Source organism: Pedobacter sp. WC2423 (genome assembly GCF_040822065.1).
Taxonomy (GTDB): Bacteria; Bacteroidota; Bacteroidia; order Sphingobacteriales; family Sphingobacteriaceae; genus Pedobacter.
The window spans coordinates 5,360,781-5,822,153 of sequence record NZ_CP162005.1 but is presented as its reverse complement, the minus strand read 5'-3'; the positions used below and the strand labels follow the sequence as shown (position 1 = coordinate 5,822,153).

Sequence of the window (461,373 nt, the reverse complement as noted above, 5' to 3'; positions counted from 1 at the left end):
CTCTTCCAATTCCAAACCATTCTCAGTGAAGGTGATATTTTCAATCAGGTTATTCAAAATCTGTTTTTTATCTTCTCGATGTCCTTCCCTGTCATAAACAAAAGTAAATAAAGCCTCAGCGTAATTTCTGATCGAATCCATAATAGACAGGTTCTCTGATATCGCTTTTTTCAATTCTTTCTTGATTTTAGCACGTATTTCATTACGCCCTTCAAATCCTGCTGCCTCATCCTCAACCAATAATTCCGACTGATAACTTTTTAAGGCTTCAATGCCAAGGAATGATAATTTAACACCATCTTCCGATTCTTCCAAAAAAGCAGGAGCTGCTATTTGATCAAAATCAGTTATATAAACACCCGCAACAGGTACTTCAATTTCTATTCTCATCAGATTCTATGCTATATATAGTATAATAAAAAATCACTTCAATCCTTTTTATAAAAAAGCACCGAAATGATTTTAAACAATTTCAAAGCGGATAAATTATCTCATTCCACCCCTCAGATCGCAAATATACTGATATATTATTTTACAAAGACAGAAAGTGCTGTAGCTCCCCCTCTCTCTGAATTGATTTCCTGGACAAAAAACAGGTTTTTCCATGTTTTAGCTGTCCCACCTTCATTAACAACAACATAGACATCACTGTCATTTACAAATACAGAATTTGCTGTAATCATTCCTATCTTTTCATATGAACCAGATACTAAGTTAGCGGCTATCTTATTTCTCCACAATTTAGCTGTGCAGGTAATACCGTCATTTTCGTAACCTGCAACATAAACATCGCTGCCATTTACAAAAAGAGAGTTGCCGATAGCTTGCGTTGTGCCATCAGTTAAGTTATCAGTCACCCCATTTTTCCATATTTTAACTACAGATTTTGATAAAGGCGTTGAGCCTATACCTTGATTTCCGGGAAGATTACCATCTTCTGGATTTATATTCTCTTCACTGCTTACATAAACGTCAGTTCCACTTACAAAAACAGCTTTGGCAACAGCATGTTTTGTTCCATCGCTTAACCTGACAGCAACCCCATTTTTCCATAAGGTAGCAACAGTTTTACGGCCTTCCAGGAATTCATAACCTGCTGCATAAACATCGTTACCGTTCACATAAACTGAGTAAGCTCTTGAAAACTTTGGCCCGCTTGCCAGTTTAACAGCTACTCCGTTTTTCCAGACCACAGCAAATCCGTGATCAAAACCAGCTACATAAACATCAGTACCGCTTACAAAAATTGAATAGGCACCGGAATAAAGCTCGCTGCTCAGTACTGTAGCGACACCATTTTTCCACAATACGGTTTTAAGACCATCTTTCCCTGTAACGTAAACGTCATTAGTCTCACTCACATAAACAGAATAAGCCTGTGCTAAATTAGTTGTTCCATCAGTCAGCTCAGTTGCAACCCCATTTTTCCATAAGGTAGCTACCGGAACCAGTTTACTATTATACCGCCAGCCAGCTACATAAATATTTGTAATTTTTGAAGGGTCTGGCTTAACTACCGGAGGAAGCGTTGGGGCGACTACCTCATCCTTAGATTTAGAGCAAGAGGTAATCAAGGCAAATAAGCCAATTGTAAAAATTAATTTTAAATTTTTAATTTCCATATCGTTTCATGCTGAACAAGATAATCAGTTCACCAAAATAAAAATTAATTAACATAAAAGCACAATTAATTTATACTATATGAAATAACAATTCTGATACATTGCTAAATTGAAACCTGAATCGTCTGCTTAATATAATATATGCTGTATAAAAAAAGCATGCTATGAATATACCCATAGCATGCTTTTAATCCTAAAACGCGGAGCTTTTTAATGGCCTAACGTGAATAGTTTGGAGCCTCTTTAGTGATAGAAATATCATGCGGATGACTTTCTCTCATTCCAGCTGCTGTTATTCTTACAAACTTAGCCTGTTGAAGCTCTTCAATAGTTGCAGCACCACAATAGTGCATTCCTGCTCTCAGGCCACCAACATATTGATAAATCACTTCAGCTAAAGTACCTTTATAAGGAACACGGCCAACAATACCTTCAGGAACAAGTTTAGTGACTACATCTTCTTCATCCTGAAAATAACGGTCTTTAGAACCATGCTGCATCGCTTCTACAGATCCCATACCCCGGTAAGACTTGAATTTACGTCCTTCATATATAATCGTCTCGCCCGGTGATTCCTCTACTCCTGCAAATAAAGAACCAGCCATGATTGAACTTGCACCAGCTGCAATTGCTTTAACGATATCTCCCGTTTGTTTGATACCACCATCAGCAATAACAGGGATTCCTGTACCTTCTAAAGCCTTTGCACATTCATAAACTGCATATAACTGAGGTACTCCCACACCTGCTATGATCCTTGTTGTACAGATTGAACCAGGCCCTATACCAACTTTAACAGCATCAGCACCTGCCTCAGCAAGTGCCAGAGCAGCGTCAGCAGTCGCAATATTACCAGCAATCACCTGTAAATCAGGGAAACGGGCTTTAATTGCTTTAACCATATCAATTACACCTTTTGAATGTCCGTGTGCAGTATCCACAGTAACTACGTCTACACCAGCTTTAACCAGCGCAGCAACGCGGTCAATATTATCAGCGGCAACACCAACAGCAGCACCAACCCGAAGGCGGCCACGTTCATCTTTACAAGCTTTAGGGTAATTTTTATATTTCTGAATATCTTTAAAGGTGATTAAACCCGCAAGATGACCTTCTTTATTGATAACCGGTAATTTTTCGATTTTATAGTCCTGAAGAATTTCTTCAGCCTGAATCAGTGTAGTTCCTTCAGCAGCAGTAATCAGATTTTCAGAAGTCATTACTTCAGAAACCGGGCGTTGCATATCTTTCTGGAAACGAAGGTCGCGATTGGTAATAATACCAACCAGTTTATTGTTATTGTCAATAACAGGTATACCACCTATTTTATATTTCGTCATGATCTGGAATGCATCTGCAATAATAGCATCAGCACGAAGTGTTACCGGATCTTGTATCATTCCGCTTTCTGAACGTTTAACCTTGCTAACTTCTTCAGCCTGGCGTTCAATACTCATATTTTTGTGCAGCATACCAATACCACCAGCCTGAGCAATTGCAATTGCCAATCCTGATTCAGTAACGGTATCCATTGCAGCAGAAACTACAGGTACATTAATACGTATTTTTTTTGTTAAATAACTTCCGGTGTTTACATCACGTGGAAGGACTTCGGAGTAGGCTGGAACTAATAATACGTCATCGTATGTTAGTCCTTCGGCAATAAATTTTTGGGGATCGAGTTGCATGGCAAATAATTAGGAGTTATTACTTGCCGGGCAAATCTACATAAATTATCTGGAACCAGAAACATTTCTCTCCAAAAAACGAGTATTGAAGAGAAATTGACAATTAAATCAGCTCTCTGAACCCCCTTCAGGTTCACAATGCTGTCTCAACTGCTTAGGCCCTTGTGGCCAGATATAAGAAGTTGTTTGTTTTTTCCAACCTAACTTCTGATAAAAATCACCTTTGCCCGGAGCTGCTGTTAAATTCACAAAATGATAATTATCAAGCTGTCCATTCAGCATATTGATAATCTTTTTTCCTAAACCATTTCCCTGGAAATCAGGATCAACAACAATATCTGCCATCAGTGCATAATAACGTCCATCCCCTACTACCCTTCCAAAAGCGATTATCTGATCTTCATGGTAAACAAACAAAGTCCAGGTGCTTTTTCTGAAGGCAGATTCGATCTCCGGCTCTACCCTTGTTCTCCAGTCAATCTTATAGAAAAGTGCACAAACATAAGTCCAGTCAACTGTAGACAAATCATGGTTCAGCTTATATACGAAACTGTTAATATCGATTTTTTTTAGCGTCATAAATCTATTTTACAATCATTACAAAAGGAATGAAATGATCTTTACCGGGCACAAATATGAGCAAATATTTCAGGTAAAAAAAAGCTGAAAAGAAAAGAAATATTTTTTTATTTCACTAACTATCTTTCCATCAGGAAGAACCCATGGGCTGAAAATTTTAAATATTTATATTTCAAAACACTTTTTTCATCAGAAAACTTAGTCTTAATTTGCAAAATAAATATAACGCTCATGCTTAAAAAATTAAACCTCTTATTAATAGTCCTGCTATTGATAAAAATAGAGGTTTCTGCTCAAAAAACACAAGAAAAACTTCCTGTCTTTAAATATGGTAAAGTTGAACCCGGCGAATTTGAAACCAAACCCGATGGGGTTGATTCAAGTGCTGCGGCCATTAAACTCTTCGATGTGGGAAATGGCTATTTTGAAATCGGGCCAGGTGGCGGATTTATCTATGTTTTTGAGCGTCATGTCAGATACAAAATCATCCAGAAAAAGGGTTATGATCTTGCCGATTTAGAGTTAAGGCTATATCGCGATGGTAAAGGCAATGAAGAAAAACTGGATCTCATCAATGCTGCGACTTATAACCTGAACAATGGAAAAATTGAAGTTAGTAAAATGGCTGGTGATGCGAAATTCACAAATCAGGTGGATAATAAGCATGTTATCAAAAAAATTACGCTTCCAAATGTAAAAGAAGGCTCAATTATAGAGTATCGTTACAAGACAAAATCTGACTTTACTTTTAAACTCGATGACTGGTATTTTCAGGAAAAGTACCCAACTAAATATTCATCATTCACCATAACGATTCCAGAATATTATTTGTACAAAATTGAAGTAGGTGGATATTACGATATTAATAAAATTGGCCCTGTTGATAATTCACAGAACCTGACTATACCTAATGGTTCCGGAAAATCAGAAACAATTAGTGTCAAGACTTCAAAGACCCAATATTACATCAAAAATATTCCCGCTATCAAAGATGAAAGTTATATCACTACACTTGATGATTATGCCAGCAAAATAGGATTTGAACTTAAGGCGACCAATTTCCCACAGGGCGGCTATCAGGAATATACCACTACCTGGCCAAAAATCATAAAAGAAATGATGGCTCATGATAACTTTGGCGGATATATTCAGAAGAAAAATCCAGGTAAGGAATTGATTAAAGAGATCATTAAAGATGAAACCACTCCAGAAGGAAAAATGAATCTCATCTTTAACTATGTAAAAAACAACATTAAATGGGACAATAAATATCGGCTGTATACTGACGCAAACGGCCCTAAATCTGTGCTGGAAAAGAAATCCGGGAGTTCATCGGAGATCAATCTGTTACTGCTTAATCTGCTGGATGCTGCCGGACTGGAAAGTTATCCTATAATCATCAGTACAAGAGATAACGGCACACACCCTGGTTATCCGCTGGCAAGCAAGTTTAACAGCGTTGTCATAATGACAATTACCGGAGATCAAAAAAACCTGTTAGATGCAGTAAATAAAAATAATACCCCAGGTCTTTTGAGCTATGCGAATTTAAATCATCGCGGATTAAAGATAAACCGGACTGACAATACCGGAGAGTGGATTTCTACCGAAAACAACAAGATAAGCAGAAGCAGTATTTTTTATGCCCTCACGCTCGATACAGAGAATAAACTTAAAGGTACCTTATCAATATCAAGTAATAACTACGAAGGTCTTGACACAAGGAACGCTTACCAGAAAGCAACAAATCAGGAAGAATTTCTTAAAAATTACAAGAATGACAAGCCGGGCCTGGAAATAAGTAATTACAAAATTGAAAACCTGGATAACGCCGGGGAAACACTTATTGAAAGTATGGATGTGACGATTGAAGACAACATAGAAACTGCAGGTAACCTCTCTTATTTTATGCCACTTTTATATGAGCGGACAAAGAAAAATCCATTTACTCTGGAAGAGCGGAATTACCCGGTAGACTTCGCTTACCCTAAAGAAGAGAACTATCATCTTTCTATCGAATTACCGGCTGGTTATAAACCAGAGCAACTCCCAAAAAACGAGAAATTTCAATTACCAGAAAATGGCGGCTCATTTACAATTATGTATGTAATGGAGGAGAATAAATTAAATATGGTTAGTAAAATCTCTCTATTGAAATCGAGCTATACTTCAGAAGAATATTATAACCTTAAAGAATTGTTTAATAATATTGTCCGTAAACAAGCAGAACAAATCGTACTTAAGAAAATATGAAACTAAGCCATTTACTATTTACCCTGTTAATTGGCTGCGCCACAGTAGTCAGTGCACAAGAAGCATATGATGTCGCTAATATTCCAGCGGAATTGTTAAAAAAATCAACTGTTGTTATCCGTGATGAAGAACAACACTTGACTATTAAAAGTAACAGCAATGCTGTTATGACCTATAAAACAGCGATCACCATTCTCAGCAAAAATGGAGAAGATAACGCAGTTATGTCAGAGTACTACGATAAATTTTCTTCGGTTTATAACCTTAAAGCATTTATGTATGATGCTAAAGGGATTAAAATAAGAACTTATAAGGCCTCCGATTTCAAAGATGAGAGTATCACTTCTGATGGAACAATGTATGATGATAACCGGATAAAAAAGATGGTATTTTTGAATGCCACTTTTCCCTATACCATCGAGTATAGTTATGAAAAAAGTTACAATGGTTATATTGCCTTTCCGTCATGGAGTCCTGTAAGTGCTTATGACTGTGCGGTAGAAAAATCTGTATATACTTTACAAGTACCTAAAACAGTTACCTTTAAATATTTAAAGAGTAAGGGCCTTCAAACAGATTCTACGGTCACCGCTGACAAAACAACTTATACATGGGCTTGTCAAAACCTGAACTCATTTACCTATGAACCGATGTCAACCGGGCTTAATACGATTACACCCTGGGTATTGGTTTCTCCAAATAATTTTGAGTATGACAATTCCAGGGGCAGTGTTGAAAACTGGAAAAACATGGGTGATTGGATTTATCAGCTCAGTAATACAGTGCAGCCGTTGCCAGAGAAAACAAAAGCAACCATTCAGGCCTTAATCGCTTCGGCTAAAACAGATCAGGAAAAGATAACTATTCTCTATCATTATTTACAATCGAATACCAGGTATGTAAGCGTTCAGCTTGGAGTTGGAGGTTTCAGACCAATAACAGCAGATAAAGTTGCCTCAGTGAACTACGGAGATTGTAAAGCGCTGTCAAATTACATGAAAGCGATTTTAACAGAAGCCGGTATTCCATCTAATCTCGTTGTTATAGGCAACGGTTTACCTTCACTGAATAAGGACTATGCAAGTTTTGGACAGGCTAACCACATGATTCTTTGTGTTCCCGCAGCAAAAGACACCACTTGGCTGGAATGTACAAGTCAGTATACACCAGCAGGATATATTGGTAATAATAATTCCGGAAGAACTGTATTACTAGTAACAGAAGCTGGTGGAAAGCTGGTCAGCACCCCTGTTTATAAACCTGAAGACAATTTCCAAAACCGCATCACAACTGTAATGCTGACAACAGACAAACCTGCTGACGTCCACATCAAAACCTCTTACAGCAATTCTCAATATGAAGAGCAGCTGGGAATGATGTTGTTAGAACCCGCAGAGCAGCGTAAAAGAGTCATGAGCAACCTGGGAATACCTGATATGGAAATTTCATCTTTAAGCTTTTTACAACCAGACAAAAGCTTTCCAAAAATAGAAGAAGATATTGTTCTGAAAAGTTCTCAGATGATCAGCCACGGAGGAGATAAATTATTTATAACCCTGAATTTATTAAACAGAAGAGAAAGTGTACCCGCCAAAGTTGAAAACAGACAAACTTCTTTTTCAGTGGCCTATGGATTTAAAGATACCGATGTAACTACCTATACCTTACCAGAAGGTTATAAAGTAGAATTTGTTCCTCAGGATATTTCGCTGGAATCAGAATTTGGAAAATATACAGCTAAAGTAACTGTGAAAGACAATTCAATCGTCTATACACGTAATCAGACCATGAACAGCAAGAAATATGCGCCTGAAAAATACAAAGACATTGTAGAATTTTACAAAAAAATATACGTAGCAGACAAACAAAAAGCAGTACTGGCTAAAATTAATTAGCCAGTACTATTTCTTATTTTTTACCAACCACAACTTTCGTAAAATCTTCAGTATTTAAATATTTGTTAGCCAGTGCTTTTAACTGTTCAGCAGTAATTGATTTGACTGTATGAATGTAATTATCATAATAGTCATAATCCAATCCTGAATAATAGATGTTTTTAAATTTATCAGCATGGGAGAATGCATTTTCCAGACTTCCAAGCATAGAACCCAGCATATAACTGCGAACCAGGCTCAGCTCCAGCTCAGAAACTGCTGCTGATTTCAATAAGCCGATTTCCTTCTCTATCTCATTTAATGCACTGGTACAAACATCAGCTCCAACTTCTGTAGCGATGAAAAAATACCCGGCATCTTTCAGAGAAACGATTGCAGAACCAATACCATAAGTATAACCTTTATCTTCACGGATATTAGCCATTAACCTGGAACCAAAGTACCCGCCTAAAAGACAGTTCAGCACCTGAAAACCCGCAAAATCCGGATGGGATCGATTGATACTCAAAGTTCCCATTCTGATTGCAGACTGTATCGCATCTGCCCTTTCAATGAAAATCTCTCCTTTTGGTGTACCTTCAAAAGAGAATTGATTGATTACAGAAGCAGCTCCGTTATTCCAGTCTTTACCAAAATTGGCATTCAACAAGTCGAATTCAGGAGCTTCGAATTTTCCGGCAACAAATATAGTACAGTTTTCAGGCTTGTAAGCAGCACTGAAATAAGCGACTAAATCTGCTCTTTCTATGGCCTGGTAATCCTCTACATCAATATCAGAACCATAAGTTGAAGTTCCGAAAATTGCATGTGCAAAATTCTTTCTGGCAATAAAATCATTTTTCTGCAAACTCACCTTCAGCGACTGCTGTTGATTTTGCTTAAAAATATCCAGTTCCTGCTGAGGAAAAATACTCTCATTTAATACAGACCATAAAATAGGCAGTACCGATCCAAGATGTTTATTCAGCGTATATATTTTGATACTCGATTGATCAGCACCGTAATCAGTTTGCAAAAAGGCACCATAATAATCTACCTTATCGGCGATTTCCCTTGCAGTAAGCTTATCAGTTCCATTGTTGATCAAATGGTTTACCGCAATGGCCTGCAAAGGTTTAGATTCATCCCAGTTTACATTTTCAAAAACAAATTCAATACGAACAAGCTCCTGTTTTCCGGCATTCACAGTAAATACCTTAATACCGTTTGCTAATTCCTGTTTTTGAGGGGCAATAAAATTAATATCATTCACCTGTTTTGACTCAGGTATAAGGGTTCGGTTAAGCATTTTCGGAAGTTAAGTAGTATAAAGTAGAACATTGCGCTCTCACAAAAGTCTTTTTGGCAACTTGAAGCAGTCTGGCCGCATCAACAGCAAGGTATTTCTGAATTTCAGTATTTAATCCGTCTGCATCACCCAATAGCTCATAATAAGCAAGATTCATTGCTTTATCAAGCAGGCTCATTTCCGCAAACACCATGATAGATTCCGACTTATTTTTCACTTTCGTCAATTCTATCTGGCTAACCTCTTCGGTTGCAATTTTATCAAGTTCAGCCCAAACAGCTTTTTCGGCGGCTTCCATCGTCACTCCTTCACTCAGTTTACCCTCTACAACGAATAAACCTTCATCCAGACTACTCGTAATATAAGCATGAATATCACTAAACAACTGCTGATCTTTCAGTAAACTGTTATATAATCTGGAAGACTGTCCCTGAGAAAGTACATCAGATAAAAGATCATAAGCCTGGTAATCAGCATCTCTGCGTGCACACATTTTAAAAGCCAGGTAAAATGCATTTAAAGGAACATTTGCAGTCACGGTTTCCTTACGCGCTTCAGTTTGCGCAGGCTCCTGAACCAGATTCCTCACATATTTATCTCCCGCAGGAATAGGACTGAACCATTTTTCTGCCAGCAACTTAATCTCTTCCGTTTTTACATTTCCACCCACAACCATAATGGCATTCTGCGGATTATAATGTTTTTTAAAGAAGGCCTTCACATCTTCCATCGAAGCATTTTCGATTTGCGCGAGATCCTGTCCTATAGTTGCCCAGCGATAAGCATGCTTTTTATAAGCAAGCGGCCTTAACTTCAGCCATACATCACCATAAGGCTGATTTAAATATCTTTGTTTAAACTCTTCACAAACCACGTTACGCTGTGTTTCCAGACTTTTCTCAGAAAACGCCAGGCTCAGCATACGATCACTTTCCAGCCAGAAAGCAGTTTCAATATTCGTAGCCGGCAAAGTGATATAATAATTTGTGATGTCATTACTCGTGAAAGCATTGTTTTCCCCTCCTACTCTTTGCAGCGGTTCATCATAGACAGGTATATTCACAGAACCTCCAAACATGAGGTGTTCAAAAAGATGTGCAAAACCGGTTTTACCCTCTTCCTCATCACGCGCACCAACATCATAAAGGATGTTTAATACCGCCATAGGGGTTGTATCATCTTCGTGTACCAGAACACGTAAGCCATTAGCTAGTGTAAAACGATTAAAATCTACCATAAAATATATAATTGTGTCAAATATAGGAATAATGATTTAGGGTAAATGTGATAATCTCATGAAATAAAAACAGCAGAACAAATGGTATATTTGCTGTATGAATACTGCCGAATTATTACAAAGGGCTCTGCAATTCGACTTTTTAACAAAAGAAGAGGGCGTGTTTTTGTACCACAATGCTGCTACTGCCGATCTGGCCTTTGTTGCAAATGAGCTGAGAAAAAAACAAGTACCGAGCGGAAAAGTTACCTGGCAAATTGATAGAAACGTCAATACCACCAACGTCTGTATAGCGAACTGTAAGTTTTGCAATTTCTTCAGAAGACCCGGACATGACGAAAGCTATATCACTGACATAGAAACTTATAAAGTCAAAATTGAAGAAACTTTCCGTCTGGGCGGTGATCAGCTGCTTTTACAGGGTGGTCATCATCCCGACCTTGGCCTTGAATTTTATGCTGACCTGTTCAGAAAGTTAAAAGAACTTTACCCTGATCTTAAATTACACGCTTTAGGTCCGCCGGAAATTGCACACGTTGCAAAAATTGATAAACTTACACATACAGAAGTTTTAAGCGCACTAAAAGCTGCCGGTATGGACTCTTTGCCTGGTGCAGGTGCAGAAATACTGAATGACAGGGTCCGCCGGTTAATTTCTAAAGGAAAATGTGGCGGACAAGAATGGCTGGACGTAATGCGTGCAGCACATCAGCTGGATATTACAACTTCTGCAACAATGATGTTTGGTCACGTTGAAACGATAGACGAACGCTTTGAACACTTAGTTTGGATCAGAGAAGTTCAAAGTGAAAAACCAGCAGATGCCAAAGGATTTTTAGCCTTTATTCCATGGCCTTTCCAGGATGACGGTACTTTATTGAAGCGTTTAAGAGGAATTACGAATGATGTTTCCGGAGATGAATACGTAAGAATGCTTGCTTTGAGCAGAATTATGCTGCCGAACATTAAAAATATACAAGCTTCGTGGCTGACTGTAGGTAAAAATGTAGCACAATTGTGTTTACATGCGGGTGCTAACGATTTTGGTTCTATTATGATTGAAGAAAATGTAGTTTCTGCTGCTGGTGCACCACACCGTTTTACTGCAAAAGGAATACAGGATGCTATCAGAGAAGCAGGTTTTGAACCGCAATTAAGAGGTCAGCAATATAACTACCGTGACCTGCCTGAGCACTTAGAAGAACAAGTGATTAATTACTAATCATGTGGCTATAAAAAATAAAAAGGAAGAAGATTTCAATCCTCTTCCTTTTTCTCACCAGATCTCCCCCTCAAAAAATTATTTGATAAACAGACTTGCAATTGCAAGTACCTGATCTTTAGTTAGTGGTTCATCAAAAGCTTCTGTTGATGCATTTACAGAGAAACCAAGACCTGGAATATTAATATCTAACTGTGTTACATTATCTTCACCAGCATAACTCGCTGCCGCTGCTGCAACCCCGCTATCATTAGCACCAGTAATCCATGGTTTTAAAGAAGTTAAGCCTCCACCAGCCGGAGCTTTACGCATCTGGCGGATATGTGAAGCGTGACGCGCTTCAACAGAGTGAATCTGTAAGGCAGTTTGTAATACACTTGGGCTGCTCATTAAGTTCCCAGCCTGACCTTTATAAGCTCTTACACCTGTATCTTCAAACACTTGCGCTACCGCAAGGAAAGTTGGATAATCAGAAAATACAGTAGGGAAATTTCCTTTTGCAGTAAAATCAAACGAAGCCGCCGTATAAGATACCGGAGTACCGCCCGAAGCAGTAATTGCTCCTTTTAACAAATTAACGTGTGCTAATTCATGATCACGAATTGTATTGATCGCGCCTACAGCAGGTGTACCGGCAGGAATTAATCCAGCAGTATTAATACCAGTCTGGTAAAAATTATATTCAATATATTCTAAAGTTAAAGCAAAGTTCAGCACATCAATCACACTGTTTGTGGTTTGTCCGTAAGCCTTCTTGAACATAGAACCTAAAGCCATTGGAAGCGCAGCTAAAGCTACTTTTGATCCAAAGCCATAAAATGATTTCATTGCTGCTCTGCGTGGATTTAAGCGTTCATACACTTCCCCATCCACTTTTTCAATTTCTTCTAATATGTTAATGATATTCATGATTTCCCGGATTAAGAAGTAGGTAAATTAGACGCGTTAATTGCAGTTTTAAGATAGGTCTTAGCAATGGTTAAAACCTGGATAGGTGTTTTAGCACCATCAAGTCCATTCGCATCAACAGCTGTTAAATCAGCGAAAGACCCATTCGAAATCAAATCACGGATTAAAGCAGCATGACGGGCTTCAACAGAAACAATTTTTCCGGCAACCTCTAAATATTTTGCCGTTTTTAAAAGTTTACCCGCGCCATTATAGGCTGAAACCCCTAAATCTTCAAATGCTTTAGCTGCATTCAATACACTTGTTCTGTCCGCGAAATTGATTGAGGAGAAATCTACTGTTAAACTTACAATCGCACCAGTACCTAATGCTTTTTTGAAAAATTCACGGTGAGCTAACTCATGGTCTCTGATATCAGTTAATAAAGCAAGCTCATTTGCAGGAATGCCTGTATAAGGGCTTTTTACTACTGCATCATAAAATGCACCCTCTAATTGTTCCAGTGCATATGCGTAATTTAAGATACCCGGATCACCGCTACCTAAATCCACACCTGAATCCAATCCTGGGGTACTTTTGTCTTTTTTACAGCCCGCAGCAATTAAAGCCACCCCTGCAACTCCTGCTCCTGCATATTGCAGAAAAGATCTGCGTTGCAGTTTTGCAGTCAGAATACCGCTCTCCTGAAGCAGTACCTCTTTCTCTCCTTGTAAACTTTTCATAAGAAATGATTTAAATTATGGTTCAACTAAGTTGAGGGCCCCCATGATTATACCGTGACATACGGCATATAAATTGGTTTGGTTTTTGACTTTGTTAAAAAAATTCTTGACTACCCTATTTTTTTGATAATTTCACCTTATAAAAATATCGGCTTGTGTTCAATGTGATAATAGTAGACGATGAAGAATTTGCGCGCTCTTCACTTTTTTTTCTCTTACAGGAAAATTGCGAAAATGTACACATCAGCGGGATTGCAAAATCTGTAGATGAAGCACGTGAGCTGCTCTCTTTACATGAGGTTGACCTGATCTTTCTGGACATCGCTATGCCCGGAAAAAATGGCTTTGAACTTATTCCAGATGCAAAACTGAACAATACCCAGGTCGTTTTCACTACCGCTTATGATCAGTATGCTTTAAGAGCAATTAAGGCTAATGCCCTGGACTATTTACTCAAGCCAATCGACATCGATGAGCTCAAAGAAACTGTAGAAAAAGCAGCAAAATTAATCCGTATGATTGACCAGGAATCCGACCGGAATGAGCGCTTAAAAAATTTAGCAAATAATTTAGCAGACCGGTCAGAAATCAGGAAAATAAGTTTGCCCAACGGACAAGGATATACCCTGATCGACCTCAATGAAATCATTCATATAGAAGCAGATAGCAATTATTCTATCTTCCATCTCGATAACAGGGAGAAAATCACGGTATCCAAAGTACTAAAGGATTACGAAGAGATTTTACCAGAAGACCAATTTATCCGCATTCATAAATCCAGTATTGTAAATTTAAATTACCTTAAAGAATACAACTCAAAAAACGGCCTGGAAGTTTTATTAAAAAATGGAGAGAAAATAGCCGTATCAAGACGCAGAGCAAGTATTTTTGCAGAGAAAGTTAAACAATATACCAATTTTGCCAGTGATAAATAAAGCAAGCGCTTTCCGTAGTAAAGGACTCATTCTATTACTCCTTTTACTGGTTTCTGGTATTTATGGCTACGGACAGACTACTTTTATTAAACACTATGGCAGTAAAGACGGTCTGCCCAGCAACAGCTGCTACTTTATCCTTCAGGACAAAAAAGGATATATCTGGGTGGCCTCAGACGCAGGCGTGAGCCGCTTTGACGGAAAAGTATTTGAAAACTTCTCTATTGATGACGGTTTACCCGACAACCAGATTATCCGGCTGAACGAAGATCGTTCCGGAAGAATCTGGTTTTTTTCTTTAAATGGTCAGCTCAGCTACTTTAAAAATGGGGTGATTTACAATGAAAGTAATGACAAATTACTCCAGCTTTTAAAATTTAATGGCGTAGTCACCTCCTTCTTTGAAGACAGCAAAGGTCATATCTGGTTTGGAACCAATAAAAATCTGCTGGCCAGATGGGATGGGCAATCCTTAAAAAAATACACCTCTACCGATCCCGAAAATCAGTTTATCAATACTTTTATTTACGAAGACCAGTCGGGCACGATATGGGCATCCAGTGCACACGCTGTGCGTATCTTTGATGGAGAAACCTTTCATAAAACAACATTTAAAGTCGGTTCTTTATCCTATAAAACTGTCAAAAACCTTCCCAACCGGACGATGTATTTCCTCGATAAAAAGGGACTTAACTTCAAAAACGGTATACAACAGCAGCTAACGATGAAGATCGACAGCACTTTGCTGGCAGATAATCCCGGCTATTTTTATGCAGAAAACCAAAAAGAGCTGTGGCTGACTACCAATTCAGGAGTGTACCACCTGGAAGCAGATGGTGTAAAAACACATTACCTGCATAACCTGACCACAAATCAGGTGATCAAAGACAATCGGGAAAATATGTGGTTTGCCACCGGTAATGGCATCTATATGTTACCTAAAAAGTCTAAAAGAGTTTATATCCGGGATAACCGTTATGGATTAAGCAACAATACCGTCAGAAGCATTATTAAAGACCATTCAGGTAATCTCTGGATGGGACTGGACAATGGAAAAATTAATATCCTGAACAAATCAACACATCAAATCAGCACAATTGATTTGCCTGATAAGAAAAAGTTCAGCAGCATTAAACAACTCAGTACCGATTCTTCCGGAGAAAAAGTATTTTTCAGTTCAGACTACGGCTTAGGTATACGCTCTGCTAAACAGACCAATACTGCGGATATCAAATACCTGAAAGAAACGCATAGTTCTGGTTTTGTATTGAAAAGCTTTAGTATCAGCAGCAAAAATCAGCTTACCCTGGCACTATCCTCTGGTGTAGTCATGATGAATGACCCTTTCCATAAACTATCATTTACTTCATCGAATTATAAAGAAGGAGAAAACTTCTTCAGCAACAGAGCTTATCGCGTCTATTATGATAAAGACGATAACTTATGGTTTTCCAACGTGAACGGGCTGGCCGAATTATCAGCAGGCAAACTCACCAGGCACTATCAGCGCCACCCTTTGTTAACCAAAAGGATTAACGACATCGCGCAATTGCCAGACGGTACTATTGTGCTCGCTACCGATGGATATGGGCTGCTTTTTTTTAAAAACAATCTGCTGATCCGTCAAATCACCCGTCAAGATGGGCTCGCAAACAATATCTGTAAAAGACTATTCATCCAAAAAGACCACGTTTGGGTAGTCACTACTAATGGTGTAAACCGGATCTTTCTAAACAGTAAAAATCCCGTGGAATCTTTCGAATACACCAATAACCTGCTCGACAATGATGTCAACGGCTTATATATAGACCGTGATACCGCCTATTTTGCCACTAACCATGGCCTTGTTTTCTTTGCTAATACCCCTTTTGACAGAAATAAGGAAATGCCTAAAGTATTGATCTCCGCGATCATCAATAACAGAAAGCCACTGAGCCTGAATACGGATTCCTTCAACCTGGCCCCAGCAGCAAATAACATTACATTTTACTACAGTGCCCTTGACTTTCAAAACAACTACATCTTATACCGCTACCGGTTAAAATCGGCCAGCCCATGGACAGAAACAAAAAACAGGAGACTGGAATTCTCTTCTCTGGAACCTGGAAGCTATAAATTTGAACTCAGTGCAAAAACAAACAACAGCCAGTGGAGCAAACCAGTAGCCGTAAGTTTCGTTTTAAAAGCACACTTCTGGCAATCCTGGTGGTTCATTTTCGTCATCCTGCTTTTGGCCAGCTTTAGTTTTTATAAGATTGCGGTCATTGTGACCCAGCAGCAAAAAGATAAAGAACAACAAAGGCTCCTGCTCAAAAATAAGATCCTGATGCTCGAACAACAGGCCCTGCAAGCGATGATGAATCCACATTTTGTTTTTAATGTGATGAACTCTATTCAACATTACATCAATACCAAAGACACTTCCTCAGCCAATAAGATACTTACCGGTTTTGCCCGGCTGATCAGAAAAAACCTGGACATCTGTACCAAAAGCTTTATTTCTTTAGAAGAAGAGATCGAATACCTGTCTCTTTACCTGACCCTGGAAAAGAAAAGATTTGGAGAAAAGTTTACTTATAACATTCACATTGCCCCGGACATCGATCAGGATGAGACGATGATTCCCTCTATGATTTTGCAGCCCTATATAGAAAATGCAATCTGGCACGGCCTGATGCCTAAAGAAGAAGGCGGAAAAATCTCCATTGTGATTCAGCAGCAAGATGCCTCTTTATTGATTCAAATCATAGATGATGGAGTGGGAATAGACAATTCATTACTTATCAAAAGAGAAAAACATGAGAGCAAAGGGATGAGTCTTACCCAGGAAAGGATCAACCTGATTAACCAGATTGAAGCAAACCCAATACAAATCAGTATTAAACAGAACGGCAATTCAGGCACAACTATCTCTATTTTAGTCCCAAACAGGTAAATATTACCGTTTACTCAAAGATACCTACCACTTACTAAGTATTATTCGTTTAAAATTAAAATAGCATTAAACTTGTTATAGATATTAAAACAAACAAAGTTTGTAAAACGCGTTCTTATAGAATTGGCCAAGATATTTTTAACCTAACCTAAAACTTATCTCAATTCAGGTTTCATTTGTGTGTTAAAAGTGGTAAAGTTAAAGCTTTACCACTTTTTTTTTGACTTGAATTATTGCTTGTTATGATCTGATCAGCAACTTATTGAAAAACTTCAGTCAAAATTTGAAAAAAGTTCTTTTTTTGAAAAGCTTTTTATGTTAAATTTGATTGAGCAAAAAATCAATAAAAGCAGCTTTGATGCTATTTAAAAAGATTTTTCGTAAATTTAACGTATCAACAACTCTGGTAATTTTATTTAAGACAAATGACAACTCCAAAAAAATCTGTTAAGAAAAGTTCATTAGATGATCAGGCACACGACAAAGAGATGAATGATGAGAATTCTTATGACTCTATTGAGAAAAAGAAGACTTTCGACGATGACGACGATGATTTTGATCTTCCATTAGATGATCTGGACACCTTCGACGACTTTGATTCAGACGATGACGATGATACTTACTAAGTAATTCTGTCAAATTATATAGAGCATCTTTTTTACAGGATGCTTTTTTTTTATCAGTGCTCTAACCCAAATGAATAAATGCAGTTAATTTCCGTTTCCAGTTCACCAACAAAAAAAGCGTTTCTACAGGTTCCCCATCTGATCTATCAAAACGATCAGAACTGGATCTGTCCGCTCGATCAGGATGTTGAAAAAACATTTGACCCGGAAAAGAATATCTTCTTTAAACATGGAGAATGTACCCGATGGATCTTAAAAGATGAACAAGGAAAGACAATTGGAAGGATCGCAGCTTTCATCAACACTAAAAAAGCATTTAACTATGAACAACCAACAGGCGGTATAGGCTTCTTTGAATGTATTGATAATCAAGATGCAGCCTTTAAACTATTTGATATTGCACAAGCCTGGTTAAAAGAAAAAGGAATGGAAGCGATGGACGGGCCAATTAATTTTGGTGAAAATGATACCTTCTGGGGTTTACTCGTAGAAGGCTTCACTCCCCCGTCTTATGGCATGAATTATAATCCTCCTTATTACCAGGCTTTTTTTGAAAACTATGGATTCGTCACTTCTTACCAGCAGATCACCAATCACCTTGCTGTCAGAAACCCTTTTCCTGAACGCTTTACAAAGATTGCCACCTGGGTAGCGAATAAACCAGGTTATACCTTTGAACACTTCTCTAAAAAGAATGCGGAAAAATATGTGCTGGATCTGATGGAAATCTACAATGATGGCTGGAAAGACTTTGAAAACTTTGTTCCGATCAAGAAAGAAACCCTGCAGGAGAGTTTTAAACAGATGGAGGCTATAATGGATGAAAAACTAATTTGGTTCGCTTACCTGAACGGAGAACCAGCTTCATTCGTAGTTATTATCCCTGATGCGAATCAAATGATCAAAGGTTTCCATGGAAAATTAGGTTTGATAGAAAAATTGAAATTTGTTTACCGCAGATGGAAAGGTGTAAACCGGATGAGAGCCATTGTAATGGGTACAAAAACTGCCTATCAAAAACACGGACTGGAATCCGCCTTATTTATTAAACTAAAAGAATATGTGCTGCCACTGGATCAGTATGACGAACTGGAATTATCATGGGTGGGAGACTTCAATGATAAAATGCTTTCTATTCATGAAGCAACCGGTGCTGTTTTCGGAAAGCGTCACCTGACTATGCGAAAAATCTTCACTGTCCATTAATTTAAAAGCCCGTTTAGAATTTCTAAACAGGCTTTTAAAATCTTACTATTTTTCTCTGATTTCTTCGTAAAGATCAATAACCTTCTTTTGAAGCTTAATGATTTCTTCTTCTCTCAGTGATAGTTTAGCCTTCAGATTATTGATCTCTTCAAAATTTACAGATTGAGGATTTTCTCCTTCTTTAGAGATGATGTCCATTGTAGAGACTTCAAAAAGATTAGCGATCTGAGCAAGCCTTGAGATGTTAATATCTGTAATCCCAGTTTCAATTTTCGAAAATGCAGGAATAGAGATGTTTAATCTTTTAGCTACTTCGCCCTGACTCCATCCATTTTTTTGACGGAGCTGTCTGATGTTCTTACCGATGATGTTCATTGTTATAAATTTAGGTGTGTTTTGTTCTTTAAGTATTCAACTCACGTGCCACTTTGGCTAAATCCATCCCGCCAAAATTACCCGAGCTCATCAGCAAAAGGTTTGTCTGGCGAAAATCCAGCCCTCTTAAGTATTGCTCAAGAGTAGAGGCATTGTCAAAAAAAGTAAGCTTATCATTATTAAATGCTGTTTGAACATCTATTTCAGTGAAAGGCTTAATTTTTTTTTGTTGAAATGTTTTTATATCTATATATACGATAGGATTCTCTGCACGGATCATCGTATCTGCATATTGCAGTAAAAAATTTTTATTTAAACTACTAAATGTGTGTAATTCTATACAAGCTACTAATTTTCTTTCCTCAAATTGCGACTTTACCGCCTCAATTGTAGCTTTTAATTTTGAAGGGGAGTGTGCGAAATCCTTATAAACATTTGTATTATTCTCTGCATTTAACAGCTCCAGCCTTTTAGATGCTCCTTTAAATGAGGTAATTGCCAAATTAAAATCATTTTCACTGATACCAATTTCTTTACAAACCAATTTCGCAGCACTTAAATTCATCAGGTTATGATCACCAAAAACTTTCAGTGGCAAATTTTCAGGCAGTAAATAAGTTATACCATCGTTAACGCGGTGTGCAGGAATTTCGTATCCGGTTTTAACAATTTCTTTAGGATTATTCCTCACAAGAGTACACAATTCCTGATCAGTCGAAGCATAAAATAACTTCCCTCCAGGCATGATGGTATCAATAAAAAGTTCAAATTGGTGCAAATAATTTTCAAAAGTAGGAAAAACATTTACATGATCCCAGGCTACCCCGCTGATTACTGCAACATTTGCTTTATAAATATGAAATTTTGGTCTTCTGTCAATCGGAGAAGCTAAATATTCATCTCCCTCGATAATAATTACAGGGGCTGCTTCAGTAAGACGCACCATCGTATCAAATCCCTCCAGTTGTGCGCCAACCAGGTAATCGAAATCTTTTTTGTAATAATTAAGTACATGCAATATCATCGAAGTAATCGTCGTCTTACCATGACTACCGCCAATTACAACTCTCAGTTTATCCTTAGTCTGCTCATAAATATATTCAGGATAAGAATAAATCTTTAGCCCAAGTGCCTGCGCCCTGAGTAATTCAGGATTATCAATAAGGGCGTGCATTCCTAAAATAACCGCATCAAGATCAGCGGTGATTGATTCCTCATGCCAACCCAGTTTTTCAGGTAAAATCCCATGTCTGGAAAGTCTGCTTGCCGATGGTTCAAAAATTAAATCATCTGAACCGCTTACAATAAAACCTTTCTGATGCAAAGCTATTGCCAGGTTGTGCATTGCACTTCCCCCAATAGCTATAAAATGTATTCGCATTCTCAAATATTAAAAAAAAAATAAAGTAATTAAAATACTTTTATTTATTAAGCCTTTTTAAAACGTGCGGCTACCCACTCTCCGATCTTCTTATGATTCAGGTAATTTATGCCAGATGGCGTACAAGCATCCTTAATCATTTGAAGGTCCGGATCTTCATAAAATCCACTAAAAAATATTTCACCACCGCTTTTTAAAACGCTGGCATATACAGGAATCTGATCCAGTAAAATATTACGATTGATGTTCGCAAGGATCATATCATACTGAGCAGCGGGAATGACTTCTTTCCCACCGCATAAAGCAGTAATATGAGTAATGTTGTTCAGAGCAGCGTTTTCTTTAGCACTCAGATAACAAACTTCATCATTATCAATAGCTACTAAATCTGCAGCTCCCTTTTTAGCTGCCAGGATAGCTAATATAGCTGTCCCGCAACCCATATCAAGAATATGCTTTCCGGTCACCTCAGTTTCCAGAATATACTGCATCATCATAGTTGTAGTTTGATGATGACCAGTTCCAAACGCCATTTTCGGATCAATGACGATCTCATATTTATATTGCGGCTGAACAGGGTGAAAAGTTGCTCTTACATAGCAGGTTTCGTCGATAATGAGTGGTTCAAAATTCTTCTCCCACTCTTCATTCCAGTTTTCTGCAGCAATTTCTGTTACGGTATAATTGTAGTCGAACTCTCCTTCAAACTGAAGAAGAGATCTGGTTAAGTTTTCTTTACTATAGCTATCGAAATCAATAAAAGCAGAGAAACCATTTTCGGTATCTTCAAATGTATTGAATCCAATTTCAGCCAGCTCACTGATTAATAAATCCTGTTGATATTCCTGGATAAGTGTAAAGCTGAAGGTGACTTGTATATACTGCATTAAGAATTAAAAGTTTTAACAATATCTGCAAAATCACGTGACTTAAGAGAAGCGCCTCCAATTAATCCACCGTCAATATCTTTTTGTGCGAATAATTCCGGCGCATTTTTAGGTGTACAGCTACCTCCATATAAAATTGAAGTCTCTTCAGCAGCATCTTCCCCATATTTACCAGCAACTTCTGCACGTATAAACTCATGTACTTCCTGAGCCTGTTCAGCAGTGGCAGTGAGTCCGGTACCAATAGCCCAAACTGGTTCATAAGCGATTACAACTTTTGTAAAATCTTCAGGACTCAGGTGGAACAGGCCATTTTCTAATTGTCCTTTAAGGATTTCAAAGAAATTACCATTGTTTCTTTCATCTAATGTTTCACCAATACAGAAAATAGGTATTAATTGATTCGCTAAAGCAATATTAGTTTTATCCGCAAGTAAAGCATCGCTTTCTGCAAAATACTGACGACGTTCTGAATGTCCGACAATCACATATTCACAACCAGCTGATTTGATCATTCTGGCTGAAATTTCACCTGTGAAAGCACCACTTTCTTTTTGGTGGCAATTCTGAGCACCAATTTTAACGACATCACCTCCTAATTTTGATAAGCTGTTCAAGTGAATGAACGGAGCACATATGATAGCTAGCTGATCGCCTTTTTTTTCATCTCTTACGATGTTAACGATTTCTGAAAATAATGAAATACCTTCTGCATAGTCTGTATTCATTTTCCAATTTCCTGCTACTATTTTCTTTCTCATAATTAAATCTAATATTATTTTAACTGTAATCCTATTTCAATGGCACTTAACCCGGATTTTGACGCTTAAATTAAGTTACTATTCCTCAACTATACCTATAGCCGATAAAAGTACACAAACTCTCCTAAAAAGATCTATAAATTGAAGTTAAATCAAAAATCGATGACAATATATCTTTTTCTATCTGATTAAACTCAACATTTTTACGTTCATATACTTTTTCTGCCGTTCCGAACATCTTTTCAAGGCTATAAACAGCCAGGCTATCACATCCACCCCAGGCAAAATCCGGAATAAAGTTCTTCGGATAGCCCGATCCGAACACATTTGCACTCACACCAACCACAGTACCCGTATTAAACATGGTATTGATCCCACATTTCACATGATCTGCCATAATTAAGCCGCAAAACTGGAGTCCGGTCTGTCTGAATGCAGTTTTTTCATAATCCCACAATTTAACATCGGCATAGTTATTTTTCAGATTGGAATTATTGGTATCCGCCCCGATATTACACCATTGCCCCAGCACGGAATTGCCCAGGTACCCTTCATGCCCTTTTGCAGAATATCCCCAGATCACGGCATTGTTAATCTCGCCGCCTACCGTACTAAAAGGACCTACAGTAGTTTGCCCGTAAATCTTGGTTCCCATTTTTACTCTGGAACCTTCTCCCAAAGCAAAAGAACCTCTGATATGCGTGCCTTCCCATACCTGCGTATTTTTACCCAGGTAAACAGGTCCGGTTAACGTATTAAAAGTGGAGCATTCTGCTTCCACTCCTTCTTCAATAAAAATCTGATCACCCAGCACCGTATTGGTTGCGCTTAACCTGGCTGAAACCCTGCCTTGAGTTAAAAGGTCAAAGTCAGCCCTGAGCTGTACATCATTATTTCTGAATATATCTTCAGGAAATACAATACGTGTAAAAGAACCGCTATAAGAAACAGGACGCAGTAAAGCAACCTGCGCTAAACTAATGATTTCACCCGGATTAACTTTGTAAGCTATAATCAGTTCTCTCTGAACGAGTACTTCACCACTATGCAAAGCAGCAATCGCAGCAAAAAGACTTTCGTCCGGGCAAACAGAACCATTGATGTAAGTGTCCGCATCATTGCGGGTTTTATATTTTGCAGTAAGATAAACCGCAGTACAGAATCCTGGAACAGCTGATGTATACTTTTCCCATTTTTCAGCTATGGTTAATATTCCGACCCGCAGATCGGCCACAGGCCGCGTAAAAGTGAGCGGCCTTAAAGATAAAGCAGTCTGATCATCAAATAAATTAATGTTCATTTGTGTTGTTATTGTTTTACAAAGAATTTGCAGAGCGCAAACTCTTATTATATATAATATAAGCAAAAATAAAAAAAGTCCCGAAGCTGAGCATCGGGACTTTATAATAATTTCTTATAACTGTAGAATTATTTCTTAGCGTAACGAGTTTTAAATTTATCGATACGACCAGCTGTATCTACCAGTTTCATTTTACCAGTATAGAAAGGGTGAGAAGTATGAGAGATCTCTAATTTATAAAGAGGGTACTCGTTACCATCTTCCCAAGTCACAGATTCTTTAGTTTCAACACAAGATTTAGTTAAGAAAGAGTATTCGTTAGACATATCTTTAAATACTACGAATCTATAGTTTGAAGGGTGAAGATCTTTTTTCATAATGAATATATACTTATTTGTACTTATTTGTCGCTTATTTTGAAGGTTGCAAATATCCTAATTATATTTTTTATTTACAAGCATTATTAAAAAATTATGTACTATACTTTTTTCTGGTCTCAATTTTTTGTAGTTGCCTGCTAATATATTCATCTGCAATCACTTCTGCCGAAGGCAGTTGAGACCTGCTGATCAGTAAAGATTTTAATCTTTCTTCATTCACATCTGTGCGGTATAATATCTGCATCATTTTAGCAATGTCATTATCCAGCAACCAGGAGAAAGCATGCACCATTTTCACTCTTAATTGCTCCGCAGACAGTTTTTGTTCCAGTTCGAAATCATTTCCTATAATGCTGCAAAGTACTTTCATATCCTCCATTCCGTCATTTTTTTATTTCCTGACACAATTCGATCAGTACTCCATTTGTGCCTTTAGGATGCACAAAGCAGATCAGCTTATTGTCAGCCCCAAATTTAGGTTCTTCATTCAACAGTACAAAGCCCTCATTTTTTAGTCTTTTCATTTCCTTATAAATATCATCCACATCAAAAGCAATATGATGAACCCCCTCTCCTCTTTTCCCAATAAACGAAGCGATCGGACTATCCGCGACAGTGGCAGCCAGCAATTCAATTTTATTCTCACCCGTACGAAAAAAGGCCGTATCAACCCCTTCAGAAGCTACAGATTCCTTTTTATAAGCAGTTGTGCCCAGCAGCTTTTCATACAGCAAACAAGACGCATCGAGGTCTTTTACTGCAATACCTATATGTTCAATTTTATTCATGGTCTATCTAAACGTTAAGCGAATGTAAAAATGCATGTTTCCACCCGATGTTCATAGCTGCTTCTTACATTCTTTGGCAATCTTTTTTTGTACATTTGTATATTAAAAGAATAAATTACATACAATGGAACTTCCTATTTATCTAGATAATAACGCGACAACCCCCCTTGATCCAAGAGTGCTTGAAGCAATGCTGCCTTACTTCACTACGAAATTTGGTAATGCTGCAAGCCGTAACCACGCCTTTGGCTGGGTTGCAGAAGAAGGTGTTGATTATGCGCGTGAGCAGGCTGCCAAGCTGATTGGCTGTACTGAAAAAGAAATTATTTTCACTTCAGGAGCTACAGAAGCAGACAACCTTGGTATTAAAGGTGTGTTCGAAATGTATCAGGATAAAGGTAATCATATCATTACCGCAACTACAGAACATAAAGCAGTACTGGATACTTGTAAACACCTGGAAAAGTTAGGTGCAAAAGTTACTTACCTCTCTGTAAAAGAAGACGGCTTAATTGATCTTGCTGAATTAGAAGCAGCAATGACTGAGCAAACTATCCTGGTTACGATTATGTACGGTAACAATGAGATCGGTGTTGTTCAGCCTGTCAAAGAAATTGCTGCAATTGCACATAAATCTGGTGCATTGTTTATGACTGATGCCACTCAGGCTGTAGGTAAAATACCTGTAGATGTAAATGCAGACGGAATTGACCTGCTTGCTTTTAGTGCACATAAAATGTACGGACCTAAAGGAGTTGGTGTATTATATGTACGCCGTAAAAACCCAAGGGTTAAAGTAACCGCACAAATGGACGGTGGTGGTCATGAGCGCGGCATGCGTTCAGGAACGTTAAATGTACCTGGAATTGTTGGTTTAGGTAAAGCTTGTGAATTGTGCCGTTTAGAAATGGACTCAGAAGCAGCCCGCCTTTCTGCATTGAGAGATAAATTAGAAAGTGCACTGACTGTAATGGAAGAAAGTTACGTGAACGGAAATACACAACATCGTTTACCGCATGTAGCAAATATATCTTTCAAGTATGTAGAAGGTGAAGGATTGATGATGGCGATGAAAGATCTGGCAGTTTCTTCAGGTTCTGCCTGTACTTCAGCTTCATTAGAGCCGTCATACGTTTTAAAAAGCTTAGGACTTTCAGATGATCTTGCACACTCTTCTATCCGTTTCGGTTTAGGCCGTTTCACTACCGAAGAAGAAATTGATTACGCTATTGAGAACACTAAAAAAGCAGTAAATCACTTAAGAGATCTTTCTCCGCTTTGGGAAATGTTTAAAGAAGGAATTGATTTAAGCAAAATTGAATGGGCAGAGCATTAAGCTGCCTGCTGGTTCATCTATAAATAAAATATTAAAAAACAATCCTCTTTAACGAGAGGTTCAGAGGAAAATAAAATGGCATACTCAGAAAAAGTAATGGAACACTATACCAACCCCCGTAACGTTGGTACATTAGATAAAAACAGTAAATCAGTAGGTACAGGTTTAGTTGGCGCACCAGAGTGCGGTGACGTGATGCGTCTTCAGATTGAAGTAGATGAAAACAATGTAATCACTGATGCTAAATTTAAAACATTCGGATGTGGTTCTGCAATTGCTTCTTCCTCTTTAGCAACAGAATGGCTGAAAGGTAAAACTGTAGATGAAGCGATGACGATTGACAACATGGATATCGTAGAAGAATTAGCATTGCCGCCAGTAAAAATTCACTGTTCAGTATTAGCAGAGGATGCGATTAAATCAGCAATCAATGATTACCGTGTTAAAAATGGCATGGAACCAATTGCATTGCCTAAATCACATCACTAAATTTATACCTGGGCTTAATTTAAACAATAAAGCATATGATCACGATCACAGATAAAGCTAAAACCAAGATTGATAACTTAATGCAGGAATCTCAGATGGATACGACTTACTTTTTACGTGTTTCAGTAAAAGGTGGTGGTTGTTCGGGTTTATCCTACAATCTCGATTTTGACAACGAGGAGAAAACAGGAGATCAATTTTTTGAAGATAGAGGAATCCGGATCGCGCTGGATATGAAATCATTTTTATACCTGGCTGGTACAGAACTTGACTTCACAGATGGAATAAACGGTAAAGGATTCAATTTCAATAACCCAAATGCAAGCCGTACTTGTGGTTGCGGGGAAAGTTTCTCCGTTTAACCTGACAGGAGATATGAAAAGGGCACTTTAGGGTGCCCTTTTTTGATTTAAGCTAATTTTACCGTTATTTATAAAAACACCTATTGTGTTTTTAATGTAAAAAAGTTTATTATTGCCATCGCAAAAAAATAAATATGGTATCATTCAATGAGTTTTCTACGGTTCCCGGCTTATTAAGAAACGTAGTAGAAAATATTCACAAGCCTGAAGAAACATTCTTAATTCATAAAAAGAATAATGAATGGGAGCAGATCTCATTTAAGCATACTTTGGACACAGCCGATGCGGTAGCTGCATTTTTTTTATCAAAAGACGCAGTTAAAGGTGACAGAATGGGACTCATGATTGAGAATGGTCCCGATTATGTATATTATGACCAGGGAATTCAGCAAATTGGTGCTATTAATGTATCTATTTACCCTACCCTCTCCGAACAGGAAGTCGAATATATCATTAATGACTCCGGAATAAAATCCATCCTGATTGGTAATCCATTTCTTTATAAAAAGATATTGAAGATCGCAGACAATTGCAGAAATCTTCAATACATCATTCCTGCTTTTGCGGAATATACTAAAACGACTGTTCCCGAAGGCCTGAATAAAACTATTATCAGTTTTGAAGAACTGATCAGGCAAGGTAAAGAACTCGTTTCTACCTACCAGGTTAAAATCAAAGCAGCAAGGGCTACTGTCCGTCCTTCAGACACTTCTTCCTTAATCTATACTTCAGGTACAACCGGTACACCAAAGGGCGTTATGCTTTCTCACAGCAATTTCGTGGAGAATGTAAAAGTTTGTTTGCAGCAGATCCCGATTATTGACGAAACAGACGTATTCTTATCGTTTCTTCCTTTATCCCATGTTTTTGAAAGAACAGCAACCTATCATGTATGCTGCGCACAAGGCTGTAAAATTGCCTATGCACAAAGTCTGGAATTACTGGCAAAAAACATGGCCGAAATTAAACCAACGGTGATGAGCTGTGTACCCCGGTTATTAGAGCGTATCCATGATAAAGCCATCAAAAGCGGTACAGCTGAAGGTGGTCTGAAAGCTAAAATATTCTTATGGGCACTGGAAACAGGACAAAACTACCGTTACAAAATTGAAGCTGGTAAAACACCAGGTTTAGTACTTGCTGTAGAAAAGAGAATTGCGGAGAAACTGGTATTCAGCAAAATAAAGGAGAAAACCGGTGGAAGATTAAAATTTATGATTTCCGGTGGCGCAGCACTTCCTAAAAATGTAGGTGAATTTTTCGGTAATCTGGGCATTAAAATACTCGAAGGCTTTGGCTTGACTGAAACCTCTCCGGTGATGTCGGTTACAGAATATGACAGACAGGTTTATGGAACCGTAGGCAGGATTATCCCGGGCATAGAGGTCGCTATCCAGCACATTGAGACTAAAGAAATGATCAGCATACAGACCCATGAATCTTTTGCAGCAGATTTTGAGTGTGCAGAAGGTGAAATTATAGTTCGCGGGCATTGTGTAATGCAGGGTTATTTTAATAAACCGGCAGAAACTGCTGAAGCAATTGATAAAAACAACTGGTTCCATACGGGCGACATTGGCCGTTTCTATAAAGGGAATCTTCAGATTACTGACCGTTTAAAAAATATGATTGTCAATGCTTACGGAAAGAACGTTTATCCTACCCCGGTAGAAAACATCTATCTGAAAAGCCTTAAAATAGATTCCCTGTTTTTAATTGGTGACAAAAGAGAATATCTGACCGCGATTATTATCCCGAACAGAGAAAGCTTGCAGGAAAAATTCAACCTGCCGGACGCTTACTTTCTACAACCCGATACTTTTATCAATGAACCAGAAATTATAGACTGGATCGGACAGGATATCAGGAAATTATCAAATGAGTTATCTAAGTTTGAGCGGATCAAGAACTTCAGGATTAAAAGAAACCCATTCAGCATTGAAGAAGGTGAGATCACGCCTACCATGAAAATAAAGCGTAAAGTGGTCGAAAAAATCTACGCTGAAGCGATCAATGAGCTCTATACAGAAGCCGTTGATGCCGATTAAAAATTCTAAAAAAAAACAGCCTCTAATTTAGTATTTTTGCAGCTGCCTGAACATAGCGTTCAGGCAGCGATGAATTAGAGCTTATCCGGCAAAAGCCGAATATATAACATATTATGAGTACAGGATTATCAGAATTAGAAATACTGCGCAGAAATGCGCTTACTCAGTTACGTGAACTGGGCATTGATCCATATCCGCCTGAAGGATATGAAATCAATACAAACGCCGCCGATATACTGGCCAATTACGAAAATAATAAGGACGCTTATCAAAAAGTAAGTTTTGCAGGCAGAATCATGACCCGCCGTATTATGGGAAGTGCAGCTTTTGTAGAGATACAAGATGCAACCGGCCGTATCCAGGTTTATTTAAAAAGAGACGAACTTTGTCCTGAGGAGGATAAAACACTTTACAATACAGTTTTCAAGAAATTATTGGATCTTGGTGATTTCATCGGGATTAAAGGTTATGTCTTTACCACACAAACTGGTGAAATTTCAGTACACGTAACCGAATTCAAATTACTTTCTAAATCACTAAAACCGCTTCCGATCGTTAAACGTGACGAAGACGGGAACATCTTTGATGGTTTTACTGATCCTGAATTAAGATACAGACAACGCTATGTAGATCTGACCGTAAATCCGGACTTTAAACAGATCTTTATCACCCGTTCTAAGGTAATCAATACCATGAGAGCCTACTTCGATGAGCAGGGCTGGATGGAAGTGGAAACACCTATCCTGCAAGCTATCCATGGTGGAGCAGCAGCACGTCCGTTTAATACGCATCACAATACCTTAGATATGCCTTTATACCTGAGAATTGCGAATGAGTTGTATTTAAAAAGACTGATCGTTGCTGGTTTTGATGGCGTATATGAGTTCGGAAAAATGTTCAGAAATGAAGGCATGGACCGTACGCATAACCCGGAGTTCACTTCCATGGAAATCTATGTAGCCTACAAAGATTATATCTGGATGATGGGCATGGTAGAAAACTGTCTGGAAAAAGTAGCTGTAGCCACTCACGGTTCACCGCTTGTTAAAGTTGGCGAACATGAGATTAACTTTGCAGGGCCATATGAGCGGCTGACCATGTATGAATCTATTCAGAAATATACAGGAATCGATGTTTCAGCAATGACTGAAGAACAGCTTAAAGAAACTTGTAAAAGCCTGAATATAGAGATTGATCCTTCTATGGGCCGTGGAAAACTGGTTGATGAATTATTCAGTGAAAAAGTAGAAGCTAATTTAATCCAGCCTACTTACATCACTGATTATCCGATAGAAATGACTCCGCTGGCTAAAAAGCACCGTAGTTCAGAAGGTCTGGTAGAGCGGTTTGAGCTTTTTGTAATGGGTAAAGAAATTGGAAATGCCTATACAGAGCTGAATGATCCTATTGATCAGAAAGAACGTTTTGAAGAACAGTTAAAACTGGCTGCAAGAGGTGATGATGAGGCCATGGCAATGGATGATGACTTTATCCGTGCCCTGGAATATGGTATGCCTCCAACTTCAGGTTTAGGTATTGGTATTGACCGTTTGGTGATGCTGATGACTAACCAGTCTACGATTCAGGAAGTTCTTTTCTTCCCGCAGATGAGACCGGAGAAAAAAGCAAAAATCACCACTGATGAGGATTTTGTAAACGCAGGTATCCCGGCAGACTGGGTTCAGGTGATCCGTAAAATGGGTTTCAATACGATAGAAGATTTAGCGGGAGCCAATGCAAACAAAGTATTTAATGATTTAGGCGGTATGCGTAAAAAGTTAAAAATTGAGTTGCCAATGCCGACCAAAGAAGAGGTAACCGCCTGGTTCTCTTAACATAATCATAACAAAAACTTAAAGGCCTGCTGTATTGATTTACAGCAGGCCTTTCCTATTTTTAACAAACAATAAAAATTGAATGTTATGAATAATTCAAGTCTGGAGATAACTGAAAACGAATACTGCATAAAATTAAGTAAAGATGCCTTTGATTTGTCCCTGATCCGTCAGCTTATCAAAAGAATTCAATCTGAACAATTGTTTTTCAGCAGAAAAAAAGAAGGTATGGAAGATGACATTATCAGCCGTGGCGCAATGGAAACTATTGACGCTTTCGACAATCTGAATGATAAATAAAAAAAGCCACATGATGTGGCTTTTTTTATTCTTTGCTGTTAATTCCTGATAGACTATCTGTATCTTACTTGTTGCTGCTTATCCATCAAGCCCAGCTGATCTTTCATTTGTTTGATCTGATCTGCCAGTAATTTATTTTTATCCGCTTTCTTGGCTTCTGTCAGATAAATCTGAGCTTCTCTTTTATTACGTTTACCCATCGCAATACCAGCTAAACTTAATTTAGCAAGGGCGATATTATGATCCATCTGCATCCCTAATGCCAAAGCTTTCTTAAAATATTTCTCAGACTGCATGGGTGCTTTTCTCGATTCAATCAAACCAATCAGCAACTGATAATAACCATGCTGAGGTCTGATCAATTGTGTTTCATAATTTGTTATTCTATTTAAAAAGCTTTCCGCTTTAGGCATATCATCTTTACGTAAAAACCATTGTGCAAGCAGCATGTTCTCGTTGTAGAAAAAAGTAGCTACGATGAGTATACTAATCAATACAGCTAAAACTCCCCAACCCCAAAAACCGAAAATCATAAGTGCTACCGCACCCCCCAGTATCACAAAAGCTGCGATAAGTCTTACTATGTTTGGCATATCTATTTTTAATTATTTCGTGCAAATATCGTGTTTATATACCAAAAATCAGATTTAAATTTAAAACAGATGCTAAAAATATTTATCTCATTCTGATGCTTATCTTTGTTAAAACCTGACCAGAGTCATCCTTCAGCAAGGAATAATAATTCTGGTCAGGTTTTAACACCAAAACTAAAGTCAAAATAAATATGCTAGATACAGCTGCCCGGGAAAAACTATTTGAATCTCCGGAAATGAAAGCACAATATGCTATAGAATATCCTGGCTACACACCCGATCCTGAGGCTGTAGAAAAGCTGAAATCATTGCTTCAGCATATAAAGGTTATGATCGTACTGGGTACCTGGTGCGGAGACTGCAGAAGACAAGTACCCCGGCTGTATAAAGTTCTGGACCAGGCCGGTTTTTTAGCAGAACAAATTACACTGATCTTTGTTGATGAATCAAAAAAGGCAGCAGATGGCTTAACCGATCACCTGAATATAGACAAGGTTCCCACTTTCATCTTTACCGAAAATGAACAAGAGATCGGCAGAATTACAGAATCTCCCTTAGTTACGCTGGAAAGCGATATGATTGAAATACTCACTAAATAAAATATAAATGTCAGCAGCATTAGAACCAGGCTGGTTAAAAGTACTGGAACCTGAATTTGAAAAAGAATACATGAAAAACCTGAAAGCTTTTCTTTTACAGGAAAAACAGGCAGGAAAAACAGTGTATCCTAAAGGTGCAGATATTTTCGCAGCCTTTAACCATACTCCTTTTGACAAAGTAGAAGTGGTGATTTTAGGTCAGGACCCCTATCACGGAGATGGCCAGGCACATGGTCTTTCTTTTTCTGTACAAAAAGGAGTAGCGACTCCCCCATCTTTAAAAAACATTTATAAAGAGCTGGAAACCGACATCCAGGGGTTTAAAATGCCAAATCATGGTAACCTGACCCAATGGGCAGATGAAGGTGTATTATTACTGAACGCATCCCTTACCGTAAGGGCTCATGAACCTGGTTCACATCAGGGTAAAGGCTGGGAAGCATTTACAGATCAGGCGATCAGCCAGCTTTCAGCTCAAAAAACCGGACTGGTATTTTTACTATGGGGTAAGTTCGCACAACAAAAAGCTGCGTTGATTGATGAAAAGAAGCATACCATATTAAAATCTGCACACCCTTCACCATTTTCTGCTTATACCGGATTTTTTGGGAGTAAACATTTTTCGAAAACAAATGAAATTCTGATTGCTGAAGGTAAAAAGCCAATTAACTGGCAAATCAGCTAGCATTATATGATTAGCGCCTATTTAAATGATTCAATTTAAACAGGCGCTCATGGTATAATGCTAATTGCTTTTAATACTCTAAGGGTACAATCGGCTCTTTCTTAGTAGTTGACATGATCATCATCGTCTGAAAAGTTTTCACTACGCTGATTTTACTGATCTTGTCCATAATTAAACGCTCATAAGCTTTAATATCACTCACATATACTTTTAACAGGAAATCTGCCTGTCCGGTCACATGGTGACATTCAGTAATTTCTTTAATCTGGTTCACCTCATCCAAAAATATCTGGATCGTATTGTTCTTGTGGAAGTCCAGTTGCACCTGAATAAACGTTTTAATGCCTAAACCCAACTTCTCCTCATCCACTAATGCATGGTAACTCTTAATGAAACCGGACATTTCCAGTTTTCTTACTCTTTCTAAAGTAGGTGCTGGTGACAACCCAATTTCCTGCGATAAAAGCAAATTGGTTATTCTTCCGTTTTCTTGTAAAAGTTTAAGTATTTTAAAATCTATCTTATCTAGTTCTGCTGCCATTTTTCCGATCTTGAACCCAAAGGTAGAATAACAACACCTTATTTACCAAATTTAATTCTAAAAATAAACATAAAAATTATGCTTTATTTTATCTAATAATTTTTAGATTTACCTAAAACTATTATTAGGCCAACAAAATGCACTCATTTACTGAAGAGAATTACCTCAAAGTCATTTATCATATTTCCCAGACAGAGCCTGGCACCGTACAAACCAACGCGATTGCCAATGGATTGAACACCAAGGCGGCCTCTGTTACCGACATGCTTAAAAAGCTGGCAGATAAGCAATTAATTGATTATATTAAGTACCAGGGAGTCACATTAACTGAAAAAGGGAAAATCGCTGCAATTAAAGTCATCCGGAAACACCGTTTATGGGAAGTCTTTTTAGTAGACAAACTTAAATTCCGATGGGATGAAGTCCATGATATTGCAGAAGAACTCGAACATATTAATTCTTCTCTATTGGTGGAGCGCTTAGACGATTTTCTTGGTTTTCCGAAAAGAGATCCCCACGGTGATCCGATTCCTGATCAGCATGGAAATTTTGAACCCTCTGCACATACACATCTTCATGAAATTGCCACAGGAAAAAGTGGCATTATCATTGGTGTCAGTGAACATTCTTCTCCATTTTTAATTCATCTGGAGAAGCTGGGTTTAACCATAGGTGCAACCATAACTATTCAGGGAATTACCGCCTATGATGGTTCAGTAGAACTCGTAGTCAATAATCTGCCTGTCAATGTCAGCCGCAAAGTAGCGCAGCACATCCTTGTTAAATTAGAAGAAGCTGTTCATAATTAAAAGAATTTTTAGCTGATGAAGCAAACAGAATCGTTAAGCGAAGTACATCAAAGTGTAGACACCGGTAAGCGTACCGGATGGAGAAGGATATTATCTTTTATTGGCCCGGCTTACCTGGTTAGTGTGGGTTATATGGATCCGGGAAACTGGGCTACCGACCTTGCAGGAGGCAGTAAATTCGGCTATCAGTTAATCTGGGTACTGCTGATGTCGAACTTAATCGCCCTGCTCTTACAATCTTTAAGTGCAAGATTAGGTATCGTAAGGGGCCTGGACTTAGCACAGGCTTCCAGAAACGCCTATCCTAAATGGGTAAATGTTCCGTTATTTGGTTTAGCGCAGACCGCAATTGTAGCCTGTGACCTTGCAGAAATTATTGGTATGGCCATCGGTTTGAACCTGCTATTCGGTTTGCCGCTGATCTGGGGCATTAGTATTACTATTTTTGATACCGTATTACTTTTGTTCCTGATGAATAAAGGAATGCGGAAAATGGAAGTTTTCATTGTTTCCATGGTTTTCATCGTAGGGATTTCCTTTTTAGTAGAGATGTTTATTGTGGAGCCTTCCCTGAAGGAAATTGCCAAAGGACTGGAGCCTTCTGTACTGTCCGGACAAGCCCTTTATATTGCCATCGGTATTATCGGAGCTACTGTGATGCCCCACAATCTTTACCTGCACTCTTCGCTGGTTCAGACCAGGAAGTTTGAACGTGATGATCAGGGAATTAAGGAAGCCATCAAATTCAATTTTATAGATACTGCCGTTGCACTTAACCTTGCCTTCTTTGTCAATGCTGCGATCCTGATTCTGGCTGCTGCCGCCTTTTATAAAAATGGAATGCATGAAGTTGCAGAAATACAGGATGCCTATAAACTGCTTGGACATATATTTGGCGGCGTTGCCCCAGCTCTTTTCGCGATTGCATTGATTGCCGCGGGGCAAAGTTCGACCATTACTGGTACACTGGCTGGCCAGATTGTGATGGAAGGTCACCTGAACCTTAGAATACAGCCCTGGCTGCGCCGGTTAATTACCCGGTTGCTGGCCATTATTCCTGCTTTTTTCACTATCCTTTATTTTGGAAATGACGCCTTAAGCGGTTTACTGATTCTAAGTCAGGTTGTATTAAGTTTACAACTCGGCTTTGCGGTGATCCCACTGATCCATTTCACTTCTGATAAAAAAGAGATGAAAGGCTTTGCCATTAAGCTATGGGTCAAAATACTGGCCTGGATCAGTGCTGCCGTTATTGTTGCCCTGAATATTAAACTCGTTATAGAAGAAATTTCAGGCTGGGCAACCACCACACATGGATGGTATATCTATGGGTTGATTATTCCTGTGGCTATCCTGATTGGCCTGCTTTTACTTTATGTTTTTGTTTATCCGATGCTCAGTTCCAGCATAAAGCACCAGAAAAATATCCCTCACGGAAATGCAATGGCTATTGATCCTGTCGATCATATCCATTATATCAGGATAGGTATTACCGTCGATTTTTCAAAGAATGACCTGAACACGATCCGCCATGCACTGATCCAGGGCGGTAAAAAAGCAGATTATCATTTAATCCATATTGTTGAAACTGCCGGCGCCCAGTACCATGGAAAAGCTGCGCTCGATCATGAGACAGTGAGTGATGCAGAAAACCTGAAGAAATATGGCCAGAACCTGGCAGAGCTGGGTTATCACGGTATTCCCCATATTGGTTTTGGCGGTACAGCACGTGCCATTGCAGAAATCACTAAAGCCAATGATTTACAGTTGCTGGTGATGGGTGCACACGGACATAAAGGACTAAAAGATTTAATTTTCGGAACTACCGTAGATGCAGTAAGACATAAAATTACCATACCAGTATTGGTGGTCAGATAACCCACCAGAATCTTATATCCTTTGTAAAATTCAGAAAGAATTGCCATAAATCGGCAATTCTTTCTGATATTAGCTGATTCTATGGCGACTGACATTCAAATAAAAAATAAAAGAGCATACTTCGATTACCATGTTGTTGATAAATACAATGCCGGACTGGCTTTGCTTGGAACAGAAATAAAGGCAATCAGACAAGGTAAAGCAAATATGACTGATGCCTTCTGCATGTTCATTGGCAATGTACTTTATGTAAGAAATCTTCATATCTCAGAATACAGCCACAGTTCTTTCCATCACCATGATATTAAACGTGACCGGATTTTACTGCTGCAAAAAAAGGAATTGAAAAAGCTGAAATTCAGAAGTGAAGAAAAAGGATATACGATTGTTCCGCTTCGCATTTTCACAAATGAGAGAGGTTTTGCTAAAATAGAAATTGCATTAGCGCAGGGAAAGAAAGACTTTGATAAAAGAGACAGCATCAAAGACCGTGAATCTAAACGTGAAATGGACCGGGCAATGAAAGGCTAAATTACCAGGCCTGGTCCCCTACCAGTGGTACGAATCTAAAGGTATCCAGTTCAAACTTTTCGTAGTCAGTCTCGCTGACACGGATTACCGTAACCATGGTCTGAGAATGTGCATCACCTACCGGGATCACCAGCATACCACCGATTTTTAACTGTTTCAATAAAATTTCAGGAACAAACGGCGCACCGGCAGTCACAATAATTTTGTGATATGGCGCATGTTCAGCTATCCCTATTGAGCCGTCACCAAAAAAGAAATTCGCATTATATCCCATTCCGGGCAATACTTTAAGGGTGTGTCTGTAAATACTTTCCTGTCTCTCGATGGTAAATACTTCTGCCCCCAATTCCATTAAAATACAGGTCTGGTAACCAGAGCCAGTTCCTATTTCCAATACACTGTCACCTTTGCTGATGTGCAGCAATTCACTCTGGTAAGCTACCGTATAAGGCTGAGAAATAGTTTGCCCGTCACCAATCGGAAAAGCAATGTCTTTATAAGCCTGGTTCCAGAAAGTTTCATCAAAGAAGAAATGTCGTGGTACTTTTCCAATTGCCCTCAGTACCCGCTCATCTGTGATGCCTCTTGATTTAAGATGCTCCACCAATTTCTTTCTTGCTCCTCTTTCCCGGTAATTATCTACAAACTTGTATGCCATTGATTTCAAAAATACTTCTTTGAAACCGATTTTTAAGGTTTTAATTGGATGAATTTAACCTCAATACTGTAAAAGCCAACAGATCAAATATTAAACAATAAACTTACCTGTTAATGAAAAGAATAAATCTTTCACTCAGGAAAGATAAAAAGGTAATTTTTTTTCAGTAAAACCTGGAATATTACTTAGGAATACAAATAAAAAAATCTGAAGCCGATTTTAATCACACAGGAAAAATAATATATATTTTTATATACCTAAATGAAAACTAACGACTTATGAAACAGGGATTACTCTCACTTTTATTCGTTTCTCTTTTTACCCTGAATGTCCGCTCACAATCCAACAGCACTTACAGCATTGGATTTAATGCATTCAGCTATCTCCAGCTTCCAGGGATAGAGAACCAGGACCCCCTTAAATATATAACAACCAAATTTAATGGCGGCCTGTTTAAAATCGATGACCGCCAGATCAATTATCGCTTAACCGGAAGGTTTATCGAGCAATCAGTGGACTTTAAAAGTAATTGTATAAACTGTAACCTGATCAATGGAAAAGTAACTGATTATGCGATTAAAATAGGATTTGAGAAAAACCTGAATTATTCCAATATACAACCGTATTTTGCCTTCGATATTGGCTATCGTTATAACCGCTTTAAAGGTTTAAGGGACTTTATTGACCTCCAGAGAACTATTGCGTTAACAGACCAGATGGAAACTATAAAAAACGGCCTGACTTTAAGCCCCGCATTAGGCATCCGGATAACTCCGGTCGAGCAGCTTTCTATTTTTGCAGAAGGCAGTTTTGACTTATACTTTTCCCATTTAAGAATACAGACTGTTGCACAAAACACTGCCGCCCAAAGAACAGAAACCTCTGCATCCAAAAAAGAATTTCTGCTCAGTCCGGTAACCGTAGGCTTGCAGTTTCATTTAGGAAGCAGGAATTAATTTTCAGTTTTCCTAATAAGGATCCACATCTATCTGTATAATTATCCCTTTAAAGGTGTTTTCTCCGTTAAAGTCTGCTATAGTTTGTTTAAGTGCGGCCTTAACTTTATGAATAGCGGTTGATTTATCTGATTTAATAATCAGTTGTTTGATATAATAATTTCTGATCCTGGAAACCAGAGGTTGTTCCGGTCCCAGTACCCGTGTTCCGAGCTGTGCTCTTAACATCGTTGCAAAACGCGCAGCTGCTGCATTGAGCAAATTTGAATCTTTATGTTTTACATTGATAAAAATCAGCCTGGTAAAAGGCGGATAATGAAACTGTCTGCGCTCAGCAATTTCATCCGTATACATTTCCAGGTAATTGTTGTCCACTACCTGTCTGATGATCCTGTGATCAGCATCATAAGCCTGTATACATACCTTCCCCTGTTTATCTCTTCTGCCAGCACGGCCTGCAACTTGTGCTAACAGCTGAAAACTACGTTCAAACGCTCTGAAATCCGGGTAATTCAATAAAGTATCCGCATTGATTACTCCGATCAGGGTTACATTATCAAAGTCAAGTCCTTTAGCGACCATTTGTGTACCAATCAGAATATCGGTTTTCTTTTCCTGGAAATCACCAATGATCTTCTGAAGACTATTTTTTGTTCTTGTGCTGTCTACATCAAGCCTTGCAATTTTTACTTCCGGAAAAATCAGGCTTAACTCCTCTTCTATTCTTTCAGTTCCAAAACCCTTTTGTTCAATATGTACAGAACCACAGGCAGGACAAATATTCATACTGCTTTCATGGTACCCGCAATAATGACAATGCAGCTTGCCACTGCTTTTGTGGAAAGTAAGGCTCACATCACAGTTTACACATTTAGGAGCGAAACCACATGTTTTACAAATCAGGATAGTCGCATACCCTCTGCGGTTCTGGAAAAGAATAACCTGCTCTTTTCTTTCCAGTGTTGCGGTGATATCATCAATCAGTACGCTGGAGAAATAAGAAACCATTTTCTTCTTTTTGGTTTCTCCGGCAATCCCTACCACTTCCTGAATTGGGAGTTCAACTCCTCCAAAGCGCTCACTCAGGGTAACTAAGCCGTATTTTTGATGAAGTGCATTGTAATAACTTTCTATTGACGGCGTGGCCGAGCCCAGGATAATTTTTGACTGGTGCAAATGTGCCAGGTAAACTGCGGCATCCCTGGCCTGATACCTTGGCGCAGGTTCATTTTGCTTGTAAGAGGATTCATGTTCTTCATCGACTACAATCAGTTTCAGATTTTTAAATGGCAAAAACACTGCAGAACGTGCACCAAGAACGATTTTATATTTACCGTTCATTACATTGTTCCAGATCTCCACCCTTTCATTGTCATTAAATTTCGAATGATATACCCCGATCGCATCTCCAAAATAACGCTTGATCCGTTCAACAATCTGTGTAGTCAATGCAATCTCAGGCAAAAGGAATAAAACCTGTCCGCCTTTTTCAATCGCCTGCTCAATCAATTTGATATAAACCTGAGTTTTACCAGAAGCAGTTATTCCATGTAATAAAACAACATCTTTGGTCAGGAACTCTGTTTCTATTTTTTCTAAAGCTGTATTTTGTGCCGGACTGAGCTTGAAATTAAGAATCATATCATCCGACTCCTCGTTCAGCCGGCTTACGGTTTTCTTTTGAAGGAAGAAGATCTCCTTATCCAGCAATGCTTTCAACGCTCCCTGTCCGCAACCACTGTCTTCCAGCAATTGCTGCCTTGATATTTCGATTCCGGATTTGGAAAGTTTAATATACATCAGCAGAGCATCCAGCTGTTTTGGCGCACGCTCCAGCACTTCGAACAGCTGTTTGAAATTCCCTTCTTCAAGATAAAAAGGATTCAGGGTAATATATGATTTTAATAAAGGTTTATATTTTTCAACAACCTCTTCCGCAATATGAACCACCTCTTTATCTAAAAGCGCACGGATCAGAGGAAATACTGTTTTCTGCCCTAATAACTTAGAAATCTGATCTACGGTCAGGCGTTTTTGCTTTTCCAGTGCAGTGATCAGTATATTCTCCTTATCGGTTAATTCAAGCTCTTCTAAAGAGACATCTTCCCTGATTATAATAATGGTCTCACTCGCCAGTTTTAATCCTGCTGGCAGTGCCGCAGACATCACATCCCCTTCATTACAGAGATAATATGCAGTCATCCAGTCCCAGAATTGCAATTGCATTGAGTTTACAACCGGATGTTCATCTATAACATCAATAATATATTTTGCCTGGTATAAGGCCGGAGCAGTCTGGCTGACACTTTTAATCAGTGCTGTATAGATTTTGTTTTTACCAAACTGCACAATGACTCTTTTACCAACAGCAGTATGTTCATTTAAGTCAAATGGAACACGGTAGATATAATTTTTTGAAAGAGAAAGCGGTAAAATGACTTCTATAAATAACTTGTCTCTTTCTGAAAAATCAATATCATTTAATTCCTGCATTTATCTGTTTTTTAAGGCGGCAAAGAATAGAAAAATCCAGCCTGTAATTAATAATAATCCTCCTAAAGGAGTAATAGGCCCCACAATATTTACCCAGCTTAACTGTAGTACCTCACGGGTAGCCAGCAGATAAAGTGATCCGGAAAAAAAGATAATCCCTACGGTAAAACTGTAATAGGCAAAATCAACCAGCTTATTTCTGAACCTGGCGAAGGTAGATAGAAAAAGTAAGGCAAAAGTATGATAGAACTGATATTCAACGCCTTTACTCCAGATGGCCAGCTGATCAGCAGCAACTACATTTTTCAGACTATGCGCACCAAATGCACCTAGTATTACCGCTACTGCTCCAAAGAAAGATGCAGTCAAAATTATTTTTCTATTCATTCAATTCGTCTTAATTCCAGCCCGGTAAAATTACGCAACCTAAATGCATTTTTGTTAATGCTATTTGTAAATTATTTATTTAAGCCAATACAGCTGCTTAAATAAAGGGGTTGTTACTGGCGCTCATCTACTTCCATCCCCAAAGATTAACAGCAATTTACCTTAAAAAACAGGGGCTTTTTGCAGTTTAGAAAAAATGACATTTCAATTGACATATTAACGTGGCCTCGTCGTATAAAACAGGTATTTAAAAGGGGTTAAATAGTGCCTTGAAATGACCTTGGAATGAGGTTGGGATGAGGTTGGAATGACCTTGCAATGACCACAGTCATTCCAACCTCATTCTAATGTCCCTTGAATGTCCTTGCAACACACTATTTAACTAAAAGATAACCAGTATTCAACCAGATCCGTCTCCGGTTCTGACAACCATCCATCAGAATCAGCAAGTTCTGCTCTCCAATCCTGTAAAACATCGGAAGAAAGCCTGTTTTAAGAATAAAATATCACCTAATGCGCAACAATTAGCTTAAATTTGTTAAACGCAAATGAAAAAGATATACCTCACCCTCTTTACTTTATTCGCAGCCATTGTGGGTATGGCCTACTTATATTTTTCTAAACTGAACAAGGAGACTTCCTATAAGGAAACTAGTCTGTATGCGGCAACAGCAAATTCCGGCCTTGTCTTCTGTATTCAGAATGACAAAAGCATATTCGATATTCTGAAAGGACAGGATTTCTTTGAAAAATTGCTTGGGCAGGATAAATTCAATCAGCTCAGTTTACTGAAGCGCACGCTAATAGCTAATCCTGCGGTCAATAACCTGGTAGGAAATAAAAATATTTTCATTAGTTTCTCTGCCGGAAAAAATAAAGAGATCGACTACCTGATCAGCACGCAGCTAAATGATGAGCTGGATAAACCAAAACTGTACAGTGCCATGCAATCCAAAGGGATTAAGCTGACTGCTGATAGTGGCCTGATGAAACTCGTCTTAAATGATAGTGCTGTGTTTTATCTGAACATCGAAAAGAACCTGATTCTCCTTTCTAACAGCCCTGCCCCTGTAAAAGCAGCAGCAAAAGTGGGTTCAAATGAAGAAAACAATCAGTTTGTGGCCTATATAAAAGCCAGTAATAAGTTCAAAAGAAACAGTTTAGGAAACTTATATATCGATTTCAATAAAATACCAGCTTTATTAAAATCAATGCTTCCAGGAAATCTGAATGGCAGCCTGTCTTTACTTCACCATCAGAACTCATTTGCTGCACTGAATTACAACTTTAGTAAAGAGCGGTTATTTTTTAACGGAAGTTCAGCACTCAATGATCAGAAAAACTATTTGAATCTTTTTGCAGTGCTGGCTCCGCAAAAAAACGACATTGATAACCTGTTACCAGAAAACACGGCTAATTTTAAATTGTATGCACTAACTGATTATAAAAGCTGGAGAAAAGGACTAAGCAATTGGTTTTTAGTAAACAAAGAAGCCCGGAAAATCAAAAATACAATCAACAGCTTTAACAATGAATATCATTTGGACGCAGAAAAAATATTTCCTGTTTATTTTCAAAATCAGCTGATCTCTTTTCAGCTTAAATCAGCAGAAAATATAGCAGCGATCAATCTGACCAATGGTGATAAAGTAAAACAATTGTTATTGGACATGAGTGATGATTACAATACAGCTATCAAAAGATTTAAGAAATCAGGACTTTTATATTGTTATTTCGGTGAACCTTTCAGGCCGTTCAGCAGGCCATATTATACTATAATTGATAATTATATGGTTTTTTCAAATCAACCGGGTGCTTTACAATCCTTTTTAAATGACTACCACAATAATAAATTACTGATTAATACCCCCGATTATATCAATGTATACAGTCAGCTTTCAAAAACGTCAAATGTGACTTATTATATAAATCGTAAGAATTCTGCTGACTTATTCAGAAGAACCATCTATACGCCGTATTATAACCATATGATCAAAAAAGAAGGACTGGAAAAGTTCAGCTCAATGATTTATCAGCTCAATGGTGACAAAGGTGCCTTTCAAACCAATCTCTTATTGAATACAATCCCGGAGGTCGTCACTGATACCCTTCAAAATTTAACAAATTAATAATCAGAATGTAGATTTTAAATGACCATATTTAAAGATCGTTTTCAACTTATGGCAAAAAGATACCTTATACTGAGTTTTTTTTTAATCCTGTCTACACAAATTAAGGCACAACAATACGGGCTGTTTAATACCAAAACATTATTTGATGCTTTTGAAAATCCAGCTCAGAAAGCTTTTGTACTTGATTCCTCCCGGCAGTATGCATCGAACTTTCTGCTTCCTTATTTTGGATTAAATGCGGCCAATAAAGGAGCTTCGAATTTCGCACTCCGGACCTTGATTAATGGTGATAAATATAACACTGCAGGTATTCCGATTGACAATGGAAGAAATCAGGGCTATCAGACTTCTAATGTTTATTTGTTCACTTTCCGGATTTTTAAATCTTACAAAGATCACCAGGAGTTAGGTTTTTCCTGGCAGATGAGATCGGATGCTTTTGTGGATTATACGAATGCGACACTGGTTGTTTTTGATGATTTCAAGAAAATCAATAAAAGCATGAGCTCGCCTTTCAATGGCAATGGCTATGGTCAGTCTTATCATCAGTTTAGTATGAACTATAGAGAAAACGTATCTAAACAACTCGCTTTTGGCGTAAAGTTAAGTGTGTTAAGCGGCATAACTTATAATAAAATCGATATTACCAGTTCTGATATACAGTTTAATCCAGCGGCAGGGCAACTCACTGTTAATGTTGGCGGAACTTATCAGTCCAACTTTCTCCGGGCAAAAGAACTGAGTACAAATACATTGATGCCTGATTTTAAAAATCCCGGACTTTCATTGGGTTTTGGTACCACCTATACTTCTAAAACAGGTTACTTTTTAATGGGAAGTGTGAAAGACCTTGGTTTTATCAGGTGGAATAAAAATTCTCATTCTATTGCTGTTCCTGAAGGTCAGGACATCACGTTACAAGCAGGAGAAAATGGAAATGCCTTACAAAGAAGGTTAGAAGATCTATTTATCAGCAACGATCAGCGAAAAGGTTTTTACACCGCCACAAATGCTAAACTTGATTTACTGGTCTCTAAAAGATTCGACTTCTATACCCCAAACTTCATTGTGTCCAAAAACATCTGGAACAAGGGTGGAGACATCGCTTTAGTCAACAATTTTGCTTACAATGAATTCTCAGTCAGCCTTTCTCCTGTTTACAACTTAAACGGCTTTATGATGTTAGGTACACAAGCCAAATATCAAACTCCGAACTTTGAGTTTTTTTTAGGCAGTGACAATGTCTTAAAATCAGCAGCCTATAAACAGCAGCCAGACCTCACAAACAACAGCTATGCAGGCGCTTCTGTATATATGGGAGTCGGTATTAAATTCGGTAATACAGTGGAACACCCTCAAAACAGCAGTTACATGCCGGGAGTTGGTGATGACCTGGACAGAAAAGGATTCTTTGCTAAATTATTCGGGGTATTTAAAAAGAAACAGTAGTCAGACTTTCTTTTTAGCCTGGGTCACTACAAAATCTTTCAGATAGTAAGGCTCAAAGTAAGCTACGTCCTCAAAATGATCAGCTTTAAAAGCATTATAGGCCAATAAACTCATATTGGCCGCAGAATTAAAATTAAGATCAGAGAAAGCCGCATTCGGAGAAATAATAGCAGCACTGCATTTCATTGCCCCATCACCTATAAAAGTGATCTGGTGTGTATTCAATTGCTCCTGGTAGGAAGTCTCCTCAATAATTTTAGCTTCAACAGGTAATACTTCATTCAGCTGAGTATCGTATAATCCGGTAAAGACCTCCATTCTTCTGGCGTCAATCATCGGGCAAACTAAACCTGTATAGCTTTCTGCAGTTTTCAAAAATCCCTGTGCCATCATTCTCAGCGTTTCAACTCCGATCAGCGGCTTATCCAAAGCAAAACAAAGTCCTTTCGCCGTAGATACACCAATTCTTAGCCCGGTGTAAGAACCTGGCCCTTTACTCACAGCAACTGCATCCAGCTGTGCATAAGTCAATCCCGCTGTTGCCATTACTTCCTGAATAAACAAAGTCAGGCTTCCTGCATGAATATTCTGTGCAGCAAGTTCTTTTACTGCAATCGTCTCTCCGTTGACAGATAATGCAGCAGAGCATACCTGTGTAGCTGTTTCTAGTTGAAGTATAGTAACCATTAAGACAAATATAGTAGATTTAAAATTTAGACAGATCTGATGGATTAAGGAACAGGATCATGTCCGTGTTTTCCCCAGGGATGGCAACGTCCGATCCGTTTAAGTGTTAACCAGCCACCTTTAAAAGGCCCGTGCTTTTTAATGGCTTCCACTCCGTATTGAGAGCAGGTAGGCGTAAAACGACAGCTTGCGCCCAGTAACGGAGATAAGAACAGCTGATAAAACCTGATCAGTGCCAAAAAGAGCCAGCCGATGATTTGCTTAATCAGTTTCATCTTCTGGAGTTAAAGGTACTGGTTTTTCAGCCGCAGCAGCAGTTACAGCTTTGGCAGGCGGGTCAACAGTCAGGATCAGTCTTTTTAAAGCATTAGCCAGTTTCTTTTCAAAAAAGGCATAATCATAGTGTTCCTTTCCAACAAATTGGAGAGAGAGCAATAACAATTGATCCGGATGATTTAATAAGGGATAAAGAGCCGATGATTTAAGTATACGGTAAGCTTCACGTGTTCTGCGCTTGATCAGGTTTCTGTCATGCGCACGCTTGAATCGCTTTTTAGATACATTAACCACTACCTGTACAGGGAAAGCATTTTTCTCCGGTATAAACAGATAGGAAACCCGAAAGGGATATACTAAAAAAGAAGAACCGTTCTTAAATAGCAGGTCTAATAATTTCCTGCTGCATAACCGTTCTTCTTTGGTAAAATTTTTCATGTTTTTGATCGCAGATTTGCAGACTAAATGATCTGCCAGCACCAGAGGTGCTGCAATCAAAATTATGCTTTGTGACGACGTTCGTCAGAAACTGATAATTTTCTTCTTCCTTTTGCACGACGAGAAGCTAATACTCTTCTACCGTTTGCTGTAGCCATTCTTTCGCGGAAGCCGTGTTTGTTTCTTCTCTTTCTTTGCGAAGGTTGGAATGTTCTTTTCATAACTGTATGATATCTTAACTATTATTTTTTAATTGAGAGGTGCAAATATAATGTGATTTTTTCTTAAATGCAAATACATGCAGCCTATGTTTTCATTTTTATTTGTGATCGCTGTGTTAAAGGTGTTTAAATTTCTATAAACCAAGGGCAGCCTTGAGCTTAACATAGCCCGTTTTGCTGACAGGCAGCCAGATATCAGATTTCAAAAGTACGATATAACTATCTTTTTCCTTCAATTCAATTTTAGTGACCTGCGCCAGATTAATCAGATAAGAGCGGTGAATCCGTATAAATTGTTCACTATCCAGTGTTTTTTCAAAAAAACTCATGGTCTTATTTTTATAAAAAATCCCTTCTGTAGTACTTAATTTCACATGGTCGTCATCAGCTTCGAGGTAATGAATATCCGTCACTGCAATAATTTTGATCACCCCATTATTTTTAACCACCACCCTATTGTGCTGCGAAGGGCTCTGTGCGGCTGTTTCGAATAAATTCCGGGTAAGCTCCGGCTGCTTTAATTTTGCAGGAAGCCTTTGCATCGCCTGCTCAAACCGCTCCTGTTCAATCGGTTTTAATAAATAATCGACAGCATTAACTTCAAAAGCTTTAATGGCAAATTCGTCAAATGCAGTCGTAAAGATAACTGCTGGTGGATGCTCTACCAGCTCCAGCATCTCAAAACCATTGATTTTAGGCATCTGTATATCCAGAAAGATAAAGTCGGGACGGAAAGCCGCAATTGCTTTGAGCCCTTCAAAACCGTCATTGCATTCCGCAACAATCTCTATATCAGGGAAGCCTGTCAGATAATGCTTTACAATATCCCGCGCCAGCGGCTCATCATCAATCAATATCGTTGTGATCATAATTTCTGTGGTATTTTAAGCATAGTTATATATTTATTATCCTCTGTAGAGGAAGTTTGCAGTAAGGTATTATCTGCAAAAAGCAAATAGAGCCTTCTGCGGATTGCAGTGAGTCCAAAGCCTGTACCGTCAGTAGCTTTCGTTTCCGGGTCATAAGGATTTTCTACCCTGATCACCAGCAGGTTATTCTCTAAAGTGACCAAAACAGAAATCAAGATCGCTGATGCGGTATTGTACAGTCCGAATTTGATAGCGTTTTCCACAATAGGCTGTAGTAATGTACCCGGTAAGGAAAGGTTTAAAGTATTTTCAGCAATCTGAATATCAAGATTTAAGCGGTGACTGAACCTCACCTTTTCAATATCCAGGTACAATTGGATATAGTCCATTTCTTCAGCCACGCTAACCCATACTTCATCATCTCTTTTCAAGGTACCTCTTAAAAAAGAAGCTAATTTTGTAATCATTGTCCCGGCTTCTTTTGGATTTACAATGGTCAGCGCGTAAACAGAATTTAAGCTATTAAACAAAAAATGGGGTTGCAACTGATGCCTGAGTTTGTTCAGCTCTGCTTCCTTCGCTAAATTCTGAGCCGTAAACAAACGTTCCTGCATTTCAGATTGCCCTTCCAGGCGGTACCATAATACATTCACAAATGCACACCAGGCCAGAAAAACGAAGATGACAATAAACCTGAATACCAGTGATAAGTTCAAAAAAATCAGATAAGTACGGTCATGCACAAAAATACCAGTTAACAAGCAGCGGCAAGCCCAGGTAACCAATACAGAGAGCGCAATAGCCATTACGATGACAAACAATACAATTTCATCCTTTGGCTGATAAAATCTCAGTACCATACTAATCACCCCACAACAGAGTGCTAAAAGCGTATTAGTGATTAAACTATCAGCAATTGACACCACCCAGCTAAAATTTAGCGTATAAAAAAACAGTAGAACGAGTGCAGTTGTCCAGGCTACAAAGAGTATGGCTGCGGTTTTTTGTGCTTTTTTAGTTAACAAAGGGTTACTGGTCAAAATATCTGGTTTAAAAATTACTGATGCTCACTCCACCAAATAAAACTACTCCTTTTATTGTAATTATTTTTAATGGTTCGCTGTTTACCGGATTAATGGTGCGGCTGTCATCCAGCCCTCCGAATATTGGGCTCACTTGTGATTCCACGACCCATCCCGGCGGAATAATTAATTTAATTCCTCCAAATATGGCTACAACTTCAATAACTACCTGATCAGAAAAATCGGCCTGTGTCAGATCCAGTTCACATCCTCCGAAAACAGAAACCACCTCACCACCTTTAAAATTCTTGGAATAGATTTGTTGTTTGCTGCCACTAAATACATTTACAGAATCTACAAAATCATTTTCGGCAGGCTGGGTTCTGGCATAAGGATCTGAAGTTTGATTGTTAGGATCAGCTGGATCAGTCTGCGGACCGGCAGCGCCTGTTTGCCAGCCCCCCGGATGATTCCATGGACCTGACGCACCTGGTGTACAACCGGCTCTTTTGAAGTCTTCAAACCTCTTTTCCCACCTTTTTTTGCGCGGGCTCACAGGTTTAAAGATCACAAACAAGCCCAAAATTATAAATCCGGCTCCGATATAATATTGCGTCATGTTAAAATCAATGAAGTTCTGCAAGTTAAAATAACCACCTACCAGTATCATAATCAGCCATCCTCCGCCATGAAATTTACGTTTAAAGCCAATCACCAGACCTATTAAGATTAATAAAGTAGGCCAGCTGAATACCCAGTCAGGTACATTAATCCCAAAATTACGCAGTAAAAAGACAGCGCCGATGATCAGCAGAATTAAACCACTCCATACTCTGTTAGAACGGTTTTTATATTTATAGTTTTCCATAACCTTAATGTTCATTTATCAGGATCAAAACTAAGGAGTAAATATGCATTGTTAAATAGGGATCATTCCTATAGCCGTAAAACCCCGGTGAACATCATTTTTTTGCCGGTGAACAATTATGCGTTACTTTGAGAGATACTAAAAGATATGAAAAAGAAACTCCTCCTGTTTGCGTGGGTTCTGATCCCTGCAGCCTTATTTGCCCAGAATAATGATCAATCTTATCAGATATTTGAGACAAAAACGAGAAAAGCGATCAGTGCAGAACAGCTGATTAAAAACATAAAAAAAGTCGATGTACTGTTTTTCGGTGAGGAACATAATGATTCAACCGGACATGTACTGGAAGCACAGCTATTCAGTAAAATGCTCCGGACCTATCCAGGCACAGCACTTTCTTTAGAAATGTTTCCGACCGATGTACAACCAGTGCTTAATGAATATCTGAGCGGTGTAATTGCTGAAAAGAATTTCATCAAAGAGGCGCGTGCCTGGAACAATTATAAAGATTATAAGCCATTGATTGAGCTGGCGAAAGAAAATAAAGCAGACGTGATCGGCGCCAATGCAGCGACCAGGTATAGCAATGCAGTTACTTTGTCAGGGTTAAATAAGCTGAATGATTTCCCTGCTGCTTCTAAAGAATTCTTACCACCACTGCCTATTGATACAGCAACAGGGAGATACTATGAAAAGTTTGTAAACACGCTTGGCGGACATAACATGGGTGGGATGAAAATCTATCAGACACAAAATTTATGGGATGCTTCCATGGCCTGGTCTATAGCTAAATACCATAAGTTAAACCCAAAGAAAAAGATATTCCAGGTGAACGGAAGGTTCCATAGTGATGAAAAACTGGGCGCTTTTGCGCAGCTTAAAAAATACGCACCGAACTTAACGCTGGTCAATATTTCATGTTTTGCAGCTCAGGGTGCGACAGAACCAGACTGGACAAAACAGGCAGAATTGGGAGATTATATCATTCTGACAGGTAAGTAACGAAATAAATACGTTGGGTAGCTGAAACAAAAAAAGGCCATCCCATAAGCTTACAGGATAGCCTTTCCTTTTGGATATTACTTAAATATTCCTGGTTTTCAGTAAGTCTCTGATTTCGCCTAACAAAACTTCTTCTTTTGTTGGAACTGGCTCAGCTACAACAACTTCCTCTTGTTTACGTTTCAATTGATTGATCGCTTTTACCATTAGAAAAATAATGAAGGCCAGAATCACGAAGTTAATCACTTCTGTGGCGAAATTTCCCCATGCAAACACAGGCCCTGCTTTTCTTGCCTCTTCCAGAGAGGCCGCAGGATTAGCAGCAACAAATGCCCTCACTTTATCGCTTAGTGGAATATAATAGTTTACAAAGCCCTTATCACCAATTAATAAGCTGATAGGAGGCATAATTAAATCATTAACCATTGAGGTTACAATCTTACCAAATGCCCCTCCAATAATCACACCGACTGCCAGGTCGACTACATTGCCTTTGATGGCAAATTCCTTAAATTCTTTTACAAAACTCATAGTATTTAATTTTTCATGGTGTTCAACTGTTAATAAAAATATAAACTTTATTAAGAAAACAAAGCTTTTTTGTTGAAAAACACATTCAAACACAATATTCGTTCCACAATATGGTTGATATATAAACCAAATGCTTATTTTTGAAACGGGTCACAATACCTTTTCTACAAAACATGCTTAAACAACATTTACAACAAAAATTACTTCAAAAGTTATCGCCTCAACAAATTCAGTTTATTAAACTGTTGCAGGTGCCTACTGTTTCCCTTGATACCAGAATAAAAGAAGAGTTAGAAGAAAATCCGGCGCTCGAAGACCCAAGTTTAATGATCGCGGAGGAACCTAAAAGTGAATATGATGATTTGAATGATTCTCCTGATGATTTTGACGGGGGTTCAAAGGAAGAAAGTACTGATGAATTTAATGTAGATGATTATTTACAGGATGATGGCGGCAATGATTACAGCACTTCTTACAATAACAATGACGATGATGAGGAAAAGAAAGAAACTCCGATAGCTATTGAGAGTACTTTTTTTGAAAGTCTTCAGGAACAGCTTGATTTAGTTCCTTTATCAGATCAGGACTTTATTATTGGTAAACAGATTATCGGCAGTTTAGACGACGACGGTTATCTGCGCAGACCAATTACTTCCATGATTGATGATCTTGCTTTTTCACAGAATGCAATGGTCGAAGAAGAAGACGTACTGGAAATGCTGAAAGTAATTCAGAGCTTCGATCCTCCGGGAATTGCAGCCAGAGATTTACAGGAATGCCTGACTTTACAATTGCGCAGAAAAGATCCGCACAATCCTATTATCCAGAAAGCGATCATGATCGTAGAAAATTACCTGGATGAATTTACCAGAAAACATTACGACAAACTTGAAAAGTCATTAGGCTTAAACAGTGAAGATTTAAAGGAAATTATTGCAGAAATCCTTCGGCTAAACCCGAAACCAGGAGACTCAAACCAGGTGACAACCAAGCAATTGCAAGTTATCCCTGATTTCCATATTTCGAACAATGACGCTGTTCTTATTTTGACTTTAAACTCAAAAAATGCACCGGAGTTAAGAGTGAGCCGTTCTTACATAGACATGTTCCAGCATTACGACAAAGCTGCGCAAAAGGACAAAAAACTAAAAGAGGCTGTACAATTTGTGAAGCAGAAACTGGATTCAGCGAAATGGTTTATTGATGCCATTAAACAACGTCAGCAAACTTTGTTAAAAACAATGAATGCCATTATGCAATATCAGTATGAATATTTGCTGACAGGTGATGAACGTAAAATGCGTCCGATGATCCTGAAAGATATTGCTGATAAAATTGATATGGATATTTCTACTGTGTCAAGGGTAGCAAACTCTAAATATGTACAAACAGAATTCGGGACTTTCTTGTTGAAGTCTTTTTTCTCGGAAGCTATTCAGACTGAAAGCGGTGAAGAAGTATCGAATAAAGAAGTAAAGAAAATTCTGGAAGACTGTATCGGTAATGAAGATAAACGCAAGCCACTGGCAGATGAGAAACTAACCGAAATCCTAAAAGAACAAGGTTATAATATTGCCCGCAGAACAGTTGCGAAATACAGAGAGCAAATGAATATTCCTGTAGCCAGATTGAGAAAAGAACTTTAGGCCGGTGTGCAGTGCCAGGCAGGCTTGTGCCCGCTGGCTGATGATTGGTGATTAAAAGCAAAAAGGCACGTGCATTTGCCTATACCTTTTTGCTTTATACTGACTTAAGAAAGTAAGTTTTGTCTAAGCAGGAATTCCAGTTGTTTATTGGCAACCAGCAAAGCTTCGGTAAGCTCTTTATTTTCTTTCCTCAGCGCATAAATTTCATACGCCTTTTCGATGTTGATCCTCAGATCTTCGTCCATCCATGGTTTTTGAATATATTTATAAACCTGACCTTTGTTGATGGCATCAATTACTGCGTTGATATCCGCATAACCGGTCAGCAATATTCGGATCGGATCGGGAAAATCCGGAATTATTGATTCCAGAAATTCGATACCAGTGGTAACCGGCATGCGTTGATCGGTTATAATTACATGAATAAGTTCAGTTTCTAATACCTTCCGTCCCTCCACAGCAGATTCAGCCGTAAAAATGTTGAATTTCCTTCTAAAGCCGGCTTTAAAAGAATTAAGATTATGAACTTCATCATCCACATAAAGCACATTAATTGGGGTGTCGGAATTCATTGTTATTTATTGGATTTTTTTGTTAAATATATTGCTTTTATAAATTCTAAAAAACTAATTTCGGATAAAAATTATTTCTAAATAATAATTGATCAATTTTACACAAAAGCTCACACAATAAAGCAAAAATGGATAAGATTAATTCTAGTGTTAATGCTCCTGACCATTCCATGATATACCGCCCGGTTTATTTCAGATTAATCAATCCGGAGGAAGGAGAAAAGCTTAAAAACTTAATCGCCAGTAACCCTGCCCTGCTTATTTATGACACCATTTTAAGCCAGCTTGCAGAACTCATTAGACTGAATAATCCGCAGCAAAAATTAACTCCGGATCAATCTGCGGCACTGGTTGCAGCACACCTGAAAACTGATGCAGACCAATACGGTGTATGGGTATATTATCCATGGTCAAATAAATTGGTACATACACTTGATGAACAGGAATTTGCACAGGTGAGAACAAGCAGGAATGTGTATAAAATCACACCTGAAGAGATCCAGGTCCTGAAGCAAAAAAAGATAGGAATTATTGGTTTATCTGTAGGACAGAGCATTGCTTTAACATTGGCTATGGAACGGACCTGCGGAGAACTCCGCCTGGCCGATTTCGATGAAATTGAGTTGAGCAATATGAACAGAATCAAGGTAAATGTACAGGACCTTGGTTTAAACAAATCCATTGTAGCAGCCAGACAGATTGCTGAGCTTGATCCATTCATCAATGTTATCTGTTTTACCGAAGGTATCACGCTGGATACTATTGATGAGTTTTTTACCGGAAACGGGAAACTGGATATCCTGGTAGAAGAATGTGATGGGATTGACATCAAAATCCTTGCCCGTATCAAAGCTAAGGCATTGGGAATTCCGGTAGTCATGGATACCAATGACAAAGGAATGCTGGATGTAGAACGTTTCGACCTGGAGCCGGAAAGACCAATTTTCCATGGAAAAGTAGCCGAGCTGGAAGCATTAAGCGCAGATCAGCTTACAGAAATGTTAAATAAACTGACTATTCCTGAAAAAATAGGGTACCTCGGAAAAATCATAGGTTTTGAGAATTTATCTCCGGCCATGATGAAATCGGTTGGGGAGATGAACAAAACTATTGTTGGCTGGCCGCAACTTGCTTCGGCAGTAACTTTGGGTGGAGCTATGGTTACAGACATCAGTCGTCGCATATTGCTTAATCAATTTAGCACATCAGGAAGGTACTTTGTTGACTTCGACGAATTGTTTACTGATGAGTTGAATACAATCACTAATATAAACGGAGACAATGATACACATTAGAACATTCAGAGCTCCGGACGATCCGGAAGCCTGCTCAAAATTTATTGTCGGCCACAAACGCTTACTTGAACTTTATGGCATCACCCAGATTACTTCAAACAAACAGGATTGGGTAGAGGATCCAAAGACCATGGTCATCTTAGTGGAAGATAAAGAAACTAAATTTGTGTACGGAGGTGCAAGGATCCAGATTCAAACAGCTCAGTATGAATTGCCTATTGCCTCTGCAATTGGTAAATACGATCCGAAAATATATGACATGATCAATGCGGATGAAGACCGTGGTGGAACCTGTGAATTATGTGGGTTATGGAACTCAAGAGAAGTTGCTGGTATGGGTATTGGAAGCCACGTGCTGGCCAGAGTAGGTTCTGTGCTTGCTGCAAAACTGCCTATCGTAAGCTTATTTGTATTATGTGCCCCTGTTACAGTTAGAATGGGAAAAAGAGTAGGCTGCGTGATCGAAACCTCATTAGGTAACAATGGTTTGTTTTACTATCCTAAAGATGACCTTGTGGCCACTGCAATGCGGTTAAGAAATCCATTTGATTTGAGTAATGCCGATGATTCAGAACGTGAAAAAATTCTTTCCCTGCGTGACAATCCGCATCAGCTTTTTGAAGAAAGAGGCCCAAAAGGTATGTACCAGTTAGAATATAATTTAGACATCCCAAATCTGCATGATCCTGTTTAAAAAAATACTATTTTTAACAATAGCACTGCTATGCAGTGCCGTTCTCACCTATTCAGCGACACAGGACAGTACGCTTGTCTTTAAAAACGAAAACAACATTTTAAAGATTGAAAATGGTATATCCATTTTCAGAGATCCTGCAAAATCATTAACTATCCAGGAGGTTATCGGCCGCAAATTCGAATATCTCAATCAGAGAGTCCCTAATCTGGGTATCACTTCAGATAAAATATGGATAAAATTTACAGTAGATAATCAAAGTCTTGCAGAAAATTTAATGCTCGTTGTCGCACAGCCGGCAATTGATAGTATTACCTTGTACAGACTGGATAACCATAAGCTTTATGCCTCTTCAAAATTAGGAAAGTTTAAAGCCTTTCATGCCAGGTTAGTCGATAATCCGAACTATATATTTCCGGTTAACATGGCCAGAAATAAAAAAGAAACCTTTTACATCAGTGTTAGTTCTACAGACCAGATCCAGTTGCCTATTTCTTTAGGCACACCCAAAGTAGTACTGGTCAATGATAACAGCAAGAATATCCTGTTTGGGATCTATGCCGGAATTATCATTATCATGATTTTGTATAACCTGTTTATATCCTTTACGGTAAAAGATCCAAGTTATATTTATTACATCTTCTATATCTTCTTTGTGGGTTTAACGCAGGCCACTTTTCAGGGTTATGCATTTAAATTCCTATGGCCGGATAGTCCATGGCTGGCCATAAACAGTTCTTTTCTGGTTCCATTTTTCTCAGGTATTACGACAGCACTGTTCTTAAAAAGATTTTTACAAACAAAAGTATACACACCAAAACTGCATATCGGAATTGACCTGTTTGTCTTTTTCTACTTTATAGCGCTTGTCGCCTGGATTTCAGGTGCGCATACCATCAGCATCAAGTCTTTGCAGACCCTGGCTTTATTTGGGTCACTTTATTTCTTGTATGTGGCCAATGTAATCCGGAGAAAAGGTTCCCGCCCTGCCCTGTTCTTTTTGGTCGCCTATACGATCTTTTTATTGTGTGTGGTCATCTTTGTTTTAAGAAATTTCAACCTGGTTGAGTACAATCTCTTTACTTCTTATATTTTAGAAATTGGCTCTGTGATACAAATCACCTTACTTTCGTTCGCACTGGCAGATAAAATAAATGTTTACCGGAAAGATAAAGAGCAATCTCAGGAACAAGCACTAAGAATCTCTAAAGAGAATGAAAGACTGATCCGTGAACAAAACATCGAACTGGAAATTCAGGTGAATAAACGTACAGAAGAATTACAGAATTCGAATCTTACTTTAAACCTGACGCTGAAAGAATTAAAAGAAGCACAGTCACAATTAGTGGATGCCGAAAAGATGGCTGGTCTGGGTCAGCTGACTGCTGGAATTGCCCATGAGATCAACAATCCTATTAATTTTGTAACTTCCAATATCAAACCACTCGGACTGGATATTAATGATCTGTACGATGTGATACAGAAATATGAAGAAATCGATCCTGACCAGGATATCAGGGAACAAATCTCAGCTATTGACAGGTTTAAAAAACAAATTGATATTGATTTTATCAAAACGGAAATTAATTCTTTGCTTTCCGGAATTGGAGAAGGGGCAAAAAGAACGGCAGAAATTATCAGAAGCCTGAAAAATTTCAGCAGACTCGATGAGAATGATACCAAACCTGTAGACTTAAATGAAGGTATAGAATCTACCTTGGTTTTACTCCGGAGCACGGTTCCTTCATCTATCAAAATTATTAAAGACCTGCAGCCCATCCCACTGGTGGAATGCTTGCCTGGTAAAATAAACCAGGTTTTTATGAATCTGATTACTAATGCGCTGCATGCGTTAAAGGTCAAAGAAAATCCGGCAGAAGAAGAGTATATTTATATCACGACTTCTTCGATACCTGATCATGTGGTTATCAGTATTAAAGATACCGGGTCTGGAATGACCGATGAAATCAAACAGAAAATATTTGAACCTTTTTTCACTACAAAACAAGTTGGGGAAGGAACAGGTTTAGGCCTGTCTATTGTTTTCAGTATCATAGAAAAACATAAAGGCCATATAGATGTTGTCACAAAAGTGAATCTAGGTACAGAATTTATTATTACCTTGCCTTTAAACATACAATAATATGACTCGCTCGCCTGTTAAAGTTTTATATATTGACGATGAAGAGAACAACCTCCTCGCCTTCAAAGCAAGTTTTAGGAGACAATATGAGATTTACACAGCAATATCCGCAGCCGAAGGTTTAAAGGTATTAGAGAACCTTCCGGTAGAAGTGATTATTGCTGATCAAAAGATGCCTGAAACTACAGGTGTAGAATTCTTTAAGAGTATAGCACATACCTATCCGGATCCTATCCGCATACTTTTGACTGGTTATACTGATATTGCTGCATTAGCAGATGCGATTAACCATGGTGATATTTACCGATATATCACTAAGCCATGGAATGATCTGGAATTGCATAATTCTATCAAAAATGCACATGATGCTTATAAGTCTAAAATTGATCTGAGAAATAAGATTAAAGAACTGGAAAAGACAAACGATGAGCTGAACCGCTTTATCTATAGTATCTCTCACGAATTAAGGGCTCCCCTGGTTTCGGTCATTGGTATTGTAAACCTGGTGAAAATGGAGGGACTTTATAATTCTAGCGGGGAATACTGGGAATTGATAGAATCCTGTTCTAATAAACTGGATTATTATATACAGAAAACACTTCAGTACTATAAAAACAATAAGAACATCTCTGAAAATTCAGACATCAACTTCAAGACACTGGTAGACGAAATGATTGACCTGTATGCTTACAGCGAAAGAGATACGCAGTTTAACCTGAATATTAATCAGACACATCCATTTATAGGGGATTCGTTCCGGATCGAGGTGATTTTGGGTAACCTGATTTCTAATGCGATCAAATATCATAAAGAAAGCGGACATCATAAGGTGGTGGATATTTCCATAGAAGCAAATTTGCTATCTGCCGAAATATCAATTACTGATAATGGACTGGGTATTCTCAACGAACATCTGGAAAAGATATTTACGCAGTTCTTTAAAACAAAAAATAACAAAGGAAGTGGTTTGGGATTGTTTATAGTCAAGGAAGCTTTAAACAAGATTGACGGAAAAATATCTGTCAGTTCCTCTGTGAATCATGGTACGACGTTCAAAATTACTATTCCCAATGCCAAATAAACCCGAGAGCGCAATAAAAGTGATGCTGATCGATGATAATATCATTGACCTGAAGATCAATTCAAAGATCATTTTTATCTCTAAATTATTCAGCGAAATCATTCAGTGCCAATCTGGAGAAGAAGCGCTCAGTTATTTCAATACGCATTCCAATCAACTGGATAAATTACCAAATCTAATCCTTTTGGATATCCAGATGCCCGAAATGGACGGTTTTGAATTTCTGGAAAACTATAAACGCTTCCCTCCCGAACTCAAAGAAAACTGTGTGGTTGCTATGCTTTCTTCTACGCTTGATTTTGGTGATATCCGTAAGGCAGAAGCGAACCCTTATGTCATCAAACTCCTGAAAAAACCACTTTACCCTGCACACCTGGAAGAATTATACAAGGCATACTTTCCTGTCAGCAAATAAATACCGTTTATGGCATTATTAATGCCTGCTATAAGTATGAACAGGTTTAAAATCATCTTTACATTTTTCTGTCTTTCTCTTGCTTTTACAAGCTGTAAGAAAGATTCCGGCCTTGACCCTTTGTCTAATGTATTGTTTGCCAAGGATGGGGTAATCAGAGTAGAGTGTGCAGATTGTATGCTAGATTACACGGTTATCAACGATCAATATAAGGTTGGCATTAAGAATAGCGAAGACGTTAAATTTAGCTATGTATCTGATTTTGAACTAAAAACAACTATACAATCTCCAAAAAAACAAATGATCAGATTGATCGTCATGGATTCCTACGGAAGAACGGTTTCCAATGAGCTGACTGCTGTAGATGCAGGAGCTCCCAAAACTGATAGTTTCAAAATTAAAATCCAATAATCCGGATATACTCCTATATTAACAGAAAATCCCGGAGAATTGAGAACTCCGGGATTTTTTTATATCAAAAAATTGTGGAATAAAGAATTCACATTGAGGAATATTATACCCAACTACTGAATTCCTCAAAAACAATTAGTTACGACTTAAAATTCCTTTCCTTGCTTCATGGTTAGCTTTCGCCAATTCCAGAAAAGAAGCCTGTGCAGCTTTTATATTCTCTTGTTTACCTTTCCATATTTCTAAAGCAGGCTGATGTAAGGCCCTGGAAAAAGAATATGTAACCGGCCATGGTAATACAGCTTTATAAACTGAGTTAATTTCATTTAGATTTTGTGAAGCAGTCAGCGGATCCTGACCACCAGAAAGGAAGGCGATTCCAGCAACTGTAGCGGGTACAGCGTTACGTAAACAGTTGACTGTTAATTTCGCTACTAAAGCTGAATTGGCTTTATCAGGGGCATCTTTACCCGCAAGAATCATATTAGGTTTCAAAATCAGTCCGCCCAGTTCTACTTTAAGCAGGTACAGTTCCTGAAATAAAGAACGCAATACTTTTTCAGTGACCACTGCGCAGCGTTCGATGGTATGGTTACCATCCATAATCACTTCCGGTTCTACGATGGGTACGATCCCAGCGCGCTGACAGGCAGCGGCATAACGGGCAAGGGCATGTGTGTTACTGACTATACAGGCATCTGAAGGCAGTTCACCATCAATCAGGATCACTCCTCTCCATTTAGCGAATCTGAGCCCCAATGCGGCATAAATGGTCAGTCTTTCCTGCAAATCATCCAGCCCTCTGGTCACTTTTTCTTTAGGAAAACCCGCCAGATCTTCGGTACCTTCATCCAGTTTGATACCAGGGATCACTCCTGCTTTTTTAAGTTCCTCCAGAAATGGAACTCCCGAAAGGGTTTGCTGATGCACAGTTTCATCAAATAATATGGCACCGTTGATATAATCCCCTATTCCCGGCGTAGTAATTAATACTTCGCGATAGGCTCTTCTGAAGGCTTCGGTTTGCGGTATACCAGCAAGTTCAAAACGTTTATTAAGTGTAGCAACACTTTCATCTATAGCTACGAGACCTTTGAAATCGGCAACCATAGCTTTTGCAGTGCTGATCAGTTGTGTGGTTATATGCTCCATAATTATTGCTGCGGATCCTGATCTGATCAGGCTCAACCAAAGAACAATTTGACAAATACAATTGTTTGCGCTAATAGTGTTTGCCCGGTCTGGTGATACAAAAGCCTTTACCGGCTATATTTTTGAGAAATTTCCGGGGTGTAGTTCCTAAAAAATGATTAAAGTCTTTAATCAAATGACTCTGATCATGATAACCATGTGTTTCGATCAGTTCAAAGAGATCAATTTCTTTTTCTTTTTGGTTGACAAGCTGAGCGATCACTTCCTTGAAACGCATAAAACGGAGGATTTCTTTAGGAGAATAACCTGTAAATTTTTGAAAACGCTGTTGTATCGTTCTCACTGATAAAGCAGCATTTGCTGCAATAGCTTTGACAGGCTGTACAGCCGGATCCTGGAAATAAGCCAGTCCGCTTAACAAAGGAATAGCAGACGATTCATTTTCGGCTATAAAAGAAGCGGCGTAAGCTTCGATCAGCTGAATTCTGTCAGTAGTGTTTCCCAATGCAGCCAACTGCTCCCAGAGGTCTGCAAAACAAGTCTTATCAATTAATATATCAGGGTCTATTATTTCATCTGTTGATAATTCATTCACAGGAATTTGAAACAACCGGTAAAAACCATTCAGGGTAAAATTTACAACTATCGCATCTGTTGAAGGTTGTAATTCATAATTCAGCATCTTTTTGAGCGGGCCGATCACAGCTACCCGTTCAATTGGCTTCGTACTTAACATCGCGTCATTAAATGAATAACGGATTGGCGCACCAAAATTGAACAGCATCAACATATCAAAATTGGGAGAAAGATGTTTTAAAACCACTTCAGCAGCGGCTGAGGTATGCAAATGATAAAAATGACTGACCACGTCACTTAAAGGTGCCTGAACTTCATAAAATTCTCCGTCTATTGTTGAGTCTTCCATATATTTACTGTTTAGTCTTCCATCGCAATTTTGTTTTCTTACCATCTTAAGAATGCTGGCAGGCCTGAGTTTGTCTTAACAAATTTAAAGAAATCAGGAATACCCTGCTTATTTATTATCCCAGGTAAATACATTCATAAAACGTTTGAATTTCGCAATTATTGGTTTGATTCTCGTAGGCTCAGCACACAGGATCTCCTTAAATTTACAATCAGAAATAAATGTAAACCCACCATTTAAAGATGACCTTGTGAAAACTCAGAATAACTACATTCCATCTACCCTCCCGACACATCAGATTTCATGTACACGCCTTACTGACCAGACTATTGTGTGTAAATCACCCGATAAAATGAAAGAGATTTATACTGCGCCCGGAGAAGAGCATGAACTGGCTCTTTTATTTCTTGATATCCGCAATTTCACAGCTGCTATGGAGATCAGATCTTCATATGAAGTCATTTTTATGATCAGAAAACTGTTTGTTTTATTTAACCGCTCTATTACCGGGGCCGGGGGCCGGATTATTGAAACCAATGGAGATCGCATTTATGCAGTTTTTGGACTGGATACAACGATCAGAAAAGCAGTACAGTCTTCGGTTAATGCTGCTTATGCCCTATTACGTGATGTAGATGTTTTTAATGCTTCTTATGCACAGCCCTATTTTAACCTGAGTTATGAGGTTGGTATTGGCGTACACCATGGTCAGGTTGTAGTGGGCCAGTATGACCTGGTCAATAAAGAGCAGATGACTGTAATGGGCCTGCCGGTAAATATCGCTTCGCGTTTACAAGGAGAAACCAAAGGACTCAACAATAACCTGATCATTTCTGAAAGTACTTACGGGCTGCTGACCGATCCTAAGGATGCGGAAATCAGAGCTGTCCAGCTCAGGGGAGTTACTGCTGCCATGAATGTGATGTTAATGGGAAATACATTTCATGCTGAAAACCATATTGATGATATGGATCTGAATTATTACCTTGGAATATCCGGTTAATTAAATTCTTTTATCTGAGCTTTACAACAATTAAATTTGAGCTGTACAGCAAATTTACTCCTCCGGTTTATGTGCAGATTTGTTGTATAAAAAAAGATCATGAATAAAGTGGTATTAATTACCGGCGCGTCGGCCGGGATGGGTAAAGAAACAGTAAAACTACTTTTACAGCGGGGATACACGGTTTACGGTGCAGCGCGCAGAGTAGAAAACATGAAAGATATAGCCAGCCTGGGCGCCAGAGTACTGCAAATGGATGTAACTGATGAAGATGCTATGGTTAAGGGTGTGAATGAGATTATCAAGGCTGAAGGCAGAATCGACATCCTGATCAATAACGCTGGTTTTGGTTCTTATGGGGCTGTAGAAGATGTTCCGATTCAGAATGCAAGATACCAGATGGAGGTCAATGTATTTGGCGTAGCCAGATTAAGCCAGCTGGTGATCCCTTTGATGCGGGAAAACAAGTATGGAAAAATCCTCAATATTTCTTCTGTTGGCGGAAAGTTTGCTTTACCGCTTGGTGGCTGGTACCATGCCAGTAAATTTGCTTTAGAAGGTTTAAGTGACAGCATGCGCAATGAGTTGAAACCTTTTGGGATTGACGTGATTGTGATCGAACCCGGGGGTGTCAAATCGGAATGGGCTGAGGTAGCTATGACTAATTTAATGAAGGTATCGGGTCAGGATCTTTATCAGCCTATGGCTCAGAAATTCGTTAACCTGAGTGTAACCCTGGAGCATAAATCTGCCGAACCTATCGTGATTGCCAAATTGATATTGAAAGCAATCGAGGCCAGGAAACCTAAATTCAGATATTCCGGCGGTTATATGGCTGCTCCAAGCCTGCTGCTGAGAAAATTATTGCCAGACCGTATATTTGATCAGCTGACGATGAGTCAGATTAAATAACCTGAACCGATACGAATTAAACTACTGTTCTGCCGCTGTCCTGAATAGCCCATTCGGCCATCAAATTCATTAAAGGGACTAATTCTTTACCTGAAGGACTCAAAGTATAAGTAACAAAAGGAGGGACTACCGGTTCGGCTTTCCTGATCACGAGGTTATCAGCTTCCAGTTGTTTTAAACTCTGAATCAGCATCTTTTCAGTAATGATAGGGATTGCTTTTCTTAATTCACTGTAACGTTTAGACTGTGCTCTGAGCTGATAAATAATAATCGGTTTCCAGTGACCACCAATTTTATTCATCACATAGGTTACCGGACAGGTCAGTGCGGCTAATTCTTTATTCAGGTTAATACTTGAACTTTCTTTAATTTTGGTCATGATACATACTTTGGGGTAAGTACTTGTAAAAAAGTAAGTACAAATATACCTTTGTCTTGTCAATATTAAAAGATTAAACATATGAAAATTACAATAACAGGTTCTTTAGGAAATATAAGCAAACCCTTAGCAGGAATATTGGTTAGTGCTGGTCACCAGGTAACTGTAATCAGCAGCAATGCAGATAAGATAAAAGCAATTGAAGATCTGGGCGCTGCAGCGGCTATCGGATCAGTAGATGATACCGATTTTTTAACCAGGGCTTTTACAGGTGCAGATGCAATTTATACCATGTGCCCGACAAATTATGCAGCAACTGATTTCAGAAGCTTCATGAATACAGTTGGTCAGAATTATGCCGCAGCAATCCGTGCATCCGGAGTGACGCAAGTGGTCAATCTTAGTAGTATCGGTGCGCATTTATCAGCAGGAACAGGCCCGATCAAAGGTTTGCATGATATAGAGCAAATATTTAATGACCTGGAAGGTGTTTCAGTCAAACATATGCGTCCTGCTTATTTTTATGTCAACTTATATGGCAGTGCCGATATGATCAGACATGCAGGTATTATTGGAGGTAATTATGGAGAAGCTACTGAATTAGTGATGGTTCATCCAAAAGATATTGCACTGGCCGTAGCAGAAGAAATACAGCAGCTATTTACAGGCAAAAGTATTCGTTATGTAACCAGTGATGTGCGTACACCAGCAGCAGTAGCAAAGATATTAGGTACAGCAATAGGAAAACCTGATTTAAAATGGGTTGAATTTACAGATGAACAAGCTTATGATGGAATGATCCAGGCTGGTTTACCTGTAGAATTGGCCAGGAATTATGTAGAAATGGGAAATGCCATCAATAGCGGTGTTTTATGGGAAGATTTTAAGGTGAATCAACCTGAATTCTCAGCCATCAAACTGGAAGACTTTGCCAAAGAGTTTGCGGCAGCTTTCTAAGCTGCAGCTATATTAATCAGCAATAAAATGGCAAAGGTACTACAGCACCTTTGCCATTTTTATAGTATTAAGACCGCAATGTGGGTTCTAATCCGGTTGTAATCGCGATTCTGTTCCATGCATTAATCGTAATGATAGCCAGGATGATGTCAGCCAGGTACACAGGATCAAAAACACTTGCTGCATTTTTATAGGTTTCATCAGATACGTGGTTACTAATTAAAGTCACTTCTTCGGTCAATGCTAATAAAGCACGCTCCTTTTCATCAAAAAATGGAGTATCGCGCCATGCCGAAAGTGCATAAATCCGTTGTTCTGTCTCCCCTGCTTTACGTGCATCCTGCGTATGCATGTCTATGCAAAAAGCACATCCGTTAATTTGAGAAGCTCTGATTTTGATCAGCTCTCTGTGAATAGCGGTCAGGCTTGTGCTTTCCATGTATTTTTCAAGGGCCAGTATGGCACGATATCCTGCTGGTTGTACTTCGTTGATTTTACTTCTGTTGCTCATGTCTTTGTTTTTTGAGATGATCCTTTTTGATAAAAGTTGATAGTTAAAAAGGTTAAAACAAAGATCAGGAATGCAGGAGCTCAAAAAAATGAACTGCAGTTAAGAAATTACCATTCCTTTTTAGCGCGCAGGCGGCTTAAAAATTGTGGAGTAAAGCCAAGATAGGAAGCCAGCATGTATTGAGGGACCCGCTGAACGAAACCAGGATAGAGTTTAGAAAAATGCCGGTAACGCTCTTCTTCAGTCTGATTAAAAATGAAGCCTATTCTGCGCTGAGCGGCAACAAATGATTTCTGCATCATGATCCTGAAATAGGTTTCTAAAAACGGGATCTCTTTAAACAGACTGATCCGGTCTTTCTCCTGCAGCAAGAGCAATTCAGTTTCTTCTATAGCCTGAATATAACAAGCAGAGGGCTGATTGTTCAGCAAACTGTCCTGATCTGCAATCCACCAGTTTTCAATACCAAAATGGATAATTTGTTCATTGAGTTTCTGATTGATCAGAAATTGACGCACGCATCCTTTAATGATAAAATAATTCCCTTTACACAGTTTGCCAGGTTCAAGTAAAAACTCTTTTTTCTTCAGTTTTTTGAGTTCCAGCTTTTCACAAAATTGCTGCTGCTGCCGGGGACTTAACTGTACGTACTTTTTGATATGGTCTAAAAGCTCCTGATACATCTTGATACAATAAATTTATAATGCCTTTGGGTTCCGGTGTTTCCCTCTCCAGAATTTATACCAGTTTTTATTGGCTGGATAACTGCGGTGAGGAGTCGCATTGTTACAAATAACAGCAACAATAAACAGGATCAGTACTCCTGTAAATATCGGGCTCAGTACGTAGAAATAACCTAGCGCATTAATTTTAGCTGTTCCGGTAGTCGCAATCAGTGCCGTTGCCCCGCCCGGAGGATGAAGGGTTTTAGTGATCTGCATCACGACAATAGAGAGTGAAACCGCCAGGGCAGAACTTAACCAGACTTCTCCGGGAATCAGCTTATGCATGGTCACGCCTGCAATTGCACTGAGTACATGCCCGCCAATTAAGTTGCGTGGCTGCGCCAAAGGACTGTTAATGATCCCGTAAATCAGTACAGAGGAAGCACCAAAAGAACCGATCATAAAAAGGTTCTCGTAGGCAGTGAAGTATTTACTGTTGATGAATCCAATAATTGCTATGCCCAAAAATGCCCCTATAAAAGTCCATAGGTGCTCTCTGAAATCGATTAGTGTTTCTTTATAAAAGATATATTTCGCTTTCCTGACGTGCCTTCTTATTTTATGTTTCATAAATCTGCGGCAAAAATAAACCTTTTGGGAGGAAACAACTGCATATAAAATAATAGCGGAGTCAGAAAACTCCGGTATTATTTTATAATGCGTTAAAGAAAATGGCCAGTGAGATTATCATTAAAATAAATGATTCATTGCAGGATCTTAACTCCGATAGTTAATAATAATTTTTCTTTTAAATAAGGTAATTAAAAAATTAATATTAATTTATTATATTTTTTATTAAATAATTTGTAATTTCCCTTCTAGTATTCAAACAAACACATGATAGAGACGCAGATTGTCAGCAAAAAAATTCAATACCTCCGGCGGCAGAAGGGCTGGAACCAGGGTTTCCTGGCAGAGAAACTTAAACTTTCGGTTCCTGCAATTTCTAAAATTGAAACCGGCATGACTGATATTAATATAACCCGGTTGATACAGATCTCCGAAATATTTGGTGTCAGCCTGGTGGAACTCCTTTCCCCGGATGAAAAGTATATGCCTTCGGCAGCATATCAGGAAGCAGGTGCAATAAGAGCAAAACTTATGCTGAGAGAGGATGAAATTAATCAGCTGCAAAAAAAGATAATTGATCTTTATGAAATTTGCAAAGGATATTAAAGGCCGGAATAATTATTATTTTATTAAGATTTATGGGTGTTAATTTGTTTCAGGCGTATTTTATACCTCGACATTTTTTGGGCCAGATAACTATCTTTCGGCTTGTTTACTGATTCATTAGAATGGAAATCATCCCTTATTTCAGTGATACCAGTTCGTTGTGCGCTGTAAATTCCAGCATGACCGCTAAAGAAGTAAGCCGTAAAACAAGCGACCGCAAAAAACAGGGCATACTCACTACCAAATAATTCAATTCCCATCATGGTACAGGCTAGCGGAGTATTCGTAGCTCCTGCAAAAACAGCAATAAAGCCAAGGGCCGCAAATAAACTGACCGGAGCATGCAGCAATCCTGAAAGTGTATTCCCCAGTGTTGCACCGATATAAAATAAAGGGGTAACCTCCCCCCCTTTAAATCCAGTTCCCAAAGTCAAAGTTGTATAAACTGTTTTCCAAAGCCAGCTCCAGGTATCAGCGCCACCCTGAATAAATGCAGAGGGAATAGTGATTGCTCCAGGGTATTCAGCATCCACCCCCAAACTTAGGTAATCAGGTTTACCGATCAGGTAAGTCAGGCCAATAAGCAGGAGGCCGCCCGCTATCGGAATAAACCAGCTTATAGTAAAAAATCTGGAAAAGACCCGTTTAACTCCGTGAACAGTAAAAGAGAACAAGTAACTGGCCAGCCCGAATGCAATTGATGCCACAATAACCTTACTCAGCAGGAAAAGATCAATGGGCAGATAATCAGATAAAAAGTAAGCGGTTTGAGGTAAAACTGCAATATGGTAGGCAGTGTGATGAATCTGCCAGGCAGAAACAGTAAGGTCTGCAATTATGCTGGCAATCAATGCCGGAAACAACGCATCATATTTAATTCTTCCCAAAGTCAGTACTTCCAAAGCAAAAATTGCCCCGGTAACCGGAGTTCCAAAGACTGCTCCGAATCCGGCAGCAATCCCGGCAGTTAAGACCATTTTGGTCTCCTGCTCATTCAGTTTAAACCATTTCCCGAAAACCGCAGCAATACTCCCTCCAATTTGTACTGCTGTACCTTCTCTTCCAGCTGAACCGCCAAAAAGATGGGTAATAATTGTTGTGGTTAAAATAACCGGGGCCATAGGCCAGGGCACACCACCGCCGGGTTTATGAATTTCATCCATAATCAGGTTATTTCCTCTTTCAGAAGATTTACCGGCAGACTGATAAATCAGATGGATCACAACGCCTGCTACCGGCAATAAAAACAGCAGCCATTTATGCTCAAATCGCAGCTGTATTACAGCAGAAAGTAACCAGAGAAAAAAAGCGACTACAGTACCAATAGTAATGGCAACAGGAAGAATTAAAAGTGTCCAGCGGATCAGATGGTTCAAAGTTTTCATATATACCTACAAATCGTTTATGCCAATGAACGGGATTGTTCATTAACTTAATTTTGCAGGCGCCATCAGCTTTTTAGGGCGGTTAAGTCGGAAGACACCATTTCCGTGAAACAAATATAAGAATGTCCTGAACAATTACAAATTAATCAGGACTAAAAAAGACCGGCCATACGGAGAGTGGCCGGTCTGTTATTCATCAATTGGGTGTGTAGTCTTATTTAGTAATCGTCATTTAAAGCGAAAACTGGTTTTCTAGTCATCCATTGACCTGCGGTAAAATCAGGAAAATCAATAGTTTCATTCCCTAATTCAATAGACTGTTCACTTAAAGGAGTAATTGCACTCCATGCTGCAGCATCATAAACGTCTAATGGTGTAGGTATTCCACGTTTAACAGATTCAATAAAGGCATGTAAAACAAAGAAATCCATTCCACCATGCCCCGCTCCTTTTGCATCATTACCGTATTTTTTCCAAAGTGGGTGATCATATTTTTCTAACCATTCTTTTGCACTGTCCCACTGGTGTGGCTTGCTTACGCCTTCAACATATACACTTTCGTTAATGTCCATCCATAAACCATTCGTTCCCTGTACGCGGAAACCTAATGAATAAGGTCTTGGAGAATTCGTATCGTGCTGAAGAATAATTGTCTCTCCATTTGCACAATCAATCGTTGTGGTGACAATATCACCCAGTCTGAAATTGACTTTTGCATTCGGGTGACTTTCTCCCCCTTTATCTACCACATATTTATGCAGACCTCTGGATTTTGTTGCAAATGAATTTAATTTAAGAAATTTATTTCCTCTGTTGATATTGATACATTGTGCAACCGGGCCAATACCATGTGTTGGATATAAATCTCCATTACGGTGTACGGAGTGATTTGTTCTCCACCTGGCTTCTGAGAACCCTTTTTCATTAAACTCAACGCCACCGCCATAAGGTTTGATTCCGTCGTTAAATTTCACTTCTCTCAAATCGTGCTGATAGCCACCTTGTAAGTGAATGATCTCGCCAAAAACACCTTGTCTCACCATATTTAAAACTGCAAGGACATCTCTTCTGTAACAAACATTCTCCAGCATCATTACCTGTGCATCATGTTTTTCAGCAGCATGCACAACATCCCAATGGTCTTGCAGGGTAATCCCCAGCATCACTTCGGTTGCTACATATTTTATACCTGTTTCCATAGATCCGATAATCATTGACTTATGCCATTCCCACGGCGTAGCAATTAACACGGATTTTAAATCCTTTAGCTGAAGCATTTTTTTCCAGGCATTGTTATCACCGGTGAAGATCTTAGGCATTGGCTTTCCGCTTTTGGTGATCATCGCTTTTGCCATATCCAGCATTCTTGAATCCACATCACAGATAGCAACTACATCAACGTCCTCCCTTTTTAAAAGTAAAGCAAGGTGATTTTGCCCGCGCAGACCGACACCTATCATTGCAATTTTAACTTTCTCTCCTGCATAGTTGGCAAAAAGTGATTTTTCCGGCAGGATCGTTAGTGCAGCAGCAGTAAGCGTTGTTGAGGTTACAAATTCTCGTCTGTTCATAATTTTTAGTTCAGATAATTGGTTAGCTATATTATTATTTCAATTGTGTGTGATCTTATTGACCAGGCTCTGCTTCGTTCAGTCCTTCGATACGCAGCAAATTAAAAGAAGGAGTGGATAGCCTCATCTCTCCCGCCCAGTCTCTAGTGGTATATTGCATTGATTTTAAAGTAGCAAGTGTAAGCCCGGCACTGTCCATAATTTTCAACCTGGCGAAGCTCATTCCAAATCCAAGGGGATTGACGGTTAAAACCAGTTGAATACCTGTCAACAGTTTATCCATCGTAATCAGCCTGGAATCAACCAGGTTATCTATGAAAAGATATCCATTCTTATTGATTCCTGTTTGAATAAAAGATCCCCGATCCTGCTGAATACCTAAATTTAAAATCTGTTCAGGATTTACTGCTTTCATAGGGTAATTTAAATCCAGGGTAATGGTAAAAGCATAGGCAGTAGAAAGCCCCAGTTTAAAATTGCCAGCTGCAGGTAAGTCTGTCCACTGCTTAAAGACTGGTATAGCCTGCTCAGTTTTTAAATGCGCCGGAGTTTCCAGAACCGGATCTGGTTCTGAAACAATAGGTTCATTTACTGAACTTCCTTTAAAAAGAAGGTTAAAGATTGCTCTCCTGTCCATTTTGGTTAGCTGGTTTAGTACTGGTTAAACCCGTTTGTTTAGGATTACAAGGTATAAATTTTCCTACCAAGCTATGAAGCGACAGTGCATAATTATCACGCAAACGTTTGCCTTAACAGAAACAGGAGGTTTGTGTACGCACATTACATTTTATAAAAATCGTTTTATAAGAAAACCGGAGCTAAAACTCAGACTTAAGCCCCCAAAAAAATATTTTTTCTTCAGCATTCCCCTCCCATAAAACAAATCAGGTAAAAATATAGCAGGTTTTGCCGTTTTTTTTGTTTTTGACTACCAGACGCATCAACAAAACGTATCAAACGTTTGCGTGGATTTAGGCTCTTTCAAATTCGGTACACACCCCTATTGCTTTATACCTTCAATCATTCCTTATGAAAAGCTATCGGAATTATCTTTTCAAAAGATTACTAACCAAGTCTTAACCTTCATCTTGCATGACAAAACTCTACAAACCGATTAATCCGGGTTTAAACCGGGTTTTTCCACCATCTGCGAAACTTAAGCAGTTTACGCTAAATCAATTAACTAAAACAATTACTATTTTAGCACTTACTTTAAGTTCGGCTATTGCGTCCGCTCAAACGCCGGTTACCGGAAAAGTTACAGATGAACAAGGGCTTCCAATGCCTGGTGTTTCCGTAAAAGTCAAAAAAACGACAAATGGTACAATTACCGATGGTAATGGTCAATTTGCATTAAAAGTTGCTGCCGGTATAACTTTAGAATTCACTTATATCGGTTACCAGCAACAAGAGGTTGCTGTAGCTGGAAAAAGTGTGATCAATGTAAGCCTTAAACCAGATGCAAAGCAGATGGATGAGGTTGTAGTAGTAGGTTATACCACCAAAAGCAAGTCACAAATTGTGAGTTCTGTTTCTACAGTATCTGCGAAACAGCTTTTAGATGTAACCAGTAATAGTGCCTCTTCTTTATTACAGGGAAAGGCAGCAGGTGTAGCGGTTTCCTCTTCTTCAGGGCAACCGGGAACAACACCTGGTATACGCATCAGAGGTACCGGTACTTTTAGTGCAAATATGGAGCCGCTTACGGTTGTAGATGGTGTAATTGGTGGTACTGCCAATCCAAGAGATATTGAATCAATTACCGTCTTAAAAGACGCTGGTGCAACAGGCTTGTATGGTTCACGGGCAGCGAATGGCGTCATTGTAATCACTACCAAACAAGGTAAAAGTGGTAAAACCAGTATAAATTACAGCGGATCTTATGGAATTAACAATGCATCCCAGGGTAATTTTCAATTGATGAATGGACAGCAATTGCTGGATTACAGTACCTATTTGTATACGAATGATTATAACGCAAAAAGAGCCAGCTTCATCAGGCAACTTCAGGCGACTACGCCTAACCCTACACCACAACAGATTAATGCTTACCTGACTTTAAAAGCACTTCCGTTAACCAATGCTGAATATTTATCAGGCTTTCTCCCTTCAGCTCCCGGAAATACAGACTGGAGAAAAGAGGATTTTAAACAAGCTTATACAAACAGTCAGAATATCAACCTATCGGGTGGTGACGAAAAGACTCACTTTTATGTAGGTGCTGATTATTATGATGAAAAAGGCACACTCGTAAATACAGGTTATAATAATATCAATTTCAGGGTTAACCTGGACCACAAAATTAATGACCGTTTCAAAATTACAACCCGGGTTAATGCAGGTTTCAGTAAAAGAACAGATGACCGCACAGGGGCACTTTACCAGGCTTATACCAATTTACCATGGGATAGCCCTTACCATGCCGATGGAAGCCCCCGATATATAGACAATGAGAGTCAATGGTATGGAAGAGATAAAACCAATTTCGTTTACCTGAATGATTATAATGTTGATAATGAGCGAGGTCAGACCCTGGCAGGAGATTTAAAATTAGAGTACAAGATCACCGGTTGGTTAAATTTCGCTACATCAAATAGATATACAACCACAAATACCAGAAGAGAAATTCTGAATGATGCCCGCACTCCTACTGGAAAAGCCAATTCAGGAGAGCTTAGAAATTTATACGATTATTCAAACAGCGTGCTTACTTCCAACTTATTTAATGCCTCACATAGTTTTGGAAAACACAATTTATCCGGAATAGCTGGTTTTGAATATCAGCAAAATTATGTGGACAATATTGATGGAACTGGTTATGGTATTCAACCCGGTTTAGAAATACTGAATTCAACTGCTACTGCCTATTTATTAAAAGGCGGAAAATCAAAAAGCCGTTTTATTTCGGAACTTTTCATGGGTGACTACAATTATGACAACCGATATTTCGGAACTGTTTCTATGCGTAATGACGGTTCTTCTAAATTCGGGGCAAATCACAAGTTTGGTCTATTTTATTCTGTTGCGGGCGGATGGCTGATCTCTAATGAAAAATTCTTTAAATCCAGTGTGATTACCAATCTGAAATTACGGGGTAGTTACGGAGTTACTGGTAATACTCCAACAGGAGACTATAGTTCATTACCATTATATAGTTTTGATGTACAGTATGCAAATATCCCTGGTGGTTACCCATCGGCAATTGCCAATCCTGATTTAACCTGGGAGACACCGACCACCATCAATGCCGGGATTAATATCGGTTTCTGGAACAGAATTGAATTAAACGTTGACGTATATCAGCGTACCAATAAGGATCTTATCATTGCAGTACCACTTTCTGCGGCCTCTGGTTTTTATAGTTATTTACAAAATATAGGCTCCGTACAGAATAAAGGAATTGATATTGAATTAAGTACTCAAAACTTTACGGGTGCTTTTAAATGGAATACCAGTTTTAATATTGGTTTTAACAAAAACAGGGTAACCAATCTCTACCTGGATCAGCCTGTGGCCAGATTTGCCAATCAGAATATTGCAGTGGGCCGTGATATGAATTCATGGTACACCAGAGAATGGGCAGGCGTAGATCCGGCTAATGGAGATCCGCTATGGTATATGACCAAAGCAGATGGTACAACAACTACAACTAACAATTATAATGCTGCTGAAAGAAGATATGCTGGAACTTCATCACCAAAATTCACGGGTGGTATGGGGAATGAGTTTACCTATAAGAATTTCAGCTTAAATACATTCTTCAATTTTGTATATGGCAGTAAGATTTATAATTCCAACCGGGAAGTATTCGATGCTGATGGCGCATACCCTCAATACAACAGTATGATCTTAAAGGATGGCTGGAACAGGTGGGAAAATCCAGGAGATGTTGCCACACATCCAAAAGCAGTGGTTAATGGTAACAAATTATCCAATAAACCTTCATCAAGATATTTAGAAGATGGTTCTTACCTCAGGTTAAGAAATATTACCCTTGGTTATAGCTTTTCTGATGCGATCACGAAAAGACTTAAAATTTCAAATCTGAGAGTTTATGCCAGTGCAGATAACCTGGTTACTTTCACCAAATTTTCAGGCATGGATCCTGAAGTTGCCGATTTAGATCCTTCTACTATATTCTCTACGCCAAATACAAGTGGGGTAAGCGGCACCAAATACCCGATTAGTAAAAAGATATTATTCGGTGTTAACATAGGCTTTTAAGTATAATTTAAAGATTACAAAAATGACTAACAGCTATAAAACAATCGTAGCTATGGCACTTATGGTGTCAGCTACAGCCTGTAAAAAAGACCTGACTCTTCCACCTTACAGTGGTATTGTCAATGAAACTGTGGTAAGTACCCTCGAAGGACTTCAATCTGCTACTATTGGAACTTACAATTACATCAAGGATCCTTATTATGTGCGTAATTACCACATATTTGCTGAGTATGCAAGTGATAACGTTTCCTTAAGCGGTACAACGACTGATCCATTATTTTATGCTTACAATTATCAGCATCAAAAAAATCAGGGCAATGCAGAGAACTTCTGGCGCAAAGGTTATCAGGCCATTTTCGGTACCAATGTGGTTATTGAAAAAGTAGTGGAAAGTGAAGATCCTGTAAGAAACCAGCTGCTTGGAGAAAACTATTTTTTAAGAGCAATGATTCACTTTGATCTGGTTAAGTTCTTCGGACGACCTTATACGGACAACAACGGTGAGTCTTTAGGTGTGATGCTTAAAACAAATACTGATGTAAAAGAATTACCCGCCAGATCCAGGGTAAAAGATGTTTATGCTTTAGTAGTGAGTGATTTATTAAAATCGATCAAACTAATGAACAGTACAAAAAACAATAATTTCGCTTCTAAAGAAGTGGCCATCGCATTATTGAGCAGAGTTTACCTGTATATGGGAGATTATAAAAATGCTTTTGATTATGCAGACCAGGTAATTAAAAGCGGGCGTTATTCTCTATTGCCATCTGCTGGGTATTCAAAATATTTTACGGGTGTTCCTGAAGGAAATCCCGAAACTATTTTTGCCATCAGACATGTACTTAAAGATGACCGGCTGGATGATGCTATTGGTTCTATGTACTGGGGCGGAGCTATTGGTTATGGAGAAATGTATGCTTCCCAATCTTACAGAGACTTAGTTCATAAATTCCCTGAAGATTTGCGCAATTCATTCGTCGTTCCGCAATATGAAAAAAATGCCGATGGAACTGTTAAGAAAGATGCACAGGGAAATCCGGTTCTTCAAAAAAGAAATGGCTATCCTAAATACTTCATTAATAAGTATTCATTTCAAGAAGGTTATGAAACGTTAAGCTCCCCTGTTGTTTTGAGGTTAGCGGAGATGTATTTAACAAGAGCAGAATGTGCTTTCCAGTTAGGAAGGCCAAATGATGCACTGGTGGATGTCAATTTAATCAGAAGCCGGGCCGGATTAAGTGGAAATGCTTTATTTTCTTCAGGTAATATGATGGGATATACCAATGTACTGGATGTAATACTGGATGAAAGAAGATTGGAATTCGCATTTGAATCTCAGCGTAAGTTTGATGTTTTCAGAAATAAAAGAACATTAAACAGAGATTATCCGGGCACGCACCTTGCTTCCGGACAAACTACACAGCAAATTCCTTATACAGATCCGCGTGTGATCTTTTTCATTCCTGAAAATGATATTGTTCTGAATCCGAACCTGGTTCAAAATCCTTAACCTCAACCCAGCAAAATTCAGTAAACTGCCTTAAGCGGGTCCTGAATAATTTATCATTTGATATTCAGCAATCAGCCCTGGCAATAATGGCCAGGGCTTTTTATTTAATCATTTTAATTACTTATATTAAAAGATAATTGCAACATTTGGAACAAATGTCAGATAAACCAACCACCATAAAAGAGATTGCAAAGCTTCTTGGCATTTCGGTTTCAACCGTGTCCAGAGCTTTAAATGACCATTCCAGCATAGGCTTAATCACTAAAATGCGGGTAAAAAAAATGGCCAAAGAACTTAATTATGAGCCTAATCAGAGAGCTATTCAATTTTTACAGGGTAAATCAAATACGATAGGCGTTATTTTACCAGAACTGGCTGAATCCTTTTTCTCTGCAGCAATCAGTGGAATTGAAGATATCGCTTATCAAAGAAATTATACTGTGCTGCTCGCTCAGTCACATGACGATGCAGACAGAGAGAAACTCCTGATCGAAAAGATGAAGATGCAGCGCGTTGACGGCCTGCTGATTTCAGTTTCTAAAACGACCAATACCTACGAACATTTTGAGGCTTTTAAAAAATCAAATATTCCCATCGTATTTTTCGACCGCATCCCTCCGGTAAAGAATATACATTTTGTAGCCTCTAACCTGGAATCTGGTACTTTTGAAGCCGTGAACTTTTTATTGAAGAAAGGTCACCGTACAATCGGTATGATTAACGGCCCTACTAACCTGGTAGCCAGCACAGAAAGAAAAAATGGGTATATCAAGGCAATGACTTCTCACCGGTTAAAATTTGATCCTTCTTTAATGGTCAGTTGCGATTTGACAGAGGCAGGAACGATTGAGTCTATGGATAACTTCCTGAATCATAAACGCAAGCCGACAGCAATTGTGACTTTCAATGATTATGTAGCTTTATTCGCGATCCGCTATGCACGTTCTTTAAACATACAGATCAATAAAGAGATCGACTTTGTAAGTTATGCAAATCTGCCACTGATCAATTATATGGACTTCACTCCGATTGCTTCTGTAGAGCAGTTTCCTTATAAACAGGGAAAAAAAGCCGCCGACATTTTACTGGATCTGATTAACAAACCAAAAAGTGATTCTGATACAGAACCTGCTTACTATAAAGTAGTTGTAGAGTCAGAGCTGATCATTGGCAAGGATAAATAAGTTTACACAAACGTTTGCACAACGATCTGATAGCGAAATTGATTAAGTTTGAGTTTACTAAAAAAATAAACCCGCTTAATTTATGCTTGATCAAATTTTACCGTTGTACGGAATGGAGACTGCTGGAAATAACGTACAATTATTTGGAGATGGCCTGATCAATCGTACCTGGAAAATAACCACACCAACCAACGGATATATATTACAGCAGGTTAATCAATCTGTCTTTAAAAAGCCTCACGATATAGACCGGAATATAGTTGCACTGAAGTCTTATTTAAGTAAAACACATCCTGAATATCTTTTTGTTTCTGCACTTCCCGGGTTATCCGGTGATTCGTTAATGGAAACACCAGAAGGATATTTCAGGTTATTTCCTTTTGTAGAGAATTCTCATTCGCTGAATGTATTGAATAAAAAAGAAGAAGCTTATGAAGGCGCAAAGCAATTCGGAAGGTTCTCCAGGTTACTGAATGATTTTGACGTCAAAAAATTGCACATTACCCTGCCTGATTTCCATAACCTGACCTTACGTTTCGATCAGTTTACTGCTGCAGTAACACAGGCTTCTGGTCAGCGGAAAGAAAAGTCTGAAGACTTAATTTCTTTCCTCAAGAAACATGCGGATATTGTGACTACTTATAAAAAGATAGTAGATGACAAAGAGATCCCGCAGCGGGTGATTCATCATGATACCAAAATTAATAATGTTCTTTTTGACCAGGAAAATAAAGGGATTTGCGTCATCGATCTGGATACGGTAATGCCGGGCTACTTCATAAGTGATGTGGGTGATATGATGAGAACTTATTTATCTTCTGCGAATGAAGAAGAAACAGATCTGACTAAAATCAATGTCAGGAAAGATTTCTTTAAAGCCATATATGATGGGTATATGGAAGAGATGGGCGATGTATTAACTGCAACAGAGAAAAGCTATTTCACTTATGCCGGAAAGTTTTTGATCTATATGCAGGCTATCCGCTTCCTGACAGATTACCTTCAAAATGATATTTATTATGGGGAGAAGTATGAAGGCCATAATCTGGAACGGGCTAAAAATCAGGTCACTTTATTGGAAAGATACTTGGAACTGGAACCTGAGCTGGAAGAAATTAAAGGATTGTAATCTTATCATTTGCCCTATTAGCCATGTGGATTATAGAAGGGTTTAACTATCAAAAAACGAGGGAATAATGATAAGCAACGATCAGACTATCTCATTTTTGTAAGCCCATTCAGGATTTCTCCTTCCTGTTCTGCAGTATGATTTCCCCAATTTGTAATTGCCTCCAAAACAGGTAATAACGTTTTACCAAAATCTGTGAGACTATACACAACTTTTATAGGAGGTTTTTCACCATAAACTTTCCGTGACACCAAGCTATCTTGCTCTAGTTGCTTTAGTTGTAAACTCAAAGTCATTTCGGTAATTGCAGGCATCTCCTTGCGGAGTTCGTTATATCTTTTTTCATCGTCTTTCAAGTGGTAAAGAATAACTGCTTTCCATTTCCCGCCAATCAAATCCATCGTAAGACTTACTGTGCATGGGTATATCTTACCCTTGAGTTTTATATAATTGCCAAGACATTCAGTTTTCATTGGATACATTTTTAACCTATCTGTTTTGATAGTTATTGCAAACTTAGCTCACTATCTATAGTTTTGCAACTAAAATTATTATAGTATGGCATTAATCATATTGGCACACCCGGATTTCGGTAAGAGTGTGGCGAACAAAGCTATTATTGAAGCGCTTCAAAACAGCAACTTAAATACCGAAATAAGGAATATTTGCAACCTATACCCTGATTACAAAATTGATGTGAAAGCAGAGCAAGATGCTCTTTTAAGACATCAGACAATTATTTTTCAATATCCAATTTATTGGTATAATATGCCAGCCATATTGAAACTTTGGTTTGACACCGTATTTGAATACCAGTTCGCTTATGGCTCAAAAGGCGACAAATTAAAAGATAAAACGTTCGTACCTAGTTTTACCGTTGGGGCGCCTGAAAGTGAATATACCACATTGGGCAGTCATCATTTCCGGGTATTAGAGTTTTGTAAAAATCTTGAACAAACAGCTTATTATGCACAAATGATTAATTGCTTTTGACTAGATACTCCAGGTGGCCACAGAAGCTAGCGTTGCCATACGCGGAAAAACTTTGTTGATGAGTACTTCTTGCACCTCTTCGTCTGCATTACCACAGCAGTCTGATAAGATAGTTAGCTGATAATCTTTATCTGCAGCTTCACAATACGTAGAAAGCAATACGCCGCTCGTAGCGTAACCGGTGAGCACCAGATGCTTTATGTCCTGTGACCTCAATATAACTTCCAGATCGCTTCCCGTAAATGCACTAAATCTTCGCTTGGTAACAATTAAATCATCAGGAAGCAGTTTCAAAGCCGGGTCAATTTTCATAAAGGCCTCCATATCTATTTGGGCAAACGGGTTACTGCCATCTTTACTGGCTTTTCTTTCAGGTGCACCTGGCCGGAATCCTACGACCACATAAATTACCTTGATATTATTTTTCCGGGCTGATGCAATGGCTTTAGCCACATTGGAAGTAAGCTGGGCTGCATCCGGATAAGAGCTAAGGATGCCAGCTTGCATATCCATTACTAAAAGTGCGGTGTTTTGTTTTTCTTGTTTCATATACTTTGTTTATTATTTGCTTATCGATTGGTGATACATCTTGTCCTTTTTTGTAAGATATTTAAAAAAGCCTGCAACTATAACTAATGCGAGGACACCTGGTAAAAAACGGTATGTTGCGCGCCGATCTTTTGTGCAATTACGCCAACCAGCATACTCCCTAACGGCAGCATCCCGAAGTAGGCCATCAGAAAAATGCTAACCACCCTTCCCCGCATTTCACTACTGGCTTGTCCCTGGACTATGGTATTGCTGATTGTCGTCTGGGAAGTCATACCAAACGAGCCAATAGTCGCGAAGAGTATGGCCAGTATAAAACTATTCGACAAAGAAAAAAGTATCATGCAGATACCCATGACAACTGTATTAAAAAGCAGGACCTTTTTAAGGTTGGTTCCCGGCTTTAATGAGGCAAGGAACATCAGCCCGGTAATAGCCCCTAAACCAATGAAGCTGTTTAAATAGCCAAACGTTGCAGCATCTCCTTTGTAAACCACTTTGGCAAATATGGGCAGCAAAGTATTATAAGGTAATACCAGCAAACTCACAAGCGCAAGCATTAATATAGACAAGCTGATGTCAGGAGTCTTTCGCAGATAGCGAAAACCTTCCAGCAGATCAGCACTCATTTTCTTTTTTGCAGTTGCAGGAAGGTAAGCCGGCCACCTGATCATTATTATGGAGAGCAGCACAGCAGCGAAACTTATAGCATTTAACAGGAAACAAAAACTGGCTCCAAATTTCAACAACACTAAGCCTGCTATAGCCGGCCCGATAAGCCTTGAAAAATCATTAATAGAGGAGCTGAGTGCTAATGCATTTGGAAGATCATCTTTCGAATCAATAATATCATTGATCATGGATTGCCTGGCGGGCGAATCAAAGGCATTGATAATGCCCAATAACGAGCTCAAGATAAGAATCCCCCATACGTTATATTGCTTGTTAAGGACTAAAAACACCAATAAAACTGCCTGTACCATAGAGGCTGTCTGCGTGATCAGTAAAATCCTCTTCTTGCTGTACCTATCGGAAAGCACCCCTCCGAACAAAGAAAAAAAGAAAGATGGGAATTGCGAGGCAAAAGCCGAGACGCCCAGCATCAGGCTGGAATGGGTCATCGTAAAAATTAGCCAGCTTACCGAAGTTCGTTGCATCCAGGTTCCTATCTGTGAAACTAACCTGCCTGCAAAATATAAACGGAAATTATGGCTTCGGAATGCACTAAAAGTATTTGTAAGGAATGCTGAAGGTTTTTTGGCCGTCTGAATTTTCATACAGCAAAGTTCCGGGAAATAGTTAGGAAGTACCTGTGACCGAAATCACAATCGGTTATAGGTTATTCATTCCGGCCCCGGATCCGGCTTAGCGTTTCACGGGCTACACCCAGGTAAGATGCAATCTCCAGAATATTTATATTTTATTTGGCCAATTGAACATATTTCGTACTTTTGTCCAAAATGAAGTTAACTAAAGAAGAACAGATCAAGGAAGAAATTATCAATGCCGCCATCGGTGTTTTTGAAAGCTATGGCTTTACCCGGGTCTCTATGCAGGATATTTCGAAAGCTGGTAAAAAAGGACGCACCACTTTGTATTATTATTTCGGTAATAAAACAGAAGTTTTTGATGCGGTAGTAGAAAAACTATGCCTGCAGATATTTGATACCTGCCTGGCGGTAATTGATCCAAATGCGTCAATGTCTACCAATTTGGAAAAATTTTACACTAAAAAATTACAGGAGATTAAATCTCTTACCAAAAAATATCATTTGGTGTTAGAAGATTTAAAACAACAACCAGAGCTTGCCGCCGCTAAAACCAGGGTTTTGTTGGAGGAAGAAGGCAGTGTAATCTATAAAATGATCAGGTGGGCAATTGAGAAGGAAGAAATTGCCGAACTCAATGAGGCTGATAGCCGTTTTCTTGCCGAAACAATTGTAACTGCGTTCAAAAGCTTTGAGCAGGAAATTATCTTGTTCAACCGGTTTCCCGATATGGAAGCTAAACTGTCCTGGATTTCACAGATTTTTTGCAAGGGACTGAAATAATTTTTTTTGATTAAAAATAGACAAAAGTATACAAAGTGTTCAAATGATTAAAATATGAGACCTATATTATCAATTCTTACAGCAGCTGGAGCAACGCTACTTTTCACCGGATGTTCCGGGCATAAAGAGTCCAGCAAAATACCTGACACGATTAATGTTAAAACGATTAATTTAAGCAGGCAACAGGGAGGATCTTCCGATCAGATTATTTATAGCGGAACTTTGCAAGCCGACAAAATGATCGATTTAAGTTTTCAGGTTTCCGGTACCATTAATTCATTTCCGGTAAAAGCCGGGGATTATGTAAAACAAGGTCAGTTAGTAGCCACCGTAGATGAAACAACTTACCGTAATCAATATAACGCACAATTAGCTCAGGTTAAACTGGCTGAAGAAAACTACAAACGTATTCTTTCTGTATTTCAGAAAGGCAGCATAGCAGAAATTAAAATGCTGGAGGCCAAATCAAATCTTGACCAGGCGGCATCTGCTGCACGGGCGACTTATCAAAATATTGCCCACACCAGGTTATATGCACCTCAGAACGGATATGCCAGCGACAAAAAAACAGAAGCCGGGGCAACAGCCAGTCCAGGAGTACCTGTGCTGCAGTTACTGGATACCCGTTCAGTCAATGTTTTAGTAGCTGTTCCTGAGAATGAAATTAATCGTTATCAGCCAGGTGATCCTGCTTCCGTCACTATCGACGCTCTGGCGAACACACCTATAGAAGGGCGTATTACTGAAGTGGGTGTACTGGCACTTAACAACAGTGCCAACTATACAGTTAAAGTAAAATTAGCCAATCCCGGTCAGGCGCTAAAGCCAGGTATGCTTTGCAAGGTCGTATTCAGTACTTCGAAATCCAAATCATTATCCGCTAAAGCAGCTGAACAGCAACTGGTCATCCCTGCCCAGGCCGTACAAGTGGATGAACATGGCCGTAGTTATGTATATACCGTTAACCCACAACACAAGGCGCAACGGAAACAGGTTCAAACCGGGGCACTCTATAATAACGGTTTGGCGATCACCGGCGGTTTAAGTGGTAATGAACAGCTGATTACTTCCGGTTACCAAAAGCTGGCAGATCAGTCTCCAGTTAAAATTATCCAATAAATCAGCCGCCATGAAAAAGAAAGAAAACATGATCGAGTGGGCAATGCGCTACCATGTGCTGCCCCTTACTGTAGCTGCTGTGCTGTTTTTATTGGGTATTCTTGCCCTTTTCAATATGCCCCGCAATGAATTTCCCGATTTTACGATCAGGCAGGGTGTCATTGTAGGGTTTTACCCGGGCGCGTCATCCAACCAGGTAGAAGAACAAATGACCAAGAAAGTTGAAGAATACCTGTTTAGCAATAACGAGGTGGATAAAACTAAAACCTACTCCTACTCTCGCGATGGCATGATGTATATCTTTGTTGAAGTATCTGATAAAGTGAACGGCCCTGAGGCCAAAGCCTTTTGGAATAAGATTAAGAATGGCATGCTCCTTTTACAGGCCCAGTTGCCAAAAGAGGTTAAAGGTTTTTATGTGAACAGCGATTTTGGTTCAACCTCTGCTTTACTGCTGGCGGTAGAATCACCTACCCGGCCTTATAAAGAATTACAGCGGAACGTAGAAGACATTGAAGCTGAATTACGCCGGGTTAAAGACGTGGCTAAAATATCCCATACAGGTAACCTGAACGAGCAGATCGGTATCTATGTTGATAACAACAAGTTGCTTCAAAATGGGGTTACGGCAGCTAACATTAAAAATGTATTGCAAAATGAGGGCGCCATCAGTGCTGCGGGCACCGAAGACGGAAAAGTAATTGACCGGCCAATACACCTGACCAGTTTTTATAAGACAGAAACAGATCTTGCAGAACAGATTATCAAACGTGATGATCAAGGTAACCCGGTCAGGCTTCGTGATTTAGCGACCATCCGTCGGGAATATGGCGATCCTGACAGTTATGTAACGTCAAATGGCACCAAAAGCATCATTATCTCACTGGAAATGGTGACTGGTAAAAATATCGTGCATTTTGGCAAGGAGCTGGAGGAACGGCTGGCCAAAGTGAGTGCGCATTTACCACCGGATATCAAACTGGTCAAACTAGCCAATCAGCCGGAAGTGGTTGATGAATCCATTACCCACTTTATGAAGGAGTTCGCTTTTGCCCTGATCGGTGTAGTGGTCGTGGCCTTATTGTTATTACCACTGCGGGTAGCAGCAGTAGCAGCGGCAACTATTCCGATTACGATCGCGGCGACACTGGCCATCATGTACCTGGCGGGCATAGAACTGGACACGGTAACCCTGGCGGCACTCATTGTAGTACTGGGGATCGTTGTCGATGATCCTATTGTCGTCATTGATAACCATGTAGAAAAACTGGATCATGGGATGTCTGTTTGGGATGCCGCCAAAAGCAGTGCACAGGAACTATTCCCATCTGTATTTACGGCAACGCTGGCCATTTCGGCTACTTTCTTCCCGCTGATGTTTTTTATGACGGGAGTAGCCAAAGATTTTATCAGTGTTTTCCCGGTAACCATCATCATTGCATTAACCTTGTCCCTGGTCATATCGATGTTATTGGTGCCATTCTTCAATACGCTTTTTATCAAAAAGGGACTGCATAACGAAAATAAGAAGCAAGAGCATAAATCAATGCTCGACAGGCTACAGTTATTTTTCAATAAACATATCGGAAATTCGGTGAAGCATTATAAGCTTACCGTATTATTCGGCGTGCTGTCCGTTGTATTTGGTGTCATCATTATGGGGATACTCCCCCAGCAATTATTCCCTAAAGTGGAACGTAATCAGTTTGCTGTGGAGATATACCTGCCCAGTGGTTACAGCCTTGACCAAACGGACAGTGTAGTTAAAAATATGGAACGTATCATGCACAAGGATAAGCGGGTGATCAATTACACCAGTTTTATCGGCAACAGCTCGCCGCGCTTTCACATGGTTTACGCGCCTAACCTCGCCGCTAAAAACTATGCGCAGATATTGGTCAATACGGCCTCTGAAGGTGCCACGGAAGAAGTGATCAAAGATTACCAGCAAAAATACAGCGATGCGTTCCCATCTGCTTATGTACGGATGAAACAACTGAACATGGTCAGTTCACCTGCGCCAATAGAGGTTCGTATATCGGGTAACCATATTAACGATCTTAAGGCGGTAGGTGAAAAGGTGATCGCCCTGGGTAAAAGGCATAAAAAAGTGATCTGGGCCAGGACTGATTATGATCAAATGGAAGAAGGGATTAAACTCAATGTGAAAAGCCAGGAACTGGCGCGCCTTGGCTTAACCAAAAGCGATGTAGCCAACACCGTGGCCATGCATACCGAGGGCGTTGATGCTACGCAGCTTTGGGAAGGTAACTATCAGGTTGATGTGAAAATTAAAACACCCAAAACATCCAGAATGAATGTGTCCAGCCTGCTGGACCTCAATATTCCTTCCCAGCAAACGAAAACGGTGGTACCACTCAGACAGGTGGCCGATATAGCGCCAGAATGGAATGACGGACAAGTGGTGAGACGGAACAGCATCCGCACGCTTACTGTGCGCATGGACATCATCCCCGATGCCGTTGCCAACAATGTGCTGACTGAATTACAGCCGGATATCGACAAAATTAAATTGCCACAGGATGTTGAAATCTCTTATGGCGGTGAACTGGAACTGCAAAATGAAAACATGGGCCCTATGGGAATTTCATTACTCATGAGCGTCATCCTGATCTTTTTGATATTGCTCTGGCATTTCAAGCACCTCAAACATGCAGTGCTCAGTATTACTACCATGCCGCTCAGCCTGCTTGGTGCATCATTCGGATTGCTGGTAACTGGCTATCCATTCGGGTTTACCTCCTTTCTGGGACTATTGGCCTTGTGCGGTATTGTGGTACGTAATGGTATTATCCTGATCGATCATGCCGAGGAACTGAGGATCCATGAAGGAAAAACGGTATTGCAGGCCGGCATTTTGTCTGCAGAACGCCGTATGCGGCCTATATTCCTAACTTCTACGGCCGCAGCCGTGGGCGTTACGCCTATGATCATCAGCCGCTCCTCCTTATGGGGGCCTTTAGGCACAGTAATCTGCTTTGGGCTAATGGTATCCATGGTACTAACCCTTTTTGTTTTACCAACACTGTACTGGCTTTTCTTCCGTAAAGAAGATGAAAAGGTCAAAGAAACAGAAGAGCAAACCGCTTAATCTTAAAAATTGATTATTATGAAAATCCTATTTTTATCCATCATATCCATGGGCCTGGCTTATACCGCCAATGCCCAGCATATAGTGTCACTTGAGCAAAGCAGGCAAGCCGCTTTAGCGTACAGTACCGCTATCAAAAACGGGCAGCTCAAAGTAAGCTCGGCAGACTTTGGACTGGCTGCTGCCAAATCTTCCTACCTGCCATCTGTCAGTGGTACTGGCCTGGGCTTATATGGCTTCAAAGATTTTGTACCGGCTATTCCGGGCCTGTTGAATAAAGGCATCAATAATCTCTACCTGATTGGTGTAACTGCCATCCAGCCCATTTACGCAGGTGGTAAAATTGAAACGGGTTATAAGCTGGCTGCTTTACAACAGGAAACGAGTAAGATAATGGCCAGGCAATCGGTTGATTCGGTATTACTGCTCACTACGCAAAAATACTGGAACGTGGTCAACTTGCAGGAGCAGGAAAAAACGCTGGCAGCTAATGAAGTGCTGCTGAATAATGTGCTGAAAATGCAAAAGGATATGCTGGCTTCCGGATTGATTGCCCGCAATGACCTGCTGAAAGTAAAAGTTCAGCTCAGTCAGCTGCTTGTTAACCGGAGCAAACTGCAAAACGGGCGGAGACTGGCCTTATTTGATTTTTCCATATACACCGGCATGCCATATGACTCATTGATGGTGATGCAGGACACGCTTGACAAGGGAAATGAACCTTTGCTTCCTGGTGGAACACCGGATACAACACTTTCAGGAATAGCCAATTACCAGTTGCTCCTCAAACAGGTACAGGGTGAAGGCCTGCAAACCAAATTAAGTAAAGCAGATTATTTGCCGAGTTTATCTGTCGGGATGAGTGCTTCGCAGGCAGGCTCATTCAATAAGACGATAGGCAGTACGTTTGTACCGGCAGCCCTGGCTACCCTGAGTGTTCCTATTTCGGACGGCTTATGGGGCCGTACTAAACAAAAGATGAAACAAAGAAAGATCAGCGAACAAATTGCTCAAAACAATTTAAGGGATGGGAGCGATCAGCTACAGGTAGGTATCCTGAAGTCCTGGTATGATATGAAAGATGAACTCACGCAAATCCGGTACGCTAAAGAAAACCTGTTACAGGCGACTGAAAACCTGAAAGTAAGTCAGGACAACTATAAAGCGGGATTGAGTACAGCAACTGATGTTTTGGATGCTCAGGCCTTTTACCAACAGGCTGCAGTAACACTAAATACCGCTTATTCAGATTTTCAAGTGAAAAAAGCTGCGTATGCATATGCGACCGGTAAGATTAATAGTAAATAGACTTCATCATAGATGATCCGATGGAAATGTATAAGAAAACAAATTTTACTCTTCAAATAGCTGAAAACGCGATTAGAGTAATTAGCCAATGCAGTATTGAACAGGCCTCTTTTGAACTTATCTCGGCTGCCACAAATATTAGTGTAAGTAAAATGATCGATAATTTTGAGTGTTTGAATAATCTGATCGCTTTTTGCCTGACGCTGAGTTTTGATAGTTTATCCAGAAATTTATCAATAGATATGGAGAAGAGTCCCCATAAAATGTATAGCATTGAAGCCTTTTGGATAACATTGGTGGAGTTTAATACTACTTATTGCTATAAGGGACGGCTGGTAGCTGCTTACTTTAAAGCTCCTGCTTCTTATCCGTTGGTGAACGTAAAACATTGCCTCGCAAAATCAATTAATTATAAATTTGAAAAGACTGACCATATCTTAAAGCAATACAATGGCGACATCAGGTTTATCGCTTTTGCTTACCTGTTTCAAATGGCCAGTAAAGTATCAATTGATCTGCCTGATTCCATAGAAAAATATGGACAAAATTTTGTGTCAGATTTCTACAATAAACACATTGCAGAAGGGTTAATTAGATTTACCAAACTTCCTATAAGCTAACTGTAAAGTGATGACGAGAATAGTAATAGCCGGCGGTGGATTCGCCGGAATTAACCTGGTAAAAGGGCTGGCTGGTAAAAAGGATATCGAAGTGGTATTGGTGGATAAAAATAATTACCATTTTTTTCCGCCGCTCTTGTACCAGGTAGCCACCGCATTTATTGAGCCGTCTAACATTACCTACCCCTTTCGGAAAATGTTTCAGGGAAAACAAAACGTGCGCTTCTACTATGGGACATTATTAAGCGTCCACGAGGGAGATACACATATTATCACTGATAGCGGCAGGCTTGATTATGACTTCCTGGTATTGGCCATGGGTACGGAAACCAATTTCTACGGCCTGGAGAACTTGAAAAAGAAAGCTTTGCCAATCAAAACAATTGATGATGCGCTGCATCTGCGCAATCATTTGTTAATGAATATGGAAAAAGCCGTTAAAACGACCAACCTGCAAGAACGGGCCAAGTTGCTTAATCTTGTTATTGCAGGCGGTGGGCCAACCGGGGTTGAATTGGCTGGTATGGCAGGCGAAATGAGTAAGAATATTCTTCGCAAAGATTATCCTGAACTGGGTGAAGCTGCGGGAAACATCTACCTCGTGGGTTCAGGAGATAAATTGTTAGGTCCTATGAGCCAACAGGCACAACAGGAGTCTTATAAACAACTGTTTAAATTAGGGGTTCAAATCAAATTGGGGGTGGCTGTTAAGGATTATATGAATGACGAGGTAATCCTCTCTAACGGTGAAAAAATCAGTACCTGTTCCCTTATCTGGGCATCGGGCGTTGTCGCAGCCGAGGTGCAAGGTTTACCTGAGGAGTCCAGAGGCCGCGGGGGAAGGTTAAAAGTCGATGAGTATAACAGGATTTCAGGGATTGACAGGATTTTCGCCATTGGTGACCTATGCTGTCAGTATACTGATAAAAATTATCCTGACGGCCATCCGCAACTGGCACAGGTTGCCATACAGCAGGGTAAGTTACTTGCAGTTAATCTGGTGAATTTAATAGCTAAAAAAAGGATGAAGCCTTTCAACTATCTGAACAAAGGAAGCATGGCCATTATCACTAAATACCAAGCAGTTGTCGATCTTCCTTTTGGCTCTTTTACGGGCTACTTTGCCTGGCTAACCTGGTTGTTCGTGCATATCATACCCATAGCCGGGTTCAGAAACAAGGCAAAGCTGGCCTATAACTGGTTTTGGAGTTTTCTGACGAATAATCCTAACCTGCGGTTGATTATAGGGGCAAAAAAAGGCCATTAAATATCTTGTTATAACTAACAGCAAAGGCTCTTTATGCAATTACCTTAGTCATATTTAATTCACTAAATTATGCAAACCCACGCGTTCAAATTTCACTCCAATCCAACCATTGATCGTTTGGTAAAGAGCGATTTGTCATTCAGGCCACTCGAAAACTACTTAAAAAAATTAAACCGCTCTTCTCCGGTCAGAATGAGGATGACAGATGAGCTGATCCAGACGCTGCAACAATATTTACCCGGCAACGAGGATAATTCACCCTTGCTTCCCGGCCCTGATGACCAATCCCTATTTGATTTAATTTATCTGGCACTGAGTCCATTACTTGCTGATGAACATAATTGTTTTTGGGCAATAGCCTCTCCTTTGCCGGGGGAAATACATTATTGCACAGACGCATTTAATGATCTTTTTAAAAATGGTATGGCAAAGGGACAAAGCATTGGTGGTGCAGATCAGGAAGTAAATTTATTAAACGAATATAAGAATTATGTCTACCGCCTGATCTTAAGCCAGTGTTATCACTTTTCCTTTCAGATACTGGAACCCGGGCATTATACCTATACTAACCCTAAAACAAGGTTGGAAGAATACTACAAGGTAAATATTAATACCAGTTTTATAGAGGTTGTGGTTACAGGTGAGTTGCCTGATATCACGATGGATAGTATCATCCATGCCGGTCCTGCCCGCGTAGACCCATTGATAGTACTGGAAAAGATTTTGCCACTGCACTTTTTCAAGCTAACCGGATTTGCAGTAATTACGCTGGAAAATATTACAGATTCCTTCGCAATTGATCAAATCAGAAACGAAATTGTAAACCATGAGAACGAAGAGCGCATCTACCAGCAGGTTATTAAAAGCTTAAGCGTGCTCTCAGGCAATAATGCGCTTCAGTTTAGCTTAAAACCTTTGGCCAGATTAAACAATGAAACAATTGTTGATGTCAACCCCGAAATACATAGCTTCATGATGGATGTGGCCAAACAATTTGAGGATGAGATAATGCTACAATCACTGGTCAGGGGATACGAGGCGAATCCAGTCACGTATTACTTTTCTGCAGCCAATCATGCTGGAAATAATTTTGGAGATCCTATTCATGATATTTTAGAATCAAAGAAAGTCAAAGTTTATGCTTGTCTGCCACTGTTTTTCAAACAAAAGGTTGTCGGTATTTTAGAAATATATGCTTTCAAAGAGATATTATTCTTTGAAAATATCCTGGCGAAAATAGCAGCAGCGTTACCTTTACTCAGCCAATTAACAAAAAATAGTGCTGATCACTTTTCAGATAAGATCAATGATGTTGTGCGGCGAAACTTTACTGTTCTGCAACCGGCCGTCTTGTGGAAATTTCATCTTGCAGCCTGGAATTACCTGCAACAAGAGCAGAAAATAGGAGCCGGTGCTGCCATAGAATCCATCACATTTGATGACGTTTATGCTATTTATGGCGCAATTGATATTAAAGATTCTACATTAAAACGTAACGATGCGCTATTAAAGGACATTCATCACCTGCTGGACGAATCCATAAAAATATCAGACAGGTTGATCATTGCCGGTTATCCTGCTGAAGAGATCAAAATATCCTGTATTAAATTCAAATCCAAATATCAGCATGCAGTTACGTTAAAGGTTGAGATAACTATTTTAACCTTTCTGCGTCTTTATTTAAAGCCGCTATTAATGCCCCTGGTGGTGAAAGAGCCGGATTATTTAACTTATATTAATGCTTACCTGGAACCTGTTGATCCTGGAAATGGTGCAAGCCATGTTAATCGTAACCTTTTAGAGAAAGAGATTGGGCAGTTAAATGAGGATATTATGCGATTTACGGCAGAGATGATCGAGGATTTGCAGCAGCTACATCCAGGCTACATTAAAACATTCAGAACTGACGGGATAGAATGCGATATTTACCTCGGTCAGTCCATTACACCGAGGTCACAATTAGATAGCAGAAAAATACGGGCATATAGAGTTTTACAGCTTCGTTATATGGCTTTGGTGGCAAAGTATACCACTCAAACATCGTTATCGTCCTTATTTGCCCTGAAAACAACGCAACTCATCTTTGCACCTGGTACACCTATTAACATTACTTTCCGTAACGATGAAAAGCGGTTTGATGTGGAAGGAGCAGATAATATCAATTATGAAATAATTAAAAAGCGAATTGATAAGATATGTATCAAAGGGAGCACAGAAAGGCTGAATCAACCCGGCAAAATAGCTATTGTATATCAGGATGCCGCTATTAAAGAGGAGTATTTGCGTCTCATCAGCATATTACAAGAAGAGGGAGTCTTACAGGAAGATACCGAGATTTTGCACCTGGAAGACTTGAAAGATGTTTTTGGTTTAATGGCAATCCGGGCTTCTATTTTTTAAGATGTAAACGCACAACCAGGTAACAACCGTCCAGTTCATGGAAATGATTATTATCAAAACCAACAGTGAGGATATTCAGATCAGACATATGTGCATTAAATAAATCCAGTGTCCCCCATTCGCCATTATAATAATAACCGCCAGACGGCAAATTTTTGGAAGAAAAATAACTGATCGGGTGCTTAAACTTTAAGTTGTCTGTCCCAATTTTGAGTTCAAAATAGCCCATACCGTACCATCTCGCAGGTCTGGTCGATGGAGCCGCCGCCATAGAGAAATAGGTACCAGACTGATAATGCTGTTTCAGGAAATAATTGATTGTGATAGCTGATTTCGGGCTTTCCCAATTGTAATGCTTTAAACCTGTCTGATGGCTATAATCCGTAACAGGCAATAACTCATGAAAATTGTGCTCAAATTCAGCGGGAATATTAATATTACTTTTTTTGGGGATATACACTTTATATACTTCGCCACTTACTGACATGATAAAAGTCATCGGATCATCCTCTTTATAAACTGTTACCGCATCAGCCCGGGACAGCAATTCCCTGGTCAGGCTCGAGAGTACTTCCGGGATCATTGCTAAATCTTTATTAATAACTTTGTAGGGCAGTTTTTCATGCTTTCCTGTCTTAAGGTAATCACTATAAGTATCTTCATAAAGCAGGTGTCCGTTAAATGGTCTGCCAAAGGCCGTACTGCCAGTTTCATTCAGGCTGTCTAAAGGTTCTCCTTTACTGTTTATTCTGTAATAAGTTATGGAATAAGTAGTTTCCTCGTATTTTTTGGGCGCAAACTCCTCCACACTCTCCACAATGATATTGTTAGTCATGGAATCCCGGTAAATAGTTCTTGGCCTGCTGCCCGTAAACAAAGGTATAATTTGATAATCCGCACTCTTTATCTTTTCATTTAATGCAGGATAACTCTTATATTTTTCCGGCAGACGCGAGAGAAAATAGCTTTCACTTCTGAAGTAAGCTCTGATTAATAAGCCCAGGACAACTACTAATACGATGAGGACTATACTATACATTTTCTTTTTGTACATGCAGGTGTTCTATATGGAATCTTATTCCGGTTCCAAAATACGGTTAGTTTTTAACAAATTGGAATATGGCCACCTTTATCCTTCCATCCTGCATGACAGCTTTAACGTCCGTTTTTTCTTTAGTTTGTTTACATCCAAAACTGAGGATACTCATCAATATCACTACACTACTGACAATTATATTTTTAAAATTTTTCATGTTTATAGTATTAAATGGTGTGAATTTACTGTTTCATTAAACCTTGTTTTTTTTTCCAGTTACGATCAAACTTCATCCCGTTTGGCGCGACAGGCCACTTTTCTTCCCCGCGGGGTGTGTACTGTATGGCGCGGCTTAACATAGCAGCGATTTTATCTCCACTATATTTGTTGACCAGATGAAGTGCCCCGTCCATACCAGAGGTAACGCCAGAACAGGTCATCACCGTTCCTTCATCTACATACCTGACATCTTTAACCAGGGTTAAAGCCGGAAACTGGGTCTGAAAATCATCTGCTACAAAATAATGGGTTGTTGCTTTATGATGATCCAATATACCAGCTTTACCGAGTAGGTAAGATGCGGTACAAACGGACATCATCACTTCCACCTGACTTTGATATTTTTTAAGCATGCCAATCACTTTAGGATCAAGGCACATCGTATCCATCAGGCCGATACTGCCACCGGGAATAACCAGGATATCCGGTTTAGGCATTTCACTTTCCAGATAGTCTGCCGTAATTTTCAATCCATTTCCCTGTGTGCGGATCGTTCCCTGCTGCAGGGCAAACGTATATACATTATACTGTCCCTTTGTTAGCCCGGCGGCTTTCATAAAAACATCAGCAGGGCCATTCAGATCTCCCAGGCCAACGCCCGGATAGATGTATAAGGCCACATTTATTTTTTTAACAGGTGTAGTTTCCTGCTGGGCAAATGCTAATGCACAGCAGAAAAGAAAGGGTAACAGAAGTAATTTTTTCATGATCAATAGATTAAAATTTAACAGTTAAACTGGCTACGAATCTGCGTAAGCCACCAGGGGTAATGGTTCCAAAGCCACCATTATAAAATTGTTTATTTGTCAGATTATCTGCATTCAAACCCAAACGATATCTCGCTTTGCTGTAGAATACAGCCGCATTGAGCAGCGTGCAGGAGTTCAGATAAAACTGGCCTGCAGTAGTATTGTTGACGATATAATTCCTACTGTAGAAATTACCTCCGAAGCCTAGTCCCAGTCCTTTTACAGCAGAGAAAGGTAAAGTATAACTTGCATAAAAGTTACCGGTTTTAGCAGGTCCAGAGTTAACAGGCCTTAAGCCCGTGACTGTTGCATCAGCCGAAGTGAGCCGACTGTCATTATAAGCAAAACCAGCATTGAGCAATAATCCGGTAATTGGTCGCGAGAAGACATCAATTTCTACGCCTTTACTGTATTGATTACCTTCCTGTACTGTGTAAGCAGGCCTTTCTACATCGGTTCTTAGCGTATTCTTTACCTTGATATTATAATAACTGATAGTTACACTCAACAGGTCTCCAGTCAGTTCTGCTTTTACACCACCTTCAACCTGATTAGCAAATTGGGGCTTAAAGGTAGATACAGCCCCATCTGGTTGCGCTACAGGAGCTACATTCAGGAAACCATTGGTATAATTGCCAAAAAGAGAAACACGGTCCATAATCAACTGATAAACCAAACCAAATTTCGGAGAAAAAGCCGTCTGGTTATAATTACCTGTAGTCGCGTTTGTAGTTACATTGGTGGTACCTTCATTCATAAAACGATCTGCACGTAAGCTAAGCATTGCTGAAAGCCGATCCGAAATATTCAACACATTTGAAGCATAGGCAGAATACGTATTCAGTTGAGAGTGTGAATAGGTTGGCGCTAAACCAGTCAGTTTGTTATTGATCGATGCCGGACTGATCAAGGCATAATCTGGCATCGGACCTTTAACATTCAGGGTGTCAAATGATTTACGCCCTCCCCGCCCATTGAGTGCATTGGAAGAAAAGGCAGAAGCATTTTGGTAGAATTCAACCCCAATTACCAGACGATTGCGAAGGCCAGCAATCTTAAAGTCACCATTAAAGTTTTGCTGCACCTGGGTGATGGTAGAGAGACTTGTTGGGTACTGCGATACATTTCTTACCAGAGCGCTATCCCCTTTTAACAAAGTAAAAGTTAAATAATTACCTGTGTTTTCTGCGCGTGTATGAATCAGGTTAGTTTGAGAAGACCAGTGATCTGACAATTTGTAGTTGATCTGTCCATAAAAACTCTGCGCAGGATTTTTAAGGGTTACCGTATTATTGGAGTAAGATCTTTTGTAATCCAGCGGTAGTGCTGATGGATTATTTGCCCCCAAACGGTTAGTTCCTGGCCCTGCCGGCATAATCTGTGATTGAGAAGTACCTTCTCTTTCATAGATTTCTATATCTAAAGAGAAACTTAACCTGTCACCCACCTGGTAAAATAAACTGGGCGCAATAAAAGTACTGCGGATAAAACCTGCATCCTGGAAACTACCTTCATAATTTCTTGCAGCATTCATCCGGAATAAGACCGTTTTATCTTTCTTCAATGGCGTATTGATGTCCAGAGTAAAACGGCTCAAATCATAACTTCCGACCTGATAACCGATTTCAATCTTAGTAGTATCCAATGGCTTTTTTGTAATGCGGTTTAAAACACCACCAAAGGAAACTAATGAACTGCCAAACAGGGTACCAGAAGGACCTTTTATGGCTTCCAACTGCTCCACATTAGCTATATCCATATCAGCGGTTACGTAACCTGATACTCCGTTGCGGATATAGTTGCGTGTATTAAAACCCCTGCTGGTATAATAAGCAGAAACCGAAGACCAGCCTTTAACAACTCCGGGTATATTCTTAATGATCCCGTTTAAATCTGTAGCTCCCTGTTCGGTGATCAACTGGTTAGTAACAGTATTGATGACCTGCGGATTTTCAATATTCTTAAGCGGTAATCTTGCTGCATAAGCACTTGCCTGATCGCGATGGCGTTTTTTACGCGAAGCGACAACTATTTCCTCTAATTGTTCTGAGGAAGGGTCAAGTTCAAGGTTCAGGAAGAGATTTTTTCCGGAAACTACGAGAATGTCTTGTTTAATGGCAGTATATCCCACACCAGACGCCACAAGCGTATAAGTGCCAGGCAAAACATTACGCAAAACAAAATTGCCATTTTCAATAGTTTGTGTAGCATAGTTTGTTTTCTCCAGCCTGATGGTAATACCATGCATAGGTACAGCACTTTTTGAACGGATACTGCCTTTGATGGTTTGTGCGATAACAGGGAAACTGAAGAAGGAAAAGATAAATAGATATATATACTTCATCATCATGTAAAGACAAGCAAAAGCAGAAATAGGGACATACAGGCCCGAAACGTTGCTTTGCTGGAAAAATATAGTAATTGACTAAAGTTGATGCTTAGCAAGAAATCTTAAAAAATAAGACAAGCCAGCTCATACTAATCCCATACACTTTTAAGGTGATGGCATAAGGAAATATTAAATTTGTTGCAGCGCTATTTTAGGAGGTTGAAAAATAGCTGTGGAACGCCTGATAATTTCTGGCACCAACAGTTTAGGATAAACAGTCGCAAAGACGGGCTTATGAAGTGTTAAACGGAAAACCGATGCAGGCAAGGCTTGCTGGTAACTGCTTTTCATATCTTCACGCTCCTGTTTTTTCTCTTTTTCACTAGCCTGCTTCAGTTTGTTCATCAGGTAACATTTACCTTTACAATTCATCCATGGGCGGCTTTTGTTAACACAAAGATTTTCAGCAATATATTTACTATTAACTTCAAATCCGGCATACACGAAAAAACGTGAAAAGCCGGAGCCAATAAGGGCAATTAATAAACATACAGCGATTAGCCTCTTTAACATTTACCTGCAAAGGTAAGAATATTATAGCTTTTTAATATTTAAAAGCTCATGCTGAAAAATAAATCAGTATGAGCTTTTGGAGACAAACTAAGACCTATAGATAAATATTTAAACCAGCTTATTGATCATGCCATGTTAAACTTATTTCACAGTTTCTTATTCTATTCCTTTTACCTGCATTGGAATCGTATAAATCGCGGTTGAAGCTGTAATGAAGAGATCTGACCGGTTTTTCCCGCCAAAACACACATTGCTTGTCCATGGCTCTTTTACCTCAATATGACCAATTTGTACGCCTTCGGGATTAAATATAGTAACGCCATTGCCCGCAAGATAAAAATTTCCCCTGCTGTCGAGCGTCATTCCATCAGCACCCTGGTTAATGAGCTGTATCTGACTACTGAGATCACCGCTTTCACCAATGGTATAACGGTATATTTTGTTCCGCTGAATATCTGCAACATACAGGTATTTGCCATCTGCCGAGCCTATGATACCATTTGGCTTGGCTACATCTTCTGCCACTACTCTGACCTTAGCCTGTTTACCGGGCGGCAGGTAATAGACTTTCTGTCCTTCAATTTCCGGCTTTTTTCTTGTCCAGTAATCACGCTGGTAATAAGGATCCGTAAAATAGATCCCACCTTTAGCGTCAGCCCAAAGGTCATTAGGCCCGTTCAATTTCTTGCCATCTACAGTTGACAACAGTACTTTTACCTTTTTATTTTCATTGACAGACCACAACTCATTGTTCTCATCCGCACAAACCAGCAGCTGGCCATGTTTATCAAAATAGGTTCCATTAGCGCGGCCGGCTTTATTCATAAACAAAGAAAGTTTCCCGTTTGTATCATACTTCCAGATCTGGTTATTAGGCTGATCAGTAAAATAAACATCGCCTTTTGCATTTACCGCCGGCCCTTCAGTAAAGGTAAACTGGCGGGAGATGAGTTTTAAACTATCCTGGCTGAACAGTTGGGCACTGACCTGCAATGAAGTAAAAGAAAAAAGCAGTACACATAAAAAAGAAAAGCATAACCTGCCTGAGGGGTGTAGATGATTCATTTTGTAATTTATAATTTTAATCCTGATGGTTCATAGTTAAAAATAAGATTGAATTAGAATTTCATATTAAAATTCTTGTCCAGCTGTCAATCCGGGTGGAACCTACTTCCATTTAATATTTAGCTGTGCCCATTGCTTCGCAGACATAGTTTCTATTCCTTTCTGGAAATTGAATGTTTGATCCAAACTCCAGGATACACCTGCACCATTGCCAAAAATATGCTGGTATTTTTTCACAAAATTATCCGGATCATTTTTTAAGCCATTTTCTAATTCACTGATGGTTATCACCTTGCGCTTAAACTTTTTACCTGACAATGATTCTGTAATATCAGCTAATTGTCCATAGGTTATCATGTCACCTCCTATATAGACAATGCTGTCTTCTATAACCGGCTCATTGAAAAAAATTTCTGCCGTAAGTTTTCCTATATCTTCGGGAGTTGTTACCGTAACAGCAGTATCCCAACTGCCTAAAGCAGTTATAGACTTAGTTTCCAGATCAAGAACACCGAAAAAAGGTTCAAATAAGTAACTTGTAAATAAACCCGTAGAAATAATAACCCATTTGGTATTTTTTTGCGATCGAAGAAGCGCTCTGACATCGAGTTGCTCATCAAAAAGGTCCTGGGCACTCCCCCTACCTATGACCTCAAAATCAACCCCGAATTGCCAGGGAAAATAGCGTTTAACCCCAGCGTTAAGTACGGCTCTTGCAAGTTTGAGCTGAAATCCACCTGCACCACTTCCATAACCCGTGCAAGAGACAACCGCATCGAATTCTTTAAAAATCTGAATAAGTTCGGAAGATGGAGATGTCAGATCTCCTGCCAGCAATTCTACCCCCAGTACTTTGAGCTCGTCAATGTTGCGCTTTTTATCAATATCCGTTGAATTGATGGTCGACTGACGAAGCAGTACTGCAATTTTTGTATTGGATAGGTGTTTTGACTTGTTTACCATATTGCGTATCACAGGCATTCCCAATTCACCTGCACCTAACACTAAAATTGATGTATTTTCCATTTTAAGATGTGATTATTCTTTCATTAAGATATATTCTGAATGACTTGTACGCGCAAAGGTAAATCATTTAAAATCCATTGACAATGAGACACATATATGTACGTTAGTTACCTAAATGTTAGTATTCTGAAAATAAGGGAGTTTAATTGTTATAGGATATAATATTGGTACATCAGGCTTTTGTGAAACATTTGTATGTAGAATAAATATCATGAATTTTAGTGACGCTATTTCTTGAGAAATATGATCACCTTTGGAAATAATACGCTGCAAAATATATAAAGAAGGAGAGTAATATGAACGATGATGAACTCAACAAGGCCTGGGATGACATTTGTAAGGTATTAAACAAAGATCAGGATGATCTTAAAAAAGATATATTGAATCATGTTGGTAATAAATGGTCCTTATTTATCGTACATGCTTTAGGAGTGGATGGACGAATGCGTTTTTCCGCATTACAGCACCATATCAATGGCATAAGTCAAAGGATGTTAACCAAATGTCTCCGCGAACTGGAGCGGGACGGCTTGATAAGCCGAAGTATTTATCCGGAAGTACCTCCACGAGTCGAATATGAATTGACACCTCTAGGTAAAGGTTTACTTATTCAAGTAACCCCGCTTTGGTTTTGGATTGCCAGCAACATTAACACTTTCACAGAGGCGAGAAGCAATTATACTAACCCATTAATCGATAAGGGCTAAAGCTTAAATTGATTAAAAATACTTCGTCAAAAAATGCAGGAAAACAACTTGGATATAGAAAAGCAGCTAGCGGTTTTCACTAAAGACGATATCGCTGATTATTTAACTTTGAGCCGGCCGTTCCGATCGGACACCTTTGCCATTATCCATGTCCGCAGTGGAAAATTTATTTTTCTGTGTAACTCGACCGTCTTTTCGCTCCAGGCCAATAACCTTTTTTTCGCTTTACCAGGATCAGTCTACGAACTGCAGCATATAGCGGAAAATAGTTCGATTTTAGGCATATCATTCTCTAAAAAATACCTGGAAGTTCAAGGGATACATACTACCAGTGAAAAAATGGCACGTATATTTTCCTCAGAAATGCAGTTGCAATGTGTATTGACCACGCAAGAGTCCGGGGACGTAGGTGCTGACATGGAAAGTCTTTATAGAAAAATGAATTATCCTGCCGAAACCCCTTACTTACAGGAAATAGTGAAATATGCTTTCCTATCGACCATCTATACATCCTCACTGGTCTTTTATAAAAAAAATAAGACCGGGGTATAGGTTCATCCGCCGTCTGATAAGCCAGTTCGTTTTGTTGTCTGCTAGCCGCTTTACTACCAGCAATAAACAGAATAGGATGAGGAGAAATTAATCTAATGGTATCCAGAGCTGAAAATGTCGCTAGTTTCTCAAGGGAATAGGCCAGAATACTGTTTGACCAGTTTGGATGTGCACCACGTGCTGGATTAAAATAATAATCAGGTGCCTGCTTGAGCAGTTCCATTACATTGGGTGCACCTGCTGGAGGAATAAGTGGATAATAAAGAGGCTCTTCTCCTGATGCAAAAGCTGTACGCGCCTTTGATCCCGCTTCAAATACAGCAACCAAAGTAGCGTGATCGCCAAATTGATCAGCCATTGCCCCACGTTGATCCATCATTCCGCTAACTGTTGCAACAGCCTTTATCCTTCGATCTGTTGCTGCTGCCGTTGGCGCTACGCCTCCGCCTCCGCAAATTCCCATTACCCCTATGCGCTCCAAATCTACCTCCATCCTGGTTGTCAAATAGCTTACAGCATTTTTCGTATCCTCTACTTTGGTAAAAGGATCTTCATCAAAACGGGGATAACCTTCACTTTGCCCATATGAACGGTGATCAAAAGCCAATGTTACAAAACCTTTACTGGCCAGTTCTTGTGCATATCGGCCAGAAGTTTGTTCCTTAACTCCTCCGCCTGGAGCGATCACAAGAACAGCCTGCCTTTTTTCACCAGGAAGATAGTCCGCTGGAATATATAAGTGACCTGACAGGGTTAAGTTACCACTGCGAAAATGAATGTTAACGGGATGAGGTGCCACGGATTCAGCTTTCACATTAATTGTCTGTGCTGAAGAAATTTGATCTTTAATGTTTTCCATAATTGCTATGTATAATTCTTTTAGTAAAAATACAGCAGTATTATGGGTAGAAAAAGGTCATAAATTCATAGAAACTAGTCAAATCGTAGCTTTACAATATAAGCGATTTGATTTAAAACGGGTTTCCATGTGGGGATCTTTGCTGTGTCTGTTCTACTATTGCCTATCTAAATAAAATTGGGCAAAACACCTGAGTTTACAGATTGTTAACTCAGGAACTAGAGTTACTGCAATGCTTAAAGAACCGATCCTGAAAATCCTAAATAAAATCTACCAGCCCGGCACCATGGTAGAAATGAAATTTAAACGTTATGACCTTGTGTTTAAAACAGATGAAAAAGGCAGGCCAATGCTGTTGTTTATTGGAGAGAAAGAAAATAACGGTAAGATTAAAGGTGAACGCTATGCACGAAGGTTAGTGGAAAATACAGAAGGTATTGTACTCAAAGATCACTGGGATCATAAAGGAAAAGCCACGGCACAGCTGAACTAGTCAATAATTTAATATCATCAAAGTCAGATCCAACCTCCTGCTAAAATAAAAAAATCTAAACATGATACCTGCCGAAGTTGTTGCTATCCATAATTCAGTTAAACTAAATTGATCTTTATGGAAAATCAGGAAAAAGAAATAGAACAGGAAGAAATCATTAACCCGGGGCAGTTCCAGGCAGGACGCGCGCCCGGAGAGGATAAGTTACAAAAGGAAGACGACTCAGAGTACACCGAAGACGAAATTGAGTTTGCCGACGGAGAAGGGACGCAACTAGACGAAGAATTTGATGTCCCGGAGAAACAGGATCCAGAAGACGATGTTGAAAGTGACCTGGATGAAGAAGAATTTGACCAGGAAGGTGATCTAATAGGTTAAAAGGGCTAAACTCTATGCGGCAGCCGAATTTGGGATTAAGTTATAAACCTGTGGAGCAGTCTCTTTTTTAGGCATAAATTTTTGACACGCTAAACAGAAAGTCTTTGCTGTCACGGATGCGCTTATGCCTCTGGAAATTGCGCTGAAAACTTTCAATTTGCATGGGAATGACTCAGGGGAAACAAGGCCGGGCTGTTCGTAAATAAATTCAAAATAGCTAAATCATAAAGCTATACCGACCGGGTACTGCCTGAGTATTGCCTGAGTACTCGTTAGGGTAAGAGCAATGCTAAAGTAACGTGAGAGCATGGCAAGTCCAAGTCAAAACAACTAGTTGAAACAACATGGACTCGACATGCTTACAGCCCGTTTACAACCTGGTGTCATCCCGACCAACACTCAGGCAGAACCAAACCATAACTAGCTGAATATTAATGAAATTGTAATTTTCCCTTTGACTAACCCACGGACAACTGCGGACAATTGCAGACAGCTGCGGACAATTACGGCCATTTTTTACGCATCAGGATCATCTTTAACGCGAATAGCTTACATTGGTGGAAAAGCATTTATTTATTATGGGAAGTTTAACGGGTAAATTTTCAAAGGGAATCCTGGACGGTTTCATTTTTAAAGCAGCAGTTTGGCGTACAGGTTGTTTCAAAAGTTCTGTACCGGGCAAAAGGAAACAAGCAATGGAAACCGAAAGGCATCAGAGAACTTTCGTAAAAGTAGCAGGCCTGGAAAAATCAGGAAGTAATTATTTAGCTTTTTCATCAAGCAGACTTTCAATTAAGACATCTATTGCCATAAACTCATTGGCAATCTTTAAAATATCATCTATACAATTTATATCAATTTTTTTCCATCCTTGCATCAAAGTTAGTGGCCCAAATTTCATGCTGACATTTGGCCAATTATGTTCCATACTTTTAAATTGTTCTCTGAAGTCATGAGCGAAGTGTCTACTGGTTAGATCATAGCCGTTAAGTTTTCTCAATTTGAGTGCATGAATATTGTAAAATAATCTATTTTCTTTAATACCGGTATCATTAATCCATATCGAAAAGAATATTGCAGGGCCAGTTTGAGGTTTTGCATTTGGATTATTTGCCCAATGCCGTTTATGTAATTTTAAAATAACTGAGTCTAACCAAACACCTGTCTCCACTTGTAATTGCTTTTGATGGAGTAGTCTTTTGTCAAGTCTATCAGCAGCTTGCTGAAAAATGGATAAATAAAAATCAAGGTCTGGGTTCATCATAAAATGAGATTTAAAAATGCATCGGTAACGCCAAAAGTTAAATTATCCATCCCACCTTTATTTTCCAATTCTCCATTTCCTGTTGTCTCTTTCGAAGATCTTTAGGTGGTGACTGTTTTTCCTTCATCACCCTGCTTCTCATAATCGTTGTTTGATTTTCGAGTGTATTAAGTCCTAAAGATGCTCTTCTTTGATTCACTTTAGCTAGATTATCATAAAGATTTGGACTTAATTTTCCAGCTTTATCCCAATCAAATTGGGTTCCATATAATTGCGGATTGCCTTCAAATACGGCAATCCGGTCAATCAGGTAAGCAAAATGTATGGGGTCAGCTTTATTTTCAGAGACTGCAATTTCCAACAATTCTGCACATCTTTTCATAAAGGCAGGATGCGAAATGGAATGCTGAATGACTAACCATGCTGCTTCAGCAGCTTCTTTACCTACCATGTCAATAGTCGGGTAACCTATCCTATCAATGATCTCATTCAGCTTCGTTGCATTCTTGGCATGCAATTCCTCCATTGCCTTATCATAGCCATCAGAAAGCCTGCCTTCCTTTAGGAGTTCGTCCCTAAGTTGCAGGTCATTATTTTTTAACGCAATTATCGTATTTGCTATAGTATCAGAATTCATTGTTCGGGTACTTTTTATTTTTCACGTATTCCTGATTTGTATGATTTCGAATTTAAATTAAAAATCAGAAACATATCGAATATTAAACCACTCAACGATTTTTAATATTCCAACTTACTATGTGTTAATTGGGTATTTCAGCAAATGTCTGTTATTAATGGCATAATTCCAGTTACCAAGGTTATATGTTATCTTTTATTAGATTTGTTAAGATGTTTGAGATTTTTGAGAAGTACTTACGCATGCACACCGAAATTTCTGTTGAAGATCTGGAACTGATCCGTGCGGGCTCAGTACAAAGGACCATGCGGAAATGGCAGCCGATTTTGCAGGATGGGGAAATTTGGAGCATCAATTGTTTTATTGCCGCCGGTTGTCTGCGGCTATACAGGTTTGATCACGAGGGAAAGGATCACACGCTCAGGTTTGCCGTTGATAATTGGTGGATCACAGACTTTGAAAGTTACAACCACAATACGCCTTCTTCATATAATATTGAGGCATTAGCAGCAAGCACCATCATTATCTGGACAAAGGAGAAATGGGCCGAATTGATGGAAGCGATACCTGTTTTAAGAAATTTTAATGATACCCTTTTAGCCAATAGCTATGAAGCTAGTCAGCGAAGGATATATTCACTGATCAGTTCCTCTGCTGAAGCAAAATATACTGAATTTCAGAAAACTTATCCCAATGTATTTAACCGGGTACCATTGCACATGGTTGCCTCTTACCTGGGAATATCAAGAGAAACCCTCAGCAGGTTAAGGAAAGAATTTACTAAAAAAAATTAAAAAACACCCTCCAATACAATTTGGAAGGTATTTCTTTGATTAGCAATTATATGACCTGAACATCAGATTCCGTTAATGACGGTACCTGATTTAAATATTAGGGTGCAGCCCGTTAACCGGGCTCACCATTTCCAGCAGCGAAGCAATATGCAGGATAGTTGATTCTGCCAACCAGCTGCCAACAATCTGAACAGCAATCGGTAATCCCTCTTTACTTGTACCAAAACGCATAGCGATTCCGGGTAAGCCGGTGAGATTAAGCGGCACAGTAGCACCCTGGAGATAGGTCGCATCAACCGTTTCTCCGTTGATGATGAACTCCGTGACACCGTGTTTATGAGCCGGAATCGGTAGTACCGGGGTGATCAATGCGTCGTACTTTGTGAAATATTCCGCATATCCATCCCGCAAGCGCTCAACTGCCTGCTCCGCTTCAATAAAGTCCTTCATAGACGTATCAGGTAGCGAAAGCATCGTTTTGGCCATTTTATAAATATCAGCATCCGGCTGACCCGCTGTAGCCTCCATAAATGCCGGCTTCATTTCCATTACATGCAAACGATTAAATATGTCAAGGGCAAAATCGCGTTCAAGAGCAGGAATACGAACTGGTTCTACAACTATGCCCAGGCTTTTAAGCGCTTCGGCTGCAGCTTCTACAGTAGCAGCAACCTCGCAATCAACTGGTCCGAAACCAGGCTCTGCCAGCCATCCTATACGGAGTGTCTTGTAGGGTGTAAATGCTATTCCGGCATCGAACTGAACAGCACTGGAAGAAAAACTATCGTAACCATCAGGACCAGAAAGTACGGAGAAGGCCAGCGAAAGATCGCGGATGCTACGGGCCATTGGACCCGCATGCCAGAAACGGCGTGGTGCGCGCGGCCATATTCCTGTCATTGGCACACGGCCATGTGTAGCTTTAAGTGAAACAATGCCGGTTTGGGCAGCAGGGCCACGTACAGAAATAGCGAGGTCAGTTCCAATACCCAGCGGCGACATACCCGCAGCAATAGCTGCTGATTCGCCTCCACTTGAACCACCCGGTGTACGGGTCAGGTCCCATGGGTTGTTAGACCTCCCGCTTAATAAATTGTCGCTTTCGATCCAATAGGAGAATTCAGGAAGGTTAGTTTTTGCCAGCAGGATACCGCCTGCTTGTTTCATACGCGCTACACTGGTCGCATCGGTTTCAGGCACCCGGCCTCTGAAAATAGGCGAGCCCCGCTGGGTAAGGACATTTGCGGTGTCGATTGAATCCTTTACCGTGAACGGCACTCCATGAAGGGGCCCAATAGAATCCCCTCTCATTACCGCGGTTTCTGCTGCCTTTGCTGCCTCAAGTGCACCGCCGGCAACCGTAACGATCGCATTAATAGATGAATTCAGTGCTTCTATACGGTCCAGGTGTATTTTCATTACTTCCACAGGTGAGATCTCGCGGTTACGTATCAGTTCAGCTAATGTTGAAGCATCCTGGTAATAAAGGGGTTCTTTTAAGTTTTTCATGATTTTAATGAGCTGTTATATTTTTAACTTTCAGTTTCTGCATCCGTACTTCCGGGTGACTGAACAAAAGTGGGTATAGCTGGAATACTGCAACGAAGTCATATGACACAATCTGAAAGTGACATTTATCACAATTTTTTCAACTCTCCCCTTTATGATCAAAGCATGATATTTAATAAATGAGTTTAAAGGTCTGGTTGAATATCGCGACCCTGGCTCATATTTTCCATCGATACAGGCACACTATTAAGCAGGCGAAAACAAAAAAAACTCTCTAAATGCTTTAGAGAAGGCTTCTACCCTATTCCGGAGTCGAGCCGCTCCAAGCAAAATTTCAGGATTTCTTCCAAAACAGATTTAACCACCCTATTTAGAATTAGATATAAGTTTGCCTGAACGTAATTGACATAGAAAAAATGCAGAATGATCAGATAATTATTTATGAAACCAAAAATGGCAAAACGACAATTGACGATAAACGACGGCGAATTAGATGATAAATCAACTACCGAGCTTTTCTCGGTAGTTCAACAAGAAGGAAAAAGAAATTTGAAGTTTTATAACCTGGATATGCCCCTATCTGTTGGGTACCTTGTAAGCTCAAAAAAAGGAACACAATTCCGTATTTAGGCAACAGAATTTTAAAAGATCACCTCATTAAGAATTATTCCATCAATGAAAAGCGCTTAAAGGAGTAGAAAGAACAATTAAAATCTCTAAAACACAGTAATACTGTTAAGTAATGTAATTGAATCTCCATATTTATAAAACACTCAGCTTAATTACTATTATTTAACGCTGGAATAGTGAGGCACTGACTTTGTATTGTCAAATGATCAGTAAATAATAATAATGTCATCACCTACCTATCTGGTTACTGGAGCTTTTCAATTATTTTGTTTCATCTGTATTTATACGAACCATATCCCAACATAAAGCGAAAGAAACTTGAAAATATTTCTCTTTTTCCTGTGGATTGTGAATAAGGAAGTCAATAGTACTATACAGTAAGGTGCTAAACATTTTAATAAGAAATTCAACAGGAACGTCCTTGATCTGCTTATTCAAGATAGCTACTTTCCACCAGTGAAGTAATTCAAGCCAGGTATCATCCTCCTGCATAATCTGCTTTTTATAATAAGCTGAGTTAACAAACTGCTGAATAAAGCCAAATTCATTTTTATGCGCCAAAGACCATTCTATTAGGTTATTCCACATACGCCGCAGGTGCTCTCTAACATCACATGCGGTTTCATTAGTTTTTGTCTGGGCTATAAAATTACGCTTGGCGTATACATAGCTTGATATAATAATATCATCCTTGGTAGAAAAATGGTGAAAAAGGGTACCAGTAGCTACTCCTGCAGACTTTGAAATATCAGCGGTTGCAACCTTATCAAAACCACGGTCCACAAAGAGATCAATTGCGGCGATAATAATTTTTTCTTTCTTGGATATATTGTCAGTCATTACTGCCAAAGTTAGAACATTTCTATCATTACTTATTACAGCTTGCGGTCGGCCTTTGTATATTCCAGGATCCATCCGGGATATTCTGCCGGCAATTGACTGATCTTATCAAGTGTATTCAACTCCTCTGTTGTGAATTTAACATTCGCTGCATTAAGATTATCAGATAATTGTTCTTGTTTTTTTGCCCCGATAATAATACTTGTCACCGCGGGTTGGTGGAGTAACCAGGCAAGGGAAAGCTGGGCAACAGAAACGTTTTTTTCTTTAGCCATCACATGAAGGATATCTAGTATGTTAAATGCCCTTTCGGAATTAACCAATGGGAAGTTTACAGTTTTACGCCTTCCTGAATCGTTATCCCCGGATCTAGAATATTTACCACTTAATAATCCTCCTGCAAGTGGACTCCATACCATTAATCCAACATTTTGATTAACTAACAATGGAATAATCTCCCGTTCAATGTCCCTTCCAGCAATGGTATAGTAAGCCTGAAGCGATATGAACTTTTCTATGCGGTTATATTTTGAATAAGATAGTGCCTGAGATAGAAACCATGCTGGAACATTGCTTGCTCCAATGTAACGCACTTTGCCACTTCTTACTAAATCATCCATGACATCAAGAGTTTCTTCAACAGGCGTCAATGGATCATAAGAATGCATCTGATAGAGATCAATATAATCTGTCCCTAAGCGTCGAAGACTTGCGTCTATCTGTTGCATAAGGTGCTTGCGAGATAAACCTTTATCATTTATCCCCGGGCCCATTGCTGACCTTGCCTTAGTTGCCAATACTAATGAATCCCGGTCAACTCCCAGATTCTTGATAGCCTGTCCGGTAATTTCTTCAGATCGTCCTCCGCTATATACATTAGCGGTATCAATAAAATTAATTCCAGCATCTATTGCATGCTTCATTAGCTGATCTGCATCCGATTGATTTAACCCTCCTAATTCTTTGTAAACTGGGTGATCCCCAAATGTCATAGTTCCTAAGCAAAATTCAGAAACTACTAGCCCTGAATTTCCTAATTTTTTAAATTTCATATAGACTAAAATTAAATCGACTGACTGGTCGGTCTACAAATGTAATTAATTTTTTAGAATTTAATATGCATTTAATTGGATGGTTGATATGATCAGGTAACGGTGGAAAAATATGGAATAACAAAATGGGATCACTCCTCTATAAAGGAAACAGATATGGGTAACATTCTTATTAATTTTAACGATATATCCCGGATACTCTACTAATTATTTCGTAATTTACTTGCAGTATGAACCGTAAACCAAATTAAATGTTAAACCGTAGAAATTTCCTTAACTACGCTGCAACCGCAGTAGGAACCACTGCCCTGCTTTCTGCCTTAGACAATCCTGCCTATGCCCTTTTCAATAAGACTATTGGCGCAAACGACCAGATCAATATTGGGGTAATAGGAATCAAAGGCATGGGATGGTCTGACCTCAAAGCGGCCCTCAAAGTACCGGGAGTAAACCTGATCGCCCTGTGTGACAGTGATGCCAATGTGCTTGATGAAAGGATGGCCGAATTAAAGTCGATGAATGTTGACGCCGCAAAAGTAAAAAGATATAAAGATTATCGTGCGCTGCTCGATAATAAAGATGTCGATGCAGTAATTATCGGGACACCTGATCACTGGCATGCCCTGATGATGATTCATGCAGTACAGGCGGGTAAAGATGTATATGTTGAAAAGCCGGTCGGCAACTCTATTGTCGAATGCAGTACCATGGTCAAAGCGCAGGAAAAATACAATAAGGTGGTACAGGCAGGTCAATGGCAGCGCAGTCAGCAACATTTTAAAGATGCTGTTGATTTCGTAAAGAGCGGCCAGCTGGGAAATATCAGAACTGTAAAAGTATGGTGTTACCAGGGCTGGATGAAACCTGCTCCCGTAGTACCGGATACCTTACCCCCTGCTGGCGTCGATTATGCCATGTGGCTTGGCCCGGCGAATAAAAGAGCATTCAATGCCAGCAGATACCACTTCAATTTTCGCTGGTTCTGGGATTATGCCGGTGGGTTAATGACCGACTGGGGAGTGCATTTATTGGATTATGGCTTGCTGGGTATGAATTCACCTGTACCAAAAACCATATCTGCATTAGGTGGCCGCTTTGCCTATCCCGATCTTTATGAAGAAACTCCTGATACGCTGACTACCTTATATGAGTTTGACAAGTTCAACATGGTATGGGATTCTGCCATGGGCATTGATAACGGCTCTTATAACCGCAACCATGGGATTGCCTATATTGGTAACAACGGCACGCTGATCCTCAACAGGGAAGGCTGGGAAGTTATTGAAGAGAAGATAAGCGGCAATAAAGTTAGCAAGCCCTTTGTTAAATCCTCAGATAATGGACTGGACAATCATATGGTCAATTTCTTCAGTGTGGTCAGATCCAGAAAAAAAGCAGAACTGAACTGCGCTATACAAGATGCAGCGCATGTAGCTACCGTTGCCCAAATGGGAAACCTTGCCTTCAGAAGCGGACAAAAATTATCATGGGACAATGCCAAACACCAATTTACAGACCAGCAGATCAACGATAAATACCTGCTGGCCCAGTATCACAACGGTTACAGTTTGCCCAAAGTTTAACGCTACTTTTAAACAGCTCAGGATGTATAATTTCCTGATCATATACCGCAGCCATTCTGCCTGACTTATATATGGTGAAAACAGCTCCTTTTCACCATATATAAGTTCAGTAGGTTATTCCATTGAAACAGCAAATATCTCCATGGTCCTGACCCGGCCTTTTAATAAGTTTTTTCCAACAGATCTCATTTCGTATTTGGCCGGAAGCCGAAGCAATTGTGCCAGATCTTCTGATATCAGCAAATCAGCCTGGTAATGATTGCAAAGTCCCTGAATCCTTGCTGAAGTATTAAGGACGTCCCCAGTGAAGATGATTTCTTTTTTCAGCGATCCGATCTCCCCGGCAGTTACCATTCCACAATGCAAACCAGCTTTAAAGTCCGGTAATAATCCAAACTGGCTATTATATTTTTCAGCCTGCATTTCCAAAGCGCGTTTCATAGCAAAAAAACACTCAATACCGTTACTATTTTTTAATCCCTCTTTTAATTTCCAGCTGATAATCATCTCATCACCCGCGTATTGATAGATGGTGCCTGCATAGTCAATAACAGCGACCGAAAGATCGGAGAAGTACTCCTTTAGCATTTGAAAATATCTCACATGACCCAATTTTTCCGCAATCGTAGTGGAAGACTTCATATCCAGAAACATAAATATCCTTTCTTCTTCTACCGGGTGATGATAAGTCCCCAGGAAAAAATTACTCAATGTGCCCACTCCAATGCTTTGGCTGAATTCAGCGTATAATTGGGTAATCACAATTATTGAGGCAATGTAAACCATAATACCGATCACGGCATAGTTGGTGAAAAATGCCCATGCCGGCGATGCCAAACCTCTGATAGAATGTACGTTATAGGTATACAAGGTGTTGGTGAAAGTAATAATGATCAGGAACACGATCACAATGACCAGATAAATAAGGGATTTGAAGATGATCTTTTTAGTGAAACTGTTTTTGATAAACCACTTATGGAAATAACCAATTTCCATTATCCCGGTCAATAGTCCCATCATCAGGCCTGATAATGGGACTAAAAGAATGTTTCTTACAAAGTCGTAATCGACGCCCGTAGAGGGATAATGGTCCAGGTTTCCAATAATCCCTTTCTCCAGCATGATATAAATAAGGCCGAAAATAAACCATAATACTCCGAAAGGAACAACACGCTTAATATTTCTTATAGTTTTGGGTAGCAGCATAATGGTAAGTTACAAAATCGTCATCTGGTTTCAGAATTTCGATGTAGAATCCCATTCCTGGAAATCAGCGCCTCTGAACCAACTTGTGAATTGATACGCTATAAATCTGCCGGACTCCCTCCTACCAGTTTCGGCTACAACCTAACCTGATTTGGACACATTCTGCACCTCATTTGTGAAGACCTTTACCTCAACAAATAAATTAATTATGAAAAGGATTTTAGTTATTGGTGCATCAGGGTTTATTGGCGGTTACTTAACAAACCAGTTATTAGCCGAAGGTTATACCGTACGCTGCCTTGCACGTAGCCCGGATAAATTAAAGGAATTAGCGCAACATGATGGCTGCGAGATCGTCAAAGGCGATTTCACAGATTCTGAATCTGTGCAGCATGCGCTTGAGTCTGTGGATGCAGTATATGTTTCCATCCACACCCTGGCGCCTCAGCACAAAGGCACAGCAGAGCAGGGTTTTATGGAAATCGAAATGAACGCGCTGAATAATATTGTGGAAGGCTGCAGAATGCATGGTGTGCACCGCATTATCTACGTTACTTCCCTGGGCATTTCTGCTGATGCCAAAGACACCTGGACCGGTGGTCGCTGGAAAACACAACAATATCTTTTGAACAGTGGTCTGGATGTGACCGTGATCCAGCCGGGCATGATCGTAGGGATTGGCGGACAGGGATTTAATATGGTGCTGGCAAATGCGCAAAAAAGCATCGCTTTTGTAATAGGGAACGGCCGGAACAAGTTTCGGAGCATTGCCATTGACGACCTGGTTTATAACCTGAAAGGTGTTTTACAAGAACCGAAAGCTTATGGGCAGTGCTATGAAGTGGGCAGTGATGATATATTAACGGGTGATCAGCTGATCGATGAAGCGGCAGACGTCGTTGGTCATGCTCATCCTAGGAAAGTACATATTCCACTTGGCCTTTTACGCTTTGCTGCGCCATTAATAGAACGTATAACCAGATCACCAAAGGGAGCCATCAAAGGGGCACTGGGCGGATTGGGCGAAGACCTGACCGGTGACCCATCGGCAATCAGGAAACTATTGCCGCGCAAACCACTATCCTATAAACAAGCTGTAGCACAGGCAGTCAAAAATTATCAAAATAAATAATCAACTTGCATGATGGAAAAAAACCAGCCATACCAGATCAAAACGATCAGTGATTTTCATAAGATCCTGGGTGCTCCGGCGCCCGGGCATCCGCTGATCAGCGTTATTGACATCAAACCGTTTGAGCATATACCAGCAGGGATACCGGGTAGTGTGATCAATGGCTTCTATAACATTTCTCTTAAAAGAGGCTTCCAGTCTCCTGTTAAATTCAAATACGGGCAGCAATCTTATGATTTTGACGAAGGCGTACTTAGTTTTATGTCACCCGGCCAGATCAGTAGTTTTGATCCGCAGAAATACGCAAGTCCTGAGCAATCAGGCTGGTTGCTGCTTTTCCATCCCGACTTTCTCTGGAACACACCTTTGGCTAAGAAGATCGGACAGTACGGTTTTTTTGACTACGCAGTCAATGAAGCTTTGTTCCTTTCAGATAAAGAAGAAGCGACCCTGATGCAGAGCGTGGGTAACATCAGACAGGAGTATCACAACAATATGGATAAGTTCAGCCATGACATCATTATCAACCAGATGGAATCGTTGCTGAACTATTCGGACCGCTTTTATCAGCGGCAGTTTATGACCAGGAGGAAAACCAGTCACGAGCTACTGGATCGCGTTAACGAAAAACTAGTAGAGTATTTTAATGATGTAAATGCCAGGAATGGTGGATTGCCGACCGTTACTTATCTTTCGGAACATCTTCATGTATCGCCTGATTATTTAAGCGGACTTCTTAAAACGCTCACCGGGCTGACCGCACAGCAACATATCCATCAGAAGCTTATTGAAAAGGCTAAACAACAGCTTTCTACAACAAATTTATCTGTAAGCGAGATTGCTTACCAGCTTGGCTTTGAGCATTCACAATCTTTCAATAAGTTGTTTAAAGCGAAAACCAATCTTTCACCATTAGCATTCAGAGCATCATTTAGTTGATGAATATATAGCGATTCCGGATTTTGCTCCAGCTGGTACCCGCTCAAAAACTGTTTTAACCGTAACAAATAAAGTTATGTTGATCAAGTGCCTTCAATAAATCCAGGATAAATAGAGGCCAAACTTTGGTTTTGACATATTTAATCAAAATTCACCATCGCTTTTATAACCATTTGCTTTGGATCGGAAAGTGTTGGAAAGTCATGCGCCAAATCCTGAAATTTAACGCGATGACTAATAAATGTGCTGACGGGAATTTTATTTTCCAAAAGGCAATCTATAACAAAGTTGAAATCTTCCCGAAGGGCATTCCGGCTGCTTTTTAACGAAGCTTCCCTTTTATGAAATTCCGGATGACTTAAAACGATTTCCTGTTTTTGAAGACCAATCAGCACAATGCGTCCGCTGTGGGCCAGAAAATTCAGCGCCCCGTTAATGGCCTGTAAATTTCCGCTGCAATCGATAATGACAAGGGGAAATTCTTCACCAAGCAAACGGCAAATGCCTGAACGCATGTCCTCTTCACTAAGGTTAATCAGCAGGCTTATTCCGAGCTGGCTGGCGCAATAATCCAGCCTTGTTTTATTAAAATCTGCCAAAATGACTTTAGCACCCTTTATTTTAGCGATTGCAGCCGTCCCAATTCCTATAGGGCCTGCACCAAGCACGAGTACCGTTTCTCCCGGCGATACCTGTGCAGTTGCAACACCATGGGCAGCTATAGCCAGCGGTTCTACTAACGCAAGCTCATCTGCACCCAGCCCCCTTGACGGGATGAGGAACTGCGTTGGTACACTGATAAATTCGCTCAATGCACCATCCTGATGAACCCCCAAAACACTGAGATGGGTACAGCAATTTTCACGGTTATTCTTGCAAGCGATACATTTACCACAGTTGAGGTAAGGTAAAATGGTGACCAGGTCTCCCTCATTGAAAGACCCGTTATCCTCTATTGCTGCTACCGTTCCACAAATTTCATGACCTAATATCCGGGGATAAGAAAAAAAGGCTGATTGCCGGTATAGGCGTGATAGTCCGTTCCACAAATACCTACCCTATTTAACTTGATAAGGGCATGACCAGCCCCCCTTTCGGGCATGGGGAGGTTTTTATATTGAAAATTTCCAGGACTTAACAATTGTAGTGTTAACATTAGTTTTTTATTTTATCGAGCTCCAGCCAAAATGCTGCTGGTATCTCTTTGTAAATCATATCTATATTATCTTGTACCTTTTCAGGCAGGGTTGTACTCATAGCAATACGCTGAATATCGCTAATTTGCCTGACGTAACCAAAACAGGCTTCCGCAGGGAGTAGCTGGTACTTAGCGCAACCTTTAACAAGGCTTTAGGGTGAACATAAATAGTCTGGCTATTGGCTATCTAAGTTGAAGCATTAACTGCAAATATTACACTAATCACAAAAAGACCGGTTGTTCTTGCTTTACCCCCTCAAAAATGTGAGTTGTCCCCCCATAACCTTCATGTCAACCCATTAGCTTAGTATGAAATTATAAACATCAATCGGAAGCCTCCGGCTTTCTTTTACAATTACTTTGCTATAAAATGCCATTACGAACCGTTCCTGACTGACTATCAGAAAGATCGTTAAGAGGGCACTGACAATGCATGCCAACAAACTCAATTATAAACCAAAAAACCAAATGATATGAAAAAGAGCTTAATACTACTTTGTTTAATTTATTCCTTCTGCGGATGTAAAAAGCAGCAGGCCGGGTTTTCTCCACAGTCGGAAGCGCAAACTGCCGAAACTAAGCCGGCATCGCTGAGCACGTTGGCGGCAGGTGCTGCCTCTATTGCAGGGGTAAACTGGGCAGACGGACGGGACAACTTTCAGGACAGCTGGGTAATTCCGTCCGGACTGACGGCTTCGGATAACTACAGCACGGTTCAGGCCAAGACTAACGGCATACTTACCGGGTTCACGAACAACATTTCGGGCGTAAACACCATCAGAATGCCCATCAATCCGCCAAGCGTTTCTTCAGTATGGTGGAGTGCCTACAATGGAGCTATCGACAAGGCTCTTAGCAAAGGCTTCAAGGTAATTTTGGGCTGCTGGGACAGCTCATCGCACAACGATGGTAAAATTGATGACCTTACTGCTTTCTGGACCATGTGGCAAACCGTTGTCACCAAGTACGGCAATAACAACAATGTTTATTTCGAAGTATTTAACGAGCCATACGGTTACAGCCTGACAGACCTGACCTCAATTTATGCGCAGTGGCTCTCCAATTATTCCAGCGTACCTAAAGGCCGCATCCTGCTGAGCGGCACCGGGTATTCTGAAAATGTGACCGGGGTAGGTGCCGACAGCCGGTTTACCTCTTGCCTGCTATCCCTGCACAATTATGCATATTGGGCAAACCGTTCCGAGCCGGCATGGGAAACTGACTGGAAAAGCAGGTACGGAAGCTACGGCTCGCGGACTGTGGTCACGGAATTCGGCGCGACCATGAGCAGTGGCAAAGACTACCAAAACGGGCCGCAATCCGATAATGAAATTGCCTACATCGTAGCCAGCAGCAACGTGTTCCGGAACAATTCGATTGCAAGCGTTTACTGGCCCGGCCTTAGGGACGGTGATAGCTACAGCCTCCAAACAAGGGGTGGAAGCGGCAATAATATCACCCTTTCGACGGTTAACGCCTCGGGAGTTTTCCGGCTCCGCTATGGCTGGGGGCTTAATTAGTAGTTAAAAATCAAATTGCCACTGTACAGGCACCTTACAAAATTAGCTGGCATGTCATTTAAGCCAGGGAGTCTTGATACAAGTAACTCCCTGGCTTCTTTACGGAGTAAAAATACCTTAAACAGCGTATTGTAATAAGATCTTTTAAAAAGCAGCCATTATGTCTTCTCCTATTCTAATATAAAGCTTTTATAAGTTAATTTTTCCGGACTCTTTTTCCTTCCTGATTCAGTTCGAATGAGATCTCCTCTTCAATCCCCTCTTCTTTTCCATCAATTTTTATCATAAAAACAGAAGAAAGCAGATAGCCGGTTTCCAGGTCGTAAACTACTTTAATATCCGATTTTATCGTGAAGTTCTTTGTATAGTGATAAGACTTTGCATGTTGCTGAAAGTTTTTATCTGTTATTAACCTGGTAAGGTTTTCTTCATCCAGGGCAACAACCCCAGTCAAAAAAACAATGTTATTCCCGTATTTTGACAATTCATAGCTAATCTTAACTGGGATACTTAAAGGATTTGAAACCCAATTCATCCCTTTGAGCACAGTATCTTCATTAATTTCTTTATTATAAACATCTGAGAAAAAAGGGGCATAAGAGCCACTTGATAATAAATCATATTCCAGGCCAAGTAAAACGTGAAAATATAACCTCTCAATCACTAAAATCATGGACAGGTTCTTCGAATTTCTATATTTTTCTTTGTGCTTATCCCATTGCATTTTAAGATGCTCTTTATTCTTTATAAAAAAGACATTGGATTCTGTATTATAGCTTAATTTAACAGGCGAAAAAATCAAGGGATCTTTAGTTGTACTAGTCAGGTATGATTTATTTTTAAATTGCAGTTCCAGGCCATCTGTATTACTCATGCTCAGCAAAAACTCACCATTACTTTTCACTTCCGAAAGCTTTTTCTCTTTATACAGGCATCTTTTAAAAAACTTAAAACGATAAGGAACAGATAAGCCTTCTTTCAATGTTATAATCATCGTATCTTTTAATTAAAGATTGTCTAATAAATTTTCATAGTACGCAGCCCTTTCCGGGTTATTTAACTTCGTATTCAAATCAATCAATTTCTTGTATACGATCTCCATATAAAATAAGACTGGATTATTTCCCTTTATATATTTCTCCAGAATCTCAACAGACATTTTGTAATTTTCATTTTTCTCATACTCTATCGCCTTCTGAATTAAGAGAGTAAAGTCATTTGGATCAATTTGATAAGCTTTATCCAATAGTCTTTGCTCTTCTTCATGGTTACCTGTAACCCTATACAGTGCCATTAACCGCTTTAAAATTTCAGCGTTATCCGGGTAATTGTGCAATAGCTCTCTGATGTAATTTTGTATGCCTTCTTTACGGGGCCCATACCAGGAGAAATCATTATCTATCATTAAAATGAAAAGTTCCAATTTTTTCTGGTAGAAATAAAAAGAGTCTTCAACAGGTAAGTTAACAATGGCCCTGTCGCAGCACGCCAAACTTTCTTCGTAAGCATTCCATAGCAATTCTGCAATTACAGATTCCTCTTCCAGATATTGGATATAGGTTATGTAAAACTCTTTTTCCTGTGGATACAAAAATTGCAGCTTCCTGTAAGTAAGTGCCGATTCTCTAATTCGTCCTTCCTCTGATTGAACATTAGAAAGATTTTGAATTTCTTGTATTCTTCTGTCCGGTTTCATTTCAGATAATTTATCAAGGTACTACCAAGGTATGTTATACTTTTGCCGGTTTATAATAATGTCGCCTTTTGCGTCTTCTTCTAAGATCTTAATCTCTTCGTCACTAATTTTATATTCTCGTTTTAACAATTCACGGTATTGATTAATTTCCTCTGTATTACCCAGTTTATAATACATTTTAAAAATAGATTCATCATCATCTTTATATTGCCCCGCATAAGTCGGAAGGCCGAGTTCAATGTTCATTTTCCTGCGATGTAGCAATCCCGCTATGGCTTCTTCATACTTTTTCAGATATACAAATCCATAGCTTTTATGCAAGAGAGTACTCAGATAAACAGATGTTAAAGCGCGGGATTTGGCTGTAGATTTATCTATTGGGACATGGCTCATTAAATTATCGCATATATGAATTACTCCTTCATAATTTTCGGCTTTGAAATATATTTTTATCAACTTCTCTTCAACAAAAAGATATTGCGAATCTAATTGATAAGCTCTTTCGTAATTTGCAATTGCCTTTTCCGTATCATTTTGCTTAGCATATATATCTCCCAGCAATTCGTAGGTTTGCTTATGGTTAGCGTCGATAGACAGTGCTTCACCAGCATGTTTTAAAGCAGCATCGGTATTCCAGCTTTCATAATAAGTAGCTGCCAATAGATAACGGTATTGCGCATTATTTGGGAATTCATTACTGATCTGATGTAAGATAGCCAAGGCTTCTGGGAATTGGCCATATTCCCTGTTTTTACGTGCTTCGCTTAATTTTTTCTTTAATTCTTTGTCATCCATAATTTAATTCTAAAATCTTTATTGCTAATATGTCCCTGTGTTACCAGGCGGCAGTTTTCCTCTAATGGACAGATAAGCGGTAATAAGTCCTGCTTCTATAAATCGGGCCTGTGCATAACTCCTTCTAGTTGCGTACCATTCATATGGAGCGAAATTACCGCTTACCAAATTTTCTAATATCATCATTTCTTTAGGACTTGTCCAGGAGAAGGCTTCGTATCTTCTTAAAACCGAACCATATTTAGTTATCCCATATTTATAAATCTCACCGGCTGCTAAAAATACAGACGTCGGATCTATAATTCCCCTTATATAGTCACCATAATTTCCGGGTACCACAACATGTACATCATACACATTAAACGGCCCGCCCTCAGCCGGTTTTGTGGAATCTATCGGTACTGCTATGGGTATCGGATACTCTTACATGAACAAATTATCTCTTACCTTATACAACCAATTTGGCAAGGGCAACTATGGGCAAGTTGTGACATTTGATAATGGATATAAAATTGTAAGCTACCTGAATTATTATAATGAAAATAATACGGGCTTAACCATAAATTATTTTGATACATTTATTTAGCTTTTCCATCAAGCAGACTTTCAATCAAAATATCAATTTCAATAAACTCGTTGGCAATCTCCAAAATATCTTCTATAAGAAAATTTATATCGGTTTTTTTCCATCCCTGCATTAAAGTTAGTGGCCCGAATTTCGTGCTAACATTTGGCCAATTGTGTTCAATACTTTTAAACTGTTCTCTGAAGTCATGAGCAAACTTTCTACTGGTTAGATTGTAGCCGTTAAGTTTTCTCAATTTCAGGGCATGGATATTATATAATAATTTGTTCTCTTTAATACCGGCATTATTAATCCAGATCGAAAAAAAAATTGCAGGACCAGTTTGTGGTTTAGCATCGGGATTATTTGCCCAATGTTGTTTATGTAATTTTAAAATAACGGAGTCTAACCAAATACCTGTTTCCACTTTCAATTGCTTTTGATTAAGTAGTCTTTTGTCAAGTTTATCCGCAGCTTGCTGAAATATGGATAAATAAAAATTGTGACCTATGTCCATACTTAAATGAGTTTAAATGTCCCGAATAGTTTCTGACAGGAATCCAAGGTTACTCACCGATCAATTTTTTATGGCTTGTGCCCCAAACTTCTAATTCCATGATAACTGACTTCAATGCGTATCCGATTTCTGTCAGCTCATATTCTACACATGGCGGTACTTCTGCATGAACAGTCCGGCTGATTATTTTATTCTCTTCGAGCTTACGCAGTTGCAAGGCCAGCATCCTTTCAGTAATTCCAGGTAATTTCTTCTTTAGTTCTCCAAATCTAAGTTTACCACTTAATAACCACGAACAGATTACCAATGTCCATTGCCCGCCGATGATATTTGAGGCATATACTTCCGAACATTCATCGCTCAGCGCAATCTTATTTAAGAAGTTGGTTGATGATTGCTTGATCTCGCTCATTACTTACATTATTTATAGTACCTAACAATTGGCAGGCAATATACAAAAGTTTACAGGCAACCTTAACTTTGCCTTAATTATACGAATCATTGAAATATGAAAACTTTAATAATTGTGGTGCATCATATTTAGCATTTCCGGATGAGTTGTGACCGGCTTCACACTTCAAATGAATTGCAAAATGTAAAGTTATATAATTTAAAAATCTAATATGGAATCACAGAAAAAACGAATCTTAATTGTGGGCGGTTATGGAATGGTTGGAAGTAACATCGCACGACTAATCAGACAAGCTGATAAGCATATCGAACTTATTCTTGCAGGTAGAAATCCGCAAAACGGAATATCTTTAGCGAAGGAATTAAATCATTCAGAAACAGCCTATATCAATCTCGAAGAAGGCTTCGATCTAAGTGAATTTAAGAAAACTGACCTGATTATATCAGCGGTGGATGATCACAGTAATATATTAAGAGAAACAGCTATCTTAAATGGCATTGCATGTATTGCTGTAAGCGAATTAGCGGATCAAATTTCTCCCACAGCATTTTTGGGCCTTCACAAAACGATTGTTGCGCCTGTTGTATACGCCGGTCATTGGCAAGCGGGAATATTAACCCTTATGGTCAGGCAACAAGCTGATAAATTCAGTCAAATAGAAACTATCGAACTTGCAGGATTATATGACCCAAAGGATAGCGTAGGGCCGCTGGTTGCAAATGAAGTTAGTGGTTTTGTTGGTGAGGCGCTAATTCGCAAGGGCGGAAACTGGCTATCAGTACAAGCAAAAGAAAACCCGAGAACTATTGATTTGCACAATCATTCATCAGCAATAGGTTACCCGCTCAGTACGCTGGATGTTCCGAGTATAGCCGCTTTTACGAGTGCAAAAAATATTCGGTTCGACTTTATTACAGGGGAATCTATAGGGACTAGTAAGGGCCTGGAAGCTTCCCATGAATTATACATTATTATTGAAGGCACCCTGCTATCCGGAGAAAAAAGAAAACTCAGCACGATCGTATCCGGCCCAAAAGGAAATTCCCATCTCACAGCTGTGGGCGTATATTTAATCACAGAAAAGATATTGGGCCTGAATGGACAATCTGAACAAAAGACCGGGGGGTTGTATCTTCCGGAAACTATGATTTCAACTCATCATATCAGCAACCGGTTAAAAGAATTTGGAATCGAAATAATTGAAGAAACCTTAGAAAGCTTGTAGAACTTAATCGGGATATCCTGAGCACAATTCAACAAAGTCACCAAATTGAACATGACTATTAAAATTAACAAACGGGCATAGGAAAGAGCGTATAAAGCTTAGACATTCAAGGGGTTGGACGGAAAGAAAAAGGAGTAATAATTAATTGGCACATCATCAAATAGCTTGAATCTCGTTTATAAAACATCTTCTGAAAGGCACCAATGAAGTGTAAGGAATTATAACTTTGCCTGGTATTTTAACCAAGCACCGATACCGTAAGTTTGATGATGTCATCAAAAATAGATCGGTCGGGGCTTGATTTTGCAGTTACCCGCATCCCTTTTACAGCATTAAAAATAAATCGGGCCAAGGCTCCGGCATCCTGCTTATTTTTGAGCTCCCCACTGGCTTGCCCCTTTTTAATCACCTGACAGAAAATATTTTCCATATATTGATCATTAGTCCAAACAATTTTGTTCACTTCCGCGTCATGCGGAGCTACCTCAACCTCCGCATTTAACATGAAACAACCCTTTTGCTCTTTAACGCAAGCAGATTCTGAAATCGTTAATTTCAGGAGTTTAATAATCGTGTTTTTTGCCAGATCATTTTGGTCAGCAATTTCCTGGATCTGCTGGTTTCCTTCCCGTTGATATCTCTCTAGAGCCTTAATAAATAGGGTGTGCTTGTCTGTATAAGTATCATACAGACTTGAACGGCTAATCCCTAAGGCATCTACAAGATCTTGCATAGACGTAGCGTTGTATCCTTTGCACCAAAAAACTTGTATTGCCTTGGATAATACTTCATTTTCATCAAAATCTTTTGTTCTTGCCATAACCAGGAATAGCTTTGCTTTTAAAAAGCAAAGCTATTCATTTTAAATTAGTTTTAAATATTGAGATTACCTCACCCCACCGCTGGCAAGTAAAATATCTCCTGTTATCCAGCGCGAATCTTCTGATGCCAGGAATACGGTGACAAGTGCGATGTCTTCTGGCTGACCGATGCGGCCAAGAGGAGTAGTACTCACCGCTTCATTTGCAAAATCGCTTCCAATTATACCGGCAGTGTATGTGCCTTCTGTTTCTACCATACCTGGATTTACGGAATTTACACGGATTTTTCTGCCACTCAATTCTTTTGCCAATACATGCGTGATAGAATCAACCGCACCTTTAGTTGCTGTATAAATTGAACTTGCAGGAGGCGCCAGGCTAGTAATCGCCGATCCAATGTTGATGATGCTGCCACCTTTTGGATTAAAGTTCTTGACAGCTCCTTGTGTTACCAATAACAAACCAAGAACATTGGTGTTAAACTGGTGGTTGAAATCTTCAACATTAATTTCCTCAATAGTGCCAAATTTATAAACGCCAGCGTTATTCACCAAGATATCAACTGGCCCGAAAGCTTTTGTTGTTTCTTCAAATAAACGTGTAACGTCATCTGGATTGGAGACGTTACCTTGCACAGCAATTGCTTTTCCGCCCTTGGCCATAATCTCTGAAACAACCTGGTCGGCACCAGCTTTTGCAGATGAATAATTTACCACCACGTTTGCACCTTCCCCGGCAAGTCTTTTAGCTATACTCGCACCAATACCTTTTGATGCTCCTGTTACTACTGCTACTTTATTTTCTAATTTTTTCATTTTTCTAATGATCTATTTTATTCTGGAATAATCGTTCCGCAAATATATATCTAAATCGGAACGATCATTCCGTTAAAAATAATTATTATGTTTGGATGACAATAGAAGAATCTAAAACCAAGTACCATTCAACCATCTTAACAATATTCCTACAACAGGAATTAAGCAATTGGCTAAAGAGCATATGCCAGGTTTATAAATCCAAATAGCTTAATGTTAATAGAAAATTGAATTAAGTGCCCAATCCTTTAGCTTTATTGGGCACTTAATATATGTGATATTCCAGCCACCGGCCAACGTGTTCGAGAAATAGAAGTATGAATTCCTCGACACTTTGACCAAGCTAATTTACTTTTATAAAATAATTTTTATAAAAGTTAGTTACATAAATCAGTGCTCTGCACCCTGAGGATGGTTAATCCTTACGGATTTTCCACAGATGATTATTTGACAGGTAATAATTTTGTTAATCTATCGAGGTTCAGTGAGCTAAATTGTTCCTTGATCACTTCAAAATATACCTGGTATTTGTTTCTGTTCGGCAAGCGTTAATATTTCCTTGATCCGGTTTAATCTTGTTTCTGATCGTTTGGCAAGTACAACCCATTGTAAAATCCCTTTTCGAGCAGACTTACTTAAACTTAAATAATAATCTCTCGCATCCGGGTTGTCTGCAAATGCATTTTCCAAATCTAACGGAACGATCAACTCTTCCACTTCGTCTAAAATAGTCCATGAACCATTTTGTTTTGCAGTTTCAATACATTTGAGACCTGCTTCAGTCATGAGTCCTGTTTCGATTAAGTGCTGGACTTTATGTTTATTTATTTTTGACCAGGTGCTGTTTGGTTTTCTTCTACTAAAAAACTGATGCGACGTTTCTTCATCAATCTTTATCTTTTTGCTATCTATCCACCCAAAACAAAGTGCTACATCTACGGCTTCGCTCCAGGTAACGGATGGTTTTTTGGAGTTTTTTCTATAAAAAACAAGCCATACAGACTGTTGTGATAAATGGTTAATCAGTAACCATTCACGCCAGGCTGCAAGGCTTGCAGGATAAAATATTGTTGTTTCTTTTTTTTGCATTTTACTTTACAACAGTAGCTTCCAGCTCTACTGTTAATGTTGCAAAAAGTGCTTTCACTTCAAGCAAAGTGGTTGCTTGCTGGATCCCATGTTTTTGAATGAAAGGTACATAAATATCCATACAGGTTGTAAAAAAATCCGTTGTTGATGTCGTGTAAACGTTCAGTCTGACAATATTTTTGCATTCATAACCGGATTCGCTAATAAGTTGTTCCAGGTTTTTGATTGTTTGTGTTAATTGTGAACGCATATCAGCATCACTTGGGATTCCGTTGGCATCTAATGCTACCTGACCCGAACAGTATAGCGTTCCCATTACGTTTTTCACTTCAACAGCTTGTACAGAATTCGTGTTTTTACCCCAAGCCCAAGGGTCAAATACTTGCTTTTCCATTTCTTATTGTTTTAAATTTTACAATGCAAATATGGGATGGCTTTGTGACAGCCTTATGTCAGGGGTTAAAAATTAATGATACTTATCAAAATATTCTTGTAGTGTCATTTTATGCTGTTCAAATTTCTCTGTTAGAATATTTGTCCTGTTTATTATATCAAGTCGGAAATATCTAAACTTCTGTCGCAAACGACACCAGGCAATTAGTAGCCAATTTTCTGTTGTGCTTAATAGGGCAAATGGCTCAATAATTCTCCTTGTTCCTTTATTTAGCTCGTTGGTATAGTTTATTTCTGTTAAATAGAAGTTGGTCAGCGCAAATTGCAGTTATGAAATATTATTGCTGTTTTTTTCTCTATTTATATTTTGTTCAAAACGAGTTCTTTCTGCAAGTAGATTTGCTTTTTTTTCTCTGATTGTCCTGAAACTGCTTTGATTTTGTCTATCGCTTCTGTGTAGTGTTTAATAAATGAAGAATCTTTATTCTTCAAAACAAGCTGTTCGGCAAGAACCAAAGCATTTATAACCTTCCACCCTACCCGTAATTGGGGCCATCTACACAGAGATAAAATAATGGGTAAGGAAACAGTTGATTAGTTACAAACTAATATGTTCCTTATCTCGTTTTCATTGCTGAAATAATACGTTTTCTATGAATAAATCCCCAGTCAGCTATTGTATTGGTAAGTTGTTTAAGCGATGTTCCATAGTCAGTTATTCGGTATTCTACGGCAACAGGCGCAGTGTTTAACACTATACGCTCAATCAATTCATTCATTTCTAAATCTTTCAATTCACGACTAAGTACTTTGCCGGAAATACCCTTTACTTCTTTCAGCAATTCGGAATAGCGCATCGGCTGATAACATAGACATGCAATGATGGACATCTTCCATTTCCCATTTAAAATCTCCATTGTATCGCTAATGGCTAATATTTTTTGTCCGCAATCTTTTATCAGGTCGAGTTCTTTTTTCATCTCATTCACGTGGTTACCTATTTGTCACTATAACTTTTTGTCACTTGGTTACAAATGTACACATCATAATTATAGCTTTGCAGTCAAATCATAAAAAAATGGAATTAATCAAAAATTTACAATGGCGCTATGCTGTTAAAAAATACACAGGTGAATCGGTCAGTGAAAACAAGATTGACCAAATTATCGAAGCCGTTAACCTCAGCGCCTCCTCTTGTGGGATACAGCCTTATCGCTTGATGGTGATAACTAATCCTGAAATCAGACAAAAATTAGCAGAGGGATCATTCAATACCCAAATTCATGCTTCTTCTCATTTGCTGGTTTTTGCTGCATTTAATAATATAACCAGCCAATACATAGCAGATTATGTTACGATGATGGAAAAACAAAGAAATTTGGAGAATGGTACGCTTAATGTTCTAAAGGATACTCTGACCCCTTACTTTTCTGCGCGTACACCCGAACAAAATGCCATTTGGTCGAGCAAGCAAGCTTATATCGGATTGGGGACAGCCTTAATTGCAGCTGCAGAACTCAAAGTAGATGCAACCCCTATGGAAGGTTTTAACCCGGAAGCATTTAATGCCATTTTAGGGTTGTCGGAAAAGAATCTTCACGCTGCAGTGATTCTATCCCTGGGTTACAGGGATGCTGCAAACGATTCTCTCGCCTCGATGCCAAAAGTTCGTTTGCCAATTACTGAATTTTCAACTATAATAAAATAGATCAATCCCTCAACATGCAAGACTGACCAGAGCATGCAGACATGCTGAGGGGTTGTTAAATATCTTTATAATGCAAAATCCAGTTTTAAGACTACACTAAATCAGCCTGAAATCAAATCAGGTTGATATTTTATTTGCCGGATCTATATGTTCTTTTTCCAGCGCTGAAGTAATGTGACCGGGTGGTCTATACCATTATTTTTGTCAATAATATCTGCGCAACTACTACAAAGAAAGATGGCATTTTTCATATTCTGGCGCTGGGCAGGAGTTGTTCCAGGCATTTCCCTCGGACCGCCTTTTGAAGCAGGTAGGGTATGCGCCACTTTTCCTGCGTATTGAACCAGATCATCATCTTTTATGGATGGGGCAACAGTCATTAGCCTACACTCAGGGCTCGAACAAATAATGCAGCACGCTATTGAACTTTTTTTATTGTTGAGGTGGTAAGATTCCAACGCTTATTATCTTCTTCAGTTTCTATCATTTTTTTCAATCTTGTTAATTTAGGAATTTCTATTAATTCATTCAAATAATAAAAAGTCCGGGGTGTTGCCTGTAGAATTACGAATGATTACATTTGAAATTAATTAACTCTTTGCTTATTCAATTGCATATTTCTCCCTGAATTGAATTGGTGTCAGACCATTATGCTTCCGGAAATACTTTATAAAATTCGTAGGCTCCTCGAAGCCAAGGCTGTAACAAATTTCTTTAACGCTTTTAGAGGTGTGCGATAACAAGCGCTTAGCTTCCAAAACCATCCGGGCGTTGGTAACATCTTTTGCCGTTTTCCCTAATATTTTTGATGTTGCCTGGTTCAACCGTTTTTCTGTTACAAACATTTCCCTGGCATAATCACTAATCAATCTGCGTTGCAGCTTTATTTCCGTTACTTGTACATGATGTAAAGCCTGTAGTCAGTAAACAGGCAAATACTACTACTTTAGTTAATTTTGAAATTGTATTCATGTTGTTTATTTTTTTGTGTTTGGGAGAGAATCAGATAACTGTCCTATCGGTAGAAGCTTTGGATCAGATCTTTGAACAAGTCTTGTGAAGGACGCTTATCCAATGGTATTTCAGCTTTTTCGAACCAGGTGTTGTTGGCTTCTGGATGAGGCCCTGTTAAGACAACCAGTCCCTTTCCATAAGAATAACGTGCGGCTGCCAAGTCGCCATTTGCATAGGATGCAATTTTATAAAACATTTGATCACCCTCTGCTGATAGCAGGAATGGGCCATCCTGAAAAAACACATATTCATTACGGCCTTCCCAAGTTAAGCGAACTGATGTGTCGTCAATATTTTTTACAGGAAACCCGGGACGTCCTACCTCCGAATCGAGTTCATCCTTTATGAGTCCAAGGTTATTTGCGTCGGCAAGGTAGGCACCCATACATAAGCCAAGATAGTTCCCACCATTGGAAACATAATTCTGGATCGCTTGTACCCGATTTTGGCCCAGACTTCTAAATGCGCCGTTAATGTCCTGTCCTCCGCCAGGTTGTACGTAAATATCATATTTACTCAAATTTTTCTCCGTGATGTCTACAAGTTCCTCTGGCCCTACAAAATCAAGCTTATATTTTACACCCAACTTTTCAATTGCGGATTTTACTGTTTCAGCACATTCTTCGCATGAAGCTACGCCCCTGTAAACTGCGACCCGTAAAGTATCCCCTTTCTTCAGATTAAGCCTTAAAGAATTGACCATAGGGGTCTCAGGAAAGCCCTTACTACAACTTGAAAATGTAAGTATTAAAAAAAAGACCAGAATCGCTCTGGTAAAATGGTTAATGATTAAATTGTGATAAGTGTTCATTGTTATATTATACAAGATTATTGAAGAGTTACATGAATGCTTTATCTAATGACAACCAAACTATTCAAAAGTCCTATATTATTTCAAGTTTACATCCTATATAATCAAAATAGCCCTGTTCCATTCTGCTGGTATATATGACGCCCATCTGGTTTAACGGGCGTAAAACCACAGTTTGTCAGTAGATTTCGTGCTATATATTATAGTAATGTTCCTTTTAACTGTCCAGAGGTCATAAGTTTACATCTTCTACTCCATTCAAAGCTTACGGACTATTTGCTTTGCAAATAAGTAATATAGATTCCCTTCCTGAATTTGAAATTACATTGTTACTTATTTTTTACGGTTCAAATCGGGAATAAGAGCATACTTTTTTGTCACAATTGGTTCGACCTTAGTACAGCTGGATTGCTTCATGAACCTTAAATGGAAATCGCATCGCTCCAAGCAAAATTTTAGGTCAAAAACCTTTATTACAGCAAAATAGAACAGAATTTTAGGATTTCTTCCAAAACAAATTTAACCATCCTATGCAGAATAAGGTATAAGTTTGCTTGTACTTAATAAACGTAGAAAAAATGCAGAACGATCAGATCGTAATTTATAAAACAGAAAATGGCGAGACAGTTATTGATGTGAAAGTTGATGACAACACCATTTGGTTAACACTAAATCAGCTATCGGAATTATTCGGTAAAAACAAATCCACTATCTCAAGGCATTTAAACAATATTTATACACAAGAAGAACTAACAAAAGAAGCAACTGTTGCAAAAAATGCAACAGTTCAAATAGAAGCCAACAGGCATATAGAAAGAACTATTGAATATTACAATCTCGATGCAATCATCTCTGTTGGATATAGAGTTAATTCAAAACAAGGGACAGCGTTTCGGATTTGGGCAAATAAGATTTTAAAAGATCACCTGTTGAAAGGCTATTCCATCAATGAAAAGCGTCTAAAAGAGCAGAATGAGCAGTTAAATTCTCTGAAAAATGCAGTCACACTTTTAAGTAACGTAATTGAAAACAAATCATTAAACAACGATGAAGCCACAGGACTATTAAAAGTAGTAACTGATTATGCCTATGCTTTAGATATTCTTGATAAATATGATCATCAGGAGTTAACTATCGAAGGAACTACTGTTGAAGAATTATTTGTGATAGATTATACTGAAGCCAGGCGGGCAATATATGATCTGAAAGAAAAATTTGGTGGCAGTTCATTATTTGGTAATGAAAAGGATGAATCCTTCAAAGGCTCTATTGCAGCCATTTATCAAACATTCAGCGGTTTAGATTTATATCCTAGTGTAGAGGAAAAAGCAGCCAATCTGTTATATTTCGTAGTCAAAAATCATTCATTTTCTGATGGTAATAAAAGAATAGCAGCTTATCTTTTCGTTTGGTTCATGGAAAAGAATAGAATTCTATATAGAGAGGATGGTTCAAAACGAATCGCAGATAATGCATTAGTTGCATTGACATTAATGATCGCTGAAAGCAAATCTGATGAAAAGGAGATGATGGTGAAAGTAATGGTGAACCTGATCAACACAAACAATTAAAACCAAAAGGTATCTTTCGATTACAATTGTCTTTCCTATCAATTTACGCTTGTTCAGCCTTATTTCTGTACTATTCAAGTACTAGTCTCCATACTTTTAACGCAAATTACAAGCGGGTTACTGCTTGTGTTCTCCTGCAGTTTGATACGGGTTTGAAGCGGGTTTGATACGGGTTTGAAACGCCTCGACCCGTATCAAACCCGCTTCAAACCCGTATCAAACACGCTTCAAACTGTAACTTAAACCCTACGAACATCTTGTTATAATTTAATTCACTTACAATCAGATTAAATGCCTATCTTGTTAGTACACAGATTATTTATTTATGTAAAAAATATAATTATGGCAATATCAGGAAATGGATCAAACAACGGCCCTACAGGCAGATCAGGTAATAGAGTAACTTATATGCGTTTAGGGAAGCTCACCTCAAGGACAATTGGTTTGCGCACCGATAAACCTACTGTCCCTGTTTTGAAAAGCAGGCAGGTAACTGCATTAACAACTGCGCTGTTAAAACCTGTTAAAGGTTTTTTGAGTGTAGGATTTGGGCTGGAAGGGAAACTTAACCTTCAAACTTATTATACTGTAGCGAGTTCTTACAATCGATTAAATGCCATTTCAGGTAATTATCCTGATCAGCAAATAGATTTTACGAAAGTCTTATTCAGTCAGGGTAAAATGCCTGTTATAACTGATGTTCTGGTCAGCAGAGTTGAGAAAGGTTTAACTTTTAAATGGGATGCCGGTTTCACGACAAAAGGTGTAAACAAAAATGACCAGGTTATGCTGATGGCTTACGATCCGGAAAAGCGGGGTACGGAGTTTCAATTGAATGCAGGCAGGAGAAGTGAAGGGGAAGCATTTTTACCCATTCGGAAAAGGAAAAAGCCATTATTACTGGAAACTTACATTTCATTTATCTCTGAGAGCCGAAAAAGCATCTCCAACAGCATTTATGTTGGACAGGTTGTCTGGTAACTATACCATTGCTAACGGTCATCTATAATTTCACCTCAATTAATTTAAACTCAGTTATGGCAATCTTACAACAAGGCTCATTAGGCGTATTTACCGGAAAAATCGGCGCACTGGTTATTTCTAAATGGAAAAGTAAATATGTTGGTAAAAGCAAACCAAAGAAATCTTCTAAGGAGGCCACGGTTTTACAATTGACGCAACAAGCAAAGTTTAAAATAGCAGGCAGGTTTATGCGCATGTTCCGCTCTGAAGTAAATTTCAGTTTTCAGAAGCCGCCTAAAAATATGACCGCGATGAATTATGCCATGTGCTATAACCTGCATCATGCAATTGACGGAGTTTATCCGGATTTCACCTTGAATTATTCCAATATAAAGCTGAGTAAACCTGCTGATTATTCAACAGAAATTGACAATGGTTTTAACGTTGCAGTCACTGTAGAAGGGAATAAAATGAAGGTTACCTGGGAAGAGGATGAGCTGATAGATAATGACGCGACAGCCCCTACCGATAGAGCCTATTGCTTTATTTATCATCCTGAAAAGAATATTTCTACAGTTGCTCCATTGTATCCGCAAAGAAGTGAGCTGGCGCTTAAAGTAAACTTGCCAGGCTCTTTTGAAGGTAAAATACAGGTATGGCTTTTCTTTGTATCTGATGATCTTAAGTTTGTTTCAGAAACAGAACATCTGGGAGAGTTTACCATAAATCTTTAACGAAGAGAAAGTTTTCAGACAATGATTTTAGTCGGATCACCATTCATTCCACGCAAACGGCGAAGAAACATTTCGGCCATCAATCCTGCTCTGTTTTTAGCCTCTGTGGCAATTTCTCCTTCAAAATCTTCATCAATAGTCTCAGAGAACAAGATTAGCCAGCGTTCAAAGTGTTTTTCTTCAATAGCTAGTGGAGCATGTTTTGCAAATGGATTACCCCGAAAACCGGGAACACCAAATAATGCAGCATTCCAAAACCGGTATAGCTGTTGCAGGTGTAGAGTCCAGTCCCGGATAACACCAGCAAAGACCGGCCCGATCAACGCATCGTCCTGCACCTTTCCGTAAAACTTATCTACAAACAGGGTAATATCTTCCAGATTTTTAACGTCGGCTTTCATTGCTGTAAATTTAAGGATTAAGAGCTTTGAAAAATTCATACGCTAAATCATAGTTATGTAACATTCCTAAGAGAATAATACATTACATAAGGAAATATTTGTTTTTGTGATTTAAAAGTAGAAATTTGTTTCAATGGGTTTAATCAGGCACTTACTTTACACGCTTCGAATGGCGATTGCATTAAAAATGCAACCTGCCCGTGTGCTGCAACGCCATCCCGTTTCTTATCACGCTAATTTAGGATACTTCTTCCGTAAAAATAGTAAAGACTTTATTCAGTAAGTCCCGGCCCTGCTTCAGGATCAGGGCCAGCGATAAAGCTTCATTTTTTTATATCTTAATTTATTTTGTTAATGAAAACAATCCATACACACCGCTTTATTTATGCAATGCTCGAAATTTCCTTTACCCAGGGAATGTGTGCTGCTTTTGCAATGTATTGCCGTATGGTATCTGTTCATTACCATTTTGGATTCCACTCCCAAACTACCAGCAAGGACTTTATTAAGTAAGCCCCGGCCTGCGTTTGGTTTGGGGCCTTCAGGAAAATCATGAAGTTGTTTATCAAAACAGCTCTTCTCTCTTTTTTTACTGAATTAATGTTTTATGATCAAAAAATTTAAATCCATATCATGGATTGGCTCAGGCTTGATAAGTCTTTTCGGCCTGAATGTGATACTTGTCCTTGCTGCTTTATTAATGGATTGCCTGTGGCTGGACATCATGGCCATCCTGGTAGCTGCACTGCAATTATTCCTCCACCATAAATTAAGCAAACACAGGCGGAAATTTAAAATCCATAGTCGTCTGCTCAATCTTCATAAATCGCATGCTGCGAACTAATAAATAACACAAAACAGTTAAAGAATAAGCATATGACAACAAAAACAATCAATAAAGAACATATGAAAACGGAACAATTAATGATCGTTAAAAAAGAACTGGATCTGTTAAAAAAACATCTTAAAGATTCTAATCTTTCCGAATACAATAAAAATCAATTACTTGCAGAGCTGGCCTCTGCAAAGGTTGTCAAAGAAGATGAACTGCCTGATGATGCCGTATGTATCGGATCGGTAGTGGAAATACAGGAAGTATTAAGCGAAAGAAAATATACTTTCCAAATTGTCTTTCCTGCAGAAGCCAATATGAAAGAAAATAAAATGTCTGTCTTTGCCCCTATCGGAACAGCCTTATTAGGCTACCGTGCAGGTTCAAAAGTTCAATGGGAAATGCCTGATGGCATGAGAACATTTGCTATTTTAAAAGTTACACATCAAAAGGTATAACGTATTTAATTATATAAAAAAACGCCCTGTCAATTGGATTAACAGGGCGTTTCAATTTAGAAAAAGAATGTGGCTTAGAACCCTGGATTATTTGGTAATAAACTTGAATTCACGTCAGTTTCCTGTTTAGGCAATGGAAATAACAACTGCTTCTCTGAGAATGTTGCACCAAATACTGTTTTGTGTCCTACAAAATTGTCCCAGTTACCTGTTACATCATTGTGAACCTTCCTGGTACGGATCATATCAAACCACATTTTATTCTCAAAGCACAATTCATAATAACGTTGTGCCCATACTTCCTGCTCAAAAGCTGCCGATGACAATGCACCGACCGGAGCCAGTTTAGCTCTTTTTCTGATGTCATTAACAAACTGAATAGCTGTACCATTTGGCGCACCTTCCGCCTGATTTGAGGCTTCGGCGTACATCAATTCTACATCCGCTAAACGGTACAAAGTAAAGTTAAGGTCAGACTTTAAGGTTCCGGCTACAGCCGTAGAGTCAAACCATTTATAGATATAATTTCCTTTAAACTTTACAATATCATTGTTCTTGAAGCTTTTATAACTCGTATAGAAAAATTGTTTTTCTGCTACCCTTTTATCACCTGCTGCATAAGAACTGATAAACTGAGGGGTCGGATAAACTGAACCGTATTCATCCGAGTACCCTGAAATACCAGAATAATTTGGAATAGTCAGTGAAGTCAAAGGATTGGCTGAAGGAACAGAAGCCGCATATTGAACCTGGAAAATAAATTCACCATTGTTCTTGTTAGCTGGTTTCAGCATATCTGTATATTCCGGGAATAAAGAGTAACCTCCTGTTTGTGTAACTGCCAGTGAACGTTTAGCTGATTCCGCATAATATTGCTTTCCGCCATTGATAGCTGCCCCTGCATAAGTTAAATATACATCTGCCAGGATCGACTTTACAGCACCCATAGATACTTTTCCGGTAATGTCTTTCCAGGGTAAAGTAGATTTTTCTGCTTCCAGTAAATCCGGGATGATCACGGTATCATAGATATCTTTTGCAGCCGTTCTTGGAATAGATAAGTTCAGGTTTTTTGGCACTTCAGTAACCTTTGGAACAGCTCCATACATTCTGACCAGGTAAAAATAATATAAGGCCCTTAATGTACGTGCTTCAGCCAGCAGATTTGTTTTATCTGCTGCACTTAGTCCAGGAGCATTAATAGCTGGTATTTTTTCTATCGCCAGGTTACAGGCACCAATACCCTGGTACATTTGCTGCCACCAGGTATCAATGTAAAATGAAGTTGTATTATAAGATAAGTTCTGAAAATTAACAGCGCCTGTTTGCCCAAGGTCACTATTCGCTTTTCCAGTCATAAATTCCATCAGGTTCCAGGCATTTCCTCCATAAGATGAGGGTTGTCCTGCCAACATCCCCTGAAGATATTGATAGCTTGAATTTGCAAGGGCCCTGGCTACTTTTGCACTGGAAAGTTCTGAGTCTGGTGTAATAAAATCGGTAGGCTTTTCATCCAGGAATTTTTTACAAGAGGCACAGGTAAGTAAGACCAGTACCGCAAATAATATATTTTTTGTCGTTTTCATATGATTCAGTTTAAAAGGTAAGTTGAACGCCTAAATTCCAGATACGTGGTCTTGGCGTAGCGAAAAAGTCAATGTTTTGAGAGAAGGATGCATTTGAACCATAAGTCTGATTAAATGTATCTACCTCCGGATCATACCCTGTATACTTGGTAATGATAAAAAGGTTCTGAACGTTTGCATAAATTCTTAAACGATTGATGTGCAACTTCTGATTAACCGCTGCTGGTAAACTATAGCCAACAATAAAGTTCTGGCCACGGATAAATGAACCATCCTCTACCCACCAGCTGTCAAAGTGTGAATCCTGAGCGAATTTATAGTTACGCACCTGAGAAACAGAGGTATTTTGATTTTGTGGTGTCCATGCGTTTAAAACTGTAGCTAAACTATTCGAAATTGTCTGTCTGTCTTCAGCAGAGTGTTTAAAGTTAGCTGCTGTATTTACCCCCTGAACAAAACGGATATCAAATGATAAATCCCAGTTTTTATACTTAAAGCTACTGCTGAATGTTCCGGTCCATTTTGGATAAGCACGGCCGATAATACTATAGTTCACCGAACCATCTGCATTGTAAAGGTATTTTCTGTCTCCAGGTTTTAATCCATGAGAAGCGGCATCAGCTGCTTCATTTTCCCCATAAGTACCCAAACGTGTCATGCCGTAGAAAGATCCAATAGGCTCTCCTACACGAACTACATAATTCTGACCAAGGAAGTTCGGGCCAGGAAAAATATCAGCATTACCATCATTCAGTTTGATTACTTTGTTTTTATTCGCTGAAAATAAGAAGCTGGTAGACCACGTGAAGTCGTCAGTTTTAACATTGACTGTGTTCAAACTGATTTCTATCCCTGAATTTCTGACTGAACCGACGTTTTTGTAAACGTTTGCATTGGTAAAACCTGCCGACCATGGTATTGGGGTCTGCAGCAATAAATCTTTAGTAACACGGTTGTAATAATCGAAAGTCAGGTTAATCCTATCATTGAATAACCCTAATTCAACTCCTGCATCTGCCTGAATCGATCTCTCCCATTTCAAATCCTGGTTACCAATATAACTAGGCAACAGCGATGATTGTGCCGCACCACCTAACACAGTTGTACTTGGCTGAATTTGTGATAAAGAGCGTGCCTGTCCAATTTCCTGGTTACCCGAAGTACCGTAACTTGCACGGATCTTTAAATTAGAAACAGTTTTGCTTCCTTTCAGGAAATCTTCTTGTGAAATACGCCATGCAGCACCTACAGAAGGGAAAAATGCATATTTATTGTTTTTTCCGAATCTTGAAGATCCATCATAACGGCCAGTTGCTGTAAACAGATATTTATCATCCAGACTGTAATTCAACCTGCCATAAAATGAACTCAAAGCCGATTTAGTATCATAGGATTCACTTGCTGATTTTACAGAACCTGCCTGAAGATAGTGAAATTGAAAAAGATCATCTACGAAATTCTGTGTCTCTGCACGAACTCTTTCATAACCTGTCTGCTGTAAGGATACCCCAACTAAAGCAGTCAGTTTTTGACGGTCATTAATCTTTTTGTTCCACGTCAAATAGTTTTCAGTTTGCCAGTAGTAATTGTCATAAGCATTGATATTAGCTACCCCACCTTCATCTTTTGATAAATGCGGCAAATTCTGAGAAGAAAAGAAGTTGTTTTTATTCGAACTCAGGTTATATCCGAAATCGGTTTTAAAATCAAGTTCACTGGTAATATGGAATAAGGCGTAAACATTACCCAGCATCTGCAAAGTATTGTTGATTGTATATCTGTTGTTCGCAATATCAATTGGATTTGGTGCACCTTCTAAACCGTCAATATCAAAATTTCCTGCATAAAGGCCATTAGGATATCTGACAGGCAAAATTGGCACTTCTTCAGCTACTGCTCTGGCTACGTTCAAACTTCCGTTACCATCAGTAACCAAACGTTGTATACTTCTGATCAGGTTCACATTACCACCTATTTTCAACCAGGGTTTAACGTCATTGTCTAAGGTCATTTTCACAGAATAGCGTTTAAAACCTGAAGTAGGTGCAAGTCCTTTCTGATTCAAATAACCTAATGATAAACTATACAGTGTTTTTTCATTACCACCTTGTACATTTAACTGATGATTTTGGGAGAAAGCAGGTTTATAAGTTTCCTTTTCCCAGTTTGTATCGTACAGCGGTTTATTATTGGTATCAAATAACGATGGATAATTCGCATAATTCAATGCTTTTGGAGGAGTCCATACGCCACCAGCCGGGTCAAATTTCGTCCCATTGGCAAAAGCTTCATTATACACTTTCAGAAATTCTTCTGAATTTAATGTTTTCACATGCCTGTATAGCTCACTTACGTTTGCATTGGCCTCATAACTAATTTGTGTTCCTTCTCTGCGCCCTCTTTTTGTAGTGATCATGATGACCCCGTTTGCACCTCTGGAACCATAAATTGCTGTTGAAGAAGCATCTTTCAGTACTTCTAATGAAGCCACATCATTCGGGTTAATTGAATTGGGATCAACACCGGCAACACCGTCAATCACATATAAAGGATCAATATTGGAGTTAATAGATCCAATACCCCTCACCCTTACTTTAGCTGCGGTTCCGGGAGCTGCACTGTTTAAACTCACCTCAACACCTGCTATTTTACCCTGCAGTGCCTGAGAGATATTTGCCACAGGTTTATCCATTAGCTGCTCCCCCTTGATAGTCGTTACAGCTCCGGTTAAATCTGATTTCTTTACTGTACCGTAGCCGATTACAACTACTTCGCTCAGGTTATCTGCCTTTTCATCCAACTGGATGTTGATGGTACTTCTGCCGCTGATCGTTCTTTCCAGTGAGGTAAAACCTGTAGAAGAGAAAACCAGGACAGCTTTGTCATCAGCTACCTGAATCTGGTAATTTCCAGCAGCATCAGTCAACGTACCTCCTGCTGTCCCTTTTATTTTGATACTAACACCGGGAATGGGCAGGTTGTCTTTCAGACCGGTGACCTTCCCGGTAATTTTAATTTGTGCCATCACTTGCAGGGAAAGCAGCGAGAGCAGGATGGAGTAAATAAATGCTTTTTTCATAATTTGGTTTTTAGTTTTTGGTTTTTGGTGTGGTTATATGATCGTTTAAAAGCTATTCGATTGTTAATTTTTGGCTGCCCATCGTTTAAGGGATTCAACGGCATCAAATAAAACACCTGCCTCACCTCTGAAATCGCCCGATCCTTTAGCTTCGCCGGTTTGTACATTGTACCATTCGTAAAATCCTTTATGCACGATTGCGCGGTCTACCATAGGCATCAATTCAGCATAGGCTTCCTTCACCAGCTTATGAGTGATCAGGCCGCTGATCATCCGGCCACCGAACCAGGTCCAGTCACCGCCATTTTGATAAGAATAAGGGAGCATATTTGGAAATTCACTTTCCGGATAAGGGGGATAAACGGTAAAACCTATCGTTGCAAACTTCTCTTTTGCGGCGGCGGCTACGAGCTGAAGGTTAATTTGCTGTACTTCTTTTAGCGTATTAAATCCGGCTAAAATTGCACATACTGAACCGCCAGCATATAAAATCTGGTCTTCGTTAAATGTTTTGGAGAAAGGACTGCCATCCAGATATAAGTGAGGTCTGTATTTTTGAATTTCAGGCATCCACAAATGTTTGCGGACATTCGTTTTAATTGTGCTGGCCAGAACAGCCCAGTTTTGCTGTGTTTGGTAGTCTTTAGGTTTCATGGCCAGAAAATCATGAATGGCCATTACAAACATGGCATTATCATAAATATCAATGGCCCATTTGGTATGCGCATTAACCGCTACCCCCCAGCCTTTTTCGGGCTGTACATCTCCCCAGTCTATTGTAGTGGCTCCTTTTACAAGACCATATTGCTCTGACCACCTCTCTTTTAAGATATAAGAAAAAGATTCCTCCATTCTTTGCAAAATGGTTTTAGCTTTAATACATTCAAAAAGAATACCCTGATCGCCGGTAACGTCAATATACTTTTTCACCGCCTGGATCAACGAGGATTCCTGATCTGTTTCAACCGTATTTTTATGGGCTGCCCATCCTGGTAATAAGGCGGAATAACAGTATTGATATCCTCCATTTGCTTGCGCGCTGTCCACTACGCCATCCACGATGTTTCCATCATCTCCCTGTATTTTAAAAAACATCAGGAGCATATTTCTGACTTTCTCTTTGGGCTGAATTTTTAAAGCGCCTTTAATGAACGTGTTAAAGTCCCTGATCCAGACTTCATCATAAGATGTGTCTGCGGAGAACCCGGTGAGTAATTGAATTGCTCTTGCCTGAATGGTATCTAAACGCTTATCAGACCGTATGGATCTGGCAAGTTCTGCGCTGTCTGCTACCTGTGCGGCAGAGTTTAGCTGTAGTAAACAAAAAACAGCAGAAAAAAGAAGTAAAGATTTTTTCATTCAGTTTTATTTAAATACAATAAATAAAAGCGCACACGTTTCTCTTTTTACCTGGAAACATGATTACCGTTTATATTTGGTTGGTTAATAGTTATGTACAAACATAAAAGTATTCTAGGTATTTCCAAATTTTAGATGATCTTTTTTTGTATTGATAAAACGGTTAAGCTTCGTCAGGGTTGGATTGCAATTTTACTTATTGTTCATAGTTAACATGGAGAATAATTTTGATCCTATTCAACTTTTCTTTTAAGTTTATTTTTGTTCATTCGGGTTCATGTGAACTATTAGTTTTTCGGACGGCTATATGTAACGCATATATACCTACATTCCAATTAACTATGTATGTACTAAAAAGCTTAAGTTTACAGGTGATAATTGTATCATTATTAAGTTGACCATGAATATTTCCATCGACCATAAAAGTCATATCCCTCTTCATATCCAGGCCGAACTCTTATTAAGAGAACTGATCAAAGACCCCGTTTACCAGGCTGGCAAATTGTTGCCTAATGAAGTCGATCTTGCAAAAAAGCTGGCTATCTCCAGAACTACGCTTCGCCAGGCCTTGAACAAACTGGTTTATGAAGAATTACTGGTTCGGAAAAAGGGCTATGGAACGAAGGTCGCTCCTTCTAAAATAAGCTCTAAATCAATGAATTGGCTAAGCTTCTCACAAGAGATGAAAGCCAGAGGTATACCTGTTAAAAACTACGAACTGCATGTGAGCTGGGTATATCCTGATGAGCAGATTGCCAACTTATTTGACATTAAAACAGATAAAAAGATCCTGAAATTAGAGCGTTTACGTGGTGGAGCTGAGGGTGCCTTTGTTTATTTCATCTCTTATTTCCACCCTCGGATTGGTCTTACAGGAGAAGAAGACTTTAAGCAGCCTTTGTATGAAATGCTGGAAACAGAACATTCGGTAATCGCTAATTTATCTAAGGAAGAGATCAGTGCCATTACTGCAAATAAATTTATTGCCGGCAAACTGGAGGTGGAAACCGGAAGCCCTATTTTATTCAGAAAGAGATTCGTTTATGACCAGGGAGACCGCGCAATGGAATATAACTTAGGCTACTACAATGCGGAAAGCTTTATTTACACGGTAGAAAGCAGAAGAAATCACTAGATCTTAATGGATTAAAAAATGGTCTTTGACTATTTAAAAGAAATGTCATATGTTTGGACATTACAATATAAAACCAAACGTAATGACTGAATACAACCCGGACGGAATAAATACCCGGTTATCAAATACTCCGTCTCGATTGTTATGTTCTGGTTTTTCGCTTCTTGCTGTCTGATTTCCTTGTCCGATTTCCTTGATAGTGGTTTACAAAATGGTACCCGAAACTAAAGGAAAGTCACTGGAAGAGGTACAGGATATCTTTATGCATTAACATCCATTGTTTAATAGCAAAGAATATCTATATAAAGATATACAGATATCTATAAATCTTTATATAAGTATTCTTCAATTCCGTTATTTCAATTCTCCCTGCCCCTGGTGAACTTTCCCACAACACAGACGGTTATTTGCTAACCTCCGCTTCAGGCATTTTCTTTTTCTTCTTCTTCAAATAATTCTCAGAACTGCTGACATAGGGCTGTCACCAACGGGCCGTTCCTTAGCAATTCAATCCAACAAAAGATGAGAAAATTAGACTTGACAAAACTTTTTAAAACTTATTACTCTGCAGGTAAAGCTCCCGCTTTATTAGACCTGGATCAAGCTAACTACATAGCCATTTCAGGTATTGGAGATCCAAACGACGAGCCTTTTGCAGCTAAGGTTCAAGCTTTATATGCAACCGCTTATGCCATTAAGTTTATGCATAAGGCAATAAATCAGGATTTCATGATATCAAAACTGGAAGGTTTATGGGATCTAAACGCACAAACTCCCCGTGCAAAGTGGAAATATAAATTATTGATTCGTATGCCAGCTTATATTCGTCAGGAATCGTTGTGCACTGCCATTGAACAGGTAATTTCAAAAAAACAAATACTTTTAGCCAAAGAAATAGAGCTTTATACTATGCGGGAAAATAATGTAGTACAGGTGCTGCACACCGGGCCATTTAGTACAGAACCTGAAGCCATACAACAACTGCACGCCTTTATCGCTAAAAAAGGTCTGGAGAAAACCGGATTGCATCACGAAGTGTATTTGAGTGATTTTCGAAATACCGTTCCTGAAAAACTAAGGACGATATTACGTCAGCCTGTCAAATAATCAAAACTCAATTTGATCGGCCGTAATCTCTTCTGACTGAGGAGAGATCAGCAAGCCACTGAACAACTCAGTGCTGTAATGAATAATTTTTCCACTCTTAAGCAGGATTGTAAAAAATATCAACAGCACTGATCAACTAAAGTATAACTGTTTGCCCGGTTTTGACTGATTCATCGCAGGCAAATGCAATTCTCAAACTATTGATCGCATCGTTTGAAGGCTCCGTTAAATCTATATTTTCCAAAATTGATTTTAGAAAATAACGTTGTTCCCGGTTACAAAGCTCCTGATGATCTGGTTCATCGGCGAGATCAATCCACCTGTCCTGCTTTAGAAAACGACCCTGATCATCCAGCTCCGCATCATGTACTTTGATGGATTCCGTTTTGGTATGCGCAGCTATAGAAGCTGATTCACCTGCTCCACCTGCTTCCTTTGCTACAATTGACACTGCTCCTTTCGGCCCGATCACATCCTTAATGAAAAAAGCAGTTTCACTCATCATAGGCCCCCATCCAGACTCATACCAGCCTATTGAACCATCCTGGAAACGAATCTGCAACTGGCCATAGTTATAAGTATCTTCACTGATAGCATTGCTCAGCCTGGCTCCGATAGCATTCACCTGAACAGGTTTAGATCTGGTCATCTGGCACATCACATCAATATAATGTACCCCACAGTCTACTATAGGGCTTAAACTCTTCATCAGGTTACGGTGTACCGCCCATTTTGCGCCCTGGCTCTGCTGATTCAGATTCATACGCATCACTAGTGGTTTTCCCAGCGCCGAAGACAATTCAATAAACTTCTGCCACGAAGGATGATAACGTAAAATATACCCTACCAATAACTTCTTACCAAATTTTTGAGCTGCATCAACTACCCGCTGCGCTCCTTCCAGAGAATCTGCCAGCGGTTTTTCTATAAAAACATGACACCCATTTTCCATGGCTTTAATTGCAAATGCCTCATGCGTATCCGGATAAGTAGAAATACAGACTGCATCCGGACTGGTGGCCTTCAAAGATTCCTCATAATCACTAAACAGCGGGTAATTCCCCCCTAACTGTTCATTTAATACTACTTTACTATTTCCTGTGGAAACCAGCCCGCAGATTTCAAACCCTTCTAAAGTATGGTAAGCGGTAGCATGGGAAGACCCCATGTTACCGCATCCTACGACAAGTACCCGCAGGTTCTTTTTATTTAAAGTCATTGTATCTTATTCAATTAAGCGCCTAAACTCCATCCCTGACGATATTCTCTTTTGATGTATTGATTGACCTCATCGAAATTCGTCACTCTGAGATTTTGCTTATCCCATAACAATTTAATATCTCTTCCCGGATAATCAAATCCGGTTCCGGTAGCTTTAGCTTTCTGAATTTCAGCCCCCCTGATCGCCAGGTTAGCAATTAAAAGCGTTTCAGTCAAAGGACCCGCAATATCAAAAGGAGAACTTAATTGTATTTTGCCATATCCGGCAATAGCAGCCTCTACCCATTGCCAATAATGTCCATCCACTCCACCTTTCACTCTTTCTATTTTTTGCCTGGTATGGACTTCATTATTGCGCGATAAGGGTAAAAGTCTTGGATTAGAACCGTAAACTTCACACATCATTTTACCTTTTGTTCCTTCAAATAAAACTCCGTTTGCGCCAAAACTCTCATTTGCTCCCAGTTCCTGTGGACGTGCAGGCTTAATTCCCCCATCCATCCAGTGAATCTGCAAATCATCCTTCGTTTTTTTAGTTTTCTCAAAAGTCATAATCACATGACTTGAAGGAGGGCAGCTATCCGGAAAATATCCACGTTTAAATTCATCTACATAAATGCTTCCCACACTACATTGTACATCAATCGGGGTGCTCAAACCCAATACCCTGAAAGGCGGTTCCACCAAATGGCAACCCATATCTCCGATTGCCCCGGTTCCATAATCCCACCAGCCCCGCCAGTTAAAAGGAACTAATTTATCGATGTAAGGCTTATAGGGCGCACTGCCTAACCAAAGATCCCAGTCCAGTTCTTTGGGAATGGGCGTACCACCCGCAGCAGGCCAGGGAATTCCCTGTGGCCATATCGGACGGTCAGTCCAGCAATACACATTATGCACCTTTCCAATTACACCATCATCACACCAATCCTGTAACTGCCTGACGCCGTCTCCTGATGCGCCCTGGTTGCCCATCTGTGTAACTACACGGTAACGAGCCGCTGCTTCTGTTAATTTACGCGCTTCATAAATATCATGAGCCAGAGGCTTCTCTACATAAACGTGTTTTCCTGATTGCATGGCAGCCATAGCAATCATAGCATGGTTATGATCTGGCGTTGAAACCACTACGCCATCAATATTTTTGCCTTCTTTATCCAGCATCTCACGGTAATCCTTGTAATATTTCGCTTTAGGGAAGCTTTTTACCGAATTTGCAGCTCTTCTGTCATCTACATCACAGAGAAAGGCAATGTCAGCTTTTCCTCCTTTATAGATATTGCTCAGGTTACTTTCTCCTTTTCCACCAACCCCAATCCCGGCAACCAATAAACGATCACTAGGTGCTAAAAACCCCTTTCCTCCCAAAACATGGCGGGGTACAATCATAAATGCTGCCGCTGCAATCGCAGAATTTTTAATAAATTTTCTTCTTGAATTATCAGCAGCTGAATCTTTTTGCTCTTCCATCATAAATTTACTATTTACCTAAATCTTTGATTCTTATATTTCTGAATTGTACCGGCGAACCATGGCCTAAAAAACCAATATGACCGATATTACGACTTAATCCCGGATGTTTCTGTCCATCAACAGTACCGTTTTTCCTCGCTTCTGTGATATCGGCGTCTAAGATAGCCGTACCATTTAAAATCACTTTAACTTTGGGACCTTTCACAATTACTTCTTCATAATTCCATTCTCCAACTGGTTTCAGGAATCCTCTTTTGGCAGCAACAGTACCATAGATTGATCCATGAAATTGATAAGCATGCAAATCCTTATAGATTGGCGCATCGTTGTCTAAAATTTGCAGTTCCATTCCTTCATAAGCTGCATCTCCTTCAAGCGGAGCTCTGATTCCCAGTCCATTATTCGCACCAGGAGTGAGCTGAAACTCAAAGCGGAATACAAAATTACTATACTCCTGTTTTGTAAACAGATTACCACCAGAACCTTTTCCCGGCTTCGGACGAATCGCAATATTTCCATCTTCAATCACATAATCAGTTGTATTGCCCATCCAGTTATGCATGTTAGTGCCATCAAATAAAACTTTAAAACCTTCTTTTTTTTCTGCTGCACTTAATTCAAAAGGTTTTGCGCGCGGGATTTCACGGATATAAATATCACGGTAAGCCACCGGAGAACCATGTGCCTGCAACTCAATCTGCTCTTCTGCAAAGATTGGCAGCGTTCTGTCCCAGTAATTTTCAAGAATTACATTATCTGTTACCAGTTCACCATTCAGATAAACCGTTACCCGATCCCCCTTCATTAAAATGCGGAAAGTATTCCACTCATCCAGTTGATTATCAGCAACCTTCAAAGGTTTACTTTCATTCACCTGGTTATTGTATAAACCACCTGAACCTACTTGTGCGCCCTCTTTTACACGCGCATTATCCCAAATCTGTACTTGAGGAGATCCGCGGAGATAAATTCCTGCATCACCCTTTTGTTTATGGTCATCAATAATTTTCCAGTCTACCAGCATTTCAAAATCACCATACTTTTTAAGCGTTGCCAGGTTATTTCCATGGCTCATGAACAGTAATTCACCATTAACTACATGCCAGCTATCCAGCATTTCGGCATTTGCCTTTTCCTGTGCAGCAGCTAAATCCTCAGGAGCCATTTTAGACCTTTTGACCGGGTCTTCTACTAAACCTTTCCAGCCAGTCAGATCTTTCCCATTAAACATGGATACAAAGCCATCACCCTGTGGCATTTCTGCCAGATATTTACGTATCGCCTGCTTTTGATATTCACCATCCGCCCCTTTTAACGATGCGATTGTTTTATCCAGTAAATTTCTTACCAAAGCTCCATGATAAGACTTATCAGCCAATGCAATATTCATTACTGCAGTGGCAGCAGTTGCCGCAAGTGCAGGGTCATCCAGGTATTTACCAGCAAAAACTAATGAATTAAAGCATTTAGCGTTTGCTGCATCTTTTAAAATCTGTTGTTGCTGTGCAGGTGTTTTTGCCAGCGTCATTGCTTCACGTAATAACAATAGTCGTTGTTCGGCAGGATAGTCACCCTTCCTGATCAAAGCCAGGTAACCATCAATTGCCTGGTTCACCTGATCAGTATTTTTAGTTTCTCTGGCAATCCGGATCAGTGGTCTGGCAGCTTCCCCATCAACCCAGAAAGCCAGGGCAGCGATTGCAGATTTTTGCTGCTGCTCATCCCCTGTATTAAATCCATTTTGAACTGCTTCCAAACCTTTATTCCCACCTGAGCTTGCCAGCATTTTATAAAAAAGAGGCTTTTTATCAGCAGAAACTTTGTCCATTTGCTGCAATAACTGAGCTGTTTGCTCAGCTTTATTTGCCGTTCCCCGATTAGCCGCAATAATTGCATCTTGCAGGCTGATTAATGCCGCCGGATCAGAATTTTCATTTAACAAGGTAAATAATTGAGGCAAATCAGCACTGGTCACTACTGATTTTAAGGCCGTAAAAGCAGCCTTTCTGACTTCCGGATGCTTACTTTTCAGCAAACCATATATTGTATTCAGCTGATCGTTTGCTGCACGCGATGCCAGCAGATCAACCAAAGCAATCTGCATTGCAGGATTTGACTTTGCTATATATTGTGCTAATTGTGAGGTAATCCCATCCCCTTTCATTCTTTTGATGGCATCAGCAACCACAGTTGCTCTGGCCGCATCACTTTTACGCATTACCTGGAGTAAATTATTCAGCACCTGGCTCTGACCTATATGAGCCGCCGCATTAATAGCCGCATAGCTAACTGGCTGATCATTGCTATTCAATAACTTTAGGATCGCAGGTAAAGCATCTTTCGCGTCATTTGCGCCAAGCATATGGATGATTTCTGCTTTCGTAACCGCATCAGATTTGTCCAGTTTATTGATCCAGAGGGCTGCAGATGCTGGATTTAAATAGGGTGCAGCAAATTTTAATGCCGCTGCACGGTATTGACTGTTTTTGTCACCAACCGCCTCAATTAAAATAGTTGAAGCCTGATCTTTACGACTGTCTGTCAACAGCTTAAGCGCTGCAGAGCGAATACCAACCTGATGATCTGCCGATGCTTGTTTCAAAAAAGATTCCGCTAACTGACCAGATAAGGTATTATTTCCATCTCTTAACAGGTTTTCCGCATAAAGCAGTGCAGCGGCAGTCGCATTCGTATTTTCATATTGAAAACCACTTTGCGCTGCTGCATCTGTCATTATTTTTGCCGACGAAGGATCAGCAATGTTAGCCAGTGCATACAAAGCTATTTTTTTTAATTCTGGCTGGGCATCACCAGTAAGCTTATGGATAGCATCAGCTGCACCTTTAAAACGGCTATCCCCTAAGGCATTCACAATAGCTAGTTGTGAAGGCCCGGTAGCTTTCGCTAAACCAGCTAACAGGGCGCTTTTCGAGGCTGGAGAATTGATTTTCACCAAAGCTCTTGACGCTGGATCTGAAAGCTGATTGTCGCTCAGAAACCCTTGTAAACATGAAATTGCACTATCATCTCCAACTATTTCCAGCTGACTAATGATAAAGGCTTTATTTTTAACATCAGCTAATTTGGTTAAAGCCTTGCAATAAGCATTAATACTCATCTTTTTTGCGCTTTCACGGCCGGTTTTGCTCGCATAAGCAGAGTAACCGCCAACCGCATATTCCAATAAAGCATTATTGCCTTTTCCCTGGACAGCCATTCCACTGATCATCGTTGCATAGCCATCTTCTCCCATATTGGAGATTTCCTGCATCCCGGCGTTTAACAGTTCAGCATTCTGAGCTGGTAACTGCGCATATAAATCTGCGATTCGGGTTGTTATAGTACGCTGGTCGGTTTTTACCTGGGCAAAAGCATTGTTTTGTAACAGGGCAACAGCCAGCAGTATAAAAAATATCTTTTTTATCATGAGCCAGAATAATTAGCGGGTTTTAAATAGAAAAATGAATGATTTAAATAGTCCATGGTGCACGTAAAACCGGGTTGATTAACCTGTTCGCTGCATCATCATCTATAAATACCTGTTTTACGGGATCAAACTTCAGAGAACGCCCTAAACGTAAAGCGATCAATCCTATATTGATGATATTACAAGACCGGTGACCATTCTGCTCATTTAAGGCAAATTGCTGCCTGGTTTTAACCGCTTGTGTGAAATCAGTTAACTGTGGTGCAGGATCAGGGAAACTTGCCAGTTTCCTTTCCAGATCAGGAATATCTGATTTAAACCCAGGATAGAGTTTCCCCTTTGGCCCTTCAATATAGGGTACATTTGTATCTTTCCCTTCCCCATCCAGAATAATCTGGCAACCATCTGCATAAGTATAAGTAATTCTGCGCCAGGTCCCAACTGCATCTGTATGCTGTTGTGGTGCGTCTATTTCAACCGATACCGGACTTGTATCGTCTTTACCCAGAAAATACTGAATAGGATCAATATAATGCTGTCCCATATCACTTAATCCACCCCCATCATAATCCCAGTACCCACGAAAAGTCTGATGTACACGATGCGTACTATAAGGCTTGTATGGTGCAGGCCCCAGCCAGGCTTCATAATCCAGTTCTGCGGGTACAGGCTCAACAGGTAAATTATCTTTTCCTACCCAGTAAAACTTCCAGTCAAAACCGGTATGCTTACTTACCGTAACTTTTAAAGGCCAGCCCAGCAGCCCACTATCAACCAATTTCTTAATCGGTTTTACAGGGGTTTTCATTCCATAAAAATCATCTTTAAAACGGAACCAGGTATTCAGGCGGAAAATCCTGCCATGCTGCTGAACGGCTTCCATTACCCTTTTTCCTTCGCCTATACTATGGGTCATCGGCTTTTCACACCAAACATCTTTACCGGCATTTACTGCATCTACAGACATGATACCATGCCAGTGCGGAGGGGTAGCAATATGTACAATATCCACTTCAGGAAGTTTGATCAGCTCTCTGTAATCACTAAAAGTTTTCACGCCTTTGTCCAGCATCGGCAAAGACAGCGCCAGATGTCTTTGATCTACATCACAAATTGCAACTACTTGCGTACCATCATAAGGAAAATGATTGCGGCCCATTCCGCCGACACCAATAACAGCTTTAGTTAGTTTGTCACTTGGGGCTATAAATCCATTTCCACCAAGGACGTATCTCGGGACAATAGAGAATACGGCAAGTCCCACAGCCGTTTTTTTAATGAAGTTTCTTCTTGAATTTGGTTCTTCAGGTTGCATATATATATTATTTGGTTAGGTATCATATATATTGATTGTTCAGTTTTTTTATTTTAATACGTTCCCCACCAACCTTAAAAACAGCTTCTCTCTTATTCCAAATATAATATTATTACCGAAAAACCGATGTATTATTGTTGATAAAAAGCAAATTGTTAACAGTAAGTTAAAGCACCAATTAACCGTTATTTTCTTTAATATTGCACCAAAAAACAACGATATGAAGAAAATCATACTTTTATTCGCGTTCAGCTTACTGACCGCTACTTTAACATTTAGCCAGGACAAAGCTGCATACAGAGAGAGTTTCAAAAAGATGATGATCGCCAACGGATCTGAGCAAACTTTTAAGGTTGTAATTGATCAGATGATCAGCTCTTATAAAGCACAGAGACCAGAAATAAAACAAGAGATCTGGGATGGACTTGGCGCATCTTTTCACAAAATCGGAATTGAAGAACTTTTAGACCTGCTTTTACCAGTTTACCAAAAACATTTATCATTGGAAGACATCAATAACATGAATGCATTTTATGAAACGCCAACAGGCAGGAAATTTGCAGAAAAGACTCCTGCCATTACACAAGAATCCATGCAGGCGGGACAACTCTGGGGTCAGAAAATCGGGGAGGAATTCGCTAAAAAGCTCGCAGAAAAAGGAAACTAATTCAGGCAGAGCTTAGTCTTGTTAAAATCGAAATTCACTTTATTTAAATATAAAAGACTGAGCATATAACTAATCATCTCTGCCTGCTCTGCCCGGACAGGCAGAGAAAATTCATAAACATTTTCAGGTACATTGTTGACATTACAGGTTTCAAAGACCACATTCACCATTTTCGGTGACCGCTGACCATATAGCTCATATGGAATTACTGTTATTTTTTTACCAACCTGCCTGGTTTGTAAATCAGTTTTAAAGAAAAGACAGCTGTTGCTATAAGTAACCAGTCTTTTATTGATCGTCAATCGCTCTTTGCCATAAAGCTTCCACAAACTATACCTTAAAAAAAAGGCTAATAACAGGATGGCTGCAAAAGCAACCGCCGGCATCCGGAAAATAATAGCAAGAACCGACATTCCCAGAAAAGACAGGTTACCACTGATTAAAAAAATACGGTGCGTCAAATTCACCTTGCTTTTAATCGTAATACATACGTTATTTCCATCATAATCAAGAATTAAATCATTTTGGCTCATTTTCCAATCCATCAATTTGCTAATTAAAATTACTGATTTGATGTCCATCAAACATCAATACAATGTAAAAAACAGCTATTTTTAGCGAAAGTATCATCCATGGTACATATATTTGTTTCATGAAGATCGAAGATGAATTACAACATCAGTTTTTAAATGCTCAGCAAAGAGTGAGCACCAATATTATCTTCACGGCGAACTGGATTTTAAACAAAATCTCTGTTTCATTAAAACCAACCGGACTGTCTTTGCAGCAATTTAATGTGCTGAGTATCCTGAATGGACAGCCAGAACATACGGCAACTGTTAATTTAATCAAAGACCGTTTAATTGACCGGATGCCAAATGTATCCCGATTGTTAAATAAATTAATGGAAAAAGGACTAATTCAAAAAGAGCGAAACCTTTCTGACCAACGTGTTGTTTATGTTAAACTAACCACTGCCGGAGAAAAGCTAAGAATTCAAGGCAGGCAGATTTTAAACAATATCTCTGTTGGTATTAGCGAAGAAAATGCAGATTTATTGAATGACCTTTTAGAAAAAATGAGGCCTTAAAAAAAATTTACCTAAATAGAATCCATGGATTATAAATCCGTGGTGTAAAAGAGAATAAAAATTAAATTAATACAGTTATGATGAATAATGTAATCACTTTAAATAGCAGACCTGTTGGTAAACCTCAGCTCAGCAACTTTAAATTTGACACTGAGCCTATGCCAGTGCCGGGTGAAAATGAAGTTTTATTAAAAACACTATATGTATCTGTTGATCCTTATCTGAGAGGCAGGATGAACGATTCAAAATCATATGTTCCACCCTTTCAACTCCACCAGCCTATAGAATCCGGCATTATTGCTGAGGTTGTTGAATCTAACCATAGTGGATTTGTTAAAGGCGATTTTGTTTCTGGCAGCTTAGCCTGGAAAGAATTTCAGGTCTCTGCTGGAAAAGGGCTTTCAAAAGTTGACCCCGAAGCAGCTCCACTGAGTGCTTACCTTGGTGCTTTAGGTATGACAGGCTTAACTGCTTACCTGGGTTTAACAGAGATCGGCCAGCCTAAAGCAGGTGAAACACTGGTGGTATCCGGAGCAGCTGGTGCAGTAGGAAGTATTGTTGGACAGATTGGTAAAATATTAGGCCTCCGGGTAGTTGGAATTGCTGGAACTGATGAAAAAACAGCACTGTTAAAGAACCGTTTTGGCTTTGACGAAGCGATCAATTACAAAACGACTAAAGATATGAAAGAAGCCATTGCGGCAGCATGTCCCGATGGAGTAGATATTTACTTCGATAATGTAGGTGGTGAGATTTCAGATGCTGTGATGATGAACCTGAACAGATTTGCACGTGTACCTGTATGTGGTGCCATCTCTTTATACAATGCAACCGAAGCACAGACAGGGCCAAGGTTACAACCGGTTCTGGTGACCAGAAGTGTATTGATGCGTGGATTTATTGTATCGGAATTTGCGGCTAAGTCTCAGCAGGCAATTGCTCAGCTGGCAGGCTGGCTGAAAGAGGATAAACTAAAGTATAGCGAGACTGTTGTAGATGGATTCAATAATATTCCAGCAGCGTTTATGGACCTTTTTGAAGGCAAGAATGAAGGTAAAATGGTGGTAAAAATTTAAAGATAAATATTATGAAAGTTTTAATTGTATTAACCTCACACAGTGAGTTAGGTAACACAGGTGAAAAAACCGGTTTTTGGGTAGAAGAATTTGCAGCACCTTATTATGTACTGGCAGATGCAGGTGCTGAATTAACTTTGGCATCTCCAAAAGGTGGTCAGCCACCTATTGACCCTAAAAGTGAATTACCTGATTTCCAAACCGAAGCAACGCATCGTTTTGATAAAGATACTGAGTTGCAAGGCAGATTAGCACAAACCGTAAAATTAAGTGAAGTCAATGCAGCTGATTATGACGCTGTATTTTATCCGGGAGGTCACGGGCCAATGTGGGATCTTGCGAATGATACCACTTCTATTCAATTGATAGAAACCTTCCTTCAGCAACAAAAACCAATTGCCCTGGTTTGTCATGCACCAGCTGCATTAGTCAAAGTTAAGGATGAAAATGGTGATCCTTTGGTAAAAGGGAAACAAGTAACAGGTTTTTCAAATACTGAAGAAGATGCTGTTCAACTGACCGATGTTGTTCCTTTCCTGTTAGAAGATGAATTAAAAAGATTGGGCGGAAGCTATAGTAAAGGTGCGGATTGGGGCTCTTATGTCAAAAAAGACGGTTTATTAATTACCGGTCAGAACCCAGGTTCCTCAGAAGAAGCCGCTTTAGAATTGTTAAAAGCTTTGAAAAGCTAATTAAGTTCAACGATCATAAACATACCGCCTGCTTTCACTCAGCAGACGGTATGCTTTAATTAGCCGGATTCGCTTACCATCCGTACTAAAAAGTAAATTCTCCAATAAATACACCTCCCTTTTGCTCAGCTGATAACTGTAATGCAATGAGCTTACGCTTTTGGTTTGCATTTCCGTAATTCGTATAAATCTCAGCCATGATTGTGGTAGGTCCACTGATACTTAACTGGTTGTCACCATAATAATTTACTTCAATTTTATAGGTACCCTTAATTGCTTTTTTAATCATAAACTGCTCAGGCCCGTACCCGCTGGTAAAGTCATCACTTAATCTTCCCCCCGCTTTAGTCCGGTTATTATTGTAAAAACACTTTTCACCATTAGGATCTGTTACCCAGAGATCTATATCTGTATCTTTTTTGTTCCAGTTCATGACCACTCTCACCTCAACCGGTAAATTAAAAATAATCCTTTTGTCTATTTTTCCTGTATTCAGCTTTCCTGGGTGAAGAAAGATCAGGTTATTGATTTCCGCTAAAATAATCTCTTCAATTCCATGATCGCGGTTGGCATTATCCATACTGTAGCTTTGGTTCAGTACCGTATATAAAGTATCCAGTGCACGCTGCTGATAACCACAATCGGCCAGTGCCAGTGCATAATCGCGATAACTTTGCGCATCCATAGGCCGCCATTCCAAAACTTTATGGCTGGTAAATAATTCCGCTTGTACGTTGCCTGTTTCTCTTAGTTTATAGGTTAAAGTTTTATAAATTTCGGCATTCTCCAAATCCAGTTCAGTCAGGTTACTCAAAATCATCAATGCCCTGTCAGTGTCCTGATGCTGCTGAAACCAGTTTGAAATATCCAGATAGAATGAAGGTGTAGTTTGATATTCTTTTCTAATAGAAAGATATTGTTGATAAGCCTCATCCGCGCTGCCACTTATCTTTTTCATATACTCCTTATCACTTTTGAATTCTGGAACAATAATAACAGGTTGTTCTGCCGGCGCTCTGCCTGCAATATCACCCGGAGCATGCTTACTTAGTTTACTTACCGCTAAAGGTGAACTCACTACAGTTTCAGCTAACATCTGGCTGGATTCAGTTCTGTTCTGTCTATGCGGGGCATTCATCCCCCGAACTCTTATTTCCGAAACCCGTTCCTGTAATGCAGGGGTAGATTGATCAGACACAACTACAGGATCACCAGCGACTGCTCTCTTTTCAGGTTTAGGAAAAAACTTCTCCGGTTTAAAAACTTTGTTCCACCATGTTTTTAATTCTGCAGCCATGGCAATAGCTTCTTTCATCAAACCTTCTTTCCGGTTTTCTTTTTCCTGTACCCTGCCTTTCATTCCCCGATCATACGCTGCTCTTAATTCGGCAGGAGGCTCAATTCCGTACCTGATATAATCACCCACCGATTCCAGGACCAACAGGCTGGTATTCCTGGTCACTATTCCAAACTGCTGTCCCAGTGCACTGATTTCTTCTTTATGCTGTGCATAATTTACATCCATAGCTGAAAGCTTTTGCTGTGCCCAGATCTTGCTCACTTCAATCACCCCGGCATTTTGTCCGGCCGCATTCAACTTTACTTTACGCTCCAATGTTACGTCTTTACCATAACCAAATTGCAGCGTCAGGTCTTCAGCTCCCGAAGCTGCTATACCAGTTACACTCAGATAACCATTTACACGCACTGGCAAAGCGGGATACAACTCACTGATTCCGGGATTATTTTTGATTCCTATAAATTGCATGTCATCTTTCGCCATTTGTCCATAAGCAGCTTCTGCAGATTGTACATTCAGATTAATAAACTGTCCGCCGGTTTTGGCACTTATATTTTTCATTAAGCTAAAATCAGCACGTAAAGAAGAATTAATTGTATACACAGGCTTAGTGATCGATACTACAGCATGACCAAAACCAGAGAACCCATCTGTAAAAAACAAATACTCATCCGCTTTAAGCAATCCTGAATTGATTTGACTGTAATCAGTACCGCCATCATAAACCAGATGTGTCAGTTTCTCTCTCAATTCTTTCCAGTTCCCATCTCTGATGACAAACACACCTCCTTTTTTGAAAGTATGATTCAATAAACCCAGTGCTATAGTCAGGTTCTTTTTTTCTTTGATCAATGCATCCAGTAAAGCCAGTTCTTTCGCCTGATCTCTTTGCAGCCCACTTAAAGATATATCCCAGATCAACCCGATATGATTGTTCCAAAGATGGGGGCGCGATGGTGCATTGACGATCACATTGGCCAGAAAATAGTAGCTCTGCCCGGCTTTTTGCATTAATGCGTTCACCGGACTCTCTGTAACAGGCAGCTGAATAAGCAATCCATGTGCAGGAAGAAAATTCTTTCGCTCCAGCTGCGCGATATAAGCTTTGTCTTTACGTTGAAAACTAAAGCTGCCATCGGGCCGTTCGGCCAAGGAAGGTACCTCTGTACTTTCCAATACGCTCACTTTCAACGAGAATTCAGGAACTGCCTTTTGATAGTCCAATGGCAAATGATAACTCAGTTGCTGCGCAGGAGAAAAATGGAGCTCTTCTTCATAACTGATTTTCACTGTTCTGGAACCACCAGCAGGAAAAGGATAAATACGGGTACGGAAATTATTTCCTTCCACCTTTTCCAGTAATCCGGGATCGACCCTCCGATGCTCCACACTTTCAAAAACTTCTGTTGCCCGCGCCTTTTCTACAGGTACTGCTTCCCGCATTTTACCATTGATATCCAGTGCGTATCCGCTTATACTCACCCCTTCAGGCATTGGAAAGGTCAATTCTCCTTCCAATGTGCGGGAACTGGTATTTACAAATGACATCGTCATTACTGTAGTTGCAATGTTCCCGTAAACCTGTACTTCAATATGCATTGATTTCAGGCTGACTGCTTTTTGCACAGCGGGATCTGTTATTCCTAAAACTTTAAGCTGAGGAGTTTGCGCATAACCCGCAGAAATTTGTATTATAAAAAGTAATAATAACAGGAAAAGGGGCTGAAAAATAGATCGTTTCATCATGTAGTTTTTTATTCAGATGCGGATAAGGCAGCTATTCCATAACAGAAAGTATAGAATATATTTTTTTAAACATTTCTGATAGTATACTGTTAATTAGGTATATCAACAAATTAAAAGGAATGGGATTATTAAAAACAGCGTTAATTGGAGCCGCAGTTTACGGTGCAATTAAATATATAACAAAAAAAGATGCCTTTGGCAGATCTATAGTTGACGATCTTCAGGACAAAGCTCCTGAATGGGTTGATAAAGCAAAACGCTTTAAAGAAGATATAGAACAGAAATACAATGCAGAGCTTGACCCTTATACAGAAGTCAAACCCTAAATAAAAATTGTGCTCAATAGAGTAAGCATGGCCGGAATTTCTTCCGGCCATTTTTTATTAGTTATAGTGCTCTCTTTCAAACGCTTTCCATTTGGCGATCATAAAAACTTTAAAATGCTCAGGGATCCCTGCTTTATATTTCATTGTCCCTGGAATTTCCTCCCCGATATTTACTGAAGTCGTCCCTCTGATCACATATTTATTTTTATGCTCCAGCATAATCAATTTCATTACTTTATTGTCAACACCGCCTGTACACGTTAAATGATAAGCGAACGTACATTCGGCAATTCCATCACTATTCAGGTCGGTAATAAACAAAGCACCCGGAATAAACCTGGTTACAATATCTACCGGACATGAACTGATCTGATCATTAACAGTGGCCATCTTATTCCACTGTTCACCAGTTTTCACGTAATGATAAACATGTAATTCCGAATCTCTGTTATCCTCATATTCAGCCGAATCTGCCGAAGCAAATTCCCCTGTTTCGGTTAGCAGCAAAAGGTTTTCTCCTAGCTTATCCTTCCAGCTCATGAGCTTAACTGGTTTCCCCCTGTAAGTTATGGTGGCAGGCAATGCCGTAGTTTTCAGCGTATCACTTTTAATTTTAACCGATGCTGTCTGACCAGGATCAAGACCAGAACTATCGCTCCTGGCAGCAGCAACATTGTTGTTATTTTCAGCATTTTTTGGATGACTGCAAGAAAACAATAAAACGGTCAATGCTAAAACAACATTGACAAGCAAGGCAATGCTCAAAGATGAAGAAAACGGTCTGTTCATAAACAGTAAAGCTAATCTATTTAATAATCAACTGATGATTCAATTCATCCTTTTCTATCGATATCCCCAGAGAGATTGCTATCGCTTTGAATAGTGCATCTTCCGAGCTCACAGAGAAAGTACCTGAAAGTCTTTTATCGCCAATTGATTTATCTTTTAAAACAGCCTGATAACCATAGTTATCTTCAATCAGTATTAAAACTTTGGAAAGCGGCATATTGTCAAAATGCAATTCTCCACTTTTCCAGGCTGCAATATCTGATGTCTGTACTTTAGTTTTCACCAGCGCGGTTTTACGTCCCTGGTATTCACCCATTTCCCCCGGCCGGAGATTGATTTCTGAACTCCGCACCCCCTCTACCCCAAGTCTGACTTTTCCCGTCAGCAAAGCTACTTTAACCAGATTTCTTCTGTTATTGACATTAAAAGAAGTACCCAGTACCTCCACATTAAGCTTTTCAGCATGCACAATAAACTTTTCAGCATCCTTTATGATTCCCGACTGATGCAAATGGTTAACCTTAAAGAAGGCCTCCCCTTCTATCCATACTTCCCGGATAGCTGTCTTGTCCCAGTTTTTGGGATATTGTAATTTAGAATTGGCATTGAGCGTAACGACAGTACCATCGGGCAAAACAAAAGTTCTGATCTGTCCGTACATCGTAGTGATTTCCTGTTTTTGATACTTCGCATCATAGAATAATGATAAGATAGCAATCATCCCGATCAGCAATACCGCAGCTGCTGCACCAAACCAAAGAGAAAAAGATTTGCGCTGCTTTTCAGGATTAGCTTTGATTTGCAATTCAATACTTTTCCAAAGCAATTGCTGTTCATTCAAGTGCATGCTTTCACTTTGAATACGCATAGATAAAATAATATCCCTGGCATCCCGGATTAATGGCTTGGTTTCAGGATATTCATGCTGCACCTGCCGCCAGAATAAGTTCAGTGCCTCATCCGGTAAAGTAACCCATGAAATAAACTTCGGATCATCTATAAAATCTTCAAGTTGATAGGTATTAATTTTCTTTGATTGCTTCATAATCCAGGTTTTCAGTCCTATTAGCCCGATAGCTCATTTTTCACCCCACGTTAGGTGCATTTTTATTAAAAAAAACAATTAAGCAACTGATTATCAGTTAAATAATTTCATATAAAATAAGGACAATAAAATCAAGAATTCATCTTTTGATAGGTTTTCTCTTAAAAATCCGAGTGACCTGGCCATTAGCTTATAAGCCGCCTTTACTGAAATCCCCATTACCCCGGCAATTTCATCGTAAGACAGATGCTCATAAAATTTCAAAAAAACAGCCTCTTTTTGTCTGTCGGTAAGTTTTTGTAAAGCAGGTTCCAATCTTTTTTTAAGCTCTTCTTTTTTCTCCCCCTCTACAATCATATCTTCAATACTCAACGTAATAGAAAAGGGATAGTCTTCTGTTTCCTCGTACGCCTGGTATTTTTGAAGAACACTTATCTTTTTAAAAACAGAAAGTCTGAAAGATTTAAAGAGATAATTTTTGACATCAGCGGGATTGCTGATAAAATCTCTCCTGGTCCAGATATTTACAAACAACTCCTGTATACACTCTTTGATCAGGTCTTTATCCAGGCTAAACTTTGAACCATAATTGTATAAAGAATTTGAATACAGTTTATACAAAGACTCCAGTGCAGCTGCGTTTCCATTTTTCAATAACAACCAGTGTTGCTTTGCTGATGCCGAATGTTCAGGGTGCTGTATGGTCAAGGCTTTTTTTTGCTATGATACTAAATTTATTCAGAAACTGGTTAAATGAAATTAATAAATTGTTTTAAACCCGCCAGGTATAACAAATGATTAAAAAATCCACCACGATTATTGTTTACATTTGAGGATACAAAATAGTGTTCTGCCTAATAATTTTCTACTATGGCTATAAATTCCACTAAGCAATATATTATAGCCATTGGTGCTTCTGCAGGTGGCCTTGATGCCATTTATGCATTTTTTGACCATACACCTTTGGATGGAGTCTCTTATATCGTTATCCAGCATCTTTCCGCCAACTTTAAAAGTCAGATGGCGCAAATACTCAGCACACATAGTAAATTACAGGTCATAGAAGCAACACATGGTGTCCAGGTTGAATCCAATAAAGTATATCTGATACCAAGTTCAGATTTTATGCAGATCAAAGATGGCAGACTTCATTTATCCAATAAAAAAGGTAAGCCGGGGCCACATATGACGATTGATCATTTCTTTATTTCTTTAGCAAAAGAACAAGGAAATAAAGCCATAGTTATTATCTTGTCCGGGTCTGGAAATGACGGGACCAAAGGAGCTGAAATCATTAGAAAATCTGGTGGTATTGTCATCATTCAGGATCCTGCTACCGCTGCTTATAAAGAAATGCCACTGTCAGCAATCTCCGGTACCATAGCAGACCAGGTACTACCACCTGAAGACATGCCCAAATGCATAGAGGATTATGCAAAAAAAGAGGAAGAAGGGGATAGTGATGTAATGGGACAATAACATTTCCCAACTCAAACAGAATAGGTGACTAATCTGGAAAATGAGCTCAAAAAAGTAAAATATCAGCTGGATAAAATCAAAAGGTAAAGCCTACATTACCCTAAGATAACAATTCACCTTATTATTGCAGGAATCAACCTTACGACACCCTTTTTTAGGTTTAACAGGCTTAAAATCTTTAGTTTTTCCGGCTTTATCAGTAGTATCAATCTGGTTTATAGTGGTCAGATTTGAATAAGCCATCCCAATTACACTATCAAAGGTAAAAGAATCGGTCGTTTGTTTGCATCCTGCACTGATAAATATAATTACAGCAAATAGCATCAGTAAAAGTCTCATAATATTATATAAATATTTATTGTTCAATAAATATTTATATAATTAACTGTAATAAGAAATTTAATACGCCAACTACCATTTAACTTACATCAACTCAAGGTTAATGTTAAAAAACAACTTTCCCCATCATCTTCCAGGAACAGCTTTCATACCGAGTACGTCAGTGGCAAAGCTGAAAGTCTTCGACTCCACAGCTTGTACTCCTTTACTTAATAAGGGAGAAGCAATTACATGAGTGCCCGCTTCAGGAATCGCAGATTTTACTTTAAGTGCAGCAGGTGTACCTAATTCATCAAACATCTTTAACATGGCATCTACCCTTACCGTTTTATCCTGGTGCTGTTCATCCTTATAATAATACAACATCAATACCGGTTGTTTAACCTGTTCGTAGGTTTGCCTGGTATTAGAAGTTTCTATAAATTCCTGTAATTGCGGAACAGCCTCCAGGCGATACTGGCTATACCAGTACTGAAGTACTTTTGGATCTGTATCAGCACTTTTTTTCGAATACATGCCGCCCATTACTTTCCGGATCAGCTGAAGTCCCCATGGCTTATTAGTTAACCAGGCCGAGCCATCATTGATTGCAATATTAGGGGAATAAAGAATAACTCCTTTGATTTCAGGAAAGTTCGCAGCCAACCTGAGCGCCAGTGCACCTCCGGTAGAAGTTCCCATGAGGATCACCTTTTTGCCCAGTTTTTTACCAATCGCATAAGCCTCAAGCGTAGAAGCCCATAGTTTCTCAGGTGTAAATTCAAGCATAGCATCCTCACCTTTCAGCCCATGGCCTGCCAACCGGCTCAGGTAAAGGTTACAACCGAATTTTTTAGCAAAATCACGGTGTACGGGCTCTCCCTCACCCTGACTTGCAGTAAATCCATGCAGATAAATTAAAACATATTCAGTCTGCTCTTTATGCGTACTGTCAGCCCAGATAATTCTTGCTTCATTAGCTGTTTTTACTGGCAGCTTTGCTTCTCTTTGATTAATGTAGGTTTCGAGTGCTGTAAGCTGCGCCGGAACTTCCGGCAATGTATTTACATAAACCGGAGCAGCAGGCTTAGGACCTGAAAAATAAACAACTACCAGCAGAAGTATCAGTACTCCCAGACCTATAAGAATTTTCATAACAAGCGTTTTGTGACCGTATCAAAATTAGCATTTTTAATTTATTAAAATTAAACCGGTCAGATATAGTGACAATTAATTATACTTGTTCAATTAACTTGAAATTATCAACAATTATCACCTCACGATCAATGAACCAAAAACCATCGAGTGCATTTGTAGGAGCTTCCTGGGTAGCTTTAATGGTAGGATTTGCAGCCTATAACATTGGCCTTTTTAATGCAACCATGTTATTAAACGAAAAAGGATATTACTTTACCATCCTTATTTTAGGTGTCTTTGCTGCTATATCCGTACAAAAATGCGTACGCGATCGCCTGGAAGGAATTCCGGTAACCAATATTTATTATGGAATAGCCTGGTTCTGCACTATTCTATCACTTGCGCTATTATCAATAGGCTTGTGGAACGCAACACTTGCGCTAAGTGAAAAAGGATTTTATGCCATGTCATTTGTCTTAACAATTTTCGCAGCTATTGCTGTACAGAAGAATACCAGGGACAGTATTGGTGCTGAGCCTAAAACAACTGGCGACACTACTAATTTCTAATTAAAAAGACCTGAATCAGATAAGGATTTACATTTCTTACCGGATTCAGGTCTTCTTTTTCACCAACCCCTTTTAAAATCGTTAAACTGATGCTTTCAGCGTTGTGAAATAGCGTCTGTGATAGTTAATCTGCCCGGTATGATAAGATAAGTGGGCCAAAAGGTGTATCAAAACATATTCAACAGTCTGTTCCTCATTAACCACCTTTATTGCTGCAGGATAATCTGCGTTCAGACTTTGAGCTGTCAGGGTGGAAATTGCATCTCCAATCACTGCTGACAACTGATCAAATTCAACGATCAGCTCTTCTTTGGTAAACAGGCGGTCATTGAATTCTGCATCCCGGTTCCTTTCATAATTAAGCTGTCCAAAAGGATTACCTATAAATGTTTTCAAATTACCAAGCAGGTGTTGTAATAAATTACCACCCGAATTAGTCGTTCCCGGTAATACTTCCCATAAAGACTGATCATCGGGATACTTTTTCAGTTCCTCAGTAACTCTGACGATATCACGTTTGTATAATTGCGTATAAAATTCAGTATTCATATTTATTATTTTTTAAAACAGGACATCCTGTAAATCTGGATTCTTATCAAAAACACTTTTGGCAAAAGGACACAAAGGAAGAATTTTCACCTGTTTAGCTCTTGCATATTGCACAGCCTCCAATACCAGCTTCTTACCTACCCCTTTTCCTGAAAAATCAGGACTAACTTCGGTATGGTCAATAATGAGCTTGTCCGGCCCCGCCCATACATAAGTCATTTCTCCCGCCACTTTATCATCTTCTACGGCTTTAAAAAGCCCCTTTTTCTCCTCGTTAATCTGTTCAATATTCATCTTATTCGTTTTTATCAGAAGTTATGAGTTAATTGACAAACTTAAGGCCTGATTTGTCTGCCCTGTTCCGGAAGTGGAACAAATTCTGTTTCGCCCGGAACCGGAGGAAATGACTGCTCCAGCCACCTGGTTTTTGCCTGTTCAATCCTTTCTCTGCTGGAAGCCACAAAATTCCAGTAAATAAATCTTTCTTCAGGAAATGGTTCTCCGCCAAAGATATATACCGTTGTATTTTCGTGCATTTCAAATTCACAAAGCTGGCTTTCTTTAGCTATCAGTATCTGTTTTGGCCCATAAACATTTCCTTCACTTTCAATAGCCCCTTCCAGGATATATAAAGCACTTTCGCCATACAGAAATTCACCAATTTTAACAGTCTGCCGGGTTGTTGTTTTCAATTCCAGAAAATAAAGCGGGCTGAAAACAGGTACTGGAGATTTCTGACCGAAGGCCTCTCCCGCGATTAGTTTAAAAGAGACATCGCCAAACTCCCACACCGGCATTTCATTCTCCTCTATATGATAAAATTCAGGAGCCATTTCTTCCTTATCTTTTGGAAGAGCTACCCAAATCTGAAGTCCGTGCAACATTTTATCCGAGTGGCGTAAATACCCGGGTGTGCGTTCCGAATGTACGATCCCGCTGCCTGCGGTCATCCAGTTTACCTGACCAGGTTTAATTTCTACTTCGTTACCTAAACTATCTTTATGCATGATGCTGCCTTCAAAAAGATAAGTTAATGTCGAAAGGCCAATATGCGGATGAGGAGGTACATCCAGATTTTCATGGTCACTTAAACAAACCGGGCCCATGTGATCAATAAAAGAAAATGGCCCTACCATTCTTTTCTCGCGGAAAGGTAAAAGCCTGCCTACCATAAAATTGCCAATATTGCTTGCTCTTTCTTCTATAATCAGTTTAATATTTGACATCTTAATTCTTGTTTTTTAATAGATCTAAGATAGGATTAATTGCTTCCTTGCAAATCTTAAACTATAATTCTTTTCTGATGCGGCTTAACTGCGTTGGCGTGATTCCAAGGTAAGAAGCGATATGATGTTGCTTAAGCCGTTCACTCAAACCAGGATACATGACCGTAAAACTTAGATAACGCTCCTTTGCATTTTGATATTTTGCTGTAATTTCCAAAACCTCTTTAGCTACAACCCAATGCTTTTCCATATATTTACTATAGAAAATAGCCAGCTCAGGAAACTTTGCAATCAGCTGCTGGAAAGAAGAGAAATCATACTCCAGTACTTCTGCATCTTCAAGCGCGTAAATATTAAATATGCCGGGTTCCTTTTGAAGCATAGCCGAGGTGGAAGCAACAAATGAGTTTTCAGCAAAAAACTTCTTAATGACAATATTACCTTCCTCTGTAGTATAATAATAAGAGAAAAGACCTTTTTTAATAAAAGCAACTGTTTTTGGAATACTGCCTTCTCTGAGCAGAAATTCGTATTTTGGAATAGTTTTACGCCGAACTATTCTGACAAACTCTGCTATACACGCCGCAGATAACGGCGCGTAACTATTTAATGCTTTAATGAATGAATCCATCCTGGTATCTACAAAATACAAAGGTGGTATTTTCATTCCGGATATAAGCGGGTTACGCAGCCATTATCTGCTTATTTGACGTCAAAACAACACCTGTTGAATGTCTTTATCAACTATTTCCAGTTTACTTAACTTCGCCCATCACCGCAGTGGCATCAATTTCAATTAACATCCCATCCAAAGCAAGTCCTGAAACCGGAATCAGCGTATTAACCGGGAACTGCTCATCAGGCCATACTTTTTTCCCCTCTTCAATCAGTATTTTGTGTTTATCTGCATCATAACCGACAACCAGTGTCGTCAATTTAGCAATGTGTTTCATTTGGAGCCCTTTACTTTTTAATGCAATGGCCAGATTTTCAAAAGCATACTTTACCTGTGTTCTGAAATCCGTACTCAATTCTCCTTGATGATCTGTTCCTGCCTGTCCGGCAACAAAGACGAGTATACTGTTAGCCGGTACAGTAGCTACATGAGAATAACCATGCGGACGAGGGTCATATAACCCTTTGGGATTAGTAATTTCCTGTGCAATAACTTGTTGAGTTAATAAACCTGCTGTTGTCATAATTAATAACGATTGAATGATTTTCATAATTGAATAAATAGCTTAAGACTGGATGAAATAATGATGTAGAAATAGCAATTGAAAAGCGGAAGCCTTAGACCAGTAAGCCTTATTATGTGCACCCGGACGCTCTATGTAATCGTGTGCTATTTTAAGTTTGATCAGTTTTTGATGTAAAGCCCTGTTTACTTCCAGCAAAGGATCATCCACACCGCAATCAATCACCAGCTTCAATTCATTATTTTTTAAAGAAGACACATTATAGTTCACCGTATGCTCTTCCCAGGCTTTCTGATGACTGGTATAAATCCCAAGGCTTTTTTCAATCCCATACCCACTTGTAAAGGGCGTGAAATCTACTGCCCCGCAAATACTGCCGGCTGCCCCAAACAAGTCCTTATGACGTATCGCGATAAAAAGTGCACCATGACCACCCATGCTCCAGCCATAAATAGCTCTTTTTTCTCTTCTGGCCAGCGAAGGATAATTTTTATCGGTATATCCTACAAGCTCTTTACTCAGGAAAGTTTCATACCGTAATTGCGTATTAACCGGACTATCAAAGTACCAGCTATCAAACCCGCCATCTGCAAGTACAAAAATCATTTGATAAGTATCTGCCTGTACTGCCAGATCCGGGATATCCTGTTTGATAGTCCTGATTGCATTTCCACTGTAACCATGCAGTACATAAACGACCGGGAATTTTTTGATATTTTTTGTTTGATCCGGTGTGATAAAAACACAGCGAACATCCTTTTTCATCGCCGTACTATAAACGGATACTGTATCTACTTTTGCTGCAAACGCAGAACCTGCAAACAGCAGTGCGATTAAAAGCCCTGATAATTGTTTCATATTTCTTAATTTGCAGCAAAGTACTGCCTAATTTATCTGCAAAACATTTACATATGTTGATGAAACGGGAGAAATTACAAAACCTGCTATGAGAATTATTTTCACCTTTATTTTACTATTCGCGATGACCCGCTCTTTATCCGCTCAAAATAACTTCAAACAAAAGCAACTCACTTTTGAGCGGGTAAAAACTGCATATACACAGAAATGGGCAGGTTTAAAGCAGGAACTGCAACAAAAAGGTTTTAAGGATAAATTTGAAATACATATCGAAGCTTACAAAAGCGAAGGCAAATTAGAAGTCTGGTTGAGAAACAGCAATCAGGCTAAATACAGCTTGTTCAAGACTTATGATTTTAGCGCACATTCAGGCACTTTAGGGCCAAAAACTAAAAAAGATGATTTGCAGACTCCGGAAGGAATCTATTTTATTGACCGGTTTAATCCGGAGAGCCGGTTCTATTTATCCTTAAGGATTAATTATCCGAATGCAGTTGATCTGTTAAGGAGCGGCCGGCAGGATCCTGGTTCTGATATTTATATTCATGGTAACCAGCTTACCGTAGGCTGCATCCCTTTAACCGATGATAAAATCAAAGAAATTTACGTAATGGCTGTGGAAGCCAGTAACAACGGACAAGTAAAAATTCCTGTTCATATCTTTCCTTTTAAAATGACAAAGGAAAACATGAACAAAAAAACGGCAGTCTTCCCACAGCATAAAATATTCTGGAAGACCTTACAACTAGCTTACGACAATTTTAAGAATTATAAAAATAGTACTATTTAATTTCAATATGGGATCAGGGTAAAATCAAACCAGGTTGTCACAAGATTAAATTACAAGAAAATTTACAACCTAATTTAGTAATCTTATGACAGGTCATATTCATCCATGCATTATGTTCAGCGGCTTTCTATCGATTGCCCTTGTTCTGGCGATTATCGTAGTTATTTATCTATTAAAAATTGTCCATGAATCTTGTGAGGAATAAACTTTTCAACCAGCTGTATCCTTTTGTTTTTTTTCCGGTTTACCTGATCAGCCTGCTCCCGTATTCCATTGCAGCACCAACAATTGGAAAATTTCTTTACTTTATTTCTTACAGGGTATTCAGGTACCGCTACAGCGTGGTACTGCAAAACCTTTCCAGATCCCTGCCTGCTAAATCTTATCAGGAGATCCGGCAAATTGCAAAGGAATTTTATAAACACCTGGTGTGCATGGCCATTGAAACCATTAAACTTTTCTCAGTCAGCAGATATACACTCGATAAAAAAGTGCAATTAGTGAACGCAGAATTATTATTCACATATCATCAGCAAAACAGGAACATTATTGCTGTTCTGGGGCACTATGGCAACTGGGAATATCTGAATATACTTCCCGTCCAACTCCCTTTTACAGTAAATGCGATTTACAAACCACTTTCTAATCCACTGATGAACAAGCTCGTTCATCATGTAAGAGGACGTTTCGGGATGCTGCTTATTCCAGCAAACCAGGCACTCAGACATATTTTGAAACAAAAGGATAAACCACAACTGTCCATTTTCATTGCAGATCAGTTTCCCGGTAGCTGTGAACAGGAGAAATTTGATTTCCTGCATCAATCAACGAATATGTTTAACGGTGCAGAAAAGCTGGCAATTGCTACTAATGCTGTAGTTGTTTACCTGGAAATGAAAAGAAAGCCAGATCACTGCTGGGAAATAAGTTTTTCCCTGATTACTGAATCTCCAAAAGAAACCAGTAACCAGGAAATTACCAGATGTTTTGCCAGCCAGCTTCAACAGACCATCAGAACAGCTCCATCCTACTGGTTATGGTCGCACAAAAGGTGGAAGTATTAGCTTACTTCCACCCTCCGCCTAATGCTCTGTATAAAGATACAGTAGCTTGTAATTGTTGTAACTGATCATTGACCTGGCTCAGCTGTGCCGCCAGAAAACTCTGCTGCGCAGTGAGTACCTCCGTATAGTTTGCAGAACCGTACCTGACCAAAGCCTGTGTATACTGAACAGATTTTTCCAGATTCTCTAACTGGCTCGCCCTGGTAATTTTCTTTTCCGAAGCTTTCTGATAAGAATACATCGCATTCGAAACCTCCTGTCCGGCAGTCAATATAGCCGTCTGGAAACTTAATACTGCTTGCTGCTGCTGTTCCAAAGCTACTTTTAACCTCGTTTTGTTCGCTCCTTTATTAAATACAGGCTGCATTAACCCACCAGTTAAACTGCTGATCCATGATCCCGGGCCAAAGAAACTGCTAAAACTTGTATACCCTGCGGCCGCCGAAATGGTCAGCGAAGGATAAAAATAAGTACGCGCCACATTGCTCAGTTCAAAAGCATTCTTAAAACCATATTCCGCTGCCTGTACATCAGGTCTGTTAGCTAATAATTGCACAGGAACACCAGTTTGCAATAAAGCAACCGGATGAATCTGATCAAACTTACTACGCAAAACAGGCCCCGGAACATTGCCCAGTAATAAGTTCAGCCCATTTTCAGTTTCCCGGATCGATTGCATCAGATCGGGAATAGTAACTGCGACAGCATATTTACTGGATTCACTTTGTACAACCGCTGCCCCGGTTACCACATCTGCGATTTTCAGCTTTTTCATGATATCAACAGTAGTCTGCCAGTTTTTCAAACTTTGCTGTGTAATCAACAATTGATCATCCAAAGCCAGTAACCGGTAATAGCTTGTTGCAATACTGGCAACCAGCTCGGTCTGAACCGCTCTCCCATTTGCTTCAGCCTGTAATAAGGAAGCTAAATCAGCCCGCCTGGCGCTGCTCAGTTTACCCCATAAATCAGCCTCCCAGCTTGTAGTCAATTCTGCCTGGTACTGGTAAGGAATAACACTTTTCACCCGACTCTGATTAGAGGAGCCTGTTGCTGTTGCACTGGCATCACTATTCAAAGAAGGTAAAAAAGCCAGTTTGCTTTGTTCAAAGTATGCTTTAGACTGCCGGATACGGGAATAAGCAGCCTGCAAGTTCAGATTCCGCTGAATGCCTTCCCCAATGAGTTTTTGCAATAAAGTATCCGTAAACATCTCCTTCCAATGCAAATTGGCAATGGTGATGGTATCCGCAGCTACATGTGCTCTGTATAAACCTTCCAGATCCACAGCCGGTTTTTGATAAGGCTTAGTGACTTTACAGGAAGCGAATAACACCATAATCAACCCGGAAACGGGCAGATAAATTTTCAAGTATCGTTTCATTTATTTATTTCTTTTTTGTCAGATAGCGCCATTGATGATTTGTGATCGGGTTTCTTCTTCAACTTCTCCTGAAGCGTCTGAAACACAATAAATAAAGTAGGTGTAATAAATAAACCGAAAACTGTTCCGATAAGCATCCCGCCAACAGCTCCAACTCCGATCGAACGGTTACCATTGGCACCCGCACCTGTAGCCAGCATCAGGGGTACCAATCCCAATATAAAGGCGAATGAAGTCATTAAAATCGGTCTGAGCCTTGCCTGCGCGCCTTTCACCGCAGCCTCTGTAATCTCCATGCCCGAGCGTCTTCTTTCTACCGCAAACTCTACAATCAGAATCGCATTTTTAGCCAGCAACCCAATCAGCATGACCAGGGTAATCTGGACATAAATATTATTACTGATTCCGAATAAATGGGCAAACATAAAAGCTCCGGCAGTACCCACAGGTATAGTCAGCAGAATAGACAATGGCAACAGGTAACTTTCATATTGCGCACTCAGCAGTAAATAAACAAAGATCAAACAAAGCAGGAAGATGAAAATCGTCTGGCTGTTTCCGGCAAGCTCTTCCCTGGTAATCCCCGAATATTCATAACTATAACCAGCAGGTAAGGTTTTCGCAGCCACTTCCTGTATTGCAGCAATGGCTTGTCCCGAACTATAGGCAGCATTGGGCGTGCCGTTAATACTGATCGAATTATACAAATTGAAACGCGTGATCGCCTGTGGCCCATAAGTTTGCGTCAAGGAGAAAAACTCCGTTACCGGAACCATCTGTCCATCAGGTGTGCGTACAAAAACACCATTCAAACTTTCAGGAGTCATCCTGTATTCCGGTGATGATTGTACCATAACCCGGAACTGCTGTCCGAACTGATTAAAATTTGAAGCATAAATTCCACCAAAATAACCTTGCATCGCAGCAGTAATATCCACTACATTCAGCCCTGCCTCTTTAATCTTTGGCACATTCATGTTCATCAGGTACTGAGGGAAATTAGGATTAAAAGAGGTCGTTGCAAACTGTATTTCAGGTCGTTCAGACAAGGCCGATAGGAAATCTTTACTTGCCTTATAAAAGGCAGGGATCTCTCCGCCAGTTCTATCCTGCAACTGGAAAGCAAAACCATTGGTTGTTCCAAAACCCTGAATAGTAGCCGGCGCAAAAAACTTTACTTCAGCTTCTGTAATATCAGCCGATTTTTTGATCAGTTCACTGATAATCGCCTGCACGTCTCTTTTTCGCTTATCCCATGGAATAAGCCGCATCACAACCGTCGCATAATTACTTCCCGTTCCAGACAATTGTCCGCGGCCTGTAATAGCCAGTACATTATTGATTTCCGGAATCGTATGTGCCAGTTTCTCTATTTTACGGGTCACCACATCAGTCCTTTCCAGCGAAGCACTTGGCGGCAAAGTAATGTTACAATTGACTGCCCCCAAATCTTCATTCGGTACAAATCCTGTTGCTGTATTTTTGGCCAGGAAAAACAAGGCGGCCATAAAAAATGCTAATATCGAAAGCGGGATCCATTTTTTATGGCTAAAAAAAGCAATCGTATTCGCATACTTATTACTCATCCTTTCGAAAGAAGTATTAAAAGCAGTATAGAATTTCTCCATGAAACTCATTTTTGCCTTTCCTTTTTCATGATGACTCTTTAAAAACAGCGCACATAACGCAGGGCTAAGTGTCAAAGCATTAATTGCCGACAAGATGATCGCAATAGCCAGCGTAAGTCCGAACTGCTTATAAAACACGCCCGATGATCCGCTGATAAAGCTGACAGGAATAAATACAGCAGACATCACTAAAGTAATAGAAACGATTGCACTTGAAATTTCACCCAAAGCATCAATACTGGCCTCTTTAGCTGAAGTATAACCACTGTCCAGCTTGGCATGCACTGCCTCGACGACGACAATTGCATCATCTACCACAATACCAATCGCCAGAATCAGGGCAAAGAGTGTCAGTAAGTTAATGGTAAAGCCAAATAATTTAAGGAAGAAAAATGTCCCTATAATGGCAACAGGTACAGAAATAGCCGGAATAAGTGTAGAACGAAAATCCTGTAAAAAGACGAAGACGACCACAAAAACCAGTATAAATGCCTCCAGTAAGGTATGCAGTACCTTCTCAATAGAGGCCGTTAAAAAGTCATCGACACTCTGCAAAACGACATAATGTATGCCCCTGGGAAAAGTTTGAGAAGCCTTATTCATTACTTTAAGTGTCTGCTGGATCACTTCACGCGCATTTGAACCTGCTACCTGTGCTACGTTAATAGATACCGCAGGATGACCATTAGTCCTTGTGCTGTTAAAATAACTTAATGCACCGAGCTGTATCCTGGCAATATCCTTAAGCCTTAACAAACGGCTGCGGTCATTGGAACGGATCACGATATTTCCAAATTGTGCGGTATCTGCCAGTGTACCCGGATATTTGATCACATACTGAAAAGCCTGTCCTCCGCGCTCTCCAAACTGTCCTGGAGCGGCCTGTATATTCTGATCAGCAAGAGCCGCAGTCACATCTGCTGGTACCAGCCCATAAGAAGCCATAGCCTGGGGATTAAGCCAGATCCGCATCGAATAATCCATCTGGCCAGAGGCAGAAGCATCACCAACCCCCTGAATCCTTTTCACTTCAGGTATAATATTTATATCTACATAATTCTGCAGGAAGGTCTGATCATAAGCCGGGTTATCACTATAAACCGAAAAGATCAACAACGTACTGGTTTGTTTTTTCTGAACAGTAACACCGGCTTTAGTTACTTCCTGAGGTAATAGTGGGGTAGCGCGCGAAACAGCGTTCTGCACATTAACAGCTGCCATATTCGGGTCACTGCCAATTTTAAAACTTACGGTTATATTTCCTGATCCGTCGTTACCGGCAGTAGAGGTAATATAGTCCATATCTTCGACCCCGTTGATTTGCTGTTCAAGAGGTACAATTACACTTTTTAGTACCACATCTGCATTTGCACCGCTGTAATTGGCCGATACTTGTACAGTTGGGGGTGCAATATCAGGATACTGGGAAATCGGGAGGGAAACAAGTCCGAGTATCCCCAGGGTCACTATAATAATAGAGACCACGGTTGATAACACCGGACGTTCAATAAATAGCTTTAACATATGCTGATATTTCTTAAATTATTTTGTTGGTTTAATTTCCAGCCCTTCTCTCAGGTTCGAAATACCGTCTGCTACTATTCTGTCACCTGCTTTTAATCCTTTCTGAATTACATAGGCATCATCAGTACTGGCCGCAGTTGTAATTTCCACAGAATTCACTTTGTTTGACTTGTCTACTACATAAACAAATAATTTTCCCTGAATCTGATAGGTAGCTTTCTGTGGAATGAGTAAAGCTGAATTCATTTTTCTGGGAATCCTGACTACAGCGCTGCTACCACTGCGCACCAGTCCATCATGGTTAGGAAAAGTTGCTCTCATATTGATAGACCCGGTCTGGGCATTAATTAAACCACTTGCAGTTTCAACTTTTCCCGCAGCCGGCAGTATATTCCCATTGGCAAGCACCAGGTTAACCGGAGGTAAAGTGGTTAATTTCTGCTGCATGGTCACTCCTTTGGCCGCGAGGAAAAAGTCAAGCCCCTGTCTTTCATTAATAGAGAAATAAGCATAAATACTTTCAATATTTGATACTGTAGTCAGCGGATTGGCAGTGGTGCTGCTCACCAAACTTCCAATTTTATAAGGAAGGATACCGATTACACCATCTACCGGGCTAAAAATCTGGGTATAGCTCAGGTTTGTTTTCGCATTATTCATTGCTGCGTTAGCTTGTGCAAGCGCACCTTGTTTCGATTCCAGTGTATATTTTGCTGATTCAAGCTGATAAGGGCTCACAATATCTTCATCAACCAGTGGCTTTACCTTATCAACATTCATTCGTGCCGCATTCACATCTGCCTGTGCTATTTTTATATTGGCTTCTGTTGTTTTCACATCCTGCTCATATTGCGGGGCATTAATTCTAAAGAGCAATTGCCCTTTTTTTACTGATGCACCTTCATCCACAAAAATGTCTGCTACATATCCATCTATTTTTGGACGTATCTCAATATTCTGTATTCCCTGTATGGTTGCAGGATAATCAGTATAAATATTGGCGGTTTGAGGCGAGAGTGTAACTACAGGATATGGTTTAACCTGATCGGCGGTTTTATCTTTTTTATGATTTCCACAAGAGGAAAAGATAACCAGGGAAGCCAGTATGGCTAAAGGAGTTTTGAAAATGTTCATGTCGTCTTTAGAAAGAGTCATAGCCAATAAAATTGACTATATACAAGATTACCAGATTAACATAGATGGAGTTAACTGGAATTAAAAAAAGGAAACGGAGAAATCAGGTCCGCTTATTAAACTATTTTAGCAATAAGGCGGAGCCCGTAATGGGAGGAGCTGAAATTCATGGCCACTCAGACTTTTGGTGGTATATAATACTTGATATGCCTTTACTACCACGAGAACAGGCGGTACTAAATCCGTTTTAAATCCGGCAGACGGTAATACAACCGATTGAAAATCCTGTTCAGAATAAAGTAATCTGCAATGCACAACACTAGCTCTGCACATTGGAGTTTTTAAAGTTCCGATTTCAGTTGAAGCTCCTTTATGAAAAAAACCATCTGCATACCTTGCAATCACTCTTCCGTTTAAGCCAAAAATAATGACCAGCATCAGGGTGAATTTAATTAAGGTATTAAGTGCTTTTTGCATTTTCATTAAAAGATAGACTGTACAAGGTCTTAAAGGTTCAAATATATTTAAAAAATTTGTTTGAATACTGCAGACTATAAAAAAAATGTGGGCTATGTTACCTTAAGTATTTTATACCTAAAACAACATAACCCACATTTGCAATCTTACTAATTTTTTATTTATGCTGCCATAAGCTGCTAAAACACGCGAATCCTTAAGCTCAGTTCAAAATTACCATCCACGTAACCTCTTAATGCCGAAGTACCAGAAGTATATGAACCACTGAGGTTCAATCCCTGGTATTGCATCCCCACACCGAAAGTATAACTTTCTGTAGAGTGGTACAGGCCATATACATTGACTCTTTTATTGGCAAAAACAAGATTTGCACCTGCGTCAAATATATCTTTGTATCCTTTTACACCTCTTAAAGCCACTTTAGGTTCAACATCGACCCCTTCTTCACCTTCGCTGAGTGACAACCGGTAACTAGCTGCGGTATAGAAAGTAGCCTGATCCGACAGATTATTCAGGTCATTTTTATGAAAAACACTTTTCAGATTAGGTAATGCAGCTTGTAAAGTAAGTCTGTTTGCCGTATAAGCAATACCAAAATCTCCATCAACATAAGTCGATCGCTGGTTATACTGACTGATACCCACATCAGTCGGATCACCATTAACCAGGTTTTCATTCAGTCTTTCATTCGAAAAACCAAAAGATAAACCAAAATGTAATTGATCTCCATTTCCATTCAGTGGTAAATGATACGCATAAGATCCTACTGCCCTTGTCCAGCGCTGCAATCCAATTTTGTCATTACTCACGTTAATACCTAATCCCATTCTATCAGTAACCCCGTAATTACCTGTTACCGATTGGGTAACAGGTGATCCAGGTGTTCCATTCCATTGTGCGCGATAACCCAGGTTAAAAGACAGACCTCTGTCAATTCCAACCATTGCAGGATTACCCAGATATTGATTCTGATAATACATTGCTGCCAGCGGATTTAATTGTGCTTTAGACTGTTTAGCAGTAAATAAAAACAGCCCCGTCATCAATCCCCATATTGCTATATTCCTTTTCATAACTTTAATTATTAATTGTTCCTTACCAGCGTAATGAAGCCTTTAATCTTGCCTCTGCCGTCACCAAAATCCAATACATAGAAGTAAGTACCTTCACTTAAAGGATTACCACTAATTGTTCCGTCCCAGCTATTATCATATCCTTGTTTAGTATAAAGCAGTCTTCCAGCACGGTCAAATATTTTAACCACATTATCAGGATACATATCAATATTTCTGATGATGAATTTGTCATTCACCCCATCCCCGTTAGGTGTTATAATATTCGTTGCATCAATAGTTCTGTAATCATCCAGCACTTTGATGGTAATCAACTGTGTGCTGCTGCAACCCGAAGCATTCAATGCTGTAACCGTATAAGAAGCAGTACGTGATGGCCTGATAGTCAGAACCGCCGTATTTTGTCCGCTGATTATGCCTGCAGCATCAGCCCATACATAACTTGTACCGCCACTTGCAGTCAATGTAGTGGTTATACCTTTCGATATTTCCAAACCTGCTGAAGAAACAATACTCAACACCGGCAATGGATTAACAGTCAGTACAAAAGTTCTGCTGTAAGTATCCACTCCTCCATTTGCTGTTCCACCGTTATCTTTTACAGTCACTGTAATATTTACAGTTCCCGAAACAGTCTGGTTAGCTAAACGGTAAGTCAATGTTCCATTCCCACCAGTACCCTGGCTTACACTCAGGTCGCTGAACATAGCCGGTTTATCGGCACGTACAGTAAGTGTCGTAGTCTGACTTGTTTCAGGGCCCGGAGTTATCCCTGTTAAAGCAATAGTTTGTCTGCTGGTCGTATTGCATTGCGTCACATCAGCAATAGGATTCAATGTTGGCACTTCGTTTACATCAATCAGGTTAATCGTAAACTGTTTATCCAGCGTTAAACCATACTGAGTTGTGCTTCTCACTAAAATGCTGTAAGCTGATTTCTGTTTGTAGCTCAGACTTGCAGTTGTTTTTATCTGATCACCGGTAATCGTGAACAACGCATTGTCAGTATCTCCACTACCACTCACCAGTGTATAAGTGAAAACTGCATTCGGATCAAGCGAGGTGCTGCTTAATGTTCCCGCCAAAGCTCCCGCAGGTTTGTTTTCATATAATGGCACCGCAGCAAGGCTGATACTTGTAGGTACACCCGGACTTACCGTCAATATTCCATTCACAAAAGTAATCGCATAATTGGCTGCTGTTGCCCCACTTACCGTAATCGGATAATTACCTGCTACCGAACTGTTGGTAGCCGTAGTATTTAAATTAGCAGGCGTAAGCAATACACTGCTGTTTTCTCCATTTACAAAACCGCTATAGGTTAAGGTTAACACTGGTACAACAGTACCTTGTATCATTTGCTTGTTATCGGCCGTAATTGTTAAAGGCTGAGCAGTAATCACACCATTTGCACTTGTCAAACTAGTTGTAGTCAGTACATAGTTACCGGCATCAGTTCCGGTCAGTGTAATTCCGTTCACGGTTACTGTTTTACCTGTTGCAACCAATGCATTGTTATAAGTTCCGGCAGCAGGATTGTTCAAGGTTACATTTTCTCCGCTTACCTGGCCAGTAAAGCTATAGTTAGCGCCCGTTAAAGTTGCCGTTGCATTACCATCGTAAACCTTGGTAATGGTACCAGCAAGTACAGGTGTAATTGCTGCCGCAGTAATTGTTCCCGGAGCAGTAAGACTGGTCGACGAAAGTGTATAATTACCCGCATCAGCACCTGTTAAGGCAATTCCGTTCACATTTACTGTTCTGTTGCCTACATCCTTCAGGTTGTAAGTTCCGGAAGCAGGATTGTTGATCGCTACCTGGTCAGCACCAATTTTACCAGTGAAGCTATAGTTCGAACCCGTCAGTGCAGCAGTCGTATTGCCATCATAAACTTTGGTAATCGTTCCTGCCAGTACAGGGATAATCGTAGCTGAGGTAATCGTACCCGGAGCTGTTAAACTTGTTGTAGAAATGGTGTAATTCACAGCATCAGTACCTGTTAAGGTAATACCGCTCACACTCACTGTTCTGTTGCCCACTTCTTTCAGGTCATAAGTTCCGGCAGCAGGATTGTTTAAAGCCACATCATCACCGCCAATATTTCCAGTGAAGCTATAATTAGAACCCGTCAGTGCAGCAGTCGTATTACCATCATAAACCTTACTAATCGTTCCTGCCAGTACAGGGATAATCGTAGCTGAGGTAATTGTACCCGGAGCTGTTAAACTTGTAGTAGAAAGTGTGTAGTTCGCAGCATCAGCACCTGTTAAGGTAATGCCGTTCACGCTTACTGTTCTGTTACCTGCTTCTTTCTGGTCATAAGTTCCAGCTGCAGGATTATTTAAGGCTACATTATCTGCGCCAATATTTCCAGTAAAGCTATAGTTTGAACCCGTCAGTGCAGCAGTTGTATTGCCATCATAAACCTTGGTAATCGTTCCTGCCAGGACAGGGATAATCGTAGCCGAAGTGATTGTACCCGGAGCAGTTAAACTTGTTGTTGAAATGGTGTAGTTCGCCGCATCAGCACCTGTTAAGTTAATTCCGCTTACGCTTACCGTTCTGTTCCCCACTTCTTTCAGGTCATAAGTTCCAGCTGCAGGATTTGTTATCGCCACATCATCCCCACCAATTTTTCCAGTAAAGCTATAGTTTGAACCCGTCAGTGCAGCAGTTGTATTGCCATCATAAACCTTGGTAATCGTTCCAGCAAGCACTGGAATAATGGTAGCTGAGGTAATTGTACCCGGAGCAGTTAAACTTGTGGTTGAAATGGTGTAGTTCGCAGCATCAGCACCTGTTAAAGTAATTCCGCTTACGCTTACCGTTCTGTTACCTGCTTCTTTCAGGTCGTAAGTTCCAGCTGCAGGATTATTCAGTGCAACATCATCCGCACCAATATTTCCGCTAAAGCTGTAATTCGCAGCAGTTAATACAGCTGCAGTATTGCCGTCATAAACCTTAGTGATCGTTCCTGCAAGTACCGGTATAATGGTAGCTGAGGTAATCGTACCAGGAGCAGTTAAGCTCGTAGTAGAAAGCGTATAATTTAAAGCATCAGCACCTGTTAAGGTAATTCCGCTCACGCTTACTGTTCTGTTGCCTGCTTCTTTCAGGTCGTAAGTTCCAGCTGCAGGATTATTCAGTGCAACATCGTCTGCACCAATATTTCCGCTAAAGCTGTAATTCGCAGCAGCTAATACAGCTGCAGTATTGCCATCATAAACTTTGGTAATTGTTCCGGCAAGCACTGGTATAATGGTAGCCGCAGTGATTGTACCCGGCGCAGTTAAGCTCGTTGTAGAAAGCGTATAATTCGCAGCATCAGCACCTGTTAAGGTAATGCCGCTCACGCTTACTGTTCTGTTGCCTGCTTCTTTCAGGTCGTAAGTTCCAGCTGCAGGATTATTCAGTGCCACATCATCTGCACTAATATTTCCGCTAAAGCTGTAATTCGCACCTGTTAGCGCAGCAGCAGTATTGCCATCATAAACTTTGGTAATTGTTCCGGCAAGCACTGGTATAATGGTAGCCGCAGTGATCGTACCCGGAGCAGTTAAGCTCGTTGTAGAAAGCGTATAGTTCGCTGCATCAGCACCCGTTAACGCAATGCCGTTCACACTTACTGTTCTGTTGCCTGCTTCTTTCAGATCATAAACACCTGTTACAGGATTATTCAGCGCCACCACATCTGCACCGATATTTCCAGTGAAGCTGTAGTTCGTACCCGTCAGCGCAGCAGCGGTATTGCCATCATAAACTTTGGTAATTGTTCCGGCAAGTACTGGTATAATAGTAGCCGCAGTAATTGTACCCGGAGCAGTTAAGCTCGTGGTAGAAAGCGTATAGTTCGCTGCATCAGCACCCGTTAACGCAATGCCGTTTACGCTTACTGTTCTGTTGCCTGCTTCTTTCAGGTCATAAGTTCCTGTAGCAGGATTGGTGATTGCCACCACATCCGCACCGACATTACCAGTGAAGCTGTAATTCGCACCTGTTAACGCAGCAGTGGTATTGCCATCATAAACCTTGGTAATCGTTCCGGCAAGTACCGGGATAATGGTAGCTGCGGTAATTGTACCCGGAGCAGTTAAGCTCGTCGTAGAAAGTGTATAGTTCGCTGCATCAGCACCTGTTAAAGTAATGCCGTTTACGCTGACTGTTCTGTTGCCTGCTTCTTTCAGGTCGTAAGTTCCGGCTGCAGGATTATTCAATGCCACCACATCTGCACCGATATTCCCGGTGAAGCTGTAATTCGCGCCTGTTAACGCAGCAGTGGTATTGCCGTCATAAACCTTGGTAATCGTTCCGGCAAGTACTGGTATAATGGTAGCTGCGGTAATCGTACCCGGAGCAGTTAAGCTAGTGGTAGAAAGCGTATAGTTCGCTGCATCAGCACCTGTTAAGGCAATGCCGCTCACACTTACTGTTCTGTTGCCTGCTTCTTTCAGATCATAAACACCTGTTACAGGATTATTCAGCGCCACCACATCTGCACCGATATTTCCAGTGAAGCTGTAGTTCGTACCTGTTAAGGCAGCAGTGGTATTGCCGTCATAAACCTTGGTGATCGTTCCGGCAAGTACTGGTATAATGGTAGCTGCGGTAATCGTACCCGGAGCAGTTAAACTCGTCGTGGAAAGCGTATAGTTCGCCGCATCAGCACCTGTTAAGGCAATGCCGTTCACGCTTACTGTTCTGTTGCCTGCTTCTTTCAGATCATAAGCACCTGTTACAGGATTATTCAGCGCCACCACATCCGCACCGATATTTCCAGTGAAGCTGTAATTCGCACCTGTTAATGCAGCAGTGGTATTGCCATCATAAACTTTGGTAATCGTTCCGGCAAGTACTGGTATAATGGTAGCTGCGGTAATCGTACCCGGAGCAGTTAAACTCGTAGTGGAAAGTGTATAATTCGCCGCATCAGTTCCCGTTAAAGTGATTCCGCTCACACTTACCGTTCTGTTACCTGCTTCTTTCAGGTCATAAGCCCCAGCTGCAGGATTATTCAGCGCCACATCCTCTGTACCAATTTTACCTGTAAAACTATAATTTGAACCTGTTAATGCTGCTGTAGTATTACCATCATAAACCTTGGTAATCGTTCCTGCAAGTACTGGTACAATGGTTGCTGCAGTAATCGTACCCGGAGCAGTTAAACTCGTTGTAGAAAGTGTATAATTTGCAGCATCTGTGCCAGTAAGCGCCAAACCAGTAACGCTGACTAAACGGTTGCCGATATCTTTAAGCGCATAAGTTCCGTTAGCAGGATTATTTAAAGCGACATTTTCTACGCCAACTTTACCTGTAAAGCTATAATTAGTACCTGTTAATGCAGCTGTGGTATTGCCATCATATACTTTGGTGATTGTTCCTGCAAGTACTGGTACAATAGTTGCCTGATTAATGGTTCCTGTTGCACTGACATTTGTTGTAGAAAGTATATAGTTACCCGCATCTGTACCAGTAAGCGCTAAACCAGTCACACTCACTAAACGGTTGCCGGCATCTTTAAGTGCATAAGTTCCGGTAGCAGGATTATTTAAAGCTACGTTCTCCGCACCTACTTTACCTGTAAAAGTATAGTTTGCACCTGTCAGTGCAGCTGTTGTATTCCCATCGTACACCTTAGTAATAGGTACCACTAAAGATGGAACAATAGTAGCCGCAGTAATTGTACCCGTCGCACTGATACTTGTAGTGGAGAGCGTGTAGTTAGCTGCATTTGTTCCGGTAAGGGTTAACCCGGTAACACTCACTAAACGGTTACCAATATCCTTTAACGCATAAGTTCCGGTGGCAGGATTGTTTAAAGCAACATCTTCTGCACCTACCTTCCCCGTAAAACTATAATTTGCACTTGTTAATGCGGCTGTTGTATTCCCATCATACACCTTAGTAATAGGTAAGACCAATGATGGAACAATAGTAGCAGTTGTAATCGTACCTGTAACGACTACGGGGTTTAACGTATAGGATGCACTGTTAGCACCCGTTAAAGCCAGACCGGTTAAAGTTACCGGTTTATTAATTCCCACACCTGCAGTATTATAAGCCGCTGAAGTATAAGTTACACTGACTACGTCTGGTGCTACTACTCCGCTTCCTGCATCAAGAGGATTAAAAACTACGTTAGCAACTGCATCTCCATTATAAGCCTTAGTGACCGCAGCAAATGTTGCAGTGACCACTTTCGGTGCAATGACCAGTGAAAAAGCTTGTGAACCTGAACTTACGCAGGCACCAGTCACATTAACAGTAAAATTAAAAGTACCAGCAGCTGTTGGCGTACCTGAAATAACCCCAGCCGAAGAAATAGTTAAACCAGCAGGTAAAGTTCCAGAAGCCAGACTGTATACATAAGGTGCTCCTCCGCCCGATGCAATTGTTACAGATTGACTGTAAGCTGTCTTATAAGTTCCCGAAGCCAGTACTGGTGATAAATTAATCACCTGGCTGGATAAAGTTAAGAGTGCGCCGGTCGAGCTGACTATCCCTGAGGAACCATTTGCATTCAGTCTGTATCTGTTATTATTTAAGCCATTAACATTTGAAATAGTAAGTGTTGCTGTGGCTGAACCCGAATAAACACCAGCATCAGCGATATCTGCATAATTTGTTCCCCCATCTGTACTCAACTGCCATTTCAAAGAACAAAAATTGGCAGCAGTAGCTGTAAAACTGGTACCTGATCCAGCACACTGACTCAGTTTATCTGCTGGATTTGCAGTGAACGATGCGCCAGATACCGTAAACGTTTCACCAGCAAGGAAAGGCGAAAAAGAAGTACCGTCATCTTTTACCTCCCAGTTAGCAACATTATTTAGCTGCGTTAAAATTACAGCTGGAGTACCCGATGTAATACCTGGTAATGTCAATCTGTAGCGTGCAGTAAATCCTGTATTAAAAGTAGGGTCTCCACCATCAGTATGCGAAACAATAGATAAATTCTGTGCTCCGTTTGCCAGTGCAGGAGGCAGTACAGAACGGTCAGCAGCAAAAGTACCTGCAGTTAAAGTAGCATCCCAGCCACTAGTACCACCACCATTGTCATGGTTCATACTAATACCAGCAAGCAGCGTTGGTGTTGCCACACTGCCTGTAAAAGCAAAAATCTGATCACCTGAGAATATACCCAGGCTCATGTATTGATGATTCGGCCCAACAGGGTTTCCCCTGGTTGCTACCGATTCAACAATGCCTGTAACAGTTCCTGCCGGGGCATTTGTTTTGTCGAAAGCCAGTAACTGATACTTGCAGAATACGTAAATTTCTGTCCCTGCAGGATAGCTTTTATCCGAAGTCCATTTAATTACACCATCCGTTGTCGCCTGAGCTTCAGGCTGAAACGCATTTGACGAAGTCCAGCCAAAATCAGTAAAGAAGATGTCTGTACCCGCCGGTATCTGGCGTAATAATAAGAAAGAGAACCGGTCGTCCTGACCTGATGGGGTACCCCCGTCCTGAAGATCGTAACCAGTGATGATCACGTCCCCTTTTCCAAAGGTACAAGTTTGCGCGTCAGCATTATAACTAATGCTGGTCAGGATAATCAAAGACAAGAGCATGCCTTTGATTATCCTTTGAATAAAGATTTCCATGGTATGATGGATTAAGAGCGTTAATTATATATTTAGATTGTACTTGGTTATTTAAGAGCACATATAAGTATTCATCCATCCTGACACTAATCCCTGAGGTGGATCATCATATATTTCAGTCCATTCGCGAAGTACCTCAACTAAGGGCACTGTATCTTGTAAGATCAGTTGATTCCCAGCACCCAATTTTACCTGGTATGCTGGTGAAAACACCTGATGTGTATTGCTATCTATGCATATTGTTCCTTTAGCACCCTCTATTTCAATATCCAGCAGTTCATTTAATAACTGTTTCGTATTGAAAAGTGGATTCGCTATAGAAGCCTCGATATAGTTGATTAATAAGCTGCCAGTATCCCATCCTAATGCACCAATAGCATCTGGTATACGGCCGGTTTTACTTTTAAAAGCATTGCAATAAGCAATATTTCCGCCTGTTGTTAATTGAGGCATCCATGGCACGTAAGAACTAACAGACATTTCTTTATTGGTTATCCCGTATTCTGGCAAATGCGGTTCTTCCAGCATTGCCGGATTAACGAAGATGTTTAATGGAATTGCTGGAAAATCAATCGCAAGCTTTTCATAAAAGACCTGACTTAAATCGCTGTAAACAGCCAGAATATGGCGAACATCATGATTCGCATTCAGAAAATCAGTCATGGGGCCCATATCAAATTCCTCAGCTTTGAATTTACTAACGAAATTAAAGGCAATTGAACTTCCCTGATCCATATAGCTTTTGCTAAACGCATGGCAAAGGCTGTAACCTCCATCATAATAAGAAGTCGCCATTACAGCTTTACTGCTCACTTTAGCAGCTTGTTTACCAATCAGCCTGCAATGCAGTGCATAATTGAGTGTATGATAAATTACAAAGGGCTGTTTTTTAACAGGAGGATACTTAGCACCACTATTGACCACAATCAGCAGTTTTTTTAATGCATTAATTAAAGGGAATAAGCATTCCACTACCGGATGATCAGCAAAAACAATGAGCACATCTGCCTGATTATCCAGCAGCATAACTTCTGCTTCCTTCAGCATCAGCTTTCCATCCGTCCCAAAACCAATACTTGCAGTTAACAGTTCAGGTGATAGAGCGGTCGCCAGGTCAGCCAGACGACCTTTTAATCCCGTCATAAAATTAGGAGAGATCAGCGGATAAGTCGTTGAATTCGGAAGCAGTACACCTATTTTCATATGCTTAATCTGGTGTTGGATAAATACCAGATAACGAAATGATAAAATTCAGCGCCATATAGGGCTGCATATTATCATGAGCCTGGCTATTACCAGCCCCGCTTAATACAATGCTGGTATCCAGTGGCATCAGTCCCGATGCTGTTGGTGTACGGCTGAAGTAACGCTTTCCAGGAGCAATTGCGATTCCATTGTCCACAGGAGAAGGCTGGTTATCAGGATCATTTGCCCTGACTTTCATATTCAGTTCTCCGGTTACAACATGCGCATGCGCAGGAAGTTGATTAGGTACTAAAGTTACACTTTCTACCCCTGCCATCTGGCCAACCACATAATTTGTACCTGATTGCGGATTTGTACCCATATGAATAGGTACGCGGCCTCTTAAATCAGGCACAGCAAAAGTGTTCTGCCCATCGCCGCCATAAGTGGTGCCGATTAAATTAAATAAGGTATCGTTTTCTGAAATGGCCAATAAGCTGCCATCGCAAAATGCCCACCCCAGAGGGGCAAAATTACCACCAAAGATTGTTATTTCACCTATATATGGTTGTGATGCTGACATAGTTTTATAATTTATTGTCGTTGAGGAAAAATGCCTTGTAATGCAATAACGAATAACACCGTCAAATAAGGCTGCATATTAGTATGTGGCTGATTCCCACCCAGTATGCTGGTCTGTGTATCCAGGTTAACTGCGAGCGGTGCCATATAAGCTGCAGGACTTGCTGTATCCGCATACAGGAAATCTGTACCCGTTGCTGTGGCCGGTAAGCTGGCAACTGCATTCGCTGTAGTTGGTGGCGCACCTGTTTTAAGTCCTGCCCCTAAAGCGTGCGTATGCGCAGGCATTTCATTCAGTAAAAGTGTTATAGACTTTGTTCCTGAACGTTCCCCGCGATTGCGGTTAGTGAGTCCCGGGCCCTGCCCAACTCCTATAGGAGTTGAACCCAGAAGATTCGGGAGTCCGAAAGTTACCCGTCCGTCCCCTCCATAAGTAGTTCCCAACAAAGAAAAAAGAGCAGTATTTTGAGAGATCGACATTAATTGACCATCACAGGTTGCCCAACCTCTTGGTGGAAAATTAAAGCCAACTAAACCAATTTCCCCAAGATAGGGTTCAACGCTAACAGACATAATAATTTAGATTAAGTTGTTTAATTAATTTCTTGAAGGAAAGTTTCCCGACAAACAAATACAGTAATTCAATACCAGAAAAGGCATTCTGTTTTCATGAGCCTGTCCAGCACCGATAACCTGAGTATTGAAAGGTGCGTTATTATACATCCCCGTATCAGTCTGGTTACTGAACCTGCCAGTTAAAGCAGGGTTTGCTGCATAATAATTTCCCTCAGGGGTTAACTTATTCGCATTTGTTGCACCTGTTTTTGCTTTAACATAACCTGAACCCAAAGTATGGTTATGTTGCGGAATTTCGTTCAGATTAAGTGTGTGTGATTCTTCACCGCCGGTTAGGCCCAGTGTAAATCCATTACCTACATGAACAGGAGCTTTACCTCTAAAATCAGGTAAAGCAAAAGTGGTTTGACCATTTCCTCCATAGGTTGTACCCAGTAGGGAAAACAGCGCCTGATTTTGTTGAACAGACATCATTTGCCCATTACATAAAGCGAAGTTTCTTGGAGCAAATCCAAAAGAAAATATGACTATAGAGCCAAGATATTCATCCATTTTGAGAGCGGATTAAAAGAATAGTGATGAGCGTTTTTTTTTACGTTAAGTAGCTGGCTAGAATAATCAGATTTTTCAAATATTGTTATTTGTGTGATAAAATTAGTTTATTTTTTTACAAATACAATATTTTTTTATTTTTTTTGTCTGACTTGGAAATGACAATATAATTTATCTAAGTTTATGGCGCTCTTAAAATTAACGCTATGTCAAACCGAAGGTCGTTTCTCAAAAACACTACCCTTGTAGCAACTGCTACCCTACTCAGCAAACCAATCAGCTCCTTTGCTAATTTAAGTAAGACCGCTGCTACATTGCACGCTTCTGGTAAAAACGTGATCATTTACTACAGCAGTCAACTGAATGGTCAGATCCATAACGGTTCAAAAGAATCCGGAGGTATCAACAACTTAAACAAGCTGCTCAATAATCAGGATACCGGAGGCCTGATTTTAGATGCCGGAAACTTTTTAGGAGCTGATCAGGACATCACTCATCATGATGCAGTCATTGAGGCTATGAATAAAACTGGCTACCACACCAGCATGCCATCGCCACAAGACCTGAGTTATGGTGAAGCTCATCTCGCCAAATTATCAGACACCATGAACTTCTGCCTGGTAAACTGCAATTATGCATTTAATGATCTTAAACTGGCAGCGGCTGTAAAGCCATGGCAAATTATTAATTTTGGTAAGTTCAAAATTGGTATTACCGGAGTAGGTCCGGAAATAAGCGGAATCGGCTTTCATGATCCGGTCAAAAAAGCAAACCAAACTGCAAAACACCTTAAAAACAACATGGGCTGTGAATTTGTCGTTTGCCTGTCTGGCCTTGATTACCAGGAAAAAGGCAATATAGCTGGCAATATTGTACTGGCAGAACAATCTGAAGCTATTGATTTTATTATTGGTTCCGGTAGTGAAAGCAAACAAAACCATACCATAATCAGAAAAAATATAACCGGACATGAGGTCTTTATCGGACACCCTGTTCCGCAAGGTTTAACGATGGGCAAGCTGGTATTTGAATTCAAAAACAAACAAAAATTCTTTGCAGAAACCAGGCATCTGGCTAACCCTGCAGGCCAGCTTTGTTAAACAGCAATAGCTCATTTACAAAGAAACCCGTCAGCTAAATCAGCTGATGGGTTTCTTTAACGGCAGCCATGACGAAAATGCTCTTGGTTTGCCCTATGCCTTTCACTTCTCCCAGTTTATTGACAAAGAAATTATGGTAATCTTCCATACTTTCTGCTACGATTTTGACCATAAAATCAAAATCTCCAGAGATATTATAACATTCTACAATTTCCTTAAACTCCAGCATCGCTTTAATAAAAATCGCACCCGATCTCTTATTATGTTCTTTCAAAGTGATCATACAAAGAACAATCATTCCTTTCCCTACCAACTGCCTGTTCAGGATAGCTGCATACTGTTTAATTACCCCACTCTTCTCCATTCGCTTAATCCGCTCATGAGTTGGCGTTGGGCTCAGATGAATAAGCGCAGCTATTTCCCTGACCGTAAGCTTGGCATTTTCTTCCAGTAATCTCAGGATTTCATAGTCTTTCGCATCTAAGGTTACGGAAGTCTTTTCCGGCTGTTCTGTATTTGTCATAATTCATGTATCAAACAATCAATCTGTTCTTTTAAAGATACAAAAATAATGTATTTGTACTGAATATTTATTATCATTTCTATAATCTATTCTATATAAATACCTTTGACAGAACAACACTATTATATGATTTCAAAAAAGAACCTTATCCTTATCATTGCTTCGATGGGTATTTTTGTAGAAGCACTCGATATCGCAATTATTAATCTGACCATCCCCTCTATACAAGCACAATTCAATATCAGTAATGATCAGGTGCAATGGCTGCAAACACTTTACGTATTACTTTATGGAGGTTTCCTGATTATCGGAGGAAAACTAGCTGATATCATCGGCAGAAAAAAGATTTTTATGATTGGCGCCTCCCTGTTTCTGCTGACCTCTTTGGGTGCCGGACTTTCAGCTTCCTTTGCCATACTCGCTTTTTACCGTGCGGTACAAGGTTTAGCCGCCGCATTAATTATGCCTTCAGCACTTTCCATTGTTACCCATACCTTCACAGAAAAGACTGAACGTAGTAAAGCCATAGGGATTTTCAGCTCTTTTGCAGCCATAGGATCAGGCAGCGGCTTGTCTATAGGCGGCATCATCAGCACCTACTGGGGCTGGCACTGGGTTTTCCTGATTAACGTACCTATTCTCGCTATTGTTATTTTCAGTTCCTGGTATTACCTGGATGCAGATAGTCCGCGTAACAAAAAGAACTCACCAGACCTTATCTCAGGTTTTATATTAGTTGCCGCCTTGTTAATGCTCAGTTACGGTGTACATGAACTCGGTAATTTTCAAAAACACTATTTATTATTACCCGGCCTGGCCATCGCCATCATCATTTGCATGAAGGTATTATTTACCCGTTTGACCACACTAAAAAATCCTCTGATTGATTTATCAATTTTCCGTTCTCCAACAGTTGTTACCGCAAATGGGGTCTTCTTTCTGCTGGGTTCTTTTTGGACAGGTTATCTGTTTATCATTTCATTACTGCTTCAAAAAGACATGAATTTCAGTGCTGCCAAATCCGGTTTACTACTCGTGCCCTTCAGTATCCTATCTGCACTGGTTGCTAAATTTGCTTTACCTGCAATTATGAAAAAACTGAATATAGCCCGAACAGGCTTTCTGGGAATGACGATGATGTTAATCAGCGCAGTTTTGCTCGCAGCTTCTCTGATGACAGGTCACTCTTTAATTTTAGTTCTGCTAGCTGCGGCATTTGCTTCAGGATTGGGAATCACAATCAGTTATACTGGTTTGTCGGTACTTTCCATTCAGGATATCCCGAGCCAGCATTATGGTTTAGCTTCAAGTCTGGCTACCACCTCGTATTTTCTTGGTGCCGGAATAGGGCTATCGATCCTGACGTTATTTATGACCAGTCAAAACGTGACCGCTTCTGTGACCCCGCTTTCGATTGTAATTCTGGGTGTATATGCTTTTATTGGTTTGAGCTGGTTAATCGTTTTCATCAGAAATCAAAGTACTACTGCTAAAAGCACTGTACAAATTTCCAAATAGTACAACACTGTAAATAATTTCTTAAACAGGATAGATGCGCTTATATCAAAGTCATCTATCCTGGCTAAGTTACGATCTTAGGTTATTTTTTAGTTAATTATTATGGATATAAAGCAACAGTTGCTTGTTTATCTTTTGTAGATAATACAGTAGAACCTGAATTACACTGACCACCATTCATCAATGATCCAGCATCTGTTCCGCCAACTCCTGGTACAGCTGTGGCAGAGCCTTCTCCAATAGCAGACCAGTTTGTATGTCTTAATGAAATATTGTGGCCCAGTTCATGTGTAATTGTTCTTTGACGCTGAGCAAAACTATTTGCAGCAATATAGGCCTTGTTAATTTTAATTAAGTTACCAGCAGCACCGCCAGAAGGAAATGTTCCCTGACCGCAAACACCATTACCAAGATTTTCATCTTTGATCAGGATGTCATAACTAGTGCCTGTAACTATTGAAAAACGAACAGTAGATCCACTGATCGCATTCCACTGATTAATTGCAGAAGTTACTTCAGCATTCATACTTGTCATAGAAGCATCGACTTTTACGCGTATATTTCTCTTATTAGTCGCATTAACCAGGCTACCTGTATAATACTGCTCAGTTTTTGGCTGACCAGCAGGTATAACCATGTTTTTCGGGAAGATAATATCTTCTTCCACCACATAGTGATCTCCATTTTCAACAATAGCTGAGGAAGGAAACCCAAGACTCTGAATATAGGATAATACCTTTTCAGTTTTCTCAGTTAGAGGATCAGGAGCTACAGGTGTTTCTTTGGTTTTAGAACACGATGCGATCACTATTGCGGCCAGCGCAATGAAAGTGAAGTTTTTCAAATTTTTGTTCATAGGGTTGAGTGTTAGGTAGATCGTAACAATACAATATACAGAACATTCATTTATTAATGTAACTTTTTTGATATTTATTTTAAATAAGTGTTAAAAATACACGCTTTTAAAAAGGCTATATTAAATCAGAAACCCAATTTATATAGCCTGACAAAAAATATTACTTAATAATTTTCCCATTTACTTTTATATTTTTCCAGCCATCATCCAACCCGACACCTTTAAGATAGCTCACCCTGTGCGTACTGCCTTTTAAATTAGGCTGGTTCACCATATCGAACTCAAAAGTTCTTTTATCAGCAGTTTTTTCCACTAATTTAACCTGGTAATCGTTTGTACTTTTATCATTCAAAGTAAAAAATACATCATTCACATTGGCATTAAACTTCGCATGTGTGTAAACCAATCCAGGCTGATCAGGATAACCTTCCAGTAACTGATTATGCTCATCTATTCTCAGATATTTGGTATCCACTGCATCTCCGCCAACCAAAGAATAGAACTTATAATAAAGTTTTTTGCCAATCCTTACGGTGTCCTGGATTTCCGTGTAGGAACTTGCACTGTGAGACCATTTATTTCCGATCTGCATCGGCATAAAAGAATCTGATGCTGCAACGTGCTGTACCGCTGCTTTTTTCATTTTACAAGAAGGTATTGCCAAAATGATTAATAAATACATTAGATAAGAAGTTTTCATAGGGTTATGTTTTTTAACTAAGCTATGAATTTAATCCAGCATTTCCATACTTCCTATCTTTGAAAGATCCAGCATGAGCTGACCATTACTATCACGGGAAAAAATAGTTACGAATCTCGCCTGGTGAATGATATTTTCATCCTTATAAGAAGTCCGGGTATGTACAGTCTGAGAAAAAGTATCATCAAAAGCTTTTAGTAAAACCAGTATTTCTACTTCAGCCTCCGCTAAATCCGCTGCAGTTTTATGATACAACGGGCTATTTTCATCAATAGGATGAACTACTGTCCAGCTCATCGTCAGCAAGCCGATTTTTGACCGTTCCAATTCTAAAGGATAAAACCGCCTTTTCTTTTGATCTCCTATCATTTCATTATAAGAAAGCACAACCTGCGCTTCTATTTCTATCAGCTGGTTATTTCTTAAATTGGCCAGTCTGAACATCAGCCCTTTGATTTCCTTATAAGGAGCTATCACCATATTTTCACTGTAAATAACTTTAGCCGTTGGCCGCGAAAACCGTCCATATAACAAACCCGTTGCCAATGCAAAGGCCAGCAGGCCGAGCATAGACTCAAATGCAGCCAGACAGCTCGTCAAAAAGCCATCAGGACTAATATGTCCATAACCGACAGTAGAAATAGTCTGTGCTGAAAAGAAGAATGCATCAAAAAAATGATCTCTTGGTGTAATTCCACCAGCTCCTTTAAGATGTTCAATACCAATTAAAACGTATAAAGAAGCGAAAAGTATGTTAACCAGCAAATAAGCAATCAGCAGGATGAACAGGAATTTCTTCCAGGTCATAGAGATCAGCCAGTTGTAGGTATCTGATGTCCTGATTAATGGCAAACCAATACGTTTTATATTGGAAGACCCATCGGTATTCATCATTCGCTGATCTCCAAGGATTGGTTGCGTACCGAATCCCAGATCATCGTCAATTTGTGATTTACGTTTAAATAGCGCCATAATTTCCACCTAATTTTAATGAAAATTCAGCGTATTCTAAAATCAATAGTTTAATAGCTGTCTTTTAGCCACCAATTAAAACAACCATTGATGCAATGATTACTCCCGCGATAATGATGAACAGGGCATTTTTACTTGATTCTACTATCATAATAGTTTATTTGTGTCTTTTATTCCCATAAGACGCCGTTACGAATCAATACCCCTACTGCTAATGAAAAATAAAAAAGCCACTGTCTATTTCCATAAACAGTGGCCTCAAATATTATAATTGTAATTACTTATTTAGCACTTATCAAATCAATAGTAAAATCTAATATGGAATTTGCCGGAATAGGTCCTTTGTCTGCATTTCCATAACCTAAAACAGAAGGAATAATTAAACGGATACGACCACCAGGCTGAATAAAAGGTACTCCAATCTGCCATCCGGTAATCACACCACCCAATGGAAAAGATATTGGTGTTCCGTTACTCTGATCAAAAACATTACCACTCAGGAAACGGCCTGTATAATTAACCGTAACAGTAGTAGAGTTATTGATTTTAACAGTTCCTGATCCAGGAGTTATAATCTGATAGAATACTCCCGTTGCAGGATCTTTAACTGCAGGGATTTTATTGGCAACTACAAAAGCTCTTATGGCTGTAGTATCTGCCCTGAATTGCGGATCAGGGTCATAAGTTTCTTTTTTCTTGCAGGATGTAAACGCGGTTACTGTACAAACAAGTAATACTATGAGGTGTTTAATCTTTATCATCTGATGCAAATGTAAATTTATTTTAGTGATTCACTAAAAAGTTTAAGCAAATTCTAAAGAAAAAACGCGGTATTAAATCAACTCATTCCCCAAGGTTCCAGGCTACTAAGTTCCACAGCTCCTTTTCATCGCTGTAAGTACCAATCACCTCAAACCCCATTCTTTGATGAACCTTTAATGAATTCATGCTCCTGATGGAAATCTCCGTTAAGATTCTGCATCCGTATTTCTGGTTTTCACAGTTGCCCCTATCACAACGCCGCCAGAAAGCAGTACAATATTTTTAATGATATATTGGCCTAATAATGTAGGAACAAGCAAACTATGTACAAAAGTTTCACCCGGAAAAAACAACAAAGGAAGAAAAGTCCCTATCATCTGGAAATAAAGCAATAATAAAGTCAGGCCCAGCCATTTTTTAGAGATTAATCCAAACCCAATAATACATTCCCACACCGCAAGAACAGGTAATGAAACCGGAGGAAGAATAAGACCAAAAGTTAATTTTTCTATCGTTCGCCCTGCTATTACCTCAGCCGCGCTTACACCCGGGAAAAATTTGAGTATACCAAACCATATAAAGATCAGCCCTAATGAGACACGCAAAATATTTAAACCATGTCTTGCTTTCCATGCTATTGCCTTATTTTCTGCTTTGACCATTGCTGATATCATTTCACGTGTTTTCATGGTTTTGGTTTATAGGTTCAAAACATTTACGTGAAATGACATTTAGCAGATGTAGACTACCAGCCATTAAAACAACCACAGAAGGAGTAGGCAATTTAAAACCCAGATCCAGTGTTTTAGCGAAAACCCTTAATGTAATTCCTTTGTCATAGCTACTTTTGATTATTTAGAAAGATTACAAATAACATATCTTTACCCGCAGTAAACAAAGAAAGCTACGATGAGTGAAACAAAAAAAGAATTACCTGCCATTGTCCGCGGAGTATTAGCCGTAAAAACCAAGGTGTATCTCACCCCCAATTATATTCGCATCACCCTTACCGGAGATGATGTACCTCTTTTTGCAGAGACGACCCCAGGAATAAATAATAAAATCTTTATCCCTCCGGCAGGAGTCAACGAAATCCATTTTCCTGATTTCAACTACAGTACCGGAGAATGGTCTCACACACCAGAACACTTAAAACCAGTCATCAGGACTTATACCCACAGAGCTATCGATCTGGAAAAGAAGGAAATGACCATAGACTTTGCTGCACACGGAGAAAGCGGCCCTGCTTCGGCATGGGCAATCCATGCTAAACCAGGAGATATCCTGGGCATCCTGATGAAAGCAAAAGAATCCATACTCTACCCAAAAGCAGATTGGTATTTGCTGGCAGCCGATTCTACCGGAATACCAGTTATTGCTGCTATACTGGAAACCCTTCCAGCTACCGCAACAGGCGTTGCCTATATTGAAATACCTGCAAAAGAAGACGAGCAGGAATTAAAAACCGAGGCAGACATTCAGCTCAACTGGATTTACAATACACATCCCGGAGAAAATACGCTCCTGGCTGATGCCGTACGTACTGTTAAAATACCTGAACAGCATCACACTACTCGTTTTGGCTATGCGGCGGCCGAATTTTCAACTGTAAAAGACATCCGTCAATTCCTGCGCAAAGAACAAAATTGGAATCAAAGTGAATTATATGCCTACGCTTACTGGAAATACGGCGCAAGCGAAGACGGTTCAGTCAAAGCACGCCGTGCAGAACATCACGAAGAAAAATAAGGAATATTTGTTTGTATAAGATTTAGTTACATTTGACTTCCATTCATTCAAACGTAACTAAATCTTATCTTGATGATGAAGAAGTTTTTTTATATGATCCTCGCTGTCTTATATGGCCAGCTATCTTTCGCGCAAACGCCCAAACTATTTTTAATCAATGCTGACCAGCTCAAAGCGAAGAAAGCAGCTTATCAGCAAAAGGATAAGACAATAAAGCCCCTGGTAGACCTGGTGATCCGCAAAGCGGATATTTTCCTTGCCGCAAAGCCCCAATCTGTGATGGATAAATCGTCAACCCCGCCAAGCGGATCAAAACATGACTATATGAGCCAGGCTCCATATTTCTGGCCTGATCCTTCCAAAGCAGACGGAACACCCTATATCAGAAAAGACGGGGAACGTAATCCTGCTATTCACCAAATAACCGATGCAGTATTTCTGCACAACCTCACGGAACAATGTCAATTCTTAGCGCTCGCCTATTACTTTACAGGACAGGAAAAGTATGCTTTAAAAGCCAGTGAGTTGCTGAACGTCTGGTTCATTGCACCCGAAACAAAAATGAACCCAAATCTGAATTACGCACAAGCTATACCGGGCGTAAACGATGGCCGGGGTATTGGTATTATTGAAAGCCGTTCCTTAGTAGAACTAGCCGACTGGATGGGAATCCTGGCCAGTTCAAAATCAATCACTTCAAAACAAACTGAAGGGATTAAAAGCTGGTATAAACAATACCTGGACTGGATGTTAACCAGTAAAAACGGGAAAGATGAACATAGATCCAAAAACAACCACGGTACTATTTACGATACGCAGGTTGTATCTTATGCATTATTTACAGACCAGAAAGAACTGGCCAGAAAGACTATAACAGCAAGTCTGGAAAGAATAGCTGTCCAGCTTACCCCGGCAGGTGAACAGCCACTGGAACTTGCCAGAACAAAAGCCTATAGTTATAGTACGATGAATTTGAATGATGGGTGGTTTAACCTTGCTTTATTAGGAAAACATGCTGGCATTGAGGTGTGGAACTATCAAACTTCAGACGGAAAAAGTATACACAAAGCACTCGACTGGCTGATTCCATACGGTATGGATCAAAAAGCAAAAGACCGCAAACAAATCATTCCATACCATACCAGCGAACTTTACAGATTATTGATACTGGCAGGTACAGCCTACAAAAATGACGCTTATTTCAAACAGGCTGAAGCTATACCAAAAGATAAAGACACGCAGTTAACCGATCTGCTCTATAAACCCTGAACGCTAAGAAAAAGCTCTTAATCTGATAAAGATCAAGGGCTTTTTCTAAAAATTAATAATTTTACAAATCATTAATTGGTCTGTATTTCGGCACTAAGATTTTCATCACTGTCCAGGCCAGAATATAAGCAACCGCACAAATCGTAAACATGACCGTATAACCAGTTTGCGTATGCCCTAAAGCCTTGTAATGATCAAAAAGTGAACCGCCAAGCTTAGACATAAATACACCCCCTAAACCTCCTGCCATTCCACCAATTCCAATCACCGAGCCTATTGCTTTTTTAGGGAACATATCTGAAACCGTTGTAAAGATATTCGCTGACCATGCCTGATGCGCCGAAGCCCCTATTCCAATCAAAATTACAGGAATCCATACACTGATATGCCCTAAAGGCTGCGCAGCCAATACCACTAAAGGAAATAAGGCAATAATCAACATTGCTTTCATCCTGCCATCATAAGGCGCATATCCTTTTTTCATAAAGTACATCGGGAACCATCCCCCGCCAACACTTCCAATCATGGTCATGCTATATAACACCGCTAAAGGAATCATAATCGCTGTATCACCCATTCCATACTGCACCTTTAAATAAGAAGGCAACCAGAACAGAAAAAACCACCATACACCATCAGTCATAAACTTACCCAAACTGAAAGCCCAGGTTTGTCTGTACTTTAACAATTTAACCCATGAAACTTTTTCCGCTGCTTCAGTTGTTGGAGATGGGACGATAGCCTGCTGATCAGGGTCACATAAAATATAATCCAGTTCAGCTTTTGATAAGCGCTTTTGCTTTTCCGGCTTCTCATAAAATATAAACCAGAAGATCAGCCATAAAAAACCTACCGCACCAATAATCAGGAATGCGGATTCCCAGCCCCAGGTATGGGCAATCCAGGGAACTGTAAGCGGTGCTAATACCGCACCTACATTGGCTCCTGAATTAAAGATCCCAGTTGCCAGAGAACGTTCTTTTTTAGGGAAGTATTCTGCCGTAGCTTTAATGGCAGCAGGAAAATTACCGGATTCACCAAAGCCTAAAACTGCCCTGGAAAAGATAAAACCCAGTACAGAAACAGAAACACCTGTAATTCCAATGAAACCTAACATTGTGGCCAGTCCATGACCAACCGGAATAGCTTTAGCATGCAAAATAGCCCCTAAAGACCAGACAACCAAAGCAAGCGTATAACCCCATTTAGTACCCAGGCGGTCTACAATCCTGCCTGCAAAAAGCATGGAGATCGCATAAACAAGCTGAAAAGCCGAAGTAATATTTGCATAGTCACTATTTGTCCAGTTAAACTCCGCCTCTAACCGCGAATGCAGCAGACTAAGTACCTGACGGTCAAGATAATTCACTGTCGTAGCAAAAAACAACAGGGCACAGACCGTCCAACGGTAATTGCTCATTCGGGCTTCTTTCATTATATTTGGTTTTGGTTGGTTTGGTTGATCATTTTTATCGGTTGGCTTTTACCATTTAATAAAGATGGTTTTCAATCTTTTATCAAATGGCTTCCACCAGTTTATCGCGTGGCTTTCACCATTTCAATAGTTTTTTTAGTACGTATAGCTAATTCATTATAATCTTTGGTTTCCAGGATTTCTTTACTGATCAGTTTGCTTCCCATACCTACCGCACAAACACCTGATTTAAACCATTTAGTCATATTTTCTTCTTCAATTTCTACCCCGCCTGTCGGAATAAAAAGCTGTCCGGGAAATACCTCTTTCACAGCAGATACATAAACAGGCCCCAGTACATTTGCCGGAAAAAGTTTAATAATTCCTGCATTCAATTGATGTGCAATATTAATCTCCGTTGGCGTAAAACAACCCGGAATCCATAATAAACCTGCATCATGCGCCAGTTTACCCACTTCAGCATCCACAACCGGACAAACAATAAAATGTGCACCAGCTTTGATAAAAGCGCTCGCCTCTTCTGTATTCTTAATTGTTCCGATCCCCAGGTGAAGATCTTTCATCTCAATCCCGATCGCATGAATCAGGAAGCGAAAATTTGCCAATGCAGCAAATCCCCTGTTCGTATACTCCAATACCCGGATTCCGGATTTATACAAAGTCCGGATGATTGCTAAACTCACCTCTGCATCTTCGTAAAAAAACAAAGGCAATAAACCCTGTTCAGTTATAGCTTTTAAAGAACTTTCTCTAGTCTTCATAATTTCTTACTTTTTCTTTAACCCGGCCGGCTTCAACTGTGGTCGCATCTCCTTCCACAAAGAGCTTGGAGAACGCAGCAGCTGTAGCAAATTCCAGTATTTCTTCTGCCGGCTTATCCTGGTAGAACCCATAGATCAAACCCGCCATATAACAGTCTCCGCTCCCTACCTTATTGATTATATTTTTTGCTGAATATTGCTTTGACACCAATAACTTATCCTCCGAAAATAAAGTAGAGTAATACTTTACTCCTTCTTTTTCATCAAAGCGAAAAGTATTGGCAACGACCTTACACTTAGGAAATCTGGTAATCATTTCTTTCGAACTTACTGCCGATTGCTGTAAATAAAGTTCTTTCTGATCTGCCTCTGCCAGGCCTTCAGGGACAGGGATACCCAGCATTTTTTCGGCAGCCCATAAATTCCCCATCACCACATCGCAGTACTGCACTAAATCTGGTAAAATATCCACAGGCTCTTTACCATACTTCCAGAGTTTAGCTCTGTAGTTGAGATCGACCGAAATCGTGATATTTCTTGCTGACGCTTCTTTTAAAGCTTCCAGGCAAACCTCAGCTGCCGCTAAACTTACCGCAGGACAGATCGCACTAAAATGGAACCAGGAAACATCTTTCAAAACAACATCCCAGTTGATCGTTCCTGTTTGTAAAGTTGCGAACGAAGAACCACCGCGGTCATAAATCACCCCTGCATTTTTAAGGTCTTTACCCTGGTGCAAATAGTATAAACCTACCCGCTCACCAGTATATTGAATCGCGGATGTGTCAATGTTTAAGCCCTTCACATAGTTTACCAATTGTTCTGTTAAAGAATTATCAGGTAACGCAGTCAGATAAGCGGAAGGTATCTCCCACAAAGCCAGCGCCGTAGCCACATTCAACTCTGCACCACCCACAAAAAAAGGCAGGTTATTTTCCTTTAACCAGTTCCCTTCTGCATCCGGACAAATCCGCAATAACAGCTCTCCGAAATTCAGTACCTTTCCCATATTTTAAACCCCTCCAAATACAGAGAAACCACCATCCACACAAATCATGGCTCCGGTTACAAATTGAGAAGCATCACTTAATAACCAAACTAAAGCACCTTTTAACTCATCCGGATGTCCGAAACGTTTAAATGGTGTTTGCTTAATTGCTAATCCTCCACGCTCAGTATAACTACCATCCGGATGTGTTAACAATGTGCGGTTTTGTTCAGTCAGGAAAAATCCTGGTGCAATCGCATTCATCCGGATTGCCCCGCCATAGCGGTTGGCCAGTTCAACAGCAAACCACTGGTTATAATAATCCACACCAGCTTTGCCTAAATTATAGCCTAAAACTTTAGTAATTACCCTTTTAGAATTCATCGAAGAGATATTGACGATGCTGCCTTTACCACTGGCAGCAATGGATTCTCCGAAAACCTGTGTAGGAATAACTGTTCCCCATAAGTTTAAGTCCATTACCTTTTTCATGCCATCCAGGTTCATCTTAAAGATGTCTTCTTCAGGCTGTAAAACACCTTCAGGCTGATTTCCGCCCGCAGCGTTTACCAAACCATCAATCCTGCCGAACTTATCCAGTACTTGTGCCCTGCATTCCAATAACTGACTTTCGTCCATTACATCGGCTACTAAAGCGATAGCCTGGCCACCAGCCTGGTTAATCGCGTCTGCACGTTCGTTAGCAACATTAGCATTCCTGCCTAAAATACCTACCGAAGCACCTGCTTCAACTACTGCATCAACAAATGCACCGCCTAAAATCCCGGTGCCTCCGGTTACAATGATAACCTTGCCTTTTAAAGAGAATGTATTTTCCATTAACGTATATCTTGAATTGCTACCGGGTCCATATCTGCATAATCAAGGTTTTCACCTCCCATGCCCCAGATAAAACTATAATTTTGTGTACCACTTCCCGAATGGATACTCCATGGCGGGGAAACAATAGCATCATGGTTGCCCATTAATACATGGCGGGTTTCCTGCGGCTGCCCCATTAAATGGAAAACACGCTGGTCTTCAGCCACATCAAAATAGAAATAAGCTTCCATCCTTCTGTCATGCGTATGTGCCGGCATCGTATTCCACACACTTCCATTGGCCAGAATAGTTAAGCCCATCACCAATTGACTGCTTTGAATTCCATCTCTGTGAATATACTTAATGATCCTGCGCTCATTTGCAGTGTTTAAGCTACCCAATTCTGTAGAAATCGCATCTGCATGAACTAATAATGTGACAGGATACGCCTGATGTGCCGGAGTAGAAAGGCAATAAAATACTGCTGGATTTGCAGCAGCTGCACTTTTGAATTTCACTTCCTTTACGCCTTTTCCAAGGTATAAAGCATCCAGCTTATTGACTTCAACTATTTTTCCATCCGCTTCAACTGAACCAGGACCACCAACATTGATGATCCCGATTTCTCTTCTTTCCAGAAAATAATCAGCACGCAGATTTGAATAGTTTTCTAAAACAACTGTTTCGGCAACCGGATAGACCAGGCCCACAATCATTCTGTCATAATGTGTATAAGCGAAATTGGCCTTATTCTCTTCTTTCAGTTCAGTCAGTAAAAATCTTGATCTGATTTTCTCTGTATCGTATGTTTTAAAATCATCCGGATGCACCGCATGTAATACTTTCATATCCTTCATTGCCATATTTTAATAGGGTAACGGCTTTCAAAGCCCATTTATTTTATTTTTTCCCTGCTGGAATCAAGCTTGAAATCCAGTGAATCAAATCAGTACCAGCTTTCAGGTTATCATAGGCAGCAGGAAGCTTTTTTCCGTCTGTATATTCATTATATAACCATGGATCGCCAATGATAATAACTGATCCTTTACCATATTTTGATAAGGCAATCACGTCATAGCCATCTTTATCTTTCAGTATAGATTTTGCAGGAGTAGTGATTGCTAAACTACTGAATTCTTTGATATACAACTGTTTCGCTGTTTTGAAGACCGGATCTCCCGCAGGCACCATGATCTTTCCCATATCAAACTGGTTACCAGTCACTCTTCCCCGGCTATCCGGATTAAACTGAACGCCGAATACTTTGGCCAGCGTATTGAAATGGTCTAATTCAGCATTGCCTGCATCATTGCCCATCAATACCAGTACACCTCCTTTTTTAACCCACTCAGCAATTGCTTTAACATCCGCTGCCAGAACAAATTTCGGATCACTGCTTTCTTTTTCCGTATCCGGATCTACAATAATATAAACAGAAGAACCTTTTAGATTTTGTGCAGTCGGTGCTGCATAGAGTGTTGAAGTTTTAAATCCGGCTTTGTTGAATTCGGCTCCCCACAGAGAGAAACCGCTATTGGTTTGCTCGTCCCATTTATAATGCCAGGAAATGAGTTTCCCATCTGTGTCTTTTTTAGTTTCGTTGTTAAAATAAGAATCAAGCATTACAGTTTTCTTATTTTGTGCATGACCATTTAAAGCGGTAAAAACGAGGACACTGGAAACTATCAAATGGAATTTATTCATAAATATCTGGTTTATATTTGGTGTGCAACAACTAACAAGTCTACATAGATTTACGCGCAGAATGAAACAAAAAGCCATAAATTATTGTGCAATCGTTCCCGGCACAACCAGAAATTATTTGTAGACTTGTATGATTTACCAGCTGTGAGACGGAATCATGTTTGAGCCCTTTACTTTAAAAGATATTGCCAAGGCATTAGGCCTTTCTACCTCCACTGTTTCCAGAGCACTGCGTGATACGCATGAAATCAGTCCAGAGACAAAAAAGCTGGTGCTGGACTATGCGCAAAAAATCAATTACCGCCCAAACCCTATTGCCTTAAGTTTAAAAGAGCGCAGAAGTAAATCTATCGGGGTTTCTTTAAGTGAAGTAGCGAATCAGTATTTCGCCCAGGTAGTCAATGGAATCGAATCTATTGCTTATGACCGTGGTTATCATGTGATCATTACGCAGACACATGAGTTCTATGCGCGTGAAAAGGTGAACATCCAGCATTTAGCTTCCAGATCGGTTGATGGTTTACTGGTTTCGTTATCTGCCGAAACTACTGACACTTCTTATCTTCAGCATTTACATGAGCGGGGTTTGCCTATGGTATTTTTTGACCGGGTAACTGATCAGATCAACACACATCAGATCATTGCAAACAATGAGAAAGGTTCATTTGAAGCGACGGAATATCTGATTAATCAGGGTTGCAAACGCATTGCTCATTTAACAAGTTCAGCTCATCTATCCATTAGTGTAGAGCGCTTAAACGGATATAAACAGGCTTTAGCGAAATATAACCTGCCCTTTAATGAGGCTTATATCAAATATTGTGAACATGGAGGGATGTTTCAGGAAGAAACAGATACGGCGATCAGAGAATTGATGAACCTGAAGGAAAAGCCTGATGGTATTTTTGTGGCCAGTGACCGGCTGAGTATTGGAGCACTGGCCGTATTCAAGGAGTTGAAAATTAAAGTTCCCAAAGAAATGGTCATTACCGGATTTTGTAATGCTGATGTCCTTGACCTGATGTGTCCAACACTGACTTCGGTGCGTCAGCCTGCTTTTGAAATGGGACAGCTGGCAACTGATATGCTGCTGAATTTAATAGAAAGCAAGTATCCGGTTCATGACTTCGAAAAGAAGATATTGGATACAAGCTTATGGGTTCGCAATAGTTAATTTAACGTGCTAAAGTTAGTCTATATGGAATGCGCGTCTTGCGATAATTTTCCAGTCTTTTTTCTCTTTCTTCAGCACTAAAACTATTCCCAGGTTAATGTGTGCAGGTTTACCTCCATCATTCGTATCCGCAATTAAAACATGACGTACAATGGCTACATTGTTCTGAATAGTAATCGATTGTTTGGTTAATTCAATCGTTTTAAAATCCGATCTTTTCGAAGTAATATCATCTACAAAGGCTGTTCTGTTCTGAATTTTTCCACCAGAGTGTCCGTAGGTTAAATCAGCTGACACTACACTTTCCAGGTCGGCTTTGTTACCGCTGATCATAGCTGCTCTTAATTTTTCTACAACTGCTGCAACTTCAGTTTCTTCTTTAGAGGCAGCACCAGTTGTTTCCTGAGCTTTTGCAAACACGCAGGACGTAATTAAAAGCAGGGATAAGATTATTTTCTTCATGTTTTAGAGTGGTTAGGTTTTTAACAGGTTTGATATTTTGCCGTTTAAATTAATTATTTACAGCACATATTGATCGGCTTAAATTACTCGTTAATAATTATTATTATCCTATAAAAAAACAAAAACTATGAAAAAGTTACTTTTAGCATTTGCCTTTGCTGCCACAGGATTGACTGCTTCTGCACAAATGGCTAATCAGGCTACACCAGTTGCAGCTGCGAAATCACAGGCTGTTGTTAAACCACAGGCAGCAATTAAAGCCCAAAAAGTAAATTCAACAATTCCCGCAGCACAGCGTGCAATTCCATATACTAAAGAATTACAAACGAAGCTGGGTTTGAATGCAGATCAGTATGCGAAAATCTTAGTGGTCAATACAGAATGTATTACCAGGAAAGATGCGTTAAAAGGTAAGGATCAGAAAAAAGGTGGGTCTAAAGAGATTTCCCAGTACCGTCAGCAGCAGTATAAAACAATTCTTACACCAGGTCAGCTGAGCAAATTAAAAGCGATGAATGCGCAGGGTGGTGCGAAACCAAAAGCATAAATTTTAAAAGCCGTATAATGGATTCATGATACACCCTGAGCTCCTGATGGACTATAAGCTGAACAAAGAGGCTACCCGTGAATAGCCTCTTTGTTCCCAAAACTCCGGATCAGTTCGCCTTCAAATTCCAGCCACTCTTTCCATCGTTTATCCACATCCACATCGATCGTATATTTACGGGCAAAGTTTAAAAATGTCGTATAATGACCAGCTTCAGAAATCATTAAATCATGGTAAAATTTCGCCAGCTCCTGGTCTTTAATATTCAAAGACAATACCCGGAAACGTTCACAGCTTCTCGCTTCAATCATTGCGGCAAATAACAACCTATCAATAAAAGCATTGTTCCGGCTTCCGTCTCTGCGGCTGAATTTCACTAAACGGCCCACATAATCATCTTTACGTTCGCGGCCTAAAGTATAACCGCGCTGCTTGATAAGCTCTACCACCATCTGGAAATGCTGCATTTCTTCGATAGCAATAGCCGTTAATTCTTCCACCAAATCCATATGCTCAGAATTATTAGCAATCAGCGTAATGGCATTTGTTGCTGCTTTCTGCTCACACCACGCATGATCAGTCAATATCTCTTCTAAATTTGATTCAGCAATATTTGCCCAACGCGGGTCTGTTAACAATTTTAATCCAAGCATGAGGTTATTAATAAAATTCTTCGTTCACAAAATTACGAATAATCATATTGTTTAGTGGGCTGTTTAGAGAATCTGCATTAAAAACCTCTATTTTTGCATAAATTTTAAAGGAATGTCTAAAAAGAGTGTATTGATTATTGGATTGGTATGGCCTGAACCTGCTTCATCAGCAGCAGGTACAAGAATAATTCAGTTAATCAATCTATTTCTTTCTCAGGGCTATGAAGCCATATTTGCTTCTGGCGCTTCAAAAAGTGAATTTAGCTTTGATTTACCAGCTATCGGCGTAACCGAGCGGGAGATCAAATTAAATGATAGCAGCTTTAATACTTTTCTAAAGGAAACCAGCCCTGATGTTGTACTTTTTGACCGCTTTATGGTAGAAGAACAATACGGATGGAGAGTACGGCAGGAATGTCCGGATGCCATCAGCATACTTGATACAGAAGATCTGCATTGTTTACGTCACGCCCGTCAGCAGGCCATGAAAACACACAGTCCGCTGGAACTGTTTACTGAGCTGGCTAAAAGAGAGATTGCCGCAATATTACGCTGTGATTTGTCTTTAATGATTTCGGAACTGGAGATAGAAATTCTGCAAGAACAGTTCCGGATAGATCCGTCTTTACTTTATTATCTGCCATTTTTAGAAGAAGAACTAACCGAAAAAGATATCCAGGAATGGAAACCATTTGACGAAAGAGAAGGATTTATGTTTATTGGCAACTTTTTGCATGAACCCAACTGGAATACCGTGCAAATCTTAAAGACCAAGGTCTGGCCTGAGCTCAGGAAAAAGCTGCCACAAGCTAAACTTCATATCTACGGTGCTTACACGTCTCAGAAAGTTATGCAATTGCACAACGAGAAAGAAAAATTCTATGTTCACGGGCGTGCAAAAGATGCCAGGAAAGCCATTGCAAAACATAAAATATTACTGGCCCCTATCCAGTTTGGTGCGGGTGTTAAAGGAAAGTTTATTGATGCCATGCAGGTGGGAACGCCCGCAGTAACGACCTCTATAGGTGCTGAAGCGATGAAAGGAAACCTGGAATGGAATGGAGTGATCGCAGACGATCCTTTTCTTTTTATCAACCGGGCTGTTCAGTTATATCAGGACAAAGTCTGGTGGTTCCGGGCACAACAAAATGGAGTAAAAATCATTAATGAACGTTATGGAAAATTAATGTTTGGCCAGGCTTTTATGGAATCCCTCCAAACTTTATCATTGAATTTAACAGCTCATCGCAAGCGTAATTTCTTCGGACAGATTTTACAGCACCATACTGCAAATAGCACTAAATATATGTCGTTGTGGATCGAAGAAAAGAATACGCAAAAGGGTTGATTCTTTTAAAATAGCTATCATTATGGAACCAAACGATATTTTTCCGGTTTAGTCTTGATCCTGTCTATCACACCTCTTGCCTCCAGGTCAAGTTTAACCGTCTCACCATACCACTGTACACCGCCATTAAAAGTATCTTTCACGTTTTGGTATAACATTTCCATCAATTCTGTATGCGTAGGTTGCCCATCCGACAAAATAGCCAGGATTTCTTTTTTGATGAGTTCGTATTTCTCTAAAGAAATTTTCTTGTTGGTTTTATCCGGATCAGGATGGAGGGTCTGAATAGTTGCTTCTTTCATTGGATTTAATTAATCAAATATAACAAATTGGTTGCAGGTATAATGCCGTCTGAAACCTGATTTTCATTGATTTATAAACAATTTCAGAGATCGGATGCAGAAGAATATTTATAAAGATTTGTATTGAGGCGAACTGGATTCCATTTTTTTCAATGAGGCAATATCACCTAAATCTCTCTTTCTGCCCGTAGCTTCCTTATTTTTTTACTTACATGCGTACGGAATTTTTTTCCAGCTGATACAACTTCCTGGAGTTCAATCCAATCAAATTGATTTAAACTTCACATCAACTATTTTTTTGTAAGTATTCCTCTTAATTTCTCTTCATGTTCATCGCCCCATAACCCTATGGAATGAATTAATGGAATCAGGGTCTTTCCAAATACAGTCAAACTGTACTCTACTTTTGGTGGAAGCACTGGAAAAATAACTTTCGAAATAAGTTCGTGTTTTTCCAGCTCGTTTAACTGAACATTTAAAACCCGGCGTGAGGCTCCAGGAATTTTTCTTTGCAGCTGACTGGGCCGGATATGTCCATCATTGATAAAATAAAGTAATCTTATTTTCCACTTCCCATATAAAATCTCCCCTACTAAATCAAGTCCGCAATCATAGTTCTGCACAATCTTTTTCTGATACATGTGCTAAAGATAACGTATTGTCCAAAACCTGTCAATACGGATAAATTCAACCCTATCCGATTCGTTTATCCGTAATTGTACCAACTGATCATACTCCCGACATTTGAGCCCATCAACAAATATTAATTATGGATATGCACAACGAATTAACTGGTCAGATAGCACTGGTAACAGGCGGTACAAAAGGAACAGGAAAAGCAATTGCGGAAAGACTGGCTCTTGCCGGGGCGAAAGTAATCATTACTGCAAGAAATAAACCGGAGGATATTAATTCTGATTTTCACTTTATCTCCGCAGATTTAAGCAAACCTGAAGGCACTGAAAAAGTAACTGAAGCCATTTTGGCGGAATATGGTGGAATAGATATCCTGATTAACAATCTGGGTGGCTCAGAAACCCCTGGCGGAGGATTTGCCGCACTATCAGACCAGCATTGGTCAGAAACACTTCAAACCAATCTTATGGCTCCTGTAAGGCTCGACAGAGGTTTACTTCCTTCCATGTTAGCAAAGGGTTCTGGAGTAATCATACACATCGCCTCTATACAGGGCAGGTTGCCATTACATGATTCTACTTTACCTTATGCGGCTGCTAAAGCTGGCCTGATCAACTATAGCAAAGGACTGTCCAAAGAAGTTGCCCCAAAAGGTATAAGGGTATTAACTGTATCACCGGGCTGGATCCAAACTGAAGCAGCTATAAGGATGATGGAGCGCTTAGCAGAAAGCACCGGAGACACGATAGATAACGCAACTCAACAAGTCATGAATTCATTGGGAGGTATACCGATGGGCAGGCCAGCCACACCAGAAGAAGTTGCTGAACTTGTGGGATTCCTGGTCTCTCCGCGTGCAAATTATTTATCAGGAACTGAATATGTGATTGATGGTGGAACGATTCCAACTATTTAATAACTGCTGTTTCTCTTTTTGAAACAGCAGTAAGACTATAATCAGGATAGAAACTGAAATAGAAGTATTATTCTGGTCTGGTATTTAAAGATGTCCTGAGTGATGCTGTTTCCAAAAGTGTTTACTGCGGAAAATGCATCACCCAGGTTATTGCTTAAAAATCTATATCAATCAGGCTGGTCAAAGGAATATGAATTCCGTTTTTCAGCTGAATATATTTCTCTGTAACTGACCATACTGTCGTATTCACAGTCTTTGGGCCGAATTTAGTATTAAAAGTAATGTCTGCTTTTGATTTGAATTCATTACCTAAACGCTGAGCACCACTGAGCTTATCTTTTAATTCCTCGATGTGGTTCTGATCTGCGGCTATAATTTCACTTACGTCTATTGACTCCTTTTCGATTAATTCTCCTAACATAGTATAATGGCTTATTCTTTCTTAAATATGCATTAAATCTATTTAAACAGCAATAGCCTCCTAAAAGAGTTACAATTCTATGAGTTTAGCTGCCCGGTATGAAGATCTAATTACATAGTTTTCAGCCCGATAGTAATTTCCCTTAAAAATGAAAAGAGAGGTAAAAACCTCTCTTTTCATTTTATAAACCTGTGAATCAAACTAATACCCTTTATTTTGGGTTAAGGTTGGATTATTTCTGCGCTCTGCATCAGGAATAGGGTATAAATAGTAATTAGGATCTGGTTTTGTCATCATATCTGTCAATGCTAAACCGGTTCTGCAGTAATCAAACCACGCTTCTCCTTCGAACATCATCTCTTTTCTTTTCTCTTTTTGTACGGCAGTGATGAATGCTGCAAGCGTTGTAAAAGTAGAAATATCAGGAGTAGTGATTCCAGCTCTGTCACGCACCTTTTTATAAGAATCATATGCTGCTGCACTCACCGCCCCATCTACGCGGGCCTGAGCCTCTGCGTGGATCAGATAGATTTCTGCAATACGGATCAACGGAACGTTTTGAATAGCCGGATTAAAGATTCTGTATTTACCAATATAAAATCTTGGATCTGCGGCCGTATTCTGGTAAACGGTAAAGTCTCTTCTTTTATCTCCTGCTTCATACAAATCAGCGATTGATTTACCTTCTGCATAAAATAAAGCAGAGGCATTCGGATTACTTACTGTTGCGAGTGGATTGGTTGCCTGTGCATCAAACTGCAATTCAAAAATTGATTCTGAAGTGTTTTTTGTAGTCCAGACTGAACCAAAGTCAACTGGCATTGATGCGCCGCTTGTCGCGATGACATCCTTTGCTAATCTTGCTGCTTCGGCATAAGTATTTGTTACCCTTCCGTTGTACAAATAAACTTTAGCCAATAAAGCTTTAGCCGCATTACCAGTTACCCTGCCTTTAGTTTCTGCAATGTTCGCATAAGCGTTCGGCAATTTAGAAGCCTCTGTCAGATCTGCAATAATTTTCGCATAAACTTCAGCTACGGTATTACGTGGTACTTTCAGGTTATCATTTTCTCCGGTTGGCGTTAAGATCAAAGGAACGTCTCCAAATGCCCTGACTAAGTTAAAATAAGTCAAAGCTCTGATAAATTGTGCTTCTCTGATGAATTGCTGTCTTTTGTCAGTCGCAATTGCAGCTTCTGGCATTGCAGCTACTTTCACCACAATATTATTCGCTGCATTAATAGCCGCATAACCTGCTGTCCAGATATTCTGTACCCATGGATTATCGATACGGATTGTATTGGTCTTAAAGTCTACATATTCAGGAAAGCTGGACACATGATTCACGTGTCTGGCTGAGAATTCAGGAACAATAATTAAGGATTGTCCGTAAGAGTTCGCCCCTAATTGTGTTCTGTACATTCCCATCACTGCCGATTGGGCACCTTGTTGTGAATTGAAAATGTTATCAGGTGTAATCTGTGCAATAGGTTCCCTGTCCAGGAATTTTTTACAGGATGTAAAGCTTAAGGACACGGCTGCTAGTAAAATATATTTTGAAATCGTCTTCATGTGCTGTTTATAGAGTTGTTCTTAGAAAGTTAAATTGATACCTGCAGTAAAGATTCTTGGCTGCGGATAACTACCGTAATCATACCCATAAGTCAAACCAGCATTCGCGCCGCCATGGCTGGAACTTACTTCAGGATCATAACCTTTGTACTTAGTAAATACGAAAGCGTTTTGTACGGTGGTGTAAATACGTAAGCTTTTGATCTTCAATTTCTCCGAAACTTTATCACTTAAGGTATAACCAAACGTAATATTTCTCAATCTGAAGAAAGATCCATCCTGTACAAAACGGCTGGATATAGCTGTGTTATCAAAGTTTCCAGGTGTTGGTCTTGGGATATCAGTGATCTCTCCCGGATTTCTCCAGCGTCTGTTCCAGTCTGCAAAACCGTTACTTGTTTTATTACTTCCGTCCAGTCCTGAAGCCAGGTTATAATTGAAGACATCGTTTCCATAAGAGAACTGCCCCATAATGCTCAGGTCAAAGTTTTTATAGGTAAATGTATTCGTAATTCCTCCATAGAAATCAGGGTTTGGGTTACCAATGATTCCACGATCTTTCGGATCATTCGGAGCACCAAGGCTTCCATCTTGTTTGATATAATCAATCATACCAGTCTGAGAGTTTACACCAGACATTTTCCATCCGTAGAATGAACCCAGTGGTAATCCTTCTCTGGCAATGTTTAATCCACCAACACCACCACTTAATTCTCCTCCTGGCAAGGAAACAACTTTATTCCTGTTAAAGGACATGTTTAAAGAGGTACTCCATTTAAATGCACCAACCAGATTCTGTGTGGTCAATTCAAATTCAAATCCTTTATTCTGGATCTTACCTACATTGGTAAAACGGTTGGCAAAGCCTGAACTCGTTGGCACCACAACACCAACCAAAAGGTCAGAAGTATTTTTAATATAATAATCTGCAAGTATCGAGATACGGTTGTTAAGCAGACCCACGTCTACACCGAAGTCCAGTTGTTTGGTCGTTTCCCATTTCAGGTCTTTATCACCCAGTACATTTGGTAAATAACCAGGATTACCCATATAGTTATTACTTCCGCTATATAAAGAATAACTCGCATAGTTAGGAATATTCTGGTTTCCTGTGATACCCCATGATGCTCTTAATTTCAGATTGCTGATCACTTTGTTAGTTTTCAGGAAGTCTTCATCTGAGGCACGCCATGCAGCACCAAAAGATGGGAAAGTAGCGTAACGGCTGTTTGTACCGAAACGTGAAGATCCATCAACTCGGAAGTTTGCTGTTAAAAGATATTTTCCTTTGTAATCATAGTTCACTCTTGAAAAACCAGAAGCGATACTCCATTCTTCAGGGAAAGAGTTTGCACCGGTAACTAAACCACCGGCAGAAATATACTCGATATCGTTAGATGGAAAATTAGAACGGCTTGCGTCTACAAATTGTACGCGTGATTGTTGAACTGAAGCTCCGGCAAGGGCATCAATATGATGTTCACCAAATGATTTCTGATAGCTCAGCGTAGTTTCATTGATCCACAATTGATCTCTTGTATTTCTTTGTGCACCGATTCCGCCTTGTGCTGCAAAAGAGCGGATACCGTTTGGCGGCATAAAGAAGGTTTCATCGATATAACTTAAATCTGCACCAAAACTTGTTTTTAAAGTCAGTTCAGGCATAAATTTATATTCTGCTGAACCACTTGCCAATACTCTGAATGTTTCTGAGTTGTTGACTGGTAATAATAACATGGCTAAAGGATTCTCACGGCTGGTATTTACCTGGTCGTAAGCATAACTTCCGTCAGGATTGTAAACAGGAAGGTTTGGCGGTGCAAAAATACCGGTTTTTGTAGAACCTTCTTTGGAATTTTCTTCCTGAACACGGTCGTTCAATGCTCTGGTCAGATTCACACGGGCAGAGAATTTCAATTTATCGCTATGTTGGTGATCCAGGTTGATTCTTGCACTTAAACGGCTGAAGTTAGAGTTCTGAATCACACCTCCCTGGCGCATATAGCCAATAGATGTATAGTATTGTGTTTTTTCAGAACCTCCACGTGCAGATAATTCATAGTTACGGGTTGGCGCTGTTCTGAAAATCTGTTTCTGCCAGTCTGTATTGATATTTGGGTTAGCTAATATTTGTGCTGGAACCGCAGTAGGATTACCGTTCGCATCCAGCAGGTATTTGTAATAGTCTTTCATGTAATCCTGGTATTCACCAGTATTCATCATCTTATACTTTCTCTCGTTTGGAACTTCAGAGAATCCTTCGTAAGCGTTAAAGCTGAAGGTACTTGTACCTGGCTGACCTTTTTTAGTCGTGATCAGCACCACACCATTTGCTGCTCTGGCTCCGTAGATGGAAGAAGAGGCCGCATCTTTTAAAATCTCTACAGATTGTACATCGGATGGGTTGATAGAAGCCAGGATATTGATTCCTTGCGTTCCTCCACCGAAGTTGAAGTTACTTCCGCCTGTAAAATTCGTTGTACTGTTCACTGGGATACCGTCTACTACGTATAACGGATCAGAACCAGCATTGATCGAGGTGGTACCCCTGATCCGGATATTTAAACCACCACCTGGTGATCCCGATTTCTGTGTAACCTGCACGCCTCCTGCTTTACCCTGAATAGCCTGGGTAATGGTAGGCATAACATCGTTTTTAATCTGATCAGACTGGATACTGGAAACAGAACTGGTCAGTTTGGAGCGGTTAACGGTTCCATATCCGGTCGCAACAACCTGTACTTCACTCAGCACTTTTGATTCTGTTGTCATCACCACATTAATGGTCTTGCGTTTATTGACGGGTTCTTGTTTAGTCTTATAACCCATATAGGCGAATAAGAGAATTGCGTTATCGCCAGCGGCGATCTTAAATTGCCCTTTACTGTCGGTAAGGGATTTATCTTTTCCACCTTTCACAGTAATGACCACACCAATCAGCGGGCCACCGGAGTCAGATACTTTACCACTGATAGAGTCCTGAACGGCTTTGCTGCCAGCTGTATCTTGTGCGGCTGTTTTAACGGTTGTATCAGGAACTGCTTTTTTAGCAGTAGTATCCTGAGCAGTTTTTTTAACCGTCGTGTCCTGAGCCACCTTTTTAATGGTAGTATCCTGAACAGGTTTTTTAACCGTCGTGTCCTGGACTACTTTTTTACGCGTAGTATCCTGGGCAACTTTAATTACCGGGATTACGGCACGTTTTGCAGTATCCTTTTTGATGGAATCTTTTTTCACAGAATCCCTGGGAATCGTGTCGGTTTGAAATAATACAGTCCTGAAACTTGACAGGTCTTTTCTATGGGCAGCTCCCTTTGTGAATTGGGTGCTGAATACCATGGCGAGTAAGCATACAAGGTACGGTAAAGGGTTTCTTTTCATCTGAAATACAAAATCTTTAAGTAATGAGCAAGTTATTAAGGATCCACAATAGCAATTTTCGCTCCATAGATTAAAATAGGATTAAAAACCTTGTTTAAAGTGATTTAAAAATGATCAATTGTTTTCAATTGTAGACATTATCTACAGCTTGTAGTAAGAATCAACACCATTTTGGATTGATTTAAAGGCAGAAAATTAATTTCAATAGCAGCGTAAGGGTAGAATGCAAACAGGTTGTCCTATGACTAAACAGAAAAAAATGTCCAACAAATATTCAATACCTCATTCGCTTAAATTTATGTTTAAGAAAAATCTCTTTTTCAAAAGATTACTTATCATTCTTCTGCTATTAACCGGCAAAAATGCAATAGCCCAATTCGGTCCCGAGAATACACTGGATGTTAATGCGATCTACGTCCCCCAAAGTAAATACACGCAGAAAAACGGACAGGTAGAAAATACAGAGAAAACTCAAAAAAGGATGGAGCTGAATTATAGTTTTCCGATTTCTACCAAATTCGATCCTGCTACCAAAAAGTTAGAAAAATGGACAGGTATTGTGAGTGGTGGTTACACGGAAATGTCTGGTAAAACCAATACCCAGGATGTAATGCCGGAAAAATTATTGAATACAATGCTTGGGGTAACTTATTTACGTACGATGCGAAATAAATGGGCGATGGTCAGCCTGCTAACTGCTGGTGTCAATACGGATCTTAAAGGAGTAGATTATCATGATTTTTTTATTAGCGGCGGCGTACTTTTCATCAAAACTCCAAGGCAGGGATTCTCTTATGGATTTGGAGCTTTTGTAGTCAATGCACTCAATGCACCTATAGTTTTACCCGGTTTGATGCTGCATTTGGAAACAGAGGGCAGATTCAAATTCAATATTGATATACCTACTGAGGTCAGCATTGCGCGTGATGTCACCAAAAAGCTAGAATTAAAGTTAGCGGTGAGGTTTAAAAATACGAGTTATGATACCGAGAATACGGTTGAGCCTAAAAGACGTTATCTAAATTACACGGAACTGCCTGCTGGTCTGGAAACCAAGTTTAAGAGTAAACATTTTGATTTTGTACTGGGTGGTGGTTATATGATTTTAAGAAATTATGAGCTTAGGGAAGGTGGTATCAAGAACTTATTTACAGAAGGACAAATCAACAAATTAGGTGGGAACTTCTATGTCAATGCTGGAATCAGGCTTAAATTTAATAAAGAAGGCAAATAAACAGTTTTTCAAGAAAAATACGAAGGCCGTTTCATTGTGGCAATTAGTCAGACATAGAAAACAGGATACGATTTGAAGATTAACTTATTTGTTTATAATTGAAAAGGGGTTCTGAATAATTTCCAGAACCCCTTTTCAATATTTAAGCTTGTTTTTGCTTCCGCTTCACCACCAAATAGCAGAGGTATAAAAGTACCAGCCAGCCCGGAATAAGTTCCACCGGAAGTTTCATTCCTGTAATCCACATGATCACCAGAATACCAACTAAAAAGACCAGGCAAATGTAATTGGATAATGGATAGATAAAGGAAGGAAATTTGGTTTTCACCTGCTCAGCTTGTTTCTGTTTTCTGAATTTTAAGTGGGTAATACTAATCATCAGCCAGTTAATCATCAGTGAGGAAACGACCAGGGACATCAAAATACCTAATGCTTTTTCAGGCATTAGTTTATTGATCACAATACTGATCGCTACAAATAATCCTGAGACCAGGATAGCTTTTAAGGGTACATGGTTTTTATTCAGCTTTGATAAAAAAGCAGGTGCATTTCCTTGTTCTGCCAGTCCAAAAAGCATCCGGCTGTTGCTGTATACACAACTGTTATAAACGGACAGAGCTGCCGTTAAAACAATCATGTTCAATACATTGGCAATGATACTGGTAAAATAAAAGGTCTTTCCTAACAGGTTAAATTGAAAACCTTTTAGGCTTTCAAACACCATCACAAACGGACTGCTGTCTGTGGTAATGTTTTTCCACGGAGATAAGGAGAAAAGTATAACCAGTGCACCTACATAAAAAATAAGAATACGGTAAATAACCTGGTTTGTTGCTTTAGGGATAGTCTTTTCTGGATTTTCAGCTTCAGCAGCTGTAATTCCAATGAGTTCTAATCCGCCAAATGAAAACATAATCAGCGCAATTGCAGAAAGCAGCCCCTGATAACCGCCTTTTCCGTCTGCGCTTAGCAGCCCCTTAGCAAAAAATCCGCCGTCATTCCAGAGGTTTTGTATATTGGCTTGTTCACCTCCGGATCCGCTAACCAATAGATAAACGCCAAAAAATATCATCGCAATAATGGCCACAACTTTTACAATAGAGAACCAGAATTCTACTTCGCCATAAACTTTAACTGAAGTCAGGTTAAGTGCGTTAATGGTTAGAAAAAAGAAAAGACTTGACGACCATAAAGGAATGGAAGGCCACCAGAAGTGGACATAAATCCCGATTGCTGTCAGTTCTGACATGCTGACCAGAATATAAAGTACCCAGTAATTCCAGCCAGAAGCAAAGCCTGCAAATGAACCCCAATATTTATAAGCAAAATGACTGAAGCTTCCTGATACCGGCTCTTCTACGACCATTTCGCCGAGCTGGCGCATAATAAAGAAAGCAATGATACCAGCCACGGCATAACCTAAAATTACCGAGGGACCAGCAAGTACTGCCGCAGGGCCTATTCCTAAAAACAAGCCTGTTCCTATCGCGCCACCAAGTGCTATTAATTGAATATGCCTGTTTTGCAAGCCTCTTTTAAGCTTATGATCGTCAGGTTTTTCGTTGAGTTGTTTCAATTTTTATGGAATTAATCTGATTGTAAAGGAGAGTTAATTTGGCACTATATACTAAATTCCAACAAAAATGTAAACTTATATCCATTTGAGCTATTAAAAGGTCAAATAAATTCAAATAGTTTCTTCATGTATCAGGACGGCTCAGATTATTGTACGGTAATATCTTTGCTTGCGGTTTTCCCAGCTACAGTTACTGTTACTTTACTATTGACATTTCCGAACTTTACAGTCACTTTGGAAGTCCCCTGACCGGAAGATATCGCTGCGTCCCCGGTCACACTCCAGCTATACTGACCAGCGATATAATAAGTAGCATAGTCTACACTATTACCTTTTTTTACCGCTTCAGGGCCTGCAATAATCAGCGACTGGGGCTCTTCATAGACCCCATCTTTGTAATTCTTTTTACACGAAAAGGTTAGCCCTGCCAATACTATTAATCCTGCTATGAATAGATTTCTCATAAATTCTGATTTTAATGGTTAATTACTTAATAACCCGGATTCTGGGTCAGGTTTTTATTCAGATCTCTTTCTTGCTGAGGAATAGGCCATAAGTAACGGAAGTCAGCCCAGTTACTGATTACCCAGTTAACACCGGGATTTCCAAGGTGCTTATTTTCCAAAGCTGATTTCAAAGTTTTCCACCGCAGCAGATCTTCAAATCTTACGGACTCCCCTGCCAGCTCGACTCTGCGTTCATGACGGATTCTTTCTCTCATCTGTTCTTTAGTCAATCCAGCCGGAAGATCAGGATTAGTAATTCCGGCACGCCTGCGAATTTCCCTGATGGCAGCATAAACTGTTGCATCCGGACCCGATACTTCATTTTGTGCTTCTGCATAAGACAAATAGGCTTCTGCATTTCTCAATACAATCCAGTTGTAGGGAATTGTCTTTTTAGGGAATTTATTCAATACCTCATTCGAAATCGTGTACTTTTTCCAGCCATACATAGTTGGTGTCCATGTTCTTTTCCAGGGAATACCAAAATAATCAGCACCTTCAAAATCAATAGTTGCAGCCAGCCGGGGATCTCTGTTTTGATACTGTGTAATATCTGTCCTGACATCACGATTACCTAATACAAAAGGAGTTCCATCCAAATTGTCATATTCATTCACCAGATTTTGTAAAACCTGTCCCCAGTTCCATCCTGCAGGAGCAGTAATGGCTTCTCCATTGTCGGTATACCTGGTATTGATCTGCGAACCAAAATCACCGTTATTATTTCCCCATTGAATTTCGAATAATGATTCTGGCAGATTTTCAGTACCGGGTTTATTAAACAATTCACTATAATCCGGATTTAATCCATAGTTGAGATCCAAACATGCTTTAGCAGAAGCCGCAGCTTCTGACCACATTTGATTTGCCATTTCCACCCGTGCTTTTAACACCAGGGCAGCGCCTTTTTTTACACGCCCTATATCTGCATTGCTATATTCCTTTGGTAAATACTGAACAGCAAATTTCAGGTCATCCAGAATAACTTTTAAAATTTCAGCTTTAGCGGTACGCACAGGCAGAACCGGATCTTCTGAAGGCAATTTCAGCATTAGCGGAACATCCCCATAACGCATAACCAGTCTATGGTACATAAATGCTCTGAAAAATCTGGATTCAGCCAGCAACCTGTTTTTTAATGCTTCATCCATCTGGATAGCGGGAATTTTAGCCAGCGCTATATTTGCTTTTGCAATCGTCGCATACGAGGCATTCCAAACTCTGCGTACATAACTATTGCTGCCTATAGCAGTCTCAATACCACTTGCCAATCCTCCATATAACGCGGGAGTGCCTTCCCCGTCCCATCTTTCGTCGTCTGTGAGCACACTTTCCCAAATATATACCCAGCCAAAATTATCCAGACGGTACATACTCCCATACACGGAGTTCGTAGCCAGAATTGCGTCATCGCTGGTTTTATAAAAAATTTCTTCGTTCACATTGTTAGGGTCCCGGACATCGAGCAGGTCCTTTTTACATCCTCCAAAAGCAATGGAAAGAATAATCAGTATGATATAGCTATAATAATTCTTCATGATTTTAACTTTAAGCGTTTAAAAAGTAACATTTAAACCAAGCGTAAAGGTTCTGGCTTGTGGATAATTAATGGCATCCCTGCCAACAGCATTCCCTTGTTCAGGATCAAGACCATAATATTTTGTCAGGGTAAGCAGGTTATCAGCTCCGGCATAAACTCTCAGCGAAGAAATCTTCAATTTGTTTAATACCGACTGAGGGATTTTATAACCGATTTCCACGTGTCTTAATCTCAGATAGGAAGCGTCCTGTACGAAATAAGAAGAGACGGTATTGGCCAGGTATTCACTTCCGGCAATAAGTCTGGGGTTTAAGTTTGAGGTCCCCTCTCCATGCCAGCGATTAAGTGCATAAGCGTAATTGTTATAATTTTGAAGATAATATTCAAAATATCCATAACCGTATTGAAGGAAATCTTTTTGCGCATCTCCTTGCAATAAGAAGTTAAAGTCAAAGTTTTTGTAATTCAGTCCGCCTGAAAGTCCAAAGGTGTATTTTGGAATACTATTCCCTAAAATAGTCCGGTCATTTTCATCTATTTTTCCATCGTTATTGATATCCTGGAATCTTAAATCTCCTGGCTGATCATTGACACGATGTGGATTAGCGGTAATTTCCGCTGCATTTTGCCATACACCGACAGACCTGAATCCATAGATTGAATTTAAAGGCTGACCAACCTGATTGACCAGTTCACCTGCCGCACCTATAATTTGCTTATCTGACAATCCATTAAATTTAAGCAGCTCATTTTTGTTATAAGAACCTGTCAGATTGAGCTGATAACCAAAGTCGGAAGATATATTATCTTTCCAGCCAATCAAAAGTTCCATCCCCCGGTTTTTCAGGATACCGACATTTTGTATTTGTGTACCCAGAATCCCCTGATCATTCGAAATACCCGATGTTGCAGGAATAGATACATTGGTGAGCAGATCTTCTGATTTTCTTTGATAGGCATCAAATGTTATGTTTAAACGCTTGTTCAGCAAAGTAGCATCCAAACCAATGTTAAAAAGTTTATTGGTTTCCCATCTGATATTTTTGTTGGGCAGGGTATTTATTGAACCTGTTTGTACTGCAGTATTGTTAAAGACATAACCATCTTTAATCTCTACTGTTGAATTATAGACGAAATTCGGGATATTACTATTTCCTGTCAATCCATAACTCACTCTGAATTTCAGGTCATCAACTACAGTTTTTAAAGGACTGAAAAAATCTTCAGCAGAAATTCTCCAACCCACAGAAGCAGAAGGAAAAAATCCCCACCGGTTAGCTGGTGCAAATTTAGAAGATCCATCTCTGCGTCCCACAGCTTCAAAAAGATATTTACCCTGGTAATCATAGTTCAACCTGCCAAACCATGATCTTCTGGAGCTGATGTCTGCGGTTCCTGTAGCTTTTACCTGTGAGGTGATATCTGTACCAAAGTTCAGCCAGTCGTTGGTCGGAAAGCCTCCGATCCGGTTCATTCTTGTTGCTTCTGAGTTTGATTGCTGCTCTTCATATCCTGCCAGAACCTTAAAGTTGTGAGCTTCATTGAAAGTTTTACTATACTCCAGTGTATTCGTCAGTAAATAGCGGCTGTCCTGATTATAAGTTTGTGTAAATTCTCTTTGCGAGGGTAAACGGCTATTCGATGCGATCACGTCTCCTTCGTAATTCCGGAACTCATAACTGGGACTGAAGGCTTTGGTAAGCACGGTTGATCTTTCATAAGTAATACTGGAACGCAGCTTTAAAGCCGGTAAAAATCTGTATTCTGCATAAGCGGTAGACAATAAATAATTTGCGGGGTTATTATTGGAATAGCCAAGACTGATCTCCCTGTCGTATACAGGATTCAATCCTGTATTTACAGCTCCTGAAGGATCATTCCGGCTATAGGCTCCAGGTCTGCCATCTGGGGTCATCAAGGGAATGGTTGGTGAAAAAATAGTCGCATCTGTAAAATCTGCCCCTCCCTGACTTTTGCTAAAACTGTATTGCGCTTGTAATCCTGTACTGAATTTTTCTCCAATCTGCCCGTCAATTTTAGTTCTGATATTTAAACGTTTGTACCAGGAATAAATAGCAGTACCGTTTTCATTGAGATAATTGGCAGAGAGCAGGTAGTTCATTTTCGGTGCTCCGCCAGAAATACCCACGTAATGTTCCTGCCTGATCCCTGTCTGCAGAATCTGATCTCTCCAGTTAGTCCCTTCTCCCAGGTTACGAATCTGATCATCGGTAAAAAGCGGCATTCTTCCCGAATTGATCCTTGCCTCGTTTTGAAGCATAGCATATTCTTTTGCATTTAACAATTCTGGCATATTAACTGCCTGGTTGAAGCCGGCTTTATAAGCATAATCAATCTTCGCTGTTCCGCTTTTACCACTTTTGGTCGTAATGATAATGACACCGTTGGCTCCGTTGGCTCCATAAATAGCAGAAGCAGAGGCATCTTTGAGTACAGTTACGGATTCTACTTCATCAGGACTGATCAGGTTGATATCGCCGGCAGGAACTCCGTCCACGACAATCAATGGAGAATTGTTAGTAAATGATCCTATACCTCTTATGTTTATAGTTGCGCCTGCACCGGGTGCCCCGCTGTTTCTATAAATTTGTACACCTGGCGCCCTGCCTTGTATGGCCTGGCCAATTCCGGTTGTACTGATTCCTTTAAACTCTTCCGCATCAATCCGCGTTACCGAAGCTGTCAGGTTAGCTCTTTTCTGTGCACCATATCCAACCACCATTACCTGAGACAATTCTGCAACATTCTCACTCAGTGCAGCGTTTGAAATCACCTGCTTTCCTTCTTGTATAACGATATCCTTAGTCAGCTTTACAAATCCGATACTCGAAAATGTTAAGGTGTAATTCCCGGCGGGGACTGCTGGAAACCGGTAATTCCCCTGAGGGTCTGTGATCGCTGTTTGAGCCCAGGTTCCATGCTCTATTTTTACCGTTACTCCTGGCAGTGGCTGCTTGCTTTTAGTATCTGTGACTGTTCCGCTTACTATGCCATCAACAATTGTTGTACGGTATTCACCGGGGATTATTTTCGGTTTTACAATAATCGTTTTTTCGGTTAGTGTATAAGTTAACGGTTTTCCTTCAAGACATTTTTCCATCACTATTTCGAGCGGAGTTCCGGAAAAATCGACATCCAGTTTCGCCGATGTATTTAACATTCTGGAAGAGACCAGAATATCATATCCTGTCTGGCGGGTAATTTCCCGGAACACCTTTGCTAAGGATGTGTTTTTCTGGCGAAAGGAGATACGCTGTCCAAAGCCGGCAGCACTCACCTGCATCAGAAGAGCAATCATTAAAATGGCTGTAAGTTTCATAACCAGCAGAAATTTAGACATGCAGGCAGAATGCCTGCAACTTTCTTCAGTATAAATTTTATACATTTGATTGTTTGGTTTATGTTTAATTAATATGTTCACTCAACAGTAAATTGATTATAGCCAATCATTTACAGAACCCGGACTGCAATCCTGGTTCTGTTTATAATTTATAATCAAATGAAATTCAGGGGTATCTTTTATAATTCATAAGGTTTGTTGGTTAGTTGATAGGTTTGACTTCAATCGTAAACTTGTCTTTTTCAGGAATTAATTTTTATTATTTCATCACGCGGATTGTTCTCCCTTCTATTTTAAAATGCACATCTCCGGTCAGCGCTAACATCTTAAGTACTTTGGAGACATGATCAAACCGGGAAACTGTTCCCCAATAGGTATTCTTTTTCATGTACTCTTGTTCATAGCTGATATCCACATCATACCAGCGGGCTACTTTGGTCAGTATACTGCCGAGTTCTTCATTGTTAAACATAAATTTTCCATTCTTCCAGGCAATTTCATCACTTGATTCGACTGAAATAATATGAAGCTGATCTCCGGAAAGGACAGCTTGCTGACCGGGCTTTAAAATTTGACCTTTGAAAGCAGCTGAGCCACCTCTGTCCGGGTCTGAAGAAACTATACGTACTGAACCTTCGAGTAAAGTAGTTTTACTTTTTTGATCTTCACTATAACTGCTGATATTGAAATGCGTACCTAAAACTTCTATAGTTTGCTTCCCGCTTTTCACCTTAAATGGCCTGTTTTTATTCTTGGCGACTTCAAAATAGGCCTCTCCTTTTAATTCAACATTTCTTTCTTTTCCCATAAAGCGTTCAGGAAAGCGCAGGGAGGATGCCGCGTTTAACCAAACCCGGGTTCCGTCTGAAAGTACAAGCTGATATTGGCCTCCTTTTGGCGTATTTATTAGATTAAACTGCTCTTGTTGCCCCGGCTTACCGGATTCATTTTCAGCGGTATAAACGAGCTGACCATCTTTCGATTTTTTAATCAGCATGCCTGGCAGATGGGTAATCAGTCCATTTTCTGTATCGTCTAAAATGATATGCTTCCCATTACTCAGACTTAAAATTGCTTTATTTCCTCCTGGCTTAATATCAGCGGTCTGTTCAGGATTGACGATCGCCTGTTGATGAGTGCGCCGGGGATAAAAATAAAATCCGGCAGCAACCAGCAGCAGAACTGCTGCGGCTGTGAGTCTGCTTTTGAAGAAATAAGGAACCAATTTTCTTTTTTTGAGCTGCCCGGAATTGGTTTTCTGATGGATAACCTCCCACATGGCCTTCTTTTTTTGCAGCGGGCCAGTTATGGAAACGAGCGGATCTCTTTTGAGTAGCTCTTCCATATAAAAACGCTCAACCAGCGCTTTTTCAGCTAAGGTACAGGTCCCTGCCAAGTAACTATCTATGAGCTGTTCTACCTTATTTTTGTCCATTCCAATATCTGGCTAATATTATCAAGACACCTGCCGGGCAGGCAGGGAGTAGATCAGCTGAAAATATTATTTACTAATTAACCAGATTATAAAAATTAGCTGTATCTGAGTCGAATTTAGTTTTAAACGAAGAATTTTTATGGCATTAGCCACTTGCTTCTTAACTGTTTTATCCGAGATCCCAAGAAGATCTGCAATTTCTCGGTGTGATAAATATGATTTACGGCTGTATTCAAATATTGCACGCATTTTTTGAGGAAGATATTGTATTTCAGATTCTATAGCACGTGCCAGATCTTTTTCATTGATTTGTTCGAGAATATGATTATCGTTCGTTTTTACAAATAAGGATAGGTTATCCATAAATTTGTGGTTATTTTTACGTTTACGGATCTCATTTAAAACTTTATGCCTGGCGGTAACGTACAGATATCCGGAAAGATTACTGGTAATCACTATGGCTGAAGATTTTGTCCAGAGTGCAACAAAAAGATCCTGAACCACATCCCCTGCTACTGCTTCATCTTTTAACATTTTCAGGCAATGGATATAAAGCACGCCCCAATACCGGTTATAAATTTCAGAAAATGCGCTATGATCTCCAGACTTTAAAAGTTCGGTCAGATCAAAATCAGACATTTCATTATACACAATCATTAATTGTTCCTCCGTATATCAGCCGTCTTGTTTAAGTTCTCCACTATTAAAGCTAAGCAGTTTTCATGACATAATTACGAACAGGTTTAAATTGCATAATATTATGGCAAAAATGCAAAATGCCTTAAGTTATCATTATTCTTTTAAGATGGCTTTCAGCGCTATACTAACACGTTTAAGAGATAACGGGAAATTTATCATATATTTCATCGCCAATCCGGCATTAATAAATTCTAACCTGACATTTGAATGAATACTAAAGTCAAGGGCTATTTTTGGGGATGTATTTCGTCTGCAACTTTTGGCCTGATACCGCTGTTTGCTTTGCCCCTGATGCGCAAGGGAATTCCTCATGATTCCCTTTTGTGTTATCGTTTTGCCTGTGCATCTTTATTGCTTGCGCTTTTTATGCTGTTTAAAAAGGAGTCCTTCAGAATTGCAAAAAGGGAAATTGTCCCTATGGCTGTTCTGGGTATATTGTATGCTTTATCAGCACAATATTTACTGGTGGCTTATGATTATCTGGGCGTTGGTACTGCTTCTACTATTCTATTTATATACCCGGTATTTGTCGCTATTTTAATGGCGGTGTTCTTTAAAGAAAAGGTAAGTTTGATTACTGTGGCAGCCATCGCAATTGCATTTTTGGGTGTTTGCTTATTGTATAAGGGAGATAATGGGGTCACGCTGAATTTATTGGGACTTGGTGCGATCTTAATTGCAGCAATGGCCTATTCCGTTTATATTGTAGCAGTTAATCAATCGAGAATACAATTGATGTCCGGCTATAAGCTCACTTTATATGTGATGGCTTCCAGTGCTGTTTTTTTCCTGTTCAAAGCACAATTGACTGTTGGTTTACAGCCTTTACCAGATATCAGATCGATTGTAGAGCTGGTCATGCTGGCGTTGCCCACCACAGCAATATCCTGCGTTGCCATGATATTTGCCGTCCAGTATGTGGGTTCTACAGTAACTGCAATACTTGGAGCTTTAGAGCCTCTGGTTGCTGTTGCTGTAGGTGTAATTGCGTTTAAAGAGGCTATTACACAAAATCTTGTACTCGGGATGTTATTGATCCTGATTGCAGTTATTATGATTATTCTTTCTGATTACCTGCACCAGAAGTTCAGCTCAAAAAGAGTTATATAATACTTGAAAATAATTAAACTCCCTGAAGATCTTATCATTAAAAAAAATATAGATGTATTGGCACTAAGATATCAGTACATCTTTGTATCATTGCATCTTTGTATAAAGAAACATTCAAATGAAGATTATAGCGATTATAAACCATAAAGGTGGCACAGGAAAAACTACCTCTACACTGAATATTGGCGCAGGTTTAGCACGTGCAAAAAAGAAAACGTTATTGATTGATATTGATCCTCAATCAAATTTGACAGAGGGCCTGGGATTAAGGGATGTCAAAGTATCTATTTATGATAGTATAAAAGATGATACAGCCCTGCCTATTGAATCAATCTCGGAATATTTAGACATCATCCCCTCTTCTTTAGATTTACTGGGGGCAGAAATTGAACTGGTTTCAAGACTCGGAAGAGAGACTATTCTGAAAAGATTATTGAAAGCTGTAGAAGGAAAGTATGATTATATATTGATTGATTGTGCACCTGCTTTAGGTATGCTGACTGTGAACGCGCTGGTTGCAGCAGACACAGTAATGATTCCATTAGAAGCTGAATATTTTGCTTACAGAGGAATTGACCGCCTGGTTTCTATTATCTCTGATGTCAGAAAACACTACAATGAAAACCTGACGATTGGCGGCGTGTTTATCACTAAAATAAATCCAAGAAGAATTATTACTGAGCAAATTACCGAAAGCATCAAAAAATATTTCAATGATAAATTATTTGCTACTTCTATCCGTATCAATGTAGCACTGGTAGAAGCACAATTGAAAGGAATAGATATTTTCGAATATGCTCCGGCATCAAATGCTGCAACAGATTATGCAAATCTGACAGATGAAATTATAGCTAAAATATAAGCGCATGGCAAAGAAAAACTTAGGTGACATAGAAGATAATAACAAGAACTTAGGAGGTGTATCTGCCTTATTCAATTCTCCCTCAAAAGAGAGCAGCACGAAAGAGGATAAACAGGTTATTCAGCCTGATGAAGAAATAGTGACTTATCCTTTAAGGCTTAAAAAGAGCTCTCTAAAGGCTTTAAAAATATTAGGTGCACAAAGAGGCGTTACGGTAAGAGAGTTGATTCTATCGCTGGTAGAAAAGGAATATGAAGTATAAATTGATAGTTGTACAAGATTGAATAGCTGTTTGATTACAACATACAGCTATTCAATTGTATTACCTTTTATGGACATATTTAGCAATTTTTGAATAGAGCTCCATTGGATTAAATGGTTTAGAAATATAATCATTCATTCCTGCGTCGGTCACCTGATTATTGATTTCTGCTAATACAGAAGCCGTTAATGCAATAATGGGCAATTCTTTAAATCTCTTTCCTGATAAATCCCTGATCGCTTTACTTGCTTCATAGCCATCCATTTTTGGCATCTGCAAATCCATCAATATTACATCATATTTATTTTTCTTTATCTTTTCAAGCGCCTCAATTCCATGAATTGCGTAATCGATATCCAGATCCCATTTCTTCATAAATTTACTTGCGACTATAGTATTAATCTCATTGTCTTCCACCAGCAGCACTTTAAAACCAGCAAGGCTTTCAAAAACTAAAGCTGGCATGATATAACCGCTTTTTTTCCGGCTCTTTCTAAACTGTAAATCAAAGAAGAAACTCGATCCTTTACCCAGGGTACTTTCTACAGAGATTTTGCCGCCTTTTAATTCTATTAAACGCTTGGTAATTGAAAGCCCAAGTCCTGTTCCTCCAAAATGGCGGGAAATATCCGCGCTCGCATGTGTAAAGCTTTCGAAAATATAATCTTTCAGATCCGATTCAATACCAATCCCTGTATCAGTGATTGTAAAACTTATATCGACCAGATCCTCTACTATTTTCTTCAGCGACAGGTCTATAATCACATAACCTTCGTTGGTAAATTTCAGCGCATTACTGATCAGGTTATTTAAAATCTGTGTTAATCTGACTGGATCCCCTACCAACATCTCTGGCAGATTCGCATCCATATTGATATTAAAAAAGATCTCCTTTCCTTCAGCATGTAAATGATGCGCTTGTTTAATACTATGAATCAGCTCAATTAAATTAAAATCTATCTTTTCAAGTGTGACTTTACCCAATTGAATTTTACTATAGTCCAATATATCATTGATAAGGCTTAACAAGCTCTCGCTGGAAAACTTTAATATATTCAGGTTTTCAAGCTGACCTGGCTTAGGATCTTCCTGCATGAGCAAATGGGTCATACCAATTACCGCATTCATTGGTGTGCGGATTTCGTGACTCATATTGGTTAGGAATTGTTGTTTAGCCAATATAGCCTCTTCTGCTTGCTGCTTCGCTTCCAGCAGCGCAGTTTCCGCTTCGCTTTGCTGAGTAATATTTAAGGCAAACCAGGTAACACTCCCCTGCTGACCGGGGCTGGGGAAAATATTACTTTGATAAACGAGTTCTTTGCCGCCTGCTTCAATTCTTGTTACAAACTGACCAGATTCTCCATTCAGTCCTTTCTTTAAGTCATCTGCTGTAGCTGGAAAAGCTTCAAAAGCATTTTTGCCAACAAGTTCATCGTTCTTCAAACCCAAATCCTGTAATCCAGAACCTATAGAACTTGTAAATATTCCTGCCGGGTCAACTTCATAAACTATAACAGGCAGATTATCCAATACGCCATTCAGCAGACGACTTTTGTCTTTTACCTCTTTTTGCAGCGCTACTTTTTCTGAAATATCCTGACAGCATACAGTCATACCACAAGTTTGACCTGACTGATCATACATCGGATTACAAATCATGCTGAAGGATGCCTTGTATAATTGCGGATCAGTAAATTCTTCAATGAATTCAATGGTTTCACCTGCCATTACCCGCCTGAATATTTTATGAATTCTGTCTCCATCCATACCACCATTCCTGCTCGCCATCAAAAGATAATTATCACCTATTTTAATATCCACACCTCTTCTCATCATTACTCTTTGCTGATGTGATTTATTAAAAGCGATATAATTAAAGTTTTTATCGAAAGCGAAAATACTGGCCCTTGTATTGTCCAAAACAGACTGAAGGGTAGCAATCTCTTCTAACAGTTTCTCCCTGGTTGGTTGTCCGGCACAAGTATCCGTCTCACTAATTCCTTTTAAATATTCCATTTTCCCTGATTAGATTTGCGTAGTCACCAACATGATATAACAATTAATCAGCCAGAAAATCGTTAGCCTCATCATATCAGGTTATTAAATTAGCTAAACATGTGCATTTTTTCAATTCATAAAGGATTGAGCTGATGATAAAAAGGAATTCCCACATCAAGAATAAATACGCGAAGCATCAGTGCTATGACAGTAGTGAGGCTTAGCACTATTTCGGAAAAAATGCTTCATTTCAGTATAAAAAAAGCAATTTCATAGTTACTCATCCTTTGTTCTTTATTCCGGTTTACAGGAATTATTATAATTAAAAACTTAAGCAATATCAGCCAGATCAGAAACCGGAAGAATGATAATACCAAGATAGAAGAAACTGTCTTTAATAATTCTTGTATTATCTTTGAGGGATGTATTTTAATCAGATTACCGAAGGCTCCGGTAGCAATTCTGACTACAGTTGTAATCACATTCAATTTTGAACAGAACATGATCAGAATTCAGTATCTCTAAAAGATTTAGCGATGCTGCCAGCAATATTCTCCCGTTTTAACCATACGTTTGCATCTAAGGCCCTTTTTCGTAATTCCTTTACACTGAGAACTTACTGCCGGCCGGTTATTCTTACTGGGTTTTGAAAATAAAGTTTTTACCGCAGATGAACTGCTCCTGCTACAAACACCGCAATTGCCACCCGAATTACAATGGGCACAATAGTTACATTAGCGGATTGCATTGAAGGAACAGACTTTATCTAATTTTTTGACTTAAATAATAATGCCAGAGCATCATGCTGGCAACTGTCCGGTAGGGTTTCCATTTTTCAGCAATGTTCAGAATTTTATCCTTGGTAATATTTGCCGGGAGCGATTTGACTCTTTTCAGGGCATTGACCGCAGCCAGATCTCCAGCTGGAAAAATATCTGCACGGCCAAGCACAAACATCAGGTAAACATCTACGGTCCAGTTACCAATACCTTTTAATTTGGTTAAAGCATTTCGCACCGCTTCATTATCCAGCTGATTGAATTCTTCAAGGTTAATTTGTCCATCTAATAAGGCTTTGGCTAAGGATCTGGTGTAAATCGTTTTTTGCCGGCTAAAGTAACATGCTTTGAATTCTTCATCGGTCAGAGACAATATATTTGCAGGTGTAAGTTCTGGTAACCGCTCTTTCAATTTGTTTAAGGCAGACAAGGCGGAGGCCAGAGAAACTTGCTGCTCCAGGATTATATGGACCAGGCTTTCAAATGTATTGGGTCTGGTCCATAGTGGAGGATACCCATAAGCGCTGATGATATTGCCCAGATCTGCGTCTGCTTTTGCAAGTTGATCGCAGATGGAATGGTATTCATATATTTCCTTAATCATTGCTTTTAAATATACTTCGGCTCAGTCGCTGCAAGATAGTAACGTCTTGCGTAATAATTTCTGCATCAGCCATCATTTTATCTTTTAATAGTATATGCCCGGGCAATGCAGATAAGTCATTGTTAAAATCGACCTTTGAAATGAAAATACTATCCTGCTGAGGAATAGGATCAATATATTTAATAGTACCTCTGATCGTACCATAGGTTTGATATGGGTATCTTCTTAATTTAATCAGCACTTGCTGCCCTTCTTTAACTTTGGTCAGCATATTTTCCGGAACAGCCATTTCTCCATAAAATTTCTGATCAGCTGAGGTATCAATTTTCAATGTCGTGATCACAAGGTCAGGATATTTGATAAAAGCAGATAGTCCGGTGATTAAAATCAACAGCACAAAAAACATAAAGATACCCCAGCGCAGTAACCAGGAAGGAACTGTGGTAATAATTTCTTGAATTGCAGGACTATGAATTACCTGCTCGCTATTTTGTTTTTTTACGGGTGACATTTTAAATGATGATTAAGTTCCTAACTCCAGCTGATTTTTGACAAGCAGATAATAAGCGCCTTTTAACTGGCTTAATTCCTGATGTGTACCTTGTTCAATGATACGCCCCTTATCGAGTACAATGATATTATCGGCATCCCTGACTGTACTTAACCGGTGTGCTACGATGATTACGGTTCTTCCTGTGAAAAATTCTTTGAGGTTATTCATGATTGTCCACTCATTATTGGCATCCAGTGAATTCGTAGCTTCATCAAAAAAGATATACTCTGGATCTTTGTATACGGCACGGGCTATTAACATCCGCTGAAGCTGCCCCTGGCTTACGCCATTACCTTCAGCACCAATCATTGTATTTAAACCCCGCGGCAAACCATCAATAAAATCCTGAATGTTAGCAACTTTGATTGCATGATTCAACTTTACCGGATCGGCAGGTATTTCACCGACGGCAATATTACGTTCAATCGTATCAGAAAATATAAAGCCATCCTGCATCACTACGCCACATTCATCACGCCATGCTTTATAGCTGATACTATTCAATGATTCATTTCCAATGTTGATTTCACCTTCATCGGGTTGATAAAATCGTAACAATAACTTCAGAATTGTAGTTTTTCCACTACCACTCATCCCTACAATTGCAGTGGTTTTACCTTGTGGAATTTTCAAGTCAATATTCCGGAGTACGGGCATATTTCCTGTTCCGGGATAACGAAATGATAGCTGCTCAATGCTGATATCTTTTTGAACAGGAAGCGTATCGTTCCATTCTTTATCATGCTGTTCTTCATCATCCATCTGATAAATTTCATTTAAACGTTCTAAACTGATTCTGGCATCCTGAAAGCCTTGTATAAAACCAAGCATTTGTTCTATTGGCCCGTTCAGCTGTCCAATAATATATTGTACTGCGACCATCGCACCCAGCGTCATATTTCCGTCTATTACTGCCCTCGCGCTTAAAAATGCGATCAGCAGATTTTTCCCTTCGTTAATTAACGTTGAGCCACCTTGCTGATACTGGCTCAAAGCAAGATTTTTTACGTTAACATTAAATAAACTGGCCTGAATATCTTCCCATTCCCACCTTTTCTGCTGTTCGCAGTTGTTGAGTTTAATCTCCTGCATGCCTGTAACCAGCTGCACTACATTACTCTGATTTTTTGCCGATATTTCAAAGCTTTTATAGTTGAGTAATTTCCGGCGATTTAAAAACAGAACGATCCAGCCCATGTATAAGCTACTGCTGATCAGAAAGACAAAAAAGATAGTCATATTGTAATACGCGATGACTACAGAGAAAATCAATAAGTTAAAGATAGAAAACAGCGTAGTTAATGCTGTGCCTGTTAAAAAGGTTTCTATCTTTTTCTGATCATTCATCCGCTGCATAATATCACCAGTCATCTTGGTATCAAAAAAGACCATAGGGAGCTTCATCAGCTTAATAATGAAATCGGTCAGGATAGAAATATTAACCCGGATACTGATATGCAGTAATATCCAGGAACGGATAAAGTCTACGCTGATCCGCCCGATAATCAGCGCACCTTGTGCAATAAGAATAACATATATAAAATTAAGATTACGGGTATTAATTCCGACGTCCACAATGGATTGTGTTAAAAATGGGGCAATCAATTGTAAGATACTTCCCGCAGCCAAACCGAAAAACAGTTGAATAACCAGCTTTCGGTAGGTCATAAAATAGCCAAGCAAAAATGACCAGCGAACTTCACTGCCTGTTTCATTTTCATGTGCATAAAACTCAGGAGTTGGAGTTAAAGTTAAGGCTATGCCTTCATCAGGACCATCCTTATCTATCCAATTGCGGGAAAAGTCTTCTGCATTAAGTTTGACATGCCCATTTCCTGGATCAACAATGAAGTATTTATTGTTCTTTATTTTATAAAGTACCACAAAGTGATTTTGTCTCCAGTGCAGGATTACCGGCAACTGAGTTTCTTCCAGCCCCTTCAAGCTGGTAATGATTGCATCGGAATCAAATCCAATCTTACTGGCAGCATTATGGATACCTAACAGGGATACTCCCTCTCTGTTGATTTCACAATATTGCCTCAATGTTTGCACTTTAAAACTACGCCCATAATGTTTAGCTACCATGCGAAGACAAGTGGGACCGCAGTCCATCAGATCGAATTGTTTATAAAAAGGAAAACTCATGAAGCGTCTTGTATTTATTATTGAGTAATAGCTAATTTAGGTACATGGGTTGAAATAGCCAGTTGCGAGCTGTAATATTTTTCCAGAAAATGATAAATAACCAATTCATGTTTACGCGGATTATTAACCAGCAAACGATTCAGATACATATGCAACAGACTTTCCATCAGGTGATCGGGTGGTGTCTGATTACCTGATTTAAGCAGGATAGTTTGATAAACCAACCTGTTCATAGCTGATCTTTTTTTATAAACCGCCACAGCTTCTTCAATCTCATTTAATTCATCTAAATCAGCATTCATATGCAAAAATATATTTTTCTGTTTTTGACGATATTTCTCATTCAATTGTTTTTGCAAAGCTGGATCGCCGCCAAACTCTCTGAAAAAACCCATTTGCAGTCTTTTTAACAGCTCTTTTTTTTCAAGAATTGTATAACCGAAATCTGTTAAAAGCATATCAGCTCCTCTGAGTGCAAATAAAAACCGGTATTCTTCCAGTTCAGGACTATCCAGTAATCTGGCAAATTTGAGCACTGCCAGGCTATCATTAAAAAACAGAGATTCTACCTCTGCTATGATAGGTGCACCATAACGTTCCAACTCTCGTGAATAAGTGTCCAGCACAACTTTACTGATCAGGTTACTGGCTAACAGAGGTTCCAGCACTTCCATAAATTGCTGTTGAACTTTCAGCTGCTTTGCCAGGTCTGAGTTGTAAAATCTGACCCGGATATGGAATGATTCATCGATATACCTGATGAAATGAAATTTCTCAAATAAGTTTTGTCTGATGCCGTCTTCCACAAATTCAAGCAGTTCATTTTTCAGTATTTTTTCACCTGCTGTGGGCCCGCAATAAATTTTAAAAAATAACCATTCACTAAATGGAGAAAACTTCCTTTTAACCGGAATTTCATTCTTTAAAGAGGTAAAATCACTTTTCAAAGCATGGTTCACCAGACTCTTATCCAAACCTACATCTTCTCTTTTTAAAGGGATAATCAATTCATTGGTATGCGGATTTCCATTTGCATCGCATACGATACAGTTTTCATTGGTAAAGAGGAATTCTTCAAGCTGTACACTTTCATATCGTTTCAGATAATGAATGAATAAGTCGGCACCTGCCAGCTCTTCCAGGTCAATTAAAAGCTTATTGTCGTGTTCCACATAAGCAACTTTTTGTGGGATATGGTATTGAATTCTTAATGCCCGGCAATAGTTTAAATATTCATTTCTCTCTTTCGGAATGGCCGGCAGCTCTTCTTTTTTAAGAATCCATCGCGCTTTTCTGACGATCAGGTTTTTATAAACAACTCTTGGCAGATAAGTTAATGAAGACAACACCCCCCAGTTCCAGGCATCAGGTTGTGCTTGTCCTTGTGTTTGCAAGTCGCATAAAAACTTATAAACTGGTAAACTTCGGGTGGAGAAATTATGGGCAGAAGTAAGTTTGGGAATAATATATTTATTGTGTTTTCTGCTCCTCAAAAGTACCTTGTTGTTTTTAACGCAAACCATAATATCCTCTACAGGTATTTGATTTTCTGCCGTTAAGCCAGATTTACCGATATAAGGTATTTCATAATTTCGCAACAAAGGCCTGAGCAGCACATTACCAACTCTGGCTTGTGGAAGATGCACAATATCTGCGTAAATATGATCCGGGAATTCCTTTTCTTCTTCTTTAAGGATTTCTTTTGTAAAATCGCAGAGTTGCTGGTCTCCATGTGCAAATCTGGACAGGAGATTGCCCGAAGAAGTACCTCCAAAGCTGGAAAGCTCAAAAATGAAGTTTTCTGCATCAAGCTTACCACCAGATTTCAACAAACTTCCCATCAGGTGTAAGCTGTTCGAAAATTTATAATTTGTAACCTTGGGTTTAAAAGATTTTAATTCTTCTTCAGTAATTTCAATAGTTGTTTTTTGATGTTGAAGATAGTCGTTGTGTTTGTGCAGTACAAATTCTTGTATATAATCGAAATTAATAGTTTTTGCAGCAACAGGGCCTTTCAAAGTGAGGTTTTCAACCAGGCTGTTTTCACCTGCCGATGACTGATCACTTCCGGCATAACCAATTCCCAGCTCTGCATCCAATGCGAATGATAGCGGGACTTCTTCAAATTCATAACGTGCCGAAAACTTACTTTTAAAGTTATTCAGATCCCTGCCCTCACCCGAAAGGCTCAGGGCGTACAAGTCTTCGGTTTGTTTAAGAATACGATCAATAATACTTTGATCAATTGTGTGCGCTTTCGCTGCAAAGAAAAGATCGGTCTGCAATAGATTTGATGGAATTTGTATGGGGAAATCGAGTGCTTTTAAGCTATCTTCTATTTCTTTATAGTAGCCCACTCCTGCCTTTGGATTCTTGATCAGCTGTTGAATTCCCTTCAATTTCAGGAGTAATTCATCGACTTGATGCAGCGTTTCCAGCTGTTCTATTAATACATTCAGGGGATCTTTACCGGTAACACAAGGTTCTAAGTCTGATAAAATGAGTTGAGAATCTACCATATCTGCAATAAATTCAGCAGCCTCTTCCAGGCTTATATTTTCATGGCTTTTAAGTATTTGTGCCAGACTTTCGAGTGTAGCTCCTTTTTGAGCTGTCAGCAGAATGTCTGTAATATAATTTGTCTTTTTTATAGAAGTCAGCTCGTAAACGCGCTGAGTATCTATCAAAGAATAAGTTGCATAGCGATAACTGTCAGGAAGTTCGTATAAACTATTATTAGTATAAAATTTAAGCTGGCTGACAATTTCAGGAACTGTATTCAGATAGGTGATCATCTCGTTAAGATAGTTCATATCCAACCGGACACTACGGATATGCTGATCAGCATGATCCAGCTGAAGATTTGTTTCTTCTGCCTTGATCGCGATCAATTTAACGCCTGCCAGTGTTCCATATGGTGTACATCTGCTACAGCTGCGCAACCAGTATTTGGCAAAGGATAGTTCCAGTTTTTCTTTTTCTTTCGCGGTAAGATCATTCTCTTTCAACAGCTCTTTCCAGAATTCGGGAGAGGATAAATAGATGCCTTCCTGAAGTAAAGTTTGTCTTTCTGCTGAAAAATCATTGGCTAAGTTCAGGCTCTGCAGTGGAGTACGCAGTAAAACAAAAGAATAACTTTTAATCATATATTTAATCATTAAGCATGATGCAGTAATCCCAGCTAAAGTCTCCGGTAAGATAGCTGAGCAGAACCAGTCCGATACCACTTATTCCGTTTAATAATCCATAAGAGTTTGTATATTTTCCGGTTACATCTGGTGAATAGGATTTGAAACCTGCATAACCATCCGGATGACAAGAAAAGTCTATTGTTTGCCGTATCCAGAAATCACAGGCTTCTTTGAAAACAGGATTTTTAGTGTAATGCCACATTTTATTGTAAACGTGGGCTATACCAGCACTGCCATGGCAAATCCCGGCATCTTTAACCATCGTCTGTTCTTCGCTTCTTCTTTTTGAGGTATGTGTCAGTATCTCTGTCCCTAAATCTTTCAGCACTGTATCTTCAAAAACCATCCCGGCCTGGTAGAGTACAAAGCCTATGGTTAAATCTCCGTAACACCACCCTACCCGACTGTATCCTTTTAAGGGTTCATCGAATGTTAGAATATTAGGGAACAGACTATTATTGGTATTTCTATTGATAGTTGATTTGAATAAATCTGCAATATCAAGCGCCAGTTTTTTAGCCGCTGCAGAACAGATATTCTTTTGATAACATTGCAGACAGAATTTTAAAACACTGGTTAAACCGTGTGCCATACCCAGGTTAATTTTATTGTTTACCGGGAGCTGACTGGTCAAATCAAAATGCGCAATAAACATCTTGTCTGATGACTGATAGGCGAGCTTATGCAGCAGTCTGAAAAATGTTTCCTGAAATTCAGAGAATTGACTGGTCTGTTCATACAAAGAGTGATAGGCAATTCCAATGGAACCATGAAGAAAATCATAATTTCCATCTTTCAGGTAATGAATAGCCTGCTCAAATAATTCAGGATTATCATCGCATAGTATTTCCCAATTCTCTTCGTCTAATAAATCCTTAACTTTTAAATAGGAAAAGAACCAGTTAACTCCTGCTTTACCAGACGAGAAAAAAGCGCTTTGACAACCAATTGAATCTTCAGAAAGTGTTTGAAGATTATTTTCAAAATGCTCCAGGTTATCAACGTGATTTTCAGCATGGGTACCAGTATAGCTGATATAAGATTGATCAAAAAGACAGTATCCGGCTTCCCCGTCGAGAAGTGATGGTTGATAATAATCACGGTTTTTAAGTGATAAATATATTTTATCCAGTGTAATTTGAATTTCTTCTTTCATATAAAAATATCGGTCACCTGTTTACTATGGAAGAATAGCCAGTTTATAAGCTGGCTATTCTTTAATGTTACGTGTTTAAAACTGGAAAATTAATGCTAAACAACGCAAACTTGCACATCACTAAAGTCGCAGCAAAATCTACCGGTATGAGCTGTCAATGGTATTCCACCATAAACTTTTCCCATTTGCTCCGTGGTCAGTGAAGCAACTTTTTCCTTTTTTAAGCGAAGTCTTTCTGAATTCAATTTAATTTTTTTCATTTGATAACGATTTTAGGTTAAATAAAATAGTTCTGTTTTGCTAAAATTTAAACAGGATGTGTTTAAACTTAAAAGCGTAAGTTTTAAGCGCAGATTGCTTCAATAGTCAACAGGCAGCAAAATCTTCTGGTATCAGTGGTAATTGGTGCCCCACCATAAACTTTACCCATTTGAGCTGTAGTTAAAGAAGCAACCTTTTCTTTTTTCAGACGAAGTCTTTCTGAATTCAATTTAATTTTTTTCATTTTGCAATGATTTCAGGTTAAATAAAATAAATCTGTTTTACTATAATTTAAACGCAATGTTTAAAACTAAGGCTCAACAGGACAGATTGAATCTGACAGATCACAGCAGAATCTTCTGGTAATAGTTGTCACTGGTATGCCACCATAAACTTTACCCATTTGTTCCGTGGTTAATGAAGCAACTTTTTCTTTTTTCAAACGTAGTCTTTCTGAGTTTAATTTAATTTTTTTCATTTTGTAATAATTTTAGGTTAAATAGTTTTGTTTTGTTAAAATTTCAACGTTAAGTGTTTAGACGTAAGGAATTAAGGTTCAATAGAACACAGGATAGGATCTGTAAATTCGCAGCAGAATCTTCTGGTAGCTGTTGTTACTGGTACTCCACCATAAACTTTACCCATCTGATCGGTAGTCAAAGAAGCAACTTTTTCTTTTTTCAAACGCAGTCTTTCTGAATTCAATTTAATTTTTTTCATTTGGCAATGCTTTTAGGTTAAAAAATATAATTCTGTTTTGTTAACTTTATTAGTTACGCATTGAAACGTAAAATCTTAAAGTACTTCAGGACAGATTGATTCTGACCAGTCGCAGCAGAATATCCTGGTAGCTGTAGTAACTGGTATTCCACCATAAACTTTACCCATTTGATCGGTAGTCAAAGAAGCAACTTTTTCTTTTTTCAAACGCAGTCTTTCTGAATTTAATTTAATTTTTTTCATTTTGTAATGATTTTAGGTTAAAAAAATATAATTCTGTTGATCTAAAATATTAATTTTTTTCCAATATAAAAATATGTCATTTTTATGTTACAAAAGTATCAGTATTATTTAATTGATAAAAAAGAAGTATATATGCCATTTTATATTGAAAAAGCTATATTTCAGTAACTAATTCAAAAACAGACGGATAAAAAAAATATTTCTGTTAATGGTGCAATTAAAGAAGCCGGGCATTATTTTGACAGGAAATCATTCGCTAACCTGATCATTCCCAGCGCTGATAAGTTATTAATCGGCAAAGAAAAGACAAGTGTTTTTTAAGCTGGATTGAAAACAGCTAGAATTTGTTCATCAAACTCCGTGGCTCAAAAACATATATGTATTGTTTTAGACAAATACCGGGTATATTATGGTAGCTTTAGAAACTAGTAAAAGGATTTTTTCCTTCGTACTCAAATTAATAATTTTCATTACATTTTATTTCCACCCATTTTAAATACGATCTTTTAGGTTATGCATATGAAAAAAAACGATTCTGATGAATTAATCATTGCGCACAGAGAGATCATTCTTCAAAACAAGGAGATAGAAAAAAGAGCTGAAGAGCTGATCATTGCCAACAAAAAATTGCTTTTTCAAAATGAGGAGAAAGAAAACAGGGCAGCAGAATTAGTTATTGCCAATAAAGAGCTTGCTTTTCAAAACAAAGAAAAAGAAAAAAGAGCTGAAGAGCTCAGCATCGCGAACAGGGAGCTTAAAAATGCACAGGATGACATTCGTAAATTAAATGACGAATTAGAGCAAAAAGTAATTGAGCGTACTGCACAATTGGAATCTGTGAATAAAGAATTAGAGTCTTTTTCTTATTCTGTTTCACACGATTTACGCGCCCCGATCAGAGCAATCAATGGCTATACGAAAATTCTGAAAGAGGATTATGCGGAGACATTTGATGCAGATGGGGTTAAAATCCTTCAGGCTATCATTAACAATTCAAAAAAGATGGGTGAGCTGATTGATGACCTGCTTGCATTTTCAAAACTCGGAAGGAAGCAGGTTACTGAGTCTGATATCCAGATGTCTGATCTGGTAAATACGATTCGGGAAGAACTAATATTCGACGATCACGAAAACATACCTGAATTTGAAGTGGATGTTCTTCCAGGTGCTAAAGGGGACAAATCACTGATTAAGCAGGTCTGGATTAACCTGATTTCCAATGCCATTAAATATTCCAGAAATAAAGCACAGGCGAAGATTGAAATCGGTGCTTATACCAAAGATAATCTTATTGTATATTTCGTAAAAGATAACGGAGCTGGGTTTGATATGCAATATTATGATAAGCTTTTCGGGGTTTTTCAAAGGTTACATTCCCAGGAAGAATTTGAAGGTACAGGCATAGGTCTGGCCATAGTGCAAAAAATAGTGCAGCGTCATAATGGAACAGTCTGGGCCGAATCAAAAGTAGATGAGGGGTCGTGTTTCTATTTTAGTCTGCTGGCATAAAACATTAAAAAAAGAGAAATGAGCTATCATAACGTTGAAATTTTATTTGTTGAAGACAGTGCCGATGACGCTGCGTTAACTATTCGTGCACTTAAAAAAAGTGGTTTCACCCACAAACTATATCATGTTATCAATGGTGCAGAAGCATTGGATTTTATTTATTGTAAAGGAGCCTATGCAGACAGAAGCGAGAAGGAATTTCCTAAACTGATTTTACTGGATTTAAAAATGCCAAAAGTATCTGGCTTACAGGTGCTTGAAAAAATAAAATCAGATCCAATTCTTAAATCTATCCCTATTGTGATGTTAACGTCGTCAAATGAGGGCCCTGATATTGAAAAGTGCTTCACGTTGGGTGCAAATAGTTATATCGTAAAGCCTGTAGACAGTGATAACTTTTTTAACGCGGTAAAAGAAATTGGTTTATACTGGATGGTTCTAAGTCAGCCAGCTCATTAGTATCTGCTCCATTAATTTTCTCCATTTAATTTTTACGTCGTATTGATAATGGCACCAAATCTTAAAATACTTATTCTTGAAGACAACGAAAGTGATGCTGATCTGCTTAAACGCGAATTAAAAAAATCAGGCTTGACTTTTACGGCTGAAATTGTCCAGACGCGTACAACTTTTGAAAACGCACTGAACAACTTTGATCCCGATTTGATCTTATCGGATTACTCACTTCCGTCTTTTGATGCAGCTGAGGCTTTCCAAATCAAACAGAATAAATATTCCCACATCCCATTTATCATTATTTCTGGTACAATTGGAGAGGAGAATGCAGTGGAGCTGATTAAGGCCGGAGTAACCGACTATGTTTCCAAAAGTAAACTATTTACACTGTCTACAAAGATTAACAGAGCGCTAAATGATATGCAGGCGCGAAAAGAAAAATTAATCACTGATGAAAAGTTAAAGATTATCAATCAGGAGCTTTTAGAACTGAATCAGGAACTGGAAGCAAGGGTTACACGCCGTACTGAAGCATTGGCAGAAAGTGAAAGCCGTTTCCGCAGTATGATGGAAACCATTCCCCAGATTGCCTGGACAAATACAATTAAGGGAGAAGTCGTTTTCTATAATCAGCGATGGTATGACTATACCGGGTTCAATGACCAGCAAACAAGAGCTCTGGGCTTTAAAGCAGTAGTTCATCCTGATGATTTGAAAATTGGCTTTGGTCAGTTCAGTTCTATTCTTAAAACTGGTAATGGAGGGGAGTTTCAAATCCGTGTAAAACGGGCAGATGAGCTTTACAGATGGCACCTGATCCGCTTAATGCCGATCATGGACCAACAGGGAGTAATGCAGCTTTGGGTAGGTACAGCCACAGACATACAGGAACTCAGGTTATTACAACAGTATAAAGACGATTTTATTATTATTGCGAGTCATGAGCTTAAAACCCCGATAACCAGTTTAAGGGGATCTCTTCAGCTTTTGGATAGAATTAAAGATAATCCTCCTGCGGGTGCGTTGCCAAAACTGATTGGACAGGCAAACAGAGGCTTGGAAAAAGTAAATACGCTTATCGAAGATCTGCTGAATTCCAGCATGGCTAATCAGGGTCAGCTCCATATTCGTCAGCAGCATTTCAATATTTCGGAAGTGATTAAAGATTGCTATCAGGATAGTATCAAAGATGGCTTATATACGGTCAGTGTTGAAGGAGATATGGAAACAGAGGTCTATGCTGATCCTGTACGAATAGAACAGATAGTTGTTAATTTCATCAATAATGCTATAAAATATGCTCCTGAATCAAAGGAAATCCGTATCCGGATTGACAAAGCTGATGCAGTTGTCAAAGTCTCAGTGATAGACAGAGGACCCGGTATTCCATCAGAAAAACTTCGTTATGTTTTTGACCGTTATTACCGTGCAGAAAATTCTGGAAGTCATTATACCGGTCTGGGGCTGGGACTTTATATTTGTTCGGAAATCATTAAAAAACATAATGGACAGATTGGTGCTGAAAGTGAATTAGGCAAAGGCAGTACTTTCTGGTTCACACTGCCCGTCGAATAACTCACTCAAATATATTTTTACAAGTACTGTTATACCAGAAAATCAGGTGTTAATAAGGCTATTTCAATCGCCAATCAGGCATTTTCAGGGCTAATATAACCCTGTCTTTTTATAAAAATAATCGATCCAAAGCAAAAATGTAAAACATTTAGTACTCCTCTATGTTTAATCAATCCGTCGGCTTTATTCCTCTAAATAAAAGAACTGGATGCGCTATGACGGATAAACTTATTAAATCAAACTTATGGGAAATCTACTTTACCTCGTCGCCGTAATATTAATCTTATTATGGATTTTTGGATTCTTTTTTAATGGCTTCGGACCAGGCGCCGGTGGCTTAATACATGTGCTTTTGGTGATTGCTGTAATCGCAATTATACTCAAGGTAATTAATAGAGCTTCTTAACCGGACTGCTGAGATTATTTCAATCCGCAAAACAGTTAATCGATTTTTTTTAAAACTAACACAGCATTACGTTGTTCTTCTAATTCAAAAACAAATATTACTATGAGCGTATCAGAAAAAACAATAGCAACTTTAAACGACCTTACAGAAATAAACAATGACCGTGTAGCGGGATTTGAAAAAGCAGTTGCAGATATCAATGATGAAAATATAGACTTGAAAGCAATATTTCTGAAATACAGTGAGCAAAGCCGCAAATTCAGTCAGGAACTTACTGCGATTGTAGCTGGTTATGGCGAAGAAGTAGAAACTGGTAATAGTGTATCAGGTACTTTACACCGCGCATGGATTGATGTTAAATCTTTATTTGGCGGTAGTGACCGTGCAAGTATCCTTTCAGAAGCTGAACGTGGTGAAGATGCAATTAAAGCAGCTTACAAACTGGCTCTGGAAGAAGGAGAATTAAGTGCTGACGCATTAGATACAGTAACCAGACAAGCTGGAGATATTAAATCTGCACATGATGCGATTAAAGTCCTTCGTGATGCTGCAAAAGCAGTAAGCTAGATTCAATTTATACTAGAAAAGCCGCTTAATCAGATTAAGCGGCTTTTTTTTATGGTTTCTCCTAAAGCTTACTTATTGTATTGATCATCGGTTACCTGTTCCATCCATTCGACAGGTGAACCATCCAACTTTTCCTGAATAGCTATATGGCTCATCGCAGTAGTACAAGTAGCTCCATGCCAATGTTTTTCAGCAGGAAAAAAGTACACCACATCACCTTGATGAATGTCTTCTCTGGTGCCTCCCTCCCGTTGTACCCAACCTGATCCTGAAGTTACAATTAACGTTTGTCCAAAGGGATGGGTATGCCATGCTGTACGTGCTCCGGGTTCAAAAGTTACAATTGCCATTGCCACACGAGATGGTTCTGGTGGACTGATCAACGGATCGATTCTTACTGATCCGGTAAAATATTCTGCAGCACCTTTTCCTGAAGGCTGCGAACCATTACGTTTAATTTCCATTATTCCTATAATAAATATTTACTCCTAAATATAACCAAATACGGTTACTGGCTCAGTATAAAGCTCATTAGCGCCGATATCTTTGCGGACAAATAAATCATGAATTGGTTCTATGTCTTCAATTGTTGCAATTCTGCAATTCATATATTTTCTATTATAGTTTTCAACTGTGGTGCAAATCCTAATCCCCACTTATCGACAGCCGAAACTAAAGGTAGTATAGATTTCCCGGACTCAGTCAGAAAATATTCGACTCTTAGCGGAATTTCCGCATAAATTGTTTTCCCCAGAATCCCATGTAATTCCAGTTCACTCAATTGTTTTTGCAAGACCCTTTTGGTGATCCCTTTGATGGTATTAACCAGATCTCTGGGACGTGTTGTCCCTTTTGCAATTTCATCAAGTAAACAAAATTTCCATTTAGAACCTACCACCTCCATAGCCACGCTAAGGCCACATTCATAATCAATTGGAATTTTTCTTTGATACATCAGCTTATTTATATTTTTAGCGCCATAAAAGTAAACAAATACACAGTTTAATGCATGGTGATTAAATGATCACCAAATGATTAATTAACCCCTTATTGATCAACTCCCTTTTTAAAATCACTTTTGCCCCGACAAATTAAATAAGCTTATTAAAACTGTAAGATGAAAACTCTGATTATTGTCATTCATCCGGATCCTGAAAATTCAGTGATCAACAAACGATGGATAGAAGAATTGAATAAATATCCTGAAAAGTATACTGTACATGAGCTGCATAGTTTATATCCTGATGAAAATATTGATATTAAGCAAGAACAACGATTATTAGAAGCTCACAATCAAATTGTATTTCAATTTCCCTTCTACTGGTTTAACTGTCCGCCGCTTTTCAAAAAATGGCTGGATGTGGTATTAACTCATGGATGGGCGTATGGTAATGGCAGCCCTTATCAAATGACCGGCAAAAAGATTGCCTTAAGCATTTCGGCAGGTATCAACGAGGAAGACTACCAGGCTTCGGCGAGGTATAAATATACATTGAAGCAATTGACAGCTCCATTTGAGATCACTTTTGACTATATAAGAGCAGATTACAAACCACTCTTTGCTTTCTATGGAACAGAACATCAGCCTACTACAGAGAGAATAGAAAAAATTACGCTGGATTATATTTCATTCCTGGAAGCTTTGTAAAAAAACAAGCTCACCTTGCTCTGATCTCTGCTCTGGCATGAAAGTAGTATATGTATTGCTATAAAATCAAAAACAATGAAATTACCATCGTTGAAGCAGATCAGTTTTAATAAAGTAAAGAAAGATGCGAAAGAAGGCTTTAAACAGCTTGCCGAAGGCGGTTTTAAACAGATCTTTAACCAGATTGATCAATTGAATATTAAGAAAGGTGTGGATACCATGGGCGTCGACAAGTTTATTAATCAATGTGCATTACTGGCAGCCGGCTCTGGTTTAATTACAGGGGTTGGCGGGATTGGAACGATGTTGATTGGCACCCCTCTGGATGTAATCAATATCATCGCTCAGCAGTTCAGAGTGACTTTGGCAATTTCCTATCACCATACAGGCAAATATAAAATTAGTTTTGACGACTTTTTTAAAATTGTAGCGTCCTCTGTAAAGGCCGATACCAAACTGGCCATCAGCAAAAATGTGATGGAAGAAGTTGCAGAGAAAATCCTGATGGGCATAGGTTCTAAAGCAAGCCGCCGGCTGGTACCTGTGGTTGGTGGTGTGATTGGCGGAACTGTAAATTATCTATTTATTAAAGGAGTAGCGAAGGAATTGAGAGAGAAGTAAAAAAAATTGTAGATTTAAGTAGTTTACACAATCCTATTCATTAACTCATGATGCGATCTTATAAAAGAACTACAGCCGTTTATGCTGTCCTTCTGCCCCTGCTGTTTACCTGTACAAACACCTATGCACAAACTAAAGCTGCCGGTAGTCCGAATCAGCCTGTAGAAACTCAACCTGCCAATTCGAAATATAAGCCTGCTTTTGCAGGACAGACGCGAATTGCTGGCGTAAAAACTAAAACGCCCTTTACAGTTACGCTGTTAAATAAAACTTTAGAGCATCCCTGGGGAATTTGTCTTTTACCTGACGGACGTTTTTTAATCTCTGAAAAGATGGGCACAATGTCCATTGTAACCACAGCCGGAAAAGTAGTGAAGAAAATTACAGGTTTGCCAGCCGTAGTTCCCGACGGACAGGGTGGCTTACTGGATGTAAATATTGATCCACAGTTTTCGACCAATAGAATGATCTACTGGGCTTATTCAGAACAGGCCTCCGGAGGTAGTTTATTAGCAATTGCCAAAGGAAAATTAGCTGCAGACGAAAGTAAAGTGGAAAATATTGAAGTGATATACCGCGCCACGCCAGCCTACAAAGGAAGTCTTCAGTTTGGTTCCCGTATCGTATTTGATAAAAAAGGGAATCTGTTTGTAAGTACTGGTGAACGCTCTGGAATTGATATCCGTATGCAGGCGCAATCGTTGAATGCGTCTATTGGAAAGATCATTCATATGACAAAAAATGGAAAAGCTGTTCCCGGTGGCCCATTTGCTAAAACAAAAAATGCGAGACCTGAAATTTATGCTTATGGTTTGCGTAACCCTGAAGGTTTAGCAATAAATCCTTCGACCGGCGAATTATGGGAATCAGAATTCGGTCCAAGAGGTGGTGATGAAATCAATATTATTCGTCCGGGGAAAAATTACGGATGGCCTGTAGTTACTTACGGAATAGAATATAGCGGTGAAAAAGTAGGAGCTGGCATCCAGCAAAAAGCCGGTACTCAGCAACCCATTTATTACTGGGATCCAGTAGTTTCACCGGCAGGAATTGCATTTTACAATAGTAGCGTGATTCCTGAATGGAAAGGTAATCTATTTGTAAGCGGTCTGAGCAGTATGCACATTGCCAGATTAGTTATTAAAAACAATAAAATAGTTGGTGAAGAGCGGTTATTGAAGAGTGAAGGAGAACGCTTTCGGGCGGTTGCTGTTGGTAAAGATGGTGCACTATATGCCATAACTGATAGCGGCAGATTTTACAGAGTTGCTAAGAAATAAATTATTGCCTCTTTACGGCTTGCAGAGAGGCAATAATTTAAATTCTAAATTGTTTGGGTTTCAATACTATCAAATCCCGCTTTGGTCATCAATCCGTTAGCAATTGGTATTACCAGCTTAATTTTTCAGAAACCATTCGGCGGTAGCTTTCACTGCATCCTCATAAGGAGTCGGTGTAAAGTTGAAAGCTTTTTCAAACTTGGCTGAGCTGAATTGAAATGGAAATTCGTCCTGGTAATTCATTTCATATGCTTCTTTCATAAAAGGGTTGAAAAAGCCAATTACTTTTAACAGCCATTTGGGCAGTACAGTTACCTGATCAGAACTATTCATGTATTTCGCTGCCAGCTTAATAAATTGTCTTCCGGTTAGTGGGCTTACCGAAGGCAAATGCCAAACCTGCCCGAATGATTTTTCATGACTTGCAAGTATATAAAGCGCTTCAGCAGCATCAGGAGTATAATTATAAGAACGTGGTACGTCTGCATTTATAGGCCATTGAGCGGTTTTTCCTTTTTTCATATTGTTAAAAACCAGTGTACCCGCAGCACTTTTATCTGTAACCCCAGGGCCGTAAAAATCTACAGCTCTGGCTATCGCAGCTTTAATTGTTCCGGCAGCCATTTCTTGTAATAACATACGGGCAATTTCGATGCGTACCCGCCCTTTTTTGCTGGAAGGAAAATAGGGTGTATTCTCGGTCATGGTTCCATTTACCCGGCCATACATATATACATTATCAAAAAAGATCAGTTTCGCGCCTGTAGCTATACAAGCATCAATAACGTTACGCATAATCACCGGCCATTCTTTTTTCCAGATATCAGCATTGTATGCAATACCGACAATCAGGTAAACGACTTCTGAACCTGTTACAGCTTTTAGTACCTGATCATAGTTGAGCATGTCGGCAGCTACTGATTCGGTACCCTCAATTTGCTGTGGAGTTCTGGATACCAGTCTGATGTTTAATTGATGCGACTTTAAAATTGGTATCAGTTCTGTGGCGATGGTACCAGTAGCACCTAAAATGGTATGTAATTTCATAGCTTTATTTTTAATTACCTCTTATTTGTTAACCAAAATTAAAACAGTTCTGGTAGTAAAAATTGTAAGAAAACGAGAGGAATATGCAACTTGAAATTATATCCATGCAGAAAAGCAATGAATAGAAATTACTTAAATAGTGAAATTACTTTTTTACTGCCTGTAATAATTGCAACTGCAACTATCCCTGCAAGTAAACCAATAACAAACTCCTTAATTACTGATGCTGTTTCTGGAAGTAAATGGTGCAAATAATCAATATTATGAACAAAAATACCCCCCGAAACCAAGATCAAAGCAATTGTTCCAACTACAGCCAGAATCCGGATAATAATTGGGAGAGATTTAACCAGCAAAAGACCCAGACTTGCAATAAAACCTTTTTCATTGGAACGTTTGATTAATTTGTAGCCAACATCATCCATTCTTACAATAAGGGCAACTATACCATAAACACCAATTGTTGCCAATAATGCAACGATTGAAACCGTCAGAATCTGTATCGTTATATTTTCTTGCAGAACAGTTCCCAATGCAATAATTACGATTTCTATAGATAGAATAAAATCGGTTGTTACTGCGGATCTGATCTTTGCTTTTTCCGGATCGCCATCCTCTTGTTTAGTTGCAGCTGGTAGTTCATGTTCCGCTTTTGAGCGGTGAAAAAAGTATTCGATTATCTTTTCGACCCCCTCATAAGCCAGATAAAATCCTCCTAAAACCAGGATGGCTTTAATAGCAACAGGAAAAAATGCATTTAGTAAAAGTGCAATAGGAACAATTATAAGCTTGTTAACCAAAGATCCTTTAGTGATCGACCAAAGTACTGGCAGTTCACGCGAAGCTAGAAAACCAGTAGCCTTTTCCGCGTTAACAGCTAAATCATCACCCAAAATACCAGCAGTTTTTCTGGTCGCTATTTTAGCTGTTAACGCAACATCATCCATTAAAGCAGCAATATCATCTAAAATCGCAAAAATACCTGAAGCCATATTTATTTTTATTTATAGGAGTGCAATAATATAAATACTGTTTTGCATTATCATTAAAACAGCTGTATATTATTATGAATTTCACTTCCGAAACAGGAAAACCAGAATATTTTAAAGTCGTGCAATTCAAATATTGCTAATCAGCTATTATTTTTTGAAAAGCATCTCTTGGGCTTCCATCGCTCACATAAATAATCCCACAATAGGTGAAGCCACTGTTTCTAAGAAATTTTTGCATTGGAATATTGTCATGGTTCGTATCAACTCTAACAGTATTGATTTGACTAAATGCAAAATCAAAGGCTTTTCTTGCAATTCCTTTTACCGTTCCTGAAGAAGCCAATCGGTGTATTACACCATAAGGTGAATTATTGAGCCAGGCACCCTCCTCAATTACTTTATAATTAGGTTCAGGATCACTTCCAATGATCAGACAAAAATAACCCACAATTTCTGTATTGACCAAACACACAAAAGCATCCTGATTACGAATGTCAGCGGCTATGATTTCTCTTGATGGATATCCATTAATCCATTGTGTTTGATTGCCATTTGCACGCATAATCTGTTTTGCCTGCTCAATAATGAGCATAACCTGATCAATATCTTCTAGTTGGGCAGCAATAATATCCATCTTAATTTTTGAATAAGTTCCGTAATTAATTTCTGGTGTAAAATTACCATTCCGGCACCATAAGACAAGAATTATTTAGCTACATTCCTGATATTCAAACATACATACGCCCTTTGCAGATGACACAAAAACCAGTAAGGATTTAACTTATTTCCAAATACCCAGCAAACGCCTGATGACTATAATTTCAGCTGTATGATAAGCTGTATGATCGGCAATCTGAAGCGCTTCTCTCAGTATGCTTTGTCCACTTCCATGCGGAATAGGTTCATACAAATCCCGTCGTTCAACGAGTTCTATAAATGCCTTTAAATCATTATCAATCTGTTCCACAGTTTTATCCCAAATATTTTTATCTGCCGGAGCATTTTCTTTTGGCCAGTATTCATCGGGCCACTTTGGTGATTTATGATTACCGTCTTTGCTAAATTCCAGCATATCCCACTGGGCAATTCTGATGTGTTCAACAAGCTGCCAGATACTATAAGGCAAACCGTACGGCCTTTCGCCAAGCATTGCAAAAGGAATATCTGCTGTGGCATCTTTTATTCCAACATGGGCACCGCCACCGATTAATAGTTTTTTAAGTTCTTCAATTATCAGTTCCATTTGAATACTACAATCCATCCTGAATAAAGTTTCCTTAGTAATAATCTTCTTAATTATAGTAACTTCCTGTCGGCTAAATCTGTGAGCCGATTAAGATCAATCATGATGAAAAGATGGAAACAGCTGAAAGAGATGTGCTGGCAGAATAATCATACAATAATGAAAAAAAATGAAGCAGTTTAAATGATTAAATATATCTTGTCTGAAAAAAAATATTCACATTAAAAAAAAACATATGTTTAAATCACAGAAAAATCTATCACGAATGCTACTTATTGCAATCCTGTTCTTCACAGGGATAGCTGCATCAAGTGCCCAAAAAAGAAAAGACATTGGTCTGCAACTCTATTCTGTTCGTGAACTATTACCAAAAGATGTTAAAGGAACTTTGCAAAAAGTTTCCCTGGCAGGATACACACAGGTTGAACTTTACGGTTTTAATATCAAAGATCAATTTTGGGGCTTAAAACCAGCGGAACTCAAAAAGATCCTGGAAGAGAACCATCTTAAGCCAATCAGCGGTCATTTTAATATGTTTCCATACTTAAAATCAGGTGAACAGGCCGAGCTAAAGGCTGCGATTAGTGCAGGTAAAATTCTTGGGCTAAAATATATTACTATTCCGTGGCTATTGCCAGATATGAGAACCAGTGCACAGGATTATAAAACGCTGGCGAAAAGGCTCAATTATGCAGGTCAACTCTGTAAAAATGCAGGAATGAAATTGGCCTATCACAATCACGATTTTGAGTTTATCAAATATGGCAATGAAACCGGAATGGATATCCTGTTAAAAAACACGAATAAAAAACTGGTCGATTTTGAAATGGATATCTACTGGGTTATTCGTTCGGGTGTTCAGCCATACACACTTTTTAAGGCCAGTCCCGGAAGGTTTGTGATGTGGCATATCAAGGACATGGATAAGTCAGATCGGACTTTGAATGCAGAAGTTGGTTCGGGATCTATAGATTATAAAGATATTTTTAAACAGGCAAAGCTTTCCGGAATGAAATATTTCTTTGTGGAACATGAGACGAACTATAAACCGGACATAATTGGTTCAATTACACAAAGCTCTACTTTTATTAAGAATAATATTCTAAGATAGAGGCAAGATAATAGAATACTCTCCTGACAATGAGGAGGGTATTCTTATTTTTTCTAATATAGAACTACTTTGAATTACCTGTTTTTTAGCATTAACCGTATGATTGATCAGCGATTTAGTGTTGTTTGTTGAAGTTGCCCGGCGTAACACCTGTGTAATATAAAAAACTATGGTGAAAATGGCTTTGGTCATAAAAACCAGCTTCTAGTGCTGCTTCAACAATAGGATATCCATCATTGATCATTTTTCTTGCTTTTTCAATTCTCAGGATAGTTAAATAAGTATTTGGAGTTACGCCTAAGTGTTGTTTGAACTGTCTGATCAGTTGATATTTATCTATACGATGAATATTAGCCATATTTTCCAGGCGAAGTTTTTGATTAAACTGTGCTGATAAATACCTCTTTACGGCTAAAATTTCTTCGGAAGGGCCAGACGCAGGAAGATCGGGACTCTGAGTAGTTTTACTCAACAATTGCCAAATGAAATCCTTTAGAAATGCTTCGTCTGGTAATAAATTAGTTGAATGAAGACGAATATATTGTTTAAATAAAGTCTGATCTTTAATAATAAGCGGATAATCACTCATCCTTCTTATTCCGGTTTCCGTTAGCAAGTGCTCCATCAGATCATTACTGAGGTAAAGACTTTTAAAACTCCAGCCCAGATCAGCTATCGGATGATGGGAATGCATGATATGCGGTTTAATCAGAAAAAGAGATTGGGGTTCAACAAAACAGCTTTTACCCTGAAAATAAAATTTCTGAATTCCATTAACAGATACCCCAATCGTATATTCTTCATGAAAATGGACAGGAAAACTATGCGTAAAATTATCACCACTGGTAAAGGTGATGTTATCTAAACACAGATTTCTCCAGCTGTTGATCATATAAATTTCTTATTTAAAATTCCAGATACTTAAAACATTTCAAATGTAAATAAATCAACGGATTATAAAATATATCATCAAAGTGGAGAGCAATACTCTTCATCAGTCACTTTGCTTATAATTATTCCTTCATCTTTTTCCATCTGTATTGCCAGGTGAGAGAACATGCTTTCTGGCGTTGCACCATGCCAATGTTCTTCACCGGGATAAATAATAACCAGATCACCTGGTTGCATCAATTGCTTTACTTCATTTCGTTTCTGAACATATCCAATACCGTTTTCAGCCATTAATATTTGTACTGTAGGATGTTTATGCCAGTGAGTTATAGCGCCTGGTTCAAATGTGACAACGGATAAGGCGCAGCCTATGCTGGATTCATTTATCAAACTCCTGATCCATGCAATTCCATTAATGTATTTTTCAGGGGCAGGTAAGGTGACGATTTGCTTGACCTCTATCTTTTTCATGAGTTGTATAGCTTATAGCTTATTTTATCATTTGTGCTTTGCCCAGCCCGAATGACCAATTTTCTAATGCCGTTTCATTTAAAACTATGATGATATCATTTGCAGAAATACAGGTTCTTGAACTGATTTTCTGTACAATAACAGCATAAAGTGATTTTTTCATCTCGACAGTACGTCCCGAACCACAAATAATCTGAATATATATCAGATCAGGAGCGTGAGAGATATCCAGATAAGATTCAGGGAATATCAGATTTTCAGGTGACACTGGATGTATAACTTGAAAGTAATCATTTACAGGAATGCTGAATATTTCAATCAGGCTTTCATGTACTGAATAAGATATTGTTTCTTTCAATTCCCTGGAGTAATTCTCAGGTAAGTAAATATTTACAAACGGCATAATCTTCTTTTATATATAACAAAATTAACCGTTTAAAATATTCCGGTCTTGTAAAATATTGCGCTATAAATAAGTGACTAGCTTGCCTTCGTTTTACCCCATTTTTTATTGTACCAGATCAAAAAACCAGTTAATGGCAAAGAGGCAGAAATCATTGATCCCAAAAAAGCGAGTATTTTGCCGGGCAAGCCCAGAATACTTCCTGTATGAATGTCGTAATTCATCGAGCTGAATTTCTCCCCATTACTCTTATCTTCAAAAGTGCTCGTTTTTAGTAATTGACAAGAAAGCATATTGTATTGCATAACAACTGTTTTTAAAGTTGGCTCATAGCGCGCAAGTACGGTCACTCTGGACGATGTATCGTTTGGAAAATAAAAGTGATACGCTTTAGCATCAGGATATTTCTTTTTTATATCTGCATAAATAAAGTCCAGACCTTTTTTTCCAGCGGTTTCCGGAATAGTATGTACTGATGTTATGGTCGTCTTTATTGAACTCTTGCCTTTATCCAGTAAATTTTGCAATCCCCTTTCCAGCATCGGAAATGCCCAGACCATTCCAGTAAAGGCAATGATCAGACCCACGCTAAAAGCATAGAAACCAAGAATATTATGAAGGTCATAGTTCTTGCGTTTTAAACCAGTATTCTTTTTCCATTTAAACCAAAAACGAACACGTCTTGCCTTTTTATTTTTTGGCCACCATAAATAAAGTCCCGTCAATAGTGAAAGTATATACAACAAGGTCACCACACCAACAATTGGTTGTCCTAGTTCTGTTTTTAACAACAGGCTCCAATGCAAATACAGAATGACACGAAAAAATTCAAATTCAGATTGCTCATGAAAAACTAACTGTCCCGTGTAAGGATCTATGAATAATGATTCATAAAACTTCTTTTCATTCCAATACCAGTATCCCGGATTCGTATCCTCCCGGTAAGACCTGAATTGCCAGGTCTTACCGGGAGAATTACCAATCTCCAAAGCCGATACAGGTTTATCTTTACCCCATATACCCTTTGCCTTTTGCACCATATCCTGCATAGATAGCCGGTTCTCAGAAACCGACCTTACCTCCAGCCTGTCTGCATAAACAAATGGTCTGATCTCTTCTACAAAAACGAGAACACAACCAGTCAAGCCTAATATAATAACAACGACTCCCGATAAAAGCCCAATCCACAAGTGGATAGCAATTAGTATTTTCTTTAATTTCATTTAAAAACGGAACGACAAATTGACTGCTAAATTTGCTGGTGCTTGTGAATTGGCCCAACTGTCCCAATATTTCTTATTAAAGATGTTATTGGCTTTAACCTGTATGCCCCAAGCCTGTCTATTGTAAAATACTACAGCATTAGCCAAAGTATAGGATGGAATAAAAAACTGATTATCTGAAGCTTTATACATTTTATCTACGTAATTCATACCTGCACCAAATCCCAAACCTTTAAGTTGATTTTGGAAGGTATAAGAAGCCCAGAAATTTGCTACATTTTCCGGTGCATTTCCTGCTTTATTCCCATCTATTTTAGCATCTAAAGCAGCTCTTACTATACGATTGTCATTGTAAGCATAACCTGCAAGAATATTCAGACCTGGCAGTGGTTGTGTAATTAACTCCAAATCTACCCCCTTGCTCACCTGCTTACCATCCTGTATAGTAAATAATTCCTCATTCATACGTGTAGCATTGTCAATATTAATCCGGTAATAGCTAGCTGTAAAACTCAGTTTCTTTTCAAAAAGCTCCGCTTTAATACCACCTTCTGCCTGAGTAGCAAATAAGGGATCCAGAACCTGGCGCGTACCATTAGGTTGTGAAACCGGGGCAACGTTTTGGAAGCCACTCATATAATTAGCAAACAGTGATAAAGATTTTGGCAGAAGTTCATAAACCAGGCCAAATTTCGGTGCAAAAGAAGTTTGCTTAAATCCATCTTCATCACCTTCAACTGCTTGTCTGTTATAATGATCAAGGCGCAGCGATAACATCGCTGAAAGACGGGGCAACAGATTAATCATATCTGATGCATAAACGCTGGCCGTTTGCTGTGTGGGTGAAGGAAATGGTTCAAAGCTTACCAGTTTATCAATCTGCTGACTAACTATTGGTTTAAAGGGCTTTGTTACGTCAATCTTATCAATAGGCTGTATATCTGCAAATAGAAAACTCGAAGTATAGTGACGATAATTCGCTCCGATCAAAAGGTTATGTGTCAACCCTCCTGTTTTCACCTTGCCGTTAAAATTCTGTTGAATATTTGTGTATCCATTATAAACCGGACCGTACACATAGGAAGCTCTTGTAGCCATACTTGGTGACGACCAGATTACAAGCCGCTGATAACTATGATCCACATTTTCAGACACAAAGGAGAAAAGTGTCGTTGACTTGAAGTTAGGTGACAACTTATAAACTGCTTCAGCAAAAACACGTGTAGCGTAATTTTTCACATCCACATTATCATGAAACAATGTTTTCCGGTAGTCCAGTAAAAGGTCGCTGGGCTGCTTAATATCCGCAGACCGGAATACATAGTTCATAGGCTGTGTATTGTGTACCTGCAATAATTCGGCATCCACATTCAGCGTCAGCTTTTCATTTACATGATAGGTAATACTTGGTGCAAGTAAAAAGGTATTATTAAACCCATAATCCAGAAAACTCCTTTCCCGGTTCGAGGCCGCATTAACCCTGAACAGTACCTTTTTTTCCTTATCCAATGGGGTATTGACGTCTACAGTAAGCCGGTTTAAACCAAAGCTTCCTGTTGTATAGCTCACTTCTGTTCGTTTGGCTTCAATCGGCTTTTTTGTAACTACGTTGACTACTCCACCAAAGGAAGATACTGAAGCACCAAATAAAGTACCCGAAGGGCCTTTCATAACTTCAATACGCTCAATATTTGCCAAATCTACGGCAGAACGATCCGAGGTAGATTCCATTCCGTTGCGGGCATTAATTCCCGTCCCGAATCCCCTGAAGTAAGCACTAACGCCACCAGAAGGATTAGTAACAGATACCGCCCCGCCAGCATTACGCAGCGCATCTGCTACTGTTACAGCAACCTGTTCCTGCATCAGCTGTTTGGTCACTACACTATAAACCTGCGGATTTTCCAGATTTGTTAAGGGCAAACGAGACACATATTCTGTTGTCTTATTGGCAAACCTGTTGACACGTTCCCCATTGACCACTACTTCCTGCAGTGCTCTCATATCTTCGTATAGCGTGAACGAAATCTTAACTGTTCCATTTGGCGCCACAGTAACTTCTTGCTCCTGCCCTTTTAAGCCAACATATTTAGCTGTAACTTTATAAGTTCCAACCTCTGCATTGGCAAAACTAAAATTACCATTTTCATCTGCCTGAACTTTCCTGTTATCCATGTCTACATTTACATATGCAGCAGGAAGACCATCACTTGTTAAGACCTTACCCATGACCGTTCCCTTACCTTTTGATGGCTGAAGGTTAATCTGGTTTCCCTTTACTTCTATCCGGCGGATCTCATTCGGAAAGATCTCCTGAAGGATGTCTTCTAAAGTCGAATTCTGATTAGATAAGCTGATTTTTCTATTCACATCCAACAAATCCGGACTGTAAATGAAGTTGCACCCCGCTTTAGTCTCTATTTCTTCCAGAGCCTGGGCGACACTAACATTTTTAACCTGAATATTGATACGTTTTTTTAATAGAGTAGATTGTGCACTGGCTGAGAGCGAGATAAAAATAGTTAAAGTGATTAAAAGAATTGTTTTCGATGCAAGCGAAAACAACCTTATGCTAAATAGCAAAAAGTTCATATTTTTGATTAAAAGTGATGTGATTGATTATATTCATTGCTTATACCCGGTGAACAACTTTGGCGATGCGTACACCGGGTATTTTATATAAAATGGTATTTATCTGGACAAAGTAACCTCCTTATCTTTGATGTTATATTTTATATTCAGTGCAAAGCTGATACCCTGAAGGACATCAATCAGTGAGGGGTTATTGTCAAACCGGGCTTTCAGTCTATAATTTGCTAATCCAGGATCACTCAGATGGATTTGAACGGCATACCAACGCTCCAGTTCGGCTGTAACCTCGCTTAGCTTAGTATCGTTAAAAACCATGATACCTTTTGTCCATGCAATCTTATTCGCACTGTTAACCATAGTCCTGATCAGTGAGTGGCCATCAAATTCTCCTTGCATATTGGCGTGCAGGATCAGGGTATCTGTGCATCCTGCCGCTGTGAACCTTACTCTGCCTTCTTCAACATTTAACCTGTCAGCATAGCCTTTCCAACTCTGAATGTTAAATCGGGTACCCAAAACACGTGTCGTTGTCTGTTTGGTTTGTACATAGAATGGTTTCTCAGGATTTTTTGCCACTTCAAAAAAAGCTTCTCCATCCAGAAAAATCCTTCTTTCCGTTTTTGAAAACTTCTTTGGATATCTTAATCTGCTTCCCGCATTGAGGTATACTTTAGTTCCGTCAGACAAAGATATGCTGGCTTTTTTTCCAGGTGGAAGAATCAATTCCTGATAGGCTATTAAAGCAGTATCAGGGGATTGCTTATTTAAGACATATATGCCCAGTCCAATCGTTAAAATAAGTATTGCAGCAATTGCTATCCCTCTGAACCAGATCGGTCTCCGAACAATCTTAACGGGTTGTTGTATTTCGTTTTCTTCTTGTCGGGCCAGAGCAATACGCTGCCATAACTGGTCTTTCATCATCGGTTCTGACTCCGGAGAACGAAGTTCATAAGACTCTTCTGGAATTCCCTCAGACATCCACTGCTCTACGGCCTTCCGTTCCGCTGGAGTACATAGACCCGCCCAATACTTTTCTAACAAATGATGATCTACCAACATGAACTGCTTTTAGAATACAAGTCGGTGATCAGGGGATTTACCCTTAGTCAAGAAAGAATTTATTTTTCAGTACTTTCTTAATGCAAATAAGTCTTAAGAAAACGTAATGCTTTGGTTAAATGTGCTTCTACAGTTTTTTCAGAAATTTCAAGCTGTTCCGCAATTTCAGGTATACTCAGACCACTATTCCTGGATAAAGTATAAACCTGTTTGCACCTGCATGGCAGTCTGTTAACCAGTCCATCGACAAAATGATCCAGATCTTTGAAAAGAATGGTTTCCTCCGTATTATTAATACTTTCGCAGAAATTTTCTGAAAGGCACCGGCTTTGATTCTCCTGTTTAAACTTTTCACGATAATAGTCACTGACTTTAATACGGGCTGCACGGAAAAGATAGTATTCCATACGTGTTTCGATTTGAAGACCGTCTCTGCGTCTCCAAAGAGAATGAAAGATATCCTGGACAATATCCATAGCAACCTCATCATCCTTGATATGGTGTTGACAAAAAGCAACCAGTGGCTTCCAATACAGATCAAACAAGGCACGAAAACTTGCATCGTCAATCTGATTCAGCAATTTATAATCCTTATTAGCCCTTGAAATTTCCACAAATCAGTTCATTACCTATAAACAGAACAAATATAATTTTTTAGATGGAATAAGTCTAAATAGTTTTAAAACTTTATTTAATTTCAATAGCTGTTTATAAAATATATTTCAACTTCAGATTATACAATATGGATAAAAATAAGTTCGGGCAATTGAGAAAGTATCTTACAAATCATATTCATGTTAATGATGAAATGTTTTCTGCTTTTTGCAGAAAATTTAAATTCAAAACTTTTCAGCGCAATGAAATACTACTGAAAGCGGGTGATATCTGCTCCCATATGTATTTCGTAAAAAGCGGATGTCTCCGAATTTTCATGTTGGATGCTGAAGGTAAAGAATCGACACGTTTTCTTGTATTTGAAGATAAATTCGGCACAGCTTTTCCAAGCTTTACCCTACAGGAGCCTTCCTTAGCATATATCCAGAGTTTGGAGACATCCGAAGTTTTATACATCAGTTATCACGATTTTCAGCAACTGCTTAATGATTTCCCCGAATGGGAAAAGGTATATCGGATCAACCTTGAAAGAGACTATATAGACTCTATCAAACGGATTGAAAGTTTAATCACAGTTGGTGCTAAAGACCGTTATAAACTGTTGATAAATAATAATCAGACACTAATCAAAAGACTATCCGCAAAAATTGTTGCCGATTATCTGGGTATATCTCAGGAAACGTTGAGCAGACTCAAGTCAAAAAAATGAATTTGTTGACTTTTGTCAATCTTTATCTGGGATATTATCCAGTGATTTGTCTTTTAAACAATCTCTTTTATGTTTAAGAAAATTACTTTTTCAATAGTATTTCTACCCTATATTGCTTTTGCCCAAAGTTCCGCTATTGGCCAAAAGACCTTTTACTATAAGGACTCAGTAAGGAACAGACCAGTGACAACCGAAATTTGGTATCCTACAGATGCAGATATCAGTAAAGCGTATACAACTCCCGAATATCCCTTTATTCGCATCTCAACTATTCATAACGCTCCTATTCCCCGAAAAAAATTTCCATTGATCATGCTTTCACATGGGACTGGTGGAGGGCGCTTAAATATGGAATGGCTAGCCGGTATACTTGTTCAGAAAGGATTCATCGTTGCCGCAGTTGACCATTGGGGAAACACTTATGATCATAAAATAGCGATGGATTTTGTGACCCCATGGAAGAGGGCGCAGGATATTAGCTTTGCTTTGACTCAGTTATTGCAAACCAGGGAACTTGATCAGGCAATTGACAGCGAGCGTATTGGTGCAGCCGGTTTTTCCATAGGTGGCTATACTGTTATTGCGCTTGCGGGTGCTAAACTAGATTTGGAGGCCTTAACTAATTTTACTGAAACGCCTCTTGGTTTGAAAGAATTTGCATTGCCCGAATTCCCTAACCTTAAAGCAATGATCAATCAGAAAGAGGTTAAGGCTTCATTCCGAAAAGCTACTAACTTGAAGGATAAACGAATAAAAGCATTTTTTGCTATTTGTCCCGCAATTGGTCAGGGATTTACGACTCAAAAACAGTTTGAATCTATTCATGATCCTGTTTATATCGTTGGAGCACAAAGCGATAGTATTACTCCAATAAAAACAAATGCCTTACATTATCAAAAGATGATCAAACAATCAAAACTACTGATCATACCAGGCAAAACAGGCCATTATGTATTTTTAAATGAGGCCAAAAGTCAATTGAAAGAAAATGAGAGGCTATTTTTCACAGACGACAAAACTGTAAACAGAAATGCTGTGCATCAGCAAGTGGGTAATGAAGCTGCATCTTTTTTCCATAATGTTTTAGGTGGTAATTAATTTCAGCATTGATTTGGGCATAAAGTACCTCGTCTTTACGGTTAGTCCTGAAAGTTTATGCCTTTATGAAATCCGTTTTACCTGTAAATTACTTTGCATTATTGTTTCCTGTCTTTTGTAAACATTCCAATGCATTTGCAACATAAACCAGAGGAGCATTCCAATTGATAGCAATTTCATTACTTGCATAAGAGGCAACATTATCCAGATAGGATAGTTCAGGCTCCGCATATTTATATTTTAATCCATCCTGCTTTTCCCGATTAGGTCCGCCAACAAGCAGTCCAGGAACCGGGTCAACAACACCATCTGCAAAAGATGGCCGGTGATGTGGATTCATGGGCGATTTGGTACCAATACCAGTCACAAAAGAATAACCAGTTGCATTTCTTCCCAGAATATAATCCAGATTACCAACTGCCCCATTCAGGTAAGCTTTATTTTGTGTAAATAAATAAGCATTGATGAGCAGGACACTTTGATTCATGGCGACAGAATTGCTTCCCCATACAAAGTCAGAAAGCGAACTACCCATCACTATGCCATAGGCATTAGTTTTGCGGGCCAAGAGGTAACGATCTGCAATGGTTAGTATTTTTTTCTTTAAGATACTGGTCATACTTTGATACACTCCGGGGAGTTTACTTTGACATCTGATCAGGGAATAATATCCTAGAATACCAACATTACTCCATCCTGGTAAACTCACAGGTGCATTCAGGCGCGAAAAAAAAGCATCAAAATATTTTTTCTCACCGGTAGATGTCAGTAATTCGGCAGAAGCCCAGGTCCATTCATCTTCAAAATCTTTATCTCCATAAGCCCCTGTATTTACCTTCAGGTTGAACATTTTGTTCATCAGATCCTGGTCGTAAGCCAGATCCGGATTTTTGATGGCCCAATTCCAGGCCAGAACAGCTGCAGACAGACAACTATCCGCCAATCCGGGATATTGTTCAGGAAAATCCCTTAAGATACGGGATGCCTGAGCTGCAACCCCGGCCATATTAAGCGTTGCGGCAGTACCTTTTGCGACTACATAACGGGCAGATAAAGCTTGCGCTGGCATAATCATCGCATCGAAATCAAGATTTGTACATTTATTATATACACCTCCGTCATCAGGATCCTGCATTTTCAGCATCCAGCGTAAATTGCAGATGGCTTCGGTCAATATATCCGGCACCTTATTTTTTGCATTTGGAATGCTGGCTTTCAGACTAAGAAAATAGTCAGGAAAGTCTTCGTATGCTGAAAGTAAAGTTGCAGTAGAAATTCCACTATTGACGATGTACTTATTGTAATCACCTGCATCGTACCACCCTCCTTCAACATTAATCCTGCTATCGGCCTTACGGTTTTTAGAGACGGCTGATGGATGAATATGAACCGACGTATCCGGATGACCCGACGCCCGGTACCACTTTCCTGCATAATTTTTATCAAGCGTTGAAGAAGCGCGTTGGTAATAAAATGCTTTCAGTGCCGCTACTGCAAGCTCCTGATGCACATGATCAGCAATCCTGAAAGCCGGAGATTCACCAACTCCCGGGATTCGGATCAAGTAGGTCCCCGGCCGCTCGTAGTCACTAAAATTTGCTATCCTGACCTTAATACCAGAATATCCTGTGCTTTTCGGCTCAGACATTGATCCCGTATAGACCCTCTTCCTGCCTGGTAAGGCAACCAGATCGAAACTGTTTTCGGAAACGGCACTGGTAATTATTGCACTTTTATCCAAATTCGGATAAAATCCTGATTGATCTAAGAAGATATTGGAGCTTTCAGTCTCCTGGGCAAATGCACCAGTTAAATTCAGACTGAAAAGTATAAAAAGAGCGCTGTAAAATATAGATTTCATAAAACTATAAGTATTTTTCATAATCGGCCTGACTGATCACTTTGAGACTCACATCGTCAATAAACATAGTGCCCGACACATAACCCAGTGCGAATAAAAGTTTTATTTTTGCAACACCGGGGGGAATGATATAGGCGCGTTCATAAAGCTTCCAGTCCTGATCTCCTGTAACTGAGGCAATGTTAATTCCATTTCCGATTTTTACATCTGCCTTGTCAAGCATTTCAAAAAGGAAAAGAGCACCATTCCAATCTTCCTTTCCAATACTTACACCATCTGCTTTAATCCTGGCAGTCATGAGTATATATTGTGTATGCTTAGGAAGGGAAACGATTTGATGCATACCGGTCCATTTGGAGGGATCAGGCGAAAATAAAGCACTGCTCATTTTTCCGGTGCTAAAAACGTAGGGTGTAACCTTTGCAGAATAATCAACCCATCCGCTGAGCTCATCTTCAAAGCCGCCATTGGTCACCAGATTTTTTTGTGCCATAGCATTATAATTGACTGTGAGCATAAAAATTACCACAGACACATATTGTATAGTTTTCATTGGAATATAATTGTTTTAATTGACATGATTTATCCGGGGCAACAGTTTAAGACTCCATACTGCTGCTCCGGATAATGTTATCGAACTATTTTTACCGCTAAGCGATTAATATACGCCAATATCATCCAGGAAAATTGTCTCTGGCGCATTACCACTTAATTCCTGGAACCCAATCCAATTCAGACTGCTGGGTTTACCCGGCTGAGAGGCATTTTGGAAACGCTCCAGAGGGACTACATAAGTTGTCCATTTGCCTGAATGCAGCACAATGCTGACCTGACGGTTGTCAAAATCGTTCAATCCGACCTTGATCACCTTACCTTCAGTACCTGCTGATCCATAAATAGAAAATTTAACGTAAGTCTTATCACTCAGGTCTACGGGAGTGCCGCTGCCGACAGCATATCCTGCATAATTACCGGTATAGGTAACTTTAATGGAGTGGGTACCCCTTTTAACCACCTCTGTATTATTCACATCTCCACTGGCACCACCAAAATTGAAGTCATAACCGGCTGTTATTTTATCATCATAAAACAGATGTCTGAATCCAAAAGGTAATAATATCGGCACCGCTACCCCATCGTATGAGATATATGGGCCAGTGCCGGTTCCACCAGGAGTAGTTACACTTACTGCACCCAGGGCAGCAGCGGGTACTGACACCTTAAGTTCTGTACTTGTTGCTGTTATAACCTTAGCTTCTGCTGTACCAAATTTCACACTGGACACCTGATCAAAACGCAAACCAGTGATGGTCACGACATCTCCTTCATCTCCTGTAAACTGGCTTAATTCTGTAATAACCGGAGCAGGCTGCCTGATACTAAAATTAAAAGTTGTGGTACCCGATGCACTGGTCAGCGTGAGTTTGCCCGTTTGATTTATCCAGGATGCAGTAGCAGGAATCATAACCACAATGCTATGATCACTAAAAAGTGCCGTATTCAAATAGGCTTCTGTACCATTAAATTCGACCTTGTTCGTATACTTCAGATTTGCACCCTCGATCACATATGTACTACCGGCATCGCCAGAAGTAACAGTAGAATCTAAAGCAGTCTGTTTAGGATCTCCCGGCTTAACCAGGGTACGAACCCTGGTGATGACCGGTGCTCCCTTCCCTTCCGCATCTTTTTTACAGGAGGTCATAAAGATCAGCATGAAAAATAGTCCTGTCAGACAAACGACTATAGGATTTTTATATATGATTTTCATAATAACTATTTAAAATTGTAAGGTACCGGTGGCAATAATAATTTAGGATTGAGGGTGGATTCTGTGGTGGGATATGGCAAAAGAAAGCTTGCATTAGTTGGCGTATATTTCTGCCCCCAAATAACTACAGGCGTAGTGTTGCTATAAATCCCTCTTTCCTGATTAGCGATAACTGCGATCGCTTTAGGATGGGAAGTGACATTAAATCCATCCATTCTGCCAAGATCAAACCAATAATCGGCCTCAAAAACAAATTCCATCCGGCGTTCCTGATAAATATCCTGTATTGACATTGTTGTTTTGGGAATCAGCCCGGCCCGTTTTCTGATTTTATTAAACGGCAGTAGCGCAGTAGCATCAGAAGTACGCTCCGCACCAGCAAGAACAGCCTCCGCTTCAATTAAAAGTACATCCGCATACCGCATCAGATAGGTATTATTTGCAGTTGAAAATGCGGCTCCTTTACCAGCATTGTCTGTGGGTGTCCCTACCACATATTTTTTTATAAATGCAGGCATCCCCTGTGCTACAGCACCAACTGGCAGCTTATAGCCTCCTTTATCCTGATTAATTTCCGGATAAATATCACCCTGCATCATCACTGTTGGCTTTCTTCTCAGGTCACCTGGTTCATAAGCAGTTAACAAGTCAATTGAAGGCACAACACTGCCATATCCATCTCCAGTGCCGGTAATTTCAGAATTATAGGCCAGAAAAGACTGTAATGCATTTCCGTGTCCATAAGCAGATCCGCCCAGCCATTGAATAGCGGCTACACTTTCTTCATTATTGTTATTGGCTGTTTTGAATAAATCGCCATAAGTTTTCCCTGCAACATCTATCCCATACAATTTGAACTCGCCACTATTGATCACCTGTTCTGCTTTAAGGCGGGCGTTGGGATAATCCCGCATATACAGATAAACTTTAGCCAATAGCGCAGCTGCTGATCCACTTGATACCCTGCCCTGAGAAACAGATCCGGTTCTGATCATTTTATTGCAATTCTCTTCTGCAAACTTAAGATCATTGATAATGAACTTATAAATATCAGTTACCGGATTGGTATTAATCTGATAGTTGTTTACATGATCCAGACTATTTTCTATAATCGGTACATTTCCCCAGGTTCTCACCAAATAAAAATAAGCGATAGCACGCATGAACCTGGCTTCACCCAATGCATTATTTACTACTGTTGCCGGTACACTTGCGGGAACTTTCGCTTTCAGGTTATTAATGACTGCATTTGATTGGGCAACTACGCTGTACAGGGAATTCCATGCCGACAACAATTGGGTATTGTCGCCAGTTACTGAGAAGTTACCAAAGTTGATTACATCGGGAGAATAGGTATGTGCATTACCGCTTAATAATTCAGAGATACACCACGAAGCTTTTGCATTCCAGTCAAACCATGGAGAATTGTATAAGGCTGTAGTGCTGGCCTGTACCTGTTCTGTATTCTGGTAAAAATTATCAGTACTGAGCGCATCCTGAGGCGGAATATTAAAAAAGTCTTTTTTACAGCTGCTGCTCACAGTGGCTATAAAAATAAAGCAACCTATATAGATGAGATATGATTTCATTTTCTTAAAATAATTTGTGGTGACTAAAATTGTGCATTCATTCCAAAAGTGATAGTCCTGGCTATCGGATACCTGCCCAGGTCAATATTATTCAGAAGTGCGCTTTGATTCATTGCCCCGATTTCCGGATCGTACCCTTTATATTTTGTAAATGTGTAAAGATTCTGCACACTTGAATACACTTTCAGATTGGTGAGTTTTAATTTTTTGATCCATGCTGAAGGTACTTTGTAACCAAGACTAACGTTTTGAATCCTTAAAAAGGACCCGCTTTCCACATATCTGTCAGAGACCAGCAAGTTTGGATTGTCAATCCCTATTTTCGGTGCAGGAATATTGGAATTTGGATTTTGAGGTGTCCAGAAATTGCTGTAAGCAGCATATTGATTCTGGTAAACAGCCGCCAGGTTACCCATAGTATTGTTCAGCAAATTCATAATCCTCGAACCATAAGATCCGTTTAAGAACAACGTGAAATCAAAGGATTTGTAACTGAAGGTATTGGTAATTCCATAAGTAAATTTAGGATTAGGATTACCAATCTCAGTACGATCCTTCTCGTCTATTTTACCGTCACCATTGATATCCACATATTGAACGTCACCAAGCCATGTGCTGCTGCTGTTATTCGCCACAAGCCTGCCAAACTGCACAGGCGCAGACTGAAGTTGTTCGTCTGTTTTAAAAATCCCTTTCACTTTATAACCATAAAACTCACCAACTGACCCACCTACTACCGTACGGGTAACAGGTGTTTGCAAATAGGCACTGGTTACGGTTCCGAACAGCTCAGTAAGCCCATTGCCCAATTCCTTCACCACATTTTTATAATGAGAAAAAACCAAAGTTGTATTCCATTTAAAATGCTCATTACTGATATTGTGTGAACTGATACTCAAGTCAAAACCTACGTTATTTATCTTTCCAAGATTTACATAAGGTGGGTTGATACCACCTAAATAATCAGGTCCGCCCACCAGGTATGCAGGAAGTGCCAGTTGAAACAGAAAGTCCTTTGATGTTTTTTTATAAAAGTCCAGACTTGTACTGATTTTACCATTCAGGAAATTCATATCAATCCCGCCATTATACTGAATTGATGTTTGCCACTTTAATGCCTTATTATCAATTCGTCCTGCCAGAAAACCTGTACCCAGACCTGTTTGAGATGACTTCAATAAAGAACTGTACAAATAATTAGGAATATCCTGATTACCAACTTCCCCATATCCAAAGCGGATTTTAATCCCATTCACAACTTTATTGATCCCCTGCATAAATGGTTCTTCAGCTAATTTCCAGGATGCGGCAAAAGAAGGAAAATAGCCAGATTGCGATCCTTCAGCAAACTTAGAAGTCTTGTCTTTCCGGATCGTAGACGTCAGGCTATACTTTGAAGCGTAGGTATAGATGGCACGGGCATATATTGATTCTTGTCGCTGTGTACCAATATATTCATCATTGGTCGCAGTGATGGCCTGCCCCAGGTTCAGAGATTGTACATCATTACTATAAAAGCCCTGACGTGTTCCTTCAATGCCCCTCCAGGTAGATTCCTGGACTTCATAACCTAAGATTGCATTCAGGTTATGCTTCTGTCCGAAGGTTTGGTTATAATTCAGGTATTCTTTCCAGATCAAAAATGTACTTTGCTGATGGCGCTCCTTTAAAGAAGCCGTTGGATTGGTGAAACGCCCCCATGAATAGCTTGGTGTAAAAACATTGTTGTCTGAAAAGTTAAAGTCTCCACCCAGCTCTGACCTTAGAGACAGTCCTTTATAGAACTTTATTTCGTTATAAATATTCGTATTAATATTACTCCTGTTCAGTTTATTTTTGATTTGCTGCGCCTGGGCCACTGGGTTTAAAGCGGCAGCGGAGGCTAGCGGATCTGATGCCGGAGGCCCCGTATAGCTACCATCAAGATTTGTTACTGCAAGATCAGGCCCCTGTAACAAAGCATTATAAATAATACCATTGTTATCACTCGTAATTACATTTTCTGCCGAACGGTTTGCAGTCAGAGTAATTCCAAGCTTAAACCATTCCTTAACCTGGGCATCCACATTCGTACGCAGGCTATAGCGACGAAAATCAGACCCAATAACTGTACCGTCCTGCCCAAGATATCCACCTGAGATATAATAATTCAGGCCCTCTTTACCACCAGAAACCGAAAGCTGATGACTTTGCTGAGCAGCAGTTCTGAAAATTTCTTTTTGCCAGTTTGTACCTTCTCCCAATATTGAAGGGTCTGCAAATTCTGTTCTTCGTCCGGTTCCATAAATATCTCCCAGTGAGTTTTGGAGTGTGGCATATTGTTTAAGGTTCATCACATCCATATATTTTGCTACCCTTTGGAAACCTGTATAACCGTCGTAACTAATTACCGAGTTGCCACTTTTACCTCGTTTGGTAGTGATAATAATCACCCCGTTAGAGGCCCTGTTTCCATAGATTGCAGTTGCAGATGCATCTTTTAATACATCAATAGATTCAATATCATTTGGATTGATCAAAGATAATGGACTAACGGTAGTCTGTGAATTCGCATTTGAGGAAGAAGCCTGCAAAGGCGATCGCCCACTTGTACTTTGATTACTGGCATCACCCGAAATCGGCACACCGTCTATCACATATAAGGGTTCATTACTACCGCTTAAAGAAGTCACCCCCCGTACACGAACGGAAGTATTGCTGCCAGGTGCTCCCGAATTCTGAGAAATGGTTAGTCCGGATGCCCTTCCCTGTAATAGCTGATCAATGCTTACCTGAGGTACATTCGCAATATCAGCAGCCTTCACAGAAGAAATCGATCCGTTAATATCAGCCCGTTTTTGAGTTCCGTAACCAATCACTACGACATCATTGAGCACTGTAGTTTGCGGCTTCAATACTATATTCAGCACGTTCTTTTGACCAGCCGTGATTTCCTGAGTCTCCATGCCGATAAAGGAAAACACAAGGATTCCTGTGACTGACGGAACTGAGATTTTATATCTTCCGTTGATATCGGTTACCGCAGCAACCTTTGAACCCTTCACTTTAACAGCAACTCCGGGGAGTGTCACTCCTTTTTCATCACTCACGACACCAGAAATTTCGATCTCCTGAATTTGAGTAGCCAGCACTGGGAAATCCGTTGTCTTTTTAAGAATAATTGTTTTTTTAATGATCTTGAAATCAAGGCTTGTGTTTTTCAAAACCAGTCTCATTGCCTCTTCGATAGGCATATTGATTACATTTACATTGATTGCATATTTCTTATCGATGTCGGCACGCCTGAACAGTAAATGGTAACCAGTCTGTTTTTCAATTTGCTTCAGGACAGAAATGATATCTGTATTCGTATGTTTAAGTGTTAAATTCTGGCTAAAACTATTTGCGCTAACCTGCATTAAAGTCAGAATAAAAAAAAGCAAAGTTAGTCTCATTGTTAAGAAGATTTGGTAAGAATCACGGCACAATACATGCCTGATCCTAAAGAATAAATTCATATCTTTATGGAGTTTGGGTTAAATTATAATGTCATCTCAATTGGCTTGCAAGTAACCTTTACAATGACCGGATGTGGTGCAAACACTATCCGGTTCTTTTTTAAAATGGCTACGCGAATGCATTATACTGTGTTGTAAAATTTCATCATATCTGGCTGTTTATTTGGTTAAAAAATTTGGTTCTATAAGGTTTTATATCTTATTCAATAATGGTAAGCAGACGATTGTGCAGCTCGTACTTTAATCCGGTAAATTGAAGCATACTCAGAATTTCTGAAAGTTCGGCATCTTTAGCTATCGTACCTGTGTAAAGTACTTTTGAGGGGGTACCTTTAAATACAACCTGAACATCATACCATCTGGATATTTGCCGGGCAATTTCTTCAATTTCCATATCTTTAAAGATAAACAGGTTGTTTCTCCAGGCCATTACTTCTTCCAGATCGATGTTGTCATTAACCTGTATGCCGGATACAGTTACACTGGCTTGTTGTCCTGGTTTCAAAAGCTTTGCAAATTTGCCTGAAGACAGATGAATACTACCTTCTAAGAGTGTTGTTTTTTGACGGCCTTCATCTTTATAGTCCATCACATCGAAATGTGTTCCCAGCACACTAATCTCTGTTCCGCCTGAGAATACTTTAAAAGGCTGCTTCTGGTTCTTTGTAACTTCAAAATACACTTCGCCAGTCATCTGGACTTTCCGTTCTGGCCCTGTAAATGAAGTCGGGAACCTTAAACTGGATTTAGAATTCAACCAGGCTTTACTTCCATCAGGTAATATAACACTGTATTTTCCTCCAATAGGTGTTGCAATGGTATTGTATGCTATTTTTGAGGTATTGTTCCCTGCTCCCTTTTTATAGCTTAGCTCCCCTTCGGCAGTTTTGACCACACTTACATTTTGCTGATCAGCTACTGTACCCAGATTCGCTTCAGTTAGTATCAATGAGGACCCGTCACCAAGTGTAAGCACAGCCTTGTTGCCACCTGGTTTAATATTTACAGCTTGAGCTGAATTAAGAATTTTCTTGGAAGAAAGTGACAAAGGATCTTGCATCCAGACAACTACTATACTCAAAAACAGGAACAGTGATGCAGCAGCCACCAGGATTTTCCAGGAATAAATTGTTTTTTTGGGCAATGACTTCACATTTTGTTGCCCTTCTGTATCGATGTGATGGAGGAGGCGTTCAAAAACTCTGTTCTCCATTAACTTGCGCTGTTCTTCTGACAGACCCGCAATATATTCCGGTACGCCATCCATACTGTCAAACCACTGGTTAACTTGCGCTGTCTCGCCAGGAGTACAACTACCTGAAAGATACTTTTTAAGTAAGGACACAGGGATTGATTTTCCCATAATGGTTTATAAATATATTTGGTTAGTTAATGGTATAGTCGGTCAGGCAAGCCCTTGCCCCCAAAAAAAAATAAAAAAAAGATAATGGAGCTTAAAACAATAACCAGGCAAAGGGTGACGCTATCAGAATATACTTAAAATGTATTCTAAAAAGTTTTAAAGCATTGGTGATATGGTTCTCTACAGTTTTTTCAGAGAGCCCCAATAATTCAGCAATTTCCTTATTTGATTTATGCTGTTGCCTGCTCAGTTCAAATACCCTTCGGCATTTGGCAGGTAATTTCGACATGACCTGATTCACCCCCTCTTCCACTTCATGCAAAAAAACCGTTTCTTCAGTGGTATTGGCTGTATCCTTATAATTAAAAGAAATCAATTCAAGATAGTTATTCTTCGTAGCCTCTTTAGCCAGATGATCAATAACAGAATAACGGATAGCCGTATGAAGATAAGCCTTCAGTTCGCCTCTGATATTTATTTTTTTTCGATTGGTCCAGAATTTTGTGAAGAAATTCTGAATAATTTCTTCAGAAGCTTCTTTGGATCTCAATCTTTTATTAGTGATCAGGTACAACTCATACCAATACCTGACATAAATTTCCTTGAAAGCAACAACATCATTTTCATTAAACAGGACGATTAGTTCCTCATCGGTATGGTTATGCCGGTTGCTCATAGTGAGTAAAATTATAAAAAAAAACGACATCCAATAAGAAATGAAATCCGGCAAAGCAGACTATAAGCAAAATTATAATAATTTCATAGCCATCCTCTTATTCTTTACTTCCTGTAAAATTTCCATTCCGATGTGAAGTCTCTTTTCAGCGGTTGCCCAATTAAGGTTGCCCTGACCATTTCTATCGGAATAAGGTTTTCTTTCATTATCCGGTCATGAAATTCGAGGATACTCATTTTTCCACTATCTACAAGCTCATGCTTCAGCGCCATCAATTGCATTCCGCCAATCATGTAAGCGACCTGATACAATGGACCATAACCGCCCTCAAATGACCTGCGAACTTCCCCTTCTGCATTTGCTGGCTCATGCCCTACACGGTTAATCAGAAAATCAACGCACTGCTCAGGTGTCCACTTTCCTAAATGATAATTTAAAGAGAAAATAATTCTTGCACAGCGGTGCATCCTCCAGAATAGCATTCCGATCCGCTCTTCGGGACTTTTGGCAAATCCCTTATCGTATAAAAGCAGCTCCCAATATAGTGTCCATCCCTCAATTCCGAACGGAGTAGTAAAAAGTTCCCGGTAATTCTTATAACGGCTATTCATATAATATTGCAGGTGATGACCAGGTAGTAATTCATGCTGTACAGTACCTCTTGAAAAGTAGGGATTATTGCCCCGCATACTCATCAGTTTATCTTCTTCGTTCATATTCGCTGTCGGATAAGATATACTAATCTCCCTGCCCCCTGTAAAAAAGGGATTAACCAACTGTCTTTCTGCAGACATCATTACCATCCCCCAGGTTTCTTCAGCAAGACCAGGAATCGTAATCAGCTGATTTTTTTTGATAAAATCCAATGCGTCATCCTGTAATTTCACAATCAATTCAGCTTGTTTACCGGGTGCGACAAAACTTTCTTTAACTTTTTCCTGAGCCTTTTTCCAATCTTTTCCAAAACCCATTTCTGCAGAAGCCTTTAACAACTCCTGATCACAAAATGCAAATTCCTTTTCTGCAATTTTAATAAGTTCTTCGGGCGTATAAGGAATCATTTCAGCATGGAGTTGAGCAATCAGCTCTGACTCTCCTATAGGATTTCCCTTTATTCCATATTTGACGCCTTTTTGAGCAGGTACTGCATCCGCCTGATCAACAAAAAAGGTATTATAATGATCTAATACCTGTACCAATGATTCATAAGGTTTAGGAATCCACCAATCGAATAAGGGGTCATAACCCTTATAAAATTCATAAACACCTTTTAATCTCATTTTCAGACCGGATATTGCTTCCCTGATATTTTTTAAATTCTCTTTATTCAGCGTTGACTTATTGATTGATGCGGCATTAAAAGAGGCTATTTCTTTGCGGATAGCATCCAGCTTTGCTGCAACAACCTGCCAGTCCATAGCTTTTCCCCTTCTTCTTTCCTTTTCCAATGCATAGATTCCGGGGGCAAAAGCAATATATTTAAGGATTGCCTTTTCATTTATTCCAGCTTTTTCCAATTGACCGGTTTCTTTTTTGATTTCCTTTTTCAATAGCAGGTAATCTACTTTTCCATAAATACTAAAAGAATCAAAATCCATTTGTTCCATTTCTTTCAAGTATTCATTTTGAATCAGCAGCAACCGGTTTCGCTGTTCGGGAGAATAATAGACCTGGGCAACTTCGGGATAAGTGCCTTCTAAAATATAAGGGGAGTAAAAATCCTGGATAGCTTTTATATCCTTTTGGTAAGTTATGATTGTGGTCCCCATTTCACTGGTTTGCTCATAAAGTCTGGATACTGCTTTTTCCTGCGAATAGATAGTGGATGGCAATAAGCACACCATCAAAAGTAATTTGTATAGTTTATTCATTTTGCAATGTTATTTATTCTGCTTACGGTATTGTATTCGTCTCTATGTGACAATAAATGTCAAATTAAAACTTATTATTCATGATAAATAATCTTAAGGTTATACTGGATAAAATACAAGAACAATTGGCAAAATAATGCAATATCCAATGCTTGCTAATTGCTTATTTTTATTTCCTTTAAGATAGAAACCAAAGTAAAAACCATGAACAGATTCCTTTGCACTAACCTATTGGTAACGGCGCTGCTGTACACTTTTTCAGCAACTGCCCAATCCTATGTACCGAGATTGAACGATACAAGGATGACCATTAAAAATGCTATTCCTATCAAAGCCTACGCTTTTCAGCTTTCGGAAGTATCGCTCCTGGAAAGTCCATTCAAAACCGCCAGAAATGCAGATGTAAATTATCTGCTAAAGATAGAGCCAGATCGTTTATTAGCTGGTTTCAGAAGCAATGCTGGTTTGTCCGAAAAAGCAAAAAAATATGGAGGGTGGGAATCTGATGGCCTTGCCGGACACAGTCTTGGCCATTATTTATCGGCCATTTCTTTTCAATACGCCACCACTAAAGATAGTGAGCTGCTCAAAAGAATAAATTATATAGTAGACGAACTGATTACTTGTCAGCAAGCACGTAAAACAGGTTACATTGGTGCGATTCCCAATGAAGATAATATTTGGGCAGAAGTAGCGAAAGGTAATATTAAAACCCGTGGTTTTGACCTGAATGGTGGATGGGCGCCCTGGTATACCGTACATAAAATCATGGCTGGTTTACTGGATGCCTATTTGTATGCAGGAAATTCTAAAGCATTAACGGCTTCAAAAGATCTGGCTAAATGGACTGCTGCCACCATTAATCACCTTAGCGACGAACAAATACAAAAAATGCTCATTTGCGAATATGGCGGGATGGCTGAACCTCTGGTAAATTTATATGCAATTACCGGAGACAGGAAATACCTTGATCTTTCCTATAAATTCTATGACAGACAAGTTCTGGATCCATTGGCAGAACAGAAAGATATCTTGCCAGGAAAACATTCCAATACTCAAATTCCTAAAATCATTGCCAGTGCCAGAAGATATCAGCTTACCGGTGATCAAAAGGATCTGGCAATTGCAGAATTTTTCTGGAAAACAGTAGTTAATCATCATTCCTATGTAACGGGCGGCAATAGCAACTATGAATATTTGTCGGAGGCCGACAAGCTGAATGACAAACTTACGGAGAACACCACAGAAACCTGCAATACCTACAATATGCTTAAACTGACCCAACACCTGTTTACGCTTAATCCTTCTTCAACATTTTTCGATTATTACGAAAAGGGTTTATACAACCATATTCTAGCTTCTCAAAACCACCACACCGGTATGATGTGCTATTTTGTTCCCTTAAGAATGGGCGGCAAGAAAGAATATAGTGATCCCTACGACAGTTTTACCTGCTGTGTGGGTACAGGTATGGAAAACCATGTCAAATACAACGAAAGCATTTACTTTAAAGGTGCAGACGGAAGCTTATATGTAAACCTCTTTATCCCTTCTGTGTTGAACTGGAAAGACAAAGATCTAAAAATCACACAGAATTCTGACTTACCTTATGGAGATAAAACCACCCTGCTGATCAACAGGACCAAGTCTTCAAATTTTGCCATCAGAATCAGAAAGCCTAAGTGGTCGGCTAACATTAAAATACAAGTTAACGGAAAACCGGAAAATGGAATTGAAGAAAACGGGTACTATGTTATTCGCAGAAACTGGAAAAACAACGATAAAATTGAATATACTACACCCGAAAAATTGTATACAGAGTCCATGCCTGACAATCCTAACCGCAGGGCGGTATTCTATGGCCCCGTACTCCTGGCTGGCGACCTTGGTTTAACTGAACCAGATCCTGTAAAAGGTATACCTGTATTTGTAAGTGCAGCACAAGATCCGAAAGAATGGCTAAAGATGGTGGATCAAAAACAGCTCCGCTTTCAAACAACAGGTATTGCAAAACCTCATGATATAACACTCCTGCCATTCAATCAGACAGAAAACCAGCATTACAGTGTTTATTGGGATTTTTTCAGCCCTCAACAATGGGTAGTACAGCAAAAAGTGTATGAAGAACAAAAAAAATCACAAAAAGAACTGGATGACAGAACCACAGATCTTTTCAGATTTGGAGAGATGCAACCTGAACGTGATCATAATTTCAAAGAAGAGAAAGCACAAACAGGCGAAGACCACGGAAAAAAATGGCGGATAGCAGGCGAACAAGGATTTCTTCAGTTCGATATGAAAATAGATTCTACCCGGTCCAGCACGCTCATAGCCTCTTATTGGGGAATGGATAACCGGGACAGAAACTTCGAAGTATTTGTTGATGGAACCAGTATTGCCACAGAGGATTTAAACAAGTATAAAGAAAGCCGTTTTTATGACATTTCTTATGAGATACCTGTTACACTTACCAATGGAAAAAATAAAGTAACTGTTAAATTGGTTCCTAAACCAAAAAACAGTGCGGGGCCGATTTATATGATCCGCGCAGTTAAGAAATAACTTAAAGTATTGAGCATATGATTACCGGCCAGCTTTACTGGCCGGTATTGCTGTATTTCGTTGTGGTGGTTCTGCATAAAGCAGATTTTTAACAAAGAAGTCCCGTTTCCTTCTTCTTCCATAAACGCCGCCATCACTGTGTCCCATTCCCGGAACGCATAAAAAATCAAAGTCTTTATTTGCTTTAATCAAGGCATCAGCCAGTCGGAAAGTAGATTCTGGCGGTACGTTTTCATCTGCTTCTCCAACAATCAGCAATAAATTTCCTTGTAACTTAGCCGCATTAGTTATGTTAGACTGTTCCTCATAATGAGGTCCAACCGGATATCCCATCCATTGCTCGTTCCACCATTGCTTGTCAATACGGTTATCATGACATCCGCAAGCAGATACTGCTGCTTTATAAAACTCAGGATGGAACAACAAGGCACCTGTAGAATTCTGCCCTCCAGCAGAAGTACCATATATCCCAACCCTGCTGATATCTGCGTTCTGATATTGCTTTGCCATGGCTTTAATCCATAAAATACGATCAGCAAAACCAGCATCGGCCAGGTTTTTCCAGCATACATCATGAAAAGCTTTTGAGCGGTTGGCCGTACCCATTCCATCAATCTGGACTACAATAAAACCCAATTCAGCCATACTTTGCATTTCACTGTAAGGCAAGAAATTTTTTGGCACAAAGCTGTCCTGTGGCCCCGCATAAATATATTCAATCACAGGGTAAGTCTTATGTTCATCCATTTTCGAAGGACGGCAAACAATTCCCCAGATAGCTGTTTTTCCATCTCTGGCTTTGGAGACAAAAACCTCTGGCAACTTTACTCCGGCAGCTAAAAAACTACTGGTAGTACCATGCTCCAGCTCTAAGATTATTTTGGTGTCTGCGGTCCTTTTCAATACGGAAACAGGTGCAACATTCACTTGTGAATAAGTATCCAGATAATATTCCCTATCAGACGAAAAGCTCAGTATATGGTTGCCTTTTTCCGGGGTCAGGTCAATTTGCTTTTTTCCATCAAAACCAATTCGGTAAGCATGCATAAAATAAGGATCTTCCCCTGCATTAATGCCGCTGGCCCTAAACCAGATTTCACGTTTAGCAACATCGACACTGTCTATTTCCCTGACCACCCAGTTACCTTTAGTTATAGGTTTTTGTTTACCTGTAAGCGTATTTACAAGGTATAAATGACGATAACCATCCTTTTCACTGCTCCAGATCATCTCATTGGTCGCAGGCAGGTAATGGGTATAAATACGATTTTCATAAATAAAAGTAGCTGTTTTTTCATCAATGATATTTCTTGTTTTACCACTCTTTACATCTGCTTCGATAACCCTGAAACGCTGATGGCCCCGGTCTGCTTTTTCATAGATACAATACTGATTGTTCTCTTGGCGCCAATGCAATTCCGGTGCACCAAAGAAATCAATTTCTTCAGCATCTACTTTTGTTTGTTTTTTTGTGGCAAGATCAAAAGCAACAGGTGCATACGAAGTAAATGCGTCCCCTGGCTGAGCATATTCATTGGATTTCAGCTGTCCGCGTGTGGTTCCCGGTACTGAACTTAATACATAATAAACCTCTTTGATTTTCTTCGGACTAATCCGATAGCCAAACAATGTTTTACTATCCGGCGACCAGCTGAATGCCCCATAAGGTTTATCTATTGTCCCGTCAAAGGAAAGCTGCTCATCCTCTCGTTCGGCCAGTTTCTTTACAAAGACATTTCCTTCTTTAAGGTATAGTTCCTTTTTGCCATCAGGAGATTTACCTGCATCTGGTATGCTTTCCCAACGGGAATGTGCAGCTTGTAAAGGTCTATTATTATTGTAAATATCCTTTAACGTGTCTGCAGTTTTCAAACACTGATAAGTTCTCAGATCGATTCTGAACCATTGATCTCCGGTCTTCACCGTGATCTTGTCAGCAGCTCCATTAAAAAACAGTTTGGTAAGTTTAAGTTGCTCAGCGTCATAATTCTTTCCAGTAGCTTTCTGCAGAGCCTCAGCTATCCGCTGATGGTCAAAAGCATTTTTCCGTATACCCTCAGTGGCATGGACATACATATATTTCCATTTTTTTCCGGCTAGATTTTTCTTGTACCAAAAAGATTTTTGATCTGCTTGCCATACGGGGAAAATATTGTAATTAACTTCTATTTTTCTTAATAAAGAATCCAGGGCGCCGGCTCGCTGATAAGCAATGGACATTTCGGAAGGGTTTGGTTTGTAAGGCTCCAATACCTGCTGCGCATGAACAATAAAAGCAGGGGCTGTGCAAATTAAAACAGCACAGATCTTTACAATAGAAATGGTTTTCATGGTTTAATTTTTTTGATATCTTCCAATCAGATAATATACAGGAATACCCATCATGGTAATGATGAGCCCGGGCCAGGTGTAATTTGGTTTATAAATAATTAAGAGTGTACAAAATGCAAGCCCCATAACGATATAAATTAAAGGCAAAACAGGATAGCCAAAGGCTTTATATGGTCTTTCTGCATCCGGGCGTTTTTTACGAAGAATAAAAATACCTGTAATCGTAAGCATATAAAACATCACCACTACAAAAGAAATCATATCCAGCAAGTCGCCGTATTTTCCACTCAGGCACCATAAACAGGCAAAAACACATTGGATCCAGAGGCCAAATGCAGGCACAGCATTTTTATTCAGGACTCCGACTTTCTTAAAAAAAAGGCCATCTTTAGCCATAGAGTAATACACCCTGGCACCGGCCATAATTAGTCCATTATTACAACCAAAAGTAGAAACCATGATCATCAGGGAAATAATCACTGTTCCCCAGTTGCCGAAGATCACGTGTGATGCTGTAACAGCAACTCTATCTTTATCTGCATAAGCAATTTCGTGCAGAGGCAATATACCGGTATACATGATATTGGTCAGCACATAAAGTACCGTAACCATAATCGTCCCCAAAGCTAAGCTAAGGCCGATATTTCTTTTAGGATCTTTAATCTCGCCCGCTACAAAGGTTACATTATGCCAGGAATCGCTGCTAAATATTGCACCTACCATCGCGGCAGCGATAGCACCAAATGCCGCTACCGTAGTATAATTTCCCGTATAGCCACTGACAGAAAGTGAAGTCAGATTCCACGCATCTTTCCAGTTATTGTGCCAAATATCCTTTTGCAGGAAAAACAGGCCAAAAACGATCAGCCCAAATAAGCTCAGCAATTTAGCCACAGTAAAAGTAGTTTGGATAATCCGGCCGCTGTTTACCCCCCTGCTGTTGATATAAGTAAGCAGAACAATTACGACAATGGCCAGAAGCTGCGCTGTGGAAATATGCAGAAACCCAAGGTCAATGGCTACCAGGTCTTCATTAAAAACAGGAATCAAATAGGCCGTAAATTTAGCAAAGGCCACACCTACCGCAGCTATAGTAGCTGTTTGGATGACTGTAAAAAAACTCCACCCATACAGAAAACTCACCAGCGGATTATAAGCTTCTTTCAAATAAACATATTGTCCTCCTGCCTTAGGAAACATTGCGCTAAGCTCCCCATAACTTAAAGCAGCGGTAAGGGTCATGAATCCGGTAATGAGCCATACGACCAGCAGCCAGCCCGAACTTCCAACATTCCGGGTAATATCAGCACTAACGATGAAAATGCCAGAACCGATCATGCTACCTGCAACCAGCATAGTAGCATCCATTAATCGCAAAGAAGATTTAAATTGAGTGGTTCCAGGTTTCATAATTGTTATAATTTGTTAAACAACCATTGAATTAACCTTACTTACATTATTATAAGCATCTACATATGCCCTGGGCGACTGCCCGATAATGCTTTTAAATACCCGGTTAAAATTAGTAATACTATTAAAGCCAGCTTTATAAGCTACACCAGAGATACAATCTATCTTCTTGCCAGCAATCAAGCTTTTACAGGCATCGTTAATTCTCACTTCGTTAAGAAACGAGACAAAAGTATGCCCTGTATGTTTTTTAAAATACCTGCAAAAAGCCTGGGGTGTCATATAAGCCGTATTTGCAATATCTTCCAGCGCAATCTGATTATTGTAATTGCGCATAATATAATTGATAATATTGCCGAGCCTGATTCCCTCACTTTCTGAAATATCAGAAGAGTATACATTAGAGCAAAGTGGTTCTGCTTTTTCACTCACATGCTGTAAGGTATTCAGCAATTTAAGGAGGTTAAACAGTACATCTGTACCAGAAGCACGATGAACATCAAATATTTTGGAAGAGATCTCCTTACTGTGACTTGCAGGGATCCTGAAGCCATGTTTGTGATTTTTCAGCAATGAATTAAGCAGTTTCATCTCCGGCAGGTTAAATAGTCCGGCAAGAATTCCTGAGGGATTAAAATACAATGAACAAGCCCGGATACTTTTGCGCTTATCGGCAACAAAATATTCAGGATTGGATTTAAACAAATGAGGAAGATTGGCTCCGATAAGAAAAATATCACCCGAACTAAATGAGTGCATATTGTTTCCTGTAATCAGCGTCCCTTCTCCTTTTTGCACCCAGGTAATCTGCCATTCATCATGACGGTGAAGATACTGGTAAAAAAATGGAAGTTCGATATGCTCGGAGATCACACTTTTATCGTCCGGTACAAGCAATGTAAATGGAAGTACTTTCATAGTTGGTTCGGCTGGTTAGGTTTGTTGAATGTTAATATACAGATATTAACATTCAACAAGTAAACTCACCATCGAATCGGTTAAAATACGGTTACATTTTGTTAATATACGTCAAATCAACGTTTATTAATAACCAGGGTTCTGCTTTAAATTCGGATTTTTAGAGAGTTCATCCTGGGGAATAGGAAACAAAGTACGTGTTGGAGATTTAGGTGAATGGTTAAACCACTTTTTTGTTTCGTATACACCAAACCGGATCAGATCTTGTCTGCGGTGTGCTTCAGCAGCAAATTCCCATCCCAATTCATCCAGAAAACGTCCGTACTTAATATCTGCACCACCATTCACATCTGCTACTTTACCATCTGGTGTCTGTAGTCCGTACTGATACCTGCTTCCTTTTAAAAGATCATCACCACTTACAGCAGCTTTAGCAGCACTGCTTTTAAATGCGCGTTGCCTAACCTGTGTAACCAGAGTTGCCGCACCTGCTGCATTACCTGTTCTCAAAAGAGCTTCTGCTTTCATCATCAGTACATCTCCATACCGAAGGAAAGGAAAATCATTGTCCAGGTCACCAGTTGCATTTTGTTTAATTACAAATTTACCTATCCTAAACCCTGCATTACCAGGAGCCACAATACCGTCTAATCCACCCATACCTGGAACAGCGTTCACATAATTGATCAGCACCTGCCCCGTAAGGGGATTAATCTGGGGTCCCTGGATCCAGGAATCCTTCAATCTGCTATCTTCTGGATCATAAGTATTGATAAATTGTGGAACAGCACAGTTTCCGCCCCATGGCTGTGCAGTCATTTGGTAAACACCCTGGCTCAGGGGATCCAGTGTTTTCATATGGATCTGATTTCCCCTGCCATAAATTTCGTCATATGGAATAGCAAAAATAATTTCAGCAGAATTCTGGTTCGTATACGTAAATACATCTGAATAATTATTATCCAGTCGGTATTTACTGCTGTTGATAATATCGTCAGCTTCCTTAATGCATTTCGCATATTCGGCAGTGCCGACATAAATCTCTGAATTCAGGTATATTTTAGCCAATAATGCTTTTACACCCCATTTGTTCAACCGGCCATAAGTGCTTTTTGGGTCCTCACTTAAAAGCGGCATGACCTCATTGAGTTCTTTAACCACAAAAGCATATACCTCGGCCCTTGTATTTTGTTTAGGCAAAGCATGATCATTGGGGTCTATTTTAAGAATGACTGGTACATTTCCATGGTTGTCCAGCAGCAGGTAGTATCCAAATGCCCTGACTGCGCGAAGTTCAGCAACTACAGCTGGCTTTATATCACCCAATTTCAGGGTTCCTGCTTCAATCTGGGAAAGTACCGTATTTGCTTTGGTGATAGTCGCGAAAGCATTTTGCCAGGTATTATAGGGCTGCCATTCCTGTGTAGTCCAGGCATGCTGGTGCATACGGCGGTAGGTTCCTGCATCGTCCCATCCATTTGGACGAACCGGGGTAATGATGCAATCTGCGGCCTCCTCCTGTAAATCAAAATAGCCTTGCCACCCGCACATCACCGTTCTTAAAGAAGCATAAGTGGGTGCCAGGATGGTTGGAAGATCTTTTTCGGTAGGTGTAAATTTGGAAGGAAGAACCTCAGAATAAACTTCTTCATTCAGTTTAGTACATGAGCTCATGGTGCCTGCACATCCAAAAGCTGCAATAAGTATATATAAGATTTTTGTTTGCATGATACTAAAAATTAAAGCTTAAAAAGAGACACTGATGCCTGTGGTGAATGTTTTTGTGGTAGGATAAGCATCTCTGTTTTCAATACCCGGAGCAAAAGTAAAATCGCCGGAGTAACTCACAGCTTCCGGGTCCAGCCCTTTATATTTGGTTATTGTAAACAGATTCAATGCAGAAACATATATCCTGAGGTTTTTGATGCCTTTAATCAGTTGGTCTGGAAAAGTGTAACCCAGTGTAACGTTATCAATTTTGATATAATCTCCCTTTTCAATATAGTCGCTTACATAAACCAAATCGTTGTTCAGCGTTTTTCCATATTTAGGATCATAAGATGTTTTCAAAGCATTGTACGCTTTGTTGACCGGGTTCTCATAATACATCCGCTGCATATTCAGTACATCGTGACCAAAAGCACCCCTGACATTGACCTCCAGATCGAAATTTTTGATTTTAAAAGAGTTGTTCCATCCCAACAGATATTTAGGGATTCCATTCCCATAATACTGACGGTCATCTGCTGTGGACTGAGAAATTGGAATGACTTTGCCATCCTTATTTTCTACCAGCCATTTTCCATTGTCGTCTACCCCTACACTTTTAAGCACGAAAAACTGCCCGATAGGGCCACCTACCTTTACACGGTGCGTATTGGTTTGTATAGGCTCACCAGTATAACCTGCATCGAAAAATCCTACAGTTACATCAAATTTGTCATTGGACAAATTGACAAGTTTGTTCTTATTGGTAGAATAGGTAATGCTTGAATTCCATTTTAAAAGTTTACTGTCTATCGCTTTTACATTGATCAGCGCTTCGAAACCTGAATTTTTCATGGTGCCGGCATTAATTAGCATACTATTAGTTAGATAAGGAGGCATTGGTACACTAAAATTATAGATCAGATCTTCCACTGTCCGGTTATAATAATCCAATGATCCTGTAATCCTGTTTTTAAATAAACCAAAGTCCAGACCTGCATTGTATTCTTTCTTCTTTTCCCATCTCAGGTCAGGGTTAAAATTTCTTGCAGGAACAAACCCCGGTACCCATTTACCATCAATAAAAGCACCCTCTGCATAATCATACTTGTAACTGGTTTGTGATTGATAAGGATTATTGGCAATTGTACCCGTTACCCCATAGCCAGCCCTTAACTTCAAATCTGAAATTTCAGGAATATGCTGCATAAAATCTTCCTTAGTTATACGCCAGCCCACTGAAGCCGCCGGAAACGAGCCCCAGTGATAATTGGCCCCAAATTTAGAGGACCCTTCTCTTCTGATACTTGCCATAAACAAATATTTTTCATTCCAGTTATAGGTTAACCGGCTAAAAAAACCGGCCAGCTGCCATTTACTTTTATCACTGGTCATATCGGCTTTGCCTTGTTTAAGTCCAGCTCCTGTTTGCAGGTTGTTATAACTATAGGTATCTGTTGGAAAATCGAAGTTGTAAGCGTAAAAATTTTCACTAACCGCATCCTGCCAGCTATATCCGCCAAGTACACTAAAATTATGGAGACCTATACTTTTGGTATAATTAGCCGTAAATTCCACAAGGTTTTCATTACCAGAATCTGTGGAACGGGAAGCCGTGCCATTTAATTTTGATTTGGTCGTATTTACATGTTCAAATGTAGTGCTGCTACCATATAGATTATTATTTTGAATATTAGAAGCCAGTAATTTTAAGCTCAGTTCTTTAACAGGCCTGTAATCCAGGCTTCCGCTGATCCTTGTCTGTCTCAGTATTGCATCATTGGTTGCCTCATTAATTCTGGATAAAGGGTTATCATAAAAATAGATATCCCTTTCCTGCCACTTTCCCTTGTCATTATAGATATGATCAGTTGGATTACGGATAATGGCCTGGCGATAAGCATAACCATCCGCTCCCCCCTGGGAAGAAGTAATGCTGCGGTTGATTACCGTAATATTTGTTTTTAGCTTATCGTCAAACATAGAGTGGTTCAACGCTGCGCGTACAGTTAAGCGTTTTTGTCCCGTGCGCAGAAATATGCCTTCCCAGTCACGATAGTTTACAGAACCGCTAAAATTAGTCGCAGAATTACCACCAAAAATGCTCAGATTATGATTCTGACTCACCGGGTTTTGCAGGATCTCATCCAGCCAGTTTGTGTTGCCACCATAGTCTGTATATTTAGCACCCTGGCTATTTAAACGGCGATAATCGTCAGCCGTGAGCATTTCCGGCTTTTTGGCAATCTTTTGAATGTTTGCATAGTTGGTATATTCAATAGTCGACTTAGATCCGGTGGGATTCTTTCTGGTGGTGATTAAGATTACTCCGCCAGTTGCTCTGGTTCCATAGATCGCTGCAGCCGAGCCATCTTTTAAGACATCTATCGCTTCAATATCTTCTGGTGCAACAGTATTAAGTGATCCTGGAATTCCATCAATCAAAATCAACGGCTCTGATGTCCCGTTAATAGAGTTCAGACCTCTCAGATTGATTTGTGTACTGCCTGCAGGATCTCCGGAAGGGGTAGTGATTCTTAATCCAGCCACTTTTCCCTGGATCAGCTGACCGGCATCTCTTACCGTTCCTTTGGTAAAATCTTCTGCCTTTACAGTCGCAATAGAACTGGTCACCTCACCTCTTTTCTGGGTACCATAACCTACCACCACTACTTCGTCCAGTCCGGTACTTTCTACACTGAGTTTCACGTCCAGGCTTGCGCTGCCATTTAAAGCAATCTCCTGCGATTGATAACCAATGTAAGAAAAGACAAGTACTGCAGCGGCATTTTTTACTTTCAGGCTATAACCACCTTTAGTATCTGTGCTGACCACATTTGAAGTACCTTTCTCTTTAATAGAAACCCCAACTAATGTAGTTCCATCTTTTACGTCTGATACAGTTCCTTTTACTGTAACTGTATTTTGAGCATACAGCTGACAGGGAAGGAGGAAGAGCAAAAGAATCCAAATTCTCTTGCCAGAGCCATGATAATGCTCATTTTTTGCTTTCATACTTTAAATTTTATTTGGTTCAGTTGATCAGGATGATCGGTCCATCTAAAGTTAGAAGCTAAAAAATGAGCATAGTTTTCGTATTTTATCAGGTATTAGCCTATTTTTACCCTGTTGAATTTTATCTGGCCGGAGAGAACGGGCGGATATCAATTTCAGGTTGCTCTGCTGAAACAATCTGGCTCACCAAAGCGCCTGTAGCAGGCCCTAAACTTAAACCCATCATTCCATGTCCTGTTGCAACAATAAGGTTGACCCTTTTAGGACTTCTCCCAATATAAGGCAAGCCATCGGGCGAAGATGGTCTAAAGCCATACCAGATTTCTTTTTCAGCAGGGAGTTCCGGTTTCAGGTCTGGAAAATATTCAGGTACAGACTCTACAATTCCCCGTACCCGCTGCATATTGATACGGCTGTTAATTTTGTCCAGTTCCATGGTACCACTATACCGGATACTGCCGTTCATTGGTGTAATGGCCACTCTTGCCTCACATAATAATGCAGGGATACTCATCCTGCCCTGCGGTTCTTTTTCCAGGAATGAATAACCTTTGCCGGGCATAATGGAAATGTTCAGACCCATCATTTTAGCAATTGCAGGCGACCATGAACCCGCTGCTAATACATACTGATCGGCTTCCCAGACTTTATCTCCAGTAAATACCTTTGTTATTTTCCCCCCATCACTTTCAACTTTGGTAACTTCATGATTCCTCTTAATAGTTACTCCTGCCTGATCCAGATAATTCAACAAAGCATTCATCAGCATCGGTGGATATAAATGACCATCGTTACGGTAATGAACTGCACCAAGAACATCCAGCTTAAGATCTGGCTGCAGCAGCCGGCATTCTGCTGGATTCAGCACAGCCATGTCCAGCCCCAGTTCTATGGCACTTTTAGCCAGATGTGCTTCTTCTTCAGCAGCTTTTTCTGTTTTATAAAAAGCCAGGATCCCATTGCTTTTTAATTCGAATTCAAAGTTGGGTTCTTTACTCAGCTCTTCAAAAAGTTGTTTACTGAGCAAGGATAAATCCCTTAAAGGTATTGCAGAGCGGGAAACATGTCCCGCATTAGCATGTTTCAAAAATTTCAGTCCCCACCCAATCAAATCCGGATTAAGCGATGGCCTTACGTAAAATGGGCTTTTACTGTTAAACATCCAGCGAATTCCCTGCTGGATCATACCAGGTGAGGCAAGGGGCACAAAATGACTGGGTACAATCATTCCGGCATTTCCAAAAGAACAATTGTCGACTAGCTCACCCTTATCTAAAATAGTGATCTGATAACCTTTTTTATGAAGATAATAAGCAGAGGTAAGGCCTGCAATTCCACCGCCTATAATTAATACATTTGACATCTGACGTGCTGATAATGATTAAAAAAATGATTAAATAACCTGAAAACCATGCGCATATGGATCATCATCGTCAATTTTAATGGTATTATAGCCGTATACCTTTGCCCAGCCTTCAATACTTGGAATAATTGCCGGTAAACCATTTAGTTCCACCTCTTCCTCTACTTTTCCAGTAAACTTACTCCCGATAAAACTTTCGTGAATAAAGGTCTCTCCCTTTTTCAGTTTACCTTTGGCATGCCATTGAGCCATCCTTGCAGAAGTGCCTGTACCACAAGGTGAACGGTCTATCGCCTTATTTCCATAAAACACAGCGTTACGTGCTGTAGATGAATAATCTAAAGTGGCCCCAGCCCAAAGAATATGACTGCAGCCATTAATTGTCGAATCCAATGGATGAACAAAAGTATGCTGCTCATTGATGCGTTTACGAATAACCTGGCTCCAGGTAATCAACTGCGCAGCTGTATAGTTCTCCAGCCCTGCAAAATTCTCTTGCGGGTCTATAATGGCATAAAAGTTTCCTCCATAGGCCACATCGAAAGTTAATGTTCCCAGCTCAGGACATTCTACCTGAAGTTCTGATGCAGCAAGGTAGGAAGGTACATTCCGCAGTTTAACTGCAGTCACTTTACCTACCGTTTGCTGATATTCAATTAAAACCAATCCTGCCGGAGCTTCCATCCGGATAAACCCTGGTATTTTTGGCTGGATAAGTCCCTCTTCAATGGCCATGGTAATCGTACCAATTGTTCCGTGACCGCACATTGGCAAACATCCGCTGGTTTCTATAAATAAAACAGCAATATCATTTTCAATGTTGTGGGGCGGATAAAGGATACTACCAGACATCATATCATGACCTCGGGGTTCAAACATCAGACCCGTACGGATCCAATCGTATTCCTTCAAAAAATGCTGTCTTTTCTCACTCATATTTTGCCCCTGGAGCAAAGGCCCCCCACCAGCTACCAACCTGACCGGATTTCCACAAGTATGTGCATCTATACAAAAAAAAGTTTTACTGCTCATTATTTAATCCATTTTTGATCCACCAATCTGTAAATTCCCAAAGGGTTTTTTGCTTTAAGCGCATCAGGAAGTAATTCATCTTCCCAATCCTGCCAGGCTACTGGTCTTGCAAAACGATAAATCGCCATACTGCCAACAGAAGTAAAGCGACTATCGTTTGTGGCCGGATGCGGGCCACCATGCTGCATTGCTGCACAAACTTCTACTCCTGTAGGTACTCCATTCAGGATCAGCCGCCCGGTTTTATCTATCAGCTCATTTAAAAGCTCCTGATAATTTTCCAGTTCTTGTGGTTCTGCCATTAAAGTAGCAGTTAACTGCCCCTCCAGCACACCTATAACTTCCTGCAACTCAACAGCATCTTTTGCAACCACCAGCAAAGAATAAGGTCCGAAGATTTCCTGCTGAAATTTAATGCTGCTTAGAAAATCCTTCGCGCTGATTAAAGCAACCCTTGCAGCCGGCTGGCACTCCAATTCTTTATTTATAACAGTCGATTCTGCAAGCAAATCAATATGATTGTCATCCAGTATCTCTTTAGAAAGCTGACTATAATTACTAAAAATACCAGCAGTTAGCATGGTTGAAGATGGCGAAGCAAGAATTGCAGCAGCCAGCGCAGATTTGAATTTTTCAAGTGCTGGCGATTGTATTGCTATCATCAATCCTGGATTAGTGCAAAACTGTCCTGAACCTTGTGTAATAGATCCGGCACATTTCTGTGCAAGTTCTTCCGCTCTGTTCTCCAATGCCTCAGGCAATAAGATAACCGGATTAATACTGCCCATTTCCGCAAATACCGGAATTGGGACCTCACGCTCCTGTGCCAGCCGGATCAAAGCATTCCCTCCTTTAAAAGAACCTGTAAATGTTACAGCCTTTGTTTTTGGATGTTTAACCAGAGCTGCACCAACTTCATAGCCATTATCGTATAACAAAGAAAATAATCCTTTAGGAAGACCTGATTTGTCTATAGCTTTTATAATCGCTGATCCCACCAATGCACTGGTACCCAAATGTGCAGGATGGGCTTTCACTACCACAGGACATCCTGCTGCCAATGCAGAAGCAGTATCTCCTCCGGCAACGGAAAAGGCAAGCGGAAAATTACTGGCCCCAAAAACAACTACCGGCCCCAGCGGTACCAGCATCCTGCGGATATCTGCACGGGGCATAGGCTTTCTTTCCGGCAAAGCCGGATCAATAACAGCTTGTACCCAGGAACCTTCTTCTACCAAATCCGCAAATAATCTCAATTGTCCTGTGGTCCGTCCAAGTTCACCTTGCAGCCTTGCAACAGGCAGGCCACTTTCAGCCGCAGCCCGGCTGATCAGTTCATCTCCTAACGAGAGAATTTCATCGGCAATACTTCTTAAAAAAGCGGCCTTTAAATCTTTATCTATGTTTTTATAGGTTTGAAATGCAATTTCAGCACCATTTAGTGCGTTGGTGATATCAACTGAAGATGCTTTAAAAAAAGCACCCTCCAGTTCTTTACCTGTAGCAGGGTTTATAGCCTCAAAGCTTTCCCCCGAAGGTTCAGCATAAGCTGAACATACCATATTTTTTCCTTCCATAACTACCCCGATTATTTACCCCAGCTGCCAGCAGGTAATTGTGGACGATTAGCCAGCGCATCATCAAGTACCTTCAATACCCTTTCTCTTTCCTCTCCCTTAATTGGTAAACGCGGTGCTCTCACTGTTTCTGTTCCAATACCTGTTGCAACTTCTGCCAGCTTAATATACTGTACGAGTTTCGGGTGTATATCAAGTTCCAGGACTGGCAGGAACCAGCGGTAAATAGCCAGCGCCTCTGCAATGCGGTTCTGTTTTACCAACCTGTAAATAGCTACTGTTTCTTTAGGGAAAGCATCTACAAGACCTGCAACCCAACCATGGGCACCCATTACTAAACTTTCCATAGCTAAAGGATCTACACCAGTAAAGATCTTAAACCTCTCCCCAAAACGGTTAAACATACGCGTAATATTGGAAATGTCCCTGGTAGATTCTTTCACTGCCTGTATATTGCTATAACGGGCCAGGTAATCAAACATTTCCATTGTAACTTCAATCTTATAATCTACCGGATTGTTATAGATCATAATCGGCAATTCTGTAGATTCTGCAACCGCAGAGAAAAAAGCCAGCGTTTCATCATGATCAGCATAATAACGCATTGGAGGTAATAGCATTAAACCATTAGCGCCCAGTTCGCCCGCTTTTTTTGCTGCTGCAACAGCTTTCTTTGTAGTTGGTTCTGCGATGTTCAGCAATACAGGAACACGCCCGTTTACAGTTTTAAGTGTATGAGACAAGAGTTCAAATTTCTCTTCATCTGTTAATACACTTGCTTCGCCAAGAGATCCACCCAAAATAATGCCCTGAGCTCCTGCTTCCAGCTGCGCCTCCAGGTTCAGGTCAAATGTATTAAAATCAAGTTCGTCGTTTGCTGTAAATTTTGTGGTTACAGCAGGAAATACTCCACTCCAGTTGATGCTCATGTTATTTTAGTTTTATCTTATTAAATAGTTATTTTTAGCCTTACCCCACAAAAATGTTCGTTTGTGTGATGACCAAAGTTAACCAGGTAACGAATCAAACTATGACCGGATATTAATCAATACAACCCGTAAATGCACCTGTTATTACGTTTTTTCTGCTTATATGAATAACCAAATAAAGAGGAGCTTAATTCTTTTTTAGAATCACTTCAGTAACCTGATCAGCAACGAGCGGTATCACATAATTTCCCCTGGAGTTTCTTTCCATATTTTTTATTCCGTACCTGCCTTTAAGGGGTGAATTCTCCTGAAATCTCAACAAGGCATTTGGCAAATATTCATTTGATGGTTCCAGTTTTAAACGGACTTCTCCCGAACCGGACTGATAAGAAATCTCTGCTATCCGACCCGCATCCAATGTGATCCACAATCCCGCAGGTGCAACAAATACCGCAGATTTTGCCGCAGTTGTTAGTTTAACATGTATCCACGATCCTTCTTTCGAAAGATTACCTCCAAAGGCAAGCCAGCCAAACTCCGGATGATTAAGCAGATAACTCGCCGTATTCACTGCATAACCGAAAAATCCAGAACCATAATCACCAGACAACCCATCATTGCGTAATGTAGAAGGGAAAGCATGAAAAGCCGCCGGGGCAAAACCATTTTCAGTAATATTTGAGATCGAGCCCATTAAACCACCGTAACCAGCCCGCAGCAGATAAAAATCATTTGGGTGTTTCCTATAATCTGTCAATACCGGTATAGCATTTAATGCAGATCCATAGTGATGGATCATACGTTCTATCCGTGAAAGTTTGCCACCATATAAAAAGTCCCAATATCGTCTTGCATTGCCATTATAAGCCCAATGTGGCACCACAGGAACATAAGCCAGAATAGCATCCATGGTTACGGCTGCTTTATCCTGAAATCCAAAATAAGACGACCACATATAAACCTCCTCCTGCCCAGTGGAATCCCAGGGCATTTCACTACCGAACGGATACTTCAGCGAACGCCAGTGCAGCGCACGTACCTTCATTTTTTCTTCCAGTGCGTTAGCCAGTGTCATCATACCTTCGGCTTTCAAGTCTTTTAATATCAGATAAAATACAGTCCCTTCCATTTGTCCAAACTGCGCATAGTACGGTGCAAGTCTCATCATAGCTAAAGAAGTTTCAGCAGCATATGTTAAATATTTTCTCCAGTCCGATTCGTTCACCAGTCCTTTATAGTTTCGCGCCAGTCTGTACATCACCCAATGTACAGCCGCTACATGTGGATAGTTATAAGAACGACCTACGGAATTGGCTTCCCTGGCCGGCCAGGCAGACCATGTTTTGAAGTTGATCCCGCTATCATACGTACCTTTAGGTAACGAATCCGGGGCATAATAAAAAAGACTTTTTCTTACCCCGAATTTTTCTGGTCCGGTACTGATCTGGATCTGCCCAAATAAGGTACTATCTGCAAAACGCTGTAATTTATGGATCTCTGTTTTATTTGGTGCGATGAGTTCTTTCATCATTGCCCCCAACCAGCCTCCAGCCCCCCCTTCGTCACTTAAACCAGCAATCCATACTCTGTTGTCCTGAGTAACCTGCACCTTTTTATCTTCATCATAACTGATTACAGACGGGCTCCGCTTAAAGATGGGATCTTTCTGTTCAAACCATTGTTTAGTGGTTAGAAAGTTTCCATAATCAGCTATTACTTCAGTTTCAGGCTTAATCACCTTGTAATTAATAGTTTGAACCAACCCGTCTTCATAGGTAATAGTCAGCCTTGCCCTGCCCCAGCTTTTACCCTGAACCTGGTAAGACTTCCAGCCATTTTTAGTTGTTGCTGAAGCCGTTACTGTTAAAGCTTGTTGCGGCTCAACAGCTACGGTTTTAACTTTCTGGTTATATTTCAGGAATAATCTGGCATCTACATCCTGCGGCAATACATAACCTGGTACGGAAATCGCTACTGGCCGTTGATTTTTCTCTAACGTCTGTTCTATAGTTTTTACTGTACCTGATACGATAAACTTTACACCATAATTGCGTGTTTCACCTGGTTTTAGGATCAATGATGTGGGTGTATTCCATTGTGCTGCATTTTTCCACTCCTGTTCTGCATAGGCTTTACTATATACGGTCCATTCATAAAAACCTTCAAAGGCAATTCCACGGGGTGTCGGGTCATCAAGTAAAGGGTTATAGGCTTCAAAAGGAGTATGTCCATAAGGTACGACCAGTAATGAAGGTGCATGGCCGCTCAAACGGGTAACTTGCAGATAGCCAGCATCCCTGCCAATATAAGGATCATAAAAAACATTCTGGGCATGTGTTTGCTCCAGAGTTTTTCCCTCCAGAATATTGTTAAAAATCATTGGGATTCCTAAGCCACCAATCTCTACAGCTTGCTTAGATTTGTTATGCAGTTCAAAACGTAAAATCAGCTGTCCGCTTTGTACCTCCCAGTAGCGTCTCACCCGAAGCGGGATATCTGGGGATAAAGTTGGCCCGAGATCTGATGCGGCAAGTATATGTCCACCACTTTTCATCAACCGGACAGGCATGCGACTAGCGGCTGTAGCATATTTTTTCCATTCGCCTCCCTGAGTTTTCAAGACCAGGTTCAGGTCACCCAGCTGATAAAGCCCATTACTGCTTCGCATCTTAAGGCGGTCGGCCGGACTAAAATCAAAAGTTTTTTCTCTCCCAGGATTTAGAGCAGCCACAGTTTGTGAAGATTTCAACAGTTTTAACCGGAGTGCCCCTGCTTCAAAATTCAGGGTTCCTTTTTCAAAACCAAGCGTGGAAGGGCGCCTGGCCAATGCATCCCATGGCGATTGTCCATATACTATTCCGCTGAGCATCGTCAACCCGATCAGGATATATATATTGAATCTGAAACGCAGAAAAATTGCTTTAAAAACTGTGGTGTGTTGAAGTCCTGAGTGCATCATAATTACCTTTTAACCAAAAATATGTTTTTACACTCAAGTGGATGTCTATTCATCCAAACAGGGCAAAATCGGTAAAGAATTGGTTTATAACAGGTGAAAGACCTTAACCTTCGCATCAGAATGAGTCAGGGCTCCGTGATGGCATTTAGTTTCATATCAATACCTAAGGGATTAGCCTTGCTTTGACAGATAAAAGGGAAGTCGGGATTGTTAAGTATCCAAAATTCTGTAGTTTCATTTTGGGCAACAACGTGCAAAACCGCTAATGGCTGATTACCTATCATTAATACATCCGAATCAGCTTTCAGTTCATAAATCGTATGATCGTATATAAATTTTCGCCTGGTAATCAGTTCATTAAACGCACTGCGGGAGATCATACAAAAAGTCTGGTCTGCGCCAAGTTTAACTTTCTTAAAAGGCTCTGGCTGAGCAAAACTTAAACTATTGCCATTATTTAATCCCGATGCAGAAACGATATAATTACCACCTGCCAAACCGCGAATGTTCCAACCCAAAAGCAATGAGTCTGAAACATGATTTAGCGTAATTTGAAAGGGCGTAGTTTGACCATGCAGGTAAAACGTATATTTAAAAGTAGTGCCTTCTTTAATTACCGGCGTTAACTTTTGTGCAGATGCACCTAAGCCCAGCATCAGCAATAGGATCATATAACTTACTTTATTCATTTTATAGTGTATTATGCTGGTAATTAATATTTAACAGGGGGTAATGTTCCAGTTCCCCATGCAGATGGTTTATCGTCCATTTCCAGTTCCAGTTCGCCACCCATCGCCACATCTTCATGTTCTATCCAGGCCTGGTTAAATGGTTTGCCATTCAGGCTTGCAGATTTGATGTAAATGTTTTCGTCGCTCAGTTTTTTGGCTATTATCCTGAAATCCCTGCCGTTTTCCTGGTGCAAAATGCTCTGCTTAAGCAAAGGCGAATTAATAAGGTAATAAGACTGTCCGGCGTTAGGATAGAGCCCCATCATTTGAAATGACAGCCATGAAGACATAGCACCCGAATCATCATTACCCGGTAAACCAAAATGTGAAGTATTATAGTTTTTAGCTATGATCTGACGGATGCGTTGACTACTAAGATCGGGACGGCCTATCCAGTGATACAAACAAGGTGTTAAAAATGATGGTTCGTTAGCTACATTGTAGTATTTGTTATCGAACAGCGTATCGAGCCTGCGCCTGAATGCCTCTTTACCACCAGATTTAGCAATTACAACGGGCACCTGATGCGGGATGCTTAGCGAATATTCCCACGAAGTTGCTTCGTATAAAAAAGCACACCAATGGCATACATACCACGGAAACTCGCGTGTAAGCGGTGTATATTTGAATGTAGGGTGCTGATTATTAGCTTCGCCATAAACAATATGGTCTAACCAATGCCCGGCGGCATCTCTAGGCATAATAAAGCCAGTTGCGCCATGATCCTGATAATCATCGCGCCATAAGTTACGCCAGTTATCAGCCTGCTTTAAAAAACGCTGATAGATCTTATCTTTTCCTAATCCTTTAGCAACAACGGCAATGCAGTAATCATCATAAGCATAATCAAGTGTACGGTTACCCGAGCGTGCAAAATCATAGGATACATAACCCAGCTTGTTATAGTCTGTTAAACCGCCTCTTCCTTCTTTTTCTTCATTTCCACCGGGTGAAACGTTGGCATCTTTCAACATAGCTTCTAAAGCCAGGTTATAATCAATGCCCGGCAGTTTTTTCACGTAAGCATCGGCAATTAATACCTCGGCATTTGAACCGCCCTGTGTACGCCCGTTATAATTGCCGCTGCGCGAATCGGGCATATAGCCATCGTGCTTATAAATATTAAGCAAAGCGTTCACAATCTCAATTTCGCGTTTGGGCGATATTAAAGTAATTAATGGGTTGGATGACCTGAAGGTATCCCATATGGCATAAAAATCATCATAATAAGGCTTATCAACCGTCCACAATGGATTTTCGCCAGTACGATCTACAGGCATCAGCATGGTGTGATACAGGCCCGTGTAAAAGAGTTTCTTCTGGTCTGAAGTGGCATCATCATTAATTTCGATCCTGCTTAAAAGTGCTTCCCATTTTTTTTGCACCTCACCTAACACCCGTTCAAAACTCCAATGTGGTATTTCCTGGTCTATGTTCTCTTTAGCTTTCAACTCGCTGATAAAAGAAATACCAATCTTAACTTTTAGGGTATCGGACAGGCTGTTTTTAAAGGCCAGTAAAGCACCCGTTTTTTCGCCTGCATCAAACTGTTGTTTTTTACCGGGATATAGTTTATTACCTTTCCAGGTAGTATAAGTGGTAACCGGGCTATCAAACACGGCATCAAAAAATACAGTATAAGCAGCACCATTATTCCAACCACCGCGAATTCGGCTATACCCCCTTACTTCGTAAACCGATACCATTTCTATCTCCGATCCTACAAATTGCTGAGCCTCGCGGGCATCGGGTTCCGGCTGTTCGCCTAAAAAGAAACCTGCATCAATTTTTAAGGATTTTTGTGCTTTTTCAGGATAAGTAAACTGGTAAATGGCGGCTCTTTCTGCAGCCGTAATTTCAGCTTTGATCTGATTCTTTTTAAGTGTAACGCCATAATATCCCAATGCGACATGCTCATCCCCGCGCATGGAAGATTGCTCTGTTTTATTGAGCGCACCCACAAATGGCATAACCTGAATATTACCATATTTAGGGCCGCCCCCTGTACCACTTACATGCACCTGGCTAAAACCAGTAACGGGTGCAGGATCCGGTAACCAGCCACTATTAGGGTCTGAAGTACAATCGGGACTGGGTTTAATCATACCAAAAGGGCAAGATGGTCCCACAAAAACACGTCCTAATCCTTCTGAACCAATCATCGGATCAACATATTGGTATAATTTTTTCTGCGCATGAGCTGGTATACTCCAGTTAAATGCTGTTATTAATAATAAAGCACCGATTGCCTTGTAATACGCCATGTTTTTGATGGGTGTTATAATCCCCGATAAAGATGATGCAGGCTTATGATATTACTTACGCTTTCAGGTTAAATAATCGTTAACTATTAGCCGGTGTTATTTCGTTTCTTTTACTCCATGTACCACAAGCTAAAGCCTTAAAGAAGAAAAACTACCCTTCAGCTCAGCAGGTGCTTTACCGAACTTTTTCTTGAAAGAATGAGAAAAATGCGAAAGGCTTTTAAAGCCCAGATCAAGGTAGATAGCCGAGGGCTTCTGGCACTTGATTTCGATGAGGTATTTTGCTGCAGTCAGCCGCTTATCCTGCAGCCAGTGACGTGGTGGTGACCCAAAGGTTTTTTGGAAGTCCCGTTTAAAACTTGCCAGGCTTCGACCGGTCAGCTGTGCAAATTTCTCTACAGGAACGTTGAATTGAAAGTTACTGAGCATGAACCTTTCCAGATCGATCTTATGAGGCTCTGAAAAGTCAAATAAAAAATTGCGGAGCTGAGGCAGGGAGATGAGCAGCAATTTAACTATTTCTTTCACTTTCAGAATGCCCATTTCATCTGTCATGGTCGCTCCCGACCGTCGTGCATAAGGAATAATAGATTGAAAATATCCCTGCAGAAATTCGTTAGATGGAATTAGCACATTTGGAGGACCGATATATTTCCGGTCTGCTTCCAGCTTTTCTTCTAACACGATTTTGCGCAACAGCGCCTCCTGCAAGGATATCACGACTGTTTCGTAGTTCGCTCCGGGCAGCGGTGTTTTAGTGAGCGTACCGACCTGGTTTTTGCCGATCAGCAGCATGTCTCCTCCCGCCATTGAAATGGTTTGCCCGGAGGTTTCTATGGTAAACTGTCCTGAAACCTGCAGTATTAAGGTATGGTCATTCCAGAAACATACTTTTTCTTTCCGTTCCGCAGAGAGGTAAGAATAGAAAATCACGCCCGTAAGGATTTCTTCTGGACTGGTCATTCATTTAACGTTTTAAGTAAGTGCCGCCAAGTATAGCACCTGTTGCAAAAGTAGTGTTTAAGTCGTTCATTTCTTCCGGCGTAAATACAATATCCATGGCTGCAATATTTTCTGGCAAGCGTGACCTTCGGCTCATGCTGACTAAAGACATGATATGATCGCCCTGCTCCTTTACCCAGGCAATCGCAATCTGGGTTGGCGTATAACCTTTGTTGCTGGCTAATTGCTTTAAAACTTCAACTTTATTCAAATTATGAATTAAGTTTTCACTTTGAAAACGGGAGAAATGGTTGCGGTAATCGTTTGCTGCAAGCGGTGCTTTCATTTCACCTGTTAACAGGCCTTCGGCAGTATTGGCGAAGGCTACAATGGCAATACCTAATTCCTTTGCTACAGGCAGCAGTTCGCTTTCTATTTGACGGTCGGCCAGCGAATAGCCGATCTCCAGTGCGCTTATCGGGTAAATGCTGTTTGCTTTACGAAGTTGATCAGCTGTAATTTCCGATACTCCGATATTACGCACTTTACCTTCTTTAATCAGGTCGGCGACCGTTCCTATGATATCTTCCACCGGCACACTGTTATCAATCCGGCTGGGCTGGTAGAGGTCAATGGTTTCAATACCCAAACGGGTCAGCGAGTAGTTGATAAAGTTCTTGATAGCAATAGGGCGCAGATCCATTCCCAGCGGCTGGCCATTATGAAAGATGGCACCAAATTTCACACTGATGAAAGCATCATCCCGTCTTCCTTTAATAGCTTTGCCTATTAGTATTTCATTATGACCGGCACCATAAAAGTCCCCGGTGTTCAAAAAATTAATACCATGAGCTAAAGCTTCATGGATCGTAGCGATACTTTCTGTTTCATCAGGTACAGATCCACCCCAGATAGAGGACATACGCATACAGCCTAAACCAAGTTTGGATACAAACGGGCCATTTTGACCCAACTGAATTTCTGTAATGTTTTTCATCTTACAAAGATCGGAGTTCATCCGCTATTGCAGTTTCTTATACGGCTCAAATAATTTGTCTGTATGGCTCAAAAAAAATGCAGGCGACATCCATCAACCTGCATTTCATTATTAACTATAACTAAACTTCTACTGGGGATTATTTCCGAAAAGGCTTTTCAATTTTTCATTTAAAGCTTCACCCCTCAGATCTTTTGCAACAATCTTACCGCTAGGATCTACCAAAAAATTCATAGGAATCGCAGTTACCTCATATAGTTTGGCCGCTGCGTTTTCCCATCCTTTCAGGTCACTTACCTGTTTCCAGATTAACTTATCATCAGCTATAGCTTTCAGCCACTTCTCACGATCGGTTGGTTTGTCGAGCGATACACCCAGGATTTCAAAACCCTTTGCATGATACTGGTCATATGCCTTAATCAGATTTGGGTTTTCCCTTCTGCATGGCGCACACCAGGATGCCCAGAAATCAACCAGTACATATTTACCCCTGTAATCAGAAAGCTTAACTATTTTGCCATCCACATCAGTCTGAGAAAATTCAGGTGCTTCAACGCCATCCTGTGTTTTTTTGGTTGAGGCAATTCTTTCTGCCACCTTTTTTCCCAAATAACTGTTTCTCAGATTTTCATTGATACCCAGAAAAACCTTCTCCGCAGCAATCGCATCAAAGCCCGGGGCCAGTGTTGAATTCAGTGCCATTACCGACATATACTGATCAGGATTTTCCTTTACATATTTAAGCTTGGCCGCTACAATCTCATCGGCGATCACCTTTGCGCGCTCCTCCAGCGTCTTTATATAATCCTTATCCTGTTTCTTCGCTTCTGGCTGCGACTTGAATTCATCATCCAATTTTTTATACTGATCATAGAGCGGGCGCAGGTAATTGTCTACCTTACCACTCTCATCAGTTAGCGTTGATCCGGTAATTACAGCATTTGAGATTGAATCTGTGGGAGTCACAAAGCTGATGTTTTCATTGTCAAGAAGAAAAGATTTTGCATCTTTTTTTGGAGCCGCACCACTATTTTTATTAAGCGTATGCCTGATCCTGATATTTGCGTCTGTCGGTGAAGGAGTTGAACCTTTAAATTCGAATTTACTATTCACAATCATCACAGAATCCACTTTCACCTTCCCATTTTCGTTTATAATAAGAAAAGCTTTTGCGGGTTTATCTAATTTGCCTATCTGTCCTTTAATTGTGTATCCCTTCTGGGCATCGGCACAAAGAGAGAAGCTTAGTGCTATACCTATGAGCAGTATTATTTTCATATCGTTTTTCATGGTGTAAATTATTTAGTTTTTATGTTTTTTGCTGCTGAAGAATGATTTTCCAGCAAACGGTTATAAGTTTTATTGTCATTCAGTATGGCCATTGCTTCAGTAAAAGCCTTGCTTGCCTGGTTCCGTACCTGTAATTCATATCCTCTGCCTACAAAGAGCTGGCCGGCAATTTCCGCCTTCAGCTCCAGACCCAGTGCTTTTCGTGCCACCTGGTTTCCAGCTGCGGGAAGAGTAATTTTGATTGTCCGGGCCTGCTTATAAAGCTGATCCAGCAGTGTCCCTGGAACTTCAAATGCCTTATTAAAAGATGGGAAATCTTTATAAGTATTCATCAGGCGCTCACGTTGCTGCTGTACATAATCGAAAGCGGTCTTGGTAGTTAACCCGCTGTTCATCGTTCTGGCCATCCAGTTGCTGTAAATCGCAGTGTCAATAGGTATAAACTTATCCGGCATAATACCGCCGCCGCCGTATACAATCCGCTGACTTTTTCTGGTTTTATATTTCAGGGAATCCGGGAAATGAATATGGCTGGCATCTGTCAGCTCTCCCGAGGCCATCCTGCGGTTGAAATCCTGAAAGTAATCTGTTTTGCTATTACCATAAGGTTTCTGTATCGATCTGCCTGAGGGGGTAAAATACCGCGCCTGGGTTAGCCTGATAACCGATCCGTCAGGTAAAGATAAACCCATCTGCATCAGGCCTTTTCCAAAACTCCGCCTGCCAATCACCACAGCGCGGTCCCAGTCCTGCAGCGCACCTGTCAATATCTCACTCGAAGAAGCCGTACTCTCATCAATCAGCACTACCAGCTGTCCATCCATAAATTGACCAAAGCCGCCTGTCATGTAATTATCATGTACCCCGGAGTTAGTCACCGCATAAAATACTTCAGTTTCCTTTGGGAGAAATTCGTCTGCTACGCCGATCGCCGCCTCTACCAATCCGCCGCCATTACTTTGCAGGTCGAGTATCAGCTTAGTCATCCCCTGAGCTTTCAGGCTTTTTAAAGCTGCGTCCATTTCGCGGCGTGTAGACTGGCTAAAAACAGCAAGTGAGATATATCCTGTGTTTTTGTCCACCATGTAACTGGTATTGATCGATAGTTCTGCAATTGGTTCACGCATCACACTCAGGTGAAGGGGGTGCTGCTGTACACGTTTAATATCCAGCTCCACTGCCTTGCCTTTTTCGCCCCTAATCATTTGCATCACCTGCTGATTCTTCAGGGATTTGCCCAAAATGGATTTTCCGTCTACGCTAATGATCTGGTCACCCAGTTTCAGACCTGCTTTTGCTGCCGGGCCGTCAGGGTTTACCCCAGTAATAAAAGTACTGTCATTCACCATTGAAAATTGAATTCCGATACCCGCAAAACTTCCGGTGAGTGACTGCTTCATCGCTTCCGCTTCTTCCCTGTTCATATAACTCGAATGTGGATCCAGGCTGGCGAGCATCGCTTTAATCGCTGCATCTACAATGGGCTCATCCGGAACAGGATCAACATAATTCTGCTGAATCAGTGAAAGCGCCTTTTCCAGCTTCACCTTAGGATTCATCTGCGCCTGAGCGTTCAGTGCAAAAAATGATACGCCCAATACAACTATTCTGATTAAATTTATTTTCATCTTTATTTCTCTGTACGTAAAATTTCTATCGCCATTGCCAGCTCATCTTTCAGCTCACTCGGACTGCCGCCATAACCTTCAGAACTATATCTGACTATACCGTTTTTCACAATGATCTTTCTCGGGATTCCGCCCGATTTGAATAAAGGGGTCAGGCTTTTGAATACCTTGCTTTGTTCACCGTTATCTCCAACAGCATCATGCAGGAGTTTAAAACGGTATCCCTGAGACTTCACATAGTTAACCGACTTGGCCTTGTAATCTCCAAACTGCATCGTTCCTATCATATAGACCTCAACTTGAGGGTCATTGGCATACTGGTCGATCAGCAGTTGCATACCCGGAAAAGCCATGATGCATGGACGGCACCAGGTGGCCCAGAAATCAATCACTACGATTTTGTCTTTCCAATCAGATGAACTTACAAAACCGCCATCTGCACTTTCCAGCGTGAAAGGCGGTAATGGATAGCTGACCATACCAGCCATTACATGAGCACGCATTTCGGCTTTTTTATCCTCTGGTATCAATGCCGACAAATATTTTTCGTATCCTTCAGCACTACCTTTGTGCTGATCTATATAAATCTGTTTCATTTCCACAAACATGGCCGGTGTAACCGCATTTGCTTTAACACTGGCTTCCAGTAATGCAAAAACCGCTTTGCTGTCTCCCATTTCCTTCAGCATCTTCATATGCATTTCATTCAGGTCTGCATTTCCGTACTGTCCCTTTGGAGAAAGATTTTTGAAAGCCGCAAGCCCGTCCTGGTAATTTTTCGTCGCATAAGCCAGGCTAATATGTGTGAACAAGCGGTCGTCAAGCTGATTATCAGCATTTTCCTGCTCCTTCTCCACATCGCCACCAAAATCCTCACGGTAAGAACCATCTGTCCTTCTTTCAAACAGGTAAGGCAGGATCTTCCCACTCAGTTCGAACAGCACCTTTTTATCTCCGGTATTTGTCATTTCAGACTTGGTCAGGTTCCAGCGGTAAACTTCATTGGCAGTCTTGAAATCGAAGGCTTTAAACATCGCCAGGAACTGATCATAGTGCTTGCTGCTAAAATAATTTATTTCCAGGCCGGTATGTATAGTATAATAAATAAATGCCTGTTTGTTGGGATGCTGTATCCATTCCTGATAAGGAAAATCTTTTAGAAAATTTTCTGCCGCGTTACGATAACCTTCATCCGTTTTCTGTGTAGCTACCCGGTTATAGGCAATAAACCTTGCAGTACTGCCCTTTGGATACTTCTTGAATATGATTTGCTCTACTTTTGCAGCTTGTTCAGCAGAGTGGAGGTTAAACGCATAATAACGCTGAATCGCTGCCAGCAAGTCCTCATCAATCTTCTTATTTTTCAATTCATGCTGTAATACCTGGTCCGCAAAACTTTTGAACTTTGCTTCATCCATAGTATTCTTTTTCAGCTCAAGATAGTCTGCCAGATACCTGCTTACAGCTGATCCTTTGATGGCAAATTCCCTGGTTAAAAGCGAATCAATTTTGCCTGCACTCAAAACAGGGTTCACATAGCCATTTAAAAGCATATTGCTGTTTGGTGTAATAAACCTGGCTTCAGCAATATAGGTTCCCGGAGCAGTTTTTTTATGGGTTGACAGTACAGCAGTATAGAAACCGCGACCATGATTATTATCCGATGCCTCTACCTTTTCCGTTGTTCCCTGAAAGAATTTTACCGCTGCAAATACTGCGTTTGCGGGGAATTGATAGCTTGAGGTCCACAGGTTATTGGCCTTAGTCATAACCAGGGTGCTGCTCCGCCATTCTGAACCCTCGCTCCAGATTAAGCTGCCAGAGATCTGATCACTAAACTCCAGGTCTCCGCCTTTAGGGTCGTAGCGCAGCTCAGCCTGCTGACCTGCTACAGGTGGTTTTGGAGACCAGCTGAGTTGCTGTGCGAGCGACCGGTTGCTGAAAAAGATGCATAGCAATAGCCAGCATATACTTGCGATATGTTTATTCATGTTGTGATTTGTGTTGTTTATCTTGGGTTTTGTTCTAATTCAGGACTGAGTAAGATATACTTGTCCCCTATCGGAAAAATATACCTGTTACTGTTAGGTACAAGCGTGTACGTCTGGTTCTTAAATGTTCTGGTTTTGGTTTGCGCAAATGCCGGATCCAGGTTCAGGCGTTTCTGGTCAAACCATCTCATTCCACTGCCAACAAACTCTTTGCGCTTTTCGTCTATCACTGTTTGTAACGCGGCATCGGCAGTGCCGGTCGGCAGATCTGTATAATCCGCAGTAAGAAAACGCTTTTTGCGCAAATTATTGACCACGCTAATTGCTGATGTGGCATTTCCGGCACGTGCCAGGCATTCCGCTTTAACTAGCATCATTTCAGGGACAGAAGGGCCATTGACAATCACAAACTCACCGTTTAGCAGATATCTTGAAGATGCTCTGCCTGTAAACGCGCCACTGAATGAGCGCCCAAAAACTGATCTTGCACCTGTAAAAATCTGGTAGCGAAGATCTCTTGTGCCCATAGAAGTCAGCAAATCATTACTGATAGAGACTGCTGTAACGGTTACCCCTGTAGTTTTAGACAATAACACTTCAGGATCATTCAGCCTTGAAGGTACCGTACCTGGAGCAGTTGCGTATTTTTGGAGATCAAGCAATGTACTCTGCAGGGTCAATGAACTGTCTGCATATAATCCGGCCCGGTTAAAATCACGCATATTCAGGTAAGTTCTCGACAGGATCGCATAAGCGGAAACCTTTGCAGGTTTCATATTGTAATCTGGTAATGCAGGCAGCCTGGAAACAGATTCCGTCAGGTCCTTTTGAATCTGAGTGTATACCGCTGCTACCGGCTGACGCTTTAAGCTGGTATACAAATTTGGGGTAAGCAGCAAAGGTACCCCTAAATCTGTCGATGAAGTAGCTGAATTATATTGCTTTGCATACATATTTACCAATATCAGATAAGTATAAGCCCGGTGTACCAATGCCTCTGCATAAATCTGTTCTTTATCTGCGTTTGTTCCGCCTTGTGAATCGCGCACACCAGCAATGACTTCATTACAGGTATAAATAGTTTTATAGAGCCTGTCCCAATCGCTGTCACCTTGCAAATCACTGGTATATTTAGCTGACCAGGTATATATATTACTTTGTATATCATCCATTGCAAGAATGCGCGAAGGATCTGTGATTTCGGTATCATCACCAGAAAAGATGGGGTAACTGCATGTACCTTCAAAGTTCTGGATGTTATTCATTATATACCTGAAATCAGTCGTATATTTGAGTGTTCTTATATTCTTTTGTTCAATTTCCACATATTTTCTGCAACCTGTCTCAAAAATTAAGAGTGCTGCAAATAGTATTAAATATTTTGTTCTCATGTTTTCCTTTAAAATGAAGCGTTCAATCCAAATACATAACTCTGTGTTGGCGGGAGGCCACTAAATTTGACCGTATTGACATATTCCGGATCAATTCCATCCTTATTTGCTCTCCAGATCAACCCCAGGTTCCTTACATTCGCAGAGATGGTCAGTGATTTGATCATACCCGCAGGAAGCATTCTTTGCGGAACCACATAGCCCAGTGAAACCTGTTGCAGTCTGATATTGTCTGCCTTGCGAACCAGCAGATCAGAGTTTGAATATCTGTTAATGCTGCTAAAGTTCACATCGCTCAGTCCAGGTACATTGGTTGTGGCTTCATCCCCAGGGTTTCTCCAGCGTAATGCAAGATCTGCGTTTCTGCCAAGCACGCCGGCGAAATTCCCCTGAAATGTTGGATAGCTATCAAGTGACGTCTTGGTAAACACATGGCCAAAGTATCCTGTAATTTGTACGTTAGCTTCAAACTGACCATAACGGAAGGTGTTCATAAAGCCAGCTGTATAAGGAGCTACCTGTCTGCCAGCATATTTGAGATCCTGTTTGGTAAATGCTGAAGTTAAGTTTGTCGTACTGGAGATAATATTGTTATTACGGTCATAGATCTGAGATTGTCCTTTGTTATCCAGACCTGCCCAGCGGTATACATAAAGGGAGCCCAGCGGCATACCAGCTACCGTACTACCGCTTCCGGCAAGAGAACTGGCATTATTTTCATAACGTACATCAGTAACTTTATTTGTATTATAAGAGAAATTAAGAGTTGATTTCCAGCTGAACATACCAGCGCGCAGCACTTCACTGTTCAATCCGAACTCATAACCATTGCCATTTAGCGTTCCGCTGTTGAATTCCAGGAATGACCAGCCGTAAGTAGAATTATAGGCGTAATTACTCAAAATCCCGGAGGTACGTTTTTTGTAAATGTCAAATGTACCTGATAATTTGTTGTGGAATAAGTTAAAGTCCAGTCCAAGGTTATACGAGCGGGTAGTTTCCCAACCTAATCCTGAGTTTCCCGGAGTGCTGATGTTGGCCAAAGGCTGCCCGGTGCGCTGATCTGTACCTGTTATATCGAGTAGTGTTACATTGGTTCCGCTAAGCGGGATAGAACCTGCAGTTCCTACTGTTGCACGTACCGAAAGATTATTGATCCATTTCTCATCCGAAAAAAAGTCCTCTTTAGCAGCATTCCACCTTACACCAGCAGACCAGAATGGTTTAGCTCTTTTAGATCTGTCCAGTCCAAGCTGCGTGTAATCGTCAAACCTTACGCTACCTGTAGCGAAATATTTATCATTAAATGCATAGGAGGCATTACTATAATAAGAAAGATAGCGTTTACGGGTCTGCAGTATACCACTCAGATTTTGGCCCAGGTTGCTTGAGTAGCCATAAAATGTCATGTATTGTGCCGTAGGATTTGCCGTGCCAATCCCCCCTGTGTCCTCGTTATATCCATAACGTGTTTCATTAGTCCTGGTACTACCTGTTTCCCTGATCTCTGCACCTGCGATAATATTCACATGATGTATATTGTGGATTGTAAAGTCAGAATTCAGCTGACCGCGGACTCCGGTATCATACGAGTTTTCATTAGAAGTATAAACTTTGCCACCATAAGGTACATTATATACCAGTTTGCCATTTGTAACTACAGTTCCTGTATTGACAAGAATCCTTGAATTATAACTATTCAGCTCATCCAGCATAGTGTTGTAACCTATCTGACGCTGACTGGATATGGAAACATCTGCATTCAGCCAGCTGGTAATCTTTCCGTTTAGCCCGGCATTGACCCTGAATACATTATTCTTACTGGTATAGTTTGAATAGTTCAGCTGATCCACTGCATTGTAGCCAAAAGGAAGATAGCCTTGTGCAGTATAACTATCTGCTATAGATTGCCTGAAAATATTAGTCCGGAAAATCGGATTGCCACTTGCATCCAGAAGCAGATCATAAGGTCTCAATGATGTTAAGCTGTTGGATAAAGCATCTACACCGCTGCTATTATAAATACTTTTGGAGTATTGGTAATTCAGCAGTGTCCGTAAGGTAATGCGTTTGTTCAGAAAGCTGGTAGAAGTATTGGCATTAAAAAATGCATTTTCTGCCACATTCTTTTTAAATACCGGGACATCTTTAACATATCCGCCTGATACATAATAGTTGCTATGTTCAGTACCACCTGAATAGGAAAGATTATACTGATTATTGATCGCGTTCTGCATCAGATTATCTTCAATCTGTTGTTGTCCGTTTCTGGAAGAAATTTCTGCCAGGGCTGCATCCCTCTGCTGCACTGTTGCTGTACCCCGCTTTACCTTAAACATCCATTCTGTAGCCTCACTGTTATTTTGCGCATAAATTTCATTACCAGGAGTGGCCAGGGCAGGATCCGTAATAAATCCCTTATCTACCATTTCCTGCTCCAGGTTCACATATTGGGCGCTATTCATCCATTTTAATTTGGATAAAGAAGGGTTTTTGGAGATGCCGAATACATAGCTAAAGTTTAGTGAAGGATTAGAAGCCTTACCTTTCTTGGTATCAATTACGATTACGCCGTTAGCTGCCCTGGATCCCCAGATAGAAGTAGCCGAAGCATCCTTAAGAAAAGTAATCTGTTCGATATCAGCTATATTCAGGTTACTGATGATCGGATTTCCAAATGTGCTCCCTGTTCTTTGGGTAAGTGTCGGCTGGTCACTTGAATTGATCATCACAAATCCATCAATAACGATCAGGGGCAGACCTCCATTGCCACCATAATTATTTACTCCCCTGATCTGGATCGTATTATTCTTAACGTCGAATTTAACACCAGGAACTTTACCTTCCAGCCTATCCATCAGGTTCACCGCCGGAGTTTTGGCCAGTTCTTCGCTGGATACCACCGTATAGGCACCTGCAACACGATCTCTACTAATCTTCTGGTATCCTGTGGAGACCACGTTTATTTCTCTCAGATCCGCCTTTACCGGTCTCATAATGATCAAAGCCGGCGAACCGCTTTTCCTGTCAATGAAGATTTCTTCAGTTTTGTTCCCAACATACGTGATCTGCAAAACGAGCCCATTTTTCGGAATATTGGTAATCAGCACCTCTCCTTTTGAATTGGTGGTATACATCTTGTTTCGTGTCTTGTCGTAAACGTTTGCTCCCGGGAGCAAACGGCCGACAGAATCCTGTACGATGATCCTGACTTCTTCTGCAATTACCGCTTCAGCAATACGTTCTGTGAGCGTCCGCTCTTTAATGACAATAGTACGTCCTTCAAATGAAAATCCAAGTGACTGATCAACAAGAGATTGCTGAATGGCCTCAAAAACAGAAACACCTTTTACATTGATACTGACAGGTTTCGCATGCAGTACCGCATCCAGATCATAGATGATCGAATAGCCGGTTTGTTTACGTATTTCACGCAGCACATGTTCCAGTGAGGTATTTTTTTCGACCATTGTCACTTTCTGGGCCATCGTAGATGCGCTCAACTGCATGAAAGCAACCAGTAAAATCAGGACAGTCAATCGCATAACAAGGAGAAATCTATAGACGTACGCATGACGTACCTCAAAATTTAAAGTAAAATTTTTATACATTTGTTAAGGTTTGGTTACGCAGATGCCCATGTTTTCGAAGGCAGAGCAAATGCACAGGTTAATTAGTTGATATTTAATATTGACACCCGCCAGATTCAAGACCAGAAGTGTTTCAGCACTTCTGGTTATTTTCTATGCGGGGTATGTAGTTTACCTTGAAACTATAACCCTCCTTCCTTCAATCGTAAAATGAACTTTTCCTGTTGATTGTATATGATCCAGTATAGCTGAAATATTAGTTTCTCTTGACATCCAGCCACCAAGCATCAGGTTCTTCGGAGCTGATTCCTCATAACTGACCTCCACACCATACCAGCGCGCTACTTTTCGCATTGCACTGACCAGGTCTTCACGAAAAATAAACTCACCATTTTTCCAGGCCATGGCCACTTCTGTATCAGCAGGAGATACATCCAGTTGTAAACCTTTCAGTATGGCTTGTTGCTGTGGTTTTAAAACAGCACTTTGAGCTGAAGGGGTGTTCACGACAACACTTCCTTGTAGTAGCGTAGTAGTGACCACCGGTTCATCCGGATAGCTGTTGATATTGAAATGTGTGCCCAAAACTTTAACCTGCTGATTGATTTTTCCGGCTTTCATCACTGTGACTACAAAAGGAATTACTGCCTTTCCGGATTTTTGCGTGAGGTGTGCAATTTCAAAATATCCTTCCCCTGTTAAGCTCACTTTACGTTCATCCTGATCAAAAGCAGTTGGGTAGGTCAGCGAAGATGCGGCGTTGAGCCAAACTTTTGAGCCATCCGGCAATATGACCATATATTGTCCGCCTACCGGTGTTTGTATTGTATTGGGTTTGCTGGACTGGGCCTGTCCGGGTTTAGTATGGTAAATGAGCTGTCCATTTTTTGTTTTCACAATACTTAGCCCGCTTTCTTTCAGTAATACACCATTCTCAGAACTACTTAAATCAACCCGCTTTCCATTGGCCAGGATAAGAAACGCACTGTTTTTGCCCGGGGCAATATCTTTTTCCTTACTGATGGTAAAGCGTTCCACAGGCCGGTTACTTTGTTTATAATAGAGGACTGACAAACTGAATATCAGGAAAATTGCAGCAGCTGCGGCCCATTTCGAAATGCGGGATATGCGCATTACTTTAGAAGCCGGAACACTGTCATTTTTAATTGCCTGCTGAATATTCATCCACATTCTGTCGTTCTTTACTTCGTAATCGTGCTGCACATCAGTTTCTGCAGATTGCTCCGCTTTAAGAAGATACCAGGTTTCAAGCCTTGCAGACACTTCCGGTGTGGTTTTCCCATCCAGAAAGGCGTCAATGATATCTTCAGATTTAAGGTTTTTCATAATTATTTATACGGTAGTATAAAAGGATGACAGTTTGCCCGGATCAATGTTGTATGCCATATTAAAAAAAAGTTATATTCCTGTTAATCTTTGCTGCATCCATCGCTGAAATAGCGCACGGCCTCATTTAAAGTAGTACGAGCAAAATATATAGCAGTTCAAACTAATGACTATATAGATAAATATAACGACTGGCTTTATACCGATACTATTATAATAAAGTAAAGAAAAGGGCAATATGATTCCCCAGTTTTCTGCGGAGAATGGTGATGGCTTTGTTCATTTGTGTCTTTACAGTGAGTTCAGAAATATCCATGGCCTCAGCAATCTCTTTATAGGACAGATGATCAATCCGTTTTCTTTCAAAAACTTCCCTCATTCTGGCTGGCAGCTGCTGTATTTCCTGTTCTATCAATTTAGCAAGGATCTTTTCCCGGACCAGGTGATCCGAAAGTTCATATCCATCCACCATAAATCTTTCCAAATCACTCCGGTAGGAAGCATGCACGCTGCTCTTTGCAATAATATTAAGTACTCTGTTTCGTACCATGGTATACAGATAAGCACCAAGAGTTGTATGGTCAGGAAGATTGGGGGCAGCATTCCAGAATTTTATAAACGTATCCTGAACAACATCCTCAGATTCTGTATCTGATTTAAGCATTCTGAAAGCATGGCGGTACAAAATAGGCCAATAACGCTGATATATCTCGGAAAAAGCCAGCTGATCACCACTTTTGAGCATCAAAAGCAACGATTCATCATTCAAATCAGCAATTCCATAGTCCATTCCACAAGATTATGACTGTAAAATAAGTACTATTAACCTAACATCCTAAAGTATAATCAAAATACTGTTAGTAATTAAGTATTTTTCCTTTGCAGATGCTTCTCCAGTCATCAAAGAACAAGAGCTAAATTAACCACTTTAGGATTTGGCGATATAAAAATGTCTGATTTTGACAGAAAGGTCTATGCTGATGTGTACAATCAACCTGAAAGCATAAGAGCATCCAATTCATGGTATCAGAGTTTCAACCAGGATATAGAGGACAACACCTGTCAAAAAGAATAATTACATCATCTGCTGGGAACTGAAAACTCAAATAAATATAAACAGATTTGAATTTATAAGTGTTATAAGCTCACCCAACTGAAGATTGTTATGCAAGGAAAAAAAGAGCCAGACGATTTTAGGACACGTTTCCACGAATGTGACGCCAAGTTCAACACTATCTTTGATCTTACAAGTGTAGCCTCAAAGATCATCCGTTCAGACCTGACCATTTTAAAGGTCAACAAAGCCCTTAGCGAACTCTTAGGCTATCCACCGGAAGAAATTGAAGGAACTAAGATCCTGGATCATGCTTGTGAAGAATATATAGCACACTGGCACAGGCTTCAGGAAGAACTATGGGCTAACAAAGTTCCTCATTTCAAATTACAGGCCTGCCTGTACCGTAAAGACAGGAGCATCGTCTGGGTTGACGTTACCACTATTCTATATAACGACCAGGGTGAAACATTCGGTTTCACCGTTCTGGATGATATTTCAGGATTAAAAAAACATGAAGAAAGTGAAAAACGTTTGAACGTAGCCTTAAAATATTCTGATACCGCTGTATGGGAACTCAACCTGGAGACCAATGAAGTTTTCCGTTCCCCCGACCACGATCAGATTTTTGGATACGACCAAAGGCAAGAACACTGGACGCTGGAAAGCTATTATCCGCACATCGCTGAACAGGACCTGCCCGGATTTAAAGCAGCAATCCAGCATATCGAAATTGATGGCGGTATTGATGTGCAAATCCGGCTCGTCAGAGCTGACGGTATACTACGATGGCTGAACATGAAGGGGAAAGCAGAAACCAACGAAGATGGAAAAACTGTCAAACTGATCGGTGTGATCAACGACATCACAAAAGATAAAATCGCCGAAAGGCACAAAGACGACTTTATCAGCATTGCCAGCCATGAACTCAAGACCCCGGTTACAAGTTTAAAAGCGTCCCTGCAATTACTTGACAGATCTACGGAACCACATTCAGGACGTAACAGGCTATTAGTTTCCCAGGCAAATAAAGGAATAAACAGGATCTCCCTGATCATAGATGACCTGCTCAATGCGGGCAAAAATTACCGGGAGCAGCTCGAATTCCGAAAGACGACTTTCAATCTTTACGAGCTCGCACAGGAAATATGTGATCAGTTTGCCTCCACAGAAACACAAACCGTCACATTAAACGGAGACAAAGAGCTCATCATCCATGCCGATTCCGAACGTATCGGAAGGGTACTCACCAACCTGATCACCAACGCGATTAAATATGCTCCAGGCTCAGCAGAAATTAAAGTTGAGCTGCAAGATGAAGCAGCATTTGTAAAAGTATCAGTAACTGATAAAGGGCCGGGGATCAGTAAAGAAAAGATACCCCTGCTTTTTGACCGCTACTACCAGGCTGATAACCAACAGATACAATACTCAGGACTGGGTCTTGGTCTGTTTATTTGTGCCAATATCATCCGTAAACATGATGGAGAAATTGGGGTCGATAGCGAGCCGGGTAAGGGCAGCACGTTTTGGTTTACTTTGCCGAAATCAATCCTGGATTAAACTGAAGCTTCGTTAAGCTTTAAAAAAACACTGAATACCGAGCCTTCGCCCAACTTACTGTTTACCGTAATTTTACCGCCAGCAGTTTCCAGTATCTGTTTAACGAGGTACAGGCCTACACCATTCCCTTCTATCTCATTGCTCACCCTGTGATACTTATCAAATATAGAAAGCTGCTGCTGTTTATCGATGCCTATTCCGTTATCCGAAACCGTAATCACCATATAATCTTTCTCTAAAAAAGATTTAATGATAATTTGAGGTGTCCGTCCAGGTGCGCTATATTTCAATCCGTTACTGACAAGGTTATAAAATACGCTGCGCAGCTTACGCCTGGCAAAAGTGATTTCAGAAGCTCCAATTTCAAATTTAAGTACGCCATGAGACTCATTGAGTTGAGGAGCTACAGTTAACCGGACATCCTCCAAAATATTCTGAAGATCCAGCATCTCCTCATGCGCCTGGTAACGCTTGTCCTGCCAGCGGCTTTGCACCAGGTCAGAAATAATATCTTTCATCTTGATCAGGCTGTTCTCCACATTACTCAGTAGCACCGGAAACTTGGCCATCCCTTTCTCCGGAAGTTTCTTTAGCAGCTCTATGGTTAATCCAAGTGAAGTTATCGGATTTTTGATATCGTGGGCAATCGTGTCCAGCAGCAATTCATGCTCAGCGATCAGTTTCTCCTGTTCCTTCAAATCTTTAATCCGGGCAGTGATATCGATAAAGGTAATAATCACTCCATTGGTCTTCTTGCCTTTTTGAACAAAGTAAGGCAGAATATTCATCTGGTACCAGCGAAGGTCAGTAGTCTGTATTTCCTTCTCCAGGATTTCGCTACTGTCGATCACCTGCTGAATATTATCAATAATAGTTGGAAACCTGAAATTCTCTTTAACATTGACCAGAGGCTGCCCGGTATGCTCATTCTTTAAATTGAACTGCCTCATTGCAGGAGGGGTAAACTTTCTCAGGATCAATTGCGCATCCACAAAAAGCTGAGGAATTATAGTATTGCGAAAATAATTCTCCAGTTCATCATTAAGTTCAATCAGCGTACTGATCTGTTCGTTTTTACTTTGCATAATCATACGATTCGATGTCCGTCGGATAAACGGCCAAGTTAATCATAAATTGCAAACTGTACGGTATCAACCCAATGATCTGGATGGCAGCCAGGCTAAAAAGAATTTATCCGGGAATTGCTTTCGATTTCCAACTTGTCTTTTTACTTTTTTTATGACGCTTACCCCACCATATTAAAAAGCCAGAGATAGGTAATGATGCGCAGATAGCACTGGCCAGAAATGCCAGTATCTGGGTAGCCAGGCCATAGATACGTCCGGTATGGATATCTTTATTTGAGTTACGCCATTTTAACCCAAGTGGCTTCTGACTATGAATCAGCTGATCAAATTGCTGACCGTTACGCCTGTCAAAATAAAAATAGCTCATATTGCGCCAGCCGTCAGTGGAATGCTTGTGGTATACGAATGCTATAAGGCTTTGTTCATTTTTTTGGGGGAGGCTTAAACCTATTGTCTTGTAATTACCAGGAACTTGCTTTTGTATAGACGCAAGTATATTGTCCAGCGTATTGCCTGCAGCACTGGGAATAGCGCTTGAGATTTCAGGAGGGGTACGTATCAGCTCAACTTTGCCTGGTGAACCTAATATCCGGTATATTCCGCTTTCCCACCATTTAAAAGACCATACTAAGCCAGTAATGGCTATAATCATCACAAATGGCAGTACATAAAACCCTAAACTATTGTGCAGATCATAATTTACCCTTTTCCACTTAGCGCTCCACTTTACAGACATATTTCGCTTAAGCTGCTTCATATTTTTCGGCAGCCAGAGCACAAATCCTGTAACGAGCATGATCAGAAAAAGCAATATAGATGAACCTATAACTACGCTTCCCACAGGCTTCACCAACAAAAGCTGCCGGTGCAGTTGCTCAGTAACATTAAAGAATTCGTGTTCAAGATCAATAATGCCAAGCACCCTGCCAGTATAAGGGTTTACATATACATCTTCACGATAAGCAAACTGACTGAAATAGCTAAGGGACATTTTCTCTTTTTTATTAACTTTTGATGCAGAAAATATATAGCTACGATCTGCTTCATTGATCCGGATATCAGTTACAGGCTTCTTGCTGCCCAGTTCTTTTTGAGCGATGAACAATAACTCAGAAACCGGCCTTACAGGGCCGGTTTCTTTCACTTCAATAAGATCACTATGGAAAAAGTCAAATAACTCATCTTCAAATACCATGATGCAGCCCGTTACAGCTACTACGACTACAATAATACCTGTAGACAAGCCTATCCATAAATGCAGCCAGGCTGCAATGGCCTTAATCCGCTTCCAAAACATATTAAAAGTCGTATGTTAATGTTAACAAATAGTTTGCCGGCGCACCTGGGAACAGCCTGATATAATCATACCCCCCTACCCAATATTTTTTACCTGTAATGTTGTTGGCATTGACCTGGATCTGCACTTTATTAATACGATAATAAGCAGCAGCATTAATCAACAGATACTCAGGGATCGTTTGGGCAAGATTGATAGATAAATTACGTTTACCAACATAGTTTGATCCTAAGCCAAAACCAAAGCCGCTTAACTGGCCACTTATAAAGTTATACCTTGTCCAGATATTAGCTGTGTTTTTTGGCGCGTTAGGCTTTTGCAAGCCAAGTTCGGCAGGCACAAGGCTCTCTACAATTTTAGCATCGTTATAGGCGTAAGATGCCAATATGCTCCAGTTTGGCAAGATACGACCCGTAATATCAAACTCAAAACCACGGGCGCGTTCTTTACCAACCGGTCTCAACAGGTCAGGATTAACGAGGTCATTGGCATTATAAAGCGTATTTCTTTGTTCAATTTGATAAATTGAGGTGGTAATCGCTAAACGGTTGTCAAACCAGCTGCTTTTAGCACCAAATTCTATCATGTTGCTGGTAACCGGGGCAAACGGTCCACCCGCATTGGGATTAGCAAGGTTAGCCGCAGTTTGTGGGTTGTAGCCCATCACATAGCTACCATATACATTTATATTTTTTGTTGCGCTATATATTAAGCCAAAACGGGGCAACCAGGCGCTGGAGTGCGTTTTTCCTTCCGTCGAAGTCGCATAATTTATAAAGTCGGTGTAATACTCATAACGTATACCAAGCAATGCCTGAAAACGGCCTAATTTGACTTGGTCCTGTACATATCCTGCATTCAGATAGTAGTATGTAGGCGAAAGAGTTGTGGGTGCAAAAAACGCCTTACTATCATCTTGCATTCGCTGTGAATTAATCGAATTTGTCAGGTCGAAAGATGGGATGTTAGGTACGGGGTTACCTTTCGGGTCGCGCAGATACTTCAAACTGTCCTTCGCAGCGTAGCTGGCGATAGTTCCTGTATTGGCCGCATTTCTGTAACCTGAAGCGGTAAGTTGTGAGGCACCGGCAGGCATTTTTTCACTGCCGTAATCGTAACCAACAACAATCTTATGTTCAATATTACCAGTCTTAACATTGTAATTAAAGTATCCGCTTAAATTGTCAATATAACGTTTACGTTTGCGTTGAAAAACCTGCATACTAACCAGGTTAGATATATCTTTACCGAACTTATCTTTGGCATAAGCGTTTGCGCTGCGGTGCTCATAAAGATCTTCCTGATAACCGGTTTTTGAATAGGCCAGGTTAAAGCTTAGATTTTCATTAAAACGGTGATTGGCTGAAAGCGTAACAATATAAGTTTGTTCGTTCAGGAAGTCGTTGGCTGTACTTAACGCAAGTGATTGCGGAGTAGAATAAAGATCATTACCAATAACAGACTGTCCCCTGTCGAGCCTTGAACGTGAGCTGTTATATACCATATCGAAATTGATCTGTGTTTTTTCAGAGGCCACAAATGATAAAGATGGTGCAAATACAATATTTTTGTCAAACTGCAGATCACGGAAAGATCCTGCATCCTCGTAACCAAAGTTTATTCGGTACAACAGTGCGCTGTCCTTACTGGCGGGTCCGGTAAAGTCAGCCAAACCACGCAATGTATTAAAGCTGCCTAAAGACATACTAAGCTGACGGCGGGTTTCATTCAGTGGCTTTTTAGTTACCCTGTTAACCACACCTCCAGGGCTGGCGTTACCATATAGTGCTGATGAAGGACCTTTTAATACCTCAACACGTTCAAGGTAGTTCGTTAGTGGTTGTTTCCAAAAGCCGGTGCTTGTACGCAGCCCATTAACCAACTGCGTGTTACTTTGGCCGTTGACCCTGAATCCTCTAATGGTCAAATCATCATAAAATGTGAACTGATTTACGCCGCTGAAGTTTTTAACGACATCGCCTGTACGTATTGCCCCCTGATCGGCCATTAACTCTTTACTTGCGTAAGATACAGATTGCGGGAGATCCTTAATATCAGTTTCGGTTTTGTTACCGATAAAGGTCGACTTGGTTTTGTAAGTTTTTTCTTTACGTCCTGTTATCTCAACTTGCTGTAAGGACGAGTTATCATCCGAGAGGGACATATTTTGTGTAATGTTTGTACCTGTAACAACCTTTATCTTATAGTGGGAAGATACATATCCGAGGAAACTTACACGTAAAGTATAGTTTCCAGGATCAAGATTAACGGAGTAACGACCTTTCGCGTCGGCAATTGCAGTTAATGAAGTACCCTGAACAATAATACTAGAACCGGGAAGCGGATCGCCTTTGTCGTCCATTACAATCCCTTTTACAGTTTGCGAAGTCTGTTGCCCATGCGCTGGAATAGTGAAATAAAGTGTGCAGATTAAAAATAAAAATGGAATAGATAAAAGTTTTATCATTTTGTGCGGTTGAGATTATTATATATGCCGCAAAAATACATTCTTATTTATATTAAATCCAAATAAGATTATCAAATAATAGAATTTTATTATTTGTTGATTTATTCGTGCTTTAAATTACTTCGCAAGCACACCATTAGCCGCTTTTCTTTACAGAAAAGCGGCTTTTTAAATATTTATCAAATTATACAGAATTCTGGCTACTCAGGCATTAGTATAAACTGGCTAAGCTTGTTGTTATTTAAATATTTAACAGCAGATATTTTCAGGTCAGATTGATTGAGTGTGTTTAGGTTTTTCAGATACAAGGAATCATCAACCAGATGTTCCTGCTCTTCCAGCTGACTTACAAGATAACCCAGCCACCACTGATTTGATGTTAAATTGATTTCCCTGGACCGCATACTTTCCGTTTTAAACTTCTGAATATCTATCAAAGCTGGTCCGTATTGTTGTAATTTATTGATTTCCTGAAGAGTGGCCTGAATCAAATTGCGGGCATTTTCAGGCGCACATTCAAACGCAATGGCCAGAGTAAATTCCTGTCGGGGGATTTTATTCATATCCAGAATAACTGCTGGTGAGTAAACACCATGCTCTTGCTCCCGCAACCGTTCAGTAAGCCGTAACTCTAATATTCCCTTTAATGCTTCAAGCCTCAACCGTTCTTTCAGTGTATAATCAAATGTGCCACGGAAGAATAGTTCGACATTTGCTTTTGAACCCACCCCCTTTTTAATGACCTTGTTAATTCCCGGTACAGGAAGTCCAATACCAGGATCATTGAAGGTACCATTGATCCCCACTGCAGGAAGTCCACCAAGATATTTTTCTAAAACAGGACGTATACTATCAATTTTAAAGCTGCCTATAAATGTGAAAACCATACCTGAATTATCAGCAAACCGCTCTTTGTAAATTTGATAAACGCGCTCAAAATTAATTTCATCAATCTTTTTCACAGTCAACGGCATTCTTCTGCTATTGTAATTTCCCATTATTGCTTTGATTGAATCCTGGAAAATCCTGGCAGGATTATTTCCCTGACCTGATAAAGCTATTTTCGTCCTGGAAATCATTTGGTTAAACAATGCCTTATCCTTAACAGGTTCGGTAAGATAAGCATAAACAAGTTCCAGCGCCGCTGCGATATTAGCAGAGTTGCTCCCACCAGATACCCCCTGACTTAATTCACTAATGAATGGCTGGACAGCCATTTCTTTACCTAAAAGGTAACCTTCCAACTCTTTATATCCATAATTTCCTGCACCAGCAGCAGAGACAATTGAAGCTGCATTTTTTGCAGACTGATAATCACTATTACTATAGACTGAAGTTCCTCCCCTGGAAAAACCCGAGAATAATATTTCATTGTTTTTAAAAGTGGTAGGCTTTAAAAGAATTTCCACACCATTAGCTAACTTCATTTTTGTGATACCATTTTGACTGGTACTCATCGAAACTACTTTGCCAGGAACAGGTTTTAGTCGCAGTAATGGCTTAACCACCCCAGGTGTTTCCTTTGACAACACCGAAGGATGATCAACATGAACTGATGACATCCATGATTTGAAAGTACTTTCATCAGGTAAAACTGAACCTTCAGGTGCCATGATAATGAGATCAGTATTATCCGTTCTGATATAAGCTCTGGCCATAGAATCCAAATCATCAATAGTAATTTCTTTCAGAAACTGCATCACCAATTTGTATTCCGTTTCTATGCCCGGGGCCAGATCACCATGCAAAAAATGAGCTATATACTCCTGTACATAACTGTCTGAAGAAATATTGCTTTGCTCACTCAGCCCATTATCCATAGCGCTTCTGTATAGCTGTTTGACAAGTTCAAGTTCACCAGTGCTAAAGCCAGATTGCCGGATGCGTTCAATTGCTGTCCACACGGTTATAACTCCTTCCTTCAACAGACCAGGCTTAGCTACAATATTGACACCCAACTTATCTAGTCCGCCCATTAACGGACTAATACTGGCACCTGCCCGTAAAACCTGTGCCGAATCACCGGTATATAATAGCTTAAAGCGCTGGTTAGTTGCCATATTAAATAATCTGGCTATGATTGCCTGCTTGTAGTCTGCCGCTGTTTTCATTTCAGGTGCCTGATGCTTGATAATAATTTGAGCTACCGTCGAATTCATTTCAGGATCTTTCAAAGCCATAAAACCATTTTTGCCATTGAGTCCGATCCTGTAATTTGTTCTCGGGCGCTCATGATCAGGATTTTTAAGACTACTAAAACTATTTTTAATCATTCTTTCCATCTGGTCCACATCAATATCTCCTACTGCAATGATTCCCTGTAAATCTGGCCGGTACCAGTCTGTGTAAAACCTTTTTATTGCTGAAGGCGGGAAATTGTGAAGACTACTATCTGTACCAATTGGATTACGGTAAGCGTAACGTGACTCATTGAATAGCATAGGCGTATACTTTTCCTGCATTCGCTGACTGGCCCCAGTCTGTGTACGTTTTTCTTCCACAATAACACCGCGCTCTTTATTGATTTCCTCATCATCCAGTGTAGCTTCCTGCGACCAGTCCCTGATGATCAGCAGCCCTTTTTCAAGAACAACCATGTCATTGGTTAACGGTAGTTGATAAACCGTTTCGTCAAAACCAGTATATGCATTGATATCTGCACCAAACCGAAGTCCGTTTTTCTGTAGATAATCCACCAGTTGATTTTTCGGAAAATGCTTTGTACCATTAAAACTCATATGTTCCATAAAGTGAGCAAGCCCACTTTGATCCTGATCCTCTAAAATTGATCCGGCTTTTACAATCAGGTTAAAAACTACACGCTCTTTTGGGGTTTCATTGTGGCGGATATAATACGTAAATCCATTTGGAAGTACACCTCTCCTTACCTGCGGATCCAGTGGTAAAGGCAATTCTGATTTTTGTGCCTGTATTGGCAATATGAGACCAACAATAGCTAATAATGTCAGACAATAGTTCTTTCGGATGATATTTTTAAACATAGAGATAGCTTAATACTACCGGAATTGCACCGGTAATATTGTAAATAAATAATAATTTATAATAGATTTATCTTCGGTTCTGAGTCAGCGAACTATTGGTAATCACCTCCTGCGGGATCAGTAAAACATACCTCGGATCATTTGGCGGCAGTGTAAATCGCGTCCCGTTAACAGTTCTGCTCAGTGTTTTGGCAAAGGCCTGCTCTTTGTTTAATCTGCGCAGATCTGACCAGCGAACCCCACGCATCATCAAACCTTTTCTCCGCTCGTTAAGCACCATGCTCAAAGCCTGCTGAGCGCTTCCCGCAACTTTATCAGCATATGCACCCACAGACCAGCGGCTCCGCAATACAGTATTGAGATCAGTCATAGCTCCGGCTGTGTTACCTGCCCGGGCAGCACATTCAGCACTGATATAATATAGTTCATCTGTAGCCAGGCCATTAAAAAGTTTGGAAGAGCCAGCTGCAGGCTCATAATTTCCTGTAAACCGGTACGTACCTGACGGATTCTGTACATCAGTATTTTCCTTAACCAAAATTACCTTTCTGAGATCTCCTTCCTCAAACGAGGCAATAATTTCCGGGTTAATCAATGCCTGATTCTCATTACCATAACCAGGTTCCATTACGTAGCTCTGTCTGTAGACAGTAGAGTGGAAAATCACTTCAGTATTGAAACGTAAAAATGGTGACAGGCTACTGGTACTAAGCTTATTGAAATCAAGCAGGCTGTTTTTGATTTTCAAGCCTGCATTTGCATTGATCAATGCATTCGGATAATCTCCCATAGACAGATAAATACGCGCCAGCATAGCAAATGCGGCCACCTTATTTGGTCTGGTTGCTACGGATGACGTGATGTTCAACAATGTTGATCCCTCTTTAAGATCCTGTAGTATGTTATTATAAGTCGATTCAACTGTACCACGTCCTGGAGTATCGTTAATATCAGAGACTAAGTGAATAGGCAGCCCAGGCTGCGAAGCTGCATCGGGACCGTATGGAGCAGTATATAGTTGAGCCAGGTTCCATAAAGCATAAGCCCTGTAAAATAACGCACTTCCTTTAATATTATCCAGTACCACTGCCGGTTCTTTTCCCTGAAGTCTAACGACCGCTTCAAGAATCAGATTAGCATTATAGATCTTGTTATAACAAATTACCCACTGTTTTGCAGATTGCCTTAACGCGTTTGCATTCCAGGTATACAAAGCTCTGTCATCATTATCAATCCGGTCTGAAGCATAACGCGTATCATCCATATAATAGTCATCAGCAGAGAGCTCTCCGTCTACCGGATAATCTTCATTTAAAAGTTCTGTATTATCAAGTAAAAGCTGGCAATCGTTAGCCGACTCTATGTTGGACTGGGAACTGCTTTTTTTGATGTCCACATATTTTTTACAGGAAGTGATCGCAGTACCCAGGCAAAGAAGAAGTAAAATGATATATTTTTTCATGATCGTCAGATTAAAAATTAGCAGAGAATCCAAGACTATAACTCCTTGGATTTGGATAGTCAAATACCTCGGGATCTATCCCCAGTTTATTTGCCCTCCACAAGATCCCCAGATTCGTCACATTAGCATAGATCCTGGGATTTTTGATGAAGCGTGAAAATCCTGCCGGAAACAAATAAGAGAGGTTAATTTCCTGCAACCGGATGTGGTCAGCTTTCAGCACATTGATACTGGAAAAATAATAAAAATTGTCCCGGTTAGTACTCTTTGATGAATAGACTGCTGAAGGGACATTGGTTCGTTGCTCGTCTCCCGGTACCTGCCAGCGCTGTGCATATTCATCACCCTGAATAGAACCTGTAATTGAAAAGAGCTGACTATAACTTACCACCCTTGATTGTGGTCTTCTAAAATAATACCCCAGTTTATACTGGATGTTGGCAGAAATCGAGAATCCACCATAAGTAAAAGTGTTACGGAACGCCCCATAAGATACCGGTACTGCCGAACCGAAATACTTTAACGTAGAGATCGAAGCGCTTTGAATGGCATTGTAATTATCATTGCTTGTTCCGCTTACCGGCAAGGCTTGTCCATTTAAATAACTTCTTGGATCTCCCGTTTGCGGGTCCAGTCCTGCCCAGTCGTACGCAAATACCCTGGACAGATCATAACCTACATTATAAGAAAATCCGGATATCCCACTTGCTGCATTATCAGGCGATTCAGTATACAATTTTGTCACCTTAACTTTATTATAACTGAACAGAAAATTGCTGTTCCATTTAAAATTCCCAGCCTTTAAGTTTAGTGAGTTAATGGCAATATCAATACCCCTTCCCTTCAAATCACCAGTATTGTAAACCAGGTTGGTATATCCGGTACTGGGATCAAGTGGTCCGTTTGTAAGCAGATCTGTAGTGGTTTTGGTAAAATATTGTATGCTACCCGATACGCGCGAGTCCTTGAAACCAAAATCAATACCAATATTTAATACACCTGTTTTTTCAGGGCGTAGTTTGGTATTCGTTACAGCTGCAACATTCTGCGTGGTCGCATATGGCAATCCTGTGAGTGGATCATTTTCGATCGCATAAACAATCTGTGCTCTTGACAAAACTGAAGGATTCACATTTCCGTTATAGCCATAAGTTGATCTTAGTGACAGCACAGGCAAGAAATCAGCAGGGTAAAAAGACTCATTAGCCACATTCCAGCTTCCTCCAACCGAATAATAAGGTGTTCCGCTCTGATTAGTCTGCTTACCAAATTCACTTGAGATATCTTTTCGTAAACTGGCAGACAGTGTATATTTCTTGTTAAAGGTATATGCGGCATTGGTATACCAGCTAAAAGTACGTACGTGGTTATCAAGATAGCCAAGAGACAGGTTCGGAATATAGGTACCATTATAACCCAGCTGATCCTCAGAAAAAATAATCGGAAGCAAATGTGCATAATCTAGTTTGTTATTACTGCGCAGCGAGTTCTCATCATAACCATAATAGCCATCTTTAGTCTGTAAAGAAGATACATCTGTCAAATCTAAACCTGCAATCGCAGAAAGCTGGTGTTTATCGTTCCAGCTTTTATCATAGTTTACCTGCCCTCTGAAAGTCTGATTCTCAGATTTCACCAATACAGTGTTGTACTGACCACCAAGAGGTACTTGCTTAATGAAAGGAGTTACCGGGTCACCAGTCATCGGATTTACAGAAGCGGGAGAAGTCGTAAAATAATTGATCAGATTTCTCATATAGAATGAGTTCTGCCTGTATAGCGTATTTTCTTCATTTCTGCCAGAATTGTAGTTATACAGTGCCTGAAGTGAGATACCATGACCAATTTTATAAGTTGTATTTAAAGAAAGGTTTAAGTTCTGACTTTTCATACGGGTATATCCTTCATTAATATCTTCCAATGGCTTATATCGCCAACTCTGAAACTGGTCAGGATAGGTCTGTTCAAACTCAGTCACAAATCCAGGACGGTATAATTTAGGGATCTCCAGCGGATTCCCGGCGTCGTCGGCAAGGCGGCTGTATGGATAAAGCGTTGGATCTGTAGCTCCCGTAATCCGGTTATTAAGTGCCTGGTCGCTATTATACTGTAAATTATAGCTTACGCCAGCCTGTATTTCCAGATCTTTTATTGGCTCAACACCCATATTTACAGTAAAGACCTTTCTGTCCAATCCAGAGTTCTTCGTATTGTTAATACTCTTATCATATCCGCCGGATATACGGTAGTTGAAAAATTCTGATCCTCCGTCAAAACTTAAGGCATAACTTTGTGTAACTGCATTGCGCAGAAAATATTTAGTATAATCCCTTCGGATATCATTTTGCTTAAATGCATTTAACTGACCCAATGCATCTGCTTCACTGATTGTATTTTTAAACTTCCAGGCGTCTACCAGTTCTGCTACTGGCGACAGATATTCCTGGCCATACAGACTATTGATATTAATAGCTGGAAGCGGAATGCCATCCTTTGTAAATTTCAACACCTGTGCATCAACAAAGTCAGCAACACTCATGGTTTTATTATAAAACAGATCTACCTTTTCAGTGATGTTGACATTGGTATTTAAAGAAATCCGGAGCGGCCTTTGATAAGCACCTTTCTTAGTTTTTACTACGATAACACCATTAGCTGCTCTGGATCCCCAGATTGATGCTGAAGCAGCATCTTTTAATACAGTAATACTTTCTACATCGTTTGGATTTACCTTATCAATGGAATATGGCGAAGCAATTCCATCGATAACAACCAGTGGCTGACCGCTATAGTTTCCATTCAAATCTGCACTTACAGCATCATTCAACGTATTTTTCCCACGTATCGTCAGCATAGCAAGAGGCGATCGCTGTGCATATAGATTACTGGAGTTTGCAGGCCGGAGATCATTCCTGAAATCCATTGAATTGGTAATTCCTTCCAGCCTGCGGATCAGGTTAGGATCGGTACTGTGCTGTAACTGTTCCTTACTGATGGTTTCAAAAGAACCAGTAGCCCTTTCCTTAGGCAGATCCTGATAACCAGTAGAGACTATATTGACAGTCTCTATGGTCATTGCCTGCGGATCCATCTTAATTTCAAAGACACTTCTTCCTGCAATTTCTACCGTATCAGTACGATAACCCACATAAGAAACAATGAGTTTACCTTTATCGGGTGCATTGAGAAAGTTAAACTTTCCAAAAACATCAGTGAGCATCCTGAAAGAGGTTCCGGAAATACGTACCGTGGCTCCTAACAGCGGGACACCATTTTCATTGAGTACCTGTCCGGAAATATCTCTTTTCATTAAAGAATTAGTCAGCAGCTCAAAGAAGGTTTTCTCTTTGTCTTTAACGATGATTGTTTTTTCGTCAATGGTGTAGCTGAGTTCCTGCTGATCAAAGATCTGGTCAAGTACATTCCTGAGTTCTGCATGCGAGGCAATAATGGTTACTGGTGCTGCATGCTGTAACTGATCTTCGGTATACAAAAAATTAAAACCACTCTGTTTCCTTATTTTCTGAAATACAGACTTGATTTTAGCATTCTTTTCTGCGATAGTTATTTTTTGCGCAAAGCCGGCGGCGCTAACCTGCATCATTGTTGCTATTAAAATCACGGTGGTTAATCGCATATAGAATAATAGTTTAGTAAGCTGCCGACCGGGCATAACAATTTTACTTGTATATTTTTTATACATTTGAGTGGTTTGGCTTAGGAGTTGATAGAATCGCGAATTTTGTTAAATCTGATCCGGACTTTTGCCAGTTGTGTTACGAGCACATCTGGCTTTTTTTCTGGATCATTGAGGGTAGTTATTTAGTCACAATAATCCTCCTTTCCTCAACTTTAAAGTGAACTTTACCAGTTAGTTCAAGTTTCCTGAGTACCTGCGTAATATTGGAGAAACGACTTACTGTTCCACCAAATCTGTTTTCAGGTATTTCACCTTCAAAAATCACCTCCACATTATACCAACGGGATACTTTTTTCATAATAGACCTGATGTTCTCCCCTTCAAACATGAAATCTCCATTTCTCCAGGCCACTGCTGCCTCAAGATTGGCCGGCTGTGCTATTAACGTATTACCAACGAGTATAGATTCCTGGCCGGGACCTAAAATTAAAATACCTTTATTCTTCAATGCCGGAGCGCTTACAGATACACTGCCTTCAAGCAAAGTAGTTTTTGAAAGCTTATCATCCGGATATGCATTGATATTAAAATGAGTTCCAAGCACCTCGACCTGCTGGTCAGCTGTCTTTACCCTGAAAGGTTTATTTTTATCGTGAGCCACTTCGAAATAGCCCTCGCCAGAAAGTTCCACGAGGCGTTCCTGTTTTCCAAAGGCAACGGGATAACGTAATGAAGATGCGGCATTGAGCCAAACATGAGAGCCATCTGGCAGTACAACCTGGTACTGCTGTCCATTATTGGTTTCTAATCTGTTATATCTGCTGGTATGATCAGCTCCCTCATCTGGTACAGAAGAATAGATCAATTGCCCGTCACTTGTTTTCGTGATAGCCAGACCTGCCTCTGTCAGCAGCTGTTGTTGAGCAGCTCCATCCAGAACAACTTTTTTACCATTAGACAGGGTCAGCGTGGCTTTATTAGCCCCTGGTACTATTTGTGCAGTATTTATTTGATTTGCATTATTTCTATTATGCAAAAAGAGCAAGCCAAAAGATAAAACTATAAGTACCATTGCAGCTGCGAGCATTTTAGGCCAAAGGTTAATTTTTTTAACTTCCGGCATTTTTTTCTCCAGTGCCGCCCATATCAGGTCAACATCTGCCACAAGCTCTTCCATGGACAGTTCAGCGGTATCAGGACTATTGAAGTCTAAAGACCAGCTCAGCAACAGTGCATGTTCATCCGCTGTTGCCTCCCCGGCCTTATACCGTTTTAAAATTTCCTTAACTTCCTGTTCAGTCATATATCCTGTTATTAGCTGTAAGACAAGATAGCACTAGATTAGAGGTATATAAATATTAATTATTTTTTCTTCTGATCAATATCACTCCACCCAACAAGATTACAAGAGCTGGGAACAGACCAATCAGCCCTCCTTTCAAGGTAGAGAGTTGTCTTCTGTTTAGCAAAATATGATCATCTTCAGGTGATTTTCTGACGATATTAATCGGAAAGGCATCATTAGAAAACCACTTGAACATGTTTTTCACAAGAAACTCATTATCAGCCCTTGGATTGGCAAGTTCAGCATTGCTCATAAAATCAGCATCGCCCGAAATCAGGATGAGCTGATCTTTATCCCTTAATTTTCGATGAATGGCAAGAACCATAGGAAAAGCACCTTTTTTGTCACCCTGCTGAGCTTGATAAGCAATATCAGTTTTTGTCACATCTACCACGCCTTGAGTAATCCACCCAGTTTTGTTACTTTGTATCAGCGTATCAGCCATAAAATTTCCTGTCAGATCAACCTTTAATGCACCAGTGCCCGGCATCACAATAGTGCGTCCTGATCTGGTTAGTTGCCCGAACAAAAGATCCGGCGCATCATTTTTAGTTGCCTGTACCAATGTTCCAGGCAAAAGCGCTACACCAAACATTTGTAATATCGGGTTAATCACCCGCCCTCTGCCTGGTTCTGTTGTGATCAGCATATTTCCGCCAGCGGCACAATACGCTGCGATTTTTTGCTGAACCAATGGATCGATTGGCTGTGAAGGATCTGCCAAAATCAGAGCAGACAGCCCTGTGGGTATCTCAGTTTTTGTAAGATCCAGTTGTATGACATCAAATCCCTGGTTAATCAGTGCTGTACGGCTTCTTTTCATACTGCTCATCAGTTCATAATTCCGCTCTCCTGTTTTGCGAATACTGCGTTCCTGATTTCCGGTGATAAATGCAACCTGAGGTACGGGAACGACCAATTGCTTGATAGCAGCAGCAATTTCACGCTCAGCCGGAAACTGGTCCACACCATTATAAAAGCGAAGCCTGCTTTCTTTCCCCTTATAGCGCAGTATCCGCACCAGTGTATTATTTTCTGAAGAGAGATCGATTATCTTCCTGATCTTTTCTGGTGGCATAAACAAATTAAGATCCAGCCCCATATTGTCAGCTACCTTTTCGGCAATTTGTTTGACGGAAAGTCCGGTCAAATCACCCTGATAGGTCATATTACTATTATTTTTCAGATCTGTCACATCATAATAATAAACATACTTCATCTTGATATCCGGAATAAAGCGCCGGAATTTCTCAAACTGAGCCAGATCACTATTACGGGATTGCGGGAGTCCGAAGTATACATTCTGATCTAGCAGATTAACATAAGTTGTAATCTCCAACGGTCCGTCAATCTGAGCAGCTATTTCCTGGCTGGTTGTAGTAAGCGTACGAGACTTTGTTCTGGTCATATCCAGATAGCCAATATTACCTGGTCTGGAACTGACATAGCCCAAAAACAAAGCAATTACTATCAAAAAAGCATATCTAGAAATATTCTTATATAACGTATTAGATTCCCTGCTATTCTTCATTCTGATCACACACAGTGAAAGGAACAGCCCGATGATGATGATAAAATAAAAGATCTCCCGGGTCGTAATCAGTCCCTTGAGCATGTCTTCTGCCCTTCCGGAGATAGAAAGAAAATAAGTAAGATCACGAATAAAATCAATATCCTGACCAACAGAACCCACAAACCGCAGCGCAGCAAGCACCGCCAAAGTACTAATGGCTGCTACAACCTGGTAAGATGTAAGGCTGGACATAAATAAGCCTATAGCTGCATAGGTACAGGCTAACAGGAAAATTCCAATCAAACCTGAACAAATCAGTTTTATATCAGCGTTTTTAATGATCAGGATCCCCGCACCAGAGTAGATGCACAAAATCAGGATCAGTATCGCCACATAGGCTACCATCGACAGGTATTTACCCAATACAATTTCTCTGATCTTTACGGGTGATGATAACAACAGTTTAATTGAACCACTATGCAGTTCTCTGCTCATCAGTCCCATCGTGATCAGTGGAATATAGAGGTACAGATTCTGTACCACTGAATCAAAAAGGCCGTTCAGATCTGGAAAAAGCGAAAAAGTGAGGTTATCTATCTTGTTGCCCATAGCAATTGCCTCCTGATAACTGCCAAGCATACCAAAGAAGCCCAAACCATTCTGTACCATAAAAATAGCGATGGCCAGCCAGGCTACAGGAGAATAAAAAAGTATGCTGAGTTCCAGTCTGGCGATTTTAAATATTTTGATCATGTTTTAAACGTTTTTGGATTTATTGGATAATTGGGCAAAAATTTCGTCGAGTGAGCTCTTCTCAAGCGTTATTTCCTGAAGTTCCCAGGAATGTTGCACACTGAGTTTGATGATCTCTGAAGAAATGGAAGCTGAAGCACCAAAGTGGAGTCTGAAAGTGTTGCCATCGATTAATTCTTCAACAGAAGTGATACCAGGAATGGCAGCAAGCACTTCAGCACCCGGAGCATTGCACATGGTCATCAGCATAGAGTCAGGGAGGATATAGTTATTAAAGGCTTCCATAGTATCGGCAAATACCATTTTACCATGATCAATCATCTTAATATTCTTACAGGTAGCCTGTACCTCTGAAAGCATGTGCGTGGAAAAGATCACAGCACGTTCCAGGGCAATTTCTTTGATCAGCTTTCTGACTTCCAGGATCTGGTTAGGATCCAGACCATTTGTCGGTTCATCGAGTACAACAAGTTTTGGGTCATGAATAATTGCTTGCGCAATGCCTACCCGCTGCCGATATCCACCCGAAAGATTTTGAATGATCCGCTTCCCGTAACTGGATATGCCACACTTTTCTTTTGCAGCCTCAACGCTCCTTAAAATATTTGATTTCGGGATATCGCGGATGTACGCGCAATAAATCAGGTATTCATCAACGGTAAGATCCAGATGCAACGGTGCATTCTGGGGAAGAAATCCGAGTTTTCTCTTAGCCGCCTCAGGCTGCATCCGCAGATCTATCCCATCGATCAGGACCTTGCCTTGCGTTTGACTGAGCACACCACAAAGAATATTCATGGTAGTAGATTTTCCAGCGCCATTAGAGCCCAGAAGTCCTACCACGCCTACTTCTTCTATCTCAAAATTAATGTCTTTGATCGCCCAGTTCTTATGGTAACGATGCGAAAGATTTTCTATGCTAACAATGCTTTTTTTCAATGTAAAGGGTTCTAATGTTCAGGTATTCCCGATCCGGGAACAACGCTAAGACAAGAACCCCTGTAAATAGAGGTAGATGAAAATTAAAAAATTTGTGCTAAAAATTGGGATAGATCAAATACAAGCATAGAAAGAGTACCAAACCCAGTTTTTTCCGCAGAATCTTTAATGCGTAAACCATCTGCTTCTTCACTGTTTGCTCCGTTGTGTTCATCATTTTCGCTATTTCTTTATGACTCAGATGTTGCCTTCGACTGAGAATAAACACCTCTTTCATTCTGGGAGGAAGCGAATCAATTTCACGATCGATAATTTCTTTTAACATATTTTCCCTCACAAGATGGTCGGTATAGACTACTCCCCGCTCTATATACTGTTTGATAGAATCGATGTATTTATTTTTAACAGTTTGGTGGACAACCCTATTGATAAATTGATTATGTACGCAGGTATAGAGATAGCCTGAGAGATTCTGTCCAATCTGTAGTACCTCACGCTTATCCCAAATCATTGAAAATACTTCCTGGATAAGATCCCTTGCTTCTTCTCTGCTTTTAAGTTTGTTCCAGGCGTGGTTATATAAGACAAATTTATACCGGTTGTAAATCTCGGCAAAAGCATGCTGATCACCGGATTTTAAAAGGCCGGTCAAATCAAGATCAGTATAGTCGCTGTAATCTACCATGTGGTTTGTATTCCAAACATAGCAAAAAGATAGTATTATATTTTTAAATAACGATTACTACAAGTTCACAAAAATTCTATTCAGAAATACTTTTCAATGAGGGCTCTTTACTATTTACCAATAATTACTTTACGGTGCTCTATACCCCATTCCGCAAGGTTATTGATGATAGTCTTTAACGTCATCCCATATGCTGTTAATTGATATTGAACAGCTATAGGCTGAGTATTTAACACAGTTCGTGTTATCAATTTATTGATCTCCAGCTCCTTTAATTCTTTACTCAACATTTTGTTTGATATTCCTTCTACATCATTCAGAATGTCAGAGAATCTTCTTTTGTTATAATAACAAATGGAAGAAATGATGGAAATTTTCCATTTCCCATACAAAATGTCCATCGCATCGTGGACGGCCATAATCTCTTTTTTGTGCCCGAATTGGCATTCGTTTTCAGTCATAAGTTACTTTGTTACCCGAAAGTTACTGTTACTTTTCGTTACAAAGTAACCTAAATAAATTCATCTATTCTAACTTTGCACTATAAACATTTAAAATTATAATCATGGACTTTACAAATAAAAACGTCGTTATTACAGGTGGAACTACAGGAATAGGCCTGGCAACAGCAAAAGCATTTATCAGTGCAGGCGCCAATGTCTGGATTACAGGCAGAAATGCAGAAAATCTGCAAAAAGCAACTGAAGAAATAAACAACCCCAAATTATTTACTGTCGTATCGGACACTTCAAAACTAGAAGAGATCTCGATCCTCGAAAAAGCAATTTCAGAAAGTGGAAACAAATTGGATGTGCTTTTCCTGAATGCAGGAATAGCGACATTTGAGCCAATAGAACAGGTAACTGAGGCAAATTTCGACGCACAATTCAACACTAATGTGAAGGGGCATTTCTTCACGTTGCAAAAATTACTTCCCTACCTGGCAGACGGAGCGGCAGTAGTATTCACTTCTTCAACGGTCGCCACAGCTGCAAATTCGGGAGCCAGCGTATATTCTGCGACCAAAGGAGCATTGAATAAAATCGCCCAAATTGCAGCAAATGAGCTGGCAGGAAGAAAAATCCGTGTAAACATTGTTAGCCCAGGACCTATTTTAACCCCTGGTTTAGAAAACGCCGTTCCTGCAGAAGCAAAAGAATTTTTGGCTGGGGCTACAGCGTTGCAACGGATTGGTAATCCGGATGAAATTGCAAAAACAGTTTTATTCCTGGCTTCTGATGCCGCAAGTTTTATTACAGGAACAGAGATCGTTGTGGATGGTGGTTACCTTAACTACGCAACAAAATAAGTTTTGATCTCATTATTCAATTACTTAAGCGTGGAGAAAGCGACAAATACCGCTTTCTCCACGCTTATTTTATAGGTACAGATGAGCCGCTGAAGTCCCTTGTAGTGGTTTCAATTTTGCCTATTAGTTTTTTTAGATTAGGTTTGAATTATAAAAACAGCTATGTCATCCAGGACTTTACAATTTCTCTTTACATTAATTTTACTTTTTTCTGAACCCGTATTTTCAAAAGCCAATGTGCCTCAGGAGTATCCGGAGATTAATGCGGTAAATAAACTAATCAGTGAGAAAAACTTCAAGGCCGCCGGTATCCTGCTTGATCAGCTCATTTCTAAAAACAGAAAAACTAAAAACAAGGAATTTATAGCCAAACTTTACGCTACCTCTGGTAACTTAAATTTGAGTCAGCGAAATATTGATAAAGCACTGCAGGAATATTTTTTAAGCCTTAACTACCTCGATTCTACCCAGAATCCATTAGCGGTCAGCAAAGTTTATACTAATATAGGAACCATATATGCTATTTTGAAGAATCTGCCTAAAGGAAAGGAATACTACCTTAAGTCTCTTTCCATCAATAAAGCAGGTAATTCAGATCATCTAAAAACATTATCAAACATTGCGGGTGTGTATGTAGAATTGGCCGAAGATAATAACGCTCTCAAAACTTTCAGCGCAGCCATTAAGCTTGCCGAAAAATTAACTGATCTACCCATGGAGGCTGTATTACAGACTAACCTGGGAAATTACTTCCTTAAAAGAAAACAGTGGACAAAAGCTATAAATGCCAGTAAAAGAAGTATTTTTATAAGAGCCCGGCTCAAACAGCCCGTTTCGGTTATTACCCTGAACAACCTGGGATATGCATTGGCGCAAACCGGTAAAAATACAGCGGCGATCAGTTATTATCAGACGGCATTGACTGCAGCTAACCCGCTGGAAAAGAAGCAGCTCTATTTTAACCTTTACAATGCTTTTAAAGCAATGCATGAGCTTCCCGCAGCTTTGCAGTACATGGAGCAGTATAACAATATCAATGATTCTCTTACCAGGTTAAATTATGATAATAAGGTAGCTGAGCTGACTGCATCCTATGAATCCGCTCAAAAAGAAGGGAAAATCAATGCACTTCAAAAGGAAAATATATTACAGAAACTACAATTGCGTGAGCAAACTTACCTTATTCTGGCAGCAGTACTCATTGTGCTGCTCATTTCGATACTGCTTTATATGCGGATAAAAAATCATAATGTAAAAGAAGCACTCGAAAAATCACAGCTTAAACGGCAGATGCTCTTGCTACAGCTTAATCCTCATTTTATTTTCAATGCGCTTCAGTCTGTACAACATTTTATCCGCAGCAAAGACCAGCAACATTCTATGGAATACCTGGAAAGCTTTAGCCGGCTCATCAGGCTAATCCTTGAAAATTCCGACAGGGATCTCATTCTTTTAGATCAGGAAATTGAAATACTGGAACATTACCTGCATCTTCAGCAGTTGGCAAATGGATCATCCTTCAGCTACAGTATAGAAACAGGACCAGGTATTGAACCCCAAATGATGGAGATTCCAGTCATGCTATTACAGCCTTTTGTAGAAAATGCAGTGGTACATGGCGTTAAAAATCATCCACAGGGAAAAATCCTGATACGTTTTGAATTGCAACAGCAGAGCCTGCATATCTGGATCAGGGATAACGGAAACGATTTTCAAGAAACACCTGACTACAGCAACAATTCCCTTCACCGCTCCATGGGCATGAAAATTTTGGAACAGCGCATAAAGGAAATCAATAAAGAGCGGCGGCAATATATTCAGTTATCGATAGAACACCCAGGTTCGACAGCTATAGATTACCCGGGCACATCAGTACATTTCATATTCAATAACTAAAATGAGCGTTATACAAACTAAGGGAATTTCCTGCCTGTTACTGGAAGATGATCCTGCCGCACTTGATTTCATCAAGCAAACCCTGAAAATAAACTATCCTGAACTGGATATATATCCATGCAACAATCTTGCAGAGGCTGATTTGTCCTTTAAACAACAGCAGCAAACACTATTTATTCTCGATGTAAACTTACCCGATGGCAATTGTTTTGACTGGCTGAAGGCAACTACAGAAAAAACAACTGTGAAATTCAGCGTAATTTTTATTACCGCCTTTGCAGGGTATGCCATACAGGCTTTCCGGTTCAGTGCGATAGACTTTTTATTAAAACCCTACCTGCCAGCCGCTCTGATAGTTGCAGTAGATAATGCGCTCAGAAACATTAATGACAGCCAATACCATAAACAGCTTGAAACCTTTTTCTATAATCACAATCAGCAAGCAAAACAAGCAAAAAAAATAGTTTTGAAGACCCTTGAAGAGATCTTTGTAATCCAGATTGCAGATATTCTGGCCCTGGAGGCAGACAACAGTTATACCCGCTTCAGACTGCAGAATGGAACTTGCATACTGGTTTCACAGCCTATCAAAGAATACGATAATCAGCTTACTCCACTGGGATTTATGCGTGTTCACCAGTCTTATCTGATCAATCTCCAGTACATAAGGACATTCAAAAAGAAGAACAATTTCCTGGTTCTGGAAGGCGATTTAGAAATTCCTGTGTCTCAACATAAAAAGATAAATTTAATGAGTTACTTAAATAATTTATAGTCCCGGAAAGCTAATTACAATGCCAGCCCTGTTAAATTCAAGATAGATTGGTCAGGATACAAATCGGTTTGCCATGCTGCTGTCTTTCTAGTTTCGTACACTGTAAATTTGATTAATCAATTACCAGGTTTACAAACAAGATATGAACTATAAAACATTAATATACAGCTTACTGATTACCTCTACGTTAAGTACACAACAATCACATGCCCAGTTTTTTAAAAAGATACAGCAGAAGATTCAGGATAAAGTAGATAAAAAAGTAGACGATGTGATCAATGGCAATACAGGCACAAATACAAAAAACTCCAGCACCGGTAGTGATCAGACAGGTAATTCAAGAAGTAATTTACCCAATATCGAAGAAGTTTATTCATTTACTCCTGCAAGCACCGTGTTTTTTGCTGATAACTTCTCTGCAGATCCTGCAGGACGGATGGCCAAACACTGGAAAACAAGTGGGACAGGTAGCGTAACCACTATTTCAGGTGTTCCTGGAAAATGGCTAGCCCTTTCTCCAAGAACAACTTATCGTTTAGAAAACCTGCTTGCTATGCCGGGCAATTTCACAATTGAGTTTGACCTGATTACCAGAAGTACCACAGCAAAGGATATTGGTGCAATGCAGTTTGGCTTTGCGCGGGATAACTCCAATAGAGAGTATATCTCAGATGCTTACAATAGCAATGCCATTACCGCATCGCAACTTCATTTCTGGAATCGGGAAGTCAATAATTCCAGCAGTGACACCAAAATTTCGAGTCCGCTTAGTTTTCCTTTAAACAATTATGCCAATGAGCTGATCCATGTTGCCATAGCCGTAGAAGGTGAAAACATGCGGGTCTACATCAATAAATCAAAAGTAGTGGACACTGGTATGTTTAAAAAGGGAACCATTAAATATTTTTACCTGAGTGCGCCTTTCGATTACAGCTCAGATGCAATGGTTTACTTTGGAAATTTAGTCATGGCTAAGGCCAGTTAAGTTTCCTGAAAATTGCCTCATTAATTGGAGCTAACTGTAATTCCTGTTGAACCTGCCTTATGGAAGTAGCTAGATCACGGTATGCTCCGACGATATTAAAAAGCTGCATCCGTGTATATCAAGAAATTTTTCTTCATCAGGTCTAATCAGTTCCAGATAATCTTCCGAACCAAAAACTTTTTCAATGGAGTCTGCATCATCAAACCAGATTTCTGTGATGCCATCATATTCGGGAGGAGGCAGTCCGGGCATATTTACCTGCAGAGAATGTGATTGTACATACCGGCGGACATGTTGCTTTACCTCCGATAGCGAAGAGAATAAAGCTGCATGTTTATTCTTATGATAAGAAACAAAGTCTTCGTGACTTGTTCCCGGACGCCTGCGTAGCAGGATGGTAAATTTGATCATGGTCATATTTTTTTATTCTCAAATATGAGCTATCCATAAATTACGGAACGTTGACTTTGGTTAAGAATCATTAGAAATTATTTATGAAGTATCCGCTTACGTAGCCTGCTTAAGGATTCAGGTTTCACACCAAGGTAAGAAGATAATTGAAACTGAGAAATTTGATTAAACAGTTCTGGACGAGTAGCTAACAGATGCTCATAGCGTTGCTGTGGTGACATGAACTGGAACATTTCTACTCGTTCATTCAACTGCAAATACACCCGTTCAGCCACAAGGCGGCCAAACTTTTCCCATACTGGTGAAGTTTCATAAAGTTTTTGCACTTCTTTAAAAGAAAACGTAAGAACTTCTGAGTCCTGCATAGCCTGCCATAGATCTTAGTCTTGCATATTTAAGCTATAATCTCAAATAGTCTGAACTCGCGGCTATTTTATGGCCTCTCTCACAGGCCCTGGGTAAAAAAGCGCACCACCATTGGCACGGATGGCCCTGCTGTTAAATTTTTCAGGAAGCAACCGAAATGCCGGATGTCATTTATTTTGACTGATTTCTGTTCTTGCTTTTAAATAAAAACATATAGCAGCCGAAAGAGCTTATAATTCCCAGACACCCCATTAAACTATAAACAAAACCAACAGATAATCTACCCGTAATTAACGTAAAAAATAAGATGCCCAGAGATACAATTCCGCTGTCTGAAATCAATACTGACATTACTTTTCCCCTGATTTCTGTTGGTGTGTTCAGCTGAAAGATGCTGCGGCCTGTGCTTCTGAACAATTGACTCATTAATCCTAAGGCGAAAATGATTAGGAAAAGAGATAGCGAAGCGCCTGCAAAGCCCAATAAAAACAAGAAAAAACACGAAAGTATTCCCATCCATGGCCATAACCGGAGCAGGTTATCTTGAGCGATGTATTTCAGCAAGAGTCCGCCGAGTACAGCACCAAAGGCCTCTGTGGCACTAATCAACCCAAAAGATTTTGCATCTAAATGTAGTGTGTTTTTTACCAGTAACGGAAGCATGGCACCAAATGGAAAAAGAAAAAACATGAGTGTAACACTCAATATCAAGCTATTGCGCAAAACAGGAGATTGCCTGATGTAAGAAATTGCAAAAATGTAGCCTTTCTTTGCAAGTCCTTTACTGGTGTCATCTTTATGGATTGGTATAACAGGGAGCAAAAAAAGAATTAAAAAAGAGGGTATCTGTAAGCAAAAATCTGCAATAAGCAATGGCGTGATAGTCATGACTGATAGCAAGTATCCGGCTAAAACCGGAGCAACAATAGCAGCCAGGTTTAAACTGGAAGCATAAAAACCTACGGCCTTTGCAATGTTTTCCTTTTTAACAATATCTGGAAGTAATGCATTTCTGATACTGGGCTCAGCACTGTCAAAAACATTCCGCAAAAAAACAACCGCGACAATATAGATCCAGTGCAAACCCGATAGGTTCCAGATCACAAAAATTTGTAAACCTGTAGTAACCATTAATCCTGAATATACTCCAATAATCAGCTTTTTACGGTCCATTCGGTCGGCAAAATAACCACCAACAAAGCTCATAAAAAACCGTGGAACTGTTCTGGCAAAAAATACCCAGCCCAGTACCTCTGCAGATCCTACTGAATCAACAATATACCATCCTAATGCAGAAAGCGTCATATAATCACCTAATGCACCAATAAATGAACAAATTAGAAATTTAGGATAAAACGTACCTGACAGATCTTGATCTGCCAGGTTATTTTCTGCTTTTTTATTTCGAAATAGGGCCATTAGCTGATATTGAACATAGGATTGGGAATAGCCTGGTATAAAGTTTTCTCAGCAATGCGCATTTTCAATAAGGGTTTTATCATCAGATCCGGACTAAAAAGCATCTTGCAAAAGTCATCCTTTACCTGATCGGGTACTTTACAACTTTGGATAATACGCATGCTGGTTTCTTTGACTTTTCTCCAGATCTGCTGCTCAGGTATTTCATATGCACTAGTCGTACAACTAATGATCCCACCGATAAGGTTATTGAAAAGTGTATGCATCAATTCGCTAACAGTATCTCTGTAGTTCATAAAAGTTGAAGCTTCGCCGTAAAAAAGGTGTTTCTGTTCATTCAGGGATTGGTACGTGTCTGCTACTTGTACACTACCAAGATCCCGGTAAGCCAGTGCGCATACCTGATGAGATTCATCAAAAACGATCATGGTATTTTGTCCGTGAAGGTCGAGAGCGATACCTTCATGAAGAAATACTTCCAAAGGCATGGCTAACAGGGTTTCAATCAACTGATCCAGATAAATTTCTACTGGCAATTTGGACTGATCGATAAACTGACAAAGTATTGGGTATGGATGTAATTTAGTGGAGTGCGTTAAAGCCGCTGCAACAACCATGGTTTCTCCTGGTAAACAATAGTTGATTGGGTCATTTCTTAAAAGAAAAGACAGGCCCGGATTTGTTTCTCCCTGAATTTTAAAATGTGCCGCACACACATCACTGATCATTCGTCCACGTTTATTAGCCATAGAAGGGATTTTCTGAGCCATATCCGAAATCAACTTGCTAAATTCAATACCATTATATAAATCCCGGAGCGTTAATGATCTTTTAACACTGGTGGCCTGAATATTAACAGGAACCTTAATGTGATAGAACGGTTGGTTTAGAGTTGCTGGTAAAAGTGCCGTTCTCATGGATAAAGTGGGCAGAACTTCTATAGCCTCATCTTCGAGTTTAAATAAAACTCCACTATCTATGTGCGCTTTATATGCTTTCGAAATAACATTTTCGTACTGCCAGGGATGAACCGGCATAATCAGATAATCCTCAGCTTGTTTATACGATAACAATTCAGCACTGTATTTCGTCCACATATCTATTTCATCAGAATATATCAGATGTGACCGATGTACGGCAAGCAGCTGTAAATTAACCTTCGGCGAAAATTCCGGACTGTAAGCCATTACATCTTGCCTGGAAAATCCCATTTTGGTTTTGGCACAAACATGGATTGGGTGCCCTTTAAAAGGTATAATTTCTGAATTTAATAATGTTTCCCGTTGCTGAAAAACAGATTGCTTCTCTAAAATTGCTGCTTTAATATAATGGCTGACCTGATCGGTATGCTCCGCTTCATAATCAAACGCCATAGCCAGATGATCTAAACAATTATTAACTTCTGCCTTGATTTTTTCGCTACAGGCATCTTCCGTTTTCCACGAATCCAGTATACAGTTCAACAGTGCCATCACATCAAGCTCTGTTAAACCACCATCATTTCTGAGTAATACCACTGATAAGTAAACCGTAATATTCCCATCGTTTGCTTCTATGCAGGATAAAACTCCAGCATTGGAAGGAAGAACAATCCGTCTCACTTTAAACTGATCGTTAACGGTGGTTAAAATAAGCTGTCGCTGATCTGAACTTTCATTAATTAGTGCATAGAGCAATCTTTGCATCACTTCCTGACAAGCTTGAGCGTAACCTGCTGTTTCAGTTTGCGGCAAAACAGTGGAAGATAATTGTTGGCCTGAGTTATTCATGATGGGCTTTTCTAAATAAATAATCAAGATATTGCGAAACCACACGTCTGGGTTTTCCTTCGGTTGGATACTCATGATCGACCATGCTCGGCCGGATATTTACCTCAATCACTGCAAATGCAGATTCCTGATGAGATACTGCGATATCCTCGCATCTGATATCAATCCCAATTACATCAATAGCAGATACCTTTGCTATTTTTTTGGCGAGCTGAAGGTTGTCTGGATGAATATCTTCTGTTCTATCAATCGCCAGTGCACCGGCCCACCCATTTCCACAATAGCTGATGTAAATTTTTTCAGCATCGCAGGGGATATACTGAAAGTCCAGTCCCTGTAATGCTAGCGCCTTTGCTACATCTTCCATAGGAACGGGAGAAAGCATTTTAAAATTCCGATCATAAACGGCTGTGCCTTCTGTTTCCCTTTTATCATTTTCAATTTTGATCAGCTGTTCCAGCTCATCTTTTCCATTGCCGGTTACATAAGCCCATTCGTTTAACAGTACGCCAGCAAGCTCATCTCCAATAAGTAAAATCCGGTAATCCTTACCAGCAGCCTGCTGCTGAAGAATGGCATGGCTACTTACTTTTCGAACATTTAAGAAAGCATGCTCCAATTCTTTTTGACTGGAGATATTCATGTGGATTTCAACTCCCTTATTGGTGTCGAATGGTTTAATTACCAATGGCTTATGTTTTTTCAGGAATGATATAGCATCTTGCTGAAGATCAGTGCAGAACATAAATTCAGGAATAGGAACCCCGTGATTTCGAAGCAAAGTATTGGTGGCTAATTTGTTTTCTGAAATGGTAGCTGCCATATGGCTTACATATGGAGATACCCCACGGTTGATGAATATTTTATGGTCTTCTTTTTGAAGCACAAAAATTTCTTCATCTCCCGGTACCAGAAGTTCACAGCTGATGCCTTGTTCCTCACACCTCTTATGTATCAGGACACTATGTATATTTTTATATCGCATGTTGATCGGTAGATTTAGGTATAACTTATCGTTTAAAAGTTCATAGCGAGAGAACCAATAATCTGTCTCAGCATTTGCGGCTGTGCATCACTGTTCCAATGCTTTTGGTTGGATAGATTATTCATTTTAACCGACGCTCTCCAGGTTGGTTTATTATAACTAACAGCTGCATTTAATACCGTATAGGAAGGTATGGTAATGGTATTTGCGGCATCCCAGTATACATCACTGACATAATTGCCCCCAAAGCCACCACCAAAATTTTTCAAAAATCCACTAACGCACTGGTAATTTATCCAAAGGTTAAAGACCTCACCTGGAGCACCGGCAACTTTTTTCCCGATAAGTGAGGGCGTACCTGATATAAATTTGTTGCTGTTCCGGGCATATCCGGATATGATGTAAAGGTGATCAACAGGCTCTGCATTCAATTCTGCTTCAAAACCCTTACTCCTTTGTGTACCGCCCTGTAAGCTGAAGTTATTGTTGTCGGTATAAGTAGCATTATTAACCTTGATATCGTAAAAGCTTAAGGTAAATCCCAAATGTTTATTTAACAGATCTGTTTTCACTCCGCCTTCCCATTGGTTGGCTTGCTTTGGTTTAAGTCTGAGTGTACTTCCATCAGGCTGGGTAACAGGGCCCTGATTTAGAAAACCATTCATGTAATTTCCAAAAACAGCAACTTTCTGATCTACAATTTGATAAATCATTCCAAACTTAGGAGAAAGGGCCGTTTGCTGGTAATTATCTTTTACCGGAAGACTATTCTCAATACTCGCCTTGTTTACAAACTGATCCAATCGCAAACTTGCCATCACAAGCAGGCGCTTGGTTACATTAATTACATCAGAAGCATAAATACTATAATTAGTTTGCGTATTCTGATAATAGCCTGGTTTAGTGGCTGCCATCAGGGCATTGGCACGCTGGGCAAATAATGGAGAGAAATTTTTATTTACATTAATAGTATCATAATTAAAATAAGCGTAGTTCAATCGCGTAATTGTACTGGTAAAATCTGCGCCAATAACCGCCCGGTTACGCATCTTGCCTATTTTAAAATCACCATTAAAGTTCTGTTGAAACTGAATGAATGAAAGTGTACGGGCGCTATACATCCCGATATTCCTGGTCATGGTAGAATCCGTCAGCCATCTTGGATAAAGCTGATTGGCATAATCTACATAACCATTACTGAAATTCAAATTGGTAGATGAAACCCATTGATCAGACAATTTATAAGTTGCCTTGGTAAAGAAATTAGAAATGGTTGTTTTAGAATCCACATCGTCACCACCTATATATTTTTTGTAGTCAATAGGAATATCCTTGAAATTTTTAAAGGTGGTATTGGGACCGAACGATGGGTAGGGTTGCTGTGTTCTGGTTACTGCTGCAAATTCAGCATCAACAAGGAAAGTAAGCCTGTCGTTTACTTTATAAAGAAAACTTGGGGCAGCACTTATACTCTTATAGCGTCCGATATCCTGAAAACTATCTTCTGCATGATAAGCCGCATTCAGCCTGAATAATGTTGTTTTTGATGAATTTAATGGAGTATTGATATCAGCAGTAATTCGCATCAGGCTGTTGCTGCCAGTAAAAACGGCCACTTCTGTTGACGCTACGGGATTAGGGGTTTTAGTAATTTTATTAATTAATCCACCAAATGATATCGCACTTGATCCAAAAAGCGTTCCGGCAGGTCCCTTTATTACCTCCACTCTTTCAATATTGATGGGGTCAGATTCTGCCCGATATTGAGTTACCATGCCATTCCTGATCGCATTCCGGGTATCGAATCCTCTAATCCAGGCACTTACCGTACCAATAGGGGTATAATACGCCACTACACCAGCGGCATTATTAATCACATCCTTACTATTCAGGGATAATTGATTGCGGATAAGTTCTTTTGGAATAACAGAATAAACCTGGGGGTTCTCCAGGTTTTTTAATGGAATTCTGGCTACCTGATCGCTCTCTTTATATAAATATTTATGTGCCCTGAGCGCACTGACAGCAACTTCTTCCAGTTCTTTAGAGGTTCCATTGATCACAAAATCAACATTTATGGTTTCGCCAGATTTTATTTCAACAGTTTTGGTCTGAGTTTGAATGCCTATAGCGGAAAGTTGGATAATTTGATTTCCTAAAGGAAGATTTTTGATTTTATAAACACCATTTCCGTCCGTCACACTTCCGAGTGTAGTTCCTGAAACGGTTACGGTTATACCAGCGGCAACATTGCCATCAGTCGTGGTGATTTTTCCTGTAATAGTTGCCGGCTTCTGTGCCTTAACCATCAGTACTGGGCTCAACATTAAAAAAAGTACGAGTTTGATTTTCATATAAATTTAACCTTAAATACATACTATAATTATTTAGATCAAATAAAAACAGTAGCCAAAGTTGTGTAATATTTTTGATAGATCAAAACGTAAATTACGGTTGAATCAAAAAAAAATCGATTTTGTAAATAATCATAAATCGACAATTACTTTTTTGCAGATTATTAAATCGACAAAAAAAATGGACAAACATCGCAGAAACGTGTTTATCCACTAATGGAGGCCTAAGTGAGCATAAAAAATGAGGAAATATTGGTAAACATTATATTGAATACTTCAATACTCCCCCTATCATCATTAATCGTTATTATGACGTTTATTTATTACTTTAGTTTCACCAAATAGTTTGAACCAAATATGACCTATATTTTTTTTCGGAAAGTGAGCGGGAATGAAGTTGGAAAATCCAAACATCTTCTTCGCCAACTTTTGCTGTTCTGCATATTTTTTCTTTGTTTAAATGCCGTAACCTTTGCAAGCAAAGTACCACCGGACGAACCAGATTCGGTTTATCTTTTTACTTACAATAATAACGGACTTTGCTTTGCCTGGAGCACTGATCAAAAAAACTGGACACCTATTGGAGCTGGCTATGTCTACTTAAATTCTGATTATGGAAGATGGGGGTCAGAAAAAAAGATGAATTCGCCCTATCTGATTCGCGGTAAAGATGGAGATTGGGTTTGCGTCTGGCAGATCAATACCTATACCCATCAATTTGCTTCGGCAACTTCAAAGAATCTCATTGACTGGAGCCCGCAAAGTTATCCTTATCTCTCCTTAGGGAAAAATGTATTGCGTCCCGTTATTACCTACAACCCACAAAAAGAAAGTTATAAAATTACTTATGCAGATGCAGATGGTAAATACTACGTTACAGAAACCAAGGATTTTAAATTCTATACACCAGTGACTGAAGCAGGCGCCACAGCCTACCAAAACCACACAATAATTGCAGATCTTGAACAAAAAACAGAAGGCCAGGTTCACCGTGTACCCTGGTCTGTAGTGGCCGGACTTAAAAAAGCCCATCAGCTTATCCAATATAAAAATACACTCAATAGAGAAACTACTAAGGACGATCCAGAGCGTTTTGCAGGTTTAAAGCCATTGGAGATAAAATTGTCAGCTCAAATGGCACTTGCAAAGCCGATTAGTAAGCTGCTGACCGGAGTCTTTTTTGAAGATATTAACTATGCCGCAGATGGCGGACTTTACGCAGAACTGATTCAAAACCGAGATTTTGAATATCATCCAGGTGATAAGAGCTATGAAGATAAAAACTGGAACAGTAAATACGCGTGGTCACTAAAAGGCGATAAGGCAACATTTACAGTCGATTCTTTAAACGGCATCCACTTAAATAATCCTCATTATGCCCTACTTAAAATAAATGAACCCGGGGCTTCTTTATTCAATACAGGGTTTGACTCTATCACCGTTAAAAAAGGCGAAACTTATCATTTTTCAACTTTTGCAAAAGCTTTCGAGGGAAAAAACATCTCGCTAACGGTGAATTTAGTAAGCGCTAAACAAGGTGTGCTGGCACAGAAAAAGTTGTCTATTTCTTTGGGATCATGGAAAGTCCTTAAAACCTCTCTGATCTCATCGTCCAATGCCAAAGATGTGTCGCTTGAAATTACCGTAAATAGTGTGGGTAGTTTGGGGCTTGACATGATTTCCCTATTTCCAGAAAAAACCTATAAAGGCCATAAAAATGGCCTTAGGGCTGATTTGGCAACTACAATTGCAAATATCAAACCTAAGTTTGTCCGTTTTCCCGGAGGCTGTGTGGCACATGGTGATGGTATTGCCAATATTTATAAGTGGAAAAACTCAATCGGACCATTAGAATCACGTAAACCAGACCGCAATTTGTGGGGCTATCATCAAACTATGGGCTTGGGATATTTCGAATATTTTCAGTTCTGCGAGGATATGGGCGCCGAGCCAGTGCCGGTAATTGCAGCCGGTGTGCCCTGTCAGAATTCGGGAACCGGAGGAGGTGGCCAGCAAGGGGGAATCCCAATGTCTGAAATGCCACAGTATATTCAGGATATCATCGATCTGGTAGAATATGCCAATGGGGCTATCAATACCAAATGGGGTAAAAAGCGGACAGAAGCAGGTCACCCAAAACCTTTTAACTTAAAATATATAGGAATTGGCAATGAAGACCAGATGACAGAAGTTTTTAAAGAGCGATTTACCATGATCTATAAGGCCCTGCAAAAAGCCCATCCGGAAATTACGGTGATTGGCTCGGCAGGACCATTTTTTGAAGGTACAGACTATGAAGAAGGCTGGAAGATCGGATCGGATTTAAAAGTGCCAATACTAGATGAACATTATTATCAGTCTCCAGGTTGGTTCATCAATAATCAGGATTTTTATGATCAATATGACCGGAGCAAATCCAAGGTTTACTTGGGTGAATATGCGGCAAGTTTGCCTGGTGGTAATAGAACGAACTGGGAGACCTCACTTTCGGAGGCGCTATATATAACATCCCTGGAGCGCAACGGAGATGTAGTAAAGATGGCTTCCTACGCACCTCTTATTGCAAAGGAAGGTCATACGCAATGGAATCCAGATCTTATCTACTTTAATAATGACGAAGTTAAACCAACGCCTGGCTATTATGTGCAGAAGATCTATGGACAGAACGCTGGAGATCAATACATTCCAGCAGATCTGATTTTGAAAGATCAGCCAGAAAAAGTACGCAAACGGATTGCTTATTCCATTGTGAAAGACAGCGAAACAAATAGCATTATTATAAAAATAGTGAACCTGTTACCTGTTTCCATGAATACAACCATTGATTTAGGTGAAGTAAAAATTGATGGTATATTGGCAACAAAAGCAACATTGGTTGGCAAACCCACCGATAAAACCGTGACCCAGACAATCGATACCGTCACCTTAAAAAAGGGTAGTCCAATAAACCTGCCAGCATATTCATTTACTATGGTTCGATTTGTGGAGAATTGAGAGAGATGAATCAGGCAATGGACTAGTGGGTAAAAATAAGTGATGTATATTTGAATGTTCTTATCCCTTTAAAATGTCAAGTTTTAATCAAGAATTACATATAACATACACCAGCAGTCTTAATAAGGCTCTACAATTTATAGATGAAAATCTCGATACAAGTTTGTCTTTAGAAATGATTTCAAAAGTAGCTTGTTTTTCACCGTTTCATTTTCACAGGATATTCAAGGCTATTACAAACGAGACATTAAATGGTTACATCAATAGAAAGAGAATTGAAAAAGTAGCTTCTGTTCTAATGCATAAGCCGGAAGTAAGCATTACTGAGCTTTCACTTTTATTCGGTTTTACTAGTAATTCTTCCCTCACCAGATCTTTTAAAAAATATTATAATATAAGTCCATCTGAATTCCGTAAACAAAAAAAAAGCAGATTTAGCAAGATCAGTAAAATTGAAAGCAAGAATGGACAAGAGCTGGTCGTCTTTGAGGAATACATTTGCAGCATTGATCATCTTAAAAATTGGATAGAAATGAATGCAAAAATTGAAATCAGGGAAATGGCTAATTTAGAATTAGCTTATGTAACAAGCATTGGAGAACAGGGAATTGCTACAGCTTATGACACGTTAGTTAAGTGGGCAACCCCATTAGGTTTACTGAAAAATCCTGAGACAAAAATGGTCACTATTTATCACGATAGTTTTAAAACCACAAATCCAGAAAAAGTTAGAATAAGCGCTTGCATTAAGCTAACGGAACCAATTAAGGTGTCAGGAAATATTGGAAGAACCTCCATTGAAAAGGGTAAATTTATTGTTGGAAGTTTTGTAATTGGGCTCACTGAATTTGAAAAATCCTGGAATAGCCTTTTTGTATGGATGGCAGAAAATGGATATAAAAAAGCTGATCGGGATCCTTTTGAGATCTATCATAATGATTATAGAGTACATCCAGAGAAAAAATGTATCGTAGATTATTTTATACCGATTTTGTGATATAGCTCAAAACTTCGTCTTATTCATTATTGACAGCAATGGACTAGAAAAGCCCCATTGAGTCTGAACCAAAAACAGTTTTTAAACAACTAATAAGTAAGGCAGAAATTTCAAGTGAAAAAGCCAAACTCTCTTTACGGACTGTAAAGAGGGTTTGGAGCCAAGATGGGCTCGAACCATCGACCAAAAATTATGAGTACCATGGCGCTAAGAATCGTGAGTCCCATCTTCCGAAAAACTATATTTTATATAAAACAGCCCTCCCTTCATTTTTACTATTTTTCTTACTTACTTCCTTCCAACTACATTTACAAAAGCCCTGACGATCCCTTTGCCATTCTGACCAGTGATCTCTTCGGTCATTTGTTTCACTTCAACATCTACGAAACCTGATTTGCTGAAAAACATTTTCACTTCATTAGTATCGTAAAAAGTAAAATCAGAGCGTGTCCAAGGCAGATCTATTCCGATTTTTTTTTCCATAAAGGCCAGGCTAAGTTTTCCTCCAGGTCGTAACACACGATATATTTCCTTTAAATGGGCTACCGGGTCTTTCCAGAAATAAATGGTATTTACCGTAAAGCAACCATCAAAGAAATCGTTTCCTATAGCTAATGTACCGTCTTCTTTTGCCAGACTAAATTGGGCAGTACCTGCATTTATTTTTAATGCGGGGGCGGACAGGGCCCCGAGTACCACTGTCTCAGAAATATTGTTTCCATAATAACCAATCCCTATCACTTTTTGAAAAAGAAAAGGAAGGTATTCCCTGCTTTTAAAGCCAATCTCTAACACCAGAGAATGGTCGGCCAATCTCAGCGGATCCACAGTTTTGGAAATCATGGTACGGCAAAAAGGTGAAACTTCACGCTCTATTTTTTTGCCTGTTATGTCATCAGGACGGCGTGCCTGCGTACTTGTTTCTTTAAAATATATCTGCTCTTCCATGTTTTGCTTTCTAAAATCTCTTTCCAGATAAATTCTATCAATGATCTCAATTTCCCTTGAGCTTATTAATCCGCAAAAGTGAGAAATAGCTACTCCGGAGATTTACACAAAACGGATTTTCTTTTGCAAGAAAATGTAATTTTTGAAAATCTTTACAGAAAACATCCATTTTTTTTATCATTATTGCCTCTATGGCAATTAATGTTGGTAAGGATTATGGGGCCTTGAAAAAGGTAGGCAGGAATTTTGAGCCTTTTTCTAATCAGGGGCAATTCGTTAAAGAAAGCAGGAACAGATACCATTTTTCTTTTAGTGATGCTGAACTCTGGCAAATCAAGACTCCGGATCTTTATATCGTATACGGCGACATTTCATTCAAACAGCGTCAAATCTATTTCAGGCCGACTAACGAGCTGCCGGATATGGTTAAATTGCGTTTCACCTTATCTGGCAACGGAAACATATATAATGCAGTGAACAAGCAGCACTATGTCTTTAGTTCCAATCAGCAAAACATCATTTACATGCCAGAACTGGATGGTACAGGTGAATATGATACGGACAGTAATTACCGCTTCTTTGAGGTCCATTTTGCTAAGGACAAATTTCTGCAACTCGCCGAAAATTCGACCAGGGCACTGCAGGTTTTAGCTGACCATCTGGATGCTGGACGTTATTCACAAATGGCCGAACAGAACCTGCCGATCTCCTGGGCTATGCAAAATTGTATGCAGGAAATCCTCAATTGTACGTATACAGAAGGACTACGACTCTTATTTATCGAGTCAAAATGTACAGAATTGCTTGTGCTCCAGGCCGAGGCTTTTGAAAGTGATGTTTTTAAAAATGAAAATTCGCCCCCACAATCTGCATACGATAAAGATTGTATATATCAGGCCAGAGATTACCTGATTCAGAACATCCAGCAACCACCCTCTATTGCACAACTGGCAAAGGTATGCGGCATTAATGAATTTAAGTTAAAAAAAGGATTTAAGGGATTGTTTGACAAAAGCATATTTGGTTATTTAAGTGACCACAAACTCAACTACGCTAAGCAGCTGCTGCTAGAGGGCATACCTATAAAGGCTGTAGCTTTTCAATTGGGTTATTCTTCCGTTCAGCATTTCAGCAATGCATTCAGGAAGAAATTTGCTGTCCCGCCGGGGAAAGTAAGGATGTAAAATTCATGTTCCCTTTAACCCCATTTACCTGCATATGGGTCCATCTCAACTTAAAGAACTGTAATCATTAAGCTTCCAAAGTCAGTGAATTTAGAAGAAGATATCAATGTAATCTGTAGTTTCGCCATCACAGTTAAGCATCTGCTGTAGCCGCCAGTATTTTCTGGTGCCGGTTGCCTTGAAGATAGAAAGACCGGTTCGTTCACAAGGCCGTCCGCCATTAATCATATTAATTTTAGATAGGATCCTACCGTTAAACTTCAGCGTATTTCCTCTGTCAAGAAATGTACCTTTGATAGTTACATATTCCTTGGTAGCCGGGTCTGTTTGCCCACCTTCAATGCTGTATTCGTCTTCACCGATTGATTTGATGCTAACACTTCCCGGGCTGGCCTTGTTGAAACTGATCCACTGAATAGTAAAGACATGCAAGCCTGTGCGCAAATGCTTCACATGGGACCTGGTCTGCGTTGCAAAAAAGAAGGTTAAAGCGATGAGCAAAATGTATTTCATAATTAATTAATCTTAAGCAGTCAGCCTGCCATAACGGGCGGGTACTAACTCTTTTTACGCTGTTATAAAGTTAGTAGTTACAGGAGGTTGTGTAATTGCTGTGTTGTCAATAATAGACATAACCGGTGCTAAGCTTATTTTTTCACCACCATAATCTTTCTGATCAGTGCATCGTTTATTCCGTTGGTAAGCGATACCGCTGTCCCGTTTTTCCAATACGTTGCCTTTGAACTGCTGTTCGGTGAAGCCATATATCCCGCAACATAAATGTCATTGTCCAATACAGCAATACTTAGCGCTTCAGCACTTTCAGACACACTGGTAAGGGTGACGGCATTCCCGTTTTTCCAGTATTTAGCTGCAATTTCCTTGCCGTCGGCAGAAGGTCCCGATCCTGCGATATAGACATCCGTTCCTGAAATGGCAACAGCACTCCCCCGCGAATTCTGGGTACCATCTGAAATCACCTGTGGATTCCCAAAATTCTTTGAATAACTGGTTTTAAGATTGCCACTGCTGTTATACGATGCGGACCATGCCATATAAATTTCATTTCCGGCAGTAGTGATTGCCTGGTCTGCGGCATAGGTGCTTTGGTCACTTAAATCAGTAAGTATTCCATTCTTCCAGTAGCATGTTAAAGGGGTAATTCCATCCGGGCTTCGCTCACCGATGACATAAATATCATTTCCTGCAATGGCCATACTGCTTGCTACAGCGTTAACAGATCCATCAGTCAATGAAATAGCGGTGCCGTTCTTCCAATACCTTGCTGTCCACTTTGCGTTTCCGCCCATGGATTGCTGTCCGGCTATGTAAATATCATTTCCCTGTATGATGATGTCATTGGCCATGGCATCGGAAGTACCGTCCGTAAGATCAGTGGCCACTCCGTTCTTCCAGTATTTTGCTACGTACTTACCATTACCGTTTATTTCGTAACCGGCTACATAAATATCATTTCCAAGCATTGCTATGCCGTTGGCATCAGAACTCCCGGTTCCTTTACCAAGGGTAACAGCAGCACCGTTTTTCCAGTAGGTTGCGACGTATTTATCGCGTCCTGCTGCATACACGTCCTTCTCCGGCTGGAGAGCAGGCTTATCATCATGTTTTTTACTGCAGGCTGCAAAAAGAACGGGCAGCACTAAAACCGCGAAATAATAATGGAATAGATTTTTTCTTTTCATGTTGATAATTGACAAACTGATGCAAGGCATGGCCACGCAAAGTTATCTGTATAATAATCGTTCCAAAACATATGGGTCTCCCATGAATACTTATCAACATCAGTTTAACAAGCCATCAGGAAGGCAAAACGAAAAATTGGATTTGATTAATGGAATGAGTTTATGATAATCATAATTAAAACACGATGCAGGTGGACTTATGAAAACATTTAAATTCAATTATCTCGTAAGCCAGCCTCTTATTAAAGAATGAGGGAATAATGATACTCATCTTAAATGCAACACTTAAACTCCCATATCGGAGAGCGAGAAAACTCAATATTAAGTCGTACCATCAACTCAACGCTTTATGTGCTGAAAGAATCATTTTTAAACCATAAAAAGTAGTGGAAACCGCCATACCGATACCAGTAAACGCAAGCACTGCTGATTCGTTGAGCATTTTGTTCAGGCTAAAAGTAATCGCGAAAAAGGCAATAAGTATGCTCCATGTCCCAAGGTAATAATCGAATTTCCTTTTGAATAACTTAGCCAGAGGAATGAAGTGTAATCCTACGACCAGTGCAATGGCTGGCATTATTAGTTCCCGATGATGTAGATTGATTACAATATTTACTGCTATAAATATTCCTATTCCTTCACCAGCGAGAATAATTCCAAACCGTTTACCCCTTTTCTCTTCTTCATCCAGATCTGCCAGTGGTTGACTTGGTAAATTTTGAGCCTTCCTAATTAGGCGAAAAGCATTATAGATAAATATCACACATAGAATTGGAAAAATTAAGAGCAGCCATCTATAACTGGTATCTAAAAGTCCGTAATAAGCACAACTTGCCCAGAAGAATGTGAAGACCGCCATCATTGACAAGCCACTAGCTATTCTCTTTAAAGCTATATTGCTAAGCATAGCAAGTTTCATATCCATTTGGTCAAAATTTCATTAAAATTTAGAGTTTTCGTTGGAAAACAGGGAGGAAGTTAATAATTTATTTGCAGTGTATAAAATCTGACAAGTTAGTATTCCCTGATTAATAAGTAAGTTAAAAAAGGTGGTGATGGGATATTAAAATATATAACTGAAAACGTTTAATTGACATTCAAGAAGCTAAATAGAATACCGCTGAATTTAGTTAAGGAATATCAAGTATTTTGGTAGACCTGAATCACATTAGTGCAGTATATTTGGTTACCCCAACAACGTATCGTGCCATATCATTGATTGAAGAAAAGCTAAAAAGACAATAATCAATCCAAACATAAATACATTATAAGCTGCCCTTAATAACCTGTATTTTCTGCCGAGAACCACGCCCTGTATATATTCATCTTTAATAAGGCTTTGGTATAAAAAGTCATTATCGCACAATACATGAGTCATTCCTGCAGAATAATCATTCATCTTCATTTTGTAGAAATTCCCAAAAAAAAGAAGATTTACTTTTTTAGTTGATAAATCTTTTGCCGTGAATTTACCATTTGGAAGTGAAGGTCTGGTTGCTAGAATAGCGAGAATCAAGGTAATAAGGCTGGTGGCCAGTAGAATGAGCGACGGAATTATCAAATGAAGTGTATCCTTTAAACGTCCAATCCCAAGACTAACAATCGCCGATAGAATAATAGAGTTAACCGTAATCAGAATTTGTGCTTTATTATCCGCCATGTCACTTAGGCGGTGATCATTGCCAGCCGTGATTTTAATTAGCATTTCAATGGAAGATTTTAAATCAAAATCTGACACTGGCACTATATCTATTGATTTTTTCTCATTATTCATATCAAGGGGCGGTAAATTTTAAGAAATTATGTTTTCTTACAAAGATATTAATCATTTTCAAAATGTTAACTGAAAGCGCCGACCTGTAACATGCGTATTTTGGCAAGTAATTGAGTCATTTGATGAATTTTAATTACTATTGTATAATACATAATTTGAATAGAAATAATTTATATTTTTTCATCATCTCAAAATTTCAGTCCTTATCCCCGTCATATATATTACTGAGCAGCTACTTAGTGTAAGTTAACTGCAGTCCTTTTTAAATATAATTTTCTACAAATGATAGAATTACACCCCTTTGGCGGGTTAATTTAGAACCAAAAATTTAGCTGCTGGTATAGCCACCAAAATTAATCCAGGGAATCCAACATTATTGATGCAAATTTCTATGCATCAGGATATTTCTATTTACCTAAATTAGCTGAGGAAAATAAACGAAACTATAGAATTGAAAAAAAGAAATATCCTGGTGATTATCGGAAGTGCCAGTAAAGACTCCTCGAATAGCAAGCTCATTGATGAATTTACTAAGCTTAGCCGCTCAGAATTCCAGGTTACTACAGTTGATGATCTTAGCGTATTGCCTCATTTTGATCCTTCCCTTACAGAGCGATTGCCAGGTGTTGTTAGCGAAGTACTAAACCGTATTGAAACTGCTGATGGAATCGTAATTTGTTCACCGGAATATATTTTTAGCATCCCTGCAAGGCTCAAAAATTTAATGGAGTGGTGTGTGGCAACTACTGTATTTCTTAATAAACCAGTCGGTTTAATAACGGCATCAGCAGATGGGCGGCAAGGACATGCTCAATTAAAACTGATTATCAACACATTGGGCGCCGTAACTACTGAAGATGCAGAGCTGATCATTAGCGGAATAAAAGGCAAATTCAACGAAAAAGGGGAATGCGAAGATCCGGAACTCCTTGCAAGGCTAAATAAATTTGAAGAAGGGTTAAAAACTCTGCTTGCAAACAAGTAAAATAAACCTGATTGAAGAGCGGGGCTGTTAATTTGTTATACTATAGCTTTGTGTGATGCTTTAAATTCAATAACAATATATCTTCCTCCATACTAAGCTCCTTTATATTGCGAGACACGCTAAATTTTTAGTGGCATAACACAGTTGAGGTTTTCTAATTTATAAACTTCTGCTCAAATTCAGACCTATCTTAGCTAATTAAATGAAAACGTTATGGAGCCATTTTATTTCAACTAGCCTTGGTCAGAAATTCGTGGCTTTGATCTAATTATTATTACCGTATTTCAACCTGATCAAAAAATGAAGAATAACCTATATCCATTGCATTTTGCAAAATCGGCTTCTATTAAGATGTAAATTTACTTCTAGCTGAAACGAATACCAATTGCAAATCTTATCATTGCAATTCATCAGAAAAAAGAAATTAAAATGGATAAAAACTTGTTGCAAATAGGAGCTCAAGCATTAAGAAAAGCAGCACTGAATGAAGATTCAAAGGCGTATATTTTAGCTAATCCAGTCCTATTTCAACTTTTCAAGAAAGCTGCTGATAGGTATATTGGAGGTGAAACCCTTGAGGAAACAATCGTTAAAGTCAAGGCTTTAAATAATTTAAAAGCCTCCATAGAATTTATGGGAGAAAGTACCAGAACAGAGCAGGAATCGAACGACTCAACTCAAGAATTTATCCGTATTTGTAAACAAATAAGGTCACAGCATTTAAATGCCACAGTATCTTTAGATCTATCCCATATAGGTTTATCCGTATCAAAAGATCTTTGCCTGAATAATTTAAATGCTATTTGTAATGAAGCCTCTAAATCAGATATTGAGATTATTATAAGTGCAGAAGGAACTGAAAGGACAGACGCCATTATTGATACTTATAAAAAGGCAATACAAAATTATGATCATTTGGCAATAACCCTGCAGGCCTATCTATATAGAACGAAAGACGATTTTAAGGAGATTAAAAAAGAAAGTGGTAGAATCAGGATTGTGAAGGGCGCATTTGAAACAGCTAGTGGGCATTCTATGCCCAGAGGTGAAAAACTTGATGATACTTATTTGGATTATATTGATCAGTTACTTGCGCAAAACCATAAATGTTCAATAGCTACACATGATCCAAAAATACAAGAAAATGCTCGATTACTAATTCATAAACATAAACCGGAAAAAGAAATCTATGAGTTTGAAAGTTTATTTGGCATATGCAATGATCAACTTTTCTCGCTTAAAGATCAGGGCTATCAGACCAAGCTTTACTTTGTTTATGGAAAAGAGTGGTACTTATATCTATGTAATAGAGTAGCAGAATACCCGATGAACATATTTCAAGTATTAAACGACATTATACAATAGGCCATATAGCTAATTTCGGTCTTATTAACTGAGTTTAACTAAAACGCTTCCTATTTTCATAGTTTGCTTTTTTACCAGGCGGATTTATCTATATGAAATGTTCCATCCGTTACAATACTGGGGGCATCATCTGGGCAGTCATTTCTTTGTTAATTCTGGCATTTAAAGCATTTAAACAATATTAAAATTATGCATTTATCCGTTCATATATTATATAATCGCAAACCTATTGTGATCATCAGTTTATTCCTAATTTTTATGTCTCAAAACTTTATGGCAACAGCTCAAGACTCATCAGAAGAACTACTGTACCCATGGAAAAGCAAATCTGGTTTAATGGGCTATAGTGATCAGAAAGGCCAACTGAAAATTCAACCGCAGTTTAAAGATGCCAGTCTTTTTACCAATGAATTTGCAATTATAGAAAAAGACGGTCATAAAGGAGTAATTAATAAAGAAGGAGTGATTATTATTGGCTGCAAGTATGATGAAGTACAATTGGCTGCTGTGGGAAATGAAACTCTTGCGATTACCCGAAAAAAATATAATGCATGGTGGAGAATCAACCAATGGAAACTATTCCCCGGTTTTTCAATCATGGGTGGTGCCAGAGATAAAAGATTTTTTGATACGGAAGTTCAGAGAATGAAATGGGAAATTACCCTGCTCAATAACAAACAGACATTTGTCAGCACAGACCATCGGAATGGTGCCTATCCTTATGAGACTTCCAACATCAGGCACTTTAAGAATAAAGTATTAATTAACGATCATTTATACCAAATTGACAAGAGGAATATCAAGCTTCTATCAGGACTCTTTAAAGGCTTTTTGATAGACTCCACACTTCTGCGCCAGCAAGGGGACTTGTATCAAATTGTGGATTTGGATTTAAAACGTCAAGGTGAGGCTATTTTTAACATTCCCAGAGTGGTCAATTTAAAAGTAGGTGAAGATCTGAAGGAATTAAACACTGTGAGCAGAATTTCCGGCATTGAAGTAAAGTTTGATTTTATGGAAGATCAGCAAGCCCATATTTACATATACCCCGATTTAAAAAAAATCTTCCCTCTGCAGATTAACAGATATTTAGATGACAATACCAACGCCTCTGAAATTATCGGGAATGCAAAAATGATCTGGTCAGTACCTGAAACTGATTATTTTCTCATTTATAGCATCATTCATCTGCAAAATGGATTTTACCTCCTTCATAAAAATGGATTCTGGGAAAGTGACAAAACCAAAACTAAAGATTTTGTTGTCACCTCCAATAGTGGCAATTTAATGTATCCGACAGTGCATGATCTTGGAATGGATCCTTTGCTTCCTCAAAACTTTTTGGTCAAAATAATCGAACAAACACGTGATCATAAACACTGGTTTGCTGTATCTGGAACGACTAAGTCTGATTCCCCCTCAATTTCTGGAATTTTTGACAGTGCTGGTAAAAAATGGATATTGCCTATGAGCTATAGTAGCTTAGAGCAAATGAAAGGTTATCCATACATCTGGAAATTCGAATTTGAATCACAAAGTGACTATAAAAAGAAAAAATATGGTTTAATTGATATTAAGACAGGAAAGATCATAATCGATCCTATCTATACTACTTTAACTGCAGATGGAAAAGCGGGCATTTACAATGCGGACAAATGGGAATGGTTTTATATCAATCCGATAACAGGAAAGGAATACAGAGAATGTGATTCTAACAAACAATACTGATTTGAATAGGACAATTGACATTGATATCTTAGCATTATGATGGTTAAATGCACGATGTCAGCATAGCACTGCTGGAGAAGAAGGGAAATCAAAATAATCCAGAATATCTTCTGGAAGTAGTAAACTTATAAGGGTAATGGCCGCTTCACTCAAAATGCCAATGGATGATTGGTTATTCTACTGCAAAAAAATAAATTATTTCATTGCACCCAAATTTTCCGCTTGATCAGGAATTGTTCGCTTCCATACGTCCGTAAAAAAAAGTAGTTCAAATATTTATTAAGCAATTGAATGGATCTATTAAAAGAGAAAAACCCTATTGGGCTCGAATCAAAAAACAACCTTTACGCTACTATTAAGGCATATAAATATTCCGACAAAAAACAAAACCCTCTTTACGGACTGTAAAGAGGGTTTGTGGACCTGACTGGGCGCTTCTCGAATTATTTCCTATCTGATTTATGTTTAATTGCCGATTTAGCAAAAAAATTGCCTAGACCTCGCTTTGAGTAATCTTGCATATAGTTATCAAACTGGAATTTAAGTGTATAATTCAAAAGCGTTCAAATTATCAAATACTCATCATCAAAAACTAAAAATTAGATTTGAATAATGGAATGAGTTTATGATAATCCATAATTAAAATAACAATGCAGGAGGACTTGTAAGGCCAATTAAATTCAATTATCTCATGAGTCATGCTTTTATTAAAAAATGAGGGAATAGTGATAAGTGTATATCGGTTACTCATAGAGATACTGCTTTCATTCAATAAAGGTTTGACGAAATTCAAAAGGAGAAAGTTTAGTCTTAGCTTTGAACAACCTGCTGAAAGATTGCGAATGCTCGAAGCCCAACTCATATGCAATTTCACCAATTGAAAGATCAGTAGCGGAAAGCTTTTCTTTAGCCTTTTCAATTAGTATACTTTGTATGTGCTGCTGAGCACTTCGCCCAGTTAAAGTGCGCAGCATATCGCTAAAATAGCTTGCAGACATATCCATTTGTTTTGAAACTAATTGCACTGTGGGCATTCCCTTTCTTAATGCAGTATGGTCATTGAAATATTCCTCTAGAAATTCTTCGAGCTTTTGTAATAGGTTGCTGCTTGCAACTTTCCTTGTAACAAACTGACGTTTGTAAAACCGATTGCTATACGTCAATAACAATTCTATTTGCGAGATGACGACCTCTTGAGTAAGATCGTCAATCGGTAATTTGAGCTCGGCATCAATTATCTTAAAAATAGCGATAATTGTATTTTTTTCCGCCTCCGATAAATGCAGTAGCTCGTTTGATGTATAGGAGAAATATCCATACTGCTTGATTTTCTTTGCTAAAGGGTAGGTCAGCAAAAAATCTGGGTGTATGAACAAAGTGTAACCAGAATGGTCACCGTCTTCGGCATAATTTGATACAATCTGATTTGGAGATATGAAAAACATTCCCCCTTCATCAAAGTCGTATAAATTCTGGCCATATTTAAACTGCCCACTCGGATTGGTAAAATAGGACACTTTGTAGAAGTCCAAAATGAATGAATCTGTTAATTTATATGATTTAATACGGTCGTCTATATTATTAACAACGCTAACCATCGGGTGCAGGGGCTTTGGCAGGCCCAGCACCCGATGTAATTCAGATAAGGAATTAAATCTATGTGGTTTATTCTTTCCCCTGTTCATTATTCAAAGCTACCTTAATTATACTCTTTTTACCAAGGACATATCCCGGTTTCTGGATCGGTATCATCACTAAAAAACTGGCCTGTAGGCCCATCGGCATCAATCATGGCTGTTTTAACTAAACGTGCAGCTGCAACTTCTACTGAGTCAGTACCTTTATAATTATTCATATCGGTCGCAACATACCCTGGGTCAACTAAATTTACCTTAAATCTTGTTTCACGTAGGTCATAAGCCAAATGAATAGTGTACATATTCAACGCGGTTTTCGAAGAGTTGTAAACAGCACCCTTAGCCTGGTAAAACTTCCAACTTGGGTCATTGTGTAAAGTTAGAGAGCCCAAACTGCTAGTTACGTTCACAATTCGCGGCTCTGGAGACTGTTGCAATAAATCCAGAAACGCTTGAGTCACCAGAACGGCACCAAAGAAGTTAGTTTCATATACTTCTTTGAAAACAGAAATATCAGCATTTGTCGTTTGCGGCCAAGGTCCAGTAATACCAGCATTATTGATGAGTACATCTAAGCCTGTTGTTCTTTTACCAATAGCAACACGCGCTGCTCTTATTGATTCAGGATCACTTATATCTATTTGGACCGCCTCAACTTCATACAAGCCTTCAGCTTTAAGCTTCTTTACAGCTTCTTGGCCAGCTTTCAGATCCCGGCTACCCAAATAAATGTGGTAACCCTCTCCTAACATTTGACGTGCGGTTTCAAAACCGATTCCTCTATTAGCTCCAGTAATTAGTAATGTTTTCATGGACTTGAATTTTTTCTACAAAAATCATTTAAATTAGCCACTTCTTTGTAACCGAATTTAGGAATATTGTAGCTGAATTAATGAACATATGCTTGCTGTGCATCAATGCAATTATAAAAAGCAACATCTTTGTCGGTGTGGGTACCACCACCGCTTAGATGTACCACCTTTTTTATACTGAAAAGAAATAGTCTCTCAAATACTCATCTCATTTTCGAGAAAAAACGGTGGAATAATCAAATGCTTTCTAACAACATCAGTTGCTCAAACTGGTTTTTTTTGATGATTACCTAGTAAGGAATAGAATACTCCTTAACACCTTATGCAAAAACTCTAAAACGTATATAGAGGGCTTTTATGAATCGGGATTGAATCACCGGCAGAAGATATTAAAGCAGTAAGCGATTATAAATGACGTTATCTTCTTTGTTTTTCCTGATCCATTATAACATCTTTGCTTTATTCTTTAGTGTAATTTGGAAGTTAAATTTGTAATCCAGTAAGCGCCATGCTTAGTTGCCTATATGTAATAGTTGCTATTTCCTATATTTGGTTATGACGGAATGCAGAGGACTCGGTAATATGACTGACACTGAGCAACAACAAGTGGATTAATGGCTAGATCCAATTCAAATAGTTAGACTCTCAGACTAATCATTGTCACAACACAAAGCTTGAATTCCAATTTTGGTTGGAATAATAGGCCTAGCACCGGCTAATCCTTTGCTGTAAAAAACAGTAGCAGCTTGCTGTAAGATATTTTCCTCTGTAGTCATAGGTACGAATATATTAACTAACCAATTGGTTAACAATAAAAATGTTGTTTTTTTATCAGGGGACTATTCTTCCCTTCGAATTGAACCGATGTGACAGTTACATCCTATCATGGTATGCCGTGGCCAAAGCACTCCTATCAGTTTGGTGGATAACGACCAGTTGAAAGCTAACTACATCGATCATCTGAAGTCCATCATTAGGCAGTTTTACGGGGTAAAAAGGGGCAGTTTTACTAATTACGCAAGCAAAGGTCACTTATATATATATTGTGGAGCATTATAACTTATTATATATTCTTTGCCAGGATATATTATTCTATCTCGCTTCTACCTAAAGCAAAATAACCTCGTAAATACTTTTAAGATGGTTCATAAATGGTCATGAAGTCCATCACGCTCAAGCGAGCCAATTCCGTTGAATCAATATCTGAAGCTTTATCAATACCAAAAATTACTGGATATCGTGCCATCATACAGAGTTGAATAAGTGTTCTGGCAGCTCTGCCTGCATCAGCCGAAGGTAATTTCCCAACGCTCATTTGTGTTGCTAAAAACTCTTCAAGTAACTCCTCAGTAGCTTTAGGCGCACGTTCATAAAACAACCTTCCCACTTCCGGGAAACGCGCACTCTCACCCACTGCAAGCCGATGCAAATCAATCGATTCTGTCGAGCAAATTTCATCAATATAGTGCTTCGCAAAGTCTCTAAGAGATTGCTCCAAAGGTTTGTCCGATTTTAAGTGTGGTGCTAATTTTCCGCGAAAAGTTGCCGTAGCATGCTCGATATATGCTGCAAAAAGAACTTCTTTATTAGGGAAGTAGCGCCATAAAGTTTCTTTTGAGCCACCATACGCTGAGGCAATTGCAGACATCGTAGTAGCACCATAACCATAGTCAAGGAAGTGTTTTCCAGCTATCTCTATGATCATTTTACGACGGGTTTCTTGTTGCAATTCTTTTGACATATTTTTTATTTGTTTTTTACCGTACTATGTAGTACGTTTGTTAAACCGTACCAATTGGTACGGTTTAACAATTTAATTATGAGTTTTACAACAAAGATACAATCCTACGATGGCGTAGGCAAGTTCAACGTCTATGTAGCCGAGCCCGATGGTAGACCTCGGGGCGCGATTATCGTTATCCAGGAAATTTTCGGGGTAGATACAGACATTCGCTGGCGCTGCGATCTTTTAGCCCAGAGCGGTTATCTGGCTATTGCACCCGATCTTTTCTGGCGTCTCGATCCAGGCATGGAATTAGATCCAGACATAACCTCAACCATGAAACGTTCTGTGGATGTGGTTATTCGCTTCAACACAGATAAGGGGGTACATGACGTACAGACCACAATCAACAAAGCCCGCGAGATTGTTGGCAATAAGGCGAAAATTGGCCTGATCGGATATTGTCTTGGTGGGCGAATGGCTGCATTTGCCTCAGCCCGTACTGATATCGATGCAGCAGTTTCTTATTATGGTGTACAAATTGAGCGTATGTTAAGTGAAAAAGATACCATCAGAAACCCACTCATGTTACATATGCCTGAGTTCGATGAGCATGTTGGTCAAGAAATTCAAGACCAGATCCATGCTGCATTCGATGGCAACGGGCAAATCACAATCTACGACTATCCGGGACAACATCATGGATTTGCATGTGCTCTGGGCAAACGTAGATCGGAAGAGAAGGCAAGAATAGCTGACGAACGCACTGCTCAATTTTTAGCGCAACACATTGGTTGAGGTACGCAAAAACGAAATTATCTAAAAAAACAATGAAAATAATAGCTTTAGAAGAACATTTTGTACCTCCCCAGGTACGCAAAGCCTGGGAGGCAACTGCTACAATACAAGACTTTACAGTCTCCATGAATGGTCACCAATATGCCAGACAATTGGAAGATCTGAAAGATATTCGCATTCAGGCAATGAATGATGCCGGCATTGACGTGCAGGTATTGTCCCTGCCCTCACCTGGCGTTCAGAATTTTAAACCAGCCGATTCAATAGCAGTTGCGAGAGATTTTAACGATATCCTCACTGGCGCTATTGCAAACCGACCAGATCGTTTCGATGGGTTTGCTACCCTTCCTGTTCCCTCACCAATTGCAGCTGCAAAAGAGTTACAACGCGCTGTGCAGGACCTTGGACTCAAAGGTGCGCTTTTAAATGGACGTGTCCATGAGCGTAATATGGATCATCCTGATTTTAATCCAATCTATGAGGCTGCAGAAGCACTACATGTACCGCTTTATATCCATCCGCAGCTCCCTCCATCGGGAGTGCGCGATGCTTATTATTCTGGTATAGGTCAGATTGCCGATATCATGCTTTCCATGGGGGCCATCGGCTGGCATTACGAGACTGGTATACAACTCCTGCGTATGGTACTTACCGGAGTCTTTGACCGTTACCCCAACCTTCAAGTAATTGTCGGTCACTGGGGCGAAGTAGTCCTATTCTATCTGGACCGCATTGCACAACTAAACCATGCGGGCCTCAAACTGGAACGGCCCATCGCTGACTACTTCAAACAAAACGTCTACTACACGCCAAGCGGTATTTTCAGTCAGCACTACTTTTCCCGAACCATTGAGATTGTAGGAGTCGAACGAATGATGTTTTCCCAGGACTGGCCTTATCAAAGCTGCGGCGAAAAAGGTGCCCGCACATTTTTAGCACAAGCCTCAATATCTCAAGCTGAGCAGGAAGCTATAGCACATGGAAATTGGGAGCGGCTTGTTAGTGGTATATGGCGTAACACAGCTGCTGGAGACAGGAGGTTCAGAAAGCTATGACTAGCATTGAGGAGCGGCTGAAGGCTTTAGAAGACGAGTATCAAATCCGGGCGCTGGCGGATTCCTTTGCCGACATCTGTATTTCTGGAAATGTGCAATGTTTTGAAGCATTGTGGATAGAAGATGGCACCTGGACCTTAGCCGAACCTCTCAATATCGAAAGTAGCGGTCGGGACAATATTGCAAAGCTATTCCTTAAGCTGGCAACAGGAAAACGTTTTTTTTGTCAGAAGCTTCATTCAGGTATCATTACAATCTCGGGAGATCAGGCAACTGCACGCTGGATTTTATCGGAAAACGCAGCCAATCACGACGGATCTTCATATCAAAGCACGGCAATATATGACGATCGCCTTGTTTTCGAAGGTGGAAGGTGGCTATTTGAGGCACGGCACTGCAAATTTCTCGACATATCCCATACTGGAAATAACTCTTAGTGAGCCCGGCAGCTAGTAACTGCACACGAAATCATGTGCAGTTACTATTTCCTTTAGAAATGACTTTTTACATGTATAAAGAAATTGTAAATCGACATTTCATGAGTAGTTGTCCATTATACAGATTTTATAATTTAACCAATAAACATACAATATGAAAGAATGGAATGACTTTTATTTAGCCACAGCAGCGGCAGCAGCAACTTTGACGGGATTGATCTTTGTTGGAATTTCGATCAACCTCACACATATATTATCATTCCCACTCCTGGTAATTAAAGCTTCAGTGGCTTTAATACTATTATTAATGATCTTGATTTTTTCGGCTCTTTTACTGGTTCCCCAAAAAAGTCATTCCTTAATTGGTTACGAAACCATCATACTTGGATCAATAGTCTGGATCTTAATAACGCGGGCGGATTTTAAAATATATTATCAATCGTTGAAGGAATTCAAACGCGTTTATCTTTTTACATTATTGTTTGATCAACTTGCGACACTATTGTATATCATAGGAGGAATCTTTCTTACATTATCCGGTACTTCTGGACTTTATTGGACAGTGATAGCAATATTTTTATCATTCATCAAGTCCGTTTACGATGCCTGGGTGTTACTTATTGAAATTAAAAGGTAGTCTGAATAATTGTTTTATTGAGCTTTGCTGGTATGCTGTTGCTAAACTCCTAACTGACTATCCGAAAATCTCTACTTTATGAAGTCCGGTTTTGCAGGGAGGTCAAAGATCGCTACCATAAGCGCGATCCATCTCGCCCATAATACAGTTTACGCCAACGGGTTTAAATTGAGTCTTATTGCTATAAATTTCTTCTTCTTTCATGAAGTGATATAAGCATAATTTTAAAATTGTTTACATAGCTAAATCCTGACTAGGACTTGCTGTAAAATGTCCGCAGAAAGCTAAACCACGCAGGAACACCGCCAGTTAGGTGAGTTTCCAATGGAATAATTTCACTAGAAACTTGCATGCCTGGCAACGGTTGTAATGAAGTTTGGGCAAGCAGCTCACTAGTCCCCCGCGCTGTAAGCCATTGGTAAGGACCTGGGGAGGATAATTCACGGGCGCCCAATGTCACATGCAGACGTCTGCCAGAAAAATCCATTTTAGAAGCTATAGCCTCGTCATAGAGTTTGAAGATATAGCTATTCTTGCCAACAATACCTGGACTTCCCGCTCCAATATTTTTGAAGAGATTGGAACGCTTAAGGGCCACGTAAGACGTGAAAAGCCCCCCATAAGAGAATCCCCAGAGGCCTACGTCATTTTGATCGATTTGAAAGGTTTGTGTTAAAAGGGGATGAAGTTCGTTTTCCAAAAAACCCAGAAACTTATCACCCGCAGGCTTAGCAAACATTGCCCTATATACTTAACTCTCTTCCTGCGACATAAGGCCTGCCTGAACAGTACCATCCAACGTTTGATAAAAAATTTCCGGGACGACGTCTCCAGAAGGTACCAAATCCCTAACACGTAACCAATCCCATCTGTGACTTTCTTCCTGGGAATAACCTATGGAAACCAAAATGAATGGACGTAGGGTTGACATAATATCTCCATGGGTGGCGAGATGGAACGGTGCAGTCGAGGGAAAATATAGATTTGCGTCTATTTGATAGACGATCGGAAATGATTCACTCTTTTGTTGGTCGTATCCAGCTGGTACAGTGACCCACGCAGAGAAACGGTTTCCAGCAATTTTGGAATCTATCTCGAAGTAACGGGTCTGTGGAAAAACCGTTTGGAATGAAGGTATGATTTCTTCTAGATTTACCTCTAGGGACGGTACATTTTTTTGCGTTGTGGCTTCCTCTTTAAAAATTGTTTTATTGTTTTCCATGGCATAAAATTTATGTGCGTGCAATATAAAAAAAATTGCTTTTGCTCGGGATTTCTGGCTCAAAGCAACTGGTTAAGGGAATTCAAAGAAAAAAGATGGTAATATGTCTTCAAATAACAAAGTCATTTTATAAATCTTTGATTTAGAAAAGCTAAGCACCAAACAGAGAAATCCATTATAGTTTGCTCCTCGTTTTAATGATGAGATACAACCGCTCTTCCAGCGTCCTTACGGATAGCTTTAACCTTGACTAACAATGCGATAAATGCCCCGGCTAAAATCATTGAGATGCCTGCTGTGAGGAATACACCAGAGATACCGGCATAATTAAATAGTAATCCGCCCATGGCTGCTCCCGCTGCAATGGCGCCTTGTACTGCTGCTACAACCATTCCTCCAGCACTTTCTGCCTCATCTGGAACTGAAGTGGACACCCACGTTGACCATGCAACTGGCACACCGCCAAAAGCCATTCCCCAGACGGCAATTAGCAATGCATGTCCAGTAAAAGAAGATGGTAACAATACCAAGAGCAATGCTACAACTCCAACCAAAATTGGCATAATTATTAATGTCCAGCGCAGACTGTGTTCCATGAGCCGTCCTGCCAGAAGCGTACCGGCAAAGTTCGCTGCTCCAAAGCCCAACAACATCATGGCTATTCCATCAGCGCCGATTCTTATTGTATTCTCTATAAAGGGACGGACGTAAGTAAAAAGGGAATAGTGGCCCATATGCGCCAGCACGCAGCCCAGCATTCCTACTATTATGCCCGGACGTAGCAGTACTTTAAGCACTGTTGTAGATTTGGCTGCCCGCTGTGGAGGCAGGTTTGGCAAAGTAAACCATTGAAAAACTAACGTCACCATACCAACTGCCGCCGCTGCATAAAAGGCACTGCGCCAGCCGAACAAGCCTCCCAGATAGCTACCCAGAGGCACAGATACCACAGTTCCGACAGCTATGCCACTGAAGATTATCGATAAGGCACGTGGCACCAATTTCAAAGGTACAAGACGCATTGCTACTGCTGCTGCCATTGCCCAAAAGCCTCCAAGAGCAATTCCGAGCAAAGTACGCATCAATAAAAGTACGATTATGCTTGATGAGAAAGCAACAAAAAGATTAGATACGATCATCAAAGCAGAAAAGCTGAGCAATACGATCCTTTTGTCTAAAGACCGTGTAAGTCCGGGTAACACCAATCCGGAAACTAATGCAGCTATCGCGGTCACAGTTACTGTCTGACCTCCTACCGCCTCTGAAAGCCCTAGTTCTGAAGCCATCGGTGTTAGCAGACTGGCAGGCAGGTACTCCGCTGTTAATAATCCAAAGACGCCCATTGTTAGCGAGAAAACCGCTGTCCATGCTGGAGAGATCGGTTGAGTATTGTCCTTATTAAAAAGGTTGACATCTGATACCTCAGCACCATCACTATTTTTTTCACATAGATTTTCACTTTCCATAAATACATTATTGTTATGAAGCAAAGCTCCATTTTATGGTTGGTTTAAAATTATGCTAATCAAACATATGATTATTAAATCGGTGTAAGACCGGACATTTAAAGGAATGTAATAAGATGATTTGATGTTTTCCTTTATAGTTTGGAAATAGGTGTACAGAGAGTTTTCCTGTATTTTAAAGGGGTCATATTTGTTTGCTTCTTAAAAAAAATGATAAAATTGGCCGAATATTCAAAACCCAGGCTATAGGCAATTTCTGTTATATCCCAATTACTGAATTGTAACAACGCTTTTGCCTCGTTAACAATTCTATTGGCAATCCATTCCGTGGTAGTTTTGCCTGTGCTTTCTTTTAAAACTCTATTTAGCGTATTGGTATGTATATTGAGCTGCAAAGCAAATTCTTTAGCTGTTTTGAGTTTCAAAGTTTGTGTAGGGGAGTCAACAGGAAACTGCAGTTCTAACAGTTCCAGGAACATAGTAGTGATACGCTCTGCTGAATTAACTGGCTGATAGAATGTATCTGCAGGTTGTATTTTCATTGCTTCATGCATAATGATCTGCACATAGCTTCTTAATAATTCATATTTATGGGCATATCCGGACCGGATCTCAAGGAACATGTTTTCAAAAATACCTTTTAACAACTCAATACTTTCTATTTTAGGAAAAAACAAATGATTGCCTCCTATCTTAAATAAAGGTGAATGTGAAAGACTCTCACTTTTAAGACTTTGGTTTATAAAATCCTCAGTAAACAGACAGAAATACCCGGCTTTATCGTTCGAAGTAGGCTCCCACGAATAGGGAATTAAAGGATTAAAGAAGGTAATGGATGGTTTATCAATCCTGATGACTTTATCAGCGTAGCTTAATATTCCAGTACCTCTTGTGATCATGGATATTTTATAAAAATCCCTGCGGTTGGGCGGCAGGGATGTACTATCGCAAGAAAATTCTTCTCTGTTATACACGTTGAATTGCCCATTTTTAGGGTGTTCCCATCCATGCCGGCTATGAAAATCGCTTATATTCTCTTTTCTGTTCATTTCACAAAATTATGAAATAAAAACATTTAGAAGTTGTTGTTTAATTTGAGATTGCAGGATAATAGTCACTCCAAGATTTAAAATTGTAAAAATGAAGAAAGAACAGTTTTTCACTTTTGCAACAGGAATATCAGCGTGATCGTTCCGGAAATCATAGAGAAGTTGTGCGTATTCATTAGAGATACCCACTTTAGCAAATGGGCTGTTAAGGGATTACCAGTCCACTGAAAAAGCTATCAGTTTGACCTGGAGCAATGGCCCGGTAGAAGGTAATGTAAATAAGCTAAAGATTTTCAAACTGCAAATGTATGGTCGAGCCATCTTCGAATTGCTTAGAAAAAGATTAGTGCTGCCCCCAACTTAACCACCAAAAGTGGGAAGAACATCTTTTAGTGACATATATGATTTTTAGGCATTATGAAATATGACAACATTATAGGTACTACATAAATTTTAATACTAATTTTGAAACTTAATTAATCCACACTAAACAATTAATTCAATATCATGTGCTCTTCAAGAAGTTTAAGATTTATAAATATCCTAATTAGATTATGTAATACAGTTCGAAATTTCATTATCAATGCGAAACCTGCAGAACAAAAAGTTGAGCTTTCATCGCTAATACTTTGTTATGGTGTTTCACTGCCCTTAAGTGCATTTTTATATTGGAGGCTATTCATTGATCATTTTGGTAAAGACTATTTTAATTACTGCTTTTCCCTGGAAGATGTTCCATTTATTATATATGATAAAGGAACTTATGTTTGGTATGTAGTTTTGTTGTTATCTTTCCCATGTATCCTCTTTTTTATGTGGAAGGACTCAAGTATTATAAAAAGCGTCGTTGCAAGTGCATTGGTAGGTATAGGAATATACACTTTGACGACGATAGGCAATTTTAGTTTCTGGCAGATTGTTTCCTACATTGTTCTATTAGTTATTAGCAATCTTTTTATTTTCTACTACAATAGAAATACATTGTATGTCTATACTATATTTATAGGACTTTTTTTTGTTAGCTCGGCTCAAAATGATGCAATCACAGCGATAAAACATCCCAAAAGAATGACGATAAAATTAAAATCCGGAAAAGTTTTCCTTGATCAAAATGACTCCTCAAAAATATACGTTGGATCTACATCCAAATTTATCCTGGTATATGACAAGATAAAAAGAATCCTTGATAAGAAAGAGCGTGATAGTATTTTTTAAATTATGAAATTCAAGACATTAAAAATTGAACCTTCATATGGGTAATAAAATTATTATGATTAAAACATTTAAATAAACATCGTTTCCAGATCAGATAAATTACAATGATTTAAGTAAGAGAGATCTTATCCACAGTAATCTAAACAATTCCTTGCATAAGTATTCTTCAAATTTAAAGAACTATAATTAAGTCGCAAAAAATAAGTATTGACAACTTGCTAGGTAGTTGTCAGAAAAACATATAGGTTTTCATGATAATTGGTTTCAAAGGAGAGCCATTATGGAAAATGAAAATTCGTATTTAACACTGAAAAAGTTGCTAAGATTTTAAAAAAGCATGGTACAATTATCACACTCGACGAAGCAAAAAAAGTCTTGGATTTCTACAAAAAATCAGCTAAATTATGGCTCAATCAAGTGCTTAAGCCATGAAAATAGCAGATTTATACATAAGAGTTAGTACAGACGAACAAGCTGAAAAAGGATATTCTCAGAGAGATCAGGAAGAACGTTTAAGAAGATATTGTGAATTTAATAATATTACTATTAGAAAGGTCATATATGAAGATTATTCGGCAAAATCCTTCGCCCTGCCTGGGGAATACTGCTTGCAGATCTAAGAAAAAACAAAGGAAGACTAACTGACCTTGTTCTATTTACAAAGTGGGGTAGATTTAGTAGAAATGCGGGCGATGCTTATAATATGATAAGTATTCTAAGAGGCTTGGGAATTGAGCCACAAGCAATCGAACAACCTTTAGATTTATCCATTCCTGAGAATAAATTAATGTTGGCAATTTATTTGTCTACTTCCGAAGTTGAGAACGACAGAAGAGCCTTGAACGTTATAAGGGGAATGCGTAAAGCTAGAAAAGAAGGGCGCTGGATGGCATCAGCACCAATTGGTTATAAAAATATAACTACTGAAGGTGGAAAAAAGATGATTGTCCCCAAAGAGCCACAAGCTACGTTAATAAAACACGCCTTTGAAAAAATAGCTACAGGAATGTTTTCTACAGAGCAAATTTGGAAAGTATCGAAAGCAAATGGACTAAAATGCTGTAAAAACAATTTTCTAGTTACAATGCGTAATCCGGTTTATTATGGTAAAATCTTTATACCAAAATATAAAGATGAAGAAAGCCAGCTTGCAACTGGACTACATCAACCACTAATCTCTGAAAAATTATATAAAGAGGTACAGGATGTCATGGATGGAAGAAAGCAAAAGCAGGGAATTAAAATATTCTCCCCCGATGAACTGCCATTACGTATTAGAACTGCGAGGGAATTATTATTAAAAGGGGATTTAGATGGTGCCGATTACAAAACTGTCAAAATTGAATGTGAGGAACAAGTAGGTAGATTGGAAATTAAACTGTTTGATGTATCAAGTCCGAAAATCAATATAGAAAATCAACTTGAAAATGCAGTAAATGTGCTTTTAAACCTGGATTTACTATACAAAAACGGCGAAATAGGGCTTAAAAGAGAAATAATTGGTTCGATCTTCCCTGAAAAATTGAGCTTCGACGGAGTGCAACATCGAACCACTAGAGTTAATGAAGCCGTATCAATTATATGCTTGATTTCCAGCAAATTATACAGCAAAAAAAAGTGGGCAAACGACGTCGAAACGTGTTTGCCCACTAGGGTGGGCCATGATGGGCTCGAACCATCGACCAAAAGATTATGAGTCTTCTACTCTAACCAACTGAGCTAATGGCCCGCGTAAAATCTATTAGATTTTGCGAGTGCAATGTTACATATTTGTATCGAATTTTAAAAATACTTTATGCAAAAAATTAAGAATATAATCTTCGATTACGGAAATGTCATCTTTGAAATTGACTTCAGAATCACACAAAACTCTCTTAAACAACTAGGTATACCAAATATAGAAACTTTTTTCGGGCATTCAGGGCATCATAATATATTTAACGAATTAGAGACCGGAGCCATCACTCCTGCCCAATTCAGAGACGGAATCAGAGAAATAACACAAAATCCAGCATTGACTGATCAGCAAATTGATGCTGCGTGGAACAGTTTATTAATCGGTGTACTTCCTGAAACGCATAAAGTACTGCTCGAAGCCAGGAAAAATTACCGGACCTTTCTATTGAGCAATACCAACCAGATCCATTACGACTACATCATGGATTATCTTCAAAAAGAACATAACGTACCCAACAATGATCACCTGTTTGAGAAAGCCTATTACTCTCAGCTGATGAAATTTCGCAAGCCGCACGTAGAAATATTTGAACAAGTTATTCAGGAAAACAATCTTAATCCCGCAGAAACGTTATTTATTGACGACACCCCAGGTCATTTGGAAGGTGCGAAGAAAGCAGGATTACAAACCTTACTCATGACAGAAAAACCAGAAAACCTCGGTGCATTTTTAAAAAGTAATGGTATATTAATATAGATGAACAATAATCAACAAATGCCCGATCATAAATACAAAACATTAAAAGAGTTTTACCCATTTTACCTGCAAGAACATCAGAATACCACAAACAGGATACTACACTTTATAGGAACAGCGCTTATTGGACTCTGTTTTATTACAGCCATGCTTTTCCATGCCTTTGTCTTCTTCGCATTAATACCAGTTGTCGGTTATGGTTTTGCGTGGGCAGGACACTTCTTTTTTGAGAAAAACAAACCTGCCACCTTCAAATATCCATTGTTTAGCCTCGCAAGTGATTTTTTATTATTCGGTGACTTGATGATGGGCAGACAGCCCTTCAAAGTTAAATAGCTGATATTGATAATACTTATAAACCTTAATAGATAACCTCTATATAACTATAGAAATTAGGTGTTGGGATACCGTAAGAATACGAGCTACTTTTAGCCATTCAAACGAAATAATCATGGAAGAAACGAATAAACCAACACGTAAACTAACTACTGCATCCGGCAGACCTTATGCTGAACATGAAAATAGTCAGTCTGTAGGCAGAAGAGGTCCTTTATTACTACAAGACTTTGTCTTACATGAAAAAATGGCCCACTTTAACCGGGAACGTATCCCCGAAAGAGTGGTACATGCCAAAGGAACAGGTGCATATGGTACGTTGACGATCACCCATGATATATCAAAGTATACAAAAGCAAAGATTTTCAATCAGATTGGCAATACCTGTAAGATGTTTTTACGTTTCTCTACTGTAGGTGGCGAAAAAGGAAGTGCCGACTCTGAAAGAGACCCTCGTGGCTTTGCACTTAAATTTTATACAGAAGACGGTAACTGGGATTTAGTAGGCAACAATACGCCTGTTTTCTTTATCAAAGACCCGAAGAAATTCAGTGACTTTATTCATACGCAGAAACGCGAACCAAGAACTAACCTGAAAAGCCCGACAATGATGTGGGATTTCTGGTCATTGAACCCTGAAAGCCTTCACCAGGTAATGATCCTGATGTCTGACAGAGGTACACCGTTCTCTTATCGCCATATGGATGGATTTGGTAGCCATACTTATTCAATGATCAATGCTGATAATGAGCGCGTATGGGTTAAATTCCATTTTAAAACACAACAGGGAATTAAAAACTTTACAGGTCCTGAAGCGGATGCGATGCGTACACAGGATATGGATCACTCGCAACGTGATTTAGTAGAAGCAATCGACAACAAAGAATTCCCAAAATGGACGATGAAAATTCAGGTGATGACAGAAGAAGAGGCAAAAACCTTCAGATGGAATCCATTCGATCTTTCTAAAGTATGGCCACATGGTGAATTTCCATTGATAGAAGTAGGTGAAATTGAATTAAATCAAATTCCAAGAAACTATTTCGCACATGTGGAACAGGCAGCTTTCGCCCCTTCTAATCTGGTTGACGGAATTGGTTTCTCTCCTGATAAGATGTTACAGGGCCGTATATTATCTTATGCAGATGCACATCGTCATCGTTTAGGCGTAAACTATGAACAAATCCCTGTAAATGCATGCCCTTTCATGGTTAATAATTATCACCGTGACGGACAGATGCGTGTAGATGACAACGGAAATGAGGAACCTAATTACTATCCAAATAGCTTTGGCGATGTAATTCCTGATGAAAGTTATAAAGAACCAGCATGGGAATTAGAATCTAACGTGGCCGACTGGTTTGACAGAAACGAAGGCCCTGGTGATCATGACCATTATACTCAGCCAGGCGATCTGTACCGCAAAGTAATGAGTGATGCCGACCGTAAAAATTTAATCAGCAATATTGTTGGTGCAATGAGCGGCATTAGCGGCCGCAGAAGAGATCAGATCATCAACCTGCAACTTTGCCATTGGTTCAGAGCCGATATAGGCTTAGGGATGGCGATTGCAGGCGGATTAGGCATTGACGCCAGTCAAGCGATGCAACAACAAAAGCATTAAGCTAAAATTTATACCCAAAACACACCAATTAGTTCTTTTTCCAAACCCCTGTTTACTTCACGTGAGCAGGGGTTTTTAGCGTTTAAAGAGTTCGTATTAACACCCCATAAACACTACTAATACCAGCGTTTAACACTATACTTAGCTTGACATTCAGACGGATTTTAAGCGGGGTTGATACGGGGTTGAAACGCGTTGACCCGTATCAACCCCGTTTGAAGTACGTATCAAACTGCAACAGTACCCAGCCAGTAACCTTGTTTAAACCTTCTTTAAATACAATCAAACAAAACCTGTAAACAGCAAAAACCGCCCTATAAATCAATATAAGACGGTTTTCATTAACAATTTCAGGAAATTACCCGTTTCTTCTTTGCTTTTCTCTCGCAATCAGGCCAAGCTCTCTGCTCGTTTGTCCGGCAACAGAGGTATTCTCTTGTGCACGTCTGAATAAATATGGCATAACAGCTTTAACTGGCCCGTAAGGTACATATTTAGCTACATTATATCCTGCATCAGATAAATTGAAACTCAGGTTATCGCTCATTCCTAATAACTGTGCGAAATAAACATGTGGGTGACTATGACTAATTTGATTGGTATCCAGCAACTCTGCCAATAATTTGCTACTAGCTTCATTATGCGTACCACAAACTACACCAATCTGCTCTACATGGGCTGCGCAGTAAGTAATAGCTGCGTTATAATCCCGGTCTGTGGTTTCCTTATCTGGCTGAATCGGAGAAGGGTAACCTCTTTCGGCTGCTCTTTTACGCTCTTTTTCCATATAAGCACCACGAACAATTTTAGCACCTAAAATAAATCCTGCTTCTTTAGCAACCAGGTGATCCGCTTTTAAATGTGCAAGCTTATCATGACGATATAATTGATAAGTATTGTAAACGATCAGCTTCTCTTTATTAAACAGGATCATCATATCTAAAGCTAATGCATCGATCGTGTCCTGAATCCAGGTTTCTTCTGCATCAATCATGACAGGTACATTTTTTTCAAATGCTGTTCTGCAAATTCGCTCACAACGATTTTTTACTTTTTCAAACTCCGCTTTCTCTTCAATTGATAGCTCAGCTTTAGCATCTAATTTTTCCAGTAAGGCGAAACGCCCGATACCTGTTACTTTAAAAACAGTAATTGGTACACGTTTGTCTCCCGCAGCCCGGTCGATTGTTCTGATGATCTCTGCACAGGTAAAATCAAATACGTGCTCCTCTTCTTCTCCCTCTACAGAATAATCTAAGATTGTACCTACTTTTCCATCAGCCAGCAGACCGATAGTGCGCTCACACTCTGCAATGGTCTCTCCACCGCAAAACTGTTTGAAGATGGTAGATTTGATAATGCCCTGAACCGGTAAACCGATGTTTAAAAATAAATTTGTCACAGGCGGGCCCACCTGGGTCAAAAAATTGCTACTCATTATTTTGAATAACCAGTATGCGCTGTTTAGTTCTGATTTTGATTTATTACGAAAAGCTATCTCCGTATTGTCAAAATTTAGTTTTTTCCCTGGGGATACTTGCATTTGGATTGATGTATTAGTCAAACGGACGCAAAAATATAAATTCCGGGACTATCATTTGCAAAACCCTTTATAAATAATTGTAAATTTGCAGTACAATGATAGAATTTAAATTAGAAGGCGAATTTATTCCCCTTATTTCTTTGTTAAAAGCTACCGGACTTGTTCAAAGTGGCGGCGAAGCGCAAACAGTAGTAGAAGATGGTCTGGTGAAGTATAACGGCAATGTAGATTACCGCAAACGTTTAAAAGTACGTATCGGTGATGTTGTTGATTTTATGGGTAACCAAATTAAAATAGTATAATGAATAAACTGGAAAGTGCTGGTCACCATATATATTTTGATACCAGGTTAGCGCCCTTAGCAGAAATCATTGAAAACGGAAAGTACAGCAATATATTTGTTTTCGCAGACCGCAATACGGCAGAGCTTTGTTTGCCTGTGTTCAGAGAGATGCTGGATGATTTTAGCGGATTTGACCTGATTGAGACTGATCCGGGAGAAGAGAACAAAAACATCGATTTTTGTATTGGTATCTGGAAAACTTTACTTGATTTTGGCGCAGACCGCAAATGCCTGGTTATTAACCTTGGTGGCGGTGTGATTACGGATATGGGTGGTTTTGTAGCTTCTACATACAAACGCGGGGTAGATTTCATCAATATCCCTACAACGTTGCTTTCGCAGGTTGACGCTTCTGTGGGCGGGAAAACTGGTATTGACATCGATAATGTAAAAAACATGGTCGGTACTTTCAGTTTACCACAAGCCGTATTTATTGAAGCAGAATTTTTGAAAACAGTACCACAAAGGGAATTGCTTTCAGGATTCGCGGAAATGATTAAACACGGATTAATTGTGGATAAGGAATACTATCATCAGTTGAAGGCTTCTGACTATAAAAACATAACAACAGCGGCTATACACCGTTCGGTAGAGATTAAAAATGAGGTGGTAACCGCTGATCCGCACGAAAAGGGCTTACGTAAGATCTTAAACTTTGGTCATACCATCGGTCATGCTGTAGAGAGTTATTCTTTGAGCAAAGATAAAAAGCCATTGACTCATGGAGAAGCAATTGCTATCGGAATGATATGTGAAGCTTATCTTTCTCATAAAAACAGTACCCTTACCGCAGAAGAGCTGGAAGAAATACGTCAGTATATTTCCAAAGTATACCCTGCTTATAAAATTAAAGAAAAATCGTTCGCCCAACTTTCTGTATTCATGCAGAGCGATAAGAAAAATGAACATGGAAATGTGCTGTTTTCGTTATTGCAAAGCATTGGAAAATGTACTTACAACTGTAGAGTTTCAGAAAGCGACATCGTCGGAAGTTTGGAATATTACAATTTAACTTATGCTAAATGATCCTAGAAATATAACACTTTCCCTGTTGTTCGGCCTGCTGATTGTCATTTCCATTGTGGAAATGTACATCAGTTACATGCACGACAGAAAGTTATATGCCAAAAGAGATACGTGGACAAACGTATACCTGATGGGCCTGGCCTTTTTAATCAATATATCGACTAAAACCGCTACGTTCTTTTTATTGAATTACTGTTATCAGTTCCGCCTGTTCGAAATCAAAAATATTTTTGTTTACTGGATCGTACTGGTATTTACACAAGACCTGCTGTATTGGATATTACATACTTCAGGTCATTATATCAGGTTTTTCTGGGCAATGCATGTGACACATCATTCCTCACCCCTGTTTAACCTGACTACAGGATTCCGGTCTACGGTTTTTGAGCCGCTATACCGGGTATTTTTTTATTTGCCACTTGCATTTATGGGTTTCTCCGCAATAGACATCCTTTTTGCCTACCTGGCTACGCAATTGTATGGAAATCTGGTGCATACACAGGCAATTGGAAAATTACATCCGATCATAGAATATTTGCTGGTTACCCCATCTCACCACAGGGTACATCATGCCAGCAATATCCGCTATCTGGATAAAAATATGGGTATGGTGTTAATTATCTGGGACAGGATGTTTGGTACTTTCCAGGAAGAACTACCTGAAGATGAAATTGTTTATGGTTTAACTCACCAACCAGAGGACACAGGATTGGTGAATACTGTTTTTCATGAATTCAAAGCCATGACGGCAGATGTGAAACGTGCTCCGGGTTTTAAAAATAAACTGGGCTATGTGTTTAATCCTCCGGGATGGAGCCACGATGGCAGTACTCAAGTTGCAAAAGTGATGCAACAAGAGTTCAAAGAAGCTGAGCAACGCAGAAAATTGCCGGTTCAACCTCATTAAACCACCATAAATAATTTTTTTTAAATTAAATTTGACAAATTAAATTTTGTTGCTACATTTGAAAAAACAAAGATTAAAAATACAGGGTTCTGTTTCCAGAAGCCACCAAAGAAAAAAAATGAGAAACATCACTACATATTGGTTTAGCTACTTCTACTATTTTAGTAAGAGCCGGGACTGATATGCAATCAAAAAAATCAACATAAATTGTATATGAAAAGTCCCGGCATCCTGCCGGGACTTTTTTTGTTTAAAGCAAAAATTAACGCAGGAGATCATATAGATGAAAAAAGTAACAAGAGTAGCAATACAAGGTATTAAAGCCTCCTTTCATGAAGAAGCTGCTTTCAAATTCTTTGGTAATGACATTAAAACTATCGAATGCAATTCCTTTAAACAAACATGCGAAGTGCTTGAGGCACGGGAAGCTGACTATGTAGTGATGGCTATTGAAAACTCTATCGCCGGTAGCCTTTTACCAAACTACACACTGATCAGAGAATATAATTTTGCAGTAACCGGAGAAGTTTACCTTCCTATACAATTGCACTTAATGGCACTGCCGGGTGTGAAACTGGAAGACGTAAAATATGTAACCTCCCACCCTATTGCTATTCGTCAGTGCATTGATTTCTTTGACGAATTTCCACACCTTAAAGTAGTGGAAAGCGTAGATACAGCCGCTTGTGCAAAAAAGATCAGAGACGAGCAATTAACTGATACTGTCGCGATTGCAAACACACTGGCTGCCGAGCTTTATGGCCTGAATATTATAGAAAGAAGAATTGAATCCAATAAAAAGAATTACACCCGTTTCCTGATCCTTCAAAACGATAAAACTGAAGATTTGACTGAAATTAATAAATCCTCCATCTGTTTCCAGGTTGGTAACCATGTAGGTGCACTCTCAAAAGTGCTGAACATCTTCGCAGAGCAAAATGTGAATTTAAGCAAGATCCAGTCTATGCCTGTTTTAGGTAAAAGAAATGAGTATTATTTCTATGTCGATATGGAATGGACAGAAAGCGAAAAATATGACATCGCTATCCGTAAAGCACTGAAATACACAGTAAACTTTAATATAATGGGCGAATATCTAAAAAACGATATCGTTTAACAAATCAGTATTTAAAATATTTAACACATACCACAACAGATTAAATCCCCCTCATCATGAAATTAAACTTAAACATTCAGCCATTATCGAGCTGGATTAACATCAAAAACGAGCCGCTTATCATCTCTGGACCATGTAGTGCAGAAACTGAAGATCAATTGTTATCTACTGCACATTTATTAGCTGCAACTGGTAAAGTATCTGTACTAAGAGCTGGAATCTGGAAACCACGTACCCGTCCGGGAGAATTTGAAGGAATTGGAAGTATCGGTCTGGAATGGTTGAAAAAAGCTAAAGCTGAAACTGGATTACCAACAGCTGTAGAAGTAGCCAACGCTAAACATGTGGAAGAAGCACTGGCTGCAGGCGTAGATATCTTATGGATTGGTGCGAGATCAACAGCTAATCCTTTCACGGTACAGGAAATTGCTGACGCTTTAAAAGGTGTTGACATCCCGGTATTAATTAAAAACCCTGTAAACCCTGATATCTCTCTATGGATTGGTGCTTTAGAACGTATCAACAATGCAGGTATCACTAAATTAGGAGCAATCCACCGTGGCTTCTCTTCTTACGAGAAAAGCTCTTTCCGTAACGAACCTATGTGGGAACTTGCAATTCAGTTGAAAACACTTTGCCCTGAATTGCCAATTATTAATGATCCTTCACATATCTGCGGAAATCGCGAACTGATTCCTTACATCTCTCAAAAAGCATTAGACCTTGACATGCAAGGATTAATGATTGAGTCACATATCGACCCTTCTGTAGCGTGGACTGATGCCAAACAACAGGTTACTCCTGCTGCTTTAGAAGAACTGATCGCTAAATTAAGTTTACGTGATCCAGAATCCAACAGTGAAGCTTTTGCTGATAAATTAGCTGAACTGCGTAAACAGATTGATAAAATCGATGATGTAATGCTTCAGAAATTAAGTGAGCGTATGGCTATCGTTGAAAAAATCGGTGAGTACAAAAGAGACAGCAAAGTAACTATCTTACAGGTTAACCGTTGGGATGAAATCCTTAAAAAAGGGACTGCTTTTGCTAAAGCCCTTAAATTAGACCTTGGTTTTACAGAGAAATTCTTAGAATTAGTTCATGCTGAGTCTATCAGAAAACAAACTGCAATCATGAACGAAGGCAAAACTGAAGAAGAAATCGTTGAAGCTGCTGCGGCAAAACATTAATCAGCTGAATTTTCAAAGGCTTTTCTTAGTCACAGATTAGGAAAAGCTACCGAAAATTCTGAATACAAAATATTAACACGAAATGCTCCAATGAAGAAGAATGCACTTGTTTCCTTTAAGGGACAAAAAGATATCCAGGCGACGATAAACCTCACGGGTTCAAAAAGTGAGAGCAACAGGGCATTAATCATTGCTGCAATCAGTAAAGGATTAGTTAAGGTGAATAATCTTTCTGATGCTGCTGACACCGTGACTTTGAACAGAATTTTGACGGAGCTGAATACGACTGAATCTGAAGAAAGAAGAACAGTAGATGTTGGCCACGCCGGTACTGCAATGCGCTTTTTAACGGCTTATTTGGCTACAATTCCGCAGCAATTTTTGCTTACAGGCTCTGCCAGAATGCAGGAACGCCCGATTGGTATCTTAGTAGACGCTTTAAAAAGTCTGGGTGCTGATATCACTTATGCCAAAAATGAGGGCTTCCCTCCTTTGTCAATCAACGGAGGTTTAAATAATGTGCGTGCTGAGGTTTCTATCAAAGGAAATGTAAGCAGTCAGTATTTATCAGCCTTGCTGATTATTGCGCCAAAATTACTTGCCGGTCTTTCGCTGAATATTGAGGGTGGATTAACTTCCAGACCTTATGTAGAAATGACGCTGGCTTTATTAGCTTCAGCAGGGGTTTCACATAGCTGGAAAGGCGATCATATTTATATAGGCCCGCAACAGTACCAGGCGGCAACGCTCACTGTAGAGCCTGACTGGAGCGCTGCGTCGTACTGGTACAGTATTGCTGCACTAGCTGATCAAGCGGCTATTGAACTGCCTAACCTGAAAGAGGAAAGCTTGCAGGGAGATAGTAAAATCCAGGAAATCATGATTGGCCTTGGTGTAAATACACAAAGAACAGCAGATGGTATAGCTTTACAGGCTAGTCAGAACGAACCACAAACCACAGCTATCCTAAACTTAAAAGATTGTCCTGATCTGGCGCAGACTATTATTGTTTGTGCTGCTGCTAAGGGATTAAACCTTGCTTTTACTGGTCTGGAAACGCTTAAAATTAAAGAGACCAACAGAATTCTGGCTTTACAGAATGAACTGGCTAAAATTGGCGTTACTTTAAGTGAAGACAATGAGGTATATACCTTAAACTGCGAAGGATTAAACTTCCCGGAAAAGGTAACTTTCTCAACTTATGATGATCACCGGATGGCTATGGCCTTTGTGCCGTTAAGTCTGCTGATTAAAGAAGTAGAAATTGAAGATTTCCAGGTAGTAGAGAAGTCATATCCTGATTTCTGGAAACATTTGGAAAAAGCAGGTTTCACGGTTCAGGAATTAGCCTGATAGAATAATTAAAAAAAATTAAAAATATGGCAGGTAATACTTTCGGACACTTATTCAGGATTTCAACTTTTGGAGAATCACATGGCGAGGCTATTGGCGCTATTGTAGATGGCTGTCCTGCCGGACTGCCTATTGATCTGGAATTTATCCAGTCAGAATTAGATAAACGCCGTCCGGGACAATCAAAGATAACTACACAGCGTAAAGAGAGTGATACGGTACAAATCTTATCGGGTATTTTCGAAGGAAAAAGTACGGGTACCCCCATTGCACTTTTGATTCCGAATGAAGATCACCGCTCCAAAGATTATGAACATAATAAGACTGTTTATCGTCCTTCGCACGCGGATTATACATATGATGCTAAATATGGTATCCGTGATCACCGTGGAGGTGGACGTTCATCTGCAAGGGAAACGGCTGCACGGGTAGCAGCAGGTGCTATTGCCAAGTTGTTACTTCAGCATTACGGTGTCGGTATTTTCGCACATGTTTCTGCTGTAGGAACTATCAATGCGCCCAATTTAGCTGCGTTGCCGATTGCTGAATTGCTGGCACAGCGCGAAGAAAATATTGTGCGCTGCGCAGATCCGGCAACAGCAAATGAGATGATTGAGTTTATTGACAGCGTCAGAAAAGATGGTGATACTGTTGGTGGAAAAATCAGCTGTATTATTCATAATTGCCCTCCGGGATTAGGAGAGCCGGTTTTTGATAAGCTGCATGCTGATCTGGGCAAAGCCATGTTAAGTATCAATGCGGTACATGGTTTTGAATACGGCTCAGGATTTTCAGGAAGTGAGATGAGGGGATCAGCACACAATGATATCTTCCTGACCGATGGAGCGCATGCACCAAAAACATTGACTAATTTCTCTGGTGGCGTACAAGGTGGCATCTCTAATGGGATGGAAATCAACTTTACAGTGGCATTTAAGCCTGTAGCGACCATTATGCATAATCAGCAAACAGTAAACGCTGCTGGTGAAGCCGCAGAGATTAAAGGAAAAGGCAGACATGATCCTTGTGTTGTTCCAAGAGCAGTTGTGATCGTTGAGGCCATGGCAGCATTAGTGCTTGCCGATCAGTTATTAAGAAATAAATCGAGCAGGTTATAAGTTAAAAACCTGTTTGTGCGAACGCCTTGTTATCTAAAAAATAACAGGGCGTTTTTTTTTATATTAAATTTTTCACTAAGACTATCTTAATTTAAATTAAATGATTAATTATTTCTACTTTACATACATCTATTGAATAACATCTAACCTATAAAAACAAATCTATCTACTATGAAAAACAAAAGCAGCGTGGCAATTTTATGCGCCACATTTTTAGTCGTTTTGGTATCCTGCCGTAAGGATAACCTTACCAACAACAGCCAGGATGCGCTTCACCCAAAAGACAAACTTTATTCCGTACAGGAAATTAATGCAGTAATTCAGTCCAGTTTGCAGAAAACCGGTGATTTTAAATGGAATGAGCAGAGTGATGAATTGTTATACAGTGCTGTTATCCATGGAGACAGCCTGCTGTCTGTGGGTTATGGAAATCCGCAATCGTCCAATACAGTTACCGAGAGCAACAATACTGAAGCTCAAATGGCAAACATCAGTGTATCAGCAGCAAAAAGAGCAGGAGTTAATATCGATGGCATTAAAAGCGGCATTTTACAGCAGGTAAAGACCGCTGAAGCCAAAGAGAACGTGCTGCAATATGAAAGCCCTGTACTGACTAATATGGTGGTTAAAATAGGAAATTTAAGTACGCTTCAGGAGTTACGTAAATCTAAGGCTATCCGTTACGTGGAACCTGCTGATTACAATAAGCATTTATTAAAGAGCAGATCAGCTATGGCGACAGAAAGTCTGAGCTCTGGTGGTGGCGATCCTGCTGAACTTCCGGGCTGGTTTATTCAAGGCAGCGGTGAGCCTTTAATCCCTAAAAGTTACGCAGACCAGAAAATCCCTGATGCCTGGAAAATAAGTACTGGAAAAGGTATCACTATTGGCTTAATTGATAATGGGGTATATCAAACTCAAACTGCATTCACTTCACAGGAATTTGGCGCTGGAAGAACGATTGCATTATTTGGTACATTTAAGGGCTCAAATGACGTATACGCCAATAAAGATGATATGAGTGCCGATCATGGTACTGGTATGGCTTCTTTAATTGCTGCACCGAAAAAAGTAAACCTGCCTGTCGGGATAGCTTATAACTGTAACCTGGTGAGCTACAGGGCAACTGATTTTGTTGCTTTATGGACTTCTAAACAGCAACAGGGCGTAGCCACTGCTTTAACCAGGTTAGCTGATGATAACAATGTAAAGGTGATATCGATGTCTAATGGCTGGATTTTCAATGTATCAGTTTTAGCTGACGCAGTGAAATATGCTAAAAGTAAAGGCAAACTGATCTTTGCTGCTGCCGGTACATCTATTAAACCAATTAATCTGGGTTTCTTCGTCATTGATATCCCCAAAAGTGTTGGCGTCATATTTCCGGCTTCCATGAGCGAAACTGTTGCGGTTACAGGTACCGATTACAGTACAACAGGAAGTCTGGTGAGTTGTAAAGAGTGCCATGAAGGCGATAAAGTTTATTTTACTACGACTACGGCCACTTCAGCTGGTGTAAATAATGCGGTAGCAGTTTATCATGATACTCCGGGTCAATATGGTTTCTCAGGCTCTTCTTCAGCGGCTACAGCAATCAATGCAGGTATCGCAGCGCTGGTTTGGTCTTCACATCCGTCATGGAATGATAAACAGGTATTACAAAGAATGGTAGAATCCGCTAAATTATACCCTAATAAAGACTCAAAACTGGGCTATGGCCCTATCAATGTTTTAAAAGCTGTTCAGCCATAAAAAATGTTATAAATAACAAAGCCTGGTTCCTTTTAAGGGCCAGGCTTTGTTATTAAATATGGAGTCCCGGATTAGAAAATCGCAGGATATTTTGCTTCGTTATGTGCATTCATCATCTGATATATTGTTTCTACAACATCATCTACTGATGGTTTAGTGAAATAATCTCCGTCAGATCCGTATGGAGGGCGGTGAGCCTTCGCAGATAAAGTTTGTGGTTGTGCGTCTAAATGGTAATATCCACCCTGATTCTCTAAAATCTGTTGCAGGATATAAGCTGTTCCACCACCCGGAACATCTTCATCTACCACTAATAATTTATTTGTTTTCTGTAAAGAGGACGCGCATAAATGATCGGTATCAAAAGGAAGTAAAGTTTGAGGATCAATAACTTCTACAGAGATTCCATAAGCTGCCAGTTCCTCCGCTGCTTCTTCTACGATTCTCAGCGTTGAACCATAAGATACCACAGTAATATCTGTTCCTTCTCTTACAATTTCGGCTTTTCCTAAAGGCACTGTATATTCCCCAACGTTATCAGGTAACATCTCTTTTAAGCGGTAGCCGTTCAGACATTCAATCATCAAAGCCGGTTCATCTGCTCTGAACAGTGTGTTGTACATTCCCGCAGCCTGAGTCATATTACGGGGCACACACAGGTGTAAACCACGTAAAGAACCTAAGATCATACCAATTGGTGATCCCGAGTGCCACACGCCTTCTAAGCGGTGACCGCGGGTTCTGATAATGACCGGTGCTTTTTGTCCGCCTTTGGTACGGTAAGATAAACTTGCAAGGTCATCACTTAAAACATTCAGTGCATATAACAAGTAATCCAGGTATTGAATCTCTGCAATAGGTCTTAAACCACGCAAAGCGAGTCCGATTCCCTGACCTGCAATAGTCATTTCTCTGATGCCTGTATCTGTAACTCTTAATTCACCATATTTTGCCTGCAACCCTGCAAAGCCCTGGTTCACATCACCAATGCTTCCTAAGTCTTCACCGAATGCGACCAGTCGCTGATCACGTGCAAAGTTAGCATCGAAACAAGCATTCAGTAATTCACGGCCATCTACCATTTTACTGTTGTCCAGGTAAGAAGCTGGTACGATATTTACTAAAAAAGGGCTTTCCTTACCATCTGTAAACAGTTTGGAGTTATAGCGTTCTTCATTGTTTTCCTTTTCTTTCTGATACCAGCTTAACAACTGGTTTCTTTCTTCAGAAGGCTGATTTAAGGTTAAGCGAAGTGCTTTTCTTGCAGAAGAAACAACTTCTTTGCGCTGTGCATCCGGTGTTCCGCCTAATGTACCTGCAATTTTTGATAAGGCCTGGTTGGAGTCAGAAAGGTTATTGATCAAACTGATGACCTGATCTTTTTCTGTTTTGATATCCCCAAGGAATTCATTCCACGCTTCTTTCTGTGCTTCACGAACCAGTTTTTTAGCGGTATCTTCCAATACAACAAGCTCTTCTTCGGTAATGATAGCAGATTCAAGCATCCAGATACGCATTTGACGAATACAGTCAAATTCCTTTTCCCATTCTAATCTTGCTTTGTCTTTATAACGTTCGTGTGAACCTGAAGTAGAATGTCCTTGTGGTTGTGTAACTTCGGTTACATGGATTAAAACAGGTACATGTTCTTCACGGCAGATCTGAATAGCCTGCTGATAAGTTTCACAAAGGGCAGGATAATCCCAGCCTTTTACTTTATATATTTCATAACCTGCGTTATTTTCATCACGCTGGAAACCTTTTAAAATCTCTGAGATATCCTCTTTAGTGGTCTGATATTTTGCCGGAACAGAAATTCCGTAACCATCATCCCAAACCGACATCGCCATCGGAATCTGCAAAACTCCTGCTGCATTAATAGCCTCAAAAAACACGCCCTCAGAAGTAGAAGCATTTCCAATGGTACCAAAGCCAACTTCATTTCCATTCACGGAGAAGTTTTTCAGGTAATTTAATTCCGGATTCTGTCTGTATAATTTGGAAGCGTATGCCAGACCAACTAAACGTGCCATCTGGCCACCTGTTGGTGCAATATCAGAAGAAGAATTCTTCATTTCCGTTAAGTTTTTCCATGAACCGTCTTCGTGAAGTGAACGGGTGGAAAAATGGCAGTTCATTTGACGGCCAGCAGATGCCGGGTCCGCTTCTAAGCTTGGATTAGCGTATAATTGAGCAAAAAACTCTTTAATGGTACATATACCCGTCGCAAAAGCAAAAGTCTGATCACGGTAATAACCAGAACGCCAGTCGCCATTTTTAAAGGCTTTGGCCATTGCAATCTGTGGAAGTTCTTTTCCGTCACCAAAAATGCCAAACTTAGCCTTACCTGTTAAAACCTCTTTACGGCCTAGTAAACTAGCCTGTCTGCTCTCGAATGCAATCCTGTAATCATCGATTACTATAGTCTTGAAGTCGTCAAAACTTAATTCTGAGGCATCGATGGGGTTCGTCGTAAGTTTGTTATTTAGCATCATAAGCACAAAAGTTTATTGGGCAAAGATACATATTTTCTATTTTCCGTCCCTTACCCAAGTGTAATATATATATTAGCTTTTGACTTTGAAATGTTAATGAAAACATTAAATTTGTTCAGAAGATTTAAATAGGAAACCTGCATGAGCCTACAATTCACTGCATTAGATTATCAGGTCCATATTAGATTCATAACAATTAAAAAATAAATAAATAACTGATGAAAAAGCTAATTATACTGTTAACCTTTGTTTTAGGTGTTACCGTTACTTCATTCGCACAAAGTAAACCAGCTGAATTTAAATTCGAAAAAGAGACGCATGATTTTGGAAAAATTCCATTGACAAGCCCTGTTTCTGTAGAATTTAAGTTTGTAAATGTTGGTGATGCGCCTCTTATTTTAACAAAAGTAGAGACTACTTGTGGTTGTACTGTACCAACTTACACACAAACACCTATTAAAAAAGGAGAATCAGGCCTGATTAAAGTTACTTATACGCCTGCTGGTTCACCATTGCCTTTCAGCAAAAGCATCACGATCAACTCTAATGCAAAAACACCGACTAAAGTGTTATACATTAAAGGAGAAACAGTAGCAGGAAAATAATCCGAAGAAAAATATTATTATCAATAAAACCTCGTTAAATCAACGAGGTTTTTTATTTTTGACCCATGCCACATATTTCAGAAAAAGGGATACAAATGCCCGCATCGCCTATAAGAAAACTAACCCCATTTGCAGACAAGGCAAAAAAGGATGGTAAAAAAGTTTATCATTTAAATATCGGCCAGCCGGACATTGCTACTCCAGAGGGCATGTTGAATGCGATTAAAAATATTGATTTTGATGTTTGGGCTTATACGCCTTCTGAAGGAACATTAAGCTACAGAACAAAACTTACTAAATATTACAATAAACTGGGTTACAATATCACTCCTGAAGATATACTGGTTACTGTAGGCGGATCAGAAGCGATTACTATCGCTATGCAGACCTGCGTAAATGAAGGTGATGAAATTATCATCCCTGAGCCATTTTATGCGAACTATAATGGATTTGCCTGCATGAGCAATGTAGTTGTAAAGCCGATTTTGTCTCATATTGAAAATGGTTTTGCCTTACCGGCGATTGCAGAATTTGAGAAACTGATTACGGATAAGACAAAAGCTATCATTATCTGTAACCCAAACAACCCTACAGGATATCTTTATTCCAGAGAAGAGTTACAGGCACTGAAAGATTTATGTCTGAAATATGATTTATTCTTATTCTCTGATGAAGCTTACCGGGAATTCTGCTATGATGGCAGGGAATTCATCTCTCCTATGCATTTTGAGGGATTAGAAGAAAATGTGGTGATCATGGATACTGTTTCTAAAAGATACAGTGCCTGCGGTGCCCGTTTAGGTTGCTTAATCACTAAAAACAAAGAGGTGATCAAATCCGGATTAAAGTTTGCACAAGCAAGATTAAGCCCTGGAATGGTTGAACAAATTGCCGGAACTGCCGCTGTAGATACTCCTGATAGCTATTTTGAAGAAGTAAATAAAGAATATACTTTACGCAGGGATACGCTGGTATCCAGACTAAATGCGATTGATGGTGTTTTCTGCCCTAATCCGGGTGGCGCTTTCTATGTGGTTGCAAAGTTCCCTATTGATGATGCAGATGTATTTTGCCAATGGATACTGGAAAGCTTTGAGCATAACGGAGAAACAGTAATGATGGCTCCTGCAACTGGTTTTTACTCCAGCCCGGGGTCTGGCAAAGATGAAGTGAGAATGGCCTATGTTTTAAATACGGATGATTTAAACAAAGCAATGGATTGCTTAACGTTAGCACTGCAGCAATATCCTGGTAAAACGAAAAATATAGTTTAGTCAGGAAATAATCCCTGCAAAATTACAATGCCCGGAGAGCATCTGACTTTTCGGGCATTTTTATGTTTAAAAAATTGATTTGACTGTAATTAATCAGGAGTATTGCTGTAATGCTCAACAAACCATTTCAACGCAGGATTTCTATTGGTAGATTTATATGCAACCACCACTTCAGTATTTACAGGAATATCCGTTAATTCAATAAACGAAACTTTTAAATAATCATATTGTTTTTTAAGCGACAAAGGCAATATAGATACCCCGAGACCTCCTTCTACTAACTGTAGTATGGAATGCACATTGTTAGCCTCATGTGTAATATCGGGCGTAAATTGCATGCGTTTGCAAATTTCAATGAGCTTATCGTAATAATGAGGGGCAAATTCCTGATTAAAAAAAATAAAAGGACTCTTTTTTAATAAATCAGCCAGTTCCTCATTGCTCTTGAATTTTTGCTCAGAAAGCGGGATAACAACAACGAAAGGATCAAAAAATAAGGTCTCAACAACGAGTTTTTCAGAAAGGACAGGTGCCCTTAAAATACCTACATCTAATTTTCCCTGTTCCAATGCTTTAATTTGAGTGATAGTTGGCATTTCAAATAATCCGGTTTTTATATAAAAAAATTCTTTACGCATCGATTTTAAAATCTCTGCCAGGTAAGATTGATAAACCGAACTTATATAACCTATTTTTAATTCTCCGCTGGTACTTAAATGAATTTGAAGCGCTATACTTTTACTTTCTTCCAATCTGGAAAAAATCGCATCTACTTCTCCTTTGAAATATTTCCCGGCATCTGTTAAGGTAACCCTTTTATGGTTTCGGGTAAACAATTGCACATTCAACTCCTCTTCCAGTTCTTTGATCTGCCGGCTTAATGGAGGCTGAGAAATAAAAAGCCTGGCAGCAGCTTTTGTAAAATGCAATTCTTCTGCAACAGTTTTAAAATATAAAAGATGTCTGAGCTCCATAGTTTTAATACCTGGTAAGTATTGATAATTGACAATAATGGTATTTTTCAAATATGATAAAAGCTATTAGTTTTGACAAATTAAATTTTAAACCATGAACACAAAAAATACTGGAAAAGCTACCAATGAGGAGATTAAAGCAAGATTTGATCGTGATGTTGAACGGTTTTCAAATCTTGAAACCGGGCAGCAAACGACAATTGATGCCCCGCTGACGATAGAATTATGTACAGAAGCGGCAAAGCGCATCACTCCTGATGCAAAGGAATTACTGGATATAGGTTGTGGAGCTGGAAATTATTCATTAAAAATGCTCAGCAAAATCCCCGGATTGAATTGTACGCTGAATGATCTGAGCATGCCCATGCTGGACAAGGCGAAAGAAAGGGTGTCTGCAGAGACTAATGGAACGGTAACCATCATACAAAACGACATGCTTAACCTTGATCTGCCACATAATCATTTTGATATCGTACTGGCTGCTGCCACATTTCATCATCTGCGTACCGATGAGGACTGGGAACTGATGTTTACAAAAATATACACTGCATTGAAACCAGGCGGCAGTATTTGGATTTCAGACTTAATTAAGCACGATTCCAAACAGATTGACCAGCTTTTCCAGGACAAATACAGTGCATACCTGGAAACCCTGGGAGGCCCGGAATACAGGCAGCATGTGCTTGACTATATTGCCTATGAAGATACCCCGCGTTCGGTAGGTTATCAGCTTGATTTATTAAAAAAAGTGGGTTTTAAGGAAACTGAAATTCTGCATAAAAATTCCTGTTTCGCTGCTTTCGGCGGAATAAAGTAACGTTTAGCGCAATGTGGAGTAATTATAAAACTGAATCTGCCCGGTCCCCATAACTTTGATAGTTTTGGTTTCTTCTGCGCCCTGCGCATTTTTAAGTGTTAACGTAATTTCGTTTTCTCCTGTTTTCAAAGGTATACGGGCATAAGAAATACTACTGGGAAGAGATTGCCAGTTACGGGTATCGGCCTTCTCAGACAGTAAGCTATACAGCTGCATGCCATAACCAAGACCTTCCAGCAAGGTGTTATTTTTCTGGCCTTCTCTTTTTGCACTTTCGCGTAAAGCGTATTCTGCTATTTTCTTAACCGCCAGTCTGGAAAGTACTTTACTCATTTCATTGAGGGTACGCTGCTGTAGTGTTCTGAAAGCGAGTTCATTGATATCTTCTGCTTTTTCCAGTGTTACATCGCCCTGCGCATTCTTAATTACTGCTGAGGCATAATAAGAAGGTTGGGCTACATACTTAGGGAACGAAGCTCTCAGACTCTCTACGGCCTTAATGTTTAGTTTATCGCGGTCGCCACTATAAACAAATGGGATCAGTAAACCACCAGCTACATTGCTGAAAAACAGGTTTCCGCCATCGCCTCTGGTTAAAGTGAAAAATAAATCTTCCTGCTGTTTTACCGGGGCCAGACCATTCTCCCAAAAGAAAATCAGTTCACCGCCTTCTGGTGCTTTCTCTGGTTTATATTTGATGCCAAATGCGGTTTCAAACTGTACAGCTTCTGAAGTAAATCCGTTTAAATAAGCTGTTCTGATCACATCTTGTTGAAGGCCCAAAGGCATTTGTGTACCGTAATAGATCTTATCCGGGCTTTTCTGATAGATCTCAACTGCGTTCCTGTAAGAGATAAAAGCGTTATTGACATCTTTATTGCTTTCATAAATCATGCCTTGTAGCATCAGCGAAAAGGCATCCTGAGCGTAACGTTTGTCTTTATTCTTGAATTTATCTCCTTGCTCCTGTGCTTGCAGGGTGATCCGTCTGGCTTCTACAACTGCTTCATCTGTGTTGTGCAGATACAAATAGTTAAGTGCCTTATAGTAATGGATCATGAATTTCTCAAAATCTTCGCCTTTATAACGTTGTGTCATTGGATTTACCAATACGCCGACAGTTGCATCCAGGGTACCAGTCAATCCTGTTTCCAGTAGTTGATCAGCTTCGTTAAAGTACCGGTTACTGTTCTCATAATCTCCAAGCAGGTGACTTACTCTTCCCTTCTCCATCAAAAAAAGCAGTTTATTTCTTGGTTTCTGGATCAGGCTATTTTTATCGAGTTCAATTTGTGCCTCTTTGTAATTCCCTGTAGAAATGTTTTTATAATACGGGGTAATACGGTCGTTATAACTTGCGCAACCAAATAAAAAAAGCATCAATCCTACAACTGATGCCCGAAGAGTATACGTACGAATGGTTGTCATATGAGTTATAAATTGTCCTGAACATCATGGGTATGATCTTCAGGACAAGGAGAAATTACGGGATTAGTTTTTAACGTATTTGGCTATTTTCTTCTCACCGATCCAAACTACTTCATTAGTCTGAATATTAGTTAATTCAAGATTTACCTGGTAATAAACTACTTTCTGACGTTTGTGTGCATCTACAATAGAATTGATAGATCCCTGAAGGATATAATCAGCACCGTTTTCTAAACCGAATTTTTTGATCGTTGAGTTAGAAGAGTTTGTTTGCTGATCTGCTTTTTCTGCGCGTAATTCTTCACGCTTTTTACCACCTTGTACTAAACGTACGCTTTGTGTCTGAATGAAAGCGCTTTCGATGTCTTTTACAAAAGTTTCCGCATCAATATGTTCATGACTTTTATTCTGAACGAATCCAACAATTACTACTGGTTTTTTGCCCTGATGTTCATCCAGATGCGTGCCGATCCAGCCTGCATTCAAAATGTTCTTAGTCAGTTCATCTGCTGCCATTCTGGAATCACTGTTATTCCATGATCCGCTAATGTCTATGGTCTGATCTGTACTCACTCGTGTGACTTGTCTGGATGAGCATGATGCAATCATCATTCCTGAAGCGGCAAGCGCTGTAACCGTTAATAATCTATTGAATTTCATCTGTGTTATTCTGTTTTTTTATAATTGTTAGATCGTATTTCCGGAATTTGTTACCAGCCGAACCAGAAATTGCTACGTCCGCCATAATAGCCTCCATAGTTATAACCGCCATACGGGTAATAGCTGCTGCCGAAGCTTAAGGAAGGATAAAAGTCACCGTAGTAGCCATTCATTCTTTCTTCATGTCTCCATTCCCGGCGCTGACGACGGCGTTCCAGTTTGGCTTCATACCAATCGTATGCTTTATAGGTATTCTGAACAGTAGTTCCCTGCTTACTGGTCAGAGAATCTGCAACCTTAAAATATTTCTCCTGGCTTTCTTTATACCTCGGGTTCTGATCCGGAGCTAACCCAGACTGTTGTGCGCTTGCTGTTCCAGCATAAAGAGCACCGGACAACAGGCTTGAAATAATGACTAAATTCCTTTTCATGACCTTAAATTTAATGTTAACAAAAATAAGCAAAAATTGGATGGACTGTATCGTTCTTCGTCTTTGCTTCAGTTAATTTAACGTTTTTTAACGAAACTTTGATAAATCTGCTATACAGTTTTAGTTTTCCGGATCTTCGTTTAATTTTGAAGTCTCTTTAGAATCTCTCATGAACACATAAACCACGAGAGAGAAAAATATACAGGCGGTGATATACCAGTAAAAATAAGGTTCATGCCCTATTTTTTTGAACCATAAGGCTAAATATTCAACTGTTCCTCCAAATATGGCTACTGTAATTCCATAAGGTAAACCAACACCCAATGCTCTGATTTGTGCCGGGAACAGTTCTGCTTTTACAATTGCATTAATACTGGTATACCCACTCACAATAATCAAACCTGCGAGTAATAGAAAAAAGGCACTCCATTGTGAAGTTGTATTGCTCAATGTGGTGAGTAGTGGAACGGTAAAAATGGTTCCCAGTACGCCAAAGCCAATGAGGAGTGGCTTACGACCGATACGGTCAGAAAGTGTACCGAAAACCGGTTGTAACAGGGCAAAGACGAACAGCGAGAAAAAAGATAACAATGTTGCGTCTCCTTTAGAGACATGAACAGTATTGACCAGAAATTTCTGCATGTAGGTGGTATAGGTATAAAATGCGAGCGTTCCTCCCAGTGTCATTCCTACCACGGTAAGTATAGCTTTAGGGTGTTTGAGTAATGCGCTGATCGTTCCGCTGTCTTTTTTACTCTTCTGAGCTTCAAAGGCTTTGGTTTCATGCAGATTTTTGCGAAGGTAAAGGGCTACCACAGAAAGTATAGCTCCGATGACAAATGGAATGCGCCATCCCCAGGAAATCAGCTGGCCTTCTGTGAGTACGCTTTGAAGAATGAGCTGTATCCCTAACGCAATCAGCTGTCCTCCGATCAGCGTCACATACTGAAAGCTGGAATAAAATCCGCGGCGGTTTTTAGAGGCCATTTCACTTAAGTAAGTTGCAGAGACTCCGTATTCGCCTCCAACGCTAAGCCCCTGTAATAATCTGGCCAGCAATAAGAGTACAGGAGCCACCAACCCTATTGTTTTGTAGGTAGGTGTTAATGCAATCAGTAAGGAGCCCAGCGACATGAGTAATACCGATAGCGTCATACTTTGTTTACGTCCTACCTGATCAGCAATACGGCCAAACATCCATCCGCCGATTGGGCGCATCAGAAAACCGAGCGCAAAAATCCCGGTAGTATTCATCAATTGAGCTGTTAAATTACCCGAAGGAAAAAAGGAGGAAGAAAAATAAATAGAAAATGCCGAATAAGCATACCAGTCGTACCATTCTACCAGGTTCCCTACGGAGCCTCCAAAAATAGCTTTCAGCCGTTGTTTTGAGATCCTGGAGGGTTCCTGATTTTCATCAGTTAATTGTTGAATTGCAGCTCGGTCAGTTTGTCGGTTCATACGTTGGTTCTGGCAGCAACATAAGAAAAATAATAGAAATTGAGGATTAAATCTATCTACAAATCTGTGATACGAAAATAATCAAAGTCTGCCTGGCCGCCAATTGTTTTGGTCGCATAATTAAAAAGCCCATAGCGATACCCCATAAACTGAGGGATAGTATATGACATTTTTAATTTGCTGCCAACAGGTATCCATGTGCTGCCATTAAGGCTATAAAAGAAATTTGCTGTATCGTTCCGGTTTTGAAAATCACAATCAATTTTCAAATAAATCCTGTTTTGACTGACAGGAATATTTTGCTTTTCAACAGGCTTTCCATCTTCTGCAAGAATCATCACTACAGCTTTATGGTTACCTGTTATTTTAACCCCAACCTGCCCGTAGTTTTTTTGTAACAGACTTAAACCCGCAAAATCACCATCTTTCATTTTGGAAACATCAACAGAAGTAATGCCTGAACAAAATGGACCTATCGTACGTTGTGTTAATGTATTCCTGGCCTGTAAAAAATCCAGCTCAACTCTTCCTGTCTTCAAGCGCAAATAACCAGCCCGGTCGCTAACAGACCAAAGACTGTTTTCAGGATTGTGGTTCCACTGCCAGACCAGTGGCAAGTCAGCCTCTCCTTTTTTACGCTTAAACTCATCCGAAGCAACTATACCCGGTATCAGAGATTTTCCTGCTGGCAAGTTCAATGTATCTGGAAATTTACCATGATCTCCCAGTAATGGCCACCCATCTTTCCATTTTACCGGTAGCAGGTAAGGGGTACGTCCAACAGCTCCAAAATCTCTGAAAAGATAAGCATACCAATCTCCATTTGCTTTATCGATGAGTCCTCCCTGAGCTATCCCAAGGTCCTGAAACCCTATCTTACTTTCATAAGGGCCAGTAAGCTGATCAGACCGGTGAATCACCACTGTTCGCATGCCACCCTTTGGCCAGATAATATTAAAAAGATAATACTTACCATTCACTTTAAACAGTTGAGAACCTTCAGCAGGTAAACCTCCGGTATTGCCGGGAGGCAAAACTGCATTTTCTATAATTACCTGTTCGCTGGTACCAGGCTTCAGACCAGAAAGATCACTTTTTAATTCAGCCAGCTTAATGCTGCCCGATCCGTAAATCATGTAGACACGTCCATCATCATCAAAAAATAAGGAGTGATCATGTAAAACTGGTTTAAAGGATACCACTTTCCACCTGCCTTTCTCTATATCTTTTGTTGAATAAATATAAGTTTCACCTGTAGTTTGAGAAAAAGTACTGACATAGTATGTACCCTGATGATAACGCATGCTACTGGCCCATGTGCCTTTTCCGTAAGCATTCCTGTTCTTGTTGAGGTTCATTTGATCTCCATTGCCCAAGGTCTCGCAGGCATAGCTAACGATCTTCCAGTTCACAAGATCTTTTGACTTCATAACCGGTACGCCGGGAGTCATATGCATGGTCGTACTGCTCATGTAATAGGTATCCCCGACACGGATAACTGAGGCATCGGGTACATCAGCAAAAATTACAGGCTGTTTTCCCGTGTATCCTTTCTGTGCCTTTGACTGATTAAAAAAGGATGGAATAAAAATTGCCAAAATAATAACAGTGAGCTTCTTCATCTTTTATATTTATTCCGGGTTTATATTTGCATAACCCTGCAATGAAAGCATTTTAGCAGCATACCGTTTCCCTAATTTTCTATAACCTGCCGCACTAAAATGTAATTTATCTGCAACCCCTTCACAGCCTCTGGAAGAGATCACATAAGCATTAGGAATAGCGAGCGGAAGTTTTGCTATAATTTTATTCATGCCTGCACAGGCACCTCCCTGATCTTCACCAACCACTTCCCCTGCAAGCAAGGGTACAGCGTTGCTTTTAAGATTCAGATCCTTTAACAAATGATCATAAACTACTTTCACTTTCTTAGTCCATAGGGTGTCGTTATTATTGGATTCGCCCTGGTGCAATAAAATCCCTTTGATTACACCCTCTTTTTGCGCAAGCTTTGCCATTTCTACTAACCTGTTGTAAGGATTTCCATCATATGCATTGATCGTATTGATCATCCAGTCTGGCGCTGTAGCCACATAGGATTTATAATTATCCTTATCAAACAATTCAATTTTACACCCGCCAACAGCAACATTAATTACTCCTATTCTAACCTTTCCAGGTGTATTGGCTATCATCGTTCTCCCAAAGTAATCAGCAGGTGTAAGCCCTGTATAGCAACGGGTCAAAGGTGGAACAGCAGGATACCAATGTCCCTTTTTCCTGTTCAGATTCGGGCAATCGACAGCTTCTAATACCTGAAAACGCTGACCTGGTGCTACTGTGTCCTGAGGCTCAAATTTCGCATTGCCCTCCATATTAGACTGTCCGAAACAGATATAGATATGGAAATTTTTATCCTGCGAATAAGTCTTGTTCAAAGACAGTACCGAAAGGAATAAAATAAAAATCACCCTTTTCATTTTCAAATTGAATAAATCAGCCACTACATACTTTAAATTGATCATCATCCTTAATTTTTTTAATAAACTATACTGGTAAAACTATCACCTGTCTGTCCGGAAGGGAGAAGCAGGCAGCCCTTCCAAATTATATAAGTTAGGATTGACAGGATTGTCAGCCCAGGCATACCGCACATATTTTGGAACCGGAACCCCATCAGCTGATACCACAACTTTATTGCCGGTTATATAGGCTTTGGCCCATACAAACTTTTTATCTTCACCAGCAATTTCAAATTGAGATAGTGGTTCGCCATCAATTGCAGTAAGACCGCTTCCTGTATGGTTAAAACTGACAACTATAGTGTTGCCGTCAATTCCTGAAGACTCAAAAAGAGGTCCTGAATAAACCAGGTTCCGTTCTCCATAGCTAAAATGTCTCGCAATCAGGGAAAGGCGGTCTCCTACAGCTTTCTTGTTATCAGGATGAATGTCATTCCACTCCCCAAGATCGATCGTGACCGCCATTCCGGTATAGGGAACTTTCAGGGTTTGTAATGCTGCCTCTCTGATTACAGCCAGATTGCTTTCAACCGGGTGGTAATACATATCACCAAAATTTGGCAACTGTACATAATAAAAAGGGAGATCAGGCTGACCAAAATGGGTTCTCCAATCTTTGATCAGCTCAGGTAAAAATTTCCTGTACGCATTCGCATTCCCAACATTACTTTCTCCCTGGTACCACAAAATTCCTTTTAAAGCAGCGTTTGTAAGCGGTGCAATCATCGCGTTGTACAATGCTGCTGGCTGCCCCTGCTCTGATATCATATACGGGCCCTTTCTGGCGACCGGGAGATAGGATTCTCCAACTTTATACTGCCATTCTCCTTTGAGATCAAGCTTATGGTTGCCGGCCTCAAGATAATACGGTTTGTCAGGTACAAAACCTCCCTTTCCAGCTGTATTCTCCACCCTGATGACCAAAATATTTTTTCCAGGTTTCAGAATTCCGGAAGCCAGGCTGTATCTTCTTTGCGGATATTGATACCCTGTACTGCCGATTAACTGACCATTTATATAAAACTGATCTGCGTCAACGATCCTGCCCATATGGATGCGCGCTGTCATTCCAACCATATCCGCCGGGACATCGAGCTCCCGGCGGTACCAAACCACACCATTTAAATCACGTATCCCCTGATCTTCCCAGTATCCTGGTATATTCATATTTCTCCAACCCTTTGGCTGATATCGCGTTTCATACCATTTTAATTCGCCTTTCAGGCCCTGATCTGCTTCTTTTCTTTTACCCGCACTGGCTAAAGCTTTCCGGTTAATTCCATTGACAAACGAGGTATCTTTATTTCGCGTAATCAACTTCATTAACTCAGCATTATTTTTCAACCCCTCTTCACTTGTCCATGCTTCAATGGAGGAACCGCCAACACTTGAATTAATGATACCTATGGGAATCCCGTATTTGAGAAAAAGCTGCTTTGCGAAAAAATACGCAACAACCGAAAATTCATTGATATCCTTTGGATTGGCAGATTTCCACGAGCGCTGTGGCAAATTTTCCTTTGGCCCTGCTAAACTTGTTGTAGTTGGTATCCAATATTGCCGGATAGCAGGATAATTTGCGCCTGCAATATCAGCTGCATAAGTAATATTATGTAATCTCATCTGATGAACCATATTGGATTGCCCGGAGCATAACCACACATCGCCAATCAGAATATTTTCCAGCACAATTGTATTTTTTCCAATCAGCTTCATTTTAAAAGGGCCGCCTGCTTTCATGGCCGGAAGTTTTACCATCCATTTTCCACCGGCACCTGTAACAGTTTTTACATTTTTACCATTGAAGCTGACAGACACTTTTTCTCCCGCAGATGCCCAGCCCCAGATTTTAAGGGGTACTTCGCGTTGCAGCACCATACTATCGGCTATTAAACCTGGTAGTGTTATCTGTGAATAACCAGGCCCGATCAGTAAAAAGTAAAAGAATATAAAAACTGAAATTCGCCTGGTCTGGTCCATAAACTTGTGCTATCGATAAAACTGAATCCTGATTTACAAACTAAAGTATACAGTTCATTTTTCATCAACAAGACCACGGTACACAAACAGTACAGATTTGAACATTTGTTATTTTAATTTGTTCAATCGTTTAGTACGTCATCCTGCGCTGACTTTATAGACTGGACAAAAATCTAATTTCCCACGACTTCTGCTTTTCGTTTTAAATTTTTAAATTCAGAAGGCTGAATGCTGAACTTGGCTTTAAAAGCTTTTGCAAAGTAAGTAGGTGTGGCAAAACCAACCATGTAAGCAATTTGTGAAACATTCAGGTCACTCTTTTCGAGTAAAACAATGGCTTTATCAAGTTTAACAGACCGGATATATTCAACTGGTGAGAGTCCTGTTAATTCCAGTATCTTATAGTACAGTGTGCCTCTGCTCATTCCCACATGTTTACTTAAATCCTCCACTGAGAGTTTCGGGTTGGTGAGGTTTTCTTCAATATATAATACGACCTTATTTAATAATTTATCGCTATGCGATTCAATAAGGACCTCTGGCGTCTGAACCTTGATCTGTTTGGTATAAGTATCCTTCAGCGTTCTGTTTAAGAACAACAGATTTTTAATTTTATTATTAAGGATCTCAAAATTAAATGGCTTGGTCAGATAATCATTAGCACCGGTCTTCAATCCCCTGATCTGCTCGTCTTCTCCAGTTAAAGCAGTTAACAATATAATTGGAATATGATTGGTACGCTTATCAGATTTCACCTTACAGCATAACTCAATTCCGGTCATTAAAGGCATATTGATATCACTTACAATAATTTGCGGATGATGCGACAGTATTTTTTGCCAGCCCTCCTGTCCGTTTGATGCTTCATAAATCTTATAGAAGGATTTTAAACTATCTTTCAGATAAAATCTAAAATCCTCATTATCTTCTACTAATAAAATGGAAGTTAATTCAACCGGATCAACAAACGTGTCTTGTAGCTTAAGCACTTCTGGTTTGGATTCAGCCTTAACAGCACCTGAAAAATCTATCATGATTTCATCCATTGGTTCAATTGGTAAAAATGGAAGATAAATAATGAAACAACTTCCTGCTCCATATTCACTTTGAACAGTTATACTGCCACCGTGCATTTTAACAAACTCCTTCGTGATTGACAAACCAATACCACTGCCCTGATTGAGAATAGTACCGGCTGTATCCGTCTGAAAAAACCGCTCAAATATTTTCTCTTTATCATCAGCACCAATGCCAATACCTGTATCTGACACTTTAATAATTATACCTGGTTCTTCAGTAACAGTCCGGTCACTTTTCTCCACCTCTAAAGTTATCGTTCCGCCTGCCGGGGTAAATTTAAAGGCATTTGACAGTAAGTTAAACAATACCCGCTCGATTTTATCCTGATCAAAGGAAGTGTAAAATTCTCTGATCTGACTTTTAAATACCAATTGAATATGCTTGCGTTCACTCAGATCATTAAACGATTCCAAAACTTCTTTAATGAAAGGAACAAGCTCTGTCTCAGATGAATTTAACCTGAGCTCATGTTCTTCCATCTTTCTGAAATCAAGAATTTGATTTACCAAATTCAACAGTCTTCTTGCATTTCGCTTAATCATGACCAGCGGGCTGCTATCAGCGGCGTTTTTCTCTTCCAGTAACAATTTATCAACGGGTCCCATAATTAATGAAAGCGGAGTCCGGAACTCATGGCTTAAATTTGTCAGGAACTTTATCTTCAGTTTGTCCAAATCATTTAAACGTTCAATTTCCTTTCTTTCCTGGTCTGCTTTCATGCGTTCCTGAACTTCGGCAAACTTCTTTTTCAACTTCTGAATTCCTCTGTGTCTGCTATATAACAGTGATCCAATGATGACGATTATATAGCAAAGGTAAGCGTATGTGGTGCGCCAGAACGGGGGCTTTACATGAATGTTGATTACCGTTCCTGCGGTATTCCATAGTCCGTTGTTGTTGCTGGCTTTCACATGAAATACATAATCACCCGGATCAAGATTGGTATAGGATACGGATTTAGAAGTCCCTGCTTCAATCCAGTCCTTATCAAATCCTTCCAGCCGATAGGAATATTTATTTTGTTCCGGAGCGGTATAGTTTACACTCACATAACCAAGTGTGAAATTTTGTTTGTAATCCAGATTAATCTCTTTGGCTACAGAAATATGATCCTTAATAGGTCCGTCATCTGATGCTTTTACGGAATTATTATTGATCCTTAAATCAGTAAACATGACGGACGGGACATTTTTGTTTTGTTTAAAGTATTGTGGATTAAAGTAATTGAAACCCTCAGCACCTCCAAAAAAAATCTCTCCATCAGCAGAACTGAAGCCAGCTCCGAGCACGAAATTATTGTTCTGGACACCGTTATAAATGCCATAATTGGTAAACTTCTTAGTTTTTCGGTCAAAACTACTGATCCCTTTATTTGTACTCACCCAAATTTGCCCTTTCAGGTCTTCAACTATCGCATAAACGGTTGCATTATTCAGCCCGCTTTTTTCAGAAAACGTAATAAATTGTTTTGTTTTGCGATCGAAAAGGCTCAGGCCTCCGCTAAATGTCCCTACCCAGATATCTCCGGCACGATCCTTTAACATACATAATGTCAGATTATTTGGTAATTTACCAGAAGCCTTATCATACAGGGTAAACTTTTGGCTAAGGGGATTAAATACCGCAATTCCTGAACCGTAAGAGCCTATCCACATATCACCATTATCGTCTTCCTCAATAAATCTGACAAAATTATTTATCGGATATTCTGCTTCGTTTGTCCCGCTTGCATTTTTACGATACCTGAAAATGACTTGATTGGCTGAATTCATAATATTGACCCCACCACCATTTGTACCAACCCATATTTTCCCTTTGCTATCTTCTTTGACACAAAATATATCATTGGAATTTAATTCATCTGCACGGTTGCCTGCCTTAAACTGCTGAATTTTTTCTGTTCCTGTATCCATAACAAACAGCCCTTTTGAATAAGTGCCGATATACAGCTTTTTAGCGCTGGTCATTTCCATCACCATAATCGAGATGCCAGCTGAAGAAGATCCGTTTGCCAGCGGCATATTGATATGCCTGAAAAGTTCTGTTTTACGGTTGAATAAATTCAGCCCCCCGCCATCTGTTCCCACAAAGATTTCATCTTTATTATAGCCTGCAAAGGAGGTCACCACTGAACCGTTTAATCCTCTCTGGTCAAAAATATTACTTTGTTTTAAGTGAAACAGATTAAGGTTGATGTCATACTTATTGATGCCTCCACGAAAAGGACCAACCCAGGATGTGCCCTGTTTGTCTATATACATGCAATTTATTGATTTGCCTGTCAAACTGTAAGTGTTTCTTGAATCCGGCTTATACTTGGTAATTTCTCCTGTTTTAATGTCCAGAATATTTAAGCCTTCATCTGTACCAATCCACAACTGGTTCATGTCATTGGCTACCACACTTTGTATCGTATTACTTGACAATGATTTATTATCATCAGCTTTATGTTTTAAATTCCGAAAGCTCTTCGCATCAGGAAGCAGCATGCTCAGTCCGTTTTTCGTACCTACCCACAAATTTCCAAGACGATCTTCAACAATTCCGGCTATATAGTTTCCACTGATGCTGGCAGCATCTGATGCCGAATGCTGAAAAAATATAAATGAATTGGTTTTCCGGTTATACAGGTACAACCCGTTATTAGTTCCGATCCACATCCTGCGTCTGCTATCTTCATAAAGACAACTGATTAATGTAGCGGGAAATACTTGCCGGTTTTTAGACCGGATAGCAAATTTTTTGACCTTTTTACTTACAGGATCAACCAGATCAAGACCATTAAAAGTTGCCACCCATATTTTCCCTGTATAATCGCTGCAAATGCTGCGGACGATATCACTGCTCAGGCCAGCATGGGTATTGGCCGGGAGATTTATAAAAGAGTTTTTTTTCCTGTCATATAAACTGAGCGAACCTCCGGAACTGCCCACCCATAAATTACCGGATTTGTCTTCATGCAGTGCCCTGATATCATTGGCCTGAAGGCCGGTAGAATCATCAGATTTATGTTTATATACCGTAAAATTCGTTCCGTCAAATTTATTGAGGCCATCTTCGGTCGCAAACCACATTAACCCATAACGGTCTTTTAAAATAGCATTAACTGTATTGGAAGAAAGTCCGTCTTTTGAATTCAGAGAGGTGAAGTTTATTTTCTGCTGTTGTGCATATCCAGCTTGTAGTATACAGATAGTGCTTAGAAATAAGCAGTAAGCTCTTTTAAAAATGACCCGGTTTAACATTGTTGCTCAGTTACCTAAAGTTACATAAAATAATTATACCTGAGGAATATTAATCTAAAAGAAATACAGATTAATAACCATTAAGCATCATTATTCCTAATGAAATCCTTTAATTAGGGAAAACAGATACACTGGTATATTTGGTTAGACAACTAAAGTAACGACAAAACGAGCACCTAACCATCACAAATGTCTATTTTTATGCTACATAAGTTCAAAACACCTCCTGATGGTCATTCATACACCCAAACTGCAGGAAACATTCGTGTTATCAAAATAAAGAAATGAACTATAAAGGACAGCGAACTATTTATAGCTTTATAACAAACTATTCAGTTTTTAAGTTCAATTATGAAAACTCAACTATTCAAAAGGCTCCTCCTGTTTTCGATGCTGCTTTCCTGCATGTGGTCATTAAGCAGTTATACTTTTTCACTTGCTGAAGAAACTAAGGGATTAAAAGATTATTATAAAAAATACTTTCCAATAGGCGTAGCCATCACCCCGGCCGATATCAAAGGCGCTGACCGCCAAATGATTTTGCAGCACTTTAATAGCATAACCGCTGAAAACGCAATGAAAATGGGCCCTTTGCATCCGGAGGAAAACCATTTTTACTGGAAAAATGCGGACTCCATCGTAGCCTTCGCGATAGCAAACAAATTAAAAATCCGTGGTCACTGCCTGGTCTGGCATACCCAGGCCCCGCGCTGGCTATTCAGAGGAGCTGACAGAAAATCTGTAAGTAAGGAGATCTTATTAGAAAGACTGAAAAATCATATCAATACTGTAGTCAGCCGCTATAAAGGAAAAATCTATGCCTGGGATGTTGTGAATGAAGTTATTGACGATGATACAGCTTATTTCCGCAAGACACCTCTCTTTGAAATAGCCGGGGAGGAATTTATTGAGCAGGCATTCCGGTACGCACATCAGGCAGATCCAAAAGCCATTTTATTCTATAATGATTACAATACAGAAAACCCTGTAAAAAGAGAGAAGATCTACCGCATGCTTAAAAAACTACTTTCACGCGGTGTCCCGATACACGGGATTGGATTGCAGGCACATTGGTCTGTCAATACACCAGGTCGTGAAGAACTTGAAAAATCAATCAAAATGTTTTCCTCACTAGGATTAACTATTCAATTTACTGAGCTTGATATTTCCGTATATGCGGGTAATCAGGGGGGACAAATCGTCAGGGGACAAAGGGATACAACGGCTGCAGTTTTCACCAGAGAGATGGAAGAAAAACAGCTGGAAAAGTACAGGATGGTCTTTGAAGTGTTTCGAAAATATAAAAAGAACATTAGTGGCGTAACCTTCTGGAACTTATCCGACAGGTATAGCTGGCTCGACAATCGTGGCAAAAAGAACTTCCCTTTACTGTTCGACACCAATCTGCAACCCAAAAAGGCCTATTATGAGGTCATCAGGTTCTAAAATAACTCACCTTAAAAAAGAGCCTGTATCATAAATCATGATTCAGGCTCTTCTTCGTTTTAAAGGACTTCTTTCTTCCTGATCTTAAGTAATTTAGGGCAAAATATTTCTGCTGATATTTGATTTAACAACTTGATTTTCATATATTTAAGCTGCAAACATTAGTAGAATATGTCAGTAAGAAAACCTATTTTCAGACCCTACCACCAGGATCAGCTCATGGCGCTCCCGCCTAATCTTGATGATCTAATCCCTACAGACCATACCGTAAGAATCGTCAATGATGTGATCAATGCAATCAATGTTGAACCACTTCTAAAAGCCTATCACGTACGTGGTGGCTCTAATTATCACCCGCTTATGCTTTTAAAAGTATTGGTTTATGGATATCTCACCAATATTTATTCCAGTCGTAAGTTAGCTGAAGCCTGCAGGGAAAGAGTTCCTTTTATGTGGCTGAGCGCGATGAATAAGCCTGACCACAATACGATCAACCGTTTTCGTGGGGTACGCCTTAAACATGCACTTCGCAGTGTTTTTGAAGAAGTTGTTAAGCTGCTGGCCAAAGAAGAGCTGCTGAGTATTGACCAGGTTTATACCGATGGGACCAAGATTGAAGCTAATGCCAATAAGTACACTTTTGTCTGGAAGAAATCAATCCAGACCAACAAGGAAAAGATGAAAAAGCAATTGGACGAGATCTGGAATTACGCACAAAGTGTTGCAGCCGATGAGGATATGATGCCTGAGCCACCCACTGCGACCACGATCAATAAGGAAAGTGTTAAGGCTACTGTTGAAAAGCTCAATAAAGTTCTGGCAGACAATGATCAGGTTGATAAAAAGGTAAAAGCAAAGCTCAGGTACATTAACCAGAACTTTCCTGTAAATATTGATAAATATGAGCAGCAGGAGGTTATTCTTGGAGAAAGAAACAGCTATAGCAAAACCGATACTGATGCTACATTTATGAGAATGAAGGAGGATCACATGTTAAATGGTCAGCTCAAACCGGCATATAATATTCAGATATCGACTTCTAACCAGTTCATTGTAAATTACACCATCCACCCAAATCCAACGGATACCACCACTTTAAAAACTCATCTGGAGCAGCATGAAAGTAGCTTTGGCAAAGTACCCAAAACCCTTACTGCAGATGCAGGATACGGCTCAGAAGAGAACTATACGCTGCTTGAAGGAAAGCAAATGGAAGCTTATGTGAAATACAATCTGTTTGACAAGGGCCAAAATGATACCTATAACAAAAAATACCCTTTTGCCGCAGATAAGTTGTTTTACAATAATCAGCTGGACGTTTATATCTGCCCGATGGGACAGCAGATGCATTACATCGGTGACACCACTAAAAAAACAACTACCGGATTCAAGCAGATCTACAGAAACTACCAGGCTAAAAACTGCAGTAAATGTCCTTTAAACGGCATTTGCCATAAATCAAAAACCAACCGCATCATGGAGATAAATGTTAACCTGAAAAGGTTAAAACAAAAGGCTCATGAACTGTTAAATACTGAAGAAGGAATAAGACATCGAAAAAAGCGATGCTTCGATGTTGAACCGGTCTTTGCAAATATTAAACAGAATCACGGATTCCGCCGCTTCATGCTCCGGGGCAAAGAGAAAGTGGAGATAGAATGGGGTTTATTAGCTATCGCACAGAACTTAAGGAAAAAAGCAGCCTAAGAAAGGCACTTTTTGCTGTTATTAGTCGAAATAACCAGTACAAATCCCAAAACTCCAAAATGGAGTAGTTATAAAATACTAAACACATAAAAAAGGCTGATCATTTTTTTTATCAATGATACAGCCTCTTTGTAATGTTAAGAGCGTATATCCGGATTAGTAAGTACTGTCATTTCCACTATAGCCAAACCAACTGTAAACAGCCTGATTATTTGACACCTTACCTGCTGAGGTTGCATAAATCCCATACAAAGATCCAACAAAACCTTTAGCAACAGCAGTACTTAGAAATTTGCCATCCAGTTTATCTGCCAGCAGCTTCCAGTTTTTATTTGACGAGCCATACCAGAATGAATAATGGTCTTTATCGGAACTGATTTTGAAATATACTTTATTTTGAGATTTGGGTAAAACAATCTGTTTTAGTAAATCCATTTGATTTGAAGCCGGATTACCTTTGAATAGTTGAATTACATTCTTTTTATTGTCAATGGACTTGCACATATAGTAAAAATGGTTCTCGTTTTGAAAGATGATGAGTCCAGCTTTTTCATTTTCATTTTGAGCAGAGAAATCCATTTCAGTAGAGGCTGAGCTGTTCAGATGCTGCTGCCTTCTTCCAATAAAAGCAGGATTTCCTTTCTCCAGAATTGTTTCCGGCAAAAGATTTATGGTGAGCGCGTTTTTATTTTTCCGGAAACTATACCAGTCAGGGTTGTTAGTGCGTAAAAACAAAAACTGGGTATTCAAACTGTCTTTAAACGCGACCTTAAGACTAAAGTTCCCGGTAATTGGCAATTGGTCAGCGTGCTTCTGCTCTTTCCAGTTTACGTTATATTTGTATTGTACTTCTTTGTAATCAGCATTGATAATTGGCCAGCCATCCACCCATTTTACAGGCGCAATAAAAGTTTCACGGCCCGTATTGTAAAAATCTCCTGCATAAGGACGAACACCCAGGAATACAGCATAAGTATTTCCATCAGGTCCCTCTACCAAATCAGCATGACCAACTGAAGATATTGGATTTTTTCTGCCTGGATCCAGATGCCTTTGGGTAAGGATAGGATTTTTTTCATAGGGAATATAAGGTCCGCGGACATCCTTACTTCTGAAAATCACCTCAGAATGATTGACACTGGTTCCGCCCTCGGCTGCCATCAAATAATAAAAATCATTTCTTTTGTAGATATGAGGTGCTTCAATCCAAACAGGTTTTTTACTGAGGTCTACTCCACCATTGACCAGGATCTTTTCAGCTCCTTTCACCTTCAGCGTCGTCAGATCAAGTTCATAAATCCTGACCGTCCTGTGTCCGCTATATAAAGATTTATTTTCCGGAGGATCGCTGTTATAGATAATAAATGCCCGATCACCCTCAAAGAACAAAGATGGATCAATGCCTCTTGCTTCTTTAATATATACGGGATTACTCCATGGACCGGCCGGATTCGTGGCTGTGATAATAAAATTCCCGCCATGATCAATATCTGTACAAGTGATATAGAAAATCCCGTTATGATGATTTATTGCCGGTGCAAACAAGCCTCTTGATACCTGTTCTCCCATAAAATCCATTTGCGATGGCCGGCTAATGGCACTGCCAATCTGCTTCCAGTTTTTAAGGTCTTTACTATGTAAAACAGGTATCCCCGGGAAATAAACAAAAGTCGAGGTGACCATGTAATAATCTGATCCTGCTTTACATATAGCAGGATCGGGATAAAACCCCGGAAGAATAGGATTTTCTAAAGTCATCTGAGCCCGGACACCCGAAAAAAAAGTGGTCAGTACTACTAAATAAGAAAAAAAGATGCGCATTTTTTTAGGGATGTAATTTGAATAAAATAAAGAGATTGAATCATCAGCCGCTGATTATCCAAAGCTACCGGGCTAAAAAAAAGAAAGCTCGCTCATTTGTTGATTTTAATGTAAAAAATGTATCTGGAGGGCCAATTTACCTTTACAGACAGCCGGTTCCCTGAAATCTTAGCATAAAACAGCTATTAAACATTTGTTATACAATTGATGACAAACGAACACCTCCTGCCCTGTTGAGATCTATATTTTTATCCTCCAGGTTATATCGGTCAGTTAATTTGACAAACCAGGTATCTAAAGGCAAATTATGTATGAAATTTATTAGCAGATCGATTATAATTCTGTGTACGTTAAGTACACTTTATATAAAAACCAGCGCAGAAGATGGCCATCAACTCTGGTTGAACAAGCGGCCCGCAATCGATGTAAATATCATTTGCGCCAAAAAATCGGCTGTATTGGACATTGCCATAAAAGAGCTGACGGATGGATGGCAAGGGCCTTCCGGTAAGAGGTTTACGCTCCATATATCTCCTGAAAAATCAATTAAAGGAGATGGTTTTATTTTAGACGATGCCGGCATAAGAGCAAATACCGAGTTTGGGATCCTTTATGGCACTTATGAGGTATTGCGCCGTCAAAAGACAGGAAAAACGGCCGGTAATTTAGCGTCCAATCCTTCCTATATGCATCGCATTCTTAACCACTGGGACAATTTAGACGGATCAGTGGAACGCGGGTATGCAGGTTCCTCCATCTTCTGGAGAAATGAAAAAAACTCACTTACGGTTACCGAAAAGGATAAAATACTTTGGCGTGAATATGCCAGGGCCAATGCATCCATAGGAATCAATGGTACCGTACTTAATAATGTAAATGCCTCCCCGCTAATCTTAACTTCTGTCTATTTGAAAAAAGTGAAAGATATAGCCGGAGTTCTGCGTCCTTATGGCGTGAAGGTTTATCTCTCTGTTAATTTTTCCTCACCAGTAAAAACAGGAGGGCTAAAAACCTCAGATCCTTTGGATCCTGAAGTAAAAAAGTGGTGGGCCACGAAATTAAAGGAAATATACAGTTTGGTTCCTGACTTTGGCGGCTTTTTAGTGAAGGCCAATAGTGAAGGACAACCCGGCCCGCAAGACTTTGGACGCACCCATGCTGATGGTGCCAACATGATAGCCGACGCACTAAAACCTTACAAAGGAATAGTCATGTGGAGGGCTTTTGTCTATAGCCCATCAGATAAGGACCGTGTGATGCAGGCCTATTCAGAATTCTTACCATTGGACGGACAATTCCGGGAAAATGTTATTATTCAGATCAAAAACGGGCCGCTGGACTTCCAGCCACGCGAGCCTTTCAGTCCCCTTTTTGGTGCATTGAAAAAAACTGCCGTAATGCCAGAGCTTCAAATCACCCAGGAATATCTGGGACGTGATATACAATTGGTCTACCTGTCTCCCATGTGGGAAGAATTTCTTAAAAGTGATACTTATCAGGAAGGAAGCGGAAGTACTATAGCGCGGCGTACAGCTGGAAATCTTTACCCTCAGCAATTTACAGCCATTGCTGGCGTAGCTAATATTGGATTAGACTCCAATTGGTGTGGTCATGATTTTGCACAGGCGAACTGGTATGCGTTTGGACGTATGGCCTGGAATAATGAAATGGGCAGTGGGGACATTGCAGAAGAATGGCTGAAACAAACCTTTGTACAAAATGAGCCTGACTTTATTAAGCCGGTAAAAGCCATGATGATGGCCAGCCGGGAAGCAGCAGTCAATTATATGATGCCCCTGGGCCTGCATCATATTTTTGTGGAGAACCATCATTATGGCCCTGCACCATGGTTTGCGAATAAAAACTTAAGGCAAGACTGGACCTCTGTATATTACCATCAGGCAGATACCAATGGCATTGGTTTCAACCGGACAAATACAGGAAGTAACGCAATAAGTCAGTACCGGGAACCCCTGGCTTCCAGATTTAACCACCCCGAAACCTGTCCTGAGATTTACCTGTTATGGTTTCATCACCTTCCCTGGGATTACAAAATGAAAAACGGGCGCATATTATGGGATGAAATGTGCTATAAATATGCTAGTGGAGTAAATGAAGTGCGTAAATTCCAGAAAATCTGGGATCAGGTTCAGCCTTATGTTGATCACCAGCGTTTCTATGCAGTACAGCGTAAACTGCAGCGTCAATGCCGTGATGCTCAAATCTGGAAAGATGCGTGCTTACTTTATTTTCAGCAATTCAGCAAACGACCTGTCCCATTTGATATAGAGCGGCCAGTTCATGATCTGGAATACTTAAAGAACACTCCGCCATCTGCTATATATAATTAACCTCAATAATCAGCACGAGATCAAATCAATGAACGAAAATCAAAACAAGCTAAAAATCGCCATCGTTACGGGTGGCGGTTCGGGAATCGGCCTGGCCATTGCAACAGAATTTATCCGGAACAATATTTATACAATAATTATCGGACGTGACGAATTAAAACTTCAAAAAGCTAAAGAGAAATTGGGGGAATTATGCGAGACGATTACGTTTGATTTGAGTCAGCTTGATGGCATTCCTTCCCTTATCCAGCAAATAGCTGCCAGACATCAGCAAATTGATATCCTTGTCAATAACGCAGGTATCAATATGAAAAAAGAATTCTGCGAGGTTACCGATGCTGATTTTATGCAGATCATTCAAACCAATGTCTTATCGGTATTCAGTATATCAAGGGAAGTTGTCAGCGCTATGCTTCCATTTAAATCCGGCTGTATCCTCAACATAAGCTCGATGGCTGCACAATATGGCATACCCAAAGTAATCGCGTACACCGCAGCAAAAAGTGCAATAGAGGGCATGACTAAAGCCATGGCCGTTGAACTCTCCCCAAAAGGGATCCGTATCAATGCAATTGCGCCAGGTTTTATTTACAGCAACATGTCGGCTAAGGCATTGGATAGTGATCCTGAACGAAAAGCAAAAGTTTACTCCCGCACGCCAATGGGATATCTTGGAGAACCGGAAGACATTGGAACAACAGCAGCTTTTCTGGTTTCTGATGCTGCAAAATACATTACAGGAGTAATATTGCCTGTTGATGGGGGAAATTCAATTGGTTTTTAATAAAGAAAAATATGTTAATGGAACAAACTATGCGCTGGTTCGGCCCAGGCGACCCTGTTAGCCTGCAGGATATCAGACAAGCCGGTTGCAGTGGCGTTGTGACTGCGTTACATCAAATTGCTATTGGGGATATCTGGACAGTTGATGAAATTGAGGAACGGAAAAAAATAGTCGAAGCCGCAGGCTTAACCTGGACGGTAACAGAAAGCCTTCCTGTTCATGAAGACATCAAAAAACAAAAAGATAATTTCCAGCACTACATAGAAAACTATAAGCAAAGTCTTAAAAACCTGGCGGCGTGCGGGATGAAAGTGGTCACTTATAACTTCATGCCCATCCTGGACTGGATGAGAACAGATCTGCAGTATACTTTGGATAACGGAAGTAAAGCTTTACGTTTTGAAAAATCAGCATTTATTGCCTTTGATTTGTTTTTACTCCAAAGGCCTGGTGCTAGTCATGAATATACTGCTGAAGAGCAATCAAAAGCGAAGCAACGCTTTGAGACCATGACTTTAGCTGAAAGATCCTCCTTGTTTAAAACTGCGATGCTGGGTTTACCGGGAAGTGATGAGCCCTTTACAAGGGAACAAATTCTGACAGCACTTGAAACTTATCAGGGTATAGATGCTGATCAGTTAAAAACTCATTTACTCCATTTTTTAAGAGAGATTACACCTGCAGCTGAATTGGCGGGAATAAAATTGGCTATTCATCCCGATGATCCACCTTATCCAATCCTGGGATTACCCAGAATTGTGAGTACAGAACAGGATGTCAGAGAAATATTTGAAGCTGTGCCCTCACCTGCAAATGGCTTATGTTTCTGTACAGGTTCCTTTGGAGCAAGACCAGACAATGATTTATCCGGTATGGTCAGACGTCTGGCCGGACGTATTCATTTCCTTCATCTGCGGAGCACTCAGCGTGATGAGCAGGGAAATTTTTACGAAGCCAATCATTTAGAGGGGAATGCTGGTATGGCTGAGGTCGTAAAGGAAGTCATTTTACTGTCCAAAAGAAAAAATATATCCATTCCTATGCGTCCCGACCACGGACACCAGATGCTCGATGATTTTAAAAAAAAAACTTATCCCGGATACTCAGCCATAGGAAGGTTAAAAGGCCTTGCCGAATTGCGTGGCCTGGAAATGGGGATTTCGTATTCACTTACAGCAGAACAACTATGATGAAGAAACTTATTTTATTCCTGCTGATGATCGGTTTGAATAGCTTTGCCAGGGCTGCTGGTATTGATCCGTTCATCTCTAAAAAATATGTACCAGGCAGTTTCTGCATTGCACGGGGAGAAAAAACGGCTAACCTTATAGTCAGTGACAATGAATGGAAAGGCGTAGTCAGGGCCGCCAAAGATCTTCAGGATGACTTCAGAAAAGTAACCGGCAAACCCGCAGCGCTCCATACCGGTCAGGTAGCCCCGATGTCGATTATTATCGGTACCATTGGCCACAGCACAATCATTGATCAGTTAATTAAAACCAATAAAATTAACCCGTCCGGCGTTTCTGGAAAATGGGAAACTACTTTAATTCAAGTGGTAAAAAATCCTGTACCAGGGATAGATAGTGCACTTGTGATTGCCGGCAGCGATAAGCGGGGAACCATCTATGGAATTTATGAACTGTCCAGCCAGATAGGGGTTTCACCCTGGTATTACTGGGCCGATGTGCCGCCGCAAAAGAGCAATACACTGTATGTTATTTCTGGCCGTCACGTCACTACTACACCCGCTGTAAAATACAGGGGCATATTTTTAAATGACGAGGCACCAGCTTTATCAGGGTGGTCCAAAAAAGAATTTGGTGGTTTTAATCATAAATTTTATGAAAAGGTCTTCGAACTGATCCTTCGTCTTAAAGGAAATTACCTGTGGCCGGCCATGTGGGGAAGCGCTTTTAACGATGACGACAAGATGAACCCTGTTCTGGCCGATGAATATGGCATCGTAATCGGCACTTCCCACCACGAGCCACTGACAAGGGCCCATGATGAATGGAGAAGGTACAAAGGCGGTAAATGGAACTATGAACAAAATCCGGAACAACTCAAAGCATTTTGGGAAAGTGGCCTGAAACGCGTTGCGGATAAAGAGCAAATTATAACTGTAGGCATGCGGGGAGATGGTGATGAACCGATGACTGAAGGAACAGCGACTGCTTTGCTTGAAAAAATCGTCAGGGATCAGCGGGAAATCATTACAAAAGTAACCGGAAAACCAGCAGACCAGACCCCACAGCTCTGGGCATTGTATAAGGAAGTCCAGTCTTATTATGATAAAGGCATGCGTGTACCGGATGATGTGACCTTGCTCCTTTGTGATGACAACTGGGGGAATATCAGAAAACTTCCTGCTTTAACGGAAAAACCAAGGACCGGCGGATACGGGATTTACTATCATTTCGATTATGTGGGCGGCCCAAGGAATTATAAATGGATCAATACCAATTCAATCCAGAAAATATGGGAACAAATGAACCTGGCCCATCAGTACAATGCCAACCAGATCTGGATTGTAAATGTTGGTGATTTAAAACCTATGGAGTTTCCAATTCAGTTCTTTTTAGATTATGCCTGGGCACCGGATGCCATTCCGGCTGAAAAACTGAAGCAATATACGATTAACTGGTGCAGCAGGCAATTTGGGACGAAATACGCTTCAGAAACTGCCGGTATCCTGGAGACCAGTTCAAAATACAATAGCAGGATAAAACCAGAGCTACTGAATGAAAACACCTATAGCCTGGTAAACTACAGGGAATTTGAAAACGTTGTCAATAATTACAAGACACTTGAAAACAGGGCCAGACTGATCTTCAATCAGCTGGATAAAGACAGGAAAGATGCTTATTACCAATTGGTTTCACATCCCATTGAGGCCAGTGCAAACCTCCATGAACTTTACTACACTATTGCGAAAAACAAGCTTTATGCTAAACAAAGCCGGATACGGACAAATAAGCTCGCCGAAAAAGCAGATTCCTTGTTTAAAAAAGATATAGAGATTACACATTTTTATAACAAGATCATGGCTGGTGGTAAGTGGGACCATATGATGGATCAAACCCATATTGGTTACACAAACTGGCAGGAACCCGAACAAAACAAAATGCCTGAAACTTATAGAATTGCAGCAGCCAGTACAAGCCTTGGTTTGGCAATTGAAGGGTCAGATATCAGCTGGACCGGGAAAAACAGGATCAACAAAGATTTTCCGGTATTGGATAACCTGAATAATAAAAAACATTATTTTGAGCTTTTTAATACCGGTGCCGGTAAGCTGACCTATAACATTACTGCTCCGTCTTATGTCATCATTAAAGAAAAAAAGGGGATAATTCAAGATGAAAAAAGAATTGATTTAAGTATAGACTGGACAAGAGCCCCCAAAGGTAAAGCAGTGACTCTGATCACTATTAACGGAAGTGACGGTACTGAATTAACCCTTCCAGTCCCAACTTATTACAACAAAACATTTAATGGTCAGGCAGGAAATTTATTTTTTCCTCAAAGCGGATATATTGCCATAGAGGCCCCCCATTATACAAAGGCTGTCAGGAGCAAAACTGTTTCCTGGAAAACAATTCCGGGTTATGGTAAAACTTTAGCCGGAGTAATTCCGTTTCCGGTCACCTCTGCTGCTCAAAAACCAGGTAAAAACAGTCCTCACCTTACTTATGATATTTACCTTGATCAGGCAGGTACCTATACCCTGAACTCATTCATTTCGCCAACGATAGACTTTACAAACACTGATGGTTTAAAGTTCGCTATTTCCATAGATAATAATCCTGCAACCATCGTCAACATCAGTAAGGATTATCAAACCGAAGCAGCCTGGGGACGATCAGTAGCCAATAGCATTAAAATCTTTAAAACATCCTTAAAATTTGATAAACCAGGAAAACATACTTTAAAATACTGGATGGTGAATCCTGGTGTAGTACTACAAAAACTCGTACTGGATCTTGGTGGGTTAAAACCAAGCTTTCTGGGACCTCCTGAAACATTTAAAAGCAATTTAAAATAAACAAGTTACAACCTATCCTAAAATCATGAATAAACTTAAACAGCATTCAGCCCTCGCTATTACCATAGCCATGCTGGCTACAACTACAAGTTCGTGTCAGCAGCCTGCTCATACGGCAGGCACGAAAACCACAGATACGACAAAAAAAATAAAATACCTTTCTCAGCCTCTGATTTCCGAAATTTATACCGCAGATCCGTCTGCCCATGTTTTCAATGGTAAAATATATATTTATCCTTCACATGATATTGAAGCAGGTACACCAGAAAATGACAATGGCGATCATTTTGACATGCGGGATTACCATATTCTGAGTATGGATAGTGTCAGCGGTAAGGTTACAGACCACGGTGTGGCTTTAAGCATCAAAGATATTCCATGGGCAGGCCGGCAACTCTGGGCTCCTGACGCTGCGTTTAAAAATGGCACCTATTATCTCTATTTCCCTGTTAAGGATAAACAAGATATATTCAGAATCGGTGTAGCAACCTCAAAAAACCCAGCCGGGCCATTCAAAGCGGAACCAAAACCAATTGAAGGAAGTTATAGCATAGATCCTGCGGCTTTCACGGACACAGATGGGAATACTTACTTATATTATGGTGGCATCTGGGGAGGTCAGCTACAACGCTGGAATAATGGAAATTATAATGCTGATGGTTCTAAAACTGATTCAGGCAAAGAAGATGAACCTGCCCTTACTGCTAAGGTAGCAAAGATGAGCGCTGATATGTTAAGTTTTGACGGACCAGTAAAAGATGTGGTAATTTTAGATAAAGCTGGTAAGCCACTGTTAACTAAAGACCATAACAGAAGATTTTTTGAGGGCGCATGGATGCATAAATACAATGGCAAATATTACTTTACGTATTCAACTGGTGATACGCATTTTCTTGCCTATGCAACCAGCGATAGTCCTTATGGGCCTTTTATTTACCAGGGAACGTTTATGGAACCTGTTCAGGGATGGACTACACATCATTCTATCATAGAACAAAAAGGCAAATGGTATATTTATTATCATGACACCCAGCTATCCGGAAAAACACACCTGAGAAACATCAAAGTAACCGAACTGAAGCATAACGCAGATGGAAGTATACAACTGATAAAGCCTGTACTGCAATAAAAACAGAAGCTTAGCATAAACCCTGTGATCTGCTTTAAATGAAAGCAGGTCACAGGGTTTTTTATTTAATGCTTATTGATAACCGTTATTCTGTGGATATTTCGGCCCCGATAATACCGCATCAATTAAGGTTTGCGGGATCGGTCTTCTGGTATGAAAATCCTGAATGTTAGGTGCACCAATTGCATTGTACATTTTTACACGTCTAACCAGCTGCCTGGTCCTCACCAGATCGTACCAACGACGCGGATCCCCATAAAGTTCGCGGGAATATTCTTCCAAAATCAAATCCATACCGTTGGGCGAGCTGCCTGTACTGGTATTGTTGGGTATACTTAATTGAGAAAGCTGTTCGCTGGTCAGGGTCATCGCAGCAGCATTTGAAGCATTTGCCGAAGCCATAGTTTCCTCAGTTACGCGGAACTGATTTTTAGCAACAGTTTGTGCATCTGCTGGTGTCCGGTAAGCTGCTCTTTGCCTGATCACATTCAGTGATGTTGCTGCCGCATTAACATTACCCAGCATATAATTAGCTTCTGCATTCATCAGATAAACTTCAGAAAATCGCATTAAAACAATTGGTCTGCTCGAAAAGTCGAGTATTCCGGTACGTGCAGGATCATCAAACTTTTTCACTGTTGGAAAAATAGTGTTGTTAAATTGCTTTGGAGTAACGATTAACCCTTTAAAGGCATCCCGGCGGGCCATGGTAACATCCGTACTAGGCATCAATATAGCAGTATCACCATCCACAGGCCGTTGATATGCGCTTAACGAAACATTAGAAGCAGGTATCAGCTTCCCTTTCACTCCACCAGTACTGGTTAAACCTGCAGCTACATTTGTATTACAAATCCAGAAGGTCTGGAAAGTCGCATCATATCGCGTGTCATGTACCTGATCTTTGAAGGCTACATTCATTGTATAGGGTACATTTGGTGCCAGACGCGTATAGGGACGCCCGTTATACACGTCGCGGAGCATACCCGATTTAGTAGAGAGTTTTTGCGGTACGGCATCAACTCCAGCAACATTATCTACCCCAGGCCCTACGTAGTTAAAGCGCTGCAATACATAAAGCTGGTTGATCCCATAACCGCCTGAGCCTTGCTGAACATATCCTGAATATTGAGGATCTGAGATCCCGTAATCAATATTGAACATATTTTCCTTACCATAATCATTGACAGGTTTATGAACATCATTATAGTTTTGCCACAAGCTGAGACCATAGGTACCCTTATTGGCAATCAGATTCGCTGTCAGCTCTGCCGCCTTCTGAAAATCATCAGCATGTTTGATTTCTGTATAACCTCTGGTCAGGTAGACTTTGGCCAGAAAAGCATTCGCTACAGCAACAGTAGCAGTTTTACCAACTCCACCTGCCGAGAACGGATTTGAACCGGTAATGGTATTTGGTAATGCAGCTGCCGCCTCTGTAAGATCCTGGATGATCAGGTCGTAGATTTCAGTAAGCTGGGCCGGTTTATCTTCTGAGGAAGCTTGTGTAATAAAAGTTGTATGTAAGGGGATACCACTTTTTTGTGTAGCCGTTAGTCCGCCATAGGTTTGCACCAGGTAAAAATAGATGAAACCACGAAGAAACTTTGCCTGGGCAACGTATTGAGTTCTTGCAGTGACATCAGTAATCGATGAAGCGTATTGTAAAACGCCATTAAGGGTATTAATATCTACATACAGTCCCATTATATCAGGTGTATTGGAAGAATTTATACCGTTATAGGAATTCAGGATCGGGGCAATAGTTCCGGCGCTGCCACCAGAAATATTTTCATCAGTACCATTATAATAGAAAACAAGGCCTTCGCCTGAAAAAGCACCTCTTAAGTCATTGTACACACCTGTAACGGCTGCCTGAACACCACCTGGTGTACCAAAATAATTAGGATATAGTCCAGCTCTCGGGCTTTCGTTTAACACCTTTTTACAACCACTGTCTATCATTAACACTGCTAAAGCAGCAATTACAAAGCTGGTTTTATTAAATATTCTCATCTCTATTTCAATTTAGAAGCTTGCATTAATACCAAAAATAAAATCACGTGTTTGCAGTCCCGGACTGATCCCTACACCACGATAAGGCGCTCCGTTAGGATTATTGGGATCAAAACCGCCAATGTTACCACTTGCTGATACAGCCGCCGGAGCAATTGCATTAGATCCTGCAACATTATAAACAGACTCTGCATCAGGAACGGAAAAACTATTTTTTCTGATCGGTGCATAGATAAAGAACGGATTGGTCACGTTGGCATAAACCCGCAATGAATTCATACCTAAGCGTTTTACTAGCTTTCCTGGCAAATTATAACCTAAATTGATACTTTTCGCCCTGATGAACGAGCCATCATAATATTGTAATGTTGAATAATAGCTGCCCTGGTTCTGAGCATTTGGCTGAGGAAATGCATTGGTTGGATTGTCAGGTGTCCAGTAATCAATAACCGGCTGATTGTGACGACCGATATTCAGAAACTGCCATCCGTTTAAGGCAGAGTTAGAAGAAGATACGTAGGGAACAATGGTAGTAAATTTCATTCTGCCCTGGATAACTATACTCAGGTCAAAATTTTTGTAGCTAAACCTGTTAGTTAGACCCAGGGCATACTTAGGCTGAAAATTGCCTATAAGCTGATTATCATTGGCATCAATTTTTCCGTCTTTATTAAAATCCTCAATTTTGATCTGCCCGGGTTTGGCGCCAAAAGCAGCAGCCTGGGCCGCTTCGTTACTCTGCCATATCCCTATTTTCTTCAGATCATAAATAACGCTTAACGGCTGCCCCACAAACTGACCTGCTCCTATATTAGTCAGCCCACCATTCGGTAACTCTACCACACGCTCGCGGCTAAAGGCAATATTAAAATCTGTTGACCAGTTGAAGCCACCGGCTTTTTGAATATTAACGCTGCTAAGCGTAATCTCCAGCCCTTTATTGGCAGATGTACCTAAGTTAGAAGCCTGGTTACCTGCACCATTGGTTATTGGTAACCTGTTTCCAAGAATGATATCTGTAGTTTTTGTTTTGTATACCTCTACCGAACCGGTAAGCCTGCTTTTCAGCAATGAAAAATCCAAAGCGATATTATATTCACCGGTACGCTGCCAGGTCAGATTTTCATTGACCAGTGTAGTTACCCGCACGCCCTGCGCATTTCCCGCAGCGGTGCCACCATATTGATATTTACTGGAACTTAACTGCCCTAAAGTTCCATAAGGATTTATAGTACTTATAGTTGATGTTTGTCCGTAACCGGCACGCAGTTTCAAATTGTCTATAAAGGTAAACTGCTTCATGAAGTTTTCATTGCTGATTATCCAGCCTAAACCTACAGATGGATAAGTGGTACGCTGATGTCCTTTGGCCAGCGCAGAGTTGGCATCAGAACGAATAGTAGCGGTTAAGTTATATTTATCGTTAAAGGTATAGTTTAAACGGCCAAGGAATGATATCAGCCCCTGTTCAGCGAATGTGCCGTTTACAGCAGTGATGGTAGAAGCCAGCCCCAGATTAGCATTCCGGTTAGCATCCGAAGGAATACCTGTGGCATTAATGCTGGAGTTTTCATTGTGCTGAAGCTCAGTAGTAAAACCTGCTACAAAATTAACGCTGTGCTTTTTAGCAAAGATGTTATCGTAGGTCAGTAAATGCTCCTGAGCCAGGCGATACTGATAATTGTTAACTGTACTGGCATTGGTCTTGGCTATCGTTACAATGTCTGCTCCATTGATCCCGTTGTAGGTTCCCTGTAAGGACTGCGAAAAATTATAATTCAAACTATAGCGGTATTTTAAATGGTCAAACGGAGTTACCTCTGCATAAACAATGTCGTTGTGTATAAATCCACGTGTATTGTTGTAATACTGATCTGGACTGCGCCCCGGCAATAAAGGGTTTATAGTGGTCGCATCAAGCTGATCAATCTGAGGCAGAATATTTAAACTCCCATCAGCATTAAAAGGATAAGTTAACGGGCTTATAAATCTCGCATTCTGCAATTGATCTCCTCCTCCTTCATTTATTAGCCGTAGTGTAGTCAGCGTACTCAATCCAAACTTGAGGTACTTATTTAATTTATGATCAATAGTACCATTTAATGATATCCGTTTAGTTGAGTTATTTGGTTGCAGCGCTGTATTTACACGGTAACCTAAACCAACAGTAAACTGCGTTTTCTCCGTTCCGCTTGAGACTCTTAAGCTTTGATCCCAGACCATCGCGCTTTTTAACAATAAATCAGGATAGTTAGTGCTTATTCCTTCGCTCAGTGCGCGCTTCTGTATATCGGTCAGAGCATGAGGATTTGTGCTCCCGCTACCCTGCATGATCGCCCCTTGCAGCGCATCTTCCTGGAGTTTTGCAAATTGTGTTCCATTCAGGAGCTTCAGGTCTCCCTGGAGCGTGTTGATCCCCACATAAGAATCATAAGAGGTAACAGTTTGTCCCACACGGCCACGATTAGTGGTCACCAAAAGTACTCCACCGGAAGCACGGGAACCGTAAATAGCAGTGGCAGAAGCACCTTTCAATACATCAATGCTTTTAATGTTATTCGGATCAATATTTTCAATGGAGTTATAATAAGGCTGTCCATCCAGCACAATCAGTGGTCCGTCTGTACCAGGAGCTGCTCCTATAGTCCGGTTACCACGCAGGCTGATGATAGGCCCATTACTGCTATTCACTACATCTAAACCGGCTACACGGCCTTTCAACTGTTCAATAACGTTGGAAGCGGGGATTTCCTGCAAGGTTTTGGCACTAATTGTAGCTATTGTTCCGGTAACATCCTGTCTTTTCAAAGAGCCGTAGCCCACAACAACCACTTCATTAAGATCACGGTTATTTTTCACAAGAGATATTGTACCAAGATTGCCGGACTGCGGGGTTATTGCTTTCTCTAAATCCGTATAACCAATGTAAGAAATGGTTATTTTAGTGGTATTAGCCGGAATCTGTAATGTAAAATTACCGGTATTGTTTGTACTGACACCAGTGTTTGTACCACTGATTTTAACAGACGCCCCGATCAGGGACTCTCCTTTTTCATCTACAACCTTTCCACGTATGGAGATTGTTTGTGCAAAAAGGGATAAGGAAAATCCATTTACTAATACTATAATCAGTATGATTTTCCAACATTTCATAAATCTAAGTTTTATCATAAAAGCTCATTAATTTGGTTATTTGGTTGATAAAAATGAATGCCCCGTATTTATAAGGGACTTTAATCCTGCTGTAATACACTGGTTTTTTTCAGGTTTGAGTTTTGATCATTATGGTGGTTTTAATATTTGGTTAAGGTTTATTGAGCCCGGTAAAAGAGGACCATAATGATTTCGTTTTTCTGATCAGCACAAAAAAATATTCAGCCAGGCAAAACAATCGGTCTGGCTAAAATAAATCATAACTATGGCGATTCAAATGTGCATGGTTTAGTCAAAACCTAATGTTACGTTTCATCAAAATGATATAACTAATGTTCAATAGCCGCCAAATTTTGTACACAATGAAATTATACGGTTATCAAATTGAGCACCGGGCAATATCAGTCTGGAATAAGCGTACTACAGAGGTGCAACAGGACAGCGTGAAATTTAATTTTTGATGAAAGATGACACAGACATTTGTAGTATAACTATAAACATCAGTGGCACACTTTCTCATATAACTTATTCAAATTAGCTATAGTGGTATTTAAAGCCTCACTACCTCAAGAATCAACCAAATATTTAAATAAATCTTACCAATTATGAAAAAAAAAATTTTACAGATTGCTACGGCAATTTTACTGCTCGCCACGGGTTGTAGTAAAAATCAACCTCAACCCGAATTAGCCCCTGAAACCATCGGGAAAAAACAACAAGGTACAAACGCAGCAATTTTAGCAACAGCGACGGTCGACGCGAATACTGTGCAACAAAAAATACAGGGCTTTGGGGGAGCAAGTATTTTAACCTGGATTGCTGATCTTACAAGCGACCAGAGAACTAAAGCCTTCTCTACCAGTTCTGGTATAGGGCTGAGTATACTTCGTGTCATGGTACCTACGAACAGCAGCAGTTTTGCAGCTGAAAAACCTACCATAGACGTGGCTAAAAGTTTCGGTGCAAAAGTTATTGCACAAGCCTGGAATGCACCACCGAGTATGATGAACGGGGTACATTTAAATACTGGATCATACGCCGCATATGCAGCTCATTTGAAAGCCTACAATACAGCTGTGGGTGGTGTTTACGCTATCAGTCCGTTTAATGAACCCAATTACTCCCCATCAGGATGGATGGAAGGTACAGCAACCGAGGTGGCTAATTTCGTTGCTGCACAAGGAAGCAATTGCGGTGCTCCGATAGCTGGACCGGAACCGCTTAATATGGGCCAGACTTTCATTAACACTTATTTAGCAAATACCGCTGCAAAATCCAAAACCAGTTTTGTATCCGGACATATCTATGGTGCCCCTCCTTATAATCTAGGAAACATTGGCAAAGAAGTCTGGATGACTGAACACTATACCAATTCCAGTATCAGCGGTAATGATTGGGGAAATGCAATGAATGCAGCCAAAGAAATACATGATTGTATGAACGTAGGATGGTCTGCATATGTATGGTGGTATATACGCAGGTCTTACGGGCCAATAGATGAAAGCAGCAATATCACCAAACTTGGCTATGTATTAGCCCAGTATGCCAGATACGTTCGTCCTGGATATAATAAAATATCCTGCACGTCTAACCCTTCATCTGGTGTATATGTTACGGCATATAAAAGCGGAACAAAATTGGTGATGGTTATTGTCAATCAAAATTCCGCAGCGACTTATCAGGACTTTAATTTCAGCGGAATTAATGTGGCTGGCTTTAATCGCTATTTTACCACCAGTTCAGCAAACCTCAGTACAAACAGTTTTGCTGTAACAGGCAGTAGTTTCGGCGTAAATCTCGCTCCTTCAAGCGTTACGACATTAGTATCCTATTAATGTTTTCAAGGTAGTTTGACAGCATTTCAAACTTCAGTAAGCATAAGATAGAAATTAAGAAGGCACCGGATTTGGTGCCTTCTTTTTATAATACGATAAGATCTTTACTTATTATTTTAAATCAAACCTGTCCAGGTTCATTACCTTACTCCAGGCACTCACAAAGTCTTTAACAAATTTATCCTGAGCATCGGCACTTGCATAGATTTCTGCAACAGCTCTCAATTCTGAATTAGAGCCAAAAACAAGGTCAGCACGGGAACCTTTCCATTTTGTTTCACCGGTAGCACGATCGCTTCCTTCATAAAGTTCCTTGTCTGCAGATGCTGCTTTCCATACAGTACTCATATCAAGCAGGTTTACAAAGAAATCGTTGGTAAGCTGACCAGGACGTGAGGTGAAAACACCATTTTGAGATCCATCAAAGTTAGTATTGAGTACACGCATACCGCCAACCAGTACCGTTAACTCAGGTGCTGTTAGTGTCAGCAAATGAGCCTTATCTATCAGCAGCTCTTCGGTGGATACAGGGACTTTCGATTTACGATAGTTACGGAAACCGTCAGCAGCAGGCTCCAGATATCCGAATGATTCTACATCAGTCTGTGCCTGTGAGGCATCTGTACGGCCTGGCGCAAAAGGAACTGTGATGCCAGCTGCTTTCTCAACACCTGCACAACCAGCCAGTACGATTAAATCTGCCAGTGAAACTTTTTTATTATTTGTCTGTGCGTCATTAAATTCCTTTTGAATACTTTCCAGTACATCCAGTACTTTTTGCAATTGCGCCGGATTATTCACCTGCCAGTATTTTTGTGGAGCAAGGCGGATACGGGCACCATTAGCACCACCGCGCTTATCAGAACCACGGAAAGTAGAAGCGGAAGCCCAGGCTGTGGAAACCAGCTCAGCTACACTTAAACCTGATTCTAATACTTTTGCTTTCAACGCTGTAATGTCACTTTCAGTGATCAGTACATGATCAACTGCTGGAACAGGATCTTGCCAAAGTAATTCTTCTTGCGGTACATCAGGCCCCAGATATCGTGCTACAGGCCCCATATCACGGTGTGTTAATTTATACCATGCACGTGAAAAAGCATCAGCAAACTCATCCGGGTTTTCAAAGAAGCGTCGTGATATTTTCTCATAAGCCGGATCAAATCTTAAAGCAAGATCGGTAGTCAGCATAGTTGGCAGCTGTTTTTTTGAGTCGTCAAATGCATCAGGAATAATAGCCTCTGCATTCTTAGCAACCCATTGATGTGCTCCAGCCGGGCTTTTAGAAAGCTGCCATTCAAAGCCAAACAGGTTTTCAAAGAAATTATTACTCCATTGGGTTGGCGTTTTAGTCCATGTGACTTCCAGTCCGCTGGTGATTGTATCTGCACCTTTACCAGAGCCATAACTATTGCTCCAGCCCAGGCCCTGCATTTCGGTATCTACAGCTTCAGGCTCTTTGCCCACATGATCAGCAGATGCAGCACCATGGGTTTTGCCAAAGCTATGTCCACCAGCGATTAATGCAACCGTCTCCTCATCGTTCATGGCCATTCTGCCAAATGTATCGCGGATATCTTTAGCAGACGCAACAGGGTCAGGATTACCGTCAGGCCCTTCAGGGTTCACATAGATCAATCCCATTTGTACAGCTGCAAGCGGTTTTTCCAGATTGCGGGAATGAACATCACCATCGGCATCGTCTTCTGAGACCAGTACACCATGCCCATCTACACCAGGTGAACCATGTGCATAACGCAAATCTCCGCCTAACCAGGTGGTTTCATTGCCCCAGTAAACGGATTCATCTGCTTCCCATACATCTTCACGTCCGCCAGCATAGCCAAAGGTTTTAAAACCCATTGATTCCAATGCGATATTACCGGTGAGGATCATCAGATCCGCCCATGAAATCTTATTACCATATTTTTGTTTAATTGGCCAGAGTAATCTGCGGGCTTTATCCAGACTGACGTTATCCGGCCAGCTGTTAAGAGGTGCAAAACGCTGCAGTCCTGCACCTGCCCCACCACGCCCGTCGCCTACACGATAGGTTCCGGCACTGTGCCATGCCATACGGATGAACAAACCACCATAGTGACCAAAATCTGCCGGCCACCAGTCTTGCGAGTCGGTCATTAATGCATGAAGATCGCTTTTTACGGCTTCAAGGTCGAGGCTTTTAAAAGCTTCGGCATAGTTAAAATCTTCACCCATAGGATTTGATAAAGAGGAATGCTGACGCAGGATACTCAGCTTTAACTGGTTAGGCCACCAGTCGTTATTCCGGGTTCCGCCACCCCCAACATTATGCTTCATACTGCCATTATGAAATGGGCATTTACTGATGTCATTTGATTCTCTTTCCATATATTTTATAAGTTTATATTCAATAATAGTTAAGCCTGATAATGGCAAAGCATTATAAATTTATGATATTGAATGATATAATCACAATCAATTATTTCTATGTCAAATAGTTAAAATCTATTATCTTAAAGAATCGCTTCAGGGACGCTTTTGGGGTACCTATATCGCAGGTTATGAATAGAACAGCTGAAAATTAAAATTATGATATTTTGATAAGAGAGAATTTTATATGTCAGTATGCTATGACTTAACGTGATCTGTATAGTGATTCAGATAAAAAATATAAGTTCCTGATTACCAATTAAATCCTCAATTAATGGCTCAAATGACTCTTTTGTATAGAAATTGGCATAATATTTCGTAAATTTGTACTGGATATTTGAAAAGGAGTAGTTAACCACAAATATTTGTACGTATTGGGGCCGTTTTGGATTTGACAGGGCGGAGGTACGTATGTTAGCATGCAGTGCGTTGTACGGGGAGCACTTTAAAGTGAACGTTCACACTTTGATTGGCGAAAATAACTACGCCTTAGCTGCTTAATTTAGAATTAAATAGCTTTTGTCCCTCTGGCTGCTGCGTTTTTAGGCCGGAATCAGGGGCATCGAAATAATTACGCTGGCAATTGTAAGGTATGGTACAGTTGTAAGATAAAATACCTAAGGAGAAAGGCAAGGTAGGTTTCCGGCCCGTCTGATCCCGAAAATAGAGTGGAAAATAAGCATGTAGAAGGCATAATTTGCCACGCAACTGGACAAGGGTTCGAACCCCTTCGGCTCCACTAAGGCCTTTGAGAACATCTCAAAGGCCTTTTTTAATGCTTCTTATAGTATTGTTAACTTGGAAAATGAATACGTCATATATAGGAAATAGGGCTTTTCTATATATGATGCCTGTATCATGTATAGAAAAGCCCTATTTCCTATACATGATAATTAGTTATTGTTCGCTTTGCTGAGAAATTTAAGCTCTTCGAAGGATTAGCTTTGTGATTTATAAAATTTCAGTACTGGCGTCAAATAGTTCATGTAATTTCTGCTGTAACAATTTTTTATCTGGCAACTGCGTTTGATATTCCGCAACCATTGTTGAAGACAGACTTCGGCTTAGCGCATATTCTACTACTTCATTATCCTTATCTTTGCATAATAGAATTCCTATACTAGGATTTTCATTTTGCTTTTTAACATCTCTGTCTAGTGCTTCCAAATAAAAATTTACTTTTCCCAGATGTTCTGGTTTAAACTTGTCTGTCTTCAATTCAAATGCTACCAGACACTGCAATCCTCTATGATAGAATAGTAAATCAAGATAGAAATCGCTATTCCCGACCATTACTTTATACTCTTCGCCAATAAAGATAAAATCCCTGCCTAACTCCAGAATAAAGGTTTTCATTTGTTTGATCAACCCTTTTTGTAATTCACTTTCACTAAATGGCTCAGATAAATTCAAGAACTCAAATACATAGCTGTCTTTAAAACTATTAATCTCAGGATAGGTTTCTCTCAGCGCCGTTGAGACTTTTGAATTTCCTATCATAGTTCTTTCAAATACCACAGATGTAATCTGGCGTTCAAGTTCTCTAAAACTATAGTTCTCTTTTTTAGCCAGTTTTAGATAGAATTCTCTTTCTTCAGTAGTTTTACATCTTGAGAATATGGATAAATTATGTGACCAGCTTATTTCTCTCAACAGTGTTGAGAGTTTTGGTGAATCTTTATAGCTCTCGTAAAACTGCTTCATTCTCCAAAGGTTTTTGTTAGAAAATCCTTTTAAATCCGGCTCGTTTCGATCTAAGTATTTGGCTAATTGATCTACAATAGATTGACCCCATTCAGCAGTTTCAATCTTTTTGCTAATATATTCCCCAATTTTCCAGTAAAGATCAATTAGTTCTGTATTAACAGATTGATAGCATTGAATCTGGCCTGTTTAATAAATTGAATAACCTCTGTAAATTGTTTTTCTAGCATATTAAGTTAATTGGAAGCAAATACTTTTACCAAAATTACATAGAATATGGCAGATTAATTATTATCAGAGGCTGCGTAAAAATATTGCCTCTCTTCTTATGTGATAAAGAGAATTATGTACTCAGATATGATCACACATTATTCTGGCAAATGGGGTTCGATATGCCCCCTCTAGCCTCTTAAAACCGATCAATATTCAATTTCTTCATTCACCTCTTTTTCCAAAACATTTTCCTCATTAACCTCCCTAACAAGCATCAAAAGCCTTACAAAGGGTTCATTTAAATCACCCTCAGTTCCACGAAAGGCCTCTGAGATAACCTCAGAGGCCTTTTTTTCGCTCTTTTATGTTGTCTCTGTACTTAATGACATGTTTTAAATCTTTATCGAAAAAAAGTATAATCATTAATTACGAGTGCACCTTCCTCATTAGATGCTTTAAATTTATGATTCATTTTATAAGCAATATATTTTAACAAAGCCCACGTTTTTTAAATTATTGGAATGAGCTGAGATATGCGTAGAGGTTACTACCCGAAGATCTCTTTATATTTGTTCTCAATTACTATTATTTCCTCGTTTTTTAATTCCTGAAACTCTTTTGTTTTTGCTCTCTCAGACAACTCGCCATTGTTTTGCTCAAGAAAACGTACAAGAAGTGCAACAATCTTGTCAGGCATCTCAAAATGATCATCTAAATATTCTTTCATGAGATCGTATTTTTCAAGATAGGAGACTTCTTCGGGGATTGTTTTTTCTACTGTTTGTAAAACGCACTTATATAAAAATTCCGCTTGTTTAGTTGCATCAAAATATCGGTATAGATCAATTGTATCGTTTAGTATTTCTACATTGTTATCTCTGGTTGGTTTCCAGTCTATTTGATCAAGACGTGGTTTTGAATAGTTTTCTAAGACGCGACGGTATTCATCCAATCCATTTAGGATTATTGCAGAAACCGGGAAAATAATTCCTTTAGAAACGTATTCCTTTCTGAGTAGGACATGATGTATGAGATATCTATGTATTCTTCCGTTACCATCTACGAATGGATGAATAAACACAAATCCAAAAGCGATCATTGCTGCGGCAACTACGGCGTCAAATGAATCGTCCTTCTCCAATTTTTGATCAGTGTCAATCAGGCCTTGTATAAGTGAACTAACGTCTTGCCATTTAGAAGATACATGATCTGGGATTGGCGTTCCATACCTTCTGTCATGTTCTCCGATAAAACCTTCATCCGTACGCCATCCCATTTTAGTAAATCTGGAATTATCAATCACAATTTCCTGTAGTCTGAGCAGTTCATTTTTATCTATAGGTTTAAGCCCAGCTTGTCCAATTGCCCGTCCCCATCTTTGAGCACGGTTTTGTGGAGGCTTTTCTCCCTCTATAGCATAAGATGCTTTTGAATCCTTAAGCAAAAGAAAAGCCGCTGTTCTAGCCATTACATCTGGATGAATTTTTCCAATGATAACTTTTATCTGTTGTGCTAAATCCAATTCAATTAAGTTTTTAAGGAAAGAGGTTTTGCGAACAAGAGGACAAAATTCCCGCACTCCAGGAAGGTTATTCCGAATACGATGTCTTTTTGAGGGAAGGGGGTGGCTGCCAAATTGTAGCTTTGTATCTACCAAATCAACATAGTTACCAGCCGACAAATCCTTCAAATCTAAATTGACTCCCATTAGCCATTCGTATAAAAACCATATTCTTTTACTGTATTGTCCCGTAGGTTCAAGTGAAATAATAGATTCTATATCAATAGGGGCAACCAATGCAAATATTTTTTTTAATACACCTAACTCTATACCTTCATATTTCAAAGCAAATGTCAAATGCCCCATTAATGATTCCTCAGGCTGATGTCTAGGCGTAAAGACAATCCATTCTTGCGTTTCATATTGCTTGTGCTTCTGACTGATTAATGCTAGTCTGTCGGGCAATGGCACTTCTAACTTAAAGAAACCAATCAAAGCGGCATAACCGACTATCGATCCCTCTTCAGGAGCGGTTCTTTCATGAAAAACAGTTATTTTTTGTGAAAAATGATTATTATTTGACGCCATCTGTGAATTTTGATTATTCAAATATAGGAAACGAAGGGGATTTGTCATATATTAAAACTTATGATTCTGAAATCAGAACAAATGCAGCACGTTCATAGCTACATTTTACTGGTTTTCACCACAGTATCGTATGGTTTATCACATCTGGTACAGGCTCAAACTTGTATCATGTAAAGACTTCTGGATATTTTATACATGATAAGCTTCTCATGTATAAACTCTTTACATGAAATTTAAGTATTCTATAATTTTAAACAAATAAGGGTCGATAAAATCTCCTTTGCCTCTGAAAAGAGATCAAAATGTACTTCCATTTTCAATACTTTTTTACTAAAACATTTTCCTCATTAACTGCCCTAACCAGCATCAAAAGCCGTACAAAGGATTTATTTAAACCCTCCCAATCTCCACAAAAGGCATCTGAGATAATATCAGATGCCTTTTTTATTAACCAGGAATAGAATAGTATTGTTATTTTTTTGTCCGAAATCTACAATTCTGAACTATTAAAATATAGTTTCTTTGAATATGAAATCTAATACGATAAAAAAGATCCCTCTATACTTGGCATTTATGCTATGCTTTGCAATTTCACAATTATCAGCACAGGAAAAAATTGTAAACCTTTTTGATTCAGCAAATGTATATTATCAAAAGCGAGATTTTAAAAAAGCTGCTTACTTTTATGATACCTATTATCTGGTTCAAAAAAATGATCAGAGCAACTATGATACTTATCAGGCAGCCGTGGCTTCCTCTTATGTCAATAATATGGCAAATGCAGCCTATTACATAAAAAAATCCGGAGAAATAGCTTATGATTACACCGGTTTTTATGGTTTTCCAAGTTATGAGAAATTTGTTAATGATACTTTGCATATACATTTAAGAGGCCTGAAAGAATGGAAGAACTATATCACCGTACTTAAATACAAGAGAGATTCAGCAGAAGTTTCTATTAGGAAAATTACTGCTGCGCTTCAGGATACCATGGGCAGGGTGAACCGGAATTTAGTAAGTGAGGATATGTATTGGAACAAACAGGCTGTAAATTTAAATGCTGGACAATTAATCAGCAAAATCAAAGGCTCAGTTGCTTACCCTTCAATAAGTAAAACCGATTTTTGGACGCAATACAATATTAAAGTAAATGATACGCTGACTGTTCCATTTTTAGTCTACATCCCTAAAAACTATCGCCGGGATCAGAAAACGCCACTTTATGTCTATCTCCATGGAGCTGTGGTCGGAAGACTTGCTTTTGGCAATCCTGCATGGGTAGAGAACGGTCAGGAAATTAAGATTATGGACAAGGTAAAAGAGCAAAATGCTATTATAATCTATCCATTTGGAAAAAAAGATTTTGGTTGGATCTATCAGCAACAAGCCTTTGAAACAATCCTTAGGGAAGTTATCTTTATAAAGTCGCTCTATAATATAAATGATAATAAGGTTTATATTACAGGACACTCTAATGGCGGAACCGGAGCATTTTGGTTTGCAGTTAACAAGCCTTCAGCATTTGCTGCTTACCTGGGACTAAATTATCTTCCCAAAGTTTATGGAAGCAATACGAGTATTCGAAATCTGGGGAATGTCAGTCCTTTTTTTGGTGTCAGCGGATTGCAGGATAATACTTTCCCATTTGAGCTGGTTAATCAGATTTATCAATATAGTGTGAGTAAGGGTGCAAACTGGAAAAACTATGCAAAAAATGGAAATCATGGACTGGCCATTTTTCAAAGAGACGCTATCAATTTTATTTTTGATACCCTTAAAAATATTACCAGAAACCCTTTTCCAAACAAGTTACAATGGGAAACAGATGATATCAGAAACGGAAGAATCTCATGGCTGGAAATTACCGGACTCGATACTACAGCAAAAAAAGCAGATTGGCATATTCCACTTAATCCGGTCCTGGCTCAAAAGGGGACAGAACTTGCAGATTTTAATAAAAATAAATCCGGAGTCATTTTAGCAGCAGTTGAAGGAAATACGATTCATATCAAATCTTCAAGAGTTAAGACCATAAGGCTATTTATTTCAGCAGATATGTTTGACCTCAACAAGCCAATTAAGATCATAGTGAACAATAAAGCAATATTGAATACAAAGATCTGTGCAGATAAAAATATAATTATAAAGGAATTTCTGGAAACAAGAGACCGTGATTTCATAGTTTCAAATACCATCGAACTTAAACTGTAATCATGATTGAAATTTAGTTTTTGCATTCATAAAGATTGAAACCGGCTGGTTAATGGTTATTTGAATAGAATTAACTGATATTTATGTTGCTTGAAATTTAAAGGACAACAAAATTCCGTTACAAAAACTGAAATACAAGACGGTTATCAGCCAAAGTTTCAATCTGTTTGAAAAAGCGTCCGGGATTTGTACCGGTAAGACTTTTATAAATCTTATTAAAATAAGATTGGTCATAATAGTTACTTTGATAAGCCAGATCTGTCATTTGTTTAACCTGATTTTCCAATAGTTTATTTTGAAGTGAGTGCCTGAACCGGGCGACTTTCCTATATCCGGCTGGTGTTATTCCAAGATGCTTTTTAAATAGTCTGTTAAAAGTACGGGGATGAACATCCAGTTGATCGCAGATGTCTTCTAAAGTTAGGTTTTGTTCAAAGTCAGATAAAAGGTTAATTGACAAATCAAGCTTTTTAGAATCTGGAACAGGTTTAAGCATACTTAACAAAAAGTCTTCTAAAAGAGTGGCTTTAGCTTTTAAATCTCCGGTGGTAAAGAAATCAGAAAGGAATTGCTGGTAAATTCTATTATTATTCCAGACGGAAAATTCCTGACTTGGCTGTTGTATAAGTTGTCCGAAAGGTTCTGGAATAAAGGCATTAATTCCCATCGGTTTGAAAAGGATCGTTACTTTATTCAATTTGCCTTTAAGGAGTATTAAGATAGGATGTTCCCTAAGCCCCTGTACAATTGATACCGGACTAAAGCTACTAACTCCTTCAACACTGGTCTGATACTTATTGATTTCATGTGCTGCATGGCAGTGGATATTGAGAACCGTATAGGTGTGTGGGAAGGCATAATATTTAGCTTCAAAATCATCGCTCTCTGTAGTTAGAAAATAGTAGTAAGCAATATACTTTTCTAGTACAGCATGTTTAACTTTTACAATGACTGGCTCTAGCATTTGAACTAATTCGTGAGTATTAATAATAATAAATCTAGTTATTATAAATAACAAACCTCAAAAATATCCGATAGTTAAATATCGCAAAAAATTAGAATATAGTAAATTATGGCCGATTTTCAAAAATGAGTGTTCAGGATACTGCCAGGAATTCAAATTTATATCAACACCTGGCTCTGATCAAATATATCTGCAGACATCCCCTTCTTTAATCTCTATTCAAAATCCCTGCGCAAGCCACTGGAGTAGGCTGAAGGCAACCATCATAAACCCGTGTATTTTCACTATAATTTAAAGCAATGTCATGTAATTATTCATAAACATAATTATATACGCGGTTAACTCAGAGGATCACCCTCCTGATCGGTCACCTCATCATTTGTCATTCGTTTTAAAATGTAAGACAACAAAGTCTCAAACATAACGTATACCACGAAGATGAAGTATCCAGGCTGCAAAGAGGTATCGTTGACCGTTGTCGTAGTCAATAAACTGTTATGAATATTTAAATTAGACAACTGACTTTGCAGAATTCCGTTCAAACCAATGTAAGTCATCAGGATACCTACAACCATCACATCGGCCATATCCCATTTACCAGACTCAAAGGTCAAATATTTCACCACTTTATTTTCGGCCACTTTTTCATTGCCCAATAAATGAATACCCTTAGCGGTTATTCTTAATACAGGAAGGATAATAATGAATACAAGCATTAATACACCTACAACAACCGCATCAGGCTTAGGTTGTTTAACTAATACTTCTATAATATTCAGTATACTTTTACTTTGAAAAAATAACACCTGGTTCTCAAAAGTAATTTTCTCGCCCAGCAGCATAAAATTCAGTGTTTCGATACGTGCATCTACTTCTATAATAGATGCCGTTACGCCCACCGCCAACAGGATAAAGGCAAACAGCAGCGACATCACAAAAAGTGTAGTCTGCAACTGTACATGTTTTCTCATGAACCACCATAAGCCAAGCGCAACCAAAACGCAGCCCAGCATGCCATAAGCATAATTGTAGGTGACAGTACGGATAGCAGCCAATCTGGAATTGATCACTTTATTAAATTCAGCCGGATTGGAAACGCTATATTTTTTATACAAGTGTTTTGTAACTGCAGTACTGGCAACAGCAGTACTGTCATAAGTTTCATTTGCAAGCTGGTCAACTTTACTTGTAGCAATACTCTTTAACCGCTTATGGCTTGCAGGGCTATTCACTTTATCAATGATTGTTTTTGCAAAAGAAGGCACTTGCTTTTGCAGATCATCAGCATCCACAAAGCTATTGAATGCGAGTTTTTTCAGTTTACCACCCAAACTCTTTTGTGGCTTGTTAATCTCTGCAACAGCCTTGGTAATGAGCCCATGAAGCTGTTCCTCTACTTGTTCCTGCAAGTCTTTCTTTTGTGCGCGGGTCATCGTAAAATCATGCACCTGGTGATTGACAACTTCAGTCATCCGATCCCGCCACTGATCAACAGAAAACAGTCCGAATGTGATATTATTCAACATACTGTAGTCTTCTTTAATCTGTTCCTGCTCCATTGAATCTGTATGCAGGTGGTAACCGAAATAGGCCTCGCCACAAAGAAGTATACTTAACCCAAGAATCAGTATTATATTAGGCAGGCTATATTTTTTAACCGCTGTGTTTGTTTTAATGCGAATCATACGGCGTTATAAATTTCAGGATGGTAGACAAAATAAGTCCGTACAATACAAAGCTGATAAAAATGATATAACCAGGCTGTAAAGCAGTATTATTGGTGGTAATGATGGTTAAAAAATCACTTTGAATATTAAGGCTTGACAATTGACTCTCTAATAAACCATTTAAACCTATATAGGTCATTAATATGGCTATCACAATCACATCTGCCATACTCCATTTACCAGATTGAAATGCGAAGTATTTGATGAATTTATTTTCAGCCAGCTTCCTTTTGCTTAATAAATGAATACCGGTAGAGCTTAATTTCATGATCGGAAACAGAATACTGAAAACAAGGATTAAAATGCCGACAAGTATAGAATCAATGGCAGGCTGCTTCACCAGAACTTCTACTACATCAAGGATACTTTTACTTTGAAAGAATAATACCTGGTTTTTAAAAATCACATGTTCTCCTAACAATACACAGTCAAGTGATTTGATACGTGCGTCTACTTCGATCATTGATGCAGTTAAACCAACTGCCAGAAGAACAAAGGCAAACATCAGTGACATCACAAAAAGGATAGCGTGAAACTCTGCCCTTTTCCTGAATATCCACCACAACGATAATACAATCAGGATACAAGCAAGCATACCAAAAGAGTAGTTATAGGTAATCGTTCTGATTTTATCCAGTGATGCATTAAGCTTATCATTAAATTCATCACGATCAGAAACACGATATTTGCGGTACATTTTACTGATCGCTGCGTTATTTGCCTTTGTCGTACTGTCAGTTTGCTCAATAGCTGTAAATTTCCCCATCGCCATTTCACTTAACTGCTTTTTATTTTTCGGGTTATCGATCTTTGCTATGATAGTTTTAGCAAATTCAGGAACCTGAGCTTTTATTTTATCAGTATTTACAAATGTTTTGATAGCCAGTTTCTTCAATTTCCCACCTATTGATTTTTGTGGTTTATTGACCATGGCCTCTGCTTTATTGATCAAAGCCAGAATGATCTGTTCAACCTCCACCCGCATTTGCTTTTTCTGTTTTGGGGTCATGGTAAAATTACGGACCTGGTGGTTAATAATACCCGCAACCTTGTCATGCCATTGATCGACTGAAAACAGCCCGAAAGTGATATTATTGATATCGGAGTAATCTTTTTTGATTTCTTCCTGCTGATTTGAGAGCGTATGCAGCCGGTAGCCAAAATAGCCTTCGCCAGCCAAAAGCAGGCCCAGGCCGAAGATGAGTAATAATTTGACGACGTTAAATCCTTTAACGACATTTTGTTGTTTTTCGGCAGCCAATCGGGTTAGATTTAGATAGTAGAATAATTAGATAACTAAAATCTTCTGGAAATGTTTGGGGGTTTTATTACTGATGGCGGAAATGGGTTAACCTATTACTTTTTACCTCCGCGCTCTACACTTTTAATATCCTCTTCCCGGTTCTTTTTAAAGTCAAAATGTTCGAAATCTTTTGTCGCAGGAGGCTGTATAGTATAACTATCCAATTGCTCTATTTCAATCACAATGTTATCTGTTTTAAGGTCAATAATATGACCACCGGCATTTTTCTGAGCCGATAGAAAATGAAAATGATAACCTGAAATATTAGTGTTATCCATAAAATAAGGCAGACGGTAACCGATCAGATCTCCTTCACAATCTTTATACTCAAAAAACCGTTGTAAGGCTAACATTTCAGCAAGTGGTGTATGCTGATGTGCTTTTACAGGTGGAAAAGCCCTTGTTTTTATCGCTTTGAATTTACCACTGATATGGATGGCATACATCCCGTTTACATTAGTGAGCACACTATCCAGATAATGGAACAATGCTGTTTTATCCATCCCTGCCGGAGGATTAAGCTTCTTGTCCGCATGAAAAAAGTTGACCATTGCAAATGAAGTTGAATCCCGGTCATCTACCAGTGAAGTCTTACCTGTATGCTGGGTCTTATAAATTTTCCCCTGGTAGATCATCAGCTCACCATCCAGTTTATCGGGGGCACCAAGACCAAAATTACCATGCTTTTTAAGTGATTGATAAGGATAAAAACCATCATACAGACCACCGATCAGTCCGCCGCCAATACCAACGGTGAATAATGATTTTGGGATACTATCTTTTGGTATGGCTTTAACAGAACATAAATCTCTGGTAGTAACGGAAGCGCGGGCTGTAAATGTAATTGCAACTGCAGCGAAGATAACAATGGAGATTAAACGGTTGATACGCATGATCCTTAGAAGTTTTAAGCAATAAAGGTACAGACGGAATTACATATAGCCTTTAGTTTTTTTAAATTCTTCAAAAGATTTTTTAATATAATTATGGAGATCATAATCGCTCCATTTCCGAATGTCCTCATTCTTTGGCCAGTAAGCCGACTTAAACTCTTCCAGATCTTCCTCCTTAACCGGAACAAGCAGCTTAATCTTTTCTTTATTGAACCTGGTGGCTACTTCGGTATAATCAGATTCACGTGCAATGAATTTCCCAAGCCTTCTGGCGCGTTTACCATCCTGACTAAAAGTCTCATACAAATAAGTAAGCGGACTACCACCCAGTGGCGACAACATCCCTATGGATGGTTTACCATTCGTAAAAATCCCCCTGGCTTTGAAATCAGCCTGAGCTTCCCGTAACCCCTGTAACCTGGACTGCCCGGTTATTTTCACTTCTTTTAACTGAGTCGAGGAAGCTCTGAGATAAATAACCAGATCTTTTAGATTACTTACCTCAATCTGTTTATTCAAATACCCATCCAGAGAAATCTGAAGTGTATCCCCTTGTTGTGCCAGTATATCAAATAAACCAAAGTTATTAGTTGAATTCGTATAACCAGTTCTTTGATTATGAACTGAAGCCCCTCCTACTCTTGTCCTGGTTCCTTCTTCAAATATCACTCCTTTCAGCATTTGCTGGGATTGACCCTTCAGCGGTGAAAAAAACACCATTACTATAAATACTGATAATATCCGCACTAAAATTAGCTTCATCTATTAAAAGTAGAGAAAAGAAAAAAACAATTTCAGTAATTAACACTCTTTAACCTGAATGTTAATTATTGTTAATATTCGGACCTGTTAAAACTCCAGGCATTTCCCTTGTTCGGGAAAAACAAGTTTCAGCCCCAGCTGATTTTTCTGTTTCAGTTCATTAACCAGGTATTCTTCTTCTTTATCCCATGCCTTCATATGTGTAATCACAATAGAAACTTTTTGCAAAGCTTTAACACCTGTCAGTTTACTCAGCTTACTTAACTCTACCATCAGCAAACGTGGTGTCAAATGCCCGAATAACTGATTTTCAGGCTGTTTATCAGAAAAAGATGTTTCAATAAATATGGCTTTCAGCTGGTTCTTTAGAATCAGTGGGGCCACTTGCTTCCACAGCTGCTCTAATTGCGTATTTTTCTCTATTTCATCTGCTCCTGTATCTCCCAGGTATATTAAAGAACTTTCCTGATGACTGATTAAAAAAGCTGTACTCTCATAACCAGGCCCGTGACTCAAAGGAAAAGCCGTCACCTGCATTTCTGTACCAGTCAGTTCTTTTTTCACCTGCGCTTCAAGTGGTACATAAGTATATTTATTCAAACGCGGCATCTCCCCTTCATTCGCAAAGTTAGCCCAGGCTTTCCAGGTAAAATACTTTTCTCTTAAGACTTCAATAACGGATGGAAAAGCATAAATATTCTTTTTAGAGTCATCAGGAGAGTTCATAATCAATCCGGCAATATGATCCAGGTGTGCATGTGATACCAGGTAACCCTTAATGTTATTTTTCAGGACTTCATCAGCCGGCCCTTTAAACAATTGATTGCTGATCGCTACATCTATTCCATGTCTGAGCGTTCCCGCATCGGCAGCAATAAAGTGATCGCTTCCTATGGGTGCAATCAGATAAGCCGATAAATTACTTTCATCCAGTCCGCCCCTGGTACCCAATGGGATGACTTTAAAAGATTTTTGATTTTGTGCATAACCATGGCTAAAAACAAGGTTTAATAAGAGCAGAAGGAGAAAATATGATTTCTTAGACATAGGTTGATAACATTTGAGAAAATTCCAATTTATTCTTTATAGTTTTAGAAATGATTTACGCGGTTGAATGAAGCTGTTAAGCTAGATCATTTTTTTCTTAAAATATAGATAACAAAAATGCGTAAATTAATACTAATATCCTGTAGCAGTCATGTGAAGAAATCTGATCATGGCAAGATTCCTGCGTATATCCATGTGAACCAATTTATTAACAACCACGTATGAGAAGTTTAAAAATTAATATCGAAAACGATGTTTACAGTATATTACATCCAATAGCAACTATCAATCTTTACAAAATCGTTCATCCAAAGGGCTCATTTGAGATTACAAGGAGAAGATATACCGGAGAATGGAAAGTTTTGCTGCAAACAAACAAGTCAGTAACCTTACCGATTGCACCAATCGGAAAAGCAATAGAGGAAAAATTGGGTATAGTGAACTAAATCGTAATCAGCTATATACCGTTGATTATATTGCCCAACCTGTTGGTTGCGATACCCATATTACATTATTTATGGCGGGGTAATAATTTATATTTATTACCTTCACCAAAAAAAACGATATGACTATTTCCACAGTTTTAGAAAATCACGAGATTTCAGCACATACGGAACGTTTAGGAACGGCAGACGTTACTTTCATCGTTCTTGCTTTATGCGTAATTATAGCAACTACAGCAATTTACTTTTCTTTTCTTAGAAAAGCTGCCCATACTGAAGACGCAAAACACTAAGCTGTTTGCTGCTAATCAGTACTGCTCTTCGGATGGATCTTTAAATAAGTTCTGCGCAAAGTTAACCAGGAACAATTCCTGTTTAGCCCTGGTAATGGCAGTATATAACCAGCGCAGAAACTCAAGATCTACCATTTCGTCGGTCAGGTATCCCTGATCTACAAATACCGCATCCCATTGACCGCCCTGTGCTTTATGGCAGGTTACTGCATAAGCAAATTTAATTTGCAGCGCATTGTAATACGGGTCTTCCTTAATCGCCAGCATCCGCTCCCGCTTATTTGTAATATGCTCATAATCTTCTACTAAACCTTCGAATAATTTTTTGCTGTCTGCATAAGGTAAATTAGGTGTTTCTGCCTGTAAGGTATCCAGCATGACTTTACAGGTGACCTGACCTGCTTCCGGATAATCCAGAAATTCAAGCTGTACCTCAGAGAACCTGAAACCATACCGCTCTTCTTCGTTCCTTACCCTGACAATCCTGGCCATATCACCATTGGCAATAAAAGAAGTCGATTCATTATCCGGCAACCAGAAATAATTATTCCGGACGACCATAATCTGATCTCCGCCAGTCAGTTCCTCTTCACGGTATAATAATCTTGCCCTGATTTGCTGGTTGTAAACATTTGCAGACTTATTAGAACGGCAAACCACCAGAGAATTTTCGATATCGAATTTTCTGTAGGCATACTCTAACCCTTCGACAAGCTTGACTCCTGTCATCCTGAAAATATCTTTATAGCCTTTCGTGAAAAATTGTGGCAAGGCTACTTTCTCCTCTCCATTTCCTTCTGCCATATTTTCAATATGCGTATTGATCAGATCCCGCAGCATAGAAGCATTCGCTAATATTCCCGATGTTCTGCCCTGCCTTACCACTTCTCTCAATTCTGTTTCTGTGACTCTTAATCCGAAATTCTGAGCGACATAATCTTTATTCAATGCCGGAGATTCCAGACTGCCTACCGGGGGCAACTGTGCGGTATCCCCCACAAATAGTACAGCGCAATTTTTACCATTATAGATAAACTCCATCACATCTTTCAAAAAAGAAGATCCATTCTGGGTATTCCACTCATCGGCAATCATTGAAGCCTCATCAATAATAAATAAAGTATTTTCTGCAAGGTTTGGCGCCAGCTGAAATGACATATCAAGCCCTACCGCAGTTCTTTTTCTATATATTTTTTTGTGAATAGTTAACGCTGTTCTGCCCGAATAACTCGTCATCACCTTCGCAGCACGGCCCGTTGGCGCAAGCAAAACCGATCTGAACTTAAATTTTGGTAACACCTTCACCAGTGCAGCAACCGAAGTAGTTTTACCTGTACCTGCATATCCTCTGAGGATGAAACACCTGTTATCCAGCTCTCCAGATAAAAAATCAGCCATTTGCTGGCAAAAAACAAACTGTTCAGCAGTGGGTTGAAATTGATAAGACTGGGCAATTATTGAGGCTTTATCCATTTTACAAATATGCAATGGTGTTGTTATAGAAAAAAGAATTAATTTTGCTAAGATGAACAATAGTAAAAACAGCATTTTATTAGTGGATCCGGAATTTGATCCTCATACTGCCTCAGCCTGTAATTTGTTGTTAAAGATTACCGGCGATAGTTTTTCATATGCCATAATTGATAAAAACAGCAAGCAGTTAAAAGCCGTATTTGATCAGCAGGAGTGTGAAGACATCAGCACTGACCTGGCCACTATTTTAAAAAATGACAATTACCTTAAGCTGCCATTCAGGGAAATTAAGGTTTCTGTGTATACGCCAAATACTATTGCTGTTCCCAATGAGTTTTTCTGTAAGCAGGACCTGAATACCTACGCTAACTTTTTCAGCGAAGATCAATCAGCTACCTTATATACACGTGCTTTTGCGCGCTTTGGCTTCACTTCAGTGTTTAACCTGGAGAAATTCACTGAGCAAACTTTAAATACCTTCCTGGCCAGCGCTGCACGCTATGAGCAGAATGCACCAGTTCTGGCATTGGCAACCAGTGCAGAAGGCACGTCTTTATTGCTTGACTTCACAGCGGGCTCTTTTAATGCCTTATTACTGGATGAAGGCAAGATGCGCTTCCAGAATACCTACCAGATAGAGAATGCGGAAGAATTTAACTATTACCTGGTCTTATTGATTCAGGAATTAAAGTTAGATCCGGCAACCACATCTGTATTAATCAGTGGAATTATTCATCAGAATGATGGTTACCATACCTGTCTGCATAAATATTTCAATCACATCCATTTTAACCTTCCTCCTGCCAGTGATATTGATCATGCGATCTTAGATGATATGCCTGCTCACTATTACAGCAGCTTATTAGCCCTGGACTTATGCGTATAATTGGCGGTAAATTAAAAGGTATCCGCATGAATGCGCCTGCCAGTCTTCCTGTAAGACCTACTACAGACATGGCCAAAGAGGCCCTTTTCAATATTTTATACAATACTTACGATTTTGACAGTTGCAGTGTGCTCGATTTATTCAGCGGCACAGGAAACATCAGTATTGAATTCGCTTCACGCGGAATAAAAGAAGTAACTGCTGTAGATAAACATTCCGGCTGTATATTCTGGCTTAAATCAGTTATTGAAAAATATGAACTGAATGAAATCACACTGCAAAAGGCAGATGTATTCAAATTCCTGGAACAACACACTAAAAGTTATCAGATTATATTTGCAGATCCACCTTATGATTTGACAAATATTCCGCTTATTCCACAATTAGTGGCGAAAAACAAGTTATTGACTGAAAACGGATTACTGGTGGTAGAACATCCTTCTTTATTAAAATTAAAAGATCAGCCAGGTTATAAAGAAACCCGCCGTTATGGTAATTCTTCTTTCAGCTTTTTTAACTATACGCCTTAAACTATGAAAATAGCCCTGTTTCCGGGATCATTTGATCCATTAACCATCGCACATGCTGATATCTTAAAGCGTGCCTTGCCATTATTTGATAAAGTAGTAGTTGGAATAGGACTGAACAGTTCTAAACAAAGTTTTTTATCCGGACAGGTGCGCGAAGAAATCGTAAAAGCTGTATTTGCAGCATATGATAACATTGAAGTTCAATCTTATGAAGGCTTAACGGTTGATTTTTGCAGAAAGATCAATGCTTCTTATATGATCCGTGGAATCCGGTCTGTAGGTGACTTTGAATATGAAAGGGCAATTGCGCAGATTAACCAGACGATGATGCCAGAAATGGAAACGATCTTTATTTTGAGTAAACCTGAGTATTCGGCCATCAGCTCCACCATAGTCCGGGATATTCTCCGTAACCATGGTGATGTAACGCCTTTTCTTCCTAAGGAAGCTTTATTTTTTCTTTAGATACTTTCTCTTTAATCAGTTTGCCCGCTTTCAGCACGTCAATAATAGAAGGATAAGTATTTTTCAGCACTGGCTTAAGGTCAGCAGCGGTAAGCCATTCTGCTTTAGTAATCCCTTCTTCTTTCTGCGGAATCAATTTAGGGCTTCCTTTAACGGTCATGCTATACCAGTTGGTTCTTTTCAGGACTAACCTGGTCCCCATTTCATAAACATGATAGGTTTTGCATAACCTTTCATCGTTGGTATTGATTTTTACGCCGCATTCTTCTTCAACTTCGCGTCTTCCGGCATCTTTAATGCCTTCTCCTTTTTCGACTTTACCTTTAGGCAGATCCCATTTTTTATTTCTGAAGATAAACAAGTATTCATCTTTTGCGTTCATGACCAGACCACCCGCGGCTTTAATGACAGTTAAGCCGGCCTTCATTTGTTTGAAAAGTGATTTTGGATCAGCAGTGATCAGTACATACTGTTTTGCAGATAATTTACTCAAGCCTTCATAGAAAGCTTCAAAATTAAACCCGTTTTCCTCCACCAGCTCAACAGGTTCAGTGTGCGAGGGCACTTTGTTCGCAATCAGCAGTGTATTATCGTTGATGTAAATGGTATAAGTTTTCATTGGTATATTCGTTTGTATGCCAGCTTTCAAAAGCTGGTTGGGTGTACTGGTTTATGAAATAAAAGTATAAAAATTATGCACGATACAAAGAGGAATCAGATATTTTTTAGTTTAAATCCTACTCGTTTCTAATTATCGCATTGATTATCAATCGGTGGCAAAAAAAGGACAAATCGTTTGTGGAATAAAGGTATTATTTTGAGTAATTTTGGAGCATGTATAATAAAAGTGATATTGAATTAAAGGTAGCTGAATTTTTACTTCAAATTAAAGCAATAAAATTACAGCCGAATAACCCTTTTACGTGGGCATCAGGCTGGAAATCTCCAATTTATTGTGATAATAGGATAACGCTCTCCCATCCGTCAGTTCGAACATACATCAGACAGAAACTTACGCAGTTGATACAGGAAGAATTTGGTTCTGTTGATGTCATTGCCGGAGTTGCAACTGCTGGTATTCCTCAGGGTGTATTAGTTGCTCAGGAATTAGGATTACCATTTGTTTATGTAAGAGCAAAAGCTAAAGAACATGGAACGGGTAGCCTGATTGAAGGAGAGATCATTGAAGGTCAGCGCGTAGTTGTGGTAGAAGATTTAATTTCTACTGGCAAAAGTAGTTTACAGGCGGTACACGCATTAAAAAATGCGGGTTTGTCTGTTGCAGGTCTGGTTTCTATCTTCACCTATGGCTTTGACATTGCTGAAGAAAACTTTAAAGAGGCTAAATGTCGTTTTGCAACGTTATCTAACTACAATACTTTAATACAGTATGCTGCTGAGAATAGTTTTATCGCACAAAGTGATGTGGATATTCTTAATCAATGGCGCAGAAACCCAGCAGAATGGGGACAGAAATTTGACCAAAATCCAGTATAAAATGACCGTTATTGAAAGTGCCACCACAGTAAACCAACCGGTAGATAAAGTTTATGCTTTTTTAGCCGACATGAACAATCATCAGCAGTTAATGCCTGAAAACATTTACAACTGGTCTTCTACAGCAGACGATGCTAATTTTACCATTCAAAATATGGCTAAACTGGCGATTAAGATTTCCAGCAGAGTTGAAAACCAGGAGTTGATTGCAATTCCTTCTGAGAAAGCTCCTTTCGATTTAGAATTGAAATGGACAGTAGCGGATAATGGTGATGGTACAACAACAGCTACACATATCATTTCAGCAGATCTGAATATGATGATGAAAATGCTGGCTGCGGGGCCTTTAAAGAAACTTGCAGATCATCAGACTGAACGTTTAAGCGAGATTTTAAAATAAAAAACATCTCATTGCATGAATGGGATGTTATGGAAAGAGCAAATAGCTGAAGAAGTTATTTGCTCTTTTTTATGCAATAAGAAGATTATAACTGACCGGTTAAAACCTCTTCTTGTGCTTTAACCAGTTCTCTTATTGCAGTTAAACTGGTTTCTTTCATCAATTTGCCATCTCTGTAGACCACCTGCAATAAAGAATCAGCTTCTTCGGCCGCGCTGCACTGATCTTTAGTCAGGTATTCATTACCTTCCTTTTTCAGGCAAAGCATGCCTTTCAATGATTTCTTTTTATGGTCAGTTACCGGGTCTTTCTCGATTTCTCTTGGTTCTCCGTTTACCTCAACATAAGTTGCTTTGATAGCGAAACCTAAAGTATCACGGCTATGGTTTCTTAAAATACCGCCGACACCGATAACCAGGTTACTGGCTGCATAACCCATTTCTTTCAAACGGTCAAGTGTTCTGATATATCTTTCCAGGTACATCCCATCACCGTAGATCAAACCTACTTTTGGATTCAATACTTTATATCCTTTACTGTTTAAAGAAGAGCCAAACTTTTCATCCAGTAAACGAATTGCACCTTTCCATTCATTCGTTCCAGGCTCTGCTTCCGGATTTCCGCAAATAATGTATTCCGGATTTCCACTATCAGGTCTGAAGACAACTTTACCATCTCTTTTCAGAATATCTTCTTTCAGGATTTCAGCAAATTCTGTTAATACTTTATAAACATCAAAAGTATCAGAGACAATAGATACAATTCCTGCTGGATATAACTCCAGCATATGACGGAAAGCTCCGATTTCGTCTTCTCTGCCAAAAGAGCACATTACACTGTGCTCACTTGCTGGTACAGAAAGCATAATTGGTGCGCCATTGATATCAGCCTTATAATAGTCAACCGCACATGGCAGGGCAGGTACATTATCACTGCCCAGGAATGATAATAAATGCGCAACCCCACTAATTGCTGCCCCTTCTTCAGAAGCGTCTCCACGGTATCCAAAATCATGTACCTGGAAATCCTTTGCACCTTCCATTTCAACTTCATCAGTTTCATTGAAATAACGGGTTACAATTTTACGGTACTGATGACTGCAGGTAGCTACGGTAATTGTATACCATAATTTCAGCAGTAAACTTTCCATAAATCCGACTACCCAATAAAAATCAGGATGTGTATTCGTGATTGTCATCAGCACATTCTGAACCGGCATAATCGTACCTTCTTCCACAGCTTTAATTTCTACTGGCAGGTAACCTAATGCACAAAGTGCTCTGATTTTACTTTCTACTTCAGGAGAATTACTTCCTAAAATCAGTTTACGGTAAGTCAGAAATTCTTCCCCCATTTCTTTGGTGATGGGTTCAGAAAGATATTGTTTAATATAATATTGAAGTCCGAAAAATACGGTCTCCTTAAAATTCTTATCGCTTCTTGCAGTCAAATAAGAATATACTTTGTTACATCCTGGAGCATATTGCTCCATATGGCCCATTTTGTAAACATCGGTTTGTAATAGGATATTATTCATCTTTAATTTTTTTAGGTTATAATTCGATCAGATCAGCCAGTGGAATCCTGCTGATTAATGTTGATTCACTGTCTTTAATAGAGTCTGTTGTATAAATATGGTCTATCCACTGCGCAAGTTCAGTTTCTCCATGAGACATAATACCATGGGAAACAATCAGGCTGACTTTACCAGCATTACGTTGCTTTAATTCTTTAGCTACCCCTATAAAAGTGGCACCACCATCACAAATGTCATCGATGATAAAACAATCTTTACCACCAAGGTCGTCCTGATCAACTGTGATCTGTTTGATTTTTCCATTACTGACATCTCTCACTTTATTACATAAAATGATATCACTGGTATATTGTAAAGCTTCTGCAAGTTTATAGATCTTTTTAAGTGCACCAGCGTCAGGAGAAACCAGCAGGTAATCCGTATGGTCATGGAGTACTTTTTTAGCCAGGCTTGAATTAGTGATCAGTTCATAATTATCCAGTAAAGCAAGAGATACTTCTGAATGTACATCAAAGATATAGACCTTATCAAAGCCGCAGCTGTTAATCAGGTTACACATTACCTTAATTGATAAGGGTTCGCCTCCTACCATTACCCTGTCCTGACGTGCATAAGGCAAATAAGGAATCAATACGCTGATATGCTTACTGCCGTTGCGGCGTAATGCATCTGCAGCCAGCAACAACTTCATGACATCATTAGAGTCATTTAGCCTGGCAGAAATCATCACTTCTTCTGCTTTACCCTCTAATTTGATGTGTACTTCCCCACCGCTAAATAAAAAGCTTTTAGCATCTATTTCCTCTAAAGAGGAATTGAAGGGTTTAAATCCGGTTGATAAATTTAATATTTTCATATCTATTTGCGTTATAATGACACAAATTAAAGTCTTTATTATTTCTTATGCAAATTTAATTTGCGTTATTTTTACACAAATTAAATTTAAACTCATAAAACACTGTATTAAAGGAGTTTATTAAGATCGAAACCATTAACTTTAAGCTGCTTATATTTTTCTTTGTCAAAAGAGTAAAGTTTTCCCGGCCGCCCGGCAGTTAAAGCCGGAGCCTTTTCATCCAGTTCAATAACCAGGCCTAAAGACATCACTTTACGTTTAAAATTACGGCGGTCAATATCGTGGCCTAACAATTCCATGTATAATTGTTCCAGATGAGAGAAAAGAAATTTAGGGTCCAGCAGCTCAAAGCCGATTGGTTCATAGGTAATTTTTGCTCTTAAACGGGCAATAGCTTTTTCAACCACTTCTTTATGGTCAAAAGCTAATGGAGGAAGATCATAGATATTAAACCAGGCTGCTTCTGAGGCATCTGTGGAAGCAAATAAACTGAAGTCTGAAGATTTAACCAGCCCAAAATAGGCAATAGAGATAACACGCATCCGCGGGTCACGGGATGGCTTGCCGAAAGTAAACAATTGTTCCAGATAATTTATAGATACTCCCGCTTCTTCGCGTAATTCTCTTTCCACTGCTTCTTCCAGTGTTTCATGATTCAGCACAAAACCACCCGGAAGTGCCCACTCCTTAAGAAAAGGCTCAATTTTACGCTTAATCAGCAGTACAGAGATACCATTTTCCTGATTATATCCGAAAACAATAGCATCAACTGTGACCTTAATATCCTGATCGATCTCAGAGGTAACTTTATTCATTTAAACAGATTTTTGTTACAAAGTAATAACATTAATTGGTCAATTGAGCGTGATCAGTTAAAGATGTAGAATAGATCTATGTTGAGAGGGGGTTGAAAGGGCCATTGGCCCTTTCAACCCCCTCTCAACTACGACCAATAACCGATGTTGAACTCTCCTTCTGTTTTACAACAGCGAAAACTTCAAAAACACAGGTACGTGATCAGAAACCCTTCTTGCTTCCTTTAAATCATCGAATGCTGTATAAAAAGGAATGATCCCTGCATCGATCAAATTAACCTTTGCCTGATTATAGAAAAAATTATCATAAGCGGAAGCCAGACAATTACCATTGATACATTGCTGTTTTAATGAAGTCTTTTGATTGGTCAAAGCAGGGGGATACCCCATACTCTTCAGCGGGTTAAATACGGAATGTGATTCTGGCAAATTAAAATCTCCGCAAAAAATCAATACATCTGAAGGGTAATTTTCAGGCAGATATTTTAAATATTTAATCTCAGTTTCCGGCTGCTTGGATTTTGGAATCGCATGCATGGTGACCAGTGTAAATTGCTTTTTGCCCAGCCTGAACCTTGCAAAATAAGGTTCTCTGATAATTTCAAGGTTATATTTCTTTTCCAGCCACGCCTCCCCTATTTTCTCAGTTCTGCTGGTTTTCCAGATAAAAGCATAACGTTCTTTACTATATCTGTCACTCGAAGTACCATGGCTGATGGTATAATCCCACCTGGTTCCTGTACGGTTCAGCGCGTCACTTAAACGCGCAACCGCCATTGGTCCACCGGGCCCGGCCACGACTTCCTGAATGGCAATCACATCACAATTTCTCAAGGTTTGTGCTATAAAATCTATTTGTATATCGGTCTTTGATTTTCCAAAATCTTTTAAATTCCAGGAACAAACAGTTAAAGTTTGTCCAAATGCGGTAAATGAAAAAAGCAGGAAAACCACAATTGTAAATCGTTTCAAATTGCAGTCTTTCTTTTAAGAATGAATAATTGTTTTTATGGATGAAGTTATGAGCTGAGTAAAGGTTTCTTTTTCAGATTCTGTACATTCATCAGTACAATGGCACTGATGATCATCAAAATCCCGGTCCATTGCAATAAATTAACAGGTTCTCTTAACAAAATATAAGCGAACATCACAGAAACCGGAAGCTCTACTGAAGCTACAATTGTTCCCAGACTAATCCCGGTATGCGGCATTCCGCTGGTAAAAAGCAGCGGAGGAAGAATTGTTCCGAAAAAAGCAAGGAATAAGCCCCATGGCCAGAAAATACCGAAGTTAAAGTTTGCATAAGAATTGGTACAGAAAATCAGGATAATAGCAGCTAATCCACCAGCAAGCAGCCATAAACTCCTTTTTAAAGGACGCATATGTGTCGCGATGCTATTTGAAGAATATAAAGATATCGTATAAGATATTCCTGCTGCCAGGCCCCAGGCTACCCCTCTCCAATCCAGGCTCTGTACATCGGAGAAAATATTGGTGGCTAATGCCGTTCCCATCAAAACAATAGCAGTTGCTATTACTTTTCTGCCTGAAGGCATTTTTTTATCCAGTACAGCTTCCAGTAGCAGGCCCATCCAGACAGATTGCATTAACAGAACAATGCCTACAGATACAGGGATAAATTTTACTGCAAAATAGTAAAACACACTGGTCAGCCCCAGGGAAGTACCACCCAGCATTAATTTTAAAATCGATCCTTTCTCTTGCTGCGCTTCTTCTTTTGCTTTTGATTTATTTTTGATTAATATGTTTAATAAAAGCATTCCCGTAAATCCAATTGTAAATTGAGAAGTTGTCACCTCCGCAGTATTGAATCCATGTTCATAAGCCATCTTAACCACTGTTGCCAACGCACCATAACTTGAGGCGCCAAGCCCTACTAATAAGGCGCCTTTGAGTAAGTTCTTTTCCATTATATTGTTATTCGTATTGTTTTTTTTATTGGTACTTGTAATAATTCTGACGCAAAGAAACTCATTCAAAATTTAAATTCACCATGTTTCCTGAATACTGGTCTGTACTTTCAGATTAAAGACTAACCACTAAACAAACCGCAATTATTTTTAAAATCAGACAAAAATTCAGTACAAGACGTTAAAAACCAGTCATTTATTCAGTACTAAATATCTTTTAGCGACATAATTTCCGAACTTCACAAATGCTGTACTATGGCATTTATTTTGTTCGGACATTTGCATGAACTTCAACAACTTTACTATAAAAGCACAGGAAGCAGTTCAACAGGCTTCCGAAATAGCCCAGGGCAATCAGCAACAGGCTATTGAAACGGCCCATTTGCTAAAAGGGTTGCTTACTGTTGATGAAAATGTAGTTTCTTATGTTTTAAAGAAGCTAAATGTTAATTTAAATACGCTCAACATAAATCTGGATGAGCAGATTGCAAAATTCCCCAAAGTAAGCGGCAGCAATGGATACTTATCTTCGGGTGCAAATTCAGCGCTGCAAAAAGCGCAGACTTACCTGAAAGAATTTAAAGATGAATTTGTCTCTGTAGAACATCTTTTACTGGGCATCTTATCGGTGAATGATCATACCTCCAAGCTTTTAAAAGATCAGGGTGTAACTGAAAAAGATCTCAAAAAAGCGATTGCTGCTTTGCGTGGTGACAACAGGGTTACTGATCAGAATGCTGAAGCAACCTATAATGCTTTAAACAAATACGCGAGGAACTTAAATGAATATGCAGAATCCGGAAAACTGGATCCCGTAATTGGCCGTGACGAAGAAATTCGCCGTGTGATTCAGATCCTTTCCAGAAGAACTAAGAATAACCCGATTTTAATCGGTGAACCCGGTGTAGGTAAAACTGCCATCGCAGAAGGTATTGCCTTCAGGATTATTAAAGGTGACGTACCTGAAAACCTGAAGACAAAAACAGTGTATTCCCTGGATATGGGTTCTTTAATTGCTGGTGCAAAATATAAAGGAGAATTTGAAGAGCGTCTGAAAGCCGTGGTCAAAGAAGTAACACAAAGTGAAGGTGATATCATCCTGTTTATTGATGAAATACACACGCTTGTAGGTGCTGGTGGTGGTGAAGGTGCAATGGACGCTGCGAATATCCTGAAACCTGCTTTAGCCCGTGGTGAGTTGCGCGCAATCGGAGCAACAACCTTAAACGAGTATCAGAAATATCTGGAAAAAGACAAGGCACTCGAACGTCGTTTCCAAAAAGTAGTCGTTGATGAACCTGATACGCAGGATGCAATTTCTATTTTAAGGGGATTAAAAGAAAGGTATGAAACACACCATAAGGTGAGAATCCGTGATGAGGCTATTATTGCTGCAGTCGAACTTTCACAGCGCTATATCAGTGACCGTTTTCTTCCGGATAAAGCGATTGACTTAATGGATGAAGCTGCTTCTAAACTACGTTTAGAAATGGACAGTGTGCCAGAAAATGTAGATGAGCTGGACCGTAAGATTATGCAGCTGGAAATTGAAAGAGAAGCAATCAGAAGAGAAAATGATGATAAAAAAGTAAAATCTCTTGGAGAAGAAATCGCTAACCTGTCTGCGGAACGTGATGAACTGAAAGCAAAATGGCAAGGAGAGAAAGATGTCGTTGACGGCATTAATACCGAACTGGAACAGATAGAAAACTATAAACTGGAAGCTGATCAGGCAGAACGTGCGGGTGATTATGGAAAGGTTGCAGAAATCCGTTATGGTAAAATTAAAGAGGCACAGGATAAAGTAGAGCAGCTAAAAGTAGTATTGGAAAGTCAGCAGGGTGAAGGCCGTATGCTGAAAGAAGAAGTTACTGCTGATGATATTGCAGGTGTTGTAGCCCGCTGGACAGGAATTCCGGTAACGAAATTAGTATCCAGTGAGCGCGAAAAATTGTTAAACCTGGAGCACGAGCTGCACAAACGTGTTGCTGGACAGGATGAAGCTATCGAAGCCATATCTGATGCCATACGCCGCTCCCGTGCTGGTTTGCAGGATAAACGTAAACCTATCGGCTCTTTTATTTTCTTAGGTACAACGGGTGTCGGTAAAACAGAGTTAGCGAAAGCACTGGCAGAGTTCTTGTTCAATGATGATAACGCCCTGACAAGAATTGATATGAGTGAATATCAGGAAAGGCATTCTGTTTCCAGATTAATCGGGGCGCCTCCGGGATATGTAGGTTACGATGAAGGTGGCCAGCTGACTGAAGCTGTTCGCCGTAAACCTTACTCGGTTGTATTGCTGGATGAAATTGAAAAAGCGCATCCGGATGTGTTTAACATTTTACTGCAGGTACTTGATGACGGACGTTTAACAGATAATAAAGGAAGACTGGTCAATTTCAAGAATACGATTATTATCATGACTTCTAATATTGGTTCTCATTTGATACAGGAGAACTTTAAGGACCTGGATGATGCAAACAGAGATGAAGTGATTGCAAAAACCAAGAATGAACTGTTTGAATTACTGAAACAAACGATCAGACCGGAGTTCCTGAACAGGATTGATGAATTGATCATGTTCACGCCTTTAAACCGTAGTGAAGTAAGAAATATCGCAGAACTGCAGTTCAGACATGTTCAGGATACACTTGCCGAAATGGGTGTTGAAATTGAAGCAACGCCAGAAGCACTCGACTGGCTGGCAGAACTCGGTTATGACCCGCAGTTTGGAGCCCGTCCTTTAAAAAGAGTGATCCAGAAACGTGTGTTAAATGAACTATCTAAAGAAATACTGGCCGGAAAAATTGATAAGGACAGTAAAATAAAACTGGATATGTTTGATCATAAGTTTGTATTTCTGAATAATAAAAAGGAAACACCTGTTTCTTAAAATCCCAGCTAAAAATAATGCTGATTTGCTAAAGCAGATCAGCATTATTTTTTTCTAAATTGCAAGCACCGGCTGCATTGTAACGCCTGGTGTCACACTATTGTTTAATCTGCTCCTCAGCAGGAAATATTTAAAACAATAACGCAAAATTTCGCTTTATACAAAAGAAAGGGCTTGAACTTATCTTTTATAAGACAAATACGTTCCAATTAAAAGCGAAAATTGAACAAAATATATTATTCAATAATTTTGTTCAGCAATCTGTGTCATATAGCCTTTTTTTACAACCATTAATTCGAAAACCTATTGTTTACATTGGCTCAATAACCTAAAAATGAAAATAGCTTATATATCGACTTATCCTCCGCGCGAATGTGGTATTGCTACATTCAACAATAATCTTTTAAAAGCAATTGGTCACCATACAGAAGCAGTTTCCAAAGACAGCTTTGTTGTAGCCATGACAGATACTGAAGATCTGACTACTTACGAATATCCTCCGGAAGTTCAGTTTATTATCAGACAAGAGAATCAAAAAGATTATACCAGGGCAGCCGATTATATCAATACCAGCTTAACCGATGTTTGTATCTTAGAGCACGAGTTTGGCATTTATGGAGGTGATAATGGCGTATATATCTTACCCCTGATTGCCCGTTTGCAAAAACCACTCATTACCATTCTCCATACGATACTCAAAGATCCGTCTTATATGCAATTGACCATTATCAGGGAAATTGCAAAATATTCGTCGAAAATTGTGGTCATGAGTAACAGGGCAGTGCATTTTCTGACCAGTATCTATGGAATAGCAGAAGATAAAATAAAGCTCATCGAACATGGCGTACCCGATCTGGAACCTAAAATATCGAATGAGATCAAAAATTCACCTGCTTTCAAAAATAAGAAAGTATTGTTCACATTTGGGCTGATCAGCCGGAATAAAGGACTTGAAACAGTGATTGAAGCACTGCCCAAAATAGCAGCTCAAAATCCGGATGTATTGTACGCTATCCTGGGAACTACACATCCTGGTGTAATCAGAAATTCCGGAGAAGAATACAGGGACAGTCTGAAGCGTCTGGCAAAAAAACTAAACGTTGAAAACCACCTGATCTTCATTAATAAGTTTGTTTCCGAAGATGAATTATATGATTACCTCACCGCAGCAGATATGTACATTACTCCTTATCTGAACGAGGCGCAAATTACAAGTGGTACCTTATCTTATGCAGTAGGTGCAGGAGCGGCGGTCATTTCTACTCCCTACTGGCACGCACAGGAATTACTGGCAGATAACCGCGGAAAACTGTTTGATTTCAAAGATTCAGATGCCCTGGCAGAAATTGTGAATAACCTTTTTGCCAATCAGCAGCAACTTAAAGAACTTAAAGAAAATGCCTATAATTATGGGCTCCACCTGCGCTGGCCAAGTACAGGTAATGTATTTATTGAAACCTTAAATGAGGCCATATTAAATGCAAATCAGGCAAAAGAAGAAATCAAGCCTATTATCGATCCGGATATGATGCCTGCATTCAGCATGGCACATATCAAGCTTTTAACAGATGATACCGGAATTGTTCAGCATGCTAAATATGGTATTCCTAATCTGAAAGAGGGTTATTGCCTGGATGATAATGCGCGTGCATTGATTATGGTCATTCTGGCGTGGCAGCAGAACAAGAGCAAAACAGCTTTGGAATTACTGCCGGTTTACCTGAGTTATATTCAATATATGCAGTGCGATGATGGAAATTTCAGAAATTTCCTGAGCTTTAAAAGAGAGTATCTGGATGAAGTGGGTTCTGAGGATTCTTTTGGCAGGACAATCTGGGCATTAGGCTATCTGATTAATAACGCGCCTAATAATTCTTACAGAGAATTTGCTACCGAATTATTCATCAAATCAATTCCTCATTTTGGCAAGCTGAAACACTTAAGAGGACTGGCAAATACGATGATTGGTTTGAGCAGCTTTTTAAAAGCCCATCCGTATGATGAGCATATTAAAAACGAACTGAATAAACTGGCCGTTCCTTTAAAAGCTTCTTATCAGGCGCACCGGGCAGATCAGTGGAACTGGTTTGAGGAAAAAATGACCTATGACAATGCTATTTTACCCCTGGCCTTACTTTGTCATTATGAGACTACCCACGACCAGGATTCTCTGGCCATCGGACTGGAAAGTATGGAATTCCTGACCTCTAAAACATTGGATAAAGGCTATTTGAATCCAGTAGGTAACGATGGCTGGTTATTCAAAGAAACTAAGGAAATGGCACAGTACGATCAGCAGGCCATAGAAACCATGGCTATTGTGCTCCTTTATTTCAAAGCTTATGAGATTACCCATGACTTGAAATATATCCGCCAGATGTATTTAAGCTATCAATGGTTCTTAGGAGAAAATAGTCTAAGACTTCCTCTTTATGATTATGAAACTAAAGGCTGCGGGGACGGCTTGCAGAATTATGGTGTGAACAGAAATCAGGGTGCTGAAAGTACGCTGGCTTACTGGATTTCTCATCTGGTCATCTTGAAATCACTGGAATTCGAGTATGAATATAGTGTTAAGCCAGATGCTGTACCTGCTAAAGAGGAGGTGTTATAATGAAAGTTGCTGTATTATCACCTGTTGCCTGGAGAACTCCGCCACGTCACTATGGGCCATGGGAACAAATGGCTTCTAATTTAACAGAAGGTTTGCATGATGCCGGAGTGGAGGTCGTTTTATTTGCCACCGGCGATTCTATTACCTCAGCCGAATTAAGAAGTGTTGTGAAAAAAGGTTATGAGGAAGATCGTCATCAGGATGCAAAAGTTATAGAGTGCCTTCATATCAGTAACCTGATGGAACAGTCAGATGATTTTGATTTAATTCATAATCATTTTGACTTTCTGCCCCTAAGTTATTCGGGATTAATCAGAACTCCGGTGTTAACTACTATTCACGGGTTTTCATCAGAAAAAATTGTAAAGGTTTACCAGAAATATAACCGGCATAACCATTATGTTTCTATCAGCAATGCCAATCGTCATCCATCGCTCAATTATCTGGGCACGGTATACAATGGTTTGGTTACGCAGGATTTTCAGTTTAATGACACTCCGGATGATTACCTTTTGTTCTTTGGAAGGATCCATCCGGATAAAGGAACAGCTGAAGCCATACAAATTGCTATAAAGAGTAAAAAAAGACTTTTAATCGCCGGAATTATTCAGGATGAACGTTATTATAAAGAAGCTGTTGAGCCTTATTTAAATGAGGAGATTGTATTTTTAGGTTCTGCCGGCCCTGATCAGCGCAACGAACTTTTGAAGGGGGCCTTAGCTTTATTACATCCAATTAATTTCGCTGAACCTTTTGGGTTAAGTGTCGCTGAAGCTATGTTGTGCGGAACTCCTGTAATTGCTTTTAATAAAGGTTCCATGCCGGAACTTATCGAACATGAAAAAACAGGTTTCCTGGTGGAGAGTGTAGAAGAAGCTGTGACTGCGGTAGCAAAAATCTCTAAACTCAAAAGAACTGACTGCCACAAATGGGCAAAACGCAAGTTTTCTAAAGAGAAAATGGTAGAGGACTATCTCAGCCTCTACCAGCAAATTCTATAACTTTTCTTCTCGTTTACTTTCATCTCTATCCTCATCGAGTGTTTTGGTTTCACTCGCTGAGCTTAACAACTTGGCGAGTAATAATTCAATTTTCACTGAAGCGAACGAAGAGCAGTAATCAGATAATCCATAAGGGATAATTAATTCGCCATTATGGATAATTGACCCGCATGAATACAATACATTGGGTACATAACCTTCTCTTTCATCATTATTAGGAATCACCAGAGGCTCTGTAAGCCTGCCAATCTCTATAGAAGGGTCTTCCAGGTCTAATAAGCTAGCACCTAAACAGTAGCGGCGCATTGGTCCTACTCCATGTGTAATGACTAACCAGCCAGCTTCTGTTTCAATTGGAGATCCGCAATTCCCAATCTGGATAAATTCCCATGGAAACTGTGGTTGCTGCAACTTTACCGGATGATCCCATACGGTAAGTTTATCGGAATACATCAGATAGTTATTCCATCCGTCAATTCTTGACATCATGGCATATTTGCCATTAATCTTTCTTGGAAACAAAGCTAAATTTTTATTCTGTGCCCCTGCCCCATGGAGCGGACTTACTTTAAAGTCGTAAAAATCTGTCGTTTGTAAGAGTTTAGGTAAGATCATCGCACCATCAAATGCAGTGTACGTTGCATAATAGATTACCGATCCATCTTCTTTAATAAACCTGACAAACCGGGCATCCTCAATCCCTTTACGTTCAAATTCTGAGATAGGAAAAATAACACGGTCTGAGATATCAGTATCTCTTGAAAAACTAATCTCATGATAAGTATCAGAAAGCCAGAGTATCTTATCATATTCGAGTTTCTTCAAATCATCAGTCTGAAGGTTTTTGGAATCGACGATTACTCTTCTTAAAACAGCATAATCAAACTTCTCTTCTAATTTCAGGCCTATCTCATCCAGAATATGGAGATCAATCATGGCATCCGCAGCTCGTTTTAAAAAGAGTTTTTTATTGTATACTGCATTGCGGACTACTTCTGCCTCATCTATATAGTTTCCTGCCGGGTTTACTGTGATGTTTCCATTAGAGTCAATTAAAGCTCTTCTGAATACTACTGAAGAGATATGACCTTCTCCTACTGCCCGGAAACTGATGATTAATCTTTTCTCTCCTTCTACTAATTCTGACTGATCAGGATCTTCGACAACTGATGGGTTAAAAAAGGCAGCGGATTCTATAGAATATTCGTGTGTGAAATAGGACCCCAATAAAAGCCGCTGATATTTACTCAATGACTCATAATCAACTTCCATTTCTTCTATACAGTGTTTAATCTGTTTACAGTGACGCGCAAGAATCTTGGTAATGTTCCGGTGTCTTTTGGAATACTCTTGTAAAATTGGGGATATCAAACCAAATACTTCCTGGTCTGATAAGGTCAGAACCCGTTTGATTACTTCTTTAGCTCTATCCTCACCATTAAAAAAAAACCTGGCTATTACACGTTTTGGATCAGGATATACTTTTATTGGTTTGCGCTCTATTAATAGTCTCATAGTTAAATAACGTTTTAAACAGACATAAAGGTTTAATGAATTTAGTTTTTTTTTATCAGAAAGCGGTTTTGTTGGTTATTTATTTAACGTTACGTGCCACATTCGTGCCAGAGTAAATTGAATCTGCGCCAAAAGCTGACAGAAATGGCATTAAAAAAACTGACATTCTAACAAATAAAGTCAAACTGTCTTATTAATTTTAATGTTAATTTAATGTAAGCATTATGTTAATTGTCATCACAAAATAATAAAGGGAAACCTAAAACATTTTATCTTACTATCTGATAAGCATTTACAAAAAACCGCATTTCCAGTTTGTAAGGTAAACATTTCTTTGGCACCGCTATTGACTATATGACAAACATAGTCAGATACTAAAAACAAAAATTCTGGCTCGGTATAAATTAAAAAAGCAACAAAATGAAAAAATTATTATTATCATTAATCGCAGTTTCAGCATTAGCATTCACAACTCAAGCTCAAACTGAAAAAGGTAAATTCATGTTAGGTGGTAATGTTGAATTTAACTCAACTAAAGAAAACGGAGCATCAAAATCTGATACTAAGTTTAATATCGTTCCAAGTGTAGGATATTTCATCTCTGATAACTTTGCAATTGGTACAGGTGTTGGTTTCGGTTTTGCTAAAACTCAAGCTGGTACAGCTGCTCTTCCTAATGCAGCAACAAAAGTTCAGGAATTTGTAGTTGCTCCATTTGCACGTTACTACAAAGGTATCAATGAGTCATTCAAATTCTTCGGACAATTATCAGTTCCAATGGCATTCGGTAATAACAAAGTTACTACTGATGGTGATAACTACGCAAAAACATCTAAATATAATAATGTAGGTGTTGTTTTATCTCCAGGTTTCGCTTTTTTCCCAAGCAAAAAATTCGGTATTGAATTCTCTGTTAAAGGTATTAGCTACAATGACAACACTTCGAAAAATAACAACGGTGATAAAATCGGTGGAAACAAAGATTTCAGCATTGGCGCAAATTTCTTCGCTCCAAAAATTGGTGTTCAGTTTTACTTATAGTATGTAGATACTCTACACAACGTTTTATACAAAAAGTCCAGGCAATATTGTCTGGACTTTTTTGCTTTTAATAAAAAAATTGTCAGTTGATTTCCTAATTTAGCGATCAATACATAAAATATCTGAATGAAACACTATATCCTATCCTTGACGGCTGCTGCATTATTTTTAAGTGCCGGCTGCCAGTCCAAATCTCAAAATAAAAAAGAAGGAACTAAAGACAGTACTGCTACTGTAACAACGACTACTTCCAATGAACCTGCTGCCCCGAATAAGGCTGTAGATATTTCAAAGATTAAAGTAGCTGACGCCAAAACAATTCTGGCGCGTAAACAAGTTCCGGTATTGTGTTACCATCAGATTCGTGATTGGAGACCTAAAGATTCCAAAGCGGCTAAAGATTATATTATTCCAATTGATGTATTTAAAGGTCATATGAAAATGCTGGCAGATAGTGGCTATCACACTATTTTGCTGGATCAATTATATGATTACTTGAATAACGGTACACCGCTGCCTTCTAAACCAATCTTACTGACTTTTGATGATACTGACCTTGATCAATATACCATTGCTGAGCCTACTATGAGAAAATATGGTTTTAAAGGCGCCTTCTTTGTGATGACTGTTTCTTTGGGCAGACCAAATTACATGAGCAAAGCACAAGTTAAAGATCTCTCAGATAAAGGAAATGATATCGGCTCTCATACCTGGGATCACCACAACGTGAAAAAGTACCAGGGTAAAGACTGGGAAATCCAGATTGACAAACCAACAAAAACATTACAGGAAATTACTGGTAAAAATATTCACCATTTCGCTTATCCATTTGGTTTATGGAACCCGGAAGCTATTCCAGAATTGAAGAAAAGAGGATTCAAGAGTGCGTTTATTTTATCTACTAAACGTGATGAGAAAGATCCGCTGTTTACCATCAGAAGGATTATTGCTAGTGGTTACTGGACACCAAAAACCCTGAGCAATAGCATTAAAAATAGTTTCTAATAATTATTTGTTGACTGGAAAAGCCCGATCTATACCATTATAAATGAAGTGACCCCAAAAGATTGGACAAATTTAACTTTAAAAAATTAGGCTGCAAGAGTCCGGTATTGTACCGGACTTTTTGCATTTAGTTTCATTTTGATCCTGTCATTGTTGTAGTATTCAATATAACTTTTGATATCTGTTTTGAGTTCTTCGACTGATGTATATTTTTTCACGTAGAATAGTTCTGATTTTAGTATTCCGAAGAAGTTCTCCATTACCGCATTGTCCAGGCAGTTGCCTTTTCTGGACATGCTCTGTAGCACCCCCTTCTTTTCTAGCGCACGCTGATAGGATTTCATCTGATAGTGCCATCCCTGGTCGGAATGCAGTATTAGGCCGTTGAGGTCGGCATGTTTTTCAAATGCCATTTCTACCATTCTGCCGACCAGACCGTAATTGGGCCGGACGTCTAGATGATAAGAAATGATCTCTGAATTGTAGAGATCGAGTATCGGGGAGAGATAGAGTTTCTGGCCTGCCACTGCAAATTCCGTAACATCAGTGACCCACTTTTGGTTCGGCAGCTCGGTTTTGAAACCTCGCCTCACCAGATCGGGCGCAATCCTTCCATGGTCTCCCTTATAGGATCGGTATCTTTTAGGCCTCAGTGTACATTTTAGCCCAAGTTCGCCCATAATCCTTGACACCGTTTTGTGGTTGATCGTACAGCCCTGTTGCTTGAGCGCTGCCGTTATCCGCCGATATCCATAACGCCCCCTGTGTCTGTGAAAGATATCGGAGATCAGCTTCCTGGCAGGTGCATACCTATCTTCTTTAGCATGTTTAAGGTGATAGTAGAACGTGCTCCGCGCCAGTTCAGAAGCAGACAATAATAGATGCAGGTCATAGGTATGCCTTAATTCTTCGACCGCTTTGGCTTTGGTTCGCGCGCTTTGGACTTTTCCTGTTGAATTAAGGCACTTAGCTTTTTTAGATATGCATTTTCTGCACGTAGGAACTCCAGCTCCTCCTGCAAAGCTGCCTGTGGATCTAATGGATCCTTCTTCTTTTTTATCCTGTTGTTATCTGGTGCCGACATATTCTTTGAACGGCCAACTTTGGTAGTTTCAAGACCTTCCTCGCCAAATTCACCATAGAGCTTCATCCAGTGGACGATGGTGCTGTCGCTGGGGATCCCGAAACATGTGGCCGCCTCGCTCAAAGATAAACGCTTTTTTATCACCGAAAGAACGCATGCAACCTTGAGTGCCTTGTCGTATATATTATTGCCCTGCTGATGGCTCAAGCTACCACGGTCCTCGTAATTCTTGACCAGACGGCGTAGGTATCGGTCGTTGATGCCATGCTTTCTGGAAAGTTCCCTTGATCCGATTGACCCGGAAACAACCTCCTTCACCAAAGCTTCCTTGAAGCTTAAACTAAACTTTGTTTTTCTATTCATAAAAATGCCCCCAATAAGTGTCTAACTTTTTGGGGGCACTTCAAAATCGGGCTTTTCCAGTCAACAAATAATTGCCCACTCAAATTCTATTATTCAATAGTTGAAAATTCCTAAAAGCTATTTCATACTATTAAATTTAAAACTTACACCAACGAGAATGTATCGTTGCAAATTGGAATATTTTAATGTCTGTTTATAAGTTGGACCAAGAAAGTCATTATTATATTTAAATGTGTTAAAAACATCATACACTTGAATCCAGCATGTACCAAGCTTCTTAAAAATATCTTTTGATAATTCAAAATTTGTTGCATAAGCCAAACTGGAATTTATGTTTTTACTTAGATTAATCAAAGGAAAAAGACTCGCTTTTATATTAAAAACGTTCGCTGATAATTTATTAGATAAAGTAATATTGAAAGAATTAGAATTATAAGCATCAGTATGATATTTAGTAAATGAAGCACTTAATGTTGATGATTGAGATAAAATAGATATAATTAATCCACTATTATAAGATAGTGACTGATTCACTGCATAACTTTTATTTATCAATAGTTCTTGATTAGTAATAACTGGAGTCTCCTCATAATTCAATTTTATAAAATAATTTAAAGTCCGCCCATTTGAAAAATAGCGATTTAGAGAAAATGATAGATCTGTAGTTTTTGCATTGCCAATATTATCAACGTAAGTTTCCTGGATAAGTGAAGAAGAGCTATTGACTATGTACCCTAATTTATTTTTATATAAATCAAATCCTCCCGAAAAAGAAAGATCCAATGAATCGGATTTCTTTAGATTATATGTTACTTCTATTCTTTTTTTAACCTCTGACTTCAAATACGGATTGCCTTTAAATTGACTTACGAGACCAAAGGAGGAATTAATACCAGTCAAATTATTAACTCCCTGTTCATCAACTGATTGATTATAAGAAAAAGACAAATTCTTTCTATTGTTTATTGCATAATTAACATTCACTTTGGCTACCAAATTAGTAAGAACTTCATTATCCGGAATACTTACAAACTCAACTTGCCTTAAATTAACATTAACACCAACGGATGCATCAAAGCTTATCTTTTTAAAAGATTTATGATACTTACCTCCAAAATCAATATATTTATTATTTATCTTAACAGGGTCGCGAAGGAAGTTAATTACAGTATCACTCTCAACATTTGAATGATAATCCAGTATATTTCTTCTAAAAGCTGAAATAAGACTGAAATAAGAGTTATCCCCCAGGGGCTCTGTCAAAGTGGATTCTATAGACAAAGCTTTGGTGAATACATTTCGGTTTCCATTAATGAAGTATTGACCTGGCAGCCCAGCATTTACATTCAAAATATCATTATACTCTTTTGTTTTATAGTTACCTATCTTATAAAGATATTGAATTCCTATTGTTCGTCCTTTTTTACTAAATGATCTCCAATTATACTTGAAATTTGTGATTAACTGAAGCGTTCCCTTCTCATTTTTCTTATATATTTGAGACAATGTTCTGATTTCAGCTTTTTGAATATTGTACTCTGTTGAATCTAAAATATTATTATTTTTGTAATTAAGAGATTGATGGAAAGAAAACACACTCAAAGAATCCATTTTATAGTCTATTCCAAAATTTGCTTCATCCAATAGAAATATTTTATCCTTTAAACTACTTGACATTTTTGATTTTTGAGATATAATTTGTTCTTCCCTTTCAGTTAAAGACTTATAATCCTTATCTGTTAAAGCTCCTTTCAATGATGCAGAAAGAATAAGTTTCTTAAACGTTCTTTCATAAGTAATCTTCCCTGATTTATACTTTACAGTATTAGTATTAGTCGAAAAATCCACAACAGGTTCATTAATTATATTATCATTAGCATTAACATTATTAGAATTTATAAAAAAAGAAAACTGTTCATTTTTATTATATAAATATAAACTACCTTGAAACAGGTATCTTTCAGAACTCCCAACTGACATATTTACATTTCCAAAGTTCCCCTTATTATACTTTTCTTTGAGAATAAAATTTAATTTTATGTCAGGTTTTGTAATGATAGTATTAGTAACAGAATCAATATTCGTAGATATAATCTCAATATTCTTCATAGTTAATGCTGGTAAGATTTTATAAATACCCATATTATTTTTTCCAAAAAAATCTTTTCCATTAACTTTAATCCCAGAAACTACATTTCCTTTATACCATAATTGACCTCTACTATCAACTGAAAGACCAGAAGTATAAAATAATTCTTCAACCATTTTTGAGCGGTCAAAATTTTCATTAGATAAATCAATTCTAACAGTATCCCGATATTTTTTCGTTGACTTTATCTCAACTGTCTTCAACATATTATTAAGTGGTTGTAGTTCAAACACCCAATTGCCTTGGTTATCCCTTAGATTTTTCAAATCATAAACAATCAAAGATTTGTAGTTTAATGCTGATACCACCACTTTTTTACATATATTAAATGAACTAAGGGAAATTGTAAATACTCCAGATGTATCTGAGTTAACACGTAAAATTTTCAAGGAATCTTTATAAAAAAATATATCAGCGTATTCAATCTTAAGCCCAGTCTGACCATCGATAATCCTTCCCTTAATTTCACTACTCTGTCCCCAACAATCTCCATAGAAAAGAAGTATAGGAAAAACCAACACAAAAAGAAATTTTAACAAAATAAAAATACTATAATAAAAATTAAATAAACTTTAAAAATATTCGCATTTAACTGAAAATCAACCATTAGTAATTAAAAATTATTAATAATAGATAAAAAAAATAAATTTAAAATCACTTAAATTCTTAATTAACTTTATATTTTCAAATATATTAATTTACATTTGTAATTATAATTATAAATTTCTTTTATTATGATCTAAAATCAATTAAAAGACAATAGAAACCAACAGCCTGTATTTAATCTAAAAGACAAATCATCAATTATTAAAGATCAAATGAGAAAAATTTACTTATTGCTATCACTTACGTTTTTCGGTTTAACCGGGTATACGCAAACATTAACTGGACCAGCTACATCAACCAGTGGCTCAACCATTGAAGTAGCTGTTTCTGGTGAGACATCTACTTCACACTGCCTAAATTATCCTTTATTTAACCCTACCGAAACGACAACAGCCTCTCCTTATGAAAGTATTGGGACTTCTGCAAATCCCAGTAATATACAAGGAAAAAACCTTTGGAATGCTAGTACAAAAAACCCTACCAAATTCAGTATGATGGTACATAATAGTTTCTCTTATCCAGTTACTGCTACTTATTATTTTACAATTAAAATAACCGATGATAATACAGGCAGATCTTATGATACCAGACAACAATTTACAATAACTATCAATCCATCTGTAATTACACCTGGTACTTATTATAATAGGGAAAAAACAAGAGTTTTATATAGAAATAATTGCGGCCCTGGATACACTTCGGAACCATTAACATACACTGTACCTGCAGGAAAATTTATCTCATATACGCAAGATAATGCGGATGCAATGGCAGAAGTAGATATAATTACTAATGGACAAGACCAAGCAAACCGAGACCTTACTTGCATGCCTACATGTACCAGCGCCCCAGCCGCAATTTATCAGCATGTTTTCAATTACAAATTCTGGCCACTTCAATCTTCAAGGCAACAGGTAAATGTTCAAGTAAATGAATTACCAGACGTAAGTTACTATTGGTATGTCGATGGTGTTTTGAGAAGAGTTGGAGATTATTCATTTTCAATTTATTGGGATTGCTCAGAAAAGCACGTAATCGAAGTGGAGGCAGTCAATCCTTGTGGAAAATCTAACAGACTTACATTTGTTAAACCTGCCAAATGCAGATAAAACCTTCCCAAATCATTATGATAAAATATCCGTTATTAAATTGATAACGGATATTTTATCATAAAAAACTTAAAACTAATCTATCTTCTTAATCGTATACTCGTTCTTATTAAAACTAAAAGACTCACCAACTTTCTTACCCACCAGCAACTGTCCGATCGGGGAAACTGCTGAAATCGCAAATGCCTGCTGGTCATCAATCTTCAACTGCCCGGCACTGATACTGATATAAAATATCCCGTTAGAAGTATAAACCAATGCTCCGTTTCTAACTACATCGCTATGAACAGCCTCTTCTAAAGAATACAATAATGCCAGGTTCTGCTTTGCATCCATTAACAAGCTTTTATTTCTGCCAATATCCTGCTGCATCATTTCCCGTGTAGTCTCAAACTTATCACCCGCACTGCTTTTTGTATCATCATTACTTGCTTCCTGTGCCTGTTCCAACGCAGTTTCGGCAGTATTGATCCTTTGCATGATAAAATCCATACAAGATTGATATAATTTCGCTTTTAGTCCTTCCATATTACCCATTGATCCATCTTACTTTTTCTTCCATTGGCGTACGTTTTGGTGCACGCGGCTCTTCATGATGAAAACCCATGTAAAACAGCCCAAAACATTTCTCGTTTGGTGCCAGTTCCAGATATTCATCCATCTGAGTAATCATTCCCGGTGAGCTCCAGTACGCACCAATTTTCAGTGCTTCTGCCGTTAATGCCATATTCTGCACTGCACAGGCAAAAGCCGCAATCTCTTCCCATTCCGGAACAATATCAGGATGTAATTGTGCATTTAATACAATGACACAACTCGACTGCACTGCTTTCTCAATGATCGCATCATATTTCTTTTGCAGGAATTGTGCCTCAGGCGTCCCCTGCTTATACAAACGTGCGAGTTCCATTCCCAGTTTACGTTTCCCCTCATTCCGGTAAACAATAAACCTCCAGGGCTGCGTTAATTTATGTGTAGGCGCATAATTTGCACTTTCCAGTACCTGGGTAATCAAGGCTTCAGGGATTTCTTCCTGTGTATAACTTGGCGGGAAAATGCTCCGTCTGCGCTGTATAATAGAACTAAGTATATTTATTTCACTTTCCATAATCGGGTACAAAAATAACAATTTTAACAGGCTCCTGCTTCATCAGGTAAATATTACAATAAATCTATGTAATTCAGCCATTGAATACCCCATCAGACAAAACATTTTATTAAATTATCGTTACCTTTGCGGCTTATTTTTGTGCAATATGATTTCAGTTTCTAATTTATCCCTGCGTTACGGAAAACGTACCCTATTTGAAGATGTTAACCTAAAATTCACTCCTGGCAACTGTTATGGTGTAATTGGAGCTAATGGCGCGGGTAAATCAACTTTCTTAAAAATCCTGTCTGGTGAAGTTAACCAGACCTCGGGCAGCGTAGCTTTTACGCCTGGAGAACGTATGGCGGTTTTAAAACAAAATCACCATGAATATGATGATTTCACAGTTATTGAAACCGTGATGATCGGTCATAAAGAATTATATGACATCATGAAGGAGAAAGATGCCATCTATTTGAAAGAAGATTTTTCTGACAAAGACGGTGAGCGTGCAGGTGAACTGGAAAACAGGTTCGCAGAAATGGATGGCTGGAATATGGAAAGCAATGCAGCAACCATGCTGAGCAATCTTGGAATTAAAGAAGAATTCCACCACAAACAAATTACGGAATTAGACGGTAAACAAAAAGTACGTGTGTTACTTGCACAAGCTCTTTTTGGCAATCCCGACATCCTTTTACTGGATGAGCCAACGAATGACCTGGATATAGAAACTATTGCCTGGTTAGAAAACTTCCTGGCGGATTACCAGAGTACTGTACTGGTTGTATCTC

At 39.5% G+C, this 461,373-nt stretch carries 395 protein-coding genes, 1 tRNA gene, 1 other RNA gene, 2 pseudogenes and 1 riboswitch (2 of these 400 running past the window's edge); of the genes and pseudogenes, 152 read left to right on the top strand and 247 right to left on the bottom strand.

The window, feature by feature from the left end:
- From AB3G38_RS24535 to AB3G38_RS24520, 4 genes are all read right to left on the bottom strand, one after another.
- Window positions 1-390 carry the 5' portion of a hypothetical protein gene (locus AB3G38_RS24535; RefSeq protein ID WP_367866320.1) on the bottom strand. The gene continues 189 nt to the left of window position 1, outside the view, so the window shows 390 of its 579 coding nt (coding positions 1-390); its start codon is at window positions 388-390; the stop codon falls past the left edge of the window.
- Between the two features lie 137 nt (window positions 391-527).
- Entirely contained in the window at window positions 528-1,622 is a 1,095-nt protein-coding gene (locus tag AB3G38_RS24530) for a hypothetical protein (protein ID WP_367866319.1), read from the bottom strand.
- 218 nt (window positions 1,623-1,840) lie between these two features.
- The gene (gene guaB / locus AB3G38_RS24525) at window positions 1,841-3,310 is read right to left on the bottom strand and encodes an IMP dehydrogenase (RefSeq protein ID WP_367866318.1); all 1,470 of its coding nucleotides are present in this window, start codon (window positions 3,308-3,310) and stop codon (window positions 1,841-1,843) included.
- 108 nt (window positions 3,311-3,418) lie between these two features.
- On the bottom strand, window positions 3,419-3,889 hold the full coding sequence (locus AB3G38_RS24520) for a GNAT family N-acetyltransferase (RefSeq protein ID WP_367866317.1): 471 nt from the start codon (window positions 3,887-3,889) through the stop codon (window positions 3,419-3,421).
- 231 nt (window positions 3,890-4,120) lie between these two features.
- Here AB3G38_RS24520 and AB3G38_RS24515 point away from each other — a divergent pair, with 231 nt between their 5' ends.
- Both AB3G38_RS24515 and AB3G38_RS24510 read left to right on the top strand, forming a co-directional pair.
- Window positions 4,121-6,142, top strand: a complete 2,022-nt coding sequence (locus AB3G38_RS24515) for a DUF3857 domain-containing protein (RefSeq protein ID WP_367866316.1) — start codon at window positions 4,121-4,123, stop codon at window positions 6,140-6,142.
- Window positions 6,139-8,037: a DUF3857 domain-containing protein gene (locus AB3G38_RS24510; protein WP_367866315.1), complete on the top strand. Its 1,899-nt coding sequence runs from the start codon at window positions 6,139-6,141 to the stop codon at window positions 8,035-8,037. Before AB3G38_RS24515 ends, AB3G38_RS24510 begins: the two co-directional genes overlap by 4 nt.
- Window positions 8,038-8,050: 13 nt before the next feature.
- Here AB3G38_RS24510 and AB3G38_RS24505 read toward each other — a convergent pair whose 3' ends face one another.
- Window positions 8,051-9,325 carry a M16 family metallopeptidase gene (locus AB3G38_RS24505; RefSeq protein ID WP_367866314.1) on the bottom strand — a complete coding sequence of 425 codons (1,275 nt, stop codon included), beginning with the start codon at window positions 9,323-9,325 and terminating at the stop codon, window positions 8,051-8,053.
- On the bottom strand, window positions 9,318-10,562 hold the full coding sequence (locus AB3G38_RS24500; RefSeq protein WP_367866313.1) for a M16 family metallopeptidase: 1,245 nt from the start codon (window positions 10,560-10,562) through the stop codon (window positions 9,318-9,320). Before AB3G38_RS24500 ends, AB3G38_RS24505 begins: the two co-directional genes overlap by 8 nt.
- 97 nt (window positions 10,563-10,659) lie before the next feature.
- Here AB3G38_RS24500 and mqnC point away from each other — a divergent pair, with 97 nt between their 5' ends.
- The gene (gene mqnC, locus AB3G38_RS24495; protein ID WP_068401449.1) at window positions 10,660-11,784 is read left to right on the top strand and encodes a cyclic dehypoxanthinyl futalosine synthase; all 1,125 of its coding nucleotides are present in this window, start codon (window positions 10,660-10,662) and stop codon (window positions 11,782-11,784) included.
- A 78-nt stretch (window positions 11,785-11,862) separates the two neighbouring features.
- Here the strand turns inward: mqnC and AB3G38_RS24490 are convergent, their stop codons facing one another.
- Window positions 11,863-12,693, bottom strand: a complete 831-nt coding sequence (locus tag AB3G38_RS24490) for a ferritin-like domain-containing protein (protein ID WP_367866312.1) — start codon at window positions 12,691-12,693, stop codon at window positions 11,863-11,865.
- A gap of 11 nt (window positions 12,694-12,704) precedes the next feature.
- Window positions 12,705-13,415, bottom strand: a complete 711-nt coding sequence (locus tag AB3G38_RS24485) for a ferritin-like domain-containing protein (RefSeq protein WP_367866311.1) — start codon at window positions 13,413-13,415, stop codon at window positions 12,705-12,707.
- Between the two features lie 164 nt (window positions 13,416-13,579).
- Here AB3G38_RS24485 and AB3G38_RS24480 point away from each other — a divergent pair, with 164 nt between their 5' ends.
- The 4 genes from AB3G38_RS24480 to AB3G38_RS24465 all read left to right on the top strand — a co-directional run bounded on the left by AB3G38_RS24480 (window position 13,580) and on the right by AB3G38_RS24465 (window position 19,117).
- A complete protein-coding gene (locus AB3G38_RS24480) occupies window positions 13,580-14,350 on the top strand; it encodes a LytR/AlgR family response regulator transcription factor (protein ID WP_367866310.1) in 771 nt (256 codons plus the stop codon).
- Window positions 14,340-17,285, top strand: coding sequence for a sensor histidine kinase (locus AB3G38_RS24475; RefSeq protein ID WP_367866309.1), 2,946 nt, complete (start codon window positions 14,340-14,342; stop codon window positions 17,283-17,285). Before AB3G38_RS24480 ends, AB3G38_RS24475 begins: the two co-directional genes overlap by 11 nt.
- A gap of 425 nt (window positions 17,286-17,710) precedes the next feature.
- The gene (locus AB3G38_RS24470) at window positions 17,711-17,911 is read left to right on the top strand and encodes a hypothetical protein (RefSeq protein WP_367866308.1); all 201 of its coding nucleotides are present in this window, start codon (window positions 17,711-17,713) and stop codon (window positions 17,909-17,911) included.
- Between the two features lie 78 nt (window positions 17,912-17,989).
- Entirely contained in the window at window positions 17,990-19,117 is a 1,128-nt protein-coding gene (locus tag AB3G38_RS24465; RefSeq protein ID WP_367866307.1) for a GNAT family N-acetyltransferase, read from the top strand.
- Window positions 19,118-19,162: 45 nt separating this feature from the next.
- On the opposite strand, the gene AB3G38_RS24460 is transcribed toward AB3G38_RS24465, so the two are convergent.
- The 8 genes from AB3G38_RS24460 to mce all read right to left on the bottom strand — a co-directional run bounded on the left by AB3G38_RS24460 (window position 19,163) and on the right by mce (window position 24,989).
- Window positions 19,163-19,492: a helix-turn-helix domain-containing protein gene (locus AB3G38_RS24460; protein ID WP_041884843.1), complete on the bottom strand. Its 330-nt coding sequence runs from the start codon at window positions 19,490-19,492 to the stop codon at window positions 19,163-19,165.
- Window positions 19,493-19,520: 28 nt separating this feature from the next.
- Window positions 19,521-20,873, bottom strand: coding sequence for a UDP-N-acetylmuramate--L-alanine ligase (gene murC, locus AB3G38_RS24455; protein ID WP_367866306.1), 1,353 nt, complete (start codon window positions 20,871-20,873; stop codon window positions 19,521-19,523).
- A gap of 47 nt (window positions 20,874-20,920) precedes the next feature.
- A complete protein-coding gene (gene prmA / locus AB3G38_RS24450) occupies window positions 20,921-21,760 on the bottom strand; it encodes a 50S ribosomal protein L11 methyltransferase (protein WP_367866305.1) in 840 nt (279 codons plus the stop codon).
- On the bottom strand, window positions 21,760-22,521 hold the full coding sequence (tpiA, locus tag AB3G38_RS24445; RefSeq protein WP_367866304.1) for a triose-phosphate isomerase: 762 nt from the start codon (window positions 22,519-22,521) through the stop codon (window positions 21,760-21,762). Before tpiA ends, prmA begins: the two co-directional genes overlap by 1 nt.
- 124 nt (window positions 22,522-22,645) lie before the next feature.
- Window positions 22,646-23,821 (bottom strand): putative sugar nucleotidyl transferase, encoded by a 1,176-nt coding sequence (locus AB3G38_RS24440; protein ID WP_367866303.1) that lies wholly within the window; start codon window positions 23,819-23,821, stop codon window positions 22,646-22,648.
- Window positions 23,822-23,949: 128 nt separating this feature from the next.
- Window positions 23,950-24,198, bottom strand: coding sequence for a type B 50S ribosomal protein L31 (locus AB3G38_RS24435; protein ID WP_041884831.1), 249 nt, complete (start codon window positions 24,196-24,198; stop codon window positions 23,950-23,952).
- A 94-nt stretch (window positions 24,199-24,292) separates the two neighbouring features.
- Complete coding sequence (locus tag AB3G38_RS24430; protein WP_367866302.1) at window positions 24,293-24,580, bottom strand: hypothetical protein; 288 nt, start codon at window positions 24,578-24,580, stop codon at window positions 24,293-24,295.
- A 4-nt stretch (window positions 24,581-24,584) separates the two neighbouring features.
- Window positions 24,585-24,989: a methylmalonyl-CoA epimerase gene (mce, locus tag AB3G38_RS24425; protein WP_367866301.1), complete on the bottom strand. Its 405-nt coding sequence runs from the start codon at window positions 24,987-24,989 to the stop codon at window positions 24,585-24,587.
- Window positions 24,990-25,113: 124 nt separating this feature from the next.
- On the opposite strand from mce, the gene AB3G38_RS24420 reads away from it, so the two are divergent.
- The 6 genes from AB3G38_RS24420 to AB3G38_RS24395 all read left to right on the top strand — a co-directional run bounded on the left by AB3G38_RS24420 (window position 25,114) and on the right by AB3G38_RS24395 (window position 31,359).
- The gene (locus AB3G38_RS24420) at window positions 25,114-26,325 is read left to right on the top strand and encodes an IscS subfamily cysteine desulfurase (RefSeq protein WP_367866300.1); all 1,212 of its coding nucleotides are present in this window, start codon (window positions 25,114-25,116) and stop codon (window positions 26,323-26,325) included.
- Window positions 26,326-26,400: 75 nt separating this feature from the next.
- Window positions 26,401-26,814, top strand: coding sequence for a Fe-S cluster assembly scaffold IscU (gene iscU / locus AB3G38_RS24415; RefSeq protein WP_068401521.1), 414 nt, complete (start codon window positions 26,401-26,403; stop codon window positions 26,812-26,814).
- A 35-nt stretch (window positions 26,815-26,849) separates the two neighbouring features.
- Complete coding sequence (locus tag AB3G38_RS24410) at window positions 26,850-27,176, top strand: iron-sulfur cluster assembly accessory protein (protein WP_068401527.1); 327 nt, start codon at window positions 26,850-26,852, stop codon at window positions 27,174-27,176.
- A gap of 134 nt (window positions 27,177-27,310) precedes the next feature.
- On the top strand, window positions 27,311-29,224 hold the full coding sequence (locus tag AB3G38_RS24405; RefSeq protein WP_367866299.1) for a long-chain fatty acid--CoA ligase: 1,914 nt from the start codon (window positions 27,311-27,313) through the stop codon (window positions 29,222-29,224).
- 113 nt (window positions 29,225-29,337) lie between these two features.
- The gene (gene lysS / locus AB3G38_RS24400; protein WP_367866298.1) at window positions 29,338-31,059 is read left to right on the top strand and encodes a lysine--tRNA ligase; all 1,722 of its coding nucleotides are present in this window, start codon (window positions 29,338-29,340) and stop codon (window positions 31,057-31,059) included.
- Window positions 31,060-31,146: 87 nt separating this feature from the next.
- Entirely contained in the window at window positions 31,147-31,359 is a 213-nt protein-coding gene (locus tag AB3G38_RS24395; RefSeq protein ID WP_367866297.1) for a hypothetical protein, read from the top strand.
- Between the two features lie 53 nt (window positions 31,360-31,412).
- Here AB3G38_RS24395 and AB3G38_RS24390 read toward each other — a convergent pair whose 3' ends face one another.
- Window positions 31,413-31,952: a DUF2892 domain-containing protein gene (locus tag AB3G38_RS24390; protein ID WP_367866296.1), complete on the bottom strand. Its 540-nt coding sequence runs from the start codon at window positions 31,950-31,952 to the stop codon at window positions 31,413-31,415.
- Between the two features lie 191 nt (window positions 31,953-32,143).
- Between AB3G38_RS24390 and AB3G38_RS24385 the strand changes: the two genes are divergently transcribed.
- A complete protein-coding gene (locus tag AB3G38_RS24385; protein ID WP_367866295.1) occupies window positions 32,144-32,551 on the top strand; it encodes a thioredoxin family protein in 408 nt (135 codons plus the stop codon).
- Between the two features lie 7 nt (window positions 32,552-32,558).
- The gene (gene ung, locus AB3G38_RS24380) at window positions 32,559-33,236 is read left to right on the top strand and encodes a uracil-DNA glycosylase (protein WP_367866294.1); all 678 of its coding nucleotides are present in this window, start codon (window positions 32,559-32,561) and stop codon (window positions 33,234-33,236) included.
- 70 nt (window positions 33,237-33,306) lie between these two features.
- On the opposite strand, the gene AB3G38_RS24375 is transcribed toward ung, so the two are convergent.
- Window positions 33,307-33,777, bottom strand: a complete 471-nt coding sequence (locus AB3G38_RS24375) for an Lrp/AsnC family transcriptional regulator (RefSeq protein WP_041884810.1) — start codon at window positions 33,775-33,777, stop codon at window positions 33,307-33,309.
- A 137-nt stretch (window positions 33,778-33,914) separates the two neighbouring features.
- On the opposite strand from AB3G38_RS24375, the gene AB3G38_RS24370 reads away from it, so the two are divergent.
- The 3 genes from AB3G38_RS24370 (at window position 33,915) to smpB (ending at window position 36,995) form a co-directional block, all read left to right on the top strand.
- Window positions 33,915-34,586: a metal-dependent transcriptional regulator gene (locus tag AB3G38_RS24370; RefSeq protein ID WP_367866293.1), complete on the top strand. Its 672-nt coding sequence runs from the start codon at window positions 33,915-33,917 to the stop codon at window positions 34,584-34,586.
- 15 nt (window positions 34,587-34,601) lie between these two features.
- Entirely contained in the window at window positions 34,602-36,464 is a 1,863-nt protein-coding gene (locus tag AB3G38_RS24365; protein WP_367866292.1) for an Nramp family divalent metal transporter, read from the top strand.
- 81 nt (window positions 36,465-36,545) lie between these two features.
- Entirely contained in the window at window positions 36,546-36,995 is a 450-nt protein-coding gene (smpB, locus tag AB3G38_RS24360; protein WP_068401558.1) for an SsrA-binding protein SmpB, read from the top strand.
- A 1-nt stretch (window position 36,996) separates the two neighbouring features.
- On the opposite strand, the gene AB3G38_RS24355 is transcribed toward smpB, so the two are convergent.
- Complete coding sequence (locus AB3G38_RS24355) at window positions 36,997-37,653, bottom strand: protein-L-isoaspartate(D-aspartate) O-methyltransferase (RefSeq protein WP_367866291.1); 657 nt, start codon at window positions 37,651-37,653, stop codon at window positions 36,997-36,999.
- A 278-nt stretch (window positions 37,654-37,931) separates the two neighbouring features.
- Between AB3G38_RS24355 and AB3G38_RS24350 the strand changes: the two genes are divergently transcribed.
- On the top strand, window positions 37,932-38,609 hold the full coding sequence (locus AB3G38_RS24350) for a hypothetical protein (protein ID WP_367866290.1): 678 nt from the start codon (window positions 37,932-37,934) through the stop codon (window positions 38,607-38,609).
- A gap of 12 nt (window positions 38,610-38,621) precedes the next feature.
- On the opposite strand, the gene priA is transcribed toward AB3G38_RS24350, so the two are convergent.
- A complete protein-coding gene (priA, locus tag AB3G38_RS24345) occupies window positions 38,622-41,102 on the bottom strand; it encodes a primosomal protein N' (RefSeq protein ID WP_367866289.1) in 2,481 nt (826 codons plus the stop codon).
- On the bottom strand, window positions 41,103-41,489 hold the full coding sequence (locus AB3G38_RS24340; protein WP_367866288.1) for a DUF423 domain-containing protein: 387 nt from the start codon (window positions 41,487-41,489) through the stop codon (window positions 41,103-41,105).
- A gap of 548 nt (window positions 41,490-42,037) precedes the next feature.
- Between AB3G38_RS24340 and AB3G38_RS24335 the strand changes: the two genes are divergently transcribed.
- Window positions 42,038-43,618: a hypothetical protein gene (locus AB3G38_RS24335; RefSeq protein ID WP_367866287.1), complete on the top strand. Its 1,581-nt coding sequence runs from the start codon at window positions 42,038-42,040 to the stop codon at window positions 43,616-43,618.
- 51 nt (window positions 43,619-43,669) lie between these two features.
- Entirely contained in the window at window positions 43,670-45,070 is a 1,401-nt protein-coding gene (locus AB3G38_RS24330; protein WP_367866286.1) for a DUF5723 family protein, read from the top strand.
- Here the strand turns inward: AB3G38_RS24330 and tsaB are convergent, their stop codons facing one another.
- From tsaB to AB3G38_RS24295, 7 genes are all read right to left on the bottom strand, one after another.
- Window positions 45,071-45,757: a tRNA (adenosine(37)-N6)-threonylcarbamoyltransferase complex dimerization subunit type 1 TsaB gene (gene tsaB, locus AB3G38_RS24325; RefSeq protein WP_367866285.1), complete on the bottom strand. Its 687-nt coding sequence runs from the start codon at window positions 45,755-45,757 to the stop codon at window positions 45,071-45,073.
- Between the two features lie 44 nt (window positions 45,758-45,801).
- Window positions 45,802-46,032, bottom strand: a complete 231-nt coding sequence (gene yidD, locus AB3G38_RS24320) for a membrane protein insertion efficiency factor YidD (RefSeq protein WP_367866284.1) — start codon at window positions 46,030-46,032, stop codon at window positions 45,802-45,804.
- Complete coding sequence (locus AB3G38_RS24315; RefSeq protein ID WP_367866283.1) at window positions 46,019-46,471, bottom strand: ribonuclease P protein component; 453 nt, start codon at window positions 46,469-46,471, stop codon at window positions 46,019-46,021. The genes yidD and AB3G38_RS24315 overlap by 14 nt, the downstream gene beginning before the upstream one ends.
- A gap of 62 nt (window positions 46,472-46,533) precedes the next feature.
- Complete coding sequence (gene rpmH / locus AB3G38_RS24310) at window positions 46,534-46,692, bottom strand: 50S ribosomal protein L34 (RefSeq protein WP_083251894.1); 159 nt, start codon at window positions 46,690-46,692, stop codon at window positions 46,534-46,536.
- Between the two features lie 134 nt (window positions 46,693-46,826).
- Window positions 46,827-47,561, bottom strand: a complete 735-nt coding sequence (locus AB3G38_RS24305) for a LytR/AlgR family response regulator transcription factor (protein WP_367866282.1) — start codon at window positions 47,559-47,561, stop codon at window positions 46,827-46,829.
- On the bottom strand, window positions 47,558-48,601 hold the full coding sequence (locus AB3G38_RS24300; protein ID WP_367866281.1) for a sensor histidine kinase: 1,044 nt from the start codon (window positions 48,599-48,601) through the stop codon (window positions 47,558-47,560). The genes AB3G38_RS24305 and AB3G38_RS24300 overlap by 4 nt, the downstream gene beginning before the upstream one ends.
- A 10-nt stretch (window positions 48,602-48,611) precedes the next feature.
- Complete coding sequence (locus AB3G38_RS24295) at window positions 48,612-49,451, bottom strand: DUF5668 domain-containing protein (RefSeq protein WP_367866280.1); 840 nt, start codon at window positions 49,449-49,451, stop codon at window positions 48,612-48,614.
- A 147-nt stretch (window positions 49,452-49,598) separates the two neighbouring features.
- On the opposite strand from AB3G38_RS24295, the gene AB3G38_RS24290 reads away from it, so the two are divergent.
- Complete coding sequence (locus AB3G38_RS24290; protein ID WP_367866279.1) at window positions 49,599-50,453, top strand: ChaN family lipoprotein; 855 nt, start codon at window positions 49,599-49,601, stop codon at window positions 50,451-50,453.
- Window positions 50,454-50,534: 81 nt separating this feature from the next.
- Here the strand turns inward: AB3G38_RS24290 and mscL are convergent, their stop codons facing one another.
- Window positions 50,535-50,984 (bottom strand): large conductance mechanosensitive channel protein MscL, encoded by a 450-nt coding sequence (gene mscL, locus AB3G38_RS24285; RefSeq protein WP_367866278.1) that lies wholly within the window; start codon window positions 50,982-50,984, stop codon window positions 50,535-50,537.
- Between the two features lie 173 nt (window positions 50,985-51,157).
- Here mscL and rpoN point away from each other — a divergent pair, with 173 nt between their 5' ends.
- Window positions 51,158-52,630: an RNA polymerase factor sigma-54 gene (gene rpoN / locus AB3G38_RS24280; protein WP_367866277.1), complete on the top strand. Its 1,473-nt coding sequence runs from the start codon at window positions 51,158-51,160 to the stop codon at window positions 52,628-52,630.
- A 104-nt stretch (window positions 52,631-52,734) separates the two neighbouring features.
- Here the strand turns inward: rpoN and AB3G38_RS24275 are convergent, their stop codons facing one another.
- Entirely contained in the window at window positions 52,735-53,202 is a 468-nt protein-coding gene (locus tag AB3G38_RS24275; protein WP_068401605.1) for a response regulator, read from the bottom strand.
- Window positions 53,203-53,330: 128 nt separating this feature from the next.
- Here AB3G38_RS24275 and AB3G38_RS24270 point away from each other — a divergent pair, with 128 nt between their 5' ends.
- The 6 genes from AB3G38_RS24270 to AB3G38_RS24245 are packed head-to-tail and all read left to right on the top strand — an operon-like array spanning window position 53,331 to window position 59,241.
- Entirely contained in the window at window positions 53,331-54,497 is a 1,167-nt protein-coding gene (locus tag AB3G38_RS24270) for a ThiF family adenylyltransferase (protein ID WP_367866276.1), read from the top strand.
- A complete protein-coding gene (locus AB3G38_RS24265; protein ID WP_367866275.1) occupies window positions 54,484-55,191 on the top strand; it encodes a hypothetical protein in 708 nt (235 codons plus the stop codon). Before AB3G38_RS24270 ends, AB3G38_RS24265 begins: the two co-directional genes overlap by 14 nt.
- Window positions 55,178-57,334: a 7TM diverse intracellular signaling domain-containing protein gene (locus tag AB3G38_RS24260; RefSeq protein ID WP_367866274.1), complete on the top strand. Its 2,157-nt coding sequence runs from the start codon at window positions 55,178-55,180 to the stop codon at window positions 57,332-57,334. Before AB3G38_RS24265 ends, AB3G38_RS24260 begins: the two co-directional genes overlap by 14 nt.
- Window position 57,335: 1 nt before the next feature.
- Complete coding sequence (locus tag AB3G38_RS24255; protein WP_367866273.1) at window positions 57,336-58,415, top strand: hybrid sensor histidine kinase/response regulator; 1,080 nt, start codon at window positions 57,336-57,338, stop codon at window positions 58,413-58,415.
- Complete coding sequence (locus tag AB3G38_RS24250; protein ID WP_367866272.1) at window positions 58,405-58,830, top strand: response regulator; 426 nt, start codon at window positions 58,405-58,407, stop codon at window positions 58,828-58,830. The genes AB3G38_RS24255 and AB3G38_RS24250 overlap by 11 nt, the downstream gene beginning before the upstream one ends.
- A gap of 9 nt (window positions 58,831-58,839) precedes the next feature.
- Window positions 58,840-59,241 (top strand): hypothetical protein, encoded by a 402-nt coding sequence (locus AB3G38_RS24245; protein ID WP_367866271.1) that lies wholly within the window; start codon window positions 58,840-58,842, stop codon window positions 59,239-59,241.
- Window positions 59,242-59,376: 135 nt separating this feature from the next.
- Here the strand turns inward: AB3G38_RS24245 and AB3G38_RS24240 are convergent, their stop codons facing one another.
- Together AB3G38_RS24240 and AB3G38_RS24235 are read right to left on the bottom strand one after the other, a co-directional pair.
- Window positions 59,377-60,393: a class I fructose-bisphosphate aldolase gene (locus AB3G38_RS24240; protein ID WP_367866270.1), complete on the bottom strand. Its 1,017-nt coding sequence runs from the start codon at window positions 60,391-60,393 to the stop codon at window positions 59,377-59,379.
- 70 nt (window positions 60,394-60,463) lie between these two features.
- Window positions 60,464-61,318 carry a helix-turn-helix domain-containing protein gene (locus AB3G38_RS24235; RefSeq protein ID WP_367866269.1) on the bottom strand — a complete coding sequence of 285 codons (855 nt, stop codon included), beginning with the start codon at window positions 61,316-61,318 and terminating at the stop codon, window positions 60,464-60,466.
- 250 nt (window positions 61,319-61,568) lie between these two features.
- On the opposite strand from AB3G38_RS24235, the gene AB3G38_RS24230 reads away from it, so the two are divergent.
- Both AB3G38_RS24230 and AB3G38_RS24225 read left to right on the top strand, forming a co-directional pair.
- Complete coding sequence (locus AB3G38_RS24230; RefSeq protein ID WP_367866268.1) at window positions 61,569-62,321, top strand: adenylate/guanylate cyclase domain-containing protein; 753 nt, start codon at window positions 61,569-61,571, stop codon at window positions 62,319-62,321.
- Window positions 62,322-62,420: 99 nt separating this feature from the next.
- Entirely contained in the window at window positions 62,421-63,233 is an 813-nt protein-coding gene (locus tag AB3G38_RS24225) for an oxidoreductase (RefSeq protein WP_367866267.1), read from the top strand.
- A 16-nt stretch (window positions 63,234-63,249) separates the two neighbouring features.
- Here AB3G38_RS24225 and AB3G38_RS24220 read toward each other — a convergent pair whose 3' ends face one another.
- Window positions 63,250-63,612, bottom strand: coding sequence for a winged helix-turn-helix transcriptional regulator (locus AB3G38_RS24220; protein WP_367866266.1), 363 nt, complete (start codon window positions 63,610-63,612; stop codon window positions 63,250-63,252).
- Between the two features lie 81 nt (window positions 63,613-63,693).
- On the opposite strand from AB3G38_RS24220, the gene AB3G38_RS24215 reads away from it, so the two are divergent.
- Window positions 63,694-64,569 carry an NAD(P)H-binding protein gene (locus tag AB3G38_RS24215; protein ID WP_367866265.1) on the top strand — a complete coding sequence of 292 codons (876 nt, stop codon included), beginning with the start codon at window positions 63,694-63,696 and terminating at the stop codon, window positions 64,567-64,569.
- Window positions 64,570-64,636: 67 nt separating this feature from the next.
- On the opposite strand, the gene AB3G38_RS24210 is transcribed toward AB3G38_RS24215, so the two are convergent.
- The 3 genes from AB3G38_RS24210 to AB3G38_RS24200 all read right to left on the bottom strand — a co-directional run bounded on the left by AB3G38_RS24210 (window position 64,637) and on the right by AB3G38_RS24200 (window position 66,375).
- Window positions 64,637-65,080 carry a carboxymuconolactone decarboxylase family protein gene (locus AB3G38_RS24210; RefSeq protein WP_367866264.1) on the bottom strand — a complete coding sequence of 148 codons (444 nt, stop codon included), beginning with the start codon at window positions 65,078-65,080 and terminating at the stop codon, window positions 64,637-64,639.
- A 107-nt stretch (window positions 65,081-65,187) separates the two neighbouring features.
- Window positions 65,188-65,763, bottom strand: a complete 576-nt coding sequence (locus AB3G38_RS24205) for a Crp/Fnr family transcriptional regulator (protein ID WP_367866263.1) — start codon at window positions 65,761-65,763, stop codon at window positions 65,188-65,190.
- Between the two features lie 15 nt (window positions 65,764-65,778).
- Window positions 65,779-66,375, bottom strand: a complete 597-nt coding sequence (locus AB3G38_RS24200) for an HPP family protein (protein WP_367866262.1) — start codon at window positions 66,373-66,375, stop codon at window positions 65,779-65,781.
- A gap of 267 nt (window positions 66,376-66,642) precedes the next feature.
- Here AB3G38_RS24200 and AB3G38_RS24195 point away from each other — a divergent pair, with 267 nt between their 5' ends.
- Window positions 66,643-66,981, top strand: coding sequence for a helix-turn-helix domain-containing protein (locus AB3G38_RS24195; protein ID WP_367866261.1), 339 nt, complete (start codon window positions 66,643-66,645; stop codon window positions 66,979-66,981).
- Window positions 66,982-67,004: 23 nt separating this feature from the next.
- On the opposite strand, the gene AB3G38_RS24190 is transcribed toward AB3G38_RS24195, so the two are convergent.
- The 3 genes from AB3G38_RS24190 to AB3G38_RS24180 all read right to left on the bottom strand — a co-directional run bounded on the left by AB3G38_RS24190 (window position 67,005) and on the right by AB3G38_RS24180 (window position 70,574).
- Entirely contained in the window at window positions 67,005-68,366 is a 1,362-nt protein-coding gene (locus tag AB3G38_RS24190) for a voltage-gated chloride channel family protein (protein WP_367866260.1), read from the bottom strand.
- Window positions 68,367-68,415: 49 nt separating this feature from the next.
- Window positions 68,416-68,480: riboswitch (Fluoride riboswitch) on the bottom strand.
- 104 nt (window positions 68,481-68,584) lie between these two features.
- Window positions 68,585-69,937 carry a Gfo/Idh/MocA family protein gene (locus AB3G38_RS24185; RefSeq protein WP_367866259.1) on the bottom strand — a complete coding sequence of 451 codons (1,353 nt, stop codon included), beginning with the start codon at window positions 69,935-69,937 and terminating at the stop codon, window positions 68,585-68,587.
- A 55-nt stretch (window positions 69,938-69,992) separates the two neighbouring features.
- Window positions 69,993-70,574 (bottom strand): hypothetical protein, encoded by a 582-nt coding sequence (locus AB3G38_RS24180; RefSeq protein WP_367866258.1) that lies wholly within the window; start codon window positions 70,572-70,574, stop codon window positions 69,993-69,995.
- A gap of 455 nt (window positions 70,575-71,029) precedes the next feature.
- Between AB3G38_RS24180 and AB3G38_RS24175 the strand changes: the two genes are divergently transcribed.
- The 4 genes from AB3G38_RS24175 (at window position 71,030) to AB3G38_RS24160 (ending at window position 77,984) form a co-directional block, all read left to right on the top strand.
- Complete coding sequence (locus tag AB3G38_RS24175) at window positions 71,030-74,161, top strand: SusC/RagA family TonB-linked outer membrane protein (protein WP_367866257.1); 3,132 nt, start codon at window positions 71,030-71,032, stop codon at window positions 74,159-74,161.
- 22 nt (window positions 74,162-74,183) lie between these two features.
- A complete protein-coding gene (locus tag AB3G38_RS24170; RefSeq protein ID WP_367866256.1) occupies window positions 74,184-75,671 on the top strand; it encodes a RagB/SusD family nutrient uptake outer membrane protein in 1,488 nt (495 codons plus the stop codon).
- A gap of 155 nt (window positions 75,672-75,826) precedes the next feature.
- Window positions 75,827-76,855, top strand: coding sequence for a LacI family DNA-binding transcriptional regulator (locus AB3G38_RS24165; RefSeq protein WP_367866255.1), 1,029 nt, complete (start codon window positions 75,827-75,829; stop codon window positions 76,853-76,855).
- An 82-nt stretch (window positions 76,856-76,937) separates the two neighbouring features.
- Entirely contained in the window at window positions 76,938-77,984 is a 1,047-nt protein-coding gene (locus tag AB3G38_RS24160; protein ID WP_367866254.1) for a phosphotransferase enzyme family protein, read from the top strand.
- A gap of 86 nt (window positions 77,985-78,070) precedes the next feature.
- Here the strand turns inward: AB3G38_RS24160 and AB3G38_RS24155 are convergent, their stop codons facing one another.
- On the bottom strand, window positions 78,071-78,385 hold the full coding sequence (locus AB3G38_RS24155; RefSeq protein ID WP_367868787.1) for a winged helix-turn-helix transcriptional regulator: 315 nt from the start codon (window positions 78,383-78,385) through the stop codon (window positions 78,071-78,073).
- Window positions 78,386-78,542: 157 nt separating this feature from the next.
- On the opposite strand from AB3G38_RS24155, the gene AB3G38_RS24150 reads away from it, so the two are divergent.
- The gene (locus tag AB3G38_RS24150) at window positions 78,543-78,977 is read left to right on the top strand and encodes an NAD(P)H-dependent oxidoreductase (protein ID WP_367866253.1); all 435 of its coding nucleotides are present in this window, start codon (window positions 78,543-78,545) and stop codon (window positions 78,975-78,977) included.
- On the opposite strand, the gene AB3G38_RS24145 is transcribed toward AB3G38_RS24150, so the two are convergent.
- The 3 genes from AB3G38_RS24145 to AB3G38_RS24135 form a co-directional block, all read right to left on the bottom strand.
- Window positions 78,978-79,526, bottom strand: a complete 549-nt coding sequence (locus tag AB3G38_RS24145) for a cysteine hydrolase family protein (RefSeq protein ID WP_367866252.1) — start codon at window positions 79,524-79,526, stop codon at window positions 78,978-78,980.
- A gap of 83 nt (window positions 79,527-79,609) precedes the next feature.
- On the bottom strand, window positions 79,610-80,803 hold the full coding sequence (locus tag AB3G38_RS24140) for an MFS transporter (protein ID WP_367866251.1): 1,194 nt from the start codon (window positions 80,801-80,803) through the stop codon (window positions 79,610-79,612).
- A 62-nt stretch (window positions 80,804-80,865) separates the two neighbouring features.
- Window positions 80,866-80,916, bottom strand: coding sequence for a hypothetical protein (locus tag AB3G38_RS24135; RefSeq protein WP_367868786.1), 51 nt, complete (start codon window positions 80,914-80,916; stop codon window positions 80,866-80,868).
- A gap of 70 nt (window positions 80,917-80,986) precedes the next feature.
- Between AB3G38_RS24135 and AB3G38_RS24130 the strand changes: the two genes are divergently transcribed.
- From AB3G38_RS24130 to AB3G38_RS24100, 7 genes are all read left to right on the top strand, one after another.
- Complete coding sequence (locus AB3G38_RS24130; protein WP_367866250.1) at window positions 80,987-81,577, top strand: TetR/AcrR family transcriptional regulator; 591 nt, start codon at window positions 80,987-80,989, stop codon at window positions 81,575-81,577.
- Window positions 81,578-81,631: 54 nt separating this feature from the next.
- Window positions 81,632-82,696, top strand: a complete 1,065-nt coding sequence (locus tag AB3G38_RS24125) for an efflux RND transporter periplasmic adaptor subunit (protein ID WP_367866249.1) — start codon at window positions 81,632-81,634, stop codon at window positions 82,694-82,696.
- Between the two features lie 10 nt (window positions 82,697-82,706).
- Entirely contained in the window at window positions 82,707-85,808 is a 3,102-nt protein-coding gene (locus AB3G38_RS24120) for an efflux RND transporter permease subunit (protein ID WP_367866248.1), read from the top strand.
- An 18-nt stretch (window positions 85,809-85,826) separates the two neighbouring features.
- Window positions 85,827-87,116, top strand: coding sequence for a TolC family protein (locus AB3G38_RS24115; RefSeq protein WP_367866247.1), 1,290 nt, complete (start codon window positions 85,827-85,829; stop codon window positions 87,114-87,116).
- A gap of 26 nt (window positions 87,117-87,142) precedes the next feature.
- Window positions 87,143-87,736 (top strand): hypothetical protein, encoded by a 594-nt coding sequence (locus AB3G38_RS24110; protein WP_367866246.1) that lies wholly within the window; start codon window positions 87,143-87,145, stop codon window positions 87,734-87,736.
- 10 nt (window positions 87,737-87,746) lie between these two features.
- Complete coding sequence (locus AB3G38_RS24105) at window positions 87,747-89,003, top strand: NAD(P)/FAD-dependent oxidoreductase (protein WP_367866245.1); 1,257 nt, start codon at window positions 87,747-87,749, stop codon at window positions 89,001-89,003.
- 69 nt (window positions 89,004-89,072) lie between these two features.
- Window positions 89,073-91,403 carry a hypothetical protein gene (locus AB3G38_RS24100; protein WP_367866244.1) on the top strand — a complete coding sequence of 777 codons (2,331 nt, stop codon included), beginning with the start codon at window positions 89,073-89,075 and terminating at the stop codon, window positions 91,401-91,403.
- Here the strand turns inward: AB3G38_RS24100 and AB3G38_RS24095 are convergent.
- The 6 genes from AB3G38_RS24095 to AB3G38_RS24070 form a co-directional block, all read right to left on the bottom strand.
- Complete coding sequence (locus AB3G38_RS24095; RefSeq protein WP_367866243.1) at window positions 91,393-92,457, bottom strand: hypothetical protein; 1,065 nt, start codon at window positions 92,455-92,457, stop codon at window positions 91,393-91,395. The two genes, AB3G38_RS24100 and AB3G38_RS24095, sit on opposite strands and share 11 nt — an antisense overlap.
- Before the next feature lie 224 nt (window positions 92,458-92,681).
- The gene (locus tag AB3G38_RS24090) at window positions 92,682-93,425 is read right to left on the bottom strand and encodes a GlxA family transcriptional regulator (RefSeq protein WP_367866242.1); all 744 of its coding nucleotides are present in this window, start codon (window positions 93,423-93,425) and stop codon (window positions 92,682-92,684) included.
- A 10-nt stretch (window positions 93,426-93,435) separates the two neighbouring features.
- A complete protein-coding gene (locus AB3G38_RS24085) occupies window positions 93,436-95,817 on the bottom strand; it encodes a TonB-dependent siderophore receptor (protein WP_367866241.1) in 2,382 nt (793 codons plus the stop codon).
- Window positions 95,818-95,985: 168 nt separating this feature from the next.
- The gene (locus tag AB3G38_RS24080; RefSeq protein WP_367866240.1) at window positions 95,986-96,201 is read right to left on the bottom strand and encodes a hypothetical protein; all 216 of its coding nucleotides are present in this window, start codon (window positions 96,199-96,201) and stop codon (window positions 95,986-95,988) included.
- A gap of 324 nt (window positions 96,202-96,525) precedes the next feature.
- Window positions 96,526-97,434: an SMP-30/gluconolactonase/LRE family protein gene (locus tag AB3G38_RS24075; protein ID WP_367866239.1), complete on the bottom strand. Its 909-nt coding sequence runs from the start codon at window positions 97,432-97,434 to the stop codon at window positions 96,526-96,528.
- Window positions 97,435-97,536: 102 nt separating this feature from the next.
- Window positions 97,537-98,460 (bottom strand): aromatic alcohol reductase, encoded by a 924-nt coding sequence (locus AB3G38_RS24070; RefSeq protein WP_367866238.1) that lies wholly within the window; start codon window positions 98,458-98,460, stop codon window positions 97,537-97,539.
- Between the two features lie 296 nt (window positions 98,461-98,756).
- On the opposite strand from AB3G38_RS24070, the gene AB3G38_RS24065 reads away from it, so the two are divergent.
- On the top strand, window positions 98,757-99,167 hold the full coding sequence (locus tag AB3G38_RS24065; protein WP_367866237.1) for a winged helix-turn-helix transcriptional regulator: 411 nt from the start codon (window positions 98,757-98,759) through the stop codon (window positions 99,165-99,167).
- 325 nt (window positions 99,168-99,492) lie between these two features.
- Here AB3G38_RS24065 and AB3G38_RS24060 read toward each other — a convergent pair whose 3' ends face one another.
- Window positions 99,493-100,578, bottom strand: a complete 1,086-nt coding sequence (locus tag AB3G38_RS24060) for an alpha/beta hydrolase (RefSeq protein WP_367866236.1) — start codon at window positions 100,576-100,578, stop codon at window positions 99,493-99,495.
- A 232-nt stretch (window positions 100,579-100,810) separates the two neighbouring features.
- On the opposite strand from AB3G38_RS24060, the gene AB3G38_RS24055 reads away from it, so the two are divergent.
- Together AB3G38_RS24055 and AB3G38_RS24050 are read left to right on the top strand one after the other, a co-directional pair.
- Complete coding sequence (locus tag AB3G38_RS24055) at window positions 100,811-101,071, top strand: hypothetical protein (RefSeq protein WP_367866235.1); 261 nt, start codon at window positions 100,811-100,813, stop codon at window positions 101,069-101,071.
- 108 nt (window positions 101,072-101,179) lie between these two features.
- Complete coding sequence (locus AB3G38_RS24050; protein WP_367866234.1) at window positions 101,180-101,449, top strand: hypothetical protein; 270 nt, start codon at window positions 101,180-101,182, stop codon at window positions 101,447-101,449.
- Window positions 101,450-102,209: 760 nt separating this feature from the next.
- Here AB3G38_RS24050 and AB3G38_RS24045 read toward each other — a convergent pair.
- Both AB3G38_RS24045 and AB3G38_RS24040 read right to left on the bottom strand, forming a co-directional pair.
- Window positions 102,210-102,713: a hypothetical protein gene (locus tag AB3G38_RS24045; RefSeq protein WP_367866233.1), complete on the bottom strand. Its 504-nt coding sequence runs from the start codon at window positions 102,711-102,713 to the stop codon at window positions 102,210-102,212.
- Window positions 102,714-102,750: 37 nt separating this feature from the next.
- A complete protein-coding gene (locus tag AB3G38_RS24040) occupies window positions 102,751-103,350 on the bottom strand; it encodes a DUF6624 domain-containing protein (protein WP_367866232.1) in 600 nt (199 codons plus the stop codon).
- Between the two features lie 212 nt (window positions 103,351-103,562).
- Here AB3G38_RS24040 and AB3G38_RS24035 point away from each other — a divergent pair, with 212 nt between their 5' ends.
- Complete coding sequence (locus tag AB3G38_RS24035) at window positions 103,563-104,144, top strand: Crp/Fnr family transcriptional regulator (protein ID WP_367866231.1); 582 nt, start codon at window positions 103,563-103,565, stop codon at window positions 104,142-104,144.
- Between the two features lie 90 nt (window positions 104,145-104,234).
- Here the strand turns inward: AB3G38_RS24035 and AB3G38_RS24030 are convergent, their stop codons facing one another.
- A complete protein-coding gene (locus AB3G38_RS24030; protein ID WP_367866230.1) occupies window positions 104,235-105,653 on the bottom strand; it encodes an amidase in 1,419 nt (472 codons plus the stop codon).
- 441 nt (window positions 105,654-106,094) lie between these two features.
- On the opposite strand from AB3G38_RS24030, the gene rhuM (AB3G38_RS24025) reads away from it, so the two are divergent.
- Complete coding sequence (rhuM, locus tag AB3G38_RS24025; RefSeq protein ID WP_367866229.1) at window positions 106,095-106,283, top strand: RhuM family protein; 189 nt, start codon at window positions 106,095-106,097, stop codon at window positions 106,281-106,283.
- Window positions 106,284-106,544: 261 nt separating this feature from the next.
- Here the strand turns inward: rhuM (AB3G38_RS24025) and AB3G38_RS24020 are convergent, their stop codons facing one another.
- Both AB3G38_RS24020 and AB3G38_RS24015 read right to left on the bottom strand, forming a co-directional pair.
- Entirely contained in the window at window positions 106,545-107,123 is a 579-nt protein-coding gene (locus tag AB3G38_RS24020) for a TetR/AcrR family transcriptional regulator (protein ID WP_367866228.1), read from the bottom strand.
- Between the two features lie 35 nt (window positions 107,124-107,158).
- Window positions 107,159-108,175, bottom strand: a complete 1,017-nt coding sequence (locus AB3G38_RS24015; protein ID WP_367866227.1) for an aldo/keto reductase — start codon at window positions 108,173-108,175, stop codon at window positions 107,159-107,161.
- Between the two features lie 251 nt (window positions 108,176-108,426).
- Here AB3G38_RS24015 and AB3G38_RS24010 point away from each other — a divergent pair, with 251 nt between their 5' ends.
- Window positions 108,427-109,758, top strand: coding sequence for a Gfo/Idh/MocA family protein (locus AB3G38_RS24010; RefSeq protein WP_367866226.1), 1,332 nt, complete (start codon window positions 108,427-108,429; stop codon window positions 109,756-109,758).
- A 114-nt stretch (window positions 109,759-109,872) separates the two neighbouring features.
- Here the strand turns inward: AB3G38_RS24010 and AB3G38_RS24005 are convergent, their stop codons facing one another.
- Complete coding sequence (locus AB3G38_RS24005; RefSeq protein WP_367866225.1) at window positions 109,873-110,964, bottom strand: adenylate/guanylate cyclase domain-containing protein; 1,092 nt, start codon at window positions 110,962-110,964, stop codon at window positions 109,873-109,875.
- 208 nt (window positions 110,965-111,172) lie between these two features.
- Between AB3G38_RS24005 and AB3G38_RS24000 the strand changes: the two genes are divergently transcribed.
- A complete protein-coding gene (locus AB3G38_RS24000) occupies window positions 111,173-112,096 on the top strand; it encodes an SDR family oxidoreductase (RefSeq protein ID WP_367866224.1) in 924 nt (307 codons plus the stop codon).
- A 9-nt stretch (window positions 112,097-112,105) separates the two neighbouring features.
- The gene (locus AB3G38_RS23995) at window positions 112,106-113,035 is read left to right on the top strand and encodes a helix-turn-helix domain-containing protein (RefSeq protein ID WP_367866223.1); all 930 of its coding nucleotides are present in this window, start codon (window positions 112,106-112,108) and stop codon (window positions 113,033-113,035) included.
- A gap of 140 nt (window positions 113,036-113,175) precedes the next feature.
- On the opposite strand, the gene AB3G38_RS23990 is transcribed toward AB3G38_RS23995, so the two are convergent.
- Window positions 113,176-113,703 (bottom strand): zinc-binding dehydrogenase, encoded by a 528-nt coding sequence (locus AB3G38_RS23990; protein WP_367868785.1) that lies wholly within the window; start codon window positions 113,701-113,703, stop codon window positions 113,176-113,178.
- 162 nt (window positions 113,704-113,865) lie between these two features.
- Window positions 113,866-114,137 (bottom strand): annotated as a pseudogene (locus tag AB3G38_RS23985) (alcohol dehydrogenase catalytic domain-containing protein); the annotation flags it as partial.
- Window positions 114,138-114,706: 569 nt separating this feature from the next.
- Here AB3G38_RS23985 and AB3G38_RS23980 point away from each other — a divergent pair.
- Window positions 114,707-115,753 (top strand): cellulase family glycosylhydrolase, encoded by a 1,047-nt coding sequence (locus AB3G38_RS23980; RefSeq protein WP_367866222.1) that lies wholly within the window; start codon window positions 114,707-114,709, stop codon window positions 115,751-115,753.
- A 196-nt stretch (window positions 115,754-115,949) separates the two neighbouring features.
- On the opposite strand, the gene AB3G38_RS23975 is transcribed toward AB3G38_RS23980, so the two are convergent.
- The 5 genes from AB3G38_RS23975 to AB3G38_RS23955 all read right to left on the bottom strand — a co-directional run bounded on the left by AB3G38_RS23975 (window position 115,950) and on the right by AB3G38_RS23955 (window position 119,738).
- Entirely contained in the window at window positions 115,950-116,747 is a 798-nt protein-coding gene (locus tag AB3G38_RS23975; RefSeq protein WP_367866221.1) for a hypothetical protein, read from the bottom strand.
- Window positions 116,748-116,759: 12 nt separating this feature from the next.
- Window positions 116,760-117,449: a tetratricopeptide repeat protein gene (locus AB3G38_RS23970; protein WP_367866220.1), complete on the bottom strand. Its 690-nt coding sequence runs from the start codon at window positions 117,447-117,449 to the stop codon at window positions 116,760-116,762.
- Window positions 117,450-117,470: 21 nt separating this feature from the next.
- Window positions 117,471-118,244 carry a tetratricopeptide repeat protein gene (locus tag AB3G38_RS23965; protein WP_367866219.1) on the bottom strand — a complete coding sequence of 258 codons (774 nt, stop codon included), beginning with the start codon at window positions 118,242-118,244 and terminating at the stop codon, window positions 117,471-117,473.
- Between the two features lie 578 nt (window positions 118,245-118,822).
- Window positions 118,823-119,242, bottom strand: a complete 420-nt coding sequence (locus tag AB3G38_RS23960; protein ID WP_367866218.1) for a hypothetical protein — start codon at window positions 119,240-119,242, stop codon at window positions 118,823-118,825.
- Between the two features lie 133 nt (window positions 119,243-119,375).
- Entirely contained in the window at window positions 119,376-119,738 is a 363-nt protein-coding gene (locus AB3G38_RS23955) for a winged helix-turn-helix transcriptional regulator (RefSeq protein WP_367866217.1), read from the bottom strand.
- Window positions 119,739-119,949: 211 nt separating this feature from the next.
- On the opposite strand from AB3G38_RS23955, the gene AB3G38_RS23950 reads away from it, so the two are divergent.
- On the top strand, window positions 119,950-120,963 hold the full coding sequence (locus tag AB3G38_RS23950) for a hypothetical protein (RefSeq protein ID WP_367866216.1): 1,014 nt from the start codon (window positions 119,950-119,952) through the stop codon (window positions 120,961-120,963).
- Window positions 120,964-121,201: 238 nt separating this feature from the next.
- Here the strand turns inward: AB3G38_RS23950 and AB3G38_RS23945 are convergent, their stop codons facing one another.
- The 6 genes from AB3G38_RS23945 to AB3G38_RS23920 form a co-directional block, all read right to left on the bottom strand.
- Complete coding sequence (locus AB3G38_RS23945) at window positions 121,202-121,783, bottom strand: TetR/AcrR family transcriptional regulator (protein WP_367866215.1); 582 nt, start codon at window positions 121,781-121,783, stop codon at window positions 121,202-121,204.
- A 66-nt stretch (window positions 121,784-121,849) separates the two neighbouring features.
- Window positions 121,850-122,599: a glucose 1-dehydrogenase gene (locus AB3G38_RS23940; protein ID WP_367866214.1), complete on the bottom strand. Its 750-nt coding sequence runs from the start codon at window positions 122,597-122,599 to the stop codon at window positions 121,850-121,852.
- A 510-nt stretch (window positions 122,600-123,109) separates the two neighbouring features.
- Window positions 123,110-123,688: a YdeI family protein gene (locus AB3G38_RS23935; protein WP_367866213.1), complete on the bottom strand. Its 579-nt coding sequence runs from the start codon at window positions 123,686-123,688 to the stop codon at window positions 123,110-123,112.
- A 1-nt stretch (window position 123,689) separates the two neighbouring features.
- Entirely contained in the window at window positions 123,690-124,082 is a 393-nt protein-coding gene (locus tag AB3G38_RS23930) for a RidA family protein (protein ID WP_367866212.1), read from the bottom strand.
- Between the two features lie 72 nt (window positions 124,083-124,154).
- Complete coding sequence (locus AB3G38_RS23925) at window positions 124,155-124,331, bottom strand: WYL domain-containing protein (protein ID WP_367868784.1); 177 nt, start codon at window positions 124,329-124,331, stop codon at window positions 124,155-124,157.
- Between the two features lie 367 nt (window positions 124,332-124,698).
- Entirely contained in the window at window positions 124,699-125,061 is a 363-nt protein-coding gene (locus tag AB3G38_RS23920) for a winged helix-turn-helix transcriptional regulator (protein ID WP_367866211.1), read from the bottom strand.
- Between the two features lie 98 nt (window positions 125,062-125,159).
- On the opposite strand from AB3G38_RS23920, the gene AB3G38_RS23915 reads away from it, so the two are divergent.
- Window positions 125,160-125,789, top strand: coding sequence for an NAD(P)H-dependent oxidoreductase (locus tag AB3G38_RS23915; protein ID WP_367866210.1), 630 nt, complete (start codon window positions 125,160-125,162; stop codon window positions 125,787-125,789).
- 143 nt (window positions 125,790-125,932) lie between these two features.
- Here the strand turns inward: AB3G38_RS23915 and AB3G38_RS23910 are convergent, their stop codons facing one another.
- The 3 genes from AB3G38_RS23910 to AB3G38_RS23900 form a co-directional block, all read right to left on the bottom strand.
- Complete coding sequence (locus tag AB3G38_RS23910; RefSeq protein WP_367866209.1) at window positions 125,933-126,169, bottom strand: hypothetical protein; 237 nt, start codon at window positions 126,167-126,169, stop codon at window positions 125,933-125,935.
- 222 nt (window positions 126,170-126,391) lie between these two features.
- On the bottom strand, window positions 126,392-126,634 hold the full coding sequence (locus AB3G38_RS23905) for a helix-turn-helix domain-containing protein (RefSeq protein ID WP_367866208.1): 243 nt from the start codon (window positions 126,632-126,634) through the stop codon (window positions 126,392-126,394).
- 170 nt (window positions 126,635-126,804) lie between these two features.
- Window positions 126,805-127,614, bottom strand: a complete 810-nt coding sequence (locus AB3G38_RS23900; protein ID WP_367866207.1) for a BPL-N domain-containing protein — start codon at window positions 127,612-127,614, stop codon at window positions 126,805-126,807.
- Window positions 127,615-128,192: 578 nt separating this feature from the next.
- On the opposite strand from AB3G38_RS23900, the gene rhuM (AB3G38_RS23895) reads away from it, so the two are divergent.
- The 3 genes from rhuM (AB3G38_RS23895) (at window position 128,193) to AB3G38_RS23885 (ending at window position 130,882) form a co-directional block, all read left to right on the top strand.
- The gene (gene rhuM, locus AB3G38_RS23895) at window positions 128,193-129,185 is read left to right on the top strand and encodes a RhuM family protein (protein WP_367866206.1); all 993 of its coding nucleotides are present in this window, start codon (window positions 128,193-128,195) and stop codon (window positions 129,183-129,185) included.
- Window positions 129,186-129,527: 342 nt separating this feature from the next.
- The gene (locus tag AB3G38_RS23890; RefSeq protein WP_367866205.1) at window positions 129,528-130,166 is read left to right on the top strand and encodes a DUF6266 family protein; all 639 of its coding nucleotides are present in this window, start codon (window positions 129,528-129,530) and stop codon (window positions 130,164-130,166) included.
- Window positions 130,167-130,222: 56 nt separating this feature from the next.
- Window positions 130,223-130,882 carry a DUF6266 family protein gene (locus tag AB3G38_RS23885; protein ID WP_367866204.1) on the top strand — a complete coding sequence of 220 codons (660 nt, stop codon included), beginning with the start codon at window positions 130,223-130,225 and terminating at the stop codon, window positions 130,880-130,882.
- 14 nt (window positions 130,883-130,896) lie between these two features.
- On the opposite strand, the gene AB3G38_RS23880 is transcribed toward AB3G38_RS23885, so the two are convergent.
- The gene (locus AB3G38_RS23880; RefSeq protein WP_367866203.1) at window positions 130,897-131,322 is read right to left on the bottom strand and encodes a group III truncated hemoglobin; all 426 of its coding nucleotides are present in this window, start codon (window positions 131,320-131,322) and stop codon (window positions 130,897-130,899) included.
- Between the two features lie 315 nt (window positions 131,323-131,637).
- Between AB3G38_RS23880 and AB3G38_RS23875 the strand changes: the two genes are divergently transcribed.
- The 3 genes from AB3G38_RS23875 (at window position 131,638) to AB3G38_RS23865 (ending at window position 132,573) form a co-directional block, all read left to right on the top strand.
- Entirely contained in the window at window positions 131,638-131,796 is a 159-nt protein-coding gene (locus AB3G38_RS23875; protein WP_367866202.1) for a hypothetical protein, read from the top strand.
- A gap of 94 nt (window positions 131,797-131,890) precedes the next feature.
- The gene (locus AB3G38_RS23870; RefSeq protein ID WP_367866201.1) at window positions 131,891-132,127 is read left to right on the top strand and encodes a hypothetical protein; all 237 of its coding nucleotides are present in this window, start codon (window positions 131,891-131,893) and stop codon (window positions 132,125-132,127) included.
- Between the two features lie 32 nt (window positions 132,128-132,159).
- Window positions 132,160-132,573 carry a GreA/GreB family elongation factor gene (locus AB3G38_RS23865; RefSeq protein WP_367866200.1) on the top strand — a complete coding sequence of 138 codons (414 nt, stop codon included), beginning with the start codon at window positions 132,160-132,162 and terminating at the stop codon, window positions 132,571-132,573.
- Window positions 132,574-132,647: 74 nt separating this feature from the next.
- Here AB3G38_RS23865 and AB3G38_RS23860 read toward each other — a convergent pair whose 3' ends face one another.
- The 3 genes from AB3G38_RS23860 to AB3G38_RS23850 form a co-directional block, all read right to left on the bottom strand.
- Window positions 132,648-134,159, bottom strand: coding sequence for a RagB/SusD family nutrient uptake outer membrane protein (locus AB3G38_RS23860; RefSeq protein ID WP_367866199.1), 1,512 nt, complete (start codon window positions 134,157-134,159; stop codon window positions 132,648-132,650).
- A gap of 10 nt (window positions 134,160-134,169) precedes the next feature.
- Window positions 134,170-137,238, bottom strand: coding sequence for a SusC/RagA family TonB-linked outer membrane protein (locus AB3G38_RS23855; RefSeq protein ID WP_367866198.1), 3,069 nt, complete (start codon window positions 137,236-137,238; stop codon window positions 134,170-134,172).
- A 63-nt stretch (window positions 137,239-137,301) separates the two neighbouring features.
- Window positions 137,302-138,597, bottom strand: coding sequence for a hypothetical protein (locus AB3G38_RS23850; protein ID WP_367866197.1), 1,296 nt, complete (start codon window positions 138,595-138,597; stop codon window positions 137,302-137,304).
- 400 nt (window positions 138,598-138,997) lie between these two features.
- Here AB3G38_RS23850 and AB3G38_RS23845 point away from each other — a divergent pair, with 400 nt between their 5' ends.
- Window positions 138,998-139,732, top strand: a complete 735-nt coding sequence (locus AB3G38_RS23845) for a GntR family transcriptional regulator (RefSeq protein WP_367866196.1) — start codon at window positions 138,998-139,000, stop codon at window positions 139,730-139,732.
- 522 nt (window positions 139,733-140,254) lie between these two features.
- Window positions 140,255-140,839, top strand: coding sequence for a GyrI-like domain-containing protein (locus AB3G38_RS23840; protein ID WP_367866195.1), 585 nt, complete (start codon window positions 140,255-140,257; stop codon window positions 140,837-140,839).
- 136 nt (window positions 140,840-140,975) lie between these two features.
- Here AB3G38_RS23840 and AB3G38_RS23835 read toward each other — a convergent pair whose 3' ends face one another.
- Genes AB3G38_RS23835 through AB3G38_RS23820 form a run of 4 tightly spaced genes read right to left on the bottom strand, consistent with a single transcriptional unit; the run spans window position 140,976 to window position 148,275 of the window.
- Window positions 140,976-142,058, bottom strand: a complete 1,083-nt coding sequence (locus AB3G38_RS23835; RefSeq protein ID WP_367866194.1) for a Gfo/Idh/MocA family protein — start codon at window positions 142,056-142,058, stop codon at window positions 140,976-140,978.
- Window positions 142,059-142,072: 14 nt separating this feature from the next.
- A complete protein-coding gene (locus tag AB3G38_RS23830; RefSeq protein ID WP_367866193.1) occupies window positions 142,073-143,533 on the bottom strand; it encodes a Gfo/Idh/MocA family protein in 1,461 nt (486 codons plus the stop codon).
- A gap of 7 nt (window positions 143,534-143,540) precedes the next feature.
- Window positions 143,541-146,960, bottom strand: a complete 3,420-nt coding sequence (locus AB3G38_RS23825; RefSeq protein WP_367866192.1) for a DUF1080 domain-containing protein — start codon at window positions 146,958-146,960, stop codon at window positions 143,541-143,543.
- Window positions 146,961-147,003: 43 nt separating this feature from the next.
- The gene (locus tag AB3G38_RS23820) at window positions 147,004-148,275 is read right to left on the bottom strand and encodes a Gfo/Idh/MocA family oxidoreductase (RefSeq protein ID WP_367866191.1); all 1,272 of its coding nucleotides are present in this window, start codon (window positions 148,273-148,275) and stop codon (window positions 147,004-147,006) included.
- A gap of 220 nt (window positions 148,276-148,495) precedes the next feature.
- On the opposite strand from AB3G38_RS23820, the gene AB3G38_RS23815 reads away from it, so the two are divergent.
- Entirely contained in the window at window positions 148,496-148,942 is a 447-nt protein-coding gene (locus AB3G38_RS23815) for a DUF2059 domain-containing protein (protein ID WP_367866190.1), read from the top strand.
- Here the strand turns inward: AB3G38_RS23815 and AB3G38_RS23810 are convergent.
- Window positions 148,939-149,487, bottom strand: coding sequence for a hypothetical protein (locus tag AB3G38_RS23810; RefSeq protein WP_367866189.1), 549 nt, complete (start codon window positions 149,485-149,487; stop codon window positions 148,939-148,941). The genes AB3G38_RS23815 and AB3G38_RS23810 overlap by 4 nt on opposite strands.
- A gap of 107 nt (window positions 149,488-149,594) precedes the next feature.
- On the opposite strand from AB3G38_RS23810, the gene AB3G38_RS23805 reads away from it, so the two are divergent.
- From AB3G38_RS23805 to AB3G38_RS23795, 3 genes are all read left to right on the top strand, one after another.
- On the top strand, window positions 149,595-150,032 hold the full coding sequence (locus AB3G38_RS23805; RefSeq protein WP_367866188.1) for a MarR family winged helix-turn-helix transcriptional regulator: 438 nt from the start codon (window positions 149,595-149,597) through the stop codon (window positions 150,030-150,032).
- 77 nt (window positions 150,033-150,109) lie between these two features.
- Window positions 150,110-151,108: an NADP-dependent oxidoreductase gene (locus AB3G38_RS23800; RefSeq protein ID WP_367866187.1), complete on the top strand. Its 999-nt coding sequence runs from the start codon at window positions 150,110-150,112 to the stop codon at window positions 151,106-151,108.
- An 11-nt stretch (window positions 151,109-151,119) separates the two neighbouring features.
- A complete protein-coding gene (locus tag AB3G38_RS23795; protein ID WP_367866186.1) occupies window positions 151,120-151,800 on the top strand; it encodes a type 1 glutamine amidotransferase domain-containing protein in 681 nt (226 codons plus the stop codon).
- An 85-nt stretch (window positions 151,801-151,885) separates the two neighbouring features.
- Here AB3G38_RS23795 and AB3G38_RS23790 read toward each other — a convergent pair whose 3' ends face one another.
- Window positions 151,886-154,846 (bottom strand): VIT domain-containing protein, encoded by a 2,961-nt coding sequence (locus AB3G38_RS23790; protein WP_367866185.1) that lies wholly within the window; start codon window positions 154,844-154,846, stop codon window positions 151,886-151,888.
- Window positions 154,847-154,965: 119 nt separating this feature from the next.
- On the opposite strand from AB3G38_RS23790, the gene AB3G38_RS23785 reads away from it, so the two are divergent.
- Window positions 154,966-155,172: a YtxH domain-containing protein gene (locus AB3G38_RS23785; protein WP_367866184.1), complete on the top strand. Its 207-nt coding sequence runs from the start codon at window positions 154,966-154,968 to the stop codon at window positions 155,170-155,172.
- Window positions 155,173-155,229: 57 nt separating this feature from the next.
- Here AB3G38_RS23785 and AB3G38_RS23780 read toward each other — a convergent pair whose 3' ends face one another.
- The 3 genes from AB3G38_RS23780 to AB3G38_RS23770 form a co-directional block, all read right to left on the bottom strand.
- Window positions 155,230-155,961 carry a M949_RS01915 family surface polysaccharide biosynthesis protein gene (locus tag AB3G38_RS23780; RefSeq protein WP_367866183.1) on the bottom strand — a complete coding sequence of 244 codons (732 nt, stop codon included), beginning with the start codon at window positions 155,959-155,961 and terminating at the stop codon, window positions 155,230-155,232.
- 16 nt (window positions 155,962-155,977) lie between these two features.
- Window positions 155,978-157,006 carry a FecR family protein gene (locus tag AB3G38_RS23775; protein ID WP_367866182.1) on the bottom strand — a complete coding sequence of 343 codons (1,029 nt, stop codon included), beginning with the start codon at window positions 157,004-157,006 and terminating at the stop codon, window positions 155,978-155,980.
- Between the two features lie 93 nt (window positions 157,007-157,099).
- Complete coding sequence (locus AB3G38_RS23770; protein WP_367866181.1) at window positions 157,100-157,714, bottom strand: RNA polymerase sigma factor; 615 nt, start codon at window positions 157,712-157,714, stop codon at window positions 157,100-157,102.
- Window positions 157,715-157,876: 162 nt separating this feature from the next.
- Here AB3G38_RS23770 and AB3G38_RS23765 point away from each other — a divergent pair, with 162 nt between their 5' ends.
- Entirely contained in the window at window positions 157,877-158,485 is a 609-nt protein-coding gene (locus AB3G38_RS23765; RefSeq protein WP_367866180.1) for a chemotaxis protein CheB, read from the top strand.
- Between the two features lie 90 nt (window positions 158,486-158,575).
- On the opposite strand, the gene AB3G38_RS23760 is transcribed toward AB3G38_RS23765, so the two are convergent.
- Both AB3G38_RS23760 and AB3G38_RS23755 read right to left on the bottom strand, forming a co-directional pair.
- The gene (locus AB3G38_RS23760) at window positions 158,576-158,824 is read right to left on the bottom strand and encodes a hypothetical protein (protein ID WP_367866179.1); all 249 of its coding nucleotides are present in this window, start codon (window positions 158,822-158,824) and stop codon (window positions 158,576-158,578) included.
- A 126-nt stretch (window positions 158,825-158,950) separates the two neighbouring features.
- Window positions 158,951-159,958 (bottom strand): alpha/beta hydrolase, encoded by a 1,008-nt coding sequence (locus AB3G38_RS23755; RefSeq protein WP_367866178.1) that lies wholly within the window; start codon window positions 159,956-159,958, stop codon window positions 158,951-158,953.
- A 131-nt stretch (window positions 159,959-160,089) separates the two neighbouring features.
- Here AB3G38_RS23755 and yiaA point away from each other — a divergent pair, with 131 nt between their 5' ends.
- Complete coding sequence (gene yiaA, locus AB3G38_RS23750; RefSeq protein ID WP_367866177.1) at window positions 160,090-160,509, top strand: inner membrane protein YiaA; 420 nt, start codon at window positions 160,090-160,092, stop codon at window positions 160,507-160,509.
- Between the two features lie 81 nt (window positions 160,510-160,590).
- Here the strand turns inward: yiaA and AB3G38_RS23745 are convergent, their stop codons facing one another.
- The 6 genes from AB3G38_RS23745 to AB3G38_RS23720 form a co-directional block, all read right to left on the bottom strand.
- Window positions 160,591-161,058, bottom strand: coding sequence for a DUF1572 family protein (locus AB3G38_RS23745; protein ID WP_367866176.1), 468 nt, complete (start codon window positions 161,056-161,058; stop codon window positions 160,591-160,593).
- Between the two features lie 12 nt (window positions 161,059-161,070).
- On the bottom strand, window positions 161,071-161,352 hold the full coding sequence (locus tag AB3G38_RS23740; RefSeq protein ID WP_367866175.1) for a GNAT family N-acetyltransferase: 282 nt from the start codon (window positions 161,350-161,352) through the stop codon (window positions 161,071-161,073).
- Between the two features lie 41 nt (window positions 161,353-161,393).
- Window positions 161,394-162,284, bottom strand: coding sequence for a pirin family protein (locus tag AB3G38_RS23735; protein WP_367866174.1), 891 nt, complete (start codon window positions 162,282-162,284; stop codon window positions 161,394-161,396).
- A 61-nt stretch (window positions 162,285-162,345) separates the two neighbouring features.
- The gene (locus tag AB3G38_RS23730; protein ID WP_367866173.1) at window positions 162,346-162,951 is read right to left on the bottom strand and encodes a Crp/Fnr family transcriptional regulator; all 606 of its coding nucleotides are present in this window, start codon (window positions 162,949-162,951) and stop codon (window positions 162,346-162,348) included.
- 88 nt (window positions 162,952-163,039) lie between these two features.
- Window positions 163,040-163,510, bottom strand: coding sequence for a RidA family protein (locus AB3G38_RS23725; RefSeq protein ID WP_367866172.1), 471 nt, complete (start codon window positions 163,508-163,510; stop codon window positions 163,040-163,042).
- Between the two features lie 15 nt (window positions 163,511-163,525).
- Entirely contained in the window at window positions 163,526-164,341 is an 816-nt protein-coding gene (locus AB3G38_RS23720) for an alpha/beta hydrolase (RefSeq protein ID WP_367866171.1), read from the bottom strand.
- 88 nt (window positions 164,342-164,429) lie between these two features.
- Between AB3G38_RS23720 and AB3G38_RS23715 the strand changes: the two genes are divergently transcribed.
- Window positions 164,430-165,131, top strand: a complete 702-nt coding sequence (locus AB3G38_RS23715; RefSeq protein ID WP_367866170.1) for a murein L,D-transpeptidase family protein — start codon at window positions 164,430-164,432, stop codon at window positions 165,129-165,131.
- A 194-nt stretch (window positions 165,132-165,325) separates the two neighbouring features.
- Window positions 165,326-166,195 carry a lysophospholipid acyltransferase family protein gene (locus AB3G38_RS23710; protein ID WP_367866169.1) on the top strand — a complete coding sequence of 290 codons (870 nt, stop codon included), beginning with the start codon at window positions 165,326-165,328 and terminating at the stop codon, window positions 166,193-166,195.
- A 1-nt stretch (window position 166,196) separates the two neighbouring features.
- Here the strand turns inward: AB3G38_RS23710 and AB3G38_RS23705 are convergent, their stop codons facing one another.
- The 10 genes from AB3G38_RS23705 to AB3G38_RS23660 all read right to left on the bottom strand — a co-directional run bounded on the left by AB3G38_RS23705 (window position 166,197) and on the right by AB3G38_RS23660 (window position 183,914).
- Window positions 166,197-167,579, bottom strand: coding sequence for an efflux transporter outer membrane subunit (locus tag AB3G38_RS23705; protein WP_367866168.1), 1,383 nt, complete (start codon window positions 167,577-167,579; stop codon window positions 166,197-166,199).
- Window positions 167,576-170,731 carry an efflux RND transporter permease subunit gene (locus AB3G38_RS23700; protein ID WP_367866167.1) on the bottom strand — a complete coding sequence of 1,052 codons (3,156 nt, stop codon included), beginning with the start codon at window positions 170,729-170,731 and terminating at the stop codon, window positions 167,576-167,578. The genes AB3G38_RS23705 and AB3G38_RS23700 overlap by 4 nt, the downstream gene beginning before the upstream one ends.
- An 18-nt stretch (window positions 170,732-170,749) precedes the next feature.
- Window positions 170,750-171,886 carry an efflux RND transporter periplasmic adaptor subunit gene (locus AB3G38_RS23695; protein WP_367866166.1) on the bottom strand — a complete coding sequence of 379 codons (1,137 nt, stop codon included), beginning with the start codon at window positions 171,884-171,886 and terminating at the stop codon, window positions 170,750-170,752.
- Window positions 171,887-171,991: 105 nt separating this feature from the next.
- Entirely contained in the window at window positions 171,992-172,342 is a 351-nt protein-coding gene (locus AB3G38_RS23690) for a hypothetical protein (protein ID WP_367866165.1), read from the bottom strand.
- A gap of 179 nt (window positions 172,343-172,521) precedes the next feature.
- Window positions 172,522-173,415: a PorP/SprF family type IX secretion system membrane protein gene (locus AB3G38_RS23685; protein ID WP_367866164.1), complete on the bottom strand. Its 894-nt coding sequence runs from the start codon at window positions 173,413-173,415 to the stop codon at window positions 172,522-172,524.
- 11 nt (window positions 173,416-173,426) lie between these two features.
- Complete coding sequence (locus tag AB3G38_RS23680) at window positions 173,427-181,019, bottom strand: YDG domain-containing protein (RefSeq protein ID WP_367866163.1); 7,593 nt, start codon at window positions 181,017-181,019, stop codon at window positions 173,427-173,429.
- A gap of 51 nt (window positions 181,020-181,070) precedes the next feature.
- Window positions 181,071-182,222, bottom strand: coding sequence for an ABC transporter substrate-binding protein (locus AB3G38_RS23675; RefSeq protein ID WP_367866162.1), 1,152 nt, complete (start codon window positions 182,220-182,222; stop codon window positions 181,071-181,073).
- A gap of 4 nt (window positions 182,223-182,226) precedes the next feature.
- The gene (locus tag AB3G38_RS23670) at window positions 182,227-182,787 is read right to left on the bottom strand and encodes a phage tail protein (RefSeq protein WP_367866161.1); all 561 of its coding nucleotides are present in this window, start codon (window positions 182,785-182,787) and stop codon (window positions 182,227-182,229) included.
- 11 nt (window positions 182,788-182,798) lie between these two features.
- Complete coding sequence (locus AB3G38_RS23665; RefSeq protein ID WP_367866160.1) at window positions 182,799-183,359, bottom strand: phage tail protein; 561 nt, start codon at window positions 183,357-183,359, stop codon at window positions 182,799-182,801.
- A gap of 24 nt (window positions 183,360-183,383) precedes the next feature.
- On the bottom strand, window positions 183,384-183,914 hold the full coding sequence (locus tag AB3G38_RS23660; RefSeq protein WP_367866159.1) for a phage tail protein: 531 nt from the start codon (window positions 183,912-183,914) through the stop codon (window positions 183,384-183,386).
- A gap of 206 nt (window positions 183,915-184,120) precedes the next feature.
- Between AB3G38_RS23660 and AB3G38_RS23655 the strand changes: the two genes are divergently transcribed.
- Window positions 184,121-185,014, top strand: a complete 894-nt coding sequence (locus AB3G38_RS23655) for a hypothetical protein (protein WP_367866158.1) — start codon at window positions 184,121-184,123, stop codon at window positions 185,012-185,014.
- A gap of 34 nt (window positions 185,015-185,048) precedes the next feature.
- Here AB3G38_RS23655 and AB3G38_RS23650 read toward each other — a convergent pair whose 3' ends face one another.
- Window positions 185,049-185,537 (bottom strand): Lrp/AsnC family transcriptional regulator, encoded by a 489-nt coding sequence (locus AB3G38_RS23650; RefSeq protein ID WP_367866157.1) that lies wholly within the window; start codon window positions 185,535-185,537, stop codon window positions 185,049-185,051.
- 126 nt (window positions 185,538-185,663) lie between these two features.
- Between AB3G38_RS23650 and AB3G38_RS23645 the strand changes: the two genes are divergently transcribed.
- Complete coding sequence (locus AB3G38_RS23645) at window positions 185,664-187,055, top strand: MFS transporter (RefSeq protein ID WP_367866156.1); 1,392 nt, start codon at window positions 185,664-185,666, stop codon at window positions 187,053-187,055.
- Between the two features lie 100 nt (window positions 187,056-187,155).
- Here AB3G38_RS23645 and AB3G38_RS23640 read toward each other — a convergent pair whose 3' ends face one another.
- The 5 genes from AB3G38_RS23640 to AB3G38_RS23620 all read right to left on the bottom strand — a co-directional run bounded on the left by AB3G38_RS23640 (window position 187,156) and on the right by AB3G38_RS23620 (window position 191,034).
- Complete coding sequence (locus AB3G38_RS23640) at window positions 187,156-187,911, bottom strand: M57 family metalloprotease (RefSeq protein ID WP_367866155.1); 756 nt, start codon at window positions 187,909-187,911, stop codon at window positions 187,156-187,158.
- Between the two features lie 160 nt (window positions 187,912-188,071).
- Entirely contained in the window at window positions 188,072-188,611 is a 540-nt protein-coding gene (locus tag AB3G38_RS23635) for a hypothetical protein (RefSeq protein WP_367866154.1), read from the bottom strand.
- 30 nt (window positions 188,612-188,641) lie between these two features.
- Entirely contained in the window at window positions 188,642-189,583 is a 942-nt protein-coding gene (locus AB3G38_RS23630; protein WP_367866153.1) for an ion channel, read from the bottom strand.
- A gap of 281 nt (window positions 189,584-189,864) precedes the next feature.
- Window positions 189,865-190,344, bottom strand: coding sequence for an FKBP-type peptidyl-prolyl cis-trans isomerase (locus AB3G38_RS23625; RefSeq protein WP_367866152.1), 480 nt, complete (start codon window positions 190,342-190,344; stop codon window positions 189,865-189,867).
- Window positions 190,345-190,551: 207 nt separating this feature from the next.
- Entirely contained in the window at window positions 190,552-191,034 is a 483-nt protein-coding gene (locus AB3G38_RS23620; protein ID WP_367866151.1) for a hypothetical protein, read from the bottom strand.
- A gap of 220 nt (window positions 191,035-191,254) precedes the next feature.
- Between AB3G38_RS23620 and AB3G38_RS23615 the strand changes: the two genes are divergently transcribed.
- Complete coding sequence (locus AB3G38_RS23615) at window positions 191,255-192,094, top strand: siderophore-interacting protein (protein WP_367866150.1); 840 nt, start codon at window positions 191,255-191,257, stop codon at window positions 192,092-192,094.
- 72 nt (window positions 192,095-192,166) lie between these two features.
- On the top strand, window positions 192,167-193,363 hold the full coding sequence (locus tag AB3G38_RS23610) for an alginate lyase family protein (RefSeq protein ID WP_367866149.1): 1,197 nt from the start codon (window positions 192,167-192,169) through the stop codon (window positions 193,361-193,363).
- 61 nt (window positions 193,364-193,424) lie between these two features.
- Here AB3G38_RS23610 and AB3G38_RS23605 read toward each other — a convergent pair whose 3' ends face one another.
- From AB3G38_RS23605 to AB3G38_RS23580, 6 genes are all read right to left on the bottom strand, one after another.
- A complete protein-coding gene (locus AB3G38_RS23605; protein ID WP_367866148.1) occupies window positions 193,425-194,798 on the bottom strand; it encodes an MFS transporter in 1,374 nt (457 codons plus the stop codon).
- Between the two features lie 101 nt (window positions 194,799-194,899).
- On the bottom strand, window positions 194,900-195,559 hold the full coding sequence (locus AB3G38_RS23600; RefSeq protein ID WP_367866147.1) for a bifunctional 4-hydroxy-2-oxoglutarate aldolase/2-dehydro-3-deoxy-phosphogluconate aldolase: 660 nt from the start codon (window positions 195,557-195,559) through the stop codon (window positions 194,900-194,902).
- On the bottom strand, window positions 195,549-196,568 hold the full coding sequence (locus AB3G38_RS23595) for a PfkB family carbohydrate kinase (protein ID WP_367866146.1): 1,020 nt from the start codon (window positions 196,566-196,568) through the stop codon (window positions 195,549-195,551). The genes AB3G38_RS23600 and AB3G38_RS23595 overlap by 11 nt, the downstream gene beginning before the upstream one ends.
- Window positions 196,569-196,571: 3 nt before the next feature.
- Window positions 196,572-197,387, bottom strand: a complete 816-nt coding sequence (locus tag AB3G38_RS23590; protein ID WP_367866145.1) for an SDR family oxidoreductase — start codon at window positions 197,385-197,387, stop codon at window positions 196,572-196,574.
- Window positions 197,387-198,232: a 5-dehydro-4-deoxy-D-glucuronate isomerase gene (gene kduI / locus AB3G38_RS23585; RefSeq protein WP_367866144.1), complete on the bottom strand. Its 846-nt coding sequence runs from the start codon at window positions 198,230-198,232 to the stop codon at window positions 197,387-197,389. The genes AB3G38_RS23590 and kduI overlap by 1 nt, the downstream gene beginning before the upstream one ends.
- A gap of 37 nt (window positions 198,233-198,269) precedes the next feature.
- Window positions 198,270-199,073, bottom strand: coding sequence for a DUF4350 domain-containing protein (locus AB3G38_RS23580; protein WP_367866143.1), 804 nt, complete (start codon window positions 199,071-199,073; stop codon window positions 198,270-198,272).
- A 157-nt stretch (window positions 199,074-199,230) separates the two neighbouring features.
- Between AB3G38_RS23580 and AB3G38_RS23575 the strand changes: the two genes are divergently transcribed.
- On the top strand, window positions 199,231-200,247 hold the full coding sequence (locus AB3G38_RS23575) for a LacI family DNA-binding transcriptional regulator (protein ID WP_367866142.1): 1,017 nt from the start codon (window positions 199,231-199,233) through the stop codon (window positions 200,245-200,247).
- 15 nt (window positions 200,248-200,262) lie between these two features.
- On the opposite strand, the gene AB3G38_RS23570 is transcribed toward AB3G38_RS23575, so the two are convergent.
- Window positions 200,263-200,709 (bottom strand): nuclear transport factor 2 family protein, encoded by a 447-nt coding sequence (locus AB3G38_RS23570; protein WP_367866141.1) that lies wholly within the window; start codon window positions 200,707-200,709, stop codon window positions 200,263-200,265.
- 127 nt (window positions 200,710-200,836) lie between these two features.
- On the opposite strand from AB3G38_RS23570, the gene AB3G38_RS23565 reads away from it, so the two are divergent.
- On the top strand, window positions 200,837-201,256 hold the full coding sequence (locus AB3G38_RS23565; RefSeq protein WP_367866140.1) for a hypothetical protein: 420 nt from the start codon (window positions 200,837-200,839) through the stop codon (window positions 201,254-201,256).
- 71 nt (window positions 201,257-201,327) lie between these two features.
- Here AB3G38_RS23565 and AB3G38_RS23560 read toward each other — a convergent pair whose 3' ends face one another.
- Entirely contained in the window at window positions 201,328-201,909 is a 582-nt protein-coding gene (locus AB3G38_RS23560) for a tRNA-(ms[2]io[6]A)-hydroxylase (RefSeq protein WP_367866139.1), read from the bottom strand.
- Window positions 201,910-202,021: 112 nt separating this feature from the next.
- Between AB3G38_RS23560 and AB3G38_RS23555 the strand changes: the two genes are divergently transcribed.
- A complete protein-coding gene (locus tag AB3G38_RS23555; RefSeq protein ID WP_367866138.1) occupies window positions 202,022-203,257 on the top strand; it encodes a glycosyltransferase in 1,236 nt (411 codons plus the stop codon).
- Between the two features lie 20 nt (window positions 203,258-203,277).
- On the opposite strand, the gene AB3G38_RS23550 is transcribed toward AB3G38_RS23555, so the two are convergent.
- On the bottom strand, window positions 203,278-203,559 hold the full coding sequence (locus AB3G38_RS23550) for a hypothetical protein (RefSeq protein WP_367866137.1): 282 nt from the start codon (window positions 203,557-203,559) through the stop codon (window positions 203,278-203,280).
- Window positions 203,560-203,849: 290 nt separating this feature from the next.
- The gene (locus AB3G38_RS23545; RefSeq protein WP_367866136.1) at window positions 203,850-204,200 is read right to left on the bottom strand and encodes a winged helix-turn-helix transcriptional regulator; all 351 of its coding nucleotides are present in this window, start codon (window positions 204,198-204,200) and stop codon (window positions 203,850-203,852) included.
- A gap of 134 nt (window positions 204,201-204,334) precedes the next feature.
- On the opposite strand from AB3G38_RS23545, the gene AB3G38_RS23540 reads away from it, so the two are divergent.
- A complete protein-coding gene (locus AB3G38_RS23540; RefSeq protein ID WP_367866135.1) occupies window positions 204,335-205,111 on the top strand; it encodes an SDR family oxidoreductase in 777 nt (258 codons plus the stop codon).
- A 154-nt stretch (window positions 205,112-205,265) separates the two neighbouring features.
- Here the strand turns inward: AB3G38_RS23540 and AB3G38_RS23535 are convergent, their stop codons facing one another.
- From AB3G38_RS23535 to AB3G38_RS23525, 3 genes are all read right to left on the bottom strand, one after another.
- On the bottom strand, window positions 205,266-205,532 hold the full coding sequence (locus AB3G38_RS23535) for a hypothetical protein (protein WP_111631991.1): 267 nt from the start codon (window positions 205,530-205,532) through the stop codon (window positions 205,266-205,268).
- Between the two features lie 201 nt (window positions 205,533-205,733).
- Entirely contained in the window at window positions 205,734-207,104 is a 1,371-nt protein-coding gene (locus AB3G38_RS23530) for a RagB/SusD family nutrient uptake outer membrane protein (protein ID WP_367866134.1), read from the bottom strand.
- 21 nt (window positions 207,105-207,125) lie between these two features.
- On the bottom strand, window positions 207,126-210,485 hold the full coding sequence (locus tag AB3G38_RS23525; protein WP_367866133.1) for a SusC/RagA family TonB-linked outer membrane protein: 3,360 nt from the start codon (window positions 210,483-210,485) through the stop codon (window positions 207,126-207,128).
- Window positions 210,486-210,783: 298 nt separating this feature from the next.
- Between AB3G38_RS23525 and AB3G38_RS23520 the strand changes: the two genes are divergently transcribed.
- Window positions 210,784-211,719 (top strand): DUF6268 family outer membrane beta-barrel protein, encoded by a 936-nt coding sequence (locus AB3G38_RS23520; RefSeq protein WP_367866132.1) that lies wholly within the window; start codon window positions 210,784-210,786, stop codon window positions 211,717-211,719.
- A 142-nt stretch (window positions 211,720-211,861) separates the two neighbouring features.
- On the opposite strand, the gene AB3G38_RS23515 is transcribed toward AB3G38_RS23520, so the two are convergent.
- The 6 genes from AB3G38_RS23515 to AB3G38_RS23490 all read right to left on the bottom strand — a co-directional run bounded on the left by AB3G38_RS23515 (window position 211,862) and on the right by AB3G38_RS23490 (window position 220,794).
- Window positions 211,862-213,295 carry an amino acid permease gene (locus AB3G38_RS23515; protein ID WP_367866131.1) on the bottom strand — a complete coding sequence of 478 codons (1,434 nt, stop codon included), beginning with the start codon at window positions 213,293-213,295 and terminating at the stop codon, window positions 211,862-211,864.
- A gap of 146 nt (window positions 213,296-213,441) precedes the next feature.
- Complete coding sequence (locus AB3G38_RS23510) at window positions 213,442-213,759, bottom strand: hypothetical protein (RefSeq protein ID WP_367866130.1); 318 nt, start codon at window positions 213,757-213,759, stop codon at window positions 213,442-213,444.
- Window positions 213,760-213,785: 26 nt separating this feature from the next.
- Window positions 213,786-215,339 (bottom strand): RagB/SusD family nutrient uptake outer membrane protein, encoded by a 1,554-nt coding sequence (locus AB3G38_RS23505; RefSeq protein WP_367866129.1) that lies wholly within the window; start codon window positions 215,337-215,339, stop codon window positions 213,786-213,788.
- A gap of 18 nt (window positions 215,340-215,357) precedes the next feature.
- Entirely contained in the window at window positions 215,358-218,747 is a 3,390-nt protein-coding gene (locus AB3G38_RS23500; protein WP_367866128.1) for a SusC/RagA family TonB-linked outer membrane protein, read from the bottom strand.
- Between the two features lie 214 nt (window positions 218,748-218,961).
- Window positions 218,962-220,137 carry a FecR family protein gene (locus AB3G38_RS23495; RefSeq protein WP_367866127.1) on the bottom strand — a complete coding sequence of 392 codons (1,176 nt, stop codon included), beginning with the start codon at window positions 220,135-220,137 and terminating at the stop codon, window positions 218,962-218,964.
- 66 nt (window positions 220,138-220,203) lie between these two features.
- Window positions 220,204-220,794 (bottom strand): RNA polymerase sigma factor, encoded by a 591-nt coding sequence (locus AB3G38_RS23490; RefSeq protein WP_367866126.1) that lies wholly within the window; start codon window positions 220,792-220,794, stop codon window positions 220,204-220,206.
- Window positions 220,795-221,043: 249 nt separating this feature from the next.
- On the opposite strand from AB3G38_RS23490, the gene AB3G38_RS23485 reads away from it, so the two are divergent.
- The 3 genes from AB3G38_RS23485 (at window position 221,044) to AB3G38_RS23475 (ending at window position 223,070) form a co-directional block, all read left to right on the top strand.
- Window positions 221,044-221,946, top strand: a complete 903-nt coding sequence (locus AB3G38_RS23485) for a DMT family transporter (protein WP_367866125.1) — start codon at window positions 221,044-221,046, stop codon at window positions 221,944-221,946.
- A gap of 118 nt (window positions 221,947-222,064) precedes the next feature.
- Window positions 222,065-222,808: a ParA family protein gene (locus tag AB3G38_RS23480; protein WP_367866124.1), complete on the top strand. Its 744-nt coding sequence runs from the start codon at window positions 222,065-222,067 to the stop codon at window positions 222,806-222,808.
- A gap of 4 nt (window positions 222,809-222,812) precedes the next feature.
- On the top strand, window positions 222,813-223,070 hold the full coding sequence (locus AB3G38_RS23475; RefSeq protein WP_367866123.1) for a hypothetical protein: 258 nt from the start codon (window positions 222,813-222,815) through the stop codon (window positions 223,068-223,070).
- Between the two features lie 60 nt (window positions 223,071-223,130).
- Here the strand turns inward: AB3G38_RS23475 and AB3G38_RS23470 are convergent, their stop codons facing one another.
- From AB3G38_RS23470 to AB3G38_RS23420, 11 genes are all read right to left on the bottom strand, one after another.
- Entirely contained in the window at window positions 223,131-225,086 is a 1,956-nt protein-coding gene (locus tag AB3G38_RS23470; RefSeq protein WP_367866122.1) for an ATP-binding protein, read from the bottom strand.
- 744 nt (window positions 225,087-225,830) lie between these two features.
- Window positions 225,831-226,451 (bottom strand): DNA-3-methyladenine glycosylase, encoded by a 621-nt coding sequence (locus AB3G38_RS23465; RefSeq protein ID WP_367866121.1) that lies wholly within the window; start codon window positions 226,449-226,451, stop codon window positions 225,831-225,833.
- A complete protein-coding gene (locus AB3G38_RS23460) occupies window positions 226,444-226,962 on the bottom strand; it encodes an HlyD family efflux transporter periplasmic adaptor subunit (protein WP_367866120.1) in 519 nt (172 codons plus the stop codon). The genes AB3G38_RS23465 and AB3G38_RS23460 overlap by 8 nt, the downstream gene beginning before the upstream one ends.
- Window positions 226,963-226,974: 12 nt before the next feature.
- The gene (locus tag AB3G38_RS23455) at window positions 226,975-229,152 is read right to left on the bottom strand and encodes a peptidase domain-containing ABC transporter (protein ID WP_367866119.1); all 2,178 of its coding nucleotides are present in this window, start codon (window positions 229,150-229,152) and stop codon (window positions 226,975-226,977) included.
- A gap of 17 nt (window positions 229,153-229,169) precedes the next feature.
- Window positions 229,170-232,298, bottom strand: a complete 3,129-nt coding sequence (locus AB3G38_RS23450) for a lantibiotic dehydratase (protein WP_367866118.1) — start codon at window positions 232,296-232,298, stop codon at window positions 229,170-229,172.
- Window positions 232,299-232,302: 4 nt separating this feature from the next.
- Window positions 232,303-233,499 (bottom strand): lanthionine synthetase LanC family protein, encoded by a 1,197-nt coding sequence (locus AB3G38_RS23445; RefSeq protein ID WP_367866117.1) that lies wholly within the window; start codon window positions 233,497-233,499, stop codon window positions 232,303-232,305.
- 95 nt (window positions 233,500-233,594) lie between these two features.
- Window positions 233,595-233,759 carry a class I lanthipeptide gene (locus AB3G38_RS23440; protein WP_367866116.1) on the bottom strand — a complete coding sequence of 55 codons (165 nt, stop codon included), beginning with the start codon at window positions 233,757-233,759 and terminating at the stop codon, window positions 233,595-233,597.
- Window positions 233,760-233,842: 83 nt separating this feature from the next.
- Window positions 233,843-234,004: a class I lanthipeptide gene (locus tag AB3G38_RS23435; protein ID WP_367866115.1), complete on the bottom strand. Its 162-nt coding sequence runs from the start codon at window positions 234,002-234,004 to the stop codon at window positions 233,843-233,845.
- A gap of 66 nt (window positions 234,005-234,070) precedes the next feature.
- Window positions 234,071-234,238 carry a class I lanthipeptide gene (locus AB3G38_RS23430; protein ID WP_157287913.1) on the bottom strand — a complete coding sequence of 56 codons (168 nt, stop codon included), beginning with the start codon at window positions 234,236-234,238 and terminating at the stop codon, window positions 234,071-234,073.
- 71 nt (window positions 234,239-234,309) lie between these two features.
- Entirely contained in the window at window positions 234,310-234,480 is a 171-nt protein-coding gene (locus AB3G38_RS23425; protein ID WP_367866114.1) for a class I lanthipeptide, read from the bottom strand.
- A 75-nt stretch (window positions 234,481-234,555) separates the two neighbouring features.
- Entirely contained in the window at window positions 234,556-234,723 is a 168-nt protein-coding gene (locus AB3G38_RS23420; RefSeq protein ID WP_367866113.1) for a class I lanthipeptide, read from the bottom strand.
- 519 nt (window positions 234,724-235,242) lie between these two features.
- On the opposite strand from AB3G38_RS23420, the gene AB3G38_RS23415 reads away from it, so the two are divergent.
- The 5 genes from AB3G38_RS23415 to AB3G38_RS23395 all read left to right on the top strand — a co-directional run bounded on the left by AB3G38_RS23415 (window position 235,243) and on the right by AB3G38_RS23395 (window position 239,236).
- A complete protein-coding gene (locus AB3G38_RS23415; RefSeq protein WP_367866112.1) occupies window positions 235,243-236,232 on the top strand; it encodes an ATP-binding protein in 990 nt (329 codons plus the stop codon).
- An 18-nt stretch (window positions 236,233-236,250) separates the two neighbouring features.
- Window positions 236,251-236,691, top strand: coding sequence for a response regulator (locus AB3G38_RS23410; protein WP_367866111.1), 441 nt, complete (start codon window positions 236,251-236,253; stop codon window positions 236,689-236,691).
- 48 nt (window positions 236,692-236,739) lie between these two features.
- Window positions 236,740-238,263 carry an ATP-binding protein gene (locus AB3G38_RS23405; protein WP_367866110.1) on the top strand — a complete coding sequence of 508 codons (1,524 nt, stop codon included), beginning with the start codon at window positions 236,740-236,742 and terminating at the stop codon, window positions 238,261-238,263.
- A gap of 244 nt (window positions 238,264-238,507) precedes the next feature.
- On the top strand, window positions 238,508-238,669 hold the full coding sequence (locus AB3G38_RS23400) for a lmo0937 family membrane protein (protein WP_157287919.1): 162 nt from the start codon (window positions 238,508-238,510) through the stop codon (window positions 238,667-238,669).
- A gap of 102 nt (window positions 238,670-238,771) precedes the next feature.
- Complete coding sequence (locus tag AB3G38_RS23395) at window positions 238,772-239,236, top strand: PA2169 family four-helix-bundle protein (RefSeq protein WP_367866109.1); 465 nt, start codon at window positions 238,772-238,774, stop codon at window positions 239,234-239,236.
- Window positions 239,237-239,304: 68 nt separating this feature from the next.
- On the opposite strand, the gene AB3G38_RS23390 is transcribed toward AB3G38_RS23395, so the two are convergent.
- Complete coding sequence (locus tag AB3G38_RS23390; protein WP_367866108.1) at window positions 239,305-239,700, bottom strand: cupin domain-containing protein; 396 nt, start codon at window positions 239,698-239,700, stop codon at window positions 239,305-239,307.
- Window positions 239,701-239,840: 140 nt separating this feature from the next.
- The gene (locus AB3G38_RS23385; RefSeq protein ID WP_367866107.1) at window positions 239,841-240,191 is read right to left on the bottom strand and encodes a winged helix-turn-helix transcriptional regulator; all 351 of its coding nucleotides are present in this window, start codon (window positions 240,189-240,191) and stop codon (window positions 239,841-239,843) included.
- Window positions 240,192-240,353: 162 nt separating this feature from the next.
- On the opposite strand from AB3G38_RS23385, the gene AB3G38_RS23380 reads away from it, so the two are divergent.
- The 3 genes from AB3G38_RS23380 (at window position 240,354) to AB3G38_RS23370 (ending at window position 242,785) form a co-directional block, all read left to right on the top strand.
- Window positions 240,354-240,884 carry an NAD(P)H-dependent oxidoreductase gene (locus AB3G38_RS23380; protein ID WP_367866106.1) on the top strand — a complete coding sequence of 177 codons (531 nt, stop codon included), beginning with the start codon at window positions 240,354-240,356 and terminating at the stop codon, window positions 240,882-240,884.
- A 75-nt stretch (window positions 240,885-240,959) separates the two neighbouring features.
- Window positions 240,960-241,505, top strand: coding sequence for a hypothetical protein (locus AB3G38_RS23375; protein WP_367866105.1), 546 nt, complete (start codon window positions 240,960-240,962; stop codon window positions 241,503-241,505).
- A 47-nt stretch (window positions 241,506-241,552) separates the two neighbouring features.
- Window positions 241,553-242,785, top strand: a complete 1,233-nt coding sequence (locus AB3G38_RS23370) for a PQQ-dependent sugar dehydrogenase (RefSeq protein WP_367866104.1) — start codon at window positions 241,553-241,555, stop codon at window positions 242,783-242,785.
- A 117-nt stretch (window positions 242,786-242,902) separates the two neighbouring features.
- On the opposite strand, the gene AB3G38_RS23365 is transcribed toward AB3G38_RS23370, so the two are convergent.
- The 4 genes from AB3G38_RS23365 to AB3G38_RS23350 all read right to left on the bottom strand — a co-directional run bounded on the left by AB3G38_RS23365 (window position 242,903) and on the right by AB3G38_RS23350 (window position 246,067).
- Window positions 242,903-243,832, bottom strand: a complete 930-nt coding sequence (locus tag AB3G38_RS23365) for an NAD-dependent epimerase/dehydratase family protein (protein ID WP_367866103.1) — start codon at window positions 243,830-243,832, stop codon at window positions 242,903-242,905.
- Between the two features lie 128 nt (window positions 243,833-243,960).
- Entirely contained in the window at window positions 243,961-244,824 is an 864-nt protein-coding gene (locus tag AB3G38_RS23360; RefSeq protein ID WP_367866102.1) for a DUF808 domain-containing protein, read from the bottom strand.
- Between the two features lie 136 nt (window positions 244,825-244,960).
- Entirely contained in the window at window positions 244,961-245,458 is a 498-nt protein-coding gene (locus tag AB3G38_RS23355) for a GNAT family N-acetyltransferase (RefSeq protein WP_367866101.1), read from the bottom strand.
- A gap of 147 nt (window positions 245,459-245,605) precedes the next feature.
- Window positions 245,606-246,067, bottom strand: coding sequence for a DinB family protein (locus AB3G38_RS23350; RefSeq protein ID WP_367866100.1), 462 nt, complete (start codon window positions 246,065-246,067; stop codon window positions 245,606-245,608).
- A 265-nt stretch (window positions 246,068-246,332) separates the two neighbouring features.
- Here AB3G38_RS23350 and AB3G38_RS23345 point away from each other — a divergent pair, with 265 nt between their 5' ends.
- Window positions 246,333-247,178 carry a sugar phosphate isomerase/epimerase family protein gene (locus AB3G38_RS23345; RefSeq protein WP_367866099.1) on the top strand — a complete coding sequence of 282 codons (846 nt, stop codon included), beginning with the start codon at window positions 246,333-246,335 and terminating at the stop codon, window positions 247,176-247,178.
- A gap of 115 nt (window positions 247,179-247,293) precedes the next feature.
- On the opposite strand, the gene AB3G38_RS23340 is transcribed toward AB3G38_RS23345, so the two are convergent.
- The 7 genes from AB3G38_RS23340 to AB3G38_RS23310 all read right to left on the bottom strand — a co-directional run bounded on the left by AB3G38_RS23340 (window position 247,294) and on the right by AB3G38_RS23310 (window position 254,434).
- Window positions 247,294-248,070 (bottom strand): AraC family transcriptional regulator, encoded by a 777-nt coding sequence (locus AB3G38_RS23340; protein WP_367866098.1) that lies wholly within the window; start codon window positions 248,068-248,070, stop codon window positions 247,294-247,296.
- 77 nt (window positions 248,071-248,147) lie between these two features.
- Window positions 248,148-248,540, bottom strand: a complete 393-nt coding sequence (locus AB3G38_RS23335) for a cupin domain-containing protein (RefSeq protein WP_367866097.1) — start codon at window positions 248,538-248,540, stop codon at window positions 248,148-248,150.
- A gap of 19 nt (window positions 248,541-248,559) precedes the next feature.
- Window positions 248,560-248,943: a tautomerase family protein gene (locus tag AB3G38_RS23330; protein ID WP_367866096.1), complete on the bottom strand. Its 384-nt coding sequence runs from the start codon at window positions 248,941-248,943 to the stop codon at window positions 248,560-248,562.
- A gap of 77 nt (window positions 248,944-249,020) precedes the next feature.
- Window positions 249,021-250,166 carry a PepSY-associated TM helix domain-containing protein gene (locus tag AB3G38_RS23325; RefSeq protein WP_367866095.1) on the bottom strand — a complete coding sequence of 382 codons (1,146 nt, stop codon included), beginning with the start codon at window positions 250,164-250,166 and terminating at the stop codon, window positions 249,021-249,023.
- Window positions 250,167-252,758 carry a TonB-dependent siderophore receptor gene (locus tag AB3G38_RS23320; RefSeq protein ID WP_367866094.1) on the bottom strand — a complete coding sequence of 864 codons (2,592 nt, stop codon included), beginning with the start codon at window positions 252,756-252,758 and terminating at the stop codon, window positions 250,167-250,169.
- Window positions 252,759-252,857: 99 nt separating this feature from the next.
- A complete protein-coding gene (locus tag AB3G38_RS23315) occupies window positions 252,858-253,820 on the bottom strand; it encodes a FecR family protein (protein WP_367866093.1) in 963 nt (320 codons plus the stop codon).
- 77 nt (window positions 253,821-253,897) lie between these two features.
- Window positions 253,898-254,434 carry an RNA polymerase sigma-70 factor gene (locus tag AB3G38_RS23310; protein WP_367866092.1) on the bottom strand — a complete coding sequence of 179 codons (537 nt, stop codon included), beginning with the start codon at window positions 254,432-254,434 and terminating at the stop codon, window positions 253,898-253,900.
- A 128-nt stretch (window positions 254,435-254,562) separates the two neighbouring features.
- Between AB3G38_RS23310 and AB3G38_RS23305 the strand changes: the two genes are divergently transcribed.
- Together AB3G38_RS23305 and AB3G38_RS23300 are read left to right on the top strand one after the other, a co-directional pair.
- A complete protein-coding gene (locus AB3G38_RS23305; RefSeq protein ID WP_367866091.1) occupies window positions 254,563-255,144 on the top strand; it encodes a Crp/Fnr family transcriptional regulator in 582 nt (193 codons plus the stop codon).
- A 69-nt stretch (window positions 255,145-255,213) separates the two neighbouring features.
- Complete coding sequence (locus AB3G38_RS23300) at window positions 255,214-256,242, top strand: alpha/beta hydrolase family protein (RefSeq protein ID WP_367866090.1); 1,029 nt, start codon at window positions 255,214-255,216, stop codon at window positions 256,240-256,242.
- 88 nt (window positions 256,243-256,330) lie between these two features.
- On the opposite strand, the gene AB3G38_RS23295 is transcribed toward AB3G38_RS23300, so the two are convergent.
- The 8 genes from AB3G38_RS23295 to AB3G38_RS23260 all read right to left on the bottom strand — a co-directional run bounded on the left by AB3G38_RS23295 (window position 256,331) and on the right by AB3G38_RS23260 (window position 268,870).
- Window positions 256,331-258,103 carry a glycoside hydrolase family 9 protein gene (locus AB3G38_RS23295; RefSeq protein WP_367866089.1) on the bottom strand — a complete coding sequence of 591 codons (1,773 nt, stop codon included), beginning with the start codon at window positions 258,101-258,103 and terminating at the stop codon, window positions 256,331-256,333.
- A 4-nt stretch (window positions 258,104-258,107) separates the two neighbouring features.
- Window positions 258,108-258,656 carry a hypothetical protein gene (locus AB3G38_RS23290; RefSeq protein WP_367866088.1) on the bottom strand — a complete coding sequence of 183 codons (549 nt, stop codon included), beginning with the start codon at window positions 258,654-258,656 and terminating at the stop codon, window positions 258,108-258,110.
- Between the two features lie 105 nt (window positions 258,657-258,761).
- Complete coding sequence (locus AB3G38_RS23285; RefSeq protein WP_367866087.1) at window positions 258,762-259,874, bottom strand: IPT/TIG domain-containing protein; 1,113 nt, start codon at window positions 259,872-259,874, stop codon at window positions 258,762-258,764.
- A 5-nt stretch (window positions 259,875-259,879) separates the two neighbouring features.
- Window positions 259,880-261,463 carry a RagB/SusD family nutrient uptake outer membrane protein gene (locus AB3G38_RS23280; protein ID WP_367866086.1) on the bottom strand — a complete coding sequence of 528 codons (1,584 nt, stop codon included), beginning with the start codon at window positions 261,461-261,463 and terminating at the stop codon, window positions 259,880-259,882.
- Between the two features lie 23 nt (window positions 261,464-261,486).
- Entirely contained in the window at window positions 261,487-264,897 is a 3,411-nt protein-coding gene (locus AB3G38_RS23275; protein ID WP_367866085.1) for a SusC/RagA family TonB-linked outer membrane protein, read from the bottom strand.
- A gap of 262 nt (window positions 264,898-265,159) precedes the next feature.
- The gene (locus AB3G38_RS23270; protein WP_367866084.1) at window positions 265,160-266,323 is read right to left on the bottom strand and encodes a FecR domain-containing protein; all 1,164 of its coding nucleotides are present in this window, start codon (window positions 266,321-266,323) and stop codon (window positions 265,160-265,162) included.
- Between the two features lie 91 nt (window positions 266,324-266,414).
- The gene (locus tag AB3G38_RS23265; RefSeq protein WP_068402040.1) at window positions 266,415-266,999 is read right to left on the bottom strand and encodes an RNA polymerase sigma-70 factor; all 585 of its coding nucleotides are present in this window, start codon (window positions 266,997-266,999) and stop codon (window positions 266,415-266,417) included.
- Window positions 267,000-267,103: 104 nt separating this feature from the next.
- Window positions 267,104-268,870, bottom strand: coding sequence for a DUF885 family protein (locus tag AB3G38_RS23260; protein ID WP_367866083.1), 1,767 nt, complete (start codon window positions 268,868-268,870; stop codon window positions 267,104-267,106).
- A 204-nt stretch (window positions 268,871-269,074) separates the two neighbouring features.
- On the opposite strand from AB3G38_RS23260, the gene AB3G38_RS23255 reads away from it, so the two are divergent.
- The gene (locus AB3G38_RS23255; RefSeq protein WP_367866082.1) at window positions 269,075-271,432 is read left to right on the top strand and encodes a beta-L-arabinofuranosidase domain-containing protein; all 2,358 of its coding nucleotides are present in this window, start codon (window positions 269,075-269,077) and stop codon (window positions 271,430-271,432) included.
- A gap of 21 nt (window positions 271,433-271,453) precedes the next feature.
- Here the strand turns inward: AB3G38_RS23255 and AB3G38_RS23250 are convergent, their stop codons facing one another.
- The 21 genes from AB3G38_RS23250 to AB3G38_RS23150 all read right to left on the bottom strand — a co-directional run bounded on the left by AB3G38_RS23250 (window position 271,454) and on the right by AB3G38_RS23150 (window position 305,634).
- The gene (locus tag AB3G38_RS23250) at window positions 271,454-273,763 is read right to left on the bottom strand and encodes a prolyl oligopeptidase family serine peptidase (protein ID WP_367866081.1); all 2,310 of its coding nucleotides are present in this window, start codon (window positions 273,761-273,763) and stop codon (window positions 271,454-271,456) included.
- A 3-nt stretch (window positions 273,764-273,766) separates the two neighbouring features.
- A complete protein-coding gene (locus tag AB3G38_RS23245; RefSeq protein ID WP_367866080.1) occupies window positions 273,767-275,173 on the bottom strand; it encodes an APC family permease in 1,407 nt (468 codons plus the stop codon).
- Between the two features lie 15 nt (window positions 275,174-275,188).
- On the bottom strand, window positions 275,189-276,091 hold the full coding sequence (locus tag AB3G38_RS23240) for an AraC family transcriptional regulator (protein WP_367866079.1): 903 nt from the start codon (window positions 276,089-276,091) through the stop codon (window positions 275,189-275,191).
- Window positions 276,092-276,217: 126 nt separating this feature from the next.
- Window positions 276,218-277,819, bottom strand: a complete 1,602-nt coding sequence (locus tag AB3G38_RS23235) for a RagB/SusD family nutrient uptake outer membrane protein (protein ID WP_367866078.1) — start codon at window positions 277,817-277,819, stop codon at window positions 276,218-276,220.
- A gap of 18 nt (window positions 277,820-277,837) precedes the next feature.
- Complete coding sequence (locus AB3G38_RS23230) at window positions 277,838-280,813, bottom strand: SusC/RagA family TonB-linked outer membrane protein (protein ID WP_367866077.1); 2,976 nt, start codon at window positions 280,811-280,813, stop codon at window positions 277,838-277,840.
- A 121-nt stretch (window positions 280,814-280,934) separates the two neighbouring features.
- Window positions 280,935-282,176: an NAD(P)/FAD-dependent oxidoreductase gene (locus tag AB3G38_RS23225; RefSeq protein WP_367866076.1), complete on the bottom strand. Its 1,242-nt coding sequence runs from the start codon at window positions 282,174-282,176 to the stop codon at window positions 280,935-280,937.
- 30 nt (window positions 282,177-282,206) lie between these two features.
- Window positions 282,207-283,208 carry a 4-hydroxyproline epimerase gene (locus AB3G38_RS23220; protein WP_367866075.1) on the bottom strand — a complete coding sequence of 334 codons (1,002 nt, stop codon included), beginning with the start codon at window positions 283,206-283,208 and terminating at the stop codon, window positions 282,207-282,209.
- Window positions 283,208-284,785, bottom strand: a complete 1,578-nt coding sequence (locus AB3G38_RS23215) for an aldehyde dehydrogenase (NADP(+)) (RefSeq protein ID WP_367866074.1) — start codon at window positions 284,783-284,785, stop codon at window positions 283,208-283,210. The genes AB3G38_RS23220 and AB3G38_RS23215 overlap by 1 nt, the downstream gene beginning before the upstream one ends.
- 11 nt (window positions 284,786-284,796) lie before the next feature.
- A complete protein-coding gene (locus AB3G38_RS23210) occupies window positions 284,797-285,714 on the bottom strand; it encodes a dihydrodipicolinate synthase family protein (RefSeq protein ID WP_367866073.1) in 918 nt (305 codons plus the stop codon).
- Window positions 285,715-285,901: 187 nt separating this feature from the next.
- On the bottom strand, window positions 285,902-288,673 hold the full coding sequence (locus tag AB3G38_RS23205; protein WP_367866072.1) for a DUF5695 domain-containing protein: 2,772 nt from the start codon (window positions 288,671-288,673) through the stop codon (window positions 285,902-285,904).
- Between the two features lie 125 nt (window positions 288,674-288,798).
- The gene (locus AB3G38_RS23200) at window positions 288,799-289,362 is read right to left on the bottom strand and encodes a hypothetical protein (protein WP_367866071.1); all 564 of its coding nucleotides are present in this window, start codon (window positions 289,360-289,362) and stop codon (window positions 288,799-288,801) included.
- A 23-nt stretch (window positions 289,363-289,385) separates the two neighbouring features.
- Window positions 289,386-291,668: a GH92 family glycosyl hydrolase gene (locus AB3G38_RS23195; protein WP_367866070.1), complete on the bottom strand. Its 2,283-nt coding sequence runs from the start codon at window positions 291,666-291,668 to the stop codon at window positions 289,386-289,388.
- A gap of 129 nt (window positions 291,669-291,797) precedes the next feature.
- On the bottom strand, window positions 291,798-292,631 hold the full coding sequence (locus tag AB3G38_RS23190) for a helix-turn-helix domain-containing protein (RefSeq protein ID WP_367866069.1): 834 nt from the start codon (window positions 292,629-292,631) through the stop codon (window positions 291,798-291,800).
- A gap of 4 nt (window positions 292,632-292,635) precedes the next feature.
- Window positions 292,636-293,607 carry an aldo/keto reductase gene (locus tag AB3G38_RS23185; RefSeq protein ID WP_367866068.1) on the bottom strand — a complete coding sequence of 324 codons (972 nt, stop codon included), beginning with the start codon at window positions 293,605-293,607 and terminating at the stop codon, window positions 292,636-292,638.
- A gap of 129 nt (window positions 293,608-293,736) precedes the next feature.
- Window positions 293,737-294,897: a redoxin domain-containing protein gene (locus AB3G38_RS23180; RefSeq protein WP_367866067.1), complete on the bottom strand. Its 1,161-nt coding sequence runs from the start codon at window positions 294,895-294,897 to the stop codon at window positions 293,737-293,739.
- 8 nt (window positions 294,898-294,905) lie between these two features.
- Window positions 294,906-296,525: a S41 family peptidase gene (locus tag AB3G38_RS23175; protein ID WP_367866066.1), complete on the bottom strand. Its 1,620-nt coding sequence runs from the start codon at window positions 296,523-296,525 to the stop codon at window positions 294,906-294,908.
- A 2-nt stretch (window positions 296,526-296,527) separates the two neighbouring features.
- Complete coding sequence (locus tag AB3G38_RS23170) at window positions 296,528-298,516, bottom strand: TlpA family protein disulfide reductase (RefSeq protein WP_367866065.1); 1,989 nt, start codon at window positions 298,514-298,516, stop codon at window positions 296,528-296,530.
- A gap of 17 nt (window positions 298,517-298,533) precedes the next feature.
- Window positions 298,534-299,907 carry a RagB/SusD family nutrient uptake outer membrane protein gene (locus AB3G38_RS23165; RefSeq protein ID WP_367866064.1) on the bottom strand — a complete coding sequence of 458 codons (1,374 nt, stop codon included), beginning with the start codon at window positions 299,905-299,907 and terminating at the stop codon, window positions 298,534-298,536.
- An 8-nt stretch (window positions 299,908-299,915) separates the two neighbouring features.
- A complete protein-coding gene (locus AB3G38_RS23160) occupies window positions 299,916-303,518 on the bottom strand; it encodes a SusC/RagA family TonB-linked outer membrane protein (RefSeq protein ID WP_367866063.1) in 3,603 nt (1,200 codons plus the stop codon).
- Between the two features lie 150 nt (window positions 303,519-303,668).
- Entirely contained in the window at window positions 303,669-304,844 is a 1,176-nt protein-coding gene (locus AB3G38_RS23155; protein ID WP_367866062.1) for a FecR family protein, read from the bottom strand.
- A 211-nt stretch (window positions 304,845-305,055) separates the two neighbouring features.
- Window positions 305,056-305,634, bottom strand: a complete 579-nt coding sequence (locus AB3G38_RS23150; protein WP_367866061.1) for an RNA polymerase sigma factor — start codon at window positions 305,632-305,634, stop codon at window positions 305,056-305,058.
- 375 nt (window positions 305,635-306,009) lie between these two features.
- Between AB3G38_RS23150 and AB3G38_RS23145 the strand changes: the two genes are divergently transcribed.
- Window positions 306,010-307,461 carry an ATP-binding protein gene (locus AB3G38_RS23145; RefSeq protein ID WP_367866060.1) on the top strand — a complete coding sequence of 484 codons (1,452 nt, stop codon included), beginning with the start codon at window positions 306,010-306,012 and terminating at the stop codon, window positions 307,459-307,461.
- Here AB3G38_RS23145 and AB3G38_RS23140 read toward each other — a convergent pair.
- From AB3G38_RS23140 to AB3G38_RS23090, 11 genes are all read right to left on the bottom strand, one after another.
- Window positions 307,458-308,546, bottom strand: a complete 1,089-nt coding sequence (locus AB3G38_RS23140) for an ATP-binding protein (protein ID WP_367866059.1) — start codon at window positions 308,544-308,546, stop codon at window positions 307,458-307,460. The two genes, AB3G38_RS23145 and AB3G38_RS23140, sit on opposite strands and share 4 nt — an antisense overlap.
- A 106-nt stretch (window positions 308,547-308,652) precedes the next feature.
- Complete coding sequence (locus tag AB3G38_RS23135; protein ID WP_367866058.1) at window positions 308,653-309,846, bottom strand: PepSY-associated TM helix domain-containing protein; 1,194 nt, start codon at window positions 309,844-309,846, stop codon at window positions 308,653-308,655.
- A 1-nt stretch (window position 309,847) separates the two neighbouring features.
- Window positions 309,848-312,313 carry a TonB-dependent siderophore receptor gene (locus AB3G38_RS23130; protein WP_367866057.1) on the bottom strand — a complete coding sequence of 822 codons (2,466 nt, stop codon included), beginning with the start codon at window positions 312,311-312,313 and terminating at the stop codon, window positions 309,848-309,850.
- 200 nt (window positions 312,314-312,513) lie between these two features.
- Entirely contained in the window at window positions 312,514-315,315 is a 2,802-nt protein-coding gene (locus AB3G38_RS23125; RefSeq protein WP_367866056.1) for a M16 family metallopeptidase, read from the bottom strand.
- Window positions 315,316-315,382: 67 nt separating this feature from the next.
- Window positions 315,383-316,777 carry a RagB/SusD family nutrient uptake outer membrane protein gene (locus AB3G38_RS23120; RefSeq protein ID WP_367866055.1) on the bottom strand — a complete coding sequence of 465 codons (1,395 nt, stop codon included), beginning with the start codon at window positions 316,775-316,777 and terminating at the stop codon, window positions 315,383-315,385.
- Window positions 316,778-316,787: 10 nt separating this feature from the next.
- Window positions 316,788-320,414, bottom strand: coding sequence for a SusC/RagA family TonB-linked outer membrane protein (locus tag AB3G38_RS23115; protein ID WP_367866054.1), 3,627 nt, complete (start codon window positions 320,412-320,414; stop codon window positions 316,788-316,790).
- A gap of 181 nt (window positions 320,415-320,595) precedes the next feature.
- Entirely contained in the window at window positions 320,596-321,720 is a 1,125-nt protein-coding gene (locus tag AB3G38_RS23110; protein ID WP_367866053.1) for a FecR family protein, read from the bottom strand.
- 55 nt (window positions 321,721-321,775) lie between these two features.
- Entirely contained in the window at window positions 321,776-324,028 is a 2,253-nt protein-coding gene (locus AB3G38_RS23105) for a Gldg family protein (protein WP_367866052.1), read from the bottom strand.
- 3 nt (window positions 324,029-324,031) lie between these two features.
- Window positions 324,032-324,967, bottom strand: coding sequence for an ABC transporter ATP-binding protein (locus AB3G38_RS23100; RefSeq protein WP_367866051.1), 936 nt, complete (start codon window positions 324,965-324,967; stop codon window positions 324,032-324,034).
- 97 nt (window positions 324,968-325,064) lie between these two features.
- Window positions 325,065-325,652, bottom strand: a complete 588-nt coding sequence (locus AB3G38_RS23095; protein WP_367866050.1) for an RNA polymerase sigma factor — start codon at window positions 325,650-325,652, stop codon at window positions 325,065-325,067.
- Window positions 325,653-325,762: 110 nt separating this feature from the next.
- On the bottom strand, window positions 325,763-326,113 hold the full coding sequence (locus tag AB3G38_RS23090) for a winged helix-turn-helix transcriptional regulator (RefSeq protein ID WP_367866049.1): 351 nt from the start codon (window positions 326,111-326,113) through the stop codon (window positions 325,763-325,765).
- Window positions 326,114-326,217: 104 nt separating this feature from the next.
- Here AB3G38_RS23090 and AB3G38_RS23085 point away from each other — a divergent pair, with 104 nt between their 5' ends.
- From AB3G38_RS23085 to AB3G38_RS23070, 4 genes are all read left to right on the top strand, one after another.
- Window positions 326,218-326,961 (top strand): SDR family oxidoreductase, encoded by a 744-nt coding sequence (locus tag AB3G38_RS23085; protein WP_367866048.1) that lies wholly within the window; start codon window positions 326,218-326,220, stop codon window positions 326,959-326,961.
- Between the two features lie 162 nt (window positions 326,962-327,123).
- The gene (locus AB3G38_RS23080) at window positions 327,124-328,857 is read left to right on the top strand and encodes a histidine kinase (RefSeq protein WP_367866047.1); all 1,734 of its coding nucleotides are present in this window, start codon (window positions 327,124-327,126) and stop codon (window positions 328,855-328,857) included.
- Between the two features lies 1 nt (window position 328,858).
- On the top strand, window positions 328,859-329,632 hold the full coding sequence (locus AB3G38_RS23075; RefSeq protein ID WP_367866046.1) for a LytR/AlgR family response regulator transcription factor: 774 nt from the start codon (window positions 328,859-328,861) through the stop codon (window positions 329,630-329,632).
- Window positions 329,633-329,774: 142 nt separating this feature from the next.
- Window positions 329,775-330,617: a hypothetical protein gene (locus AB3G38_RS23070; RefSeq protein ID WP_367866045.1), complete on the top strand. Its 843-nt coding sequence runs from the start codon at window positions 329,775-329,777 to the stop codon at window positions 330,615-330,617.
- A gap of 69 nt (window positions 330,618-330,686) precedes the next feature.
- On the opposite strand, the gene AB3G38_RS23065 is transcribed toward AB3G38_RS23070, so the two are convergent.
- The 6 genes from AB3G38_RS23065 to AB3G38_RS23040 all read right to left on the bottom strand — a co-directional run bounded on the left by AB3G38_RS23065 (window position 330,687) and on the right by AB3G38_RS23040 (window position 337,921).
- Window positions 330,687-331,028, bottom strand: a complete 342-nt coding sequence (locus AB3G38_RS23065) for an EthD domain-containing protein (protein WP_367866044.1) — start codon at window positions 331,026-331,028, stop codon at window positions 330,687-330,689.
- A 77-nt stretch (window positions 331,029-331,105) separates the two neighbouring features.
- Window positions 331,106-331,393: a Crp/Fnr family transcriptional regulator gene (locus AB3G38_RS23060; protein WP_367866043.1), complete on the bottom strand. Its 288-nt coding sequence runs from the start codon at window positions 331,391-331,393 to the stop codon at window positions 331,106-331,108.
- Between the two features lie 172 nt (window positions 331,394-331,565).
- Window positions 331,566-332,813 carry an MFS transporter gene (locus AB3G38_RS23055; RefSeq protein WP_367866042.1) on the bottom strand — a complete coding sequence of 416 codons (1,248 nt, stop codon included), beginning with the start codon at window positions 332,811-332,813 and terminating at the stop codon, window positions 331,566-331,568.
- Window positions 332,813-334,582, bottom strand: coding sequence for an IucA/IucC family siderophore biosynthesis protein (locus AB3G38_RS23050; RefSeq protein WP_367866041.1), 1,770 nt, complete (start codon window positions 334,580-334,582; stop codon window positions 332,813-332,815). Before AB3G38_RS23050 ends, AB3G38_RS23055 begins: the two co-directional genes overlap by 1 nt.
- Window positions 334,575-335,567: an ATP-grasp domain-containing protein gene (locus tag AB3G38_RS23045; RefSeq protein WP_367866040.1), complete on the bottom strand. Its 993-nt coding sequence runs from the start codon at window positions 335,565-335,567 to the stop codon at window positions 334,575-334,577. Before AB3G38_RS23045 ends, AB3G38_RS23050 begins: the two co-directional genes overlap by 8 nt.
- 32 nt (window positions 335,568-335,599) lie before the next feature.
- Entirely contained in the window at window positions 335,600-337,921 is a 2,322-nt protein-coding gene (locus AB3G38_RS23040) for a TonB-dependent siderophore receptor (RefSeq protein WP_367866039.1), read from the bottom strand.
- A gap of 357 nt (window positions 337,922-338,278) precedes the next feature.
- Here AB3G38_RS23040 and AB3G38_RS23035 point away from each other — a divergent pair, with 357 nt between their 5' ends.
- Both AB3G38_RS23035 and AB3G38_RS23030 read left to right on the top strand, forming a co-directional pair.
- Window positions 338,279-340,915, top strand: a complete 2,637-nt coding sequence (locus AB3G38_RS23035; RefSeq protein ID WP_367866038.1) for an alpha-L-arabinofuranosidase C-terminal domain-containing protein — start codon at window positions 338,279-338,281, stop codon at window positions 340,913-340,915.
- Window positions 340,916-340,988: 73 nt separating this feature from the next.
- Window positions 340,989-341,912, top strand: coding sequence for a GyrI-like domain-containing protein (locus AB3G38_RS23030; RefSeq protein WP_367866037.1), 924 nt, complete (start codon window positions 340,989-340,991; stop codon window positions 341,910-341,912).
- A gap of 288 nt (window positions 341,913-342,200) precedes the next feature.
- On the opposite strand, the gene AB3G38_RS23025 is transcribed toward AB3G38_RS23030, so the two are convergent.
- Window positions 342,201-342,860 (bottom strand): methyltransferase domain-containing protein, encoded by a 660-nt coding sequence (locus tag AB3G38_RS23025; RefSeq protein ID WP_367866036.1) that lies wholly within the window; start codon window positions 342,858-342,860, stop codon window positions 342,201-342,203.
- A 191-nt stretch (window positions 342,861-343,051) separates the two neighbouring features.
- Here AB3G38_RS23025 and AB3G38_RS23020 point away from each other — a divergent pair, with 191 nt between their 5' ends.
- The gene (locus AB3G38_RS23020) at window positions 343,052-344,044 is read left to right on the top strand and encodes a helix-turn-helix domain-containing protein (RefSeq protein WP_367866035.1); all 993 of its coding nucleotides are present in this window, start codon (window positions 343,052-343,054) and stop codon (window positions 344,042-344,044) included.
- Between the two features lie 90 nt (window positions 344,045-344,134).
- On the opposite strand, the gene AB3G38_RS23015 is transcribed toward AB3G38_RS23020, so the two are convergent.
- The 4 genes from AB3G38_RS23015 to AB3G38_RS23000 all read right to left on the bottom strand — a co-directional run bounded on the left by AB3G38_RS23015 (window position 344,135) and on the right by AB3G38_RS23000 (window position 347,521).
- Window positions 344,135-344,557 carry a hypothetical protein gene (locus tag AB3G38_RS23015; RefSeq protein ID WP_367866034.1) on the bottom strand — a complete coding sequence of 141 codons (423 nt, stop codon included), beginning with the start codon at window positions 344,555-344,557 and terminating at the stop codon, window positions 344,135-344,137.
- Between the two features lie 134 nt (window positions 344,558-344,691).
- On the bottom strand, window positions 344,692-345,747 hold the full coding sequence (locus AB3G38_RS23010) for a hypothetical protein (RefSeq protein ID WP_367866033.1): 1,056 nt from the start codon (window positions 345,745-345,747) through the stop codon (window positions 344,692-344,694).
- Window positions 345,748-346,081: 334 nt separating this feature from the next.
- The gene (locus AB3G38_RS23005; RefSeq protein ID WP_367866032.1) at window positions 346,082-346,672 is read right to left on the bottom strand and encodes a hypothetical protein; all 591 of its coding nucleotides are present in this window, start codon (window positions 346,670-346,672) and stop codon (window positions 346,082-346,084) included.
- Between the two features lie 261 nt (window positions 346,673-346,933).
- Window positions 346,934-347,521: a Pycsar system effector family protein gene (locus AB3G38_RS23000; RefSeq protein WP_367866031.1), complete on the bottom strand. Its 588-nt coding sequence runs from the start codon at window positions 347,519-347,521 to the stop codon at window positions 346,934-346,936.
- Window positions 347,522-347,972: 451 nt separating this feature from the next.
- Here AB3G38_RS23000 and AB3G38_RS22995 point away from each other — a divergent pair, with 451 nt between their 5' ends.
- The 3 genes from AB3G38_RS22995 to AB3G38_RS22985 all read left to right on the top strand — a co-directional run bounded on the left by AB3G38_RS22995 (window position 347,973) and on the right by AB3G38_RS22985 (window position 351,599).
- Complete coding sequence (locus tag AB3G38_RS22995; RefSeq protein WP_367866030.1) at window positions 347,973-348,506, top strand: NADPH-dependent FMN reductase; 534 nt, start codon at window positions 347,973-347,975, stop codon at window positions 348,504-348,506.
- 429 nt (window positions 348,507-348,935) lie between these two features.
- On the top strand, window positions 348,936-349,871 hold the full coding sequence (locus AB3G38_RS22990) for a proline dehydrogenase family protein (RefSeq protein ID WP_068400086.1): 936 nt from the start codon (window positions 348,936-348,938) through the stop codon (window positions 349,869-349,871).
- A 273-nt stretch (window positions 349,872-350,144) separates the two neighbouring features.
- Window positions 350,145-351,599, top strand: a complete 1,455-nt coding sequence (locus tag AB3G38_RS22985) for a WG repeat-containing protein (RefSeq protein ID WP_367866029.1) — start codon at window positions 350,145-350,147, stop codon at window positions 351,597-351,599.
- Between the two features lie 764 nt (window positions 351,600-352,363).
- On the opposite strand, the gene AB3G38_RS22980 is transcribed toward AB3G38_RS22985, so the two are convergent.
- The 3 genes from AB3G38_RS22980 to AB3G38_RS22970 all read right to left on the bottom strand — a co-directional run bounded on the left by AB3G38_RS22980 (window position 352,364) and on the right by AB3G38_RS22970 (window position 355,789).
- Window positions 352,364-353,284 carry a helix-turn-helix domain-containing protein gene (locus tag AB3G38_RS22980; RefSeq protein WP_367866028.1) on the bottom strand — a complete coding sequence of 307 codons (921 nt, stop codon included), beginning with the start codon at window positions 353,282-353,284 and terminating at the stop codon, window positions 352,364-352,366.
- A gap of 29 nt (window positions 353,285-353,313) precedes the next feature.
- On the bottom strand, window positions 353,314-354,048 hold the full coding sequence (locus AB3G38_RS22975) for an SDR family oxidoreductase (protein ID WP_367866027.1): 735 nt from the start codon (window positions 354,046-354,048) through the stop codon (window positions 353,314-353,316).
- Window positions 354,049-355,183: 1,135 nt separating this feature from the next.
- Window positions 355,184-355,789: a TetR/AcrR family transcriptional regulator gene (locus AB3G38_RS22970; RefSeq protein WP_367866026.1), complete on the bottom strand. Its 606-nt coding sequence runs from the start codon at window positions 355,787-355,789 to the stop codon at window positions 355,184-355,186.
- A 78-nt stretch (window positions 355,790-355,867) separates the two neighbouring features.
- Here AB3G38_RS22970 and AB3G38_RS22965 point away from each other — a divergent pair, with 78 nt between their 5' ends.
- The 4 genes from AB3G38_RS22965 to AB3G38_RS22950 all read left to right on the top strand — a co-directional run bounded on the left by AB3G38_RS22965 (window position 355,868) and on the right by AB3G38_RS22950 (window position 358,698).
- Entirely contained in the window at window positions 355,868-356,569 is a 702-nt protein-coding gene (locus AB3G38_RS22965) for a dienelactone hydrolase family protein (protein WP_367866025.1), read from the top strand.
- Window positions 356,570-356,601: 32 nt separating this feature from the next.
- Window positions 356,602-357,624: an amidohydrolase family protein gene (locus AB3G38_RS22960; RefSeq protein WP_367866024.1), complete on the top strand. Its 1,023-nt coding sequence runs from the start codon at window positions 356,602-356,604 to the stop codon at window positions 357,622-357,624.
- Window positions 357,621-358,061, top strand: a complete 441-nt coding sequence (locus AB3G38_RS22955) for a nuclear transport factor 2 family protein (protein ID WP_367866023.1) — start codon at window positions 357,621-357,623, stop codon at window positions 358,059-358,061. The genes AB3G38_RS22960 and AB3G38_RS22955 overlap by 4 nt, the downstream gene beginning before the upstream one ends.
- Before the next feature lie 154 nt (window positions 358,062-358,215).
- Window positions 358,216-358,698, top strand: a complete 483-nt coding sequence (locus AB3G38_RS22950; protein WP_367866022.1) for a hypothetical protein — start codon at window positions 358,216-358,218, stop codon at window positions 358,696-358,698.
- Window positions 358,699-358,951: 253 nt separating this feature from the next.
- Here AB3G38_RS22950 and AB3G38_RS22945 read toward each other — a convergent pair whose 3' ends face one another.
- The 4 genes from AB3G38_RS22945 to AB3G38_RS22930 all read right to left on the bottom strand — a co-directional run bounded on the left by AB3G38_RS22945 (window position 358,952) and on the right by AB3G38_RS22930 (window position 362,435).
- A complete protein-coding gene (locus AB3G38_RS22945; RefSeq protein ID WP_367866021.1) occupies window positions 358,952-359,437 on the bottom strand; it encodes an alpha/beta hydrolase-fold protein in 486 nt (161 codons plus the stop codon).
- A 12-nt stretch (window positions 359,438-359,449) separates the two neighbouring features.
- Window positions 359,450-359,920, bottom strand: coding sequence for a hypothetical protein (locus AB3G38_RS22940; protein WP_367866020.1), 471 nt, complete (start codon window positions 359,918-359,920; stop codon window positions 359,450-359,452).
- Between the two features lie 194 nt (window positions 359,921-360,114).
- Window positions 360,115-361,386, bottom strand: coding sequence for an MFS transporter (locus AB3G38_RS22935; protein WP_367866019.1), 1,272 nt, complete (start codon window positions 361,384-361,386; stop codon window positions 360,115-360,117).
- 134 nt (window positions 361,387-361,520) lie between these two features.
- Window positions 361,521-362,435, bottom strand: a complete 915-nt coding sequence (locus AB3G38_RS22930; RefSeq protein ID WP_367866018.1) for a helix-turn-helix domain-containing protein — start codon at window positions 362,433-362,435, stop codon at window positions 361,521-361,523.
- A gap of 1,643 nt (window positions 362,436-364,078) precedes the next feature.
- Here AB3G38_RS22930 and AB3G38_RS22925 point away from each other — a divergent pair.
- Together AB3G38_RS22925 and AB3G38_RS22920 are read left to right on the top strand one after the other, a co-directional pair.
- Window positions 364,079-364,476 (top strand): annotated as a pseudogene (locus tag AB3G38_RS22925) (recombinase family protein); the annotation flags it as partial.
- Between the two features lie 30 nt (window positions 364,477-364,506).
- The gene (locus tag AB3G38_RS22920) at window positions 364,507-365,346 is read left to right on the top strand and encodes a recombinase family protein (RefSeq protein WP_367868783.1); all 840 of its coding nucleotides are present in this window, start codon (window positions 364,507-364,509) and stop codon (window positions 365,344-365,346) included.
- Here AB3G38_RS22920 and AB3G38_RS22915 read toward each other — a convergent pair.
- Window positions 365,306-365,379, bottom strand: a tRNA-Ile gene (locus AB3G38_RS22915). The genes AB3G38_RS22920 and AB3G38_RS22915 overlap by 41 nt on opposite strands.
- A 66-nt stretch (window positions 365,380-365,445) precedes the next feature.
- On the opposite strand from AB3G38_RS22915, the gene AB3G38_RS22910 reads away from it, so the two are divergent.
- From AB3G38_RS22910 to AB3G38_RS22900, 3 genes are all read left to right on the top strand, one after another.
- Complete coding sequence (locus AB3G38_RS22910; RefSeq protein WP_367866017.1) at window positions 365,446-366,084, top strand: HAD family hydrolase; 639 nt, start codon at window positions 365,446-365,448, stop codon at window positions 366,082-366,084.
- Window positions 366,085-366,420, top strand: coding sequence for an Mpo1-like protein (locus AB3G38_RS22905; RefSeq protein ID WP_367866016.1), 336 nt, complete (start codon window positions 366,085-366,087; stop codon window positions 366,418-366,420). It abuts the gene before it with no gap.
- A 115-nt stretch (window positions 366,421-366,535) separates the two neighbouring features.
- Window positions 366,536-368,044: a catalase gene (locus tag AB3G38_RS22900; protein ID WP_367866015.1), complete on the top strand. Its 1,509-nt coding sequence runs from the start codon at window positions 366,536-366,538 to the stop codon at window positions 368,042-368,044.
- A gap of 358 nt (window positions 368,045-368,402) precedes the next feature.
- Here the strand turns inward: AB3G38_RS22900 and AB3G38_RS22895 are convergent, their stop codons facing one another.
- A complete protein-coding gene (locus AB3G38_RS22895; RefSeq protein WP_367866014.1) occupies window positions 368,403-369,587 on the bottom strand; it encodes a proline dehydrogenase family protein in 1,185 nt (394 codons plus the stop codon).
- A 95-nt stretch (window positions 369,588-369,682) separates the two neighbouring features.
- On the opposite strand from AB3G38_RS22895, the gene AB3G38_RS22890 reads away from it, so the two are divergent.
- From AB3G38_RS22890 to AB3G38_RS22855, 8 genes are all read left to right on the top strand, one after another.
- Complete coding sequence (locus AB3G38_RS22890; RefSeq protein WP_068402357.1) at window positions 369,683-369,889, top strand: RNA-binding S4 domain-containing protein; 207 nt, start codon at window positions 369,683-369,685, stop codon at window positions 369,887-369,889.
- Window positions 369,889-370,956 carry a 3-dehydroquinate synthase gene (aroB, locus tag AB3G38_RS22885; RefSeq protein WP_367866013.1) on the top strand — a complete coding sequence of 356 codons (1,068 nt, stop codon included), beginning with the start codon at window positions 369,889-369,891 and terminating at the stop codon, window positions 370,954-370,956. The genes AB3G38_RS22890 and aroB overlap by 1 nt, the downstream gene beginning before the upstream one ends.
- Window positions 370,946-371,863, top strand: a complete 918-nt coding sequence (locus AB3G38_RS22880) for a sterol desaturase family protein (RefSeq protein WP_367866012.1) — start codon at window positions 370,946-370,948, stop codon at window positions 371,861-371,863. Before aroB ends, AB3G38_RS22880 begins: the two co-directional genes overlap by 11 nt.
- Before the next feature lie 283 nt (window positions 371,864-372,146).
- The gene (locus AB3G38_RS22875; RefSeq protein ID WP_367866011.1) at window positions 372,147-372,980 is read left to right on the top strand and encodes a prephenate dehydratase; all 834 of its coding nucleotides are present in this window, start codon (window positions 372,147-372,149) and stop codon (window positions 372,978-372,980) included.
- Window positions 372,981-373,036: 56 nt separating this feature from the next.
- Window positions 373,037-374,170, top strand: a complete 1,134-nt coding sequence (locus tag AB3G38_RS22870; protein WP_367866010.1) for a chorismate mutase — start codon at window positions 373,037-373,039, stop codon at window positions 374,168-374,170.
- A gap of 90 nt (window positions 374,171-374,260) precedes the next feature.
- Complete coding sequence (gene aroA / locus AB3G38_RS22865; RefSeq protein WP_367866009.1) at window positions 374,261-375,523, top strand: 3-phosphoshikimate 1-carboxyvinyltransferase; 1,263 nt, start codon at window positions 374,261-374,263, stop codon at window positions 375,521-375,523.
- Between the two features lie 26 nt (window positions 375,524-375,549).
- The gene (gene aroC / locus AB3G38_RS22860) at window positions 375,550-376,641 is read left to right on the top strand and encodes a chorismate synthase (RefSeq protein ID WP_367866008.1); all 1,092 of its coding nucleotides are present in this window, start codon (window positions 375,550-375,552) and stop codon (window positions 376,639-376,641) included.
- Between the two features lie 171 nt (window positions 376,642-376,812).
- On the top strand, window positions 376,813-378,393 hold the full coding sequence (locus AB3G38_RS22855) for a S8 family serine peptidase (protein ID WP_367866007.1): 1,581 nt from the start codon (window positions 376,813-376,815) through the stop codon (window positions 378,391-378,393).
- 71 nt (window positions 378,394-378,464) lie between these two features.
- On the opposite strand, the gene AB3G38_RS22850 is transcribed toward AB3G38_RS22855, so the two are convergent.
- Complete coding sequence (locus AB3G38_RS22850) at window positions 378,465-380,888, bottom strand: thiamine pyrophosphate-dependent enzyme (RefSeq protein ID WP_367866006.1); 2,424 nt, start codon at window positions 380,886-380,888, stop codon at window positions 378,465-378,467.
- Between the two features lie 218 nt (window positions 380,889-381,106).
- Between AB3G38_RS22850 and AB3G38_RS22845 the strand changes: the two genes are divergently transcribed.
- Window positions 381,107-381,493 (top strand): DUF1573 domain-containing protein, encoded by a 387-nt coding sequence (locus AB3G38_RS22845; RefSeq protein WP_367866005.1) that lies wholly within the window; start codon window positions 381,107-381,109, stop codon window positions 381,491-381,493.
- A 65-nt stretch (window positions 381,494-381,558) separates the two neighbouring features.
- A complete protein-coding gene (locus tag AB3G38_RS22840; RefSeq protein ID WP_367866004.1) occupies window positions 381,559-382,767 on the top strand; it encodes a pyridoxal phosphate-dependent aminotransferase in 1,209 nt (402 codons plus the stop codon).
- A gap of 89 nt (window positions 382,768-382,856) precedes the next feature.
- Here AB3G38_RS22840 and AB3G38_RS22835 read toward each other — a convergent pair whose 3' ends face one another.
- Complete coding sequence (locus AB3G38_RS22835; RefSeq protein ID WP_367866003.1) at window positions 382,857-383,792, bottom strand: LysR family transcriptional regulator; 936 nt, start codon at window positions 383,790-383,792, stop codon at window positions 382,857-382,859.
- Window positions 383,793-383,835: 43 nt separating this feature from the next.
- Between AB3G38_RS22835 and AB3G38_RS22830 the strand changes: the two genes are divergently transcribed.
- A complete protein-coding gene (locus AB3G38_RS22830) occupies window positions 383,836-384,558 on the top strand; it encodes a class I SAM-dependent methyltransferase (RefSeq protein WP_367866002.1) in 723 nt (240 codons plus the stop codon).
- Between the two features lie 3 nt (window positions 384,559-384,561).
- Here AB3G38_RS22830 and AB3G38_RS22825 read toward each other — a convergent pair whose 3' ends face one another.
- The 8 genes from AB3G38_RS22825 to AB3G38_RS22790 form a co-directional block, all read right to left on the bottom strand.
- Window positions 384,562-385,986, bottom strand: coding sequence for a COG3014 family protein (locus AB3G38_RS22825; RefSeq protein ID WP_367866001.1), 1,425 nt, complete (start codon window positions 385,984-385,986; stop codon window positions 384,562-384,564).
- Window positions 385,987-386,049: 63 nt separating this feature from the next.
- Window positions 386,050-386,646: a penicillin-binding protein activator LpoB gene (locus AB3G38_RS22820; protein ID WP_367866000.1), complete on the bottom strand. Its 597-nt coding sequence runs from the start codon at window positions 386,644-386,646 to the stop codon at window positions 386,050-386,052.
- 50 nt (window positions 386,647-386,696) lie between these two features.
- Window positions 386,697-387,077, bottom strand: coding sequence for a hypothetical protein (locus tag AB3G38_RS22815; protein WP_367865999.1), 381 nt, complete (start codon window positions 387,075-387,077; stop codon window positions 386,697-386,699).
- A gap of 120 nt (window positions 387,078-387,197) precedes the next feature.
- On the bottom strand, window positions 387,198-388,538 hold the full coding sequence (locus AB3G38_RS22810) for an MFS transporter (RefSeq protein ID WP_367865998.1): 1,341 nt from the start codon (window positions 388,536-388,538) through the stop codon (window positions 387,198-387,200).
- 56 nt (window positions 388,539-388,594) lie between these two features.
- Entirely contained in the window at window positions 388,595-390,160 is a 1,566-nt protein-coding gene (locus AB3G38_RS22805) for a glycoside hydrolase 43 family protein (RefSeq protein WP_367865997.1), read from the bottom strand.
- Between the two features lie 9 nt (window positions 390,161-390,169).
- Window positions 390,170-391,066 (bottom strand): sialate O-acetylesterase, encoded by an 897-nt coding sequence (locus tag AB3G38_RS22800; protein ID WP_367865996.1) that lies wholly within the window; start codon window positions 391,064-391,066, stop codon window positions 390,170-390,172.
- Between the two features lie 36 nt (window positions 391,067-391,102).
- A complete protein-coding gene (locus AB3G38_RS22795; RefSeq protein WP_367865995.1) occupies window positions 391,103-393,040 on the bottom strand; it encodes a sialate O-acetylesterase in 1,938 nt (645 codons plus the stop codon).
- A 173-nt stretch (window positions 393,041-393,213) separates the two neighbouring features.
- Window positions 393,214-397,365, bottom strand: a complete 4,152-nt coding sequence (locus AB3G38_RS22790) for a two-component regulator propeller domain-containing protein (protein ID WP_367865994.1) — start codon at window positions 397,363-397,365, stop codon at window positions 393,214-393,216.
- A 351-nt stretch (window positions 397,366-397,716) separates the two neighbouring features.
- Between AB3G38_RS22790 and AB3G38_RS22785 the strand changes: the two genes are divergently transcribed.
- Both AB3G38_RS22785 and AB3G38_RS22780 read left to right on the top strand, forming a co-directional pair.
- Entirely contained in the window at window positions 397,717-398,811 is a 1,095-nt protein-coding gene (locus tag AB3G38_RS22785) for an endo-1,4-beta-xylanase (protein ID WP_367865993.1), read from the top strand.
- 171 nt (window positions 398,812-398,982) lie between these two features.
- Complete coding sequence (locus tag AB3G38_RS22780; RefSeq protein ID WP_367864238.1) at window positions 398,983-400,518, top strand: IS1182 family transposase; 1,536 nt, start codon at window positions 398,983-398,985, stop codon at window positions 400,516-400,518.
- Window positions 400,519-400,674: 156 nt separating this feature from the next.
- Here AB3G38_RS22780 and AB3G38_RS22775 read toward each other — a convergent pair whose 3' ends face one another.
- Window positions 400,675-402,339 carry a glycoside hydrolase family 43 protein gene (locus AB3G38_RS22775; RefSeq protein ID WP_367865992.1) on the bottom strand — a complete coding sequence of 555 codons (1,665 nt, stop codon included), beginning with the start codon at window positions 402,337-402,339 and terminating at the stop codon, window positions 400,675-400,677.
- Between the two features lie 311 nt (window positions 402,340-402,650).
- Here AB3G38_RS22775 and AB3G38_RS22770 point away from each other — a divergent pair, with 311 nt between their 5' ends.
- Genes AB3G38_RS22770 through AB3G38_RS22750 form a run of 5 tightly spaced genes read left to right on the top strand, consistent with a single transcriptional unit; the run spans window position 402,651 to window position 410,651 of the window.
- A complete protein-coding gene (locus tag AB3G38_RS22770) occupies window positions 402,651-404,690 on the top strand; it encodes an alpha-glucuronidase (RefSeq protein WP_367865991.1) in 2,040 nt (679 codons plus the stop codon).
- A gap of 28 nt (window positions 404,691-404,718) precedes the next feature.
- Entirely contained in the window at window positions 404,719-405,474 is a 756-nt protein-coding gene (locus AB3G38_RS22765) for an SDR family NAD(P)-dependent oxidoreductase (RefSeq protein ID WP_367865990.1), read from the top strand.
- Window positions 405,475-405,491: 17 nt separating this feature from the next.
- Window positions 405,492-406,664, top strand: coding sequence for a mannonate dehydratase (uxuA, locus tag AB3G38_RS22760; protein WP_367865989.1), 1,173 nt, complete (start codon window positions 405,492-405,494; stop codon window positions 406,662-406,664).
- Window positions 406,661-409,522, top strand: coding sequence for a glycosyl hydrolase 115 family protein (locus AB3G38_RS22755; RefSeq protein WP_367865988.1), 2,862 nt, complete (start codon window positions 406,661-406,663; stop codon window positions 409,520-409,522). Before uxuA ends, AB3G38_RS22755 begins: the two co-directional genes overlap by 4 nt.
- Window positions 409,523-409,547: 25 nt before the next feature.
- Complete coding sequence (locus AB3G38_RS22750; protein ID WP_367865987.1) at window positions 409,548-410,651, top strand: glycoside hydrolase family 43 protein; 1,104 nt, start codon at window positions 409,548-409,550, stop codon at window positions 410,649-410,651.
- A 72-nt stretch (window positions 410,652-410,723) separates the two neighbouring features.
- On the opposite strand, the gene AB3G38_RS22745 is transcribed toward AB3G38_RS22750, so the two are convergent.
- Window positions 410,724-412,667: a RagB/SusD family nutrient uptake outer membrane protein gene (locus tag AB3G38_RS22745; RefSeq protein ID WP_367865986.1), complete on the bottom strand. Its 1,944-nt coding sequence runs from the start codon at window positions 412,665-412,667 to the stop codon at window positions 410,724-410,726.
- A gap of 12 nt (window positions 412,668-412,679) precedes the next feature.
- Entirely contained in the window at window positions 412,680-415,820 is a 3,141-nt protein-coding gene (locus tag AB3G38_RS22740) for a SusC/RagA family TonB-linked outer membrane protein (RefSeq protein ID WP_367865985.1), read from the bottom strand.
- 605 nt (window positions 415,821-416,425) lie between these two features.
- Between AB3G38_RS22740 and AB3G38_RS22735 the strand changes: the two genes are divergently transcribed.
- Complete coding sequence (locus tag AB3G38_RS22735; RefSeq protein WP_367865984.1) at window positions 416,426-417,655, top strand: hypothetical protein; 1,230 nt, start codon at window positions 416,426-416,428, stop codon at window positions 417,653-417,655.
- A gap of 111 nt (window positions 417,656-417,766) precedes the next feature.
- Here the strand turns inward: AB3G38_RS22735 and katG are convergent, their stop codons facing one another.
- A complete protein-coding gene (gene katG, locus AB3G38_RS22730; RefSeq protein ID WP_367865983.1) occupies window positions 417,767-420,025 on the bottom strand; it encodes a catalase/peroxidase HPI in 2,259 nt (752 codons plus the stop codon).
- 418 nt (window positions 420,026-420,443) lie between these two features.
- Between katG and ssrA the strand changes: the two genes are divergently transcribed.
- Window positions 420,444-420,809, top strand: a transfer-messenger RNA (tmRNA) gene (ssrA, locus tag AB3G38_RS22725).
- Between the two features lie 209 nt (window positions 420,810-421,018).
- Here ssrA and AB3G38_RS22720 read toward each other — a convergent pair.
- Window positions 421,019-421,900 carry a YhcG family protein gene (locus tag AB3G38_RS22720; RefSeq protein ID WP_367868782.1) on the bottom strand — a complete coding sequence of 294 codons (882 nt, stop codon included), beginning with the start codon at window positions 421,898-421,900 and terminating at the stop codon, window positions 421,019-421,021.
- 631 nt (window positions 421,901-422,531) lie between these two features.
- On the bottom strand, window positions 422,532-424,073 hold the full coding sequence (locus AB3G38_RS22715) for a Fic family protein (protein ID WP_367865982.1): 1,542 nt from the start codon (window positions 424,071-424,073) through the stop codon (window positions 422,532-422,534).
- A 573-nt stretch (window positions 424,074-424,646) separates the two neighbouring features.
- On the opposite strand from AB3G38_RS22715, the gene AB3G38_RS22710 reads away from it, so the two are divergent.
- Window positions 424,647-426,284, top strand: coding sequence for an alpha/beta hydrolase-fold protein (locus AB3G38_RS22710; protein WP_367865981.1), 1,638 nt, complete (start codon window positions 424,647-424,649; stop codon window positions 426,282-426,284).
- A gap of 118 nt (window positions 426,285-426,402) precedes the next feature.
- On the opposite strand, the gene AB3G38_RS22705 is transcribed toward AB3G38_RS22710, so the two are convergent.
- The 6 genes from AB3G38_RS22705 to AB3G38_RS22680 form a co-directional block, all read right to left on the bottom strand.
- The gene (locus AB3G38_RS22705; protein WP_367865980.1) at window positions 426,403-427,302 is read right to left on the bottom strand and encodes a helix-turn-helix transcriptional regulator; all 900 of its coding nucleotides are present in this window, start codon (window positions 427,300-427,302) and stop codon (window positions 426,403-426,405) included.
- Window positions 427,303-427,586: 284 nt separating this feature from the next.
- Window positions 427,587-428,933: a paraquat-inducible protein A gene (locus AB3G38_RS22700; RefSeq protein ID WP_367865979.1), complete on the bottom strand. Its 1,347-nt coding sequence runs from the start codon at window positions 428,931-428,933 to the stop codon at window positions 427,587-427,589.
- Window positions 428,920-430,236 (bottom strand): paraquat-inducible protein A, encoded by a 1,317-nt coding sequence (locus tag AB3G38_RS22695; RefSeq protein WP_367865978.1) that lies wholly within the window; start codon window positions 430,234-430,236, stop codon window positions 428,920-428,922. The genes AB3G38_RS22700 and AB3G38_RS22695 overlap by 14 nt, the downstream gene beginning before the upstream one ends.
- A gap of 95 nt (window positions 430,237-430,331) precedes the next feature.
- Window positions 430,332-431,171 (bottom strand): acetolactate decarboxylase, encoded by an 840-nt coding sequence (locus AB3G38_RS22690; protein ID WP_367865977.1) that lies wholly within the window; start codon window positions 431,169-431,171, stop codon window positions 430,332-430,334.
- A 39-nt stretch (window positions 431,172-431,210) separates the two neighbouring features.
- On the bottom strand, window positions 431,211-431,933 hold the full coding sequence (locus AB3G38_RS22685) for a hypothetical protein (RefSeq protein WP_367865976.1): 723 nt from the start codon (window positions 431,931-431,933) through the stop codon (window positions 431,211-431,213).
- 87 nt (window positions 431,934-432,020) lie between these two features.
- Window positions 432,021-432,980 (bottom strand): MBL fold metallo-hydrolase, encoded by a 960-nt coding sequence (locus AB3G38_RS22680; protein ID WP_367865975.1) that lies wholly within the window; start codon window positions 432,978-432,980, stop codon window positions 432,021-432,023.
- Window positions 432,981-433,201: 221 nt separating this feature from the next.
- Between AB3G38_RS22680 and AB3G38_RS22675 the strand changes: the two genes are divergently transcribed.
- Window positions 433,202-433,426, top strand: a complete 225-nt coding sequence (locus AB3G38_RS22675) for a hypothetical protein (protein ID WP_367865974.1) — start codon at window positions 433,202-433,204, stop codon at window positions 433,424-433,426.
- A gap of 119 nt (window positions 433,427-433,545) precedes the next feature.
- On the top strand, window positions 433,546-433,716 hold the full coding sequence (locus AB3G38_RS22670) for a hypothetical protein (protein ID WP_367865973.1): 171 nt from the start codon (window positions 433,546-433,548) through the stop codon (window positions 433,714-433,716).
- A 15-nt stretch (window positions 433,717-433,731) separates the two neighbouring features.
- On the opposite strand, the gene AB3G38_RS22665 is transcribed toward AB3G38_RS22670, so the two are convergent.
- Window positions 433,732-435,189: an ATP-dependent RecD-like DNA helicase gene (locus AB3G38_RS22665; RefSeq protein WP_367865972.1), complete on the bottom strand. Its 1,458-nt coding sequence runs from the start codon at window positions 435,187-435,189 to the stop codon at window positions 433,732-433,734.
- Between the two features lie 52 nt (window positions 435,190-435,241).
- Between AB3G38_RS22665 and AB3G38_RS22660 the strand changes: the two genes are divergently transcribed.
- The 3 genes from AB3G38_RS22660 to coaD are packed head-to-tail and all read left to right on the top strand — an operon-like array spanning window position 435,242 to window position 437,070.
- Entirely contained in the window at window positions 435,242-436,075 is an 834-nt protein-coding gene (locus AB3G38_RS22660) for a DUF3822 family protein (protein ID WP_367865971.1), read from the top strand.
- Window positions 436,066-436,605 (top strand): RsmD family RNA methyltransferase, encoded by a 540-nt coding sequence (locus AB3G38_RS22655; RefSeq protein WP_068402444.1) that lies wholly within the window; start codon window positions 436,066-436,068, stop codon window positions 436,603-436,605. Before AB3G38_RS22660 ends, AB3G38_RS22655 begins: the two co-directional genes overlap by 10 nt.
- 3 nt (window positions 436,606-436,608) lie before the next feature.
- Window positions 436,609-437,070, top strand: coding sequence for a pantetheine-phosphate adenylyltransferase (gene coaD, locus AB3G38_RS22650; protein ID WP_367865970.1), 462 nt, complete (start codon window positions 436,609-436,611; stop codon window positions 437,068-437,070).
- Here the strand turns inward: coaD and AB3G38_RS22645 are convergent.
- Window positions 437,045-437,689, bottom strand: coding sequence for an NUDIX hydrolase (locus AB3G38_RS22645; protein WP_367865969.1), 645 nt, complete (start codon window positions 437,687-437,689; stop codon window positions 437,045-437,047). The genes coaD and AB3G38_RS22645 overlap by 26 nt on opposite strands.
- A 215-nt stretch (window positions 437,690-437,904) precedes the next feature.
- Here AB3G38_RS22645 and pyrE point away from each other — a divergent pair, with 215 nt between their 5' ends.
- Together pyrE and AB3G38_RS22635 are read left to right on the top strand one after the other, a co-directional pair.
- Window positions 437,905-438,567, top strand: a complete 663-nt coding sequence (gene pyrE, locus AB3G38_RS22640; RefSeq protein WP_367865968.1) for an orotate phosphoribosyltransferase — start codon at window positions 437,905-437,907, stop codon at window positions 438,565-438,567.
- Between the two features lies 1 nt (window position 438,568).
- The gene (locus AB3G38_RS22635) at window positions 438,569-438,967 is read left to right on the top strand and encodes an SRPBCC family protein (protein ID WP_367865967.1); all 399 of its coding nucleotides are present in this window, start codon (window positions 438,569-438,571) and stop codon (window positions 438,965-438,967) included.
- An 85-nt stretch (window positions 438,968-439,052) separates the two neighbouring features.
- On the opposite strand, the gene AB3G38_RS22630 is transcribed toward AB3G38_RS22635, so the two are convergent.
- From AB3G38_RS22630 to AB3G38_RS22610, 5 genes are all read right to left on the bottom strand, one after another.
- The gene (locus tag AB3G38_RS22630; RefSeq protein ID WP_367865966.1) at window positions 439,053-440,504 is read right to left on the bottom strand and encodes a nicotinate phosphoribosyltransferase; all 1,452 of its coding nucleotides are present in this window, start codon (window positions 440,502-440,504) and stop codon (window positions 439,053-439,055) included.
- A 16-nt stretch (window positions 440,505-440,520) separates the two neighbouring features.
- Window positions 440,521-441,360, bottom strand: a complete 840-nt coding sequence (prs, locus tag AB3G38_RS22625; RefSeq protein ID WP_367865965.1) for a ribose-phosphate diphosphokinase — start codon at window positions 441,358-441,360, stop codon at window positions 440,521-440,523.
- A 107-nt stretch (window positions 441,361-441,467) separates the two neighbouring features.
- Window positions 441,468-442,175 carry an NUDIX domain-containing protein gene (locus AB3G38_RS22620; RefSeq protein ID WP_367865964.1) on the bottom strand — a complete coding sequence of 236 codons (708 nt, stop codon included), beginning with the start codon at window positions 442,173-442,175 and terminating at the stop codon, window positions 441,468-441,470.
- 165 nt (window positions 442,176-442,340) lie between these two features.
- Window positions 442,341-443,147, bottom strand: coding sequence for an endonuclease/exonuclease/phosphatase family protein (locus AB3G38_RS22615; RefSeq protein WP_367865963.1), 807 nt, complete (start codon window positions 443,145-443,147; stop codon window positions 442,341-442,343).
- 47 nt (window positions 443,148-443,194) lie between these two features.
- Window positions 443,195-444,106, bottom strand: coding sequence for a DMT family transporter (locus tag AB3G38_RS22610; RefSeq protein WP_367865962.1), 912 nt, complete (start codon window positions 444,104-444,106; stop codon window positions 443,195-443,197).
- Between the two features lie 283 nt (window positions 444,107-444,389).
- On the opposite strand from AB3G38_RS22610, the gene clpB reads away from it, so the two are divergent.
- The 3 genes from clpB (at window position 444,390) to AB3G38_RS22595 (ending at window position 450,617) form a co-directional block, all read left to right on the top strand.
- Window positions 444,390-447,002: an ATP-dependent chaperone ClpB gene (gene clpB / locus AB3G38_RS22605; RefSeq protein ID WP_367865961.1), complete on the top strand. Its 2,613-nt coding sequence runs from the start codon at window positions 444,390-444,392 to the stop codon at window positions 447,000-447,002.
- Between the two features lie 334 nt (window positions 447,003-447,336).
- A complete protein-coding gene (locus AB3G38_RS22600; RefSeq protein ID WP_367865960.1) occupies window positions 447,337-449,616 on the top strand; it encodes a glycosyltransferase family 4 protein in 2,280 nt (759 codons plus the stop codon).
- Window positions 449,616-450,617 carry a glycosyltransferase family 4 protein gene (locus AB3G38_RS22595; RefSeq protein ID WP_367865959.1) on the top strand — a complete coding sequence of 334 codons (1,002 nt, stop codon included), beginning with the start codon at window positions 449,616-449,618 and terminating at the stop codon, window positions 450,615-450,617. The genes AB3G38_RS22600 and AB3G38_RS22595 overlap by 1 nt, the downstream gene beginning before the upstream one ends.
- On the opposite strand, the gene AB3G38_RS22590 is transcribed toward AB3G38_RS22595, so the two are convergent.
- The gene (locus tag AB3G38_RS22590; RefSeq protein ID WP_367865958.1) at window positions 450,612-452,132 is read right to left on the bottom strand and encodes a glycoside hydrolase family 130 protein; all 1,521 of its coding nucleotides are present in this window, start codon (window positions 452,130-452,132) and stop codon (window positions 450,612-450,614) included. The genes AB3G38_RS22595 and AB3G38_RS22590 overlap by 6 nt on opposite strands.
- A gap of 420 nt (window positions 452,133-452,552) precedes the next feature.
- On the opposite strand from AB3G38_RS22590, the gene AB3G38_RS22585 reads away from it, so the two are divergent.
- Together AB3G38_RS22585 and AB3G38_RS22580 are read left to right on the top strand one after the other, a co-directional pair.
- A complete protein-coding gene (locus tag AB3G38_RS22585) occupies window positions 452,553-453,173 on the top strand; it encodes an outer membrane beta-barrel protein (RefSeq protein WP_367865957.1) in 621 nt (206 codons plus the stop codon).
- 126 nt (window positions 453,174-453,299) lie between these two features.
- On the top strand, window positions 453,300-454,178 hold the full coding sequence (locus tag AB3G38_RS22580; RefSeq protein ID WP_367865956.1) for a polysaccharide deacetylase family protein: 879 nt from the start codon (window positions 453,300-453,302) through the stop codon (window positions 454,176-454,178).
- A gap of 86 nt (window positions 454,179-454,264) precedes the next feature.
- Here AB3G38_RS22580 and AB3G38_RS22575 read toward each other — a convergent pair whose 3' ends face one another.
- From AB3G38_RS22575 to AB3G38_RS22565, 3 genes are all read right to left on the bottom strand, one after another.
- Window positions 454,265-455,161, bottom strand: coding sequence for an IS3 family transposase (locus tag AB3G38_RS22575; RefSeq protein WP_367868740.1), 897 nt, complete (start codon window positions 455,159-455,161; stop codon window positions 454,265-454,267).
- Complete coding sequence (locus tag AB3G38_RS22570; RefSeq protein ID WP_367865484.1) at window positions 455,080-455,625, bottom strand: transposase; 546 nt, start codon at window positions 455,623-455,625, stop codon at window positions 455,080-455,082. The genes AB3G38_RS22575 and AB3G38_RS22570 overlap by 82 nt, the downstream gene beginning before the upstream one ends.
- A gap of 117 nt (window positions 455,626-455,742) precedes the next feature.
- On the bottom strand, window positions 455,743-458,295 hold the full coding sequence (locus tag AB3G38_RS22565) for an outer membrane beta-barrel protein (RefSeq protein WP_367865955.1): 2,553 nt from the start codon (window positions 458,293-458,295) through the stop codon (window positions 455,743-455,745).
- Between the two features lie 297 nt (window positions 458,296-458,592).
- Between AB3G38_RS22565 and AB3G38_RS22560 the strand changes: the two genes are divergently transcribed.
- Window positions 458,593-459,489, top strand: coding sequence for a DUF5977 domain-containing protein (locus AB3G38_RS22560; protein WP_367865954.1), 897 nt, complete (start codon window positions 458,593-458,595; stop codon window positions 459,487-459,489).
- Window positions 459,490-459,564: 75 nt separating this feature from the next.
- On the opposite strand, the gene AB3G38_RS22555 is transcribed toward AB3G38_RS22560, so the two are convergent.
- Window positions 459,565-460,017 (bottom strand): 3-oxoacyl-ACP synthase, encoded by a 453-nt coding sequence (locus tag AB3G38_RS22555; RefSeq protein ID WP_367865953.1) that lies wholly within the window; start codon window positions 460,015-460,017, stop codon window positions 459,565-459,567.
- A 1-nt stretch (window position 460,018) separates the two neighbouring features.
- Window positions 460,019-460,597, bottom strand: coding sequence for a nitroreductase (locus tag AB3G38_RS22550; RefSeq protein WP_367865952.1), 579 nt, complete (start codon window positions 460,595-460,597; stop codon window positions 460,019-460,021).
- A gap of 148 nt (window positions 460,598-460,745) precedes the next feature.
- Here AB3G38_RS22550 and AB3G38_RS22545 point away from each other — a divergent pair, with 148 nt between their 5' ends.
- Window positions 460,746-461,373, top strand: the beginning of a protein-coding gene (locus AB3G38_RS22545) for an ABC-F family ATP-binding cassette domain-containing protein (protein ID WP_367865951.1). The gene runs 998 nt beyond the window's last position; the window shows 628 of its 1,626 coding nt (coding positions 1-628); its start codon is at window positions 460,746-460,748; its stop codon lies beyond the right edge, outside the window.

What these genes read in the sequence shown, in the direction of transcription:
- AB3G38_RS23095 (WP_367866050.1), bottom strand. Translation starts at nt 325,652, where the DNA reads ATGGTAGATTACAGCGACTATACTGATCTTGATTTGACCGGCCTTTTA.
- AB3G38_RS22940 (WP_367866020.1), bottom strand. Translation starts at nt 359,920, where the DNA reads ATGGAAAACAATAAAACAATTTTTAAAGAGGAAGCCACAACGCAAAAA.
- lysS (WP_367866298.1), top strand. Translation starts at nt 29,338, where the DNA reads ATGAGTACAGGATTATCAGAATTAGAAATACTGCGCAGAAATGCGCTT.
- AB3G38_RS24115 (WP_367866247.1), top strand. Translation starts at nt 85,827, where the DNA reads ATGAAAATCCTATTTTTATCCATCATATCCATGGGCCTGGCTTATACC.
- AB3G38_RS24080 (WP_367866240.1), bottom strand. Translation starts at nt 96,201, where the DNA reads ATGAACAAACTGAAGCAGGCTAGTGAAAAAGAGAAAAAACAGGAGCGT.
- AB3G38_RS23655 (WP_367866158.1), top strand. Translation starts at nt 184,121, where the DNA reads ATGTCAAACCGAAGGTCGTTTCTCAAAAACACTACCCTTGTAGCAACT.
- yidD (WP_367866284.1), bottom strand. Translation starts at nt 46,032, where the DNA reads ATGAAACTGATTAAGCAAATCATCGGCTGGCTCTTTTTGGCACTGATC.
- AB3G38_RS22880 (WP_367866012.1), top strand. Translation starts at nt 370,946, where the DNA reads ATGCTAAATGATCCTAGAAATATAACACTTTCCCTGTTGTTCGGCCTG.
- AB3G38_RS24030 (WP_367866230.1), bottom strand. Translation starts at nt 105,653, where the DNA reads ATGAAAAACTTAAAAGAACCCCTTTATTACCAGGATGCTTCAACATTA.
- AB3G38_RS23955 (WP_367866217.1), bottom strand. Translation starts at nt 119,738, where the DNA reads ATGAGCGAGATCAAGCAATCATCAACCAACTTCTTAAATAAGATTGCG.
- AB3G38_RS22600 (WP_367865960.1), top strand. Translation starts at nt 447,337, where the DNA reads ATGAAAATAGCTTATATATCGACTTATCCTCCGCGCGAATGTGGTATT.
- AB3G38_RS24375 (WP_041884810.1), bottom strand. Translation starts at nt 33,777, where the DNA reads ATGGCAGCAGAACTAGATAAGATAGATTTTAAAATACTTAAACTTTTA.
- AB3G38_RS23430 (WP_157287913.1), bottom strand. Translation starts at nt 234,238, where the DNA reads ATGAAAAAAATTAAATTAAACTCAGAAAGACTACGTTTGAAAAAAGAA.
- AB3G38_RS24075 (WP_367866239.1), bottom strand. Translation starts at nt 97,434, where the DNA reads ATGAATCATCTACACCCCTCAGGCAGGTTATGCTTTTCTTTTTTATGT.
- AB3G38_RS23205 (WP_367866072.1), bottom strand. Translation starts at nt 288,673, where the DNA reads ATGATGCACTCAGGACTTCAACACACCACAGTTTTTAAAGCAATTTTT.
- AB3G38_RS22750 (WP_367865987.1), top strand. Translation starts at nt 409,548, where the DNA reads ATGAATAAACTTAAACAGCATTCAGCCCTCGCTATTACCATAGCCATG.
- AB3G38_RS23995 (WP_367866223.1), top strand. Translation starts at nt 112,106, where the DNA reads ATGATGGAAAAAAACCAGCCATACCAGATCAAAACGATCAGTGATTTT.
- AB3G38_RS24120 (WP_367866248.1), top strand. Translation starts at nt 82,707, where the DNA reads ATGAAAAAGAAAGAAAACATGATCGAGTGGGCAATGCGCTACCATGTG.
- AB3G38_RS24040 (WP_367866232.1), bottom strand. Translation starts at nt 103,350, where the DNA reads ATGAATTCTGATACTATAGCAAATACGATAATTGCGTTAAAAAATAAT.
- AB3G38_RS23740 (WP_367866175.1), bottom strand. Translation starts at nt 161,352, where the DNA reads ATGAATATTGAACAGATTAACGAGGAGAAAAAGGGGCTTTTTAAAGCC.
- AB3G38_RS23040 (WP_367866039.1), bottom strand. Translation starts at nt 337,921, where the DNA reads ATGAAAATCAAACTCGTACTTTTTTTAATGTTGAGCCCAGTACTGATG.
- AB3G38_RS23575 (WP_367866142.1), top strand. Translation starts at nt 199,231, where the DNA reads ATGTTTGAGCCCTTTACTTTAAAAGATATTGCCAAGGCATTAGGCCTT.
- AB3G38_RS23560 (WP_367866139.1), bottom strand. Translation starts at nt 201,909, where the DNA reads ATGCTTGGATTAAAATTGTTAACAGACCCGCGTTGGGCAAATATTGCT.
- AB3G38_RS24515 (WP_367866316.1), top strand. Translation starts at nt 4,121, where the DNA reads ATGCTTAAAAAATTAAACCTCTTATTAATAGTCCTGCTATTGATAAAA.
- AB3G38_RS24100 (WP_367866244.1), top strand. Translation starts at nt 89,073, where the DNA reads ATGCAAACCCACGCGTTCAAATTTCACTCCAATCCAACCATTGATCGT.
- AB3G38_RS23590 (WP_367866145.1), bottom strand. Translation starts at nt 197,387, where the DNA reads ATGGAAAATACATTCTCTTTAAAAGGCAAGGTTATCATTGTAACCGGA.
- AB3G38_RS23285 (WP_367866087.1), bottom strand. Translation starts at nt 259,874, where the DNA reads ATGAAAATCATATATAAAAATCCTATAGTCGTTTGTCTGACAGGACTA.
- AB3G38_RS23530 (WP_367866134.1), bottom strand. Translation starts at nt 207,104, where the DNA reads ATGAAGACGATTTCAAAATATATTTTACTAGCAGCCGTGTCCTTAAGC.
- AB3G38_RS23465 (WP_367866121.1), bottom strand. Translation starts at nt 226,451, where the DNA reads ATGATTAAGGAAATATATGAATACCATTCCATCTGCGATCAACTTGCA.
- AB3G38_RS22935 (WP_367866019.1), bottom strand. Translation starts at nt 361,386, where the DNA reads ATGGAAAGTGAAAATCTATGTGAAAAAAATAGTGATGGTGCTGAGGTA.
- AB3G38_RS23215 (WP_367866074.1), bottom strand. Translation starts at nt 284,785, where the DNA reads ATGGAAGGAAAAAATATGGTATGTTCAGCTTATGCTGAACCTTCGGGG.
- AB3G38_RS23730 (WP_367866173.1), bottom strand. Translation starts at nt 162,951, where the DNA reads ATGAAAATACCACCTTTGTATTTTGTAGATACCAGGATGGATTCATTC.
- AB3G38_RS24235 (WP_367866269.1), bottom strand. Translation starts at nt 61,318, where the DNA reads ATGGAAGACTCAACAATAGACGGAGAATTTTATGAAGTTCAGGCACCT.
- AB3G38_RS24245 (WP_367866271.1), top strand. Translation starts at nt 58,840, where the DNA reads ATGGCATTATTAATGCCTGCTATAAGTATGAACAGGTTTAAAATCATC.
- aroB (WP_367866013.1), top strand. Translation starts at nt 369,889, where the DNA reads ATGAATAAACTGGAAAGTGCTGGTCACCATATATATTTTGATACCAGG.
- AB3G38_RS23490 (WP_367866126.1), bottom strand. Translation starts at nt 220,794, where the DNA reads ATGATTGTGTATAATGAAATGTCTGATTTTGATCTGACCGAACTTTTA.
- AB3G38_RS24085 (WP_367866241.1), bottom strand. Translation starts at nt 95,817, where the DNA reads ATGATGATGAAGTATATATATCTATTTATCTTTTCCTTCTTCAGTTTC.
- AB3G38_RS23890 (WP_367866205.1), top strand. Translation starts at nt 129,528, where the DNA reads ATGGCAATATCAGGAAATGGATCAAACAACGGCCCTACAGGCAGATCA.
- AB3G38_RS23755 (WP_367866178.1), bottom strand. Translation starts at nt 159,958, where the DNA reads ATGAAAATTCTTATAGGTCTGGGAGTACTGATACTTCTGCTGGTAGTT.
- AB3G38_RS23825 (WP_367866192.1), bottom strand. Translation starts at nt 146,960, where the DNA reads ATGATAAAAAAGATATTTTTTATACTGCTGGCTGTTGCCCTGTTACAA.
- AB3G38_RS22790 (WP_367865994.1), bottom strand. Translation starts at nt 397,365, where the DNA reads ATGTTAAACCGGGTCATTTTTAAAAGAGCTTACTGCTTATTTCTAAGC.
- clpB (WP_367865961.1), top strand. Translation starts at nt 444,390, where the DNA reads ATGAACTTCAACAACTTTACTATAAAAGCACAGGAAGCAGTTCAACAG.
- AB3G38_RS24210 (WP_367866264.1), bottom strand. Translation starts at nt 65,080, where the DNA reads ATGAGCAACAGAAGTAAAATCAACGAAGTACAACCAGCAGGATATCGT.
- AB3G38_RS24130 (WP_367866250.1), top strand. Translation starts at nt 80,987, where the DNA reads ATGAAGTTAACTAAAGAAGAACAGATCAAGGAAGAAATTATCAATGCC.
- AB3G38_RS23120 (WP_367866055.1), bottom strand. Translation starts at nt 316,777, where the DNA reads ATGAAAAAATATATCATTTTACTTCTTCTTTGCCTGGGTACTGCGATC.
- AB3G38_RS23280 (WP_367866086.1), bottom strand. Translation starts at nt 261,463, where the DNA reads ATGAAATCATATCTCATCTATATAGGTTGCTTTATTTTTATAGCCACT.
- AB3G38_RS23390 (WP_367866108.1), bottom strand. Translation starts at nt 239,700, where the DNA reads ATGGAAATTAAACGTAATGGTTCGCAGCCTTCAGGAAAAGGTGCTGCA.
- AB3G38_RS23620 (WP_367866151.1), bottom strand. Translation starts at nt 191,034, where the DNA reads ATGAAAACACGTGAAATGATATCAGCAATGGTCAAAGCAGAAAATAAG.
- AB3G38_RS24105 (WP_367866245.1), top strand. Translation starts at nt 87,747, where the DNA reads ATGACGAGAATAGTAATAGCCGGCGGTGGATTCGCCGGAATTAACCTG.
- AB3G38_RS23335 (WP_367866097.1), bottom strand. Translation starts at nt 248,540, where the DNA reads ATGAAAAAGATAGAGGTCAAGCAAATCGTCACCTTACCTGCCCCTGAA.
- AB3G38_RS23965 (WP_367866219.1), bottom strand. Translation starts at nt 118,244, where the DNA reads ATGGATGACAAAGAATTAAAGAAAAAATTAAGCGAAGCACGTAAAAAC.
- AB3G38_RS23445 (WP_367866117.1), bottom strand. Translation starts at nt 233,499, where the DNA reads ATGAAAGAAGAAATTCAAATTACACTGGATAAAATATATTTATCACTT.
- AB3G38_RS23505 (WP_367866129.1), bottom strand. Translation starts at nt 215,339, where the DNA reads ATGAAGAATTATTATAGCTATATCATACTGATTATTCTTTCCATTGCT.
- guaB (WP_367866318.1), bottom strand. Translation starts at nt 3,310, where the DNA reads ATGCAACTCGATCCCCAAAAATTTATTGCCGAAGGACTAACATACGAT.
- AB3G38_RS24305 (WP_367866282.1), bottom strand. Translation starts at nt 47,561, where the DNA reads ATGATCACAACGATATTGATTGATGATGAGCCGCTGGCGCGGGATATT.
- AB3G38_RS23850 (WP_367866197.1), bottom strand. Translation starts at nt 138,597, where the DNA reads ATGAAAAAATCTTTACTTCTTTTTTCTGCTGTTTTTTGTTTACTACAG.
- AB3G38_RS22745 (WP_367865986.1), bottom strand. Translation starts at nt 412,667, where the DNA reads ATGAGAATATTTAATAAAACCAGCTTTGTAATTGCTGCTTTAGCAGTG.
- AB3G38_RS24370 (WP_367866293.1), top strand. Translation starts at nt 33,915, where the DNA reads ATGCACTCATTTACTGAAGAGAATTACCTCAAAGTCATTTATCATATT.
- AB3G38_RS23840 (WP_367866195.1), top strand. Translation starts at nt 140,255, where the DNA reads ATGAGAAAATTAGACTTGACAAAACTTTTTAAAACTTATTACTCTGCA.
- AB3G38_RS23880 (WP_367866203.1), bottom strand. Translation starts at nt 131,322, where the DNA reads ATGAATTTTTCAAAGCTCTTAATCCTTAAATTTACAGCAATGAAAGCC.
- AB3G38_RS23250 (WP_367866081.1), bottom strand. Translation starts at nt 273,763, where the DNA reads ATGAAAACCATTTCTATTGTAAAGATCTGTGCTGTTTTAATTTGCACA.
- rhuM (WP_367866229.1), top strand. Translation starts at nt 106,095, where the DNA reads ATGAAACCAAAAATGGCAAAACGACAATTGACGATAAACGACGGCGAA.
- AB3G38_RS22700 (WP_367865979.1), bottom strand. Translation starts at nt 428,933, where the DNA reads ATGATTCGCATTAAAACAAACACAGCGGTTAAAAAATATAGCCTGCCT.
- smpB (WP_068401558.1), top strand. Translation starts at nt 36,546, where the DNA reads ATGGCGACTGACATTCAAATAAAAAATAAAAGAGCATACTTCGATTAC.
- AB3G38_RS23860 (WP_367866199.1), bottom strand. Translation starts at nt 134,159, where the DNA reads ATGAAAACGACAAAAAATATATTATTTGCGGTACTGGTCTTACTTACC.
- AB3G38_RS23745 (WP_367866176.1), bottom strand. Translation starts at nt 161,058, where the DNA reads ATGAATACTGAATTTTATACGCAATTATACAAACGTGATATCGTCAGA.
- AB3G38_RS23220 (WP_367866075.1), bottom strand. Translation starts at nt 283,208, where the DNA reads ATGAGCAGTAAAACTTTTTTTTGTATAGATGCACATACTTGTGGAAAT.
- AB3G38_RS23400 (WP_157287919.1), top strand. Translation starts at nt 238,508, where the DNA reads ATGGGAAATCTACTTTACCTCGTCGCCGTAATATTAATCTTATTATGG.
- AB3G38_RS23570 (WP_367866141.1), bottom strand. Translation starts at nt 200,709, where the DNA reads ATGAAGAAAATAATCTTATCCCTGCTTTTAATTACGTCCTGCGTGTTT.
- AB3G38_RS22955 (WP_367866023.1), top strand. Translation starts at nt 357,621, where the DNA reads ATGACTAGCATTGAGGAGCGGCTGAAGGCTTTAGAAGACGAGTATCAA.
- AB3G38_RS24020 (WP_367866228.1), bottom strand. Translation starts at nt 107,123, where the DNA reads ATGACTGACAATATATCCAAGAAAGAAAAAATTATTATCGCCGCAATT.
- AB3G38_RS23230 (WP_367866077.1), bottom strand. Translation starts at nt 280,813, where the DNA reads ATGAAAGCAAAAAATGAGCATTATCATGGCTCTGGCAAGAGAATTTGG.
- AB3G38_RS23600 (WP_367866147.1), bottom strand. Translation starts at nt 195,559, where the DNA reads ATGAAGACTAGAGAAAGTTCTTTAAAAGCTATAACTGAACAGGGTTTA.
- AB3G38_RS23790 (WP_367866185.1), bottom strand. Translation starts at nt 154,846, where the DNA reads ATGATGAAACGATCTATTTTTCAGCCCCTTTTCCTGTTATTATTACTT.
- AB3G38_RS23420 (WP_367866113.1), bottom strand. Translation starts at nt 234,723, where the DNA reads ATGAAAAAAATTAAATTAAATTCAGAAAGACTGCGTTTGAAAAAAGAA.
- AB3G38_RS23030 (WP_367866037.1), top strand. Translation starts at nt 340,989, where the DNA reads ATGTCAAGTTTTAATCAAGAATTACATATAACATACACCAGCAGTCTT.
- AB3G38_RS24150 (WP_367866253.1), top strand. Translation starts at nt 78,543, where the DNA reads ATGGCATTAATCATATTGGCACACCCGGATTTCGGTAAGAGTGTGGCG.
- AB3G38_RS23065 (WP_367866044.1), bottom strand. Translation starts at nt 331,028, where the DNA reads ATGATCAAATTTACCATCCTGCTACGCAGGCGTCCGGGAACAAGTCAC.
- AB3G38_RS22735 (WP_367865984.1), top strand. Translation starts at nt 416,426, where the DNA reads ATGAAAAAAAAAATTTTACAGATTGCTACGGCAATTTTACTGCTCGCC.
- AB3G38_RS23910 (WP_367866209.1), bottom strand. Translation starts at nt 126,169, where the DNA reads ATGACTGTTGCCCCATCCATAAAAGATGATGATCTGGTTCAATACGCA.
- AB3G38_RS22610 (WP_367865962.1), bottom strand. Translation starts at nt 444,106, where the DNA reads ATGGAAAAGAACTTACTCAAAGGCGCCTTATTAGTAGGGCTTGGCGCC.
- AB3G38_RS22920 (WP_367868783.1), top strand. Translation starts at nt 364,507, where the DNA reads ATGCGTAAAGCTAGAAAAGAAGGGCGCTGGATGGCATCAGCACCAATT.
- AB3G38_RS22590 (WP_367865958.1), bottom strand. Translation starts at nt 452,132, where the DNA reads ATGAGACTATTAATAGAGCGCAAACCAATAAAAGTATATCCTGATCCA.
- AB3G38_RS23875 (WP_367866202.1), top strand. Translation starts at nt 131,638, where the DNA reads ATGAAAACAATCCATACACACCGCTTTATTTATGCAATGCTCGAAATT.
- AB3G38_RS22965 (WP_367866025.1), top strand. Translation starts at nt 355,868, where the DNA reads ATGAGTTTTACAACAAAGATACAATCCTACGATGGCGTAGGCAAGTTC.
- AB3G38_RS24255 (WP_367866273.1), top strand. Translation starts at nt 57,336, where the DNA reads ATGACTCGCTCGCCTGTTAAAGTTTTATATATTGACGATGAAGAGAAC.
- AB3G38_RS23130 (WP_367866057.1), bottom strand. Translation starts at nt 312,313, where the DNA reads ATGATAAAACTTTTATCTATTCCATTTTTATTTTTAATCTGCACACTT.
- AB3G38_RS23340 (WP_367866098.1), bottom strand. Translation starts at nt 248,070, where the DNA reads ATGATCAACAGCTGGAGAAATCTGTGTTTAGATAACATCACCTTTACC.
- AB3G38_RS23595 (WP_367866146.1), bottom strand. Translation starts at nt 196,568, where the DNA reads ATGGGAAAGGTACTGAATTTCGGAGAGCTGTTATTGCGGATTTGTCCG.
- AB3G38_RS22895 (WP_367866014.1), bottom strand. Translation starts at nt 369,587, where the DNA reads ATGCAAGTATCCCCAGGGAAAAAACTAAATTTTGACAATACGGAGATA.
- priA (WP_367866289.1), bottom strand. Translation starts at nt 41,102, where the DNA reads ATGCAGGAATTAAATGATATTGATTTTTCAGAAAGAGACAAGTTATTT.
- rpoN (WP_367866277.1), top strand. Translation starts at nt 51,158, where the DNA reads ATGCTTAAACAACATTTACAACAAAAATTACTTCAAAAGTTATCGCCT.
- AB3G38_RS22815 (WP_367865999.1), bottom strand. Translation starts at nt 387,077, where the DNA reads ATGAAAAGGAATTTAGTCATTATTTCAAGCCTGTTGTCCGGTGCTCTT.
- AB3G38_RS23345 (WP_367866099.1), top strand. Translation starts at nt 246,333, where the DNA reads ATGCTACTTATTGCAATCCTGTTCTTCACAGGGATAGCTGCATCAAGT.
- AB3G38_RS24175 (WP_367866257.1), top strand. Translation starts at nt 71,030, where the DNA reads ATGACAAAACTCTACAAACCGATTAATCCGGGTTTAAACCGGGTTTTT.
- AB3G38_RS24140 (WP_367866251.1), bottom strand. Translation starts at nt 80,803, where the DNA reads ATGAAAATTCAGACGGCCAAAAAACCTTCAGCATTCCTTACAAATACT.
- AB3G38_RS24180 (WP_367866258.1), bottom strand. Translation starts at nt 70,574, where the DNA reads ATGGACAGGAGAGCAATCTTTAACCTTCTTTTTAAAGGAAGTTCAGTA.
- AB3G38_RS22560 (WP_367865954.1), top strand. Translation starts at nt 458,593, where the DNA reads ATGAGAAAAATTTACTTATTGCTATCACTTACGTTTTTCGGTTTAACC.
- AB3G38_RS23210 (WP_367866073.1), bottom strand. Translation starts at nt 285,714, where the DNA reads ATGAGCATCAACTGGAGTGGAGTATTTCCTGCTGTAACCACAAAATTT.
- AB3G38_RS23670 (WP_367866161.1), bottom strand. Translation starts at nt 182,787, where the DNA reads ATGTCAGCATCACAACCATATATAGGTGAAATAACAATCTTTGGTGGT.
- AB3G38_RS23635 (WP_367866154.1), bottom strand. Translation starts at nt 188,611, where the DNA reads ATGAAAACTTCTTATCTAATGTATTTATTAATCATTTTGGCAATACCT.
- AB3G38_RS22630 (WP_367865966.1), bottom strand. Translation starts at nt 440,504, where the DNA reads ATGAATAATATCCTATTACAAACCGATGTTTACAAAATGGGCCATATG.
- AB3G38_RS22795 (WP_367865995.1), bottom strand. Translation starts at nt 393,040, where the DNA reads ATGGACCAGACCAGGCGAATTTCAGTTTTTATATTCTTTTACTTTTTA.
- AB3G38_RS23900 (WP_367866207.1), bottom strand. Translation starts at nt 127,614, where the DNA reads ATGAACACTTATCACAATTTAATCATTAACCATTTTACCAGAGCGATT.
- AB3G38_RS23580 (WP_367866143.1), bottom strand. Translation starts at nt 199,073, where the DNA reads ATGAATAAATTCCATTTGATAGTTTCCAGTGTCCTCGTTTTTACCGCT.
- AB3G38_RS22715 (WP_367865982.1), bottom strand. Translation starts at nt 424,073, where the DNA reads ATGGCGTCAAATAATAATCATTTTTCACAAAAAATAACTGTTTTTCAT.
- AB3G38_RS23775 (WP_367866182.1), bottom strand. Translation starts at nt 157,006, where the DNA reads ATGAAGCAATCAAAGAAAATTAATACCTATCAACTTGAAGATTTTATA.
- AB3G38_RS24390 (WP_367866296.1), bottom strand. Translation starts at nt 31,952, where the DNA reads ATGCCAAACATAGTAAGACTTATCGCAGCTTTTGTGATACTGGGGGGT.
- AB3G38_RS23005 (WP_367866032.1), bottom strand. Translation starts at nt 346,672, where the DNA reads ATGGATATGAAACTTGCTATGCTTAGCAATATAGCTTTAAAGAGAATA.
- AB3G38_RS23260 (WP_367866083.1), bottom strand. Translation starts at nt 268,870, where the DNA reads ATGAATAAACTATACAAATTACTTTTGATGGTGTGCTTATTGCCATCC.
- AB3G38_RS23805 (WP_367866188.1), top strand. Translation starts at nt 149,595, where the DNA reads ATGAAGATCGAAGATGAATTACAACATCAGTTTTTAAATGCTCAGCAA.
- AB3G38_RS24090 (WP_367866242.1), bottom strand. Translation starts at nt 93,425, where the DNA reads ATGAAAAAATTACTTCTGTTACCCTTTCTTTTCTGCTGTGCATTAGCA.
- AB3G38_RS23545 (WP_367866136.1), bottom strand. Translation starts at nt 204,200, where the DNA reads ATGTATCAGAAAAAGATTGTGCAGAACTATGATTGCGGACTTGATTTA.
- AB3G38_RS23290 (WP_367866088.1), bottom strand. Translation starts at nt 258,656, where the DNA reads ATGAAAACTATACAATATGTGTCTGTGGTAATTTTTATGCTCACAGTC.
- AB3G38_RS22680 (WP_367865975.1), bottom strand. Translation starts at nt 432,980, where the DNA reads ATGTCTAAGAAATCATATTTTCTCCTTCTGCTCTTATTAAACCTTGTT.
- AB3G38_RS24385 (WP_367866295.1), top strand. Translation starts at nt 32,144, where the DNA reads ATGCTAGATACAGCTGCCCGGGAAAAACTATTTGAATCTCCGGAAATG.
- AB3G38_RS23045 (WP_367866040.1), bottom strand. Translation starts at nt 335,567, where the DNA reads ATGCGATATAAAAATATACATAGTGTCCTGATACATAAGAGGTGTGAG.
- AB3G38_RS23275 (WP_367866085.1), bottom strand. Translation starts at nt 264,897, where the DNA reads ATGAGACTAACTTTGCTTTTTTTTATTCTGACTTTAATGCAGGTTAGC.
- AB3G38_RS23245 (WP_367866080.1), bottom strand. Translation starts at nt 275,173, where the DNA reads ATGAAACCTGGAACCACTCAATTTAAATCTTCTTTGCGATTAATGGAT.
- AB3G38_RS24065 (WP_367866237.1), top strand. Translation starts at nt 98,757, where the DNA reads ATGAACGATGATGAACTCAACAAGGCCTGGGATGACATTTGTAAGGTA.
- AB3G38_RS22690 (WP_367865977.1), bottom strand. Translation starts at nt 431,171, where the DNA reads ATGCGTATCAACCGTTTAATCTCCATTGTTATCTTCGCTGCAGTTGCA.
- AB3G38_RS22805 (WP_367865997.1), bottom strand. Translation starts at nt 390,160, where the DNA reads ATGAAGAAGCTCACTGTTATTATTTTGGCAATTTTTATTCCATCCTTT.
- AB3G38_RS23170 (WP_367866065.1), bottom strand. Translation starts at nt 298,516, where the DNA reads ATGAATAAACATATCGCAAGTATATGCTGGCTATTGCTATGCATCTTT.
- AB3G38_RS22665 (WP_367865972.1), bottom strand. Translation starts at nt 435,189, where the DNA reads ATGGATAAAGCCTCAATAATTGCCCAGTCTTATCAATTTCAACCCACT.
- AB3G38_RS23020 (WP_367866035.1), top strand. Translation starts at nt 343,052, where the DNA reads ATGGCAATTAATGTTGGTAAGGATTATGGGGCCTTGAAAAAGGTAGGC.
- AB3G38_RS24165 (WP_367866255.1), top strand. Translation starts at nt 75,827, where the DNA reads ATGTCAGATAAACCAACCACCATAAAAGAGATTGCAAAGCTTCTTGGC.
- iscU (WP_068401521.1), top strand. Translation starts at nt 26,401, where the DNA reads ATGGCATACTCAGAAAAAGTAATGGAACACTATACCAACCCCCGTAAC.
- AB3G38_RS22595 (WP_367865959.1), top strand. Translation starts at nt 449,616, where the DNA reads ATGAAAGTTGCTGTATTATCACCTGTTGCCTGGAGAACTCCGCCACGT.
- AB3G38_RS23650 (WP_367866157.1), bottom strand. Translation starts at nt 185,537, where the DNA reads ATGACAAATACAGAACAGCCGGAAAAGACTTCCGTAACCTTAGATGCG.
- AB3G38_RS22825 (WP_367866001.1), bottom strand. Translation starts at nt 385,986, where the DNA reads ATGACAACCATTCGTACGTATACTCTTCGGGCATCAGTTGTAGGATTG.
- AB3G38_RS23885 (WP_367866204.1), top strand. Translation starts at nt 130,223, where the DNA reads ATGGCAATCTTACAACAAGGCTCATTAGGCGTATTTACCGGAAAAATC.
- AB3G38_RS22970 (WP_367866026.1), bottom strand. Translation starts at nt 355,789, where the DNA reads ATGTCAAAAGAATTGCAACAAGAAACCCGTCGTAAAATGATCATAGAG.
- AB3G38_RS23915 (WP_367866210.1), top strand. Translation starts at nt 125,160, where the DNA reads ATGGAATTAATCAAAAATTTACAATGGCGCTATGCTGTTAAAAAATAC.
- AB3G38_RS24220 (WP_367866266.1), bottom strand. Translation starts at nt 63,612, where the DNA reads ATGACCAAAATTAAAGAAAGTTCAAGTATTAACCTGAATAAAGAATTA.
- AB3G38_RS24095 (WP_367866243.1), bottom strand. Translation starts at nt 92,457, where the DNA reads ATGTACAAAAAGAAAATGTATAGTATAGTCCTCATCGTATTAGTAGTT.
- rpmH (WP_083251894.1), bottom strand. Translation starts at nt 46,692, where the DNA reads ATGAAAAGAACATTCCAACCTTCGCAAAGAAAGAGAAGAAACAAACAC.
- AB3G38_RS23015 (WP_367866034.1), bottom strand. Translation starts at nt 344,557, where the DNA reads ATGAAATACATTTTGCTCATCGCTTTAACCTTCTTTTTTGCAACGCAG.
- AB3G38_RS22840 (WP_367866004.1), top strand. Translation starts at nt 381,559, where the DNA reads ATGCCACATATTTCAGAAAAAGGGATACAAATGCCCGCATCGCCTATA.
- AB3G38_RS23870 (WP_367866201.1), top strand. Translation starts at nt 131,891, where the DNA reads ATGATCAAAAAATTTAAATCCATATCATGGATTGGCTCAGGCTTGATA.
- AB3G38_RS23195 (WP_367866070.1), bottom strand. Translation starts at nt 291,668, where the DNA reads ATGGCGTATTACAAGGCAATCGGTGCTTTATTATTAATAACAGCATTT.
- AB3G38_RS23950 (WP_367866216.1), top strand. Translation starts at nt 119,950, where the DNA reads ATGGAATCACAGAAAAAACGAATCTTAATTGTGGGCGGTTATGGAATG.
- AB3G38_RS23615 (WP_367866150.1), top strand. Translation starts at nt 191,255, where the DNA reads ATGAGTGAAACAAAAAAAGAATTACCTGCCATTGTCCGCGGAGTATTA.
- AB3G38_RS22570 (WP_367865484.1), bottom strand. Translation starts at nt 455,625, where the DNA reads ATGAATAGAAAAACAAAGTTTAGTTTAAGCTTCAAGGAAGCTTTGGTG.
- AB3G38_RS23715 (WP_367866170.1), top strand. Translation starts at nt 164,430, where the DNA reads ATGAGAATTATTTTCACCTTTATTTTACTATTCGCGATGACCCGCTCT.
- AB3G38_RS24490 (WP_367866312.1), bottom strand. Translation starts at nt 12,693, where the DNA reads ATGAATATCATTAACATATTAGAAGAAATTGAAAAAGTGGATGGGGAA.
- AB3G38_RS23175 (WP_367866066.1), bottom strand. Translation starts at nt 296,525, where the DNA reads ATGAAAATAAATTTAATCAGAATAGTTGTATTGGGCGTATCATTTTTT.
- AB3G38_RS23255 (WP_367866082.1), top strand. Translation starts at nt 269,075, where the DNA reads ATGAACAGATTCCTTTGCACTAACCTATTGGTAACGGCGCTGCTGTAC.
- AB3G38_RS24160 (WP_367866254.1), top strand. Translation starts at nt 76,938, where the DNA reads ATGCTTGATCAAATTTTACCGTTGTACGGAATGGAGACTGCTGGAAAT.
- AB3G38_RS24395 (WP_367866297.1), top strand. Translation starts at nt 31,147, where the DNA reads ATGAATAATTCAAGTCTGGAGATAACTGAAAACGAATACTGCATAAAA.
- AB3G38_RS22685 (WP_367865976.1), bottom strand. Translation starts at nt 431,933, where the DNA reads ATGAAGCTAATTTTAGTGCGGATATTATCAGTATTTATAGTAATGGTG.
- AB3G38_RS22900 (WP_367866015.1), top strand. Translation starts at nt 366,536, where the DNA reads ATGGAAGAAACGAATAAACCAACACGTAAACTAACTACTGCATCCGGC.
- AB3G38_RS22930 (WP_367866018.1), bottom strand. Translation starts at nt 362,435, where the DNA reads ATGAACAGAAAAGAGAATATAAGCGATTTTCATAGCCGGCATGGATGG.
- AB3G38_RS22975 (WP_367866027.1), bottom strand. Translation starts at nt 354,048, where the DNA reads ATGAAAACATTACTAATTACTGGAGCTAATAGAGGAATCGGTTTTGAA.
- AB3G38_RS22655 (WP_068402444.1), top strand. Translation starts at nt 436,066, where the DNA reads ATGCGTATAATTGGCGGTAAATTAAAAGGTATCCGCATGAATGCGCCT.
- AB3G38_RS23455 (WP_367866119.1), bottom strand. Translation starts at nt 229,152, where the DNA reads ATGAGTTTTCCTTTTTATAAACAATTCGATCTGATGGACTGCGGTCCC.
- AB3G38_RS22670 (WP_367865973.1), top strand. Translation starts at nt 433,546, where the DNA reads ATGACTATTTCCACAGTTTTAGAAAATCACGAGATTTCAGCACATACG.
- AB3G38_RS22645 (WP_367865969.1), bottom strand. Translation starts at nt 437,689, where the DNA reads ATGAAAACTTATACCATTTACATCAACGATAATACACTGCTGATTGCG.
- AB3G38_RS23405 (WP_367866110.1), top strand. Translation starts at nt 236,740, where the DNA reads ATGGCACCAAATCTTAAAATACTTATTCTTGAAGACAACGAAAGTGAT.
- AB3G38_RS23610 (WP_367866149.1), top strand. Translation starts at nt 192,167, where the DNA reads ATGATGAAGAAGTTTTTTTATATGATCCTCGCTGTCTTATATGGCCAG.
- AB3G38_RS23425 (WP_367866114.1), bottom strand. Translation starts at nt 234,480, where the DNA reads ATGAAAAAAATTAAATTGAATTCAGAAAGACTGCGTTTGAAAAAAGAA.
- AB3G38_RS23145 (WP_367866060.1), top strand. Translation starts at nt 306,010, where the DNA reads ATGCAAGGAAAAAAAGAGCCAGACGATTTTAGGACACGTTTCCACGAA.
- AB3G38_RS22980 (WP_367866028.1), bottom strand. Translation starts at nt 353,284, where the DNA reads ATGAACAGGGGAAAGAATAAACCACATAGATTTAATTCCTTATCTGAA.
- AB3G38_RS23475 (WP_367866123.1), top strand. Translation starts at nt 222,813, where the DNA reads ATGGCAAAGAAAAACTTAGGTGACATAGAAGATAATAACAAGAACTTA.
- AB3G38_RS23500 (WP_367866128.1), bottom strand. Translation starts at nt 218,747, where the DNA reads ATGTATAAAATTTATACTGAAGAAAGTTGCAGGCATTCTGCCTGCATG.
- AB3G38_RS23085 (WP_367866048.1), top strand. Translation starts at nt 326,218, where the DNA reads ATGGACTTTACAAATAAAAACGTCGTTATTACAGGTGGAACTACAGGA.
- AB3G38_RS24250 (WP_367866272.1), top strand. Translation starts at nt 58,405, where the DNA reads ATGCCAAATAAACCCGAGAGCGCAATAAAAGTGATGCTGATCGATGAT.
- AB3G38_RS22635 (WP_367865967.1), top strand. Translation starts at nt 438,569, where the DNA reads ATGACCGTTATTGAAAGTGCCACCACAGTAAACCAACCGGTAGATAAA.
- AB3G38_RS23705 (WP_367866168.1), bottom strand. Translation starts at nt 167,579, where the DNA reads ATGAAACGATACTTGAAAATTTATCTGCCCGTTTCCGGGTTGATTATG.
- AB3G38_RS23010 (WP_367866033.1), bottom strand. Translation starts at nt 345,747, where the DNA reads ATGAAAAGAAAAAATCTATTCCATTATTATTTCGCGGTTTTAGTGCTG.
- AB3G38_RS23905 (WP_367866208.1), bottom strand. Translation starts at nt 126,634, where the DNA reads ATGTTTGTAACAGAAAAACGGTTGAACCAGGCAACATCAAAAATATTA.
- AB3G38_RS23510 (WP_367866130.1), bottom strand. Translation starts at nt 213,759, where the DNA reads ATGAGAAATCTATTCATAGCAGGATTAATAGTATTGGCAGGGCTAACC.
- AB3G38_RS23240 (WP_367866079.1), bottom strand. Translation starts at nt 276,091, where the DNA reads ATGAAAGTACTTCCATTTACATTGCTTGTACCGGACGATAAAAGTGTG.
- AB3G38_RS24200 (WP_367866262.1), bottom strand. Translation starts at nt 66,375, where the DNA reads ATGAAACATAAAATAAGAAGGCACGTCAGGAAAGCGAAATATATCTTT.
- AB3G38_RS23375 (WP_367866105.1), top strand. Translation starts at nt 240,960, where the DNA reads ATGAAATTACCATCGTTGAAGCAGATCAGTTTTAATAAAGTAAAGAAA.
- AB3G38_RS24520 (WP_367866317.1), bottom strand. Translation starts at nt 3,889, where the DNA reads ATGACGCTAAAAAAAATCGATATTAACAGTTTCGTATATAAGCTGAAC.
- tsaB (WP_367866285.1), bottom strand. Translation starts at nt 45,757, where the DNA reads ATGGTTACTATACTTCAACTAGAAACAGCTACACAGGTATGCTCTGCT.
- AB3G38_RS23330 (WP_367866096.1), bottom strand. Translation starts at nt 248,943, where the DNA reads ATGCCGTTTGTAAATATTTACTTACCTGAGAATTACTCCAGGGAATTG.
- AB3G38_RS24240 (WP_367866270.1), bottom strand. Translation starts at nt 60,393, where the DNA reads ATGGAGCATATAACCACACAACTGATCAGCACTGCAAAAGCTATGGTT.
- AB3G38_RS22580 (WP_367865956.1), top strand. Translation starts at nt 453,300, where the DNA reads ATGAAACACTATATCCTATCCTTGACGGCTGCTGCATTATTTTTAAGT.
- aroC (WP_367866008.1), top strand. Translation starts at nt 375,550, where the DNA reads ATGGCAGGTAATACTTTCGGACACTTATTCAGGATTTCAACTTTTGGA.
- AB3G38_RS24195 (WP_367866261.1), top strand. Translation starts at nt 66,643, where the DNA reads ATGATAGAGACGCAGATTGTCAGCAAAAAAATTCAATACCTCCGGCGG.
- AB3G38_RS23555 (WP_367866138.1), top strand. Translation starts at nt 202,022, where the DNA reads ATGTCTAAAAAGAGTGTATTGATTATTGGATTGGTATGGCCTGAACCT.
- AB3G38_RS23645 (WP_367866156.1), top strand. Translation starts at nt 185,664, where the DNA reads ATGATTTCAAAAAAGAACCTTATCCTTATCATTGCTTCGATGGGTATT.
- AB3G38_RS22830 (WP_367866002.1), top strand. Translation starts at nt 383,836, where the DNA reads ATGAACACAAAAAATACTGGAAAAGCTACCAATGAGGAGATTAAAGCA.
- AB3G38_RS23135 (WP_367866058.1), bottom strand. Translation starts at nt 309,846, where the DNA reads ATGTTTTGGAAGCGGATTAAGGCCATTGCAGCCTGGCTGCATTTATGG.
- AB3G38_RS22620 (WP_367865964.1), bottom strand. Translation starts at nt 442,175, where the DNA reads ATGAATAAAGTTACCTCTGAGATCGATCAGGATATTAAGGTCACAGTT.
- AB3G38_RS23835 (WP_367866194.1), bottom strand. Translation starts at nt 142,058, where the DNA reads ATGACTTTAAATAAAAAGAACCTGCGGGTACTTGTCGTAGGATGCGGT.
- AB3G38_RS23975 (WP_367866221.1), bottom strand. Translation starts at nt 116,747, where the DNA reads ATGATTATAACATTGAAAGAAGGCTTATCTGTTCCTTATCGTTTTAAG.
- AB3G38_RS23935 (WP_367866213.1), bottom strand. Translation starts at nt 123,688, where the DNA reads ATGCAAAAAAAAGAAACAACAATATTTTATCCTGCAAGCCTTGCAGCC.
- AB3G38_RS23945 (WP_367866215.1), bottom strand. Translation starts at nt 121,783, where the DNA reads ATGGCAAGAACAAAAGATTTTGATGAAAATGAAGTATTATCCAAGGCA.
- AB3G38_RS24010 (WP_367866226.1), top strand. Translation starts at nt 108,427, where the DNA reads ATGTTAAACCGTAGAAATTTCCTTAACTACGCTGCAACCGCAGTAGGA.
- AB3G38_RS23920 (WP_367866211.1), bottom strand. Translation starts at nt 125,061, where the DNA reads ATGAAAAAAGAACTCGACCTGATAAAAGATTGCGGACAAAAAATATTA.
- katG (WP_367865983.1), bottom strand. Translation starts at nt 420,025, where the DNA reads ATGGAAAGAGAATCAAATGACATCAGTAAATGCCCATTTCATAATGGC.
- AB3G38_RS24420 (WP_367866300.1), top strand. Translation starts at nt 25,114, where the DNA reads ATGGAACTTCCTATTTATCTAGATAATAACGCGACAACCCCCCTTGAT.
- AB3G38_RS24485 (WP_367866311.1), bottom strand. Translation starts at nt 13,415, where the DNA reads ATGAAAAGTTTACAAGGAGAGAAAGAGGTACTGCTTCAGGAGAGCGGT.
- AB3G38_RS23415 (WP_367866112.1), top strand. Translation starts at nt 235,243, where the DNA reads ATGAAAAAAAACGATTCTGATGAATTAATCATTGCGCACAGAGAGATC.
- AB3G38_RS23300 (WP_367866090.1), top strand. Translation starts at nt 255,214, where the DNA reads ATGTTTAAGAAAATTACTTTTTCAATAGTATTTCTACCCTATATTGCT.
- AB3G38_RS24190 (WP_367866260.1), bottom strand. Translation starts at nt 68,366, where the DNA reads ATGAAAACTTTGAACCATCTGATCCGCTGGACACTTTTAATTCTTCCT.
- AB3G38_RS22905 (WP_367866016.1), top strand. Translation starts at nt 366,085, where the DNA reads ATGAACAATAATCAACAAATGCCCGATCATAAATACAAAACATTAAAA.
- AB3G38_RS23660 (WP_367866159.1), bottom strand. Translation starts at nt 183,914, where the DNA reads ATGGATGAATATCTTGGCTCTATAGTCATATTTTCTTTTGGATTTGCT.
- AB3G38_RS23295 (WP_367866089.1), bottom strand. Translation starts at nt 258,103, where the DNA reads ATGAAATCTATATTTTACAGCGCTCTTTTTATACTTTTCAGTCTGAAT.
- rhuM (WP_367866206.1), top strand. Translation starts at nt 128,193, where the DNA reads ATGCAGAACGATCAGATCGTAATTTATAAAACAGAAAATGGCGAGACA.
- AB3G38_RS24470 (WP_367866308.1), top strand. Translation starts at nt 17,711, where the DNA reads ATGACAACTCCAAAAAAATCTGTTAAGAAAAGTTCATTAGATGATCAG.
- AB3G38_RS23185 (WP_367866068.1), bottom strand. Translation starts at nt 293,607, where the DNA reads ATGAAAAACATTACAGAAATTCAGTTGGGTCAAAATGGCCCGTTTGTA.
- prs (WP_367865965.1), bottom strand. Translation starts at nt 441,360, where the DNA reads ATGAAAATATTAAATTTATCAACCGGATTTAAACCCTTCAATTCCTCT.
- AB3G38_RS23675 (WP_367866162.1), bottom strand. Translation starts at nt 182,222, where the DNA reads ATGAAAATAGGTGTACTGCTTCCGAATTCAACGACTTATCCGCTGATC.
- AB3G38_RS24430 (WP_367866302.1), bottom strand. Translation starts at nt 24,580, where the DNA reads ATGGAGGATATGAAAGTACTTTGCAGCATTATAGGAAATGATTTCGAA.
- AB3G38_RS24340 (WP_367866288.1), bottom strand. Translation starts at nt 41,489, where the DNA reads ATGAATAGAAAAATAATTTTGACTGCATCTTTCTTTGGAGCAGTAGCG.
- AB3G38_RS24330 (WP_367866286.1), top strand. Translation starts at nt 43,670, where the DNA reads ATGGCAAAAAGATACCTTATACTGAGTTTTTTTTTAATCCTGTCTACA.
- AB3G38_RS24045 (WP_367866233.1), bottom strand. Translation starts at nt 102,713, where the DNA reads ATGATGAACCCAGACCTTGATTTTTATTTATCCATTTTTCAGCAAGCT.
- coaD (WP_367865970.1), top strand. Translation starts at nt 436,609, where the DNA reads ATGAAAATAGCCCTGTTTCCGGGATCATTTGATCCATTAACCATCGCA.
- AB3G38_RS22770 (WP_367865991.1), top strand. Translation starts at nt 402,651, where the DNA reads ATGAAATTTATTAGCAGATCGATTATAATTCTGTGTACGTTAAGTACA.
- AB3G38_RS23000 (WP_367866031.1), bottom strand. Translation starts at nt 347,521, where the DNA reads ATGAATAATGAGAAAAAATCAATAGATATAGTGCCAGTGTCAGATTTT.
- AB3G38_RS24070 (WP_367866238.1), bottom strand. Translation starts at nt 98,460, where the DNA reads ATGGAAAATACATCAATTTTAGTGTTAGGTGCAGGTGAATTGGGAATG.
- AB3G38_RS23520 (WP_367866132.1), top strand. Translation starts at nt 210,784, where the DNA reads ATGTTTAAGAAAAATCTCTTTTTCAAAAGATTACTTATCATTCTTCTG.
- AB3G38_RS24530 (WP_367866319.1), bottom strand. Translation starts at nt 1,622, where the DNA reads ATGGAAATTAAAAATTTAAAATTAATTTTTACAATTGGCTTATTTGCC.
- AB3G38_RS22810 (WP_367865998.1), bottom strand. Translation starts at nt 388,538, where the DNA reads ATGAACCGACAAACTGACCGAGCTGCAATTCAACAATTAACTGATGAA.
- AB3G38_RS23480 (WP_367866124.1), top strand. Translation starts at nt 222,065, where the DNA reads ATGAAGATTATAGCGATTATAAACCATAAAGGTGGCACAGGAAAAACT.
- AB3G38_RS23180 (WP_367866067.1), bottom strand. Translation starts at nt 294,897, where the DNA reads ATGAAAAACGATATGAAAATAATACTGCTCATAGGTATAGCACTAAGC.
- AB3G38_RS22660 (WP_367865971.1), top strand. Translation starts at nt 435,242, where the DNA reads ATGAACAATAGTAAAAACAGCATTTTATTAGTGGATCCGGAATTTGAT.
- AB3G38_RS22870 (WP_367866010.1), top strand. Translation starts at nt 373,037, where the DNA reads ATGAAATTAAACTTAAACATTCAGCCATTATCGAGCTGGATTAACATC.
- AB3G38_RS24265 (WP_367866275.1), top strand. Translation starts at nt 54,484, where the DNA reads ATGATACACATTAGAACATTCAGAGCTCCGGACGATCCGGAAGCCTGC.
- AB3G38_RS23320 (WP_367866094.1), bottom strand. Translation starts at nt 252,758, where the DNA reads ATGAACTTTTTGCTATTTAGCATAAGGTTGTTTTCGCTTGCATCGAAA.
- AB3G38_RS22765 (WP_367865990.1), top strand. Translation starts at nt 404,719, where the DNA reads ATGAACGAAAATCAAAACAAGCTAAAAATCGCCATCGTTACGGGTGGC.
- AB3G38_RS23470 (WP_367866122.1), bottom strand. Translation starts at nt 225,086, where the DNA reads ATGGAATATTTAAAAGGAATTAGTGAGACGGATACTTGTGCCGGACAA.
- AB3G38_RS23565 (WP_367866140.1), top strand. Translation starts at nt 200,837, where the DNA reads ATGAAAAAGTTACTTTTAGCATTTGCCTTTGCTGCCACAGGATTGACT.
- AB3G38_RS23150 (WP_367866061.1), bottom strand. Translation starts at nt 305,634, where the DNA reads ATGGACTATGGAATTGCTGATTTGAATGATGAATCGTTGCTTTTGATG.
- AB3G38_RS23700 (WP_367866167.1), bottom strand. Translation starts at nt 170,731, where the DNA reads ATGTTAAAGCTATTTATTGAACGTCCGGTGTTATCAACCGTGGTCTCT.
- AB3G38_RS24155 (WP_367868787.1), bottom strand. Translation starts at nt 78,385, where the DNA reads ATGGATTTGATTGGCGGGAAATGGAAAGCAGTTATTCTTTACCACTTG.
- AB3G38_RS24125 (WP_367866249.1), top strand. Translation starts at nt 81,632, where the DNA reads ATGAGACCTATATTATCAATTCTTACAGCAGCTGGAGCAACGCTACTT.
- AB3G38_RS23810 (WP_367866189.1), bottom strand. Translation starts at nt 149,487, where the DNA reads ATGGATTGGAAAATGAGCCAAAATGATTTAATTCTTGATTATGATGGA.
- AB3G38_RS23665 (WP_367866160.1), bottom strand. Translation starts at nt 183,359, where the DNA reads ATGTCTGTTAGCGTTGAACCCTATCTTGGGGAAATTGGTTTAGTTGGC.
- AB3G38_RS23355 (WP_367866101.1), bottom strand. Translation starts at nt 245,458, where the DNA reads ATGGATATTATTGCTGCCCAACTAGAAGATATTGATCAGGTTATGCTC.
- AB3G38_RS23155 (WP_367866062.1), bottom strand. Translation starts at nt 304,844, where the DNA reads ATGAAAAACCTTAAATCTGAAGATATCATTGACGCCTTTCTGGATGGG.
- AB3G38_RS23625 (WP_367866152.1), bottom strand. Translation starts at nt 190,344, where the DNA reads ATGATAAAGATTAAACACCTCATAGTATTACTTGTTTGTACAGTAACC.
- tpiA (WP_367866304.1), bottom strand. Translation starts at nt 22,521, where the DNA reads ATGAGAAAGAAAATAGTAGCAGGAAATTGGAAAATGAATACAGACTAT.
- AB3G38_RS23690 (WP_367866165.1), bottom strand. Translation starts at nt 172,342, where the DNA reads ATGCAAAAAGCACTTAATACCTTAATTAAATTCACCCTGATGCTGGTC.
- AB3G38_RS24170 (WP_367866256.1), top strand. Translation starts at nt 74,184, where the DNA reads ATGACTAACAGCTATAAAACAATCGTAGCTATGGCACTTATGGTGTCA.
- AB3G38_RS23485 (WP_367866125.1), top strand. Translation starts at nt 221,044, where the DNA reads ATGAATACTAAAGTCAAGGGCTATTTTTGGGGATGTATTTCGTCTGCA.
- prmA (WP_367866305.1), bottom strand. Translation starts at nt 21,760, where the DNA reads ATGCAGTATATACAAGTCACCTTCAGCTTTACACTTATCCAGGAATAT.
- AB3G38_RS23160 (WP_367866063.1), bottom strand. Translation starts at nt 303,518, where the DNA reads ATGTATAAAAATTTTACTTTAAATTTTGAGGTACGTCATGCGTACGTC.
- AB3G38_RS24110 (WP_367866246.1), top strand. Translation starts at nt 87,143, where the DNA reads ATGTATAAGAAAACAAATTTTACTCTTCAAATAGCTGAAAACGCGATT.
- AB3G38_RS23720 (WP_367866171.1), bottom strand. Translation starts at nt 164,341, where the DNA reads ATGAAACAATTATCAGGGCTTTTAATCGCACTGCTGTTTGCAGGTTCT.
- AB3G38_RS24015 (WP_367866227.1), bottom strand. Translation starts at nt 108,175, where the DNA reads ATGAAATTTAAAAAATTAGGAAATTCAGGGCTAGTAGTTTCTGAATTT.
- AB3G38_RS23035 (WP_367866038.1), top strand. Translation starts at nt 338,279, where the DNA reads ATGACCTATATTTTTTTTCGGAAAGTGAGCGGGAATGAAGTTGGAAAA.
- AB3G38_RS22945 (WP_367866021.1), bottom strand. Translation starts at nt 359,437, where the DNA reads ATGTTTGCTAAGCCTGCGGGTGATAAGTTTCTGGGTTTTTTGGAAAAC.
- AB3G38_RS23865 (WP_367866200.1), top strand. Translation starts at nt 132,160, where the DNA reads ATGACAACAAAAACAATCAATAAAGAACATATGAAAACGGAACAATTA.
- AB3G38_RS24465 (WP_367866307.1), top strand. Translation starts at nt 17,990, where the DNA reads ATGCAGTTAATTTCCGTTTCCAGTTCACCAACAAAAAAAGCGTTTCTA.
- AB3G38_RS23980 (WP_367866222.1), top strand. Translation starts at nt 114,707, where the DNA reads ATGAAAAAGAGCTTAATACTACTTTGTTTAATTTATTCCTTCTGCGGA.
- AB3G38_RS23930 (WP_367866212.1), bottom strand. Translation starts at nt 124,082, where the DNA reads ATGGAAAAGCAAGTATTTGACCCTTGGGCTTGGGGTAAAAACACGAAT.
- AB3G38_RS24270 (WP_367866276.1), top strand. Translation starts at nt 53,331, where the DNA reads ATGGATAAGATTAATTCTAGTGTTAATGCTCCTGACCATTCCATGATA.
- AB3G38_RS23630 (WP_367866153.1), bottom strand. Translation starts at nt 189,583, where the DNA reads ATGGCGCTATTTAAACGTAAATCACAAATTGACGATGATCTGGGATTC.
- AB3G38_RS23200 (WP_367866071.1), bottom strand. Translation starts at nt 289,362, where the DNA reads ATGAATAAAGTAAGTTATATGATCCTATTGCTGATGCTGGGCTTAGGT.
- AB3G38_RS23685 (WP_367866164.1), bottom strand. Translation starts at nt 173,415, where the DNA reads ATGAAAAGGAATATAGCAATATGGGGATTGATGACGGGGCTGTTTTTA.
- AB3G38_RS24295 (WP_367866280.1), bottom strand. Translation starts at nt 49,451, where the DNA reads ATGGAAAACTATAAATATAAAAACCGTTCTAACAGAGTATGGAGTGGT.
- AB3G38_RS23680 (WP_367866163.1), bottom strand. Translation starts at nt 181,019, where the DNA reads ATGGAAATCTTTATTCAAAGGATAATCAAAGGCATGCTCTTGTCTTTG.
- AB3G38_RS23365 (WP_367866103.1), bottom strand. Translation starts at nt 243,832, where the DNA reads ATGAAATTACATACCATTTTAGGTGCTACTGGTACCATCGCCACAGAA.
- AB3G38_RS23350 (WP_367866100.1), bottom strand. Translation starts at nt 246,067, where the DNA reads ATGGAACTGATAATTGAAGAACTTAAAAAACTATTAATCGGTGGCGGT.
- mce (WP_367866301.1), bottom strand. Translation starts at nt 24,989, where the DNA reads ATGAATAAAATTGAACATATAGGTATTGCAGTAAAAGACCTCGATGCG.
- AB3G38_RS22550 (WP_367865952.1), bottom strand. Translation starts at nt 460,597, where the DNA reads ATGGAAAGTGAAATAAATATACTTAGTTCTATTATACAGCGCAGACGG.
- AB3G38_RS23855 (WP_367866198.1), bottom strand. Translation starts at nt 137,238, where the DNA reads ATGAAAAAAGCATTTATTTACTCCATCCTGCTCTCGCTGCTTTCCCTG.
- AB3G38_RS23370 (WP_367866104.1), top strand. Translation starts at nt 241,553, where the DNA reads ATGATGCGATCTTATAAAAGAACTACAGCCGTTTATGCTGTCCTTCTG.
- AB3G38_RS22855 (WP_367866007.1), top strand. Translation starts at nt 376,813, where the DNA reads ATGAAAAACAAAAGCAGCGTGGCAATTTTATGCGCCACATTTTTAGTC.
- kduI (WP_367866144.1), bottom strand. Translation starts at nt 198,232, where the DNA reads ATGGCAATGAAGGATATGAAAGTATTACATGCGGTGCATCCGGATGAT.
- AB3G38_RS23070 (WP_367866045.1), top strand. Translation starts at nt 329,775, where the DNA reads ATGAACTATAAAACATTAATATACAGCTTACTGATTACCTCTACGTTA.
- AB3G38_RS23325 (WP_367866095.1), bottom strand. Translation starts at nt 250,166, where the DNA reads ATGAAATTAAAGAAAATACTAATTGCTATCCACTTGTGGATTGGGCTT.
- AB3G38_RS23305 (WP_367866091.1), top strand. Translation starts at nt 254,563, where the DNA reads ATGGATAAAAATAAGTTCGGGCAATTGAGAAAGTATCTTACAAATCAT.
- mqnC (WP_068401449.1), top strand. Translation starts at nt 10,660, where the DNA reads ATGAATACTGCCGAATTATTACAAAGGGCTCTGCAATTCGACTTTTTA.
- AB3G38_RS24440 (WP_367866303.1), bottom strand. Translation starts at nt 23,821, where the DNA reads ATGAACATTAATTTATTTGATGATCAGACTGCTTTATCTTTAAGGCCG.
- AB3G38_RS23360 (WP_367866102.1), bottom strand. Translation starts at nt 244,824, where the DNA reads ATGGCTTCAGGTATTTTTGCGATTTTAGATGATATTGCTGCTTTAATG.
- yiaA (WP_367866177.1), top strand. Translation starts at nt 160,090, where the DNA reads ATGAACCAAAAACCATCGAGTGCATTTGTAGGAGCTTCCTGGGTAGCT.
- AB3G38_RS23115 (WP_367866054.1), bottom strand. Translation starts at nt 320,414, where the DNA reads ATGCGATTAACCACCGTGATTTTAATAGCAACAATGATGCAGGTTAGC.
- AB3G38_RS22950 (WP_367866022.1), top strand. Translation starts at nt 358,216, where the DNA reads ATGAAAGAATGGAATGACTTTTATTTAGCCACAGCAGCGGCAGCAGCA.
- AB3G38_RS23725 (WP_367866172.1), bottom strand. Translation starts at nt 163,510, where the DNA reads ATGAAAATCATTCAATCGTTATTAATTATGACAACAGCAGGTTTATTA.
- AB3G38_RS23025 (WP_367866036.1), bottom strand. Translation starts at nt 342,860, where the DNA reads ATGGAAGAGCAGATATATTTTAAAGAAACAAGTACGCAGGCACGCCGT.
- AB3G38_RS24260 (WP_367866274.1), top strand. Translation starts at nt 55,178, where the DNA reads ATGATCCTGTTTAAAAAAATACTATTTTTAACAATAGCACTGCTATGC.
- AB3G38_RS22960 (WP_367866024.1), top strand. Translation starts at nt 356,602, where the DNA reads ATGAAAATAATAGCTTTAGAAGAACATTTTGTACCTCCCCAGGTACGC.
- AB3G38_RS24505 (WP_367866314.1), bottom strand. Translation starts at nt 9,325, where the DNA reads ATGCTTAACCGAACCCTTATACCTGAGTCAAAACAGGTGAATGATATT.
- AB3G38_RS23110 (WP_367866053.1), bottom strand. Translation starts at nt 321,720, where the DNA reads ATGACTGAACAGGAAGTTAAGGAAATTTTAAAACGGTATAAGGCCGGG.
- AB3G38_RS23760 (WP_367866179.1), bottom strand. Translation starts at nt 158,824, where the DNA reads ATGAGACTTTTACTGATGCTATTTGCTGTAATTATATTTATCAGTGCA.
- AB3G38_RS23495 (WP_367866127.1), bottom strand. Translation starts at nt 220,137, where the DNA reads ATGGACAAAAATAAGGTAGAACAGCTCATAGATAGTTACTTGGCAGGG.
- AB3G38_RS24355 (WP_367866291.1), bottom strand. Translation starts at nt 37,653, where the DNA reads ATGGCATACAAGTTTGTAGATAATTACCGGGAAAGAGGAGCAAGAAAG.
- AB3G38_RS23780 (WP_367866183.1), bottom strand. Translation starts at nt 155,961, where the DNA reads ATGAACAGACCGTTTTCTTCATCTTTGAGCATTGCCTTGCTTGTCAAT.
- AB3G38_RS24000 (WP_367866224.1), top strand. Translation starts at nt 111,173, where the DNA reads ATGAAAAGGATTTTAGTTATTGGTGCATCAGGGTTTATTGGCGGTTAC.
- AB3G38_RS22780 (WP_367864238.1), top strand. Translation starts at nt 398,983, where the DNA reads ATGTCAGTAAGAAAACCTATTTTCAGACCCTACCACCAGGATCAGCTC.
- AB3G38_RS23050 (WP_367866041.1), bottom strand. Translation starts at nt 334,582, where the DNA reads ATGAATAACTCAGGCCAACAATTATCTTCCACTGTTTTGCCGCAAACT.
- AB3G38_RS23845 (WP_367866196.1), top strand. Translation starts at nt 138,998, where the DNA reads ATGAATATTTCCATCGACCATAAAAGTCATATCCCTCTTCATATCCAG.
- AB3G38_RS23820 (WP_367866191.1), bottom strand. Translation starts at nt 148,275, where the DNA reads ATGCAACCTGAAGAACCAAATTCAAGAAGAAACTTCATTAAAAAAACG.
- AB3G38_RS24335 (WP_367866287.1), top strand. Translation starts at nt 42,038, where the DNA reads ATGAAAAAGATATACCTCACCCTCTTTACTTTATTCGCAGCCATTGTG.
- AB3G38_RS24405 (WP_367866299.1), top strand. Translation starts at nt 27,311, where the DNA reads ATGGTATCATTCAATGAGTTTTCTACGGTTCCCGGCTTATTAAGAAAC.
- AB3G38_RS23140 (WP_367866059.1), bottom strand. Translation starts at nt 308,546, where the DNA reads ATGCAAAGTAAAAACGAACAGATCAGTACGCTGATTGAACTTAATGAT.
- AB3G38_RS23535 (WP_111631991.1), bottom strand. Translation starts at nt 205,532, where the DNA reads ATGTTAGGAGAATTAATCGAAAAGGAGTCAATAGACGTAAGTGAAATT.
- AB3G38_RS23225 (WP_367866076.1), bottom strand. Translation starts at nt 282,176, where the DNA reads ATGTCAAATGTATTAATTATAGGCGGTGGAATTGCAGGCCTTACCTCT.
- AB3G38_RS23735 (WP_367866174.1), bottom strand. Translation starts at nt 162,284, where the DNA reads ATGTCAAATATTAAACTGATTATAGAAGAAAGAGCAAGCAATATTGGC.
- AB3G38_RS24225 (WP_367866267.1), top strand. Translation starts at nt 62,421, where the DNA reads ATGAATAAAGTGGTATTAATTACCGGCGCGTCGGCCGGGATGGGTAAA.
- AB3G38_RS24290 (WP_367866279.1), top strand. Translation starts at nt 49,599, where the DNA reads ATGAAAAAGAAACTCCTCCTGTTTGCGTGGGTTCTGATCCCTGCAGCC.
- AB3G38_RS23640 (WP_367866155.1), bottom strand. Translation starts at nt 187,911, where the DNA reads ATGAACAAAAATTTGAAAAACTTCACTTTCATTGCGCTGGCCGCAATA.
- AB3G38_RS23785 (WP_367866184.1), top strand. Translation starts at nt 154,966, where the DNA reads ATGGGATTATTAAAAACAGCGTTAATTGGAGCCGCAGTTTACGGTGCA.
- AB3G38_RS23165 (WP_367866064.1), bottom strand. Translation starts at nt 299,907, where the DNA reads ATGAGAACAAAATATTTAATACTATTTGCAGCACTCTTAATTTTTGAG.
- AB3G38_RS23940 (WP_367866214.1), bottom strand. Translation starts at nt 122,599, where the DNA reads ATGAAAAAATTAGAAAATAAAGTAGCAGTAGTAACAGGAGCATCAAAA.
- AB3G38_RS24145 (WP_367866252.1), bottom strand. Translation starts at nt 79,526, where the DNA reads ATGAAACAAGAAAAACAAAACACCGCACTTTTAGTAATGGATATGCAA.
- AB3G38_RS24205 (WP_367866263.1), bottom strand. Translation starts at nt 65,763, where the DNA reads ATGTATCAGGAGCTTTTAGACCATATCAAAAAGTACGTACAGTTAAGT.
- AB3G38_RS23830 (WP_367866193.1), bottom strand. Translation starts at nt 143,533, where the DNA reads ATGATGGAAGAGCAAAAAGATTCAGCTGCTGATAATTCAAGAAGAAAA.
- AB3G38_RS22800 (WP_367865996.1), bottom strand. Translation starts at nt 391,066, where the DNA reads ATGATGATCAATTTAAAGTATGTAGTGGCTGATTTATTCAATTTGAAA.
- AB3G38_RS23380 (WP_367866106.1), top strand. Translation starts at nt 240,354, where the DNA reads ATGAAAACTCTGATTATTGTCATTCATCCGGATCCTGAAAATTCAGTG.
- AB3G38_RS23525 (WP_367866133.1), bottom strand. Translation starts at nt 210,485, where the DNA reads ATGAAAAGAAACCCTTTACCGTACCTTGTATGCTTACTCGCCATGGTA.
- AB3G38_RS24350 (WP_367866290.1), top strand. Translation starts at nt 37,932, where the DNA reads ATGAAACAGGGATTACTCTCACTTTTATTCGTTTCTCTTTTTACCCTG.
- AB3G38_RS23190 (WP_367866069.1), bottom strand. Translation starts at nt 292,631, where the DNA reads ATGACCAGTCCAGAAGAAATCCTTACGGGCGTGATTTTCTATTCTTAC.
- AB3G38_RS22890 (WP_068402357.1), top strand. Translation starts at nt 369,683, where the DNA reads ATGATAGAATTTAAATTAGAAGGCGAATTTATTCCCCTTATTTCTTTG.
- AB3G38_RS22850 (WP_367866006.1), bottom strand. Translation starts at nt 380,888, where the DNA reads ATGATGCTAAATAACAAACTTACGACGAACCCCATCGATGCCTCAGAA.
- AB3G38_RS24035 (WP_367866231.1), top strand. Translation starts at nt 103,563, where the DNA reads ATGTTTGAGATTTTTGAGAAGTACTTACGCATGCACACCGAAATTTCT.
- AB3G38_RS22875 (WP_367866011.1), top strand. Translation starts at nt 372,147, where the DNA reads ATGAAAAAAGTAACAAGAGTAGCAATACAAGGTATTAAAGCCTCCTTT.
- AB3G38_RS22845 (WP_367866005.1), top strand. Translation starts at nt 381,107, where the DNA reads ATGAAAAAGCTAATTATACTGTTAACCTTTGTTTTAGGTGTTACCGTT.
- AB3G38_RS22910 (WP_367866017.1), top strand. Translation starts at nt 365,446, where the DNA reads ATGCAAAAAATTAAGAATATAATCTTCGATTACGGAAATGTCATCTTT.
- AB3G38_RS24500 (WP_367866313.1), bottom strand. Translation starts at nt 10,562, where the DNA reads ATGGTAGATTTTAATCGTTTTACACTAGCTAATGGCTTACGTGTTCTG.
- AB3G38_RS22775 (WP_367865992.1), bottom strand. Translation starts at nt 402,339, where the DNA reads ATGCGCATCTTTTTTTCTTATTTAGTAGTACTGACCACTTTTTTTTCG.
- AB3G38_RS23450 (WP_367866118.1), bottom strand. Translation starts at nt 232,298, where the DNA reads ATGATTAAAAGTTATTCTTTTGTTTTACTGCGTACTCCACTGCAGAGC.
- AB3G38_RS23795 (WP_367866186.1), top strand. Translation starts at nt 151,120, where the DNA reads ATGAAAGTTTTAATTGTATTAACCTCACACAGTGAGTTAGGTAACACA.
- AB3G38_RS23410 (WP_367866111.1), top strand. Translation starts at nt 236,251, where the DNA reads ATGAGCTATCATAACGTTGAAATTTTATTTGTTGAAGACAGTGCCGAT.
- AB3G38_RS23435 (WP_367866115.1), bottom strand. Translation starts at nt 234,004, where the DNA reads ATGAAAAAAATTAAATTGAATTCAGAAAGACTTCGTCTGAAAAAAGAA.
- AB3G38_RS24315 (WP_367866283.1), bottom strand. Translation starts at nt 46,471, where the DNA reads ATGAAAAATTTTACCAAAGAAGAACGGTTATGCAGCAGGAAATTATTA.
- ung (WP_367866294.1), top strand. Translation starts at nt 32,559, where the DNA reads ATGTCAGCAGCATTAGAACCAGGCTGGTTAAAAGTACTGGAACCTGAA.
- AB3G38_RS23800 (WP_367866187.1), top strand. Translation starts at nt 150,110, where the DNA reads ATGATGAATAATGTAATCACTTTAAATAGCAGACCTGTTGGTAAACCT.
- pyrE (WP_367865968.1), top strand. Translation starts at nt 437,905, where the DNA reads ATGTATAATAAAAGTGATATTGAATTAAAGGTAGCTGAATTTTTACTT.
- uxuA (WP_367865989.1), top strand. Translation starts at nt 405,492, where the DNA reads ATGGAACAAACTATGCGCTGGTTCGGCCCAGGCGACCCTGTTAGCCTG.
- AB3G38_RS23815 (WP_367866190.1), top strand. Translation starts at nt 148,496, where the DNA reads ATGAAGAAAATCATACTTTTATTCGCGTTCAGCTTACTGACCGCTACT.
- AB3G38_RS24365 (WP_367866292.1), top strand. Translation starts at nt 34,602, where the DNA reads ATGAAGCAAACAGAATCGTTAAGCGAAGTACATCAAAGTGTAGACACC.
- AB3G38_RS23460 (WP_367866120.1), bottom strand. Translation starts at nt 226,962, where the DNA reads ATGTCACCCGTAAAAAAACAAAATAGCGAGCAGGTAATTCATAGTCCT.
- AB3G38_RS22585 (WP_367865957.1), top strand. Translation starts at nt 452,553, where the DNA reads ATGAAAAAATTATTATTATCATTAATCGCAGTTTCAGCATTAGCATTC.
- AB3G38_RS24185 (WP_367866259.1), bottom strand. Translation starts at nt 69,937, where the DNA reads ATGAACAGACGAGAATTTGTAACCTCAACAACGCTTACTGCTGCTGCA.
- AB3G38_RS23970 (WP_367866220.1), bottom strand. Translation starts at nt 117,449, where the DNA reads ATGAAACCGGACAGAAGAATACAAGAAATTCAAAATCTTTCTAATGTT.
- AB3G38_RS22675 (WP_367865974.1), top strand. Translation starts at nt 433,202, where the DNA reads ATGAGAAGTTTAAAAATTAATATCGAAAACGATGTTTACAGTATATTA.
- AB3G38_RS22820 (WP_367866000.1), bottom strand. Translation starts at nt 386,646, where the DNA reads ATGAAATTCAATAGATTATTAACGGTTACAGCGCTTGCCGCTTCAGGA.
- AB3G38_RS22555 (WP_367865953.1), bottom strand. Translation starts at nt 460,017, where the DNA reads ATGGAAGGACTAAAAGCGAAATTATATCAATCTTGTATGGATTTTATC.
- AB3G38_RS23265 (WP_068402040.1), bottom strand. Translation starts at nt 266,999, where the DNA reads ATGAGCAACCGGCATAACCATACCGATGAGGAACTAATCGTCCTGTTT.
- AB3G38_RS24060 (WP_367866236.1), bottom strand. Translation starts at nt 100,578, where the DNA reads ATGGAAAACATTAAAGATCAAATTTCTTCAGCACAGACAATTAATGTG.
- AB3G38_RS24055 (WP_367866235.1), top strand. Translation starts at nt 100,811, where the DNA reads ATGCTTAAAGAACCGATCCTGAAAATCCTAAATAAAATCTACCAGCCC.
- aroA (WP_367866009.1), top strand. Translation starts at nt 374,261, where the DNA reads ATGAAGAAGAATGCACTTGTTTCCTTTAAGGGACAAAAAGATATCCAG.
- mscL (WP_367866278.1), bottom strand. Translation starts at nt 50,984, where the DNA reads ATGAGTTTTGTAAAAGAATTTAAGGAATTTGCCATCAAAGGCAATGTA.
- AB3G38_RS23105 (WP_367866052.1), bottom strand. Translation starts at nt 324,028, where the DNA reads ATGATCAAAATATTTAAAATCGCCAGACTGGAACTCAGCATACTTTTT.
- AB3G38_RS23125 (WP_367866056.1), bottom strand. Translation starts at nt 315,315, where the DNA reads ATGTTTAAAAATATCATCCGAAAGAACTATTGTCTGACATTATTAGCT.
- AB3G38_RS23075 (WP_367866046.1), top strand. Translation starts at nt 328,859, where the DNA reads ATGAGCGTTATACAAACTAAGGGAATTTCCTGCCTGTTACTGGAAGAT.
- AB3G38_RS22710 (WP_367865981.1), top strand. Translation starts at nt 424,647, where the DNA reads ATGCTATGCTTTGCAATTTCACAATTATCAGCACAGGAAAAAATTGTA.
- AB3G38_RS22785 (WP_367865993.1), top strand. Translation starts at nt 397,717, where the DNA reads ATGAAAACTCAACTATTCAAAAGGCTCCTCCTGTTTTCGATGCTGCTT.
- AB3G38_RS23080 (WP_367866047.1), top strand. Translation starts at nt 327,124, where the DNA reads ATGTCATCCAGGACTTTACAATTTCTCTTTACATTAATTTTACTTTTT.
- AB3G38_RS22985 (WP_367866029.1), top strand. Translation starts at nt 350,145, where the DNA reads ATGGCAACAGCTCAAGACTCATCAGAAGAACTACTGTACCCATGGAAA.
- AB3G38_RS23550 (WP_367866137.1), bottom strand. Translation starts at nt 203,559, where the DNA reads ATGAAAGAAGCAACTATTCAGACCCTCCATCCTGATCCGGATAAAACC.
- AB3G38_RS23695 (WP_367866166.1), bottom strand. Translation starts at nt 171,886, where the DNA reads ATGACTCTTTCTAAAGACGACATGAACATTTTCAAAACTCCTTTAGCC.
- AB3G38_RS23605 (WP_367866148.1), bottom strand. Translation starts at nt 194,798, where the DNA reads ATGAAAGAAGCCCGAATGAGCAATTACCGTTGGACGGTCTGTGCCCTG.
- AB3G38_RS24510 (WP_367866315.1), top strand. Translation starts at nt 6,139, where the DNA reads ATGAAACTAAGCCATTTACTATTTACCCTGTTAATTGGCTGCGCCACA.
- AB3G38_RS23385 (WP_367866107.1), bottom strand. Translation starts at nt 240,191, where the DNA reads ATGTATCAAAGAAAAATTCCAATTGATTATGAATGTGGCCTTAGCGTG.
- AB3G38_RS23440 (WP_367866116.1), bottom strand. Translation starts at nt 233,759, where the DNA reads ATGAAAAAAATTAAATTGAATTCAGAAAGACTTCGCTTAAAAAAGGAA.
- AB3G38_RS22755 (WP_367865988.1), top strand. Translation starts at nt 406,661, where the DNA reads ATGATGAAGAAACTTATTTTATTCCTGCTGATGATCGGTTTGAATAGC.
- AB3G38_RS24005 (WP_367866225.1), bottom strand. Translation starts at nt 110,964, where the DNA reads ATGCTGCTACCCAAAACTATAAGAAATATTAAGCGTGTTGTTCCTTTC.
- AB3G38_RS22740 (WP_367865985.1), bottom strand. Translation starts at nt 415,820, where the DNA reads ATGAAATGTTGGAAAATCATACTGATTATAGTATTAGTAAATGGATTT.
- AB3G38_RS23270 (WP_367866084.1), bottom strand. Translation starts at nt 266,323, where the DNA reads ATGGGAAAATCAATCCCTGTGTCCTTACTTAAAAAGTATCTTTCAGGT.
- AB3G38_RS23235 (WP_367866078.1), bottom strand. Translation starts at nt 277,819, where the DNA reads ATGCAAACAAAAATCTTATATATACTTATTGCAGCTTTTGGATGTGCA.
- AB3G38_RS23765 (WP_367866180.1), top strand. Translation starts at nt 157,877, where the DNA reads ATGGCTATAAATTCCACTAAGCAATATATTATAGCCATTGGTGCTTCT.
- murC (WP_367866306.1), bottom strand. Translation starts at nt 20,873, where the DNA reads ATGCGAATACATTTTATAGCTATTGGGGGAAGTGCAATGCACAACCTG.
- AB3G38_RS23090 (WP_367866049.1), bottom strand. Translation starts at nt 326,113, where the DNA reads ATGACTGAAAACGAATGCCAATTCGGGCACAAAAAAGAGATTATGGCC.
- AB3G38_RS22990 (WP_068400086.1), top strand. Translation starts at nt 348,936, where the DNA reads ATGGATAAAAACTTGTTGCAAATAGGAGCTCAAGCATTAAGAAAAGCA.
- AB3G38_RS23395 (WP_367866109.1), top strand. Translation starts at nt 238,772, where the DNA reads ATGAGCGTATCAGAAAAAACAATAGCAACTTTAAACGACCTTACAGAA.
- AB3G38_RS23060 (WP_367866043.1), bottom strand. Translation starts at nt 331,393, where the DNA reads ATGCAGGACTCAGAAGTTCTTACGTTTTCTTTTAAAGAAGTGCAAAAA.
- AB3G38_RS23055 (WP_367866042.1), bottom strand. Translation starts at nt 332,813, where the DNA reads ATGGCCCTATTTCGAAATAAAAAAGCAGAAAATAACCTGGCAGATCAA.
- AB3G38_RS24275 (WP_068401605.1), bottom strand. Translation starts at nt 53,202, where the DNA reads ATGAATTCCGACACCCCAATTAATGTGCTTTATGTGGATGATGAAGTT.
- AB3G38_RS24215 (WP_367866265.1), top strand. Translation starts at nt 63,694, where the DNA reads ATGAAAATTACAATAACAGGTTCTTTAGGAAATATAAGCAAACCCTTA.
- AB3G38_RS24435 (WP_041884831.1), bottom strand. Translation starts at nt 24,198, where the DNA reads ATGAAAAAAGATCTTCACCCTTCAAACTATAGATTCGTAGTATTTAAA.
- AB3G38_RS24460 (WP_041884843.1), bottom strand. Translation starts at nt 19,492, where the DNA reads ATGAACATCATCGGTAAGAACATCAGACAGCTCCGTCAAAAAAATGGA.
- AB3G38_RS23315 (WP_367866093.1), bottom strand. Translation starts at nt 253,820, where the DNA reads ATGTTGGTAGATCATCATTTGTTAGAAAAGTATTGGGCGGGTCTATGT.
- AB3G38_RS24410 (WP_068401527.1), top strand. Translation starts at nt 26,850, where the DNA reads ATGATCACGATCACAGATAAAGCTAAAACCAAGATTGATAACTTAATG.
- AB3G38_RS23540 (WP_367866135.1), top strand. Translation starts at nt 204,335, where the DNA reads ATGCACAACGAATTAACTGGTCAGATAGCACTGGTAACAGGCGGTACA.